General features: G+C 52.2%; 426 protein-coding genes, 1 tRNA gene, 3 rRNA genes, 6 pseudogenes and 4 riboswitches (2 of these 440 only partly in view). Of the genes and pseudogenes, 292 read left to right on the plus strand and 144 right to left on the minus strand.

The genetic code is table 11. The annotated features are described in order from the left end of the window. From MHH78_RS02275 to MHH78_RS02335, 13 genes are all read right to left on the minus strand, one after another. Nucleotides 1-223 carry the start of a ribose-phosphate diphosphokinase gene (locus MHH78_RS02275; RefSeq protein WP_019914487.1) on the minus strand. Its footprint begins 731 nt before the window's first position, so only the first 223 of its 954 coding nucleotides appear in the window; it begins with the start codon at nucleotides 221-223; its stop codon lies beyond the left edge, outside the window. A gap of 108 nt (nucleotides 224-331) precedes the next feature. Next, the gene (gene glmU, locus MHH78_RS02280; RefSeq protein WP_036723963.1) at nucleotides 332-1,732 is read right to left on the minus strand and encodes a bifunctional UDP-N-acetylglucosamine diphosphorylase/glucosamine-1-phosphate N-acetyltransferase GlmU; all 1,401 of its coding nucleotides are present in this window, start codon (nucleotides 1,730-1,732) and stop codon (nucleotides 332-334) included. A 243-nt stretch (nucleotides 1,733-1,975) separates the two neighbouring features. Beyond that, the gene (gene spoVG, locus MHH78_RS02285) at nucleotides 1,976-2,263 is read right to left on the minus strand and encodes a septation regulator SpoVG (RefSeq protein WP_036696395.1); all 288 of its coding nucleotides are present in this window, start codon (nucleotides 2,261-2,263) and stop codon (nucleotides 1,976-1,978) included. 209 nt (nucleotides 2,264-2,472) lie between these two features. Beyond that, nucleotides 2,473-3,300 carry a pur operon repressor gene (gene purR / locus MHH78_RS02290; protein WP_036723965.1) on the minus strand — a complete coding sequence of 276 codons (828 nt, stop codon included), beginning with the start codon at nucleotides 3,298-3,300 and terminating at the stop codon, nucleotides 2,473-2,475. A 165-nt stretch (nucleotides 3,301-3,465) separates the two neighbouring features. After that, entirely contained in the window at nucleotides 3,466-4,320 is an 855-nt protein-coding gene (gene ispE, locus MHH78_RS02295; protein ID WP_036723966.1) for a 4-(cytidine 5'-diphospho)-2-C-methyl-D-erythritol kinase, read from the minus strand. A gap of 158 nt (nucleotides 4,321-4,478) precedes the next feature. After that, the gene (locus tag MHH78_RS02300) at nucleotides 4,479-4,658 is read right to left on the minus strand and encodes a small, acid-soluble spore protein, alpha/beta type (RefSeq protein ID WP_036723967.1); all 180 of its coding nucleotides are present in this window, start codon (nucleotides 4,656-4,658) and stop codon (nucleotides 4,479-4,481) included. 226 nt (nucleotides 4,659-4,884) lie between these two features. Beyond that, nucleotides 4,885-5,160 carry a biofilm formation stimulator Veg gene (veg, locus tag MHH78_RS02305; RefSeq protein WP_036696386.1) on the minus strand — a complete coding sequence of 92 codons (276 nt, stop codon included), beginning with the start codon at nucleotides 5,158-5,160 and terminating at the stop codon, nucleotides 4,885-4,887. A gap of 269 nt (nucleotides 5,161-5,429) precedes the next feature. Beyond that, nucleotides 5,430-6,338: a sporulation peptidase YabG gene (yabG, locus tag MHH78_RS02310; RefSeq protein ID WP_340945767.1), complete on the minus strand. Its 909-nt coding sequence runs from the start codon at nucleotides 6,336-6,338 to the stop codon at nucleotides 5,430-5,432. Nucleotides 6,339-6,412: 74 nt separating this feature from the next. Further along, entirely contained in the window at nucleotides 6,413-7,297 is an 885-nt protein-coding gene (gene rsmA / locus MHH78_RS02315; RefSeq protein WP_340956918.1) for a 16S rRNA (adenine(1518)-N(6)/adenine(1519)-N(6))-dimethyltransferase RsmA, read from the minus strand. Then, complete coding sequence (gene rnmV, locus MHH78_RS02320) at nucleotides 7,294-7,845, minus strand: ribonuclease M5 (protein WP_036723973.1); 552 nt, start codon at nucleotides 7,843-7,845, stop codon at nucleotides 7,294-7,296. The genes rsmA and rnmV overlap by 4 nt, the downstream gene beginning before the upstream one ends. 161 nt (nucleotides 7,846-8,006) lie before the next feature. Beyond that, nucleotides 8,007-9,167: a 3D domain-containing protein gene (locus MHH78_RS02325; RefSeq protein ID WP_341166474.1), complete on the minus strand. Its 1,161-nt coding sequence runs from the start codon at nucleotides 9,165-9,167 to the stop codon at nucleotides 8,007-8,009. A gap of 286 nt (nucleotides 9,168-9,453) precedes the next feature. Next, nucleotides 9,454-9,682, minus strand: a riboswitch (cyclic di-AMP (ydaO/yuaA leader). A 199-nt stretch (nucleotides 9,683-9,881) separates the two neighbouring features. After that, on the minus strand, nucleotides 9,882-10,652 hold the full coding sequence (locus MHH78_RS02330) for a TatD family hydrolase (RefSeq protein WP_076082763.1): 771 nt from the start codon (nucleotides 10,650-10,652) through the stop codon (nucleotides 9,882-9,884). Between the two features lie 54 nt (nucleotides 10,653-10,706). Next, nucleotides 10,707-11,990: an HD domain-containing protein gene (locus tag MHH78_RS02335; protein WP_076082760.1), complete on the minus strand. Its 1,284-nt coding sequence runs from the start codon at nucleotides 11,988-11,990 to the stop codon at nucleotides 10,707-10,709. Between the two features lie 275 nt (nucleotides 11,991-12,265). On the opposite strand from MHH78_RS02335, the gene MHH78_RS02340 reads away from it, so the two are divergent. Then, nucleotides 12,266-12,520 (plus strand): AbrB/MazE/SpoVT family DNA-binding domain-containing protein, encoded by a 255-nt coding sequence (locus MHH78_RS02340; RefSeq protein ID WP_019914502.1) that lies wholly within the window; start codon nucleotides 12,266-12,268, stop codon nucleotides 12,518-12,520. A gap of 636 nt (nucleotides 12,521-13,156) precedes the next feature. Here the strand turns inward: MHH78_RS02340 and rsmI are convergent. The 10 genes from rsmI to MHH78_RS02390 form a co-directional block, all read right to left on the minus strand. After that, a complete protein-coding gene (gene rsmI, locus MHH78_RS02345; protein WP_341166475.1) occupies nucleotides 13,157-14,062 on the minus strand; it encodes a 16S rRNA (cytidine(1402)-2'-O)-methyltransferase in 906 nt (301 codons plus the stop codon). Then, nucleotides 14,059-14,835: a tRNA1(Val) (adenine(37)-N6)-methyltransferase gene (locus tag MHH78_RS02350; protein WP_200869522.1), complete on the minus strand. Its 777-nt coding sequence runs from the start codon at nucleotides 14,833-14,835 to the stop codon at nucleotides 14,059-14,061. The genes rsmI and MHH78_RS02350 overlap by 4 nt, the downstream gene beginning before the upstream one ends. A gap of 102 nt (nucleotides 14,836-14,937) precedes the next feature. After that, the gene (yabA, locus tag MHH78_RS02355; protein WP_036723981.1) at nucleotides 14,938-15,300 is read right to left on the minus strand and encodes a DNA replication initiation control protein YabA; all 363 of its coding nucleotides are present in this window, start codon (nucleotides 15,298-15,300) and stop codon (nucleotides 14,938-14,940) included. Between the two features lie 31 nt (nucleotides 15,301-15,331). Continuing rightward, nucleotides 15,332-16,132: a PSP1 domain-containing protein gene (locus MHH78_RS02360; RefSeq protein ID WP_036696365.1), complete on the minus strand. Its 801-nt coding sequence runs from the start codon at nucleotides 16,130-16,132 to the stop codon at nucleotides 15,332-15,334. Between the two features lie 150 nt (nucleotides 16,133-16,282). Next, a complete protein-coding gene (gene holB, locus MHH78_RS02365; RefSeq protein WP_036696363.1) occupies nucleotides 16,283-17,257 on the minus strand; it encodes a DNA polymerase III subunit delta' in 975 nt (324 codons plus the stop codon). A gap of 16 nt (nucleotides 17,258-17,273) precedes the next feature. Continuing rightward, a complete protein-coding gene (locus MHH78_RS02370) occupies nucleotides 17,274-17,717 on the minus strand; it encodes a YaaR family protein (protein ID WP_036723982.1) in 444 nt (147 codons plus the stop codon). A 5-nt stretch (nucleotides 17,718-17,722) separates the two neighbouring features. Beyond that, nucleotides 17,723-18,052 carry a cyclic-di-AMP receptor gene (locus tag MHH78_RS02375; protein WP_036723983.1) on the minus strand — a complete coding sequence of 110 codons (330 nt, stop codon included), beginning with the start codon at nucleotides 18,050-18,052 and terminating at the stop codon, nucleotides 17,723-17,725. Nucleotides 18,053-18,167: 115 nt separating this feature from the next. Next, entirely contained in the window at nucleotides 18,168-18,809 is a 642-nt protein-coding gene (tmk, locus tag MHH78_RS02380; RefSeq protein ID WP_036723984.1) for a dTMP kinase, read from the minus strand. Then, nucleotides 18,810-20,576 carry an aminotransferase class I/II-fold pyridoxal phosphate-dependent enzyme gene (locus MHH78_RS02385; RefSeq protein ID WP_341166476.1) on the minus strand — a complete coding sequence of 589 codons (1,767 nt, stop codon included), beginning with the start codon at nucleotides 20,574-20,576 and terminating at the stop codon, nucleotides 18,810-18,812. It lies immediately after the preceding gene. A gap of 215 nt (nucleotides 20,577-20,791) precedes the next feature. Next, on the minus strand, nucleotides 20,792-20,977 hold the full coding sequence (locus tag MHH78_RS02390; protein WP_036723987.1) for a sigma factor G inhibitor Gin: 186 nt from the start codon (nucleotides 20,975-20,977) through the stop codon (nucleotides 20,792-20,794). Between the two features lie 210 nt (nucleotides 20,978-21,187). On the opposite strand from MHH78_RS02390, the gene MHH78_RS02395 reads away from it, so the two are divergent. Next, nucleotides 21,188-21,712 carry a hypothetical protein gene (locus MHH78_RS02395; protein WP_036723988.1) on the plus strand — a complete coding sequence of 175 codons (525 nt, stop codon included), beginning with the start codon at nucleotides 21,188-21,190 and terminating at the stop codon, nucleotides 21,710-21,712. A 148-nt stretch (nucleotides 21,713-21,860) separates the two neighbouring features. Here MHH78_RS02395 and MHH78_RS02400 read toward each other — a convergent pair whose 3' ends face one another. The 7 genes from MHH78_RS02400 to gyrA form a co-directional block, all read right to left on the minus strand. Beyond that, a complete protein-coding gene (locus MHH78_RS02400; RefSeq protein WP_341166477.1) occupies nucleotides 21,861-23,420 on the minus strand; it encodes an IS1182 family transposase in 1,560 nt (519 codons plus the stop codon). Nucleotides 23,421-23,835: 415 nt separating this feature from the next. Next, on the minus strand, nucleotides 23,836-24,255 hold the full coding sequence (locus MHH78_RS02405) for a hypothetical protein (RefSeq protein ID WP_036723990.1): 420 nt from the start codon (nucleotides 24,253-24,255) through the stop codon (nucleotides 23,836-23,838). A gap of 263 nt (nucleotides 24,256-24,518) precedes the next feature. Further along, nucleotides 24,519-24,635, minus strand: a 5S ribosomal RNA gene (gene rrf, locus MHH78_RS02410). 77 nt (nucleotides 24,636-24,712) lie between these two features. Then, nucleotides 24,713-27,640, minus strand: a 23S ribosomal RNA gene (locus tag MHH78_RS02415). A 279-nt stretch (nucleotides 27,641-27,919) separates the two neighbouring features. Next, nucleotides 27,920-29,480: ribosomal RNA gene (locus MHH78_RS02420) — 16S ribosomal RNA — on the minus strand. Together the 16S, 23S and 5S rRNA genes form the textbook arrangement of a ribosomal RNA operon. Nucleotides 29,481-29,857: 377 nt before the next feature. Next, nucleotides 29,858-30,958: an HD-GYP domain-containing protein gene (locus tag MHH78_RS02425; RefSeq protein ID WP_036728078.1), complete on the minus strand. Its 1,101-nt coding sequence runs from the start codon at nucleotides 30,956-30,958 to the stop codon at nucleotides 29,858-29,860. Between the two features lie 160 nt (nucleotides 30,959-31,118). Continuing rightward, nucleotides 31,119-33,665 (minus strand): DNA gyrase subunit A, encoded by a 2,547-nt coding sequence (gyrA, locus tag MHH78_RS02430; RefSeq protein ID WP_076081923.1) that lies wholly within the window; start codon nucleotides 33,663-33,665, stop codon nucleotides 31,119-31,121. A gap of 295 nt (nucleotides 33,666-33,960) precedes the next feature. Between gyrA and MHH78_RS02435 the strand changes: the two genes are divergently transcribed. Next, a complete protein-coding gene (locus tag MHH78_RS02435; protein ID WP_341166478.1) occupies nucleotides 33,961-34,848 on the plus strand; it encodes a YheC/YheD family protein in 888 nt (295 codons plus the stop codon). A gap of 99 nt (nucleotides 34,849-34,947) precedes the next feature. Here MHH78_RS02435 and gyrB read toward each other — a convergent pair whose 3' ends face one another. From gyrB to dnaA, 6 genes are all read right to left on the minus strand, one after another. After that, complete coding sequence (gene gyrB / locus MHH78_RS02440; RefSeq protein ID WP_036728073.1) at nucleotides 34,948-36,858, minus strand: DNA topoisomerase (ATP-hydrolyzing) subunit B; 1,911 nt, start codon at nucleotides 36,856-36,858, stop codon at nucleotides 34,948-34,950. Nucleotides 36,859-36,903: 45 nt separating this feature from the next. Then, nucleotides 36,904-37,152, minus strand: coding sequence for an extracellular matrix regulator RemB (gene remB, locus MHH78_RS02445; RefSeq protein WP_036728071.1), 249 nt, complete (start codon nucleotides 37,150-37,152; stop codon nucleotides 36,904-36,906). Nucleotides 37,153-37,168: 16 nt separating this feature from the next. Continuing rightward, nucleotides 37,169-38,287, minus strand: coding sequence for a DNA replication/repair protein RecF (gene recF / locus MHH78_RS02450; protein WP_036728069.1), 1,119 nt, complete (start codon nucleotides 38,285-38,287; stop codon nucleotides 37,169-37,171). A 20-nt stretch (nucleotides 38,288-38,307) separates the two neighbouring features. Then, nucleotides 38,308-38,538, minus strand: coding sequence for a S4 domain-containing protein YaaA (gene yaaA / locus MHH78_RS02455; protein ID WP_036699885.1), 231 nt, complete (start codon nucleotides 38,536-38,538; stop codon nucleotides 38,308-38,310). A gap of 47 nt (nucleotides 38,539-38,585) precedes the next feature. Then, nucleotides 38,586-39,728, minus strand: a complete 1,143-nt coding sequence (dnaN, locus tag MHH78_RS02460) for a DNA polymerase III subunit beta (protein ID WP_036728067.1) — start codon at nucleotides 39,726-39,728, stop codon at nucleotides 38,586-38,588. A gap of 196 nt (nucleotides 39,729-39,924) precedes the next feature. Further along, nucleotides 39,925-41,271, minus strand: a complete 1,347-nt coding sequence (gene dnaA, locus MHH78_RS02465; RefSeq protein WP_036728066.1) for a chromosomal replication initiator protein DnaA — start codon at nucleotides 41,269-41,271, stop codon at nucleotides 39,925-39,927. A gap of 759 nt (nucleotides 41,272-42,030) precedes the next feature. On the opposite strand from dnaA, the gene rpmH reads away from it, so the two are divergent. From rpmH to MHH78_RS02525, 12 genes are all read left to right on the plus strand, one after another. Then, the gene (gene rpmH / locus MHH78_RS02470; protein ID WP_039295761.1) at nucleotides 42,031-42,165 is read left to right on the plus strand and encodes a 50S ribosomal protein L34; all 135 of its coding nucleotides are present in this window, start codon (nucleotides 42,031-42,033) and stop codon (nucleotides 42,163-42,165) included. A gap of 380 nt (nucleotides 42,166-42,545) precedes the next feature. Then, the gene (gene rnpA, locus MHH78_RS02475; protein WP_076081920.1) at nucleotides 42,546-42,896 is read left to right on the plus strand and encodes a ribonuclease P protein component; all 351 of its coding nucleotides are present in this window, start codon (nucleotides 42,546-42,548) and stop codon (nucleotides 42,894-42,896) included. An 87-nt stretch (nucleotides 42,897-42,983) separates the two neighbouring features. Continuing rightward, entirely contained in the window at nucleotides 42,984-43,922 is a 939-nt protein-coding gene (locus MHH78_RS02480) for a YidC/Oxa1 family membrane protein insertase (protein WP_076081919.1), read from the plus strand. Further along, nucleotides 43,919-44,653: an RNA-binding cell elongation regulator Jag/EloR gene (gene jag / locus MHH78_RS02485; protein ID WP_341166479.1), complete on the plus strand. Its 735-nt coding sequence runs from the start codon at nucleotides 43,919-43,921 to the stop codon at nucleotides 44,651-44,653. The genes MHH78_RS02480 and jag overlap by 4 nt, the downstream gene beginning before the upstream one ends. Nucleotides 44,654-44,737: 84 nt before the next feature. Further along, the gene (mnmE, locus tag MHH78_RS02490; RefSeq protein ID WP_341166480.1) at nucleotides 44,738-46,114 is read left to right on the plus strand and encodes a tRNA uridine-5-carboxymethylaminomethyl(34) synthesis GTPase MnmE; all 1,377 of its coding nucleotides are present in this window, start codon (nucleotides 44,738-44,740) and stop codon (nucleotides 46,112-46,114) included. Between the two features lie 16 nt (nucleotides 46,115-46,130). Then, nucleotides 46,131-48,017 carry a tRNA uridine-5-carboxymethylaminomethyl(34) synthesis enzyme MnmG gene (mnmG, locus tag MHH78_RS02495; protein ID WP_341166481.1) on the plus strand — a complete coding sequence of 629 codons (1,887 nt, stop codon included), beginning with the start codon at nucleotides 46,131-46,133 and terminating at the stop codon, nucleotides 48,015-48,017. 3 nt (nucleotides 48,018-48,020) lie between these two features. Further along, nucleotides 48,021-48,743, plus strand: a complete 723-nt coding sequence (rsmG, locus tag MHH78_RS02500) for a 16S rRNA (guanine(527)-N(7))-methyltransferase RsmG (RefSeq protein ID WP_341166482.1) — start codon at nucleotides 48,021-48,023, stop codon at nucleotides 48,741-48,743. 332 nt (nucleotides 48,744-49,075) lie between these two features. Next, on the plus strand, nucleotides 49,076-49,891 hold the full coding sequence (gene noc / locus MHH78_RS02505; RefSeq protein WP_036728058.1) for a nucleoid occlusion protein: 816 nt from the start codon (nucleotides 49,076-49,078) through the stop codon (nucleotides 49,889-49,891). Nucleotides 49,892-50,198: 307 nt separating this feature from the next. Further along, a complete protein-coding gene (locus tag MHH78_RS02510; protein ID WP_076081915.1) occupies nucleotides 50,199-50,960 on the plus strand; it encodes a ParA family protein in 762 nt (253 codons plus the stop codon). Further along, complete coding sequence (locus MHH78_RS02515) at nucleotides 50,953-51,795, plus strand: ParB/RepB/Spo0J family partition protein (protein WP_036728055.1); 843 nt, start codon at nucleotides 50,953-50,955, stop codon at nucleotides 51,793-51,795. Before MHH78_RS02510 ends, MHH78_RS02515 begins: the two co-directional genes overlap by 8 nt. 93 nt (nucleotides 51,796-51,888) lie before the next feature. After that, nucleotides 51,889-53,052: an aminotransferase class V-fold PLP-dependent enzyme gene (locus MHH78_RS02520; protein WP_341166483.1), complete on the plus strand. Its 1,164-nt coding sequence runs from the start codon at nucleotides 51,889-51,891 to the stop codon at nucleotides 53,050-53,052. An 86-nt stretch (nucleotides 53,053-53,138) separates the two neighbouring features. Beyond that, on the plus strand, nucleotides 53,139-53,639 hold the full coding sequence (locus tag MHH78_RS02525) for a DUF4446 family protein (protein ID WP_076081913.1): 501 nt from the start codon (nucleotides 53,139-53,141) through the stop codon (nucleotides 53,637-53,639). On the opposite strand, the gene yyaC is transcribed toward MHH78_RS02525, so the two are convergent. Next, nucleotides 53,611-54,219 carry a spore protease YyaC gene (yyaC, locus tag MHH78_RS02530; protein ID WP_036728050.1) on the minus strand — a complete coding sequence of 203 codons (609 nt, stop codon included), beginning with the start codon at nucleotides 54,217-54,219 and terminating at the stop codon, nucleotides 53,611-53,613. The genes MHH78_RS02525 and yyaC overlap by 29 nt on opposite strands. Nucleotides 54,220-54,416: 197 nt before the next feature. On the opposite strand from yyaC, the gene MHH78_RS02535 reads away from it, so the two are divergent. From MHH78_RS02535 to MHH78_RS02550, 4 genes are all read left to right on the plus strand, one after another. After that, on the plus strand, nucleotides 54,417-54,692 hold the full coding sequence (locus MHH78_RS02535; RefSeq protein WP_340945816.1) for a DUF3343 domain-containing protein: 276 nt from the start codon (nucleotides 54,417-54,419) through the stop codon (nucleotides 54,690-54,692). Continuing rightward, on the plus strand, nucleotides 54,685-55,722 hold the full coding sequence (locus MHH78_RS02540) for a mechanosensitive ion channel family protein (RefSeq protein WP_341166484.1): 1,038 nt from the start codon (nucleotides 54,685-54,687) through the stop codon (nucleotides 55,720-55,722). The genes MHH78_RS02535 and MHH78_RS02540 overlap by 8 nt, the downstream gene beginning before the upstream one ends. Beyond that, nucleotides 55,722-55,934 (plus strand): DUF951 domain-containing protein, encoded by a 213-nt coding sequence (locus MHH78_RS02545; protein ID WP_076081909.1) that lies wholly within the window; start codon nucleotides 55,722-55,724, stop codon nucleotides 55,932-55,934. Before MHH78_RS02540 ends, MHH78_RS02545 begins: the two co-directional genes overlap by 1 nt. A gap of 76 nt (nucleotides 55,935-56,010) precedes the next feature. Next, a tRNA-Ser gene (locus tag MHH78_RS02550) sits at nucleotides 56,011-56,101 on the plus strand. 472 nt (nucleotides 56,102-56,573) lie between these two features. Here the strand turns inward: MHH78_RS02550 and MHH78_RS02555 are convergent. Beyond that, complete coding sequence (locus tag MHH78_RS02555) at nucleotides 56,574-56,771, minus strand: YjzC family protein (RefSeq protein ID WP_036728044.1); 198 nt, start codon at nucleotides 56,769-56,771, stop codon at nucleotides 56,574-56,576. A gap of 246 nt (nucleotides 56,772-57,017) precedes the next feature. Between MHH78_RS02555 and rpsF the strand changes: the two genes are divergently transcribed. The 20 genes from rpsF (at nucleotide 57,018) to MHH78_RS02655 (ending at nucleotide 79,714) form a co-directional block, all read left to right on the plus strand. Beyond that, on the plus strand, nucleotides 57,018-57,302 hold the full coding sequence (rpsF, locus tag MHH78_RS02560; RefSeq protein WP_036728042.1) for a 30S ribosomal protein S6: 285 nt from the start codon (nucleotides 57,018-57,020) through the stop codon (nucleotides 57,300-57,302). Nucleotides 57,303-57,351: 49 nt separating this feature from the next. After that, a complete protein-coding gene (ssb, locus tag MHH78_RS02565) occupies nucleotides 57,352-57,867 on the plus strand; it encodes a single-stranded DNA-binding protein (RefSeq protein WP_076081908.1) in 516 nt (171 codons plus the stop codon). 21 nt (nucleotides 57,868-57,888) lie between these two features. Further along, nucleotides 57,889-58,161: a 30S ribosomal protein S18 gene (gene rpsR, locus MHH78_RS02570; RefSeq protein ID WP_036699837.1), complete on the plus strand. Its 273-nt coding sequence runs from the start codon at nucleotides 57,889-57,891 to the stop codon at nucleotides 58,159-58,161. 527 nt (nucleotides 58,162-58,688) lie between these two features. Next, entirely contained in the window at nucleotides 58,689-60,653 is a 1,965-nt protein-coding gene (locus tag MHH78_RS02575; protein ID WP_341166485.1) for an endonuclease MutS2, read from the plus strand. A 230-nt stretch (nucleotides 60,654-60,883) separates the two neighbouring features. Continuing rightward, on the plus strand, nucleotides 60,884-62,605 hold the full coding sequence (gene opp4A, locus MHH78_RS02580) for an oligopeptide ABC transporter substrate-binding protein (RefSeq protein ID WP_341166486.1): 1,722 nt from the start codon (nucleotides 60,884-60,886) through the stop codon (nucleotides 62,603-62,605). A gap of 396 nt (nucleotides 62,606-63,001) precedes the next feature. Then, nucleotides 63,002-64,054: an LCP family protein gene (locus tag MHH78_RS02585; RefSeq protein WP_341166487.1), complete on the plus strand. Its 1,053-nt coding sequence runs from the start codon at nucleotides 63,002-63,004 to the stop codon at nucleotides 64,052-64,054. Between the two features lie 193 nt (nucleotides 64,055-64,247). Continuing rightward, nucleotides 64,248-64,673: a CBS domain-containing protein gene (locus tag MHH78_RS02590; RefSeq protein WP_036728036.1), complete on the plus strand. Its 426-nt coding sequence runs from the start codon at nucleotides 64,248-64,250 to the stop codon at nucleotides 64,671-64,673. A gap of 158 nt (nucleotides 64,674-64,831) precedes the next feature. Next, a complete protein-coding gene (locus MHH78_RS02595; protein WP_179090524.1) occupies nucleotides 64,832-65,134 on the plus strand; it encodes a MazG-like family protein in 303 nt (100 codons plus the stop codon). A 6-nt stretch (nucleotides 65,135-65,140) separates the two neighbouring features. After that, complete coding sequence (locus MHH78_RS02600) at nucleotides 65,141-66,058, plus strand: DUF2232 domain-containing protein (RefSeq protein ID WP_076081904.1); 918 nt, start codon at nucleotides 65,141-65,143, stop codon at nucleotides 66,056-66,058. Nucleotides 66,059-66,069: 11 nt separating this feature from the next. Beyond that, nucleotides 66,070-68,073 (plus strand): DHH family phosphoesterase, encoded by a 2,004-nt coding sequence (locus MHH78_RS02605; protein WP_076081903.1) that lies wholly within the window; start codon nucleotides 66,070-66,072, stop codon nucleotides 68,071-68,073. Next, the gene (gene rplI / locus MHH78_RS02610) at nucleotides 68,070-68,516 is read left to right on the plus strand and encodes a 50S ribosomal protein L9 (protein ID WP_036728030.1); all 447 of its coding nucleotides are present in this window, start codon (nucleotides 68,070-68,072) and stop codon (nucleotides 68,514-68,516) included. The genes MHH78_RS02605 and rplI overlap by 4 nt, the downstream gene beginning before the upstream one ends. Nucleotide 68,517: 1 nt before the next feature. Beyond that, entirely contained in the window at nucleotides 68,518-69,879 is a 1,362-nt protein-coding gene (dnaB, locus tag MHH78_RS02615; protein WP_036699821.1) for a replicative DNA helicase, read from the plus strand. A gap of 216 nt (nucleotides 69,880-70,095) precedes the next feature. Further along, nucleotides 70,096-71,382, plus strand: a complete 1,287-nt coding sequence (locus MHH78_RS02620) for an adenylosuccinate synthase (protein WP_076081902.1) — start codon at nucleotides 70,096-70,098, stop codon at nucleotides 71,380-71,382. A 214-nt stretch (nucleotides 71,383-71,596) separates the two neighbouring features. Beyond that, complete coding sequence (locus MHH78_RS02625; RefSeq protein ID WP_341166488.1) at nucleotides 71,597-72,274, plus strand: hypothetical protein; 678 nt, start codon at nucleotides 71,597-71,599, stop codon at nucleotides 72,272-72,274. A gap of 253 nt (nucleotides 72,275-72,527) precedes the next feature. After that, on the plus strand, nucleotides 72,528-74,078 hold the full coding sequence (locus tag MHH78_RS02630; protein ID WP_341166489.1) for a M23 family metallopeptidase: 1,551 nt from the start codon (nucleotides 72,528-72,530) through the stop codon (nucleotides 74,076-74,078). 171 nt (nucleotides 74,079-74,249) lie between these two features. Beyond that, nucleotides 74,250-74,981, plus strand: a complete 732-nt coding sequence (gene yycF / locus MHH78_RS02635; RefSeq protein WP_036728027.1) for a response regulator YycF — start codon at nucleotides 74,250-74,252, stop codon at nucleotides 74,979-74,981. Continuing rightward, nucleotides 74,981-76,813, plus strand: a complete 1,833-nt coding sequence (gene walK, locus MHH78_RS02640; RefSeq protein WP_076081899.1) for a cell wall metabolism sensor histidine kinase WalK — start codon at nucleotides 74,981-74,983, stop codon at nucleotides 76,811-76,813. The genes yycF and walK overlap by 1 nt, the downstream gene beginning before the upstream one ends. Next, entirely contained in the window at nucleotides 76,810-78,102 is a 1,293-nt protein-coding gene (locus tag MHH78_RS02645) for a YycH family regulatory protein (RefSeq protein WP_076081898.1), read from the plus strand. Before walK ends, MHH78_RS02645 begins: the two co-directional genes overlap by 4 nt. A 48-nt stretch (nucleotides 78,103-78,150) precedes the next feature. Further along, nucleotides 78,151-78,891 carry a two-component system regulatory protein YycI gene (gene yycI, locus MHH78_RS02650; RefSeq protein ID WP_076081897.1) on the plus strand — a complete coding sequence of 247 codons (741 nt, stop codon included), beginning with the start codon at nucleotides 78,151-78,153 and terminating at the stop codon, nucleotides 78,889-78,891. A 16-nt stretch (nucleotides 78,892-78,907) separates the two neighbouring features. Next, nucleotides 78,908-79,714: an MBL fold metallo-hydrolase gene (locus MHH78_RS02655; RefSeq protein WP_036699804.1), complete on the plus strand. Its 807-nt coding sequence runs from the start codon at nucleotides 78,908-78,910 to the stop codon at nucleotides 79,712-79,714. On the opposite strand, the gene MHH78_RS02660 is transcribed toward MHH78_RS02655, so the two are convergent. Then, nucleotides 79,683-79,889, minus strand: a complete 207-nt coding sequence (locus tag MHH78_RS02660) for a hypothetical protein (RefSeq protein ID WP_209879260.1) — start codon at nucleotides 79,887-79,889, stop codon at nucleotides 79,683-79,685. The genes MHH78_RS02655 and MHH78_RS02660 overlap by 32 nt on opposite strands. 356 nt (nucleotides 79,890-80,245) lie before the next feature. Between MHH78_RS02660 and MHH78_RS02665 the strand changes: the two genes are divergently transcribed. From MHH78_RS02665 to MHH78_RS02705, 9 genes are all read left to right on the plus strand, one after another. Then, entirely contained in the window at nucleotides 80,246-81,493 is a 1,248-nt protein-coding gene (locus MHH78_RS02665; RefSeq protein WP_036728019.1) for a S1C family serine protease, read from the plus strand. A 394-nt stretch (nucleotides 81,494-81,887) separates the two neighbouring features. Then, nucleotides 81,888-82,088 carry a cold-shock protein gene (locus tag MHH78_RS02670; protein ID WP_019914582.1) on the plus strand — a complete coding sequence of 67 codons (201 nt, stop codon included), beginning with the start codon at nucleotides 81,888-81,890 and terminating at the stop codon, nucleotides 82,086-82,088. Nucleotides 82,089-82,179: 91 nt separating this feature from the next. After that, nucleotides 82,180-82,410: a cold-shock protein gene (locus MHH78_RS02675; protein WP_036699797.1), complete on the plus strand. Its 231-nt coding sequence runs from the start codon at nucleotides 82,180-82,182 to the stop codon at nucleotides 82,408-82,410. Nucleotides 82,411-82,633: 223 nt separating this feature from the next. Further along, nucleotides 82,634-84,022 (plus strand): cytochrome ubiquinol oxidase subunit I, encoded by a 1,389-nt coding sequence (locus MHH78_RS02680; protein WP_209879254.1) that lies wholly within the window; start codon nucleotides 82,634-82,636, stop codon nucleotides 84,020-84,022. A 3-nt stretch (nucleotides 84,023-84,025) separates the two neighbouring features. Beyond that, nucleotides 84,026-85,039, plus strand: coding sequence for a cytochrome d ubiquinol oxidase subunit II (gene cydB, locus MHH78_RS02685; protein ID WP_036728016.1), 1,014 nt, complete (start codon nucleotides 84,026-84,028; stop codon nucleotides 85,037-85,039). After that, nucleotides 85,039-86,808, plus strand: coding sequence for a thiol reductant ABC exporter subunit CydD (gene cydD, locus MHH78_RS02690; protein ID WP_340956948.1), 1,770 nt, complete (start codon nucleotides 85,039-85,041; stop codon nucleotides 86,806-86,808). Before cydB ends, cydD begins: the two co-directional genes overlap by 1 nt. After that, nucleotides 86,805-88,607 (plus strand): thiol reductant ABC exporter subunit CydC, encoded by a 1,803-nt coding sequence (gene cydC, locus MHH78_RS02695; RefSeq protein WP_341166490.1) that lies wholly within the window; start codon nucleotides 86,805-86,807, stop codon nucleotides 88,605-88,607. The genes cydD and cydC overlap by 4 nt, the downstream gene beginning before the upstream one ends. A 563-nt stretch (nucleotides 88,608-89,170) precedes the next feature. Then, nucleotides 89,171-90,967, plus strand: coding sequence for a M3 family oligoendopeptidase (locus MHH78_RS02700; RefSeq protein ID WP_341166491.1), 1,797 nt, complete (start codon nucleotides 89,171-89,173; stop codon nucleotides 90,965-90,967). A 102-nt stretch (nucleotides 90,968-91,069) separates the two neighbouring features. Continuing rightward, a complete protein-coding gene (locus tag MHH78_RS02705) occupies nucleotides 91,070-91,237 on the plus strand; it encodes a CxxH/CxxC protein (protein ID WP_063829067.1) in 168 nt (55 codons plus the stop codon). A gap of 90 nt (nucleotides 91,238-91,327) precedes the next feature. Here the strand turns inward: MHH78_RS02705 and MHH78_RS02710 are convergent, their stop codons facing one another. Next, the gene (locus MHH78_RS02710) at nucleotides 91,328-92,740 is read right to left on the minus strand and encodes an MFS transporter (RefSeq protein WP_341166492.1); all 1,413 of its coding nucleotides are present in this window, start codon (nucleotides 92,738-92,740) and stop codon (nucleotides 91,328-91,330) included. 141 nt (nucleotides 92,741-92,881) lie between these two features. On the opposite strand from MHH78_RS02710, the gene MHH78_RS02715 reads away from it, so the two are divergent. From MHH78_RS02715 to nikE, 6 genes are all read left to right on the plus strand, one after another. Then, entirely contained in the window at nucleotides 92,882-93,241 is a 360-nt protein-coding gene (locus MHH78_RS02715) for an ArsR/SmtB family transcription factor (protein ID WP_036728009.1), read from the plus strand. Between the two features lie 263 nt (nucleotides 93,242-93,504). Then, complete coding sequence (gene nikA / locus MHH78_RS02720; RefSeq protein ID WP_341166493.1) at nucleotides 93,505-95,124, plus strand: nickel ABC transporter substrate-binding protein; 1,620 nt, start codon at nucleotides 93,505-93,507, stop codon at nucleotides 95,122-95,124. 22 nt (nucleotides 95,125-95,146) lie between these two features. Next, complete coding sequence (gene nikB / locus MHH78_RS02725) at nucleotides 95,147-96,094, plus strand: nickel ABC transporter permease (RefSeq protein ID WP_076081891.1); 948 nt, start codon at nucleotides 95,147-95,149, stop codon at nucleotides 96,092-96,094. Next, on the plus strand, nucleotides 96,091-96,921 hold the full coding sequence (gene nikC, locus MHH78_RS02730) for a nickel ABC transporter permease subunit NikC (protein ID WP_341166494.1): 831 nt from the start codon (nucleotides 96,091-96,093) through the stop codon (nucleotides 96,919-96,921). The genes nikB and nikC overlap by 4 nt, the downstream gene beginning before the upstream one ends. A gap of 19 nt (nucleotides 96,922-96,940) precedes the next feature. Further along, complete coding sequence (locus MHH78_RS02735) at nucleotides 96,941-97,765, plus strand: ABC transporter ATP-binding protein (RefSeq protein ID WP_341166495.1); 825 nt, start codon at nucleotides 96,941-96,943, stop codon at nucleotides 97,763-97,765. 20 nt (nucleotides 97,766-97,785) lie between these two features. Then, nucleotides 97,786-98,604, plus strand: coding sequence for a nickel import ATP-binding protein NikE (nikE, locus tag MHH78_RS02740; RefSeq protein WP_341170262.1), 819 nt, complete (start codon nucleotides 97,786-97,788; stop codon nucleotides 98,602-98,604). Nucleotides 98,605-99,086: 482 nt separating this feature from the next. Here the strand turns inward: nikE and MHH78_RS02745 are convergent, their stop codons facing one another. Both MHH78_RS02745 and MHH78_RS02750 read right to left on the minus strand, forming a co-directional pair. Further along, entirely contained in the window at nucleotides 99,087-100,739 is a 1,653-nt protein-coding gene (locus MHH78_RS02745) for an ABC transporter substrate-binding protein (protein ID WP_341166496.1), read from the minus strand. 12 nt (nucleotides 100,740-100,751) lie between these two features. Beyond that, entirely contained in the window at nucleotides 100,752-103,112 is a 2,361-nt protein-coding gene (locus MHH78_RS02750) for an AraC family transcriptional regulator (protein WP_341166497.1), read from the minus strand. 214 nt (nucleotides 103,113-103,326) lie between these two features. Between MHH78_RS02750 and MHH78_RS02755 the strand changes: the two genes are divergently transcribed. The 8 genes from MHH78_RS02755 (at nucleotide 103,327) to rlmH (ending at nucleotide 114,372) form a co-directional block, all read left to right on the plus strand. Further along, on the plus strand, nucleotides 103,327-105,912 hold the full coding sequence (locus MHH78_RS02755; protein WP_445668082.1) for an S-layer homology domain-containing protein: 2,586 nt from the start codon (nucleotides 103,327-103,329) through the stop codon (nucleotides 105,910-105,912). 265 nt (nucleotides 105,913-106,177) lie between these two features. Then, nucleotides 106,178-106,585 carry a BlaI/MecI/CopY family transcriptional regulator gene (locus tag MHH78_RS02760; protein WP_076161349.1) on the plus strand — a complete coding sequence of 136 codons (408 nt, stop codon included), beginning with the start codon at nucleotides 106,178-106,180 and terminating at the stop codon, nucleotides 106,583-106,585. A 2-nt stretch (nucleotides 106,586-106,587) separates the two neighbouring features. Continuing rightward, nucleotides 106,588-108,669 carry a M56 family metallopeptidase gene (locus MHH78_RS02765; protein WP_341166498.1) on the plus strand — a complete coding sequence of 694 codons (2,082 nt, stop codon included), beginning with the start codon at nucleotides 106,588-106,590 and terminating at the stop codon, nucleotides 108,667-108,669. Nucleotides 108,670-108,711: 42 nt separating this feature from the next. Further along, nucleotides 108,712-109,914, plus strand: a complete 1,203-nt coding sequence (locus MHH78_RS02770; protein WP_341166499.1) for a DUF4179 domain-containing protein — start codon at nucleotides 108,712-108,714, stop codon at nucleotides 109,912-109,914. A 66-nt stretch (nucleotides 109,915-109,980) separates the two neighbouring features. Continuing rightward, nucleotides 109,981-110,388 carry a BlaI/MecI/CopY family transcriptional regulator gene (locus tag MHH78_RS02775; protein WP_341170264.1) on the plus strand — a complete coding sequence of 136 codons (408 nt, stop codon included), beginning with the start codon at nucleotides 109,981-109,983 and terminating at the stop codon, nucleotides 110,386-110,388. Between the two features lie 2 nt (nucleotides 110,389-110,390). Beyond that, the gene (locus MHH78_RS02780) at nucleotides 110,391-112,478 is read left to right on the plus strand and encodes a M56 family metallopeptidase (protein ID WP_341166500.1); all 2,088 of its coding nucleotides are present in this window, start codon (nucleotides 110,391-110,393) and stop codon (nucleotides 112,476-112,478) included. A 42-nt stretch (nucleotides 112,479-112,520) separates the two neighbouring features. Continuing rightward, complete coding sequence (locus tag MHH78_RS02785; RefSeq protein ID WP_341166501.1) at nucleotides 112,521-113,726, plus strand: DUF4179 domain-containing protein; 1,206 nt, start codon at nucleotides 112,521-112,523, stop codon at nucleotides 113,724-113,726. 166 nt (nucleotides 113,727-113,892) lie between these two features. After that, nucleotides 113,893-114,372 (plus strand): 23S rRNA (pseudouridine(1915)-N(3))-methyltransferase RlmH, encoded by a 480-nt coding sequence (gene rlmH / locus MHH78_RS02790; protein WP_341166502.1) that lies wholly within the window; start codon nucleotides 113,893-113,895, stop codon nucleotides 114,370-114,372. Between the two features lie 311 nt (nucleotides 114,373-114,683). Here the strand turns inward: rlmH and MHH78_RS33905 are convergent, their stop codons facing one another. Next, the gene (locus MHH78_RS33905; protein ID WP_445668025.1) at nucleotides 114,684-114,785 is read right to left on the minus strand and encodes a recombinase family protein; all 102 of its coding nucleotides are present in this window, start codon (nucleotides 114,783-114,785) and stop codon (nucleotides 114,684-114,686) included. 211 nt (nucleotides 114,786-114,996) lie between these two features. Here MHH78_RS33905 and MHH78_RS02795 point away from each other — a divergent pair, with 211 nt between their 5' ends. Further along, the gene (locus tag MHH78_RS02795; protein WP_341166503.1) at nucleotides 114,997-116,307 is read left to right on the plus strand and encodes an amino acid permease; all 1,311 of its coding nucleotides are present in this window, start codon (nucleotides 114,997-114,999) and stop codon (nucleotides 116,305-116,307) included. A gap of 4 nt (nucleotides 116,308-116,311) precedes the next feature. Here MHH78_RS02795 and MHH78_RS02800 read toward each other — a convergent pair whose 3' ends face one another. The 3 genes from MHH78_RS02800 to MHH78_RS02810 form a co-directional block, all read right to left on the minus strand. Next, the gene (locus tag MHH78_RS02800; RefSeq protein ID WP_341170265.1) at nucleotides 116,312-117,046 is read right to left on the minus strand and encodes a YqcI/YcgG family protein; all 735 of its coding nucleotides are present in this window, start codon (nucleotides 117,044-117,046) and stop codon (nucleotides 116,312-116,314) included. Between the two features lie 131 nt (nucleotides 117,047-117,177). Further along, nucleotides 117,178-117,804: a LysE family transporter gene (locus MHH78_RS02805; RefSeq protein WP_341166504.1), complete on the minus strand. Its 627-nt coding sequence runs from the start codon at nucleotides 117,802-117,804 to the stop codon at nucleotides 117,178-117,180. Nucleotides 117,805-117,889: 85 nt separating this feature from the next. Beyond that, on the minus strand, nucleotides 117,890-118,480 hold the full coding sequence (locus tag MHH78_RS02810) for an urea carboxylase-associated family protein (protein ID WP_341166505.1): 591 nt from the start codon (nucleotides 118,478-118,480) through the stop codon (nucleotides 117,890-117,892). A gap of 233 nt (nucleotides 118,481-118,713) precedes the next feature. On the opposite strand from MHH78_RS02810, the gene MHH78_RS02815 reads away from it, so the two are divergent. The 3 genes from MHH78_RS02815 (at nucleotide 118,714) to arr (ending at nucleotide 120,844) form a co-directional block, all read left to right on the plus strand. Further along, a complete protein-coding gene (locus MHH78_RS02815) occupies nucleotides 118,714-119,415 on the plus strand; it encodes a formylglycine-generating enzyme family protein (protein WP_341166506.1) in 702 nt (233 codons plus the stop codon). 494 nt (nucleotides 119,416-119,909) lie between these two features. Beyond that, a complete protein-coding gene (locus MHH78_RS02820) occupies nucleotides 119,910-120,245 on the plus strand; it encodes a helix-turn-helix domain-containing protein (protein ID WP_341166507.1) in 336 nt (111 codons plus the stop codon). Between the two features lie 182 nt (nucleotides 120,246-120,427). Further along, nucleotides 120,428-120,844 carry an NAD(+)--rifampin ADP-ribosyltransferase gene (arr, locus tag MHH78_RS02825; protein ID WP_341166508.1) on the plus strand — a complete coding sequence of 139 codons (417 nt, stop codon included), beginning with the start codon at nucleotides 120,428-120,430 and terminating at the stop codon, nucleotides 120,842-120,844. 60 nt (nucleotides 120,845-120,904) lie between these two features. Here the strand turns inward: arr and MHH78_RS02830 are convergent, their stop codons facing one another. Next, nucleotides 120,905-121,192 carry a Tn3 family transposase gene (locus MHH78_RS02830; RefSeq protein WP_445668026.1) on the minus strand — a complete coding sequence of 96 codons (288 nt, stop codon included), beginning with the start codon at nucleotides 121,190-121,192 and terminating at the stop codon, nucleotides 120,905-120,907. A gap of 78 nt (nucleotides 121,193-121,270) precedes the next feature. Here MHH78_RS02830 and MHH78_RS02835 point away from each other — a divergent pair, with 78 nt between their 5' ends. The 9 genes from MHH78_RS02835 (at nucleotide 121,271) to MHH78_RS33910 (ending at nucleotide 127,373) form a co-directional block, all read left to right on the plus strand. Further along, nucleotides 121,271-121,768, plus strand: a complete 498-nt coding sequence (locus MHH78_RS02835; RefSeq protein ID WP_341166509.1) for an RNA polymerase sigma factor — start codon at nucleotides 121,271-121,273, stop codon at nucleotides 121,766-121,768. 1 nt (nucleotide 121,769) lies between these two features. Further along, complete coding sequence (locus MHH78_RS02840) at nucleotides 121,770-122,651, plus strand: anti-sigma-V factor rsiV (protein WP_341166510.1); 882 nt, start codon at nucleotides 121,770-121,772, stop codon at nucleotides 122,649-122,651. A gap of 115 nt (nucleotides 122,652-122,766) precedes the next feature. Beyond that, a complete protein-coding gene (locus tag MHH78_RS02845) occupies nucleotides 122,767-123,312 on the plus strand; it encodes a MarR family winged helix-turn-helix transcriptional regulator (protein ID WP_341166511.1) in 546 nt (181 codons plus the stop codon). Nucleotides 123,313-123,440: 128 nt separating this feature from the next. Further along, a complete protein-coding gene (locus tag MHH78_RS02850; protein WP_341166512.1) occupies nucleotides 123,441-123,950 on the plus strand; it encodes a hypothetical protein in 510 nt (169 codons plus the stop codon). After that, nucleotides 123,947-124,813 (plus strand): SDR family oxidoreductase, encoded by an 867-nt coding sequence (locus tag MHH78_RS02855; RefSeq protein ID WP_341166513.1) that lies wholly within the window; start codon nucleotides 123,947-123,949, stop codon nucleotides 124,811-124,813. Before MHH78_RS02850 ends, MHH78_RS02855 begins: the two co-directional genes overlap by 4 nt. Before the next feature lie 285 nt (nucleotides 124,814-125,098). Further along, nucleotides 125,099-125,302 (plus strand): hypothetical protein, encoded by a 204-nt coding sequence (locus MHH78_RS02860; RefSeq protein WP_341166514.1) that lies wholly within the window; start codon nucleotides 125,099-125,101, stop codon nucleotides 125,300-125,302. Nucleotides 125,303-125,354: 52 nt separating this feature from the next. After that, complete coding sequence (locus MHH78_RS02865) at nucleotides 125,355-125,765, plus strand: hypothetical protein (RefSeq protein ID WP_341166515.1); 411 nt, start codon at nucleotides 125,355-125,357, stop codon at nucleotides 125,763-125,765. A gap of 205 nt (nucleotides 125,766-125,970) precedes the next feature. Continuing rightward, entirely contained in the window at nucleotides 125,971-126,675 is a 705-nt protein-coding gene (locus MHH78_RS02870; RefSeq protein ID WP_341166516.1) for a hypothetical protein, read from the plus strand. Between the two features lie 11 nt (nucleotides 126,676-126,686). Then, entirely contained in the window at nucleotides 126,687-127,373 is a 687-nt protein-coding gene (locus MHH78_RS33910; RefSeq protein ID WP_445668027.1) for a CD3324 family protein, read from the plus strand. Between the two features lie 107 nt (nucleotides 127,374-127,480). On the opposite strand, the gene MHH78_RS02880 is transcribed toward MHH78_RS33910, so the two are convergent. Continuing rightward, entirely contained in the window at nucleotides 127,481-128,482 is a 1,002-nt protein-coding gene (locus tag MHH78_RS02880; protein WP_341166517.1) for a serine hydrolase domain-containing protein, read from the minus strand. Between the two features lie 173 nt (nucleotides 128,483-128,655). On the opposite strand from MHH78_RS02880, the pseudogene MHH78_RS02885 reads away from it, so the two are divergent. Continuing rightward, a pseudogene (locus MHH78_RS02885) lies at nucleotides 128,656-128,766 on the plus strand (helix-turn-helix domain-containing protein); the annotation flags it as partial. 146 nt (nucleotides 128,767-128,912) lie between these two features. Here the strand turns inward: MHH78_RS02885 and MHH78_RS02890 are convergent. After that, nucleotides 128,913-129,755 carry a sialate O-acetylesterase gene (locus MHH78_RS02890; RefSeq protein ID WP_339252556.1) on the minus strand — a complete coding sequence of 281 codons (843 nt, stop codon included), beginning with the start codon at nucleotides 129,753-129,755 and terminating at the stop codon, nucleotides 128,913-128,915. Between the two features lie 222 nt (nucleotides 129,756-129,977). Between MHH78_RS02890 and MHH78_RS02895 the strand changes: the two genes are divergently transcribed. The 7 genes from MHH78_RS02895 (at nucleotide 129,978) to MHH78_RS02925 (ending at nucleotide 139,315) form a co-directional block, all read left to right on the plus strand. Continuing rightward, nucleotides 129,978-130,661, plus strand: a complete 684-nt coding sequence (locus MHH78_RS02895) for a response regulator transcription factor (protein ID WP_339252554.1) — start codon at nucleotides 129,978-129,980, stop codon at nucleotides 130,659-130,661. Beyond that, the gene (locus tag MHH78_RS02900; RefSeq protein ID WP_341166518.1) at nucleotides 130,662-131,663 is read left to right on the plus strand and encodes a sensor histidine kinase; all 1,002 of its coding nucleotides are present in this window, start codon (nucleotides 130,662-130,664) and stop codon (nucleotides 131,661-131,663) included. Between the two features lie 107 nt (nucleotides 131,664-131,770). Further along, on the plus strand, nucleotides 131,771-132,709 hold the full coding sequence (locus MHH78_RS02905) for a VanZ family protein (RefSeq protein WP_341170266.1): 939 nt from the start codon (nucleotides 131,771-131,773) through the stop codon (nucleotides 132,707-132,709). A 24-nt stretch (nucleotides 132,710-132,733) separates the two neighbouring features. Then, nucleotides 132,734-133,417: an ABC transporter ATP-binding protein gene (locus MHH78_RS02910; RefSeq protein ID WP_036723022.1), complete on the plus strand. Its 684-nt coding sequence runs from the start codon at nucleotides 132,734-132,736 to the stop codon at nucleotides 133,415-133,417. After that, a complete protein-coding gene (locus MHH78_RS02915) occupies nucleotides 133,414-136,005 on the plus strand; it encodes an FtsX-like permease family protein (protein ID WP_341166519.1) in 2,592 nt (863 codons plus the stop codon). The genes MHH78_RS02910 and MHH78_RS02915 overlap by 4 nt, the downstream gene beginning before the upstream one ends. A gap of 77 nt (nucleotides 136,006-136,082) precedes the next feature. Continuing rightward, nucleotides 136,083-136,904, plus strand: a complete 822-nt coding sequence (locus tag MHH78_RS02920) for an alpha/beta fold hydrolase (RefSeq protein WP_341170267.1) — start codon at nucleotides 136,083-136,085, stop codon at nucleotides 136,902-136,904. A gap of 167 nt (nucleotides 136,905-137,071) precedes the next feature. Continuing rightward, a complete protein-coding gene (locus MHH78_RS02925; protein WP_341166520.1) occupies nucleotides 137,072-139,315 on the plus strand; it encodes a U32 family peptidase in 2,244 nt (747 codons plus the stop codon). Nucleotides 139,316-139,453: 138 nt separating this feature from the next. Here the strand turns inward: MHH78_RS02925 and MHH78_RS02930 are convergent, their stop codons facing one another. Next, nucleotides 139,454-139,867: a MerR family transcriptional regulator gene (locus tag MHH78_RS02930; RefSeq protein ID WP_036723017.1), complete on the minus strand. Its 414-nt coding sequence runs from the start codon at nucleotides 139,865-139,867 to the stop codon at nucleotides 139,454-139,456. A 188-nt stretch (nucleotides 139,868-140,055) separates the two neighbouring features. On the opposite strand from MHH78_RS02930, the gene MHH78_RS02935 reads away from it, so the two are divergent. Together MHH78_RS02935 and MHH78_RS02940 are read left to right on the plus strand one after the other, a co-directional pair. Further along, entirely contained in the window at nucleotides 140,056-141,000 is a 945-nt protein-coding gene (locus MHH78_RS02935; RefSeq protein WP_341166521.1) for an MBL fold metallo-hydrolase, read from the plus strand. Nucleotides 141,001-141,123: 123 nt separating this feature from the next. After that, the gene (locus MHH78_RS02940) at nucleotides 141,124-141,564 is read left to right on the plus strand and encodes a hypothetical protein (protein ID WP_341166522.1); all 441 of its coding nucleotides are present in this window, start codon (nucleotides 141,124-141,126) and stop codon (nucleotides 141,562-141,564) included. Between the two features lie 131 nt (nucleotides 141,565-141,695). Here MHH78_RS02940 and MHH78_RS02945 read toward each other — a convergent pair whose 3' ends face one another. Then, the gene (locus MHH78_RS02945) at nucleotides 141,696-141,941 is read right to left on the minus strand and encodes an MBL fold metallo-hydrolase (protein ID WP_340827714.1); all 246 of its coding nucleotides are present in this window, start codon (nucleotides 141,939-141,941) and stop codon (nucleotides 141,696-141,698) included. 112 nt (nucleotides 141,942-142,053) lie between these two features. Here MHH78_RS02945 and MHH78_RS02950 point away from each other — a divergent pair. The 4 genes and pseudogenes from MHH78_RS02950 to MHH78_RS02965 all read left to right on the plus strand — a co-directional run. Next, nucleotides 142,054-142,221 (plus strand): annotated as a pseudogene (locus MHH78_RS02950) (TetR/AcrR family transcriptional regulator); the annotation flags it as partial. Nucleotides 142,222-142,378: 157 nt separating this feature from the next. Next, nucleotides 142,379-142,876 (plus strand): DinB family protein, encoded by a 498-nt coding sequence (locus MHH78_RS02955; RefSeq protein WP_076086594.1) that lies wholly within the window; start codon nucleotides 142,379-142,381, stop codon nucleotides 142,874-142,876. A 44-nt stretch (nucleotides 142,877-142,920) separates the two neighbouring features. Continuing rightward, on the plus strand, nucleotides 142,921-143,916 hold the full coding sequence (locus MHH78_RS02960) for a helix-turn-helix transcriptional regulator (protein WP_341166523.1): 996 nt from the start codon (nucleotides 142,921-142,923) through the stop codon (nucleotides 143,914-143,916). A 9-nt stretch (nucleotides 143,917-143,925) separates the two neighbouring features. Continuing rightward, complete coding sequence (locus tag MHH78_RS02965) at nucleotides 143,926-144,234, plus strand: putative quinol monooxygenase (RefSeq protein WP_341166524.1); 309 nt, start codon at nucleotides 143,926-143,928, stop codon at nucleotides 144,232-144,234. Here MHH78_RS02965 and MHH78_RS02970 read toward each other — a convergent pair. Continuing rightward, entirely contained in the window at nucleotides 144,223-144,753 is a 531-nt protein-coding gene (locus MHH78_RS02970) for a serine hydrolase (RefSeq protein WP_341170268.1), read from the minus strand. The two genes, MHH78_RS02965 and MHH78_RS02970, sit on opposite strands and share 12 nt — an antisense overlap. A gap of 114 nt (nucleotides 144,754-144,867) precedes the next feature. On the opposite strand from MHH78_RS02970, the gene MHH78_RS02975 reads away from it, so the two are divergent. Next, nucleotides 144,868-145,632 carry an AraC family transcriptional regulator gene (locus MHH78_RS02975; protein WP_341166525.1) on the plus strand — a complete coding sequence of 255 codons (765 nt, stop codon included), beginning with the start codon at nucleotides 144,868-144,870 and terminating at the stop codon, nucleotides 145,630-145,632. Nucleotides 145,633-145,661: 29 nt separating this feature from the next. Further along, nucleotides 145,662-146,360 (plus strand): transglutaminase-like domain-containing protein, encoded by a 699-nt coding sequence (locus tag MHH78_RS02980; protein WP_341166526.1) that lies wholly within the window; start codon nucleotides 145,662-145,664, stop codon nucleotides 146,358-146,360. 465 nt (nucleotides 146,361-146,825) lie between these two features. On the opposite strand, the gene MHH78_RS02985 is transcribed toward MHH78_RS02980, so the two are convergent. Beyond that, nucleotides 146,826-147,644 (minus strand): SDR family oxidoreductase, encoded by an 819-nt coding sequence (locus MHH78_RS02985; protein ID WP_341166527.1) that lies wholly within the window; start codon nucleotides 147,642-147,644, stop codon nucleotides 146,826-146,828. An 11-nt stretch (nucleotides 147,645-147,655) separates the two neighbouring features. Next, nucleotides 147,656-148,195, minus strand: a complete 540-nt coding sequence (locus MHH78_RS02990; protein WP_339221286.1) for a PadR family transcriptional regulator — start codon at nucleotides 148,193-148,195, stop codon at nucleotides 147,656-147,658. A gap of 251 nt (nucleotides 148,196-148,446) precedes the next feature. Between MHH78_RS02990 and MHH78_RS02995 the strand changes: the two genes are divergently transcribed. Next, entirely contained in the window at nucleotides 148,447-149,844 is a 1,398-nt protein-coding gene (locus MHH78_RS02995) for a discoidin domain-containing protein (protein ID WP_341166528.1), read from the plus strand. 79 nt (nucleotides 149,845-149,923) lie between these two features. Here MHH78_RS02995 and MHH78_RS03000 read toward each other — a convergent pair whose 3' ends face one another. Together MHH78_RS03000 and MHH78_RS03005 are read right to left on the minus strand one after the other, a co-directional pair. Continuing rightward, nucleotides 149,924-150,721, minus strand: coding sequence for an SDR family NAD(P)-dependent oxidoreductase (locus tag MHH78_RS03000; RefSeq protein ID WP_341166529.1), 798 nt, complete (start codon nucleotides 150,719-150,721; stop codon nucleotides 149,924-149,926). Between the two features lie 99 nt (nucleotides 150,722-150,820). Beyond that, nucleotides 150,821-151,675, minus strand: coding sequence for a helix-turn-helix transcriptional regulator (locus MHH78_RS03005; protein WP_341166530.1), 855 nt, complete (start codon nucleotides 151,673-151,675; stop codon nucleotides 150,821-150,823). Nucleotides 151,676-151,775: 100 nt separating this feature from the next. Here MHH78_RS03005 and MHH78_RS03010 point away from each other — a divergent pair. From MHH78_RS03010 to MHH78_RS03030, 5 genes and pseudogenes are all read left to right on the plus strand, one after another. Then, a pseudogene (locus MHH78_RS03010) lies at nucleotides 151,776-151,931 on the plus strand (TerD family protein); the annotation flags it as partial. A gap of 611 nt (nucleotides 151,932-152,542) precedes the next feature. After that, nucleotides 152,543-153,082, plus strand: a complete 540-nt coding sequence (locus MHH78_RS03015) for a hypothetical protein (protein ID WP_341166531.1) — start codon at nucleotides 152,543-152,545, stop codon at nucleotides 153,080-153,082. A gap of 66 nt (nucleotides 153,083-153,148) precedes the next feature. Continuing rightward, complete coding sequence (locus tag MHH78_RS03020) at nucleotides 153,149-153,658, plus strand: GNAT family N-acetyltransferase (protein ID WP_341166532.1); 510 nt, start codon at nucleotides 153,149-153,151, stop codon at nucleotides 153,656-153,658. Between the two features lie 135 nt (nucleotides 153,659-153,793). Beyond that, complete coding sequence (locus tag MHH78_RS03025) at nucleotides 153,794-154,159, plus strand: nuclear transport factor 2 family protein (protein ID WP_036722990.1); 366 nt, start codon at nucleotides 153,794-153,796, stop codon at nucleotides 154,157-154,159. 43 nt (nucleotides 154,160-154,202) lie between these two features. After that, nucleotides 154,203-154,490 carry a Dabb family protein gene (locus MHH78_RS03030; RefSeq protein ID WP_341166533.1) on the plus strand — a complete coding sequence of 96 codons (288 nt, stop codon included), beginning with the start codon at nucleotides 154,203-154,205 and terminating at the stop codon, nucleotides 154,488-154,490. A 131-nt stretch (nucleotides 154,491-154,621) separates the two neighbouring features. On the opposite strand, the gene MHH78_RS03035 is transcribed toward MHH78_RS03030, so the two are convergent. Continuing rightward, nucleotides 154,622-154,984, minus strand: coding sequence for a winged helix-turn-helix transcriptional regulator (locus MHH78_RS03035; RefSeq protein WP_339252514.1), 363 nt, complete (start codon nucleotides 154,982-154,984; stop codon nucleotides 154,622-154,624). Nucleotides 154,985-155,095: 111 nt separating this feature from the next. Here MHH78_RS03035 and MHH78_RS03040 point away from each other — a divergent pair, with 111 nt between their 5' ends. Beyond that, a complete protein-coding gene (locus MHH78_RS03040; RefSeq protein ID WP_341166534.1) occupies nucleotides 155,096-155,752 on the plus strand; it encodes a nitroreductase family protein in 657 nt (218 codons plus the stop codon). On the opposite strand, the gene MHH78_RS03045 is transcribed toward MHH78_RS03040, so the two are convergent. Continuing rightward, nucleotides 155,726-156,574: an AraC family transcriptional regulator gene (locus MHH78_RS03045; RefSeq protein WP_341166535.1), complete on the minus strand. Its 849-nt coding sequence runs from the start codon at nucleotides 156,572-156,574 to the stop codon at nucleotides 155,726-155,728. The two genes, MHH78_RS03040 and MHH78_RS03045, sit on opposite strands and share 27 nt — an antisense overlap. Before the next feature lie 130 nt (nucleotides 156,575-156,704). On the opposite strand from MHH78_RS03045, the gene MHH78_RS03050 reads away from it, so the two are divergent. Both MHH78_RS03050 and MHH78_RS03055 read left to right on the plus strand, forming a co-directional pair. Continuing rightward, nucleotides 156,705-157,502 (plus strand): APH(3') family aminoglycoside O-phosphotransferase, encoded by a 798-nt coding sequence (locus tag MHH78_RS03050; protein ID WP_341166536.1) that lies wholly within the window; start codon nucleotides 156,705-156,707, stop codon nucleotides 157,500-157,502. A 30-nt stretch (nucleotides 157,503-157,532) separates the two neighbouring features. Continuing rightward, entirely contained in the window at nucleotides 157,533-157,973 is a 441-nt protein-coding gene (locus tag MHH78_RS03055; protein ID WP_341166537.1) for a hypothetical protein, read from the plus strand. Nucleotides 157,974-158,194: 221 nt separating this feature from the next. Here MHH78_RS03055 and MHH78_RS03060 read toward each other — a convergent pair whose 3' ends face one another. Further along, nucleotides 158,195-158,578, minus strand: a complete 384-nt coding sequence (locus tag MHH78_RS03060) for a RidA family protein (protein WP_341166538.1) — start codon at nucleotides 158,576-158,578, stop codon at nucleotides 158,195-158,197. 105 nt (nucleotides 158,579-158,683) lie between these two features. Between MHH78_RS03060 and MHH78_RS03065 the strand changes: the two genes are divergently transcribed. After that, nucleotides 158,684-159,019 carry a winged helix-turn-helix transcriptional regulator gene (locus MHH78_RS03065; protein WP_076085712.1) on the plus strand — a complete coding sequence of 112 codons (336 nt, stop codon included), beginning with the start codon at nucleotides 158,684-158,686 and terminating at the stop codon, nucleotides 159,017-159,019. Between the two features lie 16 nt (nucleotides 159,020-159,035). On the opposite strand, the gene MHH78_RS03070 is transcribed toward MHH78_RS03065, so the two are convergent. Then, a complete protein-coding gene (locus MHH78_RS03070) occupies nucleotides 159,036-159,674 on the minus strand; it encodes a nitroreductase family protein (RefSeq protein WP_076085709.1) in 639 nt (212 codons plus the stop codon). Between the two features lie 132 nt (nucleotides 159,675-159,806). On the opposite strand from MHH78_RS03070, the gene MHH78_RS03075 reads away from it, so the two are divergent. Next, nucleotides 159,807-160,163, plus strand: a complete 357-nt coding sequence (locus MHH78_RS03075) for a helix-turn-helix domain-containing protein (protein WP_341166539.1) — start codon at nucleotides 159,807-159,809, stop codon at nucleotides 160,161-160,163. Between the two features lie 70 nt (nucleotides 160,164-160,233). Then, entirely contained in the window at nucleotides 160,234-160,722 is a 489-nt protein-coding gene (locus tag MHH78_RS03080; RefSeq protein ID WP_341166540.1) for an NUDIX hydrolase, read from the plus strand. A gap of 120 nt (nucleotides 160,723-160,842) precedes the next feature. On the opposite strand, the gene MHH78_RS03085 is transcribed toward MHH78_RS03080, so the two are convergent. The 4 genes from MHH78_RS03085 to MHH78_RS03100 all read right to left on the minus strand — a co-directional run bounded on the left by MHH78_RS03085 (nucleotide 160,843) and on the right by MHH78_RS03100 (nucleotide 163,426). After that, nucleotides 160,843-162,015 carry an MFS transporter gene (locus MHH78_RS03085; RefSeq protein WP_341166541.1) on the minus strand — a complete coding sequence of 391 codons (1,173 nt, stop codon included), beginning with the start codon at nucleotides 162,013-162,015 and terminating at the stop codon, nucleotides 160,843-160,845. A gap of 84 nt (nucleotides 162,016-162,099) precedes the next feature. Further along, nucleotides 162,100-162,381, minus strand: a complete 282-nt coding sequence (locus MHH78_RS03090; RefSeq protein WP_341166542.1) for an ArsR/SmtB family transcription factor — start codon at nucleotides 162,379-162,381, stop codon at nucleotides 162,100-162,102. A 101-nt stretch (nucleotides 162,382-162,482) separates the two neighbouring features. Continuing rightward, nucleotides 162,483-162,965 carry a hypothetical protein gene (locus MHH78_RS03095; protein ID WP_341166543.1) on the minus strand — a complete coding sequence of 161 codons (483 nt, stop codon included), beginning with the start codon at nucleotides 162,963-162,965 and terminating at the stop codon, nucleotides 162,483-162,485. 221 nt (nucleotides 162,966-163,186) lie between these two features. Then, nucleotides 163,187-163,426, minus strand: coding sequence for a hypothetical protein (locus MHH78_RS03100; protein WP_076085696.1), 240 nt, complete (start codon nucleotides 163,424-163,426; stop codon nucleotides 163,187-163,189). A gap of 303 nt (nucleotides 163,427-163,729) precedes the next feature. Between MHH78_RS03100 and MHH78_RS03105 the strand changes: the two genes are divergently transcribed. From MHH78_RS03105 to MHH78_RS03135, 7 genes and pseudogenes are all read left to right on the plus strand, one after another. Continuing rightward, nucleotides 163,730-164,938: a TerD family protein gene (locus MHH78_RS03105; RefSeq protein ID WP_341166544.1), complete on the plus strand. Its 1,209-nt coding sequence runs from the start codon at nucleotides 163,730-163,732 to the stop codon at nucleotides 164,936-164,938. A gap of 104 nt (nucleotides 164,939-165,042) precedes the next feature. Beyond that, a pseudogene (locus MHH78_RS03110) lies at nucleotides 165,043-166,125 on the plus strand (5-methyltetrahydropteroyltriglutamate--homocysteine S-methyltransferase); the annotation flags it as partial. Continuing rightward, nucleotides 166,117-167,604, plus strand: a complete 1,488-nt coding sequence (locus tag MHH78_RS03115) for an aldehyde dehydrogenase family protein (RefSeq protein ID WP_445668083.1) — start codon at nucleotides 166,117-166,119, stop codon at nucleotides 167,602-167,604. The pseudogene MHH78_RS03110 and the gene MHH78_RS03115, both read left to right, overlap by 9 nt. Before the next feature lie 186 nt (nucleotides 167,605-167,790). After that, a complete protein-coding gene (locus MHH78_RS03120) occupies nucleotides 167,791-168,459 on the plus strand; it encodes a hypothetical protein (RefSeq protein WP_341170270.1) in 669 nt (222 codons plus the stop codon). A gap of 152 nt (nucleotides 168,460-168,611) precedes the next feature. Further along, nucleotides 168,612-169,199, plus strand: coding sequence for a sigma-70 family RNA polymerase sigma factor (locus tag MHH78_RS03125; RefSeq protein WP_076085687.1), 588 nt, complete (start codon nucleotides 168,612-168,614; stop codon nucleotides 169,197-169,199). Next, nucleotides 169,186-169,947, plus strand: coding sequence for a DUF3600 domain-containing protein (locus tag MHH78_RS03130; RefSeq protein ID WP_341166545.1), 762 nt, complete (start codon nucleotides 169,186-169,188; stop codon nucleotides 169,945-169,947). Before MHH78_RS03125 ends, MHH78_RS03130 begins: the two co-directional genes overlap by 14 nt. 238 nt (nucleotides 169,948-170,185) lie before the next feature. Beyond that, entirely contained in the window at nucleotides 170,186-173,299 is a 3,114-nt protein-coding gene (locus MHH78_RS03135; RefSeq protein ID WP_341170271.1) for an ATP-binding response regulator, read from the plus strand. A gap of 118 nt (nucleotides 173,300-173,417) precedes the next feature. On the opposite strand, the gene MHH78_RS03140 is transcribed toward MHH78_RS03135, so the two are convergent. From MHH78_RS03140 to MHH78_RS03150, 3 genes are all read right to left on the minus strand, one after another. Next, nucleotides 173,418-175,133: an ABC1 kinase family protein gene (locus MHH78_RS03140; protein WP_341166546.1), complete on the minus strand. Its 1,716-nt coding sequence runs from the start codon at nucleotides 175,131-175,133 to the stop codon at nucleotides 173,418-173,420. A 103-nt stretch (nucleotides 175,134-175,236) separates the two neighbouring features. Then, entirely contained in the window at nucleotides 175,237-176,520 is a 1,284-nt protein-coding gene (locus MHH78_RS03145; protein WP_340827709.1) for an MFS transporter, read from the minus strand. Nucleotides 176,521-176,635: 115 nt separating this feature from the next. Continuing rightward, a complete protein-coding gene (locus MHH78_RS03150; RefSeq protein ID WP_341170272.1) occupies nucleotides 176,636-177,790 on the minus strand; it encodes an MFS transporter in 1,155 nt (384 codons plus the stop codon). A 252-nt stretch (nucleotides 177,791-178,042) separates the two neighbouring features. On the opposite strand from MHH78_RS03150, the gene MHH78_RS03155 reads away from it, so the two are divergent. Next, complete coding sequence (locus MHH78_RS03155; protein WP_341170273.1) at nucleotides 178,043-178,630, plus strand: TetR/AcrR family transcriptional regulator; 588 nt, start codon at nucleotides 178,043-178,045, stop codon at nucleotides 178,628-178,630. 29 nt (nucleotides 178,631-178,659) lie between these two features. Then, the gene (locus MHH78_RS03160; protein ID WP_341166547.1) at nucleotides 178,660-179,253 is read left to right on the plus strand and encodes a suppressor of fused domain protein; all 594 of its coding nucleotides are present in this window, start codon (nucleotides 178,660-178,662) and stop codon (nucleotides 179,251-179,253) included. Here MHH78_RS03160 and MHH78_RS03165 read toward each other — a convergent pair. Next, nucleotides 179,250-179,603 carry a winged helix-turn-helix transcriptional regulator gene (locus MHH78_RS03165; protein WP_076085670.1) on the minus strand — a complete coding sequence of 118 codons (354 nt, stop codon included), beginning with the start codon at nucleotides 179,601-179,603 and terminating at the stop codon, nucleotides 179,250-179,252. The two genes, MHH78_RS03160 and MHH78_RS03165, sit on opposite strands and share 4 nt — an antisense overlap. A 191-nt stretch (nucleotides 179,604-179,794) precedes the next feature. Here MHH78_RS03165 and MHH78_RS03170 point away from each other — a divergent pair, with 191 nt between their 5' ends. The 7 genes from MHH78_RS03170 (at nucleotide 179,795) to MHH78_RS03200 (ending at nucleotide 186,410) form a co-directional block, all read left to right on the plus strand. Continuing rightward, nucleotides 179,795-180,163: a DoxX family protein gene (locus MHH78_RS03170; RefSeq protein WP_341166548.1), complete on the plus strand. Its 369-nt coding sequence runs from the start codon at nucleotides 179,795-179,797 to the stop codon at nucleotides 180,161-180,163. 136 nt (nucleotides 180,164-180,299) lie between these two features. After that, the gene (locus MHH78_RS03175; protein WP_341166549.1) at nucleotides 180,300-181,298 is read left to right on the plus strand and encodes a zinc-binding dehydrogenase; all 999 of its coding nucleotides are present in this window, start codon (nucleotides 180,300-180,302) and stop codon (nucleotides 181,296-181,298) included. Nucleotides 181,299-181,464: 166 nt separating this feature from the next. After that, a complete protein-coding gene (locus MHH78_RS03180) occupies nucleotides 181,465-181,866 on the plus strand; it encodes a VOC family protein (RefSeq protein ID WP_341166550.1) in 402 nt (133 codons plus the stop codon). Between the two features lie 344 nt (nucleotides 181,867-182,210). Further along, nucleotides 182,211-183,170 carry an effector binding domain-containing protein gene (locus tag MHH78_RS03185; RefSeq protein WP_341166551.1) on the plus strand — a complete coding sequence of 320 codons (960 nt, stop codon included), beginning with the start codon at nucleotides 182,211-182,213 and terminating at the stop codon, nucleotides 183,168-183,170. A 314-nt stretch (nucleotides 183,171-183,484) separates the two neighbouring features. Further along, nucleotides 183,485-184,453 carry a helix-turn-helix transcriptional regulator gene (locus MHH78_RS03190; RefSeq protein WP_341166552.1) on the plus strand — a complete coding sequence of 323 codons (969 nt, stop codon included), beginning with the start codon at nucleotides 183,485-183,487 and terminating at the stop codon, nucleotides 184,451-184,453. Nucleotides 184,454-184,608: 155 nt separating this feature from the next. Continuing rightward, on the plus strand, nucleotides 184,609-185,814 hold the full coding sequence (locus MHH78_RS03195) for a hypothetical protein (protein ID WP_341166553.1): 1,206 nt from the start codon (nucleotides 184,609-184,611) through the stop codon (nucleotides 185,812-185,814). A gap of 89 nt (nucleotides 185,815-185,903) precedes the next feature. Continuing rightward, on the plus strand, nucleotides 185,904-186,410 hold the full coding sequence (locus MHH78_RS03200; protein WP_076085652.1) for an SMI1/KNR4 family protein: 507 nt from the start codon (nucleotides 185,904-185,906) through the stop codon (nucleotides 186,408-186,410). Between the two features lie 292 nt (nucleotides 186,411-186,702). Here MHH78_RS03200 and MHH78_RS03205 read toward each other — a convergent pair whose 3' ends face one another. Then, nucleotides 186,703-187,557, minus strand: a complete 855-nt coding sequence (locus MHH78_RS03205) for a LysR family transcriptional regulator (RefSeq protein ID WP_341166554.1) — start codon at nucleotides 187,555-187,557, stop codon at nucleotides 186,703-186,705. A gap of 135 nt (nucleotides 187,558-187,692) precedes the next feature. On the opposite strand from MHH78_RS03205, the gene MHH78_RS03210 reads away from it, so the two are divergent. Then, complete coding sequence (locus MHH78_RS03210) at nucleotides 187,693-188,859, plus strand: DUF7832 domain-containing protein (protein ID WP_341166555.1); 1,167 nt, start codon at nucleotides 187,693-187,695, stop codon at nucleotides 188,857-188,859. A gap of 24 nt (nucleotides 188,860-188,883) precedes the next feature. Here the strand turns inward: MHH78_RS03210 and MHH78_RS03215 are convergent, their stop codons facing one another. Both MHH78_RS03215 and MHH78_RS03220 read right to left on the minus strand, forming a co-directional pair. Further along, entirely contained in the window at nucleotides 188,884-189,159 is a 276-nt protein-coding gene (locus MHH78_RS03215) for a hypothetical protein (RefSeq protein ID WP_076080573.1), read from the minus strand. A gap of 34 nt (nucleotides 189,160-189,193) precedes the next feature. Then, nucleotides 189,194-190,195, minus strand: coding sequence for a PocR ligand-binding domain-containing protein (locus tag MHH78_RS03220; RefSeq protein WP_341166556.1), 1,002 nt, complete (start codon nucleotides 190,193-190,195; stop codon nucleotides 189,194-189,196). 173 nt (nucleotides 190,196-190,368) lie between these two features. Between MHH78_RS03220 and MHH78_RS03225 the strand changes: the two genes are divergently transcribed. The 9 genes from MHH78_RS03225 (at nucleotide 190,369) to MHH78_RS03265 (ending at nucleotide 199,170) form a co-directional block, all read left to right on the plus strand. After that, nucleotides 190,369-191,511 (plus strand): glycerol dehydrogenase, encoded by a 1,143-nt coding sequence (locus tag MHH78_RS03225; protein WP_341166557.1) that lies wholly within the window; start codon nucleotides 190,369-190,371, stop codon nucleotides 191,509-191,511. Then, complete coding sequence (gene dhaK / locus MHH78_RS03230; protein ID WP_341166558.1) at nucleotides 191,508-193,268, plus strand: dihydroxyacetone kinase subunit DhaK; 1,761 nt, start codon at nucleotides 191,508-191,510, stop codon at nucleotides 193,266-193,268. Before MHH78_RS03225 ends, dhaK begins: the two co-directional genes overlap by 4 nt. Nucleotides 193,269-193,428: 160 nt before the next feature. Beyond that, nucleotides 193,429-193,611 carry a hypothetical protein gene (locus tag MHH78_RS03235; RefSeq protein ID WP_341166559.1) on the plus strand — a complete coding sequence of 61 codons (183 nt, stop codon included), beginning with the start codon at nucleotides 193,429-193,431 and terminating at the stop codon, nucleotides 193,609-193,611. Between the two features lie 16 nt (nucleotides 193,612-193,627). Then, complete coding sequence (locus tag MHH78_RS03240; RefSeq protein ID WP_341166560.1) at nucleotides 193,628-194,761, plus strand: SMI1/KNR4 family protein; 1,134 nt, start codon at nucleotides 193,628-193,630, stop codon at nucleotides 194,759-194,761. An 85-nt stretch (nucleotides 194,762-194,846) separates the two neighbouring features. Further along, nucleotides 194,847-196,391 carry a class I adenylate-forming enzyme family protein gene (locus MHH78_RS03245; protein WP_341166561.1) on the plus strand — a complete coding sequence of 515 codons (1,545 nt, stop codon included), beginning with the start codon at nucleotides 194,847-194,849 and terminating at the stop codon, nucleotides 196,389-196,391. Nucleotides 196,392-196,403: 12 nt separating this feature from the next. Then, the gene (locus MHH78_RS03250) at nucleotides 196,404-197,300 is read left to right on the plus strand and encodes an NAD-dependent epimerase/dehydratase family protein (RefSeq protein ID WP_341166562.1); all 897 of its coding nucleotides are present in this window, start codon (nucleotides 196,404-196,406) and stop codon (nucleotides 197,298-197,300) included. A 91-nt stretch (nucleotides 197,301-197,391) separates the two neighbouring features. Further along, nucleotides 197,392-198,270 carry a phosphotransferase gene (locus tag MHH78_RS03255; RefSeq protein ID WP_341166563.1) on the plus strand — a complete coding sequence of 293 codons (879 nt, stop codon included), beginning with the start codon at nucleotides 197,392-197,394 and terminating at the stop codon, nucleotides 198,268-198,270. A 143-nt stretch (nucleotides 198,271-198,413) separates the two neighbouring features. After that, nucleotides 198,414-198,824 (plus strand): hypothetical protein, encoded by a 411-nt coding sequence (locus MHH78_RS03260; RefSeq protein ID WP_036722939.1) that lies wholly within the window; start codon nucleotides 198,414-198,416, stop codon nucleotides 198,822-198,824. 76 nt (nucleotides 198,825-198,900) lie between these two features. Continuing rightward, on the plus strand, nucleotides 198,901-199,170 hold the full coding sequence (locus MHH78_RS03265) for a hypothetical protein (protein ID WP_209987065.1): 270 nt from the start codon (nucleotides 198,901-198,903) through the stop codon (nucleotides 199,168-199,170). 77 nt (nucleotides 199,171-199,247) lie between these two features. On the opposite strand, the gene pdxR is transcribed toward MHH78_RS03265, so the two are convergent. Further along, on the minus strand, nucleotides 199,248-200,681 hold the full coding sequence (pdxR, locus tag MHH78_RS03270) for a MocR-like pyridoxine biosynthesis transcription factor PdxR (protein WP_341166564.1): 1,434 nt from the start codon (nucleotides 200,679-200,681) through the stop codon (nucleotides 199,248-199,250). 149 nt (nucleotides 200,682-200,830) lie between these two features. Here pdxR and MHH78_RS03275 point away from each other — a divergent pair, with 149 nt between their 5' ends. The 3 genes from MHH78_RS03275 (at nucleotide 200,831) to MHH78_RS03285 (ending at nucleotide 204,478) form a co-directional block, all read left to right on the plus strand. Continuing rightward, nucleotides 200,831-201,379, plus strand: a complete 549-nt coding sequence (locus MHH78_RS03275; protein WP_209868961.1) for a pyridoxamine 5'-phosphate oxidase family protein — start codon at nucleotides 200,831-200,833, stop codon at nucleotides 201,377-201,379. Between the two features lie 192 nt (nucleotides 201,380-201,571). After that, nucleotides 201,572-202,780 (plus strand): hypothetical protein, encoded by a 1,209-nt coding sequence (locus MHH78_RS03280; RefSeq protein WP_341166565.1) that lies wholly within the window; start codon nucleotides 201,572-201,574, stop codon nucleotides 202,778-202,780. Between the two features lie 174 nt (nucleotides 202,781-202,954). Continuing rightward, nucleotides 202,955-204,478, plus strand: a complete 1,524-nt coding sequence (locus MHH78_RS03285) for a malate:quinone oxidoreductase (RefSeq protein WP_036722930.1) — start codon at nucleotides 202,955-202,957, stop codon at nucleotides 204,476-204,478. Between the two features lie 105 nt (nucleotides 204,479-204,583). On the opposite strand, the gene MHH78_RS03290 is transcribed toward MHH78_RS03285, so the two are convergent. After that, on the minus strand, nucleotides 204,584-205,738 hold the full coding sequence (locus MHH78_RS03290; protein WP_445667820.1) for an MFS transporter: 1,155 nt from the start codon (nucleotides 205,736-205,738) through the stop codon (nucleotides 204,584-204,586). Nucleotides 205,739-205,884: 146 nt separating this feature from the next. Between MHH78_RS03290 and MHH78_RS03295 the strand changes: the two genes are divergently transcribed. The 4 genes from MHH78_RS03295 to MHH78_RS03310 all read left to right on the plus strand — a co-directional run bounded on the left by MHH78_RS03295 (nucleotide 205,885) and on the right by MHH78_RS03310 (nucleotide 209,305). Then, nucleotides 205,885-206,775, plus strand: a complete 891-nt coding sequence (locus MHH78_RS03295) for a LysR family transcriptional regulator (protein WP_341166566.1) — start codon at nucleotides 205,885-205,887, stop codon at nucleotides 206,773-206,775. Between the two features lie 64 nt (nucleotides 206,776-206,839). Further along, on the plus strand, nucleotides 206,840-207,625 hold the full coding sequence (locus MHH78_RS03300; RefSeq protein ID WP_341166567.1) for a MerR family transcriptional regulator: 786 nt from the start codon (nucleotides 206,840-206,842) through the stop codon (nucleotides 207,623-207,625). Next, entirely contained in the window at nucleotides 207,622-208,344 is a 723-nt protein-coding gene (locus MHH78_RS03305) for a GNAT family N-acetyltransferase (RefSeq protein ID WP_341166568.1), read from the plus strand. Before MHH78_RS03300 ends, MHH78_RS03305 begins: the two co-directional genes overlap by 4 nt. After that, nucleotides 208,289-209,305, plus strand: a complete 1,017-nt coding sequence (locus tag MHH78_RS03310; protein WP_341166569.1) for an alpha/beta hydrolase family protein — start codon at nucleotides 208,289-208,291, stop codon at nucleotides 209,303-209,305. The genes MHH78_RS03305 and MHH78_RS03310 overlap by 56 nt, the downstream gene beginning before the upstream one ends. A gap of 27 nt (nucleotides 209,306-209,332) precedes the next feature. Here MHH78_RS03310 and MHH78_RS03315 read toward each other — a convergent pair whose 3' ends face one another. Then, a complete protein-coding gene (locus tag MHH78_RS03315; protein ID WP_076080634.1) occupies nucleotides 209,333-210,244 on the minus strand; it encodes a helix-turn-helix transcriptional regulator in 912 nt (303 codons plus the stop codon). Between the two features lie 99 nt (nucleotides 210,245-210,343). Between MHH78_RS03315 and MHH78_RS03320 the strand changes: the two genes are divergently transcribed. The 5 genes from MHH78_RS03320 to MHH78_RS03340 all read left to right on the plus strand — a co-directional run bounded on the left by MHH78_RS03320 (nucleotide 210,344) and on the right by MHH78_RS03340 (nucleotide 214,190). Beyond that, nucleotides 210,344-210,814, plus strand: a complete 471-nt coding sequence (locus MHH78_RS03320) for a VOC family protein (protein ID WP_341166570.1) — start codon at nucleotides 210,344-210,346, stop codon at nucleotides 210,812-210,814. A gap of 181 nt (nucleotides 210,815-210,995) precedes the next feature. After that, on the plus strand, nucleotides 210,996-212,252 hold the full coding sequence (locus MHH78_RS03325; protein ID WP_341166571.1) for an acyltransferase family protein: 1,257 nt from the start codon (nucleotides 210,996-210,998) through the stop codon (nucleotides 212,250-212,252). Nucleotides 212,253-212,324: 72 nt separating this feature from the next. Then, nucleotides 212,325-213,179: an ABC transporter ATP-binding protein gene (locus MHH78_RS03330; protein ID WP_036722917.1), complete on the plus strand. Its 855-nt coding sequence runs from the start codon at nucleotides 212,325-212,327 to the stop codon at nucleotides 213,177-213,179. Beyond that, nucleotides 213,172-213,828: an ABC-2 transporter permease gene (locus MHH78_RS03335; RefSeq protein ID WP_341166572.1), complete on the plus strand. Its 657-nt coding sequence runs from the start codon at nucleotides 213,172-213,174 to the stop codon at nucleotides 213,826-213,828. Before MHH78_RS03330 ends, MHH78_RS03335 begins: the two co-directional genes overlap by 8 nt. Continuing rightward, nucleotides 213,825-214,190 (plus strand): GntR family transcriptional regulator, encoded by a 366-nt coding sequence (locus MHH78_RS03340; protein ID WP_341166573.1) that lies wholly within the window; start codon nucleotides 213,825-213,827, stop codon nucleotides 214,188-214,190. The genes MHH78_RS03335 and MHH78_RS03340 overlap by 4 nt, the downstream gene beginning before the upstream one ends. A gap of 102 nt (nucleotides 214,191-214,292) precedes the next feature. Here the strand turns inward: MHH78_RS03340 and MHH78_RS03345 are convergent, their stop codons facing one another. Next, nucleotides 214,293-214,952: a glycosyltransferase gene (locus tag MHH78_RS03345; protein WP_341166574.1), complete on the minus strand. Its 660-nt coding sequence runs from the start codon at nucleotides 214,950-214,952 to the stop codon at nucleotides 214,293-214,295. A 342-nt stretch (nucleotides 214,953-215,294) separates the two neighbouring features. Between MHH78_RS03345 and MHH78_RS03350 the strand changes: the two genes are divergently transcribed. Next, nucleotides 215,295-215,957: a hypothetical protein gene (locus MHH78_RS03350; RefSeq protein WP_341166575.1), complete on the plus strand. Its 663-nt coding sequence runs from the start codon at nucleotides 215,295-215,297 to the stop codon at nucleotides 215,955-215,957. Further along, nucleotides 215,954-216,943 carry a nucleotidyl transferase AbiEii/AbiGii toxin family protein gene (locus MHH78_RS03355; protein ID WP_341166576.1) on the plus strand — a complete coding sequence of 330 codons (990 nt, stop codon included), beginning with the start codon at nucleotides 215,954-215,956 and terminating at the stop codon, nucleotides 216,941-216,943. The genes MHH78_RS03350 and MHH78_RS03355 overlap by 4 nt, the downstream gene beginning before the upstream one ends. A 90-nt stretch (nucleotides 216,944-217,033) precedes the next feature. Here MHH78_RS03355 and MHH78_RS03360 read toward each other — a convergent pair whose 3' ends face one another. Next, nucleotides 217,034-217,660, minus strand: coding sequence for a pentapeptide repeat-containing protein (locus MHH78_RS03360; RefSeq protein ID WP_076080651.1), 627 nt, complete (start codon nucleotides 217,658-217,660; stop codon nucleotides 217,034-217,036). Nucleotides 217,661-217,763: 103 nt separating this feature from the next. Here MHH78_RS03360 and MHH78_RS03365 point away from each other — a divergent pair, with 103 nt between their 5' ends. The 11 genes from MHH78_RS03365 (at nucleotide 217,764) to MHH78_RS03415 (ending at nucleotide 224,528) form a co-directional block, all read left to right on the plus strand. Further along, entirely contained in the window at nucleotides 217,764-218,336 is a 573-nt protein-coding gene (locus tag MHH78_RS03365) for a hypothetical protein (RefSeq protein ID WP_341166577.1), read from the plus strand. 6 nt (nucleotides 218,337-218,342) lie between these two features. Beyond that, nucleotides 218,343-218,966 carry a hypothetical protein gene (locus MHH78_RS03370; RefSeq protein WP_340957120.1) on the plus strand — a complete coding sequence of 208 codons (624 nt, stop codon included), beginning with the start codon at nucleotides 218,343-218,345 and terminating at the stop codon, nucleotides 218,964-218,966. Between the two features lie 34 nt (nucleotides 218,967-219,000). Then, a complete protein-coding gene (locus MHH78_RS03375; RefSeq protein WP_341166578.1) occupies nucleotides 219,001-219,273 on the plus strand; it encodes a hypothetical protein in 273 nt (90 codons plus the stop codon). A 36-nt stretch (nucleotides 219,274-219,309) separates the two neighbouring features. Beyond that, nucleotides 219,310-219,846, plus strand: coding sequence for a hypothetical protein (locus tag MHH78_RS03380; protein ID WP_341166579.1), 537 nt, complete (start codon nucleotides 219,310-219,312; stop codon nucleotides 219,844-219,846). Nucleotides 219,847-219,878: 32 nt separating this feature from the next. Next, the gene (locus MHH78_RS03385; protein WP_341166580.1) at nucleotides 219,879-220,337 is read left to right on the plus strand and encodes an SMI1/KNR4 family protein; all 459 of its coding nucleotides are present in this window, start codon (nucleotides 219,879-219,881) and stop codon (nucleotides 220,335-220,337) included. 2 nt (nucleotides 220,338-220,339) lie between these two features. Further along, the gene (locus MHH78_RS03390; RefSeq protein WP_341166581.1) at nucleotides 220,340-220,903 is read left to right on the plus strand and encodes a DUF4303 domain-containing protein; all 564 of its coding nucleotides are present in this window, start codon (nucleotides 220,340-220,342) and stop codon (nucleotides 220,901-220,903) included. Between the two features lie 44 nt (nucleotides 220,904-220,947). Next, complete coding sequence (locus tag MHH78_RS03395) at nucleotides 220,948-221,691, plus strand: hypothetical protein (protein WP_341166582.1); 744 nt, start codon at nucleotides 220,948-220,950, stop codon at nucleotides 221,689-221,691. Between the two features lie 19 nt (nucleotides 221,692-221,710). Continuing rightward, nucleotides 221,711-222,799: an ankyrin repeat domain-containing protein gene (locus tag MHH78_RS03400; RefSeq protein WP_341166583.1), complete on the plus strand. Its 1,089-nt coding sequence runs from the start codon at nucleotides 221,711-221,713 to the stop codon at nucleotides 222,797-222,799. Beyond that, nucleotides 222,796-223,776 carry a sigma-70 family RNA polymerase sigma factor gene (locus MHH78_RS03405; RefSeq protein ID WP_341166584.1) on the plus strand — a complete coding sequence of 327 codons (981 nt, stop codon included), beginning with the start codon at nucleotides 222,796-222,798 and terminating at the stop codon, nucleotides 223,774-223,776. The genes MHH78_RS03400 and MHH78_RS03405 overlap by 4 nt, the downstream gene beginning before the upstream one ends. Nucleotides 223,777-223,851: 75 nt before the next feature. Further along, on the plus strand, nucleotides 223,852-224,271 hold the full coding sequence (locus MHH78_RS03410; RefSeq protein ID WP_341166585.1) for a VOC family protein: 420 nt from the start codon (nucleotides 223,852-223,854) through the stop codon (nucleotides 224,269-224,271). A 23-nt stretch (nucleotides 224,272-224,294) separates the two neighbouring features. Next, a complete protein-coding gene (locus MHH78_RS03415; protein ID WP_083685369.1) occupies nucleotides 224,295-224,528 on the plus strand; it encodes an NUDIX domain-containing protein in 234 nt (77 codons plus the stop codon). A gap of 892 nt (nucleotides 224,529-225,420) precedes the next feature. Here the strand turns inward: MHH78_RS03415 and MHH78_RS03420 are convergent. Together MHH78_RS03420 and MHH78_RS03425 are read right to left on the minus strand one after the other, a co-directional pair. Next, the gene (locus MHH78_RS03420) at nucleotides 225,421-226,182 is read right to left on the minus strand and encodes a class I SAM-dependent methyltransferase (RefSeq protein WP_341166586.1); all 762 of its coding nucleotides are present in this window, start codon (nucleotides 226,180-226,182) and stop codon (nucleotides 225,421-225,423) included. 91 nt (nucleotides 226,183-226,273) lie between these two features. Then, nucleotides 226,274-227,179: an alpha/beta hydrolase gene (locus tag MHH78_RS03425; protein ID WP_076080678.1), complete on the minus strand. Its 906-nt coding sequence runs from the start codon at nucleotides 227,177-227,179 to the stop codon at nucleotides 226,274-226,276. A 282-nt stretch (nucleotides 227,180-227,461) separates the two neighbouring features. Here MHH78_RS03425 and MHH78_RS03430 point away from each other — a divergent pair, with 282 nt between their 5' ends. The 14 genes from MHH78_RS03430 to MHH78_RS03495 all read left to right on the plus strand — a co-directional run bounded on the left by MHH78_RS03430 (nucleotide 227,462) and on the right by MHH78_RS03495 (nucleotide 246,848). Further along, nucleotides 227,462-227,836 carry a hypothetical protein gene (locus tag MHH78_RS03430; RefSeq protein WP_341166587.1) on the plus strand — a complete coding sequence of 125 codons (375 nt, stop codon included), beginning with the start codon at nucleotides 227,462-227,464 and terminating at the stop codon, nucleotides 227,834-227,836. 230 nt (nucleotides 227,837-228,066) lie between these two features. After that, entirely contained in the window at nucleotides 228,067-228,915 is an 849-nt protein-coding gene (licT, locus tag MHH78_RS03435) for a BglG family transcription antiterminator LicT (RefSeq protein WP_076080682.1), read from the plus strand. Nucleotides 228,916-229,046: 131 nt separating this feature from the next. Then, on the plus strand, nucleotides 229,047-230,972 hold the full coding sequence (locus tag MHH78_RS03440) for a beta-glucoside-specific PTS transporter subunit IIABC (RefSeq protein WP_341166588.1): 1,926 nt from the start codon (nucleotides 229,047-229,049) through the stop codon (nucleotides 230,970-230,972). Between the two features lie 47 nt (nucleotides 230,973-231,019). Next, nucleotides 231,020-232,489 (plus strand): glycoside hydrolase family 1 protein, encoded by a 1,470-nt coding sequence (locus MHH78_RS03445; RefSeq protein WP_340750792.1) that lies wholly within the window; start codon nucleotides 231,020-231,022, stop codon nucleotides 232,487-232,489. A 302-nt stretch (nucleotides 232,490-232,791) separates the two neighbouring features. Beyond that, a complete protein-coding gene (locus MHH78_RS03450) occupies nucleotides 232,792-236,331 on the plus strand; it encodes a family 16 glycoside hydrolase (protein ID WP_341166589.1) in 3,540 nt (1,179 codons plus the stop codon). A 150-nt stretch (nucleotides 236,332-236,481) separates the two neighbouring features. Continuing rightward, the gene (locus MHH78_RS03455; protein ID WP_076080690.1) at nucleotides 236,482-237,039 is read left to right on the plus strand and encodes an RNA polymerase sigma factor; all 558 of its coding nucleotides are present in this window, start codon (nucleotides 236,482-236,484) and stop codon (nucleotides 237,037-237,039) included. Continuing rightward, nucleotides 237,036-237,986, plus strand: a complete 951-nt coding sequence (locus MHH78_RS03460; RefSeq protein ID WP_341166590.1) for a hypothetical protein — start codon at nucleotides 237,036-237,038, stop codon at nucleotides 237,984-237,986. The genes MHH78_RS03455 and MHH78_RS03460 overlap by 4 nt, the downstream gene beginning before the upstream one ends. 185 nt (nucleotides 237,987-238,171) lie before the next feature. Next, the gene (locus MHH78_RS03465) at nucleotides 238,172-239,038 is read left to right on the plus strand and encodes a carbohydrate ABC transporter permease (protein WP_341166591.1); all 867 of its coding nucleotides are present in this window, start codon (nucleotides 238,172-238,174) and stop codon (nucleotides 239,036-239,038) included. Nucleotides 239,039-239,097: 59 nt separating this feature from the next. After that, nucleotides 239,098-239,928: a carbohydrate ABC transporter permease gene (locus MHH78_RS03470; RefSeq protein ID WP_445668084.1), complete on the plus strand. Its 831-nt coding sequence runs from the start codon at nucleotides 239,098-239,100 to the stop codon at nucleotides 239,926-239,928. 45 nt (nucleotides 239,929-239,973) lie between these two features. Further along, a complete protein-coding gene (locus tag MHH78_RS03475; protein WP_341166593.1) occupies nucleotides 239,974-241,134 on the plus strand; it encodes an efflux RND transporter periplasmic adaptor subunit in 1,161 nt (386 codons plus the stop codon). A gap of 49 nt (nucleotides 241,135-241,183) precedes the next feature. Then, the gene (locus tag MHH78_RS03480; protein WP_341166594.1) at nucleotides 241,184-242,509 is read left to right on the plus strand and encodes an ABC transporter substrate-binding protein; all 1,326 of its coding nucleotides are present in this window, start codon (nucleotides 241,184-241,186) and stop codon (nucleotides 242,507-242,509) included. A 24-nt stretch (nucleotides 242,510-242,533) separates the two neighbouring features. Then, nucleotides 242,534-243,232 carry a response regulator transcription factor gene (locus tag MHH78_RS03485; protein ID WP_341166595.1) on the plus strand — a complete coding sequence of 233 codons (699 nt, stop codon included), beginning with the start codon at nucleotides 242,534-242,536 and terminating at the stop codon, nucleotides 243,230-243,232. Beyond that, entirely contained in the window at nucleotides 243,225-244,313 is a 1,089-nt protein-coding gene (locus tag MHH78_RS03490; protein ID WP_341166596.1) for a HAMP domain-containing sensor histidine kinase, read from the plus strand. The genes MHH78_RS03485 and MHH78_RS03490 overlap by 8 nt, the downstream gene beginning before the upstream one ends. Nucleotides 244,314-244,337: 24 nt before the next feature. Further along, nucleotides 244,338-246,848, plus strand: a complete 2,511-nt coding sequence (locus MHH78_RS03495) for a hypothetical protein (RefSeq protein WP_341166597.1) — start codon at nucleotides 244,338-244,340, stop codon at nucleotides 246,846-246,848. Nucleotides 246,849-246,943: 95 nt separating this feature from the next. Here MHH78_RS03495 and MHH78_RS03500 read toward each other — a convergent pair whose 3' ends face one another. The 3 genes from MHH78_RS03500 to MHH78_RS03510 all read right to left on the minus strand — a co-directional run bounded on the left by MHH78_RS03500 (nucleotide 246,944) and on the right by MHH78_RS03510 (nucleotide 249,588). Next, nucleotides 246,944-247,702 (minus strand): PD-(D/E)XK nuclease domain-containing protein, encoded by a 759-nt coding sequence (locus MHH78_RS03500; RefSeq protein WP_341166598.1) that lies wholly within the window; start codon nucleotides 247,700-247,702, stop codon nucleotides 246,944-246,946. Between the two features lie 16 nt (nucleotides 247,703-247,718). After that, nucleotides 247,719-248,924, minus strand: a complete 1,206-nt coding sequence (locus MHH78_RS03505) for an ATP-binding protein (RefSeq protein ID WP_341166599.1) — start codon at nucleotides 248,922-248,924, stop codon at nucleotides 247,719-247,721. Nucleotides 248,925-249,186: 262 nt separating this feature from the next. After that, nucleotides 249,187-249,588, minus strand: a complete 402-nt coding sequence (locus tag MHH78_RS03510; protein ID WP_076080721.1) for a RidA family protein — start codon at nucleotides 249,586-249,588, stop codon at nucleotides 249,187-249,189. A 517-nt stretch (nucleotides 249,589-250,105) separates the two neighbouring features. Here MHH78_RS03510 and MHH78_RS03515 point away from each other — a divergent pair. Continuing rightward, entirely contained in the window at nucleotides 250,106-252,217 is a 2,112-nt protein-coding gene (locus tag MHH78_RS03515) for a TerD family protein (RefSeq protein ID WP_445668028.1), read from the plus strand. Nucleotides 252,218-252,392: 175 nt separating this feature from the next. Here the strand turns inward: MHH78_RS03515 and MHH78_RS03520 are convergent, their stop codons facing one another. After that, complete coding sequence (locus MHH78_RS03520; protein ID WP_341166601.1) at nucleotides 252,393-252,890, minus strand: hypothetical protein; 498 nt, start codon at nucleotides 252,888-252,890, stop codon at nucleotides 252,393-252,395. A 27-nt stretch (nucleotides 252,891-252,917) separates the two neighbouring features. Further along, nucleotides 252,918-256,469, minus strand: coding sequence for a DUF3289 family protein (locus MHH78_RS03525; RefSeq protein WP_341166602.1), 3,552 nt, complete (start codon nucleotides 256,467-256,469; stop codon nucleotides 252,918-252,920). 265 nt (nucleotides 256,470-256,734) lie between these two features. Between MHH78_RS03525 and pnuC the strand changes: the two genes are divergently transcribed. The 3 genes from pnuC to MHH78_RS03540 are packed head-to-tail and all read left to right on the plus strand — an operon-like array spanning nucleotide 256,735 to nucleotide 259,339. Further along, complete coding sequence (pnuC, locus tag MHH78_RS03530; protein WP_341166603.1) at nucleotides 256,735-257,412, plus strand: nicotinamide riboside transporter PnuC; 678 nt, start codon at nucleotides 256,735-256,737, stop codon at nucleotides 257,410-257,412. Further along, complete coding sequence (locus tag MHH78_RS03535; RefSeq protein WP_341166604.1) at nucleotides 257,409-258,419, plus strand: AAA family ATPase; 1,011 nt, start codon at nucleotides 257,409-257,411, stop codon at nucleotides 258,417-258,419. The genes pnuC and MHH78_RS03535 overlap by 4 nt, the downstream gene beginning before the upstream one ends. A 26-nt stretch (nucleotides 258,420-258,445) precedes the next feature. Next, nucleotides 258,446-259,339 (plus strand): NUDIX domain-containing protein, encoded by an 894-nt coding sequence (locus MHH78_RS03540; RefSeq protein WP_341166605.1) that lies wholly within the window; start codon nucleotides 258,446-258,448, stop codon nucleotides 259,337-259,339. An 86-nt stretch (nucleotides 259,340-259,425) separates the two neighbouring features. Here the strand turns inward: MHH78_RS03540 and MHH78_RS03545 are convergent, their stop codons facing one another. From MHH78_RS03545 to MHH78_RS03570, 6 genes are all read right to left on the minus strand, one after another. After that, on the minus strand, nucleotides 259,426-260,790 hold the full coding sequence (locus tag MHH78_RS03545) for a sensor histidine kinase (RefSeq protein WP_341166606.1): 1,365 nt from the start codon (nucleotides 260,788-260,790) through the stop codon (nucleotides 259,426-259,428). Further along, nucleotides 260,787-261,449, minus strand: coding sequence for a response regulator transcription factor (locus tag MHH78_RS03550; protein ID WP_341166607.1), 663 nt, complete (start codon nucleotides 261,447-261,449; stop codon nucleotides 260,787-260,789). The genes MHH78_RS03545 and MHH78_RS03550 overlap by 4 nt, the downstream gene beginning before the upstream one ends. Before the next feature lie 33 nt (nucleotides 261,450-261,482). Beyond that, on the minus strand, nucleotides 261,483-262,241 hold the full coding sequence (locus tag MHH78_RS03555) for a lantibiotic immunity ABC transporter MutG family permease subunit (protein WP_341166608.1): 759 nt from the start codon (nucleotides 262,239-262,241) through the stop codon (nucleotides 261,483-261,485). Between the two features lies 1 nt (nucleotide 262,242). After that, entirely contained in the window at nucleotides 262,243-262,971 is a 729-nt protein-coding gene (locus MHH78_RS03560) for a lantibiotic immunity ABC transporter MutE/EpiE family permease subunit (protein ID WP_341166609.1), read from the minus strand. Further along, a complete protein-coding gene (locus tag MHH78_RS03565) occupies nucleotides 262,964-263,680 on the minus strand; it encodes a lantibiotic protection ABC transporter ATP-binding protein (protein WP_036722872.1) in 717 nt (238 codons plus the stop codon). Before MHH78_RS03565 ends, MHH78_RS03560 begins: the two co-directional genes overlap by 8 nt. Nucleotides 263,681-263,812: 132 nt before the next feature. Beyond that, on the minus strand, nucleotides 263,813-264,070 hold the full coding sequence (locus MHH78_RS03570) for a GlsB/YeaQ/YmgE family stress response membrane protein (RefSeq protein WP_036722871.1): 258 nt from the start codon (nucleotides 264,068-264,070) through the stop codon (nucleotides 263,813-263,815). 167 nt (nucleotides 264,071-264,237) lie between these two features. On the opposite strand from MHH78_RS03570, the gene MHH78_RS03575 reads away from it, so the two are divergent. The 3 genes from MHH78_RS03575 to MHH78_RS03585 all read left to right on the plus strand — a co-directional run bounded on the left by MHH78_RS03575 (nucleotide 264,238) and on the right by MHH78_RS03585 (nucleotide 267,188). Next, nucleotides 264,238-264,936 carry a response regulator transcription factor gene (locus tag MHH78_RS03575; protein WP_341166610.1) on the plus strand — a complete coding sequence of 233 codons (699 nt, stop codon included), beginning with the start codon at nucleotides 264,238-264,240 and terminating at the stop codon, nucleotides 264,934-264,936. 23 nt (nucleotides 264,937-264,959) lie between these two features. Beyond that, on the plus strand, nucleotides 264,960-266,333 hold the full coding sequence (locus tag MHH78_RS03580) for a sensor histidine kinase (RefSeq protein WP_341166611.1): 1,374 nt from the start codon (nucleotides 264,960-264,962) through the stop codon (nucleotides 266,331-266,333). A gap of 111 nt (nucleotides 266,334-266,444) precedes the next feature. Then, nucleotides 266,445-267,188, plus strand: coding sequence for a hypothetical protein (locus MHH78_RS03585; RefSeq protein WP_076080741.1), 744 nt, complete (start codon nucleotides 266,445-266,447; stop codon nucleotides 267,186-267,188). A 114-nt stretch (nucleotides 267,189-267,302) separates the two neighbouring features. Here MHH78_RS03585 and MHH78_RS03590 read toward each other — a convergent pair whose 3' ends face one another. Beyond that, on the minus strand, nucleotides 267,303-268,403 hold the full coding sequence (locus MHH78_RS03590; RefSeq protein WP_341166612.1) for a GntR family transcriptional regulator: 1,101 nt from the start codon (nucleotides 268,401-268,403) through the stop codon (nucleotides 267,303-267,305). A gap of 281 nt (nucleotides 268,404-268,684) precedes the next feature. Between MHH78_RS03590 and MHH78_RS03595 the strand changes: the two genes are divergently transcribed. Genes MHH78_RS03595 through araA form a run of 3 tightly spaced genes read left to right on the plus strand, consistent with a single transcriptional unit; the run spans nucleotide 268,685 to nucleotide 272,461 of the window. Next, entirely contained in the window at nucleotides 268,685-270,298 is a 1,614-nt protein-coding gene (locus MHH78_RS03595; RefSeq protein ID WP_341166613.1) for a xylulokinase, read from the plus strand. 3 nt (nucleotides 270,299-270,301) lie between these two features. Then, nucleotides 270,302-270,997: an L-ribulose-5-phosphate 4-epimerase gene (locus tag MHH78_RS03600; RefSeq protein ID WP_341166614.1), complete on the plus strand. Its 696-nt coding sequence runs from the start codon at nucleotides 270,302-270,304 to the stop codon at nucleotides 270,995-270,997. Between the two features lie 39 nt (nucleotides 270,998-271,036). After that, on the plus strand, nucleotides 271,037-272,461 hold the full coding sequence (araA, locus tag MHH78_RS03605) for an L-arabinose isomerase (protein WP_341149929.1): 1,425 nt from the start codon (nucleotides 271,037-271,039) through the stop codon (nucleotides 272,459-272,461). A gap of 490 nt (nucleotides 272,462-272,951) precedes the next feature. Here the strand turns inward: araA and MHH78_RS03610 are convergent, their stop codons facing one another. The 5 genes from MHH78_RS03610 to MHH78_RS03630 all read right to left on the minus strand — a co-directional run bounded on the left by MHH78_RS03610 (nucleotide 272,952) and on the right by MHH78_RS03630 (nucleotide 280,082). Next, entirely contained in the window at nucleotides 272,952-274,577 is a 1,626-nt protein-coding gene (locus MHH78_RS03610; protein WP_339312116.1) for a response regulator, read from the minus strand. Nucleotides 274,578-274,583: 6 nt separating this feature from the next. Further along, nucleotides 274,584-276,320, minus strand: coding sequence for a sensor histidine kinase (locus MHH78_RS03615; protein ID WP_339312115.1), 1,737 nt, complete (start codon nucleotides 276,318-276,320; stop codon nucleotides 274,584-274,586). 188 nt (nucleotides 276,321-276,508) lie between these two features. Then, nucleotides 276,509-278,104 (minus strand): ABC transporter substrate-binding protein, encoded by a 1,596-nt coding sequence (locus MHH78_RS03620; RefSeq protein ID WP_339312114.1) that lies wholly within the window; start codon nucleotides 278,102-278,104, stop codon nucleotides 276,509-276,511. 70 nt (nucleotides 278,105-278,174) lie between these two features. Then, nucleotides 278,175-279,089: a carbohydrate ABC transporter permease gene (locus MHH78_RS03625; RefSeq protein ID WP_036722857.1), complete on the minus strand. Its 915-nt coding sequence runs from the start codon at nucleotides 279,087-279,089 to the stop codon at nucleotides 278,175-278,177. Between the two features lie 15 nt (nucleotides 279,090-279,104). Further along, entirely contained in the window at nucleotides 279,105-280,082 is a 978-nt protein-coding gene (locus MHH78_RS03630) for an ABC transporter permease (protein WP_340827690.1), read from the minus strand. Between the two features lie 196 nt (nucleotides 280,083-280,278). Between MHH78_RS03630 and MHH78_RS03635 the strand changes: the two genes are divergently transcribed. From MHH78_RS03635 to MHH78_RS03655, 5 genes are all read left to right on the plus strand, one after another. Next, complete coding sequence (locus MHH78_RS03635) at nucleotides 280,279-281,238, plus strand: DUF5643 domain-containing protein (protein WP_341166615.1); 960 nt, start codon at nucleotides 280,279-280,281, stop codon at nucleotides 281,236-281,238. Nucleotides 281,239-281,401: 163 nt separating this feature from the next. Continuing rightward, a riboswitch (glycine riboswitch) is annotated at nucleotides 281,402-281,481 on the plus strand. A 211-nt stretch (nucleotides 281,482-281,692) separates the two neighbouring features. Further along, complete coding sequence (locus tag MHH78_RS03640; protein ID WP_341166616.1) at nucleotides 281,693-283,069, plus strand: amino acid permease; 1,377 nt, start codon at nucleotides 281,693-281,695, stop codon at nucleotides 283,067-283,069. 34 nt (nucleotides 283,070-283,103) lie between these two features. Further along, nucleotides 283,104-284,051, plus strand: coding sequence for a helix-turn-helix transcriptional regulator (locus MHH78_RS03645; protein ID WP_339312107.1), 948 nt, complete (start codon nucleotides 283,104-283,106; stop codon nucleotides 284,049-284,051). Nucleotides 284,052-284,133: 82 nt separating this feature from the next. Beyond that, nucleotides 284,134-284,676, plus strand: a complete 543-nt coding sequence (locus MHH78_RS03650; protein WP_341170274.1) for a DinB family protein — start codon at nucleotides 284,134-284,136, stop codon at nucleotides 284,674-284,676. A gap of 307 nt (nucleotides 284,677-284,983) precedes the next feature. Further along, complete coding sequence (locus MHH78_RS03655) at nucleotides 284,984-285,805, plus strand: methyl-accepting chemotaxis protein (protein WP_341166617.1); 822 nt, start codon at nucleotides 284,984-284,986, stop codon at nucleotides 285,803-285,805. 42 nt (nucleotides 285,806-285,847) lie between these two features. On the opposite strand, the gene MHH78_RS03660 is transcribed toward MHH78_RS03655, so the two are convergent. Further along, on the minus strand, nucleotides 285,848-286,216 hold the full coding sequence (locus MHH78_RS03660) for a DUF1304 domain-containing protein (protein WP_036722850.1): 369 nt from the start codon (nucleotides 286,214-286,216) through the stop codon (nucleotides 285,848-285,850). 125 nt (nucleotides 286,217-286,341) lie between these two features. On the opposite strand from MHH78_RS03660, the gene MHH78_RS03665 reads away from it, so the two are divergent. Beyond that, the gene (locus MHH78_RS03665; RefSeq protein ID WP_036722848.1) at nucleotides 286,342-286,848 is read left to right on the plus strand and encodes a GNAT family N-acetyltransferase; all 507 of its coding nucleotides are present in this window, start codon (nucleotides 286,342-286,344) and stop codon (nucleotides 286,846-286,848) included. A gap of 61 nt (nucleotides 286,849-286,909) precedes the next feature. Here MHH78_RS03665 and MHH78_RS03670 read toward each other — a convergent pair whose 3' ends face one another. Together MHH78_RS03670 and MHH78_RS03675 are read right to left on the minus strand one after the other, a co-directional pair. Further along, nucleotides 286,910-288,313, minus strand: coding sequence for an S-layer homology domain-containing protein (locus tag MHH78_RS03670; protein ID WP_341166618.1), 1,404 nt, complete (start codon nucleotides 288,311-288,313; stop codon nucleotides 286,910-286,912). A gap of 162 nt (nucleotides 288,314-288,475) precedes the next feature. After that, entirely contained in the window at nucleotides 288,476-290,137 is a 1,662-nt protein-coding gene (locus MHH78_RS03675) for a histidine kinase N-terminal 7TM domain-containing diguanylate cyclase (RefSeq protein WP_341166619.1), read from the minus strand. A 148-nt stretch (nucleotides 290,138-290,285) separates the two neighbouring features. Between MHH78_RS03675 and hprK the strand changes: the two genes are divergently transcribed. Together hprK and MHH78_RS03685 are read left to right on the plus strand one after the other, a co-directional pair. After that, nucleotides 290,286-291,203 (plus strand): HPr(Ser) kinase/phosphatase, encoded by a 918-nt coding sequence (hprK, locus tag MHH78_RS03680; protein ID WP_341166620.1) that lies wholly within the window; start codon nucleotides 290,286-290,288, stop codon nucleotides 291,201-291,203. Nucleotides 291,204-291,275: 72 nt separating this feature from the next. Further along, nucleotides 291,276-291,560 (plus strand): alpha/beta-type small acid-soluble spore protein, encoded by a 285-nt coding sequence (locus tag MHH78_RS03685; protein WP_036722845.1) that lies wholly within the window; start codon nucleotides 291,276-291,278, stop codon nucleotides 291,558-291,560. Between the two features lie 100 nt (nucleotides 291,561-291,660). On the opposite strand, the gene MHH78_RS03690 is transcribed toward MHH78_RS03685, so the two are convergent. Continuing rightward, nucleotides 291,661-293,166: a GNAT family N-acetyltransferase gene (locus MHH78_RS03690; RefSeq protein ID WP_341166621.1), complete on the minus strand. Its 1,506-nt coding sequence runs from the start codon at nucleotides 293,164-293,166 to the stop codon at nucleotides 291,661-291,663. Between the two features lie 57 nt (nucleotides 293,167-293,223). Beyond that, the gene (locus MHH78_RS03695) at nucleotides 293,224-294,021 is read right to left on the minus strand and encodes an AIM24 family protein (RefSeq protein ID WP_036722844.1); all 798 of its coding nucleotides are present in this window, start codon (nucleotides 294,019-294,021) and stop codon (nucleotides 293,224-293,226) included. Nucleotides 294,022-294,245: 224 nt separating this feature from the next. Between MHH78_RS03695 and MHH78_RS03700 the strand changes: the two genes are divergently transcribed. The 4 genes from MHH78_RS03700 (at nucleotide 294,246) to MHH78_RS03715 (ending at nucleotide 298,735) form a co-directional block, all read left to right on the plus strand. Next, nucleotides 294,246-295,484 carry an ATP-binding protein gene (locus tag MHH78_RS03700; RefSeq protein WP_076080773.1) on the plus strand — a complete coding sequence of 413 codons (1,239 nt, stop codon included), beginning with the start codon at nucleotides 294,246-294,248 and terminating at the stop codon, nucleotides 295,482-295,484. Nucleotides 295,485-295,570: 86 nt separating this feature from the next. Then, the gene (locus tag MHH78_RS03705) at nucleotides 295,571-296,038 is read left to right on the plus strand and encodes a tetratricopeptide repeat protein (protein ID WP_341166622.1); all 468 of its coding nucleotides are present in this window, start codon (nucleotides 295,571-295,573) and stop codon (nucleotides 296,036-296,038) included. Nucleotides 296,039-296,364: 326 nt separating this feature from the next. Then, nucleotides 296,365-298,071 carry an ABC transporter ATP-binding protein gene (locus tag MHH78_RS03710; RefSeq protein ID WP_341166623.1) on the plus strand — a complete coding sequence of 569 codons (1,707 nt, stop codon included), beginning with the start codon at nucleotides 296,365-296,367 and terminating at the stop codon, nucleotides 298,069-298,071. A gap of 82 nt (nucleotides 298,072-298,153) precedes the next feature. Continuing rightward, a complete protein-coding gene (locus MHH78_RS03715) occupies nucleotides 298,154-298,735 on the plus strand; it encodes a GNAT family N-acetyltransferase (protein ID WP_341166624.1) in 582 nt (193 codons plus the stop codon). A gap of 461 nt (nucleotides 298,736-299,196) precedes the next feature. On the opposite strand, the gene infC is transcribed toward MHH78_RS03715, so the two are convergent. Then, entirely contained in the window at nucleotides 299,197-299,706 is a 510-nt protein-coding gene (gene infC / locus MHH78_RS03720; RefSeq protein WP_076080779.1) for a translation initiation factor IF-3, read from the minus strand. Nucleotides 299,707-299,908: 202 nt separating this feature from the next. Between infC and MHH78_RS03725 the strand changes: the two genes are divergently transcribed. The 4 genes from MHH78_RS03725 (at nucleotide 299,909) to MHH78_RS03740 (ending at nucleotide 304,410) form a co-directional block, all read left to right on the plus strand. Next, nucleotides 299,909-300,490, plus strand: coding sequence for an RNA polymerase sigma factor (locus MHH78_RS03725; protein WP_341166625.1), 582 nt, complete (start codon nucleotides 299,909-299,911; stop codon nucleotides 300,488-300,490). Continuing rightward, the gene (locus MHH78_RS03730; RefSeq protein ID WP_339312082.1) at nucleotides 300,483-301,334 is read left to right on the plus strand and encodes an anti-sigma factor; all 852 of its coding nucleotides are present in this window, start codon (nucleotides 300,483-300,485) and stop codon (nucleotides 301,332-301,334) included. Before MHH78_RS03725 ends, MHH78_RS03730 begins: the two co-directional genes overlap by 8 nt. A gap of 286 nt (nucleotides 301,335-301,620) precedes the next feature. Next, complete coding sequence (locus tag MHH78_RS03735) at nucleotides 301,621-303,351, plus strand: Imm51 family immunity protein (RefSeq protein ID WP_341166626.1); 1,731 nt, start codon at nucleotides 301,621-301,623, stop codon at nucleotides 303,349-303,351. A 129-nt stretch (nucleotides 303,352-303,480) separates the two neighbouring features. Then, nucleotides 303,481-304,410: a copper amine oxidase N-terminal domain-containing protein gene (locus tag MHH78_RS03740; protein WP_341166627.1), complete on the plus strand. Its 930-nt coding sequence runs from the start codon at nucleotides 303,481-303,483 to the stop codon at nucleotides 304,408-304,410. Between the two features lie 93 nt (nucleotides 304,411-304,503). On the opposite strand, the pseudogene MHH78_RS03745 reads toward MHH78_RS03740, so the two are convergent. Next, nucleotides 304,504-304,617 (minus strand): annotated as a pseudogene (locus MHH78_RS03745) (helix-turn-helix domain-containing protein); the annotation flags it as partial. A 315-nt stretch (nucleotides 304,618-304,932) separates the two neighbouring features. Between MHH78_RS03745 and MHH78_RS03750 the strand changes: the two are divergent. Then, nucleotides 304,933-305,067, plus strand: a complete 135-nt coding sequence (locus tag MHH78_RS03750) for a hypothetical protein (RefSeq protein WP_340827685.1) — start codon at nucleotides 304,933-304,935, stop codon at nucleotides 305,065-305,067. Nucleotides 305,068-305,475: 408 nt separating this feature from the next. Here MHH78_RS03750 and MHH78_RS03755 read toward each other — a convergent pair whose 3' ends face one another. The 3 genes from MHH78_RS03755 to MHH78_RS03765 form a co-directional block, all read right to left on the minus strand. After that, a complete protein-coding gene (locus tag MHH78_RS03755; RefSeq protein WP_340827684.1) occupies nucleotides 305,476-305,847 on the minus strand; it encodes a retropepsin-like aspartic protease in 372 nt (123 codons plus the stop codon). A gap of 8 nt (nucleotides 305,848-305,855) precedes the next feature. Continuing rightward, nucleotides 305,856-306,113 (minus strand): hypothetical protein, encoded by a 258-nt coding sequence (locus tag MHH78_RS03760; protein ID WP_076080793.1) that lies wholly within the window; start codon nucleotides 306,111-306,113, stop codon nucleotides 305,856-305,858. A gap of 235 nt (nucleotides 306,114-306,348) precedes the next feature. Then, the gene (locus MHH78_RS03765) at nucleotides 306,349-307,146 is read right to left on the minus strand and encodes an SDR family NAD(P)-dependent oxidoreductase (protein WP_341166628.1); all 798 of its coding nucleotides are present in this window, start codon (nucleotides 307,144-307,146) and stop codon (nucleotides 306,349-306,351) included. 195 nt (nucleotides 307,147-307,341) lie between these two features. Here MHH78_RS03765 and MHH78_RS03770 point away from each other — a divergent pair, with 195 nt between their 5' ends. Together MHH78_RS03770 and MHH78_RS03775 are read left to right on the plus strand one after the other, a co-directional pair. Then, entirely contained in the window at nucleotides 307,342-308,037 is a 696-nt protein-coding gene (locus MHH78_RS03770) for a TetR/AcrR family transcriptional regulator (protein ID WP_341166629.1), read from the plus strand. Then, nucleotides 308,034-308,780, plus strand: coding sequence for a sugar phosphate nucleotidyltransferase (locus tag MHH78_RS03775; RefSeq protein ID WP_341166630.1), 747 nt, complete (start codon nucleotides 308,034-308,036; stop codon nucleotides 308,778-308,780). The genes MHH78_RS03770 and MHH78_RS03775 overlap by 4 nt, the downstream gene beginning before the upstream one ends. A 111-nt stretch (nucleotides 308,781-308,891) precedes the next feature. Here MHH78_RS03775 and MHH78_RS03780 read toward each other — a convergent pair whose 3' ends face one another. Further along, a complete protein-coding gene (locus MHH78_RS03780; RefSeq protein WP_341166631.1) occupies nucleotides 308,892-310,001 on the minus strand; it encodes an NADH:flavin oxidoreductase in 1,110 nt (369 codons plus the stop codon). Between the two features lie 218 nt (nucleotides 310,002-310,219). Between MHH78_RS03780 and MHH78_RS03785 the strand changes: the two genes are divergently transcribed. Further along, the gene (locus tag MHH78_RS03785) at nucleotides 310,220-310,804 is read left to right on the plus strand and encodes a TetR/AcrR family transcriptional regulator (protein ID WP_341166632.1); all 585 of its coding nucleotides are present in this window, start codon (nucleotides 310,220-310,222) and stop codon (nucleotides 310,802-310,804) included. Nucleotides 310,805-310,942: 138 nt separating this feature from the next. On the opposite strand, the gene MHH78_RS03790 is transcribed toward MHH78_RS03785, so the two are convergent. After that, entirely contained in the window at nucleotides 310,943-312,598 is a 1,656-nt protein-coding gene (locus tag MHH78_RS03790; RefSeq protein ID WP_341166633.1) for a cellulase family glycosylhydrolase, read from the minus strand. Between the two features lie 338 nt (nucleotides 312,599-312,936). Here MHH78_RS03790 and MHH78_RS03795 point away from each other — a divergent pair, with 338 nt between their 5' ends. After that, on the plus strand, nucleotides 312,937-314,004 hold the full coding sequence (locus MHH78_RS03795) for a polysaccharide deacetylase family protein (RefSeq protein ID WP_341166634.1): 1,068 nt from the start codon (nucleotides 312,937-312,939) through the stop codon (nucleotides 314,002-314,004). 88 nt (nucleotides 314,005-314,092) lie between these two features. Here the strand turns inward: MHH78_RS03795 and MHH78_RS03800 are convergent, their stop codons facing one another. After that, on the minus strand, nucleotides 314,093-314,740 hold the full coding sequence (locus MHH78_RS03800) for a Vat family streptogramin A O-acetyltransferase (RefSeq protein ID WP_341166635.1): 648 nt from the start codon (nucleotides 314,738-314,740) through the stop codon (nucleotides 314,093-314,095). 146 nt (nucleotides 314,741-314,886) lie between these two features. Between MHH78_RS03800 and MHH78_RS03805 the strand changes: the two genes are divergently transcribed. Together MHH78_RS03805 and MHH78_RS03810 are read left to right on the plus strand one after the other, a co-directional pair. Next, entirely contained in the window at nucleotides 314,887-316,152 is a 1,266-nt protein-coding gene (locus tag MHH78_RS03805) for a YVTN family beta-propeller repeat-containing protein (protein WP_341166636.1), read from the plus strand. Between the two features lie 71 nt (nucleotides 316,153-316,223). Beyond that, entirely contained in the window at nucleotides 316,224-316,442 is a 219-nt protein-coding gene (locus tag MHH78_RS03810; RefSeq protein WP_143803799.1) for a hypothetical protein, read from the plus strand. Nucleotides 316,443-316,504: 62 nt separating this feature from the next. Here MHH78_RS03810 and MHH78_RS03815 read toward each other — a convergent pair whose 3' ends face one another. Then, entirely contained in the window at nucleotides 316,505-317,788 is a 1,284-nt protein-coding gene (locus MHH78_RS03815) for a sensor histidine kinase (protein ID WP_341166637.1), read from the minus strand. Continuing rightward, nucleotides 317,788-318,465, minus strand: a complete 678-nt coding sequence (locus MHH78_RS03820; protein WP_076081345.1) for a response regulator transcription factor — start codon at nucleotides 318,463-318,465, stop codon at nucleotides 317,788-317,790. Before MHH78_RS03820 ends, MHH78_RS03815 begins: the two co-directional genes overlap by 1 nt. A 165-nt stretch (nucleotides 318,466-318,630) precedes the next feature. Between MHH78_RS03820 and MHH78_RS03825 the strand changes: the two genes are divergently transcribed. Genes MHH78_RS03825 through MHH78_RS03835 form a run of 3 tightly spaced genes read left to right on the plus strand, consistent with a single transcriptional unit; the run spans nucleotide 318,631 to nucleotide 322,276 of the window. Beyond that, nucleotides 318,631-319,374 carry a polyphosphate polymerase domain-containing protein gene (locus MHH78_RS03825; protein ID WP_341166638.1) on the plus strand — a complete coding sequence of 248 codons (744 nt, stop codon included), beginning with the start codon at nucleotides 318,631-318,633 and terminating at the stop codon, nucleotides 319,372-319,374. Beyond that, a complete protein-coding gene (locus MHH78_RS03830) occupies nucleotides 319,367-320,050 on the plus strand; it encodes a DUF4956 domain-containing protein (RefSeq protein WP_341166639.1) in 684 nt (227 codons plus the stop codon). Before MHH78_RS03825 ends, MHH78_RS03830 begins: the two co-directional genes overlap by 8 nt. Nucleotides 320,051-320,077: 27 nt before the next feature. Further along, nucleotides 320,078-322,276, plus strand: a complete 2,199-nt coding sequence (locus tag MHH78_RS03835) for a carbohydrate-binding domain-containing protein (RefSeq protein ID WP_341166640.1) — start codon at nucleotides 320,078-320,080, stop codon at nucleotides 322,274-322,276. 74 nt (nucleotides 322,277-322,350) lie between these two features. On the opposite strand, the gene MHH78_RS03840 is transcribed toward MHH78_RS03835, so the two are convergent. Further along, a complete protein-coding gene (locus MHH78_RS03840) occupies nucleotides 322,351-323,265 on the minus strand; it encodes a phosphatidate cytidylyltransferase (RefSeq protein WP_036722812.1) in 915 nt (304 codons plus the stop codon). A gap of 118 nt (nucleotides 323,266-323,383) precedes the next feature. On the opposite strand from MHH78_RS03840, the gene MHH78_RS03845 reads away from it, so the two are divergent. From MHH78_RS03845 to MHH78_RS03855, 3 genes are all read left to right on the plus strand, one after another. Further along, nucleotides 323,384-323,929: a hypothetical protein gene (locus MHH78_RS03845; protein WP_076081353.1), complete on the plus strand. Its 546-nt coding sequence runs from the start codon at nucleotides 323,384-323,386 to the stop codon at nucleotides 323,927-323,929. A 77-nt stretch (nucleotides 323,930-324,006) separates the two neighbouring features. Continuing rightward, a complete protein-coding gene (locus MHH78_RS03850; RefSeq protein ID WP_341166641.1) occupies nucleotides 324,007-324,489 on the plus strand; it encodes a DinB family protein in 483 nt (160 codons plus the stop codon). A 314-nt stretch (nucleotides 324,490-324,803) separates the two neighbouring features. Continuing rightward, nucleotides 324,804-325,679, plus strand: a complete 876-nt coding sequence (locus tag MHH78_RS03855; protein ID WP_341166642.1) for a phosphotransferase family protein — start codon at nucleotides 324,804-324,806, stop codon at nucleotides 325,677-325,679. 63 nt (nucleotides 325,680-325,742) lie between these two features. Here the strand turns inward: MHH78_RS03855 and MHH78_RS03860 are convergent, their stop codons facing one another. From MHH78_RS03860 to MHH78_RS03870, 3 genes are all read right to left on the minus strand, one after another. After that, entirely contained in the window at nucleotides 325,743-326,630 is an 888-nt protein-coding gene (locus tag MHH78_RS03860; protein WP_076081359.1) for a diacylglycerol/lipid kinase family protein, read from the minus strand. 128 nt (nucleotides 326,631-326,758) lie between these two features. After that, nucleotides 326,759-327,727: a catalase family peroxidase gene (locus tag MHH78_RS03865; RefSeq protein ID WP_341166643.1), complete on the minus strand. Its 969-nt coding sequence runs from the start codon at nucleotides 327,725-327,727 to the stop codon at nucleotides 326,759-326,761. Nucleotides 327,728-327,799: 72 nt separating this feature from the next. Beyond that, nucleotides 327,800-328,285 (minus strand): GNAT family N-acetyltransferase, encoded by a 486-nt coding sequence (locus tag MHH78_RS03870; protein ID WP_341166644.1) that lies wholly within the window; start codon nucleotides 328,283-328,285, stop codon nucleotides 327,800-327,802. 135 nt (nucleotides 328,286-328,420) lie between these two features. On the opposite strand from MHH78_RS03870, the gene MHH78_RS03875 reads away from it, so the two are divergent. After that, complete coding sequence (locus MHH78_RS03875; protein WP_341166645.1) at nucleotides 328,421-328,762, plus strand: zinc ribbon domain-containing protein YjdM; 342 nt, start codon at nucleotides 328,421-328,423, stop codon at nucleotides 328,760-328,762. A 230-nt stretch (nucleotides 328,763-328,992) separates the two neighbouring features. Here the strand turns inward: MHH78_RS03875 and MHH78_RS03880 are convergent, their stop codons facing one another. Together MHH78_RS03880 and MHH78_RS03885 are read right to left on the minus strand one after the other, a co-directional pair. Continuing rightward, nucleotides 328,993-330,027 carry a C40 family peptidase gene (locus MHH78_RS03880; protein ID WP_341166646.1) on the minus strand — a complete coding sequence of 345 codons (1,035 nt, stop codon included), beginning with the start codon at nucleotides 330,025-330,027 and terminating at the stop codon, nucleotides 328,993-328,995. Between the two features lie 106 nt (nucleotides 330,028-330,133). Continuing rightward, on the minus strand, nucleotides 330,134-330,568 hold the full coding sequence (locus MHH78_RS03885; RefSeq protein WP_341166647.1) for a MarR family winged helix-turn-helix transcriptional regulator: 435 nt from the start codon (nucleotides 330,566-330,568) through the stop codon (nucleotides 330,134-330,136). Between the two features lie 121 nt (nucleotides 330,569-330,689). Between MHH78_RS03885 and MHH78_RS03890 the strand changes: the two genes are divergently transcribed. The 7 genes from MHH78_RS03890 (at nucleotide 330,690) to MHH78_RS03920 (ending at nucleotide 338,242) form a co-directional block, all read left to right on the plus strand. Next, nucleotides 330,690-331,274, plus strand: a complete 585-nt coding sequence (locus MHH78_RS03890; protein WP_036722791.1) for an NAD(P)H-dependent oxidoreductase — start codon at nucleotides 330,690-330,692, stop codon at nucleotides 331,272-331,274. Nucleotides 331,275-331,402: 128 nt separating this feature from the next. After that, nucleotides 331,403-332,257 (plus strand): SDR family oxidoreductase, encoded by an 855-nt coding sequence (locus MHH78_RS03895; RefSeq protein ID WP_036722790.1) that lies wholly within the window; start codon nucleotides 331,403-331,405, stop codon nucleotides 332,255-332,257. Between the two features lie 192 nt (nucleotides 332,258-332,449). Continuing rightward, a complete protein-coding gene (locus MHH78_RS03900; protein ID WP_341166648.1) occupies nucleotides 332,450-334,078 on the plus strand; it encodes a copper amine oxidase N-terminal domain-containing protein in 1,629 nt (542 codons plus the stop codon). A gap of 207 nt (nucleotides 334,079-334,285) precedes the next feature. Then, complete coding sequence (locus MHH78_RS03905) at nucleotides 334,286-335,377, plus strand: iron-siderophore ABC transporter substrate-binding protein (RefSeq protein WP_341166649.1); 1,092 nt, start codon at nucleotides 334,286-334,288, stop codon at nucleotides 335,375-335,377. After that, entirely contained in the window at nucleotides 335,374-336,414 is a 1,041-nt protein-coding gene (locus tag MHH78_RS03910; protein WP_076081397.1) for a FecCD family ABC transporter permease, read from the plus strand. Before MHH78_RS03905 ends, MHH78_RS03910 begins: the two co-directional genes overlap by 4 nt. Further along, nucleotides 336,411-337,442, plus strand: a complete 1,032-nt coding sequence (locus tag MHH78_RS03915) for a FecCD family ABC transporter permease (RefSeq protein ID WP_339252219.1) — start codon at nucleotides 336,411-336,413, stop codon at nucleotides 337,440-337,442. The genes MHH78_RS03910 and MHH78_RS03915 overlap by 4 nt, the downstream gene beginning before the upstream one ends. Next, nucleotides 337,442-338,242 carry an ABC transporter ATP-binding protein gene (locus MHH78_RS03920; protein ID WP_341166650.1) on the plus strand — a complete coding sequence of 267 codons (801 nt, stop codon included), beginning with the start codon at nucleotides 337,442-337,444 and terminating at the stop codon, nucleotides 338,240-338,242. Before MHH78_RS03915 ends, MHH78_RS03920 begins: the two co-directional genes overlap by 1 nt. Before the next feature lie 779 nt (nucleotides 338,243-339,021). Here MHH78_RS03920 and MHH78_RS03925 read toward each other — a convergent pair. Then, nucleotides 339,022-339,852, minus strand: a complete 831-nt coding sequence (locus MHH78_RS03925; protein ID WP_341166651.1) for a hypothetical protein — start codon at nucleotides 339,850-339,852, stop codon at nucleotides 339,022-339,024. Between the two features lie 511 nt (nucleotides 339,853-340,363). Here MHH78_RS03925 and MHH78_RS03930 point away from each other — a divergent pair. From MHH78_RS03930 to MHH78_RS03940, 3 genes are all read left to right on the plus strand, one after another. Then, nucleotides 340,364-340,684, plus strand: coding sequence for a LytTR family DNA-binding domain-containing protein (locus MHH78_RS03930; RefSeq protein ID WP_341166652.1), 321 nt, complete (start codon nucleotides 340,364-340,366; stop codon nucleotides 340,682-340,684). Between the two features lie 14 nt (nucleotides 340,685-340,698). Continuing rightward, nucleotides 340,699-341,133: a DUF3021 family protein gene (locus MHH78_RS03935; RefSeq protein WP_341166653.1), complete on the plus strand. Its 435-nt coding sequence runs from the start codon at nucleotides 340,699-340,701 to the stop codon at nucleotides 341,131-341,133. 139 nt (nucleotides 341,134-341,272) lie between these two features. Continuing rightward, nucleotides 341,273-342,508: an alpha/beta hydrolase family protein gene (locus MHH78_RS03940; protein WP_341166654.1), complete on the plus strand. Its 1,236-nt coding sequence runs from the start codon at nucleotides 341,273-341,275 to the stop codon at nucleotides 342,506-342,508. 17 nt (nucleotides 342,509-342,525) lie between these two features. On the opposite strand, the gene MHH78_RS03945 is transcribed toward MHH78_RS03940, so the two are convergent. Both MHH78_RS03945 and MHH78_RS03950 read right to left on the minus strand, forming a co-directional pair. Further along, nucleotides 342,526-343,353, minus strand: coding sequence for a GNAT family N-acetyltransferase (locus tag MHH78_RS03945; protein WP_341166655.1), 828 nt, complete (start codon nucleotides 343,351-343,353; stop codon nucleotides 342,526-342,528). Nucleotides 343,354-343,449: 96 nt separating this feature from the next. Next, nucleotides 343,450-344,553 carry a UvrB/UvrC motif-containing protein gene (locus tag MHH78_RS03950; protein WP_341166656.1) on the minus strand — a complete coding sequence of 368 codons (1,104 nt, stop codon included), beginning with the start codon at nucleotides 344,551-344,553 and terminating at the stop codon, nucleotides 343,450-343,452. A 205-nt stretch (nucleotides 344,554-344,758) separates the two neighbouring features. Here MHH78_RS03950 and MHH78_RS03955 point away from each other — a divergent pair, with 205 nt between their 5' ends. The 10 genes from MHH78_RS03955 (at nucleotide 344,759) to MHH78_RS04000 (ending at nucleotide 354,962) form a co-directional block, all read left to right on the plus strand. Further along, on the plus strand, nucleotides 344,759-345,598 hold the full coding sequence (locus tag MHH78_RS03955) for a MerR family transcriptional regulator (protein ID WP_341166657.1): 840 nt from the start codon (nucleotides 344,759-344,761) through the stop codon (nucleotides 345,596-345,598). Nucleotides 345,599-345,719: 121 nt separating this feature from the next. Beyond that, nucleotides 345,720-347,711, plus strand: a complete 1,992-nt coding sequence (locus tag MHH78_RS03960; protein ID WP_209868738.1) for an FAD-dependent oxidoreductase — start codon at nucleotides 345,720-345,722, stop codon at nucleotides 347,709-347,711. A gap of 76 nt (nucleotides 347,712-347,787) precedes the next feature. Next, nucleotides 347,788-348,333, plus strand: coding sequence for a hypothetical protein (locus tag MHH78_RS03965; RefSeq protein WP_341166658.1), 546 nt, complete (start codon nucleotides 347,788-347,790; stop codon nucleotides 348,331-348,333). Nucleotides 348,334-348,492: 159 nt separating this feature from the next. Then, a complete protein-coding gene (locus MHH78_RS03970) occupies nucleotides 348,493-349,914 on the plus strand; it encodes a hypothetical protein (RefSeq protein WP_341166659.1) in 1,422 nt (473 codons plus the stop codon). 313 nt (nucleotides 349,915-350,227) lie between these two features. Next, the gene (locus MHH78_RS03975; RefSeq protein WP_341166660.1) at nucleotides 350,228-350,509 is read left to right on the plus strand and encodes a hypothetical protein; all 282 of its coding nucleotides are present in this window, start codon (nucleotides 350,228-350,230) and stop codon (nucleotides 350,507-350,509) included. 162 nt (nucleotides 350,510-350,671) lie between these two features. Next, the gene (locus MHH78_RS03980; protein ID WP_341166661.1) at nucleotides 350,672-351,520 is read left to right on the plus strand and encodes an EcsC family protein; all 849 of its coding nucleotides are present in this window, start codon (nucleotides 350,672-350,674) and stop codon (nucleotides 351,518-351,520) included. 47 nt (nucleotides 351,521-351,567) lie between these two features. Further along, nucleotides 351,568-352,755 carry a nitric oxide synthase oxygenase gene (locus MHH78_RS03985; protein WP_341166662.1) on the plus strand — a complete coding sequence of 396 codons (1,188 nt, stop codon included), beginning with the start codon at nucleotides 351,568-351,570 and terminating at the stop codon, nucleotides 352,753-352,755. A gap of 211 nt (nucleotides 352,756-352,966) precedes the next feature. Beyond that, on the plus strand, nucleotides 352,967-353,323 hold the full coding sequence (locus MHH78_RS03990; RefSeq protein ID WP_036722768.1) for a nucleotide excision repair endonuclease: 357 nt from the start codon (nucleotides 352,967-352,969) through the stop codon (nucleotides 353,321-353,323). Nucleotides 353,324-353,552: 229 nt separating this feature from the next. Next, nucleotides 353,553-354,641: a 23S rRNA (adenine(2503)-C(2))-methyltransferase RlmN gene (gene rlmN, locus MHH78_RS03995; RefSeq protein WP_341166663.1), complete on the plus strand. Its 1,089-nt coding sequence runs from the start codon at nucleotides 353,553-353,555 to the stop codon at nucleotides 354,639-354,641. Nucleotides 354,642-354,674: 33 nt separating this feature from the next. After that, the gene (locus MHH78_RS04000; RefSeq protein WP_076081434.1) at nucleotides 354,675-354,962 is read left to right on the plus strand and encodes a DUF6509 family protein; all 288 of its coding nucleotides are present in this window, start codon (nucleotides 354,675-354,677) and stop codon (nucleotides 354,960-354,962) included. A 100-nt stretch (nucleotides 354,963-355,062) separates the two neighbouring features. On the opposite strand, the gene MHH78_RS04005 is transcribed toward MHH78_RS04000, so the two are convergent. The 3 genes from MHH78_RS04005 to MHH78_RS04015 all read right to left on the minus strand — a co-directional run bounded on the left by MHH78_RS04005 (nucleotide 355,063) and on the right by MHH78_RS04015 (nucleotide 357,526). Next, nucleotides 355,063-355,815, minus strand: coding sequence for an esterase family protein (locus MHH78_RS04005; protein WP_341166664.1), 753 nt, complete (start codon nucleotides 355,813-355,815; stop codon nucleotides 355,063-355,065). 13 nt (nucleotides 355,816-355,828) lie between these two features. Further along, nucleotides 355,829-356,998, minus strand: a complete 1,170-nt coding sequence (locus MHH78_RS04010; RefSeq protein ID WP_076081439.1) for an ATP-grasp domain-containing protein — start codon at nucleotides 356,996-356,998, stop codon at nucleotides 355,829-355,831. A 96-nt stretch (nucleotides 356,999-357,094) separates the two neighbouring features. Then, nucleotides 357,095-357,526, minus strand: a complete 432-nt coding sequence (locus MHH78_RS04015; protein ID WP_341166665.1) for a MarR family winged helix-turn-helix transcriptional regulator — start codon at nucleotides 357,524-357,526, stop codon at nucleotides 357,095-357,097. 225 nt (nucleotides 357,527-357,751) lie between these two features. On the opposite strand from MHH78_RS04015, the gene MHH78_RS04020 reads away from it, so the two are divergent. From MHH78_RS04020 to MHH78_RS04030, 3 genes are all read left to right on the plus strand, one after another. Continuing rightward, nucleotides 357,752-359,218, plus strand: a complete 1,467-nt coding sequence (locus MHH78_RS04020) for an MDR family MFS transporter (protein WP_341166666.1) — start codon at nucleotides 357,752-357,754, stop codon at nucleotides 359,216-359,218. Nucleotides 359,219-359,334: 116 nt separating this feature from the next. After that, entirely contained in the window at nucleotides 359,335-359,817 is a 483-nt protein-coding gene (gene greA, locus MHH78_RS04025; protein WP_036691918.1) for a transcription elongation factor GreA, read from the plus strand. 248 nt (nucleotides 359,818-360,065) lie between these two features. Continuing rightward, nucleotides 360,066-360,992 carry an AEC family transporter gene (locus MHH78_RS04030; RefSeq protein WP_339252186.1) on the plus strand — a complete coding sequence of 309 codons (927 nt, stop codon included), beginning with the start codon at nucleotides 360,066-360,068 and terminating at the stop codon, nucleotides 360,990-360,992. 67 nt (nucleotides 360,993-361,059) lie between these two features. On the opposite strand, the gene MHH78_RS04035 is transcribed toward MHH78_RS04030, so the two are convergent. The 4 genes from MHH78_RS04035 to MHH78_RS04050 form a co-directional block, all read right to left on the minus strand. Then, nucleotides 361,060-361,443: a VOC family protein gene (locus MHH78_RS04035; RefSeq protein ID WP_209868718.1), complete on the minus strand. Its 384-nt coding sequence runs from the start codon at nucleotides 361,441-361,443 to the stop codon at nucleotides 361,060-361,062. Nucleotides 361,444-361,523: 80 nt separating this feature from the next. After that, entirely contained in the window at nucleotides 361,524-362,384 is an 861-nt protein-coding gene (locus tag MHH78_RS04040) for a helix-turn-helix domain-containing protein (RefSeq protein WP_340750987.1), read from the minus strand. Nucleotides 362,385-362,528: 144 nt separating this feature from the next. Next, nucleotides 362,529-363,704 carry an ATP-binding response regulator gene (locus MHH78_RS04045; RefSeq protein ID WP_339252181.1) on the minus strand — a complete coding sequence of 392 codons (1,176 nt, stop codon included), beginning with the start codon at nucleotides 363,702-363,704 and terminating at the stop codon, nucleotides 362,529-362,531. Between the two features lie 8 nt (nucleotides 363,705-363,712). Then, nucleotides 363,713-367,276: a response regulator gene (locus MHH78_RS04050; RefSeq protein ID WP_341166667.1), complete on the minus strand. Its 3,564-nt coding sequence runs from the start codon at nucleotides 367,274-367,276 to the stop codon at nucleotides 363,713-363,715. Nucleotides 367,277-367,521: 245 nt separating this feature from the next. Beyond that, nucleotides 367,522-367,625, plus strand: a riboswitch (purine riboswitch). Between the two features lie 183 nt (nucleotides 367,626-367,808). On the opposite strand from MHH78_RS04050, the gene MHH78_RS04055 reads away from it, so the two are divergent. From MHH78_RS04055 to MHH78_RS04145, 19 genes are all read left to right on the plus strand, one after another. Beyond that, a complete protein-coding gene (locus MHH78_RS04055) occupies nucleotides 367,809-368,414 on the plus strand; it encodes a xanthine phosphoribosyltransferase (RefSeq protein WP_341166668.1) in 606 nt (201 codons plus the stop codon). Beyond that, nucleotides 368,408-369,706, plus strand: coding sequence for a nucleobase:cation symporter-2 family protein (locus tag MHH78_RS04060; RefSeq protein WP_076081459.1), 1,299 nt, complete (start codon nucleotides 368,408-368,410; stop codon nucleotides 369,704-369,706). The genes MHH78_RS04055 and MHH78_RS04060 overlap by 7 nt, the downstream gene beginning before the upstream one ends. 137 nt (nucleotides 369,707-369,843) lie before the next feature. Continuing rightward, nucleotides 369,844-372,915 (plus strand): ATP-binding protein, encoded by a 3,072-nt coding sequence (locus tag MHH78_RS04065; RefSeq protein ID WP_341166669.1) that lies wholly within the window; start codon nucleotides 369,844-369,846, stop codon nucleotides 372,913-372,915. Between the two features lie 43 nt (nucleotides 372,916-372,958). After that, entirely contained in the window at nucleotides 372,959-374,095 is a 1,137-nt protein-coding gene (locus MHH78_RS04070) for a response regulator (protein ID WP_341166670.1), read from the plus strand. A 145-nt stretch (nucleotides 374,096-374,240) separates the two neighbouring features. Continuing rightward, the gene (locus MHH78_RS04075; RefSeq protein ID WP_036691939.1) at nucleotides 374,241-374,459 is read left to right on the plus strand and encodes a hypothetical protein; all 219 of its coding nucleotides are present in this window, start codon (nucleotides 374,241-374,243) and stop codon (nucleotides 374,457-374,459) included. A 29-nt stretch (nucleotides 374,460-374,488) separates the two neighbouring features. Further along, the gene (locus MHH78_RS04080; RefSeq protein ID WP_036722739.1) at nucleotides 374,489-375,172 is read left to right on the plus strand and encodes a hypothetical protein; all 684 of its coding nucleotides are present in this window, start codon (nucleotides 374,489-374,491) and stop codon (nucleotides 375,170-375,172) included. Then, nucleotides 375,169-376,392 carry a glutathionylspermidine synthase family protein gene (locus MHH78_RS04085; protein WP_341166671.1) on the plus strand — a complete coding sequence of 408 codons (1,224 nt, stop codon included), beginning with the start codon at nucleotides 375,169-375,171 and terminating at the stop codon, nucleotides 376,390-376,392. Before MHH78_RS04080 ends, MHH78_RS04085 begins: the two co-directional genes overlap by 4 nt. Then, nucleotides 376,379-377,032, plus strand: a complete 654-nt coding sequence (locus MHH78_RS04090) for a hypothetical protein (RefSeq protein WP_076081500.1) — start codon at nucleotides 376,379-376,381, stop codon at nucleotides 377,030-377,032. Before MHH78_RS04085 ends, MHH78_RS04090 begins: the two co-directional genes overlap by 14 nt. Continuing rightward, nucleotides 377,029-377,421 (plus strand): DUF350 domain-containing protein, encoded by a 393-nt coding sequence (locus MHH78_RS04095; RefSeq protein WP_036691943.1) that lies wholly within the window; start codon nucleotides 377,029-377,031, stop codon nucleotides 377,419-377,421. The genes MHH78_RS04090 and MHH78_RS04095 overlap by 4 nt, the downstream gene beginning before the upstream one ends. 100 nt (nucleotides 377,422-377,521) lie before the next feature. Beyond that, nucleotides 377,522-378,538 carry an ion channel gene (locus tag MHH78_RS04100; RefSeq protein WP_341166672.1) on the plus strand — a complete coding sequence of 339 codons (1,017 nt, stop codon included), beginning with the start codon at nucleotides 377,522-377,524 and terminating at the stop codon, nucleotides 378,536-378,538. Between the two features lie 189 nt (nucleotides 378,539-378,727). Continuing rightward, entirely contained in the window at nucleotides 378,728-379,888 is a 1,161-nt protein-coding gene (locus tag MHH78_RS04105) for a hypothetical protein (protein WP_341166673.1), read from the plus strand. A gap of 23 nt (nucleotides 379,889-379,911) precedes the next feature. Further along, on the plus strand, nucleotides 379,912-381,459 hold the full coding sequence (gene wsfD, locus MHH78_RS04110) for a glycan biosynthesis hexose transferase WsfD (RefSeq protein ID WP_341166674.1): 1,548 nt from the start codon (nucleotides 379,912-379,914) through the stop codon (nucleotides 381,457-381,459). After that, a complete protein-coding gene (locus tag MHH78_RS04115; RefSeq protein ID WP_341166675.1) occupies nucleotides 381,456-383,012 on the plus strand; it encodes a hypothetical protein in 1,557 nt (518 codons plus the stop codon). Before wsfD ends, MHH78_RS04115 begins: the two co-directional genes overlap by 4 nt. 34 nt (nucleotides 383,013-383,046) lie before the next feature. After that, nucleotides 383,047-384,297 carry a glycosyltransferase family 2 protein gene (locus tag MHH78_RS04120; protein WP_341166676.1) on the plus strand — a complete coding sequence of 417 codons (1,251 nt, stop codon included), beginning with the start codon at nucleotides 383,047-383,049 and terminating at the stop codon, nucleotides 384,295-384,297. A gap of 42 nt (nucleotides 384,298-384,339) precedes the next feature. Further along, nucleotides 384,340-386,424: a cellulose biosynthesis cyclic di-GMP-binding regulatory protein BcsB gene (locus MHH78_RS04125; RefSeq protein ID WP_341166677.1), complete on the plus strand. Its 2,085-nt coding sequence runs from the start codon at nucleotides 384,340-384,342 to the stop codon at nucleotides 386,422-386,424. Further along, entirely contained in the window at nucleotides 386,421-387,275 is an 855-nt protein-coding gene (locus MHH78_RS04130; protein WP_076081509.1) for a diguanylate cyclase domain-containing protein, read from the plus strand. The genes MHH78_RS04125 and MHH78_RS04130 overlap by 4 nt, the downstream gene beginning before the upstream one ends. A 49-nt stretch (nucleotides 387,276-387,324) precedes the next feature. After that, nucleotides 387,325-388,113 carry an SDR family oxidoreductase gene (locus tag MHH78_RS04135; protein WP_341166678.1) on the plus strand — a complete coding sequence of 263 codons (789 nt, stop codon included), beginning with the start codon at nucleotides 387,325-387,327 and terminating at the stop codon, nucleotides 388,111-388,113. A 164-nt stretch (nucleotides 388,114-388,277) separates the two neighbouring features. Further along, a complete protein-coding gene (locus tag MHH78_RS04140; protein WP_036722727.1) occupies nucleotides 388,278-388,526 on the plus strand; it encodes a type B 50S ribosomal protein L31 in 249 nt (82 codons plus the stop codon). Between the two features lie 172 nt (nucleotides 388,527-388,698). Next, nucleotides 388,699-390,270: a sensor domain-containing diguanylate cyclase gene (locus MHH78_RS04145; RefSeq protein ID WP_341166679.1), complete on the plus strand. Its 1,572-nt coding sequence runs from the start codon at nucleotides 388,699-388,701 to the stop codon at nucleotides 390,268-390,270. A gap of 106 nt (nucleotides 390,271-390,376) precedes the next feature. Here MHH78_RS04145 and MHH78_RS04150 read toward each other — a convergent pair whose 3' ends face one another. Beyond that, on the minus strand, nucleotides 390,377-391,567 hold the full coding sequence (locus MHH78_RS04150) for a polysaccharide deacetylase family protein (protein ID WP_341166680.1): 1,191 nt from the start codon (nucleotides 391,565-391,567) through the stop codon (nucleotides 390,377-390,379). Between the two features lie 184 nt (nucleotides 391,568-391,751). Between MHH78_RS04150 and MHH78_RS04155 the strand changes: the two genes are divergently transcribed. From MHH78_RS04155 to MHH78_RS04200, 10 genes are all read left to right on the plus strand, one after another. Continuing rightward, nucleotides 391,752-394,322 (plus strand): DUF2339 domain-containing protein, encoded by a 2,571-nt coding sequence (locus MHH78_RS04155; RefSeq protein WP_341166681.1) that lies wholly within the window; start codon nucleotides 391,752-391,754, stop codon nucleotides 394,320-394,322. Next, the gene (locus MHH78_RS04160; RefSeq protein WP_341166682.1) at nucleotides 394,288-395,601 is read left to right on the plus strand and encodes a DUF3999 family protein; all 1,314 of its coding nucleotides are present in this window, start codon (nucleotides 394,288-394,290) and stop codon (nucleotides 395,599-395,601) included. Before MHH78_RS04155 ends, MHH78_RS04160 begins: the two co-directional genes overlap by 35 nt. 38 nt (nucleotides 395,602-395,639) lie before the next feature. Then, the gene (locus tag MHH78_RS04165; protein WP_341166683.1) at nucleotides 395,640-396,746 is read left to right on the plus strand and encodes an MBL fold metallo-hydrolase; all 1,107 of its coding nucleotides are present in this window, start codon (nucleotides 395,640-395,642) and stop codon (nucleotides 396,744-396,746) included. A gap of 69 nt (nucleotides 396,747-396,815) precedes the next feature. Continuing rightward, nucleotides 396,816-397,094, plus strand: coding sequence for a hypothetical protein (locus tag MHH78_RS04170; protein ID WP_036722720.1), 279 nt, complete (start codon nucleotides 396,816-396,818; stop codon nucleotides 397,092-397,094). 278 nt (nucleotides 397,095-397,372) lie between these two features. Continuing rightward, nucleotides 397,373-397,573, plus strand: coding sequence for a cold-shock protein (locus MHH78_RS04175; RefSeq protein WP_036722718.1), 201 nt, complete (start codon nucleotides 397,373-397,375; stop codon nucleotides 397,571-397,573). Nucleotides 397,574-397,703: 130 nt separating this feature from the next. Further along, nucleotides 397,704-397,934, plus strand: coding sequence for a cold-shock protein (locus tag MHH78_RS04180; protein WP_036691977.1), 231 nt, complete (start codon nucleotides 397,704-397,706; stop codon nucleotides 397,932-397,934). Between the two features lie 129 nt (nucleotides 397,935-398,063). Next, nucleotides 398,064-398,306, plus strand: coding sequence for a hypothetical protein (locus MHH78_RS04185; protein ID WP_143803530.1), 243 nt, complete (start codon nucleotides 398,064-398,066; stop codon nucleotides 398,304-398,306). 188 nt (nucleotides 398,307-398,494) lie between these two features. Further along, complete coding sequence (locus tag MHH78_RS04190) at nucleotides 398,495-400,291, plus strand: cache domain-containing sensor histidine kinase (protein WP_076074954.1); 1,797 nt, start codon at nucleotides 398,495-398,497, stop codon at nucleotides 400,289-400,291. Further along, nucleotides 400,254-401,054, plus strand: coding sequence for a response regulator transcription factor (locus MHH78_RS04195; protein ID WP_036728093.1), 801 nt, complete (start codon nucleotides 400,254-400,256; stop codon nucleotides 401,052-401,054). The genes MHH78_RS04190 and MHH78_RS04195 overlap by 38 nt, the downstream gene beginning before the upstream one ends. A gap of 123 nt (nucleotides 401,055-401,177) precedes the next feature. Further along, a complete protein-coding gene (locus MHH78_RS04200) occupies nucleotides 401,178-402,503 on the plus strand; it encodes an extracellular solute-binding protein (RefSeq protein WP_341166684.1) in 1,326 nt (441 codons plus the stop codon). A 106-nt stretch (nucleotides 402,504-402,609) separates the two neighbouring features. Here MHH78_RS04200 and MHH78_RS04205 read toward each other — a convergent pair whose 3' ends face one another. Continuing rightward, entirely contained in the window at nucleotides 402,610-403,992 is a 1,383-nt protein-coding gene (locus tag MHH78_RS04205) for an MATE family efflux transporter (RefSeq protein WP_445668029.1), read from the minus strand. Between the two features lie 242 nt (nucleotides 403,993-404,234). On the opposite strand from MHH78_RS04205, the gene hxlA reads away from it, so the two are divergent. From hxlA to MHH78_RS04225, 4 genes are all read left to right on the plus strand, one after another. After that, the gene (gene hxlA, locus MHH78_RS04210) at nucleotides 404,235-404,867 is read left to right on the plus strand and encodes a 3-hexulose-6-phosphate synthase (protein WP_076074780.1); all 633 of its coding nucleotides are present in this window, start codon (nucleotides 404,235-404,237) and stop codon (nucleotides 404,865-404,867) included. A 6-nt stretch (nucleotides 404,868-404,873) separates the two neighbouring features. After that, nucleotides 404,874-405,431: a 6-phospho-3-hexuloisomerase gene (hxlB, locus tag MHH78_RS04215; RefSeq protein WP_341166685.1), complete on the plus strand. Its 558-nt coding sequence runs from the start codon at nucleotides 404,874-404,876 to the stop codon at nucleotides 405,429-405,431. 143 nt (nucleotides 405,432-405,574) lie between these two features. Then, nucleotides 405,575-405,958, plus strand: a complete 384-nt coding sequence (locus MHH78_RS04220) for a winged helix-turn-helix transcriptional regulator (RefSeq protein ID WP_341166686.1) — start codon at nucleotides 405,575-405,577, stop codon at nucleotides 405,956-405,958. A gap of 86 nt (nucleotides 405,959-406,044) precedes the next feature. Continuing rightward, nucleotides 406,045-407,178, plus strand: a complete 1,134-nt coding sequence (locus tag MHH78_RS04225) for an NADH-dependent flavin oxidoreductase (RefSeq protein WP_445668085.1) — start codon at nucleotides 406,045-406,047, stop codon at nucleotides 407,176-407,178. 105 nt (nucleotides 407,179-407,283) lie between these two features. On the opposite strand, the gene pepT is transcribed toward MHH78_RS04225, so the two are convergent. From pepT to MHH78_RS04245, 4 genes are all read right to left on the minus strand, one after another. After that, complete coding sequence (gene pepT, locus MHH78_RS04230) at nucleotides 407,284-408,516, minus strand: peptidase T (RefSeq protein ID WP_341166688.1); 1,233 nt, start codon at nucleotides 408,514-408,516, stop codon at nucleotides 407,284-407,286. A gap of 175 nt (nucleotides 408,517-408,691) precedes the next feature. Continuing rightward, entirely contained in the window at nucleotides 408,692-409,351 is a 660-nt protein-coding gene (locus MHH78_RS04235; protein ID WP_076074767.1) for a sortase, read from the minus strand. Nucleotides 409,352-409,379: 28 nt separating this feature from the next. Next, nucleotides 409,380-410,354: a hypothetical protein gene (locus MHH78_RS04240; protein ID WP_076074764.1), complete on the minus strand. Its 975-nt coding sequence runs from the start codon at nucleotides 410,352-410,354 to the stop codon at nucleotides 409,380-409,382. A gap of 379 nt (nucleotides 410,355-410,733) precedes the next feature. Continuing rightward, nucleotides 410,734-411,063 carry a hypothetical protein gene (locus tag MHH78_RS04245; protein ID WP_341166689.1) on the minus strand — a complete coding sequence of 110 codons (330 nt, stop codon included), beginning with the start codon at nucleotides 411,061-411,063 and terminating at the stop codon, nucleotides 410,734-410,736. Nucleotides 411,064-411,402: 339 nt separating this feature from the next. On the opposite strand from MHH78_RS04245, the gene MHH78_RS04250 reads away from it, so the two are divergent. Continuing rightward, the gene (locus MHH78_RS04250; RefSeq protein ID WP_341166690.1) at nucleotides 411,403-411,618 is read left to right on the plus strand and encodes a helix-turn-helix domain-containing protein; all 216 of its coding nucleotides are present in this window, start codon (nucleotides 411,403-411,405) and stop codon (nucleotides 411,616-411,618) included. A gap of 778 nt (nucleotides 411,619-412,396) precedes the next feature. Here MHH78_RS04250 and MHH78_RS04255 read toward each other — a convergent pair. Further along, a complete protein-coding gene (locus tag MHH78_RS04255; RefSeq protein WP_076074762.1) occupies nucleotides 412,397-413,440 on the minus strand; it encodes an LLM class flavin-dependent oxidoreductase in 1,044 nt (347 codons plus the stop codon). 346 nt (nucleotides 413,441-413,786) lie between these two features. Between MHH78_RS04255 and MHH78_RS04260 the strand changes: the two genes are divergently transcribed. From MHH78_RS04260 to pgmB, 5 genes are all read left to right on the plus strand, one after another. Further along, the gene (locus tag MHH78_RS04260; RefSeq protein WP_076074760.1) at nucleotides 413,787-414,791 is read left to right on the plus strand and encodes a LacI family DNA-binding transcriptional regulator; all 1,005 of its coding nucleotides are present in this window, start codon (nucleotides 413,787-413,789) and stop codon (nucleotides 414,789-414,791) included. 366 nt (nucleotides 414,792-415,157) lie between these two features. Further along, nucleotides 415,158-416,588 carry an ABC transporter substrate-binding protein gene (locus MHH78_RS04265; RefSeq protein WP_076074757.1) on the plus strand — a complete coding sequence of 477 codons (1,431 nt, stop codon included), beginning with the start codon at nucleotides 415,158-415,160 and terminating at the stop codon, nucleotides 416,586-416,588. A gap of 136 nt (nucleotides 416,589-416,724) precedes the next feature. Continuing rightward, the gene (locus MHH78_RS04270) at nucleotides 416,725-417,840 is read left to right on the plus strand and encodes a carbohydrate ABC transporter permease (protein WP_076074754.1); all 1,116 of its coding nucleotides are present in this window, start codon (nucleotides 416,725-416,727) and stop codon (nucleotides 417,838-417,840) included. Continuing rightward, complete coding sequence (locus tag MHH78_RS04275) at nucleotides 417,840-418,931, plus strand: carbohydrate ABC transporter permease (protein ID WP_076074751.1); 1,092 nt, start codon at nucleotides 417,840-417,842, stop codon at nucleotides 418,929-418,931. The genes MHH78_RS04270 and MHH78_RS04275 overlap by 1 nt, the downstream gene beginning before the upstream one ends. A 48-nt stretch (nucleotides 418,932-418,979) precedes the next feature. Then, nucleotides 418,980-422,048: a beta-phosphoglucomutase gene (pgmB, locus tag MHH78_RS04280; RefSeq protein ID WP_341166691.1), complete on the plus strand. Its 3,069-nt coding sequence runs from the start codon at nucleotides 418,980-418,982 to the stop codon at nucleotides 422,046-422,048. A gap of 703 nt (nucleotides 422,049-422,751) precedes the next feature. On the opposite strand, the gene MHH78_RS04285 is transcribed toward pgmB, so the two are convergent. After that, nucleotides 422,752-423,729, minus strand: coding sequence for a LacI family DNA-binding transcriptional regulator (locus MHH78_RS04285; RefSeq protein ID WP_341166692.1), 978 nt, complete (start codon nucleotides 423,727-423,729; stop codon nucleotides 422,752-422,754). A gap of 219 nt (nucleotides 423,730-423,948) precedes the next feature. Between MHH78_RS04285 and MHH78_RS04290 the strand changes: the two genes are divergently transcribed. Next, a complete protein-coding gene (locus MHH78_RS04290; RefSeq protein WP_341166693.1) occupies nucleotides 423,949-426,912 on the plus strand; it encodes an ABC transporter substrate binding protein in 2,964 nt (987 codons plus the stop codon). Between the two features lie 12 nt (nucleotides 426,913-426,924). Here MHH78_RS04290 and MHH78_RS04295 read toward each other — a convergent pair whose 3' ends face one another. Together MHH78_RS04295 and MHH78_RS04300 are read right to left on the minus strand one after the other, a co-directional pair. Further along, nucleotides 426,925-428,316 (minus strand): aldehyde dehydrogenase, encoded by a 1,392-nt coding sequence (locus MHH78_RS04295; RefSeq protein ID WP_341166694.1) that lies wholly within the window; start codon nucleotides 428,314-428,316, stop codon nucleotides 426,925-426,927. A gap of 30 nt (nucleotides 428,317-428,346) precedes the next feature. Then, nucleotides 428,347-429,051, minus strand: coding sequence for a Crp/Fnr family transcriptional regulator (locus MHH78_RS04300; protein WP_036728116.1), 705 nt, complete (start codon nucleotides 429,049-429,051; stop codon nucleotides 428,347-428,349). A 131-nt stretch (nucleotides 429,052-429,182) separates the two neighbouring features. On the opposite strand from MHH78_RS04300, the gene hcp reads away from it, so the two are divergent. Beyond that, nucleotides 429,183-430,835 (plus strand): hydroxylamine reductase, encoded by a 1,653-nt coding sequence (hcp, locus tag MHH78_RS04305; protein ID WP_155991602.1) that lies wholly within the window; start codon nucleotides 429,183-429,185, stop codon nucleotides 430,833-430,835. 97 nt (nucleotides 430,836-430,932) lie between these two features. Here the strand turns inward: hcp and MHH78_RS04310 are convergent, their stop codons facing one another. After that, nucleotides 430,933-431,907 (minus strand): aldo/keto reductase, encoded by a 975-nt coding sequence (locus MHH78_RS04310; RefSeq protein ID WP_339311958.1) that lies wholly within the window; start codon nucleotides 431,905-431,907, stop codon nucleotides 430,933-430,935. A gap of 30 nt (nucleotides 431,908-431,937) precedes the next feature. After that, complete coding sequence (locus MHH78_RS04315; protein WP_341166695.1) at nucleotides 431,938-433,557, minus strand: flagellar assembly protein A; 1,620 nt, start codon at nucleotides 433,555-433,557, stop codon at nucleotides 431,938-431,940. Nucleotides 433,558-433,664: 107 nt separating this feature from the next. After that, a riboswitch (cyclic di-GMP riboswitch) is annotated at nucleotides 433,665-433,757 on the minus strand. A gap of 505 nt (nucleotides 433,758-434,262) precedes the next feature. On the opposite strand from MHH78_RS04315, the gene biuH reads away from it, so the two are divergent. The 8 genes and pseudogenes from biuH to atzF all read left to right on the plus strand — a co-directional run bounded on the left by biuH (nucleotide 434,263) and on the right by atzF (nucleotide 442,734). Further along, nucleotides 434,263-434,946 carry a biuret amidohydrolase gene (gene biuH / locus MHH78_RS04320; RefSeq protein WP_340751069.1) on the plus strand — a complete coding sequence of 228 codons (684 nt, stop codon included), beginning with the start codon at nucleotides 434,263-434,265 and terminating at the stop codon, nucleotides 434,944-434,946. A 24-nt stretch (nucleotides 434,947-434,970) separates the two neighbouring features. Continuing rightward, nucleotides 434,971-435,984: an ABC transporter substrate-binding protein gene (locus tag MHH78_RS04325; protein WP_341166696.1), complete on the plus strand. Its 1,014-nt coding sequence runs from the start codon at nucleotides 434,971-434,973 to the stop codon at nucleotides 435,982-435,984. 14 nt (nucleotides 435,985-435,998) lie between these two features. After that, nucleotides 435,999-436,808, plus strand: a complete 810-nt coding sequence (locus tag MHH78_RS04330; RefSeq protein WP_341166697.1) for an ABC transporter ATP-binding protein — start codon at nucleotides 435,999-436,001, stop codon at nucleotides 436,806-436,808. After that, nucleotides 436,805-437,557: an ABC transporter permease gene (locus tag MHH78_RS04335; protein ID WP_341166698.1), complete on the plus strand. Its 753-nt coding sequence runs from the start codon at nucleotides 436,805-436,807 to the stop codon at nucleotides 437,555-437,557. Before MHH78_RS04330 ends, MHH78_RS04335 begins: the two co-directional genes overlap by 4 nt. Then, nucleotides 437,554-438,624 carry a ring-opening amidohydrolase gene (locus MHH78_RS04340; protein ID WP_341166699.1) on the plus strand — a complete coding sequence of 357 codons (1,071 nt, stop codon included), beginning with the start codon at nucleotides 437,554-437,556 and terminating at the stop codon, nucleotides 438,622-438,624. Before MHH78_RS04335 ends, MHH78_RS04340 begins: the two co-directional genes overlap by 4 nt. Nucleotides 438,625-438,693: 69 nt before the next feature. Continuing rightward, nucleotides 438,694-439,122 (plus strand): cupin domain-containing protein, encoded by a 429-nt coding sequence (locus MHH78_RS04345; protein WP_341166700.1) that lies wholly within the window; start codon nucleotides 438,694-438,696, stop codon nucleotides 439,120-439,122. A 16-nt stretch (nucleotides 439,123-439,138) separates the two neighbouring features. After that, entirely contained in the window at nucleotides 439,139-440,776 is a 1,638-nt protein-coding gene (locus tag MHH78_RS04350) for a PucR family transcriptional regulator (RefSeq protein WP_341166701.1), read from the plus strand. A 6-nt stretch (nucleotides 440,777-440,782) separates the two neighbouring features. Beyond that, nucleotides 440,783-442,734: pseudogene (gene atzF / locus MHH78_RS04355) on the plus strand (allophanate hydrolase). A gap of 538 nt (nucleotides 442,735-443,272) precedes the next feature. Here atzF and MHH78_RS04360 read toward each other — a convergent pair. Then, nucleotides 443,273-444,376 carry an FUSC family protein gene (locus MHH78_RS04360; RefSeq protein WP_051478252.1) on the minus strand — a complete coding sequence of 368 codons (1,104 nt, stop codon included), beginning with the start codon at nucleotides 444,374-444,376 and terminating at the stop codon, nucleotides 443,273-443,275. Between the two features lie 293 nt (nucleotides 444,377-444,669). Here MHH78_RS04360 and MHH78_RS04365 point away from each other — a divergent pair, with 293 nt between their 5' ends. The 4 genes from MHH78_RS04365 to MHH78_RS04380 are packed head-to-tail and all read left to right on the plus strand — an operon-like array spanning nucleotide 444,670 to nucleotide 448,502. Further along, on the plus strand, nucleotides 444,670-445,794 hold the full coding sequence (locus MHH78_RS04365) for an ABC transporter ATP-binding protein (protein ID WP_339252089.1): 1,125 nt from the start codon (nucleotides 444,670-444,672) through the stop codon (nucleotides 445,792-445,794). After that, nucleotides 445,784-446,590 carry an ABC transporter permease gene (locus MHH78_RS04370; protein WP_036728143.1) on the plus strand — a complete coding sequence of 269 codons (807 nt, stop codon included), beginning with the start codon at nucleotides 445,784-445,786 and terminating at the stop codon, nucleotides 446,588-446,590. The genes MHH78_RS04365 and MHH78_RS04370 overlap by 11 nt, the downstream gene beginning before the upstream one ends. Further along, nucleotides 446,587-447,432 carry an ABC transporter permease gene (locus MHH78_RS04375; protein ID WP_036728153.1) on the plus strand — a complete coding sequence of 282 codons (846 nt, stop codon included), beginning with the start codon at nucleotides 446,587-446,589 and terminating at the stop codon, nucleotides 447,430-447,432. Before MHH78_RS04370 ends, MHH78_RS04375 begins: the two co-directional genes overlap by 4 nt. Further along, nucleotides 447,429-448,502 carry an ABC transporter substrate-binding protein gene (locus MHH78_RS04380; RefSeq protein WP_036728155.1) on the plus strand — a complete coding sequence of 358 codons (1,074 nt, stop codon included), beginning with the start codon at nucleotides 447,429-447,431 and terminating at the stop codon, nucleotides 448,500-448,502. The genes MHH78_RS04375 and MHH78_RS04380 overlap by 4 nt, the downstream gene beginning before the upstream one ends. Nucleotides 448,503-448,947: 445 nt before the next feature. Here the strand turns inward: MHH78_RS04380 and MHH78_RS04385 are convergent, their stop codons facing one another. The 5 genes from MHH78_RS04385 to MHH78_RS04405 form a co-directional block, all read right to left on the minus strand. Further along, a complete protein-coding gene (locus MHH78_RS04385; protein ID WP_341166702.1) occupies nucleotides 448,948-449,622 on the minus strand; it encodes a hypothetical protein in 675 nt (224 codons plus the stop codon). Between the two features lie 276 nt (nucleotides 449,623-449,898). Then, nucleotides 449,899-451,275 carry a helix-turn-helix domain-containing protein gene (locus MHH78_RS04390; protein ID WP_340827665.1) on the minus strand — a complete coding sequence of 459 codons (1,377 nt, stop codon included), beginning with the start codon at nucleotides 451,273-451,275 and terminating at the stop codon, nucleotides 449,899-449,901. Between the two features lie 251 nt (nucleotides 451,276-451,526). Further along, the gene (locus tag MHH78_RS04395) at nucleotides 451,527-452,351 is read right to left on the minus strand and encodes a class I SAM-dependent methyltransferase (RefSeq protein WP_341166703.1); all 825 of its coding nucleotides are present in this window, start codon (nucleotides 452,349-452,351) and stop codon (nucleotides 451,527-451,529) included. Nucleotides 452,352-452,444: 93 nt separating this feature from the next. Continuing rightward, on the minus strand, nucleotides 452,445-453,296 hold the full coding sequence (locus MHH78_RS04400) for a 1,4-dihydroxy-6-naphthoate synthase (protein WP_341166704.1): 852 nt from the start codon (nucleotides 453,294-453,296) through the stop codon (nucleotides 452,445-452,447). Then, nucleotides 453,296-454,003, minus strand: coding sequence for a futalosine hydrolase (locus MHH78_RS04405; RefSeq protein ID WP_341166705.1), 708 nt, complete (start codon nucleotides 454,001-454,003; stop codon nucleotides 453,296-453,298). The genes MHH78_RS04400 and MHH78_RS04405 overlap by 1 nt, the downstream gene beginning before the upstream one ends. Nucleotides 454,004-454,600: 597 nt before the next feature. Between MHH78_RS04405 and MHH78_RS04410 the strand changes: the two genes are divergently transcribed. The 8 genes from MHH78_RS04410 to mprF all read left to right on the plus strand — a co-directional run. Beyond that, nucleotides 454,601-455,068, plus strand: a complete 468-nt coding sequence (locus tag MHH78_RS04410; RefSeq protein ID WP_076074686.1) for a MarR family winged helix-turn-helix transcriptional regulator — start codon at nucleotides 454,601-454,603, stop codon at nucleotides 455,066-455,068. 147 nt (nucleotides 455,069-455,215) lie between these two features. Continuing rightward, nucleotides 455,216-455,617, plus strand: a complete 402-nt coding sequence (locus MHH78_RS04415; RefSeq protein ID WP_036728167.1) for a DoxX family protein — start codon at nucleotides 455,216-455,218, stop codon at nucleotides 455,615-455,617. Between the two features lie 41 nt (nucleotides 455,618-455,658). Next, complete coding sequence (locus MHH78_RS04420) at nucleotides 455,659-456,609, plus strand: ring-cleaving dioxygenase (protein WP_341166706.1); 951 nt, start codon at nucleotides 455,659-455,661, stop codon at nucleotides 456,607-456,609. After that, nucleotides 456,606-457,223: an alpha/beta hydrolase gene (locus MHH78_RS04425; RefSeq protein ID WP_341166707.1), complete on the plus strand. Its 618-nt coding sequence runs from the start codon at nucleotides 456,606-456,608 to the stop codon at nucleotides 457,221-457,223. The genes MHH78_RS04420 and MHH78_RS04425 overlap by 4 nt, the downstream gene beginning before the upstream one ends. Nucleotides 457,224-457,459: 236 nt before the next feature. Then, a complete protein-coding gene (locus MHH78_RS04430; RefSeq protein WP_445668030.1) occupies nucleotides 457,460-458,689 on the plus strand; it encodes a multidrug effflux MFS transporter in 1,230 nt (409 codons plus the stop codon). Further along, on the plus strand, nucleotides 458,686-459,552 hold the full coding sequence (locus MHH78_RS04435) for a DMT family transporter (protein ID WP_341166708.1): 867 nt from the start codon (nucleotides 458,686-458,688) through the stop codon (nucleotides 459,550-459,552). The genes MHH78_RS04430 and MHH78_RS04435 overlap by 4 nt, the downstream gene beginning before the upstream one ends. 85 nt (nucleotides 459,553-459,637) lie before the next feature. Beyond that, nucleotides 459,638-459,997, plus strand: coding sequence for a FlxA-like family protein (locus MHH78_RS04440; protein WP_036728173.1), 360 nt, complete (start codon nucleotides 459,638-459,640; stop codon nucleotides 459,995-459,997). A 335-nt stretch (nucleotides 459,998-460,332) separates the two neighbouring features. Beyond that, nucleotides 460,333-461,373 carry the 5' end (the start) of a bifunctional lysylphosphatidylglycerol flippase/synthetase MprF gene (gene mprF / locus MHH78_RS04445; protein WP_341170277.1) on the plus strand. Its footprint extends 1,614 nt past the window's final position, so only the first 1,041 of its 2,655 coding nucleotides appear in the window; it begins with the start codon at nucleotides 460,333-460,335; its stop codon lies beyond the right edge, outside the window.

Below are 461,373 nucleotides of genomic sequence, written 5' to 3' on the forward strand. Positions count from 1 at the left end.
GAAGCTCCATCAGATTGTCGTTCACCGGTCCGCAGGTGGACTGTACGATATAGACATGACAGCCCCGGACACTCTCCGACAGCTTAACCTGAATCTCTCCATCACTGAAGCTTGTCGTATGGGACTCGCCCATCGGAATGCCGATATAATCAGCAATCTGGCTGGCCAGCTTAGGATTGGAGTTGCAGGTGAAAATCTTGAGTTTGGAATCACAATAAGTCATAAAATATAAACCCTCCGTGACGGAATTTAACTGGCCAAAGCACCGGCGCGGATGTGCAAGAAGTCCGTCCGGCGCTCTAAGCCTACAGCTGCTTTCTGCTTACACGCTTTACGATGGACTATGCTGGTCTTTCTTCGCCTTGGCCCGGGAGCGGATCTTCTCTGCATATCCCGGCTTATTCTCCTGCCTTGCTCTGGCAATCGCCAGATCGTTCTCCGAAACCGGACGCGTAATCGTGGAACCGGCGACAATGAATGCGCCCTTGCCCACTGTAACCGGAGCCACAAGGTTCACGTTGCTGCCGATAAAGGCATCATCGCCAATCTCGGTTCTGAACTTATTATAGCCGTCATAATTAACGGTGATCGCGCCGCAGCCGATATTGACATTCTTACCGACCTCAGCATCACCGACATAGCTTAAATGAGATACCTTGGAGCCGTCGCCGATTGTAGCATTCTTGATCTCTACGAAGTCGCCGACCTTAACACCCTCACCCAGAACGGTTCCGGGACGTAAATACGCAAAAGGCCCAACGGAAGCCCGTGTGCCGACCTGAGCCTGATTCAGCACGGAATGCTTCACAGCCGCTCCGTCCATAATCACGCAGTCTTCAATTTCACTTGCCGGACCAATCACACAATCTTCGCCGATCACTGTCTTGCCCTTGAGTACCGTGCCCGGATACAGCACAGTATCTGCTCCAATGACAACATCTGCTCCGATGTAGGTTGAAGCCGGATCGATGATAGTGACTCCGCCGAGCATATGCCCCCGGTTGATGCGCTGACGCATATAGCCTTCGGCTTCAGACAACGCCAGTCGGTCATTCACACCAATGGACTCTGCTGCATCATGGGCCTGATAGCCCAGAACGATATCGCCCTGCGCCCGGAGTATACCGATAACATCCGTCAAATAATATTCCTGCTGGTTGTTGGTATTCGTAACCTTCTCGAGAGCAGCAAAGAGCTTCGCGTTATCAAAACAATACGTCCCTGTATTAATCTCGTTAACCGCAGCTTCACTCTCTGTGCAATCCTTCTGTTCCACAATCTTCAGCACTCCGCCGTCTTCGCCGCGGATAATCCGTCCATATCCGGCAGGCTGCTCCATAACAGCAGTAAGGACCGTTGCAGCAGCATTCTGCGCTTCATGCAGCGCCATCATGCCTTCGAGTGTCTCGCTCATGACAAGCGGCGTATCTCCGCAGATGACAATGGTGGTTCCTTCTTCGCTGCCCAGAAGATCCTTGGCCTGCTTGACGGCATGGCCGGTTCCAAGCTGGACATCCTGCAGCACATATTCGGCATTCTCGCCTAAGTATGCCTTAACCTTCTCGGCGCCGTGGCCTACAACAACTACATTATGCTGGCATCCGGTCGCCTTCACTGTATCAAGCACGTGCCCTACCATCGGTTTACCGCAGACAGGGTGCAGTACCTTGTATAATTTAGATTTCATGCGCTTGCCTTGGCCTGCAGCAAGTACAACAGCCATTCTTTTCAAGAATGCCAACCTCCCACTTCTTGAACTCACTACTGAATATATCTCATTCCGGGCAAAAAGAAAAGAGAACCATGCAGGCATGGTTCCCTTTTCTTCGAACCCCAATAAAATCCCCCCACAATGTAGGGCTTTGGCTCCGAGGCTGACCCAGGTACTCTGCGGGGACCCCGAAACATATAAAACGGTATGGCCTATTGCCGCCCTGGGGAGGCAGCAACTCCCAGAGAGTCAGCGGTTCACCGCTTAAGCTCCCTCTTCAATTACTTCCTCTTCTTCCGTAGCGGCACGTTCGTACTCGGCCAGAACCGCAGATTGAATCTTCTCGCGCGTTCCCGAAGAAATCGGGTGTGCGATATCGCGGAATTCTCCGTCAGGTGTACGCTTGCTGGGCATTGCAACAAACATCCCGTTATTCCCGTCGATGACGCGAATGTCATGAACAACAAACTCGTTATCGATTGTAATGGATGCGATTGCTTTCATTCTCCCCTCAGAGTTGACGCGGCGGAGTCTGACATCCGTAATTTGCATGTGTGTGTTCACCACCTTTTTCCATCAGAGACTTGGTGTATAATTCCACACAGCAAAGCGAATTCCTTCTTTTTCATTCCAAATAATGCCTGATTAAGAAGATTATTTTTGCAGAATCGTCGATTTCGACAGATTTCGTGCAGTTATCTTAAGAATCCTCATAGTTTCGACATTATGCCCGTCTTTTCAGAACCGGCAGTATCCCTCGTTCAGGAGGAGAAATAGTTGCCCGGAAACGCCGAAATACGCCGCACCTTGGAGTCCACCTCTGTCAGCTTCACCAGCGACACGTAGTCATGCAGCAGGCGTTCTTCATTCTCCACGTCGCCGGACTCTACGAGTACGCCCACACCTGCGACCTCTGCATTGAACTCACCCAACAGATCGACCATTCCGCGTACGGTGCCACCCGCCTTCATGAAGTCATCGACAATCAGCACCCGGGATTTCTCGCGCAGTGCCCGTCTGGACAGGGACATCGTATGGATGCTCTTATGGGAGCCCGATACATAGTTGATGCTTACAGCCGAGCCCTCCGTTACCTGATGGTCACGGCGGACCAGCACGACCGGCAGCCCCAGCTGCGCAGCCGTTGCGTACGCCAGCGGAATCCCCTTGGTCTCCACCGTCATGACGACATCAATCTCCACGCCGTAGAAGGCGGTGGCAATGATCTTGCCGGCCTGCTCCATCAGGGACGGGAGGCCGAGCAGATCCGACATATACAGATAACCGCCGGGCAGTATCCGGTCGCTCTGCTCAAGCTGCCCGCACAGACGGTTCACGAAGGCAAGCGCCATATCCATAGGCATGCGCGGAATATAACGCACTCCGCCCGCTGCCCCGGCCAGTGTCTGCAGCTCGCCCATTCCTTCGCCTTCAAATACCTCTTTTATAATAGCCAGGTCCTCGCTGACCGATGACTTCGCCGCACCGTACCGCTCTGCAAAAGTGGACAGAGGCAGCAGATCATGCGGCTTCTCCAGTAAAAATTGGGTCATGTCAACTAACCGTTGGCTTCGTTTAAGTTTTTTCACGGAATGCTCCTCGCCTTATAAGCTGAATTTAAGAATAATGCATGCTCGATTCTTAAATTCACTTTATACAAAACCGAATATTACTATGAATAATATCATTATTGTACGGATTTGCACAAGCGGAAACCGCTTTGCCTCCGTTATCAGAGGATGGTCCCGCTCCGCTTAGCTCAGCGAACGCACTGCATAGACTTCCTTGCAGAATCCGCGCAGCCCGTTATAGATTCTCGCCACCTTGGAGTGCCTGGAGACAAGGCCAAATACGGTCGGACCGCTCCCCGACATCAGCACGCCGTCCGCCCCCAGCTTCAGCATCGCTTCCTTGAGCTGCTGCACCTCAGGGTGCAGCTTCAGAGTCACATCCTCCAGCACGTTGCCAAGGCCCTCACAGACGGCTGAGAAGTCACCGGCCTCCAGAGCCTGCTGCATGCGGAGCGCGGACGGATGCACCGCTATGTTGCCGGCGCGCACGCGTCCGTATACCTCAGCCGTCGATACATTGATCGGCGGCTTCGCCAGGATGACCCACATTTGCGGAGGATTCGCGATTGGGGTCAGCCGTTCGCCCCTGCCCGTAGCCAGGGCAGTGCCTCCTGTGACGCAGAACGGGACGTCTGAGCCCAGCTCAGCGCCCAGCTCCTGCAGCTCCTGCACCGGGATGCCTAGGCGCCAGAGCCGGTTCAGGCCGCGCAGCGTAGCCGCGGCATCGCTGCTGCCGCCGGCGAGGCCGGCAGCGACCGGAATTCTTTTGTCCAGATGGATATGTACTCCGCTTCTGACGTTATACCGGTCCTTGATCAGCCTTGCCGCCTGGAAGGCCAGATTCTTCTCATCCAGCGGAATATATCCGGCCTGGCTTGAGATAATAATCGAATCCCGCTTCAGCTCCGACAGCTCCAGACGGTCCGCCAGATCGACCATTGTCATTATCATTTCCACTTCATGAAATCCATCAGCCCGCTTATGCAGCACATCCAGCATCAGATTAATTTTTGCCGGTGCCTTCTCATACATTTTCAAGGCGTTCACCCACCCTCAGCTTTTCCCGTACAAAACAACTTAACATATTATATGAGAAACTGACAGTGAAGTCCATTAAATATACATCCGGTTCTATGAAGCAGAAAAGGTACCGCCCGCAGGCGATACCCGGTGCGGCATGACACCGCTATAGCCGCTTACAATTTCCGCGCAGCAGCCTGCTCTGCCAGCTGAATCGCCCGTTTCACCATATTCCCGGCATCGACTGCCCGGATTCCGCCCCAGCCCTCCTGCTCAACCGTTTCGTAGAACCCAAGCTCCTTGGCCAGCTCCGTCTTCAATTCCTCCGACATCATGCTTCGTCTTCTGCGGCTCATTACGAATGCCTCCCTTGTATGCTGCTCTATGATGAACGTACTGCCTATGTAGTATGCAGCCGGGAGGCCAGTGTCATGCAGCATAATTCAGGAAGAGTCCCTACATGCAAAATAACCCCACAAAGTGGGGCTTTAGCGTAGGTGATGACTCAGGTACTTTGCGGGGACCCCAAAACATAAAAATTCTATCAAAAAACAGCCCCCCCGCAGGGAGACTGTCATGACGCTAAGCTTTGATATACATAATCCGCATCTGCCCATCGTCTTCGGTAACTGTGATTTCCACAGATTCAGTAAGTATATCGGCATAGCTATAGGAGACACGCTTGAAGGTCTGCTGCTCCTGATCGAGTTTGACAATAAATACAGAAGGGTACGTTTCTTCCAGGACACCGGTGCGTTCAACGGTCTTCCGACGGCCACCGTTAGCCCGCAACGTGATCTTATGACCGACGTGAGCTTCAAGACTGCGTTTAATTTCTAACAGCGCGTTATTAGCCATTACCTGACGACCACCTCTTTCCTTGTCCATTATACAACTTCTATAACCACTTGTCAAATTAAATAAATAATTATAGATGATGAGAAAAAAGTTGTCAACGGAATTTTTTTAGACGGGGAAATTCCTGACTTAAGCACCTTGTTATCAGTAATAATGACTGGCTGCTCCCTGACCCATCTTGTGTCATAAGCGGCTTCCGTGGCAGCAAAATAGGATAAGCACGAATGCTTACCCTATTCCTTCCGACTGTTCAGTTATCACTTGCCCGGTTACAGCACCGAAGGCGCTACCTTCAGCGTAGCCAGGTTCTGCAGCTGAGGCATTCCGATCCGGAAGCTGCCCCGCGTCTCTATTCCGCCCATCCCCTGATTGCCGCTGATTGTATGACTCAGTACATCGCTTAAGTTCACCGTATCCCGGATAGAGGTAAAAGAGGCCTTGGCCGCGATATACACCGGGTCCAGGGCATGAATGAGTATTCTGCCCGGGGAGCTGGCGAAGTTGGCACCATTGCCCAGGAGAGCCTCGAAGTGCGACTGGCAGGCTCCGGCTACGATCGTCAAAGCATCGAAATTCCGCTCATATTCACGGGCCACCCGGATGGCTGCCACAAAATTCTGTGAATTCTTATAGCTGCTCAGACTGTACAGATCATAATTCTGCTGTTGCTTAAGTACTCCATCATGGCCGGTAATCACTACGATATCGGGACGCACACGGGGCAGCAGACGGTACAGCGTCTCCGCCATTTTGGATTCGTTGACATGATGTCCCTCCGCCGGTATGCGCAGCTGCTCGTAGAGACTCAGGCTCTTCTTCAGATAGAGTGCATCACCATCCAAATGCAGGACCTTACCCGGCACTTCAAAATAAGCCGCTTCCTTCGGAGATTGGCCCCAGGTTCCCGTGGACCCCGACACGCTCTCTCCGCTTCGCTGGCTCTGCACCTGCCGGTCTTTACGCAACCAGGTTAGAGATTCTGTTGCCTTGATCTGCGCACGCGCTCCCCGCTCGGTAACCCGTGTAGGAGGCACCTGCACCAGATCCTCCAGCGGGGAATCCGCCAGCAGACGGAACTCCGTGCCTTTAATGACTGCTCTATTCTGCAATATATTGTCTACCCGGAAGGTCACATCGCCGCCATAGGATTTACGAATGACCAAGTCTCCTAGATTCATTACAACACCACCTCTACCCCATGTTATGGGCAAAGGCCCCGGTTGGTTCATCCGCCGGGAGGGTTTTCTGTATTCTATGCGATGCCTGCAGCCAGAAGAACCGCACTGAGCCGCGCATACTCTTCAATGCTAAGCGTCTCGCCGCGCCGCGAGGGTTCAATGCCGGCTTCGGAGAGCAGCGCCTCCAGGCGCTCCCGCCCTTCTTCCGGGAAGTAGCGGGCCTTAAGATTATTGGCAATCGTCTTGCGCCGCTGGGTAAAGGACGCCTGTACCACACCAAAGAAATGCTTCTCGTCCGCTACCTCCACCGGAGGGCGTTCTCTGACCTTCAGCCGGATCACAGCCGATTCCACGTTAGGCTGCGGGATGAACACCGTACGCGGCACCATACAGACCAGCTCAGGCTCGCTGTAATACTGGACGGCAATACTCAGGCTGCCATACTCCTTGCCGCCCGGAGACGCCGCCATACGCTCGGCAACCTCCTTCTGGATCATGACCACGATATTATCCAGCGGCAGCTTCTCCTCCAGCAGCTTCATGAGGATGGGTGTAGTCACATAATACGGCAGGTTAGCTACGACACTAACCCGGTCCCTCCCCGTGAAATCCTCAGCGAACAGCTCCTGCAGATTCACCTTCAGCACATCGTCATTACGGATCTTTACATGGGGATATGGCGACAGGACATCCCTAAGAATCGGGATCAGCCTGCGGTCAATCTCTACCGCAGTGACGGCCCCGGCCGTCAACGCCAGCCGTTCCGTCAGTGCTCCGATCCCCGGCCCAATCTCAAGCGCACCGGCTGTGCTGTCCAGACCGGCGGCATCCACAATTTTGTCCAGAATATTCTGATCGATCAGAAAGTTCTGGCCCAGGCTTTTTTTGAAGGAGAATCCGTAACGCTGAATTATCGCTTTGGTTCTTGTTGGGGACGAGATATTCTCGATACCGCTCATGAAGTAATGCCTCCCTGATCAATTTGGGCGAGGGCCTGCGCGAATTCTTCGCGGGTAATGCCGAACATCGCCAGACGTTTGTACAGTTGCTTGCCATTGCAATAACCGATACCGAGCAGATTGCCAAGCTGCATTCTGCGCTCAGCCGCCCGGGGATGCACCATCAGCCCTGCGGCCATAAGCTCATCCAGCCCAATGATGGGCGGCGCCCCCTCGAAGGAGGTATGTACATGCTCCAGCGCATGGCGGATAGCCTCAGGCGAAGCATTCTCTATTCCGATATCTCCTTTGCGGGTTGCATCCTTCTCCGGGATGAAGGCATGCTTGCAGCCCGGCACCTTGGCCGCGACGATTTTGCGGATTCGCTCTCCGGCATGATCCGGGTCGGTAAGAATGATTACACCCCGGCGCTCCATGGCCAGCTTGATCTTGGCAATGACCCTGTTATCCACTGCCGAACCCCCGGTTTCAATCGTATCGGCCTCAACCGCCCGCTTAACGGCAACGGTATCACTTTTCCCTTCAACCACAATTAGCTCTTTAATCATAAATATTTTTACTCCTTACTCCAGAACGCAAAAAGAAGAGGATTCGCTCCCCTTCTTTTTGGCTAAAGAATGTATAAGTGATGAGCGGCAGCTCTCTAAAATTTCGTAAGTGCTTCCCTCACTATATCGTATTAACCGCTAATTTGCAAAAGACTTTACGTTTAGTTCAGCTCCGGCTTCACAGGTCCGATCACATAGAGTGTGCGCGACTTGCGGCCGAAATTACGGGCATGGCTCAGTGAATCGTAATAGACATCCACCTTGTTGCCTTTGATGGCACCGCCGGTATCCTCTGCTCGGCGAAACCCTAATCCTTCAATGTACACCCACCAGCCAATCGGTATAACACTAGGATCTACAGCTATAGTGCGGCCTTCCGTTACGCGTGTGCCGGAGGCAGTACGTGTTCCAATACCCGGTTCCTGAGACGAATACGCAGTCATGGATACGTTTTTGATCATTCTTTTGTACTCGAAATCCACACCAGCCTTACTGGTAACATTGCTGGCCTTTGCGCTGGCTTTAGATGACTTGGAGGTTGTTACAGGTATGGAAACTTTGGCAGTAACTACGACGGGCTTAGGAAGCGGCTTGGTTCCAATGGCAATGATTTTGTCCTTGGTAACCGTCTGTACTTCCTTGCCGATCATGCGCATGGATGCCAGCTCGCCATCTTGATAGATCTTCTCGATGTGCTGGACCATTACGCCAGGCTTACCTGCCTGTGCCACTCTTACGGTTCCCTTGGTCAATGAGGGGTCTGCTGTCTTAATGACCCGGAAAGGCAAATTAGTTGTCCGTTGAACCACATGCTTTTTAATCCGGACAATTTTGATTTCCATGTCTGCAGATACTGCGGTTTCTAGCGAAGGGTAAATCTTGTCTAAGCCTTCCAGGCTGTAGCCCAGCTTGTCGATGGCCTGACCAATGGTATCCTCGGTCGTAAATAACGTCTCGGTCTTTCCGTCTACGGTAAGAGCGAACTTCTGCGCAGTGTTAATCACGATACGGTCGCCGTCTTTTATTTCATCACTAAGGCCAATAGATAATTCATCATGCGCCTGCAGCGAAATCTGTTCCTTAGCCAGCACATCACTGAACAGCGTTTCCCGCGTCTCCAGTGTCTGTACCTGTCCGTCTATTACTAGGGTAATTTCTTTTTTGCTCTGACCGTGTACGTACAGCAGTATTAACAGTGCGATAACAATCGATGCCACACCGGCAAGTAAAACTACGCGGGGATTCACTTGCTTCAACCGTAATGCGAAAGACCTGCTGGATGATTGCGAATCATGGGATACCTCTGGTTGGAATACGCCCACTCTCTCCATCCTCCTTACATAGCCCCGTCGTCCAAGTTAGTTCAAGGTGACTGTATCACTTCTGACGAAACTAGGTTTGAGTTTGCAACAGGATACGCCCGCACTTGCTTCAGCGTTTCCTGCTCATGGATCGCCTGCTCGGCATAGTTACTCCGGAGATCTGTTATATAACAGTATGCCGGGAGCATTCTCATTATTCAAAACAAAAGAAGCCTAAAAAGAGCTCATAGAGGACTCTTTCGTGGCTTCCCGGTGTCGAATACGTCGGAATGCTTATGCACGAGGTTTCCTCTCTTACTTGCGCTTACGGGGTTAGCTGTCGGGTTCGGACATAAGAGAGACGCCCTATCTCAGGTCACCCGCTCACGGCGGTTGCCCTCAAATTCACCCCAAAGACCACGTAAAGAAATCAAATAATGCCTGCGGCAATTCTGTGCCAGTACTCTTGTACGTTCATGCGGCAGCGCATTATTGGTTCCCCCGTTCTCCATACGGAGACTCAGCGAGACGATCCATGAAATTAGTGACTGTCACAGTTACAACAGCTCACTGCACTGAAAAGATGATATCCTGTTTTGATACATGTTGTAAAGGACGATTCAACCACGTTTACGTAAAAAAATGATTAAAATATTGTAATAATCGGCCGTTTTTCCGTCATAAAAGTTTAATATATCCGCTATACTTCATTTTTCGCCGCTTTTACTCCTGTTTTCAGAGTATCCCAAATCGTTCCAGTGCGTTCGCATACGTAATTTCCGCCAATTCCTGTAATTCAATCCCTTTTATTGCCGCGGCCGCCTCCGCTACCAGCCTCACATGAGCGGTCTCATTTCGCTTGCCCCGGAAGGGGTGCGGAGTCAGATATGGGGAGTCAGTTTCGATCAGCAGCCGGTCCAGCGGAGTCTGGGCAAGCACCTCTTTGGGCACCCGGGCATTCTTGAACGTAATCGGTCCTCCAAAAGAAAGATGGAAGCCCAAATCAAGACACATCTTGGCACTTTCCCAGCTCCCGGAGAAGGAGTGCATTACGCCGCCAACCTCGCCCGCCTTCTCCTCACGGAGTATGCGGATCACATCTTCATGAGCATCACGGTTATGAATACAGATCGGCATCTTCAGCTCTCGGGCCAGCCCGATCTGCTTGCGGAATACTTCATGCTGCACATCCTTAGGAGAGGTATCCCAGTAGTAATCAAGTCCAATCTCGCCGATGGCAACCACCTTGGGATGAGCGCATAAGGAGGCGATCCATTCCAGGTCTCCGTCCTTCATCGTGATGGCATCCTGGGGATGCCAGCCAACGGCTGCATAAATATAATCATATTTCTCGGCAAGCTGCATGGTAGTCGGTATCGTATCCCGGTTAAAACCGATGTTGATCATCTTGCTGACGCCGGCTTCCAGCGCCCTGGCAATGACCTCTTCGCGGTCTTCGTCGAATTGTGGAGCATCCAGATGGGTATGGGTGTCGAATAACTGCATTACATTACATCCTTTCGGCCTGTTATTGTATCTATAATTCCAAGCTTGATCTGCTTATTTGGCAAAAATCTCTGCGATGGACGGCGGCAGCTGTGGAAGGGCTTTCTGCAGTCTGTCCTGCGGAAAATACAGATGGTATCTGCCGCGGTGAATACCACTGATAGAGCGAACAATATCCGAGACCTCGGAGATTTCCCTCAGCCGGTCATGCTTGTCCAGAAGCAGGATCTGCTTGCTGTCAAAGCCGTCTCCCGGACGGAACACATCATAGGGAAGATCGGTGGGATAATCAATTTCCAGATCATAATCGGGCCGGAGTCCCGCACCGGCGAAGCTGCGGCGAATTTCGTCAATCGTGTCAGAATCCAAATGCTCCATCTCCACATATTTATACAGTTTACGATGGATAAACCGGCTGCACAAGTCGCTCAGAATGTCATCCTCCTCCAGCGTCCACTGCATGAAGGCAGTCTGCATCAAGGCTTCATCCAGCAGCAGGTACTGCCCTACCGTTACCTCTCCGCTGAACAGATCACTTAAGGGCTCGATCATGAAGCGGAAGGCATGCTGCTGCTGCACCAGCTCCTTGGCCCGGCGGAGAATCTGCCTGAGAATAATCTCAGAGCTGCGGGTTACCGGGTGGAAATAGACCTGCCAGTACATCTGGTAGCGTGACATCAGGTAATCCTCAATCGCATGCATCCCCGATTCCTTCACAACCACCCGGCCGTCATAAGGACGCAGCATCCGCAGAATCCGGTCGATGTCGATGGTTCCATAATTCACCCCAGTATAATATGCATCCCGGAGCAGATAATCCATCCGGTCAGCATCCAGCGGTCCCGACACCAAATTGACAACAATTTCATGCTCATAGGTTTTGGAGATGACCGAGGCTACTTTACCGGGGAAATCTTCAGCCACATCACGCAGAATAGCCGTAATCTCTGTATCCTCCAGAATGATACGGCAGGTCCAGTCTTCATGATCCATTTCGAAAGCTTCTTCTATAGAATGGGAGAATGGGCCATGCCCCAAATCATGCAGCAGTGCCGCACACAGGGTAAGCAGTCTCTCCTCCGGCATCCAGTCCTTATAGCCGCTCCGTTCAAACTGGGAAATAATCCTCCGCGTAATCTCATATACCCCCAGAGAATGGGAGAACCGGCTGTGTTCCGCCCCGTGAAAGGTCAAATAGGAGGTGCCCAGCTGCCGGATGCGCCGCAGACGCTGAAATTCCCTAGTGTTGATCAATCTCCAGATAATAGTATCCTGTACGTGGATGTAGTTGTGAACCGGGTCCTTAAATACCTTCTCTTCTGACAGCGGTTGCTTCATGAAATCATCTCCTTTTCTTGTTTTATATAATATATTGTCGCTATTTGTCGAATATTAGCGATTCATATACTGCCAAATCGACAAACATCTTCATAAGCTTTTTAAGAGTGATTTGCCCGATCAAACGCGGAATAAATGTGGTCTCAAAAGATTTCTTAAAATTAGCCTGAAAAAAGGTTGACTGTTTTGGGAATGGTTGGTATTATAAATATCATAAAACAGTGAAGAATGTCGAATAATGACGCTTTTGAACATTGAGAGGAGCAACGATTGTAATGATGAAATCAACAGGAATTGTACGTAAGGTAGATGAGCTTGGACGGGTCGTTATTCCAATTGAATTGCGTCGCACCCTGGGCATTGGAGAAAAAGATGCGCTCGAAATTTACGTGGACGGTGAGCGGATCATGCTTAAGAAATACGAGCCTGCTTGCATTTTCTGCGGCAATGCTGAGAATGTAACTTACTTCAAAGGTAAAATTGTTTGTCATGAATGCATTTCGGCTATCCCTACCCCTGTGACAAACTAAAATAAATAGGGTATAATAGGAACTAATCCAATTGTTAATTCTAACCTTTTTATATCTCCTTGGCCTCCCGTTCGCGCGGGAGGTATTTTTTTGCGCTATTTTCGGGGACTTTCCCCGGATGCCCCTTTTTCCTACCTTGTCTGCTTCCTAAACCTCACATCTACTTCTTAAACCTCTGATTCTTACCCTCCCTACAGGGAGGGCCCCAAGGGCCCCGGCCCTCTGGACACCCGGAAGCTTGGCGGATCTCTGCAGCGGACGCGGAAGGAAGCGGGGTTCGGCGGTGGACCGGCCCTTTTCGGACTCCCTGCGGTGATCCCTCAGGCCTTGCCATGTGAAGGGTTTCGCCATAGTCAGGTGCCTATGACGGCTGCGCCGGGTGCTCCCGTGCCATGGATGAGCAGATCGCTCTCCCTGCGGGATACGCTTACCTGTAGAGTCACTAGCGGCTTTGGTGCTGGAGGGTTACTGGCTTTTCCTATACATATAAATGTATAAACTACAACTATAACTAATAAAAGGAATAATACAATCCATATAAGTGTATGAAATACATTTATTTCATTGGGTGCTCAGATGATTAAACCCATTTTTAGGTTTTTACTGGAATTCGAATAACTTCAGCACAACAGTGTTCTAACTCCGCTCCAGGAGTTCATTATAAATATCGCGCTTGGACAAGCCGCGGTCAGACGCTGCCTTTTTCATCGCATCCTTACGTGTTAAACCTGAAGCCTCATAGTGGGCTACATGCTCCCCGGTACTAAGCTGACGCCACCAGGAAGACTCGGCCAGCTCGGCCTCCTCCTTGCTCTCTCCCTCAAGCACAATTACGTATTCGCCAAGCGGGGGATGCTCCTCCAGCCAGGCCAGGCACTCCTCAATCGATCCGCGCAGGAACTCCTCATACCGCTTGGTCAGTTCACGGGCCAGTGTGATCCGGCGGTTGCCGAAGGCCTCCTGCAAATGAACAAGTGTCTTGGCAACTCGGTGCGGCGACTCATAGAAGAGCAGTGTCCCTTGGGCAGAGCGCAGAGGTGCCAGAACGGCCCTTATGTCCTTGCGCTCTCTAGGCAGGAAGCCGACGAACGTGAAGCTGGCGGTAGGCAGCCCTGAGGCAATCAAAGCCGACAAGGCGGCATTCGCTCCAGGCACCGGAATCACCGGAATCTGATGGCTGACAGCCAGAGCTACCAGATCGGCACCAGGGTCGGATATCGCCGGCAGACCGGCATCGCTGACGAGTGCCAGATTTTTACCTTCTATTATATAGCGTAGCAGCTCCGGTCCACTGGCGGCCTTGTTATGCTCATGGTAACTGAACAGCATGGACGGTGTAATTTCAAAATGGCTCAGCAGCTTACGCGTCTGCCTCGTATCCTCAGCAGCGATAATATCGCATTCCTTCAGCGTGCGTACTGCCCGGTAAGTCATATCCTCCAGATTGCCGATCGGCGTAGCCACCAGATACAGGCATCCGCATCCTTCGGGCTTCGCTCCGTCATGGTTATTTTGAAAGCTGCTTTGGCATTGTATGGTCATTGGCTCGTATCCTCTTTGTTTCCGTAATAAATATCCATAATCTCGGGGCAATATTGATTGTCCTCATTATATACGATTAAAGGCGGTTGTAAACGCACCTCCGGCTTCCCGTCACGCGCGGCCTCGATCAGAACCATATTCGCTTCCAGATGGGCGCGGGGATGTACAAAGCGGATCAGCTTCGGTTCCAGCCGGTGCTTCCGCATCAGACTGATAATATCCACGAGGCGCTGCGGCTTATGCACCATGCTGACTTTGCCTCCGGTACGGACCAGCCGGACACAGGCCTGAATGACCTCCTCCAGGGTACAACCGATTTCATGGCGGGCCATCGCCTGATGGGAATTCAGCTTCAGATCGCTCCCGTTCAGCGGCATATAAGGGGGATTCACCGTGATCGCATCGTATACGCCATAGCCCGCTGTAAGATGAAGCTCCCGCAAATCGCCCTCATGAATCTGTACCCGCTCCTCCAGACCGTTAAGCGATACACTGCGCCGGGCCATGTCTGCCAGACGGGGCTGAATCTCGATTCCTTCAATAGAAGCCTTCGTCCGTGTAGTCAGGAGCATAGGAATTACTCCGTTACCCGTACACAGGTCAAGCACCCGTCCGCGCGGCGGTACACTGGCGAACCGTGCCAGCAGTACGGCATCCATCGAGAAGCTGAACACTTCGTCACTCTGGATAATTCTCAGATCATGGGTGAGCAGGTCATCGACCCGTTCAGCTTCATGTAAGGGTACAGGTGTATTGTTCATTGAATGGGTCATTGTAATGTAATCTCCTAAAAGTTTTTGTTGAGCGTATGCTTCGGAAGAATAGCCTTACATTCAAAAAAACCGTAGGCGACAATCTCCTACGGCTGGATATCCTCATTTATTAAGAAAAGAAAGGCAGAACAGACAATCGCCTTCCGTCCGCAAATGCCCAAAGTAGACATTGCAGATGTGGAAGCCTTCGTGATACAGCCGGGCCAGATTATCATAGCCTTCCCCGACAACCTCCTCTTTCCCTTCGGCAGCAAGTATAGCCTCCGCCTCCGCAGACAGTGCGGCCTTATCTACAGGCGCTTCCCTTTTCAATATGATACGAAGTTGCTCGTTCTCCAGACTCAGCTTCTGATTCGCTTCCATCAGCTCTTTGACCGTCTGCTTCCAATCGCCCAGAGTGGTGCGCATTTCATCCATCTGCGCTTCCATCTCCTGCATGTGTGCAAATATATTTTTCTTCTCCAAGTTTCCACCCCGAAAGTAACCTTATAATGGTTTACTTGACGACAACATCATCCATTGGAAGTTCTTTAACTTTGCCCACTTCAAACAGCTGCACATGAACCGTGCGGCTGCCGGCATTGATACCGACTACCTTGCCGTCACCCAGTGAAGTAACGACCATTTTGCCTACAGCCGGCATTTCTTCCTTCGTGCTCTCATAATTATCATGCTCAAACTTCAGACAACACATCAGCCGTCCGCATAATCCCGAGATCTTGGTCGGGTTAAGCGACAAATTCTGATCCTTCGCCATCTTGATGGACACCGGCTCGAAATCACCAAGCCAGGAGGAGCAGCAGAGCACCCGTCCGCATGGGCCTAATCCGCCCAGCATCTTGGCTTCATCCCGCACACCAATCTGCCGGAGCTCAATGCGGGTACGGAAAATACTGGCCAGGTCCTTCACCAGCTCGCGGAAATCCACGCGGCCCTCGGCCGTAAAGTAGAAAATAATCTTGTTGCGGTCAAACGTAAACTCCACATCCACCAGCTTCATTTTGAGGCCATGATCGCGGATTTTATTTAAACAGGTGGTAAAAGCATCCTTCGCTGCACCCTTGTTCTCTTCCACCACGCGCGCGTCGGTTTCACCGGCAATGCGCATGACTTTCTTGAGCGGCAGTACAACGTCAGCTTCCTGCACCTCTTTTTTGCCAACGACAACCTTACCGTATTCGACCCCTCTTGCAGTCTCGACAATCACGCATTGATCGCGTTCAATCGGGAAATCAAGCGGATCGAAATAATATATTTTACCCGCTTTTTTGAAGCGGACACCTACTACGCTGTACAAAAATTAACCCCCTTGTTTGACGGTAAAGGAACCCTTAAGCAAGACTGCTTCCCTGATGATCCATGCTTGTCCTTCCTCGTCCGCTATACCCGGTCTTTCCAGGTGCTGAGGATTATATCCCGGAGGATCTATTATAAATAACCCGAGCCTCTAGCTTTCCAGCCGGATTAAAAACTGCTCCAGACACAGCTGGGCATTGGCATTGGAACGCAGCTTCCGCTTGCTCTCCGCCGCATATTCCATATAAGCCACCCACTGCTGCGTACTCCTCTGACGGGCAGCCCTCGAAATAAAGTCTAACTGATCTATGAAAACGATACTTTCGTGCTTTCGGTACAGGAAGTAGAGCATATCTTTGAACCATAAGTGGAACATGCTGAATAGAGTGTCCAAATGTTCACCAAGTCCGGTCTTGAACAGCTTCGAACCCGCGGTTGCTACCGCAGTGCTGCCCTTGCCCAGAGACTCCTTCGCTAATTGTAACACTAGATTTCTCATTTCTGCAAACCAATTCTGTGCCAAAAGTTCCCTGCAGCCGTCAAGACCGGCAGTCAGCGACACCGCGCACCGTGCCAGCGGCACCGGAACCCCTTCACCGGACAGCGCCTGAAGCATAATATCCGGATGGAGCGGGCTAAACGGAATGCGCTGGGTTCTGGACTGGATCGTCGGGAGCAGGGAACTGCTGTTATCGGAGATCAGAATGCCTACCGCAGGGGCCGGCGGCTCCTCCAGGAATTTCAGCAGACTATTCGCGGCTTGCACCGTCATTTTGTCCGCTCCTTCTATAATATAAACCTTCGGGTTAATTCCTTCCGAGCGGTAGGAAAAAACACGCTGAAGTTCACGAATCTGATCGATCTTAATGCTCGCCCCATCGGGGCGCAGCAGCGTTAAATCAGGATGATTGCCATGCTCCACCTTGCGGCATTCCAGGCACTCTCCGCAGGCATCATCTTTGCTGGCGGTACAAAATATCGCCTGGGCGAACGTCAAAGCCATCTTCACCTGCCCGCTGCCTGCCGGACCCGTGAACAGATAGGCATGGCTGACAGCATCCTTGCGTAAGGCATTCTGAAGCAGCCGCTTGGCGTCCTCCTGGCCTAATAGTTCATGAAAAGACATATATTCCTCCAAGTTGTCAGAAAGAAAGGTTAATCAGCAGCCCGCGGATCTCTCCAACCCGTCCCAGGAGATCAATCCGGCCCTGCTCGCTGTCCAGCAGATCATCCGCCATATTCAGCAGAGCGGCATCAACCTCTTCGAGCAGCTTATAGCGTTTGCCGCGGCCCCGCCGGTCCCAGCCTTTGGTGTCCTTCAGGATCACTCCGCGGCGGGCCGTCTCCTCCAGAAACCGTTTGATCAGGTTCCGGTAGATAGATAGCTCGCGCACAGTCATGGATTTGGAGAGCCGGTCGCCTTGCAGCTGGATATCTTTGATCTGACGGTTCAACTCATCTATAGTTTTCTGCTGGCTTTGCTGTTGAAATACATCGTTGAAGTTTTTTTGCTGGACCGGGCGCCTCTCAGCCTCCGTGGTCAGCATTTCGCTTTTTAAGGGCCTGTAGCCCGGGTTGATCTTCATTATGCTCAATAATGCTCGAAACGATCGACGGGAAGTACGAATACGGTAGCTCCGCCCACCTGCACTTCAACAGGAAGCGGCAAATAGGAATCTGTCGTGCCGCTCATCGGCGTGACCGGAGTGACCAGTTGCTCGCGTACTTTGCAGCTGTTACGGATTACACTGAGTACAGCGTCTACCTGAATATCATCTACCCCAATCAAAAAGGTAGTGTTACCCGCACGGAGAAATCCGCCTGTACTGGCCAGCTTGGTGGCACGGAAGTTCGCCTTCACCAGTTCACTGGATAGCCGGTTGCTGTCTTTATCCTGGATAATTGCAATGATCAAATTCATCTTCGTATCCCCTCCTAATTAGTTATGTTCACAGGCTTTCCGCACAACATCGATTCAATCTGCGGAGAAGCCCTGTTCAATCATTATACCTCTATTGTTTATTTGACAAAACACCTTAGAAATCCTTTAATATCCTGTCCTTCAGTACACGTACTATATCCTGCTCCACCATATGGATGGGACGACCCGCATCAAGCACCACAATCCGTTGCGGATCAGAGCTGGTTACCAGTTCATAGCCCGCCCGCACCTTCTGATGAAACTCCAGGCTCTCCAGATCCAGCCGGTTCACTTCCCGGTTCTGATTGGCCGCTATCCGGGACAGGCCCACCTCAGGATCTACATCCAGGTAAAAGGTAAGATCAGGCATTCTCCCGCCAGTCGCAAACCGGTTAATCCCCCTCACCTCTTCGATGCCCAGCCCTCTGGCGTACCCTTGATAGACCAGACTGCTGTCTACAAAACGGTCGCAGAGCACGGTAATTCCCTCCTGCAAGGCAGGCTCGACCACCTCCGCCAGATGCTGGCTTCTTGCCGCCGCATACAGGAGTGCCTCTGTCCGGGCATCCATAGCCGTATGCGCCGGGTCGAGGATAATAGAGCGGATCTTCTCGGCAATCTCAATCCCTCCCGGTTCGCGGGTGATTAAATAGGGCATGGAATGGTTCTGCAGATAAGCTGCCACCCTGCCGAGTACGGTTGTTTTGCCGGAGCCGTCGCCTCCCTCCAGTGTAATGAAGAATCCTTCTCGCTTCACTTATGCTTCTCCGCCCTTCTGAATGTTGTATACCATAATATGCTGTAAGGCCGGATCAGCACAGGCCTGAAATTTCGCCCCGCCTATTCTCAGACGGATCAGCCTGTCACAGACAGACGCTGTAATGCTCTCTCCGGGATATAAGAGCGGGATGCCTGGAGGATAGGGAATAACCATCTCCGCCGCAATCCTGCCCGCGCTTGCCTCAAGCTCTACACTCTCTGTCTCCCCGGCAGCCACCGGCCGGATAGAGAACGCGACCGGAGCCGATACTGCCGGAATGTCGAAATTGTTCCACGTGGAAATATGACCGGAGAAGGTTAATTCCCCTTCTCTGCTATTATATGACGCTGCCTGGGCTGCGGTCCGTGCGCTGGAGAAGGATTCTCCGCCTTGGGGAGCGGGAGCTGCGGCAGTGTCTGAGTAAGTAGACTGGCTGGGTCCATCGGTAAGATCTAGACCAGCGACAGGATCAAGGCCAGCGGTAGGTTCAAGGTCTGAGGAAGCTGCGCTCCCGCCTGTCTGCTGCGCTGCCAAGGAGGTCTGCGCTGCAATGTCCTGCAGCGCTGTCAGCAGCTCCGCTGCCTCTTCAGCCTTCGAGCCGAGGCTGAAGGCCAGGACCACGTGCCGGTCGTCGCTCATCTCCGGCACGATTCCCCTCTCTTCGAGCCTGCGCTGCAGCTCGAAGCCCCCCAGGACCCCCGCGGCGTCATAAATGACCGCCTTGAAGGGGTCCTGGGTCACGTACGCCGCCCCGCGCAGCGGCGGCTTCACTCCTGCGGCGCCGGCCTCGCCGCAGACAGGCTGCTGCGGCTGCGCCGGCTGCAGCAGCCTGAAGCGCGGCAGCGCCGCCAGGCCGCGCCGCAGGACATCCACGGCGGCGAGCCCCGCCGTGAAGGCACCGGCGCCCTGGCTGTGCAGCAGGCGCCGGGCCAAATCGAGCGAAGCCATCACGGGGTAGGATGGGCTGGAGCTCTGCACCATGGCCAGGCGCTGCCGCAGCAGCGCGCGGTCAAGCCATGGCCCTTGCACATGCAGCATGGCGCCCATCGTCAGCGCCGTCAGCATCTTATGCGTGGACTGCACCACGCCGTCCGCGCCCTGGGCAAGCGCCCCCGCCGGAAGCGCGGGGTGCTGCCCGTAATGCGCCCCGTGCGCCTCATCCACCAGCAGCGGCACGCAGCAAGCGTGACAGGCCTGCGCGAGGGGCGCTAGGTCACTGCCCATGCCGTAGTAATTCGGCATGGTGACTAGGACCCCGGCAGCCTCCGGGTATGCGGCCAGCGCCGCCTGCACCGTCTCAGCAGACGGAGCCACCGCAAGGCCGCTGCCCGGGTCGATCTGCGGCTCTAGGAAGACTGCACGCGCTCCCGCCAGCATCAGTCCATGGATCACGGACTTGTGGACGTTGCGCTGCAGAATAAGCAAACTTCCGGGCTCAGAACAGACCGTCAGGATCAGAGCCAGATTACCCGCGGTGCTTCCGCACACCAGCATATAACTCTCCTCCGCGCCGTAACAATCGGCTGCCAGCTCCTGTGCTTCCCTTATTACCCCTTCCGGATGATGAAGGTCATCCGTTCCCGTAATCTCCGTCACATCGTAACGCATCACTTCCGTGAGATACCCCGCACTCTCTGCACTGACAGTACTCCGGTAAGCCTCCCCGTTCTTGTGACCCGGCACATGATAAGATATATTACCCTTATGTCTATATTGTTCCAGCATTTCGTATACAGGTGCCCTGCCAGGCTGTAGCTTGTCCATAGATTCTTCCTCCCCTGGGGGTTACCTTCTATTTTAACGCAAATGCACCCAAACGCCTATCACTTCCGCAAAGGATTGCACGCAATAAAACGGCTCCCCTCACCCGGTCAGGGCGGAGAAGCCGTTAAGAGGAACCTTGTATTTGCAGCCAACGCGACACAGATTCACCGCCCGCTCTTTATATGTTGCTTGTTACAGGTCCTGCAATTCGTACACTAAGCATGCATACGCAGATTGATCTTCTTCATCCGGTTAATGAAAAAGTTGTACTTCACATCCTCAGCCTCCGTACGCACCATCTCACTCTCACAGTCCTCACAGATGAAGTGCGAGACAATCACAATGCCTTCTTCCTTTTCTTGCCCACAGATAATGCAGGCCTGCCCGGTTTGCTGTTCCATTTTCATCCCACCTTGACTCTTTTAAGAACAGTATGGTACACCTTCTATCATTTTAAACCTTTTCATAGTTTTTTCCTAATCCTTCATAGCCTAAAATATATATATTCGCCCGCTGCCCATTCGGTGAATCTGAGCCCGTTGTTTAATAAAACGCAGGAGCAGGCCGATAATAATAACAAGAGAACTTGCGAGGAGGTCCGAATTCCAGGTATGGAACCAAACACCAAAGGTGCCGCTACATTCTATCAATACAAGCTTATCAAAAAAATTACTATTACAGCATTCCTGCTGCGGGTCTATATCACCCTGCCCTTTATATGCCTTGTGCTCGAAAGTGTCTTTCTCTCCTGGCTTAGTGTTCTGTTCATGATTATAGCCGGACCTGTCATGCTGTGGATTCAGTATGTCATCTCACGCTCTGTGCTGCTGATTAGCGGACACCCTATCGCCAAGCGCTGGAGATTATCCCTGCGCCTGCCCTGGCCCGGTTACATGCCCGATCAATATATCAATTACGGCATCTTCCGTACCGTACAGCTGCATAACCTCTGGATCGGTCTTTGTATAGCCGCACTCTTCATCGTCTGGGCTCCGCCAGCCTTCACGGTTTCGCTTGCGGTATGCCACCTGTGGCTGCTGCTACCCCGTCTGTATGCGCTGCTGCGGTTAACAAGTGTAGGCAAAGACGGGATGCTCAAGTTCAATGCGGCAGACGCCTCTTATTACGCCCAGTAATCCCAACCAGATATACATAGCGCTGTATTTAAGCGGCCAAGCATGCACGCAAAATAAGGGGCTGTCCCAAAAGTAGATACTCTACTGGTGGGGAAAAATCCCATGCCTTCTTAAAAGATTAATTTGTAAGAAAGGGAGCGATTCTCCGTTATTGGAGGATCGCTCCCTTGCGTTTCTGGTCATTCGCTGCTTGCTTCAGCAGGTTGTGAGCAAGCGAAAGCCAACCGACCTCTAGCGTCACTTTTTCCATGCCGCGAAGCAGAAAGCGCCGGAAGCCCCGGTTATTCTTTAATTGTCCAAATACACTTTCCGGCTCCGTCATTCGACGTACGGCCAATAGATAGCCTTCCTCGCTTTGGAGGATTTCTTTCGCCTGTTTCTGGTATCTAAGCCGCTCCAAACTGACTGCGATTTCCCGGTTTCCGCTTCCCTTCGTGCAGTTTTCTTTTAACGGACAACCTCCGCAGCTTTGACTTTGGTAATGACGCTTCTTAATTTCGTATCCACTCTCTGTGGTTTCCTTGCTCTCTCGTTGGAAATACAGCGGGTGTCCAGCTAAACACGTCCAGCGATCCTCGGATCCGTCGTAGGTCCAGTTCTCGATTTTTCCGACCTGGGCTTTCCAGGCTTTGCTCTTTTCTTTGTGGTAGGTGCTGTATTTCACGACGGCCTGTAGCTCGCTCTTTTCCAGATAGGCGTAGTTTTCTTCACTTCCATAGCCGGCATCTGCAATGACCGTCTTTGGAAGTTTCCCGAGGAATTGCTTTGTTTTTTCCAGATGTGGTTCTAAACAGCGGGTGTCACCCGGTCTTTGATGGAGACTGTAGGTTAAAATAAATTGGTTTTCGGTCCCGATCTGTAGATTGTAACCTGGCTTCAGTTGGCCATTTCGCATGTGATCTTCTTTCATCCGCATAAACGTTGCCTCGGGATCGGTCTTGCTGAAACTGTTCCGGTCCCCAAGCAGCTTTTGATATTGTTCGTACTTCTGCAGTCGAGGGAGCAAATCCTTACGCAACGACCGAACCGTCTTGTTTAGGGGCTTGTCTTTCGGTTTTTCGGCAAGCTGAGCTTCAAGCTTTTGCACGGCTTGTTCGAGTTTCTCACTGTCCATTTCCGAACCCGTGCTGAGTTCAGCCAGATCTTTGCCCTGATTCTCTTGTTCTTCCTGCTCTTCGGCTGCTTCAATGTCAGCGAATAGGGCCTGCACCTTATCTTGCAGTTTCGCTTTGTGTTTGCTGACCGCTTTGCTCCAGACAAAGGTGTAGCGATTGGCATTCGCCTCGATCTTAGTTCCGTCCACAAAATAATGCTCCAGAGACACGTATTTTTCGTCAGCCAGAAACTGAAGCACGGCGGTAAATACCGTTTCGAGGACATTTCTCATCCGCTGGGAACGGAAGCGATTCAGCGTGCGGAAGTCGGGTCGCTGCCGTCCGGCCAGCCACATGAAGGGAATGTTCTCCCGGACCGCTTTGGCGATTTGGCGAGACGAATAGATTCGCTGAGTGTAAGCGTAGATGATGACTTTGGTGAGCATTTTAGGATGGTAGCTGTCACGGCCGCCGCCGGGATAGGCCGCGTCAAAAATGGCGTTGTCCAGCCGATTGACGGCGGCATTCACGACGCGAACGAGGTGATTTCCCGGGATATCTTCTTCCAGATCCATTGGCAAGCAAAGTTGGTCCATGGTATATTGAATGTACAAAGAAACCTCTCCTTTGAAATGGTTGTGTGGTAACTCCATTTTAACAAAAGAGAGGTTTCTTTTTGTGATTTTAGAAAGATTTGAAGAAACTTTTCCCACTTAAACAGCGGAGAGGACGGAACGATTGTGTAAAAGCGGCAGCGGTCGCCTTGGTCTCCGGATTTTCACCGCTAAGGGGAATGAAAAAAATCTGGAGACCACAGCGATTGGAACAACGGTCCGTTCGCGCAGCGTCCACCCAAGTGCTCACGTTGATCCGACTACAAAATAAAGAGCTATCCCAAGCAGCCATTTCATGGCTTTTGGGACAGCCCCCTTTAGCGTAGGTGATGACTCAGGTACTTTGCGGGGACCCCAAAACATATAAATTCTTATCTTTCAAAAAAATCGCCATCCATAACCGGACGGCGATTTTTTATCTGTTCTTCAAGCCTTTGGTCGTGACCTTCTTTTCCTTCGGAATCATCACGATGAAATAGTCATCATGCACGGTCAGATGTACAATAAGTCCTTCTTTCTGAAAAACACGGGAGCTCCCGGAATCGTCTGCTTTCTGTTCCTGCTCTTCCCAGCCCCAAGCTTTAATGGCTGCAAGATAAGGCTCCGGCACGCCTTTCTTCTCCTTCAACCCCGGCAAGGAGTACCGTACATAGTCCATGGCTACGTTTGTAGTTGTTCTGTCGGGGGAGCTTGCCTCTTTGGGAACGGGGAAGTCTTCCTCATTAAGTGCACCGTTAAAAGTATCCCAAGCCGGCTCCTTCGTTCCGCAACCCGCCAGCATTACTCCGACTATACAAAGAATAACTAATATCCACAAAGGTTGAGTTCGCTTCATACCTTAAATCCTCCTTACCTCTACCATGCATCTAAAGACGCAAGAAAATTCCAAGATAGAATTTATACGTAGTTCATTCGTATTAAGGCTTTTGCTTATTTATTGCACTTTTCCATTATACTTGGAACCATCGCCTCGTCGGTAACAAAAATGTCACTCGTTTGTAAGCGTTTTTATATTAAAATACCGCACCCCTTCCCGCTTTTTATATATGCGGGTATACAAAAAAGCCATTGTCGACAATTCGACAATGGCTCATGTGTGCTTGGCAACGTCCTACTCTCCCAGGACCCTTCGGTCCAAGTACCATCGGCGCTGGAGGGCTTAACGGTCGTGTTCGGGATGGGTACGTGTGGAACCCCTCCGCTATCGCCACCAAACGGGCATTTACAGCGTAAATGCTTCAGGAATTTGATTCCTGAAAACTGAATCCGAAACGAATCTGCGTGTTAAAAGTTTGGATAAGCCCTCGACCGATTAGTATTGGTCAGCTCCATGCATTGCTGCACTTCCACCTCCAACCTATCTACCTCGTCGTCTTCAAGGGGTCTTACATGTTGGGAAATCTCATCTTGAGGGGGGCTTCACGCTTAGATGCTTTCAGCGCTTATCCCGTCCGTACGTAGCTACTCAGCCATGCTCCTGGCGGAACAACTGATGCACCAGCGGTACGTCCATCCCGGTCCTCTCGTACTAAGGACAGCTCCTCTCAAATTTCCTGCGCCCACGACAGATAGGGACCGAACTGTCTCACGACGTTCTGAACCCAGCTCGCGTACCGCTTTAATGGGCGAACAGCCCAACCCTTGGGACCTACTTCAGCCCCAGGATGCGATGAGCCGACATCGAGGTGCCAAACCTCCCCGTCGATGTGGACTCTTGGGGGAGATAAGCCTGTTATCCCCAGGGTAGCTTTTATCCGTTGAGCGATGGCCCTTCCATGCGGTACCACCGGATCACTAAGTCCGACTTTCGTCCCTGCTCGACTTGTAGGTCTCGCAGTCAAGCTCCCTTATGCCTTTGCACTCTGCGAATGATTTCCAACCATTCTGAGGGAACCTTTGAACGCCTCCGTTACTCTTTAGGAGGCGACCGCCCCAGTCAAACTGCCCGCCTGACACGGTCCCCGTACCCGATGAGGGCACTAGGTTAGAACCTAGATACGATCAGGGTGGTATCCCAACGGCGCCTCCGCAGAAGCTTGCGCTCCTGCCTCCACGGCTCCCACCTATCCTGTACAGATCGTACCCAAATTCAATATCAAGCTGCAGTAAAGCTCCATGGGGTCTTTCCGTCTTGTCGCGGGTAACCTGCATCTTCACAGGTATTAAAATTTCACCGGATCTCTCGTTGAGACAGCGCCCAAGTCGTTACGCCATTCGTGCGGGTCAGAATTTACCTGACAAGGAATTTCGCTACCTTAGGACCGTTATAGTTACGGCCGCCGTTTACTGGGGCTTCGGTTCACAGCTTCGGGTTTAACCCCTAACCGCTCCCCTTAACCTTCCAGCACCGGGCAGGCGTCAGCCCGTATACTTCGCCTTACGGCTTCGCACAGACCTGTGTTTTTGCTAAACAGTCGCTTGGGCCTTTTCACTGCGGCCCCCTCGGGCTATTCACCCTACCGAGGCACCCCTTCTCCCGAAGTTACGGGGTCATTTTGCCGAGTTCCTTAACGAGAGTTCTTCCGCGCGCCTTAGAATTCTCTTCTCGCCTACCTGTGTCGGTTTGCGGTACGGGCACCTTCTCCTGGCTAGAGGCTTTTCTTGGCAGTGTGAGATCATGACCTTCGCTACTGTAATTTTCGCTCCCCATCACAGCCCAGCCTTACGATGTGCGGATTTGCCTACACACCAGCCTCACTGCTTAGACGGACATCCATCAGTCCGCGTCACTACCCTCCTGCGTCACCCCATCGCTCATAGCGGATTACGGTGGTACAGTAATTTCAAACTGTTGTCCTTCGACTACGCCTGTCGGCCTCGCCTTAGGTCCCGACTTACCCTGAGCGGACGAGCCTTCCTCAGGAAACCTTGGGCTTTCGGCGGATCAGATTCTCACTGATCTTTTCGTTACTCATACCGGCATTCTCACTTGTATACTCTCCAGCGCTCCTTACGGTACACCTTCAACGTATATACAACGCTCCCCTACCCCAGATGCAAAGCATCTAGCCATAGCTTCGGTGGTGTGTTTAGCCCCGTTACATTTTCGGCGCAGAGTCACTCGACCAGTGAGCTATTACGCACTCTTTCAATGATGGCTGCTTCTAAGCCAACATCCTGGTTGTCTGTGCAACTCCACATCCTTTCCCACTTAACACACACTTGGGGACCTTAGCTGATGGTCTGGGCTGTTTCCCTTTTGACAATGGATCTTAGCACTCACTGTCTGACTCCCGGCAAGAAGTAAATGGCATTCGGAGTTTGACTGAGCTTGGTAACCCTTGCGGGCCCCGCACCCAATCAGTGCTCTACCTCCACCACTCCATTCACCGAGGCTAGCCCTAAAGCTATTTCGGGGAGAACCAGCTATCTCCGAGTTCGATTGGAATTTCTCCGCTACCCCCACCTCATCCCCGCATTTTTCAACATGCGTGGGTTCGGGCCTCCAGTGCGTGTTACCGCACCTTCACCCTGGACAGGGGTAGATCACACGGTTTCGGGTCTACGTCCACATACTCAGTCGCCCTATTCAGACTCGCTTTCGCTGCGGCTCCGGCTTCTCACCTTAACCTTGCATGTTAAACGTAACTCGCCGGTTCATTCTACAAAAGGCACGCCATCACCCATAAAGAGGGCTCTGACTTTTTGTAAGCACACGGTTTCAGGTTCTATTTCACTCCCCTTCCGGGGTGCTTTTCACCTTTCCCTCACGGTACTGTTTCACTATCGGTCGCCAGGTAGTATTTAGCCTTAGCAGATGGTCCTGCTGGATTCATACGGGGTTTCACGTGCCCCGCACTACTCGGGATCCGTCTCGGAGAGAACACAGTTTAGGCTACAGGGCTTTTACCTCTATCGCGGGCCTTTCCAGACCTCTTCACCTACCATATTCCTTTGTAACTCCATGTGAGACGTCCCACAACCCCAAGAGGCAAGCCCCTTGGTTTAGGCTGTTCCGCGTTCGCTCGCCGCTACTGACGGAATCACTATTGTTTTCTCTTCCTCAGGGTACTTAGATGTTTCAGTTCCCCTGGTCTGCCTCTGCGTATCCTATGTATTCAGATACGAGTAACTGCGAATTACCACAGCTGGGTTTCCCCATTCGGACACCCCCGGATCAAAGCTTGCTTACAGCTCCCCGAGGCAGTTTCGTTGTTCGCCACGTCCTTCGTCGGCTCCTGGCGCCTAGGCATCCTCCGTGTGCTCTTAGTAGCTTAACCTCGATTTTTCCTTTAGGAAAATATCGGACAATGAATTTCTTCAACGCCTGTATTTCCATCCAGATCATCGTTGCATCGCCATTAATTCAAAACTTGTTTACACAAGTTCAGCTTAAAGGAATGTTCTAAAACGCAAATTCGTTTCGGTATCCAGTTTTCAAGGATCAAGTTTCTTACTTGAGAGCTTAAACTCTCAAAACTGACCAACGAGTGAGTAACTAGCCGACCGGCTAGATTTAAGATTTGAATGTCTTCATTGCAGAAGACGATTCTCCATAGAAAGGAGGTGATCCAGCCGCACCTTCCGATACGGCTACCTTGTTACGACTTCACCCCAATCATCTACCCCACCTTCGGCGGCTGGCTCCCTTGCGGGTTACCCCACCGACTTCGGGTGTTGTAAACTCTCGTGGTGTGACGGGCGGTGTGTACAAGACCCGGGAACGTATTCACCGCGGCATGCTGATCCGCGATTACTAGCAATTCCGACTTCATGCAGGCGAGTTGCAGCCTGCAATCCGAACTGAGACCGGCTTTGCTGGGATTGGCTCCACCTCGCGGCTTCGCTTCCCGTTGTACCGGCCATTGTAGTACGTGTGTAGCCCAGGTCATAAGGGGCATGATGATTTGACGTCATCCCCACCTTCCTCCGGTTTGTCACCGGCAGTCACTCTAGAGTGCCCAGCTCAACCTGCTGGCAACTAAAGTCAAGGGTTGCGCTCGTTGCGGGACTTAACCCAACATCTCACGACACGAGCTGACGACAACCATGCACCACCTGTCTCAACTTTCCCCGAAGGGCACCTGATGCATCTCTGCTTCGTTAGTTGGATGTCAAGACCTGGTAAGGTTCTTCGCGTTGCTTCGAATTAAACCACATACTCCACTGCTTGTGCGGGTCCCCGTCAATTCCTTTGAGTTTCAGTCTTGCGACCGTACTCCCCAGGCGGAGTGCTTACTGTGTTAACTTCGGCACCAAGGGTATCGAAACCCCTAACACCTAGCACTCATCGTTTACGGCGTGGACTACCAGGGTATCTAATCCTGTTTGCTCCCCACGCTTTCGCGCCTCAGCGTCAGTTACAGCCCAGAAAGTCGCCTTCGCCACTGGTGTTCCTCCACATATCTACGCATTTCACCGCTACACGTGGAATTCCACTTTCCTCTTCTGTACTCAAGTCACCCAGTTTCCAGTGCGACCTCAGGTTGAGCCCAAGGTTTAAACACCAGACTTAAATAACCGCCTGCGCGCGCTTTACGCCCAATAATTCCGGACAACGCTTGCCCCCTACGTATTACCGCGGCTGCTGGCACGTAGTTAGCCGGGGCTTTCTTCTCAGGTACCGTCACTCCGGCAGCAGTTACTCTACCGGACGTTCTTCCCTGGCAACAGAGCTTTACGATCCGAAAACCTTCATCACTCACGCGGCATTGCTCCGTCAGGCTTGCGCCCATTGCGGAAGATTCCCTACTGCTGCCTCCCGTAGGAGTCTGGGCCGTGTCTCAGTCCCAGTGTGGCCGTTCACCCTCTCAGGTCGGCTACGCATCGTCGCCTTGGTGGGCCGTTACCCCACCAACTAGCTAATGCGCCGCAGGCCCATCCCCAAGCAGCAGATTGCTCCGCCTTTCATTCTTCTCTCAGGAGAAAAAAGAAATTATCCGGTATTAGCTACCGTTTCCGGTAGTTATCCCAGGCTTGAGGGCAGGTTGCCTACGTGTTACTCACCCGTCCGCCGCTAAGTTTGAAAGGAAGCAAGCTTCCTTTCAAACTCCGCTCGACTTGCATGTATTAGGCATGCCGCCAGCGTTCGTCCTGAGCCAGGATCAAACTCTCCAAATTGGTATTTAGAAAGAGCGATTGCTCATTTTGAAACATCTGACGAGAATGGTTACATTCTCTAATTTTGGATCTCGCCGAAGCGATCTCCGATACTCACTCGTTGTTCAGTTTTCAAAGATCAAGCTCGTTATTAGCGACGATGTTGTCGTCACCAGCAACTCTTATAATATATCACATCCAACCGATCAATGCAAGCTCTTTTTTTCAACTTCTTGTTCGAGCCAGGCGTTGATGTTTCGCGGCCAGAAATAGAATATATCACGTATAGAGATTCAATGCAAGCATTATTTCTAAATCATTATCTAAAGCTACGCTTCCCCTAACCGGCCCTAACCCGGCAAGCAAGTTAGCATAGCTCTACTCCTCTGTCCGCGTGCTTAAGCAATAATTTCTTGAATATGAAGCTCCCGTTCATTGATCAGATTAACGATATTTCCTTCAACCTGAACCATGGGTCTTGTCGGGTTGTTACGATCGGTAAAGATGATTTCCCCGTGACGCCCATCGCTGAGCCGTATCCGTGTACCGTTATATAGGTCTGTCGTCTTTTGAATGAAGGTCTGTACGATTACCGGATCGAGCTTCCCGAAGCTCTCCTTCTGCAGCTGCTCCAATACCAGATAAGGCGACTGTGCCTTTCTGTAGGCTTTTCCCAGCGTCATGGCATGGAAGATATCGGCGACTGCCACAATCTTGGCGTAGAAATGAATCTGGCTGCCATCCAGCCTAAGTGGATACCCTGAACCGTCTATCTTCTCATGGTGCTGCAAGGCGGCGAGTCTAACCCCTTCGTTAATGGCTGTAACATTGCGCAGCAACTGATAACCGTATGTAGTGTGCCTGCGTACTTCGTCAATCTCTGCACCGCTTAGAGGGGTTGGCTTCTGCAGCAGCGCTTCGTCTACCTTAATGTTACCTATATCGTGCAGCAAGCCGGCAAAAGCAGCCTGCATCCAGTCCTTCTGCGGATATCCGCACCACTGGGCAATTCGATAGGAGGTCAGGGCAGACAAGACCGCATTATGATAGTTATATTCCTGGTCAATCAGCACACGCGGCGCAAACTTTAAGACATGGTAATCCTTCAAATGGGTAATCAGCAGCTCCAGTTGACTCCGCAGTTCGAAGATCGGAAGAGCCGCTGCGGCCGCTGCACGGTAGCTTTGCTTGATAAGCACCAGCATTTTCTCATACTCATCGTGAAGCGGAGAATTACTCTTGGCCAGCACCGACTCATTAATCAGAGCACCCGCCTTAGCCGCTTGCTGCTTCACTGCCGGTTTAGCGCTCTCTGCCGATTTGTCTTCCCCTTGTGCCCCTTCAATCTCAACCTGTCCGATCAAAAAAGCCTGCAAAATCTCAATATCCCGGGGGAGAATGATTTTGCCCTTGCCGAACAATACTCCTCCTAAAGGAGTAATTACATCCTTTATAATCTTTGAACCCGCTTTAATCTCTCCAACGGATATGTTTGGCATTAGCCCAAGCCCCTTTATGTCGGTGACACCTATGATGCTCTAATTATAGTATGGAACCCGGGAAGCGGCTAGATAGAGAATTCCCCGTTCATCAGTTAATAGAGTATAAAAAAAGAGCATGGATTTCTATACATCAGAAACCCATACTCTCCTGCAATCCTTATTCGAGGCTATCGTCTTCGTTCACGGCATCCGCTTCAGGCTGGCTAGCTTCAATTTCGCCTTCGTCTTCTACAGGAACTCCTTGAATGTCTTCTCCATCCTCATGCTCAGACAGCTCTTCATCCTCTTTGTCCGCTCTGCACAGTGTAGCTACAGCATCATCCTCACGGATATTAATCAGCTTAACGCCCTGCGCATAACGGCCCATGGTGGATATTCCGTCCATGCTGGTACGGATCAGGGTACCGCTGGTCGTAATAATCATCAGGTCCTCGTCCTGCTTGACGACCTTCAGCCCGACAACCGGTCCGTTCTTATCCGTAAGGTTAATGGTCTTGATGCCTTTACCGCCGCGGGTCTGGGACCGGTAGTCAGCAGCAGGTGTCCGCTTACCATAGCCCTTGGTGGTTACGATCAGCACCTCAAGCTCCTGGTCTACGCAGTCCATGCCAATAACATGGTCATTGGAATCAAGCGTGATTCCCTTAACCCCGGTAGCGCTGCGGCCCATGGAACGCACATCATTCTCCGAGAAGGTAATCGACATTCCGCGTGCAGTACCGATAATCAGATTCTGCTCACCGTCTGTCAGCTTCACCTCAATCAGTGAATCCTCCTCACGGAGATTGATTGCAATCAAACCACCCTTACGGATGTTGTTGTAATCTTCCAGAGGCGTCTTCTTCACAATTCCCTCGCGGGTAGCGAAGAACAGGTACTTGTCACTGTCCGCTTCCTCTACCTGGATGACCGCGCTGATCTTCTCACCCTGCTCAATTTGAATCAGGTTGATGATCGGCGTTCCCCGGGCAGTGCGTCCAAGCTCCGGAATCTCATAGGCCTTAATCCGGTACACCTTACCCTTATCCGTGAAGAACATCAGGTAGTTATGGGAGTTGCTCACGAAGAGATGCTCCACAAAGTCCTGGTCCTTGGTGTCCATCCCGATGACACCGCGTCCGCCACGCTTCTGGCTGCGGTAGGTGTTGACCGGAAGACGTTTGATGTAACCGGTGTGGGTAATCGTGATAACAACCTCTTCACGCGGAATCAGATCCTCGTCAAGGATGCTTTCTTCCCCAACCGTAATTTCTGTACGGCGGTCATCGGAGTACTTATCGCGGATCTCCTGCAGCTCATTGCTGATAATATCCAGCACAAGATGCTCATTGGCCAGAATCTCACGGTATTCGGCAATTTTGGCCAAAAGCTCGTTATATTCGTTCTCGATCTTCTCGCGTTCCAGACCGGTCAGGCGCTGCATCCTCATATCGAGGATCGCCTGGGCCTGCTCTACGCTTAGACTGAAGGTCTCCATCAGACCTTCCCGGGCAATGTCGGTAGTGCGTGAGGCGCGGATCAGGGCAATGACCTCATCCAGATGATCCAGGGCAATACGCAGACCTTCCAGAATATGCGCCCGTGCTTCGGCCTTCTTAAGGTCGAAGATCGTCCGGCGGCGGATGACTTCGATCTGATGCTGCAGATAGTGATACAGCACATCGCGCAGATTCAGAATCTTCGGTTCATTGTTGACAATAGCCAGCATGTTGATCCCGAAGGTGGACTGCATAGAAGTATGCTTGTAGAGATTGTTGAGTACAACACTCGGATTCACATCCCGTCTCATTTCAACCACTACGCGCATTCCGTTACGGTCAGACTCATCACGCAGATCCGTTATGCCCTCGATGCGCTTCTCACGCACCAGCTCCGCAATCTTCTCCACGAGCCGGGCTTTGTTGACCTGGTAAGGAAGCTCATGCACAATAATCCGGGCCTTGCCGTTATTCTCTTCAATGACCGCTTTGGCACGCATGGTAACCGATCCGCGTCCAGTGCGGTAGGCCTGACGGATGCCTTCACGGCCCAGAATATATCCGGCCGTCGGGAAATCCGGGCCTTGAATATATTCCATAAGCTCCATAGGCGTAATATCAGGATTCTTAATCATCGCCTGCACACCGTCAATAACCTCACCGAGGTTATGCGGAGGAATGTTGGTTGCCATCCCCACCGCAATCCCGCCTACACCATTGACCAGCAGATTGGGATAACGCGCCGGCAAGACTACAGGCTCGTTCTCTTCACCGTCATAGTTGGGCGCGAAGTCAACGGTCTCCTTGTTCAGGTCACGTAGCATTTCTCCGGCAATTTTGGACAAACGTGCTTCTGTATAACGCATTGCAGCCGCCATGTCTCCGTCTATGGAACCGAAGTTACCATGACCGTCTACAAGCATATAGCGCATGGAGAAGTCCTGTGCCATACGTACCATTGTTTCATAGACTGCTGAGTCACCGTGTGGGTGATACTTACCGATAACCTCACCGACGATTCTCGCTGACTTCTTATGTGGCTTATCCGAGGACATACCAAGTTCCGACATCGCAAACAAAATGCGTCGGTGAACAGGCTTAAGTCCATCCCGCACATCCGGCAAAGCCCGGCTTACAATGATGCTCATTGCGTAATCCATAAAGGATTCGCGCATTTCCACGCCAATGTCCCGATCTTTGACTTGCGGGTTATTTTGTTCAGCCATGAGTTGGTGGACCTCCTTCAGTTAAAAACCGCTACCCTATATTATATTACTTTCACAAAACCAGCACAATTAAACATGATAGCCTGTTATCGTCTATATTGATTTTCTTTTAGTACGGATAAGGGTATACGCCCTCTCCGCTGCTGTCTTCAGTACATAGACTGTAGAGACAAGAGAATTGGCTTCATGCCCCTGTTTTCGTCCCAAAAAGCATAATCTCATATCCTTATATTATAACATTTTTTTGTTGGCTTGTCCTGAAAATTCGCTATGCGTAAAGAAACGGAGGCAGAACATGAAGATTCAACGCGTGTCCAGCAAATGGGCAAAAACGAAAGTCATTCTGCAAAACCGTCAGCTCTCGGTCTATATTCCGGAAACGCGCAAATACGGCCTGGAGGATCTGAAAGAAATGCTGCATCTGTATGGCACGGTATATATAAAGCCCGACCGCGGCACCTATGGCAGCGGAGTGATGAGAGCCGAGCAGAGGGTTGTACACTTAAGTCCCAGCGGGCATCAGCCGGAGACCCGTGAACCGGAGACAGCAGCTGCAGGCATTGAAGCAGAAGTACCGGCAGAGCCGAAGCTGATGTATATTCTCAGGTATGCGAAGGACGCCGAGGTCTTTAATAGCCCTGAAGAGCTTCATGCCGCACTGGTACCCCGGATTAAAGACCGCAGCTATCTGGTCCAGCAGGGCATTGATCTGCTGCAGCATCAGGACCGTCCCTTCGACCTCCGGGTGCTTACCCAGAAGAATCCCCAGGGCAGCTGGGAGACTACAGGCATGCTTGGCCGGGTCGCCGCACCGCAGAAGGTGATCACGAATTATCACAGCGGGGGCAGTGTTTTTCCGGTAGATACCCTGTTCAAGGAGCATATGACCTCTGACGAAATGTCCGCAACTACCCAGCAGCTCAAATCGCTGGGCGTCCGAATCGGCGCGCAACTCGAAACGGCTTATCCAGGCCTTAAGGAGCTGGGGCTTGATGTCGCCATCGACCAGCATCACGATCTATGGCTGCTTGAAGTAAACACCTTACCCTCCATCATTGTCTTCAAATTGTTCCCGAACAAAGCAATTTACCGTAAAATCCACCGTTACGCTGTGGCCTATGGGCGGTTGAAGCCTAACCGGAAGTCCGTAACCAGCCGCCGCAAGCGAATATCGAACTTCTAGCTCTATGTATTCAAACGGCAGGCTATATACCCCTCTGTATTACTAAAAAACCTCCGGCTTCATCCGCAAGGGATAATCCGGAGGTTCGCTATGTGCGGCTTAAATATCCAGGTTCTTAACCGATTGCGCATGCTCCTGAATGAATTCACGGCGCGGTTCGACATTGTCACCCATCAGGGTATCAAAGATGCTGTCCGCCAGCATGGCATCCTCAATGGTCACCTGTAGCATGGTGCGGCTCTCAGGGTCCATCGTCGTGTCCCACAGCTGAGCGGCGTTCATCTCACCCAGACCTTTGTAGCGCTGAACATTAACCTTCACGTTCTCACCGAAGGCAGCAATGATCTCATCGCGCTCCTTCTCGGTCTGTGCATAGCGCACAACCTTGTTGCGCTCGATCTTGAAGAGCGGCGGCTGGGCGATATAGATATACCCTGCGTCAACAATCTTCCGCATGTAGCGGTAGAAGAAGGTCAGCAGCAGTGTTCGGATATGGGCGCCGTCGACGTCCGCATCCGTCATAATGACAACCTTGTGGTAACGCGCCTTCGAGAGGTCGAAATCATCGCTAATCCCGGTTCCGAGTGCGGTGATAATCGCCCGGATTTCCGCATTGGACAAGATCCGGTCCAGCCGGGCCTTCTCGACGTTCAGAATCTTACCGCGCAGCGGCAGGATCGCCTGAAAATGACGGTCCCGGCCTTGCTTGGCTGATCCGCCCGCCGAGTCACCTTCGACGATGTACAGCTCACTGATCGACGCATCCTTGGAGGAGCAGTCCGCCAGCTTACCCGGCAGGGCGCTGACTTCAAGCGCACTTTTGCGGCGGGTCAGCTCACGGGCCTTTTTGGCCGCTTCCCGGGCACGGGAAGCCTGCAATGACTTCTCCAGCACCTTGCGTGAGACGGCAGGGTTCTCTTCCAGGAACTCCTGCAGCTTCTCGCCGAACAGTGATTCTACAATCCCGCGGACTTCACTGTTGCCGAGTTTGGTCTTGGTTTGGCCTTCGAACTGCGGCTCAGGGATTTTGACGGAAATAATCGCCGTCAGACCTTCACGGACATCATCGCCGGTCAGATTCTGGCTGCTATCCTTGATCACGCCAGCCTTGCGTGCGTAATCATTAATGATCCGTGTCAAAGCGCTCTTGAAGCCGGATTCATGCGTTCCGCCCTCGTGGGTATTGATATTGTTGGCGAATGAATAGATATTCTCTGTATATGAATCGTTATATTGGAGAGCTACTTCAACCGCGATCATATCCCGTGAGCCTTCCACGTAGATCGGTTCCTCATGAAGAGCTTCTTTTTTCTCGTTAAGGTATTTCACATACTCCACAATACCGCCTTCATACTTGAACGTATTGTTGACTCCGGTCCGTTCATCCAGCAGTGACAGCTCAATGCCCTTGTTCAGGAAGGCCAGCTCTCGGATACGGGTAAGGAGCGTGGAGTATTCAAAAGTAGTGGTTTCGGTAAAAATATCCGGGTCCGGGTGGAAGGTGGTGGTGGTCCCCGTCTCCTCTGTATCCCCGATCACTCTGATGTCATATTGCGGCACGCCGCGGTTGTACTCCTGCTGATAGACATGCCCGTCACGCTTGACGGTCACTACTACCTTCTCGGACAAAGCGTTAACCACAGAGATCCCCACGCCGTGAAGACCGCCGGACACCTTGTAGCCCCCGCCGCCGAACTTACCGCCTGCATGCAGGACAGTCATGACCACTTCAAGCGTGGACTTCTTCAGCTTGACGTTCTCACCGACAGGAATTCCCCGCCCGTTGTCAATAACAGTCACACTGTTATTCTCAGTAATTATGACTTGAATCCGGTCGCAAAAACCTGCCAGCGCCTCATCGATACTATTATCGACAACTTCCCAGACCAAATGATGCAGACCTTTTGAGCTGGTGGAGCCAATGTACATGCCGGGACGTTTCCGAACTGCTTCCAGCCCTTCCAGTACCTGAATCTGGCTCTCATCATATGTCGGTTGATTCATTGACATGCCTTCACCTACTTCTTTCAGATTATCTCTTGTAACTTACGAAACCTATATTTCTAACAAGATCTTGGCTCTTTTTTTGAGAGTGGAGGAGGAGATCGGGGAGTAGTAGACAGTATTCCTGGTCACGACAATAGACTTCGCTTCCTCTTCACCAATGCGTTCCAGCTTCTTATCCTGCTGGGAATGAGTCATAAACTGCTTCGATACCTTGGAGGACTTCTCAATCGATATATCAAATATAGCAATCAGCTCTGAGGATCGAATAATTTTTTCTCCGCCCAAATGAATATACATGGTCTTCCTCCGCTCTTTATAACCCCACTTTGCCGCCATGAACATGATACAGGATTGCACCCTTTAGTTTATCAGCATTCAGTCCCTCAACACCGGTGGCAGTGATGAAGGTCTGCACCTTGCTCTGAAAGGTTTCGATAAGCTGGGTCTGACGATAGGGATCAAGTTCGGACAAAACATCATCAAGAAGCAGCACAGGGTATTCTCCGATCTCCTCATGGATCAGTTCAATTTCCGCCAGCTTGAGCGATAAAGCTGCCGTACGTTGCTGCCCTTGGGAACCGTAGACCTGAGCTTCTCTTCCGTTGATAAAAAAGGACAGGTCATCCCGATGGGGACCCGTCAGCGTCATGCCGCGCCTGATTTCCTGATCTCTTGTTTGTGATAACTTTAACATAAATTTGTCCAATAAGACAGCTTCATCTTCCTCTTCACGCTCACCAAACGAGGGGACATAGAGCAGCTTGAGCTCTTCTCCGCCGTTTGTGATGCCCCGGTGAATGCTTTCTGCCCATATCTGCAGCTTCTTTATGAATTGTTTCCTTTTTTTGACGATTTTAACACCATGTTCTACAAGTTGGGCATCCCAGATGTCCAGAAGCTCCCGGCCGCCAGCCTCCTTGCCCCATAACTGCTTCAGCAAATTGCCCCGCTGGAGGAGGATTTTCTGGTACTGCTGCAGATGAAACAGGTAGCTCGGCTGAACCTGGCCAATCTCCATGTCAAGGAACCGGCGCCGGATGCCCGGGGTGCCTTTAACAATCTCCAGATCCTCCGGAGCAAACATTACAACGTTCAGCGAGCCTACGAATTCACTGAGCCGCCGTTGCTCCAGTCCGTTAATTCTGGCCTTCTTGCCCTGCGGGGACAGGGTCAGCTCCAGCTTAAGATCCCCGTATTTGCGCTCTACTTCAGCAACAATCTGTGCGGAGCCCGCCGGGGCATCGAAGGAGATCAGCTCCTTGTCCTTGGAGGTCCGGTGGCTTTTGGTCATCGCAAGGACAAACAAAGCCTCCATGAGATTGGTTTTGCCCTGGGCGTTCTGTCCGAGAATGAGATTCACATCGCCCAGATGCTCAAGACGCAGCAGCCCATAGTTGCGGTAATCCTGCAGTCCGATATTTTTGACAAACAAGAGCCTGTTCCTCCTTAGGGTTACTCCTCCTTGACGCCGCCGCCCTCAACTTCAAAGACGCCGTTATCCTGTACCTCGATTGTATCACCCGGGTAGAGCTTCCGGCCACGCCGTTCTTCCACCTCACCGTTCACCTGCACATGCCCTTCCTGCAGCAGTGCCTTAGCCATCCCCCCTGTGGATACACAATCGGAGAGCTTTAGGAACTGGTCGAGCTTAATATATCCACTGTGGATAACTATTTTTTTCATGTTTTTGATCCTCTCAGCCACTTATCCACATGTTCATGAACAGGGCGTTAATTAGTTGTCCGGTACGGCAGAATCACATACAGGCTGCGGCTCTCATCGAGCGGTCTGAGAATAATCGGGCTCATCATGCCGGTGAAGGCGATCACGAGCTGCTCACTCTCCACCACCTTCAGCACATCGAGCATATATTTGGAGTTGAAGGAGATGCGCAGCGGCTCGCCTTTGAAATCGATAACTTCCAGCTCTTCACGGACCTTCCCCAGCTCGGAGGAGCTGGAAGAGATCTCCACATCACCGTTTTCCAGGGTCTGCATCCGGACGATGTTCGTTTTCTCTTCGCGGGACAGCAAATAAGCACGGTCAATCGATTCGCTTAATTTTTTTGTGTCCAAAGTTAGTTCTGTTTTGTAGGTGGTTGGAATAATTCTAGAAGTATCCGGATAAATGCCATCCAGAATCCGCGAATAGAACAGCACTTTGTCGATTTTGAACAGCACCTGGTTATCGGCGACGACAATATCCACCAGCATATTCTGATCAGGGATAATTTTGCTCAGCTCGTTCAGCGTTTTGCCGGCAATGACAATATTCGCGAACTGGATATTCTCTGTGCCTTCCAGGTGTGCAGCTCTGGTTGCGAGCCGGTGGCGGTCGGTAGCCGTGAACTTGAATTCATTGTCGGCCAGATTCCACAGAATGCCTGTCAGGATCGGTGTGGTCTCTTGGGTGGAGATGGAGAAGGCAGTCTGCTTGATCATATTCTTCAGCAAATCACCGGGCATGGAGATGGTTTCATTCTCTTCAATGCTTGGCAGAACAGGGAATTCTTCAGGATCGAGGCCCACAATCTGAATCTCCGTAGAGCCGGAGGAGATGTAGGTCTGGAAGCCTTCCTTGACTTCCATGTGAATTTCTTTGGAGGGAAGCTTCTTGATAATCTCTACGAAAAATTTGGCGGGAAGCACTACGCTGCCCGGCTGCTCTACCTTGACGATCGTCTGGCTGTCATTCTCGGCAGGGATGAAGGACTGAATGGAAATATCCGTATCACTTGCAGTCAGTGTAACGCCCTGATGGCTAACCTCAAACTTAATACCGGTCAGAATAGGGATAGTTGTTCTGCTGGAGATTGCCTTGGAGACATGGCCGATGGATTCGTTAAGCTCGTTTTTGAGAATGCTGATTTTCATGATTTCACTCCTAGCTGAAAAATTGGGAAATGGGTGTACGTAAATGCTCTTTGAAACCTGCTCTTAGAAGATGAATTATTATAGTTATTTAATAGTATTAGTAGTAGGGGCTCCGTTTATGTGGATAAGTGGCTAAACAGCATAAAATTAAGCCTACCCACATGTGTATAGATTGTGTATAGGCTCTTTGTTCCTCTTAGGAAGGATTTTTAATTTTCTCCGAAAGATTATTTACCACTTTATAGAGCTCCTGGTCCACCTTTAATTGCTGCGTAATCTTCTCATGGGCATGGATAACGGTCGTATGGTCGCGTCCTCCGAAGGCCTCGCCGATCTTAGGAAGCGAATAATCCGTCAGCTCGCGGGAGAGATACATGGCAATCTGCCTTGGAAAAGCCACAGCCTTCGTGCGTTTCCGCGCTTTGAAGTCCTCCATGCGCAAATTGTAGTATTCACCGACTTTTTGCTGAATATCGTTAATGGTAATCATCTTCGGACGGCTCGAAGGGATGATATCCTTCAGCGCTTCGGCTGCCAGATGTGTCGTCACATCCTGGTTCGTCAGGGAAGAATAAGCCACTACGCGGATCAGCGCGCCTTCAAGCTCCCGGATATTCGTGTCGATCTGGTTGGCAATGTACATCATGGCTTCGTTCGGGATATCCAGGTTCTCCGCCTTGGCCTTCTTGCGTAGAATGGCAATCCGCGTCTCAAGATCGGGGGGCTGGATATCTGTGATCAGTCCCCATTCGAACCGGGAACGCAGCCGTTCTTCTAGAGTAGGAATTTCCTTGGGAGGCCGGTCGCTAGAGATGATAATTTGCTTGCGTTCTTCGTGAAGAGCATTGAACGTATGGAAAAATTCCTCCTGCGTGGACTCCTTGCCGGCCAGGAATTGGATGTCGTCAATCAGCAAAATGTCAACATTGCGGTACTTGTTGCGGAAGCTTTCGCCGCGGTTATCACGGATGGAGTTGATGAATTCATTCGTGAACTTCTCGGAGGAGATGTAAATCACCTTGTTGTTGGGGTTATGCTCCAGCACATAATGGCCGATCGCATGCATAAGGTGAGTTTTTCCGAGACCTACGCCTCCATACAGAAACAGAGGGTTATAGGCTTTGGCCGGCGCTTCGGCTACAGCAAGGGAGGCTGCATGCGCAAAACGGTTGCCTGAGCCGATCACGAATGTGTCGAAGGTGTATTTGGGATTGAGCAAATGAGTCTGTGCCTCTTCGCGCGAAACAACGGGAGTAGGCGCACTTTGCTGAACCACAGGCTCAGAGGGCTTGTTCTCCTCAATGACAAATTTGACTTCCACCTGCTGTCCGGTAACTTCATATACCGTTGCTCCTACCAGTTTGGTATAGCGACTTTCCAGCCATTCTACGGCAAAGGTTGTAGGCGCCGAGATGATAAGAGCCTGGGAATTGAATGTCGTGGCCTTAGTGGCCTTGAACCAGGTATCGAAGCTCGGCTTGCTTAGTTTGGTTTGAATAATCGATAATATTTGCTGCCATAATTCGGAAGTATGGCTGTCCACAGACTGTCACTCCTTTAAATCTTCCAAATGTGGCATCAGCCATGAAGTGGAAATGTCGAAGAAAATGGGTTGGTGATTAATCTTATCCCCAGTATGCAACTTCAAGAGACAAAAAAATATGGATAAATTTGAATTGTTCACAACTTTATCCACAGCTTGTTGATAATTTATTGAACAAACAAATCTATTCACATTCAAAAGTAATACTATCATAGCAAAACGCCCCTTATTTTTCAATGAGCGACGCCATTTTATCCACAAATTCAATCACTTGTGTATAATTTTTAGGCACACCACTACATATTGTTGATAATTTGTTTACCGTTCGACAATTTCCGCGATTGCGCCAATTTTTTTATACACAGGTTGTGCTCACCTGTGAGCAAAATCCGCCCGGAATTAATCACAGGTGGATAACTGGACAAGCCTGTGGATTATTATTTTGGATGTGTTCCTTTGTGGATAAGCGGTTAGGGTTAGGATTAGTGAAGAGGCGGGACACGCTGGGGATAAGATTCCGGATTCCGGCTGGTCCCAAAAAACGGGGGCACAAGTGGAGCAGCCGGAAAAAGAGGGAGAAAGAGACATGGTTGACTTTTGGCGCATTTATGTGTTTAAATATATAAAGGTGTTTTCTGTGAGGATATGTCTCCAAATTAAATTGATAATACTTGTAGATACTGTCCCTACTTTAAGGACGGCTTAGTCCGTTTCTGCTTATATGACAGTAATTATGTTCCTGTAAGGGAGGTGCAATACATGAGACCGACGTTCAGACCAAATGTGAGCAAACGCAAAAAGGTGCATGGTTTCCGCAAAAGAATGAGCACGAAAAACGGCCGCAAAGTGCTGGCAGCCCGCCGCTTGAAAGGCAGAAAAGTTTTGAGTGCGTAAGATAGGCCACTTTGGGACCACTGCTGTGGTCCTTTTTTACGCTTTATTTGCAGAATGCATCAGCTGTTTTTATTTCTCTTCTATATATAGCGCAGAATGGGATGATGCTCATTGAGCAGAAACCCACGCATTACTTCTGCTGCTGCAACAATAAACGATAGGCTCTGCAGGGGATGTTAACGCTACTGCGGGGCTTTTTTTAAAGATATAAGAATTCAATTTCACTAGATTGTAGTTTCCACAAGCTGTCTATGTTTGTTGGCAGGGGATCTCCAGGGCCGGCGCAGTAACTGTTTATGGTCTCCCTTGAATGACAATACTAATTAGAAGATGAAATTCCGGAGCCTGGAGCAATTCCGGTATTTGAATAGGAGATTTCCGTGCACAAAAGTTTACGATTACGAAACCGTGCCGACTTCAGCCGCGTATACCGCCATGGGAAGTCATTTGCGAATCATCAGTATGTGGTGTATTGGTTCCCCAGAAGAGAAGTGGAACGATTCCGGGTGGGCATATCCGTCAGCAAGAAGGTCGGGAATGCCGTAGTCCGCAACCGGATGAGAAGGCTGGTCAAGGAGATTGTCCGTCACCACGAGGCGGAAATTGCCGGCAATCTGGATATCGTTTTCATTGTCAGAAAAGGAGCGCTCTCCAAGGATTACTCCGAGCTGGAGAAAAGCGTGCTGCATGTGCTGCGCAAAGCCAAGCTGCTCAAGGCTTTACGCAAGTAAAAGAGCCTGAAGAGGGCTTGTTTATTTGTATCCATAATTATGTTATGATTTACGGTGCAATGGAATGTTTATGAGAGGGGTTTTGAAGTGTCTCTAATGAAGACTAAGCGAGGAAAAATGTTTCTTCTCCTCGGGTTAATGGTTCTAATGATCGCTGTTCTGTCGGGATGCTCTCCGTCTGCGACAACAGTGACGCACACTACGGAGGATTTGAAAAATGGAGGCTTCTGGCAGAGTAATGTTGTCTATTATTTCGCCTTAGCCCTGGATACTTTCGCCAAGTGGTTCAACGGCCAATACGGCTTTGCCGTTCTCGTGATGGTGATTATTGTCCGTACGCTGATTCTCCCGCTTACGATTAAGCAGGTGAAGAGCTCGCGCGCCATGCAGGCGATTCAGCCGGAACTTGAGAAGATTAAGAAGAAATATAAAGATGAGCCCGAAAAGGTACAGCAGGAAACGATGCGGCTGTTCCAGGAGAACAAGGTTAATCCAATGGCGGGCTGTCTGCCGCTGATCGTGCAAATGCCAATCTTTATTGCCCTATACAATTCCATCTACTACAACCCGGATCTCAGATTGCATGACTTCTTGTGGCTGCAGCTTGGCAAGCCCGACCACCTGTTCATTCTGCCGGTTCTCGCTGCCGCAACCACCTTCATTCAGACCCGCATGATGACCAAGATGAACCCGGTCCAACAGCAGGGTCCAATGCAGTTCATGATGATGGTCTATCCGGTTCTGATCTTCATCATGTCCTATAACTTCCCGGCTGCTCTGCCTCTGTACTGGGTATACAGCAATATTTACACCATTGTCCAGAACTACTTCCTGTACCGCAACAATGATAAGCACAAAGCAGCACTTGTTGCTGCCAATGCTACGGTAAGTGCAGGCAACAGCAAGGCCAAGGATGTTAACCTGACGAAAAGCAAGAACAGCAACTCTAACGCCCGCAAAGATGTAACTCCTGCTGCTAAAGGAAACGGAAGCAATGGGAAGAAGGGGGTCAAAAAGTCAAAATGAGCAAAGTCGTCGCGACAGGGAAAACCATTGAAGAAGCTGTAGAACGGGGACTTAATCAGCTTGGAGTTCACAAAGACCGGGTAACGGTCAACGTACTTGAACAGCCGTCAAAAGGATTCCTTGGATTGATCGGTGCGAAGGGGGCCAAGGTGGAATTGACCTTAATCCCGGAAGCCGCACCGGCATCAGCGGCGAGTGCTCCGCTACTGTCTCAGCAGACAACAAGAGAGAGCAATACAGAGGCGATCAGCGGTGTAACGCGCCAGGATTCCGGACACCCGGTAGAAGAAGCATACGGTCAGGCCGTTCATTTCATTGTAGATGTCGCCAAGAGCATGGGGCTTGAGGTGGAAGTTGAAATCGTTCATGCCAAGGAATCAACTGTTCTGCAAATTTCCGGTCCGGAGCTTGGGCTGCTGATTGGCAGAAGAGGACAAACTCTCGATGCTTTGCAGTATTTGGCTAATATTGTGGCCAACCGGTATTCTGACAGCTTCATCCGGCTCGTGCTGGATGCGGAGAATTTCCGGGAGCGCCGCAAGAAGACACTGGAGGAGCTGGCTGACCGTCTGGCCGGGCGTGTGGTGAGGACCCGCAAAGAGGTGGTCCTTGAGCCCATGTCCCCGCAGGAACGCAAGATTATCCATTCCAGATTACAGGATCACAAGCAGGTGAACACCCTCAGCAAGGGTGAAGAGCCGAACCGCCGCGTCGTTATAACTTTGAAGTAGAACCATATGCCGCAATGACTCCTTGACCTATGCGAGGAGTCATTGTTTTTTTGAAGAGACCAAAACCAGAGGTGAATTACAAACATGCTTAGTGATACTATTGCCGCTGTATCGACAACCTTGGGCGAGGGCGGTATTGCCATCATCCGGGTTAGCGGACCGCAGGCAATCCCCCAAGTGGCCCCTTTGTTCAAAAGCCGTATCCCCCTTACGGAAGCTGATTCTCATACGGTGCATTATGGACATATCGTAAGTCTGCAGGACGGGGAACAGCTGGAAGAGGTACTGGTAACCGTCATGAAGGGACCACGCTCCTTTACCACGGAGGATGTGGTGGAGATCAGCGCCCATGGCGGTGTAATCTCTGTAAGAAGAGTAATGGATCTGCTGCTGCAGCAGGACATCCGGCTGGCCGAGCCGGGAGAGTTCACAAAGCGTGCCTTTTTGGGCGGACGGATTGATCTCTCGCAGGCCGAGGCCGTAATTGATCTGATTCGCTCCAAGTCGGACCGGGCCTTCTCGGTTGCCCTCAAGCAGGTTAGCGGCTCGTTATCCGCACGTATTCATGAGCTTCGGCACACGCTAATTGAGACACTGGCCCATATAGAAGTGAATATTGATTACCCCGAGCATGATGTGGAATCCTTAACTGCCGATTTCATCAAGGATAAGAGTCAAGAGGTTATGCAAGGCATAGATAAGCTGCTTCGAACCGCCAATGAAGGAAAGATTCTGCGCGAAGGGATTACGACAGCTATTGTGGGCAGGCCCAATGTCGGGAAGTCCTCACTGCTGAACGCGCTTGCCCGCGACAACAAGGCGATTGTGACCGACATTCCGGGAACAACGCGTGATGTGATAGAAGAGTATGTAACGATTAATAATATCCCGCTGAAGCTGCTGGATACTGCCGGTATCCGTGAGACGATGGATGTGGTGGAGAGAATCGGTGTGGAGCGCTCGAAGGCGGCTTTCAGCGATGCGGATCTGATTCTGCTGGTGCTGAATGCCAATGAGGAGCTTCATGAGGATGAACTGGCACTGATGGAACAAATCCACGGTAGACAAGCGCTGGTCATCATGAATAAAATGGACTTACCGTCCCGTCTGGACACGGGGAAGCTGCGCTCCTTTTTCGCTGAAGCGAGTATTGTACCGATGTCGGTGCTGGAAGAGGAAGGACTCGATAGACTGGAAGAGGCGATCTCCGCACTGTTCTTCGGAGGCAAGCTGGAATCTGGCGATCTGACTTATGTAAGCAATGTAAGGCATATAGCCTTGCTTAAGAAGGCGCATAAATCATTACAGGATGCCTATGAAGCAGCGGAGATGCTGATTCCTATAGATATGATACAGATTGATGTACGTCTGGCCTGGGAGCAGCTTGGAGAGATTATTGGAGATACGGCGGCGGATTCGCTGCTGGACCAGATCTTCTCGCAATTCTGCTTGGGCAAATAAGAAGGAGGAACCGTTTATGAATTATGATGGAGGCAGCTATGATGTTATCGTCATCGGCGCCGGTCATGCCGGCTGCGAAGCAGCTCTGGCTGCTGCACGGATGGGCTGCCGCACACTGATGATCACAATTAACCTGGATATGGTGGCCTTCATGCCATGTAATCCATCGATTGGCGGACCCGCCAAGGGCCATGTGGTGCGTGAAATTGATGCACTCGGCGGAGAAATGGGCCGCAATATAGACAAGACATTCATCCAGCTGAGAATGCTTAATACAGGCAAGGGGCCTGCTGTTCACGCTTTGCGGGCACAGGCAGACAAGTTCCTCTATCAGCACGCGATGAAAGAAACGATGGAAAAGACTCCTAACCTGACACTGCGCCAGGGGATGGTGGAGGAGCTGATCGTCGAAGACGGACGCTGCGCCGGAGTGGTGACGAAGACAGGGACGGTGTATCACAGCAAGACCGTTATTTTGACAACGGGAACCTACCTGCGCGGCAAAGTGATCATGGGTGAGCTGACATATGAGAGCGGACCAAATAATCAGCAGCCGTCTGTACGCCTGTCCGAGAATCTGCGCGAACTGGGGTTCGATTTGGTCCGCTTCAAGACCGGAACGCCGCCGCGTGTCCACAAGGATTCGATTGATTTCTCCAAGACAGAAATCCAGCCGGGCGATGAGAAGCTGAAATTCTTCTCTTTTGAAACCAAATCCTCGGATAATGAACAGTTGCCTTGCTGGCTGACCTACACCTCCCCGTTTACTCACCAGATCATTAATGACAATCTGCACCGGGCCCCTATGTTCACGGGTATTATTGAAGGAACGGGTCCGCGTTATTGCCCTTCCATTGAAGATAAGGTTGTCCGGTTCAGTGATAAATCACAGCATCAGATCTTCCTGGAGCCGGAAGGTAAAAACACATCGGAATACTATGTACAGGGTCTGTCGACAAGCCTTCCTGAGGATGTGCAGCTGGCGGTTCTGCGGTCTATTCCCGGAATGGAGAAGGTAGAGATGATGCGCAACGGCTATGCCATTGAATATGATGCCATGGTTCCGACGCAGCTCTGGCCGTCTCTGGAAACCAAACGTCTGCCGGGACTATTCACTGCGGGACAAATCAACGGGACCTCCGGTTATGAAGAAGCGGCAGGGCAGGGGGTTATTGCCGGTATCAATGCAGCGCGTAAAGTGCAGGAGAAAGAGCCAGTGGTGCTGGATCGTTCGCAGGGCTATATTGGCGTTCTGATCGATGATCTGGTCACTAAGGGAACGAATGAGCCTTATCGCCTGCTGACTTCCCGTGCGGAATACCGGCTGCTACTCCGTCATGATAATGCAGATCTCCGCCTGACACCAATCGGCTATGACATTGGGCTGATTACAGAGCAGCGCTATGAAGCCTTCCTTGATAAGAAGGGCCGGGTCGACCGTGAGATTATCCGTCTGCAGGAGACGAAGATTAAGCCGGTTCAAGTGAATGAAGCTCTAGCCAGTTATGGATCTGCACCGATTGTTGACGGAAGCAATCTGCTGACCTTAATGCGCCGCCCTGAGCTGGCCTACAGCTTTGTGGATCTGATCTCTCCTTCTCCAGAAGAGCTGGATGAAGAGATGAAGGAGCAGGTGGAGATTCAGATTAAGTATGCCGGCTATATTGAGAAACAGCTCCTGCATGTGGAGAAGCTTCAGAAGATGGAGAAGAAGAAGATTCCTGACGACATCAACTATAATGAGATTCATGGACTGGCCATGGAGGCCCGGCAAAAGCTGACCAAAATCGCTCCAATCTCCATTGGGCAGGCTTCACGTATCGGAGGCGTTACCCCGGCAGATATCTCGATTCTGCTGGTCTATCTGGAGCACTACAACCGTGTAACAGCGGCGAAAGGATAATCTATGGATACAACGGTAGCTGAGTTCACCGACCTGCTCAAGGAGCATGGGCTGGAACTCTCAATGAAGCAGCTTGAACAATTCGAACTCTATTATCAGGAGCTGGTCTCCTGGAATGAGAAGATGAATCTAACCGGGATCACGGAGCGGAGCCAGGTATATACCAAGCACTTCTATGATTCTTTATCTTTAGCCTTCTATGTGAATATGCAGGAGACGAAGAGTCTTGCTGATATTGGTTCGGGGGCAGGGTTCCCTGGAATTCCGCTGAAAATCTGCTTCCCTGATCTTAAGCTGACGATTGTGGATTCACTTAGCAAACGGATCACCTTCCTGCAGCATGTCTGTAATACCCTGGGATTGAAGGGTGTACAGCTCATTCACGGCCGGGCAGAGGATGTCTCCAGACAGTTTGTTCACCGGGATGCTTATGATGTAGTTACTGCCCGTGCGGTGGCCCGCTTATCGCTTCTGAATGAATTCTGTCTGCCATTCACCCGCAAGGACGGTATCTTCGCTGCCATGAAGGGGAGCGATCCGACGGAGGAACTGCAAGAAGCCAAGCGCAGCTTCAAGGAGCTGCGTGCTGAACTGCACAAGGTAGAATCCTTCAGTCTGCCGGTGGAAGAATCTTCCCGGCATATCATTCTTGTACGTAAGACTGGGGCCACACCGTCCAAGTATCCGCGCAAGCCCGGCGTACCTGCGAAGTCGCCGCTCATCTAATTGTTTCACGTGAAACAACAATTGACAGTCTTCTGTTATACTGGATCAAGCTCATCTTTGATGAGCTTGGTCTTTTTTTTGGAAAGCAGGGTCTGTTCAGGCTGGTTTGCAGGAAAAATAGGTCATTATGGAGAATAGGATTATTAGCAGAAAAGTGATAGAATAATATAGTAAGACTTTTAATAGATAAGATCAGAATGAATGCCAGGCCGTCTTTTAAGAGAAGTGGCTCAGAATGACTTAGGGATACTTTTCTTACGCTGTACGATAAGCTTTTCGCATGAAAGGTTAAGAGGATCGTACTATAACGAAATTAGGTGGTTATGAACGGAATGAAAGAACAATTCACCAAGCTTTTTGGATTTACCGAGCGGAGCAGCGGAGAAGAGATCAAACAAATCCCGGTTCATGAGGTCATCAGCAGTCCGTATCAGCCACGGACGATTTTCGATGATGAGAAGATCGACGAGTTGTGTCAGACTATCAAAACTCATGGCGTGATCCAGCCGATCGTTGTGCGTATGCGTGATTCCCAGTATGAGATTATTGCAGGCGAAAGACGCTGGCGGGCAGTTAAAAAGCTGGGCATGGACACCATTCCGGCGCTTGTCCGCGAATTCAATGATTCACAGGCTGCATCGATCGCACTGATAGAGAACTTGCAGCGTGAGGGCTTAACCTCTATTGAAGAGGCGATCGCGTATCAGAAGCTGATTGACTTGCATCAATTGACCCAGGAGAGTCTGGCTCAGCGGCTTGGCAAAAGCCAATCCACCATTGCCAACAAAATCCGCTTGCTGAATTTGCCTGAACAGGTCAAAACTGCTTTAATGGAAAGAAAAATCACCGAGCGTCATGCACGCTCGCTCTTGTCGCTGGACACTGAGGAGATGCAGCTTAAGGTTCTGGCTGAGGTTATTTCCAAGGAATTGAATGTAAAACAAACAGAAGCACGTATCGCCTTCTACAAGGCCGTTACCCAGACCAAAAAATCAAAACGGACCTCCTATACCAAAGATGTCCGTCTCGCTCTTAATACAATTCGTCAATCTATAGACATGGTGACCGGCTCAGGAATGGAGATTAAGACCTCCGAGAATGACCGCGGAGATCATTATGAGATTGTGATCCAAATTCCAAAACGATAATGGCAACAAAAAGCTGAAGGCGGCCCTGAGGTGTTGGCCGCCTTTTCTATGACTAGCTCTGAACGTTATCACATATACACTCTAAGGATAAGTTGTTGTCTATTTGCAAATATAAGAATTTATATGTCGCTATAAATTATCCTTCTATTTCTCGCCGAAACGGTACCGTCCTTTAAAAGGACGGCAATGCCGTTTCCACTTGTTTGTCTACATCTCCGCAAACGTGATGCCGTAGATCCAGATTATTATGCCGTTAACAGCTAAGAACTACAAGATGATTCTTTCTAAACAATTCGAGGTGAAATAAGTGTCCAAGATTATTGCCATAGCAAATCAAAAAGGCGGGGTAGGTAAAACAACAACCTCTGTGAACCTGGGTGCCAGCATGGCTACTCTGGGGAAGAGAGTGCTGCTTGTTGATATTGATCCGCAAGGCAACACTACGAGCGGCGTTGGCGTCAACAAAGCGGATGTAGAGAATTGCATTTACGATATTCTTATTAATGAAGTGAATCCGCAGGATACAATACAGGAGACCCGGATTGAGGGCCTTCATATTATTCCGGCAACCATTCAGCTGGCAGGAGCAGAGATCGAGCTGGTCTCTACGATATCGCGGGAACTGAAGCTGAAGAAGGCACTGAATGCAGTGAAGGCGAATTATGATTACATCATCATAGATTGCCCGCCATCATTAGGGATTCTTACCATTAACTCTCTAACGGCTGCTGACTCAGTGATTATCCCTATACAATGCGAATATTATGCGCTTGAAGGATTAAGCCAGCTGCTCAACACGGTAAGACTGGTTCAGAAGAATCTTAATCCGCATCTCAAAATAGAGGGAGTATTGCTCACGATGCTGGATGCCCGGACGAACCTCGGGATTCAGGTTATCGAAGAAGTGAAAAAATATTTCCAGGAAAAGGTATACAGAACGATTATCCCGCGTAATGTACGCCTAAGCGAAGCCCCTTCACATGGACAGTCAATTATTACCTACGATTCCCGTTCCAAGGGAGCGGAAGTATATTTAGAGTTGGCAAAGGAAGTGATCTCTTATGAGTAAGCGTTTGGGGAAAGGCTTGGATGCATTAATACCTTCTCTGTCGATCAATGAAGACGATAAGGTAGTAGAGATTCCGTTGACGCAGCTTAGAGCCAATCCTTATCAGCCGCGCAAGGATTTCAATGAAGAGGCCATTCAGGAGCTTGCAGAATCCATAAGACAGCATGGTGTGATCCAGCCGATCATTGTTCGCAGTGTTTTGAAAGGGTATGAGATTATTGCCGGGGAACGCAGATTCAGGGCCTCGCAATATTGCGGCAAAGCTACAATTCCGGCAGTGGTCCGCAGCCTCAGTGATCAGCAGGTGATGGAGATTGCCCTGATCGAGAACCTGCAGCGTGAGAATCTTAACGCAATGGAAATAGCGGTTGCTTATCAAGGACTGATGGATCAATTCTCACTAACTCAGGAAGAGCTTTCTCTTAAAGTCGGAAAGTCCAGATCGCATATCGCCAACTTTTTGCGGCTGCTTAGCTTACCAGAAGAAGTGAAGGATTATGTTTCACGTGGAACAATTTCGATGGGGCATGCCCGGGCAATTGTGGCTCTGAAAGATCCGGAGGTCATCAAGCAATTGGCTGCTCAGTGTGTGGAGCTTCAGTGGAGTGTTAGAGAACTGGAAGAGGTAGTGAAGAATCTCGACCGCAAACCAGCTAATGGAATTAAGGCCAAGGTTGTGAAACGTGATCCTTATATTGATAATGTAGAGGAAGTATTACGGGAGCGATTCAAGACAACAGTCAAAATTAAACAAGGCAAGGAAAAAGGGAAAATCGAATTAAACTATTACAGTGCCCAGGACCTGGAAAGATTGCTGGAGCTGCTGGGGAACTGATTTGGATATTTGTACCGAAGACATATCCTGAGATATCCTTAATACGGATATGGAGGGGTATGTTTTTTAAATCGAAAAGAGGGAGGGTGGAAGATGGAGAGGCTGGTATATCTCGATCACGCAGCTACTTCGTGGCCCAAGCCGCCGGAGGTGGCTGCAGCTATGGTGGAGGCCTTGGAACAGTCAGGGGCCAATGCCGGGCGGGGCAACCACTCACTGGCTATCGGGACGGGGCGGGTATTAGTTCGTGCACGAATGCTGCTGGCGGAGTTGTTTGGTATAGCGAATGCTCAGGATATCGCGTTCACCCATAACACAACTATGGGGCTAAATATGGCTATTAAGGGTACACTTCAACCAGGGGATCATGTCGTTTCAACGATGACGGAGCATAACTCAGTGCGCAGACCCTTGGAGTATTTGCGCCGGAGCATCGGGATTGAAGTGGATTATATACAGGCGGACCGCGAGGGCCAAATCAGTCTTCACGAGCTTCAGCGTTCTCTGCGTCCAAACACCCGGATGGTGATCTGCAATCACAGTTCCAATCTGCTGGGAAGTATTCTGCCTATTGGGGATATCGGTGACATAGTGAAATCGCATGGGGCTGTGTTCCTGGTAGATGCCGCTCAAAGTGCAGGGGCGCTTAATATTGATGTGGCGGCTATGAACATTGATCTGCTGGCATTTCCGGGACATAAAGGGCTGCTCGGTCCGCAAGGAACCGGGGGGCTGTATATCTCTCCTGGGCTGGATCTGGAACCGCTGATGCATGGAGGGACTGGCAGTCAGTCGGAGAACAGCGAGCAGCCAAGTGTTCGCCCGGACCGTTATGAGGCAGGGACACAGAATGCCGTTGGAATAGCCGGTCTGCTGGCTGGCGTGAAGGCGGTTAAGGCGCTGGGAGTGGAACAGATTCATATGCAGGAATGGAAGTTGACACAGCTGTTGATGGAGGGCTTGGCTGCTATTCCGGGCATGCGGATTCTGGGCCCGGCACCGGGCGCTCCGCGCAGCGGAATTGTGGCTTTTGTCGTAGAGGGGCAGGAGTCGGCGCATATTGCCCACCGGCTGGACCGCGAATACCAGATTGCTGTACGGGCAGGAATGCACTGTACACCGCTGGCCCATCAAGCAGCGGACACTCTGGCTAGCGGAGCGGTAAGGGCGAGTGTGGGAGTGAGTTCCACGGAAGCGGATGTTCAGCGGCTGCTATTAGCCATGGACGAAATGTACGGCGTATCGCGTTCAAGCTAATAAGTGGATAAGGATTCAGGTGGATTATACAGGTCGGTGTCGTTACAGCGTGGGAATTCTTATTTTTGTATAAAGGATGATTCAACATGTCGGAGTTAAATGAAATCATAAACGAGTATTTATCGGCGTTCATCATGGGCTTTGCCGGGGTAATCATACTGATGGCCATTATGATGATCGTCCAGGGTGCCAGGCTTCGCAGAATGCGGAGCCGGTACGAAGCCATGATGGGCGGGAATGGCATAGAGGATCTGGAGAATCTGCTGGTCAACCTGAAGAATCAGGGGGATATGCTGGAGGAGGTCCAGTTGGAGCAGAAGACGCTGCTTGAAGCGGCACATACCAAAATGCGTGGCATGAAGTCGAAGGTGGCTATGAAGCGCTATAATGCTTTTGGAGAACGCGGTAATGACCTGAGTTTCTCGCTTGCCATTCTGGATGACAACCACAGCGGGATTGTGCTGAGCAGTCTGCACAACCGCGAGAACTCATATATCTATGCTAAGCCGATTGAACAGGGAGAGACCCCGTATGCTCTGTCACCGGAGGAGAAGGAAGTTATTGCTCTCGCGTTGCAGCAGATCTAGCATGCAGGTTCCACTGCTTCAAGGCAGAGTAGAGGCTGGATGAAATAATATCCGACAAGCGCATCACCAGGCTTAATCTGGTGTTCTGCAATACGAAATATTCCATGAATCCTCCCACATTAACGATGCCGGTCAAATGGATATCGCCAACGGGGGGAAGCTGCTTGTTGACCCCTGCGCCAGGACGCAGCGGACCTTCAACCACCTGAATGCAGCCGACGCTGGTGGACTGGCCGAGACAGGCGTCAATGGCGATGATGAACGGGTTGGCATGCTTTTGGTACACAAGGCTAACTGTCTCTTCCAGGTTAATGGCATGTACCGGCTCCTCCAGCGTTCCGTAGAGATGGAACAGCGGGCTGTGAAAGCGGGCCAGTGTCGTGCCGACCAGGGGGCCAAGAGAATCGCCGGTCGAGCGGTCCGTGCCCACGCAGATAATGACAATGGGCGTATCCGGACGGGTGCGCGAAAAGTGGAACAGCAGACGGTGGGTAATGGCAGAATAGATATTGGGGTCGGCATGTGATATTTTTAAACAGGATGGTTCTTGCAGCGGTGGAGCTTTGGAAGAGAAATTCATATAATCGTCCTTTCTGGGGCGGCGACTGAAATTCACGGGAAAATCAGCTAAAAAAGCAGTCAGGCTGCCAGGCTGCTGATTACGCAAGGCTTACGTCCGCGGGAGCGTGTTCTGATGATCCTAGTATATGGATGGAAGTGGTTTTTTATACTATGGCGGCAATAGATAGGACCAATAGCCCAGAGGAGGCGTGGAGTGTGGAGGAGGAACTGCTGCTAGCGTTTGATTCGACCCAGCAGGCGCTGCGCGCCGAGATGCTGCTTGAATATGCGGAGATTGAAATCGATATCTTCCCTACGCCCAAGGAGATCACCGCCGGCTGTGCGATGTCGATCCAATTCTCTCGGAGTGCGCTGGATGAGGTAAGGGTCCTGGTCGAAGAGCAGAACGTAGAGATCCGGGGGATCTTCGCCAAGGCCGTTGAGGGTGCAGGGTATGTGGAAATAACGGAGAAGGAGGGGTTCGATGATTAACAGCTTACTGGCGGCCGACGGCGTTGAAGGTGTTGTTAATGATGCCGTCCACTTCAAAGATAAATTATGGGACTGGTTCACCAATGCGGATATGTGGGCCACGGTCCTGTTTTCGGGAATCAGAATTCTCTTAATTTTCATTCTGACCCGGGTGATTATCAAAGTGGTCTCCAATGTGATTGACCGGTCTCTTGAGCGGGAGACGAGGGGGAGGATGTTAGCGAATAACCGGCGTTTCTCCACGGTCGGCGGACTGATGAAGAATGTGGTTACCTTCTTCTGTAACTTCACCATGATTCTGCTGGTTCTGTCGGAGTTCAACTTCGATCTGAAGCCGCTGCTCGCCGGAGCAGGGGTAGTCGGGCTGGCTATAGGGTTCGGCGCACAAAGTTTGGTCAAAGATGTGATTACGGGCTTCTTTATTATTTTTGAGGACCAGTTTGCAGTCGGTGATGTGATCCAGAGCGGAACCTATAAGGGGACGGTAGAGATGATTGGCCTGAGGACGACCAGACTGTTAAGTGCAACGGGCGAGGTACACATCATTCCTAACGGCACGATTGTGAATGTGACGAATTATTCGCTGGCGAATGCACTGGCTGTAGTAGATGTTCCGGTTAAAATCGAACGCGGGCTCGAAGCCACCTTGGCACTGATCGGCGAGGCGCTTCAGGGCATCGAGGAACGCAGCTCCAGTGTCATTGCCTACCCTAATATTCTGGGAATCCAGTCGATGAGCACCTCGGAGTATGTCATCCGCATAGCGGCGAATTGCCTGCCTAATGCCAGAGACGCTGCCGAGCGGCAGATTCAGAATGATATCAAGCATGCTCTGGAGAAGCAGAGCGCCCTGGAGGCTGCTAAGGCCGAGCAGGAGGCGCGTGAGCAGGCGGAGAGGGAGGAAAGAGAGGCTAAGGCGGCTCGTGAGCAGGAGCGCCCAGAGGAAGCCCGCAGAGCCCGTGAGGAGCAGGAGGCCAGCCCTAGAAGGCAGGTGGCAGCTGCGCAAGAGGCAGAGGAGGGGGAAGAGTAATGGAACGCAAGGTTTTCGGGCTGGGTGATATAGTGCAGATGAAGAAGCAGCATCCCTGCGGAACGAACGAGATGGAGATTATCCGTATGGGGATGGATATCCGGATTAAGTGCACCGGCTGTCAGCACAGTGTCCTCATTCCCCGCGCCAAATTCGAGAAGAATCTGAAGAAGGTCCTGCATTCAGCGGATAGTGGAGCGGAGAATAATTAAGCCGGTGCAGGCAGCGAAACGCCAATGAATAACGCTTGCAATTGTGCGATTGGCATGATATGATAATTCTTGCTGCGGAGAGGTACCCAAGAGGCCCAAGGGGGCTGACTCGAAATCAGTTAGGCGTGTCACAGCGTGCGTGGGTTCGAATCCCACCCTCTCCGCCACTTCAGCAATTATATTCTTAATTTATGAGACCTCCGTTCTGATACGGGGGCTTTTTTGTGCAAATATAAGAATTTTATATGTTGCACACGATTAATTATCCTTCTATTTCTCGCTGAAACGGTACCGTCCTGTAAAAGGACGGCAAAGCCGTTTCCACTTGCTGCATACTTCATCGTGAAGTCCGGATAGATAGCACGCAAAAAGAGAGACCTTCGCAGGTCTCTCTTCCAGAGGCAGTACATCAATGACGTTCGGAAATCTCTGTCTATAGCTACTACTGTGATTGGGTAATACTAAAGCTGTTACTCCTTTTTACAGAGCCAGCTTCACTCTCCCCGGCTACGATAGCTGCTGAATTCAGAATCCCTGTGATCGTGTTCGTCTGCGACGTTCAACGGAACCACACCTCTCTTTTGTACTGCCTGGGTCTAGTATGCGCAGCGTTCAAGGTTTTATACCTGGCTGCTGAAATTAATGGACACGGGCCTTCTCGACTTTTTTCCACTTGCGGTTCTGGTTGCTGGTCTCCGGGAAGGTGTCGCCTTTCTCCATTGTAATCCGCTTTGGATTCTGAATCTCCGTGTGGAAGCTCCGCGCTTCGCCTACCTCGGTGTAAACGCCCGGGTTGGGGGCTTTGTCGCCTTTTTCATACTCCGTCTGTTCGCCCATTGGTAAATAACCTCCTGTTATCGAATGATGAAGCGGTTATATTGTGGCCTTGACGATGAGGGATTACTCAGAGGTTCTTACGGAATCCGCCAACAATTTTTACTATGGTCCAGCATCTGGTACGTATTAATAAAACTTGCAATCCTCTGCTGGGTTTGGTATATTGATTTGGTGCGAGTCTATGTTTGTGCTCGTTCCTTGCTCCTGACCTGATCAGGGGCCGCAGACCATAAGGAGGTGAAAATTATGCGCAAATATGAAGTCATGTACATTATTCGTCCTGACATTGAACAAGAAGCCGTTCAAGCAGCAGTCGAAAAATTCCAAGGCATCATCTCCAACGGCGGAGAAATTACAAAGCACGATGTGCAAGGTAAACGCCGTCTTGCGTATGAGATCAAGAAACATCGTGATGGCGTTTTTGTTTTGGTTAACTTCAATGCAGAACCTGCAGTAGTTACTGAGCTTGAGCGTATCATGAAGATTTCTGACGAAGTAATTCGTTATCTCATTACGAACGACGTTGCCTAAGATATTGACAAGCTTTGTAACGAATCGCGCTATTAAGGAGGGGACCTAATTGTTGAACCGTATCATTCTGATCGGTCGGTTGACCCGTGACCCGGAACTTCGTTATACTCCTGCTGGTGTTGCCGTAACACAGTTTACGCTTGCCGTAGACCGTAACTTTACGGGCCAGAACGGTGAACGCGAAGCGGACTTTATCCCGGTAGTAACCTGGAGACAGCTGGCTGAGACCTGTGCCAATTATTTGCGCAAAGGAAGACTGGCAGCCGTGGAAGGACGCATTCAAGTACGGAATTACGAGAATAACGAAGGCAAACGTGTATACGTTACTGAAGTTATTGCCGATAATGTCCGTTTCCTGGAATCCGCGCAGAGCCGTGAAGGCGGAAATGCAGCAAGTGGCGGAAGTATGCCTGAAGAGCCAGCCTTCGGTGGCGGCGGTAACGGCGGGAACAGTGCTCGCGGAAATGGAAGCAACAATAATTTCTCGCGTAACAACAATACCCAAGATCCTTTTTCGGGCGATGGAAAACCGATCGATATATCGGACGATGATTTGCCATTTTAATAAGGAAGGACTGAACTGAACATGGCTTTCAAACCAAGAGAAGGTGCGGACAACGACAAAAGACCGGCACGTCGTGGTGGACGCAACAAGCGTAAAAAAGTGTGCTATTTCACTGTGAACAAGATTACTCACATTGATTATAAAGACACTGAGCTTCTTAAGAAGTTCATCAGCGAACGCGGAAAGATCTTGCCGCGTCGTGTAACTGGTACAAGTGCAAAATACCAACGCGCTCTGACTATTGCTGTAAAGCGCTCGCGTCAAATCGCGCTGCTGCCTTACACAACAGAATAGGACGTTTTATGAAGCAGCCGGCTGAGCCGGCTGCTTTTTGTATGGGATAACCCATAATTGACAAACGGATTCCATCTGTAGTAAATTACAGGTATCCTATAACTAAAGGGGAAATTTTGATGTTGGTGAGCGTTCTTAACTAAGCAATTTCATATCGTTCCGGCTGTTAGCCGCCGCATGCTCTGATTTTGCCAGAGGCATGTCTTGTTGGAGTCTGTCCTGGTGACATCTCTGACTGAGTAGACCGCGGACTGCTGGAATGAATGATTTAGTTAAGAACACACGCGAAGCGTCATGATGGCCTCTTGATCCGGCTATTGTTCTCTTTGTGATTAACCGTGCTCTTGCAGCACGGTTTTTTCTGTTTTCAGGTGTCCTCCCGACGGAGTCGGGACCCTGAGGCCAAAGAGAAGCAGCAGCAATAAGAGGGCGAAGACTGCCGTGGTGGCGGTTCTTTGCCCTCATTTTTGCGTTATGCGCAGTGGATTGGGATAAGAAATATACTTGTATACAAGGAGGAATTCAGCTTGAATCTGCAAAGTCTGCACACATTGGAATATGAGACGATTAAGCAGGAATTGCTGCGTCATGCGGTATCTTATGAGGGAAGAAGGATTGTCCGTGAGCTTCAGCCGATGATCTACCTGCCGGCGATACACCGGGCGCTTGAGGAGGCGCAAGAAGCGAAAGAGCTGCTGGAACGTGGAGCCAGTGTACCGATTCCCTCGCTGGAGGGAATTGAATGGGTGCTGTCGCTGCTCGGGACCGGGTATATGTATAATGAGCAGGATTTCACTGCAGTCTCGCTGTTTCTGAACAGCTGCGGACAGCTCAGGAAATACATGGCCGCCAAGGAGCAGATAGCGCCGCGCATCGCCGCTTACGGGGCATCCCTTCAGGAGCTGAATGGGGTTCGGGACGAGATAGAACGGTGTATCCGGCTGGGCGTCATTGATGACCACGCCAGCAAAGGACTGGAACGGGTCCGCAAACGGCTGGCAGTCGCCAAGGAGCGCCTGCACCGGAAGCTGGAGAGTATCATGAACCGCCACAAATCCATTTTACAGGAAAGTCTGGTCAGTATGCGCGGCGGGCGGTATGTCATTCCGGTGAAACGGGAGTATCACAAGCAAATTAAGGGCTCGGTGCTGGATCAGTCCACCAGCGGGCAGACGGTATTCGTGGAGCCGGATGAGGTGGCCTCGTTACAGGGAGAGATCGAGCTCCTGACTGCTGACGAGGCCCGCGAGGAAGGAATAATCCTGAGTATGCTGACAGGGCTGATAGAGCAGGAGCAGGCCGCTATCCGGCTTAATATTGAGGTGACGGGCATGTATGACTTTATTTTCGCCAAAGGGAAGGTTGCCCGGGTAATGGATGCGGGGCCGGTTGCTCTGAACGAACGCGGGTATGTGAGGATGAATGGAGGCCGTCACCCCCTGCTGAAGGATATGGTGCCGGTCAGTCTGGAGCTGGGTCAGGGGTATAAATCGCTGATCGTGACCGGGCCGAATACAGGCGGCAAGACGGTGGTGCTCAAAACCCTGGGCCTGCTCGTATTAATGGCACAGTCCGGCTTGCTGGTACCGGTTGATCCCGGCAGTGACTTCGCGGTCTTCACCAATGTAATGAGCGTTATCGGAGACGGACAGAGCCTGACACAGTCCCTGAGCACCTTCTCGGCACAGATGAAGAGTATTGAAGGAATGCTCTATGATGCCGGCAGAGGCGTGCTGCTGCTGATTGATGAGCTGGCTGCCGGCACAGACCCTGGTGAAGGGTTCGCGCTGTCCATCGCGATTCTGGAGGAGCTGAACCGTAAGGGGGCTAATATCGTGGTAACGACCCACTTCAATGAGCTGAAGGCCTTCGCGGCGGCAACGGCAGGCTTCGAGAATGCACGGATGGAGTTCGATCAGAACACGCTGCAGCCGCTGTATAAGCTAACGATTGGCGAAGCTGGCGAGAGCTACGCGCTGCAGATCGCCGAGAAGCTGGGTATTGTCCATTCCGTTATCGAGCGGGCCAAACAGCTTGTGACAGAGCAGCAGGGACACAGAGGCGGCCACAGCCCGTGGAAGGACACTATCAAAGCTGCTCAGAGGGCTAAAGAAGCAGCGGAGGCTGAGATAGCTGCAAAAGCGGATAGAGCGGCTGAAGGAAAGCTGGGAAGCGTTGCATCACACGAGGCGCATACTGTAGTACCTGAATTTGCGGTAGGGGATGCTGTCTATGTCAGCTCTCTGGGGCGCACTGGAATTGTCTATGAGAAGAAGGACAGCCGGGGGAGGGTCGGAGTGATGATTCAGAAGCAGAAGCTGAGCATTAACCATAAGCGGCTGAAGCCTTATCTGTCCAAGGAAGAGCTGTATCCGGAGGATTATGATTTTGATATTATTTTTGAGAGCAAGGAGACCCGGAAGAAGCGTAAGCTGATGCGGAAAAAGCATGTGGAGGGCCTTAGCATCATCCACCCGGGAGAGGAAAATTAAGGCGCTGCTGTAGCTGAAGTCTGCCCGTCAGGGCAGGCTTTTTTCAACATCGGAAGGGTTCTTGGCTGCCCCGAAATAAATTAAACACTTCACTTTACAGTGAATATTGTATATCCTCTATAATGTGGAATAATTAATTGTCCATAATCTGCATAATAGGCATTACAGTAAAATCTAGTGTAGAAACCGCTTACATTACTGTGTGATCCAACCCGGGAGGGAAGAAATATATGTCAAACCGACTCATCGGCAGACTGATGCTACCGCTTGCGCTCTTGGTGGCATTGTCGGCATGCAGCGGGCCAAGCCCGGCCGTCAAGAATGTTGTGGCGCGCCTTAGCCAAACAGCCGATGAACCCATTACAGGCGGGACTGTGACCTTCGGCTACCCGTCCGCTTTTCAAGGGATTTTTGAACCGGCATTCTTCGAAGGAGAAGATGATTCCAATGTGCTGGAGTTCACCACTGAGGCCATGTTCACTGTGAAGGATGATTTGTCCACTGCTCCTAATATCGCCAGCTGGCAGGAGTCCGAAGATCATACGGTGTTCACATTCACCATTAAGCCCGGGGTCCGCTGGCATAACGGGGATGAGCTGACCGTGGAGGATTGGAAGTTTGCTCTGGAGACTATCGCCAGCCCGGAGTATACGGGTTCCAGATACTATAGCGTTGAGATGATCAAGGGCGCAGAAGCTTACCACCAGGGCCAGGCGAAGGAAATTACAGGGCTTAAGGTGATGGACCCGTATACGCTGCGCATTACAATGAATTCAGCACGGGTGAACATGATTGATAATCTGTGGGCCTACCCGATGAACAAGCGGTACTTCGAGGGAGTGGCTGTTAAGGACATGCCGGACAGCGATCAGGTGCGCAAGCAGCCAATTGGCACGGGTCCGTTCATGGTAACCAGCATTGTGCCGGGCCAGACGGTGGAAATGAAACGGTTCGATAATTATTACAAGGGCAGAGCGCTTCTGGACGGGATTACTTATAAGGCGATCGACAGCAAGGATATTACCGCTCTGCTTGAAGCAGGAACTGTCGATATGGCGGCTTTGCCGCGTGATGCCTATGAGGCCGCAGGGCAATTGGATAATGTAGAGATTAGGGTCACACCAGGAATGTCGTTTGAATATATCGGGTTCAAGTTTGGACACTGGGATGAGACAGACGGTCAGGTGGTCATGGATAATCCCAAGTTCAAGGATAAACGCCTGCGTAAGGCAATGTATTATGCACTTGACCGGCAAGGGATTCTAGATAAATATTCCTATGGCCTTGGGACGCTTATCGAGACACCTATCCCCAGCTCCAGCTGGGCCAAGATCGCGGATGAGGAGATCGACACCTATCCCTATTCTCCGGAAAAGGCTGGGCAGCTGCTGGATGAGGCCGGGTATCTGGATATGGACGGGGATGGACTCCGCGAAGATCCCAGCGGCAAGAAGCTCGTTATTCACTATGATGCGATGAGCGGCAGCAAGACAGCTGAGGCCCGGACGGCAGCCATTCTCCAGAATTGGCGTGATGTCGGGCTGGATGTGCGGCTCAGCGGAGGAAGCCTGAAGGAGCTGAATACCTTTTATGAAGCGGTGGAGTCGGATGATCCGGCAGTGGAGCTGTTCAACGGCGTGTGGGGACTGGCCAGCGACCCTGATCCTTCGGGCTTATGGCGCGCTGCCGATTCGTGGAATTACCCCCGGTGGACGTCGAAGCGCAGTGAGGACCTGATCCGGGAAGGGGTCAGCCTGAAGGCGTATGATAAGGACTTCCGGAAGGAAATCTATTATGAATGGCAGAAGCTGATCAATGATGAGGTTCCAATGATCTTTTTCGCTGAACGCTCGGATATTACTGCGGTGAATAAGCGCCTGCAAGGGGTAACAATGAACGCTTTAAGCAATATCATCAATCCGCAGAGCTGGTGGATTAAGGATACTGAATAGGCTAAGAGGACGGTCTGATCTGCTGTGTTAAGTGGCTGAACAGACTGTCTTTTTTTATTTTTTTTGGCTGAAAAAGAATCAAAACGCCGTTTGCTGCGTCATATACTTTATGGAATATAAGCGGCCTAAGTGTCAAAGTTGTCGTTATTTGTTGTTTCTTTTTAGTGGTGAAGTGATTACAATAGAAATATTGTTTATGTGTCAAAGCCGTTTTCCAGGTTTATTCTACAATTAGAACGACCCGAATCCCGGAAAGGGGGGAATAATACCATCTGAAGCAGGGCGGCGTACAGTAGCTAGAACAGCCCACTCATGACTGCCTTGGAAGCCCAGGCGGCCATTGTAAATAGATTACGTTCATAATATGTACATTCCACCATAAAGAAGGAATCAAAAATGATGAATAAGCTTAAAAAAATAAAGAAAAGATACATTGCGCTCATTCTGGTACTGGTGATTGCAGCCGGAGGGTTTCTGTTCCAGAAGCCGCTTGCTGTGCTGGCTTTCGACCTCTTTCTGTCAGATCAAGTAGAAGATAAGCTGGCTAAGGAATCCTATGTGCCTCTGGAGAATAACACCAGCAAGACACCGACTTCCGTTAAGGCTGAACCGGTGGCACTCAAAAGCGATCCGTTCTCTCTGATGCTTCTTGGTACAGATCAGCGGAAGAATGAAACCGCACGCTCAGATACCATGATGTATGCGGTGATCCGGCCGGAGGATTATAAAATTCTGCTGATCTCCGTTCCCCGGGATACCTACACAGAAATTATCGGATACAAGGACAATAAGAAGGATAAAATTACACATGCGTATGCGTTCGGCGGGCAGCAAATGTCCAAGGACACACTGGAAGCGCTCCTCGGCCATGATATTCAATATTATGCCACCATCAACTTTCAGGGGCTGAAGGATGCTGTCGATGCCATTGGCGGTGTGCCGCTCCCGATCAAGAAGGATATTGTCAACAAAGGCAAAGACCATGAGAAATTCACCATTAAGGCCAATAAGTCGAACTATAGCGGCGAAGAGGCACTTAACTATACCCGCTACCGTGAGGATAGCGACTTCAACCGGACCAAACGTCAACAGGTCTTTATTGATGTCGTAGCGAATAAAATGTTATCGATCAGCCAGATCGGCAATATTCCTGAGCTGCTGGATATCATGGGCGACAATTTCAAAACGGATATTCAGCCCTCGATGATCATCAGTCTCGCCAAGAAGTTCATGGGCGGCAAGGACATGGATATCTCCAGCTTCACGGTGATGGGGGAAGGCAAACGGATGGATGGGGTCTACTACGATATAGTGAACGAAGAGGATCTGAATAAAGCCAAGGCGCTGATCGACAACTGGATGAACCCCAGCACACCGGTTGACCAGCTGATTGAGCCAGGCAAGGCCGGCAATGCGCTTGAGCCTTCGGCTACACCTGCAGTACAATAAGGATCAGAACCGATTTTCTTGACCCGTTATAAAAACAGCAGCCATTCCCTCAAGGTTAATGGCTGCTGTTTACTGTCTTCATGCTATAATGGAATGGAACTTATTGCTGAGGGCAGACGTATAACTACGGTGGGCTTTAGTGCAAGGAAGGTAAAGTAGCATTCCTTCGGAATTCTTTGAGGAGGATTAAGAGATGAACATTGCGTTTTTTTTACTTCCGAAGCAGGAGGTCGCATGTGTTACCATGGATTCGACGCTGCGGCAGACCCTGGAACGGATGGAGTTTCACCGCTATACAGCAGTGCCGATCCTGAACCGCAACGGAGAATATGCGGGAACGGTTACAGAAGGTGATTTGCTCTGGTATATGAAGGAGTCGGGCGGCGCGGTCACCTTTGAGAATGCTTCCAAATTTCTGCTTAAGGATGTCCCGCTGCGGATGAACAATCTGGCGGTTTCGATTGATGCGGATATGGAAGATCTGATTAATTTGGCCAAGGTCCAGAACTTTGTACCGGTGGTCGACGACATGAAGCGGTTCATCGGCATTGTACGCCGGAGCCAGATTATTGAATACTGCGAGAAATTTGTCTCACGGCAATCGCTCGAATCGTTATAAGGTACCAAGGCCTGTATTTCCGGCGAAGCGGAATGCGGGCCTTTTTTGAAAGATGGAAGGCGGTATTCAGGGGCGGCAGGCGTCCGTGTGGCTCGGAAATTTTTATGCTATAATGGAGAATAATGCTTTTTGCCGGAGGTAGAGAGACAGTGCCCAATGTGCCGAAGGATCTGGATGTGGCCAAACGCGCCAAGGTAATTGAGTGGTTAAAGACGGAAGTTATTGATCAAGTCTCAAGGTTGTTCAAAGCGCTGTGGGAAGGCAGTACCACGCGTGTCGGCGACAGTCTGGCCAGCCTGATTATGAGCTCGTACATCTTGGGGCGCAGACTCGGTATCCCTTATCGCGAGCTGGATGATTTACTGCTGGAGAAGCTGAGAAAGCACAGGCAGGAGGGCCATCAGCTGGAAGAATGGTACCAGGATATATCTGCATTAGAAGAACATATGCGTAAGAGGTGAATACTGTTGAAATTTCGCTGGACATCTGTGGCTTGGAGCGTAGCTTATCTGTTGCTGCTGTTATCCCTGTCAACCCCGCTTTTGCTTATTACAACATTCTTTATGATTATTCCGGCCATAGTGCTCTTTACGACCCTTAACACCAAGCAGTTCATTCTGCATCTGTTACCGGTTCTGCTGATTGTGGGCCTGATTACCCCGATGTATATCCTGATTGCGGCTTATTTCTTAATCCCGGCCCTTGTGATGGGACGATGGTACAAGAAGCGTGCTTCAGCGATTTCTACACTGATTGCCGGTATGGTCGCTATACTAGCTGAATTCCTGCTGATCCTGCTGATCAGTACGACGTTCCTTAAGTTCAACTTGTACGACTATGTCTATGATGTTCTGAAGACCTATGCAGACTGGCTGGCAAGTATGGGGGCAAGCAATCCGCTGCTGTCCGAGATCGCCCTCTCCTCCGATCAGATTGGCCAGATGAGCTGGCTGACGATCCAGGCGATACCGATGACGCTGATCCTCAGTGCGTTCGTGATTGCGGTCATTACCCATTCCATTGTCCGCCCTATACTGAACAGTATGGAATATGCGGTGCCCAAGCTGAAGCCGGCGCGGGAATGGAGACTGGCCAGAGCGTTCATCTGGTATTATCTGCTTGGCGTCGTAATCAGCCTGCTGTTCGGCGGTGCCGACAGCGGCTTCATGCTAATGGTCTCGGCCAATCTGCTGCCGCTGCTGCAGATTGCGTTCAAGATTCAGACCATCGGCTTCCTCTTCTTCCTGGTGCATGAACGGAAGTGGAGCAAGATCATCGCTCTTCTGCTGGCAATCCCTGTTATTGCTCTGCCGGGATTCTGGATTATTGGTGTGGTGGACCTGGCGTTTCCGCTGCGGGAGCTTGTGAAGAAATCGAAACGATAGGGTGAGGGCTCATGCCAAAATTTCTGCAAAGACGCTGGCACGGCTATCATACCGTGTGGGCGTTCTTACTGCTGCTGGTCCTGATTATAGTAGTGAGTATCTATAACTGGGTCCTCGGTGTTGCCAGCCTCTTCCTGGCCGGCACATTGTGTTTCACCATGCTGCAGGCCGAGCTGTCGTTCCGCCGCAACCTTGTAGATTATATCAACGGCCTGTCCTTCCGCATCAAGCGGGTGGAGGGAGAGGCTGTAAGCATGCTTCCGCTCGGAATTATCCTGTACAGTGAGGACCGGGCGGTGGAATGGCATAACCGGAATGCCGGCCAGATCTTCTCCCGCAAGTCTCTTGTGGGTGAAGATATGCAGGAGCTGATGCCTGAGGTTATGGCTTCTCTGCAGAACCTGCCGTCCAAGCGGGAACCGGTTAAGGAAGGGGTATTGAAGGAGCAGCGCCATGAACTTACAGTGGATGACCGTTATTATGAGGTCGTGGTGATTCCAAGCGAACGGCTGCTGTATTTATTCGATATTACCGAGCTTGTGGTGCTGCGTGAGCGGTATGAGGAAGAGAAGCTGGCGATTGGAATTGTCATGATGGATAATCTGGATGAGGCCGCCCAGGGGATGGATGATCAGCAGCGTACTTCGCTAATCGCCAAGGTTGCCAGTGAGATTACCGAGTGGAGTAAGCAATTCGAGGTATATCTGCGCCGTTTGTCTTCCGAGCGGTACCTGATGCTGTTGAATCACCGCAGCCTTCAGGCCCTGGAGGAGAGCAGGTTCGTGGTGCTGGATGAGGTCCGTGAGATGACGGCAGACCTCAAGGTGCCGATGACGCTGAGCATAGGCCTTGCCTACGGCTCGGAATCGGCCAGTGAGCTGGGAGCGCTTGCCCAGTCGAGTCTGGACATGGCGCTCGGCAGAGGCGGGGACCAGGCCGCTGTGAAGGCGGGCCAGCGGCTCTCCTTCTACGGCGGCAAGACCAATGCCGCCGAGAAACGCACCCGCGTCCGGGCGCGGGTGATCGCCCACGCCCTGCGGGATCTGATGCAGGAGAGCGACCGGGTGCTGATTATGGGGCACCGGATACCGGATATTGACGCGGTGGGGGCGGCGATTGGCCTGCTTAAGGCGGCACAGATGTACAATGTGGAAGCCAGCATTGTGATGGAGACGCCGAATCCTTCGATTACCCGGATGATGGAGGAGATCCGCAAGGATGAGGCGCTCTACAAGACCTTCATCACGCCAGAGCAGGCTCTCCAGATGATGACGGAGCATACGCTGCTCATTGTTGTGGATACACACAAGGCTTCCATGACTATGGAGCCGAGGCTGGTGCAGGTTGCCAGCCGGATTGTGGTGGTTGACCATCACCGCCGGGGTGAGGAGTTCATCAATGACGCTGTGCTCGTGTATCTGGAGCCGTATGCGTCATCGACCTGTGAGCTGGTGACGGAGCTGCTGCAGTACATTCATGACAAGATTAAGCTCAGCCCGCTGGAGGCCACGATGCTACTGGCCGGGATCACGGTCGATACGAAGCATTTCGCGCTGCATACAGGCTCGCGGACCTTCGAAGCGGCCGGGTTCCTGCGCCGGGTCGGGGCGGATACGATTCTCATTCAGCGTATGCTGAAGGAGGATCTGCAGGAGTATATCTCGAAGGCGGAGATCATCAAGCATGCGCGTATGGTGTATGACCAGATCGCACTGGTGGTCACACAGCCCGGGATGAAGATTCCGCAGCTGCTGATCGCCCAGACGGCGGATACGCTGCTTGGGATGACGAATGTGGTGGCATCCTTCGTCATCAGTGAACGTCCTGACGGCCTGATCGGCATCAGCGCCCGTTCTCTGGGTCGGATGAATGTGCAGGTAGTCATGGAGAAGCTGGGCGGCGGCGGACATCTGTCCAACGCGGCTGTACAGCTTGAAGGAACAACCAAAGAAGCGGAAGCCAGACTGCTCGCAGTGCTGGCCGAAATTGAAGCGAAAGAGGGGTTATTTGAATGAAGGTCATATTCTTGAAGGATGTTAAAGGTCAAGGCAAGAAGGGGCAGGTTAAAGAGGTGTCGGAGGGCTATGCAGCCAATTTCCTGCTGCCGCGCGGGCTGGTTCGTCCGGCTACAGACGGTAATGTGAAGACACTGGAGAACCAGGCGGCAGCCGAACAGCGCCGCAAGGACCAGGAGAAGGAGGAAGCGGTACAGCTGGGCAAGAAGCTGGATGAGCTGACCCTGACTCTAAAGGCCAAAGCAGGCGAAGGCGGCCGTCTCTTCGGCGCTATTACCAGCAAGCAGATCGGCGAGACACTGGCAGCTACTCAGGGCATCGTCATCGACAAGCGCAAAATTGAGCTGAGCGATTCGATCCGCCATGTAGGCACGTTCCAGGCAACAGTTAAGCTGCATACTGAAGTAAAGGCTAACCTCACGGTTCAGGTAACGGAGGAGTAGGATGGGTGGAGATCTCTTTTTCGATCGGGTTCCCCCGCAGAATCTGGAGGCAGAACAGGCCGTACTGGGTGCAGTTCTACTGTCGGATGAGGCGCTAATTACCGCGATGGAGCGGGTGAATACCGAAGACTTCTACGACAAACCGCATCAGATGATATTTGAGGCGATGGTGCAGCTCGGAGAAGAGAGCCAGCCGATTGACCTGATTACATTGACATCCCGGCTCCAGGATAAAGGGGAGCTTGAGGATATCGGCGGTGTCAGCTATCTGGCGAAGCTGGCGCATGCGGTGCCGACTGCGGCCAACGTCGATTATTACGCCCAGATTATTGAAGAGAAGGCGATGCTGCGGCGGCTGATCCGCACAGCCACGCAGATTGTCAGCGAAGGCTATACCGGCGGCGAAGACGTAGGCATTATGCTGAGTGACGCCGAGCGGCGAATCCTGGAGATCTCGAACCGCCGCAGCGGCAGCGGGTTCATTGCCATCCGCGATGTGCTCATGCAGGTATTCGACCGGGTCGAGCTGCTCCATCAGAATAAAGGCGGAACCTCGGGGATTCCAACCGGGTTCGTTGACCTGGACCATATGACGAACGGCTTTCAGCGCAATGACTTGATTATTGTGGCGGCCCGTCCTTCCGTCGGGAAGACGGCCTTCGCTCTGAATATCGCGCAGAATGTGGCGGTGCGGGCGAAGGAGACGGTAGCCATCTTCAGTCTGGAAATGTCGGCGCCCCAGCTGGTTCAGCGTATGATCTGCGCAGAGGCCAATCTGGACGCCAATATTATGCGGACCGGTGATTTCAAGAGCGATGATGACTGGTCCAAGCTCACGATGGGCATCCAGTCGCTGTCCGAGTCCGAAATCTACATCGACGACACTCCGGGCATCACAGTTACCGATATCCGGGCGAAATGCCGCCGGCTCAAGAAGGAAAAGGGACTCGGAATGATTGTCATCGACTACCTGCAGCTGATCCAGGGCCGGGGCAAGGCCGGCGAGAACCGCCAGCAGGAGGTATCGGAAATCTCCCGTACTCTGAAGCAGATCGCCCGTGAGCTTGACGTTCCGGTTATTGCCTTGTCCCAGCTCAGCCGCGGTGTGGAGCAGCGCCAGGACAAACGGCCGATGATGAGTGACCTTCGTGAATCAGGCTCGATCGAGCAGGATGCCGATATCGTAGCGTTCCTGTACCGTGATGATTATTACAATCAGGATACCGAGAAGAAGAACATTATCGAAATTATTATTGCCAAGCAGCGTAACGGTCCGGTAGGGACGGTGGAGCTTGTGTTCCTCAAGAACTTCAACAAGTTCGTCAACTACGAGCGGGCGCATGCAGAACCATTTGCAGGTTAGGCAAACTTCGCACAATACACGAACGATTGCACATTTCAGTCTGTGATCGTTCGTTTTTATTTGACTTTAAAAAGTGCCGCTGTTACACTGATTATTGTGCTTTGGCGGCCTGCCCGCCTGGTGTCCGGAGGGCTGCGTACAAGATGAAGCGCGTACAGAGCCCCTATGATAAGCGGAAAAATAATGGTGCTTGCTAGCACCTACGGAGGAATGTACATGTCAACGGTAGTCGTCGTGGGAACACAATGGGGAGACGAAGGCAAAGGCAAGATCACGGATTTTCTGGCGGAAAGTGCAGATGTGGTCGCCCGGTATCAAGGGGGTAACAATGCCGGTCACACGATTCTGATTGACGGAAAGAAGTTCAAGCTGAGCTTGATTCCATCTGGTGTATTTTATAAAGAGAAGACTTGTGTTATCGGCAACGGAATGGTCATTAACCCGGAAGCGCTGATCCAAGAAATTAATTATATTCATGACAATGGCTTCGATACGAAGAACCTGGTAATCAGCGATCGTGCGCATGTCATTATGCCTTATCATATGGTGCTGGATGCGCTTGAGGAAGACCGCAAAGGCCCGAACAAAATCGGTACAACACGCAAGGGGATCGGCCCGTGCTACATGGATAAGGCTGCCCGTAACGGCATCCGGATTGCCGATCTGATGGACGCTGAGGAATTCGAGCTGAGACTTCGTCCATTGATGGAAGAGAAGAATCAGGTGATCACTCAGGTATACGGCGCTGAGCCGCTGAATGTGGAAGAGATTCTGACCAAATATCTGGAGTATGCAGAAGTGCTGCGCGGCTATGTAACCGATACTTCGGTGGTACTGAATGATGCGATTGATGCGGATTCCCGGGTGCTGTTCGAAGGTGCGCAGGGCGTGATGCTCGATATCGACCAGGGAACTTATCCGTTCGTTACTTCATCGAATCCTTCGGCTGGCGGCGTCTGCATCGGTTCGGGCGTGGGCCCGTCCAAGATCAAGCAGGTTATCGGTGTGGCGAAGTCTTATACTACCCGCGTTGGAGACGGCCCGTTCCCTACAGAGCTGAACGATGCTACCGGTGATTATATTCGCGAGACCGGGCATGAGTACGGAACCGTAACCGGACGCGCCCGCCGAGTGGGCTGGTTCGACAGTGTGGTTGTGCGTCACGCCCGCCGCGTCAGCGGAATCACCGGCCTGTCGCTGAACTCGCTGGATGTCCTGAGCGGTCTTGAGACTGTGAAGATCTGCACCGGCTACAAGTACCGTGGAGATATTATCACACATTACCCGGCAAGCCTGAAAATGCTGGCAGAGTGTGAAGCGGTCTACGAGGAGCTTCCAGGCTGGAGTGAGGACATCACTGGGGCGAAGACGCTGGAGGATCTGCCGGCCAACACACGCAAATACGTGGAACGTGTATCGGAACTGACGGGGATTCCGATCTCGATCTTCTCTGTGGGCCGCAACCGTGAACAGACTAATCAAGTACTGCCAATCTATATCTAGACTGAAGCAGAACTAAATAGATATGTATAGGAGCAGGGGCCTCGGTGAGGCTCCTGTTTCTGTATGTTCTGATGTTTTTTTAGCAGGTTAATCAGCTTTAATGTGCTTCGGGGACGTTTCCCGGACGTTGTTCTAGTCAATACTGTGAGAATGGGATCATAGCGAACCGATTCTTCTGAGGTTGAATAGAGCAGGGTGTAAGGGAGTGATGTTGGTGAAAATAGTGAAGCGTGCGCTGAGCATCTGCCTGATTGTGGTGCTGGCGAGCGGCCTGTCCATGCTGACAACGGCCTATGTGGTGAATACGTATATCCAGTCGGTGCTGGCCAGCTTCGATATCAAGCTGGACGGGCCGGGGCCGGGAATCGGCGGCTTTGTGAAGAGTCTGACCGGTATGGGCGGCAGCGGGGCTGCTCCCAAGGAGAATTCCAAAGCGGCCTCAAGCGAGACTAAAAACTCCAATAAGGAGGCTGATTCAAGCAAGACGGAGGTAGAGAAGAAGGACAGCAGTGGCGGAAAAGCCGGGAATCTTCAAGAGAAATCGGTAGACGAGACGGTGCCCGATAATGCACTGCCTGTGATGGGACAAGCCGCTTCGGGAGAAGAACAGAGTGAGCAGGGGCTGGACCAGAATCTGGTGATGACGCCGGAGGCTATGAATGATCTAAAGGAGAACCTGCCTGCTAATGCGAAATCCAATATCTTCAATATTCTGATGAATAAGCTTCCCCAGGAGGAGATGATCAAGATCTCTGCTGCCCTGGAGGGCGGCTTGACAGAGAGCGAAGTAACGGAACTGCAGGGTATCATTGCGAAGTACGTAGATGAGGATGAATATAAGGCGCTGATGAAAATGCTTACACCAGATAGCGGAGGGACGAATCAGAATTAAAATTGTCATTTTTTGGACAAGATTTCGCCGTTTAAAACGCATATTTTGGGAATAAACCCGCGAAATTGGCGGGTTTTGCTATGGGAGCAAAGTTGAAATTTTTCTTCAGGCTATGGTACAGTAAAAAAGGACTAATAAGGGTTAATATTTTGTAACCTTTTTCGTATGCGTCATACAGTCATATTCGTACTCATGCAAATCGGATGCGCGAAGCATATACATTCTTGTTTTTACAGCCGAAAGGGAGAGTTTCATGAAAGGATTTAAGTTTATACGCCGGATGGGGAACCTGCGGAACCGTGCAGAAGCATCCGCAGGATCTGGTGCAGCAGGTGAACAAGGTAAGGATGCAATGACTTCGGGTGAATCCCGTGTCTTTCAGCCGGAGATGAAATCCCGCCGCCGGCGTTCATGGATACTGGCTTCTGCCGGTCTGGTTCTGCTGACCACCTTCCTGGTGGGGGCACAGAAGAAGCAGGTAGCAGCGAATACAGTAACCTATTACAAAGTGCTGGTGAACGGTGAGGAGATTGGAGCGCTGAACCAGGAGGCGGATTTGAACAAGCTGTTCGAGGAGAAGAGACGGGAATATCAGCTCAAGTATCCTGAATCTGTGATGGTACTACAGACCGACGGTATTACGACCGAGGCCCAGCGGGCTTACAAGCCGGAAATTAACAGCGAGGCTACACTGGACAAGCTGGATGGTATGCTCAAGGCTTATGCCGTAGGCGTACAACTGGCTGTGGATGGGGAACCACTCGGGATTGTGAAGGATCAGGAGACGGCGGCGGCGGTGCTTCAGGCCGTTAAGTCGCATTACGCTCCGCAGAAGGCGGCAGCTCCGGGTGCGAAGCTGAAGAAGACAGCGGCCAAGGCGGGAGCGGCTGGTTCAGCCGCCAATGATCAGGTGGAGTCAGTCAAGATCCGGGAGGAAGTTAACATTGTTCCGGTGAAGGCAGATCCCAATAAGGTGCTTAGTGTAGAAGAGGCAGTGAAGGTGCTGACCGAAGGCAGGGAGGCGCCGCTGCGCTATGCGGTTCAAGAAGGCGACACAGTCTCCGCTATTGCTTCCCGGTTCAATATCACTCAGGCGGAGATTTTCCGCAATAATCCCGAGGTGAAGGAGCTTAGTCTGCAGATTGGGGATGAATTGCAGCTAACGGTGCCACAGCCTGACCTAACGGTAGTGACCGTAGAACAGGTAACTGAAGAGGTGGTCACGGAGCCTGAGGTTATTATCCGCAAGAGTGACCAGCTGCCGGCAGGCAAGCGGAAGGTAGTCCGCCCCGGACAAACCGGGCTCAAAACGATGAAGTACAGGCTGACCAAAGAGAACGGACAGGTGGTTCAGGAGGAGTGGCTGGGCCAGAGCGTAGTGAAGGCTTCTCTGCCTGAAGTGGTCTATTCCGGCACCAAGGTTGTAGGTGAAGGAACAGGAATGTTCGCCTGGCCGGTTAGCGGAGCGATGATCTCCAGCAGCTACGGCGAGCGTTGGGGACGCACACACAAGGGAGTCGATCTGGTATCGGGCAACCGCACGATCAAGGCTGCGGACGCTGGGACGGTCAGCTTCGCTGGTGTGCAGAACGGGTACGGCAATGTGGTGATCGTTAACCATAACAACGGATACGTTACGTACTATGGGCATTTAAGCAGTATTTCGGTCTCTACCGGACAGAAGCTGGGACAGGGCAGCCCCATCGGAATTATGGGCAACACCGGCCGCTCCACGGGGACGCATCTGCATTTCGAGATCCGCAAGAACGGGACGGCCATCAATCCAATGAAATACCTGAAGTAATGGATAAGAGCTAGACCACCATTCTATAATTCTTCTCTGCCGTCCGGATCATTTCGGGCGGTTTTTATTTCTCTTTGAACTGGCATCTTATATAGATGTGACGCTAAGGCAGGTATGTTAAAATAAAGGAATCAGGGTTTCGAGTATCGTTAGAAAGGTGAAGCTGAGCATATGCAAATGGGAACGATTCTTGTAGTGGATGACGAACAACCTATTGCTGATATATTGAAATTCAATCTGGAAAAAGAGGGCTACGAGGTCATCTGCGCCTTCGACGGCAACAGTGCAGTGGAGCTGGCTCTGTCCAAGCGTCCCGATCTGATGCTGCTGGATCTCATGCTGCCCGGCAAGGACGGAATGGATGTCTGCCGTGAGGTGCGCTCTGCCCATCTGGATATTCCTATCATTATGCTTACCGCCAAGGATGGGGAGATTGATAAAGTGCTGGGTCTGGAGCTTGGTGCGGATGATTATGTGACTAAGCCGTTCAGTACCCGTGAGCTGCTGGCCAGGGTTAAGGCCCAAATGCGGCGCCAGCATAAGCCGTCCCCGTCGGAAGCGCCGAGTGAGACAGTGGAGAGCAAGCAGGGGGTCTATCATTTCGGATTATTCATTGATACGGATATGTACATGGTCTACAAGGATAGTGAGCCGCTGGATCTGACACATCGTGAATATGAGCTGCTCTATTACATGATCCGCCATGCGGGCAAGGTAATGACCCGGGAGCATCTGCTGCAGGCTGTGTGGGGCTTCGAATATTTCGGCGATGTGCGGACGGTGGATGTGACCATCCGCCGGCTCAGAGAAAAAATTGAGGAGAATCCCAGTAAGCCGGAGTATATTCATACCCGGCGCGGACTCGGTTATTTGATGCATAGCCCCAAAAACGGAGGGTTGTAATGAAGGCACTGTCCTTTTTCCGGACGATTCAGGCCAGGCTTATCGTAATCTATGTGCTGCTGATTCTGATTGCGATGCAGCTGATTGGCGTATACTTTGTCAGCTCGATGAAGAACTCGCTGACGGATAACTTCACCAAGGATCTGAAGGCCCGGGCCGAGATGCTCTCGATCCTCACCGCTGACAAACTCGGCAGTGAGACAGGAACAGCCGATGAGGAGTCGGCGGTGGAGAGCCTGCGCGGCATGGTGAATAATCTGTATATCAATGGTGCAGAAATTCAGGTGCTGGATGCGAGCGGCAAGATTATTACCACCTCGATCCCTTCACAGAATGACTATGTCGGCCAGCGGAACACGCAGACCGTGGTCAGCCGCGCCTTGCAGGGGATCAGCGATAATGAGGAATATATCATCGCTGATGATAATGTGCGCAAGAAGGTAGTAGCGAAGCCGGTAATTTCCGGTGATAAGGTGGTAGGCGCCATCTATATAGCTGCCGATATGAAAGACTTATATGCCACCATGAGCCGGATTAACAGTGTGTTCCTCTCGGGGCTGCTGCTGGCGCTGGCGTTGACGGCCGTACTGGGTGTCATTCTGGCCCATACGATCACACATCCGATTAAGGAGATGACCAAGCATGCCACGGCTGTGGCCGAAGGGCGCTTCAACCGGAAGGTTCCTGTGTTCGGCAATGATGAGATTGGCCAGCTGAGCCAGGCCTTCAACTATATGACGGACCGGCTGCGCGAGGCGCTGCTGCAGAACGAAGAGGAGAAGGAGAAGCTGTCGTCCATTCTCGCCAATATGAGTGACGGTGTCGTAGCCACAGACGAGAGCGGCGCGGTGATTCTGATGAATACGCGCGCTGCCCTGATGCTGGGCGCGGAAGGACCGCTTCCGGCAGGAGCCTCGCTTGGCGGGCTGCTGGGCCTGGAGCCTGAGCAGTCTGTCTCGGTAACTCAGGGCGTTCCCCAGTCGGCCATGCTCCATCTGTCTCCCATGGTCGGAGAGGACCCCAATATTGTGCGGGTGACCTTCACCCCGATTCACCGCCGCGAAGGCGGACGGATCGCCGGGACGATTGCGGTGCTGCAGGATGTTACGGAGCAGGAGAATCTGGAGGAGTCCCGCCGGGAGTTCGTGGCGAACGTGTCGCATGAACTGCGGACGCCGCTTACGACGATCAAGAGCTATGCGGAGGCGCTGGATGACGGCGCACTTGAAGATCCGCAGCTTGCCGTGCGGTTCGTCGGCGTTATCCGCAATGAGACGGAGCGCATGATCCGGCTGGTTACGGATCTGCTGCATCTGTCGCGGCTTGATTCTAAGGAATCCAGCCTGCGCATTCAGCAGACGGATATCACCGAGATGCTGGAGGATGTGGCGGACCGCTTCTCCTTCCAGATCCGCCAGAAGCGGATTCACATCAGCACCAGGGTGCGTAAGGATGTCGCTACAGCCTGGCTGGACCGCGACCAGATTGATCAGGTGCTGGGCAATCTGGTCTCCAATGCCCTCAAGTATACGCCGGAAGGCGGGACGATCCAGCTGGAGGCGCATAAGAACGAGGACGGCATGCTGGCCGTGTCTGTCCGTGACTCTGGTATAGGGATTCCGAAGAAGGATATTGAGCGGATCTTTGAACGCTTCTACCGGGTGGATAAGGCACGCTCGCGGAACATGGGCGGAACAGGTCTGGGGCTGTCCATTGCCCGGGAAATTGTCAAAGCCCACGGCGGCTCCATCTCCCTGCAGTCGGAGCTGAATGAGGGCTCGCTGGTCACGTTCACACTGCCTTTGATGAAGCAAAGGGGGAGTGAGGCGTGAAGGAGAGAATCAAGTCATGGATGCTGGTCCTGCTTATACTCGGAAGTCTCGTGGAGAGCTATTACCTGATCTACAGGCTGCCGGGCAGCGACTCGGCGGTGTTGTCGAAGACCCTATATGTGAAGACGGATAATATGGGACTGAAGGAAAAGGTGGAGAACCTGCTCTACCCCGATAAAATGATTATTCATATGGGCGGGGACAAGCATACGCTGTTCTACCCCAGCTCCACCTTCTATAATCTGATTATGAACCGCCTGAAGGGCCGCAGCTTCGAGAGCTTCCAGCGGCGGTCCGTACAGGATTTCGACTGGGACAAGATCCGCAGCGAGAATCCGGGCATTGAGCTGTCGTTCGGGGCAGGCATTCCGGTAACGCTGCTGCAGCGGGTCATGCAGATCTCGCCGGATTCGCTGTTCGAGGGGGAGAGCATTGACCGGATCTGGATCTACAATATCAAAAATGACTCCAAAGCCCATGTCATCTTCTTCAGCACACGCGGGGATATTGTGTACGAGGCGGCCAAGGCCGATCTTACGGTTCAGGATGTGCAGCAGCATGTGGACTTCGGCAAGAATCTGACTCTGTATACAGCCGTGAACGGTGAGTATTATGTCCCTGAGGCGGATGTTCCGCTGGTTAAAGTCGTGATGCCTGCGGGTATGTATACCATTGAGCAAATGCAAAGCAATTTGTTCTTCGATGCAGGCAATACAAGATACATTCCTGAGAAGGACGGTTCCAAAATTTACACGGACAGCAAACGCAGCCTGCAGGTGGACCAGGAGCAGAACTGGATGAGTTATAGCGACCCGGCTGCACTGCCGGATGGCGACAGCACACCGGCAAAGGATGCGCTGGAGGCGGTGGAATTCGTCAATAACCATGGCGGCTGGAACGGAACCTACAGGCTGGCTGCTACGGAGGAGGGCCGGCAGGACCGCAAGGTTTCTTTTCAACAATATTATGGCGCTTATCCGTCCGGCTCCTATCCGATCATGAGCAATCCGCAGCTTCAGTATGGCGTAATTCATCTGGAGCTCCAGCAGGGAACGGTCTCTTCCTATGAGCGCTCCCTGATGTATACGAATGAGGACAAGTCTGAGAAGACCATTGTCGAGCTGCCCGGCGGCGAACTGCTGAAGCAGCGGCTGGCGCAGATCGGCAGCTCCTTGCGGATCATTGAGCTTACGCCTGCCTATATGCCTGCGCTGGCCGGGGAGAAGCTGCAGCTTCATCCCGTCTGGCGGGTTACGCTTAGCGATGGCAGTGAGCTTACATTGAATTAGGGCGGAGTTAAGCCAAGCGGACAGAATACCGATTTGAGGAGGGACGTTATGGACTGGGGAAGGGCCAAGAGTGTATTGATATATGCCTTTCTGGTGCTGAATCTGCTGCTGTGCTATCAGCTATGGATCGATGTGCGCGATCAGGTCAGTGCGGGACTTGACTTCACTTCCCTGTCCGCAGAGACTCAGGCGGTGATGGAGGAGAAGAACATCCGGCTGCTGTGCCCGATTCCGGCTGCCACTCCGCAGCTGCCTGATATCACGTACCGTTATTCGGCCGAAGAGCAGAATGAACTGCCTGTGAAGCTTAAGGAGCCGATCGACAGCAAGCTGATGTACTCCTCGTTCTCGGAGCTTAGCAATCTGCTGAAGAGCCAGATTCCCGACATTGCCAATTACCGGTTCGATTCACAGGAGAGTGAGGTCGGTAAGTTCGTCCTCCATCCGCTGGTGGATAACAAGTGGTCTCTGTTCAGAGTGCGGCTGGAGCTGATTAACAGTGACCAGAAGATTGTGGCCTACCGCTGGCCGAAGATTGAGATCGCAGCAAGCCGGAGCGAGGATCTGCAGAAGGTGCTCCCGGCTTCGCAGGCGCTTAGCAGTCTGATCGAGAAGTATTTTCCTGCGGGTTCTGCAGTGAAGGAGATTGAGCTGGGCTATTATGGCGAGCTGTTCAACTCCGAGAGCCAGGTGGCTTCGCCGATGTGGCGGTTCATGCTGGAGGACGGCAGCGCTTATTATATGGATGCGATCAGTGCGGACATTATCAGTCCGAAGACAACAGAGTAGAAGGAGCAGGAGAGATATGGGGATTTCATTTACAGTACTGTCCAGCGGTTCTACCGGGAATGTGACAGTGGTGCGTAACGGCGAGACCACACTTATGATCGACGCGGGTCTGAGCGCGAAGCGGATTGACGAGCTGCTGGCCATGCGCGAACTGACGGGAGCGGAGCTGGACGGAATTCTTGTGACCCACGAGCATTCGGATCATATTAAGGGGCTGGGCGCGATGGCCCGCAAGTATAATCTTCCGATCTATGCGAATTCGAACACCTGGGGAGCGATTGAGAAGGGGATTGGCAAGATTGAGGAGCATAACCGGGTCATTATGGAGACCGGGCAGCACCGGGATTTCGGCAGTATGCGGGTGGAATCCTTCGCCATCTCCCACGATGCCGCAGAGCCGGTAGCTTACAATTTCTATGACGGCAAGGAGAAGCTGTGTGTTGCGACAGACCTCGGGTATGTCAGCGACAAGGTGAGAACGGCCATATCGGATGCCGATGTACTGGTGCTGGAGTCGAATCATGATATCGAAATGCTGCGGATGGGGCGTTATCCCTGGAATACGAAGCGGCGGATTCTCGGCGATCTGGGGCATCTGTCCAATGAGGCGGCAGGCGCAGCGCTCAGCGAGATTCTGAGCGGGCGGACCAAGCGCGCCTATCTGGCACATCTGAGCAGAGACCATAATATGATGGATCTGGCGAAGATGTCCGTGCGCGGGGCGATGGAGGACCGGGGCTGCTTTTACAAAGACAGTGAGTTCAGGCTCTGCGACACCTACTATGACCGGCCTACGCCATGGGATAAGGTGAGCCAGTCATAAGACGGTCAACCTCGGTAATCTTGTGCTCCAGCTCCTGACGGGAGAATAGCCCTTTATCAATTAACAGCTCAATCATTGCATGCTGGACAAGAATCAGCTGATAATGTTCATCCTTAAGGTCCCCCAGCTTGCCAATGAATTGCACCAGATCTTTACTTGTTGAAAAAGACTCCATAGTTCGGCCCTCCTTGTGAAATGGATAGTATTGAAGCTGTGAATAATTTACATTTATTTAACATAGAAAACATGTGGGCAGCGCGGCTGCCTGTGATACAATCATATAGAGCGTTCTAATCCTATTGTAGTCTTTTAAGTTGCAAAATATTCCGGATACAAGCTGTTAAACTTTTTAGTAGCTTATTAGAATAATAGACATCCCTTGCGCTTAGAACCCACTGGAATGTGGTGAATAAATCAAGTGAAACCTTTTAGTACTTCGTGAAGTCTAAGAGATATAGCGGTTAAGCTCGGGCGTGGTTGCTTGGCGTTCAGGTCGTGAATGCGGTGGCAATAGAGGGGAGAGAGTGTAACATGGGATTATTTGATGATGATTTCTATTCAACCAAGGTGTCACGGCGCAAAAGCGGCAAATCTAAATCAACCGGCGGATATGCTGACGGCAAGTGGGCTGTCCGCAAATCGAAGCGGTCGCTGGCAACCTGGCAGATCTCGCTGATCAGCTCTGTCTGCAGTGCTGTAGCGGCTGTGCTGCTGTTCAGTCTGGTAACGGGACAGTTCGCCGCTGAGAGAGCCCAGGCTCCGGTGGTTATTGATAAGGTGGCTGCGAGCAGCGCAGATCCGTATGACCGGATTATTCAGGCTGCTGCACATATCCGCCCTGCGGTAGTGAGCATCATTAATCATAAACAAGACAATAAGGAACTTAATATTCTCGATGAATCTGCGCTAGGCTCGGGAGTTATCTATAAAAAGGATGACAATAAGGCATTTATCATCACGAATAATCATGTCATTGAGGGTGCCGGCAAGCTGGAAGTGGTTACAGTAGACGGCGTGACACACAAGGCGGAGCTGGTAGGTGCCGACAAGGTGAGCGATATTGCTGTGCTCTCCATTGACGGCAAGGGAATCGACCGGATTGCTGAGATCGGGGATTCTTCCAAGCTGCGTCTGGGTGAGACTGTCATTGCCATCGGCAACCCGCTGGGGCTTGGAGATACACTGACTTCCGGCATTGTCAGCTACACAGAGCGGACGATACCGGTGTCACTGAACCAGGACGGCGTGTACGATTGGGAGCAGGAAGTGATCCAGACGGATGCGGCCATTAACGAGGGCAACAGCGGGGGCGCACTAGTGGATCTGGACGGCAAGGTGATTGGGATCAATACGATGAAGATCTCTGATACGGGGGTAGAGGGACTGGGCTTTGCGATTCCCTCCAATCATGTGGTGGATACAGCCAATGAGCTTACCTCCAAAGGCCGGATAGCCCGGTCATACCTGGGCGTCTATTCAGTGGATCTGAATAATCCTTATGTACCGCTGGCCGATGACCAGCGTAAGGAGCTCAATCTTCCGTCGCTAGTAACCGATGGGGTTGTGGTTCTGGATGCTGTGGGACCGGCGAAGGAAGCGGGTCTGCAGCTTAACGATGTGATTACCAAGTTCAACGATAAGCCGATTACCTCCACGCTGTCGCTGCGCAAATATCTGTACGATCATACCAAGATCGGTGATAAGCTGAAGATTACCTTCTACCGCAATGGTGAAGTGAAGCAGACCACAGTCCAGCTTCTTGAGAAGCCAGAGGAATAAAATTGGAAATGGCCGTATATAATAATGAGGCAGTCACGATTACGGAAACAGTTCAAGCCGTCCTTTTCAGGAAAAAAAGAAGAGGGCGGGGCTGTTTCAAGAATAAATAAATGGGGTAATTGGTAGCAATGGGTATAAATATTACAATTTATTATGACTGGTAGCCCTTACATTGGGAAGTAGTCCTTATAAGGGAAAAAACGGAGGAATTAGGATAGAACAGCTTGCCTTTGTTATTAAGGTGTGGTAACATGAAATTGTTCTTACATTGATACCTTATTCTCGCATTGAAAAGGGCTGTCAACCAAAGCTACAACCTTTCTCAATGTGTGAATTTTTTCTTTGTCTGAAGATAAAAAGAACATATTAATTTAAATTTGTGGAGGTAACACACATGCAAACAGGTACAGTTAAATGGTTCAACGCAGAAAAAGGATTCGGTTTCATCGAAGTTGAAGGCGGAAGCGACGTATTCGTTCACTTCAGCGCAATCACTGGCGACGGCTTCAAAACTTTGGACGAAGGCCAACGCGTTGAATTCAACGTTGTTCAAGGCAACCGCGGACCACAAGCCGAAAACGTTGTAAAACTGTAATTAATAGAAGGTACCGTCCCCGCTTGTGAAAGTTGGGACGGTCTTTTTTTATCATCACTTGCTTGCAACATAAAGGAAGGGAGGAACGGCAATGAACTACCGGAAAAAGCCTTTGGAGGAAGTACCGGAAGAAAATACCGCAATTTGGGCCTGTACCAATGAGGATTGCAATGGATGGATGAGGGATAATTTCGCATTTGAACATGCGCCTTCCTGCCGTCTCTGTCATTCCCCAATGGTTCGTAGCATGAAGATGCTGCCGCAATTGCTTAATTCAAATGGCGATCTCAAATCGCTTAAGAAAGGTATTTCCATTACCTAGACCAATACCTTTATGAGTCAAGACAACTATATATGCAGGACACCTTCAAGACGGTGAAACCGTCTTATTTTTTTTGCTTTTAAATGCAAAATTGTGATATTTGTCACAAATTTATTGTTTTTTATGCCTAAACGGGGCGTATAATGTGATAATTATCACACTTTGAGTGATGGGAATTTGACAAAATAGACATAACGAAATGGGGAGAAGGAAGGGGAGAAATATGGATACAGTACTGCTGTCGCGTATACAATTTGCGTCGACGACAATTTTTCATTATTTCTTTGTGCCAGTATCGATCGGACTTGCGCTCATAATTGCCATTATGGAGACCATGTACGTAAGAAAGGGCAATGAAGAGTACAAAAGAATGGCGCAATTCTGGGGGAAGCTATTCCTGATTAACTTCGCAGTAGGTGTAGTAACAGGGATCTTGCAGGAGTTCCAGTTCGGGATGAACTGGTCGGATTATTCGCGCTTCGTCGGTGATGTGTTCGGGGCTCCGCTTGCGATTGAAGCCTTGTTGGCCTTCTTCCTGGAGTCCACGTTCATCGGAATCTGGATCTTCGGCTGGGATAAGGTATCCAAGCGGATTCATCTGTTATCCATCTGGCTGGTCGCCTTCGGAACGATGCTGTCGGCATTCTGGATTCTGCTGGCTAACTCGTTCATGCAGCATCCGGTCGGCTTCCAGATTAACAATGGCCGTGCTGAGATGAACGACATCTTCGCACTGATTACAAACGGCCAGCTGCTGGTGGAATTTCCGCATACAGTCCTTGCCGCTTACGCTACAGGCGCCTTCCTGGTAACAGGGATCAGTGCATACAAATTGCTTAAGAAGCAGGACGTTGCCTTTTTCCGAAAATCATTCGAGATTGCAGCCATTGTAGGGGTTATCTCTTCCTTCGGCGTTGCGGTTGCAGGACATGCACAGGCTCAATATCTGGTAGAGACACAGCCAATGAAGATGGCCGCATCCGAAGCGCTGTGGGGCGAGAGCGGCGACCCGGCACCTTGGACGGTGTTTGCCAATATCGATGTGAAGAACCAGACCAACAGCAATGAAGTTCAGGTTCCGTATCTGCTGAGCTTCCTGTCCTACAGTAAATTCTCCGGTGAAGTGAAGGGGATGCTGGAGCTGCAGCAGGAGTATGAAGTGGCCTATGGGCCAGGAGATTATATTCCACCGGTCAAAACAACCTTCTGGAGCTTCCGGATCATGGTGGCTGCAGGCTCGCTGATGATACTGTTTGGGGTATACGCGATCTACCTCATGTGGCGTAAAAAGATGGACAGACCCAATACCTGGTTCATGCGCTTCATGTTCTGGGGACTGCTGCTTCCGCCGATTGCCAACACGGCCGGCTGGATTATGACAGAGATCGGGCGTCAGCCATGGACTGTATTCGGACTTATGACTACAGAAGACAGTGTATCACCTAATATTACCAGCGGACAGGTGCTGTTCTCGGTGATTTCTTTTACCGCGATCTATGCCATATTGGGTGCAGTGCTAGTCGGCCTGTTCGTCAAAGTGATCAAAAAAGGTCCTTATGCTATGGATAACGAACACGGTGAATCCCACGATCCGTATAACAAGGAGGGCTAACCCATGTCACTTAATGAATTATGGTTTCTGCTGATTGCGGTGCTGTTCGTCGGGTTCTTCTTCCTGGAAGGCTTCGACTTCGGTGTAGGGATGGAGACGCAGATTCTGGCCAAGAATGATACGGAGCGACGGATACTGATCAATTCGATCGGGCCGTTCTGGGATGCGAATGAGGTATGGCTGATTACGGGTGCCGGTGCCATGTTCGCGGCCTTCCCGCATTGGTATGCTACGCTGTTCAGCGGCTTCTATATTCCGTTTGTATTTGCTCTGCTGGCGTTAATCGCCCGTGGTGTCGCCTTCGAATTCAGAGGCAAGCGCGATTCCAAGGCGTGGCAGAAAACCTGGGATGTCTGCATCTTCTTCGGAAGCTTCCTGCCGCCGTTCCTGCTCGCCGTGGTATTCGCCAGCTTCATCAAGGGCTTGCCGATCGACAAGGATATGCAGATGTATGCCGGATTCTTCGATATCGTCAATGCGTATACGGTGGTTGCAGGGATTACGGTTGTCCTGCTGTGTCTGGTGCACGGGCTGATGTTCACTACGCTCCGCACGCTTGGAGATCTGCAGGAACGGGCGCGTAAGCTGGCCCAGAAGCTGCTGATTCCACTGGCGGCGCTCTTGGTAGCCTTCGTTGTGATGACATATACTATGACGGATATCTTCGATAAACGCGGAACGCTGCTGTGGATTGTAGTCGTTCTCGCTGTAGCTGCTTATCTGCTGGCCGGATATTTCATGACTAAGAAGAAGGATGGCTATGCCTTCGGGATGACTGGTGCTGTGATGGCGCTGTCTGTTGCATCGATCTTCATCGGACTGTTCCCGCGGGTTATGATCAGCTCGCTGGATCAGGCGTTCAACCTGACGATTACGAATGCGGCCTCCGGCCAATATTCGCTGAAGGTGATGACGATTGTAGCGCTGACCCTGCTGCCGTTCGTGCTGGGCTATCAAATCTGGAGTTATTTCATCTTCCACAAACGGGTTCATGAGAAGGAGCATCTTGAATACTAATGGATAAAAATTTGCTTGGGTACAAAGGAGTTAAGCCTGTCTTTCTGCTGGTTGGCTTCCTGACCCTGGTGCAAAGCTTCTCCATTCTTCTGCTGGCGAAGTCGCTGGCAGAAGCTGTCTCTGCGCTGTTTGCGGGAGAACCGCTGAAGGAACAAGGGGCTAGAGCGCTCTTGTTCCTTCTTGCGTTTCTTGTGCGTCATGCCTGCGCTATGCTGATGAGCCGGGCGGCGTATCGCTTCGCGGAAGCAACCGGCAGCAGCATGCGGAGACAGATGATGGATAAGCTGTTCCAGCTGGGACCACGGCTGGCTGGCGACCGGGGAACCGGAAATATGGTCACATTAGTGCTTGAAGGAGTAACGAAGTTCCGCACATACCTGGAGCTGATTATTCCGCGGATGGTCGGTATGGCGGTAACACCCGCTCTGCTGCTTATCTATGTATTCACCCTGGATACGTCCAGCGGTGTTATTCTTACCTTAACGATGCCGATCATTATTGTATTCATGATCCTGATCGGGATGACGGCCCGCAAGCAGATGGACCGTCAGCTGAAGTCCTACCGTACCTTATCGAATCACTTCGTGGATTCGCTGCGCGGTCTGGAGACGCTGAAATATCTTGGACGCAGCCGCAGCCACAGTGAGAGTATTGCTAAGGTCAGTGACCGCTACCGTTCAGCAACCATGCGTACGCTGCGAGTCGCCTTCCTGTCATCGTTCGCACTGGACTTCTTCACCATGCTGTCTGTCGCTTCGGTAGCGGTAAGTCTCGGTCTGCGTCTGGTTAATGAGCAGATGACGCTGGTTACCGGACTGACGATCCTGATTCTCGCGCCGGAATATTTCCTGCCGGTGCGGCTGGTGGGTGCAGATTTCCATGCCACACTGGACGGCAAGGAAGCCGGAGAAGCGATGAAGAGCATCATTGACCGTGAGACGGTCCAGGCGAAGCTGCTGGAGCCGGGTGGGCAGGGAGCGGTGAAGGGCGATGGAGGAGAGCTGCCGGGAGGCGTTTTCACGTGGAACAATGATAGTGAACTTCGGCTTCATGCGGTGGGCGTACAATATGAAGCTGACGGTGTATCCTCGCTCGAAGGGGTGAATCTCGACTTCAGGGGATATGCCAGAATCGGTATTATCGGGGAGAGCGGGGCAGGCAAGTCTACGCTTGTAGATATTCTGGGCGGCTTCCTTCATCCAACCTCCGGAAGCCTTACGATCAATGGAAGCCTGGTCAGTGCGCTGACCGATGAGGGGTGGCGGAAGCAGACGGCTTATATTCCGCAGCGCCCGTATATCTTCAGCGGCACTCTGGCTGATAATGTCCGGTTCTATTATCCTGAGGCTTCGCAGGAAGCGGTAGCTGCCGCGCTGGAGTCGGCAGGTTTATCGAAGCTGGTGTCCTCGCTGCCGGAGGGATTGAACGAAATGATCGGCGGCGGCGGCCGTTCGCTCAGCGGCGGACAGGAGCAGCGAGTGGCTCTGGCCCGCGCGCTGCTGAGCAGCCGCCCCATCATGCTGCTGGATGAGCCGACGGCCCATCTGGACATTGAGACGGAATATGAGCTGAAGGAGACGATGCTGCCCCTGTTCGAAGGCAAGCTGGTATTCCTGGCTACACACCGCCTGCATTGGATGATCGACATGGATCTGATTGTCGTTATGCAGCAGGGACGGGTGGCTGAAATAGGCACACACGACGAGCTGACTGCGCGGAGGGGTGCTTATTATGAGCTTATTCAAAGTCAATTGGAGGGAATCCATTGAAACGTGAAGGATGGTTTGCTCCCTATTACTCTGCCTACTTCTGGCGGTTCGTGTTAATTATCTTGCTGGGCGCGTTGACGATCTTCTCAGCGTCTTCGCTGATGTACACCTCCGGCTTCCTGATCTCGAAGGCCTCGATTCCGCCGGAAAATATACTGATGATCTATGTCCCTATTGTTGGTGTGCGTACCTTCGGGACCAGCCGGGCTGTCATCCACTATGTGGAACGGCTGGTGGGACATGACACGATTCTGCGCATTCTGTCGAAGATGCGGGTCCGGCTGTACCATATGCTGGAGCCGCAGGCACTGTTCTTATCCACGCGCTTCCGTACCGGGGATATTCTCGGTATGCTTGCCGATGATATCGAATATTTACAGAATGTGTATCTGCGTACGGTCTTTCCGAGCATTATCGCGCTATTGATCTATGCAGCGGCAATGATTGCGCTCGGGACGTTCGATGTGGCCTTTGCTCTGCTTATGGGACTCTATATGCTGGTGCTGGTAGTCGTATTACCGCTGATCTCCCTCTTGTTGACCCAGAAGCGTCAGCGTCAGGTGAAGCAGGAGCGGAACCGGCTGTATCAAAAGCTGACCGATGCTGTGCTGGGCTTAAGTGACTGGGTCATCAGCGGGCGGCAGAGCCAATTCGTCGATACGTACGAAGCGGACGAGCAGGCGGTTGCCCGCATAGACGGTTCGCTGCGGCGCTGGGCACGGCTGCGTATGTTCATCGGGCAGGCGGTTGTCGGCTTGGCCGTGTTGTCTTTGTTATACTGGGCGGCTGGACAGTATGCTGAAGGGGCGATTGCCGGAACGCTGATTGCGGCGTTCGTGCTGGTGGTCTTCCCGGTGGCAGATGCCTTCCTGCCCGTGTCCGAGGCTGTGGAGAAAATTCCGCAATACCGGAATTCACTGGAGCGGCTGGAGGGCGTGAAAGCCGCAGCGGGAGATACCCCGCTTAGCGCGGGAACTGCTGCTGGGAGTGCCGGAGCGGAAGCTCAGGCTGCCGCTGCGCTGCAGGCGGCTAAGGCCGGCGGACAGGTTCAGATTGAACTGAAGTCGGCGGGCTACCGCTATGCGGCAGGTGAGGACTTCTCTGTTCAGCAATTGGACCTTGCGCTGCCGCAGGGGCGGAAGGTTGCAGTGATCGGCCGCAGCGGAGCGGGTAAATCGACACTGCTCAAGCTGGTGCAGGGCGTGATTGCGCCCACCATCGGCTCCGTGACGATTAACGGTATCGATGCTGCGGCTTACGGTGAGCGGATTCCGCAGCTCATCGCGGTGCTGAACCAGAGCCCGCATCTGTTCGACACCACGGTGGCGAACAATATCCGGCTCGGGGACCCGGGGGCTTCGGAGGCAGCGGTCCAGCAGGCGGCAGCCCTGGCGAAGCTGGATACGCTGTTTTCTTCGCTGCCGGAGGGCTATGACACTCCGGTACGCGAGGCGGGGCAGCGCTTCTCCGGCGGAGAGCGCCAGCGGATGGCCTTGGCCCGTATTCTGCTGCAGAATACGCCGGTGGTTGTGCTGGATGAGCCAACCGTTGGCCTCGACCCGCGCACGGAGCGCGAGCTGCTGGCCACGATGTTCGAGGCAATGGCCGGCAAGACGCTGATCTGGGTCACGCATCATCTGGTGGGCGCCGAGCAGATGGACGAGGTCATCTTCATGGAGAACGGCCAAGTGGAGATGCGCGGCACCCATGCCGAGCTGATGGAGCGGGAATCCCGCTACCGCAGGCTATATGAGCTGGACCGGCCGGGTCAATATCTGAATGGGGCAGATGGTGTGTAGAGGCTAGGATTAGAGCAGAGATAAGTGTGTGAGTACAACGGAAAAGCTCTTCCTGTCCCGCTGGGGGCAGGAAGAGCTTTTTTTGCACGTGGGCCCAATGTAATCGAAAAACCGACCACATTGGGCGAGTGCTGGGTGTTCGGGCGGGATGTAATCGGAAAACCGATCACATTGGGCGAAGTGCTGGGTGGTTCGGGCGGGATGTAATCGAAAAACCGATCACATTGGGCGAGTGCTGGGGTGTGCGGGCGGGATGTAATCGGAAAACCGATCACATTGGGCGAAGTGCTGGGTGTTCGGGCGGGATATAATCGGAAAACCGATCACATTGGGCGAGTGCTGGGTGGTTCGGGCGGGATGTAATCGGAAAACCGATCACATTGGGCGAAAGTGCTGGGTGCTAGGGCCGGGTGTAATCGGAAAAAGGTGCCTGGCTGTGGATGAGACAAGTTCAGGAATTAAGGTATACTGAAATGGATGATCCTTACAGGATCAATTAGAACGGGGTGGAAGCATGTGATAACGGAGGGCTCCTGCGATTATAAATAAGGAGAGATTAATCAATGGAATCAACAACATGCGAATTAACATGGAATCTGGACCGGATCTATCCCTCGTTCGAGTCGGAGGGATTTCAGCAGGACCGCAGGCAGGTGGAGAGCCTTGCCGGGGAGCTGAATACATGGTCGGCCTCGCAGCCCGTTAGCGGGCAGGCTCCTGCAGAACTGATGGAAGAGTTCCTTAAACAATATAATGCGTATCAACAGCTATATTTGCGTCTGTTCAGCTACGCGGAGCTGCGATTCAGTGCGGACAGCCAGTGTGAGGAAGCCGTCAATCTGATGGACGAGCTGGAAGAAGTGACCAGCGGGGCGGGGGAAGCTCTGGTCCGCTTCAGCAAATGGCTGGCAGGGGTAAGCGCGGATGAATTGGAGCGGAGTCTCCGTTTCAGCGCTTATCTGGAGCAGCATAGCTTCTATCTGCGCGGATTACAGGGGAAATCGCAGCATATGCTCAGCGCAGAAGGCGAAGCGGTGATTGCCCGGATGCAGAACACCGGCTCCAAAGCGTGGGAGCGGCTGTACATGCAGACGCTGTCTACACTGCGGACCGATCTGGAGCTGGCCGGAGTGACCCGCAGTGTGACACTGGCGGAGCTGCGGAATCTGGTCTACGACCCCGATCCTGCGGTACGGCGGGCGGCGGCTGAAGCAGAGCATGAGGCTTGCCGCAGCGTAGCGGAGCAGAGTGCCGCCTGTATCAATGCTGTCTCCGGTGAGGCGGCAGCCATCTATGAGCTGAGGGGCTATGCTTCCCCGCTGCATAAGGTGCTGGAAGCAGCGCGGATGGATGAGGAGACGCTGGAGGTGATGCTTCAGGCCATCCGGGAGAGCCTGCCGGTCTTCCGGGAGTATTATGCCGAGAAGGCTGGGCGGCTGGGGCATTCGGGGGGACAGCTGCCGTTCTGGGATGTTTTTGCGCCCATTGGCACGGAGTCTTCAATCCGCGTCACCTATGCTGAGGCCCAGGCGATGATTATCAAGGGGTTCAGCAGATTCAGCCCCGAGCTGGGCGGGTTCGCCCGCAAGGTGTTCGGGGAGCGCTGGATTGATGCCGAGCCGCGCAGCGGGAAAGGCAATTTCGGGATGTGTGTCGATATCGTCCCGATTGGAGAGAGCCGGATCATAACAAGCTTCCACGGTCAATATATAGATGTGAGTGTGCTGGCTCACGAGATTGGGCATGCATACCATAGCAGCCGCCTCGCGGGACATACGATGGTCAACATGGATTATCCGGTGCCGATTGCGGAGACGGCGTCGATTTTTTGCGAGAGTCTGATTCATGTTGAACTCCTGAACTCGCTGCCTGCGGAGGAAGCGGATGCGATCCTGGAACGTAGTCTCTCGGATGCGGGGTATTATATTGTCGATTTCTATGCCAGGTACTGCTTCGAGAGCGCGCTCTATGCCCGCCGGTTATCCGGTCCCCTCCCATTAGAGGAACTGAACGCACTGATGCTGGAGTCGATGGCTGCCGCTTACGGGGATAGTGTGCTGCCCGGGTCCATTCACCCTTACCAGTGGATTAGCAAGGCCGGGTATTATATGGCAGGCAATGAGTTCCTGAACTTCCCGTATTCCTTCGGGCTGCTGTTCTCCAAGGGGCTGTATGCCCAGTACCAAAAGCAGGGGCAGGCATTCGTGAGCCGTTATGAACAGTTCCTCTCAGCGACCAGTACCCGGAGCATCGCAGACGCTGCGAAGCTGATGGATATTGATGTGCATTCCCTGGATTTCTGGCAGGAGGCGCTCGGATTCATTGCCGGGGATGTCCGGAAGTTTGCGGGGCGGGAATAAGAGTGTATTTTGCGCTGCGTGAGGTTCCTTTTTGCAGGGAAGTGTGGTAGAACAGTAGTATAAGTCTACGCCGCAGCGGCACAGAAAGGGATGCTTGATTGAATGTATGTAGTCTGTAAGGAACACGTAGAGCTGGCCATCGACAAATTTGTGGACGAGTACGAGGATGCACCAGATGTAGTCGATCTGAAGGAGACGGAGTTCTCGGACTGGGACCCGCCGGCGAAATGTGCGGAATGTGAACGAAATGCGGAATATCTGGTCGTCTGAGGACGGCTGGAATAAGAAACACCCTGTAGCCGTGAAGGCTGCAGGGTGTTTTGGCGTGCGGGCGTATGCGCGAATGGTGCAGTTGCGGATCTAGCAGTCTGCGGCTTTCGCCATCTCGGACAGCGGTCCGCGCCCACTCCCCCGCAGGTAGATGAAGGCGGAGCCAATCGCCACGATTGCCGCAACCGACAAGCCCCAGTAGATGTTGGAGTAAGCGGCTTGAAGCGGCAGACCGCGCTGCCATTCCAGAGCGCTGGCGGCCATCGCTACGCTGAAGGCACCGCTGAAGAACTGCAGCAGCTGGAAAAGCCCCATCCCGGAGCCGATCTGCGAAGCAGGCAGGATACGCGAGATTTCATTCGACACACTGCTCGACAGTACAGTGAAGGACAGGCTCATAATCATATAGACGAGCATAACGGCGATCCAGGATTGTCCGGCGAATAGGGCGAACAATACGGTGGCGGCCAGAACTAGCAGTGGTGCGAAGCGCAGAATTCCGGTGTTGCCGTAGCGGTCAATCATCCGTCCGACCAGGCGGGAGACGAAGATGGCCAGCAGTGAGCCCGGGAAGATGACAAGCCCGGCATGGCTGGCGCTGAAGCCGAAGCGGTGAGTCAGAATCTGCGGCAGCAGGAACAGGGTAGCGAAGCTGCACAGGTAGGAGGCAACCCCGATCAGCGCCAGTACCAGATATGGCCGGTTGCTGAACAGCGCTGGCAGCACGAATGGATCAGGGGTCGTGCGGATACGCCCTACAAATAAGGCAATCGCGGCGATGCCGGCGATCAGCGCGATCCACAGTCCGCTGGTCAGGAACAGGAGCAGACCGGTGGTACCCACGCCGAGGAAGATCCCGCCCAGAACGTCGAATGAGCCGCGAGCCGGAACTTCCTTGGGCAGCAGGATCAGGAACAGTGGCACCAGCAGCAGAATGGCTGCAGTGACTGCGAACAGCCAGGTCCAGCCGAGGTATTCCACAATGGAGCCGCCGGCTACCGGACCCAGACCCAGTCCCAGGGAGACGGCCGACATAATCGTCGCCATGGCTTTGCCGCGCCGGGCCTGCGGAATGTAGCGGGTGAACAGGACAAGGGACAGCGACATCACGGCGCCTGCCCCCGAGGCTTGCAGAATACGCACAATCAGCAGGAAAATGAAGCTGGTGCTGAAGAATCCGGCCACAGCAGCAAGCCCTAAGGTGAGCAGCCCGATAACCAGCAGCCGGCGGATCGGCAGGAAGTCCGAGAGCCGGCTGTATGTGATGGAGGCAATAGAGAACATGATGGAATACCCGGTTACAATCCAGGAGGCGGACGCTGCGGTGATGCCGAAGGTCTCGGTTACATCAGGCAGGGCCAGATTGAACATCGCTGTGTTCATAATAACGAGGACGACAGCAACGCTGAATAGCAGAGTTAACAGTCCTTCCCGTGGAAGAGCCGCTTGCGGAGCAGCCATTGAATGCTCTTGATCGCCCTCAGAAGCAGGTGATGAGGTCATGAGAAAGCCACTCCTTCATTCTTTTATTGTATTGTTCGATTACTTACGAACTATTGAAATATAGCATGCGCTAATGTAAAATGCAATTAGGAAATCATCGTGAAAAGAAGTGCTATTATATCCTTTGAAGGAGTCTTATTCATGAAGCAGCTCCATCATCCGGACCGCAAGGACATTCAGCTCGCCTCGGTGCTCTATGCGCTTAGCGACCCGATCCGTCTATATGTAGTGTCGGAGATCTGTAACCACGGCCCGCAGTCCTGCAACAGCTTCAAGGTGCCGATTGCCAAGTCCACGCTGACCCACCATGCCCGGACGCTGCGCGAAGCGGGAGTCATTCATACCCGGGTGCAGGGTACCCAGCGTATTCTGTCCCTGCGGACGGAAGATCTCGACGAGCGGTTCCCCGGGCTGCTGGATTCCGTATTGCAGGCTTACGTCAGACCCGGGCCGGATGAGGGATTCGGGGAGCCGGAAGAGGAAGGGCAAGAGCAGGGATAAACAATCATATACCGTATGACATCATCGCCACTCCAGATTCTGGGGTGGTTTTTTGAAAATATAAGAATGTATATGTTTCACGCTATACATTATCCTTCTATTTCTCGCCGAAACGGTACCGTCCTTTAAAAGGACGGCAAAGCCGTTTCCACTTGTATGTACAGAGCATACAACCGTTACCATTGACAGAATTGTGACGGGTGCAGTAATATTTTAAATTGTAATGATAATCATTCTCGATTAGAAAAGAGGAAGTCAACGCTATGTTCGCATCTAAAGGTAAGAGGCTGCTGCAAGGCCTGCTCGTATTATTGGTTATATCCATGGTCGCTGCAGGCTGTTCATCGAATACTACGGAGAAATCATCGGCTGCCGGAGGCGCGCAAGCTACGAAGACTATTACAATGGCGTGGCCCCGGGATATTGGACCGATGAATCCGCATTTATATAATCCGTCCCAGCTGTTAGCCCAGTCTATGATCTATGAGCCGCTTGTCAGTTATCAGGACGGGAAGCTTGTTCCGGCTCTGGCCGAATCCTGGACGCTGTCGCAGGATGGCAAAGTATACACGTTCAAGATCCGCAGCAACGTCAAGTTCTCGGACGGAACGGCTTTTACCGCACAGCTGGTGAAGAAGAATATGGATGCGGTCTTACATAATAAGAAGCTGCACACGTGGCTGGGCATGATTCCGCTGATTGAGAAGACAGAGGCGCTGGATGACACTACGTTCCGGCTCACGCTGACAGAGTCGTATTATCCGGCACTGTACGATCTTGCGGTGGTGCGGCCGGTACGCTTCCTTGGCGAGGCGGGCTTCCCCGAGGATGGCGATACGTCCAAGGGTATTCGTAGCCCGATTGGAACCGGACCTTGGGTGTTAAGCGAGTATAAGAAGGATGAATCGGCAACCTTTACCCCGAATCCTTACTATTGGGGCGAGAAGCCGAAGGTGGACAAGGTGGTGGTGAAGGTGATCCCGGATGCGGAGACCCGTGTGCTGTCTTTTGAAAAAGGGGATCTGGACCTGATCTACGGCGAAGGTCTCATCAGCTATGATGCCTACAAGGAGCTTGAGAGCACCGGAAAGTACGTCACTAAGCTGTCTGAGCCGATCGCAACCCGCAATCTGGTGCTGAATACCATGAACCCGAAGCTGGCTGATCTTAAGGTCCGTCAGGCACTTAGCATGGGCTTCAACAAGCAAGCGATGGTCGAAGGGGTGACGCTGGGGCTGGAGGAGAAGGCGGATAATATTCTGCCCCCGAATCTGCCTTATGCCGATATCAAGGTGAGCCCGGTGAAATATGATGTGGAGCAGGCGAATGCGCTGCTGGATGAAGCGGGCTGGAAGCTGCCTTCGGGATCAAGCGTGCGGGAGAAGGATGGACAGGCGCTGGAGCTGGAGCTGATGTATGACAAGGCCGATCTGACGATGAAGTCCATGGCGGAGACTCTGCAAGCTGAATGGGCGGGGATCGGTGTGAATCTGAGAATCACCGGCGTCGAGCTGACCGTCTACATCCAGCGCAGAAAGGCCAATGAGTTCGATATGAATTTCTATTCGACGTTTGGTGCGCCGTATGACCCGCATTCCTTCATGACTGCCGTGGTACAGCCGGGCTACGGGGTCTCGGATACTCTGGCGGCCTTGCCGATGAAGGCTGAGATTGACCAGAAGATTAAGGAAGGTATGGCTACCACAGATGACAAAGCTCGTACCGGGCTGTTCGGCTCTGTGCTCACTACGCTGCAGGAGCAGTCTTCGATCCTTCCAATCTCCTACATCAAGCAGATGGCGGTGTACCGGGACAATGTGACCGAATTCAAGTTCCCGTCCAACCGGGATGAATATCCTCTTCATGGCACCAAGAAGAAGTAGCAGCCGTTCAGGAGGGTTCTAAGTGGGCGTATATATCGGAAAAAGAGTGCTGGCGATCATCCCCATCATTCTGTTCTCCTCATTGCTGATGTTCGTGATGATCCGGGTGGGGCCGGTGGACCCGGCCGAGGCCTATCTGGCCGCGGCCCATATCCAGCCGGATGAGGAAGTGCTGGCCGCCAAGCGGCATGAATTCGGGCTGGACCAGCCGCTGCTGGCGCAATATGTTCAATCGATGGGCCGGCTGCTCCGGCTGGATTTCGGCCATTCCTACCTGTCCAATATGCCCGTATGGGGAGAGGTTGCCCAGAAGCTGCCCGCAACGCTTCAGCTTGCGTCCGCCAGTATCGTGCTGGCGCTGTTGGTCAGCATCCCGCTTGGGGTGCTGGCGGCGATTTACAAAAACCGGCTGATAGATCATGTGATCCGGGTATTCGCTTATATCGGTGCCTGTGTTCCGGTCTTCTGGATCGGCTATCTGCTGATGTTCTTCATCTCGGTCAAGCTGGAATGGCTGCCTGTGGAGGGCAGAGGGTCTGTGCAGCACCTGATTCTTCCGTCTATTACCCTGGCACTCTGGCTGATTGCCATCTACGCGCGCCTGCTGCGGACGACCGTCCTGGAGGAGCTGAAGGAGGCTTATGTCCGGTATGCCCGGGCAAGAGGGATTAAGGAACGGGTGATTCTGTATAAATACGTGCTGAGAATTGCCATAGCGCCGCTTATTACAGGACTGGGCATCAATCTGGGGAAGCTGCTGACAGGGGCGATTATCGTAGAGCAGGTATTCTCCTGGCCGGGCTTCGGCCGGTACTTCATTGAAGCGATCATTAACCGTGACATTCCGGTGATTCAATGCTATGTCATGCTCTCGGTCTGTGTGATTGCCGGGAGCAATCTGATAGCCGATCTGCTCCAGCTGTTCCTGGACCCGCGAATTGCGCGTAAAGGGAGGGCCAGCCAAGGATGAATAACTTAAGCAGCCGTTTCAAAGGCAAGAGAGTGATCATGATCTGCGGCAGCCTGCTGATCCTGTTTGGTCTTGCCGGCCTGTTGGCCCCGTGGATCTCACCGCATGACCCGATACGGGTGAACCTGGCAGCGAAGCTCAGTCCGCCCTCGTGGGAATATCTCCTGGGCACAGATCAGCTGGGCCGGGACAATCTATCCAGGCTGCTGTATGGAACACGGATCTCACTGGGCTTTGCTGCACTTATTTTTGCCGCTTCCTTAGGGGTGGGACTGCTCGCAGGAGTGGTTTCGGGGTACATCGGCGGGTGGTTGGATGCTGTGCTGATGCGGTTGTGCGATGGCATTATGTCTTTTCCCAGTATGATTCTGGTCTTCGGTCTGATCGGGATTCTGGGGCCGGGCCTGTCTCAATTGGTTATTGCTCTGATGCTGGTGCAGTGGGTGTACTTCGCCCGGATGTTCCGGAATATGATTGTCAGCCTGAAGGAGCGGAATTTCATTACGGCAGCGCGGATCAGCGGCTCTTCCCCCTGGCAGATCATGAGCAGGCATCTTATTCCCAATATTCTGCCATCGATTGTGGTGATTGGGACGCTTGAGATGGGCTGGGCGATTATGGATATCTCCGCGATGTCCTTCCTGGGCCTGGGCGTCCAGGCGCCTACACCGGAATGGGGGGCGATGCTGAACGAAGGGAAATCCTTCATCCGCAATCATCCCGAGCTGATGCTCTATCCGGGCCTGATGATTATTATGGTTGTAGCTTCGTTTAATCTGCTGGGCGAGGCGCTGTCTGAACGGTACGGGATCAAACGAGGCTCCTGAAAGAAGGTATGAGCGAATCATGGAACAAGCGGAAGTTGTGCTGCAGGTGAAGGATCTGAAGGTATCTGTGGAGACAGCGGCAGGAGTTCTGCCCCTCATAGAGGATGTTAACCTGGAGCTGAAGCCGGGGCGTGTGCTGGGTCTTGTGGGAGGCAGCGGCAGCGGAAAAACCGTTACATCGCTGGCGCTCCTCCAGATGCTGGACCGGCAGACGAGTGTGATCGAAGGCAGTATCCGGCTGCATACCCGTGAGCTGAACGGACTCCCGGAGAGGGACATGCGCAGGCTTCGCGGCAGTAGTCTTGCGCTGATTATGCAGAATCCGATGACAGCCTTCTCTCCGGTGTATACCATCGGCGTGCAATTCGTGGAGTCGATCCGTACACATGTGAAGCTGGGAAAAAAAGAAGCCAGAGCCTGCGCGATCCGCTCCCTGGCCGATGTGAATCTGCCCGATCCCGCAGCGCTGCTGCAAAAGTATCCGTATGAGCTGAGCGGCGGGATGCTCCAGCGGGTGATGCTGGCGCTCACCCTGTGCCTGAAGCCCTCCGTGATCATTGCGGATGAGCCTACTACGGCTCTGGATGTGACCAATCAGCTCCAGGTGCTGCGGCAGCTGGACCGGATGCGGCAGGAGCATGGGACCGCTATTCTACTGATCTCCCATGATCTCGGCGTCATTGCGGAGCTGGCTGATGAAGTTGCGGTTATGCACCACGGGCGGATTGTTGAGACCGCCGATGTATTCGAATTATTCGATCATCCCCGGCATGAATACACCCGGGAGCTGCTAGCAGCAAGGCCGCTGCTTCAGCTTAGTCCGCAGTTAGGGGGCCAGCTATGACTGGAATAGCGGCAGAATACATGCTTGAGGTCAGGGAAGTTACCCATACCTATGCTGCATCCCGCCGGTGGAGGCGTTCGGAGAAGCAGGATAATGTGCTGTCCGGCGTGTCTCTTCATATAGAGGAGGGAACCTGCCTGGGGCTGCTGGGATCAAGCGGAGCCGGTAAAAGCACACTGGGCCGGGTTATTCTCGGGCTGGAGCCGCCCCGCGAGGGCCAGGTGCTGATTCAGGGACAGGATCTGTATAAGCTGAGCCCGCAGGCGCGCAGGACCATCCGCCGCGATCTGCAGGTGGTCTTCCAGGATTGTTATTCTGCCGTGAACCCCCGGATGACAGCAGAGCAGATTATTGGTGAGCCGCTGTCCAATTACGAGTCCTTGAGCGTTCAGGAGCAGAAGCGGGCGGTAGGCGAGCTGCTGGAGTGTGTTGGACTAAGTGCGGCGGACATGCAGAAGCAGCCCTACCAGTTCAGCGGAGGACAGCTGCAGCGGATCAATATCGCCAGGGCGATTGCGCTGAAGCCGAAGCTCATCGTATTGGACGAGGCGGTTAGTAGTCTGGATATGATTAATGGGGCGAAAATTTTGCGGCTGCTGGGGGAGCTGCGGTCTGCGTTCGGCCTGTCCTATCTGTTCATCACCCATGATATTAAGGCCGCCTGTATGATCTCAGACGCACTGGCTGTCATGGATCAGGGCAGGCTCGTGGAATATAACGACAATAAGGAGCAGTTCCTGCAGTCCTCCCACCCTGCGGTTCGGGGCTTGCTCGATTCCATGCTTGCGGAGCATCCGCGGAACCGGCACAGGGAGCTGCCCGGGAACGCTGTACAATAACGGTAAGCATCTCGGTGAGCAATAGAGGAGACTATGGTCTCGCCTCTTGCTCACCTTTTTGTTCAAATATAGAATTTATATGCTGCACGCTATACATTATCCTTCTATTTAGAATGATTCGTCGAGTGACTTAGTTGCTGAATGTGGCTGACGGATCGCCGGGAGGAGCAGGAGTGTATCTGATTTCACCAGTTAAAGGAAGAATGTATGTGAAAAACAGCATACATTGTGCTGACTCGCAGGCGCATGGCCCGAATGTATATGGAAAACAGCATACAAAGTGCTCACGCGCAGGCGCATGGCCCGAATGTATGTGGAAAACAGCATACAAAGTGCTCACGTGCAGGCGTATGGCCCGAATGTATGTGGAAAACAGCATACATTGTGCTGACTCGCAGGCGCATGGCCCGAATGTATGTGAAAAACAGCATACATTGTGCTCGCGCGAAGGTAATTCTATTCACCCCGGTAGGAAGATTATGTTATGGATCAAGCTTCTTATAGGACTCATTTGCTTCCGCCAGTACCTCCGCTCCGCCCGCCGCCAGGAACTCCTCCACGAACTCTCCGAATTCCTCCAGCGGACGCTCCCCGGTGATGAAGGCAATATACGCCTGGTCTCTTAGGTTAATTAATCCAGCGCTGTTCCTGATCAGAGAGGGCGTAGCCACCTCCAAGGCATTATAGATGCCGTCGTGATCCAGCCCCAGGGTTGCCGCCCACTGCTCGCTCCGGCCGGCAGGAAGGATGGGCAGGGTCATGCCGATTCCCGCACCGATCGTATTCTGGTAGCTGAACTTATGGTTATACGGCGGCAGCAGGATGATATCCTTCTTGTCCGTTCCGGCCCAGTCCCAGTGTGTCCCCTGAATACCGTACTGCAGAGATGCCGCTTCATCGGGGTCAGGATTTGCGCTGACGTAGTCCAGCAGCTGGAGGATTTTCTCCAGCTTGCCCGGCTCCTGGGCGGCATCCGCGCCAATGGCGGTGAAGCTCATCAGCATATCGTAGGCTTTGGAGCCGCGTCTGCCGTCCGGACCGCTGAAGGGCCGCCCGAAAGCGATCTTGGCCAGCGGATGCTTGGCGGTTAACTCCTTGACGTTAAACGTTGCTTCTACCGGAACCAGCCTCGCTGCCTTCTGGTCATCCAGTCTCCAGTCCGTATAATCCCCTGCCTGTGTCCAGTGATAATAATTGCCCATGGAGGTCATGCCAATCCGTCCGTTAATGAAGGCATGTGACAGATGCTTGTAGCCTCCGCTATTCTCCCCGGTGATGAACTCGGGATCGATGACCCCGTCCCGGTACCATTTACGGAGATAACGCAGCGCTTCCTGCATGTCCGGCTCCAGAGCGCCAATGACCAGCCCCTGATCCTTCCGGCTGAAGTAGAGCTGATCCGTGAAGACCATCTGTCCGAATGCGCCGAAGACCACATTCATGCCCTCCTGCGACAAGCCGTAGGTGTCCCGGATCCCGTTGCCGTCCGGGTCTTCGTTCGTAGCCGCATAGATGAATTTCTCGAAATCGGCCAAGGTGTCCGGCACCTTAAGGCCGAGCTTGTCCAGCCAATCCTGCCGGTAGACCACGGGGACCCGATAGATATTGGTAGGATTAATGACCGGAATGCCGTAATAGGCCCCGTTAATGCGGCCATATTGCTGATAGGCGGGTGCATTCTCGCGGATAGCCTTAAGGATATTGGGAGCGTAGGTGTTCAGCAGTTCCTCAGGAATAGGGGCGAGCACGCCCTGCTGCTGGTACTTCAGCAGATCCTGGGTCTGCCGGACCCGGAACAGGTCGGGAATGCTGCCTTGCACCAGCCTCTGGTCGAGCAGGGATTCATATTTGTTATTCGGCAGATTCCAGAATTCCAGATCTACTTTGAACTTCTGCTCCAGCTCCCGCACGATTACTGCATCCTCCGCAACCGGCAGATTCTGATGCATGGTCCAGGAGATTTTGAGCTTCGGGGCAGAGGCAGCGGGAAGAACAGAATCAGCAGAATCAGAAGCGGAAACGGATGGATCCAGCAGCTCTTGTCCAGGCGCAGACGAGAGGGAAGCTGGCTGCCCGCTGCAGCCGCAGATCAGCCCCAGGAGGGGCAAGAGCATTAATCTTTTATACATATACATAAGGCACCCTCCTTATCCCATGCTAATCTCCGCCTGCGGCGGCAGTGTATTCACGGTTCGCAGATAATTCCCCGGCGTACAGCCGTAGATCTCCTTGAAGCGCTTGATGAAGTACGGAGTCGTTCCATAACCGACCGTACCGGCAATCTGTTCGATCGACATGTTGTTGTTCTCAATCAGCCGCCGGGCCTCTTCCATCCGTATGCCGGTAATATAATCGGTGTAGGTGATCCCCAGCTCTTCCTTGAACAGCTTACTTAGATACTTGGGACTGATGAAGACCTTGGCGGATACGGCATCCAGCGATAGATCCCCGGACAGATGCTCCCCGATATAGGCCTTGGCCGCTTCAATGGTCGAGAGTGCGCGGTCACTGTTCCGCTTCTGCGTCTCCATAATGAAGATGCCGATGGAAGCGGCGAACCACTCCTGCAAATGCCGGATATCCGGCAGGGCAATATATTCGTTATACAGATCCAGAGGCCCGTGTGCGGAAGGGGTGTAGCGGATGCTTTTCAGATAATCCGAGTACATAAATACGGTGTTCGCCAGCACGAAGTGGCAATAATCCGCCGGGTAGCTGCCTTCCCGCATGACGGCTATCAGCTGCTCCAGCGCGGCCAGAGTCTCATCCAGCTGCCGGTTCTGCAGCTTGTCCTTGAATCTCATCAGTACAGGCTGCGGAATCTCGTCAAGACTCTGCTCCCTCTTCAGCAGCTCCCGGTCCTTCAAGATCCTGCTCTCCGGCAGAAAATAAGCATATTTCATTAAGGTCTGCGCTTCAGCGTAGCTGGTGTGAAGAAGGCTGATGGCATCCACCCAGCAGCCCTGCGAGAGCTGAATATTCAGCTGGAACTGCTGCTCCGCCGCTGCTGTAATCCGGTCCGAGAGCTGTTCGAGCAGCGTCCCGGAGGCTTCGCGCGCGCTGATAATGACAACCGTCTGCTTGTCCGGCAGCTCCTCGGCCAGAATTCGGCTTCCGTGAAGCCGGATCGCCTCAAGCGTCCCGGTCATCCCGCTCATGGCTGCCTGCAAGCCGCTTAGACTCATGCGGGCGTAGGCTCCACGGGTGTTGAGGAGCAGGCAGCAGTAATGACGGTGGTCCGGAGAGAGTCCCAGGAATCGCGGATCTACGGTTACGCTGCCTTGCGCAGGGCTGTCCTGAAGGAGATTCAGGATCATGTTCTGCCGGATATGCGGACTGCTGGCCTCAAGCGCTCCCTCCAGTGTGGTCACTTTGTCGTTCAGACGGTTAAAGGCGGAATCAATAATTCCGAATTCGTTAAGGGCTTGTCCCCGCACTCCTGGCACCTCAGGCCCCGGGCCGTAGAGATCCTTAATAGTGCGAAGCAGCCGCTTAAGCGGACTGTAATTCAATTTGGCCAGAATGCCGGACAGACAGATTCCTACCAATAGAGCAAGCAGACACAGGGAGAGGATGACCCTCTGGACAACGAGCCATTTCTCATAGAAAAGGTTCGCCGGAGCCGCACTGAAGAGCTTCCACCCGGTGGTCGGCAGGTCCTGATAGGAAATGACGTAGGTGCTGCCTCCAATTTCCTGGCTCATGTTCCCGGATGTCTCAGGAGAGGCTAGCGCATTCGAGATACTGGCCGCATAGGTGTCGGCCTGAGCTGCAGCATCCGGATTCGAGCCGGCCACAATCCCGCCGGAGGGCGTAGCAATGAAGCTGCTCTGATAGCGGGCAGGCATCATATTCTGCAGAATGGCGCGCAGTGCACTCTCCTTCAGGTCAATGGCAATCAGCAGCTCACTGGCTGCCCCAGGGGACTGGAACGGATAGCTGTGCACATAGGTGATCAGCTGGCTGCCGCTGCCGCCGGGGATGCTGGAGACGATATCGTCCGGCACGAACCGGGCCTCCGTCCAGAGGCTGTTACGGGAATTAAGGTTCATGCCATTCACCCAATCCATCCAGTAGTCGGCACCCGCCTGCTGGTCCGCACGGAATTTCAGCCCATACAGCGAGGACAGCAGGAGGTGCTGCCTGGGAGCATACAGATGTACGGCTTGAATCAGGTCCGAATGATTGGATACCTGCATGTTCAGCGACTCCTGGAGACTGCTTACCTTGCTGAGATTCGCTGGAAGTGAAGCATCTGGCAGCATACGGAGCGCAGCCCGCTGGTTCAGAGAGACTTCCAGATAGATCTGCTGGACCCGCTGAAGCACGGAAGCTTCAAGGGTACGGGCGGTATTGTCAAGGATGAGCCGGTTGCGGCCCTGAAGCTCTTCCTTATAATGGTTCGAGAAATACAGATAGAAGGCAGAGCAGAGCAAGAGGACAATGACTAACACAACAGAGATGTATGAAGCGGCAAGGGCGGCAAAGGCAGAGTTCCATTTTCGCAAGATGTATTCTCCTCCCAGGCGGATTATACACTAGCCCCTCACCAATCTGTTCGGGATTCATGTTAAATCCATGTAAAATGGCCGGAAAAAAGCTGAATTGTTCCCAAAATCATAGAATTGCGAAATTGTGTTATTGAGCGGCGGTGGAGGCAGGTGCTATATTGAGTCCGATTCAGGCAATCAAAATAACAAGATAGGGGCTGACACATTGAACTTGAAGTTGAAAAGAAAGCTGTTGTCTGTTACGGCAGGTCTGGTACTCCTCACGAATTCTATCGCGCTACATCCTGCAGAGGCGGCCACGGATCATTCATTAACCGTGCTGCCGGCTGCCCCGGCATGGGGACATTTCGTAGATACTTATAAGAATAACACACCTGTGAATACGGCGGTGTATTCCAACCCCTCGATCGGTGTTCTCTCCGGCTTCCTGGATCTCTGGACACCGGGCGCCACCTGGGATACCGGGAAGATGAAGAATCCCGATGTACTGAATTACAACATTCAATATGTGGCGGATCTGTCTAAGACCCGTACTCCGGCAGAGGAGGAGGCTGCGTATTACGATGACCGGCGGAACCAGACCTATGGAGCGGCTGACGGCCTTGGACCGTTGTCTGAGGTGTACCGTTCGATGTCAGGAACCTTCACGACCATTAACAGCATCCCTGATGATGCCACTTCCGTGAAATATAGTGACGGCAATGACAGTAACAAGGCAGGCGATTCCAATTCCAGCTTGGGCAAAATGGTGGACCTGATCGGGATTGTCCGCGGCAATTATGCTTCAACGAGTCAGGCCAAGAATTTCTACAGCTACATGCGTCCTTTCCGCTGGAAGGATACCTCCGTCATTGTGCCGACGCTGGTGCCGGCGAGAAGCAGTACGCCTGCCACAGACGGCGGCTTCCCGAGCGGACATACCAACGCTTCCTATCTGGCAGCCCTAGCTCTGGCGTATTCTGTACCTGAGCGCTTCCAGGAGCTGATGGCCCGGGCCTCGGAGATGGGCAACAACCGGGTCGTCGCCGGGATGCACTCGCCGCTGGATGTTATGGGCGGACGGGTGACGGCCATGGCCTTCGCAGCAGGAGCGCTGAATGACCCCGATAATGCGGCATTGAAGCAGGCGGCCTATACTCAGGCTCATGAAGTGCTGCTTACACAGACGGGTACCGCAGAAGACCGGTTCACGGATTATGCGAAGAATAAGGCCCAGTACACCCAGCGGCTAACCTATGGCTTCCCGCAGATTCACTCCACGACTGAGCCTGCCGTTGCTCCTAAGGGAGCGGAGGTCTTACTGGAGACCCGCCTGCCTTACCTGAGTGCAGATCAGCGGAGAGCAGTTCTCGTAACAACGGCACTCCCTTCCGGTTATCCGCTGTTGGATGATCCAGAAGGCTGGGGACGATTGAACCTGTTCGCCGCTGCTGACGGGTACGGTGCATTCGCTGAGCATGTAACGGTAGCGATGGACGCTGCAAAGGGCGGCTTCCATGCCGCAGACCGCTGGCGGAATGATATCTCCGGGACGGGCGGACTGACCAAGGAGGGTACAGGCACGCTGAAGCTGGCGGGCAACAATACGTACTCCGGCGGTACTGAGGTGAACGCAGGTGTCCTGGAAGGCGACTCGGCAACAGCCTTCGGCAAAGGGAATGTGACGAATACCGGCGGCTCTGTAGTTGAGAACGTCTACGGTAAAATAGTGATTGGCGGCAGCTTCACCCAGGCCTCCGAAGGTACGCTTGTACTGAGCCTTACCGGAGCAGACGATGTCCTTGAGATTAAGGGTGAGGTGAAGGCTGACGGGAAGCTGAAGGTGAACTTCGCGAACAGCTACGTTCCAGGCAGCGGCCTGATTCCGCTCATTACACATGGCGTCAATCAGCGCAGCGGGCAGTTTACTTCCGTGCAGGTTGAAGGATTGCCAAGCAAATATAACGCCCAGGTCGTCTACCTGAGCGATCAGATTGCGCTTAGTATTACAGATACGACAAGCGGCGGGAATCCTGGTTCCGGCGGTGGAACTGGCGGCGGAACGCCGGGTACTCCGGCTGGAAATACCGGAACAGTACCAGGGACCACTGGCACCACTCCAGGGAATGGCAGCACTACTCCTGCTGAACCGGAGAAACAGCCACAGAGCGGAGTTGATCCGTTCCAATCCGGAGTGGTCAGCAGAGAAGCGGTGTACAAGACCGTGACTGAAGCTATTGCAGCCACGAAGAATCAGAGCATCAGCTTCAAGGATACCGCAGGCCACTGGGGCAGCAGCACCATCGCTACAGCCGTGAAGCTGCAGATCATCAGCGGCTATGCAGACGGCTCCTTCCGGCCGGATGCGCCGGTGACCAGAGCCGAATTCTCGGCGATGATCGCCCGTTCCTTCGGGCTAGGCACTACATCGGCGGCCTCTAAATTTGGAGATACAGCCTCCAATTGGGCGGCAGGCTATATCGGTGTCTTGGCAGACAAAGGCATCGTAACCGGCTACTCGGACGGCAGCTTCAAGCCGGGCGCGACCATTACCCGCGCTGAGATGGTCACAATCATTGGCAGTGTGCTTGATCTCGGCGTGCTCCAGACCGGCACTCCGGTAAGCTTCAAGGATGTCAGCAGCAGCTACTGGGCGGCTGACGCCATCCGCCAGGCTGCTTCGGCCAATCTGGTGAAGGGCATCTCTGCTTCAGCGTTCGCGCCAAAGAGTCAGGCTACCCGTGCCGAAGCGGTAGCTGTAATCATCCGCGCGCTGCAGAGCGACAGCTCGGTTAAGGCTTTGATTGCGGGGGTGTAAGCGGCAGGGTTGTTAGCTGCAAGTGAGTGACAGGAGTAGGTCAGTTCTTATGGATAGAAAGCAGGAAGTACAAGCCGCTGGCTTGTGCTTTTTGCTATGGTTACAGTCACTTAGCCACTTTGGGTGTCGTTTTGCGTGCATTCATCACAATGCGGGACAATAAGGGCATATTTGACAAATTAAATCTACAAGTGTAATGTATAGAACAGAGCTTGTATTTACACTTGTAGATTGAATGCCGCCGCCACAGAATGGAGCTGTTATGATGAGTACAACGCCGAAGATTTCGGAAGCTGAATGGGAAATTATGAAGATTATCTGGGAGCATCATCCGCTGACCTCGGAACAAATCACCCGGCTCCTGCCTGCATCTGTGGAATGGAGCGAGCAGACGGTGCGCACCTTCGTCACCCGGCTGCTTAAGAAGAACGCGATAGCGTATGAGAAATCCGGCCGGAGCTATCTCTATTATCCGCTGGTGTCAGAGAATGAGTGTGTCCGGGCCGAGAGCCGCTCCTTCCTGAAGCGCGTATTTGGCGGGGCTACCCAGTTAATGGTGACCAGCTTCCTGGAGGATGTCGAGCTGTCCAAGCAGGAGATTGAACAACTCGAACAGCTGCTGAGGGAGAAGAAGTCGCAGGGTACCAGCGGCAACTCAGGTAAGCAGGAATGAATATGGTCTACGGATGGTTTGCCGGTATCGCAGAACAGACACTGGCGGCAAGCATGGTGATTCTGGCTGTGTTGTTCATTCAATATGTTCTGCGGCGATTCATCAACGCCCGGGTTCGTTACCTCCTGTGGCTGCTTGTTATCGCCCGGCTATTATTGCCTGCCGTACCGGACAGCCCTGTCAGCATGTTGCATATTCTCGGCAATAGTAAGCATCTCTTAACAACTATCCTGGAAAAGGGGCCGGACACTGGGGCCTCTAAGGGGGAGTATCAGGAGCTTCCGCCGGGAGAGGGAGCTAAGACTACATATCCGGCAAATAGCACCGTCTTGAATGAAGTGGCGCAGACAGGCCCAATCGAACAGAACGATGAATCGGCAGCCGTTAACCGCAGCTCTGCGCAAGCCGCAGGCTACCCGCTCTGGATGAAGATAGGCACCGTGATCTGGTTACTGGGCGCTGCGTTTATGCTGTTGAATGGACTCCTGTATATCCGGCGGATGCACCGTGAACGCAGACGGCTTAGACGGGTGAGTGCCCCAGAGATTCTTAAGGTGGTTCTTGCTACCAGACGCCAGTTTGGAATCAGGAGAGCGATACCTATCTATACCGGAGGTTCAGCTAACAACCCATATCTGTCAGGACTCCTGCGTCCATGGATCTTTGTTCCGGAGCAAGCTCTGCGGGAACTGGATGCTTCCCGGCTGCGGCACATCCTCGCGCATGAGCTTGCCCATTACAAACGGCTGGATATGCTGTGGAACCTGTTAGGGAGCATAGCCGCAACGATACACTGGTTCAATCCCCTAGTGTGGCTGGCTATCCGGCGCATGAAGATTGACAGGGAGGTCGCCTGCGACGCCTATGCGCTGGAGGTATTGGGTGAAGAGGAAGCTATCGATTACGGACTTACTCTGGTAGAGTTCCTGAAGCGCTTCTCACGAGTCCGGGAGCGGAGGGGGCATCTTTATTTCTCTAACCCGCAGCAGCGGCAACAGATCAGGAGAAGAATCAGTATGATTCAATCCTTCAAAAAAGGCTCCTACCGCGTCTCCGCAGCAGCTGTAATTCTGGTCGCCCTGCTTAGCATCGTGACGCTTACGGGTGCCTCTAGGGAGCCTGTTAAATCTGCTGCCACGGGTACTAAGGCCAATCCCGCTGGCACGCTTGCTGAAAGTGTCCCGGGAGAGGAACGTGCAGAACCGGGAATGGAGCAAGGGGAGACCGAGGTGCCACTATTGAATCTGGATGTGCAGCAGTATGTGAGCCGCCATCATCTGTTCAAACCGATGAATGTAAAGGTTGCTAAAGACGGTTACCAGGTCAACGTGACGGGCTTCATGGCAGACGAGAATCAATTGGTTATCTTCTATACTGCGAAGGTGGACGGCGGCAGGGCACTATTCTCCGATGATCCTCGTTTCGTAGAATGCATCATTACGGATGGGGTGACGGGTAAGGTGATTAATGGACGGACTCACCCGATGACCATTACTAACCGCCCGGAGAAGAATGTTGAAAATGTGGCTGCCAGACTCCGGTTCGATACGCCTTTGACAGACCCGCCCTCAAAGATCAAGGTCGAATTCCGGTTGCGCTCACAGGCAGCAGGCGAAACCAAGTTACAGGAGTCCCCGATACTTCAGACCACCTTCGATGTGAGCGCAAGCTACTGGAAGCAAGAGAAATATACGATCCAGTCGAAGGAGACACTTGATGCAGGCGGACACAAGATCAGAGTGAAATTACAATTGACACCGCTCACAACGATAGTCACTTTTTATTCCGATGAACCGGTTTTTAAAAACACTGAATTCAAAAAAGCTTTCAATGAGAAGTATGGTTCTCCAATGCTGTGGTGGAGCAAGACAGAAACGGGAGACTATACGCAGCAAACACGCAGCACATCTATTACGTATACAGATTATGAGATGAAGATGCTTGCAGAGACCTATTTCTTGATGGATAAACCGCAATCTCTACGGCTCGATTTCGTCAAGAAGGCACCAGTACTGATGGGAACGACAGAGCCTGAGAGTTCATATCAAATGACTTTTGATACTACTGGGCTGAATCAAAGCTGAATTCGGATAAACTGCCAACTTATATTGAAGGAGAGTGTAACCATGAGTAGAATGAAGCGGAACGAAATGGAAAACTCACATGCGGCGCACACGCTGCCTAGACAGGGGCCGAAGCAAGGGTCAGCGCCAGATAAACGGCAGTCCTCCAGAACCCGGATATCTACCGCCATCGTCGCAGTCATGACAGCCGCAGCACTGGTGCTTAGCCCTTTTGCCGTGACAGGACAAGCTTTAACCGCCTCAGCATCAGCGGAGAATCAGACGACAGCGCTAGCCCCCTTTGTGAACCCGAAGATTCAGAATTATGAGCAGATCGAATACGCCATCAAGCATAATCTGGTGCAGCCCCTGAATACAGTCGTCAAAAAAGATGGCTATCAGTTGACGTTGAAGGGCTTAATTGCCGACAAATATGAGCTGATCATTCTTTTTACAGCGCAAACCGACAGCAAGCGGGCATTCACGGATTCGGGTCCGCAATGGCATTACCTGCAATTGACAGACGCCGTCACCGGGAAGGTCATCAGCGGCAGGAAGATGAATGATGCGATTGTTCAGGGCGTAAGCCCGGCTAAGCAAAATAACATCATGCACGGAGCGGCTGTCATCCGGCTAACGACCCCGTTAACCACGGCTCCTAAAAAGGTAGCTGGCGAGTTTGTGCTAACCTCACTATTGAGCAGTGAACTGAAGCAGCTAGAGGCGGTGGAGGCGCAGATGTCTGCGGAGGCCCAAAAGGCCTTTGCCGCTAATCCTAAAACCACAAGCTTCAAGACCAGTCCAGCGCTGCAGAAGAAATATGATGCGTTGAAGGGGAAGATCAAGAAGAGTCCGCCGTTGAAGGTTGCTTTTGAGATCAACCCTAAGGTCTGGGAGCAGAAGAGCCAAATGCTGTCGCCGGAAGAAACGCTTGATGTAGCGGGGCATAAGATTAAGATTAACCTGGAATTGACACCATTAACTACAATAGTAACGTTATCTTCCGATGAAGGCTTGTTTAAAGACAAAGAATTTCTGAAGACATTCAATGCGGACTATTTCCCGGCCCTCATGGTGGAGAGTGGAAACGGCAAGTATACATCACATCAGGAAAGAACTGAAAATTTCTATACGGATAATGAGATGAAAATTATGATGGTAAGCTATTTTCAGCTGAATCAACCGAAATCGATTCGTATAGACTTCATGAATGTGATGAAGAAGACAGTATCCCAGCAGGTGGTTGTGGATTTGTCTAACCAATAAGTGCCGGTTATCCTTGAATCTACACTTGTATATTGAATGCCGCCGCGATGGAATGGAGCTGTTATGATGAGTATAACGCCGAAGATTTCGGAAGCTGAATGGGAAATTATGAAGATTATCTGGGAGCATCATCCGCTGACCTCGGAACAAATCACCCGGCTCCTGCCTGCATCTGTGGAATGGAGCGAGCAGACGGTGCGCACCTTCGTCACCCGGCTGCTTAAGAAGAACGCGATAGCATATGAGAAATCCGGCCGGAGCTATCTCTATTATCCGCTGGTGTCAGAGAATGAGTGTGTCCGGGCCGAGAGCCGCTCCTTCCTGAAGCGCGTATTCGGCGGGGCCACCCAGTTAATGGTGACCAGCTTCCTGGAGGATGTTGAGCTGTCCAAGCAGGAGATTGAACAACTCGAACAGCTGCTCAAGGAGAAGAAGTCGCAGGGTACCAGCGGCAACTCAGGTAAGCAGGAATGAACATGGTCTACGGATGGTTTGCCGGTATCGCAGAACAGACACTGGCGGCAAGCATGGTGATTCTGGCTGTGTTGTTCATTCAATATGTTCTGCGGCGATTCATCAACGCCCGGGTGCGTTACCTCCTGTGGCTGCTTGTTATCGCCCGGCTGTTATTGCCTGCCGTACCGGACAGCCCTGTCAGCATGTTGCATATTCTCGGCAATAGTAAGCATTTGTTAACAACTATCCTGGACAAGGGGCCGGACACCGGAGCTTCTAAGGGTGAGTATCAGGAGCTTCCTCCGGGAGGGGGAGATCAGGTTACATATCCGGCTAATAACACCGCTCTGAATGTACAGGGGCAGACAGACACAGCCCGGCAGGAGGATGGAACGGCAACGGATAACCGCAGCTCTGCGCAAGCCGCAGACTATCCGCTCTGGATGAAGATAGGCACAGGGATCTGGCTGCTGGGCGTCATGCTTATGATGTTGAATGGACTCCTGTACATCCGGCGGATACACCGCGAACGCAGACGGCTTAGACGGGTGAATGCCCCGGAGATTCTACAGGTGGTTCTTGCCACCAGACGCCAGTTTGGAATCAGGAGAGCGATACCTATCTATACCGGAGGTTCGGCTAACAACCCATATCTGTCAGGATTAATGCGTCCATGGATCTTTGTCCCGGAGCAAGCTCTGCGGGAACTGGATGTTTCCCGGCTGCGGCACATCCTCGCGCATGAGCTTGCCCACTACAAGCGGAGGGATATGCTGTGGAACCTGCTAGGGAGCCTAGCCGCAACGATACATTGGTTCAATCCCCTGATGTGGCTGGCGATCCGGCGGATGAAGATCGATCGGGAGGTTGCGTGCGACGCCTATGTGCTGGAGGTATTGGGAGAAGAGGAGGCAATGGATTACGGGCTTACTCTGGTAGAGTTCCTGAAGCGCTTCTCACGAGTCCGGGAGCGGAGGGGGCATCTTTATTTCTCTAACCCGCAGCAGCGGCAACAGATTAGAAGAAGAATCAGTATGATTCAATCTTTCAAAAAAGGCTCCTACCGCGTCTCCGCAGCAGCTGTAATTCTGGTCGCCCTGCTTAGCATCGTGACGCTTACGGGTGCCTCTAGGGAGCCTGGTGACTCTGCTGCCACGGAACCTGAGGCCAATTCCGCTGGCATGCATGCAGAAGGAGTTGCTGCGGGGGAACGCGTAGAAACGGCAACGGAGCAAGGGGAGACACTGGTGCCGTTAACGAGCATAGATGTACAACAGACGGAGTATGTCATCAGGCATAATCTTCTGGTGCCGATGAATGTGGAGATTGAGCAAGACGGTTACCAGGTCACTGTGACAGGCTTCATGGCAGACAAGAATCAATTGATTCTCTTCTATACTGCGAGAGTGGACGGCGGTAGGTCACTATTCTCTGACGATCCTCATTTCGTAGAATGCATCATTACGGATGGTATTACTGGCAAGGTGATTAACGGCCGGACCCACGCGCTGGTCAGCAGCAGCAGCCCGGAGCAGCATATTAAAGATGCGGTAGCCAGACTTCCATTCGATACTCCTTTGACGGACGTGCCCTCAAAGATCAAGGTTGAATTCCGGTTGCGCTCAGTGGCAGCAAGCGGAACCAAGATACAGGAGTCCCCGACACTTCAGACCACCTTCGATGTGAGCGCAGACTACTGGAAGCAAGAGAAATATACGATCCAATCAAAGGAGACACTTGATGTAGGCGGACACAAGATCAGAGTGAAATTACAATTGACACCCTTAACAACCATAGCCACTTTTTATTCAGATGAACCTTTGTTTAAGAATAAGGAATTTATGAAATCATTCCATGAGAAGTACGGTTCTCCATTCCTGTGGTGGAGCAAGACTGGAACGGGAGACTATAGGCAGCAGCCAGGCACTTCACCAATTACGTTTACAGACTATGAAATGAAGATGGTTACAGAAAGCTATTATTTGTTGGATAAGCTGCAATCTCTGCGGCTGGATTTCATGAAGAGTCCGGCGAAACCTACTGGAATGAAGGATCTTGAGCATGCATACCAGATGACCTTTGATGTCCCCGGACAGGATCAGAGCTGATCCGGATGAAACAACCAACTTGTATTGAAGGAGAGTGCAACAATGATTAGTATGAAGCGGAATGAACTGGAGATCTCACATACGGCGCAGATGCAGCCTAAACAGGAACAAAAGCAAGGGTCAGCGCCAAATAAACGGCGGTCCTCCAGGAACCGGCTATCTACCGCCATCGTCGCAGTCATGACAACCGCAGCGCTGGTGCTTAGCCCTTTTGCCGTGACAGGTCAAGCTTTGGCCGCCTCGGCAACCGCGGCGAAACCGTCAGCAGCGCTTGCCCCCTTTGTAAATCCCGAGATTCAGGGTTATCGACAGGTTGAGTATGCCATTAAACACAATATGGTGCAGCCGCTGAACACAGTCGTCAAAAAAGACGGTTACCAGTTGACGGTAAACGGTTTTATCGCAGACAAATATGAGCTGATCATCCTTTTTACAGCCCAAGCCGACAGTAAGAGAGCATTCGTGTTCATGCCGCCAAAGGGTCATAGTCTCCAATTGTCCGATGCGGTTACTGGCAAGGTCATCAGTGGCAAGAAATTCAATGATGCTCTAGTCATAGGCGCAAGTCCGGCAAAGAAAGATCATATTCTATATGGAATTGCTAAAATCCCGTTAAGCAGTCCATTGACCACGCCTCCCAAAAAAGTAGCTGCTGAGTTTCAGCTAGGCACATTAACCGCCATTGAGCTGAACCAGCTAAAGGCACTGGATGCTGAAATGCTCGCTGCCACCGAAAAGGCCCATGCGGACAACCCGGACCAGACCTCATCGTTCAGCTACAGTCCTGAACTGCTGAAGAAGTATGATGCAATCAAGTCCAACGTGAAGTATAGCCCTGTGCTGAAGGTGGCCTTTGATATCAATCCCAAGGTCTGGAAGCAGGAGACACGGACACTGATGCCGGAGGAAACCATTGATGTGGCAGGGCATAAGATCAAAGTGAAGCTGGAATTGACACCGTTCACGACGGTAACAACACTATCCTCAGACGAAGCTTTGTTTAAAAACAGAGAGTTTATGGAGACCTTCTATATGGAATATAATCCATCGCTATTGGTCAAGAACGGAACCGGTGATTATAAATCGCAAGAGGGAGCTTCTGTCTATACCTATGCAGACCATGAGATGAAAATCGTGTCAGAGAGCTATTTCTTCTTGAATAAACCGCAGTCGCTTCGCCTGGATTTCACCAATATGAAAGACCGTAAGATTACACAGCAGTTAGTTGTTGATTTGTCTAACCAATAATTGCAGGGGTTGCAGATTATCCGAAGTGTCTTAGGGCCATCCGTGAAGGGTGGCTCTTCTTTTGGCGGTACAGGGTGTGCGGGGAATGTCTTCTTAGCAGGGCATGTTATGGGCAGGGATGTGATAAAATACAGGGACATGACCAGATCAGACCGATGGAGGAATTATGTTAATTCAACTGATAAGCGTAGGCAAATTGAAGGAAAAGTATCTGACGCTCGGCATCGCGGAATATGCCAAGCGGTTAACGCCCTACCTCAAGTTCCAGATGATTGAGGTAGCGGATGAGAAGGCCCCTGATAACCTCAGCGACGCAGAGGTTATTCAGGTGAAGCAGCGCGAGGGCGAGCGCATCCTCGCGCAGATTAAGAGCGAGGCGCATGTCATTGCGCTCGCGATCGACGGCAAGCTCTGGAGCTCCGAGGAGCTTGCCGCCGAGATCGACCGGCTCGGTACCTACGGGACGAGCCATGTCGTCTTCGTCATCGGAGGCAGCCACGGCCTCTCCGATGACGTCATGCGCCGCGCCCAGCAGCGCATGAGCTTCGGCCGCATGACGCTGCCCCACCAGCTCATGCGGCTGGTGCTGGTGGAGCAGGTTTACCGGGCGGTGAAGATCAATCGGGGGGAACCGTATCATAAGTAGGGCGAAATTTAGGGGCAGCCTATAACACTGGGGATATTAAAGATATGACCCTCGGGGATATTCTGGTGGAAGGAAACACCATCCGAATTAAGAATGTTTATGAGAACCCTCTTCACAAATCAAAATTGCTTTTGACCAAACACCTGTTGGGGGAGAAGTATGTTCAGTATCACCATGACGTTATTTTTAATTCGATGATAGAGAAAATAGCTCGAAATTTGAAGGAACTGTCTAAGGATTAGTTATCTTTCAAACGATTAAGTGCAGGAGCGTCTTGCGCCTCCTCTAGTTTGGCGATTCTAGCCTTTGAACTAGTGCTGAACTTGCTTCCATAACTCTTCTGTTATGATCGCTTCATGGGTTCCGGTTACAAGCTTTTTTTGAGGGCCATTCGTAGTATTGAATTTTTCCAATGTAGTTATAGTTTTTCAAGATTCCACGAACTTACCCTGTTTACTACGCTCACGCATTCCGAGACTTACGTTCTGAGAGATTTGTACCCTTTTAAGTTGCGCTGTCGCACCCATCATTTGCAGCACAGACTTTCCCATCGTTCTATTGCGGAATAGAATAACACTGCGAAGCACATAGTAACAGCAGAAGCAGAGGGAGGGATTATAGATTTTGGGTACTCCAACAGGTAAATTACCCTGGTGGCAGTTAACTTTATTTGGTGTTGGCTGCACGATTGGCACCGGTTTCTTTCTTGGTTCCAGCATCGCTATCCGAAAAAGCGGATTATTGGTGTTGGTTAATTTTGTGTTAGCCGCTATAGCAGCTTTATTCGTTTATGAAGCCTTGGGTCAAATGACGATGCAGAATCCTCAAAAGGGATCTTTCCGCAGTTATGCCAAAGATGCTTTTGGTAGCTGGGCCGGCTTCAGTATGGGCTGGATCTATTGGTGTTCAGAGATTCTAATAATCGGGAGTTCATTGACTGCCTTGGGACTGTTCTCGCGGTTATGGTTTCCCAGTTGGCCACTTTGGAGTTTCACCGTATTCTATACAGTGCTGGGGCTGCTGGTTATTCTTCTAGGTAGCAGAGGGATTAATAAAGCGGAAAATTTATTTGCCATGATCAAAATCGCAGCTGTGCTGACGTTCATAGGGGTCGCCGTGGCCGCACTTGTGAGGGGGAAGGGAAACTGGGTTACGGTTTACAGCCTGGAAGCATGGCTGAATAAAGGATGGATAGGGGCCTGGAAAGGGCTACTCTATGCGTTCTATGCTTTTGGAGGCATTGAGGTGATGGGCTTTATGGCGGCGGATCTACGTAATCCGAAAGAAGCTCCAAAAGCAGGAAGATTTATGCTGTTAGGGGTGACCATACTATATGTATTGTCTATAGGGCTTGCGCTGCTATTCGTCAGTCCTGAGAAAGTAACTCCTGCCCAAAGCTCAATAATTGCTGCACTTGTAGCGATGGGCCTACCCATCCTTGTGTATGTGCTAAATGGAGTAATGATAGTGGCCGGATTCTCAATCCTCGTTGCATCATTGTACGCGGTCTCAACTATGCTGATAGCCTTGGCTGAGGATAAAGATGCTCCTTCCTGGCTAGCGGTGACCAAAGGGAAAAGAAAACTGCCGATCTACGCACTTGGCATTAATACGCTGGGCCTGTGCGTGACGATTGTGCTAGGCGTACTGCTGCCGAAGCAAATATTCGAGCATATCACCACAGCGGCAGGATTAGTTATTTTGTACACTTGGCTATTCATCTTAGCTTCGTACCTTAAGTTATTGAAGCCGAAGATGGGGGGATGGATCAGATCGAGTATCGCTATGGTGCTGATTATTGCTGCCGTGGCAGGTGTACTCTTAGAGAAAAGCGGTCGTCCCGGCTTCTGGTCTAGCCTTCTGCTCGTCGGTATTATTATGTTGATCACTTGGTTTAAGCAGCATCACGGGAAGAAGCGCGGACAGCTTTTTTAAGCTTTCAAGAGTGGAATTTGGTTCCTAGTCCTTTGAACTTGTTCTTCATATACGTAAAGGGACATTTAGAGGGTGCACTTTCGTCATCGCGTAGAAAATATTGCTTCCATTCCAAATTGTTCTCCTGCCCATACCATTTAAGGGAAGGATGCGCGGGAATACTATCGTAGTCGGCGAGCTTCTTGCGGATTAGCTTCTTCATATTGCGGCCAAATGCAGTAGAATCATTAATATCTTCGAATACCCATCGAGGCTGAAAGGCAATCACAAAATAAGGAGTATGGCGGCTTCTCCGCAACTGATGTGCCGGGGTTGCACAAAAGGCGAAATATGGTTGCCCATCAAAGCAGAACTCCCAGGAATGGTTCGAGGGGTCTGTAGAAATCTGATCCGGCCAAGGTACTGTATCTACCGCGCTGACGCGGCTCAGGACGGACCAGAACAAAGCTTCATTGTCCTCAATGGAGCGGCCCTCTGCTAAATCTTCCGGAGTTTCGAAAAAGAGAACAAGTGAAGCATATTTGCCGGTATCCCGCGAGCACTCGCCATATTGGCGAAGGAAATCGGCGACTTCCAAAGTTGACGCTTCGTTTCGTGGATCAGTTGCAAATCCAAAACGTAAATGATTAGACAAAAAACCCTGCCTTCCCGGAATACAGGGATATTTCCCTTCGGGATCTGCAATCATAGCTGTAAATTGGCGAAAAGCATCCTGTTGCCAGTCCGGTATCTCGGACATATGTTCATCCAGCCATTGCTTTGTTTTCAAATAGACCACCCTAAAACACCCTCCTCGTTACGCACAAAACATCCTATGCGCTAGAAGGGGGATGGGTGAAAGCATAGAAACACTCTTGCCAGGTGAACTTATTAGGCGAACAATTGTATAAATGCCTGATATCCGAAATACAGACCAAAGCTAAGCAAGCAAATGCCAGCCGCAAGGGAAATGAATCGAAGTACAGCAGGGCCGGTAAACTGATGGAATAAACTGGATATCATTGCCATTACCAGATCCCAGAATAAGATGCCAACAAAAATACCAATGCTATTCCACAGCACTTGATCGAACTGTTGATTCTCCATGCTTTTGGCCAGAATTGAGCCGTAAATACCTAACCAGAACAAAATGCTGAGGGGGTTCATCAGTGCCATCAGAAATCCAGAATGAAAGGCGCTGATGCTTGTCTGTTCACCGCGCAAGGCGGTTTGGGAAGCGGTATTCATGTTTTTTAAGGTGTCAATCCCGGTATAAAGAAGAACAAAGCTGCCGAAAGTCCACAGGAAGGTTTTCATGAATGGGGTATTAAGGAAGTGCGCTAGCCCAAAGTAGATGAGCAGCATGTATACTAAATCTGCACACATGGCGCCCAGTCCGATCACCCAGGATTGCAAGAATCCCATCCGCGCTCCCCGATCGAGCTGGGCTACATTGATGGGGCCCATAGGTGCAGATAAAGAAATCCCTAGCACTATATAGGTTAAAAAGCTATTCATGGACATCGCTCCTTGAATGAGAAGTATCTTGTACAAGTCATTCTATTCAAAAAGTGGGCCAGATAGAAGACGAGCTTAATGGATTCTAAAGGATCTTCACCGCAATAGGGGTACATTTGTAACCGTTGCAAGCACTTTCGGAGCAGGGGCAAGCAGATATAGCAATAATAAGGTCCATCTCAGCCCGCAATTCAATGTAATCACCTGCTTTAGATAGCGGACGCTCCACGCTAACTTTTCCGGAAGGCTCAATGACGGTATTCATAAAAAGATTGAATGGATAATGCTGATCGGGAGCGGGCAGACCAAACTCTTTCAGGGCTTCATTTAGGTTGTTGTAGCAGCTGGCGTGATCTTTTCTGTTATATAACACCTCATACATCTCGGGACGGCAGGCAGAATTAATGAAATCATGGCGGCCCACGGTGTCCTTCATAATTGTAAGTAAGGGTCTATATTGATTGGAATAGAGGATGTCTCCTGACATTACATTTATCTTCCCGAGAGCATCTATCGTTACGCCGGGATCAATCCGCTCATTGGGGCGAGAGGCATTATAGGCAGTAAAATCAGCAACCTGCTCTCCCTCCACATCGGTCACTCGGACGATCTGCCCTTTGTCCAGCTTGAAGCCCAATCTCTGCGTTGCTGGTATCAGCCATTGTTGTTCAGTCATCAGTAATCTCCTCTTGGATGTTCATTCTCTATACAAGTTAGTATGGCTGTTTGTCAAAAAAGTCATGCATAGTAAGAGCCATTATAGCTATGAGAAAAGAGATCTATCTTATTAGGGACCGGGGGAACCAACGCCTTAATAGCGACTAGTGGATAAGGTCAATCAATTAGGTGCCCTTAAAATTTCGCTCTATAAATGTTACGGTGAACCATATCATAAGTAGGGGCAAGTTTTTGGCGGGTACATTTCAGACCATTGAGTTACGCGATTATATTAACACAAATAAATGGTTTAGCTCTGACTACACGTTATCAGACCCTGGAAGTAATAAAAAAGCTATTACATGGACTGAAACGATTGAACCTTTCTATGTAATGAAGTATCCGGTAACCCAGCAGTTGTATCATTTTGTCATGTATGAAGAAGAAGTGGAACCGAATGTAAATAACCTTCCAATTACGGAAGTTTCGTGGATGGATTCGCTTGTCTTTTGTAATGAATTGTCCAGAATGCTTGGAAGGACGGAATGCTACACATTCACAAATGAAAGTGAGAACACGAAATATAACAAGACAGCAAATGGCTTTCGATTACTGTCAGACGCTGAATGGCAATATGCGTGCAAAGCGGGAACTACGGGATACCGATATGCAAGCATTGATCAAATTGCATGGTATCAAGAAAACTCCAATGGTTCCGTTCATCAAGTAGGACAACTGCGTCCTAATCCATGGGGACTTTTTGATATGATTGGGAACGTTTGGGAATGGTGCTGGGATCTATATGATACTGAACGATATGGGAACTATAGAGTCTTCCGTGGAGGTAGCTGGGCTGAAGTTGAGAACAACTGTGGTTCTACCAGCAGAAGGAAAAGCATGCCCGATCTCAAGATAGATGATCTTGGTTTTAGAATAGCCCTTACAAAACCTTGAGAACGTGACATCAAGCATGCCGAAATTGACTTAAATTCATCATGAATACCATTCTGCAAAGGATGATCCTCAACTTGCCGTTACAGACAGCGCGGTGAACCGTATCATAAGTAGTAGTAAGCGGAAAGTTAGAGTCAGACATGTGACTGGTCTGGCTCTTCTTGATTTATGGAAAGTAAATTCACAATAGCGCTAAAAGGTATTTTCCTCGCTATGATTACCTCTCTCTACATCCCTACCCTCCAACACAACTCCTCCAAAACCTCACCCGCCCGTCTCATCACTCTCTCCATATCCTCGTCCTTTATCATCTCCAACTCCTTACCTTCTCCTTTAACGAGATAATTCAGTTCACCCACAAACACCACAATCTCAAGTCCAGGGTGATAGTCGGTATGTATCAGCATTTCATAATATGAGCTAATTTCATGTGATAACGGGCTAGACTTGTATAGGAAACTTGTCTACACTTTGGACATGGAGAGGTGAATACGGTGATGGATAAGGAAATATTGAAGCAGGTAGGAGCTCGGATACGTGCTCTTCGGAAAGAGCAGGCACTGTCACAAGAGGCGCTTGGGGAGAAGGGCGGATTTCATTTTTCATACATAGGGCAGATCGAACGTGGGGAGAAGAACGTTTCTTTATTGAATTTACATAAGATTGCAGAATCGCTTGAAGTGAGTATTATTCAGTTATTTGCGTACCAGGGTGAAGAGTTCATGGTTACCGCAGCAGAGCGTGATATTCAGGATATTGTAGGCATGCTCCGTGAGGCCAATGATGAGAAATTACGTGTGGCTAAAAATGTACTGAAGGAATTATTATAAAGAATAATTATGAAGCAAGCCTCTCAGGGCAAAAAAGATCGTTAGAAACAAAAGCGCAAGCCATTGGTTTGTGCTTTTTGCAGTAGTTAACTGGGTTTGGAATTATTTTATAGACTACTTTTTGCCCCCCTATAGCCGTATACTCTTAAACGAAAGTCTAAAACAAAAAGGGGTGTGCCTATATGAATGACAAAAAAAACATCTTAGATCCCGGTCCGTTCTTTCATGGGACTAAAGCAGCATTGAAGATAGGAGACTTGCTTGAACCATTGTATGTATCCAATTATCAGAATAAAAAATCTAATCATATATATTTTACTGCAACCTTAGACGCTGCTAAATGGGGTGCTGAATTAGCAAAATCTAATTCAAAAGAGAGAATTTATATTGTAGAACCAGTAGGTGATTTCGAGAATGATCCAAACTTAACAGATAAAAGATTTCCAGGAAACCCAACACGTTCATATAGGTCTAAATCGCCTCTGAAAATAGTAGCGGAATTAAGTTCATGGGAAAGACATTCCGATGAGGAAATAAATCATATGCTTACATCTTTGAAAAAACTGACTGAAGAAGGAAAAAATATAATATATGATTGAATCCTGCATTATTAAATGGGGTAATACCAGCATCGCTGTCACCACGTGCAAACGTATAGGTTATATTGGAAATTTGTTGATCACCTCATTGTACTCGTTTTGTGCTTCAGTAATGGCGAGTTTTGAATACACCTCTAGCCAGTAAATCATCACGCCACGGCCTCGGTACGGATGTGCCATTCCGTCATGAGGTTCTGATCCCCATGCACCGAATTCCTTAGAGTCTGACGCGCAGGACGTTGTACCCTCACCCCAAACCTCTTGCATCCTCACTTTGAAAATATGGTTGACGACATCGGCTATGGCATTTCGCAATTCGCAGAAAATTATGGCTTCAAACTTTTTCACGGTCTGATTCGTCTTGCATAATGAAAGGCGGTAAATAAAGAAATGCGCGCGCAGTAAAGAAGGAAGAGAGGCCTATTGATGAATAGCAAGCTATTTCACAAGATATTGACAGAATTTATGAGGGATTACAAGGAGAATGTGTACCGATTGGCTTACAGCTATGTAAAGCATCCGCAGAACGCCATGGATGTGGTACAGGATGCGATACAGAAGGCGCTGACCAAGAGCGATTCGCTGACAAAGCCAGAATCCATGAAGAGCTGGTTTTACCGCATCGTGGTCAATACGGCGCTCGATTATTTACGGAGAGAAAAAAAGCTCCTTCCCGTTGCTGATGAGGTGCTGGAGCAGCAGGGAGTGAATGATCATGATGTGATTCAGGATTTGCATCTGTCAGAGACCTTAGAGGAGCTGCCTATGATGTATCGGGAAGTCATTATTTTGAGGTTCTTCGAGGATATGAAGCTGGAGGATGTGGCTCTCGTTCTCAATATACCGTTAAGCACAGTTAAATCCCGGTTATATCAAGCACTGAAAATTCTTCGCATCAATATGAAGCAAGAGGAGACCTATTAGTATGGACAAAAAAATGGAAAAGCTCAAGCAAGATTATATGAATGTACAAATCCCCACTGAATTGGATACGCTCGTCACACAATCGCTGCGGCCTGCCCCGCAGCGCAAACGCAGCATCAAATGGTTCCTTGGCTCGGCGGCAGCCGCGATTGCTCTGTTCGTGTCTGGGGTGAATATAAGCCCGACGTTTGCACAATCCGTGTCAGAGCTGCCGGCTGTCGGTGCATTGGTGAAGCTGGTAACCTTCACGGAATATACAGCGGAGGGAGACGGCTACCATGCAGATGTGAAGGTTCCAGCAATTACGAATATGCCCGATAAGAAGTTGCAAGACATGTTGAACGAGAAGTATATTGCGGAGGACCAAAAGCTGTACAAGGAATTCATGGCCGAGATTGACCAGTTGAAGGACAAGGGCAGACCCAATATGGGAGTAGACAGCGGGTATGAGGTTGTCACCGATACGGATCAGCTTCTCTCTATTCGGCGCTGGGTCGTGCAAACGGCGGCATCCGGGTATGAAACGATGAAATACGACACGGTTGACAAAAAAAATCAAGTGCTGCTCACCTTGCCAAGTCTCTTCAAGGATGGAAGTTATGTATCTGTTATCAGCGAAAATATCAAAGAGCAAATGTACGAGCAAATGAAGGCGGACCCAGATAATAAGCATTATTGGATAAAGGGCGAAAGTGAGGATTATCCGACACGTGGATTCGATAGCATTTCGAAGACTCAGAGCTTCTACATTAATGCAGACGGGAAATTGGTTATTTCCTTTAACGAATATGATATTGCTCCGGGATTTATGGGACCTGTTCAATTTGTAATACCGACAGAAGTAATCAACTCGCTGCTGGTCAGCCAGGAATATATTAAGTAGGGCATAGCGGCAGGACGGCCTGAAGTGGGGACATGCGGGAGCATCTCCTCTTCAAGCCGGTTCAAATGAAAGATAGCTGGTTGACACAAAAGTAATTAGGTGCCATACTATATTTATGAAGAACAATAGAAAAATAAATGACATGGAGGTTATTCCCTCCCTTGTACAATCCCAGCGTCAGATTGATCGCTATAACCTAGACATAGACGCACAGGCTATACTCGTCGCATCTAGGCTAATGGCAGCGGGAGCCCAGCTTGGTCAGGCCTCGGAGATTCATTTCTCCAGATTCGGCTTATCAACAGGTCGATATCGTGTATTGGCAGATCTCGAGGATTACGAAGGAGAAGAGCTGCCTTCGCAATTAGCAGAGCATCTAGGCGTTACACGTGCTACAGTGACTGGTCTGATCGACATTCTTGAACGAGATGGCCTAGTATCTAGGCGGTTAAGCTCAAAGGATGGCCGCCAGAGATCGGTTATTTTGACGGAAGAAGGAGCGAAGAAGCTACGTGAAATGGCTCCTGAGCATTTCGCTTGGCTGGAGGCCACGGTGGGCTTACTCAGTATAGACGAGCGCACCGTATTCCTCGACTTGCTAGGCCGGGTTACACAAGGCATCTCTGCACTTACGGACGAACCAGGCTCGAAACCAAAGTGAAACATCAGTATTGAGTAGAATGGGCTAGTCATGCTAGCCTATTTTTACTCCTATATAGTTAGGCTCCTAATTATATCTCACTGAAAGCACTCAAATGGATTGATCTCGAAGAAAGAAGGGGCAACGAAATGAACCAGATGAAATACCCGAATCCAACAGATGATGCTTACGGTATCAAGACTGTGGGCTCCAGGAAAAAGCCCTTTGCACTATGGCGTGAAGTTGTAATGGCCTATGCTGCTCCTGCCATCATGGCAGGTATTGGGGGATTGGTTACTGCTGATAGGGGGCTTCAAATCGGAGCATTAACCACAATCGGCGGTGCATCGGCCTTGATGGCCTTGATGATTGGCCTTTTGTTGCGCAGCCGAGTGGGCCATATGCAATGGGTCACAGGTGCACCTCGCTTGGTTGTGGTAGGAGGGTTCGCAATAGCCGGGTCCTTGTTTGGCCTATGCGCGGCATGGGTGACAAATGGTGTACTAGAACTTATGGTGCCGGACCATCACTTGGCCTGGGTCGATCGCATATGGATCGATTTCCCGTTGTCTGGATTCATAGCCAGCACGATAGTGACATGGCGGTGGCGTCTTGCCGCCACAACCCATTTGACATCCAAAAGGAGAAGAAAAAAATGATAGTTATTATGGGAGCAACAGGTACGATAGGCAGTGCGCTGGTGGAACGTTTGGCTGATCTTGGCGTGCCCGTCAGGGCTCTGAGCAGAGAGCCAGAGAAGTTGCGTAAGCAGATCGGAGAAAAGGGGGCGTGGGCTATCGAGGTCGTATTGGCAGATGCTGCTGACCTCGAATCGCTGCGCCGCGCCTTTACAGGTGCCAGCCAGCTCTTCCTCGCTATGTCCAACAGTCCAAGACAAATCGAATTGGAAACTTCAATCATTCAGATTGCAGGCGAATCTGGAATCAAACACATCGTGAAAATATCCAGCCCTGCCTTTGAGCAGAGCTCTCCAGTAGCAGTGGCGGGCTGGCATCAAGAAATTGAGAAAGTGCTAAGGGAATCAGGTCTTACCTCCACCGTGTTGCGCCCATATGCATTCATGCAAAATCTAATGCGCTTTGCACCAACGATTACAACTCAAAATGTTTTCTTCGGCTCCATGGGCAATTCTCCGTGTAACTTCATTGACTGCCGTGATATCGCAGATGTTGCCGCAGAAGCTCTAACTAACCCTGAGGTCTCAGGCCAAATATATACGCTTACGGGTGCAGAGCTTTTCAGCTATCCTCAGATCGCGGAACGACTATCCGCCTTGCTCAATCGGCCAATAAGTTACATCAATATGGAACCCGAAGAACTACTCCGTAATCTTATTGAACACGGGAATATGCCTCCTTGGCTTGCGAACCATGTTGTGGAGATTCAATCCATGTCTATGGTGGTTCCAGAACGTCCAAATGACACGGTGAGTCGCCTGCTCGGCAGAGAGCCGCGTAAGCTGGAAGCCTTTCTGCATGAGAGTGTAGACAATTTCCGGTAGAGGTATCTTAGTTTAAGGAACATTCCGGTGAACCGTATCATAAGTAGGGGCAAGTTTATCGGAAAATCCCGCAGCAGGCTTGGAACGGAGCCTTGAAGGACTTGGGTTGAGGCGGGGTCACGCGTAGCAGCGAAGATGGAGCAAACGGACTTTTGCGAGCTTTTTGGAATTACAAAATAATGGAGGGTTTTAAATAAAGTACTTTTACGGAGTATTATCTTTTTTGGGTTCATATACACTTGGAGAAAAACATTCTAAAATAACATCAAAGGTGGTAACGGAAACATGGTTAAACGAATCAGTTTAAAATGTTCGGTATTTCTTGAACGTCATGATGCCATCGACGCAGCAAAGAATGTAATCTCGGATGCAAAACTTGCCGTTACAGACAGCGCGGAGAACCGTACCATAAGTGACGGCGAAAAATTTATGACTAGTCAAGACAATCAGGCAATGGATTACACAATGGCAATGAAGTACATACATTAAAGAATTATTGTCAGTTCAAGGCCTTACCAGTGGATTACGGAGGTGAATAATAATGGACAGCCAATTAGTTGATCCCTACGAGTTACAGTTACGCAAAGCGCTTAACAAAGTACTCCCGGATGCCTATAAAAGTCTAAAAACCCTCGACCAAATGCCAATTGAAATTGGAATGAACGTGCTGGGGGTTCTTGTTAATTATGCTTGCGAGAGTCAGAACATAACTGTAATTACTTTAGCAAGAGATGCTATTAAGAAAATACCACTCAAGTGGTTGACACAATACTATCCTGAAGTTGTTAATAGAAGTATTGATTGGGCGGACGAATGGCAATACATTAGATTACTAGAAGTGACACGAGAGGTAGCTCCAGAATTATTAAAAGTATTTATTGATCGAGGATTATTCTCAGAAAATGATGAAATTCATGAAACAGCAGAGTATTTTAGGAGCAAGCAGAACTGAAGCTGAATGCATAATTGCAAAGGCTGCCGATTTACTTCGGCGGCCTTCAGTACATGTAATAAGTAGAGGCAAGTTTTTTAGCCTGTGTAAAGTCTCTTTAAGCCATTGATTGCCTATTCCCTAAATCTATCCAATGCTATGATTTTACATATCAGATGCGCACCTGATGGCAGTGAATTGTGAGTCAAGTTAAGGAGATGAGAAGATGAGTAAAGATGATTTTTTGCGATCCATGCTATCCGATAAGGTCAACATGACCCCGAATGGGTTCGTGGCCGATCAATTAAGCCCCGAACAATTCAAGGATTGTCACGAGCTGATATTTGACAGTCTATTTGAAATTCATACGTCTGACATATCGGGAATAGGGGGCTACGGACGGTTCAACGAGGATGGCACACCGGAATATGAGAGTGGTAGAGATTTTCTGATCGATACGTTTGCTGAGGACAAAGAAGGGTATTGGTATAATTGGAGGGAGATGTTCGGAACGACGGTTTTGCAACGAGATTTCTTTGATCAGTACTACAAAGAGATGGAGGCTCGAATTCCTTATTGCGAGGGCAGACGTTATTTAGTAAATAACTTTACGTTTTTCACCAACATGATTACGGATGGGAAAACCACGGTGGGGTTTCCCGACTGGAGCTACTCTGGCATTGGAGACTGCCTGATCGATTTTGCAATCATGGATTTAAACAAGCCTTATCTGCGAATACCGGAGCTTCTCATGGAGTACTGCAAGAATCGGAAAATCATCATTCCCGACTTCAAGGAAAGGTTCTTATGTATGGCGTATTATAAAGGGATAGATGGATTGCGCTGGCACGCATCGATCGACGATACAGAATCGTGTACAAGTATGATGAAATCTATCGGCGAACTAAAAGATCGAATTTACGCTTTGTAGACGGTGATAACATGAAATATGAGAATGGCAGTGACATCCTTCCAGAGGAACTATTGAGAGAAGTTCAAAAGTACGCCTCAGGTAAACTTATTTACATCCCCGCTGGAGAGGAAAAGAAAGCTTGGGGTGCAGCCTCCGGTTACCGGGAGCAGTTGCAGAGAAGAAATCGTATGATTCGCAACAAGTACGCCCATGGACGTACCGTGTCGGAGCTTGCTGACGAATACTTCTTATCTTTGGATTCAATTAAAAAAATCCTTTACTCGAAGAAACAGGCTGACTACGCAGCATATGCCCCGACTATTGAGTCGGCTGTGGAATATGCGAATGGCGGGATACTTGAAGAGTGGATGTACTGCTACTGGCAGCTTTCTAAAAACGCATCTGTCCATACAGAAAATGCAGTTGAAGACCGAATCTATTTTGGGGTCGTAAAGTTTCCATTACGTCTTATTCAAAGGGATGAATTCGATATCGGTAACTCCCATGTGAATGTAACCGAAGATCATTCCGCTCTACCGCCTCTTATCATTGAGTATCATCAAGGGAAGTTTTACTGTACCGAACAGAAGGAGATATTGGCTGGACTGATCCAACGCAAGGTTAATTCGTACCCGACCATTATCGTGTTGCGGGAGGTTACCGATTATAAGAGGTTTACGAATCATTTTGGAACTGTATTATTTTTCGTCAAATAAAAAGCATGAAATGGGTCATCCCGCCAAGGATGGCCCTAAAACTTGCCGTTACAGACAGCGCGGGAACCGTATCATAAGTAGTGCCAAAGCAACAGAGAAATTAATAATTAGTTCAAAGTACACGACAAGACTTTGTCTCCAAATGCTTTAATATCCTCCAAGTAGTCGTAACCTGGTGGATTTGGACCTACTTGATTGTACATTCTAACCGCGACTAGCCGATGTTCAGGAATAACCAAACAGGCACAGCCAGTTAGTCCTAGCATTTGGTAGGACCCTGGTGGGAGTGTGTTTCCTATTTCAGAAATAGCTCTAGGCTTATCCTGAATCCACCAAGCGAAGCCATTCCTAAGCAATGTATCTTCAAGATTTGCTGGGCTCTGATTAGTTGTAGCTTGTTCTATAACCTCTTTTGGAACAATTTGTTGTCCATTGACGAGTCCACGGTTCAGGTGAAGATAACCCCAAAAGGCCAATTCACGGGCACTTACAAAAAGATTGGCTTCCCCCCCTTGGTCATCAGCATATTCTTCATTTAACCAGACTAAATTGTCATCTCTATTCTTACACCAACCTGTCTCAATGAAATTGCATGGTTTGAAAACATATTGTTGCATGACCTCTGACAGAGGCGCTTCAAATAACTTCCGTATTAATCTAATAAGCATATTGATCCCTACATTGTTATAATTCCAATTCGTTCCCGGCTGGAAAAGTTTTTCTTGATTATTTTTGAGTCCATGAGTATGTGTTAATAAATGTCTTATTCTAACCCCTTGTACAGCAGCTAGGTTTAAATCATCTAAGTAATCTGAAATATAATCATCAATGCTTGAAAGCTTATTTTGGTATAAGGCCAAGCTGATCGCAAAGCCAATGTATGACTTTCTAACTGAAGCAACATTAAACCGGGTTGAGGGCATTACAGATTGTATCTTTGAATTATACTCATATGAACCAAAGTAGCTTTCATTAACAATAGTGTCATTATGGATGATAAATGTAGCGGCAGCGGAACAAGAAATTTGGTTCTTAGCTTTAATTACATGGTTAGTTAGCGCCCAATACTTATGGTTTCTGGTATGTACTACTTCTTTTGGTATGAACATATTCTCACTTCACCTCTGTTTATAATAAAGATGCCGGTATAGAATATAAAAATCATATCATTTTTTGGAAGTTATAGACTATGGTAACGCTGGAAAGGTACATTAGACTATCTTATTTTGAGCGGAACTTGTCTGCACTTTGGACATGGAGAGGTGAATAAGGTGATGGATAAGGAAATATTCATTTTTCATACATAGGGCAGATTGAACGTGGGGAGAAGAACGTTTCTTTATTGAATTCACATAAGATTGCAGAATCGCTTGAAGTGAATATTATTCAGTTGTAAGGTACGTGTAGCTAAAAATGTACTGAAGGAATTACTATAAAGAATCATTATGAATCAAGCCTATCTATTCATAGTATAAACAACAGTGGCGGCCTTCCAGGCCGCCCTTTGTTTTCGCCGATAGACCCTTTAAGCGAAAGGGATCAGGGCTGCATAACCTTCACCATCTGCGCCTCGAATTCGGCGTAAGTAATTTTACCCAAAGCCAAATCCATGCTATGAAGGTAGATCTGTTCTGTTTTCGAATAGTCGCGCTCCACTTTCAGCGATTGCTCCTCTCCCCGGAGGGGCTCCAAGACATGACACTTGTTCGAAAAAGCTTCGAAATAGCGGTAGCCGAATTTGCGCTGCGATACCGCGTTTATATGAATTCCATCAGGATTCGCGGTTAACTCTGCCGCTGTTACAAAATAACAATTTGGCTGTTCGTTAGCGAAGCGCTGCAATTGTTCATTGATCTGTCTATACTCTGTTGCTTGCTGTCCAAAACCAGTCTTCCCAAGGAAATCACCAAGTCCGCCAATGATCAACGGCACCTCATCAAGCTTCAATTCGTTTCTTAGGGTCTCGATGATCAGGGTTAATTTCTCGTAATAAGTTTCATGCAGCGAATGATAACTGTCGCTCTCACCCTGGTGCCAAAGAATTCCGGAGATTTGACTGGACCGCAAGGCGAAGCGGGCTTCGGACAAAGCATGCTGAAAAAGGATGCCCTCCGGATGCCAATCATTCAAAGAACTGCCGCCTTCTGCACAAGGAATCAAACCAATTTCTTCATTAGGATTGGCGTTCGACCAGGCATCGGCGAAAGACGCCGCCAGGCTTACACCGGAGACCGGACGGTCATAATTAATCGGCTCTGTCATCATCTGCCACTGTCCATTCCGCAGCATTTTGATTTTTTCATTATATATAGGGTCGACTTCATGCAAGAATCCACGGCCTGCCATATTAGATTGACCTAACATTAAAAATGATTTTATCATTTAATCCTCATTCCTTTACCTAACTATTATAGACTAATTGGATCATTGCTGTGGAATTAAGGAAATCTATTTTGAGAATGTGGTTAGAAGAAATCAGAATGATTATAATGAGCAAGAAGGGCAGCTGCTAATCGGAGGATATGACGGCATTTATCACTATAAAGAAACGAATCCGTGGAATTCATTAAATGTTCTAAAATCAATCATAAGGATGACCTTCAGATGAAAATATTATTAGTTGAAGATGATAAGACGATCGCGTCGGGACTGGAATATTCACTGCAGCAAGAGGGTTATTGGACTGTTCTCTGCCATAATGCCGCTTCAGCCCGAAAGATGCTCGCCGAAGACATCGATCAGTTCACTTTGTGCCTGTTCGATTTACAGCTTCCAGACGGAACTGGCTATGAATTATGTAAGATGGTGAAGGAACGGCGGGATATTCCGGTCATTTTCTTAACGGTGATTGATGATGAGGTCAATGTCGTGATGGGGCTCGATATGGGAGCCGATGATTACATTACCAAACCATTTCGGGTTCGCGAGCTTCTCTCCAGGATCAAATCCGTCTTGCGGAGATACCAGAAGCTGTCCCACGCCGGAGCGGTCATCGACATTGACAATGTGCGCATCCATACACTGGAAGGCAAAGTATATAAAAACGGTGCCGAAATTTCGCTAACCGCCCTGGAATACCGCTTATTGCTGATCTTTGGCAACCATGTTGGACAGGTCCTCACCAGGAATCAGCTCTTGGAGCAAATCTGGGACGTGGCCGGCGACTTCGTGAATGACAACACGTTAACGGTCTATATCAAAAGGCTAAGGGAAAAGCTGGAGGATAATCCGGAGCAGCCGGCTCTGATCAAAACGGTACGCGGTTTAGGCTATAAGGTTGGTGATTAGATGCTGCGCAATCGGGAAAATCTAATGTTATTGCTCGTCATGGGCTCGATCAGCTTATCGGCGATCGTCATTGCTGCTTTCATTTCGTCTGCCGCCGCAGCCCTGGTTATTATTGTATCCCTGCTGCTTACCGGCACCGCTGTATTATTCACAAAACGGAGATATTACGAGCTAGAGAAGCTGTCCGTCTATTTGCGGGAGATTAGCAGCGGCCAGGCCTCCCTTGACCCTCGCGATAATCAAGAAGGTGAGCTTAGCATCTTAAAGAATGATATTTACAAGGTGACACGCATGCTCTCCGAGCATCGTTCGTTATTGCAGCAGGATAAGCTTCAACTGACCGATGCCATCTCCGATATTTCACATCAACTCAAAACACCGATCACCTCTATGACAGTCATGGCAGATCTGTTAAGCGCCCCTGATCTGCCTCCACTCAAAAGAACGGAGTTCACCCATCATATCCGCATTCAGCTTGAACGGATCGATTGGCTTGTTTCTTCCTTATTAAAGCTAGCGAAAATGGATGCGGGAACTATCCCGTTCAAAAAAGATCGAATACACATGAAAACCCTAATCCAAAAGGCACTGGAGCCGGTTATGATTCCGATGGATATTAAGGGCCAGACCGTTTCCATCATAGGGGATGATAACGTCTCTTTTGACGGCGATTTCCATTGGACTGCTGAAGCGGTTATCAATATTTTGAAGAATGGAGTGGAGCATACACCTGAGGGCGGTGCGATTACCATCACATTTTCCGACAACATGCTATTTACGGAAATCGTTATTGCTGACAACGGAGGGGGCATTCCGAAAGAGGATTTGCCTTATATATTCAAACGTTTTTATAAAGGAAAGAATGCTAATGAAGGAAGCATCGGTATAGGGCTTGCGATGGCTCACAGCATCATTGCAAGCCAGAATGGCGTGATTGATGTAACGAGCGACAGCGGGACCGGTACAGAGTTTCGGATCAAATTTTATAAGCATGTCATTTAACAGCACTCCGTAAGTGACTGAACTGTCACCTCCAAAGTCACTGTAAAGTCATTTTAGACAGATAAAATGATATTCATCAGATGAACGATGGAGGTACAACCATGCAAATGCAAATGAAGCAGCAGCGCAAGATTACTTTTTTTATCACGATAGGCTACACCCTGATTATTCTTTATTTTATGTTTTTTGCTTTCGGCAGAGCGGATACTGTAGATCAAACCAGTCAGTACACCTTTATTTTTTTGCCGGACGATTTTTTTAGGGTGCCGGGTCTTTCCGATCTTCTACATCCGACACTGATGGACTTGGTGGGTATTGGAAATATTGCAGCCTTCATACCTTTTGGCATACTGTTTCCGTTGTTATACCGCACCAGCTTTGTTCGCTTCATGACAGGGTTTATCCTGTCCATTCTTGTGGTGGAGACCATCCAGGCCCTAACATTCCTCGGCAGCTTTGACATGAACGACGTCATAACGAACTCAGTGGGCGCTGCTATTGGATTCGGGGGCTACAAGATTGGCTTCCGTACAAAAAACTACTGGAGAAATATCACTGCTACGGGAATTGCCGGTGCTGTATTAATGCTCGGCGTGTGGGGGGTCTTCGGAGTAGTTGATCAAGTGTTCACCAAAGAGTTGGCCCCTTTTGTAGCGATCAACGACTGGAAAGATAGCACCGGAAATCGAATTACGGGAACCAAACAGGACAGTCTTAAGATTGGCGGTCAAGACGTGACACCCAAGTATAATGTGTATGGCACCGAAGGTAAAAAGAAGGAAACATATACGTATTCGCTAGGCAATAAGGGAGAGCTGTATCTTAGCTTGAATTATGGAATTCCTGATCATAAGGATTTTCAGGGCAGCCTTAAGGTTACCGTTGACGGGAATGAGCTCCTGTCTGTATCTGCAGAAGATCAGCTCCATGAGCCGGATAATAGGATTCTTCATCTCACCCGGGCTAATGAGCTTAAGATAACCATTGAGGGGAATGAAACCCTGTGGGATGTTGGATATAGAGAGATGGTATATTCCTGGAATTGAGCATCTGGGGAAGGAGGGATGGGAATGGAGATTTTAACCATTGAAAATTTGTCCAAAATATACGGCACGGGCGAATCGGCGGTGAAGGCGCTTGATGATGTTTCCTTTTCGGTCCAAAAAGGTGAATTCGTCGCAATTATCGGACCTTCCGGATCGGGCAAATCGACACTCCTTCATATGCTGGGCGGTGTGGATCGACCGACTGGCGGGAAAGTGTATGTTCAGGATACGGATATGTATACTTTGGACGAAACGCAGCTGGCCATCTTCAGACGCAGGCAAATCGGGCTGATCTACCAGTTTTTCAATCTGATTCCCGTCCTGACGGTGGAAGAGAATATTACGCTGCCGCTCTTGCTGGATCAACAAAAGGTAGATCAAAAGCAATTGGCTGATCTTGTGAATACGCTGAATTTGCAGCATCGATTAAATCATCTGCCGAATCAGCTATCCGGTGGACAGCAGCAGCGTGTCTCGATTGGCAGGGCGATCATCGGCAATCCTGCGATCATGCTGGCCGACGAACCCACCGGAAATCTGGACAGCAGGAATAGCAGCGAGATCATCGTTTTATTGAAAATGCTGAATAAGACGTATCATCAGACACTGATCGTAATCACGCATGACGAACGGATTGCCCTGCAAGCCGATAGAATCATTTCGATTGAAGATGGGAGGATTGCCAAAAACGAGGTGATCAGGCGATGAATATTGTCAATACATTAACCATCCGGCATCTGAAGCAGAACAAGAGACGAACACTTGTGACTATTTTTGGCGTAATTATTTCGGTATCCATGATGACCGCTGTTATTACGCTTATTTTTTCCTTTGCGGATTTAATGATTAGACAAACGATCTCAGATACAGGGGAGTGGCATATTCAGTATCAGGATATAACCAAGAAACAGCTTGCGGCGATACAGGGCGATGATGCAACCAAAACGGTTGCAATCACAAGAGACCTTGGGTATGCCCCATTAGAAGGGGGACAAAATTCCAATAAGCCGTACTTGTTCATTAAGGAATATGATGTGCAAGGGTTCACACAATTTCAGATTGAAATAAGCAAGGGACGTCTTCCGCACACGGATAAGGAGGTTGTGATCTCCGAGTCAGTTGCAACAGATGGCAAAGTGAAGTACGAAATCGGCGACCGTCTAACGCTTCACGTCGGCGACCGATTCGAACAAGGGGGCGATCATCCCCTGGATCAGACGGCACCGCTGCGCAGGAAAGACGGCACATTGACCGAGACATTACAGCATAGCGTAATTAGGGATTATACGGTGGTAGGTTTCATTAAACGTCCGGTGTCGGAAACGGCTTGGGCCCCGGCTTATACGATCATTAGCTATGTCGATGATCAAATCATCGGGGGAGAGGATCGGGTCGATGCGTCGGTGGTCTTGAAGCAGGTCAATCCGTTCTTGTTCGCACATGCGGAGAAGCTGGCTGAGAAAAACCAAATTAACACTGTCCAATATAATAACGATTTGCTTCATTATTATGGCTTGTCCAGCAGCGGAGCCTCATCCAGCATGATGTTCTCATTATCGGCAATCCTTATGGGGACCATTATCATTGGCTCGGTTGGACTCATCTATAACGCCTTTGCGATATCCGTCTCGGAACGTTCCCGCTATTTAGGGATGCTCGCGAGCGTGGGGGCGACGAAAAGGCAGAAGCGAAATTCCGTATTTTTTGAAGGGATCGTCATTGGTTTGATCAGCATTCCTATTGGCATCTTATGCGGTCTTGCCGGAATCGGAATCACCTTTTCGTTCATGAACACAATGATTGAAGGGGCATTATGGACCAGTGAAAAGCTGAGGCTGATCGTCACGCCGTTATTGCTCTTGATGACTTGTCTTGTTTCGATGCTGACGATTTTCGTTTCGGCGTATCTCCCGGCGGTTAAAGCATCCAGGGTATCTCCCATGGACGCGATTCGCCAAACCACTGAGGTAAAGCTTACGGCCAAAGCAGTGAAGACGTCGAAGATCATTCGTAAGCTCTTCGGAATCGAAGCCGAAATCGGGCTGAAAAACTTAAAAAGGAACAAACGAAGACATCATGTTATTCTTTTTTCGCTTGTCATCAGCATCGTTTTGTTTTTGACGATATCGTTTTTCACGGCTGGCCTGACACAATCTCTGGCATTGTCGCTGGAAGGCATCAATTACGATATTGAAGTGTCGTCCAGTAATGGCGAAAGACTAGATGACCGGTTGATGCAATCGCTTGTATCTCTGGATGGCGTCACGGAATACAGCGTCAGTCATGAGTTAGTCAGGAACGCTTGGGTCGATGCAGCAAGCATCGCCGACGAATTGCAGGAGAAGGTTAAGCAGGATAGGAGTATGCTGCAAGACGGGAAATACCCTTACGAAATTAAGCTCTATGCACTGAATGATTCGAGCCTGCAAGCCTATGCCAGAGCGGCTCACGCAGATTACGAACAGCTTACGGATCTGGATCATCCCGCCGCAATCGTGATGGATACGATTCATTACAAAGATATAGATACGGGGAAATATATTCAGACGAAGTCCATATATGCGAATATCGGACAACCTATCGAGCTAACGAGTTTTTTTAAAGCGAGCGGGGAAGAAGCGAAGACAAATCAAGTGATAATTGCCGCATTGACGGATAAGGCACCGATGGGGATCAGCCCGTTAGGCGTAGGCGGGTTAAATATGATCGTGTCGGAACGCGTCATGAAGCGGCTGGCAGACGGCGAGGAGCTGGCTAACGCTTCGATGTACTTCCATTTGAAGAGCACGGAACCGGTGAAAACGCAGCAGGAAATTGAAGCGATGAATGAGACCCATCTGAATGTCTACAATGCATATCAATACAGAATAAGAGAAGAACAACAGATTCTGCTGATGAACGTCTTTTCTTACGGATTTATCGTATTAATCTCTGTGATTTCCGTTGCGAACATCTTTAATACGATCTCAACAGGGCTGGCTCTTCGCAAACGGGAATTTGCGATGCTGAAATCCGTAGGCGCGACGCCAAAGGGGTTTGCCAAAATGCTGAACTATGAGAGTGTTTATTATGGGGTCAAGTCGCTCTTGTATGGGCTTCCTCTCAGTTTCGCCTTGATGGTTCTGATCTATAAAGCATTTGCGAACAAATTCAGCTATGGGTTCACCCTGCCCTGGATGAGCGTTCTGTCTGTCATTGTGTGTGTATTTGTCATTGTCAGCTCTGCGGTTGTTTATTCCGGAGCTAAAATAAAAAAGGAGAATATTATTGATGCATTAAAGCAAGAGAATATATGATTTACTTGGGATACAGCAACCATCTTTAAAATACCCTGCAATGCTTGCCTAAGTTTGCAGGACTATGCGTGAGGACAATGATCGTTATCATCGCGTTGGTGATGTTACTTGTTGTATATCTATACAACCGTTATAGCTACAAGAAAAGGGAGAGCCGGTTCCCCCCGGCGGGGAAGTTTGTCAGGGTCAATGGCCTTCCAGTGCATTATCTGGATGAAGGTGAAGGGAAGCCGATTGTTTTCTTGCATGGGGGTGTCCTTCGCGGTGATGACTTTGGTAAGGTAATGAAGCTTGGGACATCCAAAGGATACCGCACGCTGGCTTTGGACCGCCCCGGATACGGCTATAGTCAGCGCCCGCAGAGCGGGAAGGCTCCGTTTACCCTTATGGATCAGGCACAATGGCTCCATCTGGTTTTTAAGGAGATGGGTGTGGAGAAGCCGGTTCTGGTCGGCCATTCCTGGAGCGCGCTATTGGTGTTGACGTATGCGTCCTTATATCCCGATCAAGTGGCAGGGGTGGTCACGGTGGCGGGCGGGATGTATAAGGAAGGGTATCCGGCTGAAAAGGGAGATCCCCTCTCCCGGTTGGTGATGATGCCTGTTGTGGGACATGTGATGATGAACATTTTGTTCCCCTTGGTGGGCAAAATCATGGTGCGGAGCATAATGAAGGCCACCTTTGCGCCGGAGCCCGTTCCGGCGGATTACGAGGACGAGGTCTATGCCTTATGTAGCTTTAAGCTTAACCGCGCACTACCTCATGCTGAGCTTAAGGTACTGCCCACAGCGGCGCATATGATTCCGCACCATCAGCCAGAAGAGGTAATGAAGGCCGTAGATACACTCATGGAGAAGTTGAAAAAAGCGAAGCTTACTGAGATTTATCCTACACCGTAACTATTGTAGAGAGCGATCATATGGCCATCCCGATTCCGCTCCATATATCCGTAACAAGCTGCAAACCATTGGCTTGTGCTTTTTGCCGCAGCTTAAGTGTAGTTCATATTTTATGATTAATGGTGCTGAATTTGAGCGGTTATTGAAGTAGGAGGTAAGGATCATTTATGACTGAATTATTAGCGCCAGCAGGAAATATGGAAGCTTTAAAAGCTGCAATATCTAATGGTTGTGATGCAGTATACTTGGGCATGCAAAAATTTGGGGCACGCGCCTACTCATCTAATTTTGATGTGGAATCGTTACAAGAGGCTGTTACGTATGCGCATCTGAGGGACGTTAAAATCTATGTCGCCATGAATACCATCGTATTCGAAAACGAAGTGGAAGAGATGAAACAGCAGATCCGCGAATTAAATGAAATCGGTGTGGATGGTATTATCGTCCAGGACCTGACGGCTTTCGATTATATCGTTAAAAACTTTCATGATATGGAAGCACATTGTTCCACTCAAATGGGAATAGACGATGTAGACGGAACTTTATTGTTTAAAGAACTTGGTGCTAAGAGAGTTGTACTGTCCCGTGAGGTTAAGATTGAAACAGTAAAAGAAATCAAAAGAGTAGCTGACATCCCTTTAGAGATTTTCGTTCACGGTGCGTTATGTGTATCTTATTCGGGAAACTGTCTAATGTCAGGACTAAGCGGCTTTCGGTGCGCAAATCGCGGAAGATGTGTGGGTTCATGCCGTAAGGAATACGATCTGATGGATCAGACAACAGGTACATCTTTAGGCAAAAGCTATATTTTATCCACTAAGGACTTGAACACCATCGATTACATTCATGATCTAAAAGAAATCGATTCTTTAAAAATAGAAGGCCGAATGAAAGTGCCTACGTATGTGGCTAATGTGGTATCCAAATATCGCAGGGCTTTAGATCATAAAATCACCGAAGCAGATAAAGAAAATCTGAAGAAGACATTCAATCGGACCTTTACTAAAGGATATTTGTTCCACGAGGACCGGAGGAATATTACAAACATCTCAAGACCTAATCACTTTGGATATGAGATTGGAACCATTAGCAGGATTGAGAAGGACAGGTATGAAATCACACTTACACGTACTTTAAATCAAAATGATACCATCCGAATAAGCCATAACAATGAAGATGTTAATTTAACGGTTGCCAAGCTATACAACAAAGACGGCGACTTAATCAACACAGCAGATGATGTCTGCTATATCAAAGTCAAAGAAAAGATGTCTGCGGGAGATATAGTCTATAAAACGAAGGATTATTTCTACCATAAAGAATTAGAAGCGTCACTGGAAAAAGAATTTAAGCGGTTCAACCTAGATCTTAGCGTATATGCATATCCAGATTCAAAGCTTGTTATAAAGGCGGAGGGCTTAGGCTTTAATTATTCCTATGAAAGTGAGGAAATATTAGGCGAAGCCATTAATAACCCAACCACCAAGGACCAGGTCATTAAACAATTCTCCAGATTAAACGATACGATATTCGAGCTTCATCAGGTCGATTATGAGGAAGGTAATGCGTTTATTCCAGCCAAACTGTTAAATGCAGCAAGAAGAGAAATTGTACTGGGCTTATATGACTTGAAGCTCAACAGCCAGAAGAAAAGAACCAAGACTGTGTCTGCCAAAGAAAAAATAAGCTTCGACCCTGTAACACCATACCTTACGGCCTCTGTAACGAATCAGGAACAGTATGATGCTTGCGTGAGCTGTGGAATTACGGAAATCTATTTTGACAATGTGGTTAGAAGAAATCAGAATGATTATCAGGAAAAAGAAGGGCAGCTGCTGATCGGAGGATATGGCGGAATTCATCACTACCGAGGAACCAACCCGTTCGTTACGGACTATTCTCTAAATGTTATTAATGCTACTAGCTGCTATGAACTATATAAATTAGGTGCCAAGCGAGTCACTTTATCTTATGAAATGAATAAGAGCCAAATGGATGATTTATTGAATGCCTATGTTGAAGAAAATGACGGCAATCCTGCGCTGGAAATGATCGTATATGGCAGGTCTCCGTTGATGTTCACCAAATATTGTCCGATGCGAAAAATGAATCAATGCAGAGTGTGCAGAACGAAAAGCTATGAGTTAAAAGATGAACAAGGAACGTTCCCTATCCTTTCCCATGAGGATTGTACAGCGACTATTCTTAACGGGAAGACGCTTAATCTGCTAGATGAGCTGCCAGACCTCAAAGGAATCGAGGCGCTCCGGTTAAACTTCACCGTTGAATCTAAAGAGCAGGTTGTGCAAGTCATTCATATGGCCTCAGGCAAATTAAACGGCTCAATGAGTAATGCGGTCTTTAATCCGGAAACCGACACAAGAGGACATTATAATAAAGAGATTGTGTAGGCAGGTTGAAAGACGGTCATTCGAAGACAAGCTCGCAGGAGCCTATATTTACAGCATATCGACGATAGGAGCAGGGTAGCCACACTCCGGTCGGAACGATGCGTAAACGGGCTTCTGCGGGTTTATTTGTACTGGTGATTATCTAGTATTTACTATGTCTTCTTTCGTAAGTTCCTGGTATAGGGTGAGTTTCTCTTCGGCTAGAGAAATCATGTAATCAATTTCTTGTCGCTTGGATTCCAGTTCCATCAGATGCTGCTCAAGGATTTCAATCCGCTTTTTTAAAGTAGGACTATAAGTAGAAGGTTTCTCCCCTTGTTGAATTTTATCCATGACACAGCCCTCACGAGTAAATTCCGTAATCTCCTCAAGCGATAAACCCAATTTTTTAAGTTTATTTAGACATTGAATGTAGGAAACCTCGCTTTCTTGGTAGACACGTGCCCCTCCATTGCTACGCATGGGTTCATGTAGTACGCCGATTTTTTCATAATAACGAATGGTATACGGAGTTAGTCCTGTTTGTTCTGACACTTGACTGATGGTGAGCATCGGATTTCTGTTCCTCCTTTATGAAAGCTGATATTGAAAGATATTATACAGCCTTTAGTTAGCTCAAAGCCAATGTGTACATTCGCCCCAGCCTTGTACTGAATAAGCTCTTGACTTCCAGTTGACTCTAACTTGTAAGTTAATGTTACTCATTCGAATGTAGGAACAAACACTAAAGGGGTGTCACAATGAACAACGAATATTTCACGATTCAACAAGCTTCGGAGGGTGTCTGGGGGGCTATTTCGGTTCCAGGCAGCGGCTCTCTGGGGAATGCAGCCATTATTGATCTTGGAGATTTAACCGTGGTAGTGGATACCACCAATCTGCCGCATTCTGCTGCTTTGTTACGTATTACTGCCGAACAATTAACGAACAAACCGGTCAAATATGTAGTGAATACACATTTCCATGGAGATCATGTCAACGGCAATCAGGAATTTATGAGCAGCGAATTGATATCTACTGTGTGGACAAGAGATTTGCTTGCTGATATGGGTGAAGTGAATATTGATGCCATGCAACAAAACATTCGCAGGTTAATAACTAGTCTAGATCACATGCGTTCACAGGAAAGAGATCCTCATATGCTCACTGAAATCGGCTATGATCTTTCCGTGCAGCGTGCGCTGTATGATACGATCCCTTCCCTGCGCAGGGTGATCCCCAAGATAACCTTTGATGATAAACTCGTGATTCGGGGAACAAAGCGAACCATCGAAGTGTTGTCTTACGGAGGCGGTCATTCTTTAAGTGATGCCGTGGTGTACGTTCCAGAGGAGCGGACTTTGATTGCAGGTGATTTGGTATCGGCTAAGACCATTCCGGTTATTCCCTACGGTAATCCGTATGCCTGGATACGCATCCTTAAACGCATGCAGCAAGATCTCAAGATCGACACTGTCGTTCCGGGGCACGGAGATATCTCTAATTCAGATCGCATCACAGATGTCATACACTTTTTGGAGAAAATGATCGCTTATGTTGCTGGAGCTGTAACAAGCGGGCAATCAGAGTCTTACTGGCTGGAGCAAGGTGTATTAAAAGGGTATGAGGATTGGCATCTGCCCCAGTATTTCAGATGGAACTTTCGCTGGCTTTTTAACAGTATGCTTGTTCAAAACAACAGATGAGACGACCGGCAATCTTACAATAAGATTCTACCAAGTTGTAGAACATCTGGTTTGGTCCTGATCAACAAGGTTATTCTCTATCTATATAGTATATAAATGAATGAACACAGGGAGGATACTAGGATGAAGATGCCAAGCGACAGCGAACTGACATTGCTATTCGAAGGAGATGGGCAACAGCTTGAGCAATTTACTTGTGCATACAGCGTCATTGTAGATTGGCGAGAAGAGGATGAGGAGATCGTCCGGTTGTTCGGTAAACGGCTTCCAGATGAAACGGTTGAGGTGACATCAACGGACAAAGGACTGGACGTTACCTACAATGGACAACTGCATTCGATTGCGCTTACCTTTACCGGACAAGACCGCTACATCACGATTCGCGGCTTTCAGGAGCTGGTCCGGGACAAATACGAAATCCGGCTGTTTGAGGCCTCATATTTTTCCGATACGCATGAATTTTTGATTTTACCGAAACGGCAGTGGGAGAAGCTGGATGCCCGGTATCCGGCGCGGAGCAGGGAGATATTCCGTGTCATCGATGATGAGCTCGATTTTCCGTAACTTTTACAAGTTGGAGACATCAGGTTCAGGAGGTAGTCCCTCTGCTCCTTCACGAAGTCCAGGCCGCAGATGGCGCCATGTCCTGGAACAACGATCTCGGGTTAATTTCATCAATAATGCGATCAAGCACTTTAACCCAATTGAGAGTTCCCTCTTCTGATGACGTTGTCCATCCAGCTGATATTCTCGGTGAGACGCTCTCTGGAGGCTTCCTTGTGCATAATAATGCAAGCATCTTCAAACACTTTGTTTCCCCAGGCATGATCACTGTTATAGTGCGAGTTCACTACATATGCGGGAGAGCCGCCGTTGCTTACTTCCTTATAAGCCTCCCGCATTTCCCGTGCATGGAACAAATCGAAAAACGTGTCATACACCAGCCCTTCACCCTTGTTGATGAACCCGGCATTGGTCCAACTGATGCCGCGATACGGCGAAATACCGGCAAAGACGTCAGCTGCGACTTCAAAAAAATTTGACGCGGGGTTTTTGGATAATCCGCCAGTGAAGCTGCACTCCTTGCTGGTTGAATATTTTGAACGCCTGCAGAAGAAAAAAGTGATCGCTAGACAGGATGAGCGCCTTACCGCTATGTCTTTTCTCTCGATGTGTTACGGATTTCAGATGAGCGAGCTGATTCACCGGCAAATTGTCTCAGTCATAAGCTTTGTGAGTACCATTTACTAAGGTTTCATGCTGTATATCAGTTACTTCAAAAAATTTTCAGGGTGAGTCAAAAACACTGACCGTAACTGTCAGTGTTTTTTTTGTATGCTTGTCGAGTGTTAGTCAATAATGGACTGGAGGAACAAAAATGTTTACGAAAATTGAAGACTTTACTGCGGAATGGACTAGCGAGGCGGAACTAACCGCTTCCGTACTGGATGCACTTACGGATGATTCTCTTGGACAGGAGATTATCGAAGGCCGACGAACGCTGGGACAAATCTCCTGGCATCTGGTTCGATCGCTGCACTACATGACATCTTTGGGGCTCGCGTTCGAAGCTCCCTCCAGAGGCGAAGAAGCTCCGGATTCTGCTGCATTTATAGCTTCGGAGTATCGGCGGATCAGCAAGAATCTGCTGAACGCGGTTCGAACGCAGTGGAATGACGAATCCTTGCGCGAGTCGGTCATGATTGAGAAGGAAGCCTGGCTGAACGGAAGCTCCCTTCGTTATACGATTATGCACCAAGCGCATCATCGCGGACAGATGACCGTTCTCATGCGTCAGGCCGGACTTCGAACGCCTAATGTTTACGGTCCGACTTACGATACTTGGGTCGAGAAAGGGATAGCGCCTCTGATCTAAGTTCCTTTACAATGAAATAAATGGTCTAGGGAGTGAAGAACGGTTTGTCAAAAGCGGATAATATGCTGTCCATACTATGGTTGCTTCGTTCGGGAAAGCGGGTGACGGCGCAGCAGCTTGCGGACGATTTGGAGATTCATATTCGCACTGTATACCGGTGCATTGATTCACTGTGCGCGAGCGGAGCCCCGATTATTGCCGATGCCGGTCCGAACGGCGGTTACCGGCTTCTCGGTGAATTCGTTGATTCTCCGCTGCTCTTCGATTCCGAAGAGCAGAAGGCGCTCGTACATGCATCCGTCTTCGCACGGGAAGCGGGCTATCCGTTCACGGATGCGCTTTCCCGAGCGGTCGATAAGCTGAAGCGATACACGAATGAAGAGCAGCTTGAGCGGATTAATAGACATAGCAGCGGGCTTGCCGTCATCCAAACACCCACGGACGCGAGAGAAATTGAATTGCTCAGACGGTTAGAGGAGGCCATAGCCCGGGGAGAGTCGCTGAACATGGACTATGCCAAAGGACCGGAGCTTACTCCAAGCCATCGAGTCCTCGACCCCTACGGCATCGTGCATTGGAAGGGACTATGGTACGTTGCAGGGTTTTGCCGGTTGCGGCAAGAGATCCGAAGCTTCCGGGTGGATCGCATTATCCGTTTGGAGGCGACGGATACCCGCTTCGAACGTCCAGCTGCCTTTTCCGCGAGGGATTTCCTCTTGCATTCTTTACTTCCGGATTCGCTCGAAGCTGAGACGCTAGTCACCGTAAGGCTTCAGGGACACGAACATGCGCTTAACGAGCTATGCAAGCATTGGCTGTTTGGTCATGCGCTGATCGAACGCAGGCAGCCCGGCGAAGCTCTTTTTAAGCTGGGGGAACTGTCGCTGCAGACGTATGTTCCGTACTTTCTTCTTCCGTATGGGAAGTCACTCAAGATACTTGAGCCGCAAATACTAATTGATCGAATGGCTGAGGTCAGCCTCGAAATGTTTAAACACTACGAAGCGATGCAAATAAAATCAGAGGATCAGAAGGGATGAAGAGTGGGTATGAGCAAATTTGCGATGTACGGAAAATTGACGGCCAGCCCCGGGAAACGGGATGAACTCGTTCTAATATTGCTGGAAGCTTCGCGTAGCTTGAAGGATATGGCGGGCTGTGAGCTCTATATTATCAATGAATCCGTAGATGACCCCGATACGATCTGGGTCACTGAGCTGTGGAGCGATGGAGAGGCTCATGCCGGCTCTCTCAAGAACGAAGAAGTGCTGGCCGTTATTCAACGCGCACGTCCTTTAATCGCAGGCGCAGAACAGGTTAGACTCCGTCCCGTTGGCGGGAAGGGGTTAGACGTATAAAGAGGCCGAATTCAAAGTACACGATAAGACTTTGTCTCCAAATGCCTTAATATCCTCTAAGTAGTCGTGCCCTGGTGGATTTGGACCTGTTTGATTGTACATTCTAACCGCGACTATCCGATGTTCAGGAATAACCAAACAGGCACAGCCAGTTAGTCCTAGTATTTGATAGGACCCGAGCGGGAGTGTGTTTCCTATTTCAGAAATAGCTCTAGGCTTATCCTGAATCCACCAAGCGAAGCCATTCCTAGGCAATGTATCATCAAGATTTGCTGGGCTCTGATTAGTTGTAGCTTGTTCTATAACCTCTTTTGGAACAAGCTGTTGTCCATTAACGAGTCCACGGTTCAAGTGAAGGTAACCCCAATATGCCAATTCACGGGCACTTACAAAAAGAAAAAGTTTTTCATGATTATTTTTAAGTCCATGAGTATGTGTTAATAAATGTCTTATTCTAACTCCTTGGACAGCAGCTAGGTTAAGATCCTCTAAGCGCCAAATACTTATCCTTACTGGTATGTACTACTTCTTTTTGTAAGAACATATTCTCGGTTCACCTCTGTTTATAATAAACATGCTGGTATAGAATATATAAATCATACTACAAAGAGCTAAGCCTGGAGTGATTCGAACATGATGAATTTATATGGAGCGGAGCATCACTTGATGGTGGTGTCAGATTCGATTGATGCGGAAGAGCACCGGCATTCTTTTTTACAGGTGACGATCTCATTAACAGGCGAATTTGACATTGAGGTGGCAGGGCAAAGCTTGAGTGGTCCAGGTATCATTATCAATTCGAACGTCGTTCATCGCTTAAAAGAAGCAGGACACCCGTTGATTCTCCTTCTGATCGACCGCACCTCTGAGATGGCTGCAAGCTTTAAGCGGGTTCTGGAGGGGCAGCCGTACCATGTGTTCCCGCATGAAGTGATGAGGAGTATCCGTGCATTGATGCAAAAGGAGTATGCCGGCGTTAAGGACCCGGACAGCTATCGTTCTTTTCTGGAACAACTTATGAGGCTATTAGGTGTAGAGCAGGTGAAACCCACTATTGTTGATCTGAGAATCAGAGAGCTTATTCAGCTCCTCAAAGATTGCACCGACTCCGAACACTCCGTCAGTCATTACGCCCGGCAGTTAGGTTTATCTAACAGCAGATTGTCGCATCTTTTCAAAGAAAATACAGGTATTTCACTTAGCGGGTACATGGTGCTGCACAAGCTGCAGAAGGCAACCTATTTGATTTTTGAGGGGCTTAGCATTACGGATGCGGCGATGGCCGCAGGCTTTGACAGTCCGTCCCACTTAGCTGCCACCAGCAAGCAGTTGCTGGGCATGACGGCGAAGGATATCCGTAAAGATAGCGTCTTTTTAAAAGTTTCCAGCCTGCATTGACCTTACAATGGGTGCAGGAGGTGTGTTCCATGAGTGCATACTTGAAGGAAACGGAATTGCTGAACTATGCTCACCCGTTGATCCAGCAAATTGTTCACAGCCGCCGGTGGGATTCGATGTCCAGGAAGGAACAGATTCTCGGCATCTATAACTACGTTCGTGACGAAATCCGATTCGGCTACAACCGGGCGGACGATATTCCGGCCTCGGAAGTCTTGCAGGATGGCTACGGCCAGTGTAATACAAAGGGTGTTCTGTTTATGGCATTGCTTAGGGCTGTGGGCGTGCCTTGCCGTATGCATGGATTCGCGATTGATAAGAAGCTGCAAAAGGGGGCCATGAAAGGGTGGTATTACCAGTTGTCCCCCCGGGAGATCGTTCATAGCTGGGTTGAAGTGCTATATGAGGATAAGTGGTTGAATATTGAGGGATTCATACTGGACGTTCCTTATTTGACCAAGCTTCAGCAAAAATTCGAACAGTGTACGGGTTCATTTTGCGGGTATGGCGTTGCAACCGATAATTTTCAAAAGCCGGAGATCTATTGGAACGAAAATGATACTTACGTGCAAAAAGAAGGAATCGTTCAGGATTTCGGGATTTACGACAGCCCCGATGCCTTCTTCACGGCTCATCCGCAAGGGCTCAGCCCGTTCAAGAAAATAATCTATAGCAGGGTGGTTCGGCATCTGATGAACCGGAACGTCGATCACATTAGGCGGGGGTAAGATAAGCTAACGGTTTTAAGGACCATCCTCAATACCTGACGCCTTAGCCCCGCGCCATCGTATTTGCGATCAAAGGTTAGAAGGCCCCCTCTTTTTTCTTAACCTGCATGCGCCACAGCCCGGACCTCTACCCACTGTTCCGGAAATGCCAGGTAAGTCACACCGATCGGAGCGGTGACGTACAAGGTTCTCAGCGTGCAGCTTAAGGAATTGGAGGCTGACGGGTTTTTATTTTGAACTATGAACCTTGGTTTATAGCAAACATAAATTAATGGTTGATTTAGAAGGGGTGGTTACCTATTTGCAGGATGTGAGAATGCTGCTCACTTTAGGTTTAACGATCCAGGACTTAGTGGTAAAGGAGAAAATCAAAGAAATGTATGCCCGATAAAAGCATAGTAAAAAGAGCCGCCACTTTGATATTAGTGCAGGCTCTTTTACAGCTACTATTTAAATATTCTCTTTTCAAGAAAAATGCTGGGCGATATTAGTTAAATACTCTTCTTCATCCGTATTTTCTTTCATCTGAATGAGCATCTTTGCATCATCTCCGACGATGTACCGGAATTGACTTGTACCGTCTGTGGCCGCTTGGTATATGGTTTCGGCAACCATTTCTGGAGGCGAGGCGTAGGACGTTTGTTTTTCCATCTCACCCAATTTAGCCCGAAACGCAGCAGTAAATAGCTTGTAGTCTGTTAAATCATCATTATAAAAGAATTCCATGGATCTTCCACCAAAGTCCGTATGAATAGCACCGGGTTCAATCAACTTTACTTTGATGTTTTGTGATGCTAATTCATAAGATACGGACTCAGAAAACCCCTCTACTGCAAACTTGGACGAATGATACAGAGACATCGTAGGGAAGGTCACTTTCCCACCCATCGAAGAGATGTTGATCAGCATCCCTTTTTGATTAGATCGGAAATGTGGCAGCATGGCTTTAGTCATACGGATCAGACCGAAAACGTTCACTTCAAACTGTCTTCTAATCTGCTCCTCCGTAGCGGCTTCTATTAGACCCATTGTTCCATATCCAGCATTGTTGAGAAGAACATCAATAGTACCGAACCGCTCAATCGCTTTTGCTAACGCAGTTTGGATAGTAGGTTCTTTTTCAACATCAAGCTTTAGCACTAACACATTATCCAGTGTAATAAACTCAGTTTCTTGTTCAGGTGAACGCATCGTGGCCACTACGTTCCATCCTCTTTCAGCAAAATGCTTTGCTGTAGCTCTTCCAATGCCTGATGAAGCTCCCGTGATAAAAATTGTATTCATAACCATTCCTCCTATAAGTTCTGCTCTTGCACTAACTTCTCCAGGCTTACCAATCCTTCAGCAATGGTTGTAAGTTTAGCCTTGTATTCTTCTATCCCGATTTGGATGCAGATGATCTGTGCTGGATGCATTTCATCTTTATAAAGCGAATATTGCTCAAGTAATTGATCTAATTTGGTGTTTGATGCCTCTTGGGCTTGCTTCAACCACACAATCACCTTGTCATATCCGACGAATTCACCAAAATACAGCCTCATCATAAAATCAGATTTCCTGATGCTGTCTCCTTCTAGCGGGCCTAGTAAATAGGCGTTAAAACATTCTCTGCCTTTAGGCGTTATAGTTAGAAGATTCTTATTAGGCTTACCGTCCTGGAGCACATTTTCCTTAGTGATTAACCCCTCCTTTTCCATTCGGGCAAGAGTGGGATAGATCGTTCCATAACTGGAACTATAGAAATTAGAGAATACATTTTCTAATGACTGTTTTATTTGGTACCCAGTCGACGCTTCTTTCATAAGTATGCCTAAAATAACATCCTGACTGTTCAAAATTTGGCCTCCTTATAGGGTAGGGAAATTTGTATATCACGACCACAATATATCACTTCGATATATATCAAGTCAATATATATTCATTAGATATATAAATACAACCTCCACGATTAATAAGCATTCTTCCGCGTTGGTGTGAATACCCTAATGAATGGTGCGAAAGTCTGTAATCATTAGGTCGGGAGAAAGGGGCATCAGGGATGAGTCAGGGGAAGAAAAGGATTACGGCGAAGATAAGAGGGTATTTGATGATGATAGCTATCATCGTTTCGGTAATGACATTAGGAGCTCCTGCAATTGCCGGAGGCGATCAAGGGGGTAGCCCCAACCAACTAGTCGTGACCTATGAGACGAACGGAGGCTCGGCGATTAGCCCACAGCTTGTGTCGGCATCCGGAGGTAAAGTGGTGTTTCAATATACTCCGGTGAAGGAGTGCTACAGCTTCGAAGGCTGGTACTACGATAGCGCGCTGACGCAAGCCTATAAGGAGTCAGATCTAATTACTAGAGACCTAACGCTGTATGCAAAATGGGTCGCCCAGGGAGCCAACATGTTGTGCGCGGCTACATTGACCTCGGCGATCGGCACGGTGAGTGCCGGCGGGACAGCGAATGAGACGATCACTGTCGGAAATGGCATGAATCTAGCTGCGTTGAAGGCTGCGATCACGCCAGCGGCGAATGCAACGTTCGAGATTTACAATGCAGACGGAATAACGAAAGCAACGACACTGGAGACGGGCATGAAGGTCATCGTAACCTCGAAATCTGGAGCGAATAAGGTTACGTACACGATAATAGTGAGTTCTCCGAATTTAGCATTGAATAGACCCGCGACAGTGGACAGTACGTGCAACCCTTCGCAGACTGCGGCCAAAGCTGTGGAAGGCAGCGTCATTAATGATAGCAAGTGGTGCTCCAAGTCCAGCAACCGTTGGCTGCAGATTGATCTTGGCTCCGTGATGCAAGTGAACCAATTCATCATCAAGCACGCGGCAGAAGGCGGAGAGACGCCTTCATATAACACGAAAGCGTATAATATTCAGGTCAGTAATGATGGGACCAACTGGAACACGGTGGTTAACGTAACCAACAATACGAAAGGTACTACGGTAGACAATATAACAGTAGTATCGGCAAGATATATCAAGTTGAATGTTACAACACCTACGCAAACCACAAACCCTGCGGCGAGAATCTATGAGTTTGAGGTATATGGACCTCCAAATGTGGCATTAAATAAACCGGCGACGGTTGACAGCACATGCAATGTCTCGCAGACTGCAGCCAAAGCCGTGGAAGGCAGCGTCATCAATGACAGCAAATGGTGCTCCAAGTCCGGCAACCGCTGGCTGCAGCTTGATCTCGGCTCCGTGCAGCAAGTGAACCGGTTTGTTATCAAGCACGCAGCGGAGGGCGGAGAGACTCCCTCTTATAACACGAAGGCTTACAATATCCAGGTCAGCACGGACGGTACGAACTGGAGCACGGTGGTCAACGTAACCAACAATAGGCTCGGTATTACGGCAGACAATATAACAGCAGTATCGGCCCGATATATTAAGCTTAACGTAACGGTACCTACACAAACCACGAATGCTGCGGCAAGAATCTATGAGTTTGAGGTATATCATATAGATATGTAACCCTTGGAGTCAAACCGTACTTTGTGCTTAGATACATTACGGTGAACAACGCGTGAGAATGGCATCTAAATTGGGTTCCTCAATGTTCTTTGGGGCGCGAGATACGTTCCATTAGCATAGCTGCCCTGTGCCGGGGAAGAAAACGGCCCATCTGAGCGGCCAAGTGATTATTTCTCCCGTCGACGATATAACTGCTGCCTTTGTCGATCCCGCGAAATCCGGCTTGAACGACATTCTCTGGAGTGGACAATGTGCTACCCGCCGCCATGTCCCTGCTGCCGACAGCATCGAAAAAGCCTGTATCCGTCGCACCTGGGCAAAGGGTAAGGACGCGCACCCCGCGTCCACGGGTTTCGGCCCACAACGCTTCGGAGAAAGATAACACGAAAGCCTTGGTTGCACCGTAGACAGCCGAATAGGCGCAAGGTGCAAATGCGGCCATTGAAGCCACGTTGACGACGACTCCGTCCTTGCGTTCCAGCATGCCGGGCAGAAAATGATGCGTCAGGTCGACAAGAGCCGCAGTGTTCAGCATAATTTCCGCTTGCTCGCGCTCTGGATCGATCTCCTCAAAGCGGCCATGCGTGCCAATGCCTGCGTTATTAATTAGAATATCTACCGTTAGGCCGAGCGCTACAATGGATTCGGCCAGCTGGCGCGGGGCACCTGCTTTGGACAAATCGCAGGGCAGGGCATAGGCCTGCACCCCGTGCTTACGTTGAATTTCGCCGGCCAATGCTTGCAGCTTCTTGGCTGAGCGTGCAGCTAGTACGACATGGCAGCCTCGTGCCGCCAGCGCCCCGGCATACACTTCGCCAATTCCGGATGAAGCCCCGGTGACCACTGCCAGCTTGCCCTGATATGAATATGTATTCATGACACAGCCCCCTCGTCTTGATATGGTTATGATCATACCAACGATAGAAGGGGCTAACCACTGTGCCTCTTTACTATTAACGGAACTAACAGGCTAAGATTACGGCCGCCCTTCGGCGTCTTGCTTCAGCAGGTCCGCTAGCCGCTCTTCCGTTCCCGAACCGGGTGTAGGAACGAAGAAGCACCATTGCAGTCCCGGATTATTGTCGAGGGCCGCGCAATGGATCGTGAACGACAATTCCTGTCCGCCTGGAAGGAGATAATGGACCGGGGCAGAGCTTTTTTGCCGGATCTCATGCCACTCCCACAACCGTATGAAGTCTTCGCTATTCTGTCTAAGACGCTCATATCGTTCCATGTATAGGGGATTGTTTTTGTTGCTGTCGAAGCCTGCCCGGATTAACGCCGTCATGAAACGGGCAAATTCTTCCCAGTTGTCAAGCCTCTTGGGGTACTCCGGATCCAGAAACACCAGCGTCACCAAGTTTCGTTCGCTTTCAGGCAATCGGCTGAAGTCCGCGACAACGAGCTCCGCTCCCCGATTCCAGACGATCATATCGGCAAACTCATTGGCAATGAAAGAAGGATAACGCATTTGATCCACAAGGTTTTGCAAAAATCCGGTATCGGGTTGTTCTGAACTCCGGGTCATGCTGAAGCTGATTGGATCAGGTGCGGCCAGGTCGAATAAGTGCTTCCGCTCGTCTGCATCCAGTTGCAGCGCTTGGCTGATGTTGGACAAGATTTCCGGGGAAGGATTCCTCTCCCTGCCCTGTTCTAGCCAGGTATAATAAGTTACGCTGACATTGGCCAGATAGGCGACTTCTTCCCTTCGAAGTCCCGGAGTACGTCTTCGGCCAGGCAAGGGCTTGATTCCCGCATGTTCAGGCTGAAGCCGATGTCTGCGCGATTTGATGAATTCCCCCAGTGCGGATGAAAAATCATGGTTCTCCATACAGGCGCTGCCTCCTCTAGCGTTCCATCTTTACTGTGATATACATAGAGTATACCCGCTCAAGTAAGGTCAATTATATGGAAAGTTTCATCCATAAACAACGGGTGTAGCTACTCTTTTACCATCCGAGAAAGTGGGCAATACAAAAGTTCATAAAATTAATTTCGAGATGGGGAAAGTCCCTGAAGGTATAACAAAAATAGCTGTAACTCTGACAGAGGATAATAGCACGGGATTTTCGAATGTAAAGAATTTAACGCAATGAAAGAGTGCAAAAGGAGGGGAAGTCATGCAAGATCAAAAAGAAATGCTTGAGATCAACAAAGCAGGATGGGATGAAGTAGCTGATCAATATTTTGGAAGGATGAATTGCATCTTCTAGTTCAGGACAACAGATTGACCGGGAACATACAACAAATGTCTATGGAAAACATAGATGACTTGCCCAGTGAATATTTTGATATCACTATCTAAACATCTACAAAAGACTAAAAAACGGCGGGGTTGAAGAGTCACGAGTTATCATCCAAAAGTGAAAGATACCCCTTTTTAGGTATGTATGTGTGGACTGGAATGTAATAAAATGTCGAAGTAAGCAATGAGTAACTGAAAATGAAGAGGGAAGGAGTGACATATATGTTTCCACCAAGAAGCGGATTTAATGACAAAGGCGGCAGGGGACCGCTACAAATTGTAGTGAACCTACTTGTGAACAGCGAGCAAGTGAGAACAGCGCCTGCGAAATAAGCATTCGGTACGGGAAGAGCTGCACCTAAGTCTTTGGACTTTCGGGCAGCTTTTTCTTGTGGGACAACATTCATCCTTTAAATAAAAAAAGAACAGATCTATATATTGCAAGGAGTTGGAATGAATCAGATGAGCTATTACTTTCAAGTCTGCAGTTCAGAGAGCTACCAGGATAAATACATGATATTTCTATTGGAACATTACAATGAACTAAATCTGCCTTATCCTTTTTCAATCTCGCTGAGTTTTCTGGCAAGCTCTGTTCTAATGCAAAAAGAAGCTATCTTGTGCTTCAATGATGAGGATGAAGTTGTCGGGGCGATTGGTTACATTTGCGGAACTGCGGAGAACCAGTACAAGGATACGCATGTGGCACAAATCCAGATTGTTTTCTTTGTTGAAACGTATCGCCGAAGCCGGCTGTTCCTAGAGAGTTTGCAATTTCTGGTGCAATATATATCACAATTACCTGAGGCTATTGTTGAGCTCCGTTTTTGGGTCCCGGTCCATCTCCGGCTGCAAAGACTTCTAGCCAAGCTTGCAGAGAAAACAGCGACATGGGATACACAGCAAGGTGGGATTGATGAATATCATGCCGATTTCAAGGAATGGCAAGCATACATAATGAAGTTTAGAAATGAAGCCTATTTCACTTCATAGTGCTTGCTCTGTTGTAATCCTCGAGATAGGTAAGCCCATATGAACGATTAGGAGGTGGGGCGGTTTATGCTTGCCCATTACCGGAATTTCCAAAATGATGAAGATTATGCGCAGTTTACTTTATATTTTATCCGAAACCGAAAAGATTTTAACCGCCAATTCTCACTTGCGGATGCACTTGTACATGTGTTGGAATCCATCCCCAACTCCCGCATTATATTAATAACGGACAAGATGGGGGCAATGATAGGTTGGGGGCATTATCGCTATCTCAATACTGAGAATGAATTTGATCCCAAAGGTGAAATTGTTTTTGTTAATTCTGTCATTGTCCACCCCTCCTATCGCAGCAGTCGCGTATTTATTCAGGGGTTCCGCTATTTGGTACAACAAATTGTCACAGAGAATTGTGGCGTTAACTATCTACAATTTGGCGCTCAGATCGACAACATTTATCTAAATCGACTGTACGCGAAGTTTTCCCGCGTTATTGGGCAAAGAGAAGGCTACCATGGAATTGAAAATGTCTACTCCTCGGATTTCGGACAGCTACTTCAGTATCTGAAGCTCAGTTGAGGCATTTCCCTATCGGGCAGCTTTGTCCTGAACAAATAAATATTACAGATAACTAGACACGCAGCTGTCAGGTTCTGTTGGTTATACTAGTCTTGTATTGACACCGTTTAACAAAATTACAAAGGAGTTGATCATATGGAGCCTAATCTTAATCTGCTTCCGCAAGTAATACTAGATTTTATAGCCGCTACCAATAAACCCGATCCGGATGCTTATGTCGGCTGCTTTTCGGAAGATGCACTTGTTCTCGATGAAGGTAAAGAGTGGGCAGGCAAAGCTGCTATCAAACAATGGAGTGCCGAATATCATTTTGGAGCTAACATAACACTTGAACCCATACAGAATAAACAGCAAGGGGAAGAAAACGTAGTAGTTTTCAAGGTTGATGGGGATTTCGACAAAACCGGCCTCCCGGACCCTCTCTATTTGGATTTTTATTTTCAGATTCGCAACGATAAGATTAAGCAGCTTGCGATCCGGCTGTCTAAAGGATTGGAATAAGTAGACAAAGGCTAATCAGATAAGGAACGTGAGGAACCCAAAGATGATACTAAATCATGTGTTATTGAAGCTGAAGGACCGGAGACCGGAGCATATCGAGCAAGCTCAAACCGTTCTACTAGGCTTGAGAGGGAAAATAAACGTTCTTCTCGATGTTCAGGCTGAAGCTAATGTTCGCCCTGGTCCTTCAGCATACGATTTGATCCTGATCACCAAGTTTGCTTCCTTAGAAGACATGGATGAATACCTTATCCACCCGGCTCATCAGGAAGTCGCCAGGTGGATGGGTACGGTTCTGGAAACACAGGCGTCTGTCTGCTGCTCAATCTAATAGAAGTTAGCTACCAATGTTTCTTCAGTCACATAACTGCGAAATATTAACAGCGCCATGTTCTTCATTAGTGAAGAGTATGGTGCTGTTTTCATTTACGTAAGGTCTTAAAAGAGTTTCATGGTTATCGATCACAGTGATTTCGAATGTTCACAGATTGTATTATTACCTGCGGTGATCCCCTCTCTTTTAAGATGGTTATCGCCAGCATCACACATTTCTTTTAATAATGGAAGGAATGTCCGGCCATAGTCTGATATTGAGTATTCTACTCTAATGGGAACCTCGTCTGCATATACCGCGCGATGCACTAATCCATCCTGCTGCATTTGCTTTAATTGTTCGTTTAAAACTTTATGTGAGACGCCTTCACAAATCTTGAGTAAGTCTTTTGTACGCTTTTGCTCATATCCTAATTGATACAGAATAATGCTTTTCCATTTACCACTAATGATATTTTGTACCACATCAAATCCTGTATTTATTGTATTCATGAGATCCTCCTTACTTTGAAGTAACCTAGTGACTATAAAGTGCAGTATTTTCAATTGTATACGCTCCAGATAATATGATTATAACAAATCTAAGATATGGGAGGCGTTAAAATGAGTCTGCAAGATATTATTTTACAAAGGAAATCAGTCAGACATTATGATCCAAACTATGCGATTGAAAGAAAGGAAATACTTGATTCGATTGAACTGGCTGCCAAATCACCCAACGGAAATAACATTCAGAGTACACGTTATTTACTCATTGAAGATAAGGAGTTGCGCGCCAAAGTTAAACCAATTGCATATAACCAAGAGCAGGTTGAAACCTCCAGCTATTTGATTTTGATCTTGGGGGATTACCGTGCTTTTCATACTGAGAATATCCATGCTATTCAAGACAAGGCTTTGGAGAAAGGTTATTTCACCCAAGAGACTAAAACGTATTTAACAAATGCAGCCATTGGTTATTATCGAAACATGTCTAATCAAGATTTTTTAAAAGAGCTGGTCCGCGATGGCAGTCTGGCTGCAATGGCCTTAGTCCTTATTTTGAACGAAAAAGGGTACCAGACCATCACTATGTCAGGTTATGATAAAGCTGCTCTTTTTAAAGTGCTCAATATTCCCCAGCACTATGAAGACATTATGTTATTAAGTGTGGGCAGAGGGATTCACGAGGGTCATTCCACTGTAAGACATGATATTGAGGATATAACGTTTATAGATAGGGTACCTTCGTTGCTACTTGGCAATGATGGGAACCCATAATTCCTGCTCTATTTTGGCTCCTGGAGCCAAAAAATTCTCTATACAAGGGAGATTGGCAAGCTCGTATCCAGATGTAGGAAGCCATTCTGTATATAAGCGCTGCCAAGCATTAACGTTATCGTTGGGGAAAACAGCAAATACAGAGGGAGGAAGAATGAGTTCTTCCATATCGTTCGGTATATTTCCGTCATATCTACACCCCATGAGTAAATCAAAGGTATCCTCTTTAATTGCCGCGTCTTTACCAAAGATACCAAGTAACCCTTCAAGTTGGCACTTTGGATTTTCCCAGGACATGTCTATCAGCTTTTGAAGAAATCCACTTGATTGTGCTGTGGCCCACAATTGTGGAACTGTATTAAAAGCATCTTCAGTTTTTACCGTTTCCCTTTTAACTGCAAAACGGAGGTTACAATCAATATTTTCAATTCGATACTCCATCTCAGTGACTCCTTTTATGGTAATCTGAAAGGACATGCGAGGATATGCTTTCAACTGAACGTTGCTTTCACGAACGGATGCAGGTGTAACGCCATGAAGTTGGCGAAAGGCTCTCGTAAAAGCATCAGGGGAACTATATCCGTATTTCATAGAAATATCAGTAATCTTTGTACTATGTTTCTGTATTTCAAAAGCCGCCTTAGTAAGCCTTCTACGACGAACATATTCAGCTAGGGTAACATTGGCTAAAGATGAGAACATTCGCGAAAAATGGAACTCGGAGCAGCAAGCAACTTTTGCAACATAAGAATAGTCAATTTCGTTATCAAGATTACTTTCTAAATAATCAATTGCGCTGTTAAATCTGTTTAACCAATCCATATACTCACCTGCCTTTCACTAATTACTATACAGCAGCTATCATTGAAATACCCTGCAATGCTTGCCTAAGTATGCAGGAATATGCTATGTATTTTGAAACGATATTGATTGAGCCATAGAGGTGGAAATTATGAGTTTTGGAGAAAAAGATGCAGTACCCATTGAATTCCTTGAGTTGGTTGGAGATGACGAGGCTTCATTGATTTGGGTGAATACAGCGAAGACTTATTATATTCAGGGTGAAAGTGGAGTAAATAAATATTTGAAAATCCAGGAAGCAGGCCATGCTGAATCTTTAGAAAGACAAGCCCAAAGGTTATTGTGGTTATACAATAAGTTACCTGTTCCGGAGGTTATTGATTTCGGTGTGATCGGGAATTATGAGTTTTTATTAACACTTGAATTGCCAGGTGTTGAAGCTTCCAACAAGCAATATTCTTCAAATACAGAAGAAATGATCTCTTTATTGGCACAAGGTCTTCAGAGAATTCATGAAGTTTCAATTGAAGATTGTCCTTTTGATCATTCATTTGAACAGCTGATGAGCACTATTCAGTACAAGTTGAGTAGAGGGATTAAGTTTGATTCAACGGAGCTGCACAGAAGATTTGGTGAGGACAATGTTGAAAAGTTGCTGCTTGAAGTCAACGGTTATTCTCGGGAATTCAAAGAAGATCTAGTATTCACACATGGTGACTACAGTCTGCCAAACATCATTATTGCTGATGATTCTTTAAGTGGATTTATTGATCTGGGGAATTGCGGGATTGCGGACCGTTATTACGATTTGGCAGTAGCTGAGAAGAGCATTATCAGAAACTTCGGCGAGCAATGGGTCAAGTTATTTTTTTCATCCTATGGTGTATCAGAGATTGATTATGCAAAAATAAGATTCTACCAAGTTGTAGATCATTTGGTTTGGGCCTGATCATTAAGTGAACACAAGGAGGATACGGGGATGAGAATGCCAAGCGACAGCGAGCTGACATTGCTATTCGAAGGAGATGAGCAACAGCTGCAGCAATTTACTTTTGCGTACAGCGTCATTGTAGATTGGGGAGAAGAGGACGAGGAGATCATCCGGTTGTTCGGTAAACGGCTTCCAGATGAAACGGTTGAGGTGACATCAACGGACAAAGGACTGGACGTTACCTACAATGGACAACTGCACTCGATTGCGCTTACCTTTACCGGACAAGACCGCTACATCACGATTCGCGGTTTTCAGGAGGTGATCCGGGACAAATACGAAATCCGGCTGTTTGAGGCCTCGTATCTTTCCGATACGCACGAATTTTTGATTTTACCGAAGCAGAAGTGGGAGGAACTGGATGACCGTTATCCGGTGCGGGTTAGGGAGATATTCCGTATCATCGATGATGAGTTGGATTTTCCGTAACTGGGAGATCTGCATTTTAGAAAGATTGATATTTCTGACGAAATCTTCGTGATTGATGTAAATGGCTACATTGGCAACAGCACAAGAAATGAGATTGAGTATGCTGGAAAAACGGGTAAGGCCATCCGCTACTACTCTGATGAAGAGATTCCGCAAATACTAAAACGCTACTGACATTACTCTGCCAGTAGCGTTGTTTAGTTGAACCCTCTCTCTTTTTCTTAACCAACATGCGCCACAGCCCGTACCTCTACCCACTGTTCCGGGAATGCCAGGTAAGTCACCCCGATCATGCTCCCCGCCGGCCGATGCTCTCCGACATACTTTTTGAACAGTCCGATCGCGGTTTCCCCGTGCTCCTGTGCATTCGTCAGATACAGCTCCACGTAAGCCAGATTATCCTTGGTCGCTCCGAACTCTTGTAACACGGTATCCAAATTCTTCAGCGTCTGTGTCATCTGTGCCTGAATATCGCCTGCCCCAACGAAGTTGCCCTCCGCATCATGGGAGAACTGTCCCGAGATATACAGCGTGTTGTCGACAAGGTACCCCTGCGAAATCCCGTGATCCCAGAGGGTATGGTTGTACGTTCGAATGGTTGTCATTGCTCTAGCCCCTTTACTTCAAAGTAAAGCTATTATAGACTGAGCAAAAATAAAGGGATAGTACGCACAAAGAAGTGGGCTACTATCCGAAAGGATAGCGTGAACATGGGCATTTCAGATTTGAAGGGCAAGGAGACGGTAATCCAAGACACACCATTCGGTTATACGATGTCGGTGATCGGCGGGAAGTGGAAGATGGCGATTCTGTATCTGCTGTCCGCCAAACCCTCGATTCGATTCAATGAAATGCAGAGACAGCTCGGAGCGGTGACATACAAGGTTCTCAGCGCGCAGCTTAAGGAATTGGAGGCTGACGGGCTGGTGAAGCGCGTGGAGTATCCGCAGATTCCGCCCAAAGTGGAGTATTCGCTGACACCGAAAGGGCAGACCCTGCTGCCTGTGTTGGAGCAGCTGTGCGAGTGGGGAGCACAGAATCGGTGAGGTTCATACATTCACATTAGCGCCAAAAGGTAATTTCCTCGCTACCCAGGCGCACGGACTCATGGCCCTCATCTTTGGCCTTGCCGATGGATAGGATCATGACCGGAACATACCTGTGGTCATCCAGATCAAAGGCGCTAACGATCTGATCGCGTTCAAAGCCCGCCATCGGATTAGTGTCATACCCATGGGCACGGGCGACCAGCATCAGTTGCATCGCGAATAAACTTGCATCGATTTTGGCAATTTCGATCTTCAATTCTCTAGGGATTTGCGGGTACATGCCCAGAATTTGCGTGACCTGCTTGTCGCGTATGTCTTTGGGCATCTTTCCTTGCTCCACAGCCGTATCATAGATTTTCTCTACATATAAATCGCTCTGCGTATCTCCCAGAATGATGAGCATCGCCGCAGATGTATCATTTTGCCGGGTATTGAACTGGACTAGAGGCCGAAGCTTGTCTTTTCCTTCAGGAGAATGAACCACGATTAAGCGCCAGGGCTGCATATTGGCAGAAGAGGGCGCCAAGCTTGCTTTTTGAATCATCGCGTGCATTTCTTCCTCCGAAATTTTGACGTCCTCATCGTACTGTCGTATGGAACGGCGGCCGGTCAGAATGTTGACAAAATCATTATTTTGAATAGATTCCAGCATAAATGCACTCCTTCTGAGGTAACCCATTATTTTGACAGTATCGCTGTCCCGGGTTATCATATTTTTATTTTGAACTATGAACCTTGGTTTATAGCAAATATAAATTAATGATTTATTTAGAAGGGGCAGAGTATGAAAGCAAATGAAGTCTCCAGGCTGACGAATCTACCCATATCCACCTTGCGATTCTATGAACGCAAACAGTTGATCCCTGAGCAGTTCATATCAAGGGATGAGAATAATTACCGTGTATACGATGAAGGAGTGGTCACCTATTTGCAGGATGTGAGAATGCTACTCACTTTAGGTTTAACGATCCAGGACATAGTTTTACTTATCAATGAGAGCTCGTATATTAAGAAGGAAGCATTGGTAAAAGAGAAAATCAAAGAAATCCAGGAGTTAGAAGCCAAGTTGAATGCATCCCAAAAGTTTTTGGGTGATGTGCTAGAGGGCAGAGCGCATTTTCAGACCGGATGTAAATCGTAATAATAGTTCGTTAGCCATGTTAGGATCTACAGAGGTAGTTATCCGATCACTTCATAATGGAGGTTGTAAAATGGCTTTTCCAACGCATATTGTGTCGGCAGGCGGAATTGTAGAAGATGGGAAGGGAAATATCCTATTAGTAAAAGCCCATGATGATGGCTGGGTGTATCCTGGCGGGATAACTGAAATTGGAGAGAACCTTATCGATGGCGTGATACGTGAAATCAAAGAGGAAAGCGGAATAGACGCTACTGTCAGCCATTTAATCAATGTGATTTCAAATACAGCGGTTCATAAGTGGTATGACGGTGTAACTGATGTTCCAACGAAGGTAATGTTTGATTTTGTGTGCAAAGTTGTGGGTGGAGAGTTAGCCACTTCTGATGAAACCAGTGATTGCAGATGGGTGGCCAAGGAGAACGTTCTGGATTTCATTACCCTGCCCCCCATCCGCTTACGGTATGAAGCTTATTTGAACTTTAACGGCTCTGTAAATTTCATAGAGTACGCCACCACAACAACGTCCGAATGTAGCGTCAAGCTACAAAGAAAGGTTTGAGGGGCTTAAGAGTGAATTTTGACCGGAGATCGGAATGAAATCTATACATCTGCCTAGTCCTTCTTTTGTGGTTGGGAAAACAAAAGGAGGAGGCAGATGTTTTTCCATTTCAGCCGTAGATTATTCCGTCGGTATGCCGTCCGAAGACTGACTTCGCATCGAGAACGATAATATAGCCGGGAGGAGTGCGATGGCAACACCCATTGCGCCAGCCACGCCGATGGACTGTAAGGAAAGACTCTCCACCACAAGACCGCCAATGGCAGCTCCGGCAGCAATCCCCAACTGGATGAAGGAGGTATTCAAGCTCAGAAGAATTCCCGCTGCGCTTGGTGCCAAGCTAATCATATAGACTTGTTGAATGGGACCCGTAGACCAAGCGAAAAACGACCATAACAGCAGCAACGGAAAGACAGCTATGGATGTATGGGCAAAGAGGGTCATAAGGATCAGAATACCCGCGTGGATAATCAAGCTTCCATTCAGCGTACGCGGAATACCTAATTTATCTGCACCAAATCCTCCAGCCTGGGCGCCCAGCAAGCTTGCTATGCCGAATGAAAATAGCGCGATGCTCACCATCCCATTGCTTATGCCCGTAATGTCCAACAGAAATGGTGTAATAAACGTGTAAACGATCGTATAACCGACCATCCAAAAGAAGCTAATCGACAAGGTGAATAATAGCTGAGGCCTTTTCAACAGGGCGAGTTGTTCTTTAAGAGGTACATTGGCTTCTCCCTGTGACTTGGGCAATGCCATTAAAATGACCAGCATGGCGATAAAACTAAGAGCGCCGATTCCATAAAAAATGATTTTCCAGTCGTAGGTGCTGGCAATGACTCTTCCCAGAGGAACGCCTAAAATAAGCGATAGATTAAATCCCATCATGATCGTTGCTATGGCGGTGCCTTGTTTTCCAGGCCCGGCAATTTGAGCAGAAACCGTTAGGGCAACCACGGTAAAGACACCTGTACTAAGCGCTAAGATCACTCTCGCACCAACAAGCATGGGATAGCCCGTCGAGAACACCGTAATTAAATTCCCTATAAAAAACAGCGCCAAAGCAGCCAGCATAAGTGTTCTCCGGCTTAGTTTGGAGGTAGCCGCAATGAGAATCGGAGTACCCACTGCGTAAGATATGGAGTAAACCGAAATGAGTTGGCCGGCCGCAGCAATAGTTACGCCTACATCTTTAGACACCAGATCCAATATCCCGGCTATTACAAATTCCGAGGTTCCCACTAAAAAACTGATAATCGCTAAAATATAAACTTTCCAAGATTTAATCATTTGATTGTTCCCCTTTCAAATTCTTTAGCCTTTCTTGTTGTTATTCTATAATTCTAAAAATATAGAAATGTTACTTAAAAAAATTTACGCCAGTAAATATGGCGCAAACCTCTTTGCCACTTCTTGATCAACGCTGTAGTGAATAAACGAACCGTTCTTTTGCGCCTGGATTAAACCCGATTCCGTCAGTTGCTTGAGATGATGGGATAACGTTGAACCGGCTACATGACCAAGCTGTTCACTGATCGCGGTAACGCATTGATTCTCTTGCTTGATTAGCATTAAGGCTATTTTTAGCCGTGTAGGCTCACCTAGAGCCTTGTATACTTTGACAGCTTGCACCAGATCGTGATCGACATCAGCCATTACAGTCTCCTTTCCACCATCATTTCTATATTTATGGAATTATAGAAATGATACTACCACTTAAAGACTGCGGTGTAAAGTGAAAATGTAGCCGAGTGCATTTATCTTAAATCCTCCACAAAATAACAAATGTTCTTATTGGGATAATACAGAACAACTAATCGGTCAGATTCGTAATTGAAGTCTTGCCACGAGTAAACTCCATTAAAATCTGGCGTTTTATCTTCAGGAACATCTAAACGCAGCAATGTATCCTCAACATATTTTTGAATATCTCTTTCATTATCATCAAGATTATCCCCGGAATATTGTTCAATTATCTTTCTTCCGCCGTATGGCTTTACTATTGTAGACAATTGTTTTTCTTTCGTTCTAAAAATAGTATAACGCACTCCCTCCCCACGAAATCCCCCTTGATTTGTATATTGATCAAGTTCCTTGAATTTGGAAGGCAATTGCAATTGCCAATTACTCTCATATTGCCATCTAGGCGAGTGATTGGTTTTTGCTTCATTCCATAGATATGCCGGAATCGCAACAGCAAGTATAACAACAATAACGACGAATGTATTGATGACTTTCATTTCCATATCCTCCTGAGGCCTTTTCTACATTTGTAGATCATTTTGTACTGTTTTCAATTATTTTCTATTATTGATAATATATTAACACGTACTGTCTGAAGATTTGAAAAATGCATTTCTGCCTCAACTCCCTACGAGCCGTAAGAAAATCAGGAAAAATCGGTGGGGGTTATCATTCAACTTACGGATATGAACCATATCCACACCATTGTGGTGGAGACTCATCCCACACCATCACCTTCCAACAAGGAGTAAAAATTATCGCGGTCTTCATCATCAAATTTGCCAAGCGCCTGTACCCTGACAAATTGATGTCCGCCATACATATCGATCTCCTCACCATTACTATTGTAGAGCGCGATCATATGACCATCCCGATTCCGCTCTATATACCCGTAACAAGCTGCCTCGGGCTCTTCCCCGAAAAAGAGTGAAAATCTGATTTTGTCCACACTATTCATACAGATCTCCCTTCCGTATTTCTCATTGATCTGAAGACTATTTTACGTGACACCGTTTCAAATGGAAAAGGCGATATCACTCTGCATACTCGGGAATCCATTCCTATTTTAATAACATAAGGGGGTCTCCCTCGCTATGCCGCTCATTCTCAAATTATTTCTTGACGGGACGCGATTAGGGGAGTATTATACTGTGCCGGTTAACTCAACGGAGCCCTTAATAGTTTTATATCCCAAGTATTTCCTCCCTGTGTTAATATAATTGAGACAGCACGAGCCATTAAATGGATTGGAGTGGTTAGAGTGAATCAATTTCTGCAAATGGGAGCAAATACAACTTTAAGTGCCGCAAAAGGTAGCATTACGATTAGCCACGAAATCTCTACTCTGGTAGACGTTTCTTTAACAGCCTTCCTCTTAACGGATGCTGATAAGGTGCAAGGAGATAGCGGAATCATCTTTTATAATCAGCCCACAAGTTCCTCAGGTGTAGCCACGCTTTTACCAGCCGAGCAAGCCGGTAATACCAAAGTTTATAAGCTGAATTTCGACATGGATAAGGTCCCTGAAGGTATAACCAAAATAGCTGTAACTCTGACAGAGGATAACAGCACAGGATTCGCGAATGTGAAGAATCTGGAAGCAGAGATATGTACGCAAAATACGATTATTCACTTATCCCCATCCAGTTTCACGAACGAGAATGGAATTGTAGTGCTTGAATTATATCTAAGGAACGGTCAGACCAAGGTAAAATCAATCTGGCGCGGATTTGATTCCGGGCTTGAAGGGTTATGCAAAAACTATGGTGTTGAAGTAGAAGCGGATGAGCCAAGTGAGCATTCTAAACCTCAGATCATTCAAGAGCCTGTATCAAAGGAACCTGGTTCGGCTATGTCCATCAACCTTGAGAAGGTAAAGGGTAAGATCAATCTCGATAAAGGGCAGAAGCCGGTTATCATTGAGAAAACACCAGAAATTACGGCTACGGTATCTTGGGAGACTGGAACGGATTATGACATTTATGCTTTAGTCTATACAAAGGATGGAAAGCAGATTGATGTAGCTATGTTTGGTGCAACGGGAACACCTCCCCTCAAAAATTATGGTAAAGGGACAGTTGAGCATATGGGCGATGTGGGGAGAGGTGAAAAATCAAAGAAGACAGAGGTCATAAAGTTAAGACTAAGAGATGATGTTCTTGCGGTTGTTCCTGTAGTTTATTCAGCGCAATCCAATGGAACCGGTTCATTTTACAGATATAAGGTGTCCATGAGTATAGATAATCATAATGGAACCTCAGTTACGATCTCCGCCAAGAATGCAAATAATAATGATACGATCTATACCTGTGTACCCGGGATACTTCATAATACGCCAAATGGCGTAATTATTAGTCCGCTAGAGCTTTACAGTAGACCAAATTCAGAGTATAGGCCGATTCTTAAGGTAGGGGACTCCAATATGGTAGAAGTGATAATGGATCAAGGACCTTTAAATGATTATAAATAGGTTATTGCGAAAAGCTATGACCAATCATGCTTTTTACATATAACCTGCATTCTTTGCCCTCATGCTATACTCAGTACACTAAAAAGTTGTAAGGAGATGTAGCGATGATACCCTTTCGTAATGATCATGTAGGCAGCTTCCTGCGTCCTGCGAACTTAAGCCAGGCGCGTGAACAATATAAAGCAGGCAACATCACATATGAAGCCTTAAAAGCGGTGGAAGATCAAGAGATTATCCGGATTATTGAGAAGCAGAAGGAGAATGGCGTATTCGCAGTGACGGATGGGGAATTCCGCAGAAGCTGGTGGCATTTTGACTTTCTGGGCGGCCTAGACGGCGTAGAGCTGTATGAGGAGATCGACGGGCCCAAGTTCCATAATATGCAGACCCGTAAGGGTGGCATTCGTGTGGTGGGTAAGGTTGATTTCTCGAGCCATCCCTTTGTGGAGCATTTTGAGTTTTTGCTGAAGCATGCAGGTGACGCCGTAGCGAAGCAAACCATTCCAAGCCCCAACATGCTGATCTACCGGCTGGAGCCTGGGGCCAATAGTTATAACGACCGGGAGCAATTCCTTCAAGATACGATTGTGGCGTATCAAAAAGCCATTCAAGCGTTCTATGATGCCGGATGCCGGTACCTGCAACTGGATGATACAGCATGGGCAGACCTTTTCTCAGCAACGGGTCACGATAAGCTGCGGGCAAAGGGGCTGGAACCGTCGGAAGAGCTCAAGATCATGCAGCGCATGATTAACGAAACCTTGGCTCATAAACCGGCAGATTTAGTGGTGACTATGCATATTTGCCGGGGCAACTATAAATCCAACTACTTCTCAAGCGGCGGTTATGATTATGCTTCTGAGGTCATTTTTGGAGGCTTAGATGTAGATGGCTTATTCCTGGAATTTGATGATGAGCGTTCAGGCAGCTTCGAGCCATTGAAATATGTGAACCGGCCGGATTTGAAAATTGTGCTGGGTCTGCTCACATCCAAAACAGGCGAACTAGAGGATAAAGAGCATATTAAAGCCCGGATTGCCGAAGCAGCAACCTATGTGCCCCTTGAGCAGCTGTGCTTGAGCCCGCAATGCGGATTCTCCTCTACAGAGGAAGGCAATATTCTTACGGAAGAACAACAGTGGCGCAAGCTTCGTTATGTGAAGGAAATTGCCGAAGAAGTGTGGAAGGAAGACCAAGAGACCGTTGTTGCCCAAGCCTTCATTAATGGTCACCATGTACCCTCCCTTTCGCAGTCAGCCAAAGAGAATCCGGCGAACCCGGCTGAAATCGTAGGCTATTTCCCTGTCACTACGAAGGAACAAGCGGTGGAAGCGATTGAAGCGGCGGCAGAAGCTTTTAAAATATGGAAGAAGACCTCGATTGATGAACGTATTACCCGGATGCGTAAGGCAATAGAGAAGATTAGAGCAGCGGAGAATGAAATTGTCCATCTGCTGTCCAGAGAGCATGGCAAGCCCCTATATGATGCCCATGGTGAGATTTATGTCTCGTTAATGTGGATGGAGTTCGCTTGTAATGAAGCTGCATCCGTTCTGCAGGAAGAGGTTCAGGAGCATGACCATGGTAAAACCATCCTGTCCTATGATCCGATGGGTGTGGTGGCAGCGATTAGTCCATGGAACTATCCGATTGCGTTATCTACGATTAAAATTGCTCCTGCCTTACTTGCGGGCAATACGATTGTGCTCAAACCGAGTCCGTTTGCGCCACTGGCGGCGGCGAAGGTGGCAGAGCTGATCGCAGGTGAGTTCCCGGCGGGTGTCATCAATGTCGTTCATGGGGATGCGGATGTGGGCGTTGAGCTGACGAGTAATCCTCTTGTCTCCAAAATCGCCTTCACAGGCGGAACCGCGACCGCCAAGCACATTATAAAAGCGGCTTCAGATACGATTAAGGATATGACGCTGGAGCTGGGCGGTAATGATGCGGCGATCTTCCTGGATAGCTTTGATGTTCAAGATGAGCGGGCCATGCGCCGGATTGTTATTTCTAACTTCCTGACGACCGGCCAGATCTGTATGATTGCCAAGCGTGTATATGTACACCGTTCTATCTATGATGGTTTTGTTGAAAAATATATAGAGGCGGCTAACCGCTGGATTCGCATCGGTGATCCCTTTGATGCCAATACGACAGTAGGTCCGGTGAATAACCTGAAGCAGAAGAATTACGTGCAGGGTCTGATTGAGGGTGCGCGCCAGCGCGGAGCTAAGGTCATTCCGCTCGGCCAAATTCTGGATCAGCAGCGGTTTGAACAAGGGTATTACCTGCAGCCTACGCTTGTTCTGGACTGCGATTACCATGATCCGATTGTGGTGGAGGAGCAGTTCGGTCCTACCGTTCCGATTCTGCCCTTTGACGATGTGGAGCAGGTGATTCATCTGCACAATGAGAGCATCTATGGATTGACGAGCTCGGTGTGGGGGCGGGAAGAGGAGGCCATCTTGGTCGCACGTCAGCTCGAAGCGGGAACGACCATGATCAATACAGCTGCTGTGCAAGGGCTCGATGTCCGGTTCCCGTTCGGTGGCTTCAAGCAGTCCGGTATCGGCCGTGAATACGGCGCAGAGGGCATCCGTACGTATACAGAGCTGCATGTGATCAATGTTCCGAAGACACTGGATCTTCCTTATATCCCAGAGTAGAAAAGAAAAAAATGTAAACACCTTCAAGAGAATAAACTCTGTCGTAAGATAGAGAGATCCTTGGAGGTGTTTTTTGCGTTGGCAACTAGAGTGAGTTACCCGGTAGACCAGCATTACGAACTTTTTGGAGAAACATGATATCATTAAGGAGCGGGACTGCTCAAAGTACGGGTTTAAGGAGATAAAATCATGAAGAAAAAGAAGATTGCCTGTTTACACGCCCACTATTCAAATATCCAGTATATTCAAAACGCTCTTACCTCTGCTGAGTTGGAATTGGTTCATTTTGTGGATCCTGGTTTGATGAGTAGAATTACATCAGATAAAAATTTCGATGAAGGACAAGCCAAAAATAAAGTCATCGAACAAATAGAATGGATATCACAAGCAAATGTTGAGGCTATTCTTATCACATGTACTAATTATATTGCTCTTCTTGAAGAAAACCGGCTTAATACATCTATTCCTATAATAAAAATCGATGAGCCTTTCTTTAGTTCGGTCTGCAGTATTACAGAACCACAAGTTCTATTATTCACTAATCCAGCAACCGTCGAAGGGACAATGAGAAGGCTTAATGAATTTGCTTCTATCCAGGATAAGCCAATTCATATTGAGGCACGTGTCATAGAGAATACATTTGAGCTAATCATGCAAGGTAAAAATGAGCAATACGTTGAAGAATTATCAAAGTACATAAAGGGGATACTTGCATCAGAAAAAAATAAGAAAATTTCTGTTGCACAATTATCTATGGTGGAATCAGCCGTTAAAGTTGAGCAAGAGTTAAATGTAAAAATCTGGAATCCGTTGGATTCACTGATAATACATTTCGAGAGCTTGTTGCTCAACTAACGGGCAATGTGAACATTAGGCAGACAACAATAAACCGACCAAAATCCTTAGTGGACTTTGATCGGTTTATTCCGTATTTTTCCGAAGAAAAATCGAACGAAATATTCTTTATTCCCCAATATATAGTGTAAGACCGAAGGGAGGGGTGATGAATGGAGCATCCAAAAGAATATTCTCAGCTCATTACGCTTACGCTAGCCGGCAGTCGTGAAGCATTTAGTGAGCTATATGAAGCTACGATTAGGGATGTATATCAAACCGTTCATTTCCTCGTTCGCGAAACATCTGAGGTGGATGATATCGTTCAGGAGATTTATATTCAAATGCGCAGATCTCTTGAACATTTTGACATCAGTCGTCCCTTTAGACCCTGGCTTATGGGAATAACAGTGCGACAAATTCATGCCTACCGGAGAAAGAGATGGACGCATCTCCGAATTCTTAAGAAGGCAGAGCAGGTCAATTTGGTGGTGGAGCCTGAATTCACAAGTAAGATTGTCGACAAGATCTCTAACCACTCCTTGCTTGCTAGCGTAGATAGTCTTCCGTATAAGCTGAAGCAGGTGATTATTCTGCATTATTTAAATGAATTATCGCAGGAGGAAAGTGCCGTAATCCTCGGGATTCCTCTAGGTACCGTGAAATCCCGTATTCATGCTGCACTGCGCAAGCTTCGTCAGAAGCCAGAGAATCAGACTCTTTTTAAGGGAAAGGTGGAGGATCTGCATGAATTTCAATGAAAAGCTGCGAACAGTTCTGCAGGAAGAGGCCAGAAATTTAAATGCCCCACCGGAACTGAAGGAGAGAATACTAAATCAGACCGTAACCGGACAAGGGGGAAGACGAATGAAAAAGAAGTGGATCGTAGCAGGCGTTTTGGCAGCTACTTTATTAATTCCTACTGGAGCGTTTGCCGGATATCATTATCTGGCGGATAGTATGTATGGTTCGAAAGAAGCAGCTGCTACGATTGGCCTAAGCCAGCAGAAATATGAGGAGTTTGAGGCCAAGCTTCAGAGGTTGAAGCATAATTTTAGCGAGGAAGAAGCTGCCACGGTTATGTCCTTATTGAAGGAATTAGGCGATTACAATCTGCTGGCGGCAGATTCCAAGGGGAGTTTTCACATAGAACGGCTTAATGCAGAAGAGCAGAAGGCTTACAAGAAATTACTGGTGGAGCTTGAACCGTATTTCAAGAAAATGAACGAAACGGATAAATCCAAGGCAAAGGCATCTGGCACAGATCGTGGCGCTTTCTGGGATAGCTTGCTTGAGAAGGCTGAACAGAGACTCACTAAACAGGAGTATAGGGAGCTTGAACCCATAATAAATGAGTTGAAAAGCTATGATGCCAAGGTAACTGATGCAGACGGAAGTGTTCATATGGATCGGTTGTCGACAGAAGAAATACAAAAGCAAGAGAAGTTATTGGAGGCGCTCACTCCTTACGTTGATAAGATAGACAAAATGATGAAACCGAGCTCTTAACCCTTACTCTCTCAGTATGGTTTAAAAATCAGTCATTATGATCCAAAACTCGCAGGAGCTTTATTTAGCAGCAAACTGACCATAGAGCAGGGTAGGTCGGAATGGTGCATAAATGGGCTTTTGCGAGTTTTTTGTGCTACAAAATTTCTTAGCAAAAAACTACATGAAGCCGATAGATAAAGAAGAAGAAATGAGTAGGAGAGGGATACCCTTGGCTAATTTTTCATGGAATCACCAAATGAAAATGAAGTACATCTTTTTATTCCTGGGGTTACTATTAGTTGTTCTATCAGGCTCACGCTTATTGTGGATGGAGTTGTTTGGCGGTTTACAACAGGATTCGATAAAAAACGGGGAACTCCATTTGCGTAATTGGAATGCAGAAGACGGGCAGATTGTTTTGCTTGACGGGGAATGGGAATTGTATTCCTCACATTGGTTCATGGATGGCAAAAAGCAGCAGGGCTTGGCCTTGAGTGAGCCAAGGATGATTCAAGTTCCAGGGGGATGGAATCAAGCTGTGCATCCCGGGACCTCTACTCCATATGGATTCGGCTCGTACCGCTTACGAATATATGTGAATCCGCAGCAGGATCTCAACTATAGTATTCGTGTGCCAAGTATACGCACTTCGTCGGAAGTATACGTAAACGGCCGGTTACTGGCTAAATCCGGGCGTGTAGCGGATTCGGAAGAAGCCTCTATCGCTAAGAATCTTCCGTATTCTACAACCTTTAAGGCGGACAAAGATGGTGTAATCGAATTGGTAATTCAAGCGTCCAATTATGTGGATAGCCGGAGCGGGGGCATTGTCCGGTCTATTAAATTCGGGACAGAAGAAGCAATTACCCAAGAGATGAAACTTTCGGTATCTATGCAGGTTCTGACAACGGTTATCTTTCTGATCCATTCTGCCTATGCGTTTATATTATTTGTATTGGGTAACAAGCAGACAAAGTTGCTGTATTTCTCTTTGCTGACATTCTCTTTCACACTAAGCGGTGCGTTAAGCAGTGATGAGAAGCTGTTCCATCAAATCATTTATATCGGCAACGTATGGGATTTCCGGCTATCCAATGCGGCTTTTTTAGTTGGAGCCTATGCATTATTGGAGTGTACGAATCATCGCGAACTAGCTGTTTGGCACAGAATATATCCTGTATTTAGGGCACTGATCTTGGGGACCGCAGGGATTACGCTATTGTTGGATACCTATCAGTTAACCAGCATCTTCCCTGTGTATAATCTGCTAGGCGGTACTGCTGGAGTCGTTGCAACGATTGCGATCTGTAGAACAGTGGTCAAGGATATGAGAGGGAATCTGTTATTGTTGTTCTCCATCCTTGCGTTGATCCACCATATGATCTGGATGCTCTTCTGGCGGGAGGGCGGTTATAATCTTCTCTATTATCCGTTTGATTTGATTATTTCAATGGGGTGTTTGGCCTCAGTATGGTTTAGGAATTATTTTAAAATGTACGAAAATACGAATGAGCTTGCAACAACCCTGCAAAGAATGAATGACCATAAGGATCAATTCCTGGCGAATGCTTCACATGAGTTCAAAAATCCGCTGCACAGCATGCTCAATCTATCACAATCTGTTATGAAACGGGAACAGCATGTAATGCAGGCAAGAAGCATCAAAGAGCTTGAAACTGTTTCTTCTGTAGGGCACCGGCTAACCTTGATATTAAATGATTTGATTGATGTGATGAGCCTGCGGGAAGGCAATCCCCGTATCAGCAAAAAGGTTATACCGATCCAGCCGATCGTGACGGGTGTACTTGATATGCTGCAATTGAATGCAGAGGTGAAATCTATACAAATTACAAATCAAATTCCTGAAGATTTTCCTCTGGTCCATGCAGATGAGAACCGGATTATTCAGATCCTCTTCAATTTACTTCATAATGCTGTGAAATACACAAATGATGGAGTTATTTTGATTTCGGCTTATGTAAACGACGGGAGGGCTTATATCGTTGTTGCTGATACCGGAATTGGAATGGATGAGGACATGCTTAAATGCCTATTCCATCCATACGAGCAAGCCAACACAACGGAGACCATGATTGAAGGCGGCTTCGGGTTAGGGCTGAGTATAAGCAAACAACTGGCGGAGCTTCATGGGGGCACATTGGATGTAACCTCCGTTAAAGGAGAAGGTTCGCAATTCAGCTTTTCTTTACAACTGGCAGGCTTGGAAGCGGAGGCGGAGAGTGCGCCGGCGAAATCTTTTGAACCGTTACCCATATCTGCTGTGGCAATTCAAGAACCTGTTCCAATGATCATGGACAGCGCAACCCCCCTGAGTGATGAGACACCGGCAACGTTCTTCAAGATGGATTCCGACCGTCCGGTTCTATTAATTATTGATGATGATCCTGTTAACCTTCAAGTGCTTGAAGCCATACTGCCACCAGACGAATATGATACAACCATGGTAACCAGTGGCAGACAGGCGTTGGCTATTCTGGGTACGAAGGAATGGGATGTGGTAATCTCTGATATCATGATGCCGATGATGTCCGGATATGAACTGACACGAAGGATTCGTGAGCGATTTACCTTCACAGAGCTTCCTGTTCTGCTTCTTACTGCAAGAAGCCAGCCACAGGATATACATAGCGGTTTCCTGGCGGGAGCAAACGATTATGTGACGAAGCCGGTAGAGGCCATAGAACTTAAATTGCGGATACAGGCGCTAACAACGATTAAGCAATCCATTAGGGAACAGCTGCGATTAGAAACTGTATGGCTGCAAGCCCAAATTAAGCCTCATTTCTTGTTTAATGCTTTGAATGCTATATCAGCATTAACGGATATTAATCTGGAGAAGATGCGTGATTTGCTTGATGAATTCACTAATTATCTGCGAAACAAATTTAAATTCCAGAACATTGCAAGTCTTGTTCCGGTTGCAGAAGAGCTGAGTTTAGTGCGTTCTTATTTATATATTGAACAGGTGCGGTTTGAAGAGAGGCTGCAGGTGATTTGGGAGATTGATGATCACAGGTGCATCAAAGTCCCGTTTCTTACGATTCAGCCTCTCGTTGAGAATGCAATTAAACATGGAATCATGAAGCGCAAGCGTGGAGGCAGCATTGTCATACGTATTTCCTTCGTGGAGACCCGGGCAGAGATCACAGTTAAAGATGATGGGGTCGGAATGGATGAGGTTCAATTGCAGCGATTATTGGAAAGGCGTAAAAGCAGTAGTTCCGGCGTCGGATTAATCAATACGGATCAGCGCTTGAAGCGGCATTTCGGAACAGGCCTTCATATCACAAGCTCGCTGGATGCAGGGACAACGGTAACTTTTCACGTTCCGCTCAGCAGTAATGAATAACAATGATGAGATCGGGCGGAAGGATGAAGTGGAAACGGTACCTTCCTTTAAAAGGACGGTACCGTTTCCACTTGTACAGTTTAGTTTCGTACGCAGCGTTAATGTTATCCACATTTCGTTATCCACGCGATTTAGACTTCGGCTTCTCCAACCGGCTACGTTCACGCATAGCGTTGATTTGCCTCGCATGTCTTTCGTCCCGGCGGCCTTGTCTCGTTCGGAGTTGGCTCAGCATAATGAGCAGGCCCAGGGTGCCGAGTACATAAGAGATGATGGGATTCACTTCATTCCACAGGTTGACCCCGGCCAGAAGTAATACTGCGCCAATGATGGTGGCAATCAACCGCTGTGTATTTTTATTCTGCGTCTCGATTAATTTTTGCTCGAGGGAGCTCGCCAGCTTGACCCTTAAGCCTCCGCTATCCATTTTATCGATTGCAGACATGAACTTCTTGGTCGTTGGAAGGATGTCTTTGAGCATATCCTTGCCATCCGCTACAACTTTGGAGATGACACTTCCCCGCAGATCCCTCCGCACCACCTGTTCCACGTAAGGCTTAACCGTCCCGACCAGATCAAGCTCAGGGTCCAGTCCGGTACAGAGGCCGTACACGGTGCCTATGGCTTTGCCCAGGAATGTGGTATTGGCAGGTAATTGAAAAGGCTGAGAGTAGAGGAAATTGCGTAATTCCTCCACATTGTCGCCTGACGTCACAAAACTCAGGTCAAATGTATCGCCGTTGATTTGTTCGAATAATAACGTAAGGTTCCTGGAGAAGACCTCCAGATCTACATTCCGTCTTAAAAATCTTAACCGGTTCAGGGCATCGATGGCGCCGTGTGCGTCCTTCAAGTATACGGCCAGCAGGAGGGCGACCATCTGGGTCTTCATATCTCCGGGAATTCGCCCAACCATGCCAAAATCGATCAGGGCGATGGTGCCGTCAGGCTGCACGAGCACATTGCCAGGGTGGGGGTCTGCGTGAAACAAGCCATTCAATAAAATCTGTTCCACGAACATTTCGATCAGCGATGTTGCCAGTTGGGTCCGGTCTACCCCCCAAGCCTCGAGCTTGGCGAAATCATTGATTTTGACACCCTCCATAAACTCCATGGTCAGCACCTGCGATGTAGTACAGGACCAATGGATGTGCGGAATCACGACATCCTTCCGGTGGGCTAGCTGCTGCTTGAACTCTTCGGCATTACGCCCTTCTTGCTGATAGTCGAGCTCTTCCATAATGGTGTCATGAAACTCATCATACACGGCATCAAGATCCATGAAGTCTGTAATCATCTTCTGGCGCTTCAATAACGAAATAGCGACCTGAATGGATTTCCAATCAATCGCGATAATGTCCTCCACCCCGGGCCGCATCACCTTCACGGCGACTTGCTCACCTGTCCGTAAGGTGGCCCGGTGGACCTGTCCGAAGGATGCTGCTGCAATAGGAGTCTCGTTGAACTCAGCATACATCTTGCTGATGGATACCCCGAGTTCACGCTCTACCTTCTGCTGGATCTCGGAGAAATCTACGAATTCTACAGAATCCTGCAGCTTGGACAATTCTTCAATAACTTCCTTCGGCAGCATATCCACCTGCGCACTCACATGCTGCCCAAGCTTGATAATTAACCCGCCCATATCCATGGCGGTTGTCGTGAAATACGCTGCCTGCTTGCGGTATAAGGCTTTGGTTCTCGCTGCAAAGCGCCGCCGTGACATCAAGTACTTCAGCTTGCCCAGCCACCAGAAATCCCAGGCGAACTTGAAAATCATCCGCATGGTTCTTCGGAACCGTACATCCTTCATTAATTTAAGGAATTCGCTCATTCTTGCTCAACTACCAGAGGTCCATTATGCTGCATCCCAAATCTCTCCTTCTAATCATCCATGAGCCTAATTGTATGATATTTCATACCAGACAGATATACAATTAAAGGCTTGGGCGGCTGGCTGCTGATGACTCAGGTTCGTCCCTGAATGCCCGGCGGCCGAGCAAGCCGACCACCAAAGCCAGCGATGTCAGAACCGCCGCCAGCAGATACAGGTTGACGATCCCGAACCGTTCGGCCAGTCCTGCCATGACCAGCAGCGAGATGCAGAACACCAGATGCAGCAGCGAGGCTTGCGCCGACAGCACCTTGGGCAGCATCTGCTTACTGGTGCTGCGCTGGATGAGGGTGCGCCGGTTAATCACCGACAGCTCCGCGAACGGTCCCATCAGCAGGACAAGGACCAGTGCTATATACGGCTGTGTAGTCAGAGCATACACCATGGTGAGCAGGCCATAGCCCGCCATACCGATGAGCATCGCCCCCAGATAACGGTTGCCGATGAGACGCACTGCCGACAGGACCAGCAGCCCGCCGCCGACCGTTCCTGCGAAATAGGCTGCGTTAATGAAGCCCCACCATTCTTCGCCTTGCTTCAGCGCCACCTGGACGAAGGCCAGTGTGAACGCGCCGACCCAGACCGAGCCTCCAAGCATGTCGATGATGTCCATGAAGGTCAGCATCCGCAGGCGGGGCATACGCCAGATGACTTGCCAGCCTTCAGTCAAGGTCTTCCATTTCGAAGCAGATGACGGTGCCGGTTCAGAGTCCGCCTGCTGTCCCTGCATCTGGACACTTGCCTCTGCCGACTCTCTGACGCCAAGCGTAAAAGCGGCCGCCAGCCCATAGATGGCCGCTGTCAGCAGCAGCGCCGGGCTGGGCCCAAGGAATGCGACCAATAGGCCGCTCAGTCCCCAGCCCGCAAACTGCACGACCTGATCACTGACGCTGATCAGACCGTTGGCTTGAAGCAGCCCCTCCTCCCGCGTTACGAGCCGCGGCACCAGTGCATTACGGGCTGGAACGGTCCAGCCGTCGAGGAAGGACATGACGAAGACCAGGGCAAAGACCAGCATGAGTGAAGCAGCAGCACCGTTAAGCTGCAGGTACAGAGCCAGCAGCACAAACAGCAGGAACTGGCCTGTCTGTGAGATTAGCAGCAGCGAGGGCAGCTTGATCCGGTTGATGAGCAGCGGCGCAATGAAGCCGCTCACCATCTGGGCCGAGCTGCGCATCAGCGGCATCAGCGCCGCCGAGACAAGCGAATCCGTCCGGTCCAGCACCAGCACCGTCAGCGCCATAATATACAGGACATCGGCGGCATTCGCCGCCGTCTGAGTTGTCCAGAGATAATAGAAGGAACGTGTTAATAACCGTGGTTTCAAGAAATTCCGGGCCTCCATTTCTGCATCCATAACCTCAAATGTAAGATAAGGATAACAATAATGGAAATTTCAGATTTTGACAAACCTCAGAGGAAAGATGAAGGCGTTACATTGTTCATTTCATATGACGGGTTAACGTCCAGAATATCAGAGCGAGCGCACTGACCGCTGCACCAAGTATGCACACTCCGGTCCAGCCCGAATAAGCGTAGATACTGGTAGAAGCAATGGAGCCGGTGGCGCTGCCAATGGAATAGAAGACCATGTAACCGGCAGTAAGCCTGCTGCGGGCTTCCGGGCGCAGATTAAGGATCATGCTCTGGTTGGTGACGTGTACGGCTTGTACGGCCAGGTCAAGAAGGATAATCCCGATGATTAGCGCGAGCAGTGAATGGGGGGTATAACTGATTGGCAGCCATGAGATAAGTAGCAGAGTTAGCGCGACGCCGGTAGTCTTTTGCCCTAACCCCCGATCGGCCAGACGGCCTGCCCGCGCTGCTGCTAACGCTCCGGTAACTCCGGCGAGACCAAACGCTCCAATCGCAGTATGGGACAGAGACAGCGGCGGCGAGCTGAGAGGCAGCACCAGGGAAGTCCACAATATACTGAAGGCGGTAAAAATCAGCAAGCATAACACAGCACGGATTCGCAGAAGCCGTTCTTGTGCGAACAGGGTGAACAGCGAACGGAGAAGCTGCGGGTAGGATAAGGATTCTCTTGCAGGCTCAGTACCCGGCAGTACCCTGAACAATACACCTGCCATGATTAGCGTAAGTCCCGCCGAGACAAGATAGACAGCCCGCCAACCGGCCAGATCGGTTAACACACCGGCGAATGTTCGGGCCAGCAGAATACCAATGACAATTCCGCTGGTCACCACACCCACTGTACGTCCGCGTTCGGCCGGGGCAGCCAGAGTTGCTGCGAATGCAATAAGCGTCTGTGTCACTACCGCAAGCAGTCCGACCGTAGCTATACCTATGAATAACACCATGCTGGTGGGGGCAGTGCCCACAACAACCAAAGCCAGCACGGATACCAGCATCTGTCCGGCAATCAGCCAGCGCCGGCCCAGCAGATCGCCCAGCGGCACCAGCAACAGTAGTCCAATGGCGTAACAAATCTGAGTCACTGTAATCACGATGCCGACGGACGAATGCGTAATCCCGAATTCGCTGGAGATTGCGTCCAGTAAGGGCTGGGCGTAATAAATGTTGGCTACCGCCAGTCCGCAGGTGATGGCAAACAGAAGTGCTACCTTGCGGGACATTGAAGATGCAGGCGTTGGCCCGGATGGTGCGGTAATGGCTTGCGGTTCTTTTATAAAGCTGACCAGAGATAACACTTCCTTCGACATAGGGATATAATAACATACTGATTGGTATGAAATAATTCCTGATTAATATACCGCTAACCAAAATTAATTGTCAAGGAGTAACTGTGTATGTTCACTCTGATTGACAGGAGGATCTGCGGCAAATACAATCGTAATATACCATTCGATATGAAAAGAGGGAGTTCTATGGCCCGGCCGCGTGAATTTGATCAGGATAAGGCGCTAGAGACAGCTATGCATGTATTTTGGGAAAAAGGGTTCGAAGCGGCCTCCTTAAGCGACTTAACCGCAAGAATGGGCATTCAGCGTCCAAGCCTATACTCTGCCTTTGGAGATAAAAAAGGATTATTTGAAGCTGCCTTGCGAAAATATACAAGTTCCCATGCCGCGTATGTCCGGGGCAGTCTGCACAAGCATTCTTCGGTAAAAGAGGCATTCCGTACTTTTTTTGAAGATGTGGTGTCCAAAGAATATGAGAAAAGCCCGAGCACGGGGTGCTTCTGCATCAATTCAATGGTGGAGCTGGCTCCCCATGATGAGAAGTTCGAGATTCTGACCAGGGAACATCAGATGTACCTCTCGGTCATCTTCCAGGAAACGATTGAACGGGGCTTGCGGTCAGGGGAGCTAGATGCCGGGAATAATGCCAAGAATCTGGCGCAGACACTGGTCATTTCGTTAATAGGACTTACGGTGTTCCTGAAGTCCCGTCCTGACAGAGCAGTTATTGATACTTTTGTAAAAGAGATACTTAACTTATTAACCATATCCTAATCAAAAGAGGAAAGGTGATGGCCATCTTCATGGAATCAACTAAAGAGAGGGAGCTCTCCTTCGATATCCGCAGAACCTTTATCTTGGGTGCCTATATGCGGGAGTGGCAGATGCCGGAATACCGGGTCATTCTGAAGAAGCCCGAAACAGGAGCCTATGTTGAGATCTATTATTTTCCTGCAGTGGAGGGGGAAGAGATTGCGAGGTTTGCAACAGTCGGGTTATCCGCGACTCACCGCCCGAATGGGCAAGCTGTGGGTACAGAGTGGGTGATGGCTCTGACCTCTGACTTAGGCGGAGAGTCTATGGACCGGATATTTACCTATCTCAGTGATCTTATCGCCCATCATATAGAGGCTGCCGGTGATTCGCGGATACCTAGGGTTATGGAAGAGAGCCCGCTTGCCCCGGCTAACTGGACAACCACTGCTTTTCTATTGGATGAGCTGAGGGGAGAAAGTGAAGAGCTGGAGGAGCTTCAGGTCGGGAGCGAGAGGGTTGAGATCCTATGGGCGCTGCCAGTCACGGCGCAGGAGGCCGCATTAATCTTAAGTGAAGGCGTGGAAGCGTTCGATTCCTACGTCGAAAATATCGAGCATTCCATTATTGATCCGCGGCGCTAGTCAGACTCCAGTTCGCCGATACGTTCTGCGCCGTATAACTGGTTTAGATGTTCGATATGCGTGATTCCCCAATCATTCATGGCCTGCATAATGCCGGACAAGCTTCGTCCGTATTCCGTGATGGAGTATTCCACCTTCGGCGGGATCTGGTGGTAAATCTCGCGGTGGACAATATTGTGGTATTCCAGCTCACGCAATTGTTGTGTGAGCATTTTCTTGGTGATCTCAGGAATGGCTCGCTGTAATTCGCTGAATCTCATGGTTCCGTTAGAGAAGAGGCGCAGCAGAATGACGGGCTTCCATTTCCCCACAAAGATTTCTAATGCGGACTCGAATTTGCAGTAGGTCATGCCGCTGCCCCCTTGATTCACGTAAGGTATCTTTTAAGTAACTAGGTTTAATAAAAGTGTCTACTTCTCATGTGAAACCCTTCATATTATTATGCAACTAAGGTTTCTGGAGCGCAAGAAGAACCGCCTGTCCGGGTGGAGGGGATGCGGATGGTGTTTGCGTGAACATATGAGAGGGAGTGACACTGAACATGAATATTGTGCTATGGGTCTTACAAATTGTTCTAGGTGCGGGGTTCTTGTATTCGGGCTGGCTGAAGGCATTTCAATTGGAATCGGCCCGGGCGGCCTGGAGCTGGGTGAATGATGTGCCGCAGGGGCTGGTTATGGGGATCGGCATCGCTGAGCTGCTGGGGGTCTTAGGGTTGATTTTACCGATGGCGCTCCGAATCCAGCCGCAGCTCACTCCGCTCGCCGCTATGGGTCTGGCTGCTGCCGCATGTTCCGGCTTGGTCTTCCATCTACTGCGGGGCGAACCGGATGTGTGGATCAACATCATCTTTATAGTGCTGGCGATCATCATTACTGTTGGGCGTTTCCGGCTGTTGCAGGGAGGTTAGGGGTCGTCCCTTGACCCCGCAGTAGCACTATCATTATTTATGATACTAACCTTCTCTTCTAATCATTTTACCTGACCGCTGTAACAGCCTACACTTTGTATGAAGCCACTACAGCGTAAAACAGGAGGATATGAAGATGAAGGCAATTACACTTGGACCGCAGGGTCTGCAATATAAGGATCATCCGGACAAGCGTCCTGAACAGGGGCAGGTCAAGGTAAGGCTAAAGACAGCCGGACTCAACCACAGGGATTTGTTCATCATCGCGGCTGCCGCTTCTGCTACAGAAGGTGCGTCTGGTCCGATTCATCCTTGCGTGCTTGGTTCAGACGGGGCTGGCGTAATTGCAGAGACGGGTGAAGGGGTAACCGGCCTGTTTCAAGGGATGGAAGTTATCATTAATCCGTGTCTGGGCTGGGATCGGGCGGATGAGGTGCCTGTGGTTCCTGACATATTAGGGTACCCTGCAGACGGGACTTTTGCGGAATATGTCATTGTGCCAGAGCAGAATGTTGTGCCTAAGCCAGCGTATCTGTCCTGGGAAGAGGCGGGTGTGTTACCCTTAGCGGCACTCACTGCGTACCGGGCGTTATTTACCAGAGGGGACCTGAAGCAGGGCGAGCATGTGCTGATTCCTGGCATTGGCGGCGGAGTGGCTACGTTTGCCGCTCTTATGGCGGCAGCGGCTGGGGCGCAGGTTACAGTCACGTCCAGAAGTGAAGCGAAGCGTGCGCAAGCTCTGCAATTACCGGTTACACGGGTGATAGACAGCAACAGCCGTTGGCGGGAGGAGCTTCAGCATCAGCCTGTAGACCTGATCCTTGATAGTGTAGGGCCGGCGACATTCGGGCAATACTTCGAGGTCATTAAGCCTAACGGGAGAATCGTCATGTTCGGCGCAAGCTCAGGCGATGATCTCACCATTCCGGCAAGAGCGATATTCTTCCCGCAGCTTCAGTTGCTTGGAACGTCTATGGGCAGCCATGAAGAATTCACCGCTATGCTTGAGTTCATGGAGCAGCATCAGATACACCCTATCCTGGATAGCGTGTATTCCTTAGCTGAGACTCCGCTTGCCCTTCAGCGGATGGAGCGCGCGGAACAGCTGGGGAACATTGCCCTGAGAATAGGCTAAGGGTAAAGAGACAGGACTTAGAGACGCTACTGATTCGGCCCGATAGCCTTGCGCCAGCTCGATGTGATCGGTTTTTCGTCTACAATAAAAACGCTACTGACATAACGTTGTCAGTAGCGTTTTTTTATCATTGGACATGTAAACATTCAAGAAAGGATGAACACTTATGAATTTCGCTTCGATACGTATCATTACTGACGACATTGAGGGTCTGGTTGAATTCTATGAACAAGTGACGGGGGTGACAGCGGAACGGCCCGCTCCTGTATTTGCCGAATTCGTAATGCCTTCATGTACACTTGCCATCGGCCACTCCAAGACAGCGCAGCTATTCGGTACTGACTCTGTAGTGGCGGCCAGTAACCGAACGGTCATTCTGGAGTTCCGCGTTGACGATGTTGAAGCGGAGTATGCACGCTTGAAGCCAACTGTTGAGGATTGGGTACAGGAGCCAACCACGATGCCGTGGGGGAACCGTTCGATGCTGTTCCGAGATCCCGACGGCAACCTGGTGAATCTCTATCAGCCGGTGACGGAGGATGCGGTTAAACGGTTTGAGGGCAGGTAACGAAAGAAAAAGCTGAAGGTCCCGACGGGTAGCCTCCAGCTTTTTTGTGCATAAAGCCATGTCTAGTCCCCGTAACTCTTCAGCCAAGATTTCAGTGATCGGCTCATAATCTCATATTCGCTCTGTGCATCATCGGGATGCATCCTACGGCAATGAGGATAACACCAAGAAATCCTGTCACATAAATCACATCCTATGTCGGTTCATTCATATTTACTACGGGAAAATATTCGTTCAGGTTTCTTTTATAGAAATTCCTTACAATATAGGTATTGACTTGACGTGCACGTAAACTTGTAGGATAGAGCCATGAAGTACTTCATAGCCACAGGAAAGGAGAATTCATGATTACCACTCAGCTGAGTAAAATCGGAGAGGTATCGGCCCGGTACGGCATCTCCAGCCGGACGCTTAGATACTACGAGGAGATCGGGCTGATCGCCAGCATCAGGGAACCTAATAGCGCAAAACGCCTGTACAGCCAAGAGATGCTCAGGAGGCTCGAACTGATTCTGCTGCTGAAGCAGTTAAGCTTCTCCGTAAAAGACATTACAGCGGTTCTATTAGCCTCTGAACTGTCAACGGCGGTCGGTGTATTCTGCAACAAACTGGGAGAGGTTCAGCGGGAGATCAGCAATATGCTGGTATTGAGGGAGCTGCTCGAACGGTATGTGGAATTATTGCAGACACAAGGGGTTGCCAAGGGCAATGCCATCGTTCTGTTATTGGAGCAGTCGAAGAAGATTAATCTGGACGTTGCTGCCATGTTCCGTGAAGAAGAATTGAATATAAGAACGGAGGAATCAGGAAGAATGGAACATCAATTAGTGAAGCTGGAGGATCATCAGGTCCGGTTTATTGAATTGAAGCCGATGAAGGTGGCGTACTATCAGACTACTGCAGGGAATCAGCCGGAGGATGAGGCGTGGAATGTGCTGTATGCATGGGTGAAGGACAAAGGGTTAGACCAGGTTCCGGCCACCCGGTATTTCGGTTTCAATCAGCCTGGCGCGCAGAATGAGCATGGTTATGAAATGTGGGCTACGGTCTCTGGGGACACCGAACCCTCGGGAAAGGTACGGATCAAGCAGACGGGTGGCGGCCTCTATGCGGTCTCCAGCCTATACGGACTCGATATTCCTGAAGCCTGGAACCGCTTAAATGAATGGGTGCAGAGCAGTAAATATCAGCCGGGCCCGGCTCAATGGTTGGAGGAGCACTTCCTGTTCAACGGGGATATGTTTGTTAACGAAGCGTTCCAGCTCGATCTTTATTACCCCGTAGCCATCCAAGCGAAGGGTTAATCTAGACATGTGCTAAGGCCATCCTGCGAAGGATGGTCTTTACCCTTTTGAAGGGAAAACGCGGCAGCTTACAGAAATAGTATATTAGACAAGAAAATCAATCCAATGAAAGGATAGAGCCATGAGTAACTTCATCCAGAAGCATTGGACGGAGGAGCGTGAGCTGCCGGGGATCAATTGTATTGCTTGGGCAGATGGGGAATGAGGGCTTCATTGCCTGCACCGATGCGGGCGCCGCAAGTAGAATCAAGAAATGCCTTTGCCAGTATTCTAGAATGAACATAGAGCGGTTGGAACGAGGGGGTGAGCGGACGGTGTACGAGTGGCACAGGCAGATCCAGACCATTGTCGATGATATGGACCAAAGTATTAAGCAGCATAACAGTGAGGCCATAACGCTGCAATCTCTTGCTGACAAGCTGGGGTATTCGGAGTTTCATACGACGAGAAAGTTCAAAGAGATATCCGGGATGCAGCTTAGGGATTACCTTCGCCACCGGAAGCTGGCTTTTGCACTGAAGGAGGTGCGGGATAGCGGAAAAAGCATTCTGGATATTGCGCTCGACTATGGATTCTCCTCCCATGAAGCCTTTACGCGCGCGTTCAAGGTGACCTATGGTGTGGCCCCAAGCGAGTACCGGAGACACCCGTATCCTGTTGTCCTTCGTACCAAAATCAACCCGTTTGACCGCTACTTTTTCGGACTAGGAGAGGTTGGCATGATCAAATCTACAGAAGAGGTTAAGATTTATTTCGTAACCATTCCGGCGCACAAATTCCTGCACATTAAGAATTACGAGAGCAACGGGTACTGGGATTTCTGGCAGAAGCAGAGCCTGATTCCAGGGCAGGACTGCGAGACCATCAGCGGCTTGCTGGATAGTATCAAGGGGAAGCTGGATGATGACGGCGGAAGCGATACGAACAGCGGCAACGGCCAGATTATGGCCTATATGAATGACCCGGACGGCAGGCTCTGCGATTGGGGATTTCCGCGTACAGAGTGCTATGGGGTACGTCTCCCCTATGATTATGAAGGCGAAGTCCCTGCGCAGATGCTGATGGCGGATGTCCCCGAGGCCGAGTATATCGTATTCGAGCACGGGCCATTCGATTATGAGCAGGAGAACCGCAGTGTTGAGGAACGGATGGAGCAGGCGATGGCCACTTTTGACTATACAGGCACTGGCTACTGCTTCGATCCCAGCCCCGGCCGGATCATCTACTTCTATTTCAACCCGGATCGGTACTTCAAGTATGTCCGGCCTGTTCAGAAGTCATAATTGCTGCCAAGCGCCTGCTGCTCTCATAGGGTGGGTGCTTTACTGATTTCCATAGAAGAAGAGTAATGTAACTCTATGCATGACATACAGCACTGAGGACATCCATAATTTGTGATTAACTTGTAAGAGTTGATGATGAAAGGGTGATATTCCTTATGTATGTAAAAAATTCCAATACATATGGCGGCGTAGCGGCTCAGGCGCGAATAAGGTATACTCGTCCTCTGCTGCTTGCCCTAATGGCGATACTACTGATCAGCAGCCTGACAGCCTGCAGCGGCAACTCTTCTGCGGGCGAAACAGCAAGTCCGTCTGCACAATCAGCCAGTCCATCGGCACCTCCTGCCCGATTGGCCCAGGCAACCCCTGGAGCAACCCCGCTAACGACCAAAGCGACCGGCCAGATTTATCTGTATGGCGAATCCCATGGCGTTGCCAAGATTATGGACAAGGAATATGAAGCTTGGTCTGATTATTACCACAACAAGGGCATGAGACACCTATTCGTGGAGCAGTCCTATTACGCTGCCGAATACTTGAACCTGTGGATGCAGTCGGACAATGATGACATTTTGGAGGAGCTTTATCAGGATTGGGAAGGGACTCAGGGTCACATTCCCTATACGAAGACTTTTTTTCGAAAAATAAAAAGCGGATGTCCTGATACTATTTTCCACGGAACAGATATTGGGCATGGACCTGATACTACCGGCGAGCGGTTCTTGTCTTATCTTAAGGCCAACGATTTGACCGGATCGGAGATGTACACCTTAACAACCGAAGCGATTCAGCAGGGCCAGAGGTATTACAGGAGTTACGATAATGTATACCGGGAAAATAAGATGACGGAGAATTTCATCCGAGAATTTGAAAAGCTGGGCATCGAGAGCATCATGGGCATTTACGGGGCAGCGCATACCGGAGTCAATGAAATGGAACTTATTACCCAATCGGTCCCTTGCATGGCGAATCAATTACATAAGTATTATGGCGGCAACCTGCATACGGAGGACATAAGCTGGATGGTTAAGGATATTGAACCGGTCAGAGTGGATGAAACCACCATGCAGGGCAAAAAGTATACGGCATCGTATTTTGGGAAGCAGGATTTGAACGGGTTCAAGGATTACGCCTCCCGGGAGTTTTGGCGACTGGAGGGAGCTTATGAAGATGTCAATAAGCTGCCACCGACGGGTAATGTTCTTCCCTATGATGAATATCCGATGTTGATCGAAGAAGGACAGGTATTTGCCATCAGCCTTACTAAAACAGACGGTTCGGTGGAAAGAGAGTACTATGTGTCTAACGGTAAGCAGTGGGAGGGAAGGGATGCGACGTGGAAACTTAAGATAACGGAATGACTTGCTGTATGTAAGCAAACCTGCGGAAATGGTATATTGGTGTAGGAGTTTCCATTTCTTAAGCGGATGGGCAGGTGTATCATTTGGACATGAATAATGGAAAAGGAAAAACTCATGTTGTGGAATTTATGACTTGGGCGGAGGCAAACGGCTGGGAGATAAGGAGAAAGTCCGGTGCTCAGCTGCATTTGAATAGCGGCATTACTTCCAGATATAAAGGACTGCCCGATGAGTATTTAGAATTTCTAAAGGTAGTTGAAACCTGCGTTGCACCGGATGAGCAAACCTGGTTTATTTGTGAGGCTGAGTTCAATCATAGCGCGGAAACCGAATTCCGGTGGAATGAATTTGAAATGCTTAGCGTGGAGGCAGCAGCGGGTGATCCAGCTTGGCAGTCCGAGATCACGGCCTGGTGGGATCATCACTTGCCGATCGTAATGTCTGTGGAGGATGGATATTCCTTCTATGCCATCGACTTAACAACGGATAGCGGGACTATTGTCCGTGGAGTTGAGCCTGAATTTGAAGAGGTTGAGAAAGTAGCAGATTCGTTTGAGGAATTCCTGGCCTGGCTGATGTCGAATTCGAATAGATAGATTCTAAGATGCAAGAAGATCAGAACCTGGGGGGATAGGTTCTGATCTTTTTTATTGATTAGGAGATTATGATTTTCGTCCGATGTGGATAAGTTGTGCATAAAGTTGGGGGTAAGTGTCTTGGAGCATCGGCAGGATGACTATATTCTGGTTCAGTAATAGGAATGACTTCGCTGATTTCACCGAACAGCCGGATTTGGTCGAAAAACCGACCACAATGGGGATGCCGCAGGCATTTTATGCTTGGATAGAGCTAGAGAGTTGTTTCATTCCTGCTCCCGGTCTCTGTCATCTATCTCTGCCCCACCATCTCCAAAAACCTGGACATTGCACTGGAAAGCACGGAGTTGCGGCGGTATATCAACCATACCTCTAGCTTCCGGTATTCTTCGGGCAGGCGGTGGGAGATAATTCGTCCGGCTTCTTCTGCCTTGCGGATCGAGGACTTCGGCAGCAGGGATACGCCGAGTCCGGCAGATACTCCGTTCAGAATCATTTCAAGCGTGCCGAATTCCCGGATCTGATACGAGTGCATCCCGCTCTCTCGCAGGAAGCGCTCCGCTTTGACCCGGTGCGTGCAGCCAACGTCGAAGAACAGCATGGGCTTGTGCAGCAGTTCTTGGAGTTCGCTCTCCCCCGGTTCAGCAATGAGCACCAGTTCCTCCTCGTAAGCCGCAACATGCCCGATATCCGGCTGGTCAACCGGTCCATAGACGAAGGCACCATCTAATTTATGATCAAGCACTTTGTGGAGAAGGTCATGCGTTTCACCCGTGATGAGCGACAGATGGACATCGGGGTAGCGGGAATGGTAGTCAGCGATCATGGATGTGAGATGAATGACCGCTGTCGTCTCAATAGAGCCGATCCGCAGCGGGCCGGCCGGGTGCTCTGAGTATTGTGTTGATTGTACAGCCTCGTCCATTAGCATTAGTATGGCATTCGCGTATTCCAGCAGGTTCTCACCCGCAGGCGTTAACTTCATTCCCCTGTTGGACCGGTGGAACAGCGGGACCTTCAGCTCGGCCTCCAGGAACTGAATCCGGCTGGTCACATTGGACTGAACATAGTTCAAGGCTTGCGCAGCCTTCGTAATCGTACCCTCACGGGCAACAGCCTGAAAAATCCTCAAATCTCCACTTTCCATTGCGGTGTCACCTTCTGTATATCATAATCTATGGTAGTACCTTCCGATGCTGATCATTGTACTGAATTCCATCCTTGATGACAAATTAAAAAGGGAAGCCGGGAGCTAGAGCCTGATGGCCGAAAGGAGACCTATATGGCATATGATCGGATCGATTGGCATTCCGGGGGAGATTATCCCGCGGATCTGCCGGAAGAGAATGGCGGGATTCATATCGGCATGTTTCTAGCCTGGGCCTTAGGCCGCGGTATGGCGGGGGAAATTCACCTTGAGGAGTCGGCGGAGGCGCTGAAGCGGCTGAAACGCCGTGAGCTCACGGGGCTGGATTACCTGCTGGAGTACTGTGACGGGAAGTTCTGGGATGAGGATCTGGACGAGCGCGGCAATGCCTTCGCCACTGATTATTACGACGGTCAATCGGCGTTCGCCGCACAGTATGGAAGCTATCTTAATGATTATTGTGAAGTCTTCAACCGCCAGGCGGCTGAACAAGGCCGCGAATACCCCAGCATCTATCATGTGGAGAACACCTGGGAGAATTATGACCGCCTGCAGCCCTTGCTGGACGAACGTTATGCCCAGTGGGAGGTCTGGTCAGAAGGTCTGTCCAACCGTAAGCTCGATCCCAAAGCTCAATTCCTTCAGGCCTGTCAGCAGATCGGACAGCAGTTCCTCCAGGCAGAGGGCTTCAGATCCAATAAGACGGGTACGGTATGGAAAAAAACAGCGGCCGACAAAGATACCGTATTCGAGCTCTCTTTCCAGCCGCAGTCTTACAACACCCGCACTGATGTGCGGATGACGGTGAACCTGCGGATTGCCAGTAAGTCCCTCAAAAAATGGCTTGCCGGACAAACCGGCAGAGGGGACGATACCGTTCTGTTCGGCTCGCTGCGCAGGCCGCAGAAATCGTCAAGCGCTATCGTCTGGCAGGTCGCCGGCTCACAGCTGGATTCCTCTCTGCCAGAGATCGGTCAGATGATCGGGGAACGAGTTCTGCCGCTGTTCGCGCTGTTTGCAGACCGTCCCCGTGCACTCGAGCAGATTGCCGCCTGCGGAGCAGGATTCCCCGGCATTTGCGATGCTGAATCCAGTCCGCTGGCCTATTTGCTGTGTTTCGGCACACAAGAGCAGGCGCAGCGCTTCTTCACGAATTACTTCAACAGCCGGCCGTCGTCTTGGCGCCGGAATATTCATCAGACCTACAAGCGGCTGCAGGAGGGAGAATCCTGGGACTATTCCGCTTATGTCCGTGAGAATGATGTCAAGCTGGCGTTCAAGAACGGCCTGGTTATCCCTTGATGCTATAGACAGGCCGCAGGGATGCTACCACACCCCGAAGCCCGGATCATACTCCCGGACGGCCGAATAAATCGCCTCCACTATACGGGGAAGGTCTTCTTCCGGGTAGCCATAGTCCTCGGGCATGGTCTGCGGGTGATAGATAGCGGATACGCTGCCCGGATGAAGCTCGATCCCTTGAAGTGCCATCTCGAACCGGAAAGAATCCTTGAACGCCGTCCCGTCATGGACCAGATAAAAGTACAGATTGTGTATATCCTGTTCTTCAATGATGAGCACACCTTGTTCGTTCAGCTTCATAAGTTAACCTCCTGGTCGAATAGTGTTACATTTGTTATATCGGATCTGTTTTGAGAGAAGCGCGGTAGGACCGGGGCGTTGCCGATTCGTATTTCTTGAAGATCTTAATGAAATAGCCGGCATCGCAGAAATTCAAGTGATTGCTGATCTCGTTGACTGACCAATCCGTTGTTGCCAACAGCTCCTTCGCCCACCCGATCTTCATGCGCGCGACATATAGCGAGAAATGCTCGCCCATCTCCCTGGTGAACAAGCGGCTGAAGTAGCTAGGGCTGATATGGCAGAGCTGCGCCAGCGATTTCAGCGAGAAATTCTCCTGCCGGTGGCTTAGCATGTAGTCCAAAGCGGGCTGCAGCGTAGGACTTATGCATTCCGTCTTGTATGCGCTTCCCGAAGAGGCCGGAGTCTTGGGAGCCGAGGGCGGCTCTACAGGCAGAGGCGGCATTTCAAGCTGGAGCTTAGACTCCTGCAGGTTCAAGGCCTCATGCTGCCGGCTTCGCTCCAGCAGCTCATGCTTCAGGATCGATTCCTTGACCACATAGTTGCACAAATGATAGAGCATATCGGCGGTGGCCACAACCTCCTCATACGTCATGACGGGCAGCAGTTCGTACTTGCGGGCCCGATCCTCCGTCATAGCGTCCTGCTGCGGACGGGACACAATCTGCTCCAGATTCGGGCCGCTTCCCTCCGCCAGCCGGATCTGTCCGGCCATCAGCGCACCGATGTACTGATTATCGACAATGATAGGGATAGCAATGTCGAGAATATCGAAGTGGCAGCGGTAGATATAGGGCCGGCTCAGCCGCACGGCCTCCAGGCCTCCGCGCGCGTCACATTTTTGACAATAGGCTGAGAATTCTTTGTCGCTGCGCACGGTCTGGCAGAAGGCTTGGCAGCGGCTATGTGCTGTAACCGGCACGCCTTTATAATCGACCATAATGATGGCCATGCGCGTCACTAGGGACAACGATTCCTGAAGCTTGCCCCATTCATCCATATCAATGATATATTTCAAATCGAATTTGGATTGCATTCGGCTCACCCTTTCCATCTACAGTCACAAGTGGGAACAAGATAATTATAATTCAGATGCAGGGCAACATAATAATACTATTTTGCAGCATATTAATTCGTTTGCTTTGTCCCATGCGCCCCTCCATCCACTTGTCTATAATGGGGACATACGACTCGAGGAGGAATGAAAGAATGAGAAGAACCTTTATCAGCCCGGCTAAATACACACAAGGTGAGGATGAGCTGCTTCAATTGGGATACTTCGTCAGTACTTTCGGCACATCGGCTCTGCTGATTGCGCACCCGGATGATGTGAAGCGTGTGCAGGCCAAGCTCGATGCCACCAGCAATCAATTCGGTATTACCCTCGTGAAGGGGGATTTCCAGGGCGAATGCTCCCGGCAGGAGATTTCCAGACTACAGGAGCTGGCCCGTGAGCACAAGTGTGCTTGTACAATCGGTCTTGGCGGAGGCAAAGCGATCGACACGGCCAAATGTGTGGCAGAAGGAGAGGCGCTGATTATCGTTCCTACCATTGCGGCCACCGATGCACCCACCAGCCATTCCGCTGTGATTTACACTTCTGAAGGCGCTTTCGAGGATTATGCTTACTTCAAAGCCAGCCCTTCGGTGGTCCTGATTGATACGACTGTTATTGCGCAGGCTCCTACCCGCTTCCTGGTATCCGGGATGGGCGATGCCCTCTCCACCTACTTCGAGGCCAGAGCTACTGCGGCATCCTATTCCAATGTCAATGCGGGGCTTCCTTGCGGAGTGCATGCAGGCGTGATTACGGAGGCCAAAGGCACCAAAGCCGCGCTGGCCCTTGCCCGCTTATGCTACGATACACTGCTGGAGGATGGCGTCAAGGCCAAGCTGGCTTGTGATCAGAACGTGGTGACACCGGCGCTGGAGAATATTATCGAAACGAACATCCTGCTGTCGGGACTTGGCTTCGAGAGCAGCGGTCTGGCTGCCGCACATGCCATCCATAACGGCCTGACGGCGCTTGAAGGCACCCATCATTATTACCATGGCGAGAAGGTGGCCTTCAGCACGATTGCACAGCTCGTTCTGGAGAATGCGCAGCAGGCAGAGATCGATCAGGTGTTGTCCTTCTGCCACTCCGTGGGCCTTCCCGTATGCCTGGCCGATATTGGTGTCGCTTCCATCTCCCATGAGGAGCTGCTGGAAGTGGCCCGCAAGGCGTGTATCCCGGAAGAGTCGATTCATTCGATGCCGTTCCCGGTTACCGCTGAAGCGGTTGCCGCTGCCATTACTGTCGCTGACAAGCTGGGCGAAGCCTTCAAGAAGAGTAAGGAGCAGCGCGTATGAAAAAGATAATCAACGATCCGGCCAATCTCGTTCGTGAGATGTGCAGTGGACTGGTGATGGCTCATCCGCAGCTGACATTCGACAGCAAATACAAAATTGTCTCCAGGTCTGCGCCGAATCCTGACAAGGTAACGCTGATCAGCGGCGGGGGCAGCGGCCATGAGCCGGCGCATGCCGGGCTGGTCGGACCGGGAATGCTGGATGCCGCAGTCTGCGGGGATGTCTTCGCCTCCCCGTCACAGATTCAGGTCTATCAGGCGATCCGCAACCATACCGGCCATAAGGGCGCTCTGCTGATCATCAAGAATTACAGCGGCGATATGATGAACTTCCAGAATGCGGCTTATCTGGCGGCTGAGGACGGCCTTGCTGTGGACTATGTGAAGGTTGATGATGATATTGCAGTAGAAGACAGCCTGTATACGGTGGGACGCCGAGGGGTTGCTGGCACGATTCTGGTGCATAAGGTTGCCGGGGCGGCTGCTGAGGCCGGACTGCCGCTGGCGGAGGTGAAGCAGGCCGCGCAGCATGCGGCAGAGCATGTGCGCAGTCTTGGTTTTGCTTTTACCTCCTGTACCGTTCCTGCCAAGGGTACGCCTACCTTCCAGCTTCAGGAGGATGAGATGGAGTATGGGGTCGGCATTCATGGTGAACCGGGCATCCGCAGAGAAAAGCTGCTGACCGCCGATGAGCTGGCGGAACGTATGATCTCTGCCCTGCTGGCCAGTCTGAACCTGGATCAGCGGGACGGCGGAGAGGTGGTGGTGCTGGTCAACGGCTTCGGCGCAACGCCTCTGCAGGAGCTGTACCTGCTCAATCACTCCGTGATCCGTAGTCTGGGAGAACGGGGGATCATCATCCGCCAATCTCTTGTAGGCAACTATATGACCAGCATAGATATGGCCGGCGCTTCCATCAGCCTGATGAAGCTGGATGATGAGCTGCGCAGATGGCTTGCTGAGCCTTGCGATACTCCGGCGCTCCGGTTAACGGGTGAGCTTGCGCCGGTGCAATACGTCAGCCCACTTCCACAGCAGGAGGCTCAGGCTGAGGTGAGCCTGACGGCCGAGACCGATCCGGGCTTCGCTGTCCTCCGTGACGAACGGCTGCGGCTTACGAACATCATCTATCTGGTGGATAAGATGAGCGAGATTATTATCGCGAATGAGGCTCCCTTCTGTGAGCTGGATGCTCATGCGGGTGATGGAGACTTCGGGATGAGTGTCGCCAAGGGCTTCAAGCAATTGAAGCGGGAATGGAAGGAGCTTGTGCAGCATCACTCTACGGATATCGGAAGCTTCCTTCAGGCCTGCTCTCTGATCATTATGGAGCATTGCGGCGGAGCTTCCGGTCCAATCTGGGGCTCAGCCTTCCGCTCAGCAGGCAAATATGCCATAGGCCGGACCTCGCTGAATACGCTGGAGATGGCCGGGATGCTGGACGCGGCAGCTCAGGGCATCCAGGCTACTGGTGAACGCTCCTTCGGTCGCGGGGCAGTCGTGGGTGACAAGACGCTGATCGATGCGCTGATTCCTTGTGCCGAAGCCTGGAAGAGCAGCGCGCAGCAGCAGCTGTCCTTGAAGGAGGCCTTCGCCAGGGGGGCTGAAGCCGCTGTCACGGGGGCGGAGCGTACGAAATCCATCGTTGCGCGGATGGGCCGGGCCGGGACAGTAGGTGAGCGCAGCATCGGCCACCCGGATGCGGGCGCATTTGCCCTGGGGGTTATTTTCACAGAGCTGTCTAACGCTGTCCAATAGACCTTCCATGGCCATAAGCCCGCCTGCCACTTCACCGTGGCGGCGGGCTTATTCTTGTCTAATAAACGAGGAGCCTGGAACATATGCAGGGTGTGATATGATGGAAGACAATCGGCCAGGCCATTATGTGACATTCTTTGAATATGCAGGAGGGATCATCATGGAATTAGAGAAGCAGGCTGATCAGCTTGAGCGGATCAGGACGAAGCTGGAGCAGGCCCTGCGCAAGGATGCGGAGTTCGCGGAATTTGGGGCTTCATCGCATCGATATAAGCTGAAAGAGAAGCTTATATCGATGCGAGCTGGCGGACTGGGAGGCACAATATGGGATCAGGCTTCCTGAACCGTTCGCCCGGTTCTTGACAGAGATCGGGAACGGCGGGGCCGGACCGTATTACGGGATCTATCCGCTTGCACAGGCCACCTCCTATACCGAGCTTCCGGCACTCCAGGGCCGGGCGGCGCTTCATCCCGGAATGACCGCAGAGGAATGGAATCTATTGACGGAGCCTCTGACGGGGGAGCGGGACATCTCGGATGAAGAGTACGAGGAAGCGAGAAACAAGGCGCTTGGCGGAATGCTGTGTATCGGCACCCAGGGCTGCGAATATGAGATGTATCTCGTGCTGGAAGGGGAGCACCGGGGGAGGATTGTGTATACCTCGGAATTTTTCCCTGACCGCCCGTTCTTCTTCGTCTATGAAGATAACTTCCTGGACTGGTACGAGCGCTGGCTGGATGAGATTATTCTGGATTATGACAACGCATGGTTTGGCAGCCGGCTGCCGGGTGACGAGAATACGCTTATTCAGCTGTATCGGAACACTCCTGACGGGAAGCTGCAGGCCAAGGCGCTGGAGGCCATGTTCAAGTTCAAGCGAATCGCCCCGTCGACCCTGGAATTCCTGAAGCATGTGACGGAGCATAGCCCCCGGGATTCCAAAACAGCCATCTCGCTACTCTGCAAAACGTCCTTTGCGGCGGGCAGGCCCTATCTGCAGAAGCTGCTGCAGTCGGATGACGCTGAGGGAGCGCTCCGCGCCTTAACAATTCTGCATACTTACGGCAAGAATGAGGACCGGACCGAATTCATTCCGCTGATCCGGCAGAGGCTTGAGAGGCTTGAAGGGATTAATGATGCGGAAACTCTGCGTTATGCCGGTTATATTCTAAAAGACTGCGATGCTATGGACTTCCGCGACTTTGCACCCTTCCTGTGCCATGCCAGCCTGGCTATGCAGACGACTGCGGTCTATGCCGTGAGAGATTGCCGAAACAAGCAGGAGAACTGGGAGATCATTGAACAAATGTTCCGCACTGGAGGAACAGAGGTGTTGCGCAGCTCCATTTCACATTGGGACGTTATTCCACATGAGAAGCTGCTGCCTTACTATAAGGCGATATGGCCCGAATACAAAGGAAATCCTAATTTCAGGGAGAAATTCACCGCTTGCTTGCGGGAGCTGCACCTGCCGGATGATTATTTGGGCTGAGCGGATGTTCCCCGCTAAAATCTGTCTTTGTAAGGGCCTCTGTGATCAGCAAATAGCAGGATAAACACTCTTGGAGGGTATACGTATGCTTCTTTCAGAAATTTTGCCTCATGTGGCCCGGTTACAGCCAGATTACTATGCTACAAAGTACAGAAATGAGTATCTGACCTATCAACAATTACTGCATCAGGTGAGCTGTGTGGCGGGAGGTCTGAAGGACTTGGGAATAGGACCCGGTGAACGGGTGGCGCTTGCAGGTGATCCTTGCCCATATCTTGTGATTGCAGAATGTGCCGTAATGGCTATAGGTGCTATTCCAGTTACGGTTTTTCCAGGTTTGGCCCCTGCAGAGATGAATCAGATCCTTGAAGATGCTGCCCCAACGGCTATCGTGTATGATGCGGAGCATCCGAGAATTGCCTCTTCTCTTTTGGCGTCCAATATAGCTTTTGCCATCACGTTCAAGCCGGTCAACGGCGGCCTGTCCTTAGAAGATTTAATTGCGACCTCCTCTCCGCTAAAAGAATGGCACACAACAGAGCCGGATGATGTCGCTCTTATTATATATACCGGGGGCACAACGGGACGCTCCAAGGGAGTGATGCACTCTCATCGTGCGATCCGCCAATGGGCCTTCATGAATCCAGCAAGAGTCGGAGGTCACAATCCGGCCAAAAAATCGCTTGTTCCCAATCAAGCCCATCTTACCGGACAATTTATACTTTGGACAACTCTTTATGAAGGGGGCTGTCTCATTTATCCGGACTCCTATCCGCTGCAGGCTAACGAGGTCATAGACATTATTGAGCGTGAGCAAATCAGATTTCTGGGAACAGTCGGACTTCTATTTAGGGATATTACCGCCTTGGCAGGCGCCCGTTCCAGAGAAGTTGGAACTGTTGCAGGCATATCCTGCGGAGGTGCTCCGATCAGTGAGAAGACCTTGTATCAAGCTCTTGAGGTCTTTCCTAACGCACAGTTATCCGAGGTGTATTCACAGACAGAGAGCGGCCAATTTATCAGCTTTTTATCTGTACAAGAGTGCCTTGCAGAGGGGAAGCTACATCGGCTGCAATCGGTCGGAAATCCATCCCATATGGAGCGCTGGGGCCAGAAGCCTTTTGAGGTGCGTATAGTCAATGACTCAGGGCAAGATGTAGAGCAAGGAGACATTGGCGAAATCATATGCCGAAGTGAACAAATCATGCTTGGTTACTGGAACAATCCGGAAGAGACGGACAAAACCATCCGAAATGGATGGCTCCATACGGGGGATCTCGGTAGACTGGACGAAGACGGTTATTTATACATTGCGGACCGGAAGAAAGACATGATTATAGTAGGGGCTTCTAATGTCTACTGTGCTGAAGTGGAGCAGGCAATAAGCGTACATCCTTCTATTCTTGAGGCTGCTGTTATAGGAACGCCCTTGCCGGATGAAGGTGAAGAAGTCACAGCGGTAGTTGTACTTAAGGATGAGCAGACACTCGCTCTAGAGGATTTGCAACAATTCTGCGGTCAATCGATAGCCGAATATAAGTTGCCTACCCGCTTAGTGATTACTCAGTCACTTGCCAGAACATCCGTAGGCAAAATAGATAAGAAGGCGATAAAAGAAACTATGTACTAGAGGGGGATCTCCATGAGACTTCGAGATAAAGTCGTTCTCGTCACAGGCGTTACGGGCACGGCAGGAGATAAAATTTCCAGAAGGTGTATTAGCGAGGGAGCCGAGGTCAAGGGACTTATCCGAAATAGGGACCAGAGCGCGCTATGTGAAGAGCTCGGCGTTACACCCGTCATCGGAGACTTGACAGATAGAGCTTTTATTGTGGAAGCGCTTCGGAATGTGGATATTATTATTCACGCTGCGGCGTATCTGGGGGAGGACCGGGCGATTGCCGAGGCGTCCAATATTCAGGGGGTTCAGAGTCTGGTTGACGGTGCTGTATCTGCCGGAGTGGAGCGCTTCGTGCATATTTCTACAGTATCGGTCTATGGTCATTTTGATGGAGAGGTGGAGCTGGATGAGGCTAGCAGTCTTGCCTTCGGCCACGGAGAGGTATACATTTCAACCAAATGTGAATCGGAACGGATTGTACAAGCTGCAAGGGCTAACGGTTTGACAAGTGTGATCCTGCGTCCTGGAGTGATTTGCTCCGAATCCAACTCGCACTGGGGCGACCGACTGATCACTAAGCTTGCTGATTCCGGGGAAGTGGACTGGATTCATCCGGAGGACTTAACGCCTTGGGTGCACGCGGACAACCTGGCTGAGATGTGTGTACTGGCAGCGACGCAGCCTGCGGCTGGGAACCAGTGCTATAACGCAATTGACGGAAATTATCCGGAAAAAGATTTTACGATGCGTATTGGGCTTGCCCTGAACAAGAAGTTCGTTATACCGGGCGGAGACCCTATAAGAACGGCGTATAGCTGCGACAAAATAAAAAACGAGCTCGGCTACAGTCCGGTCAAAACGTTCGAGGAGACCGTTGTCCGGCTGGAGCAGCAAGCTAGGGGAGAGCTAAATGTATAAAAAACCGACGGCCATGCGTTCCGTTCTAGATCCAAAGTATTTGGAATATTGCCTTAGTCCTCTGTACGACATTGGAGATTGGCGAGATTGCTTGTTCTGGTTACGCGGCTTGAACGATACTTACAGAATCCGTACCAGCAGAGGCACTTATATTCTTCGGATCTACCGCCAATCGATAGCTGAAAGTGATGTTGTCTATGAATTGTCTCTCCTGACACAGCTGGAACACCAATTAAGCGCAGTAAATACAAAGGTTTCCGTTCCCCTCCCTCAAAAGAACAGCAGCTTATATACGGTCATCGATGCGCCGGAGGGCCCGAGAGTTGCCGTGATTTACAGCTATCTGACAGGCACTGAGAACGTGCTGCATGATGAGGAATCATGTGCTTCCTTCGGAAAATCCGCTGCTGAATTGCATGCTGCCATGGACAGGGTCTCCTTAGATTTGCCTAGACCGGATCTGGATACCCGCGCTCTGATCTCCCGGCCGCTGGACAGTATTGTGGATTATCTAGGTGAGGGACACCGCTCTGCTGCGTACCTGCGCGAGTTCGCCGGTGCATTAACGGAACGGATCAATGCTGCTAGTCCGGGCCTGGACTGGGGCATCTGCCACGGAGATTTGCACGGGAATAACAATGCCTTCCAGGAGGGCGATGCGTTCACGCATTATGATTTTGAATGGGCGGCACAAGGCTGGCGCGCCTACGACTTGGCCCAGGTCCGGCATAGAAAACGCCTGCCTCAGGAGAAGAAGGAACCGCTGTGGCAGGCGTTAATGTCGGGCTACCGCTCGGTCAGAGACTTCTCCGAACAAGATGAATCTGTAATTGATCTGTTTATGATTGCCCGCCGGTTGTGGGTGATGGGACTTGATGTCGAGTTCATCAGTGACAGCGGGGCGCTGGATTACACGGAAGACTGGCTGGAGGAGTTCATTGATGAGTTCCGCTCTTACGATATAGTCTGATGATCCATGAGCTATAGTGCCGATTGCCCTCCGCTAGGCGGGATGCTGTTAAAAGCCCATTGCACCTGGGCATCCGCCCAGGCATCTTCTCCGCGAATGCATATGATGATTATGCCTAATGAAACGAAAGAGGAGCGATAAATATGGGATTTATACCAGTGCCGGGAGGCGGCGGAGGATTTCCGGGGATACCGGGATTTCCTGGTGGACCAGGCTTGCCGGGAGGGCCGGGGATTCCAGGGATACCAGGCGGAGGGCCTGGGGGATTTCCGGGGACGCCCGGGGGTGCGCCGGGAGGAGTAGCCGCACCGACGGCGCCACCACCGCAATTCGTACCGCAAGCACCAGCGGTCACGGCTTATGCGGTTGACCCCGGGGGCATCAGAGGATGCCTGTTCCGCAACACTTATATCTGGCTGAATAATGGTGAGCAGTTCTGGTTCTACCCGGTATTCGTGGGCAGAAGTTCGGTCGCAGGCTTCAGATGGAATGGCTTCTTCTGGGGATACTACGGCGTTGATTTGAACCGGGTTAGCTCGTTTACCTGCTTCTAGCCTGACGGCATCTCCCTGTTTGGCGTACCGTGACTTGGTTAAGTATAGATCAAGATCACGGACAGGGAGGTGTACTATGGACAACCTGTGGATGGCATTCGTCTACCCTGGCAGCTTCTTGAGTCTGCTGGGGATTGTATTACTCATTATTGGCTATCAACGGCGGCGCACAGGCCGGAGAACCCGTCTGGAAGGCGTGGTAGCCCAGCCCGGCCCGCCGGCACCTGGAGGCCCAGGCACCGCATCGTTTCAGCGGGAGGTACGGTATTCGCTGATGGGAGGCATTCTGCTGGGGCTGGGCTTGCTCCTATTTGCTGCACTGGGCGTTACCTCACTCTTGGATTAGGACAAGCGTATTGTGTGATACACCTTGCTATATTGGGGAGCAGGGGCGGCAGATCATCCGGGACCATAAGCAGGGGCTTATAATAACAGTCCGGCCAGCCGGTGAATCCCCTGCTCAATCAAGGTCTCATCCACCTTGGCGAACCCCAGCACCCAACCCTTCCTGCGGCTCTCCAGACAGTAGTGTGCAAGAGGATATACCCGGATTCCCTGCTCCAGGGCTAACCGGGTCACGGCTTCCTCATCGTAGTCTGATTCTGCCTCAAGGAATACATGCAGTCCCGTCTCTGCTCCGCTCAGGGTGAACCGCTCGGCTAGACCGCTTGCGGTTATCGCCTTGGTGATGGCCTCATGTCTGCGGCGGTACACATTGCGGACTCTGCGCATATGGCGCATGAAGTGCCCTTTTTGAATAAAATGGGTCAAGGTGAGCTGGTCCATCACCGGAAGGTGGCGGTAGGTCAGCTCCTGTACGCGGGCCAGCTGGGCAATGGCCCGCGCCGGGCCGACAATCGCCGAGATACGGATGGCCGGGGCGATCATTTTGGAGAAGCTCATCATATACAGGGTATTATTCGGCGCCTGGCTATAGAGCGTGGGCAGCGGGTCGCCACGGTAGCGGAATTCACTGTCATAGCCGTCTTCTATAATCCATAGCTGCTCCTGCACGGCCTGATGCAGCAACTGCTGCCTGCGCGGCTCTGACATCACGGAGCCTATGGCGCACTGGTGCGATGGAGTTACGAAGACCAGCCGCGATTCCGGGTGAAGCTGGTCAACCACAAGGCCATGTCCGTCTACCGGGACAGGGGCTACGTGCATCCGCCGGTAATTCATCGCCATCCAGGCCGCAGGGAAGCCGGGATCTTCCACAGAGACGGTATCTCCTTCCGTGAGCAGGGATTGGGCAATCAGGTCAAGGCTGTGCTGCGCTCCTGAGGTCAGCAGAATCTGATTGAGCTCAATCCGTATGCCCCGCTCAAGCAGCAAGTAACGCTGAATCTGTTCCCTGAGCGGCAGGAGACCATAGGGATTTCCGTAGGACCAATCGGATACGTCCATTGCGGCAGAGGCGTGAAGCAGCGATTGCCGCCAGTGGTTCTGGAAGGTCCTATCCACATAAGGCTCGTGGGGGGTGAAATCGATCTTCACCTCCTGAGGCTGGTGGCCTCCGAACCAGTCTTGCAGCTGATCTACCGCTGAGTTCAGCAGGGGGATTGAAGGTGGAACAGGTCCTTCCGGGACCGACTCCTCCTGTGCCGCTTCAGGAACCGGGTTCCAATGGCTTACCCGTGTTCCGCCCCGCCGGGAGGTTATAGTATACCCTCTGCTCAGCAGTTCCTCATAGACGAGCTGCACCGTGGAGCGGGAGACTCCAAGCTGCTCGGCGAGTTCACGGGAAGGGAGCAGCAGCTCACCCGGGGTCCAGATGCCTTGTGTAATATTATAAATGGCCTGATTCAGCAGTTGCTGCCAGATCGGGCTTTTATCCTCACGGTTGACGAACATCATAAGGAATCCCTCCCGGTCGTAGTTTCGTTACAGCGTCTAAATTATGGATTGGTTGAAACTGCGCTCTTTGGATATTTTAGCACAATCCAATAGCTGATATACTACCGAATAACGTATACGCGGAGGACGCGGGAAGGAGAGGGTTCGATATGAATCCGGTTCGTTACAAGGTCAGGGAATGTAAGGATGAGGCGAGGATTGAACAGTTTTTGAAGCAGGCGAGAATTGGGTTTCTGGGATTAGCGGATGGTAATCTCCCGTATGTTGTGCCGCTTAACTATGTGTGGATGGACGGGAAGCTGTATATCCACGGGGCCGGGGATGGAAGACGCAATCAGGTGATGAGTGAGAACTCAGAGGTATGCTTCACAGTCTGTGAGGAGTATGGGACAATCACGAACCCCGTGCCCGCCAAGACGGATACCGCTTATATGAGCGTGATGGTCTTCGGGCAGGCAGAGCCGGTGACGGATCTGGATGAGGCTACGCAGGTCCTGCAGGAGATGATGAACAAGTATGTGCCCGGATACTATAACCGGCCTCTGTCCAAGCAGCATGTCGAGAAATACCGGTCGGCTGTGTACGGCGGACCCGTACAAGTGTACCGGATCACTCCGCAGCATCTGACAGCCAAAGAGAATCCGGTTGAAGCAGAGAGTATGTACAAGGCAGGGACGAATGAAGGGCAGAGCGTGTAATAGCTGCACTCCAAACTAAATAGAGATGAGCGCTTGGGCCGGTAACGGCCCGGGCTTGTTCGCGTTATAGGGCAAAGTTGCTGCGAGCCCCAGGATATCGTATGGTTGAGTTAGTATAGCAAACAAAAGTAGTATGGAGAATATTAGTAGCATCGAGAATACAGGTAGGATCAAGCAGAAAGGATGAAGCAAATGTCCACAGATAACCAAGCTCTTCCCCCGGCTCCGATTACAGAACCCGGACGGTATGTCCTTGATCTGACGGGGCCCGGCAGCCACACGCTTGACCGCAAGCCCGGTATGGGCAGCTTATCGATCGGCCCCAGGGAATCGAAGCAACCAGCGGAGTTGCTGGTCGCTGCGGATGAGCGCATCAACTGGTCTGTCTTCGAGCCCTTCGCCACCCCGGCCGGCTCCCCTTGGCCGCGTTATCTGAGCTATACCGGCGGTGACACGGGCTTCCTGGAGTGGGCGGAGCGGCGGCCTATTGAGAGTATAAGCTGGACCCCGGTGCTGCCGGAGGCTGCACCCTTGGACGGTAGCCGGGCGGATATCTATACCCTGGGTATCAAACTGGGTCCTCTGGCAAATGGACAGCTGAGCCTGGTTCTGCCGGAGAAGCTGTACAACCTGAGCCTGTCCGGCGATCTGACACGCTTCTCGGTTTCCGGCCATCTGCCGGCTTATCTAGCCCTGGTGCCGGACACAAGCCGGCGCAAGAGCGATGCGCCTTTCCGGCTGCCGGACTTGGGCATGCTGCATGAGGTGACCACGCTGGCGCTGAATAGCCCGCCGCTGGGCCAGCCCGTCTCGCTGGATGGCCTGGAGCAGTTCCCGAACCTGGAATCCCTGAGCTTGTGGGGCAGCTACTGTGATCTTGACGCACTTGCCCGCCTTACCGGGCTGACCAGCCTGGAGCTGCGCTTCATGCCGGAGCTTGACGGTCTGCCTTCGCTGGATACGTGGCCGCTGCTGGACCGGTTCATTGCCTTCAATGTGGAAGAGGCCGGCGGCAAGCGTCTAAGGCAACAGATGAAGGCGCGGGCCAAGGTGCGCCCTTGGGATGAGTATGCCTCGGTGAGCCAGCTGAGAAAGCCCGAGTGGTGGGTGAGCGAGTACGGCCGCCCGTTCTCCGCCTGGCCGAAGCGTCTGGCCAAGCTGGCGAACGAAGCCTATGATGCTGCACAAGCAGCTATGGCGGAGGCCCGCAATCTTGAAGAGGCGGAAGCAGCCATTACCGCCTTCACCCTGCGCTTCAATTCGCTGAAGGGCATCGAGACTACCGAGAGGGAAGACCTGGGCGAAGCGGTATGGCAGCTCAGCCAGTCAGAGCACCAGCTCGGCCAGCCTATAACAGAGGAAGCGGCGCAGGGCTGGTTCGATGCGGCCCGTGATTATTAATTAAAAAGTTTATAAAAATTAAGATAAATCTTAAAATTTAGTTTCATTAGTGATAAACTAGGATCAGGATTGATCCAAACGGTGTGTGACCTGGTCCGCGCTGGCTTGCTATGGCGCCTAAGCAGGAGTGTCTGCATCCTTCCTGCAAATCGTAGGGTAGAAGGACGGTATAATATGAGCAACCAACAAACAAAAACAGACGTTATTTTAATTGGTGCTGGAATCATGAGTGCAACACTTGGTTCACTGTTAAAGGAATTAGTACCGGATTGGCAAATAACCGTGTTTGAGCGGCGTGCGGGTGCCGGGGAGGAAAGTTCGGGGGAATGGAACAATGCGGGAACGGGGCATTCTTCACTCTGCGAGCTTAACTATACTACAGAGCAGCCGGACGGATCGATCGACATCAGCAAGGCGATTAAGGTGAACGAGGAATTTCAGTTCTCCAAGCAATTCTGGTCCTATCTGGTGAGCCAGAAACGAATACACAATCCGCAGGATTTCATTGTACCTGTGCCACATATGAGCTTTGTGGAAGGACAGAAGGACGTTGCATTTTTACAAAAACGATATGAAGCGCTTTCAAATAGTCCGCTATTTCAAGGCATGGAATTCTCCGATGACCCAAGGCAGCTGATGGAATGGATTCCGCTGATGATGAAGAACCGGAAGCTGGACCAGCCGATAGCGGCTACCAAAATCGATTCGGGAACGGATGTGAACTTCGGCGCCCTGACCCGTATGCTGTTCAACCACTTGCAGAGCAATAACACTGATATTAGGTATAATCATCAGGTGGATGACCTGAAGCGCGCGAAGGACGGTTCCTGGGAGCTGAAGGTGAAGAATCTCGCCAGCGGCGTAACAGAGCGTCATAACGCCAAGTTCGTCTTCATCGGCGGCGGGGGAGGAAGCCTGCATCTGCTGCAGAAATCCGGCATCCCGGAAGGTAAAAAGATTGGCGGATTCCCGGTAAGCGGACTGTTCATGGTCTGCAAGAAGCCGGAGATTGTAGCCCAGCATCATGCCAAGGTGTACGGTAAGGCTGCGGTAGGTGCGCCTCCGATGTCTGTTCCGCATCTGGATACCCGGGTGATCGATAAGCAGGAATCCCTGTTCTTCGGGCCATTTGCCGGCTTCTCGCCCAAGTTCCTGAAATACGGCTCCATGTTCGATCTGATTACCTCGGTCAAGCCGGATAATCTGGTTACGATGCTTGCAGCAGGAGCGAAGAACCTGTCATTGACCAAGTATCTGATCGGGCAGGTCATGCTGTCCAAAGAACAGCGCATGGAAGCGCTGCGGGAGTTCATCCCGGATGCCAGCAGCGAGGACTGGGAGCTGGTGGTGGCGGGCCAGCGGGTGCAGATTATTAAGGATACAGCAGCCGGTAAAGGCATGCTTCAATTCGGAACGGAAGTGATCAGCAGCGCGGACGGCTCCATCGCCGCATTGCTGGGAGCCTCTCCAGGGGCGTCAACGGCCGTCTCTGTCATGCTGGAGGTAATCACCAAGTGCTTCCCGCAGCAGATCAAGGCCTGGGAGCCGAAGATCAAGCAGATGATTCCTGCCTACGGCATGTCCCTGTCCGCTAACCCGAAGCTATTGAACGACATTCATGCTTCCGCAGCGCACACGCTGGGCCTGACGAATGGAACAGATGGGCATGAGCCGCCAGCCGCGGTCAATCATCTATAGAAAAGATTGGCGTGCGGCTGACCACAAGCCTGCCAGCTTTTGTATACGTGTAAAGAGGCCATCCCTTGGGATAGCCTCTTTGTCTTGCTGTTTACCAGAAAGAGATCAAGCCTTATGAGTCTTGAACAGCCGGATGGCCAGAATCAGAGCCACCGCTACAGCCGCGAGACCCGCCCAGTTCAGGTGGAGCACAGAGGTACGGCTGATCACATAGCCGCCTAGGCCCGATCCCAGCGCGAATCCAAACTGGATGAAGGAAGTATTGACGCTCAGGGCCATATCCGGGTTCCGGGGAACCAGGGTGACCAGCAGGAGCTGCTGCGCAGGGGAGATGCTCCAGGTCCCCAGCATGAAGATCATCAGGATCAGGAGGAGGACGATCACATGAACGCCTGCCAGCGCGAACAGGAGGAGCGTGGCTGCCTGTAACAGAAGTCCCGTAATTATGGTGAACTTTGATCCTTTGGAATCAGCCAATTGCCCGCCTAACTTGGAGCCCATGAAGCTGCAGACTCCCGCCAGGAAGAGCACCCCGCTGATTTCGGTCACAGACAGTGAGGATGCGGCCTGCAGGTAAGGGGTAATATAAGTGAAGAGTGTAGCGTAACCCCCTACATATAGTAAAGTGATTGCCAGAGCAGTAACAATTCTGGAGTCCTTCAGCACAGACAGCTGCATCCTGAGGGTGACGGCTTCTTTTTCTTTGATGGCAGGGACCTTGGCAGAGATAATGAACAGCGGAACAAGACTCAGCCCCCCGACGATGATGAACAGAGCCCTCCACCCAAAGTGTTCGCTGAAAAAAGTGCCGGCCGGAACGCCCAGAACCAGCGAGCTGCTCAGTCCCATCAGAATAATGCCAATCGCATTGCCTCTGCGCTCCTTCTCCACGAGCCGTGTAGCTACAGCCATAGCGACTACGGTCGCTATGCCCCCGCTTGCCCCTTGGATAACCCGTACCCCCAGCATAGCTTCATAAGGCAGGTTCAGAAGCATCAGCCCGTTGCTGGCAATGAACACGCCGAGGGCGGTCAGCAGCAGCTTTTTGCGGTCCATATTAAGGGTGAGTGCAATGAGAACCGGGGCAATAATCGCTGCGGACAGCGCGAATACGGTCACCATCAGCCCCACTTCAGAGGTGGATACGCTAAGATCTGCCGCCATCATCTCAATGACGCCGGTAATAATATATTCAATCGTCCCGATCAGAAAAACGGCAAGTGCCAGAATATATATCGTCAATCGGTTATTCAAGTTCATTCGCTCCTTGTGGTTTCATATCCTTGTACCTTCATAACGGAATCGGCCGCCGTTCTTGTCATCACTCTACGATGCTGCTAAGGTTAAGTCAAAGAAACGTTTCTGAATGGAACGTTCATTTTTTTTGAATGAAGGAGTGACAGCAGATGGAATTGCGCCAACTTAAAACCTTTTATACGCTGGCTTCCACGCTCAATTTCGCCCGCGCCGCCGAAGCGCAGAACTACGTTCCCTCAACGGTTACGATGCAAATGAAGGCCCTGGAGGAAGAATTAGGAGTGAAGCTGGTGGACCGGCTCGGCAAAAATGTGACGTTAACCGATACCGGAAAAACGTTCCTGCGTTATGCGGATAACATCCTGTGTATGGTGGAGGAGGCGCAGCACGCGCTCAAGCAGCCCGGCGAGCTGACAGGCACCATCGTGATTAGTGCAGATGAGACATTATGCACCTACCGGCTCCCCGCTGTGTTGCAGAAGTTCCGGCAGCTTCATCCCGGAGTCCGCTTGATCTTCCTGCCGCTCGTGAGTCCAAGCCTCAGACAGAGTCTGCGGGACGGGGATGTCGATGTTATCTTCATGCTGGATGAAGTGAAGGGCGAGAGCGGATTTTGCGGGGAAAAAATAAGGGAGGAACGCTTCTGCCTTCTGGCTGCTCCCGATCATCGGCTAGCGTCGCGCCCGGCGCTGGCTATCGAGGATTTCCACGGTGAAACGTTCTTACTGACGGAGCAAGGGTGCTCCTACCGCAGCTTCTTCGAGCGCAGCCTGTCGCAGAAGGGGATGGCGGGCATTACGGAACTTGAGTTTCACAGCGCAGAAGCCATCAAACAATGTGCGAAGCTGGGCATGGGCATCGCCATCCTGCCTGAAATGGCCGTAAGCGAAGAATTGAAGCGGGGGGAGCTGATCTCCCTGCCGTGGGATTTGACCGCAGTATCTTTTGCCACCCAAATGTTCTGGCATGAGGAGAAATGGCTCTCCCCGGCAATTGAGGCTTTTATCCATCTGGCCCGGGATCTCGAATCCTCCCCTTGACCTTAGGTCAGACCCAGGGTGTATCGTAGAGAGATTCCAAGCCGCAGTCCGGGGAGTGATTAGGATGAGAAATGAAATAACGATTAGTGAACTGGCCAAGCTGATGAATGTGTCGGTCCACCAGATCCGGTATTTTGAAGAGAAGGGTGTGCTGCAGCCTGCTTATACCGGTGAGAATCAGTACAGAATGTACAGTATGGATCAAGTGTATCAGCTCGCGCATATCCTGCTGCTCCGCAAGCTTGAAGTGCCTGTTCAGTCCATTAATGAATGTATGGGCTATAGTCCGGAGCAGCATCGCGGGCTGCTGGAGCATTCTCTGGAGGGAATTGAGCAAGAGCTGCGCCGCCTCCGGGAGCTTCGGCAGTTCATCCGTAAAATGCTGGAGGAACAGCAGAGCTACAGCACCTCACCTGAGACCTTTCAGATCAAGAAGTGTAAGGCTACAAGTCTTATGCAGGTGATGAAGCTGGATTCACACAGGAAGCTGAGTGCAGCGCTGCTTGCGGAGCAGGCGGCAGGGATACCGGATCTGTTCGAATCGGATATGTATTATGTGCTGGAGGAGCCGGGCGCTGTGACCTTGTGTCTGGAACAGCCGGAGGCGGGCGGAGTTATTTTACCGGAAGGGGAGTATCTGACTCTGCAATGTGTGGCCCGCGAGGAGGAACTGGAGCAATGGACCGGCCGGCTGCTGGAGCATGCTGCTGCACAAGCGATTCCTCTCGCGGGACCGCTGGTGGTCATTGAACGCTCTTATCTCTCCCTGTTCGTTCCGGGCAAGCTGCATTATGAGCTGAGGGCCTGCGTCGGCCCGGCTGTACCTGTGGAAGGGAGAGGTTCCGTATGAGAACGATGCCAACAGGTACAACGTCAATAAGTACAGCGCCAGTAACTATCGAGCCTATGGAAGCGAAGTATAATCGTGCGGTGGGGGGGCTGCTGGCTCAAGCTTTTCAGGGGAAATTCCAGAACCGGATCAGGCTGAAGGAGGCAGAACTGGCAGAGTGCTTCGAAATGCTGCTTCAGTATGCTCCGGCTGATCCCTATACACACAGGATGGTTGCTGTGCAGCAGGGCCAGGTGATTGGCAGCATCGCGATTAAATGTACACCTGAAGCCCGCCTTTTGGGGAAAAGGCAGACGCCTCCGTTACCGGGAACCTCACAGCTATTAGGCAAACGGGGCATGATCAGAATGCTGATCGGCCTCTATGTACTAGACCATACCCCGGCAGCAGGCGAGTGTTATATTACCGACCTTGCGGTCCACCCGGAGCATCAGAACAAAGGGGTAGGAAGGCTGCTTGTAGAGTGGGCGCAGAAGCTTGTGGATCGAGACCCGGGACTGAATCGTCTCAGCCTGCATGTATCAGCCGGTAATCCGCATGCCCGTCAGCTATACGGGAAGTGGTCCTTCCATACGGAAGCCCGGGAGACACGTTATACCCTGTATTTATTGTTCAATGAACTGCGCTGGGAATACATGGTTCAGAAGAGAGGCGGATACAGAAATGAAGACAACGAAGAAGCTATGGATATCTCTGCTAACTATAGTGCTGCTCCTTAGCGGTGCGGGGATATACATTGTGCAGCAGAACCGCTTTGAGATGACGGAGCAGGCCATCCAGATTGCATCGCCCGAAGGCAAGCTGACCGGAACGCTGGTGTTGCCTAAGGAGTCTTCCGCTTCCGGCAAGCTGGGATTAGTCCTCTTCATTCATGGAGACGGGCCGATTAATGCCTCGCATGATGACGGATATAAGCCGCTATGGGAGCGGTTGGCCAGTCTGGGGTATGCCTCCTTGTCTCTTGATAAAAGAGGGATCGGTGGTTCCGCAGGCAATTGGCTGGATCAGAGTATAGATGACCGGGTGGAGGAAGCCCGCGAGGCTATCGCATGGGCCCGGAAGCAGCCGAATATCGATCCGGACCGGATCGGGGTGTGGGGCGCCAGTCAGGCAGGCTGGGTGATTCCCAAGCTGGCGGGCAAGGAGCCGCTCGCCTTCAGCATCCTGGTCTCCCCGGCTATTAACTGGCTGCGCCAGGGTGCCTATCATACCCGGCAGCAAATGCTGCAGGAAGGGAAATCGGAAGCAGAGATTCAAGCGGAAGTGGCATCTAACAACGAGGTTCTGGAGCTTTTGGCGCGGAAGGCGAGCTATGAAGACTATCTGGCTGTAGTGAAGGAAGATGACCCGATGACGCGGGAGCGGTGGACCTTTGTCAGCAAGAATTACCTGTCGGATGCAGGGGAGGATCTTAAGCAATTCCATTCCCCGGTGCTGTTGCTTCTGGGCCAGCAGGATATTCATGTAGACTGGCAGGAGACAGAGCAGGTGTACCGCAAGCTCGTCCGGCCGGAGCTGCTGAGCGTGGCGGTCTTCCCGGAGGCTGAGCATTCGATGCTGAGCAAGAAGACGGCGGATTCCAGCTTCAGAGCGCTCATGATCAGCCTCTTCGCCCCGCGCCACATTACAGTTCCAGGCTATATGGATCGGATTGGGGAATTCCTTAAGGAGCTGGAATAGCAGCCCGCTCCCTTAACACCGTAATTACTACGTATACCGGCTCATCATTTCATGCAGGTACTTACGGAATTCTTCACGGTAGGCCTTCGGCTCCATAATCTCCAGACGGGTGCCGAAGCCGGCCAGAAATTGATATCCGATCGGGTGCTGAGGAATATAGAACGTAGCCAGCAGTTGTTCCGCGTTATAGGCTTCGATGCTCTTGCGGCCATAACGTTCAATGAATTGATCCTTAATCCCCGGCGAGATCAGCGCCTTCACTTCGGTTAACTGCGGCGGAACTTCAGCCTCCCGTGCCTGATTCAGCATATCCGCTCTGGGGCTGAAGGTCTGTTCCTTCCGCTCCAGCTGCTCCATCCGGGAGAGCTTGAACATCCGTGCTCCCATCCGCTCCAGGCAAAAGCCCTTCAAATACCAGCTCGATTCACTGAAATGAAGCTGGTAGGGCTCCACTGTCCGTGTCGTCGGAGTGCCGGATCTGTCGGTGTAGCCGAAGGACAGCAGCCAGCTCCCGGCGATGGCTTCCTGGCAGGTCTTCAAGGCTCCGGCAAGCTCTGCGCGGCCCTCCCAATCATAGAAGGACAGCTGAACCGACCCCTTAGGAGCGATTGGACTCACCATCGCTTCTATTTTTCGTAGCGTCATGGCCACATCTTCGCTGATTAGAATTTGCTCCAGCCCGCCGAGCGCAGCCAGTATATTCTCCAGGTCGGAGCTGCTCAGCAGCCGCTTGTCCATCTTGTATTCTTCCATAATGCCATACCCGCCCTGCACGCCGGGTGTGGCGTATATAGGAATGTGCGCCAGGCTGAGCGCTTCCATATCGCGGAGAATTGTCCGTTTGGACACGCCGAATAATTGTGCGAACTCTGAGCTGGGCACAATGTCTTTTTTGAGCAGAATCATGATGATGGTAATCAGCCGCTCCACCTTGTCCATCCGGTTCCCTCTTTCTTGAGTTGAGTGTGAAACGGTGACATAAAGCCGTCACCTATCGTGTATTATACTACATTTATCTTACGAAGGAGGTTATGCTCAATGTCAGCGATTGCTTATCTTAATTTCGATGGTGTTGCCGAACAGGCGATTGAATTCTACACAGAGGCTCTACAGGCCACCCAGGTGAAAAAGGTCAAATTCGGAGATATGCCGCAGGACCCGAATTATCCCCTGTCGGACAAGGAGTCAGCGATGATTATGGAATCCTCTATAGAATTCGCAGGCGGCAAAATTATGATGTCCGACCTTCTGCCCTCGATGCAAGCGGTAATGGGAGAGCTGGTGAAGGGGAACAACCTCACGATCAGCCTGGTCATTGATGACAAGCAGAAGCTGGAAGCGTACTTTAAGGGCCTGTCTGCCGGCGGACATGTCATCATGCCTTTATCCGCTACACCATGGTCTTCGTGCTTCGGCTTGCTGGTGGATCAGTATGGTGTGGGGTGGAAATTCAACAGTGATGCCGTGCAATTCCTTGATAATGTGCTGGCCAGCCGGGGCAAGCTCTGAAATATTTTGGCAGAATGCGGAAGAGTGGAAGGATTTATCCATCATGTATTGAAAGATAGGAGTACCTGATACCGGTGTATATCGCCTAAGCGAATAAGAGTAGTGATTTTACAGCTGTGGTGGTTGTGTTGCTGGCGGCCATCCGTTCAGGAATCATTGGTGAAAAGAGGAAGTTGAGCTGATGTCAAACCTTCGTCTGAGCAATACCCGGTTATCTGGGGCGGATGGCGTTCGTGCGATCGCCTGCCTGTCAGTCATCCTGCATCACTTGTCGCAAAAGCTGATCATGCCCGCACAAAAACCCTGGCTCCAGGAGCTGCAATCCGTGCTGCTTCTGGGGAACAGCGGGGTCAGCTTGTTTTTTCTGCTAAGCGGCTTCCTGCTGTCGTTCCCCTTCTGGAGTGCGTATCTGAATAACGATCCATATCCAAGCCTGCGGACGTACACCCTACGCCGTGCCGCGAGAATCATGCCCGGCTTCTATGTGTCCCTGCTGGTGTGTCTGTTCCTGACCTGGAGGCTGGATATTCCGATGGAGTACTTAGGGCGGCGTATTGTCACAGCCTTCACCTTCACATCGGGCTTCCACTACACCACGTTCTTCCCCTCCGACTTGAACGGGCCGCTCTGGTCGATCAGCTTCGAGGTATTCTGCTACCTGCTGATGCCACTCTTCATGGCGGTGTTATTCCTGCTCGGCAAGCGGCATTCCTTCGGTAAGGCGATCCTGTTCTGGGTCGCCGTATTTGGGTTGGTGCTTGCCGCCAATGCCCTCATTCATCATTGGTTCACACCCGGCGAGCAGGGAAGGGGCTGGGACTATGGCCAGGTCGGCGGCGCGAAATTCTGGATGCCGAGATACAATCCGGTCGGCTTCTTCGGCCACTTCACCATCGGGATTCTGGCGGCGGGCATAACGAATGCTCTGCAGCAGCGCCGCTCCAGAGTGGAACGGCTCAGCAGGCTCGGCGTGTTCGATGCCGCCGCAGTACTTGCTCTGGGTCTTGCCGGTCTCCTGATCTGGCGGATGCGCCACGCGGGCGAATTCGACTTCAGTCTCCAGCAGCAGCCGTATCTATTCCCGGTCTATGCCATATTGTTCGGAATCGTGCTGTTCTCGGCACCGTTCAGCCGGTACGCCGGGCGTGTGCTGGATAACCGCTTGTTCCGGTATACGGCCAAAGTGTCCTTCGGCCTCTACATATGGCACTATCTGTTCATTACCTTAATCGAGAAGTACGGCATTCAGGATTTCCATTACTCCGGGGTCAGGGATGTGTGGCGCTGGCTGGGCATCAGTATGTCTGTTGTGGTCATCTCTTACGCAGCGGCCACTATTTCGTATTACGCCATAGAACAGCCGTTCATTAACTGGTCCAAAGGCAAGCCGTTCTTCCGGCGCAAGCCGAAGGAGTCCTCATCGTCTACAGCCGCATAGGATTGACTTTTTCATAACCCCCATGATACATTGTGTATACACGGAATACACAATTTGTTGAGGGGGTTAGTTATGCTGGCTTTAGATATCCGGAATTTAAATAAAAAATATCCTAATTTTCAGATCAAAGACGTCTCTTTTCAATTGGAGCAGGGTTATATCATGGGCTTCATCGGGGTCAACGGTGCGGGCAAGACCACCACGATCAAATCGATCCTGAATATGGTTCAGGCCGACAGCGGCGAGATCAGCATTCTGGGCAAGAACATCGCTGAACATGAAACAGAATTGAAGCAGGACATCGGCTGCGCCTTCGGCGATATCGATTTCTATACACGCAGCAGGCTTAAGACGCTGACGGGTATTACGAAGAAGTTCTATAAGAACTGGAGTGACGAGACGTATTACAGCTATCTGAACCGGTTCAAGCTGGATGAGAATAAAAAAATAGCGGAGCTGTCCACCGGGATGAAGGTGAAGTACAGCCTGACTCTGGCCTTATCGCATGGCGCCAGGCTGCTGATTCTGGATGAGCCGACCAGCGGACTCGATCCGGTCTCCAGAGACGATCTGCTGGATATTTTCCAGGAGCTTATCATGGGCGGCGAGATCAGCATTCTGTTCTCCACGCATATTACCTCTGACCTCGAGCGCTGTGCGGATTATATCACCTTCATTGAGCAAGGGCAGATTGTGGCAAGTAGCGAGAAGAACGAGTTCAAGGAGTCGTACCGGTTACTTAGCGGCAGCGAGTCGCAGCTTAACGAAGTGAAGGGGAAGCTGATCTCCTGCAAAATCAACTCCTTCGGCTTCACCGGATTGATTCATGCCCGAGATATCGATCCCGCTTGGGCGCTTAACACGGCCATCCCGACTCTCGACGACATCATGATCTACTTTGCGAAAAAGGAGGGTGTATATGTATAATCTGGTGCTGAAGGATTTGAAGCTAGGCGTTAATCCCTGGTTCTTCGTATTACCTTTAATTTTAGGCGGTCTGATGCTCATTCCGGGGTGGGTCTACTTCCTGGTTCCGCTGTATTTCTGCTTCATCACGGTACCAAATATTTTCGGCGGCTTCAAAAGCCAGAATGATCTGATGTTCAGCACCGTATTGCCTGTGACCAAAAGCGATATTGTGAAGTCCAGAGTCGCTGTACTTGTCATTCTGGAGCTGATGCATCTGCTGGTCGCCATGATTGCCAGTATATTTACCTTTCAGCTATACCCGAAGATGCAATATTTCTTCTTTGCGCCGCATATGGGCTTTTGGGGAATGTGTTTCCTGATGATGGCTCTTTTCAACCTCATCTTCATTCCGATATACTATAAGACAGCCTATAAGTATGGTCTAGCAACCACAGCATCGACCGTTGCAGCCGTCCTGTTCGCCACCGTGGTCCAGTGGGCAGGTATCCAGAATGATTGGCTGCATAGCCTGTTCTACGGCCCCGGGCTGGACCGGACAGGGCTGCAGTTCTCCATTCTGGTTGGCGGCGTCCTGATCTTCATTGCCTGTAACCTGCTGGCCTACCGGATTGCGGTGAGACGATTCCTGAGAGTGGAGATCTTATGAATGTAACGATATCCAGCACCTCCGACAAGCCGATCTACCAGCAGCTATATGAACAGATCAGCGCCCAGATTCTGCAAGGGGAGCTGGAGAGCGGCTACTGTCTGCCGCCAATCCGCCAGGCCGCGCTGGAGCTGGGTGTCAGTGTCATCACGGTCAAGAAGGCCTGGGAGGAGCTGGAGCGGAGCGGGCTGATCAACACGGTAACCGGCAAAGGCTGCTTTGTCGCCGAATTCACCCCAGAGGAGATGCTGCGGATACGTAACGAGATGGTCCTGAAGCAGATGGAGAGCGACATTCAGTATTACAAGTCCTTCGGCCTTACGCTGGAGGAAGTGACCGCGCTGCTGGGCAAGATTTATTGAACTATATGGTCTGGATAAGAAAAGGCTTTTCACGATCCTTTGGGGGAAGATGAAAAGCCTTTTTTGTGTCCGCTATGTTTGTCCGTCTACGGGACAGTCAGACTATTTTCCCTGAAATTTCTCCGGGAACTGTTTCACAATGCCTTCCGTCAGCAGGTCGGCAAAATGAATCATGTGGACCTCGTTTTTATCGGTGGCAGCAATGGAAGCAGCGTAGTCTCCCTTGAGGATATCAAGCACGATGTCCGTGACGAGCTGAAGATGCTCGTACAGCATGTTCTGCACTTCTTTGAAGGACCAGTTCGGATTCAGTCCGCTCAGGAATCGGGCAATCTCATCGGCGTTCCTGTGCCAATCCACCTGCAGCTTCTGCACCTCCGCCGCATTGCCTTTCTGGGCGGCTGCGACGATCTGTCCAGCTATCTGAATATGCTCCTTGAGCAGTCCGGCCAGCTTGTTGCCGTTCGCCTCCCCGTAATAAGGCTTGAAGACAGTACCGATGTCCTCCTGGTTCCTTAGCAGCCGCGCTAACACTTCCTTCTGATCCGGGTTATTGTAGAGGGCGCTGACAATATAGTTGTGTGTCCATATGGTGTGGTCGATCCACACCTGCTGCATCTCACTTCTCAGCTGCACCTTCTGCGGGCTCCAGCAGGCCGCCGCCTTTTTGCTGCCGCCTGCCTGGGCCTGCACCGTTCCTCCAGCTTGCGCCAGATTGAATACGAGCGTGAGGGTGAACACCATTAGCCATAGCTTTTTCAAGATCAACTGCTCCTTTGGATGGGATAAGAGAATCTGAATTATTATGGCTAGGATGGATCGTTATTATTTATGAAAAAGCCGGATGAGCGCGGAGATCTCCTCAAGGGTCTCTTGCTGTCCAAACGTGTGGTGCTAACTTCTGCTTTCGGAGCCATTGGGGAGGGACATAAGCAGCACGTAGGCCCGTATACCGAGGAGGACTGGTCCTAAGGGAGAGACGGAAATATAAAGGAGAAATGGTATGAAGGGTGGCCTTCAACACTTATCTGGTGTTATTATATATGTATCATTTGTTGGTTTTTTGTATACAATAATAACAAGTGCATTGGAGGTGGCTTATATATGACATTAGCGATTAAGGGGAAGTATGTTGATTTCATTACGAATTATATTGCTCAGTCGCCATATGGAACTCCAATTTTTACTGCTGAAGTTACTGAGAGGGTTATGGAGGAGTTTGGGCTTGAAGAAACTCAGGCAAGGAAAATTGTGAATACAAATTTAAACCGTTTAAATGGTGTAGTATTGGAGAGCTTTAGGAAGGGAATCTACTACAAGCCTAAAACCACTGCATTTGGAAAGTCCCATTTAAATCCGGATCAGGTTGTAAAGAAAATGTACGTATCACCTAAAGAAAATGTTAGAGTCGGTTATGAAACAGGAGCATCGCTCCAACACCGATTGGGGCTTACAACTCAAATGCCCAAATATAATTTTATTGCAACTAACGTAGCTGCTCCAAAGGTTGTGAAAGAGCTGCATACTGTATTACGTAAGCCGCGTATGGAAGTGAATATTGATAACTATTTATATTTGCAGATCCTAGATGCCATTGAGAATAAAGACCAGGTGGTCTGGGATGCTCCCCACCCTGAAGGGATAATTAACAAATTTATTGAAGCTAACAAGTTAGACTATGGCAAGCTATTAGGATATGCCGCTATGAACTACGCTAAGGATATAGTTTGGCGCCTAGGTAAAGTTGCAGAGGGCACCCGGTTATGATATTGCATGAAAGTAAGGATGATTTTGAGGAAATCATACTGCAAGTTAGTATGAAAGCTGGCATAAGGGCTGATGTTTTAGAAAAAGATTATTATGTTACGCTGATGCTTGAGGAGCTGGCTCGGAATCAAGAACAATGGAAGGCTTATTTTAAAGGCGGAACTGCACTATATAAAGCGTTGTTGTCCATTAATCGGTTCTCAGAGGATATTGACTTAACGGTGTGTGTGGATGATGTAAGCTCAAACACCCAAAAGAAAAAACGGCTAGAATTGTCAGCGGAGGGCTACTCGTGCTTAAAAAAGCTTTCAGATGATCAGCAATCGAGCAAAGGCAAGGGCAATATAACCACAGTTTATGGATATGATCCCATCTTTAATGGTAGTGAGGGGACTGATCCACTACAAAGATTTGGAAGAGTGAAGATTGAAGCTACTTCGTTTACTAAAAGCGAACCTGTAGAGCCTATGCTGATAGCCCCAGCTCTTTACTTGTACGCCCAAAAAGAATCACAAGATATACTAGATACAAAGTTTAATGTTCGGCCTTTTAAGATATTAACCATAAAACTAGAGCGCATCTTTATAGACAAAGTATTTGCTACCGAGTTTTATTATCAAAGATACAGACAATATATAAACTCCAGAACAGATAATCCAAGTGATTTTGCATTTGATGTTGCTAAACATTTGTATGATTTAATGGTGCTTTTTACTAACGAAAAAATCCGAAATTTATTTACAGAAAAAGTTAACCTTCAGTACCTAATTGGACTAAAGCGGGAAGAAGAGCAAGTACGTTCTGGTGGTATTCCGTCAGATTGTTTGATTAAAGACTTTCGCTATCTACATGATCTCCTTACTGACATGAATTTTCATGAAGAGTATTTGCGTATGCAAAATATTTATGTATTTAGAGAACAAGACAAAATTCCACTGAGTCAGGCGGAGGCTGTTATAGCTGCTATTCGGATATTCGAAGGATAACATTATTTTGAAATTGCTTTGAACTATGGTCAGGCTTATATCAGCACACCCCTCCCTTGGAAATAGTGGAGGGGTGTGCGTATACCTGCATCACTCCTCAAATTTGACATGGTCTAGTATCGTATTCCCCCACTCAGGGAGCAAGCGGGCCTTTCCCGCAAAGCGGCTTCCGGCGATCGAGCCATCTTGAAACTGCGCACCCTCAAAGCTGCATTCCTCGAACCGGCAATACAAGAGTAAGGCGCCCCGAAAGTTGGCCCCATCAAAGCGGCAGCGGGTGAAAGAAACATCATTTGCAATCACTTTGCTTAAGTTGCAGCCGGTGAAATCACAATCATGGAACTCCTTGCTGATTCGGGCACGATTCAGCTTCGCTCCCCGGAAGGAACAGTGGCCAAAGGTATGGGTCACGAACCTGTTGTCCAGTCTGACCCCATCCAGGCAACAATGGGTAAGCGTTGAGGTATTGAGGCTTGCCGCATCCTCGAAGCGTGAATAAGAGAAATCAATGCCCTGTAGAGTGAGGTACTGTATGCTCTCTATCAGAGTAACCCCCCGGTAATCTTCCAGTCCTGCCTCTGTCTGTCCATAAGGGGAGATGGGAAAGGAGCGGTCCTTTTGATGGAGATTATGTTTGCCTGAAATAGCGGCCAGACGCCGGTTCACTTCAGAGAGCTGGTCGTCCTGCCATCTGGCCAAGAGGAATTTCTTATTCAAGGTAGCCCCTCCTTACATTAATTTGGTAAAATAAATGAAATCTAGTTTATATGTTAGTATGCCAAGTAACTATAGACAAGCCATTAAAGGAGGCCATCCACCCGTGGGAAGATCGTTTGCAAATCTGCATATCAAGTCAGGTGACCTGGACAAGACCCTTCAAGCCTTGAAAGAGCTGATCGCCAAGCATGGCAAGGTTCTGGGTTATCCTGAGACGCCGGAGCGTAAGGCCGTTATCTATGTAAGCCAAAGTAATGAGGGCTGGATCAGTGTGCTTCACGATTATTTCGTATGGGGTACGGTGAAAAAGGTTGGCAGAACGTTGTCCGGGCTGCTGGATGAGCCGGTGATGACGGTGGCATATATGAATGAGGAGATTTTCGAGCTGTCGTTCTTTGAGCAGGGGGAGATCCAGGCCGAACGAATCTTCTGTGAGCCGTGGACCCGGGAGGAGTATGAACAGCTGCGGGAAGAGCGTATAGCAGACGAATATATCCAGCGGGTGCTCGGCATGCAAACTGAGGAGGAGAACTTCGGCGGATTCATCAGCCTTACCAGCCCGGAGCAAGCGGTGGAGCAGCTGTCCGAAATTACTGGAATGTCTCTATGGAGCGATGCGGAATGGCTGCCGTATGAAGAGACGCTCAGAGTACGCTTTGTTACCTATGAATGGTAGAAGAAGATGCTAAAAAACAGCGGATTCTACAAGCTGCGCTTCTTCATCACACCCGAGGAGCTTAAGAGAGTCGTAGAGCTTCTGGAGCCTACGCAAGTACGGTACTATTTAACCAATTATACCCATACAGAGCATGATCAGAATCAGGTGGTGGAGGCGTATCGCGCCTTCTATCAATATTATACAGCTACGGAAAAAGAGAGCGGGGTGCGCCCCTTCTTCATCTATTCGATGTCGGTTCTGCCGGATACGGAGAGCTTTGGTTTTTTTGCGAGAAATGAGGGGGTTTCTATTCCCTATCACGGGCAATGGGCAGAGAATGAGCTGCCCTGTATTCTGATCTCCTGCCCTAAGGGGCACCGCGTCAATGCTCAGGATGAGCAAGGGGAGTATTATCTGTATGAGGATGTCCGGGAGCACAAGCCGCTGAGCTATGCCCTGTACAAGGAAATTACCGGCTCTATTCAAAAAATGACCAAGCCTCTCCGCTTCTCGGCGCAAGACCCGGAGGCGATGGAGGAACAGAAGCCTTCTGTACGCATAAGCAATGCTGCGGCTGAAGATTTAAGCAACTCGTGGATGGTCAGACAATATGGACTCGTGATCCATGGGCAATCAGGGCCTAGCTGATGTATTGGGTTATCCATGAAAGGGAGGGGAGCCGATGGCGCTGAAGTTGATCTGTACCTGGGGAGTTCTAGCTGTATCATGCTGTGCGGTCTGGTGGAGCTTCAAGACCGAAAAGCTGATCACCGTCTCCTGGCTGATGTTCCTGCTCCCTGCGATTCTCCAACTCGTTGCTGCTGTACAGATCGGGCCAGGCAAAGCCAAGTTATTTCTTGTATTCGGCTGTATTAATCTGCTGTTCGCAGCCCTGACCGGTGCGGCCGTCTGGTATCTGGTCCAGCTGGCAGATGCCTATAGAAGGGGGAAATAGTTCAAGCGTGTCTTAAGCGGGGGGAGGGGTGCTAATATGCAACTGGGTTTTACGCTGGATACCCATGGAACATGTGTGGGTGTACTCAGAGATGAATTGCTGCCGTTAGAGGAACTGGCACATACATTGGAGTTCCCCTACGATATCTTCGTTGTGTTCCGGGTGTTACCTGATAGCTACGGGCGGAGAACGTTCAGACGCTTTGACAGCGGGGATCATACCCTCTATTTGGATATCAGCCTCAGCTATGAGCAGTACCAGCGTATGTCCAAGAATGAGCAGCGCGAGGCTCTGGGCACTCACCTGTACGGCTATCTGGCAGAATCTATTTCCAAGTATACCAAGCATGCCGGTAAGACTGCCCAAGCAGAGCTGCTGGAACGGGTGAAGAGCTGGATGCTGACCAATAACTGGCTGGAAGGGAAAATCCATCAGGCACGCCTCCTCCTCTCCCGGGAGATGGGGATCTATGAGGTCAGTCAGGCCTTGAAGCTGCCGCTGGAAGAGATCGAGTATATTCTGCTGCGCATGAATGACGATGCGCCAGCTGCTGTTCATCCTGACAATCTATAATCAACCCTTAGCAGGGAAAGGGGAGCAAATCTATGTATGAGCATCTGACCGAGAAATTGAGCAAGCCTTCCGCGATAAGGTGGTTTCCGGGGCATGAGGCCGAGGAGAGCTGGATTGCTGAAGCCGAGGCGGAATTAGGCTTCAAGCTGCCGCCGTCCTACCGCTGGTGGCTGGCCCGTTATGGAGGTGGGAGCCTGGGGGACGGCCAAATTCTGACGCTGGTTGCTCCTGAGGATAGGGAGTATACCGACTGGGATCTGCTGTATATCCACAGGCTGAATCTGGCGGAGGATTGGTGGGTCAGCCGGTTTCCGCACCGGCTGGATCTGTTCGTGCCGGACAGCGATGAGCTGTATTACTTTGACACCTCTGCCCCCGATGTGCAGGGGGAATTCCCGGTCATGCGTTATGACCTCATGAATGATCTGATCGAGGAGTATGCTCCCACGTTCGCCGGATTCCTGGAACAGCTGATCGACGAGAGGAAGTAGCCATGAATACGGCACAGAAGGAAGTGGAGCGGCTGGCGGCGGAGATTGCGGAGGCGGCCCGGAGGTCGTTCCGCGCGCTTTTTGCGAATGGGGAGCATTATTATTACTGTACGCTATATACAACGGGCGAGGGACATGCACCAAGCCTCTCCGCCTGGTCACGGGAGGCCCTGGAGCAGGAGGCGGCCAGACAGGCAGAGGGCGGCAGCACACCGGCAGCAGAGATCGCCGAGCTGATTAAATGGTCTTATGCTGATTCGCCTTATTGCTGCTTCGAAGATGAGCATTTCAATGAGGTCAAGCGGTTATTCCAGGCGCGTCCATCTATTGCGGAGCTTGAGGATGAGGCATGGAACGATGAGTTCACTATGAGGCTGGGGGCCATAGAGCTGGCGATGCGGATGCTGGATGCTGAGGGTCTGTTCGCGCTCAATCAGCCCAGGGAGGACGTATGTGTGCTTGCCGAAGTGATGCCGCCGGATGAGGGGAATACGGACATTGCCCTGCGGCTGAACCGGGCGGAAGCTCCGGCGATGCGGGCCTGGCTGGCGGAAGCGGCAGAATAAGGTTATTGATGAATAACTCACGCAGGAAACCGGGGGAATGATGAATGTATATCGTATCTGAGCCCAAGGGGCTGTCAGAGCATCACAGGCGCCTGCTTGAAGTGGAGAACGCAGGTCTGTATCCTCCAGCCTATATCCGGTTCTTGCAGCAGTACGGCGAAGGAACGTATCGGGGCTGGATGAATGTGCAGACCCCTGACACAGAGGTGCTGCGGCCGTTTGCCGAATACGGATTATGGGAGCATGATCAGGATAGCCCTATAACGGAGCAGCAGATCGGCGAGTGTACCGCTATCGGGACCACTGTGGACGGTGATTTCTTGGCAGTTCATCCCAAGGTGGACGGGCTGCTATGGCTGCCTCGTCATGCGGAACAGATTCAAGCAATCCCGCTGCCATCCGGGGAACAGGAGAAGGAAGAGAGCTATGCCCTGATCCTGGACGGCATCTACCGCCGGATGTATGGGCGGAGCCAGGAGGAGAGTGTCTATTATGAGCCATGGACGGGAACCCGCGAGCATCTTTTCCTGCGGATGCCGCCGGGAGAGGGCCAGCTGGCGCTCACGGAGCTGGCTGGCCTGTGCCGGGCGGAGTCTCCGCCGGATCTCTTCATTGAGAATCCTTACGTCTGCTACCTGTTCTACCGGAATCTGGGCGGCTATATCCGCCTGAATCTGGCGGGTGGGCAGGAGGTAGCCGTCTTCTATGAGCAGGCTGCCGGGCAGGTATCGGCCAAGATGAAAGAGTGGCTTCTGTCGAAGGGATGCGAGCAGTATTCATGGGAGTGAAGAATAAGGAGGAGAGCGGATGATTGTCCTGAAGGACATAGGGAAATTCGAGGTGCTGCCGGCGCGGGCGATGCAGATCTATCAGGGGGATGTTCCGGCCTTGCAGGCTGCCATTGCTGCGGGCTGGGATATTGAAGCGGGGCTAGAGCTTAGCAAGCATACCACAGTCAGCCCGCTCGACCTGGCGATTATCACACAGCAGACCGAGGTGGTGAAGCTGCTGGTGGAGCATGGCGCGAAGCTGAATGTACCTCAGAATCCGGCCTTCCTGAGGGCGGTCCGTTATGGCAAGGAGGAGCTGGTCCGATACCTTGCTGCACAGGGCGCGAAGCTGGACCTGCTGAACCGGACGGGATCGGGCGCTTATTCACAGGCCTACTACGGCAACAAGAAGAATATCCCGCTGATCCATGAGCTGGGTCTGGACATCCGGCAACATGCCGGTGCCGTGCTGCGGCAAGCCGCCTCGGACCATGATCTGAAGACGCTTACCTATATGCTGGATCAGGGAGTGGATATCAACTACAACAAGCCGGATATGGTCTATCCTTACGGGGCGACGCCGCTGACAGTAGCTGCCCGGCTGGGCAATCTGAACATGGTCCGCTTCCTGGTGGAACGCGGTGCGGACCTTATGATGACGGAGAAGGACGGCGAGCGGCCGTATACGATTGCGGTCAGCAGCAAGCATACCGCTATGGCGGAATACCTGAAAGCGCTGGAACCGCCGGATGTTCATGATGTGGAGAACAAGAAATACGAGCTGGCCAAATATAAACTGCCGGATGAACTGGTCCGCTTCCTTACAGGGGACGAGCTGCGCCTGACGCTTGCCCCGAATGAGTATAAGATCGGGTACATCGACTTCTTCAGCTTCACTGACACGATAGAGATGAAGGCCGGGCGGCGCAAGCTGCTGCGGCTGTCTGCCGATATCGATAATTACTCCGGTCTGGTGCTGGTCTGGAATCCGCAGAAGAAGGGGCAGCTCGGCTGCTATGATCTGGAGCATCAGACGTATGCGGATCTGTGCAGCTTCCCGGAATTTCTTGCCCAGCCTGAACGCTACCTCATACAGTTCATGGAGGGAGAGCTGGACGGGTCATGAAGGAGAGACTGTCTAAAGTGAATCATAACCATGAGACCTATGAGACCCTGGACGGGCTGGAGGGCATGCGCTCCGAGCTAACAGGGTACTGTTACCGGATGATGGGCTCCATCTTCGAGGCGGAGGATGCCGTCCAGGATACTATGATCCGGGCCTGGCAGCACCAGGAGCAGATGAGGCAGCAGGCCTCTCTCCGAGCCTGGATGTACCGGATTGCCACCAATGTCTGTCTCGATCGGCTAAGGAGCGCCAAGCGGCGGGCACTGCCGATGGATCTCTCGGAACCGGCCGCTGTCGTTACGGAGCCTCGGGAGAGCCTACCTCAGCATTCCTGGATCTGGCCCGCTCCGGGCTATGTGGATGATCCTGGTAATATTCTGGTCAGCAGAGAGACCCTCCGGCTGTCCTTCATTGCGCTGCTGCAGCTGCTGCCGCCCCGGCAGCGTGCCGTGCTGATTCTGCAGGAGGTGTTCCGGTGGTCGGCAGCCGAGACCGCCGGGGCACTGGAGATGACCGTGGCCGCGGTGAACAGCGCGATGCAGCGGGCACGGGCAACCATGGCCAAGGCCCAGCTCCGGTCCGAGGCCTTGCAGGCTGACGATGGCGAAGTGGACGAAGGACTGATTACCCGGTACGTGGAGGCTTTTGAACAATACAATATAGCTGCGTTGTTAGCCTTATTCCAGGAGAACGGCAGCCTGTCGATGCCGCCATTTACGATGTGGGTGCAAGGCGGCACGGATCTCGCGGCCTTCTACCAGATCACAAGCAGTCACTGTGTGGGCTCGCGGTTGCTGCCGGTCCGGGTGAACGGGAACCGGCCCGCATTTGCCCAGTACGTTCCCTCTGGAGAAGATGGATTGCTGGTCCCGTGGGCGATTCATGTGCTTGAGCTGAGCGGGGGGAAGATCGCGCATGTTCATCATTTTATAGATGCTGAATTATTTATTCGCTTCGGATTGCCGGAACACCGATGATTCTGCCGCGGCCGGAACGTCTATACTAATGAATCGCACAAGCGAGACCATTCCGAACTCAAGGAGGAACACACAATGACTATCAAACTTACTCCCTACATCACCCTGGAGGGGCGCACGCGGGAGGCAATTCAATTCTATGCACAGACTATGGGGGCTAAAGTCCTCTCTATCCTGACGTATGGTGATATGCCGGACCTCCCGGACACGTTCCCGGATGAGGTGCGGAGTCTGGTGGCCCATGCCAAGGTACAGGTGGGCGGCACGGAGCTGATGTTCTCGGATACTCCCGGTGGTACACCAGTTGAGAGCGGGAAGCGGGTAACGGTCTGCGTTACTACGGACAGTGTGGAGGAGTCCCGGAGAATTTTTGATGCGCTGCAGGAGGGCGGAGAAGTCAATATGCCGTTTCGGGAGGAGCCGTTCAGCCCCGGCTTCGGCGATCTGACGGACCGGTTCGGGGTGACCTTCCAGATCTATACGGAGCTTGAATAGAGTGGAGATATAACGGCGGAGGTATTGAAGAAGGGGAGCAAGCGTGGGAGGCTGCATTAAGGGAGGTTCGGGAAGAGGCGGGGATTACCCAAGTCGCTCTCTACATTTCCAATACCTTTGACCAGATCTATTCTGCAAAAGAAAACTATATCTACGTCGCACCAGTGTTCGTGGGATATGTGAATGACGACCAGGATGTCATTCTTAATCATACGTGTTGGCACACCATAAGAGGGTTTGAGAAGGGCTGCACGTGATAAGCGTGCAGTTTTCTTGTGGTATAGGAAACTATAGTTTCCTTCTGCTGTGGAAAAGGTGTGTGTAAATTTGTGGATAAGAGTTCTTTGAATGATTGTAGAATGACTTTGATGCTGAATGTGACTGAAGGCTGAGGGGATGCTTACAACCGAATACAATGGGCTGTTACAGCGGAATATGGACCCAATGTATGTGAAAAACAGCATACATTCTGCATTGTGCTCGCAAGCAGGCATATGAGCCGATGTAAGTGAAAAACAATATACATTGTACTCGCAAGCAGGCACACAGCCTGAATATATGTGAAAAACAGCATACATTATACTCGCAAGCAGGCACACGACCTGAATGTATGTGAAAAACAGCATACATTGTCTTCGCGCGAAGGTAATCTTGTTCACCCGCAGGGTGATTTTGTTCTGCTCTTGGGAGAGTGCGTCTGCGAAATGTAATCGAAAAACCGATCACATTGGGCATTGCGTGGGCTCGCGGGCCAGATGTAATCGAAAAACCGATCACATTGGGCATTGCGTGGGCTCGCGGGCCAGATGTAATCGAAAAACCGATCACATTTGGCGTTGCGTGGTAGCGTGGGCCGAATGTAATCGAAAAACCGATCACATTTGGCGTTGCGTGGGCGCGTGGGCCAGATGTAATCGAAAAACCGATCACATTTGGCGTTGCGTGGGCGCGTGGGCTCAATGTAGTCGAAAAACCGACCACATTCGGCGTTGCGTGGGCGCGTGGGCTCAATGTAGTCGAAAAACCGACCACATTCGGCGTTGCGTGGGCGCGTGGGCCGAATGTGCGCGCGTGGGCCGAATGTAATCGAAAAACCGATCACATTTGGCGTTGTGTGGGCGCGTGGGCCAAATGTTAGGTCTATTTCTATCATTTTCGCACAATCGCCAGTGCATGCAAACTATACCCAAGCAGACTCTTATCCTCACAGGTCTGCAGATGAAACTGAAGCCAGCGTTCAAAATCTTCTTGCTGTGCCTCATTGATTTGCTTAGCAAACAAATAACCGACCCCGTCTGTTCCAATATGGGCCACGATCTCTGCGTGATAGGCAACTGCCATGTGTTCCATTTCAGAGGGAGACATATGTAGGAATAGGCCATCTTTCGTCTGGTTGGCATGCCAGGTAAGTACATCTTCCATATTTCCTAGTCTATCGCCTACGCCTAATAACGAAACTGCTGCATTGTTAATATAGGAGACCGCAAGCAGCCCTCCCGGCTTCAGCACGCGAAGGCATTCGGTCATGGCCAGCTGTCTGTCTTCATTGCCGATATGGTAAAAAGCGCCCATGTTCAGGACAACATCAAAGACTTCACTGTCAAAACGGGATAAATCCGTGATGCTTCCTGTATACATATCAGCTAATACCGGGCGTATGCGCTGCTTCTCTCTGATGAGTTCTACATTATGAGGAACAATATCTCCGGCAACGACCTTATGCCCCAATTCTGCAAGCTGAAAGGAGTAATTCCCCGTTCCTGCGCAGCCGTCAAGAATGTAGGCTTCCGGCTTAAATAGCTTTTTGAAGTAAGACATCGTTGTGATCCATTCGATCTGATGCCCGTTATCCCTGAACAGCCTTCCCTCCTCATCATAGGAATCATAGTAATCCGTTATCGCACTCACCATATTGCCCTCCTTATCGTTGGCCGGGCCTTATTAAGCACAACTGCCCTCCCCCTACCTTAACGGATCGGGGGAGAGCAGGCTATGACGGGAGTTACTTGAAGATCCGCTGCGAGAACTGATACAGTCCGCTGCTCCAGACCTTGCCTTCATGTCCGCCTACATCCAGATACCACAGATGCGGAACATTCATGCTGGTCAGGCTGTTATGGAAATTCTGGCTGACATAGAGCAGGCCGTCCGAAGCGCCGCAGGAGATCCAGAGCAGCTTCAGCTGGCTGGCCGTCTGCGCCGGATTAGTGATCAGCTGTGAGGCCGATTTCGTATTCGGAGCAGAGGAGAACGCGCCGATCCAGGAGAACTTGTCCAGATGCTTCAGGCCGAAGTTCAGGGTCTGTCCGCCGCCCATGGATAAGCCGGCCAGGGCGCGGTTTTGCTTGTTTTTGTATACCGGGAAGTGAGAGTCAACGTAAGGAATGAGATCATTAATCAGGTCAAATTCAAACCGCTCGAAGGCGGCTACCTTGTCCGGTGCATAAATATCGCCGATCGGGCGGTCATCCGCCATGGCGCGGCCATTCGGGAACACGACAATCATCGGCTCCAGCTTGTTCTGGGAGTACAGGTTGTCCAGAATGTTCCGCGGATTCATCCCGTTCAGCCATTCGTTCTGATCCCCGCCGATGCCGTGCAGCAGGTAGAGCACGTTGTAGGTCTTGGAAGGGGTATAACCCGGAGGGGTGTACACCATCGCGTTTCTTGACTTGCCTACAGTAGTCGAATAATAAGAAATCTGCTGTACGTTGCCGTGGGGAATATTATTACGGTATCCGTCATAGCCTTGTGGAGCGGGAGTGATGGTGCTGGTTACAGCCGCAGCGGCATCCGCAGAGAGGCTCAACTCCTGCTCTTCTGCTACAGGTGATGCAAAAGACATTGCAGGCAACAGCAGGACTGTCGCCAGAGCCAGACTTGCAATTCGGGTCATTATTTTCTTCATTTCATATCTCCTCCTTCATTCGATTGGTGAAGCCTATTTGCCCTCCCTCTACAGAAACGGAGCCGCCTCCTCCTCTCCCGACATAATATGTAAGCGCATCCATATCGAGGATACCATATATAGGATATTATGTAAATTGTTTTCGGAGATTTTTCATAGAAAAAGGTAAGTCAGCAGTACTTCTTAATGTTGTCATACCGGAAGCAGCAGGGTAATAGATAGGAATAGGAGCTTCCAAATATCTGGATTTGAGGCGGGAGCCAAGGACTGGAGGGATGGATCATGATAGGACAGAGTGTATCAGGAATCAGTCCGGTACAGGTCATCATGGCCTACGGCGGCACACAGAGCGATGTCAGTTCCCTGGAGAAGCAGCGGAACCGGCTGATGATGGAGCTGGACCGGGTGAACGCGGCGCAGGGCGGGCAGGCGACTTCCTACCGCCGGGAGCAGCTCCAGCGGCAGATCCGCCTCCTTGAGGTTCAGCTCGCGCACAAAGCCGGAAGCAGCGCGGTCACGGATGTAAGCACTGCCGCCCAGAAGGTTCAGGCTCCGCCTTGGCGGATGGAGTGGAAGGGCGGCCTTAAGGGTATCGGCCAGACCGATCCCCGGACGGCAACGGTGAATGCAGAGGGGCGTTTCGATGCTTTAATCTAAGCCGAGAGTCAAAAATTTCCTTTAATCCATTGTGACTCACCCATAATTTCCTGGAATAAAGCGCTTTAAAAAAGCATTGACATCGTCTGATTAAAAACATACAATATGGCTATATTAAGGAGTGTCACTGATACGATCAGGCACCACCATTGTCGATGATTCTACAAGAAATGTTTTTTCTTGTGTATCTGACTGTGGTGGTTTTTTGTTTTCAGAGGGAGGAAATGTAGATGAAATTCAAGAAATCCCTAAACAATAACATCGCCTTGGCAGAAGACCTGGAAGGGAATGAGCTGATAGTCATTGGAACCGGAGTGGGTTTCAAAAAGGTAAAGGGGCAGGAGCTTAAGCAGGAAGACATCCAAAAAACGTTCCGAATCGGCGCTGACGAACGATACCAGCGGATGGAGCAATTCTTTAATGAAATCCCTTTGCAGGTCATAGATGTCACGGATCAGATTATTCAGTTAGGCAAACAGAATATCAGTACGAAGCTAAATGATTCCATTCTTCTGCCATTGGCCGATCATATCCATTATGCCTTGGAGCGTCTGAAGAATGAGCTGGAGATTCAGAATCCGCTGCAATGGGAGATTAGGAATCTCTACCCCAAAGAGTTCATGACAGGACAAACGGCTGTAAGCCTGATTAATGAAGCCTTCCAGGTGAAGCTGCATGATTCCGAAGCCAGTTTCATCGCACTGCATTTCGTGAATGCCCAGATTGACCGCGGGACTATGAGTCAGACGATGAAGGTTACAACGATTATTAATCAGATTATCGGGCTGATGACGGAGCATTTCAATATCAAGCTGGAGCAGGATTCGATTAATTACTCTAGATTTATCACGCATTTGCGGTATTTTATTGTCAGGCAAATGAACAAGGTTGTGCTTTCGTTCAAGGACGAGCATTTTCTATATGACGTATTATCGTCAAGATATCCCGACAGTTACGAGTGTGTAGGAAAGATTAAGCACTTTGTAGAAAAGGAATACGGTTTCTCAATTAACAAGGACGAAATGGTCTATCTAATCATTCATGTGGAGCGAATGACTTCGCGCTCCGGTACAGAGTGATTCCCGGTCCTTGAAATATGGAGTGTTACTGACTCGATCAGGCACCACCAAATGTTGCCGACTCTGCGGCTCAAGCAGAACGGGATTACATTTGGTTTTTTTTATGCCTACATTCTTAGGAGGAATGACAAGTGAACAACAGAGAAATGTCAGAGGAGATTATCAGCCGTATAGGGGGAAATGCGAACATCGTTCAAGTCTGGCACTGCATTACAAGGCTGCGCTTCAATGTAAAGGACGAGAAGCAGGTTCAGGTCGCTGAAATTACGAAGCTACCGGGGGTGCTTGGGGCACAATTTCAGAATGACCAGTTCCAGGTCGTGATCGGAAATAACGTGGCTTCCGTCTATACCGAGGTAGAGAATGTTATGAAGGAAACTGCATCGTCTGAGTCAAGCGGAGCAGACCGCTCAGGCTCAGGAGCGAGAGGCTTAAATGCCGTGCTTGATACGATCTCCGGAATATTCACGCCTATTCTGCCGGCGATAGTAGGCGCGGGAATGCTCAAGGGCGTACTTGCTCTATTGGTCTCACTGGGCTGGATTTCACAGAGCAGCGGAGAATACAGCGTATTTACAATGATTTCTAATGCCTCGTTTTATTTTCTTCCGTTCCTGCTTGCCGTCTCTGCTGCCAGAAAGTTTAAGGTGAATGAATATCTGGCTCTGACACTGGCCGGAACCCTGCTGTATCCAACGATCTTGGATGCGTATACTGCCGGAAAGCTTGAAGCGATTCCTTTTCTAGGTCTACCTGTCTCCATTGTAAATTACACACAATCGGTGATTCCAATCATTCTGGGTGTATGGTTGCTCAGTTATGTCTATCGTCTAATCGACCGGTTCATTCCGAATACGCTCAAAATCATCTTCACACCTATGCTTGTTCTCGCTATTACGGTGCCTATCATGCTTATCGCTATCGGCCCCCTGGGGAATTTCGGGGGAATCTATCTGGAGAAGGGTGTCTCCTGGCTGTTCGCCCACTCCGGGCCGCTGACAGGGATTGTGCTTGGAGGGTTGATGCCGCTGATTGTAATGACAGGTATGCATTATGCTTTCTTCCCGGGAACCTTGCAGAATTTAAGCAAACTGGGATACGACGTTCTGTTGTTGCCGATTAATCTAATTACCAATCTGAGTCAAGCGGGAGCGGTACTCGCCGTATTTCTCCGTACCCGAGATCCGAAGATGAAGTCGGTGGCCCTGTCGAGCGGGATTTCCGCATTGTTGGGAATTACGGAGCCTGCACTGTACGGCGTTAGCCTTAAGCTCAAAAGGCCCTTCTACGCTTCAATTATCGGTGGGGCGGCAGGAGGCGGGTTCATCACTGCCGTGGGCCTGAAATGTTACGGCTTTGCCGTCCCGGGCCTGTTATCGCTCCCGCTCTATATTGAGCCGGGTGGGGGAATGAGGAATTTCAGTTATGCGCTGATCGGAATCGCCATTAGCTTCGTCGTCTCCTTCGTGATGACGTTAATCCTCTGGAAGGAGTCAGATCCTGCAAAGCCCGGCAGGGTTAAGCATAAGGGGAAGGCTGGAGGCGAGCAGAGCGAAGCAACTTCCGCTGTACCTGAGGCTATCCAATCTGTACAGGACAAAAAGAATGAAATCTTCAGTCCCTTCCAGGGCGAGTTGGTTCCGCTTCGTGACTTGCCGGACAAGACCTTTGCCAACGAGCTGACAGGTAAAGGGATTGCGGTTAAGCCTACCGAAGGGCGGATGAACGCTCCTTTTGACGGAGTGGTTACGATGGTTGCCAAATCGAAGCACGCCGTAATGCTGCGCTCCAATGATGGGGTGGAGGTGCTGGTTCATATCGGATTAAATACCGTTTCGCTTAAGGGCCAGCATTTCGAGGTAAAAGTCGTACCCGAGCAAAAGGTGCAAAAAGGCGACCTGCTGGTCGAGTTCGATCTGGAGGCTATTGAAGCCAAGGGTCTGAATATAGTCTCGCCGGTCATTGTGACCAATACGCCGGACTATCTGGATGTTGTTCCTGTTCACGTGAAGGGGGTGATTCCAATGAACGGAATCCTGCTGTTCACAATTAAATAATTAGCAATTCTAAAAATAATATAATTTTGGAAGGAGTTCGATGAATCATGTTAAAACATACTGAGGGATTATCGTTTCCACAAGGATTCTTATGGGGAGGAGCTACAGCCGCCAACCAATTGGAGGGGGCTTACGATGCAGATGGCAAAGGCCTGTCCACCTCCGATATGGCACCATTTGTTCCGCATGAATTGCGGGGCGGCAAGGACTTTACGTTCGATGTAGATTCTGTACAGCTTGAGGAGTACCTCAGCGGCAATAGCGAAGTTTATTTTCCCAAGCGGAAGGGCGTAGACTTCTATAATCATTATAAAGAAGACATTGCCCTTTTTGCCGAAATGGGATTTAAGGTCCTTCGTATTTCAGTAGCCTGGACGCGTATTTTCCCTACAGGAGAAGAAACAGTGCCTAATGAAGCTGGTCTGGCTTTTTACGATAAGGTTTTTGATGAGCTGCTGAAGCATGGCATTGAGCCGCTGGTTACGATGTCCCATTATGAAATGCCCGTGGAACTGTCTCGGAAATATAACGGCTGGGAAAACCGTATCATGATTGACCTGTATCTGAAGTTTGCCAATACTCTATTTGACCGTTACAAAGATAAAGTGAAGTACTGGATCACCTTCAACGAAATGAACATGATCCTGACCAGCCTGTACACCGGAGGAGGCATTCTCGAAGACCGCATTCAGGGAACCAAGGAGCAGGTGGCTTATCAGGCTACCCACCACCAGTTCGTGGCCAGTGCGCTGGCGGTCAAAAGCTGCAAGGAAAAAATCCCTGGCGCTCAAATCGGCTGTATGATCTGCCGTCTGGAGACCTATGCCGCATCCACCAAGCCGGAAGATGCGCTGCAGACGCTCAAGGAAGATCAGATGAACCTGTTCTATCCGGAGGTTCAGGCACGCGGGGAATACCCGGCTTACATGGACCGGTACTTCAAGGAGAACCAGATCGAACTGGTGAAAGAACCCGGTGACGATCAGATTCTAAAGGACAATACGGTTGATTACATCGCGTTCAGCTATTATATGACCTATATTGGCAAATACGACCCGAATGACAACAGCAACTCAGGTATGCTCGTTAGCCAGATCAAGAATCCGCATCTTCAGGTTTCGGAATGGGGTTGGCCGATTGATCCGATTGGCCTGAGAATTACGCTGAACCGCCTGTATGACCGCTACCGGATGCCTCTGTTCATTGTAGAGAACGGTCTTGGGGCGAAGGATGTTGTGGAAGAAGATGGCTCTATTCATGATTCATACCGGATCGATTATCTCCAGAAGCATATTGAGCAAATGAGAGAAGCGGTTCAGGATGGAGTAGAGCTGATGGGCTTCACCAGTTGGGGGCCGATTGATATCATTAGTTGTTCGACTTCAGAGATGGAGAAACGTTATGGCTTCATCTATGTTGATCAAGACAACTCCGGCAAGGGAACCTTGAAGAGATCACGCAAGGACTCCTTCTATTGGTACAAAAAAGTGATTGAAAGCAATGGTGCAGAGCTGTAAAATAACCCCACAAAAGTGGAGCTTTAGCTTCGGTGCTTACTCAAGTACTTTGCGGGAACCAGAGCATATAAATGATTATCACCGCCGGACTATGTTCCGGCGGTTTTTTGCATATGGTGCCGGCTTAAGGCTGGCGGATGGAGTGGAAGGGCGGCCTAGAACAGTATAATTGTGTCCCTGGAGAGTGGGTTTGCCACCCTCCTTTCTTTTTGGCCCGGGATTATAGTAAGGAATGACTCTATGTATCCTGCTGGGAATTGAAAGCGATTGCCTGGAGTCAAATCGATCTGGAGGAGGTATTTATGCTTACTCACAAAGTCATGAGATTGCTGCTGGTGCTTGCCGTCGCATTCACGGGGTTCATCCCGCAGACCGCCGGTGCGGCTGAACCGGAACCGGGAACGGAACCGGTGCCGCAGGTGGCCGCCGCTGGCCCGGCAACCATCCAGAATTACCCGATGCCGTCTATCTATACTCCGTCTTCTGTTTACTCGTTGAAGGTGAACAATGAGGCGGTCCCCGTCGTCAAGTATTTACCCGACTATGACTATGCCCAGTTCTCCTTTGAAGGAACCATTAGCCTTGAGGTGACGGCAGACAAGCCAATCACCTCGTATTCGATCAGCCCGCTGGCCAAGAACATCACAGGAACGGTCAACGGCAACAAGCTGACCTTCACCCTGTCGGCCTCTACCTATGTGATCGTGGATATTAATACACCTGCGAACGAAGACCCGAATGAGAAGGACCCGGACAAGCGCCGCAAAAGACTCGTGATCGCCGCCGATCCGCTGGAGACTGACATCCCCGCGTCCTCCGGCCCGGGAATCTACAATGTGACCGCTGCACCGTACAACGCAGACAAGACGGGGGCAACGATCACCTCGGGCGCCATCCAGCAGGCGATTGATGCTGCCAATCAGGCCGGAGGCGGTATCGTCTATATTCCGGCGGGCGTATATAAGAGCAGCAACCTGACCCTCAAAAGCAATGTCACCTTCTACCTGGCCGGAGGAGCCGTCATTGTTGGAACAGGCCGGGGCGAGGACTACCGGAATGACTTCCGCAAGGATTCGATCTCGGATGGAACCTATTTCATCCGCACCGCTACTAATTCCGTGAATATCACCATGCGGGGACGCGGAACCATTGACGGCAAAGGGATAGAAATGCGCAAACGCAAGATGACCAACCCGCCTGCAACCCATAAGCAGGGAGAAGGATTCATTAATAACCTGGTGGTGCCGATGGCGACCAGCAACTTCAAGTTCGACGGATTAACCCTGCGGGACGGCGGCTTCTGGGCGTTCCTGGTCGTCCGCTCCGATAACGTAACCATCACCAACTATAAGGGATACCAGGATTTATTTACGCTTGAGGATGATGCCATCGATATTAACGAGAGCCAGAACGTGCTGGTGAAGCATGCGCTTGCCATCTCGGATGACGATACCTTCTCCACCAAGACCTGGCCGCAGAAAGGAATGTCCAAGGACTGGCCGGGAGCCATCGAGCATCTGGAGAATGTGGTCTTCGAGGACTGCTTCGCCTGGACACGCTGCGCCGCCTTCAAGCTGGGGATGGGCATATGCACGCCGCAGATTGGCGTAACCATCCGCAATTCGTATGTCTACCAAAGCGCGCGGGCGCTGCTGGTGGATCATGCCTATACAGAGAATCCGCTCCCGGTCGAAGGCTGGGCTCAGGATGTGACCTTCGAGAATATTGATATTGAACGGGTGGGCATCAACCAGTTCGGCAATTACTGGCTGCGGGTCTCCACCAGTACAGCAGGGGATGTAAGCAATGTTATTCTCCGGAACATCAATGTCCGCGAGACGGGAGGAGATTCTCCTATTCAGGGCAATCCCACCAGAGGCGGGATGGTGAACGGGGTTACTTTTGAAAATGTGGTGGTCAAAGGAACGCTGGCGAAGAATCTCAGTGATCTGAAGGTGAGCATCAAGAATGAGAATGTAAGCGGAGTCGTCTTCGCGAATACGGATCAGGCCTGGTTCAGCGATCACTTCACCTCCGGGCTGCTCCCGGATTGGACCGTGGCTTCAGGTGCCAACAGTTGGGCGGTAACCGATCGAACAGGGAACCGGGTGCTGTCCACCAGCCAGACCACGACGGCGCTGATTACCGCCAAGGCCGGTACATCCTGGACGGATTACACGTATGAAGCCAGAGCCAGACTGCCTCTCATTAATGGAAGCGAGAACGCAGGTATTGTCTTCCGGGTGCAGGATCAGAACAACTTCTATATGTACCGGATCGATGCCAGCACAAGCCAGCTGCAGCTCTACAAGGCTGTAGCGGGAACGTTGACGCAGGTCTCGAACACCTCGTTCGTGCCTGTCAAGAACCAATGGTATACCCTTAAGGCGACGGTTCAAGGCAATACCGTCAAAGGGTATGTGGACGGAGTGCTGAAGACGACATGGACCAACCCGGTCAATGAATTAACCTCAGGTGGAATCGGCTTCCGCACCACTTCAGCCGGGGTCTGGTATGACGATGCCAAGGTGACCGCCATTCACAATCCGCCCACGGATATTACACTCAGCGCTACCCAGGTGCCGGAGCTGACTACTCCAGGCGGTGTAGTGGGCACCTTCACTACAGCACATCCGGATGCGGGCCAGACCTTTATTTACGCGCTGGTTCCGGGGCAGGGAGACGCCGATAACAGCAGCTTCTCCATTGCCCCGCAGGGAGACAGGCTGATCCTCCGCACCACGCCGGATTATGAAGCGAAGAGCAGCTACAGCGTCCGGGTGAAGAGCATTGACGCCAATGGCCTGTCTCTGGAGAAGAGCTTCACGATTCAGGTTACAGATGTGGACGAGACTCCGATTGATGCCAATCCGAATTCTGTCCGGTTCACGGATAACTTTGAGGATGGCAATACGACGGGCTGGACGACTGCCAGCGGGACCTGGAGTGTAACTACAGACGGCAGCACCAAAGCCCTGATCCAGACAAAAGGAAATTCAACGGGGCTCATTACAGCCGGGGATTCATGGCAGGATATTGCTTTTGAAGCCAAGATGAAGGTTCCCATCGCGAATGCCAATGCCGGCATTCTCTTCCGGGTGCAGGACGCCAATAACTATTACATGTACCGCATCAATGTAAACGACAAGAAGCTGGAGCTGTTTAAGGCGGTAAACGGAACGCTGACCCCTGTGTCCAGTACCCTCTTCGCCGATGCGGCTGCGGGCCAGTGGTATACGCTGAAGGCAGTCATCAAAGGAAATAGAATTCTAGGCTTTGTGGACGGCCAGTTGAAGCTTGAATGGACGAACCCGGTAACGGAATTAACTGCAGGGAAGATCGGCTTCCGAACAACCTCCCAGAATGCGGTGTTCGATAATGCCCGTGTTACAGGGATACAAAAGGTGACGGCCAGTGCGCTTAAGACGGTAACCCTCGATGTGTATGAAAGGGTTACGCCCGAAGGCAACCGGCTCAGCGTTAGCCCGGGCAGCCCTTTTGTAGGGGAAACACTTACCCTGACGGCCGAAGGCCATAACCAGAGCCTGGTACCTGTAGCACCCGGAGATGAACGTTATTATCCGGAAGCATGGAGCTCCACGGAGGAAGGCATGGCGGGTGTATTCACCGTAACGGATGAGGTCTATCAGGCTGCCTATGTTGCTTCTGCCCCAGGTGATTACAAGATAACGGTTATCTACCGCAAGCAGGTATGGTACGGCACAGCCTGGGCCGATACGGAGCTGACGGATTCCCTGATTATGGACATTAAGGTCATCCCGAAACCGGCAGATGCGGAGGGTGACAGCACCACTGAGCTGAAACCGCCGGTCCTCGGTTAACAAGAGATTTATATCCCCATCCTAGTGTGTGAGCAGTGATGCTTATGTGCCAGGATTTTTTTGTGCTAAAAATAATTAGCGTATAAGTGCAACCGTTACCCGGAATTCTCTACTATATAGATAAGAGGATGCTAAAGGAGAAACTAGCAGATGGAAGATCAGGGAATCATTCAGCTATACTTGCAGCGCTCACAGCAGGCCATCACGGAGACCCGGAACAAATATGGTGCTTACTGCCGGGCGATTGCCAGGAACATTGTCGCGAACCCTTCCGATACCGAAGAGTGTGAGAACGATACATACCTGGCTGCATGGAACGCTATTCCGCCTAACCAGCCGAGAAGGCTGCCGGTATTCCTGGGGCGGATCACCCGCAATATCGCGCTCGATAAGTATGGGTATAATACGGCCAAGAAGCGGAGCCGCCAGCTTGAGGTGATTCTGGAGGAGCTGGAGGACTGCCTGCCCGCAGCAGAGACGGTGGAGACCGAGTATGCCGCCGGTGAAACCGCGCGGTTGATCAATGAATTCCTGTATGGGCTGGAGGAGGGGACACGAAATTTATTCATCAGGCGGTATTGGTATGCGGATTCCATAGAATCCCTCGCCGGCAGGTTCGATATGAGCAGCAGTAAGGTGAAGTCGAGCCTATTCAGGACCCGGAACAAGCTTAGAATTCATTTAGACCAGGAGGGCGTTCACCTATGAAGCGGGAGGACTTGTATAAGGAGATCGGGCAGATTGACGAGGAGCTGATTGCGGCGGCTGAACACAGCGGAGTAAGGGGAAGGGACAGGAGACACAGGTTCTCCAAAAGATGGATCGCACTGGTCGCCTGTCTGGTCGTATACAGCTCAACTTCTACAGTGCTGCTCGCCACAGAATACACCAGAAATAAAACGGAGGAGCCCTACATCCGTTATCTGACAGCGGAGGAAATGGAGCTGGCCCCTCCTGCTCAATATGAGGCGGACAAATTCCTGAAGGCGTTAGCCAGCGGCAACGATGAATATGTATACATTGCGGTGAACCGGCTGGTGGAGAGCTTCAATGACCCGCAGGCCCGGGAGCTGGCGCTGCAGAAGCTGCAGCCGTTCTTGACCAGTGATTCCGCGAAGATCGCGGAGTCGGCTGCTTTTGCCACAGATATCCTGTCCAAAAGCTATCAGAGTCCATATCTCTACAAAATGGCTGACGGGAGCATCGTATTTGCCTTATTCAACAATTATTCAGATTACGGTACCCAGAATGTACTCTGGCGTATACAAGATGATGTGCTTGAACCGTATTTCAGCTTCGCGGCCCCTTCGATGTATATTAAGAAAATTCTCCCGTCTCCGGACCGCAAGCTCCTTGCGGTGGTCACCAGCTCTAATAAGAGTGAATTTGTGCAAATCCTGGATGTGGAGAAGGGAACCATTAGCCCGGAGTTGGTAGAGTCGGCGAGAATCAGACATGGCGCTCAGCGCAAGCTGGATACTTGGACGCGCAGTGATCATGAGAATTACAGTTATCCGAGTCAACTCATGTGGAAAGATAATGACACGTTAGCGTTCGAGGGTTCTCTGGCCTACGACGACACAGCGGTTATCGAGAATGTTAGTGTGACGTACCGGTTCAAGGATAAGGTCATGGAGGTACAGCCGGTGAAGTAGTGAGTTTGCGCTACACGAATATAGCTGCGAATGGATGAAGCATCCGTTTGCGGCTTTTTTTGCTGCTGGCGGGAGGGCGATCAGGCCGAATGTGCTGCTGCGCTGAGAATTTAAGAAACTTTTAATCTTTACCCGACTTCTTCTTAAACAGTTGTGCCTATTCTTGATTACAGGGAGGGAGCGACTTGAAGAATTGGGCCCGTAAAGATTCAACAATTGCATGGTTATTTCTGGCGCCCAGTGCGGCGGGGTTTGCCCTGTTTTATCTGATTCCGTTCGGCATGGGCTTGTTCTACTCCTTCATGGACCGCACGGTGGGGGGCCACTATGTGGGACTGGATAATTACCGGGAGGTCATTGCGGGCGAGTCCTTCTGGAAGGCAGCCTCTAATACCCTCTACTTCAGTATGGTGAGTGTTCCGCTGCTGATTGTGCTGTCGCTGGGACTAGCGCTGCTGCTGCACAGGAAATTGTATTTTCAGAAATGGCTGAGAACTGCGTACGTACTCCCGCTGGTTGTGCCTGTAGCCTCGATTATCTTGGTCTGGCAGATCCTGTTCGACTGGAACGGGGTGCTTAATGCCTGGCTGAGCGGCTTCGGCCGGACGCGGGTGGACTGGATGAAGACGGAGGCTGCGCGGAATGTAATCATGCTGATGTATGTCTGGAAAAACATCGGGTATAACGTGATCCTGTTCCTGGCCGGCTTGCAGCAGATTCCGAAGGATTATTACGAGACCGCCCAGATCGAGGGGGCCGGGCGGATAAGGCAGTTCCGGAGCATTACGCTGGTCTATTTAACCTCTACGATGTTTTTTGTCGTCATTATGTCGGTCATTAATTCCTTCAAGGTCTTCCGGGAGACGTATCTGATTGCCGGAGCTTACCCGCATGACAGTATCTATATGCTTCAGCATTATATGAACAACATGTTCCTGTCGCTCGACCTCCAGAAGATGACGGCTGCATCCACCCTGATGGTCGGCGGCATTCTGATCATCGTGCTGGGATTGTTCGCTATGGAACGCCGCTACCGGCGGTATATGGAATAGAGGTGAAAGAGGTCTTGGCAGTTGGTAAAGTTATACAAAGGCTGACATTAACCGTCCTGATGGGGGCGGTTGCCCTCCTGATGCTGTTCCCGATCGGGGTGACCCTCATCAATTCGTTCATGAGCAGCCGCGAAATCGGGATCAATTACGGCCCCATCGGACAGATGAACAAGGTTGTGGAGGGCAGGAGCGATCCGTTCGCCAATCTGAAATGGCTGCCCGATCAGGTCTCCCTGGAGCAGTATGGCAAGGTGCTGATGGACAGCCCGATGTACCTGTCGATGTTCTGGAATTCAGTATTCCTGGTGGTGCCTATCATTGCCGGACAGACGGTGATCGCCGCGCTCGCGGCCTATGCGTTCTCCAAGCTGAGATTCCGGGGCCGGGAATTCCTGTTCCTGGTCTATGTCCTGACGATGCTGATGCCCTTTCAGGTCACGCTGGTGCCCAATTATATTATGGCTGACCGGCTGGGGTTGTTAAATAGCGCGGGGGCCATTATCCTGCCCGGAATTTATGCCGCCTTCGGAGTATTCATGCTCAGGCAGTTCATGCTGGATATCCCGTATGCCTATATTGAAGCGGCTAAGATGGACGGGGCCGGACACTTGCGGATTTTCTATACGATTATTGTTCCAATGGTCCAGCCGGGGCTGGCTGCCCTGACGATTCTGTTATTCGTCGATTATTGGAATATGGTGGAGCAGCCGCTTATTTTCCTGGACGACCCGCTCAGACAGCCCTTGTCTGTCTATTTATCGAATGTCAGCAGCGAGAAGGGCCTGGCGTTCGCCGCATCTATGATCTACATGGCACCGATGGTTCTGCTGTTCCTGTATGCGGAGACGTATTTCATTGAGGGTATTCAGTTATCCGGGATTAAGGGCTAGGGTGCGCATGTGAGGGACTTATGAGGATAGGAGGAGAACGGGGAAATGGAGATTACAGGAGTGCCCGCAGACCGCAGGCGCAAAAAAAATATCAGAACAGCCTTCCTTCTGCTCATGGGCGTGTTACTCTTCTTCACCTTCTTCAGCAATACGCTGCAGTCGTTGACCCTGCCCAAGGTGACCACGGTCAAGCCGCAGACCAAGAGCCTCGAATTCACGCTGGAGGGCAGCGGGAAGCTTACGCCCGTGAGTGAAGCGAAGCTCCTGAATGCCAGCGGCTGGAAGGTCCGGCAGGTTCTTGTGAAGGAGGGGGAACGGGTCACGAAGGGGCAGGCGCTGATCCGCTATGACAGCCAGGCCGCCGAAGCGGAGCTGAAGGATGAAGTTGCGGCGCTCGATAAGCAAAAGATCGCGCAGCAGACGCTGCAGGATCAGTTCATTCAGACGTATGCGGAAGGCGATGAGCTTCAGATTCGCAAGGCCCGGCGCGAAATTGAAGCGGGTAAGGTCGATCAGGTCACCCAGGCGCGGAAAATTGCCGGATTGAGAGAGCGGTTAACGGAGCAGCAGCAGCTTACGGCACCCTTCGACGGGGTGGTCACCCAGGTGAATGCCATTGCGGGAATGCTGTCCGCGGGTGAAGCGGATCTGGTCGTGTCGAGCAGCAGCAAGGGGTATCAGTTCGACTTCACGGCGGACGCTGAGATGTTATCCAGCCTCGGGGTTAGCTTAGGGGAGCAGCTTGAGGTTGAGGTTCATCCGGCAGAGGGTCAGCAGGCCCGTTCCTTGCAGGGCGAGGTTGCAGAGATCAAGGATGCTCAGGCGCGTACCGGCAGCGCATCCGCTGAGGAGAACGGCCGGGTGGAGCTAATTGCGCAGAAGAATGTCTTCATTGTGCTGAATGAAGAGTCGCTTAAGGGGGGTGAGCAGGTTCAGATTAAGCTGAAGAAGCCTTCCCGGCAGGAGGGACTGCTCGTATCCAATAAGGTTATCCGCCAATTGGGTGAGCGCAGCTATATCTATAAGATCGAGGAGCAGAGGGGGGCGCTGGGCAATACCTTTATCGCCCGCGAGGTTACGATCCGCTCCAGTACCACCAATGGCATAGACAGCATCATCCAGACGGATAACCTGTATGAGGATGAGCTGATTATTCTGGAGAGCAGCGAGCCCCTGCAGGACGGCAACCGTGTACGTCTGCAGTAGCCGTAGGAGTACGGCATACTATACGAACAATTATTGGAGGTAGCGAAAGATGAGGATGATTAACAAAATGGGCTGGCTGGGGATGAGCCTTGCTTTTACAACGATGATGTCAGCATGCAGTTCAGGGAGCAATACAGAGGCTCCAAGCACCGGGGGGAAGACGGTTGTTACGTTATCGGTTCAGCAGGATAGTGAGTTCTACCGTGCGGTTGAGCAGAAGTTTGAACAGGCTTATCCGGATATAGATTTGCAGATTCAGGCGTATAAGGGGATCAGCGAGAAGATGGAGGGGCCGGATTATGAGAAGTATCAGAAAACCGCAGGTACGGCATTGCTCTCAGGCAAAGGAGTGGATATTTATGAAACTAACAGTCTGCCCGCCAGTGATTACGTGAGTAAGAAGCTATTGCTTAAAATGGATGATTACCTCAAGCAGTCGAAGACGCTGAAGCAGGAGGACCTGCAAATGAATGTGCTGAATGCGCTGAAGGTGAACGGGGGCACCTATATCATTCCGTCCGGGTTCAGCCTGAGAGCGTTCCTTGGAGACGGGGATGCGCTTAAGCAAGCAGAGATCGATGATAAGAGCTGGACTTGGCAGGAATGGAAGAAAATCTCCAAATCGCTGATTGCGTCGGAGCAGCAGTCGGGGTCCGCACACCGCTACGCGCTTCCGAATAATCCGCCGGATATGCTGCTTCAGGAGATGGTGGTCGACGGCTATAACCAGTTCGTAGACGTAGCTGCACGCAAGGCCAAGTTTGATTCCCCTGCCTTCATATTTATGATGCGGGAGATTAACGAGATGTATCAAGAGAAATTGATGACCACCGAGCCGGTGGAGACCGAGAATCAATTGTTCTATTCTGCCGTTATACAGGGCCCGGCGGATTTCATCAACATTCCGTATACCAATTTTGCCAATCCGAAGCTGCTGTATAAGCCGCATAGCGGAACTTCCGGGGCCATGAGAATTATTCCGAGCTATACGTTTGCGATACAGGCCAAATCGCCGGTTGCCGAACAAGCCTGGATGTTCATGGAGTTCCTGCTCTCTGATGAAGTTCAGTCCCTGCAGAGCAGAGAAGGCTTCTCCCTGCTCCGATCGCTTAATGACAAGCAGTTCAGTGAGCTTCAGCAGCAGGTGAAGAGCGGGACGTATAAGCTCCCGGACGGCAAGCTTGCAAGTGTTCCTGAGGGACAATTCAAGGTGTTCCAAGACATGATGGATACAGCGGATAACTTCGCTATGATGGATGTGAAGATTCTGAGCATCATCGGTGAGGAAGCCAGCGCGTTCTTCAGCGGACAGAAGACGGCAGAGGATGTGGCCAAGCTGATTCAGAACAAGGCGACTACGTACCTTAACGAATAGATTCAGGCCTAGGAGGGTCCCGGTATGAAGCGAGTTACTATTCTGATCGCAGAGGACGAGAAAGAGATTGCCGGCCTGATTGCCCTGCACCTGGAGAAGGAAGGGTATCACTGCATTCAGGTATCCGACGGCCAAGCGGCCGTTCAGGCTATTCAGTCCCAATCCATTGATCTGGCCATCCTGGATATTATGATGCCGAAGCTGGACGGATACGAGGTCACCCGCCAGGTGCGGGTGAAGCATAATCTTCCGATTATTTTCCTCAGTGCCAAGACTTCTGACTTCGATAAGATTACCGGTCTTGTCATGGGCGCGGACGATTATATGATCAAGCCGTTCAATCCAATGGAGCTGCTGGCCCGGGTCAATTCCCAGTTGCGGCGCTCCCTGCAGTTCAGCCAGCCTAAGGGTGCCCCTCTGACTTCGGTTCTGGAGCTGGGCGGGCTGATCATCTCCCCTGACCAGCACACCGTTACACTGTATGGAGAAGAGATTGACCTTACGCCGAAAGAATTCGACATCCTCCATCTGCTGGCGAGCCACCCGAAGCAGGTGTTCAGTGCAGAGAGCATATTTCAGCAGGTGTGGGGCGAGGCGTACTATGAGAGCGGGAATACAGTGATGGTACATATCCGCACCCTGCGCAGGAAGCTGAGAGAGGATCAGAACAAGGACCGGTTCATCAAGACCATCTGGGGTGTCGGGTACACGTTCAATGCCTAAGAGACGCCGGGGCTTCAGAACCAGACTGGTTCAGTTACTGGGCGTAAGCATGCTGCTCTCCGCCGGGATCACCTACGGGATCTTCAAGCTGCTTCAGCTCTATTACGCCGGGGTGAAGTGGGAGGACCCGGAGGCGGAAATCCGGCGGTTCATCTACAGGATCGGAGACTTCAATGTGTCTCTGATGCTGTTCATTCCAATCATGCTGATCTTATTCTTCATGTTCACCAAGCCGTACATCCGCTACCTTAACGAGATTTCCAAGGGGATTCATCATCTGGCGGGCGGAGATTTCCAGAATCAGGTGCGGATTGCCTCAAGGGATGAGTTCAGCGCAATCGCAGAGGATCTGAATGTGGCCGGAGCCAAGCTGCAGGAGGCGGTACAAAGAGGTGATTTCGCCGAGAGCAGCAAGGACCAGCTAGTCGTCAATCTGGCGCATGATCTGCGTACACCGCTGACGTCCGTTCTCGGATATTTGGATCTGATTCTGAGGGATGAGCAATTACCAGTGGAGACGATCCGGCATTATGCGACGATTGCCTTCACCAAGTCCCAGCGGCTGGAGAAGCTGATTGACGAGCTGTTCGAGATCACCAGGATGAACCATGGCACACTGCCTGTGGTGAAGACATATCTGGATATTACCGAATTGCTGCGGCAATTGAACGAGGAGATGTACCCGGTATTCGAGCGCAATGGCCTGACCTCCCGGCTGAATGTGACTCCTGGCCTAATGATCTACGGGGACGGGGATCTGCTGGTACGCGTATTAGGCAATCTGCTGACTAACGCCGCCCGTTACGGGCAGGAAGGCGGTTATGTGGATATTAACAGCCGCCCTGATTCAGGTTCAGTAGCGGTTGAGGTCATCAATTACGGAAATCCCATTCCGCCGGAGGAGCAGCCGCATATCTTCGAGATGTATTACTCGGGGGACCGGGCACGGACACATCTGGAGGGCGGGACCGGCCTGGGACTGTTCATTGCACGCAATATTGTAGAGCAGCATGACGGGAGCCTGTCTGTAGAGAGCAATGAGCTGTGGACGAGGTTCGAGGTCCGGCTGCCGCAAGCTTAAGCGAAGTTAAGGGAGGAGAGAATTATGAATCATTCCACTAGAAAATATGCTGTCGCCATGCTAAGCCTGGCGGTTCTCAGCCAGTCCATCGCCTTCGGAGCCTATGCGGTGGCCGGGCCTTCAGCGGGAAAGGCGGCTACAGCCGCCGTGTCCACGCTGGAGGGACTGGGGGCGGTCTCATTGAAGAGCGGGGTGAGCGTGAAGCTGCTGGACGCTGCCCTTCAGCCCCAGGAGAGCGGGAATATGATTACGTACACCCTGAATTACGTCAACGGGAGTAACAGCAACGTGAGCCTGATTGATTATTTCTCCATGGTTACTACCTCAAGCGGTGCAGTTATTCAAGGCAAGCCGGTGACGGGCAGTGCTGCCGTCAAATCTATTCCGGCTAATAGCAGCCAGTCGGTCACGTATTATGTCAATGCGGGTAAGGCTGCCAAAATAACCGGAGTCCGCATCGCCTTATTCGGCTGGGATTTCAGCCAGGCGAATTACCAGAAGAAGCTGGGAACGTTCACGATTCCGGGTTCCTACTCGGCAGCTACCGCCAGAGGGCAGAGCAAGAAGCTGGTCCTGGCGGGTATGCCGGTGATCAGTAAGGCCGAGAGCCTGCAGATCGTTAAGGCTAACGGAAAAGTGTATGCCAGGGTGGGCATCAGCTTCGCCAATTCGGGTACCAAGGTGCTTAAGGACACGGGCCTGAAGGGATATCTGATATCCTCGGGAGGCTCCAGATTTGAACTGAATGCCGCTCCTGCCGATTACCAGATTCAGCCCAAGGAGAAACGGACCGTGCAGTATCTGGCGGACATCCCCTCCTATACGAAGACGGATAATATGTCCCTGCAGTTCGTCCAGGAAGACAGCGAGCTGCAGTTGAACCTGCTGGTGGCTGAGTATAAGCTGCCTGCTGCACAGTCGCCCAACTTCATCGTACCCGCTAATGCCGTCGCGAAGCTTAAGGTTGCTAACCATACAATTGAGACACAGCTGGCAAGCGCGGCGGTGTATTCGGAGGATCATCTGGCGAAATGGAGCCTGAAATTCCGGGTGCGCAACACAGGCAACCAAGCGGTGACGATTCCGGCCTACCCCTTCAGCCTGACGACTGCCGAAGGGTACAGCTATCCGGTAAGCAATAAGGCACTGGCCGGTCTGAGTCTGAAGCCGCTGGAGGAGCGGGTAGTCGAACTCAGTGCAGAGCTGCCCCTGAAGCTTAATCAGGGAGTGCTCCAGCTACAGATGAACGAGCCGGCAGAAGAGGGCCGGATCGCCTTCCCGGCGGCTTACTATCAGATTCCCTACTCCTTACAGCCGAATCATCTGCTGGCGACTGAGTACCCCGTGCAGAACAGTCTGGGTACCTTTGTAGTGAAGCTGGAATCGGTGGAACGCCTGCCATGGTCGGACCGCGATCAGGTCGTGACTAAGATCAGCCTCCGCAACTCAGGGTCCACGAATGTGCAGCTTCCGGCCCTTACAGCGCTTCTGAAGGCGGGGGATCTAGATATCAGCGGCAGTGCGCAGATGGTGATCGAAGGCTCCAAGAGCCAATTGGCCCCGCAGGAGACAGCGGTTCTGTACATTACGGGGAACCTTCCCTATTCTTATCAACTGACGAAGCTGAAGGTGATCCTCCAGTATTCTTCGGAAGAGACCCAGGCGAATTTCCTTACGCTGTTCACCAGCCAAGTGGAGAATACCTTAAGAACCGTAGCAGCCGGGGAACCGTTCCGCCTGGAGCTGACCGGCAAGAAGGCAGAGATTCTGGAGCGGCAGAGCCGGATCTATCCGGGCGCCGATTCCAAGCTGATCTATACTGAGCTGGTAATGACGAACGAGGAATTACGCAAGACCCAGCCGGCGCAGCTGGTGGGCTACTACCGGACCCCGGATCGGCAGTATTTCGAGGCGGTAATCTCGCAGTCCGCCGCGGCCCTGAACCCCAAAGAGAAGAGTCTCGTAACCGTCTGGAGTAAGCTTCCTCCGGAGATCAATGCGTCGGATCTAACCCTCTTCCTCGGGGAAGGCATCGCCGAAGGCAAGCTGACCACACCCGGCACAGTGCCGACCGCTTACATTCAGACCGTGGGCCTGGGGCTGAGTCCGGCCAATCCTGTTCCGCAGCCGTCCCTTCAGAAGCTGGACCTGTTCCCGTACTCTCTGTCCGTGAACCAGGTGACCGCCACGATGCCCGAAGACCGGGAGTCCATAGAGGTACAGATGAACTACCGGTTCACCCGAAGTGAGCAGTATGTTGCTGAGGAGAATGAGCATAAGCTGGTGGCCGAGCTGATCGATCCGTTCGGTCAGCCGTCGGAGCAGCTTCTGCCTCTGGGAGTCGGACCGGCTGGTGCGGGAGTCACAGGCAGCTTGTCCTTCCCGCTGAACAACAAAGCATACAAGGCCCTTAACGGCGGCACGGTGCGGGTGAACATCTATGACGAGTTCCAGGGCAAACGGATCCTGCTGGGCAGCCAGAATTATGCTGTGGTGTATGAGCGGCCTGCGCCGAAGAAGACGGAGGGGGAGTGAGAGCTATAGGATGACAATAGGAGAGGTATAGCGTGCTGCCTGAGAGCAGGGATAGGAAACAGGCCGCTTCCGAGAAGGAAGGCGGCCTTTTTTTCTTATATTATTTTAACTGGTTGGATTATTATTGCTTTTATCTGCTTAGAATCGTGAGTCCTGTTATAGTTCTTACAGAATGCCTCAACATTTGTAATGATTTTTGCTTTATCATAGATGAAAAAATAGATGTGCTTTTTGGGATAATGAAATGCATCTGATCCGATTTCCTCGGTGAGCTTCCGCTCTGACATATTGGGACGCGAGCATTTAACTTCAATTACAGTTTCGTAGGAATCTATAAATATATCGAAGCGATAGCCCTTGTATCCTCCGTCAGTGGGTACCTCGACCCTTGCTTCAGGGAAAATGGGACGGAGCAGTGAATATAGCAACCGCTGCACATCATATTCGTTACCCAGTGAAATGTCAGCAAGGCTCTCTAGCTTCAGTGTTCCATTTCCATGGACTGGCTTCTGATACATTTCGTAAATATGCTTATCGAAATTATGAAGAACTCTGCTGATGATAAGATGAAAATGTGCTTCATCTATTTCATTAAGTGGTTTGGCATCATCGAAAAGCCCAGCGTTAATATCTGTAATTAAATTCTCCAGGTATAATTGTGCCTGGAGTATACCTGCTCTGGTGAGCAAGACAAATTTCTGTGCTACGGACTGATCGGAGAAGAGACGTTCTAACATGCGGCTGGTAGTATCTACCCATCTGCTGAAGTCAGCCGATTGTCCCTGTGGGAAAGATTGAATTTGCACTTGAAGCGCAGCTATAACTTGTAGTCTATCCTCATTAATCGTAGTCAAAATAATCCCCCTTCGATTAGTTGAGATTACCCCAGCGCAAAAAGAACAGGAATAACGGTTCTAAAATGTAAACTTCATCGTCCTTATATTCAAAAACCTGATACATCGGTTCGCTGCTCTGCATAATAGCCTGCATCTGATCAATAGCTGCTTTGATTTTCACCCGATCCGGTTTGTCAGCATGATTACCTAGCAACACATCAATTCTTCGCTTGATGCTGTCGATAGAAAGGCTCACAATGGGCGGATCATCAGCAATTGCCTTTAGAAGTAACTCATAGATATCGGTTTGTTCACCTTTTATAGTCAAATAGGTTTTTCTTTTTTGCCCCCGGGGATTTGGACCTGTTTTCAACTTCCTGGCAACCTCTTGGTAAGCAAGAAGGTTCAATGAGGTCATTCTGTAGGCCTGGTTGAGGGTCTCCTGATCAGGCATTGCCGGATGATCTGTATTGTCGATATCGAGTATCATACTAAGGTTATAACAGATAGATTGCATGAGTTGGGGAGAAGATAGACTCTCCTGCGCAATGTTATCGGCGATCCGCAGATCAATCTGCATATTTAGTTTGTTGAATCCTCCGACAGCAATTTCACGCAGTTCATCTGTATTCCAAGGCTCGATATTAATCAGGTTCAGTCTCCCGCTTAAATCGGCATTCTTTCGAATGGCATCATCCGAACGGTGAGGTAAGGATATGATGATGGTTCGAAGCCCTTTGCGGATCGCATCTTTGAGCTGATAGGCAATCTCAAACTGTTTGCTGGGTGAAGCGTAATGGAAGTCATCTAGTAATAGAACTAAGTTGTTTGCTATAAAATATTTAATGACTTTATCTTTGCCGGAACGGAAAGACTCTGTGATGGAGGTGGTGATTCCTTCTGTTGTTCCGGCGAGACCCTGACCTTCAAGCGTGCGTATTTCTGTATGGTCTCGTTCGAGGGGAATACCAATTTTATTTGCAACCGTCTCCCAGAAATCTACGGTATCCTTAAAGTCGCTTCCTATAAAATCGACGTATCCGTCCAAGCCGATTACCTTGTCACACAGTACGGTTTTTCCTGTTTTCGATGGACCTATAATTGAAGTTAAAAATCCGACCATATCGATTACATTATGAAGACGGAATTCATAGGTCAGCCCAAATTCCGATTTGCGCGAAATATAGGTGTGAATCGGAAGGGCACCAGCAATAAAAACATCTCTAACTCTGAGCTTCAAACAATCACCCCTCAGCAGCATTAAATGGTTGTAGATATCTTAGTTCCGTATTCTCTTCTAGTATATCCCTAAGTGGAATGATTTAACAACGATGTCTAGCCTTTTAAGAAAAACGACATCAAAATCCTCTTAAATTATCTGATGCACATCAATAATACACCTTTATCCCTTAATTACCCGCAGCGCAGAAAAAAACACCTAAAACAAGCCTCTAGAATATCTTCTAAGGCTTGTTTTGGGTGCGTTAAATTACAGATCCGTGCTAACCAGCGGCCCACACATCCAATTCAATCTTCAGCTCAGGCAGGCCTAAGCCTTGGATATAGGCCACCGTCATGGAGGGAGGAGTGGGGCCGAACACCTTATTCCAGATGGAATAGAAATGATCCCAATCGATTTCCTCCGTGGCCCAGATGTTGATTTTAATCACATGATCCGGGGTTAGTCCTTGAGAGGACAGAATGTCAACAATATTGCTCATCGTATGGGTCACTTGCTGGTTGAATTCTGCGGGGATATTATTGTTCTGATCGATCCCGATTTGACCGGAAAAGACATACATTTCAGCGTCTCTGCTGATCTTAGTGACATGGCTGTAGCTTCCAACCGGTTTTGCTATATTTTCCGGATTATATCTTTGAATGACATTGTTATTTAGGCTCATTGCTTATAAGTCTCCTTTTAAATGGGCTGTTTTTTATAGTATTACTTCATATTGGACAGACCTATCCCGTCTACATGAATTCTAGAAAAAAACAGCAGTTGAATACCCGATTCCAGCAGACAGATGTTGAATAGATCTCTTTTTCATCAGGTATCCCTCCTAAACATTTAAAATTTAACTTACATTAAAAATGATAACATATTCTTAAGGAAAACAAAAATATAGGGTGCGATAAGAGGCGGGACGAGCTATAAGTTAAAATTTCCCTCTGTCGTAATACTTCCGCCCTGTTGGCCTGCTGGACCGTGTGCGATGATGGATTCATCAAACGGCGGCAAGATCGCCGGGAGATCTTCAGGCTATTGCGGTTCTTCCTTCTACTCAATTGGATGAATTAGAGCCGCAGCTCTCCTGAAGGATGCTTATCCAGAGAGGAGGCGTCCAGGCTATTGTATTCCTTCCTTCTACCCATCGACTGAAACCGAGTAGGGATACGGCTCTCCTGGACACTTTTACTATGCAAATAAATCGAATCTACCTGCGTAGAGCAGGCAAAATGATGCTGAAACACACACCTGATGCTGCTGACAAGAAGAAGCTCCCGAAGGGGTACTTGGCGGCAGCTCTCCGCAATCTGCAGGGGCTTGGGTACACCCTGTCGCCTGCCTTGTTCCGGGCGGTCCAGAGGCTGCCCCGCGAGGCCTTCGAGCAGCTGTACTATCCGCTGATTGCAGATATAAGACGGATGGTTGGCGCGCATGTGCATTATGCACCGATGTATCCGGGGTTCCCGGAGCAGGTCATGCAGGAGGACGAAGCGGAGCTGTATTTCAATGCGATGTTCCATTACTACACTTGGGAAGTGCCGGGTGCTGAGCCTGTGCAGAGAGAACCGCTTCAGGAGAAAGCCACGCTGAAGGTCATTGACCTGGGCAGCATCACGGAGTTCCGGACCCTAATCCGCCAGCTGATGGAGGCCAGAGGCTCGATCTCGGCAGAGGATCAGAAGGATATCGATGCTGTGATTGCGAATACAGCCAACGAAGAGCTGGATGAACTCCTGCCGCAGGAGATCCCGTTCAAGGAGAATGCCGGTTATGTGGCGTCGTCGCTGCTTAAGCATGGTAAGGCGGATGTGGCGAGAATAAGCCCTTACTTCAAGACGGCAACCGATGTGCTGCGGCTGGCGGTGGCCTGGTCGGGGGGCGATGTTAGTCTGGCCTTGCCCACCCGTTTCCGCAAGTTCAAGCGTAGTGAACGCCGGCTGCTGCTGGGGCTCTTGGAACGGTGTCAGCCGATCACGGAGGATATGCTTAGGTACAGGGAGCGCTGGATTCGTCTCGGCGAGATCCTGCATCCATCTGAATACAGGCTGCGGTATAAGCGCTGTGAGGAAGCTTTTGATATCCTGCGTAACAAAAAAGCCTTCACGACCTTTAACGGAAGTGTGGAGCTGGCCCTTCAGTATCACCAGATGTGGACGGCGCTGCATCTGCTGGCGAAGCGTCCGGGTGAATTCGCACGAAGATTGGCGAAGCTGCTGCGGATGACCCGGGAGCCTGAGTATGTCGTGATGGCCTTCGGCGAAGTGGCCGATCAGGTATCGACCCCGGTCCTGCTACAGGTGAAGAACTACTTCGAGCGCCAGCGGGAGCAGCCGGAGCTGAGGGTGTTTTTCCCCAAGGGAAATGTCGCCAAAGCCTGGGCCACCCCTAATACCCTGCCGGAGATCAGTGAAGAAGCCTGCCGGGATATTGTGGACCTCTGTGAGAAGACGCTGGTGGCACGGTTTGCTGTCCGGCCTTCCTTGGGAAAGGTATATGTGGATGAGCGCCTGAAGAATTATCTTGTGCCGTTCTCCCAGCGGTCAGCCAGCAAAGCGCTGCATACCCTGGTACGGGGAAGCCGGATTCCGATGGCCGAAGGGAACACGATCCGCTTCTTCTGCTGGTGGAAGGAAGGGAAGGTGGACGGTACATCCACAGGCCGCGTAGATATTGACCTGTCCGCCGTGATGTATGATCAGAACTGGAAGTACGTGGAGCATATTTCTTATACGAATCTGCGCTCGGCACAATATCATGCAGCCCATAGCGGGGATATTGTAACGGCTCCCTACGGGGCCAGTGAGTTCATTGATCTGCATATTCCTTCTATTGTTGAGTATCGCGGAAGGTATGTGGTGGCTACCCTCCATTCTTTCACAGGACAGCCGTACTGCAATCTGCCGGAGTGCTTCACGGGCTGGATGATGCGGAAGAAGCCAGGGTCCGGTGAAATCTATGAGCCAGCTACGGTGTCTAACAAGATTGATGTCACGGCGGATACCCAAATCGCCATTCCTGTGATACTGGATCTGGTGGAGCGGACTGTGATCTGGACAGACCTGTCCCTGACCAGAGATCCGTTTCATTTGAATAACGTGGAGGGGAACCAGAAGGGGATGGTGATCATCGGCAAGGCGATGACCTCCTTGAAGAAGCCCGATCTGTATGATCTGTTCACGCTGCACGCCAAGGCCCGCGGTCAGCTGGCCGTGTCACCACAGCAGGCGGATACCATATTCTCGGTGGATCAGGGAGTGACTCCGTACCATATCGAGCAGATTATGGCCGAATATGTGGTGTGAGCAGAGCGGGCAACCTGTTTGTTCAAAAAAGAAAGGGGTGTCTCAGCCATGATATGGCGTGGGACACCCCTTTCTTTTGTTAGTTCTTTGAATAAGAGAAATCCAGCAACAATCCTGCTCCTTACAAGCGGACGACGAGAAAAGCACCAGCATCCTTCACCTGTTAGGACGGAACCTATTCTATCTCGATTCCGTACCAGCCGTCGGCCAGCGGAGTCAGCTTATACTTAACCGGCTCTGCGGCATAGGCCTGCTCCACCATGCTCTGACTTGCGCAATACACGATATGATAGGTGGGACCATGCTCCCTTTCCCAGTCGAATATGAACCTGAGGAGCGGCTTCCCGTCCTGCCTGCTGTAGCGCACGAAGTCCAGGCTGTCCCCGGACCATGCGGCGATCTGCCGCATCTTGTCTTGCAATTCCGTATTCATACTATCATGGAATGGAGGGACGGCATTATTAGAGTAGATGAACGTATTCCCGATATCGCTCCGCTCATCCAGGCTGTCCATCAGCAGTAAGGCCTCCGTCTTCACAGCATCAAACTGTGCGCGATGCTCCCGGAATAGTTTATATTTTGCCTTGGAGGAATCGTAACCGATGATGAAGCCTGCCGCTGCAAGCAACAGTATAATGGTAATGCCAAGTAAGACTCGTGTCCTGCGACTCAATAGCTTCACCTGCCTGGTTTATTGAAATTAATTCACGGAGCCGCTAAAAGGCAGCTCGTAGTCAATCGTTGTAATGAACGGTACATATTTGCCGTTGAACCGTTCGTAGTGCTGCAAAGTGAACCAGTCCACAAATCCCGGATTATTAATCTCATCATCAGCATCCAGGCCGAAATGATCGTAGAAATGGAACACCAGCTTGCCGCTGAATTGACCTCCGTTGCTGTTGAAGTCCTTAATGGTAATATTATGACCATGGAAGGCATGGATAGCCAGAGATAACGACAGATTGCTTTTCTCCGTAAATACCGGATACGGGCTGGTCGGGAATTGATTCACGTAACTATACACCACATTCCGGTTGCTGTTCGGATCAAATTTTAATCTGGACAGATCACCGTTATTACTGCGCAACTCCTGCACAACAAAATTCTTGATTAATTGTACATAGTTCTGGGTGCTGGCGTCCGTGATGACGGCATTATCCAGCTGGCTGTTATGATACTTGATATATTTGCTGGTATCGAAGGTGTCGCCAAGGGTTACCGAGGTTCCCTCATTAATGGTTTTGCTGTATTTGAACGTTGAGATCAGATCGCCAAGAACGAATTTCATATCATCCGTTGCACCTATTTTGCCGACAACGAACAGAAGAGCCATCTCGCCCCAGATCATGGACTCGGGCGTAATTCTGGCCACCGAGAATACCGGGTCCAGCTTGAGTAACTCAAAATAAGTGTAGTCATTGAACGTCAGGTCATCGGAGACTGGGGAAGTTCCCTGCGGTGCTTTCTTAAGAATTCCTTCTCTGTTATCAGATTGAAGGATCAGGGCCTCCCTTACATCTGGAATCAGTCTTCTGCTGTCCACCGCATCGTTCAAGCCGTCGCCGTCCGTATCGGCCAGGTTGGGATTGGAGTACAAATAGGCGTAGACCTTGTCGCCGGATTTAACAATACGGATCTCTTGCCCGTCCTTAAGCCCGTCGTTATCGCTGTCTGCATCCAGATAATTCAACCTTATTGCCGCACCGCCAGTACCAACGCGCAGTCTTCCGGCCTGCATCTCCTTCTCATGGTAATCGCTGATGCCATCCTGGTCTGTATCCTTGTACAGATCGGAAGTCTCGGCAATGGTATCGAAGATCCCATACAATTGGCTGGCATTACTTGCATGATAATAGCTGCCGCCGGTGCCTTGGGCCATGCTGGTCAGGACACTCGTAGAAATGCTGCTGCCCAGGCCTACCGTATAAATCACAATACCCTGATCGGCAGCCCGTTTGGTTAGTGCGGTATCATAAGAGCCCTCCCCGTCAGTAAGCATAATAATGTACTTCAGAACATCCGCTCTGCTGGTGGTGGCGAACAGATTAATTGCACTGGAAATCCCGCTGCTCAGAGTCGTGCCGCCGTTCGCATCAATCCGCCCCGCAGCCTGACTCAGCACGGTCTTGTCTGAAGTGAAGCCGGATAATACCGTAGCATAGTCGTCAAAATCAACCACAGCCCCGCGGTCACTGTCCGTCAGCAGATCAACAAACTGCCGGGTGACGCTGATTCTCACATTGTTCCGGTCATTATCTGACATACTGCCCGAGGAATCGATGACGAAGGCGATATCCATCCCGGCATAATGCTCCTGCCCCTCATCATACAGGAACTTATATAACCAGACCTGGTCGTATACTGTCTTGTTTAACAGAATGTATTTGGAGAAATGAACCGTCTGGACCGAGATCATATTCCCGGCCACCTGCTGATCCGGTAGCTCTTCGAACAGCTGCGACTCCTCATTGTAATAGTAGATTCGCGGCACAAAGCCTGCCTGACTCAGTAAGCTTTTGTCAAACTCAAAGGAGATTGTGGCCTTCTCAAAGCTTCCGTCGATGGAGAAATTATAGCCTTGATCAATATATCCGGGAATAGTTGTATCATTAAGAATGCCGTCCTGGACCGGCTGAACAGATAAGCTGTCTACCTGCTCCGCAGTGATCCCTTCAACGAACACACTTGGAACGGCCTTGCCCCCGGCATCCTCTGCCTTCACCGTTCTTGCAAACTTCGCCTCAGGCACAAGCGGGTCGCTACCGATCTTGAGTTCCCAGGCGTCAGAGAGCCCGTCGCCATCGGTGTCGGCCTTCAGGGGATCGGTCTTGTGCGTATGAACCTCTTCGCCGTCCGTAAGCCCGTCACCGTCACTGTCCTCGCTGATGAGGCTGGTGCCCAGCAGCAGCTCCTCCAGATTAGTTAATCCATCCTTATCGTAGTCTTCATCACCGTCAGCGGTCCCATTCTTATCACTGTCCGGTTCAAGCGGATTCAGCTTCAACACGAGCAGCTCATCCCGGTCGCTTAATCCGTCACCATCGGTATCCTTGCTGGTAGCGGAGAGCCCATAATGCTCCTCATAGTAATCGCTGATGCCGTCCTTATCGCTGTCCTTCTCCCGGTCGATCCCGAGGTTATCCAGATTGCCCTCGTCGAAGTTCACGATCATATACTCTTTGGTCACTTCAGTCCCGTCTTGAACTTGTGCGCGCAGCTGCAGCAGATTGTATCCGATGCCAAGTCCGATTCCTTCCGCAGACCATGCTGCACTTACAGGGATCGTCCCTTGCTGGAGGACTGCTTTGTTTTTGTCCGTAATCTCATAATTGAAGGCCTTGACCTGTGATACTCCTCCCAGCGTTCCCGTCAGCTTGTCCATCTTGGAGGTCAGGAAGTAATAGTCTCCGTCCGGACTGTTCTGAAGCTGGAGACTGTACGTTTCAAGCTGCACGGAGACCCTGCCCGGCTCAGGCTCCGGGGATTTTTCCCCGGTTGAGATCTGCGTTAGCTGATAGCCCGAAGGCGCACTTACAACATTTCCCGGGTTCCCGGAGAAGCCTAGGATCAGTATCTCGCCCGGCTGAATGTTGGCATTATAGCCCGCATTATGTATGACGTAATGATTGCCGGTATGCCCGGTAATTTCAGCCGTCCAGAACCGGTCCAGGTTCCCGTCATAATCGAACTCCAGCGTCCAATCCTCAATGGCTGACTGCGATGTATTCTTAATGGTAATTTCACCGTTAAAAGCGCTTCCCCAATCATTTGTCACTGTGAAGCTTGTCTCGTATTGCGCGCCCGGTACGATCTGTCCGGTGTTGTGCATATCAAATGACGCCGGTAGCAGCAGCTCTCCTTCAAAAGAAGCCGTGAAGCCGAAATTCACACTGCCACCCACCGGAATGTCCTGATTGCTGCCTGTATTCTTGATGGTATAAACTCCGTTCTCGTAGGCCTGTACTTGTCCGTTCCAGATATTCGTAATTTCATAAGGGGATGTAAAATCAATACTCCAGTTCTCTAGCGTCTGGTTACCCGTATTCCTGATCGTAACATCTGCGTTAAAGGCGCCTTCCCACTTGGAGGAAATCGTGTAGGTTACCTCATAACCCTCTCCTGTGTAAGTTGTTTCCTGCTTCCCGCCCGTGTCTTCCTGTGCTAAAGCTGGCTTGAGCTGAAGAGACGATAATACTAATACCAGAATGACAAACAGAGTGAAGCTCCGTTTCATGATCCTTGTCCTGAACATTGCTGCCGTTCCTCCTTATATGTTCGCTAATAGGGTGGAGAATATGTAAGATCTTGGAGTATATAAATCTATCATATTTGCATAAAGAGGTTTAGGCAACAACAAATGGAATAAAAGTATGAGGACGACAAATAGGGCCGAAGTTGTGGAAAATCGGGCTTGCATTCAGCTATGAATTCTGTTATTTTGATATTAACAAAATGTAATTATCAATTAGTTAATAAGTAATCATTTTCTTAGGATACAGAGAAGCGGAGGGATGAGCATGAAGAAGGCACCCGGCAACTGGAGCGGGTTTGAACTCGCCTGGCTGGTGATATTTACGCTGATCGCTGTTACTTTTACGGTGATGTCCAAGGATTCGCTCTTCGGGTTCACGGTCTTCATCACCGGGGTACTATGCGTGGTGCTGACGGCGAAAGGGAAGCTGGCGAGCTATGGATTCGGGATGTATAATACGTTCGGATATGCTTATTTGGCCTATATCAACGGATTATTCGGCGAGGTTATGCTGAATCTGCTATTCTTTGTGCCCATGAATATTGTAGGCTTTTATATGTGGAAAAGAAACATGCACGGCGGCAGGCTGTCCATGCGCCAAATGGAAACGAGGGGCATCCTGCTCACCGTTGCAGTCTGTGTGGCGGGAGCGCTGCTGCTGGGCTTCGGCTTATCGTTCATTCCCGCGCAGAATTCACCTTACATCGATGCCCTGACTACCGTGTTATCGGTAGTGGCAACGATGCTGATGGTGCGTCGTTTCAAGGAGCAGTGGCTGGTCTATATTGTGCTGAATATGTTCACCGTGCTGCTCTGGGTGATCCGGACGCTGGAAGGCAGCGGGGAGGGTCTGCTGATGATTGTTATGTGGAGCGCCTATCTGATCAATGCGGTCTACGGCTACTACAACTGGAACAAAGGGGCTAGGGAGGCGCTGTCATGAAAACACTTGGATTAACACTCGGGAAGTTCGCCCCGCTGCATAAAGGGCACCAGTTCATGTTCGAGACGGCGCTGCGGGAGGTTGACGAGCTGATTGTGGTGATCTATGAGACCAAGGTCTCTCCGGTACCGCTGCAGATCCGGGCCAACTGGATTCGCAGGCTCTATCCTGCGGTCCGGGTAATCGAGGCCTGGGATGGCCCCGATGGATACTCGGATGACAGGGAGCATGAGATCCGGGAGGAGCAGTATATTCTCGGGCTGCTGAAGGGCGAGCAGGTGACCCATTTTTATTCGAGTGAATTCTATGGAGAGCATATGAGTCTGGCGTTGGGTGCTATTGACCGGCGGGTGGATGAGGCGAGGGTGCAGGTTCCGGTATCGGCCACGATGGTCCGCTCGGACCCTTACCAATACCGGGGTTATGTCAGCGGGCTAGTGTACCGCGATCTAATTACCAAGGTCGTATTTGTAGGGGCGATGTCTACCGGCAAGTCGACAATCACCGAAGCACTTGCCCGGAGATACGGCACGTCCTTCGCCAGTGAATACGGGCGGGATTACTGGACAGAGCATCAGGTGGACCGCCGGATCGGGCTTGAGGCGTTCGATGAGATCGCGGTGGGGCATCTGGAGCGGGAAGAGCAGGCACTGCTTGACGCCAATAGGTATTTATTCGTCGATACGAATGCGATTACCACATATATGTATGCGCTGGATTACCATGGGAAGGCACCTGAGCTGCTGACCCGGCTGGCCCTGGAGAACGCGCAGCGCTATGACCTGTTCTTCCTGTGCGACGATGATATTCCGTATGACGATACGTGGGACCGCAGCGGGGATCAGAAGCGGCAGGTATTCCATAAGCAGATTATCGCAGATCTGAAGGAGAGGCGGATTCCCTATATAACCCTTAAGGGCACGCTTACGGAACGTATAAGCAAGGTGGACAGTGTACTGGCAAAATTCAAGCCGTACGGGAATTATTTCGGAGAGTTGGAGCATTGAACCAGAGGGCAGAGGAGGCGGAGAATGTGGAATTGAGAGATGGTAACGGACTTACAGAGCGTGAATTCCTGGAGCAATACCGGGCCGGGGATTATGAGCGGCCCTCCGTGGCGGCGGATATGGTGATTTTCACCGTTGCGGATGCAGCGGCGGATCAGGAACCCGGGGCTGGAGCGAAGGGGCTGAGCCTCCTGCTGATCCGCAGAGGCGGGCATCCCTGCCTCGGGAAGTGGGCACTGCCGGGCGGCTTCGTCCAGCCGGACGAGACCACAGATCAGGCGGCCGCGCGAGAGCTGGAGGAGGAGACCGGCGTGGCCGGTGTCTATCTGGAGCAGCTGCGCACCTTCTCAGACCCCGGGCGCGATCCCCGCACCTGGGTGATCAGCAGCAGTTATATGGCGCTGGTCGACAGCCGCCGTAGCCAATTAGAGGCAGGGGATGATGCCGAGGCTGCGGCCTGGTTCAAGGTAAGCTACCAGCTCCGGCAGGAGCATAAAGAGCTGCTGGAGCAAGGCTGCATCCGCACCCGTACCTATGAGCTGCGGCTGGAGGCCGCAAAACAGGCGCTGACTGCAGTGGTAGAACAGACGGTGACGGCGACACCGGCGGCCAGTTCGGTGCAATATGCCGTCTTGTCGAATGACGGACTTGCTTTTGATCACGCCAAGATCATTACCTATGCTATTGAACGGCTGCGTCAGGAGACGGAAAGAACCGGAATCGCGCTGCTCTTAATGCCTGAGCAATTCACCCTGGCCGAGTTGCAGCAGGTCTACGAGGTGATTCTCGGCCAGGAGTTGCCGAAGGCGGTCTTCCTGGACAAGGTGGCTGCGCTTATAACCGCGACCAACCTGTACACAGAGCATACGGAACACACACCCTCCCGCCGCTTGTATCAGCGGAACTGGGGAGAAGTCTGAATCTATTAAATCGGATGAAATCATCCATGAACGCAGGAAGAGCAATATTAAGAACAATGGAATTCAGCCACGAACTGGATGTGCCGCTACTCAGGCGCGGCAATGCGCATCGTGACCTTCCCGCCCCCGGAGGGGGAGACATTGCTGAGGCTCAGTGTGCCTCCGTGCTGCTCGGCCACAGAGCGTGCAATATAGAGCCCCATTCCGTGATGATTCCCGGAGCTGCGGCTCGGGTCGCCCCGGTAGAACTGGCTGGTGGCCTCCCGGAGGTCGGCCGCCGAGAAGCCGCTACCGGTGTCGGTAACCGTGAACTGAACCGCATCCGGCCCGCTCTGGACAAGCAGGGCAATGCTGCCCCCGGGCGGGGTATGCTCGGCGGCATTGGTAATCACGTTCATCATGCCCCGCAGCAGCAGCTCCTTGTGAATGAACAGGTATTCCGGCAGCTTCTCCTGCCGGATAGAGGTCTTCAGGTTCCTGCCTGCCTTGAGGGCATTCATCTGCAGCTCCAGCTCAGCTATGATCTCTGCTGCCGGGACCAGCGCCTTCTGGCGGGAGGAGCCGGCCTGCTGGCTGGACAGGTCAATGACTTCCTGCACGAAGGCTTCAATGTCTTCAGCGCTGCGGCGGATATAGCCGCTGTATTCACGCTGCGGCTCTGTCTCTACAATCTCCTGCAGCAGCTCGGCGTTGCCCCGGATAATGGTCAGCGGCGTCTTGATGTCGTGGGCCAGCGCGGAGATCTGCTCTCTGCGGGAGCGCTCCAGCTCCCACTGCTTCTCCAGTGAAGTCTGCAGGGCATCCTTCATCCGGTCCAGCGAGCCCAGCACCTCATCAATCTCCACAATGCCGCTGGGATGGACGGCGAACTCCAGATTCTCGCGCCGGATGTTCTCGGTCGCTTCCTGCAGTCCGGCCATCCGCTCCGAGAGCTTCCGGCCGAACCGGGCCGCGAGCAGGGCGGCCATCACCAGGAACCCGAGCACGAAGAGCAAGGGGCCCAGGAGCTGGGGATTCGGCAGCGCGCTGCGCAGCACTGGAGAAGCATACTGCGGTGTCAGGACATAGCGGAAGATCCATAGCTCCTGCCCATGCTCGGCGGTGGTATAGTAGTAGGCGCTTCTGTTGTTCCCCTCCCGGATCATTCTCCAGGCTTGCTCCGCCTCCTTAGCTGTCAGGTTGCCGGCCAGCGGCTTCCCGTCCAAAGTGAATACGGTGTAATCCAGCCGGTCCGGGACCCGGGGAACCGTATCTGTTACATCAGCAGCCAACTGTTGCTTGAACTGGGCAATTGCCTTCTCCTCATAGTTGGCAGGCAGCAGCGCCCCCCGGGCGAACGCCAGCGCGAATACACCGAGCAGTCCTCCCAGCAGCAGAATGGTGCCCAGACTAAGCAGCAGCAGGTATTTTAGGAAAAAAGTGCGCAGACGCACGGCTTTACGTTGTTTCACAGCTTCCACTTGTATCCGATCCCCCAGATGGTTTCTATGGCCTCCAGCCCGTGCCGGGCCAGCTTAGCGCGGATATTCTTGATATGCTCTGTAATCGCACTGCTGTCACTGTCCCCGTCCATCCCGAAGACCCCTTCATAGATATGGTCCTTGGAGAAGACCTGTCCGCGGTGGCGGGCCAGGAATTCGCAGATTTCATATTCGCTTTTGGTCAGCGGGACCTTATTCTCGCGTATATACAGCTCCTTACCGGAGAGGTTCAGGCGCACGGGGTCCAGGTACAGCATATTGCGCCGCTCCCGGCCTTCCCGCCGGAGATGAGCCTGAATCCGCGCGCGCAGCGCGCCGATGCCGAAGGGCTTCGTAATATAGTCATCCGCCCCCAGTCCGAGTCCGTACATCAGGTCCGTCTCCTGTGTCTTGGCCGTCAGGAACAGGATCGGGCAATCTACTGCGCTGCGGATCTCCCGGCAGAGCGTGAAGCCATCCACTCCCGGCATCATCACATCCAGCAGAATCAGATCATATGCCCCCAGATCGGTGCTGTGCACCTCCGCCGGATTGGAAATGGTGGTCACCAGATGCTGGTCTGTGCTCAGCGCGTTATGAATCAGGGAGAGGATAGCGGGTTCGTCGTCTACCACAAGTATTTTGGCCATAGTCATTGTTTCCTTCATTTGCAGATTAGGAGGCTAGTTATCCGCAGAGCGGCCCTCCCATTTGTTGAACCATAACATACTGAGGAGGCCAGCGGCTATTGTTGCTCCTGTACAGATGGATATGCCGGTGGCCAGTCCCGTTTCAGCCCGGGGCAGCCGGAGTCCCGAATGCTGAATCTCCAGCAGGGAGAGGAAACGTCCGCCCCAGGCGAAGGGGATATACGGCCACAGGATATCGCCAAGACCGGTCAGCATCAGGGCGGCGAGCAGGCTCCCCGTGATTCCTATGCCGATGGAGACGCCCCGGCCGAACCGCAGGCTGACAGCGAAGTGAATCAGATAGAGCAGGATGTTGCTTGCGAACAGGATCACGGCCCCGGTCAGATAAAAGAGTATGCCGTGCCGGTCCTGCCCCAGCATTCCGGCAAAGCCCAGGCTGAACAGGACAAAGATCAGCAGGACAGCCCCCAGGCTGGAGCCCAGCAGGAGCAGCAGCTTGCTTGCATAGGTGGTGCTTCTTGCCGCAGGCAAGGCTAGCATTCCCTGGAATCCTCCGGCGGCAGCCTCCTGCTCCGCTGCCATCGCACAGAGCAGCCCGATGAGGGTAGGAAACGCACAGGCGACCGCCTGCATGAACGCCATCACCTTAACCCCTTCGCTGGCAGAGGAAATGGAGTAGTAAGCCATGAATAGGGCAGCCCCGATCAGCGGAGTCAGCAGATGGGTCAGGAGAAACGGGGTGCGCCGCATTTTGAGCAGATCGGCCCTGAGCAGACCCGGCAGTGCATTCATGCTACTTCGCCTCCTGTCTACGGAACCATAAGGTGGTCAGCAGGAACAGGAGGGCGAACCATCCGAGGGAGACCAGCGTATCGGGAAGAATCATATCTGTGCTGCGCAGCGGGCTGTCCGCCGGGACCGGCAGGCCGTTCGGCAGGATGGACAGCACCGGACACATGAGCCTTGCGGTAATTGTATAAGGAATATAATCCCATAAGCTGCCCTTGTCGAATTGAACTACACCTAGAATAGTACCGAACAGGTTCAGCAGGATGGCTGCGAATAATCCGAGCCGGGCAGCCAGGAACAGGCACAGCGGAATCTGCCACAGGAAGGTCAGGAAGATCAGTGCGCTGCCCGCCAGGCTGCTCAGCAGCGGAATCGATTGGCCGAACAGCAGGCCCCCGGCGGTCACGCCGGTCAGGAACACAGCTAGAGTAGTGAGCAGCCAACCGGTGCAGGCAAGGATTTTGCTGGTCCAGAGCGTACCCGGTGTAAAGGGCAGGGCCAGCAGGCTGCGGTATTTCAGCTTGGCATCTTTCTGCAGTGCCAGCGAACAGATCAGGCTCAGCGCTCCGGGCAGGAACAGGGTGTACCACCAGTTGTAGGAGCCGCTCTGGAACAGGCTGCCGCCCATGAGCACCGCACACAGCAGAAGCGCAACCGCCGGGGCAAGCCAAGTCAGCTTGGGAATGAAGGTCCGCCGCCATTTCAGGCGTTCGGCCTGTATGACATTAAGCATGAACCGCACCGTCCCTCCGGTGGGCCGCAGCGACCTGCATGAACAACGCCTCCAGGTCCTGGTCCGGGGAGATTGGACCTTGATAGCCCAGTACGCCGCCCGCGATGATGCCAATATGGTCGGCTGTCTGCTCCACCTCGGAGAGCAGGTGGCTGGACAAGATGACGGTGATTCCCTGCTCCGGGAAGGAGCGGATCAGCTCCCGCAGCTCCTGAATCCCGATCGGGTCCAGCCCGTTCGTCGGCTCGTCCAGAATCAGCAGCTCCGGCTGGTTCAGCAGGGCAATCGCGATGCCGAGCCGCTGCTTCATCCCCATGGAGAATTGTCCGGCCCGCTTCTTCCCGGTAGCGGTCAGATCGACAACAGCAAGCACCTCTTCAATACGCGACTGCGGCAGTCCGAGGGCCAGTGTGCGTACCTTCAGATTCTCCCGGGCGGTCAGATTATCGTACAGCGGAGGTGCTTCAATTAATACGCCGATCCGGCTTAAGTCCTTCCGGGTCCATTCCTGGCCCTGGAAGCGGATTGTCCCGGAATCGGGCCGCAGCATGCCGGTAATCATTTTGAGCAGGGTCGATTTGCCTGCACCGTTCGGACCGAGCAGCCCGTAGACCGAATTACGTGCAACAGTTAACGATACGTTGTTTACGGCTGTCTGGCGTTTGAAGCTTTTACATAGATCCTGTATTTCCAGAATATGTTCCTGCATAGTATATCATCCTTTCTCTCCCTATACTCTAAGGGCAGATTCTAAGGATTCTGTAAGGATGACATGGCAGAGCCCCTGCCTGGTTGAACAGGAGGGGCTCTGTGTTGACTTTGCAGCGGCCGGCAGGAAGGATTAACGACGCCGGAAGGCGCCGCCGCGGGCCAGGGCAAAGAAGATCAATAGCGCAACGATGGAGCCGATAATGGCCGGAACAATGTGGAAGCCACCTACTACAGGGCCTCTTGGACCAAGCAGCTCGGAGCCCAGCCAGGAACCGATGAACCCGGCGATTACATTGCCCAGTACGCCTCCCGGAACATCACGCCCGATTAGATTGCCGCTTAGCCAGCCGATGAGTCCCCCTACGATGATTACCCAGAGCAGATACATTGATTTGTCCCCTTTCTAGTTGGTTTATTCAAGGTATGTTGAGAAGCGGGCAAGGTGAACCATCTGCGAAGGTTTATTTTTGGAAAGCGGTGAAACAGGTGATCTGCGCTGCGGGGAGATTAACGTCCTTTGCCAGTGTTAATATTAGGTATAGGAGGAGGGATCGGATGAACAAAATTCTCGTAATCGATGATGAAGCTGCCCTTAGAGATCTGATCGAGCTTGTGCTCCGCAGAGAGAATTATGAGGTGCGGACAGCGGAGAACGGGAGTGCGGGACTAGAGGCCCTGGATGCTTTTCAGCCGGATCTGGTGGTACTGGATCTGATGCTGCCCGATTGCTCCGGCTATGACCTGTGTAAGGAAATCACCAAGCGGCAGGCGGTTCCCGTCATTATGCTGTCGGCCAAGAATGAGATTATCGATAAGGTGCTGGGGCTGGAGCTGGGGGCCGAGGATTACATGACCAAGCCGTTCGATAACCGGGAGCTGCTGGCGCGGATCAAGGTGGTGCTCCGGAGAGCCCAGAACAGCGGCCTGCCTACAGATACTGAAGATACCCGGATTACGCATGAGGAGCTGACCTTCGATCTGGAGACCAGGGTAGTGCAGAGAAGTGGCGTTCCGGTTGCCCTGACGGCCAAGGAATTCAGAATTCTGGAGACGCTGCTGAAGCGCCCGGACAAAATCTATACCCGGGATGAGCTGCTGGAGATCGTCTGGGGCTATGACTTCATGGGCGACAGCCGCAGCGTGGATATGACGATCATGCGCTTAAGAAAGAAGCTGGAGGATGATGCCGAGAATCCGAAATATATCCGCACCGTCTACGGCTTCGGTTATCAGCTGGGAGGTGGCTCCGCCTGAAATACGCGACCCGGCTGGTGCTAATGTATTTGCTGTTCTCGGTGCTGTCCTTTGCCGTTATCATTATTTCGGTGAATAAGGCGATTGACTATTTCAGCTTCGTAACCATTGAGAAGCAAATGATGGAGAAGGCGGATCTGGGCGAGATGTCCTTCAGGGAGGTGCTCTCCAGACACGAACCGGAGGTAGATGCGGGGCAGATGGAGGAGGTGGCGAGAAGCGCGCTGGAGACGTTAAAAGCTTCCGTCAAGGAGGTGCGGATCTACGACAGCAGCCAGAAGCTGCTGGGACTCGCCGTTGACGGGATTGTGATCAATAACAAGACCCCCGTCATTTTTCCCGGGAATATCCAGAACGCCCTTAAGGGCAATTATGCATACACGGTCTCTGAGGATCACCTGCTGTACTTCGCGGTTCCGATCCAAGACAAATATTATCAGAACAGCTATGTGTACGAGTTCGTGGAGGATGTCTCTTATTTCTATACGATGATGGACCAGATCAGGTATATCCTGTTCGCCGGTGCGGGAGGATTCATTATTCTGATTGCGCTCTCCAGTCTGTTCATCGCCCGCAATACGACGAAGCCGATCAAATACCTGCTTGGCGCCACAGAGAGCTTCTCCAGGCAGCAGTTCCGGGAGGTTCACCTGAACAGGAAGGATGAGCTGGGCATGCTGGCTGCGGGCCTGAACCGGATGGGCATTCAGCTCAGTGACTATATCCAGTATCAGAAGCAGTTTGTCTCGAACGTATCGCATGAGCTGAAGACGCCGCTTGCTGCTATCAAGGGATTCTCTCAATATTTGTACGAAGGGGAGGACGAGGATGAGGAGCTGCAGCGGATCTACTTCCATCTGGTGAATGAATCGGACCGCCTGACCCGGCTGGTCAATGAGCTGCTCATGCTGTCGCGCTTCGATAAGGCAGGGCAGGATGGAATCGATGCTGAGAAGACGGACCTGGCGCAGCTGGCTGCGGGGGTAGCCGCTGGATTGAGGACCAAGGCTGACAGTAAGGGGATAGAGCTTACGATTCAGCAAGGACCGCCAGCCTTCGTCTTAGTGAATCAGTTGTTGATGTCCCATGCCATCGCCAATGTGCTGGACAACGCGATTAAATACTCCGGTCCCCGTACCCGGGTAAGTATTGAAACTTCGGTCCGTGAGCAGGAAGCCATTGTACAGATCAGCGATCAGGGGATTGGAATCAGTGCGGATGAACTTACCCGTGTACAGGAACGGTTCTACCGGGCAAGGAATGCCAGCGCGGCAGGCGGAACGGGGCTGGGGTTATCCATCTGTAAGGAGATCGCCGAGAAGTTCGGCGGGCACCTGGATATAGAGAGCCAGCTCGGCGCGGGAACCACCGTCTCCATCCATCTGCCGCTTAGTTGACGTTACAAGAATGATACAACTCTGTTATTACACTAATAAATGCTTTTCGTATACTAACCTCATACCAAACAAACAACGCGTTCATCGCGTACATCCATGGAGGGATTACTTATGGGAACATTTAAAAAACCGGCAGCGCTGCTGCTGCCCGCAGTATTATTAATGACACTTCTGGCCGGATGCCAGTCCGATTCGGCCGCTCCGGCGGCCACCCCTTCGGCAGAACCTACAGCTGAAGCGGTGGCCACGGCGGCACCGGAGGCTTCGGCTACCCCGGCTGCTGAGCCTGCGGCGACTGAAGCTGCTACGGCCGAGACAACCCCTGCGGCTTCAGCGGGCAGCTCAGAGGCGATCAAGGAGGGAACCATCGAGAAGGAAGGGAATGTGATTCTGAAGGAGCTGGCTTTTGTCTATAAGGACCAGACCATTGCCCTCTCCGACATTGTGGATGATGCTAAGCTGGAGAGTATGCTGGGCAAGGCAACGGCGAAGAAATCGCACACTTATTCCTTGGATGACGGTAAGAACATGGATACCCTGATCGGCAGAACAGAGAATACGTATACCTTCCCGGGCCTTGAGATTAAGACCATTGATTCGGGTGACGGCAAGCAGTTCTACATCTTCAGCATGAAGATCACCGATCCGAAGTACACTACGGTCCGTAATATCAAGGTCGGAGACAGCCTGGATACGCTCAAAAAAGCCTATCCCGAAGGCAAGCTGACCGGAGACGGTGCACCTGAGGAAGAGGATGACTTCCGGTTTGCCCCAAGCAACTATGTGGATTATATGCTGTTCCACGTCAAGGGCGCTAAGATTGAAAGCATAAGCATCTCTACTCTGCTGGACTAAATCAGTCCCCTGAATCAGCAGAATACTGAACAGCCCTGCCGCTTCACGGCCTGTAACGGTCATGAAGCGGTCAGGGCTGTTTATCTTTTGTCTGCATATTCCCGGGCGGACTTCCTATTCCACTGGAGCCGGCTCCAGCACCCGCACCGTCTCCCCCTCTACCAGCTCGGGCAGATAGTAGTTGCTGTTCTTCAGGTCTTTTTTACCCTGAAGCTTCTTAATGACCCATTCGGCGGCGTCACGGCCCATTCTCTCCTGCGGGTGGGTCAGCGTCGTCAGCTTGATCCCTGCATTCTTGGCGATATAGGAATTGTCCTGCCCGATAATGGACAGCTCCCCCGGAATCGAAATCCCCAGCTCACGGCACATCTTGACCACTTCCAGGCCCACTTCATCGTTATAGCAGACGATAGCGGTCAGCACCTCTCTGTTATCTGTTAGGAATTGCTTGAGGTTCGCCGACAGGTCACGCTTGGATTCCGTATCGAAGGAGAGCACCTGCTCCGGGTGGAAGCGCAGTTTGGCTTCGCCGAGTGCCTTGATATAGCCTTTCATACGGTATTTGCCCTGGAGATCGTCCATTTTGGCGATAATCCCGATCTGGGTATGGCCCTTCGAGATCAGCTCCCGGGTCGCCAGATAACTCGACTGTACGTCATCCAGGCAGAAGAACGGCACCTCCAGCTCCTCATAATAAGCGTTGATCATGATGAACGGGACGTCCTGCTCCTTGAATGACAAGTAGTAAGCGATGTTCGGATTGTACAGGTTGCTCTTGGTTGGCTCAATGATCAGCCCGTCTACCCCGTAGGACAGCATCATCTCCAGCGCTTTCTTCTCCTGGGCGACATCGTTATTGGTGCTGGCGAGCAGCAACGAATAGTTGTCTTCATTCAGCCTGCCTTCAATGCCCCGGATAATGGACGGGAAAATATAATCGGAGAGGTAGGTAGTTATTACACCGATTGTCCGTTTGCCTGCGCTGTTCCCGGATTTGGACCGGAACTGGTGGCTGACATAGGTGCCCGAGCCCTTTTCGCTGCGCAGGAACCCCTCGTTGGACAGCTCCAGAATGGCCTTCCGCACGGTCTGGCGGCTGACGCCGTACATCTCCTGCAGCGCAGATTCCGTAGGGATTTGTTCGCCCACACTGTAGGTGCCGGACAGGATATTGCTTTTGAGTTCATCGAAGATGATCTGGTACTTGGTTCTCACACGGGTCACTTCTTTCATAGTTGTTCTTATATAAAACAAGAAATATTCTGTAGTTGTACGTACATATTATAGCTTGAATATAAGCTTAATATCCTCCGGTGTCTACCATATATCATGATTTGCGTAAAATACGGGTGATTTTCCGGTAAATTTGTAGGTATATCTTATATCTATTATTGACAAATGTACGAACAAAAAATATACTAAACCTGTTCATAAAGGAAGCGCATTCTTTAGATTCGTAAGTAACACAGTTTGGTTTAGAGAGGAGTAACGTGGGCATGGATCAGAACATCAAGCAAGCGATACTTAAGGGAGAGACATCACTGGGTATCGAATTTGGGTCCACACGTATCAAGGCCGTCCTGATTGATCAGGGGTTCGAGACGGTTGCATCCGGAAGCTACGAGTGGGAGAACCTGCTGGAAGGCGGGTACTGGACGTATCCCCTCACCGATATCATCAAGGGGCTGCAAGCGGCTTACCGCGAGATGAAGCAGGAGGTTGCACAGAAATACGGGGTTACACTTACTACTGTCGGTTCGATCGGATTCTCAGCAATGATGCACGGATATATGGCCTTTGACAGCGCGGGTGAGCTGCTGGTTCCGTTCCGGACCTGGCGTAATGCTACAACCGGTGCGGCGGCCAAGGAATTAACAGAGCTGTTCCAGTTCAATATTCCAGAGCGCTGGACCATTGCCCACCTGTATCAGGCGATTCTGAACGGGGAAGAGCATGTCCCGCAGGCAACGTTCGTAACGACGCTGGGCGGATATATCCATTGGCTGCTGACCGGCAGCAAGGCGATCGGGATTGGCGATGCCTCCGGGGTCTTCCCTATAGATGAAGCTTCACAGGATTACCACCCGGCCATGGTCAGCCAGTTCGATGAGCTGATTGCCGCTAAGAATTACCCTTGGAAGCTGAGTGATCTTCTGCCCAAGGTCTACGCTGCAGGCGAGCAGGCAGGGGTGTTAACGGGAGCCGGAGCGAGACTGCTGGATGAATCCGGGGACCTGCTGGCAGGCATTCCGCTCTGTCCGCCGGAAGGCGATGCCGGAACAGGAATGGTCGCTACGAACAGTGTGCGCAAACGGACCGGTAATATCTCTGTAGGCACCTCCGTGTTCGCCATGATCGTGCTGGAGAAGGACCTTACAGCGGTATACCCTGAGATCGACATGGTGACTACCCCGGATGGCAGTCCGGTAGGGATGGTGCATGCCAACAACTGCTCCAGCGATATCAATGCCTGGGTCGGCTTGTTCCGGGAATTCTCGGAGGCGATGGGCTTCCAGCCCGATCCGGCGAAGTTATTCAGCGTCCTGTTCAACAAAGCGCTGGAGGCGGACGCCGATGGCGGCGGGCTGCTCAGCTACGGCTATTTCTCAGGTGAGAACATCACCGGGATGGAGAAGGGACGGCCGCTGTTTGTCCGCTCGCCGGAGAGCCGATTCACGCTGGGCAACTTTATGCGGACGCATCTGTTCTCCGCTTTTGGCGCGCTGAAGATTGGGATGGATATTCTGACCTTGAAGGAGCAGGTGTCCATCGACAGCATTCTGGCGCACGGCGGCTTGTTCAAGACGCCTGTTGTCGGACAGAGAATCGTGGCCGCTGCGATGAATGTTCCGGTCTCTGTGATGGCAACAGCCGGAGAAGGCGGCGCGTGGGGCATGGCGATTCTGGCTTCTTATATGAAGAACAGAGCGCAGCAGGAGCGTCTGGATGATTTCCTCGACCAGAAGGTCTTCAAGGATATCGAAGGCGAGACCATTCATCCGGTTGCGGCGGATGTGAAGGGCTTTGAATTGTTCATGGAACGCTACACGGCGGGTCTGGCGATTGAGCAGGCCGCTGTAGATCATCTCGTAGAGAACGGGGGGAATTAACACATGTTGGAGCAACTGAAGGAAGAGGTGTACGAGGCCAATCTGGAGCTGCCTAAGCACGGGCTGGTCAAATACACCTGGGGCAATGTGAGCGCGGTCGACCGGGCGAGCGGCCTGTTCGTCATCAAGCCGAGCGGAGTCAGCTATGACAAGATGAAGCCGAGCGATATGGTCGTTGTGGACTTCGATGGCAATGTGGTGGAAGGCGAGATGCGGCCTTCTTCGGATACAGCCACTCATGCTGTACTCTACAAGCATTACGCCGAGATCGGCGGCATCGTGCATACGCATTCCACGTGGGCAACCATCTGGGCTCAGGCCGGACTGGATGTTCCGGTTATGGGGACGACCCATGCAGACACCTTCTATGGTTCTGTACCATGCACCCGGTTCCTGACACAGGAAGAGATTGACCGCGGTTATGAAGCAGAGACCGGGCATGTGATCATTGAGACTTTTGAACAGCGGGGGCTGGATGTGATGGCGATTCCCGGCGTTCTGCTGAAGGGCCACGCGCCGTTCACGTGGGGCAAGGATGCCCACGCCGCTGTAATGAACAGTGTGGTGCTGGAGGAAGTGTCCAAGATGAACCACTTCGCCCGCCAGTTGAATACGTTCGCCGAGGAGCTGCCGCAGCGGATTCTGGACAAGCATTATCTGCGCAAGCACGGCAAGGATGCGTATTACGGACAGAAGTAACTGACTTTTACCAATATAATAGAGAAGAGGATGAATGATATGTCAACAGTAAGCGACAAGCAATTCTGGTTCGTCGTAGGATCGCAGCACCTGTATGGAGATGAAGCGCTGGGTGAGGTGAAGGCACATGCCCAGGAAATGACCGATGCGCTCAACAACAGCGGGGTGCTTCCTTATCCGCTGGTATTGCAGGATCTGGCCGTTAGCGCAGACAAAATCACCTCCATCATGAAAGAAGTAAACTACCGTGACGAGGTTGCCGGTGTTATTACCTGGATGCACACCTTCTCCCCGGCCAAAATGTGGATTCGCGGCACGAAGCTCCTGCAAAAGCCGCTGCTGCACCTGGCTACCCAGTACAATGAGAGCATTCCTTGGGCAACGATTGACATGGACTTCATGAACCTGAACCAGGCTGCCCATGGCGACCGTGAGTATGGCTTCATCAATGCCCGCCTGAAGAAGCAGAATAAGGTCGTTGTAGGATACTGGGAACGCCCGGAAGTTCAGAAGCAAATTGCCGAGTGGATGGATGTTGCCGTAGCGTATAACGAAGGCTTCAATATCAAGGTAGCCCGCTTCGGCGACAATATGCGCAACGTGGGCGTTACCGAAGGCGACAAGGTAGAAGCACAGATCCAGTTCGGCTGGACCGTGGACTACTTCGGTATCGGCGATCTGGTAGCCTATGTGAATGAAGTGAAGCAGGAAGAGATCGATGCCCTGTTCGCAGAATATACCAAGCTGTATGCCGTTGATTATGGCACGTACAGCAAGGAAGATTGGGAAGCCAGTGTGAAGGTGCAGGCGAGCTACGAGATTGCCCTTAAGCGCTTCCTGGATGCAGGCGGCTACAATGCCTTCACCTCTAACTTCGAGGACCTGCACGGCATGAAGCAGCTTCCGGGTCTGGCTGTTCAGCGCCTGATGGCCCAAGGCTACGGCTTCGCCGGTGAAGGGGACTGGAAGACTGCGGCCCTGGACCGCCTGATGAAGGTGATGAGCCACAACCTGAACACCGGGTTCATGGAGGATTACACTTACGAAATGGCTGCTGGACAGGAAGCGATTCTCCAGTCCCACATGCTGGAGGTTGATCCGAGCCTGGCCAGCAACCAGCCGAAGATCATTGTCTCCCCGCTGGGGATTGGCGACCGTGAAGATCCGGCCCGCCTCGTCTTCGACGGCAAGGCAGGCGAAGGCGTCGTAGTATCGATGGCCGACTTCGGCACTCATTACAAGCTGCTGATCAACGAAGTTACCGCCTTCGAACCTACCGTTCCGGCTCCGAATCTGCCGGTAGCCCGTGTACTGTGGCAGGTGAAGCCGAACTTCCAGGACGGAGTAAGAGCCTGGATCGAGAACGGCGGCGGACACCACACGGTCGTATCGCTCAACCTGACTACCGACCAAATCGTTACCTACGCCAAGCTGGTGGGTCTGGAATACGTGATTATTAAGTAATTGAGTTACTTTAAAGTGAACAGCGAGTAGATGTTAAAAAGAGCGAGGAGGCATATAGCCCTCTCGCTCTTTTTGTTTGGCAGATATGGTGGGCGCGGCGGCGGTATGCAAAAGACATCTGCCTGCCCGCCGGGAAGGATGGGGGCGCGCGGACCAAATGTAATCGAAAAACCAACTACAATGCGGCGGATGGGGGCGCGTGGACCAAATGTAATCGAAAAACCGATTACAATGCGGCGGATGGGGGCGCGCGGACCAAATGTAATCGAAAAACCGACTACAATGCGGCGGATGGGGGCGCGCGGACCAAATGTAATCGGAAAACCGACTACAATGCGGCGGATGGGGGGCGCGCGGACCAAATGTAATCGAAAAACCGACTACAATGCGGCGGATGGGCGCACGCGGACCAAATGTAGTCGGAAAACCGACCACAATGTGCCAGCACAGCGGTTCATGTGCCAAGTGCCCCTACTCCCGCCCGCCCCGCTCACTTCTTATTCCGCGCACGGTACTGCTGCGGTGTGGCGCCGACGATCCGTTTGAACAGGTTGGAAAAGCTGCCGAGGCTGGTGTATCCGACCTGCTCGGCGATGTCGGTAATCTTCAGCTCTGTCTCCTCCAGCAGCTGCTTGGCCTTCTGCAGCCGTTCCTGAATGATCACATCGGAGATTGACAGCCCGGTCTCCTTCTTGAACAGCCGGGACAAGTAGGCCGGGTTCAGGTAGACATAGGCCGCGAGTTCGTCGCGGGTGATCTCCTCGCTTAGACGCGAGCGGATATACTGCCTAATCTTGGACACCGTGGCCGAGGATACGTTATTGCTTGTCTGCAATAAGTGCATTACGGCTCGCAGGCATTCCATCGCCCAGCTCTGGAGCGAAGCGGACTGCTTCGGATAATTTTCCTTATCCATCAAGGGCTTCAGCTCCGCTGAGGCGTGTGCGGATAAGCCTTTTTTGGCGAGAACGGTGTGTACAATGAACAGGATGCCGTGGATAAGCTGGCGGTGCAGCTCACTGGTCCAGCGGCCGGGCCCGATGCCCGAGAACCACAGCGTCACGCGGCGCTCCAGCTCATCCAGCTCGCCAAGCTCCAGGAGGGTCGCCCACTCTCCGAAGATATGCATAGGCGCTGCCTGAGGCACCGGCGCAAGCGGCTGATCTCGGCTATATGCCTGATCCTCCGGTCCGAATACCTGACGCGAACGGTTCAGGTTGCGTTGTTCCCGCTCCGTGACATCCGTGTAAGCGCTCATGATTCCAGACAGAGGGACACCCGCGCTGATGTAAATCGACAGGGAGCAATGCAGCAGCCGTCCGCAGGTATCCAGGAAGGTGCGGCCATTCTGCTCCAGCGTATGCCAGGCGGCGTTCATATCGCCACGCACGTAGATGACCGCCAGGTTATGGCCGACCTGATCCTGCAGCACAGTGCCTTCCAGCCCGCTTAGCAGCAGCTCATGGGCCATGTTGCGCAGTGCATATTCCATAATCGTCTCATCCCGTGCGCTAAGGTTCTCCTTCCACTGCTCCAACCCCAGCAGGGCGAGGAAGTAGCGGTCTCCAGGCTGCAGATCCAGATTGTAGGTGTTCGCCGGAAGGGTGAGCGATTCCAGCACGGGCGCTGCCCGCTGGCTGAGAATATCCTGCCAGAACCGTTCCACCAGCAGGGGGAGCTGATGCTCCCACTGTCTCCGGTACTTCTGGATCAGGGCCTCGAACTGCTGCTGCTCTCTCTGCTTGCTGATCTCGAATAGCGCCTCACGGGAGATTTTCATCAATTCCTCATAGTCTACCGGCTTGAGCAGATAATGGAAGGCACCATGATAAATCGCGCGCTGGGCATACTCGAAATCGGCATGGCAGGTCAGCATAATCGTCAGCGTACCGGGAGCGGATTGCTTCACCCAGGCCAGCAGCTCCAGGCCGCTTCTGCCCGGCATTTCGATATCGCAGATCAGCAGGTCTACAGGCTGCTGCTCAAGAACGGCAATCGCCTGGTCTACGTTCTCCGCCAGACAGACATCTGACACGCTAAGCGCGCTCCAATCCACCCCCTGCTGGAGGCCGAGCAAGGCGAAGTATTGGTCGTCAACGATTAGAACTCTGTACATTGAACGTCACAGCTCCTTTTGAACGGGTAGTCTGATTTCCACAACCGCGCCTCCGTCTGGAGCATTGTGGAAGGTAAGCCGTGCCCGGTTGTTATAGAACATCAGCATGCGTCTGTATACGTTCCATATTCCCAGATGGCGGTCTGTCGGCTTGCGCTCATATACGCCATGATTGAGCCTGTCGAGCTGAGCCGCGGAGAAGCCCGGCCCGGAATCGCGGATCTGAATGGCAATGCAGGAATCGCCGCTCTCTCCGGCTTCTTCACTGACTGTGATGCCGACATTGAAGGGCTTCGAATTGTTAATGAAGCCATGCTTGATGGCATTCTCGACGAAGGGCTGGATCAGCAGCGGCGGAATCAGAGTAGACTCAAGCTCCTGCGGAAGCAGCACCTCATAAGACAGCTTGTTCGGATACATGACCATCTGGATCTCAATATAGTTCTGAATATGACCTAGCTCGCTGCGCAGCGGAAGCCAGGCGTCGTTGGTATTCATGATGAACCGGAAGTGGGAGACCAGATGTCCGATCATTTTTTTGATTAGCGCATATTGCTTCAGCTCTACCAGATGAAAGACGATGTTCAAGGAATTCATGAAAAAATGGGGATTGATCTGTGCCTGAAGATGCTTCAGCTCCGCTTGCTGCACCTTCATCTGCTCCTCATACACATCAATCTTGAGATTGCCGATCTGCTCCGCCATCTGGTTGAATTGCATCGTAATGATCTGGAACTCCCTGCTGTTGCCATCCTTCAGCCGGTATTCCAGCTGTCCCTTCCCCAGGATGCGCATCCCGCTGGTCAATTGTTGGATAGGCTTGAACACCAGTCTGCTAAGCAGAGCCAGCAGGATAACCATTACGAGGATAATGACGAAGGGAATCACCTTGATGATCTGCTGGAAGATCGGCAGCTCGTCCAGAATGGATTTCTCGTCGAGCAGGAAAAAAACATTCAGATTGGAATATTGAGAGGGCTTGTCAATCAGCAGATACGAATTGCCGTTACTCAGGCGAATCGAGGCATCCGCACGAGGGTTGGGCTGATTAAGCCGGCTGCGGATGAGCGCAAGATCTTCACTGGCGAACTGGCCCCAGAGTAATTTACCGTCATTGTCGATCATGCCGACCTGTCCGCTGCCCCCGGTAGACTCCAGCTGGGTCAGGGGCTGGGCCAGAGAGTCGATGCTGACCAGTACCCCCATGAGAAGCCGGCCGCTCTTGTCCGGCAGCACCTTGAATAACACCGGCTCTCCGCCGAGGGTCACGGTCTCCCACTTCAGGGAGGCCTGGAGATTAGGGGTCTTGAGGTGTGAAGACAGCCCCGAGGCAATCATCTCCTTCTCTTGGTAATACTCTTTCTGGCTGCTCAGGAAGAGTTCATCCCGGTCCTGATGGTAGACGAAGACACTGCGGATAATGGTATAGTAGCTGACATCGCTGTACCACTGGTCCATCAGCTTACGGATGGACAGATAATAATTGACGCTGTCGGGACCGCTGTCGGAATAGAGCTCCAGCAGCATGTTTTCATTGGCCGTACGCAGCAGATAATGGCTGGTCTGCTCCAGCAGCTCATCGAGCGTACCTAAGTGCAGGGTCAACGTGTCCGAAGCGGACTTCGCAACCTTCTCCCGGACAATGTTGGTGGAATAGAGGTTGGTGTAGGAGAGAAAGAGGAACAGCGGCGTGACCAGCAGCAGGACAAGGGCACTCACTTTGAATCGCAATGATAGTTTCACAGTCTTCCCCCTTATCCTTAGGTACATTTACACGCTGAGCGGCAGGAAAGGGGAAGGACGGCAGCCGTCCTTCCCCTTAGCTTAAAATACAAGAATTTGTATGTTCCACACGACAACTTATCCTTATATTTCTCGCTGAAACGGGTGCCGTCCTTAAAAGGACGGCATCGTCGTTTCCACTTGTTTGTTTAGGATTGTTTGGCCTTCCAGGCATCGTATTGCTTCTGAACCTCGGCGCGGATCTCTTCAATGCCGTTAGCCTTAAGCTTCTTATTGTACTCCGTAAGCACCTTATCTACACCCAGGCTGCCCGTTTCCAGCAGCGGGCGGAATTCCTTGATAATGTTGCTGACCACGGAGACCTGTGTTTTGACAGCGTCGGTATTGAAGTTGAAGCCGAAGGACTTCACCTTATGGGCGCTCTCGTTATAAGCCTTGAATTTCTCCCACTTGTCGGCGCTTTCGCCTTCCCACAGATAGGTTATGGTCTGGTTACCAAACATCCATTCAATGCCCGGCGCCCAGCCGGTATCGGCACGGGTAGCAATGCCGTCAGGCAGCTTGATGAAGTTGTCCTTGCCTTCCACCTTAACATACTGCCGTCCTTCTACGCCGAAGTCAATCAGGTTGACCAGAACCGGGTCGGTATGCAGCAGGTTCAGCAGCATCATCGTCCGCTCCGGATCAATGGAGGTACGCCCGATCGCCATCATGGAGTTGCTGACGCTGGCCGTACTGATCTCAGGCTCATTGCCCTTCAGCTTCACCAGCTCAATGCCGGTGGCGATGGAGTCTTCCTTGTCGGAGTCCGGTTTGTCTGAACCGAACTTCATCCAGGTCTTGCCGGCCTTGAAAGCGTCTTCAGTACTGGTTTTGGTCGTTGCAGCATCTTTATTGATGTAGCCTTTGCTGAACCAGTCGCCGTAGAGCTTCATCCGGTAGATTGCGGTGTCGGACTCCATGGAGCTGATCACCATCTTATCAGTCTTGGTATCCAGTACGATTCCGGCAGGTGCGCCGGCCACCAGCTCATAACGGAAGTTCTCCTTCATGCTCTCTCTGGTCTTGTCGAAGTAGCCCAGGGTATCGGAGCCGCTGCCGGAGAGCCAGATCGGCGCAATAGCCGGTTCCTTCTCCTTGATCGTCTGCAGCCATGGCTCCAGATCCTCCAGCGTCTCAATCGAGTTCACATCGAATCCGTATTTATCTACCAGATCCTTGCGGAACATAATGGTATGGCTCTCACCAATTTCCTTATTGGTAGGAATCGCATAGATTTTTCCATCTACGGTTCCGCCGTCAAGGAAGCGGGGATCAAGGGTCTCCTTGATGCCTTGTCCATATTTGGCTAACAGATCATCCAGCGGAAGGAACGCGCCCTTGGCTACGTTATTGGCGAAGTCGGCCCAGTTGGGGGCGAAGGTCAGATCCACCTGTTCACCGGACTGGTAAGCCAGTGCCATCTTCTCGGCCCAGGAGGACCAAGGGAGTCCCTGGAAGTCAATCTCGGCGTTGATTTTCTCTTTGAGATACTTGTTGATCTCATCTACAACCGCCTTGGTATCATTCTGCGGGAAATTCCCGACCGTGTAAACTTTCAGCTTCCGGAACGTTGAGGTATCAGGATTCGTGCTGCCTTCCGTGCCTGCTGTTGCGGCTGCTGCTGTCGATTCTGCCTTGGACGGGGCGGATGCACCTGAATTGCCCCCGCCGCATCCGGTAATGCCCAGTATCACGGCAGTCAGAGCGGCAAGCACCGTGCCCGAGCTTCTTGTTGTTCTCATTTGTATGAACCTCCTCGAATGATAATTAGATCATATATTCTAACCGGCATTTACGCCAGAGCTAGACCGCTTAACCTTTGATCGCACCAATCGTAAGGCCCTTGGTGAAGTACTTCTGGAAGAACGGATAGATGAATAGAATGGGACCAATCGACAGCACGACCATAGCCATCCGCAGACTTTCGGTCGGAACGGATTCCTGTACCATTAGGGCGACACCGCTGCCTGCAAGCTGGGTTTTGAAGAATTCCGCCTGGCGGATCATCTGAATCATGACGTATTGCAGGGAGAACTTGTCGGTGTCATTAATGAATAGCATGGAGTTGAACCAGTCATTCCAATACATCAGTGTAGTGAACAGACCGATCGTAGCCAGAACAGGCAGGGAGATCGGAAGCACAAGCTGGAAGAATATCCGCCATTCCGAGGCCCCGTCCAGCTTGCCGGATTCAATCATCTCCTCCGGGATCGTCTGCTGGAAGAAGGTACGGGTGATGAAGATATAGAAGGCATTGGACAGGCCGGGCAGGATCAGCGCAACCAGCGAGTCCTTCAGATCGAGATAGTTCACGTACAGCAGATAGAAGGGGACAAGCCCTCCCGAGAACAGCATGGTGATCAGCAGGTAGAAGTTGAATGTTTTTTTGAAGGGAAAATCCTTCCGGTAAAGCGGGTACGCATATAGCGCAATCAGCAGCACGGCCAGAACAGTCCCGATAATGGTAACGGTCAGGCTGACGCCATACGCCTTAACCAGTGTCTCCGAATGCTTGAACAGATATTGGTACGCGGATGCGTCGATATGATCGGGCCAGAACTTGTAACCCTGCAGCGTCAAGGCCTTCTCGTTGGTTAAGGAGATGGCGACAATGAGTAGGATCGGCAGAATACATGCCAGGCTGAAGGCGATGAAGAACACATTCAGAATAATCTGGGCGGTAGTGGAGCCTTTGGTATAAGGGTTGCTTCGGGATGCAGTAGTCATTAGAATCCTCCGTTTCTAGAAAAGCGCCGTATCGCGGTTCAGCTTGCGGGCGAGAGCGTTCGCGCCGATGACCAGGAAGAAGCCGACGACAGATTGATAGAAGTTCGCCGCTGAGGACATCCCCAGGTCGTTGAGCTGGATCAGGCCCCGGTAGACATAGGTGTCGATGACATCCGTAGTCGAGCGCAGCGCACCGGAGTCCAGGGTCACATGGTAGAACAGCCCGAAGTCAGAGCGGAAGATGCCGCCCATGTTAAGAATCGTGAGAATGACCATGATCGGCGTGAGCAGCGGCAGGGTAATCTTGGTGATCTGCTGCCATTTGCTGGCGCCGTCCATCACCGCGGCTTCGTACAGCTCTTCGCTGATGCCGGTGATGGCTGCAAGATAGATGACGCTGCCGATCCCGATGGAGTGCCACATTTTGGTGATCCACAGAATGTAAGGCCATGCGTTAGGATGCATATAGGCATTCACTGAGGAGTAGCCGAACATTGGCAGAATATGCTTGACCAGGAAGCCGTACTCCGGGTGCAGGAAGGCATAGACGATGAAGCTGACCACGACCATGGACAGGAAGTTCGGCATAATCATGACGGTCTGGAAGAACTTCGAAGCCAGCTTGTTACGCACCTCATTGATCGCAATCGCCAGCGAGACGGAGAGAATGAGGCCTGAGATAATGAAGACCACATTGTAGCCCACGGTGTTGATGGTCACGCGCAGGGCGTCAGAGGTGGCGAACAGGAACCGGAAGTTGTCGAGCCCGGCCCAGGGACTGCCCATAATGCCGTCAATGTAGTTGATGTTCTTGAAGGCAATGAATAATCCGAACATCGGAATATAGCAGTTGATGAAAAAAATAATCGAGGTGGGCAGCAGCATCAGCAGCAGCACCCGGTATCGCACGATATTGTGCAGCAGACGGCCGAAACGGCCCTGGGGCTGTGTCGCTAACTTGGTGTTCAAAGCTTGTGGTACGGGATTTGCCATAAGTTCTAACCTCACTCTACTTGTTCTGGATGAACTTATTATAGTAGAGCGGATGAACCGAATTCTCTCTTGCAAATGACCCTGTTTATTCAAAAATGACTTTGTGCAAGTAGGATGTTATTCTGCGCTCCTGTCACAAAATAGCAGCAAGAGAACGTTATACCTGTATATTCTTAATAAGCAAAGGAGAGAAACTATGTACACGATCAGCTTAAATACGATGAAGAAAGCAATTATAGCAACAGCAGTAACTGCTGTACTCGGAGGGACAGTTGTCGGCGGGGGATTCACTGTACCTGTAGCGGCGGCAGCCAATGTCAACAAGGATGCTAAGGCTGACAGCGCGTTCGCGGCCAGCGACAACGCCACTCTGAAGGCTATTTTCCAGAAAGGGCTTGCTGCTGCCCCGAATCAGGCCGTGACCCAGGAAGGGGTGACCCTGACTCTAACCGATCTGATCTATGACAGTAATCAACTTATCGCAGGCATCCGGCAGGAGGGAGGGACGGTGGGCAAGAACGGTTCTTTCATGGACCAGACCAGGAATGTGGACGTGTTAATCAATGGGAAAAAGCTGCTGTTTGATACTTCCATCATTCCCAATTTGGAAGATACGGACACAGCGTTGATCTATTTGAGTAAGGGAGCGATGAAGCAGCAAATTCCGGATAAATTCGACCTGACGCTGAAGGCATACGCCAACGGGGTGAAGGAGCCGTTTATTTTCAAAGTTCAAGTGAACAAGCTGGGGACCCTGTTAAGTCTGAAGCCGGGCGTCTCCAAGAAGAACAACAAATTCAACTATACGGTGAATTCCTTCGAGATGACCGCGTTAACGATGTCTCTGCAGGTGACCTTTAAGGGTGAAGTTCCGGCAGCGGCCAAGTCCAAGGTGAACAACCCGGAAAGAATGTTATATGACCTTGTGGACGAGAAAGGAAATGTGATCTCGCCGTGGGGCAAGCCGTTTGAGAAAGTCCGGACAAGCGGTACCGAGGAACAGAACTATAGTGCATTCCCAGCCGTTCCGAAGTCCATTAGCGTTAAGCCTTTTACGTATTCCAAAGATGCCAGCGGGAAGATGCTCAAAGACAAGCAGGGCCAGTGGGCTAAAACTTATTATAAAGACCTGGAAACCAAAATTACGGTTAAATAACGTGCAATGAAGCAGTGCAGGACACCCGGCGATGACCACGAGAGTAACAAATGATATTGACAGAAGTCTGGACTGTGCATAGAATTGAAAAATATTTACATGAAGTCAGCTTCAAATAATTGAATATTCGCAAGCTATGAAGGCTATGGATCACACTATAGCTGGAGCAGCTTCTGGAGAGACTGCGGGAGACCGCAGCGCCGAAGGGTTCACAATCTCAGGCAAAAGGACAGAAGAGTACCGGATTTGTTTTTTGCCGTGCGGTTTAGCCGCTGCTGCAGAAGCTTATTTGGAACTTCTTATGAACCGGGAGATTGGATGATATCCAGTCTCCTTTTTGTTATGGGGTCCCCGCAAAGTATCTGAGTAATCATCGGAGCGGAATCTCCACTTTGTGGGGTTATTGTGCGTTACCCGGCAGGACAGCGTCATATACACTAAGGGGGAAACAGGTATGGCACAGACAGAATTAAAAAGAGAGCTTGCGAACCGGCATGTTCAGCTTATCGCTATCGGAGGTACGATCGGCACAGGATTATTCCTGGGCTCAGGCAAGGCGATTCAGCAGGCCGGGCCTTCCATTATGCTCACGTATCTGATCGTGGGGATTGCCGTGTTTTTTGTGATGCGGGCGCTGGGGGAGCTGCTGCTCTCGAAGGCGGGGTATCAATCTTTTACAGACATTGCTGAGGATTACTTGGGGCCGCGCGCGGCATTCATTACAGGCTGGACCTACTGGTTCTGCTGGATTATGACGGCGATGGCCGATGTGATTGCGGTGGGCGTCTATGTGCAGTACTGGTTCGATATTCCGCAGTGGGTACCGGCCGTGATCTGCCTGATCATTCTGCTCGGGCTCAATCTGCTCACGGTCAAAAGCTTCGGCGAACTCGAATTCTGGTTTGCTCTGATCAAGGTGGTTACGATTCTGGCTCTGATTGGCCTGGGGATTGTCCTGCTGGTGACCCAGTTCAAGACAGATGCAGGCTCAGTGTCGGTCCGCAATCTCTGGGAGCACGGGGGCGTGTTCCCGAACGGGGTGAAGGGCTTCCTGTTCTCCTTTCAGATGGTGGTATTCGCCTATGTCGGCGTGGAGCTGGTGGGGGTATCGGCAGCGGAGACGGCTAATCCGGAGAAAAATATCCCGTCCGCGATCAACAAAATTCCGCTGCGGATTCTCTTCTTCTATGTCGGCGCGCTCTTCGTGCTGCTGTGCATTAATCCCTGGACCCAGCTTAGCGCAGCTGAAAGTCCGTTCGTGCGCACCTTCAGTCTGGTCGGGATTCCGGTTGCTGCGGGGATTATCAATTTCGTTGTCTTAACCTCGGCGGCCTCCGCCTGCAACAGCGGGATGTTCTCGACCAGCCGGATTCTCTACAATCTGAGCAGACGGAATCAGGCCTCGCCTCAGCTTGGCAAGCTGAACCGGAATCATGTGCCTGCGAATTCCTTATTCCTCTCCACGCTGGTGATCTCTGCCGGGGCACTGCTCAGCAAGCTTATTCCGGGTCAGGCCTTCAGCATCGTGACTACGATCAGCGCCATTTGCTTCATCTGGGTCTGGGGCGTTGTGCTGGTCTGCCATATCAAGTATAAAAGGAACCGCCCGGACTTACATGCCGCTTCCAAATTTAAAGCACCGTTCACCCCGGTAATTAACTATGCTGTCCTGACGCTGTTTGCCGCCATTCTTGTGATCATGCTCTTTGCTGCCGAGACCCGTCCGGCGCTGCTGTTCACCCCGCTCTGGTTCATCCTGCTGTTCGTTCTGTATTCCATTAGAAGCCGTAAGGAGAAAAGTGAACAGGAAATCAGTATAATCAATACATAAACTGATTTCAGGATGAAGAGGGTGCAGCCGCCGCATGAACAAGACAGACCGCATGTTAGCCATCGTACTGGAGCTGCAGCGCAAAGGGGTCGTACGGGCAGAGGATCTGGCGTCCGTCTTCGAGACTAGCGTAAGAACCATCTACCGCGATATCCAGGCGCTTAGTGAAGCCGGAGTGCCGGTGGTAGGCGCTACGGGTCAGGGATATTCACTGGTAAAAGGGTATTTCCTGCCCCCGGTCAGCTTCACCGCCGAGGAGGCAGTGACCCTGCTGATCGGGACGGATTTCGTGGAGCAGCGGTTCGACACTCAGTATGGTAACCAGGCCTCCGCAGCAGGGAGGAAGATTGAAGCGGTTCTGCCGGAGGATGTCAAGGAGAATGCCGCCCGGCTCCGCCAGAGCATCCTGCTGCTGAATACCAGTAAAGATAAGCTGCACGGACAGGAAAAGGAGTACATGGAGCAGATCCGACGCGCGATTCTGGAGCAGCGGAAGATCGGCTTTGGGTATACAAAGGGCAGACAGGAAGCTGACGGAAGTCACCGCAGTGTCCGAACCGCCTCGCCGTATGGACTTGTCTTGAACAGAGGCGCATGGACCCTGGTGGCCTGGTGCGGGCTGCGGCAGGAGATCCGTCATTTCCGCTTATCCAGAATGAGTGAGCTTACCATTCTGGATGACCGGTTCGAAGCGCCTGCGGATTTCGATCTGCACGAGTACCAGCCGGAGGATGACCGTCATGTACGTGTGTGCATTTTGGTTCAGCCGGAGATTGCGGGCAAGGCGGCTGAATCCGGGAACTATTATCTGGAGGCAGTGGAGGACCAGGCAGATGGCAGGCATATGATCTTCCGTGTGCGCCAGCCCGAGGACCTGCTGCAATGGGTGCTTGGCTGGGGAGCGGGGGCGGTTGTCCTGGAGCCGGAAGCCTTGCGGAGGCTTGTGCGGGAGGAAGCGGCGAGAATGCTGGAACGCTACTGACATAACGTTGTCAGGAGAGGTTGTGTATATTCAGAACAGACCTTAAGAATAAAGGAGCTGCCTGAATATTATGAATATGAATATGAAGACAACAGAAGCCTTACAGCAGTTTGAGAAGACTGCCCATCACTATCTTATGGAATTAGATATCTTCAGTATGGAGCAGCTGCTGCGGCAGCCTGCCGAGGGAGAGTGGTCTCTCGGGCAGATGGTCCAGCATTTGATACAATCGGCGCTGTACATGCAGCTCCGTAATATCGATCAGTGTCTGGCCGGGAACGGGGAAGCGGCGGGGAATGAAGCAGAGATGACGCCGGAGGGTAAAGCGATTTTTGCCGGGGGCAGCTTCCCGCCTGTACGCGTTCATGTTCCGCCGTCACCGCAGTACACGCCGGTACAGCCGGAGAGCAAGGAGCAGTTGATCCAGGGTCTGCACACCGTGATGGACCGTATGCGGGAGACCCTGCCGAAGCTTGCGCAGGCACCTGAGCACAGCACTGTCCCTCATCCCCGCTTCGGCCCTTTGAATGCAACCGAATGGTATCTGCTGATCGAGATGCACTACCGCCACCACTTGCTGCAGCTGGATCGGTTGAAGGATGCAATAGCGGCAGGAGTACAATAGAGTTAAGCCGCAATGAGCGAAGGAAAGCCGAAGCCTGTCAGCAATAGACTGACGGGTTCCGGCTTTTTTGGTTGAAAAACCGCCCACACTGGTCACGCCAATGGCGCGCGGGCCAGCAGGTAAGCGAAGAAAATGGGGTTACTGCTTGAAGCACCCGCATCCTTCACCCGTCAGGCTGATGCTGTGCTTATAAATCAATTTTTAATTATTCATTTTTGAATAAAGGAGGTTATTCGCAAAATGTCGAACTTAACTCAAGATTTCACTGCACCGTGAAGCTACCTGAAATAGAAGGAGAACCGCATCTATGAAAAACATCGTCCGCTCCCTTGAAGAACTAATGAATCTGGCACCCATTCTGAAAGCTGCTTTTCCTTACGATATCTCAATTGCCATCTGCGACACAGAGAAGTTCCTTGCCTATTACCCCGGTGATTCCATTGATCTGGGCATCCGGGCAGGGCAGATCATTCAGGCAGATGAGCCTCTGTATCATGCGCTGAAGCAGGATGAATACTCGGTGGCTAATGTCCCTAGGGAATATTACGGTTATGAATTTGTGGGTACGGTTCTGCCGGTACATGGCGAGGATGAGGAGGTCTGTGGGGCGGTATGCATTCAGGTACGCAGGCAGACGGAGCTGCGGGAGATCGCGGACCGGATGGCGCTGTCCCTGAATCAGGCCAATGCGCGGATTAGCCAGGTCGCGGACGGCTCAGGCCTGCTTGCCGATTATTCGCAGAAGCTGCTGATTCAATCGGATGCAACGGCTTATAGTGTCCGTAAAAGCAGTGAGGTTCTGGCGGTGCTGAGGAAGGTGGCCGACCAGACGAACCTGCTTGGCATTAACGCGGCGATTGAAGCTGCCCATGCCGGGGAGCGGGGCCGGGGCTTCGACGTTGTGGCTAAGGAGATCCGCAGATTCTCGAAGGAAACCGAGCAATCGGCGCAGCGGATCAGGGATACCCTGAGTGAGATTCAGTCGGCCATGCAAGGGATCAGTCAAGCCATAGGCCAGATTGCGTCCGTCGGGCAGGAGCAGGCGGCTTCCACGCATGAGATCTCCAGCTTCATTGAGGAGATCCGGGCAATGTCTGAGCAGTTGAACAAGTTCGCGCAGAAGCTGTAAGGCTGGAGCGGAGAGGAAGCTGCCTGCATCGGTCCGCGAATTTTACAGATGTGCGATCAACGTGGCCGCCAGCGCCAGAAAGGCCGGGAGGCCTTGCATCAGCAGGATGGATCTCTTGGAGGTAAGTCCGCCGTAGATGGCCGCAACCGCCACACAGATCAGGAAGAACAATTGCAGCTGGTACCCAAAGTCCGCGCTTGGATGCAGCAGCCCCCAGATTAGACCGGCTGCCAGGAAGCCGTTATATAAGCCCTGATTGGCTGCCAGCGATTTCGTCTCCTGTGCGAAGGCGGGGGTCAATCCGAACGCCTTCTGTGCTCTCGGGGTGGTCCACAGGAACATCTCCAGTACAAGTATGTACACATGCTCTAGTGCTACTAAGGCAACAAGAATTAAACTTACAGTCATCATAAGAAGTCCCTCTTTTCAAGTGATAGGAATTTAAATTGCGCAAAATATAATTTTACAAACCTAAATATAACCAAATATTTGCCTTTTGTCAATTTATTGCATCCATATTGTAAGGGAGGAAGGAAATGTACATCAGAACACTGACCCCCTCAGACGCCGAAGGCTACCGGGCGCTTCGTTTGCAGTCGCTGCAGCAGCACCCGGAAGCTTTCCTTAGCTCTTATGAATCGGAAGCGAAGCTGTCTATCGAGACTACCCGAATTAGGCTGGATTCCTCCGATGAGCATTTCACCCTGGGCGCCTTCTTGGAGGGGGAGCAGAGGCTGGCGGGAATGGCAACCTTGTTCCGGGAGAGCAGGCCCAAGATTCAGCACAAAGCTAATGTCTATGCAGTATATGTAGATCCGGCTGCCCGCAAACATGGCGTGGGCCGCGCGCTGATGCTGGAGCTGATTGCGCGGGCGAAGGGCGCGCCGGGGCTGGAGCAGCTTACGCTGACCGTAACCTCCAGTAATCTGTCTGCCAAAAGGCTCTACGAATCCCTTGGATTCGTCTGCTACGGCACAGAGCCAAGGGCGATGAAGCTTGACGGCGAGTATCTGGACGAGGATCTGATGGTGCTGCTGCTGTAGAACACAGCACTTACCCCTCCCGCATGTTCGCAGAAGGGGTAAGATAAATGGCATATGTTGCTTACTTCGCAGACTTTCCGTTCAGGATGGCCTTCACCTGGCTGACCATTGCCGCTGCGTCAGCGCTGGTGACGCCGTCCTGGGGACGGAAGCTTCCGTCTTGATCCAGCTTCACGATCTTGAGGGCAAGCGCGGTCTGAATGGCTCCCGAGCTCACGATATTGATCTTGTCATTATCCTTGATCTCCACCGGGATCAGCTTGATCATCGGTAGTTGACCGCTGGTCTGGAGCGTGTTAATGAGCAGATAGGTGAACGATTCACGGGTTACGCTCATGTTTGGATCAATCTTGATCTGCAGATTCGCCTCAGGTCCGGCAGCGTCCTTGATGTACTGGACGGCCTCGGTTGCGGTGATCGTCTTGCTTACAGCAGCAGGCGCCGGATGTGCCTTGAGATAGTTCGCCGCATTCCCGGCAATAGAAGCAGCTTCAGGGCGGGTAATCCCTGCTTTCGGATTGAAGTTGCCGGCAGCGTCCAGCTCCACGAAGCCGAAGGCAATGGCAGCCTGGATGGCGCCCGAGTTCAGGATGTCGATCTGATCGCCGTCCTTCACCTCTACCGGAATGACGTTGATCATCGGCAGTTGCCCGCTGGTCTGTAGAGTATGGATCAGCAGATAGGTGAATTCTTCGCGGGACATGCTGGCCGCCGGATCAATCTTGATCTGCAGATCCGCTTCAGGTCCGACCACTTCTTTTATCACCTGCACAGCTTGTTCTGCGGTCAGGACCTCATCCGTAGCAGCAGGGGCTGGATGGGCCTTCAGATAAGCCAGCGCGTTGCTGATGGCGACTGCCGCTTCCGCACGGGTGATCTCCTGTTTCGGGTTAAGCTTACCGCTGGTATCCAGCTTCAGGACACCGTAATTCAGCGCACGCTGCAGGGCACCGGAGTATTCTACCTTCACCTGATCCTGATCGGCGTACTCTACCGCCACCGGCTTAATCAGCGGCAGGCGGTTCGTGTTCTCCATCGCATCAATGAGCTGGTAGGTGAATTCTTCGCGGGTCAGCTTCTCACCAGGCTTCAGATCGGCAGGCAGGTCCAAGCCGTGCACACCGGCAATAATCAGCGCCTGCGCATACCAGGCGGAGTCACTCGCGTTCTTGAAATAGTCGGTGGCATGCGGCTCCTTCACGAACCGGATCGTATCCAGATTCAGATCAAGCGCGCTCACGATCATCTGCACCCCCTGGGCTGCTGTGATGCTGAGGTTCGGGCCGAACAGATCCGCGCTGATGCCTTTAATCAGGCCGCTGTTTTGAAGGGCAATAATCTTGTCTTTGTCCTGCACGTTATGGATATCCTTGAAGGCTGCGGCCGAGGCGAATTGTTGTCCTGTGAAGCTGAGCGCCAGAGCGGCGGCTGCGGATAGGGTTATCAGCTTGAATGTATTCTTCATGTCCAGTCACCTCGTAAGAGTAGTTTGTGGTTTATTTGTGATCATAGACGGCGGCTTAGTCAAAAAGGTTCCAGCAAAAATAAAATAATCAAAATCATAAATAAACGCAAAAAAAAGCACTGCCTATGCGGCTAGTGCTCATGATACAAGGATAACATCCAATTATACCTCCGCCGCAACAATCTGATTCCGGCCCTGATGCTTGGCGGCGTACAGAGCTTTGTCGGCAGACTTGAACAGGTCGTTCAAGTAGGTGTTCGCCTCGATGGCAGGCGGGATCTTGAATTCAGCAATACTGAGCAGTCCCATGCTGATGGTGATGGACACAGGCTCATCGATATAATCGATGTGGATGGTATTGTGCTCAACCTCGGATTTCAGCTGCTTGGCCAGACGGCGCGCCTCGGCTCCATTCGTATCCGGCAAATAGATAATGAATTCCTCTCCGCCGTAGCGGGCCAGAATATCGGAGGGCCGCAGGCTGCGCTGCAGCAGCTCCACTGTGTTACACAGGACCATATCTCCGGCCAGATGGCCGTGCTGGTCGTTGATTTTTTTGAAAAAATCGATGTCGATCAGTATAATAGTCGAAGGTGTCCGGGTGTCGCTGACCCGCAGCGCCTCCTGCTCCAATTGCTGCATCAGATAATGCCTGTTGTAGCAGCCGGTCAGGCTGTCGGTGATCGCCAGCTTCCTCAGCTTGCCGTTCGTCTGGAACAGCTCCTCCTGTACCTTCACCAGCGAGTCGTTGCGTTCCTTCAGGATCGCATTCTGCTGGTTCGTCTCATCGATGAGACGCCGGATCTCGGTAACATTCTGGAAGGTGACAATCCGTCCGACCCGGCTGCCGCTCACCATAATGGGTGCTGCATGAATACTGACAACCATTTGGATAAGGGGATGCAGAATTTCCAGCTCGGCCGTCTCCAGCGGATGCTCATGGTATTTCTCAAGGAAGGACTCGATCTTCATGGCAGGGTCATCCGGCAGATAGCTGCTCATGTTGAACGCCGCACCCTTCACAAGCGGGATATAGGGATGCAGGGCATGATTAATCTCTACCACTTGCTCCTGGTCATCCAGCACGAGAATTCCGTATTCCATGGTATTGATAATATCCTGATGGGCGATAGTTACGATATCGAATACTTTGTCCTGGTGGATCGTAATCACAAAGAACGTAGCCGACACCACGATACCCAGCGAAGTGAAGCCCGGAATTACCGGCAGATAGTCATCCAGAATGACATTGAGAAGCACATCGATCATAAGGAAGACGCATAGGGCTGTAATGCCTTTGAGCATATACATAACCTGGTTCTTGATCCGTGCAGCCTGATTAGAGGTCAGAGCCACGTAGATGACATACATGGACACGAGGGCGTTAATGACAAGAAAGGTCATGCTGATCCAGAAAATAGGTCCGTAGATGCGCTCCACATACCCTCCATTCACCGGACGGACGAACCATCCATAAGGATTGAGCACCACTCCAAGGGAGGTCAGTACTGCAGGGATCACCAGCACGGACACTGTTTTTCTGTTAAGGAACTGGGATTGTCCCGCAAGCAGAATCGTGAAGAAGATCCAGCCCAGGCCCAGCAGGGAAGCATCCACGAAGGCAAGCTTCACATAAAAGAGCTGATAGAGAGGATCATCCACGGTTCTTATGGCAAACTGGCAGTAGGGCCAGATCAGCATGGAGAAATGGAACCCTAAATAGACCTTGTGCAGCTTGGTAATGGTGACCGTAGCCACGATATAGATGAGCAGCAGGAACAGAAGGAAGCACATAATCAGGTCAATCCAAGAGGCTAAGGCCAATATGTTACACCTTCTTGATTTTAATAGTATTTATAGATTTTTGTGGGTCTTAGGTCTTATATATTGTTTTTAATATATAATTAGCGTGTGCAGATTACAAGATTTTTAGATAAATCTATCGGAAAATATTGGATTGGGAGGGGATCTCATGAAATCTATTAGCGTGCAGAGTCTTGTAGAGAAATTCCATCTGGAGGTGCTCGCCGGAGCGGGCCGGATGGACCGGAACATCACCCGTCCAAGGACGCACAGACCGGGTCTGGAGTTTGTCGGTTATTTTGATTTTTTTCCGATGGAGCGGGTGCAGGTCCTTGGACGTAAAGAGATCAACTACCTGTTAACGCTGAGTGTAGAGGAGCGGATGCTGCATATTGGCAACATCGTCAAATACCATCCGCCCTGCTTCATTGTGACCAGCGGCCAGCAGGAGATTCCTTACCTGACGCTGTTCTGTGACCAGGAAGGCATTCCGCTGCTGCGGACGCCGGAGGTGACCACCGAGTTCATCGCCAAGCTGGACAGCTTCCTGGTGAAGACGCTGGCGCCCGAGCTGTCTATCCACGGGGTATGCGTTAACGTATCGGGAATAGGGATTCTGCTGCGGGGCAAGTCGGGGATCGGCAAGAGCGAGACGGCGCATACGCTGATCCGCAGGGGCCACCGCTTCGTGGCTGATGATATTGTGGTGCTGAAGAAGCTGGGTCCGGCGACGCTCCTCGGGACTCATAATGATACCACACGTGAATTCCTGGCGCTGCGCAGCATCGGCCTGATCAACGTCGTACGGCAGTATGGGCGGCGGGCGTTCCAGGATGAGACGCGGATCGTACTCGATATCGAGCTTGCCCCCTGGCAGGAGAATTCGCTCAACAATGAGCTGGAGCTGGTGCCCCAGTTCACCGAATATCTCGGGGTGCAAATCCCGCATATCGAGGTCCAGCTTCAGCCGGGCCGCGATGTAGCCGGTCTGATTGAAGCGGCTGCGAACAACTGGTATCTCAAGCAGTTGGGCTACAGCGCGGTGGAAGAATTCATGCAGCGGATTGAGGACGGGATGCAGTCTTAAAGGACGACAGGGAATGAAGGCCCACACTCCTGGGCAACTTAGAGGAAAGACAGCAAGGGAGTGTGTCCTTAAATGGCGAGAAGAAGCAGAAAGTATGCTGTACCAGGGTCCGCCCAGGGAATGCAGACGTTCAAAGCGGAGGTTATGCGGCAGGAGGGATATCACGTAGATCCGAATCACCCGGACGATGTGAAATACGAGGTGGCGAAGGAACTGGGCATCCCGCTGCAGGCTGGTAATAACGGTAAGCTGACGACCGAATCGGCGGGACAAATTGGCGGCCGCATCGGAGGTTCCATGGTTCGTGAGATGGTCCGTCTTGCCCAGGAGCAGCTGGCGGGTAAGCAGAAGTCGTAGCATGCGCTCTAAGATTTTTATGCCGCATAGCAAAAGATCCCCTTTCTTAATCAGAAAGAGGATCTTTTTTGGCATGTGCTGACTGTAGTTAAAGCTGCAATTACGGTTCAAGGTACAGGCTGCCGCTGTAATATTTATACTCTGAATGAATCTTGAATCCGGCACGGAGATAGAGATTCAGCGCCCGGACATTCCCGGTGACAACACTTAGGCGAATAACCGGGTAAGGTTTCTGTAACAGGATACCGACGGCCTGTCTTAGTACCTTTTCCCCAACCCCCTTCCCCTGATGGGAAGGCAGGATACAGAAATTATGAATAAAAGCCGTATTCTCATTGATATAGTTGACCCGGATCAGGCCGATTCGTTCACTCCCTGTCCAAGCGATATACGTTATCCGCTCTGGCTCATCCGTCTGTGTGAAGTACTTGCGCGTATCGTCTTCCGATTCTCCGAAGGCCTGGGAGGAGCAGGAGACCATGAATTCTAAATCCTCAGGCGCAGCGGGAAGCAGGATTAGCTCTGAAGGAAGCGGGCTGGCGGAATTCATACCGGCGTACGACATGGCGTATTCTGACCGGTCAAAATCCCCGCCCAGGGCCTGCGCCGCCAATAGTCCTGTCTGCGAGCTGGCGGGGATTTTGTAGCTGAGCCGGTGTACGCCAAGAGGCTCAATGTCTGCTCTGGCACATTTCACAAGGCTGCGGAACACACCTTGCCGGCGGTAATCCGGATGGACCATGGCATTGATCTGCGCATAATCACTGTCCGCAGCGAACCAGCTAAGCAGGCCAATGAGCTGATCTTCGCGGTAGCAGAGCAGGGCATGGTCGCCGTCTTCCTTGACGAGATGCTCCAGGTCTGAGCTTAATTGGATAGAATCGGCCTGGCTGCACTGCTGCTCTAACGCCTTAATGTCCGCTGCCTGCTGCTTGGAATGGTAGGTCATTGGTATAATGTTATTCAATTGGAGAAGCCGCTGGAACTCCGCAACATTCTCCAGAATGCCGTCCGGCGCAAGATCATAGGCCTGACTCTGGAAGGTGGGTAGCCAGCGGACAGCGTAGGTCTGCATTCCGGCAGCCTTGCCTGCGAGAATATCCGCATTACTGTCGCCTACGAATATGGCCTGGGAGGGTTCAATGCCCAGTGTTCGCAATGCCGAATGTATACCTTCGGGATCAGGTTTTGGCTTCGCCACATCATCGCCGGTAATCGAGAGATCGAAGAAATGCTCCAGATCCAGCGCTCCGGCCGATATCTGATAGGCCCGTCTGCTTTTACCGGTAATGACTCCAAGCTTCATTCCCTGAGCCTTCAAGGCTTGAAGTAATCCAAGGATGTGCTCATTATTCTGGAATTCTTCGAAATGCCCCTGCTTATATATTGAATAATAATCCTCTATTGCTTGTGGAACCGAAGCCGGATCTGTGAAATTTCCGCCGATGATGCCTTCCTCAGTGGGACCGAACATCGCGACAAGCTCATCGCGGGTGACTTCTCTCTGGTCGTATTGCTTAAATACAGCCTGGAAGGCACGAAAGGATAACGGCAGGGTGTCTGCCAGAGTTCCATCGAAATCAAACAGCACAGCTTGAATGGACATAAAGACAGGGCCTCCTTTCGATTGGGTTCATGCGGGTGGGACGATACCCCAGCATCATTATGAAGTAGGCGTACCCTGAAGCAGGCTGTTTCTGTAATTCATGAGCGGGGCCAGCCAGACCATACCGGTTCCCCGGTACACGTTGACCAGGCCTTCGCCTGAGGCGGCGGAGCCCAGACGGGTCTTGCCTGACTTCTCGACCGTGAAGTCCAGAGAGTTGGACCACATGAGGGCGAAGTTCCCGTCCACCTTCAGCACATCATTCTGCAGCTCGACCACGACAGCCTCCTCGGAAGGAATGGGAGCTTCGAGGGCAAGAATCCCTTTGCCGCGCGCGCTCAGGTTGAACAGCCCTTCACCGCCGAGGACGGCAGAGGAGATGTTCTTGCGTGCCGCAACGGAGATATCAAGCGTAGTCTCACAAGCGAGGAACATGCCGTCATCGATTACGATATGGTCGTTGTCCACATCAATCAGCCAGAGGTATTTGTAGGTGGTCTCCAGCAGAATGGTTCCGGTTCCCTTGTAGAGCGGCTTGACTGCACTGGTTCCGGTTGCCGCCCCGGATAGCATATTACGCATCAGTCCTCCTACGCCTTTGATGCCGGAGGTCATCTCGATATTGCCGATCATATACTGCATGGCTCCGGCGCTCAGCATCACCTCATTGTTATTCAGCTCAATCATCAGCTGCTTGTTGCGCATATTGCTCTTACTCATGAAGAAGTTGGTCTCTGCTTCATACCGGGTAGTGGTGCTGAGATCCTCTTTGTATTCGATGATGCTGAAGCCGCCTAGCTGCTCTTTAATGATTACGTTGGAATTGTCCTTCAGATTATTAATGGTAAAAGCCATCGATACCCGCTCCTTCGGTTGCTGTAGTTATGCAATGCTGTGCATCATGCCTTCAAAGCATACGTATTCGACACTTCTCGCGGGGTTCCTTGAATTCCGGGAGAAAAAACGCATACAATAATTCCTTTACTTCTAATATCAGGTTAGCGTAATGTTCTAAGTATAGTGCTCAGAATACAAACGTATCTCTTGACACCAGCATTAGAACCGAAAGGAAGTTAGCCTTGTTTGAGACGCTGCTGCTCAATTTTTTGTTTATGCTGTTTCCGGTGCTGATATTTCTGATTTTCTTCGAAAATAGGCCCCACGCCTACAATCATAAGATTCTTGTACTGCTCATCGCCGCCACCATGATCCTGTGTATCGCTAAGCCGATCCGGCTGGAGACCGGGTTCATCTTTGACTTGCGGTATGTTCCGTTTGTGATTGCGGCCTTGTATGGAGGGTACAAACATACCCTGCCCTTATATGTGATTCTGAATGTGTACCGTTTCTACATAGGCGGTGAGGGAACCGTCCAATCTTTACTTTTTTCGACAGCAGTCCTCATTCTGGTTCCTTCCATAAGCGCCAGATTTCTCCGTTCTAAGCCCAAGGGACGGATCTTGTGGGCTACCTCTATCGCGGTCCTGACGATGGGCTGTTATCTGATCATTCTGGGCCAGATCATGGATAAGCTGGACACCCAGTTCTGGACGCTTGCCTTCTATGCTTTAACTACGCATGCGGTGGTCATGGCGATCCTAATGATCCTCATGGAGCAGATTCTGGCGAATCTCAGGAACCGTGAGCGGATTATGCAGTCGGAGCGGCTGAATGTGGTCAGTGAGCTGGCGGCCAGTGTCTCCCATGAGATGCGCAATCCGTTAACCGTGACCAGCGGCTTCCTGCAGCTGCTTAATCTCTCCAAGAACCTCACCCCGGAGGAGAAGGGGTATGTCGAGCTGTCACTGCTGGAGCTGAACCGGGCGGAGAAGATTATCAGCGATTATCTGTCTTTTGCCAAGCCGCAGTCGGAGAGCCGGGTCTACTCCAACCTGATGGCTGAATGTGAGTACACCAAGAATGTGATCCTGCCGTATGCCACGATCCACAAGGTTGCGGTTGAATTCAGCTTCAACAACCCGCTTAGCACCCATTATGACAGTAATGAGATGCAGCAATGCCTGATTAATCTGTACAAGAATGCGATTGAAGCGATGGATGGGGTGGAGGATGCGGTCCTGTCTATTGCTGTCTTCGCGAGCGGGCAGAATATTATCATTACCATCCGCGACACCGGTGTCGGAATGACCAAGGATGAGATCTCGCGCCTGGGCAAGCCGTATTACTCCACCAAGGCAGACGGGACAGGGCTCGGAATGGTCATGGCCTATAACACGATTAACAAGCTCAAGGGGCGTATTGAGGTCACCAGCGAGAAGGGCAAGGGAACCGTCTTCCGGATCATTATCCCGGCCTAGCGCACGGCAACAGTGGGAAACTTGGTGTGAAAATGATAAAGTATCTCTAAGAGAACTTGGAACTATTAACCGGGAGGCTATGGGTAATGAGAGAAGAATTAATCGCGCAATTGAACGCTTGGCATGAGGCGGACCAATATGAAGAAATCGTATCCCGCATCAAAGAGGTGCCGACACCGCTGATCGATGAAGAGCTGGCGGTACATTTGGGCCGGGCGCTCAACAATCTGGGCCGCTACCGGGAAGCGCTTAAATGGTTCAACAAGGCAGCGGATCAGGGTAAAAAAGACCCGCTCTGGCATTTCCGCGTCGGCTACGCCCACTATTATCTGGACGAGTACGATCAGGCGATCAAGGCGTTCAAGAAGGCGAACAAGCTGGACCCTGAGGATCAGGATACCCTCGAATTCCTGGAATGGAGCCGCAGTGAGAAGGCGGCGCTGGCCGCTGCGGACGAGGATAGCGAGGATGCAGAAGAAGCTGCCGAAGCGGACTCCGCTTCAGATGCCAGTCCAGATAGGGATTCGGATGCGGCAAAAGAGACTAAGCACTAGGGCTTGACGGCCGGTCTGGCCGAAGCTTACAATGAAAGTCAATCTTATCAAAGAGGTGAAATGGATGCCATTCCGTACCGTCGCAAGGAACTAGTTATCGGGCTGGGTAGAACGCGTACCAGCCACCAAGGGGGAGGTCTGTCCTCTTGGTCACAGCTAACTGGATTCTTGTACGGTGCCTGGAAGGTCATTCTTTATGAGCCGGGACACTGAGTTATTCCGCTTGAAGACTATACTGCCGGGGCAGGAGTCTTTGGCGCGGAGTGGCGAGGAGAGTTCCCGGCTTTTTTGCCATATTCTTATGAATAAGATAGGAGATTGTGATCATGTTAAAAAAATGTCTTGTCCACCTCAGAGGGTGGGCCGCTCTGTATATAGGTCTAGGCTTCGCCATTCAGCTCTTAAGCAGCTTGGGCATTGTTGTCTTTCAGCGGATTCTGGATCAGGCGGTGGCGGGAACGGGCTTCCGTGAAATCCTCTACGGGGTTGTCTTCTACGGGATGCTGCTCGGCCTGAATGTCCTGCTGAATTATGCGGATGAATATCCCAGCGCCTATCTATCGAACAGCATCACAGAAAGACTGAAGATTATGGCCTTGTCCAAAATCTCCAGAATGGATTATTCCGCCTATCAGAACATGGGCACAGGCCAGATGATCAAGGTGATTGAGAACGGCGCGGCGGCCGGGAACAGCATTCTGTTCTCTTTTATCCTGAAGACGCTGCATGAGCTGCTGCCCACCATTCTCTTCAGCCTGCTCTTCATCAGCTACTATGACCTCAGAATCATGCTGGTGATTGCGGGCGGGTACGTGGTCATCTTCCTGTTAACGAATGTTCTGCTCAAAGTTCTCTACCGGATCAAGGAATCGGTGCTTACGCAGCAGGAGGCCATGTCCCGGTACGGGGTCCGCGGCTTCATGGAGCTGGTCGTATTCCGCACCAACAAGAAGTACGCGCAGGAGATCGGCAGACTGAACAAGGCGGCACAGCAGATCATCAGGCAGAGTGCGAAGCTGCAGATGATTCATGAATCCTTCTTCGCCTTATTCGAATTATTCATTACGGTCATTAAGGTGATTGTGCTGTTGTACGGCGTGAAGAATGTGGTCTCCGGGCAGGCTTCTGTCGGGGTCATGGTCGCGCTGTTCATGTTCATTGAGAAAATCTATACGCCAATCGCCATCTTCAACGTATTATTCGTCGGCTATAAGCTGAACAGGGTGACCTATCAGCGGTTCGAGGCATTCCTGAATGCCCCCGAGGACCGGAATCTGGAGCAGGGCAAGGCGCTTGCGCAGCTACAGGGCAGCATCGAATTCAAGGACGTATCGTTCAGCTACGGAGAGGTGCAGGTGCTGGACCGGCTGTCCTTCTCAGTCGCGCCCGGAACCTCAGTGGCTCTGGTCGGCTTAAGCGGCAGCGGCAAGTCAACAGTCATTAAGCTGATTACGGGCCTGCTCAAAAAAAACAGCGGCCAGCTGCTAGTAGACGGCACGGATATCGACGAGCTGTGTCTGGACAGCTACTATGATCACATCTCGTATCTGTCCCAGGACAGTCCGATCTTCGACACTACCATCCGGGGCAATATGGTCTTCGAGCAGCAGGTCCCGGATGAAGAGCTGTATGCGGTGCTGGACAAGGTTCATCTGAAGGAGAAGGTACTGGAGCTGCCGGAGAAGCTGGAGACGCGGGTTGGGGAGCGCGGGCTGAAGCTGTCGGGCGGGGAACGGCAGCGGCTGGCTTTTGCCCGGGCGATCCTGCAAAAGCGGAATCTGATCATCCTCGATGAGCCGGTATCGGCACTGGATAATATTACGGAGCGCAGCCTGATGGAGACGGTGTTCGCGGAGTTCAGGCATAAGACGGTCATTATTATCGCGCACCGGCTGAATTTCATCAGCGGCGTGGACCAGATTCTGGTCATGGAGCAAGGCAGGCTGGCGGGGGAAGGGAATTTCGATTCCCTGATCCGGGACTGCCCGTCCTTCCGTACGCTATGGAATAACGGCAGGGGGCAAACGGATTAAACTATCTTTTACCTTGTGGACGATCCTGTGCCTGGATTATGCTGGGGGACAGATAGAACTTGAAGGTGAGGTTATGTGTATTATGAATCTAGCATTGTCCAGGATGAAGCTCGAAACAGAGCGGTTAATCATCCGTCCCTATATGGAAAGTGATCTGATGGCTTCGTTCGAGCTGATGCAGAACCCGGAGGTGCTGGCCTTCATGCATATGGAGGTCATGTCCATGCATGAGTATGAGGGGATGTTCCGCTGGCTGATGTTCAGCTATCATACGCCGTTCGAACTGCCGTTCAAATATTCGTTCGCCGTCTGCGATAAGGCCACCGGCCAGCTGATCGGCTGGTGCGGGGTCGGCGTGCTGGAGTTCAGGGCGCCGGATGCGGAGCTGTATTATCTGATCGGGCGCGAACACTGGGGCCGGGGCTATGCTACCGAAGCCGCTGCGGCGATGGCGGACTACGCCTTCGGTGTGATCGGACTGGAGCAATTATATGCCAAGGCAGATCCGCGCAACACCGCATCGCTCGGGGTGCTCCGGAAGCTGGGCTTCCGGGTGGAGCAGGAGCTGGCCGGATTAACCGGCGATTATGAGGACTGCAATGGGGAGCTGCTGCATGTGCTGAGGAAGGAGTCGTTCATGGAGCGGCTTAAAGGTGGGAAGTGACCATAAGCTGAACAGGCGGGCGATGAACTGAAGAGGTTTATGCGTGAAGGATGCGCGTAATATATAATCGGAAGAAGATCGGAAGATTAGAGATTACAGCTTGCTTTGCCGTATTTTAATAACAGGTGCCGTCCTTATAGGATGGCACCTGTTGTGCATGAGCAGGACTCCTATCGCTGTCTTATGCAGGATTGCAGCAGTTTTGTAGACTGATTGTATTTTCTGCAATAGAATTCGCACTTTGCTGAGCTAAATAATCATCTGTTGTATTTCATACAATGGCTTTCGTGAATTCTGCCCGTAGGCCCTGATTTTTCCCGATTCTGCTGTACAGAGTGCAACAGATTCGATTTTTAGAACAATTTCGGGGTCAGCTAATGTACAAAGTGCAACAGAAGTAGAGTGCAGCCAGTTCTGAACCCGCACACAATTCAGGCATAAGTGCGCCTAGATAAGACAACTTACGTCCGCGGATTAACTCTAACCTGTGCTCCCTTGCCGCTGGTCTGCAGGCCGGAGGCCTTGGTTCCGGCCTCCTTCAGATCGGCCACGAGCCGCTCCAGGACTGCCTTCGCAGCGGCGGCCTCCTTGGCGCCGGAGGACTTCACGACGAGCTGCACCGGCTTGCCGGAGCGCAGATGCTTGTCCGCCTGACGCAGCTTCGTGTCGTAGTCATGCTCTTCAATATGGGCGGTGAAGCGCAGCTCTTTCACCTTCTCATTACTGCCGCCGCCTTGCGGACGGCTGGTATCGCCCTTGCGGACAGCTTGCGCAGCCGCTTTGCCTTTGCCCTTGGCAACCAGGCTGCAGGGCGGCGGGCTGCTCATCAGCGAGGTGCAGACCAGGTCGGCCCCTGCGGCTCTGGCCTTGGACAGCGCCTCGCTTCTGGATACGGTGCCGAGCTTCTCGCCCTTCAGCCCGGTCAACTCTACCTCGGCTGCCTTAATCTGTTCATTAATCAGTACGGCCACGGAAATGATCCTCCCTTTGCGGATATGATATAGCTATCATATATGGAAGCGGGCGGGGCTTCAATAACGGCTGCCGGATGCTTGCAGCAGCCAGGCCGGCAGGTTGAGACGGTTGTGCAAAGCGGTTATACTCAGTGGACGCAGGTTTTTTAGCATTGAACCACTGGCAGTACTATATTTTCTGTTGAATGGGGGATGGCAATTGAATGACACAGCTGACGATAAGCAGTTAATTCTGCTTATTGCACAGAAAGACTCGAATGCCCTCGAACTGCTCTATGACCGGTATGAACGGGTCATCTATAGCTTTGCTTACCAGATCGTGAAGGATTCGATGGCTGCCGAGGAGGTTATGCAGGAGCTGTTCCTGCGCCTCTGGAAGAACGCGGGGCAGATTGACTTCGGCAAGGGCAAGCTGCTCACCTGGATGTTCGCAGTGACCCGTAATCTGGCAATCGATCATCTCCGCAAGCGGGACGCCAGGCTGCCGCGGCAATCCGGCGATTCCGGGAATCTGGAGCAGGTTCAGGACCACACAGCGCTCACCGAGGATCTCGTTGAGCTGCAGATGGCGGGGGAACAGATCAGAGAGGCGCTGCTGGGATTAAGCCGCGACCAGCAGCAGGTGATGGATATGATCTATTACCAGGGCTACACCCAGCAGGAGGTAGCACAGCTTGCGGCAATCCCGCTGGGCACGGTCAAGGGAAGAGTCCGGCTGGCGATGAAGCAGCTTCACAAATCGTTACGGCACTGGGGAAGGAGGGATCATGCGCATGAGTGAACACAATGAGGAACTCTGTGAATTGGCCGAATTATATACGCTGGGCGCGCTGACTGCAGAAGAAATGCAGCAATTCGCTGCCCATGTGGCAGAATGCGCGGAATGCAGGGAGCTGGTGGAGGAATACCGTCAGGTACTGGACCATCTTCCGCTTGCCTCTGAGCCGGTAGACCCGCCCTCCGGGATGAAGGAGCGCATCCTGTCACGGGTGCTCGAGTCCGGGAATGCGGGTGCACCGGCAGCCCGGCCGGAGACCCGCTTGAATATCCAGCCTGATGCAGAGCGGGCTGCGGAGCATGAGCCAGCGAGGACTCCTCCAGCAGAGCAGGAGCAGGGCATGCCCCAGTTAAGCATCCCTGAGCCCAAGAGAACCCGCTTCTGGGGGTACCTGAGCCTTGGACTGGCTGTGGCTGTGCTGCTCCTGGTCGTCTACACCGGCCAGCTGCGCGGCGATGTGTCTGAGCTGAAGCAGCAGCTGGCCTCCGGCACCGGACCGCTCCAGGGGCTTAAGGTGAATGAGGCTGTAGCACTTAGTCCGGCGGGAGAAGGGATTACTGCCAAGGGGACAGCAACGATTGTCGCAGACCCTACCGGCACCCACCTTGTGCTTCAGGCAGAGGATCTGCCGGAGCTTACCGGTACCGAGGTCTATCAGGTATGGCTGATCAAAGGGGACAAGCCAGTGAATGCGGGCACCTTCATCTCACAGGGCGGGAACGGGGCACTGTATTATTCCTTCGACCCGAATGCCTATGATACCATAGCCGTTACACTGGAGCCGGATGGTGCGGGCGTTACCCCGCGCGGGAAAATGATTCTCGCAGCGCCGATTAAGCAGGGGTAGCGGGCAGTGCAATGCCGCAGACAGGCGGGCGGAATGGAATAGAATTGAAGCTGAACAGCCGGGAGGATGGATTCCCGGCTGTTTGTTCGAAGTTAAGAATTTCTATGCTTTGCGCAACGCTGGGCAGTCTCTTTTTTGAGCTGGGGGGTCAGCCTTCGTAGCCGGAGACCTGTTTAATCTCCTGATTTTCCGGTGAATGGGTAATAGCGAATATACTGACAAGAAGCAGTCCTTCGGAATAGGGGACAGGCTTGTTTTGCAGTGTCCAATTAGGGAGGCTAAAGGCATGGAAGAGGCGTTGCTGGAACAGGTGAAGCGTTGGCATGAAGAAGATGAATATCAGCAGATTGTGGACCGTATTCTGGAGATTCCACCGGATGCAAGAGATTATGAGTGTATCGGCCAATTAGGCAGAGCCTACAATAATCTGGGTGAATATAGGGAGGCGCTGGAGCAGTTGCTCAGCATCTCCAAGGAAGGCGAAGATGATCCGCTGTGGCAATTCCGCATAGGGTATTCTTACTATCATCTGAAGCAGTATGAGCAGGCTATTCATGCCTTTGAACGTGCAGAGGAGCTGGAGCCGGGAGACGGGGATACCGCAAGAATGCTGGAGTGGAGCCGGGAAGGCGCCCGGCGTGAGACAAGAGAGCAGGCAAGACGCGCCGAAGCGCTGGAGGCCTTGAAGGTGAATAGAGAGGGTGGCGGTAGAGACCTTGGTGCATTCCTCGACTATTGCGCGGATTTCTGGGAGGACAGTGATTATGCCTTGAAGTCTTATGTCTCTCCGCTGCCCAGTGACGAGCTGATTGCTTCTGTGGAGGAGGAGCTGGGCTATAAGCTGCCGGCCTCTTACATCGCCATGATGAAGCAGCATAACGGCGGAGTTCCACTCAATACGTGTTTTCCTGTGAATGAACCCACTTCCTGGTCAGCAGATCATGTCGCAATTTCGGGAATTGCCGGGATCGGCCGCGACAAACTCTATTCCCTCTGCGGGGAGCTGGGCAGCCGTTTCATGATTGAGGAGTGGGGCTACCCCGATATCGGCGTGGTCTTCGGCGACTGTCCTTCTGCCGGACATGATGTGATCATGCTGGATTACCGTCACTGCGGCCCGGAAGGGGAACCCGAGGTGATTCATGTGGACCAGGAGAGCAACTATGAGATTACGTTCCTGGCCCCGGATTATGAGACTTTCATTCGCGGGCTGGTGAATGAGGAGGTCTATGATACTTCGGAGGAGGATAAGCAGGAGGATCTAGAGAAGGTAGCGTCCGCTCCATTCTCTCCGCTGCTTCAGGAGCTGTGCGACAAGGTTGCGGAAGTGGACCATATGGAAGGGATCATCCGCAAGATCTGCACCGCCATCGTAGAGGAGAAGGGCCATTTCTCTCTTCATGCGGACGAACGCTCCACCTTGATGTATGATCTCCAGTTCTGGCTCTATACCAGCGCTTACCCGAATACGGGCCGTGACCAGTATCTTGAGATTTATTCCAAAATGATCGCGTTCGGCGGTGAATTCAGCACAGGCGGATATGCCCCGGGCTTCATCACGGACTGGCTGGATGACCGGGTTAAGCAGGGAATGATCGTGGAGACTGAGGGGACGCTCCGGTTTACGGATACAGCGAAGGATCAATTGCTTGAAAAGCTGAAGGAAGCAGAAATAGCGGGAGCTGAGGATCTGAAGCCTTTTATTATCGTGGAGCAGGATAACGGCGGCAAGTCGGTCATTCTGAGCGTTGGCAATTATAAGACAGAGGTATTCGCTGCACGGGAGGAGGAGGGCTTCGAGGGCAATGGATATGATTGGGCCTCTCTGGCAGCCGTATTCCTGGAGGAAAAGATGCCTGCGCTGGCGGGTGTTGTCCAGTTCGACCCGGAGGCCGGTATGTTCTGCGCCTATTCCTCCGACGGTGAGGCGCTGGTTGCCTTCGCGTCTGCCTTCAAGCAGGCTTGCGAGGACAATATGCTCATCCGCGATTTATTCTCGCGGGCTGAGCTGGACTAGACCGGATAAGACATTAACGGGACTGCCTGCATTATAGGGCGGTCCTGTATTGTTATAAGGGTACTTTCGAGGAACTTTTTGGATTCTTTTGCGTCTCTCATATAAAGAATGTAAAATTCAGGAGGTTGTATGATGAGGAAGTTGATCCTATGTTCATCTATTGTTCTATGTGCTGCGCTTGTGGCACCAGTAGCACATACGGCGTCTGCAGCAGGCAAGAGTCCCCAAGGAACACAAGTAGTTGTGAATAATAACGATTTAGAGGCCAAAGACATTCTTAACAAGAAGAATCAGGTGTTTTTTAGCCTGACTTCACTCCAAAGCTTAGGCGGTTTAACGTTTGCCTGGAATAATGCGACGAAGCAAGTAACCGTGAAGGGGAGCGGCACGAGTCTGCAGTTGACCATAAATAATACAACAGCACTGAAAAATGGAGCCTCCGTTTCCTTAAGCGCTGCTCCATTTATTCATAATGGCAAAACCATGATCCCTTTACGTTTTGTTGCCGAAGCGTTGGACGGTTCAGTAATTTGGAATCCAGACACCCAAACGGCATTTGTGTCAAAACCAAGTGCGAAATTGTTGGCTGATGTGAAGAGCAGCGAGTTAAGCACTGCAAGAAATGCTGCGATTAATCTTCCCAGAGTTTCACAGCTCAAGGAGGACTTTGAGCCCTCGCTGGAAACCGCCAGTCTCCAATATTATTTTCCGGCGACTACAAAGGACCGGTTCATCGAGGTTAATAATAATGTAATCCGTTACTATCAGTTGACGAAGAACACAGCTTACCTTAAGTGGCAAGCTCTCACTGGCGACAAGGCTGGTAAGCAAGAAAACCTTTATTTCATCAACCGCTCTTTTACGCAGCAGGATGGTTCCTTACCGGATTTTACAGCTACGACCTTCGCAAGCTTTCGCTGGATGCCTCATATCACTTCCACTGGGTATAGTTTGATTAATAAGGAGAATTGGAATGAGGTTATTTATAAAGAAGCCGAGGTTCCTCAGCCTAAGCTAAAGGAAAATTATATTATTGTGGATATTCCAGAGGAACAATAATGTGTAACCCTATGCTGACCGTTCTGGGATTGCCGTGACTCTAGAGAATGTAAGGCTGGGTGTACGTAACCGCCCAGCCAACGTTCAACTTGGCCCACATATGTAACTGTAGTGCAGTGACGCTGCCTCAGCTAGTTGCTCTTGTGTCCATCCTTTGGCCTTTCTGAGTTCACGTATCCGATTTCCTACACATTTTGGTAAATTCATGGTATCACCTCAGGAATACTTATGTCTCAAAAGCTCCTTTAACCTCGCTAACAATCCTCTGCAAAGTGCTGATTTGCTTTACGCTCAACCCGCTGACAATAACCGCATATTCATCAAGGGCTTTCGGTACCGCTTTTGGACATGCAACGTCCGCTTGTCTATTATTTCGGGTTCAGTCATCTGATGCGGGGCAGCGCTTATCAAAAGCAGCAAAAGTATGACGACGCTAGAGAGAGGGTATACCGCTATGCTGAGCTGGGCTGAATGGAGGATTTAGGGGTAGAAGGGGAGGCAATTGCCGAGGAGTTCAGAGGATTGGCACGTGCTAACCTGTATATGGTTGAGATTCTCTCAGGGCAGACTGGACTTCTGGAGGAATATTGCTGTTTCTTGGAGAATAATCCTGAAGAGCTGCTGCCCAATATGGGCTTGATGTCAAAGATCTACTAGACCGCTATGCAGAACAGAGTGAGGGGTTTGGAGCGTACGAGGATAGAGATAACATCTCGCATTATTACTGCTATTGTTATCACTTGGCGTTATTTGAAGCGCTGCGTGAGAGAGTGACGGCAGAAGAGAGCAGAAGGTATGATGGGGTGCTGGCAGAATGTCTGGCGAGGTTGTTCTAGAGCCTTCCTGAGGCGTGAACGTGCAGAGCTATAATTCGGCGTAGCGTGTTGCTGAAGTTGTTTGGGGAGGTTACCGCATCTCCATTCCCATACAAAGAACATACGTTCCTTTAATGCCGAGTATATTGCAAAGCAAAATAGAAGCCTCCTATTGGATAGGGCTTCTACTAAGTAACTCTAAGCGTAGGTATAGCAACAAAAGTTCAGCGTTGTATGATGTTGAAATTGCTCACTCTTTTGCCGCCACTATCAACTCTTTAGAATCAATCACTAACCCGGCAGATTGGATAAAGTCAAAGCCAAGAATACCATCAATCTCCATGCCGTAGTCCATTTCCCCAATTTCTACTTCAAACCCTCCCAGAGATACCTCTCCCGTACTTACAAAATCAAACTGCTTGGAATAGACGACTTCTACTCCGCCTACACCCCTGATTTTGTTCAGAAAGTCGCCAGGTTCAATTTGAACCCCGATGGCATCTACCACATCAGCGTTGAAAATAGTTCCTGCCGAGCCTGTATCCAGCAAGACATTCTTCAAATGAAGCTCTTCACCGTGGTAACAAATGATCACTTCGATAAAAGGCAGCCCGTATCTCACGTCAATCCTCATCTTGGCCCGCGTACCCCCGCCCATTTTTCCCGAAGCTTCAGCTCCTCGCGGGATGTATGAAAAAAGCCGTACTCCCGGTATGGCTGTTCACGATGCAATTCATAGTAGCGTTTCATGGCAACCGTTGAATCGTCGAAACGATCAATGAGAGCCACTTCGTCAATAAGCCAGTACCCGTCTTCCGAACGAGACTTTAACGCCTCACAGACCACCCACTCATCAGGGAACTGCTCGCGGACATCTTCCCATCGCATCCTCATCACCTCCGGATAACCTAACTTGCATCTACTCCCAGTATAGCACAAAAGCCCAACCAGAGAATGTTAAGGCTAGGCTTAAACCCATGATGAACCCCTGTCCATATTAACCATTGTGGTGTTTTATGGACAAGGGGACAAGACCCGTATGGTTGGAATCACCAGACTCTTGCCCCCACATCCCAACACAATGGCGTGTAGCTCGTTTGCGTTTATTATGTTCCGTACATTACTAAACTTGCTTAGGCTTTGCCGGGCGAAGCATACCACCGACCAGCCGCAGACTTTGTCTGCGGGTCATGAACCGGGAGATCTGGGCACCGAGGTAGTTGCGGAATCCGGGGACAACGTACTGTTTCCCTCTGGCCATAGCGCGCAGTGTAAGGGCCACTACACGCTCCGGTGAGTCCTTCGCGCCGCCGACTGAGGCATCCTCCGTTCCTACCACGTTGAAGAAATCCGTCTCCGTTGAGCCTGGACACAGGGTGAAGAATTGCACGCCGCGGTCACGATTTTCCCAGTAGAGGGCATCGGTGAAGGATAAGACAAAAGCTTTGGTCGCCCCGTAGACCGCCATATAAGGCAGCGGCTGAAAGCCTGCGGTAGACGATACATTGATCACAGCGCCTGCTCCTCTGTGGAGCATCCCAGGCAGGAATAGATGAGTCATATCCACTACAGCAGATACGTTCAGCATGACCTCTTCATGCTGGCGATCGCCGGAGACCTGCTCGAACAGGCCATGAGTGGCGAATCCTGCATTGTTCACCAGCAGATCGATGCTCAGGCCTAACTGCTGGCAGGTCTGATACAGCTCTCCGGCAGCACCTTGAAGCGACAGATCCTGGGGAATCACCCGGCACTGAATTTCATGGCTTCGGGTCAGTTCGGCTGCGAGCGCATCCAGTTTGTCTTTGGATCTGGCTACAAGCACCAGATGGCTGCCTTTTTTGGCGAGTTGTCTGGCGAACTGTTCGCCGATTCCCGAAGAGGCCCCGGTGATTAATGACCATTTCCCTGCAATATTCATGTTTTATTCTCCTTCTGGCACAATGTTTTGTTTTGGAAACATTGTTTCCTATGTGAATCATAGTAACCAAAAGTACGCCTCTGTGTCAATCTGTTTTTTTCGCGTAAGGGTTCAATTGACATCCGATGTTCGAATGTTTAGAATTCCTGTTAGAACCCGGCAACCCTGTTGCTGGTCAATAACATTGATAACCGAATGAAGGTGATTCCTATCCATAACGAAGACAAGTCCTCGCCGTCCACGGGCCGGACACTGAAGACCTATCAGGAAGCCCGTCTGCAAAATACGGAGAATCTCCGTAAACTGGTGGTGGATGCCGCCGCAGCCATTCTGCAGGAAGAGGGGCCAGAGGCCGTTACGGTGCGTAAAGTATCGCAAAAGATGGGCTGTTCAACCAAAATTATCTATAGTTTGTTCGTCAATAAAGAGGGTTTGGCCCAGCAATTATATCTGGAGGGCTGCAAGTTGCTGGCCCAGCGTTTTGAAGAGGTGCCGGTTTCATCTGATCTCTTGCAGCATCTGCTGGATCTAGGCGAAGCCTTCTGGCAGTTTGGACAGGAGCACAGCAGCTACTACAAGCTGATGTTCGGAGGGGCCTTTGCAGAGTTCAAGCCGGATGCGGAGAGTATGCAGGGAACGCTGACCGCCATACGCCAACTTCAGGTTCTAATCATTACCGCCCAGCAGCAGGGACTTATTTCGGACCAGGAAGAGACCGGGGCACTTGTCGCCGCCATCTGGTCATCGCTGCACGGTGTAATTCACCTGTATATGGGCGGGTTCCTTGGCGATGCCGATGCCGCCCATACCGTATACAAACAAACCATGGCTATGCTGGCCCGATCCTTGTTTACCGTACCGGAGCCAGGCAGAGGAGAGAGCAAGGGATGATTGCATTAATCTTGGCTGCGGGGTATGCGACCCGCCTGTATCCATTAACGCTAGACACGCCCAAGCCGCTGCTCCCGGTTCAAGGAAGCCGGACGATTCTGGATCTGCTGGCCGCCCGTCTGGAGGTGCTGGAGGAGATCTCGGAGATTCTCATTGTGACGAATGACCGCTTCTTCCAGGCTTTTGAACAGTGGCAGCAGCAGTATAAGGGCATGAAGCCGGTTCGCGTTCTGAACGATGGCACTTCTTCTCCTGAGGGGCGGCTAGGCGCGATTGGCGATATCCAGTTTGTGCTGGAGCGGGAGCAGCCGCAGGAGGATCTTCTGGTGCTGGCAGGCGATAATGTGCTGGGCTTTGACCTTGCGGGGTATTTGGACTATTTTCACAAGGTGGATACCGACTGCATTCTGGTGCGGACGGTAAATGATCCGGCAGAGCTGCGCAGTATCGGTGTGGCGGAGCTGGATGCGCAGAATCGGGTCTTGTCCCTCGAGGAAAAGCCGCAGGCGCCCCGCTCGAACATTGGCGTATTCGCGCTGTATATCTACAAACGGTCTACGCTGCCGCTGTTCTCCCGTTATCTGGCTGAGGGGGGCAACCCGGATGCGCCGACTTATTTTCCCGAATGGCTGCATTCCCGCCAGGAGATGCGGGCCTACTATACGGAGGGCACGATAGAGGATGTCGGCACCCCGGAAGCCTATGCGCAGATGCGGGCGAGGCTGGGGGATCAGGCAGAGTGACCTGGGTTAACAATCAAAAAAACGCACGGGTACAGAGAGAATTTCTCATTCCCGTGCGTTTTATTTGGCAGAGAAAGGGTAGTCCAGCGGTTCTTGGAGATTATCTATGATTCAATACAATTGGGCCGCCGCCTCTGGAGTAAAAGCTTGAATCTCTTCCAGCCTGCCCTCACGGATTTTCTTCGCCCATGCCGGATCACCCAGAAGTGCGCGTCCAACCGCTACCAGATCGAACTCCTGGTGGTCCAGCCGCTTCAGCAGCTCCTCCATCCCTTGATGATCTGCTTCCCCGCCTTCAGCGGGATCATTATCCATGCCTACGGAACCAACGGCAATCGTTGTCTTCCCGGTAAGCTTCTTCACCCATCCGGCGAGACCCAGCTCCGAGCCCGCGAATTCCGGGTCCCAGAACCGGCGGGTCGAGATATGGAAGATATCCACCCCTGCCTGTACCAGCACATCCAGGAATTGCTCCAGCTGCTCCGGTGTATCCACCAGCTTCGCCGTGTAATCCGTCATCTTCCACTGGGACAACCGGATGGAAATCGGATAATCCGGTCCGACTGCAGCGCGGACGGCCTGGACAACTTCGGCTGCAAACCGGGTACGCTTCAGGAAATCGCCGCCATAGCGGTCCGTCCGCTGATTGGTTCTTTCCCAGAAGAACTGGTCAATCAACAAGCCGTGGCCGCCGGAGAGCTCTATTCCGTCGAAGCCCGCTTGCTGTGCATTCACTGCCGCATCGGCATAGGCTTGAATGACCCCCGCAATTTCTTCTTCTGTCATCGGCCCGCTTATCTTGTTCCCCTGCATGTCGAGTCCTGATGGCCCGATCGATGGTGAATCCGGGTAAGGCTGGGAACCCATGGGCCGAATCATTCCCATATGTGACAACTGCGGAAAAATGATACCGCCGGCCTCATGAACCGCTCTGACGACTTCACGCCAGCCGTTCAGAGCGGCTTCACCAAAGAGATTAGCCAGTCCCGGATCACTGCTTGCTGCCGGATGGTCAATCATACCAACGGTGATGATTAACCCCACCCCATTCTCAGCACGGCGGCGGTAATACGCTGCCATATCCTCACCCGGTACTCCCTCCGGTGAAAAGGCCCGCGCCATCGGTGACATTACAATCCGGTTAGGTATAGTTAATTGTTGAACCGTGTACGGTTCAAATAAGGTCTCCAGTGAGTGGATTTGCTCCTGTTGTTTAGCCATGGTTAACGCCTCCTGTAGGTTGAATGATTATTCTCAAAGCGGGGTATGAATGCAATAGTAACAAGCTCCAGTCCACCCTTCAACCAACAAACTGCCCAAGTTGTTGCTTAAGCTAGAAGCCGGAAAAACTGTCGTATTGGCAGATTCTATTTGTTGTGTACAGAGCACATGTTTATAATAAGAGGATTATATTCTCTTCTGAAAGGGGTGCTCCTCGGATGGCTGGCATACTTCCCCCCAATCCGAACGACCCGCGGGTGATTCGGACCCGTCAATTAATTCTGGATGCCTTCGTCCGGCAATCGAATATCATGGACTTCAACTCGATAACCGTCGGCGACATTACCAAAGCAGCTACGATTAACAGGACCACCTTTTATGCCCATTTCCAGGATAAATATGCGCTGTTCGAAGCCTTTTTGTTAGATGCCTTTACGAATATGGTCCTCCATAAAGTCGATGCCAAAGGACCGTTGACCGAGAAGACGCTTCAAGAGCTGATAGTATCATTATGTAATTATCATGAAAACAGCCACCGCTGTTTCAAAAGATATGATTCTGTAGCTCTCTTGCTTGAGGAGAATATTAAGCTGCATCTCGAGAAACTTATCCTGCAGCTGATCTCCGGATCAGCTGCGGCTACAGATTCGAAGCCGCTTGCAACTGCCGCTACCCTGCTAAGCTGGTCCTTATATGGCGTAACCTACCGCTGGAATCTGGAGGGAAGATCAGAGTCTTCTTTCGAACTGGCTGAGCGGGTAATGCCGCTGATCACGGGCGGATTTCCCATGAGCCCCCAATGACCAAACACGCAGAGCAGCGATCCTCCAAATGGGAGAATCGCTGCTCTGCTCACTTTTTGTGGTTTTAAGAATGAAGAAAACTGTCTTCCTCCGTAGAAAACCTGCTTTTGGGACAGCCTCGTAGCCGTTTCCGCTTGGTTACGGCTCTACCCCGTAAATGAGCGTTCCGTTATGGTAGACTGTGATCCGGTCATTGGCGGTGTAGCTGGTCAGCAGCGGCCGGAAAGAGTAATCGTTGGCCTGGCTGTAATTCGCATAGTTATCCTTGTGAATACGGAACTGGATCTCTCCGGTCGAGCCGGAAGCTGCCAGGCTGCCTGCCCCATCCTTGAAGGAGATTTCAGCGTAGGCATCCGCGTTCGGGACCGGGACCGCGAGCGGGACGATGGTGGTCTGGATATTATTTTTGCCGACTACGGCGTAGTCAATCTCCATGGTATGGGCGGTGCTGCCGTCCTGGGTGAACCAGTAACGGATTGTGAATTGGCTTAGCGGGACGGGGACGGTGGAAGTGCTCTTCAGCTGGAGACTGGCCCGGATGGAGCCCACGTTGTTGCCGGTCTCATCACTGCGGTAGAGCGGAGTGGCGGTTACAGGTCCTGTCCCGGGGCCGCCGGGCTCCTCAATAGGAGGGAAGGTGACCGTCTTCATGATGCGGTTCAGCATGAGCTGCTTCGGCCGGTTCCAGGTTGCCCAGTCATCCTGCAGCAGACCGCCGGTATCCCCGCTGTTGGGGTTCAGTGTCCAGTAGGTCCAGTAGAGATCATTAGTGCCGATGTAATCAACTAGTTTATTTTGCCACTTCCCTTCAACCGAGAGGGTGTCCACGCTGCGGCCTCCGAATTCACCCATGATTAGAGGGGCAATGTTCTCTTTGCTGATATAGCCCCAGGTCTGATCCCATATGGCAGGCAGGTTTGCCGGAAAAGCAGGATCGCTGAACCACGGCTGCTCCGCCACCCCGGGACCGTAATCATGCGGAGAATACACTACTTGATTCGGTACCGTAAGCGTTACCGGATAATTCCGCACCCCGGTAAGGTTGCCGCCCCACCAGTACTTGCTGGTGTTACCCTGCACATTCTGCTCGATCCCTTCGACGATGATCAGCCAGTGCGGATTCACCGCAAGGATGGCATTCCCAGCCCGCTGGGCCGCGAGCCGCCAGTCTGTGCTGAGATCACCGGTCCCCCAGCTTGCCGGGCCATGAGGCTCATTATGCAGGTCGGCACCGATTACCGTAGGATTATTCGCATATCTGTTAGCCAGCATCACCCAGTCACTGATCCAGCGGGATTCAGGATATGCAGGGGTATACCAGAGCGTCGACTGCCCGCCGGAATCGGGACGGTGCCGGTCCAGGAAGACTTGAATGCCGCGCTGGCCGGCTTTTTCAATTAAGGTATCCATAATTTCGATGGGAGTCAGACCGGCCAGGTCCGGGTTTTTGGCATAATCAATGCTGTTGGCCTGGGAAGCCGGATCGAACATTTGACTGCTGAACGGCAGGCGAATCAAGTTGTACCCTTCTGCGCGGACCTGATCGAGCACATCATCCATGGAACGCGACCATAATCCGTGCGGGGAATAGTTCGGCGTCTCGAAGCCAAACCAGTTCAGTCCGTTGAACACGGCCGGGTTCCCCTGCGAATCTACAATCCGGCTGCCCGAGGTGTGATAAAAAAGCTTCGCTGCCCCCTCAGCCTTCACCGGCTGTCCGGCAATAGCGGCTGTACCTGCAAGCAGTGTTAAAGTCAAAAGCATTGTCCCCAGTGTCCTGAAACCAAAGGTCATTCATCTTCCTCCTCGTATATGGTTCTTGATAAAGTCGAACTTTATATCATACGGGTAAAATGAAAACCTATTCATCCCGGACGGGTCTAAATTATGGAAAATTTTTGAATAAAACAGGGGCGGACTCCCGGCGTCGCCGTATCTCTTCTTAGTCGCTAGTAAGATCACAAATTCCAACAATCACATCTAGCTTAAAAAGGGATAAATTGCTATAATTACTAATGTAAGCGTATGAATCAACGGAGCGTATACATACAGGTAACGGCTTAACGGTTTAAAGTCCAGCTTCATAACACAACCTATCAGGAAACTATTTCATTCGAGAGGAGATTAGAAGAATGTTTAAAAGCAAAGCTATACAATGGGCAGCTGTCGGGTCGCTTGTCGTGTCTTTATTTATGGGGTCGCTGGCGTTGGGCGGGGAGAAGGTGTTCGCCGCCGATTGCTCGGCGGGCTACGTCGCTCTAACGTATGATGATGGGCCTAATCCAAGCACCACGACGAATCTGCTGAATGCTCTGCAGCAGAATGGCCTGCGCGCCACGTTCTTCAATATCGGGCAGAATGCGCAGAACAATCCTTCGCTTGTACTGGCCCAGAAGAACGCAGGAATGTGGATCGGCAACCACTCCTGGTCGCATCCTAATCTGACACAGTTGGGTGCTTCCCAGGTCACGTCTCAGATTACGCAGACGCAGCAGACGCTGCAGTCTATTACCGGCACCGCTCCGAAGCTGTTCCGTCCGCCGTACGGGGCGACCAACGCCACCCTGAAGTCAATCCAGGCCCAGAACGGCCTTACCGAAGTACTCTGGAACGTGGACTCCCAAGACTGGAACGGAGCGGGAACCGCCCAGATCGTGGCCGCTGTGGGCACGATGAAGAATGGGGATGTCATCCTGATGCATGACCAGTATCAGCCCACGCTCCAGGCGGTTCCGCAGATTGCGCAGAACCTCAAGAATCGCGGCCTGTGTTCAGGCATGATCTCGCCGTCCACCGGCAGGGCGGTTGCGCCTGATGGCGGCAATGGTCCTGGCCCCGCTGCAACGAAGGTAGAGGCGGAGAGCATGACCAAGGCCGGTCAATACACTGCTAACATCAGCTCGCCCTTCTCCGGAGTTGCCTTGTACGCGAATAATGATTCCGTGAAGTACACCCAGAATTTCACCAGCGGCACCCATAATTTCTCCCTGCGCGGGGCCTCCAATAACGCCAATATGGCCAGGGTGGACCTCAAGATCGGCGGGGTGACGAAGGGGACCTTCTACTACGGTGGAAGCAGTCCTGCGGTCTATACGATCAGCAATGTCAGCCATGGAACCGGCAATCAGGTGATTGAGCTGGTGGTTACCGCCGATGACGGGACTTGGGATGCTTATATTGATTATCTGGAGATTAACTAAAGGTACAATAATACCTGTACCAGGAGCAAAGGGGCATCCTAGCAGCCGTTACATGGCTTGCGGGATGCCCCTTGTTGTATTCATATCATCAGCCCTTGTCCGCGAGGCTTCTGATCTGCTCCAGATCACTGCTGCACAGCGCCTCCAGATGGGCTGTGATCTTCTCTGGACTCCAGTCCCACCACTTCAGCTCCAGCAGCAGGGCGATGAGCTCGTCATCGAAGCGCTGCCGCAGAATCCGGGCAGGATTGCCCCCGGCAATATGGTATGCGGGAACATCCTTGGTGACCGTAGCATTGGCGGCGATGATCGCGCCGTCACCAATCGTCACGCCCGGCATAATGGTGGCATTCTGGCCGATCCAGACATCGTTTCCGATGACAGTATCGCCTTTGTAGGGCAGGTCCGCCAGCTCAGGCGTTGCCTGCTCCCAGCCGCCGCCCATAATGTTGAAGGGATAGGTGGTCACCGAGCCCATCCGGTGGTTGGCACCGTTCATAATGAATTCGGTGCCGCGGGCGATGGCGCAGAACTTGCCGATCATCAGCTTGTCCCCGATGAACTCATAGTGATGGGTAACACGGCTCTCGAAGGATACCGACTCGTCAGGATCATCATAGTAGGAGAAGTCTCCGGCGATGATGTTGGAGCGGGTCAGCGTATTTTTGATGAAACGGACTTGCTTGATCTGTGGATTCGGATGGATGTCATTGGGATTTGGTCCTGTAGCATGCAATAGGATCACACCTTTCTCACATGAATGGGGAGCCGAGCCATAATTTGAATCTAGCTATAGTATAGTCCAAGCGGCGCTACAGTTCTTACATATATTATGAGAGACTGGTAGTTTGCAAATCTCTTATCTAGGGAGGCTTGGCTGGAATGGCTATTCTATCAACAGGGCCTATTGAGAATAATGCAGTGAACGGTGTAAGGCCTACGGTACAGGTGACGGTCAAGATTGATAACCGAAATGCGGTGAATCCGTCTGCGATTCTGATCCAAGGGTACAACTTGACCCTCACCAGAACGTTGTACGTAAGCGAGCTTATTACGGTTTCCCCGGACGAGGTGATCACAAGGAATTACTTTGCCAATCTGAATGCCTATGAGTTTGTCTTTACAACGGAGGGTCTTGCTGAATTGCAGACGGAAGTCTCTGTGTGGGGCAAGGATTCAGCCGGGCGGCTGGTTACCGTCCACCGTCTTGTCTCAGCTGAGCTGCTGGGTGCTGAAGAGGGGGGAGTCACAGGCTCCGTCAACCGTATCTATGTTGCCAATTTCAATAGCAATGATGTTTCTGTGATCAACGGTGCTACAGGTGCAGTGACCGCAGTCATCCCTGTAGGGGTGAATCCTGCTGGAATTGCCGTGAACCCGTTAACCAACCGCATTTATGTCGCTAACTTGAACAGTGACAACGTATCCGTTATCGACGGGTTAACCAATACGGTGCTGGCCACTATTCCTGCCGGGGATGGTTCGGGCGCAGTTGCGGTGAATACCGCTACCAATGCCATCTATGTGGCTAATTTCAATGATAATACGGTGACTGTTATTGACGGATTGACCAACACTGTGGTGACGACCATCATTCCTGCCGGTGGTTCGCCTTTTCCGACGGGGATCGGCGTGAATTCCTTAACCAATACCATTTATGTTTCTGAATTCAACTCGGATATTGTTACCGTCATTGACGGGGCTACGAATACGGTGGTTACCCAGATTCCTGTTCAGGTTAACCCGTTCCGGGTGGGCGTTGATCCCTTGACGAACCGGATTTATGTCTCGAACTTCACCAGCAACACCGTTTCCGTCATTGATGGAGCCACCAATACGGTGATTACTAACGTACCTGTGGGCACGACTCCAGCTGAACTCGGAGTGAACGTATCTACCAATGCGATCTATGTGCCCAACCGGGATAGCGACAATGTATCGGTGATTGGCGGATTAACGAATACGGTGATTACTACCATCCCGGTCGGAAATAATCCCAACGGCGCGGGCGCTAATCCATTGACGAACCGCATCTATATTACCAATCAGGATGATAATACGGTATCGGTCATTGATGGGGTCACCCAGGCTGTAATTAGTGTCATACCGGTCGGCGCGCGTCCGTTCTCCGTGGGCGTCAATCCGTAGGAGGCCAGGAACAGGAATCCAGTATCATGCCAATTGAGGCCATTATCTTAACGAGCGAGGTGACTCATAGGATGGAAATAACATCAGCCGAAGATATCATGATACAGCTGTCGGGCATGGACCAGGAGAATTCTGTATCCCGGATCTACGTTCCCGGGATCGGCGAATTCATGATTGTATTGCTGAAGACAGACGACAGTGCCGTTGAAGACCCGGCCCGCACCAGCGGGGCGGAGGCAGAAGAGTGCACAATGCCGGCAGCGGGGTTAACAAGGAACCCCTACCTTTAAGGATAGTCCATAAATCAGCACGCTTCCCGTAAGGAAGTGGCTGGTTTATGGAATTATAGACTTTAGGCCATTCTGGGCAGTTGTACATAGAACGTCGTGGACGCTCCAACCACACTTTTTACGTAAATCCTTCCTTGATGCTGGTCCACAATGGACCTAGCGATAGCCAGACCCAGCCCGTAGCCGCCCTGCTTGCGTGCTCTGGAGGTATCCGTACGGTAAAAGCGGTCAAAAATCCGCGCCAGATGCTCCGCAGCGATGCCTTCCCCTGTATTCGAGACGGAGAGGAGGACATCGCTGTTCTGCTTATGGAGGGAGATATGGACAGCGCCTTTAGGATTCGTATATTTCACTGCGTTATCCAGCAGAATCATCACCACCTGCTTGATCTGCTCGCTGTTGCCCGGCACGGTAAGCTCCGGCTGGATGTCATAGTCGAAGGAGATATTCTTCTCGAAGAGAACGGCCTCCATGGTCAGAATAATATTCTCTACCGCTTCGCTCATGTTGAACCTGCTGTGGAGCTTCCTGGTCCGGGCGTCATCCATCTCCGTCAGGTACAGCAAATCGCCTACCAGCCGGGTCATCCGCTCCGTTTCGGACTTGATATACTGCAGCCATTTTGCCTGATTGCGGATCGTATCCTCACTGTTCGCCAGCAGCACATCCGCGTTGGTGTTAATAATCGTCAGTGGCGTCTTCAGCTCATGGGAGGCGTCGGCAATGAACTGCTTCTGCTTGTCAAAAGCCTCCCGCACCGGCGCAATCGAGCGCCCCGCAAAGTAGCGGCTGGTGAAGTAGAGGATGACCAGCGTCAGCAGGCCGACAGCCGCGAAGGTATAGATCAGGTTTGTCAGGATCTGCTGCTGGGCCGTGATGTCCATGAAGACAAACTGCTTCCCGCTGCTTGCAGGCTTGACAATGAAGATCCAGCGGCTGCCGTCCATCGTGAACCGGCCGGTGTCCTTGCCCAGGCTAAGAGCCTCCTTCAACGCGGCGCTATAGAGGTCATCGTCCATCGTGAACTTCGATTCTTTGCCGGTCATCGTGCCGCTGGCATCGGTCTGCACCGTGAAGGAGACGGAGCGCTCCGGCTGGTAAGGGTCGATCGGCCCCTGATCCATGGGCATTGTCCCTCTGCCCCCGCCGCCTCCTGCCCCAGGCGGACTTTGTCCATCTCCCGGACCCCGCTGCTGCATGTCCGCAATCCGGTGGAGCGCCATATAGATGTCTCCCTGCACATTGCGGTACGTGAAGATGTAGATGGCGGCGAAGGCCACCAGCATGATGATGGAGATGGTGACCAGATTGACAATCAGGAACCGGGTTCGGAGTTTATTGAACATCAGGCACTCCCCTCCAGCACGTACCCTACGCCCCTAATCGTGCTGATGCGCACCTCTGAGTTCAGGAAGGCCAGCTTTTTACGCAAAAAAGAAATATAGACCTCCACGTTGTTATGCTCCGCATCAGAATCGAACCCCCACAGCTTCTCAATGATCTGCTCCTTCGAGGTGACCGCCTGCTTCCTTAGGATCAGCAGCTCCAGCAGCTCCGTCTCCTTGAGATTCAGCTTCATCTCCCGGCCCTTCACCGTCAGCTTCGGGTTGGCCGTATTCAGCTCCAGATCCCCGAACTTCAGGGCATCGTCAGGAATCACCTCGCCCTTACGCCTCAGCGCAGCCCGGATACGGGCCAGCAGCTCCTCCGAAGCGAACGGCTTGGCGATATAATCGTCTGCACCATGATCGAGTCCGGTCACCATATCGGTGATCTCTCCTTTTGCGGTAAGCATAATGACCGGTGTGGAGATTCCGTCCTTGCGAAGGGCCTTCAGCACGCTGATTCCATCCAGCTCCGGCATCATAATATCCAGCAGCAGCAGGTCATAGATCCCGCTCTGCGCATAATCGAGACCGGCTCTGCCGTCATGCACCGCGTCTACCGAATAATTGTGTTTTTTGAGGATTTGGGTTAAGGCCTCCGCCAGATGGACCTCGTCTTCTACGATTAATATTCTCATGGGATGGCTCATCCTCTTCCTAAGTAATGTACTTGCTGCTGGTGATATTATATCAAGGGTACCTTTAATCAACCTTAATCCATTTAAGATTCATTAAAGGTTCGGGGGCTAAGATACATTCATAAGCAAGCGCACCCATTACCCCCCTGAAAGGAACTGATCCCCATGGCTATTGAGGTCTTCAACCGTTACGAGAACAAGTATCTGTTCGACCATGAATCCTATCTGAAGCTCTATCGCGAACTGCTGGAATATATGGAGCCTGATGCATACAACAAGCAGCACGAATATTATTCCATCACCAATCTGTATTATGACACCCCGCAGAATTCCCTGATCCGCAGCAGCCTGGCGAAGCCGAAGTATAAGGAGAAGCTCCGCATCAGAGCCTACGGCGTTCCTGAAGGCGACACCAGAGTCTATCTGGAGATCAAGAAGAAGGTGCTGGGCCTGGTTAACAAAAGAAGAACCCCGCTGAAGCTGAATGAAGCCTATGCGTTCATCGAGAGCAGCAGAGAGCCTGAATTCGAGAGCTATATGAACAAGCAGGTGATCGGGGAGATCAAGTACTTGCTGACCCGCTATGAGCTGGAGCCGAAGCTGTATTTGTCCTATGACCGCCAAGCCATGTTCTGTAAAAATAACAGGGACCTGCGCATCACCTTCGACACCAACATCCGCTGCCGCCGGTATGATCTGAAGATGGAGCACGGCGTCTATGGCGAGGAGCTGCTGGAGCCGGAGCAATGGCTGATGGAAGTGAAGGCCGAGAAGACCATACCGGTCTGGCTGGCCAGGATGCTGTCGGAGCATCAGATGTACCGCACCAGCTTCTCCAAATACGGCAACGAATATAAAAAGATGCTGCGAAACAGCCAATCAGAAAGAGAGAGTGTTCTATATGCTTGATTCGATTTTTGCCGTAGCGGAGTCTACTTCGGAACTAACGTTCACGAATGCTGCCTTAACCATCGTCATCGCCATTATCCTCGGCGGGCTGATCAGCTTCACCTACATGAAGACGAGCCCCGCTGGATACTCACAGAGCTTCACACTGACCATGGTTCTGCTGCCGGTGATTGTTGCTATCATTATTTTGCTCATTGGCAGCAATGTGGCCCGGGCCTTCAGCCTGGCGGGCGCCTTCTCGATCATCCGGTTCCGCAGCGCCCCTGGCGATCCGAAGGATATCACTTTTGTCCTGTTCACCATGGCCTCCGGGCTGGCCTGCGGGGTAGGGGCCTTTGGTTACGCGGTCTTTTTCACCCTTATCCTCTGCGCTCTGATGGTCCTGCTTAACCGTACAGGCTTTGGACTTAAGAAGACGATGCATAAGACACTGAAGGTAACGATCCCTGAGAATCTGGGCTATGAGGAGGCCTTCGCGGAGGTCTTCAATACCTTCAATGTCGCCTATGAGCTGAAGAAGATCAGAACCACGGAGCTGGGCAGCCTGTATGAGCTGGTCTACGCAGTAACGATTGATGAGCAGACGAGCCAGAAGGAGCTGCTGGACGCCATCCGCACACGTAACGGGAACCTCGATCTCTCACTAACCATGGCACCTGTCATGAATGAATACTAATCCGCTACAGGAAGGGAATGATGACTGATGAAGAACAGATTAACAGCTAGCAAAATAGGACTGGTGCTGCTATGCGCCGCAGTCATGTCGGCATGCAGTGCAAAAGCTGCTACGCCATCTGATACAAGTAACAACGCGGGTACATCAGTTGCGGCCGTGCAGAGCAGTTCCTCTGCCGCTGTGCAGCTGGCAAGTGTAAAGGCGGCAGATCTTGTGACTTGGGAGGAAGAGGATGCTGTAACCGCCTGGACGGCAGCGGATTCGACCGCTATAACTCTGGCTGGCACTGCTGCTGTGGTAGACGGTGCAGGCGCCACAGCGCAAGAAGGCACAGTAACCATTACGGAAGCAGGCACTTATGTGCTTAGCGGCACACTGAGTGACGGCCAGATTATCGTAGATGAGCAGGCTAAAGGGACCGTAAGGCTGGTGCTGAATGGCGCTCACCTGACGGACAGCGATAATGCTCCGCTCTACATCAAGGAAGCCGGTAAAGTGGTCATCACCTTGCAGGAAGGGACGGATAACAGTGTGACAGATGGAACTGCGTACGTATTCGCAGACGGGGCTGAGGATGAGCCAAGCGCGGCGGTCTTCAGCAAAGCAGACCTGACGATTAACGGCACCGGCAAGCTGACGGTAACCGGCAACTATAACGATGGCATCACCGGCAAGGATGATCTGAAAATCATGTCCGGCACCATCGAAGTGCAGGCAGCAGATGACGGTATTGTCGGCAAAGACATGATTGCCATTCAGGACGGCAATCTAACGATTCAAGCAGAAGGCGACGGTATCAAATCAACGAATGACAAGGATGCCGCCAAGGGCTTCATCGCTATTGCCGCCGGAACCTTCGACATTACGGCCGGTAATGACGGGCTTCAAGCGGAGACCGCTGCTGTCATCGACGGCGGCACGTATACACTGGTGACTGGCGGCGGCTATGTGAATGCCGCAGTGAAGACCGGCGATCAGGGAGGGCCGGGAATGGGCGGCGGCTTCGGCCAGCGTCCGGAGGGTGGAGCCTTCGCTGCTCCCGGGGAAGAAGGGGGTACGCCGCCTGCGATGGATGCTGCGCCGGCGGCTGACCAGCCCCAAACAGCGGAGAGTGGCCCCGCAGCCGTGGCGCAGTCAGACACCGCTTCAGCGGCACAGACGGACGCCGCATCAGCGGCGGAGACAGAATCCGTCAGCGCCAAAGGGATTAAGGCAGGCGGCGACCTGACGGTGAACGGCGGAAGCTTCACAGTGGATGCCGCAGATGATGCGCTGCACAGCAACAGCAGTATCTCTGTAACGGATGGGGAATTCCAGATCGCTACAGGGGATGACGGGATTCACGCCGATGCTCTGGTCTCGATATCGGGCGGCACCGTCAATATTACGCGGAGCTATGAAGGGATAGAAGGGGCGGACATCACCATATCCGGCGGTGAGATCCATGTGACAGCCACAGACGATGGCGTCAATGTGGCCGGAGGCAACGATACTAATACGGCAGCAGGAACGCAGGCTCAGGATTCGTTCAGCAGCACCGGCAGCAACCTGCTGACCATCAGCGGCGGCACCTTGATTGTAGATGCCGCAGGCGATGGCCTGGACTCCAACGGCTCGGTGACTATGACCGGAGGCACCGTTATTGTGAATGGCCCCGAGAACTCCGGCAACGGAGCCTTGGATTATGACGGTGCCTTCAACATCACAGGCGGATTCCTGGTAGCCGCAGGCGCTTCCGGCATGGCACAGGCTCCAGGCGAGGACTCCGGCCAGTATTCGGTAAGTGTAGAGTTCGCAGCTACTCAACAGGCCGGAACGATGGTTCACCTGGAAGACGCTGATGGTAATGCCATTCTGACCTTTGCTCCGGCGAAGAGCTTCCAGACCGTAGTGGTCAGCGCTCCAGAGCTTACGGACGGCTCTTATACCGTCTATACCGGAGGCAGCTCTACTGAAACAGCTGCGGATGGACTGTATACCGGCGGGACGTACAGCGGGGGCAGCAAATTCGTTGCTTTTGACATCACCAGTACAGTGACATGGGTGAATGCATCGGGTGTAACCACAGGCGGCAGCGGTATGGGCGGGCCGGGAGGCTTCGGCGGCGGCAGAGGCAACAGAGCCGGAGGGGGAACAGGAGGAACGCCGCCTGCGGACGCGGGCACCACGAAGCCGGCCGATGCAGGCACTACAGCTCCAGACAGTGCAGGTACAAGCACGAATTAAGCGGTCCAGCAGAGCAGAGACTATCCATTAGCGGATAGTCTCTGTTTTGGTACAAGAACGATTGTAATCATCGGCTACATGAAGTCGAAATAGTAGCGGATCACATGGAAGAATACCGGTGCGGTGTAGGCAAGACTGTCTACGCGGCTCAGATAGCTTTGCTTAAGGGCAGCGAATTTGTCATCGTCCCCGATCAGCAGATCCCGCTTCAGGACGGAGACTGTCAGGCTGCCGAAGAAGCCGCTGAGACTGATCAGCATACCGGAGAGATAGCCAAAGGCCGGATTCAGCGGTGTAAGATGAGAATAGATCAGGTAAGAGACGGCTGTTGTCACCGCGAACGCGCAGACGAAGCCCTCCCAGGTCAGATGGGGATTTGCGGTCGGGACGATCCGGTGCTTGCCGATGTAGAGCGAGGCCAGATAATGCACGGCATCATTGAGCTGGGTCAGCACCACCAGGAATAGAACCAGCCCTGCGCCGTATTCCGGCGTGGCGAACTGGAAATAGGCCAGATGGCTAAGCCCGAAGACCATCAGCATCAGTCCCCACTGCACCGCGCTGACACCGCGCAGGAAGCCGAGCGTCCCCTTGTTAATCAGCCGGGGAATCGGCAGCAGCAGGAACACATAGACTGGAATGAAGATAATGAACATCCCGTACCATTCGATGTAGATCCAGTAGAATTGCAGCGGAATGGACAGATAAGCCCAGAGGAACAGCCTGCGGTCAGCTTTTCGGGTGCGGATCATGGAGAAGTATTCCTTGAGGGCGAAGAAGCTCAGAACCATCAGGGACAGCAGGGACACGACAGAATTGGACAGGGTAGCCAGGCAGAAGATGAACAGCATGCCCCACCAGGTTCGGATACGGAAGCCTATTCCGGTATAATCTTTGTCCTTTTGTAATTTGCTGACTACAAGATACAGCACATGGATCACCGATAGAGCTGCAAAGATCAGAACTAGTGTGAATAAAGAACGGTTCAATACAATCACCAACTTGTCTCGGGTATCATTTCAATATAGGAATTTTATGCTAAAATAGACAGAGCGTCCAGCTTATTATGAAGCAAAACAACCGACTTGATAAGGGGAAATATTGTAAATGTCAGCAGATCCATCGGTGTACATCATGCTCACCAATACGGGAACGCTGTTCACGAAGCTCATTCAGGGCTATACCAAAGCGCCGTATAACCATGCGTCGATCTCGTTTAACCGGGAGCTCTCAGAGCTATATAGCTTTGGAAGGAAGCATCCGGCCAATCCGCTGAACGGCGGGTTCGTGAAGGAGGATATCCGCACAGGCACCTACAGCAAATACCCGGAGACGACCTGCGTCATCTACGAGCTTCAGGTCACGGACCGTGAGGTTGAGAAAATGAAGCGGGTGCTCCAGGTCTTCATCCGCAGCCGCCAGAAGTATCTCTACAATATCCTCGGTGTCATCGGCATTGCACTGAAGGAGCCGGTGGAGTTCAGCAACTCCTATTTCTGCTCACAGTTCGTTGCCGAGATTCTGGAGCGCTCCGGCATTAAGCTGTGGAACAAGCTGCCTGCGCTCGTCACCCCGGATGACTTCCGGCAGAGCGACCGGCTGCATCTGGTCTATTACGGCAAGCTGAGCGAATACACGCCCTCCAGCCAGTAGAGAAGCCCTCGTTCCCTGTAGGGAAAGGGGGCTTCTCTTCAAATATAACGGAATGCGAAGAAGAGGAGAGTGAAGGAATGGTTCATGCCAAGGATGTGCTTGCCAATCAATTGCTGGCCGGGGCCAACGACCCCAGCTGGCATCTTCCCTATATGCAGGCTGTGGAGAACGTGACCGAGGAGGAAGCGTTCTGGAAGCCCGGTGAAGGAGTCAGCAGCATAGCTGAGCTTACCCAGCATTTGCTGTACTGGAATGAAGCCTGGCAGAGCCGGTACCGCGAGGGGCATATGGACGCTGTGCCTCCGGTTAAGGATAATAACCTCAGCTTCAGGCTTCCGGCAGATATTGCGTTCAGTGAGCTGCGCGGAAGGCTGCTGCAGACGCTCTTGAACTGGCAGAGCCTGCTGTCTGAGGAAGGGCTGGAGGAGCAGGTGAACGGGTTCCCGGTACCGGCTGTATGGTGGGAGATCATCAGCAATGCGGCAACTCATAATGCCTATCATATAGGTCAAATGGTGTTGATCCACAAGCTGTACGTCCCGGCCAGGCCACAAGCATAAGCCCCTTCCAGGGCAGGCATTGGCTGTGCAGGAGACCGCTATGAGGCATGGCTCAAGCAGACTGGCCGGGATTCTCCCGCCGGTCTCTTTGTCATACGTACAGTGAGGGCCGCAGCATAGATCTGCTTGTGCAGAATAGCTTAATCTGTAATGAAATGGAGCATGTGATATTCTTGAAATATAAGGATTTATACGTTGCACACGATAACTTATCCTTCTATTTCTCGCTGAAACGGTGCCATCCCTAAAAGGATGGCAAAGTCGTTTCCACTTGGCATAGGGTCTACTGAAGGGAAAAGAGAGGGATTCATATCATGATTGAGAACATCATCAGAGGTCTGGAAGCAAGATATGCCTGCCGGCTGGAACGGCTGACAGGGGGATATACGAATCTAACCTATCTGATGGCGGGGGCCGAGCCGCCGCTTGTAGCCAAAATAACAAATCTGTCCAATAAAGATACGCTCAATGAGGTTCATGTAATGCGGCTGGTGCAGGGAAGCTGTGATACCCCGGTGGTGCATGAGGTGACAGAGATGGACGGGAAGCGCATCATCATCATGGACTGCATGCAGGGCGGGAACGCCCAGTCCGTTCTGGATGCCAGGGACTGGACAAGAGCCGAGCGGATCTACAGCAGAATGGGGCAGCTGCTGGCTGCCCAGATTCATTCCCGCCCTTATCAGCCGCAAGAGACAGAGATCCGGCTCAGCAACAGGTCTGCACTGAGTCAGGTGGTTCAGAAGCTGGAATTCGTTCCCGCCGCTCTCGGCAGACAGTCGCTTCACTTTCTGTCTGCGGCGGAGGCCGGGGAGCTTCCGTGGGTCCTGACCCATGGCGATTACGGAGTACATAATCTGCTCTGTGAAGCCGATGATCTGCTGCATGTGCTGGACTGGGAATGGGCGGAATGGGGCAGCCCGCTGAATGATGTAGCCTGGGTCTGCTGGTTCACGAAGCACCATTATCCCGTACAATCCGTGCTGCTCAATACTGCCTTCATGCAGGGCTATCTGTCTGTTAACCCGTTATCCTTCACGCCGCAGCAGATGAAGGCGGCGAGTCTGTACAGGGTATGGAATATCCTGCACCGCCTGCAGATCGCGCCCAAGGAGGTGCAGCGTGAATGGGTCAGACGTCTGAAATGGACACTTGGTGAGGACTTCGCAGAGCTGCACGGAATCAGCTAAAGAAGCGGCTTCTCCCGGATGCCTGTATTCTGTAGCCTGGAGCACCTGAGGCGGCCGAGCTGCTCAGTCCTCCGGCACCACGACCTGAATGTGGCGCGGAATGGTGCTTAAGCGGATCGGCAGCGGCGGACCTTGCTCGCCGTCCACATTCGTCTGTACCGGCTCGGTGGAGCGGACGGAGACCTCCTTGGCTGTAAAGTAGATGACATCCTTATGATTCCGCAGATTGCCGAGCAGCAGGGAGATGCTGACCGTAACGGAATTCAGCAGGTGCAGGTCCTTGACGATGAAGCAATGGAGCAGGCCGTCATCTACGGCGGCAGCAGGGGCAAGCTTCTCGAAGCCGCCCACGGAATTCGTCAGTGCAGCAATGAACAGCGGGGAGGAGCCTTCCCAGATCTCACCGTCGTGAGTAATCGTCAGGGTATGTGCAGTATTGCTGGCCAGCTCCTTAATGCCCTCTTTTAGATAAGCAAGGAACCCGAGCCGGCTCTTGTCTTCGGAGCTAACTGAGGAGAGGGAGCCTGCCAGAGAGCCTGCGGCCACCACATTGACGAACAGCCGGTCATTCAGCCGGCCCATATCGACTCTTCGGGTCCGGGGCGAGGCCAGGCTCTGAATTGCCTCTTCAGGAACAAGCGGAATCTGTAGCGCGCGGGCAAAATCATTGACGGTGCCCATTGGCACAATGCCAAGTGTAGGGCGGTGCTGCTGATCTGTGAGGCCGTTCATCGTCTCGTGGAGCGTTCCGTCTCCGCCAATGGCAACCACCAGATCATAGCACTCGGCGCAGGCCTGGAGGCAGAAGGCGGTTGCATCTCCTTCCCCTGCGGTCTCCTGGACGGTAACCTGATACCCTGCGCCTTGCAGCACCTCTTCCGCTGCTCTAATATAATCCCGCGCCTCTGCCTTGCCGGACGAAGGGTTCATGATGACCATGGCCTGCTGCATACTGCACTCCTCTCTCTTGTAACCGGATTAATATCCATTAACCAACTAAGTATAGCGTTTGAATCAAAAGCGCCAAAGGGCGCATTGTCCCTTTGGCGCTGAACGACATATGCCGCAGCAGGCAGCAGCTATCTTCCTTCAATCCGCCGCCCATAAGATTCGGCGTAAGCCGCACTGCGGAACTTAAGAATCGGATCATCCGAGAGGAGCATACCAGTTGTAAGGATCGTAGGGTCCATGAGCAGATATGTCGGATCGGGGTAGATCTCTGAAATATGCAGCCGCCCGAGATCGATTCTGCGGCGGTCCTCCGGCCAGGCACGGGTAGGATCATCCGTAGCATCGCCTTCCTCTCCAAGAACAGCGACCAGTTGGAAGATAGCCGGCTCATCCTTGAAGCGCAGCTCCAGCTCATCCTCCAGATAGCGGTCCGGCTGCTGCGCAGCCTCTTCCAGTGTCAGTGTGCGCACGCCCGTCTCGGGAACCCACTCGAACCGGACAGGCTGCTGCCTGCCTTCTGCATTGACCAGCACATAAGCATGTATGCAGTAGTAATGACATTCGGCGTAGCTGGCAGGCGGCTTGAGCCGGCGCACCGCGAGCAGAGCCTCTTTGCTCTCGCTGAAGTGGCTGACAATTTCCTTCATCAGCTCAATCGGTCCGAGTGTCCCGGTCCGCAGCCGGTGGGCCATCTGTATAATGTCGATGAAGGACTCCGGGGTCCGCGCAAAAAAGACAGGCACGGTCACTCCAACCAGATTCGTAACCCCGCCATCCGGGAGGATGAACTGGACAGCCATCCCCTTGGCAGGGGATAGCAGGTCCGCAAGTGCCGGATCAGTCGAGCTGCCCGAGAAGCGGATGATGGCATTCACCTGCTGCTCCTGAAGGTGCTCCGCCTCCGTGAACTCCTTCCCCAGTCCGCTCGGCCGGAAGAAGCCGCGGCAGCAGACTCCCGCCGCATGGGCGCGGCGGTATCCGGGATGGACACCGGACAGGTTCTCGATCGCGTCTACTGCCTCGGCGGCAAGCGCTGGATGCTCCCTGGTGTCTGCGGCAGACTGGCTGCTGCTGTGCTCCGATTCCGATTCATTCATGTCCTCATTCACTCCTCCACGATGATTTATAACATATACAAGCTATTTTCTAATTATTACCACTTTTACTGCTCATTCAAACCGCTTCTCGTAGACATCCACCTGGTTACCATGGTTATCGGTAGCACTTCTGATCCGGCCATATCCGTTCAGAGTCCAAAACAGCTCACCGGCCTTATTCTCGAGCTGGACAGCCAGTCTGACGGCTTGTGTACCCTGTTGCTGGAATTTTCTCTCCAGTTCATGCACAGCAGCATTCCCTAACCCTTGCCGGCTATATTGCCGGTGAATCACAAGGAGGCCAATCCAGGGATAGTGATCCGGGCCGTAGTCTGGGAGATAAGTGAGTAGGCCGGCGACGCGATCACGGAACTTGATGTACAGCATTTTCTCACCCATGGCGAGGTTCTTACGGTTCTCTTCTTGCAGCTCCAGCGGTTCGAGGTATGACTTATGCTCCACCATCAGATTGAATTCAGGCTGTGAGTTCAGGATGGAGGCTTGTATCTCAAGACTCTCCTGAGACAGCGGGTCGGTAACAGCTTCTAACTGAATCATAATAATCCCACCTTATTATTAAATAATTATCTAATTAGATATTAATTTAATAACTGAGTTTAATCAAGTTATATGTTAAACTTAGACAGACTTATCCCTATAAACATGCTTAAGCAGGAATGGAGAAATGAAATCATGAATGAATTGCCAAATTGCCCGCAGTGCAGCTCTGTGTACACCTATGAGGACGGAGCGCTTCTGGTCTGCCCGGAATGCGGACATGAGTGGTCTTTGGATGCAGGAAGTGTAAGCGGTGAAGAAGAGAAGGTAGTTAAGGATGCTAACGGAAATGTACTGGCTGACGGGGACACCGTAACGGTGATTAAGGATCTCAAGGTCAAAGGCAGCTCGTCCGTTCTGAAGATAGGCACCAAGGTGAAGAATATCCGGCTGGTGGATGGTGACCATGATATCGATTGCAAAATCGACGGGTTCGGCGCAATGAAGCTGAAATCGGAGTTTGTGCGCAAGGCATAGCATGAAGTGGGTGCGGAAGAGATGGAAATAAGGCACTTATTTCTGGCGGAATGGAGTCATATGAAGAAGCAGTTGGAAAAAGTACACCTGATTCACCGAATCTTATAGACTCGGCTGCGTTTGGTCAGATTAAGTGCCTTTTTTCCAACTGTCACTCCTGAATGGGGCATTTGCTTAACAGCAAGTGTAGAAAAACCAACTGTTACATGGTTTGCCTAATCTCTCCCCCGTTATAGAATTCGCCGCGCGGTAACAAACCGCTGCTTCCACTTACTGCTGAAATCCTCAATATGTACACCCTGCTCCTTAGAGTAGGTATGCAGGATCCGGTTATTTCCGGCATAGATGGCTACATGTCCGATGTCTAGACCTCTGGCGGTGAAGAATAGCAGATCTCCGGTGCGCAGCTCGCCCACGCCAACTTTCCGGCCTTCCTGTGCCTGATCGTAAGAGACGCGGGGAAGCTCAATCCCGAGAGTATCCCCGAACACACGCTTCACAAAAGAAGAACAGTCGAACGTATCCGTCTGGTCAGGAGAAGCGCCGAATTCATAAGGGGTATTCAGGTATTTTTTACCTGAGGCGATCAGGGCTTCCCCCTGCTTCTGCAGCAGGGAAGGGCTTCTGTAATCCGTGAATTTCGGCTTGGAAGATACATATCCTCTCACATGATCTGCGGTCCGCACCTCCAGCCAGAGGGCATCAATCTCACGGATGACATGAACCTTGCTTCCGGCGGGCAGCAGGCCTAAGCTAGTGGCGCTGCTCCCGGCATCCGGGGTGCTGCGCAGGTTGACCCCCCAGGTGACCGAGGTCTCATAGGCAGCCGCCGAGGAGATAAGGACGGAGCCCGAAGCCGGCTCCCAGCTCACCTCGCTGCCCAGGGCTTCACTGACGAAGCGCAGGGGAATCATACTGTAGCCTTGCGACAGTTGTCCCGGTACAGCCAGCTGGGCGGTCTTCCCGTTCAGCAGAGCTGTGGACGAGCCTAAGGTATAGGTGAGTGCAGTGCCGCCTTTGACGGCAGTTACCGTCTTGCTTGCATTGTCCCAGGAGAGCTCGGCCCCTTGGGCTTCGAACAGCCCACGCATAGGAACCAGTACAGTCCCGCTGATGTTGAGCGGCTGAGTCTCCGGCTGGAGCTGCTGTCCGTCCAGGTAGATGGAGATGGGCTGGGGTGAAGGGGCTGCATCTGCATGGACGCGCTCTGGCAATAACAGGGCCAGTCCAAGCAGAGACAGCAGCATAGTCGTTCTTGTTGTCATGGATTCATCACCTTATGGATAGATTTAACTCTCTCCAGTTAGACGCGATTGGTGTGAATTGGTTTTGTGCCAATTGTTGGCAGGAGCATGGAGATAGGATGTATCCTCAGCTCAAATAAAATACCTTCTGCTGCAAGAGATCGAGGGCCCGCTCGGTCTCTTTGCGTTCCTCAGCGCTCAGGGCGGCAATACGCTGCTCGAACCGGACAGCGATCTGTCCGAAGGCCTCATTCATCAACGCCTCGCCTGCGGCGGAGAGTGTAATGCCCTGCCTGCGGCGGTCAGCGGGGTCGGTGACGCGGGTACATAGCCCTTTTTCGCTGAGCTTCTTCAGCTCCCGGCTCGTATTGGGCATCGACATGTTCATGCAGTCGCTGATCTCGCTGAGCGTAACGGGCTGGCTGACGGCGATGTATTCAACAATCTTATATTGCAGCGGCGTTAAGCCGTCCGAATTGACATCTTTGGAAATATCGTTCGTTATTTGATGGACGGCGGCAGTGAAGGCTATGAATTTCTGGAATAGATGGTTGTTGTCCATAAGATCACCTCAGAGGTCACGATACCAGAATAATTATCAAAAAACAATTATCATTTGACAAGTAATTTGCGGCTGTGCTATGTTTTTGTTATCAAATGACAACTAAAGGGGAATACCACTGATGAATACACTTGTGATCTACACCCATCCGAACCATAAGAGCCTGAGCTACGCCTTCCTGGAGGAAGTGCTGCGCGGCAGCAAGGAGAATGCGAAGATTACGGAAGTCAAGGTGCTTGATCTGTATGAGGCCGGATTCGATCCGGTCCTGGTGTTCAATGAGAATCGGCGCAGACGGGATATGTACCGGGAACCGGAGCTGGCAGAGTACAGGGAGCAGCTGCTGTGGGCCGATCAGATCGTCCTAGTCTATCCGATCTGGTGGGGACGCCCGCCAGCGATGCTGATGGGCTACATCGACCGGATGTTTGCATCGGGCTTCGCCTACCGGGATAAGGGCGGACTTTTGCCGGAGGGGCTGCTCAAGGGGAAGAGCGTGATCTGCATCTCCAGCATGAAGGGGCCGACCCACTACCCGCTGCTGTGGCTGGGGAACTCGCATAAGATACTGATGCGCAAAGCCCTGTTCAACTACGTGGGCATCCGTAAGGTGAAGTTCTTCGAATTCGGTAACATGGAGAGCAAGAAGGGGAAACATAGCAAGAAGCTGGAGCAGATCTACCGCTATTTCAAGACAGTGGGGTGAATCTTGAACAATCTATTTGACATCCGGCCAACTTGTAACTACAATGGTTACATGAGTGATGATTACCGATGTCAACGAGAGCTTATAGCTGAGATTGAAATACAAGAACCCAAATGGAGGAATATGAGATGACAATCGCATTAACAGGAGCAACAGGCAAATTTGGTTCCATCGTAGCAGAGACTCTGCTGAAGACCGTACCCGCTGGGAATATTGTAGCCAGTGTCAGAAACCCGGAGAAGGCAGAAGCCCTGAAGGCGCGCGGGGTCGATGTCCGTCATGGTGATTTCGATCAGCCGGAGACGCTGGACACCGCCTTTGCCGGAGTGGAGCGCCTGCTGATCGTCTCGGCTGACGGCGACAACGACACCCGTATCCGCCAGCATAAGGCAGCTGTAGACGCAGCTGTCCGTGCAGGTGTAGGCTTCATCGTCTACACCAGTGTAGGCGATGCCGATAACAGCTCCCTGTTCCTGGCACCGGTACACCGTGCCACAGAAGAGTTCATCCGTGAATCCGGCATTCCGTATGCTTTCCTGCGCAACAACTGGTACCTGGAGAACGAAGTCGGCTCCATTCAGGCCGTGAAGGCCGGCGCTCCATGGCTGACCTCTGCCGAAGACGGCAAGGTAGGCTGGGCTACGCGCAGTGATTATGCTGAAGCGGCGGCTGCTGTTCTGGCTGGAGAGAGCCGTGAGAGTGTCATCTACGAATTGTCCGGTACTCCGCTTACCCAGGCAGAGCTGGCAGCAGTGGTCGGCGAGGTTCTGGGCCAGGAGGTTGCTGTGCAGCAGGTGGATGACACCGCCTATGCGAAGATTATGGCAGGTGCAGGCGTGCCGGAAGCGGCGCTGCCAATCGTCGTTGCCATTCAGGCAGCCATCCGTGATGGCGCACTGAATATCGAGAGCGGTGACCTCGTGAAGCTGCTGAACCGTCCGCTTACCCCGCTTAGTGAAGGCGTACGCGCGTTGCTGGGTTAATCAGCGTTCTGCTGGCAGGTTATATCATTACAAGAGGCTGCCCGTTCCGGTGCTTTATACCGGCGGGCAGCTTTTTTTTTGCGGGATGGTGATCCAAAACTGAATCCCCTGCGTTTCAGTGTATGTACAGACAAACAGGCAGACAGGCAACGTGAACACCACATATTACCCCAACCTAAGGAGTGAATTGAGATGAAGATGAAGAAATTAGTCGTTCCGATATTAAGCTTGACCCTGATGATACCTGCGCTGGCAGGTGCGGAGGCAGCCCCGGCAGCCACCATGATGAAGGCTTCGGTGAATACACCGGCAGCCGAGCTGAGAGCGGGCCTGGATTATTTGCTCTCCGAGCATTTCACCCTTGCCGTAACCGCAATGACAAAGGCTTATGACGGTACTAAGGATGCGGCAGCGGCCTACCAGGCGCTTGATCAGAACGCGCTCGATATGCAGCCCGCCATTGCTTCACTGTACGGCGATGCAGGTGCAGCAGAGTTTGAACGGATTTTCCGCGCACATAATAAGTACACCGACGATCTGGTGAAGGCGACGAAGAACAAGGACACCGCAGCCGTCCAAGCTGCAGAAGATAAAGTAAGCGGCTTTGTAGACGAATTCGGGAACTTCCTCGGTACGGCAACAGAGGGCAAGCTTCCGGCAGCTGCCGCGAAGCAGGTTATCCGCAGTCATGAGAACCATGTCCAGGAAGTGTTCGAGGATTATGCAGCCGGTGATTACAAGGGCGCGTATGAAGCTTACCGTAAGGGTTATGCAGAAATGTTCAGTATCAGCAAGGCCTTGTCCAGTGCGATTACTACGCAAATGCCTGCTAAATTCGAGAATACCAAGGCAGATACCAAAGCTGCTGATCTGAGATCCGCACTCAACCAGTTAGCGGGTGAACACTTTGCTCTGTCCGTCCTGCAAATGCAGGAGCAATATGACGGAAGAGCGGCTTCCAATGCGCTGCTTGCAGCTGAAGCCATGAATACAGCAGACTTCAAGGCAGCAATTGCTTCTATCTATGGTGCAGACGGGGCAGCGGCCTTCGAGAAGATCTGGGTCACGAATCATGTGAATGCCCAGGCTGATTTCACAGCGGCAGTGAAGAACAATGATGCAGCGGCAAAAGTGGCAGTCGAAGCGCGTATCGCAGGCTTCACCACTGAATTTGCAGCCTTCCTTGATTCGGCTACAGCAGGCAACCTGCCGAAGTCAGCGGGACAATCTGCACTGACCACCCACGAGAATCAAGTGCAGCAGGTGCTTACGCAATATGCAGCGGGCAACTATGACGCATCATACAAGACGAACCGCGAGGGCTACAAGACGATGTTCGGGGTAGGCCAAGCGCTGGGCAATGCGATTGTTACGCAGTTCAACGATAAGTTCCAGGATGCAGCAGCACCTGCACCTGCAACACCAGCAGATCCTGCTTCCATGATGAAAGTCTGGATGAAGGTGGGCAGCGGCGTCCTGAACATTAACGGACAAGTAACTCAAATGGATACCAAGCCGTTCATCTGGAGCGGAATGACCTACATCCCACTTCGTTATCTGAGTGAAGGCATCGGGGCAGAGGTGAAATGGGACAAGCAGGCGCAGCAGGTTACCATTACAGCAGGCAGCGACACCCTGGTATTCTGGATGAACAAAGACTTCATGGAAGTCAACGGTATGAGAAAATCCGTCGGCGCCAAGGTCTTTGTGAACGACGACAACAGAACCGTAGTTCCCCTTCGTTTCATCACCGAATTACTGGGCTGGAACGTACAATGGGGCAACGCCGATCAGTCTATTACGTTGACTAAGAGCATTTGATTTTGTGAACGGAAGTTAACCTTCTATATTAGGCCATGATTAGACCAAGCCCGCAAGCGGCTCACTGTAACAAGTGCCGCTTGCGGGCTTTTGTTGAGCGCGGAATCCAGATTTTACATTGACAACCTGTCCGGACACGTATATATTTATCGATAATGATTCTCATTATCGTATAAAAAACCTATTCAGATAAGGAAGGGTCCACACATGAACCGTACCAAAAAGTTCTCTTTCAAGACATTATTCATTCCATTAGCGCTAACAATAGTGCTGGCAGGCTGTTCCTCCAACCAGTCGAATTCAGCTGCTTCACCTTCCCCGGCACCTACAGCAGCTGCAACTAGCGAAGCGGCAAGCACAGAAGCACCAGGGGCGCAGGATGCTGTGACCTATCCGATTACCATCAAGCATGCGCTTGGTGAAGCTGTAATTAAGAGCAAGCCGGAACGTGTAGTTACTGTGCAGTGGGCTAACCATGATGTGGCTCTGGCTCTGGGCGTTGTCCCTGTAGGCTTCTCGGCTGCGAACTTCGGTGTGCAGGATGGCAGCGGGCTGCTGCCTTGGACCGCTGATAAGCTCAAGGAGCTGAATGTAACCGATCCGAATGTATTCCAGGATACCGATGGTCTTGATTTCGAGGCGATCTCTGACGCCAACCCGGATGTTATTCTGGCCGCGTACTCGGGCCTAACGAAGGAAGATTATGAGACCCTGAGCCAGATCGCTCCAGTGGTAGCTTACCCGACGGCTGCTTGGGCTACGACATGGCGTGAGCAGGTGCTGCTGAACGCAGAAGGCATGGGTATGAAGCCTGAAGGCGAGCAGCTCATCAAGGACACCGAAGCCCTGGTTAAGGACAAGCTGAGCAAATATCCGCAGATTGCCGGCAAAAAAGTAGTCTGGGTCAATTTCTCCGCTGAGGATTTGTCGAAACTGCATATTTATACACCTGTGGACTCTCGGGTCGCATTCCTGTATGAGCTGGGGATGATATATCCCGAGAGCATTACCAAACAGATTACAGACCCTACCAGCTACTCGCTCAGCTTAAGCTCCGAGAATGTGGAAGCCCTATATGATGCAGATCTGATCGTAGGTTATGGCAATGACGAATTGCTTAAGACGCTTCAGGCAGATTCACTGATCGGCAAAATCCCGGCCATTGAACGGGGATCGGTAGCTTTTATCGACAGTGATACTCCGCTGGTTGCTGCCGGAACACCGAATCCGCTGTCCATTGCGTATACGATTGATGAATACCTTGCCTTAATTGGGGGAGCTATTGATAAAATAAAATGATGAGTTCACCGGTCTCGGACGATAACAAGCTAAAATTGCATATGCCGAAGAATTTCATCCTGGTGCTGGTGAGCTGCATGGTCCTGCTGGTTCTGTGCATCATTGCCTCACTGGTACTGGGAGCCCGTCATGTAGGCTGGAATGAGCTGATGGACGGGCTTTTCCGTCCAGAAGTGGACAGCTATGGGGCAAACGTGGTGCGCAAGCGGATCTCCCGGACGTTATTCAGCCTGATGTGCGGCGGGGCGCTCGGCGTATCGGGAGCCTTGATGCAGGCGGTGACCCGTAACCCGATTGCCGATCCCAGCATCCTCGGGGTGAACACGGGAGCTTCTTTGTTCGTGGTCTGCGGAATTGCTTTCCTGAACATAAGCACTGCGGGCCAATATATATGGTTAGCCTTAGCCGGAGCTGCAATTACAGCGGTCTTCGTATTCGGAATCGGCTCGATGGGGCGTGGCGGAGCCACGCCCATTAAGCTCGTTCTGGCGGGTGCTGCGATCAGCGCGGCTCTGTCCTCTCTGGTCACTGCCATCATGATTCCACGCGCTTACGTCATGGACCAGTTCCGGTTCTGGCAGGTGGGCAGCGTGGGTGCGGGGACCTGGAGCGGCATTACAACCTTCCTTCCGTTCCTGCTGATCGGCATGCTGATTGCCTTCATTACAGCTCCGGCCCTGAATGCGCTGGCCCTGGGCGATGATGTGGCGACCGGACTCGGGGTCCGCACAGGGACACTGCGGCTTATAGCAGCGCTGGCCGGGGTATTATTATGCGGAGCAGTGACGGCACTGGCCGGGCCTATCGGGTTCATTGGCCTCTTGTCCACTCACGTAATCCGGCTGATCCTCGGCTCGGACCTGCGGTTCGTGATCCCGATGTCAGCGGTCACCGGGGCTATTATTCTCACGGTCTCCGATGTAGGCGGCCGGCTGATTGGAAGCCCCGGAGAGCTTGAAGTCGGTGTAGTCACAGCCTTTGTAGGGGCACCGATCCTGATTCTATTAGCGATGAAGTCGAAAGTGCGGTCCTTATGAGAAATGAAACGATTGAATTCATTATGGCGGGCAGACGTCAGAGACAGCGCCGGGGCTTGATTGTTACCAGCCTGCTTGCCGTACTTGCCTGTGTACTGTGCTGCGCGATGCTGCTGCTCGGCAATACCATCTATCCTGCCTCGGAGGTCATCCGCGCACTTTCCGGCGAAGAGCTGAAGGGTGTCTCCTTCGCCGTGAATGTGATCCGGCTGCCGCGGATGCTGGCGGGTCTTTTTGCCGGATTCGCCTTCGGGATTGCCGGTTACACCTTCCAGACGATGCTGCGTAATCCGCTGGCGAATCCGAATGTCATTGGCATTACCTCCGGATCGAGTGCGGCGGCGGTATACTGTATCGTGATCCTTCAAGCCAGCGGAGCTGTAGTCTCTGTTGCTTCGGTAATCGCTGGCCTTGCCACCGTGCTGCTGATCTACGTGCTCTCCAGGGGAAGAACCTTCTCCATCGGGCGTTTAATACTGATCGGAATTGGCCTTCAGGCGATGCTGGATGCCGTGATCTCCTACCTGCTGCTGATCGGCTCCGAGAAGGACATCCCTTCAGCGGTCCGCTGGCTGACCGGCAGTCTCAACGGCTCACAGATGCGCGAGCTTCCTCCGCTGGTGATCATCGTGCTGATCTGTTCGCCTATCATCATCCTGCTGGGCAAGCATCTGAGTATCCTGGAGCTGGGGGAGCAGTCGGCTACCTCGCTTGGAGTCCGCACCGACCGGACCCGAATTGCACTGATTGTCAGCTCTGTCTGCATGGTGGCGATGGCTACGGCTACTACCGGACCTATTGCGTTTGTCTCCTTCCTGTCAGGGCCGATTGCCAAAAGACTGGTGGGTACCGGCGCTTCCAGCATCATCCCCGCAGGTCTGGTCGGCGTGAATCTGGTCCTGGCGTCTGATCTGATTGGACAATTTGCTTTTGAGTACAGATTCCCTGTAGGCATCATTACCGGATTACTCGGAGCACCTTATCTGATCTTCCTGTTAATCCGCATGAATCGAAAGGGAGAGTTATAATGAACAAGGCACATGCATTTGGAGCTGAACAGGTTGTAGCAGGCTATGAGAATAAGACGATTATTCATGGGGTAGACCTGGTGATCCCCGATCGGCAGATCAGCGTGATTATCGGAGCGAACGGCTGCGGGAAATCCACCCTACTCAAAACCATGGCCCGGCTGATCAAGCACACCGCAGGCCAGGTGACGCTGGACGGCAAGCCGATCTCGCAGATTCCGGCCAAAGCGCTGGCGCGGGTCATTGGTCTGCTGCCGCAATCCCCGATTGTGCCGGAAGGGATATCGGTTGCCGATCTGGTGGGACGCGGCAGATTCCCCCACCAGTCCCTGCTTGGAGGCTGGTCCCGGAAGGATTACGAGGCCGTGGCCGAAGCGATGGAGATTATGAATATTACCGAATTCGCTAACCGTAATATCGATGAGCTCTCCGGCGGCCAGCAGCAGCGGGTCTGGATTGCGATGGCCCTGGCCCAGCAGACCGACATCCTGTTCCTGGACGAGCCGACCACCTTCCTGGATATCACCTACCAGGTGGAGATTCTGGACCTGCTGACCGATCTGAACCGCAAGCACGGAACCACCATTGTGATGGTCCTGCATGATATCAACCTGTCCGCCCGGTATGCCGACCATATCTTTGCGCTGCATTCCGGCAGGCTGGTTGCCGAGGGCTCGCCCGCAGAGGTCATCACCAGCGGGCGGGTTAAAGAAATCTTCGGACTGGATAGCACAGTCATCCCTGACCCGGTCTCCGGTTCCCCGTTGGTTGTGCCGCTGGGGCGGTATCATAACAACTAAGCGTACACAAGGCTGCCAGCGAGTAACATTTTTTGAGAAATCCTGCAAGAAGTGCAACAATGCAGCCCAACAGGAGCGGTATATACCGAAATCCTGCACGAAGTGCAACAAAGTCAGCCACTAACTTGCTTTCTGCACCAGAATTTGTGCAAATAATGCAACATTGTACCCGCATTCAGTAACCTTAATAGAGAAATCCTGCAAAATGTGCAACAATGCTTTATGCAAGCGGTCGGTGAGAGAGAAAAAACATAGGGGCTGGATATTTGCCACCAGAATGCGATGAGGCGCCAGCATCCTTCACCTGTTAGGGTGATTTTGTTCTGATAAATACATGCTCCTGAGCATCATTTAAAATTATTTGGCGTTAATGTAATTTCACTCAATTATTTAGTTGATGGAACGATACTTTTATCACAATAATTTTCGGTTTTTTCAATGTTAAATGGGAATTAAACTAATAAAGCATACAAAAAACCGCTCCTAATGGAACGGTTTTTGTATGCTTTATTTCTTTCTCCGTTTACCGAAGAAGATACTGATATTATGAATAAGAATAGCTATGCTGATTAACACCAGTATATATGAATAATCAGTCTTATCTGCCAACAGAAGCGAAACACCGAACAAGGTAAAAGTAATGACAAAGCTCAAAGATGTGTTTTTAGGACTACGGTCTTTTTTGTAGGCCGAGTATACACTATAAAACATAAGCCAGGCAATACCAATTACTATAAATATCTTTAAAAACATAGGTGATCAAACCTTACTCGTGAATTTTAAATTTGGGTGATATAAGTGTACGCCTTCTGCATATCTTTTTTTGCAGTATTGAAATTATTAATAGTTACACCTGCAAGAACTGCCATTCCTCCTCCCGCAAGAATCCATCCTGCAGGACTCCAAAGAAATATAGCTCCTGCAAAACCTGATGAACCAGCTTCAGCCAACATTAAGTATTGCGCCTGTCTAAAACTCGCGTAAGAATGATCGAACAGATCTACGGCATTTTTTGCCATCACAAACCCAGGCTGGGTCCGTGAGATTCCGCTCTTAAAAACATGAGCTCCTTGCGGTTCGCCGTGTGAGTTATTGTCTCCAATCCAATTATAGTTCATAGACTCATAACTTGCTATTGCATAACTTTGAAGATTATTAGTGCTGTAATAATGACAAAGCCAGGGTAAACCGCCCGTATCATTCATTGGCATAATTACTTGATCTGCGGCAGAATTAAACTCTTTAATATTCAATTCTTCATCGTTAACAAGAATCTTCTGATTCAAGTTATCAAAAAATATTTCGGATGTATTAATATCGTCTTGAAAAACAGTTGTATAGCTTTCAATATTCTCATATTCAGGTAATAATGTGAAATCTCTTGTAGTCGTAACTGTTGTTGTAGTTCCTTCGTTTGCCTCTACGACATTTACTTCATGTGTTTTTACTACCGAGCCTATTATATACCCCTCTTTTGAATAAATATCACTTGCTTCCGTTAGTACTTCAGTTGTTGGTTTGGCTTCTGCAGCGTACACAGAAGGGTTAATACCAACGAAAGCAATGGCTAATGACAGTCCCAGGCTTGCGAAAACCTTCATTTTCTTCAATTTTCACATCTTCCCTTCAAGTTTTTTTAATACAGTTAAACTATAATAGATAACAAAAAATGGTTTCATGAGCAATAATAACTAAATATTCTCAATAAATATTTATATTTTATATAGTCCGCTTCTGTATTTATTACACTATTCGACTTTATACTACAAATAAAGTCATATAAAGCAGTGTGTCTTTTGGGGAGGCTTTATTTTCGTTTGTATATATTGATAAGGGCCCAAATTTATCAAAGATAAAGATTGTACTCCATGAATTTATATAATGTGTTACTTTAGTACCATGCAAAAATACCCGAATTTCCAGTCCTTGCTTGGTGGCGGTTCCCGTATCATGTACATTAATTAGGCAACAGACCTTCCAATCTGAATTAACGCAGGTGATCCTATCAAAATTTCCATCGAGCATATCAGCAGGGAGCAGAAAGAGGAAATCATCATCAGATGCTATGAAGCAAACGAAGAGATCAGTGAGATTGTACATAGGCTTAAGGCAGAGACCCTTGTGCTCCTGGGAGTCCAGGAAGAGCGGGTCAGCCGCATCAAGCTCAGTGACGTCTATTATTTCGAAGCCGTGGACGGCAAAGTGTTTGTCTACAGCGAGAACCAGGTGCATGAAGTGAAGCAGAAGCTGTATGAGCTGGAGGAGCTGTGCCGGGACAAGAACTGTTTTCGTGCCTCCAAATCCACGATTCTGAATATCGCCAAGATCGAAAGTGTGCGTCCATCCCTCAGCGGCAGGTTCACAGCACTGCTTGATAATGGGGAACGTGTAGTCATTTCAAGACAGTATGTGCCCGTACTGAAGCAAAGACTTGGAATATAAAGGGGGATCATAGCATGAAGCGTTCTGAGGTTGCCAAAGACATCATCCGTGATTTTCTGGTTATCTTCGCATCCATCATCATAATCATTACGGTGCTGCGGCAGATTTTTATGCCGGAACTCGCCTTTGACCTGATATCCATCTATACGATTATGGGCTTCTCCCTGCTTGGAGCATTGACAGGCTTGATGTTGTACGCTCCTGACGAGGTGAGCGAGCAGGCGATGCGTGTTAGAATCGTGATTCATTTTCTCCTGCTGGAGCTTCTGTTGATTACCCTTGCCAGCCTGATTGGAGCTGTGGCCAGTGTGTCCGCTGCACTTCTGTTTGCCCTGCAAATCGCTGTAGTCTATGCCATTGTCCGTCTGCTGTCCTATGAGAAGGATAAGAAGGAGGCGGAGCAGATTAATGAGAGACTGAAGGCGGTGAAGCAGGAAGTCCGCGAGTAATCTTGGAGTTAATTTCCCACTTAATGGTGATTTTGTGCATCTTATTGCCCTGTAGCTACAGCTTACCGTAAATGGGTATACACCCTTTTCGCAGTTTTTTATGATGAGATCATCACCTGACGCGAAAAGGAGAATCCCTATGCACAGCCGCATTAAGCTCATAAGCTGGATTAGAATCACCCTGTTTATCATATTCGTTATTCTTATATTGTCCCCCGTTATTGATTGGAGCTTCAGCTTGGTATTACTGGCGGCATTGCTGTTTGTTTTTGCGCTGAAAGGCTCGGTTAATCTGATCCGTAAGAAGGCGGCCGTGAGACCGTCCAGACGTTCAACCCGGGTGTGGAAAAGGCTGCTAACCGCTGTGGCGCTGCTAATCTCACTTATCCCGCCTATTCTATTCCCGCAGTACCGTGCACCTGAAGTAACAGGGGAATATGAGGTCAGAACGGCAGTATACACCTATACGGACCCTGACCGGATGGAGGGATTTACAGATACGGGGGAGCGCCGGAGGGTGAACGTGAAATTCTGGTATCCGCACTATGCCGGGGGTACCTATCCGCTGGTGGTCTTTTCTCATGGTGCTTATGGGGTTAGAGAGAGCAACACGTCAACCTTCAACGAGCTGGCCAGCCACGGCTATGTTGTGGTATCCATCGATCATCCCTACCATTCTTTTTATACACAAGGCGTGGACGGGAAGGTCACTATGGTTAATGCAGAATATATGCGGGAGGTTAACGATTCCAACAAAGACGGAGTGTACACCGTGGAAGAGCTGTATGGCCTTACGCGTAAATGGATGAAGCTGCGGACTGGGGATATGAATCTGGTAATCGATAAGATCCTGGAGAAAGCCGCCAGTAACGAGGACCCCGTCTACCAACGGATAGATACGGAGCACATTGGCGTAATCGGCCACTCCATGGGGGGTGCGGCAAGCGTCGCGCTCGGCCGGGAGCGCAGCGATGTGGATGCAGTCGTCAATCTGGATGCCCCGTTCTTCACCGAGCTGGTGTATGACCGGAAGATGAATGATCTGGCGGCCAAAGATGAGCCTTACCGCGTACCGCTGCTGAACATATACACGGACGATGTGTGGAGACAGCTCGGGAAGAACTCGGCTTACGCAGCGAATAACACTGGCAATCCGAACTTCAAGGATGCGTATACCGTTCATTTTGAGGGAGCCAAGCACTTAAGCCTGACCGATCTGCCGCTGTTCTCCCCGATCCTTGCGAATATACTGCAGCGCGGGCAGGCGGATATCGATAAGTATTACTGTATTGAGACCATGAACAGGCTAATTCTTGAATTCTATGACTATTCGTTAAAAGGCATCGGCCAGTTTGCGCCGCAGGCGGTGTATTAAAGGGGATGCAGCGGCGGCTATAAGGTGATTCCGGGAAACGCAGTTTTATGCTCCACCCTAGTGAAGCCCAAGGACCGGTACAGCGCAACTGCGCAGGTGTTCAGCTCCCAGACTTCGAGTCTGGCCAGATTCATCCCATTTGCCAAGAAATAATCAAATATATAATTCATGATCACCTTGGCGATTCCTGTTCCCCGGGCTTCGGGCATAACATACAGCGTTTCAATATAACCGCAGCCATCTGCCGCCCAAAAGGTACAGCCTCCCAGCAGCCTGCCGTCCCGCCCAAACGAAAGATTGCGGAAATGGGGATGTCTGCCTTGCTCCGCAAGTGTGTCCAGATTGAGCGGGGTGATAAATAGTGTATCGTACCGCTCTTTGTAGACCATCAGTCCGTCCTCTGAATGAAGGTTCTCCGGCTGGACGGTTATTTCTTCCGGCAGGGCATAAGTGAAGCCTTCGGCAATAGAGGCCTCCATAATAATGCTGTAATCCGCTTCGAACTGGGTCCCTATGTAAAAGTCACGCTGCTTCTGGTCTGCTTGGAATTCGCCGTAGATTCTGGCGGTTAAGTCCGGCCGTAATGCCCGCAGCTCTCTCGCCCGGATCAGCACTTGGTTAAACAGCTCCCGGCTAACTTCCTGCTGCACAATTTCATCCGAATGCTCAGCGGGGTCAACGCTAATATAGATCAGATACGGGGTGTCCGGTGTCTGGTGATGATTAATCGCCGGATAGGTATAGGCACTGCCCAGGTAATCTCCTTGTTCACCCAAAGCAATGAAGATATTCTCTCTGCTGTTCCCATACTGGTCTGCTTCCGGATGAATAATCTGTATGTTCATCATTGTCCTCCTGTATTGAATGAATCGTCAACGGTCATACAAATTATGACATAGTTCATCAGGAGGCTGATGGTAGAGTTTCTCTTTAATCAATTGCTACATATCCAAGACTGAAGACTGAACCAGTTCCGCTATCCCTTCCTCTAACCCCGTCACACCCTCATCCCCCAGCCACTCCGGCGGGACGAGCAGATAATGGCTGGAGCTGCTCTTCAGGTAGCTGTAGATGATCTGTGCCTCGTCGATCTTGTGGCGGCTCATCTCATCCGTAACGGCGGTCTGGCTGCTGCTGCGGAAGACCTCCCGGGCGGATGCTGCGATCATCCCGGTGAGCTGCCCCTCGTTCAGCGCGTCTCTGGCCAGCAGGGTGCGGTAGAGGATCACGCTGCCCTTGATGAGGATCAGCTTATGGGACTGTTCGTCCACCGGCTCAAGCACAATAATATTCTTGTTCGCTCCGGTGAATTCAATCACCTGCTCCTTCTGCAGCAGCGAGTGGACCGCCCCCAGATAATCGCGGAATTTGGCGGCGGTCTCGAAGTCGAACCGCAGCGCAGCTTCCTCCATTTTTGCTTCCAGTCCGGCTACAATCCGGCTGTCCCTGCCTTCCAGCAGGCAGATGATCTCGTCTATGACTGCTTCATACTGTGCTACAGCTACCCCTGCGCCCCCGCACATGCCGATGCATAAGCCCAGCGAATGGTTCAGGCAGCGTGAGTTGCGGGAATGGGGGCTGCTGCACAGAATGCGCTGTGATTCTTTGATGCCCAGCACCGCTCTTTCGACCGTACTCCGGCTGGTATAAGGGCCATAGACGAGGCCGCCCGCCTCTGTACTTGGCTCGTAGCCGATCTCAATCTGCCGGTAAGGCGCTTTGTCCACGATGGAAATGTAGCTGTAGGCGAGTGGATTTTTCATTTTGCGGTTATACATCGGCTTGATCTCTTTGATCAGCTGGCATTCCAGCATGAAGGCCTCCAGCTCCGTGTCGGTCAGCCGGTAGTCCAGATCACGGATATGCTTAACCAGCTGCTTCACCTTGGGAGAATGTCCCTTATTATTATAAAAATAAGACTGGACCCGCTTCCTCAGCTGCTTCGCCTTGCCGACATAAATCACATGGCCCAGTCCGTCCTTCATCAGGTATACGCCAGACGTCAAGGGCAGGCTGGCGACTTTGTCTGTTAGATGTGCGGGCATGGCAGCCGCCTCCGTTCGTGAGTTTCTTCCGTATCCTTCAAGTATAGACCATGCCACCGCCACCTGCGACAGGAAAAGCTCCGCTCAGTGCTCAGACAGAAGCGGTGTGACATAACCCACAATGTCTCCTGGTCAAACACTCTATCATTAACGACATGAACGACAGGCATGAGCGTATGCGATCAAGTAAGCTGGGGGGCTGCTGATGAAGTATTCGATCGGTGAATTTGCGTCCATTCTTGGAGTGACGGCAGATACACTGCGCTTATATGAGAAACATGATATTGTCCGGCCGATGAAGGATCAGCATAATAACTACAGGTATTTCAATGATTTGGATGCGCGGAATCTATTGACGAGCAGATGGTACCGGAGCATGCAGATTCCGCTTCAGGATGTAGCCGGATTGATTAAGGACGCGCCGTGTGAGCAAGTGATGGAGTCGATTGCTGCCGCGGGTATGCAGCTGGAGGAGGAGATCCGGCGCAGCAGGCTGCTGCTCGGCAAGATTCAGGAGATTCAGGCGGAGCTGGCGCAGGTCAGCGCATCTCTATATACGTGCAAGATGAAGCAGGTGCCGGGCATGTACCGGATTCAGCAGACGGACAAGAATCATTTGCTGCAAAAGGAGGATCTCAAAGACACCGTTCAGGCGTGGATGGAGCTGCTGCCGTTCACCTTCTATTCCTTCCGGGTGGAGAATAAGGCAGGCGAATGTGCCTGCGGATTAGGGGATCTGGAGTATAGCTGGGGACTTGGCCTGCTTGCAGAGGATCAGGTGAAGCTTGGCGTTAACTTGAACGACAGCGTGGAGGTTCTGGAGCCGGCGACCTGCATCTCTGCCGTCATTGTCAGCGGCCACGAGGATTACCTGGAGCGGGGAGCCTTCGGGTTCATGCTAGAGTATGTGCAGGCACGGAATTATAAGATTAGCGGAGATATCAGCGGTAAAATTCTGTTCACCGAGCGCACAGGTAACGGCAGCAAAACGTATCTGGAGATTAATATTCCGGTAGAACCGGAGGAAGCGTCAGTCCTACTTTGAGAAAAGTTTCACATATTGTTCATTGACCTTGGTACAGTACCAAGGTTTACACTTTGTGCGGTAGTCAACAGTTCCATTAGAGAGAAACGGGGCTGCATTAACCACACAGGGGGAGAAATTGATGCGTAAGCAAGCAACAAAACGAGTGTTCCTAATCACCGTATGTCTGGTATTGGTCCTGTCGCTACTAAGCGGCTGCAGCGGTAACAATTCCGCCGCACCGGCAGCTTCAGAGCAGCCGTCCGCTTCGCCGCAGGCGTCACAGCCAGCGGATACAAGTGCTGTACCGGCAGACTTCAAAGCGGGAACCTATAAAGCAGAGGCTGAAGGCAAGGATGGCAAGATTCAGGTTGAGGTGACGCTTGACGATCATTCGGTCATTACCGGAATCAATGTGGTCAGCCAGAACGAAACCGCCGGAATCGGGGTAGAGGCGATCAACAAGGTCAAGGAGGAGATTCTATCCGGCCAGACCCTGAATATTGATGCCGTCAGCGGTGCGTCCGAGTCCAGCAAGGCGATTCTGACCGCTGTGGAGGATGCGCTTAAGCAGGCGGGCGGCAATGTGGAGGCTTTTAAAACAAAGGCTGTAGTGAAATCGGGAGAAGGCAAGACCGAGCAGCTGTCCGCAGATGTGGTCGTGGTTGGTGCAGGTGCGTCCGGTGTGTCGGCAGCGGTATCGGCAGCTGATAAGGGCGCGAAGGTAATCCTGATCGAGAAAACAGCGACGATCGGCGGCGCTAGCAACCTGTCCTGGGCGGGCAAATTCTACAACTCCTCGGCCGCGCTAAGCAGCGGGCTGAAAGTAGAAGTCGAGAAGGAGATTGCCGACTGGATCGTGAACAATCACTGGCGTGTAGATGCGGCGGCGATCCGCCAATACGTTACGAAGTCGGGCGAGACCTATGACTGGCTGACCGGCAAGGGCTACACCACCACCTTCCTGAACTTCGCCGGGGAACAGCTCCATATGCTGCCTCCTTATGAGACCCGCCAGGAGCTGCTGCGCAAGATGCTTGCAGCATCCGTAGAGAAGGGCGGCGGACAGGTGATCACGGAGGCCACCGCGCAGAAGCTGATGACTGGCGCTAATGGAGAGGTGACCGGAGTCGTGGCCAAGAAGTCTGACGGAACAACGCTGGAGATTGCAGGGGCAAGCGTTGTAATGGCTACCGGCGGGTATGCCGGGAATAAAGAGATGGTTAAGGAAGCCTTTGGCTTCGAAGGCGTCAATGGTGGGCTTGGGCAGAACATCGGTGAAGGGCTGAAGATGTCCTGGGAGATCGGCGCGAAGGTGCCGGACAACTTCGGCGGGCAGATGCTGCACCAGACGCTGGCCAGAGCTACAGATAAGCTGAAGACGCAGTATGAGCCGTTTGAAGCCAGCTATCCGATGATGCTGTCTTACCTGCCAACCCTGATGAATGTCGGCCCTTCGGGCGCGAGATTCAGAGATGAAGCGGCGACGCTTACAGCGGTTGCGGCAGCGAATACCAGTGCTTTTAACGGAGCGTATCATCTGGTTATTGTCTCACAGGCGCAGCTGGATGCCCTTAAGGCCAAGGGGATGAAGGGGGTTCAGGCACCTAAGCTTCCGGGCATGCCGCCGGAATTCTATGCCTCCTATACAGACAAGTTCACGCTGGAGCAGCCATGGAAGGATGCCGATAAAGTCTTCGAATCCATGGTAGCGAACGGCGACGGCTTCAAGGGCAATACACTTGAGGAGCTGGCGAAGAATGCAGGGATGGACCCTGAAGTATTTACCGCTGAGTTCAAGCTCTATGAGGAAGCAGCGAAGACGGGCACCGATACGGAGTTCGGCAAGGCGAAGGAATATCTGGTTCCTATGGGCAGCAGCGGGCCGTATTACGCCGTTATTGCCGAGATCAACAACCTCTGTTCAGTAGGCGGTCTGCTGGTCAATACGAAGTTCCAGGTACTGAATGATAAGCGTCTGCCGGTCAAAGGGCTGTACGCCGTGGGCGTGGAGTCCGAAGGGGTGCTTTTCAATGATACCTATGTAGGCAACGGCGTTGGACTGGGCTACTCCTTCACCTCCGGGCGGCTTGGCGGCGAGGATGCGGCAGCGGGCGCATTGGCTAAGGAATAGCCCTTTATAAGTAATTTTCCTCTTTTTGCCGATAAAGAGTTGTCCTGAACTTTACGCGCGAGAAGAGGAGCGTCCGATGTATATTCCCATATCACGAATCAACGCCGCTTCGCTGACCCGCTCACCGCAACAGGCGGACCATACTTCTGCCGGTTCATCTTCGCTCAGCTTCCCGGAGATGATGGCAGCTGTGGGAGCGGCAATTGAGGATCAGGCACGCAGAATCAAGGCAAGGTACAGTCTGTCCGTCCGCATTATGGCGGTAGCCAAAGAGGGCAGCAAGGGGGAGAAGAACGGCTCAGGAGACCGGAGTGATCAGCGGGAGCTTATAATCGCTCCAAATATTCTGCAGCAGATGAGCAAAGATCCTGTGATGCAGCGTAAGGTGTATGGCTATCTTGACGAGTATGTGCGCGAGCCGCACTCCTCACCCGGCCATAGTCTGATCGTTCACAGGGACGGAACCTCCTCCCTTCTTCCTGCCGCCCCCAGACCAGCAGCCGTACAGGAGATTACCCATCTACATACCGGGCAACCGGAAATCGCGGGCAGCTTATACGATCAGGACAGACTGAAGCAGCTTGCGTTCCTCCGGGCCAGAAGAGCAGGCAGGCACCGGTAACAGAGTGTAATCCGCAAATAAGATCCCTGAATCCATGTTGTGGAGGCGGGGGTCTTTTTGTGAGGTTCTGCGCGTCCCTGAGGCGAACAATGGCCTATCCTCCTGCATAGCATATAGCACCTGCTTGCTATTTGTAAGTGGAAAGGGGGCGCATGGCTAATGGGTATCCAGCTTACTGCGATTCATTGGGTGTATCTGGTGTTTATTGTGTTCATTCTGGCGCTGCTGATCAAGCGGCGTGATACAACCATGATCTGTGTGACCGGGATTCTGGCGCTAGGGCTGCTGGCAACGGCGACGCTTAGCGGGTCGGTGTCGGGGATCTTTAATTCTTTTGTCTATGCAACCAGGGAGCTGCTCGGCACCATAATGATTATCTCCATTATCGTGGCGATGAGCCGGATTCTGATTATAACAGGCATCAACGAGACGATGGTATCTCCGCTCACCCGGTTCCTGCGCACACCGGCGATGGCCTACTGGGGAATCGGACTGATTATGATGATAACCTCGTTTTTCTTCTGGCCATCCCCTGCGGTAGCGCTGGTCGGGGCCGTTCTGCTGCCGGTGGCGGTCCGGGTCGGGCTGCCTGCGCTGGGCGCAGCGGTGGCCATGAACCTGTTCGGGCACGGGATCGCCCTCTCCGGCGATTATATTATTCAAGGCGCTCCGAAGCTGACGGCGGATGCCGCCGGTCTTCCGGTGTCGAGCGTGATGGAGGCCAGTATTCCGCTGGTGATCGTAATGGGGGTAGTGACCACGGTGAGTGCTTTCTGGATGATGAAGCGAGACCAGAAGAACGGCACCTGGAGAGAAGGCTTGGTCGCTTCCCCGGGAGCAGCAGAGCCGTCGGCTGATGCGGGGACGGATGATGACCAGCCAGTGCTCATGAGTGACCGTCTGCGCAAAGGGCTGGCGATCGCCATTCCGCTGCTCTTCCTGCTGGATGTGATCGGCATGTTCGTGCTTCACCTGCAAGGCGGCGATGCTACCGCGCTGGTCGGCGGAACCGCCGTGCTGATCCTGATTGTCATTACCCTGCTGGCCCATCGCGGCCAGGGGCAGGGCCTGGAGAAGATAACCGCTTATCTTATTGAAGGCTTCACCTTCGGCTTCAAGGTCTTCGGGCCGGTCATCCCGATTGCCGCCTTCTTCTATCTGGGCGACGCCGCCTTCACTGAGCTGTACGGCAAGGTGCTGCCGGACGGCTCGCACGGCATCGTGAACGACCTGGGCGTGGCCCTGGCGAATCACGTGCCGCTGAACGGGGCGGTGGGAGCCGTAACGCTGACGGTGATCGGCGCGATCACCGGCCTCGACGGCTCCGGGTTCTCCGGCATCTCGCTGGCCGGCTCGATTGCCGGGCTGTTCGCCGCCGCGATCCACTCCGGCGCGGCAACGCTGACCGCCCTTGGGCAGGTGGCCGCCATCTGGGTCGGCGGCGGCACCCTGATCCCGTGGGCGCTCATTCCCGCCGCTGCGATCTGCGGCGTCAGCCCGTTCGAGCTGGCCCGGCGCAATCTGAAGCCGGTCCTGCTGGGTCTTATGGCAATGACCATTGTCGCCATGTTCCTGGTGTAGGCACCGCTTAAGGTACCATACCCTCCACCCGCCCGGGCGCATACGGACCCCAGCGCCGTTATTTCCAGCAATCAGCCTGTTTTCGAACTCATGCGGACTCCAGAGCCTTTATTGCTCCCATTTGGCACAATTCGGCCTTGCTTTTGGGGGGATAAGGTCTCTCCAGTCCGCATGGAGCGAAAGGCCACGGTTTTGAGAGTAATAACGTCCGTACGGTCCGCATGTGAACCCCGCGCCTACAATCCGCATAAGATTTCCTTCCCTAATCCATCCTACAGAAGAACGGACATTGTGATGGAGGGGGAAATATAATATGAAGCATTACGAATCTAGTCTGCGCACCAACAGCACGGTGGATCAGGCGCACGATGCGGTGACGAAGCTGCATAACGCTGTAACCCAGGCTGTGAGCCATCCGACCGGGCAGATGATGGAGCAGGCAGAGAACAGCCTGGAGCACGCTGAGGAAGCCGTGCGCCATGCCCCGGAAGGTTCGGTCGGGAAACAAGGGGTAGGGCTGGTCCAAGAGAGGCTGGAGGAAGAGAAGCGCAGATTGTCTTCGCTGGATGGGCAGGTTGTCGAGTTCCGGGATTAGAGCCTGAAACAGGCTATGTTGAACAGGCATTCCCGAAGTTGATCCGGGGTGCCTGTTTGCTTTTAATGGTACCCGAGGGGCAATGGGGGGAGCTTGTGCAATCATTTGCCGGGAAATAGGTTATAAGGTAATGACGAGACCATTCAGAGGAGGTACATATCTATGCCGGAAGCGGATAACACTGATTCATGGAGTCCTCCGGAGACACCGGAGATGCTGTATGCCGCGCTTAAGGAGATTACCAAGTGGGAGAAAGAGCAGAATAGGCTGATGATCTGGGACCGGATTACCCGGTTGCCCTTCAAGCTGCTGGATGCAATCACGCCAAAGGTTATCCACGAGAAGGTAGGCCGGCTGCTTGATGAACTGGGCGGCTACATCCAGAACGGCGGCAACTATCTGGTGGCCGGGCGCAAGGTGGGCAAGCTCATGGAAGAGACAAGCCGGGCGGCGGGCGCTCCCTCTACCGGGCCTTACCCGCTGGTTGTCATGGATGCAGTGGCACTGAAGCTCGCGGAGCGGAGCCGGAATACGGCTACGGCTCAGGGGGCGACCACGGGCTTCGGCGGAATTTTCACACTGGCTGCCGATATTCCGGCTGTCCTGGGCCTCTCCTTGAAGGCGATTCAGGAGATCGGGTTGTGTTATGGCTACGATCCGACCGATAAGGCCGAGCGGATCTTCACCGTGAAGGTGATGCAGTTCGCCTCCTCCGATGTAGTGGGGAAGCGCACGCTGCTGAAGGAGCTGAATCTGCAGGCAGGCGAGGACGGCAACATTCTCGCCGCGACTCAGGAGACCGTCTCCAGGATTCAGGGCTGGAAGGAGGTAGTGACTGTATACCGCGACAATTGGGGCTGGAAAAAGCTGCTCCAGACCGTTCCGGTTGCAGGCATGTTCTTCGGCGCATACCTCAACCGGAAGACGCTGGAGGAGGTCACAGAGGCTGCGCGGATGCTCTACCGCAAAAGACGGATTATCTCCAGGCTGGCAGAGCTGGAGCAGAGATGATACGCTGAGGGCACTGTAGCAGGGCACGCATGGATAGGAGAGAGAAGATGAAACACACAGTTCCACAGCATAGCACTCAGGAGTTGATCCGGCAGGCGGAGTCCTTCATTACGGTCTGCTATCAGGAGCTGGGGTTAACAGAGGTTGAACGGGACCTTCGTCTGGCGGATATATTCGAAGAGGTGCAGCGCACAGGTACATACAGGCATACGGCAGAAGAGCTGGCGCACGGGGCAAGGATGGCCTGGCGCCATAACAGCCGCTGCATCGGAAGATTGTTCTGGCATTCTCTAGATGTGATTGACGCCCGCAGAGCAGAGACTGTCGCGGAGGTCGCGGAGGCGCTGCTGCATCATATGGAGCATGCGAATAACGGCGGCCGTATCCGGCCGGTCATTACCGTCTTCCGTAGTGAAGAGGAGCAAGGCCGTGCCATCCGGATCTGGAATCATCAGCTGATCCGCTATGCCGGTTATCCCGGGGACGGGGAGCATCCGCGTGCCGGTGATCCGGCCTCGGATGAATTCACCGCTGTCTGCCTCAGGCTGGGCTGGCAGGGCACGGGCGGGGATTTCGACATTCTGCCGCTCGTGATCAGCATCGGCCGGGAGGAGCCCCGTTACTTCCCAATCCCGCCAGGACTTGTACAGGAGGTGCCGCTCAGCCACCCGGAGCTCCCGCAGTTCACGGAGCTGGGCCTGCGCTGGTACTCCGTTCCGATTGTCTCGGACATGTGTCTGGAGATCGGCGGCATCCGTTACCCGGCAGCGCCATTCAACGGCTGGTACATGGAGACGGAGATCGGCTCGCGGAATTTCGGCGATACGGACCGCTACAACCGTCTGCCTGCGGTAGCTGACCTGCTAGGCCTGGACCGGTCCACTAATACCTCGCTGTGGAAGGACCGGGCACTGCTGGAACTGAACCGGGCTGTCCTCCATTCCTTCAAGCAGGCCGGGGTCAGTATTGTGGACCATCATACAGCGGCAGACCAGTTCGTCCGCTTCCAGGAACAGGAGCAGCAGCAGGGACGGGAAGTATCCGGCAAGTGGGGCTGGCTGATTCCGCCGATGTCGCCTTCCTCTACACCGATCTGGAATGACAACAAGCTGCGCGATTTGCAGCTAAGCCCGCGCTTCGTCTACCGGAAGAAGGAGGCTGATTCTCAGCAGCATGGCGCTGAGGCTGCAGAAGTGAAGGGCTGCCCTTTTCATCAGTCCATGAAGAGTGATTGATCAATAGCTGCCGGGTTTGCGCATCCTGAGGTGAAGGTGAGCACCTTCCTGGCTAATTCGATGCTGTGCAATATGGCGCTTACGCTGAACATGCCGGAATTGAAGCCGAAGCGCAAGTAACATATGAGCCAATCTGCACAAGATAGAAATAGTCACGTTACCCATTCTGTGATACTATTTATTTCTATATCCAATGAGGAAGTGAAGCTTAATGATCAGCATTACCATTCCGTCACCGGAAGTTATTATTTACAAGCAAGCTAACCCTGAGCTGAGCCATATTTACGGATTCACCGATTTCCACCTGATTACCCGCGAAGCCGGCGGCATCTTCATGTTCTACAATGATCAGGACGAGCTATTGTTTGTAGGCAAGGCCCGCAAGCTGAGACCGCGGATCAAGAAGCATTTCGAGGATAATGTATCTGTGATGAAGCCCCACCGCGATGAGGTTACCCGCATCGAAGTCTGCCTCGTCGAAGATCCGGTGGACAGAGAGATTTATGAGACCTACATTGTGAACAAGCTACGCGCGAAGTACAATGTCGAGAAGGTTCTGTATAAATAAGGTTTGGCGGAAAAGGCGTGGTCCCTGCGGACTGCGCTTTTTTTGAAAGATTATGTGCAGGTTCCACCCGATTATCCAGGCACTTCCGCCTCCGAAGGCCCGAATCCGCAGCGGTTTCCTCTTGTTTTAATAAACGAAATTTGAGACAATAAGGTATTGTTGCTGCTAATGTCCCTGTCAAGGTAGAATAGATAGATTGAACTTTAATGTTTTGAAAAGAGGATATGAAATGAATAAAGAATCCATTTATGGATTGACTTTGGAGCAATTGATGGCATGGCTGCTGGAACATGGCCACAAGAAATCCCGGGCCATTGCTGTCTGGGAATGGCTGTATCGCAAGCGGATCACCAGCTTCGCCGAGATGGACGGAATGAATCAGGAATGCATAGAGCTGCTGGAAGAGCATTATGTGTTTCAGACGATGGAAGAGCATGTCAAGCAGGAATCGGCCGACGGTACGGTGAAGTTCCTCTTCCGCCTCCAGGATGGCAACCTGATTGAGACAGTGATGATGCGGCAGAAGTACGGCTTGTCCGTATGTGTCACCACTCAGGTCGGCTGTAATATCGGGTGCAGCTTCTGTGCAAGCGGGCTGCTGGCGAAGAGCCGGGACCTGACCAGCGGCGAGATCGTGGAGCAGATTATGAAGGTCCAGCATTATCTGGATCAGGCCGGTCTGGGCCAGAAGGTCACCCATGTCGTAGTTATGGGGATCGGCGAGCCGTTCGATAACTTCCAGCATCTGCTGAACTTCCTGATTACAATTAAGGATCACAAGGGCCTGGCGATTGCCGGCAAAGGAATCACCGTATCCACCAGCGGCCTGGCGGACAAAATCAGAGAATTCGCCGACGCCAATATGCAGGTCAATCTGGCGATCTCGCTGCATGCCCCGAATAATGAGCTGCGGACACAGATTATGAAGATTAACCGGGCCATTCCTATAGAGAAGTTAATGCCGGCGATTGATTACTATCTGGAGAAGACGAACCGGAGAATCACGCTGGAGTATATCCTGCTGAAGGATATCAATGACCGCGAGGAGCATGCGCTGGAGCTGGCCGAGTTGATCGGAGACCGCCGCCAGCTGGCGAACGTCAACCTGATTCCGTATAATCCCGTAGATGAGCATAGCCAATATCAGCGGAGCAGTCGGGAGTCGGTGCGTGCCTTCTTCGATACGCTGAAGAAGCAGGGTGTCAGTGTCAGCACCCGGCTGGAGCAGGGTGTCGATATCGATGCGGCCTGCGGACAGCTGCGCAGCAAGCAGATTAAGAAGACCAAAGGCAAAGCCGCAGATACTGTGTTACAATAATCTGGCAGTGAATTGAGAAATGAGGAATGCAACTTGTTGACATTTACAAGCTACACCGTGGAGAACGTAAGAGATCCATTTAATATCCTAAGCGGCAAGCGATATGAGTTCGTCGTGAATATTGATGTGCCGGAGGATGATGAGCTGTACGTGGAGAACGGCGTGTCCGCCCGCGTGATTGTCAAAGTGGAAGAAGAGCAGACAAGCATTGTCAGCTACGATCTGCTGGAGACCTCGTCAGGCCAGCTGCTCGATTTCGATATGGAAGAAGATGAGGAAGCCGCGCTGCTTCAGTTCTGTTCGGAGCATGTACCTGCATAGGACAAGGCGGAAGTGGTCAAAGAAAAAGGAACTGCTTATTTCAGCAGTTCCTTTTTTTGTGCAAATCTACAAATGGATTCGCGTTCAAGCCCCAGCTTCACTAACCCAGGCAGCCTTCCACATAATAATGAATCTGCTTGTTCCACCACGGCCAGTCATGGCTGACATCATGGCCCCAGTAGTCGATCCGGGCCGGAATGCTCTTCTGCCCCAGCACCTCCTGAAGCAGCCGGGTCTCATGTAGCATCTCATCCTCATACGCCCCTTGACCGACACAGAGGATGATATTGCTGTTGCGGTACTGGTTCAGATAATGCTCATCCGTCAGCCCCGGCAGGTAGTGCAGCGGTGAATTTAGATAGACGTTCCCGCTCATATAGTCGCCGAAGAAGTAGTAGGTGGAGTAGACGCCGCTCAGGGCGATCAAGGTATCGAAATAGTGCGGATAACGGAAAAAGAAGCTGGCGCTGTAATAAGCGCCCATCGAGCAGCCTGAGATCAGAATGCGCTGGTCGGTCCCGCCGTTGCTGTGTTTGCTCTCATGGAGGATGCCGGGAATCAGCTCATGCGCAATATATTTGTCATATTGTTCATGACGGTGTATCCGGTCCTCATTGTTCCAGTGGGTGGAGAAGAAGGTCTCTTCATCCAGACTGTCGCAGGCCCAGATCTGCAGCTTGCCCGCCTCAATGAAGGACGAGAGCGTATCGATCATGCCCGAATCCTCATATTGATAAAAGCGTCCAAGCGAGGTGGGGAAGACGAGCATCGGTTTGCCGGCGTGGCCGTATATTTTATACTCCATGTCTCTGCCCAGGTTGTGGCTGTACTCCTTATGGTAGCTTATCCTCATCCGTTAACACATCCTATCCCTCTTCTTGTTGAATATAGCCTCTAATGTCTCTGACCTCCGAAAGCTCGGGTGAACGGAACTGATAAGCGCGGTTGCCCATTGCTCTGCTGAAGACCTCTTCAATCTCGTCATAATTGACAATCTTTCCGCCGAATGCACGGTAGATGTCCTCATGGCTGTGAGCGTAATGCTTATGATTCTTGCGGCTGGCATAGCCGGTATAATATTTGCCTTCGTATGGACCGCCGACCTCATTATGCACAACCATGCTGGCCCATTCCTTATACACATTGACATCATAGGCGAAGTTAATCGCATCAGTCATCCAGGCGCCGGGCGGGCGCATATTCACTTCCAGGGCAATGATCCGGCCATCCTTGTGCGATTTGAACAGCTCGATATGGAAGAACCGTTCCCGGATGTCAAAAGCCTGCAAAATGCTCCGCCCCGCCTCCTCGACCTCCGGACTGATCTCCCGCAGACAGAAGTAGTAGAGGTGATTGTCCGTATTGACGACATCCATCACACTGTTCTCGAACAGGTGGCTGACCGCGAAGCGTACATTCCCGTCCCTGTCCACCAGCCCGTCATAGGTGAGGATGACCCCGTCTATGAATTCTTCAATAATGAAGGCTACATCCTCCGGCTTCGTGTCAAAAAAGTGCTGGAGCTCCTCTTCGTTATTGATCTTATACGTGTTACTGGCCCCGGAGCCAAGATCGGGCTTCACCACCAGCGGGAAGCCGGCACTCTGGATGAAGCTCTCGACGCTCTCACGCGTTGTACCGGTGGAGAACTGGACGGTGCTTACCCCGCTTTTGCGGAAAAATTCCTTCATCTTGGACTTCTGCTTCAGGTTATGGACGAAATCCGACTTGGTGCCGTAGATGTTGAAGTCCGTTCGGATCGCGGCATCCTGCTCCAGCCAGTATTCATTCAGCGACTCGAAGCGGTCAATCTTGCCGTATTTATGGGTGAAATAGCCGACAGCCCGCAGAATCTCCTCATAGCTCTCCAGATTGTTTACCTTATAGTATTCGGTCAGTGCCGATTTCAGCTTGTCCTCCAACTGGTCATAGGCTGCATCGCCAATCCCAAGCACCGTGGCCCCCTGCTCCCGCAGGTGCGTACAGAATTCAGCGCTGTTCTTGGGGAAATGCGGGGAAAAGAAAATAAAGTTCATGCAGACCGGCCCCTTTGACTAAAATATAATTCCGAGTTATTTTGTATGATTAATTCAATCTACCAGCTTCGCCAGCATCCGTCAATCCTCTTGGTGCTATTTTTGCTGCAGGGTACGGTTGAGCCGGGCGAGCAGTCCGCTGAAGAGTTCGCAGTCCTCCGTGGACCAGTCCCCGAAGATCTCCCCGTAGCGCGCAAGCCGGATGTCCCGGGCCTCGGCGAAGGTCTGTGCACCAAGCGCAGTAAGCTGAAAATAGCTGGAGCGCCCATCCTGCGGATCAGGCACCCGTTCCACATAGTTCTTCGCCTCCAGGACACTTGTCTGCCTACTGATGGTAGAGGTGTCGAGGCCGAATTGTTCGGCAAGCGCCTTAACGCCTACCTTGTCGTGTATCGACAGATGGTGGAGCAGGGTATACGAGGAGCGGTCCAGCCCGCCGTGCTTCTTATCCAGCGAGCCGTGGCGGATCAGCGTAATCAGCTCCTGGTTCAGAGCTTCGAGGTGCTTATCCTTCTGTTCATCAGCCATAGTTAGATTCCGTCCTTTACCGGTTACTTTGTCATATGTCTCCCTAGTATAAGTGATAATACCGGCCTTATGCTAAGTCACCGGATATTGCCGCCTTGTTATGAAAGAATCATGAAATAAGTCACATTGACTTTCAAACATATAGTTGTATAATACACATATATTAAATTAATTGTATCATACACCTATATTGGGGTGAACCGCAAAATAGAGGAGAGAGCGCCCTTGAGCAGTCCGGCGGCAAAACATTCATCATTCTGGCTGATTATTCTGGCCATTTTTTTCGGCAATTTCATGGCTATTCTCAGTACAACCACCATTAACGTAGCGTTCCCGGTCTTCCTGAAGGACTTCCACGTCGGGATCAGCACCGTACAGTGGATGATTACCGGCTATCTGCTGGCTACCGGCGTCATTGCACCTGTGGTGGGTTATTTCGGGGATAAATGGAGCTATAAGGTTCTCTACGTATTCGCCCTGTCGGGCTTCACCTTGTTCTCGGCACTGTGTACGGTGGCCTGGAATATTCATTCACTGATTACCTTCCGCATTATCCAGGGAATATTCGGCGGCCTGATCATCCCTACCACCATGACGATGATTTATCAGTTTATCGACAAAGAAAAGCAGGCCTTCGCGATGAGCCTCTGGAGCCTGTCCTCGATGCTGGCGCCTGCCTTCGGCCCGACACTTGGCGGCTGGCTGACCGGATACTTCGGCTGGAAATCGCTGTTCGTGATCAATCTGCCGATTGGCCTGATTGCCATTGGTGTAGCTCTGAAGTGCCTGCCGTTCCAGCGGCAGAACACCGGGAGCAGAAGCTTTGATCTGCCGGGCTTCGTCACAGTCATTCTGAGCAGTGCCTTCATTATTCTGGCTTTCAATAAAGGGGGCGCCTGGGGCTGGACGTCATGGAATACCCTGACCTTGCTGCTGGTTGGGGCGGCGGCCTTAACGTATTTCATCCGCAGGGAGCTGTCGATCCAGGAGCCGCTGCTGAATCTGAAGGTATTCCGGCAGAGCCGGTTCACCTACAGCCTGATCATCAACTGTATTATTACCGTTGCGTTATACTCGGGGACCTTCCTGATCCCGGTCTTCCTGCAGGATATCCAGCAGTCTACCCCGCTGAAGACCGCGCTGGTGCTATTGCCGGGCTCCATCGTGATGGCTGTACTGTCACCGGTGGTCGGCAAGCTGTACTCCCGGATTGGACCGTTCTGGCTGATCCTGGGCGGTATTCTGCTGCTGAGCGCCTCAACCTGGGAGCTTGCCCACATCACGCTGGCCGTGACCCATACCCGTGTCGCGGTGCTTATGGCATTGCGCAATGTCGGCATTACGCTGGCCTTCATGCCGGTGACCAATGCCGGAATGTCGGCGGTGCCAAGGGCCATCACCGGCCACGCCTCCTCCGTGACCAACTGGGTCCGCCAGGCTACAGGTGCCTTGTCCATTGCCGTATTCAGCTCGCTGCTCGCTTCTAGATCGCTGGCCCACCAGCAGGAGCTGGCGGATGGGCCAGCCCGGGCAGCCGGTTCTCTGTTGAAGGCGCAGGGGATGACGATGGGCGTGCAGGATATTTTCCTGATCGCTACGGCAGTGGGGCTGCTGGCTATTCCGCTGACCTTTCTCCTGAGAAGCGGCAGAGGCAAGCCTGCAGCGGCCCCTGCTCCGCAGGCAGAGGCTTGAAGCCGGGACTCTGCCGTAAATACTCCTTAATAATGCGTTATAGCGCTTTCTCTTCGCATGTTGGGCGATTATGAGTTAGAATACTATAAAGTGAGCAAATAATAGGAGTTGTATACATGTCTAATAATGACGAAGTATTTTTGACCAAAGAAGGCTTGGCCAAGCTGGAGGAAGAGCTGAGGGAACTGAAGGGAGCAGGGCGCAAGGAGCTTGCAGCCCGGCTTAAGCTGGCGATCAGCTACGGCGATCTGAAGGAGAACAGCGAATACCACTCCGCCAAGGAGGATCAATCCTTCATGGAGACCCGCATTATGATTCTCGAGAAGATGCTGATTAAGGCGCAGATCGTGGATGCCAGCAATATGGATCTGAGTACAGTCAGCGTAGGCTGCATCGTTATCCTCAACGATGTGGAGTACTCGGAGAAGATTGAATATAGAGTGGTTGGCCCGGCGGAAGCCGATGTGCTGGACAACAAGATCTCCTACGAGAGCCCGCTCGGCAAAGAGCTGATCGGCAAAAAGGTAGGCGATATCATCAGCGTCAATGCCCCGATGGGGATCATCAAATACGAGCTGCTTGAGATCAAAATGCTGTAAAAGGAAGACCTAACCGGAATCCCGTGGCCCTTAATTTAAGGGTGCGGGATTTTTTTTTATGTTTTGGGGCCCCCGCAAAGTACCTGAGTCATCATCTAAGCTAAAGCCCCGCTTTGTGGGGTTATTTTGTCTGCACGGGGCGGGGGTCATAGGCAATTGCTATCAAGGATATTGCTTCCTTGTCTTAGACGCTCTCTGCCGGGAGGGTTATAGTAGAAAATAACTACTACATAGAGGAGTCCTGGCTTGTGATTCAGACTGTACTCACGACACTTGTTGAGGTCATCGTACCGCTGTCCATTCCGGTGGCCGCCGGTGCGCTGCTTGGACGGTATAAGCAGCTCGATACGAAGCCTCTGCTGACGCTGTACCTGTATTTTCTCAGTCCGGCTATTATTCTGGACACGCTGGCTACGGCGGATATCTCCTTCGATGATGTCTATAAGACACTGGCGTTCTCGCTCATGAACCTGTTTCTGCTGTGGGGTGTGGCGACCCTAATCGGTAAAATGCTGAAGCTGGCTCCGCCGGAGGCCGCCGGTCTTACGCTCATCTCCACCTTCACGAACAGCGTCAATTACGGCCTGCCGCTGGTGCTGCTGGCCTTCGGCCAGCTGGGCCTGGACAAGGCATCGGTCTATGTCATCGCCCAGATGGTGATCGTGAATACGATCGGCGTGTATTTTGCCGCCCGGTCACAGTTCTCCGTGCGCAGCGCGTTGAAGTCCGTCTTCTCGCTGCCGGCCATCTACGCCGCCATCCTGGCGCTGCTGCTGCGGGCGCTTGGCCTTCATATGCCGCATGAGCTGGCCTCAGGCGTTGCGATGGCTGCCGGAGCATATTCGCCGGTAGTACTGGCGATCCTCGGCGCGCAGATGGTCAAGGTCCAGGCAGCACATACGGAGCGCAATGTGCAGCTGGCCTTCTGGACGGGGCTGACCGTCCGGCTGGTGCTGGCTCCGCTTCTGGCTGCGCTGGTGCTGCTCGCCCTGAACATCACAGGCACCCTGTTCTCGGTGCTGCTGATTCTGGCTTCCATGCCGGTGGCTGTCAATTCCGTCGTCCTGGCCGAACGCTTCGGCAGCTCGCCTGCGCTGGTCTCACGCTGTATCGTCTGGACGACGCTGGCCTCCTTCCTGGTCCTGCCGGTGCTGATTGCGGCGGTGGGGGGATAGGGTTCGCGGGCTGAATGTATGCGAAAAACTGAATAGAGGGGCAATAGTGCCCCCCTGGAAGTAATTATTAAGACACAGGCACTTCACTCATCAGTGCATGTACATTTTGATCGGGGTCCTGAAAGAACGTCATCCAGGTTGCGGTTTGACCCATCTCAGCCACTTTATGCGGCTTGTCCAGGAAATGCACATTCCGCCCGACTAACGTTTCGTACGATGCGTGTATATTGTCAACTTGGAAATAGAACACCGAGCTGGGATGATCGAACCGCGGGTCTTCAGCAATACTCAAGACCATCTGAAGTCCGTTACACTCCAGGAAAGTCATGTTTGGGATCTGAAATAACAGGTTTAGGCCTAGGGTATCTTGATAGAACCGGGTGGCAGCTTCCATGTCATGTACCCGAATGGATATTTGCCCAATGCCTTTGATTTGAAATTCTGAATTCATGTGAATATCGCTCCCTTGTTATATTGTATGTTCCACGCAGTAAATGTAACATGTGCGGATGAAGCGTTACTTTTCCAAAATCACTTTTTTCTAAACATCCGGGGTGAGTATCCCATTCTTTGTTTAAAAACCTTATTGAAGGAAGAGACATTGTCGAAGCCAACACTTAGGCTAATCTCGGTTACACTGCTTTCCGTTTGAGCAAGGAGACGCTGTGCTTCAAGTATCCTTTTTTCGAGGATGAACTGGTGTGGCGTTCTTTTGAAAAAGTGGCGGAAGTTGCGGATCAGATGGTTTTTAGAAAGACAAGCGACTCTTGAAACTTCTTCAAGGGACACGTTTTGGTTGTAATAAGCATGTAAGTACTCGTATGCTAGTGTCAACCGCCGAAAGAGTTCTTCTCTAGTGGCTGGCCGCATACCTGGCAATGTATTAATTTCTTGAGAAATCTTCTGGTGGACGTTAAGCATTGCTTGAATTAGACTTTGATATTGTTCATCGACCCAGAGATTCTCGCTACCGAGTGCAGGTAAGGAATTCTTGAAGTTCTCGAGAAGTGGAGTTATCAGATGACTATTGCGGTATGACTTGGTGTGAAATTGCAACGGGTGCGTTGTTTCTGAAAATGGATCGTCTAAGGACTTCTCTATTCCTAAATGAACGGCTCTATGAACCTCTTCAGCAAAGCCAGTCTTGAAAAATACACAAAAAGAGTCGACTTCGGTTTCTGACTCAATGGCTATAGCGTACTGCTCCCCTTCATTTAACAGGAGGTAGCCCTCTCGCTCAACAGCATAATGGCCGAGTTTTGTTTTGTAATAGGCTCGGCCATTCCGAAATGTCTTTAAGGAAAGGGGGCCAGTGCCTTCCCAATGATGAGTTGTACTTCGCGCTTGCAGAACGAAGTTCCGCTGGAACAAAGGGAATCTGGAGGTTCCCATCTATAGAGTTCATCCCCTTCCACAGTTGGTCCATTCCATTCTACAATAGTCCACAGCAATAACAAAGAAGCTCCCTCTTCATGATCTGAAGGGGGAGCTTCTTGTATGCAGTGAGACGGGTTCATGCAGAACGACGGGGGAGCCTCAGTCCGGCTGGCCTTCAGCGACCTGGATGGTGAAGATGAAGGTAGCTCCGCCCACTAGACCCGGCTTGGCATAGATCGTTCCGCCCATGAGGTCGACCAGCATTTTGCAGATGGACAGCCCGAGTCCGGTTCCGCCGAACTTGCGGTTGATGGTGGCTCCGATCTGGGTGAACGGCTGGAACAGATAGTTCATCTTATCCGCTGGAATGCCAATGCCGGTATCTTCAATAATGAATTCCAGCTCCAGCAGCTTATCCATAGCCTGCCGGAGATGGACATGCACTTTGACGCCGCCGGTGATCGTGAACTTGATGGCATTGCCGATCAGGTTATTCAGTACCTGGCGCAGACGGTTGGGGTCACCGATAAGCAGGGCAGGAATGTCAGAATCAATAGAGGTCTCCAGGGTCAGGTTGCGTTCTTTCGCCAGAGCCCTGAACAGATCGACCGTTTCTTTGATGCAGGAGTGAAGATTGAAGAGCTCGTAATCCAGCTCCATTTTACCGGATTCGATCTTGGTGAAGTCCAGGATGTGCGTAATGACAGAGACAAGCGCGTGACCGCTGGTATGAATGATTTCGGCCATCTCCTGGTCGTCAGCAGACAGCTCGGAGGAACGAAGCACATCCGACATGGCAATAATCCCGTTCAGCGGGGTGCGGATCTCATGGCTCATCATGGCAAGGAAACCGCTCTTGATCCGCAACGCCAACTCGGCCGTCTCCTTCAGCTCGGTCAGGATGCCGTTGGCCTTCTCCAGCTCCTGCGTTTTGAGCTGCAGCTCCTTGCGGGTCTGGTAGAGACGGACGAAGCCGTCAATCTTGCTTTTTAACACGGTCGGATGGAACGGCTTGGTCAGATAGTCAATGGCCCCGGCCGAGTAAGCCAGCATATAGTTCTCCAGCTCCGAGGTCAGCGAGGTTAAGAAAATAATAGGGATATCCCGTGACTTCTGACGCATCTTAATCCTTTTCGCCGTTTCAAATCCGTTCATGCCAGGCATGAGCACATCCATAATGATCAGGGCGAATTCCTGCTCCAGCAGACATTTCAGAGCATCCAGGCCCGAGAGGGCTTGAACCAGCCGGTAGGGTGAATCGGCCAGCAATGCCTGAATGGACAGGAACTCGTCTGCCCGGTCATCTACAACCAAAATATTAATCGGATACTCCATGCTGCCTCCTATTGAATCAACCATAATTTCAGCACTCTCACCAGCTGTGTGGTATTAATCGGTTTGGATATATAATCGCTCGCCCCAGCTTCGAGGCATTTGACCCGGTCTTCCTCCAAGGCGCGGGCGGTCAGCGCAATAATGACGATCTGATCATAGTCTGGGTTTAGCCGGATATGCTTCATCGTCTCGTAACCATCCATCTCCGGCATCATAATATCCATGAATATCAGCTCTACGCCCGGGTGGGTCTCCAGATGCTCCAGGGCTTCTCTGCCATTCTGGGCAAAGCTGATCTCCATATTATAACCTTCCAGCACACTGGATAACGCAAAAATATTACGCATATCATCATCCACAAGCAGAATGCTTTTCCCGGCAAAAGCGGACTCCGGATTATGCAGGTTCTCGATCAGTCGCTGCTTATCCAAAGGCAGGTCTGCATGCTTGCGGTGGAGGTAGAGGGCCGTATCGTCATAGAGACGTTCCATTGAACGCACGTTCTTGATCACAATACTCTCGGCGTAGTGCTTAAGGCGCTGCTCATCTGTCTTGCTGAGATCCTTGCCTGTATAAATAATCACCGGCAGGGTCTGCAGCTTGCGGTTGGTCTTGACCTGCTCCAGCAGGTCGAAGCCGGAAATATCCGAGAGACCCAGGTCCAGCACCATACAGTCAAAATGATGGCTGGCCAGATGCTCCATCGCTTCTCTTCCGGTGCCCACAGCAATAATGTTCACATCGGGATGGGCGATGAATTCGACAAGACTGCCGCGCAGAACCTTGTTGTCTTCGACAATCAGCAGACTCTTCACCGGACGGCGGATATAAGTCTCAATCTGGAGAAAGGCTGCTTCCAGCTCTGCATAATCATTCGGCTTCTTCCAGAAGGATAAAGCCCCCATCGACAGGCTCTGCTGGTTCTCCTCGGCTGTTGAAATCACATGCACAGGGATATGCCGCAGCTCCGGCCGGCTCTTCAGGCGGCTGATAATGGACCAGCCGTCCAGAACGGGAAGATGCAGATCCAGCAGGATTGCATCAGGCTTGTAGGCATGGGCCAGGGCAAGCCCCTGATCGCCCTGGAAGGCGACGATAGCCTTGAAGCCCCGGCTGCGCGCCAGCTCCAGCAGCCGGGCGGCGAATTCGGCGTCCTCCTCGATAATCAGCAGGGTAATATCCCCGCTTAGCAAATTGCTGCGGTCATCATCCATTTCCGCATATTGCAGCAGCTTCGGATTGGAGATAGAAATGTCGGGCACGAAGGACTCGCGGAAGGCCGGATTCTCGCGGCGGATAGGCTCGGAAGCCGGAATCTCCGGAGAGGCTGCTGCTGAATAGGCTGCGGCAGCAAGGGTCTGGGCATCCTCACCCGGTTCTACAGCGGGAATAATGAGGGAGAAGGTGCTGCCCTTGCCCTCCACGGAATCCACCTCAATTCTTCCGCCGAGGAGGGTGGCCAGCTCCCGGCAGATCGTGAGGCCGAGACCGGTGCCGCCGTATTTGCGGCTGGTGGTGCCGTCTGCCTGCTGGAACGCCTCGAAGATACTCTCCAGCTTGGAGGCGGCAATGCCGATACCGGTATCACTGACGGCGAAGATAACCTCTTCGCCGCTGGTGCGGATCGACAGGGAGACGGAGCCTTGCTCCGGTGTGAATTTGATGGCGTTGGATAACAGATTATTCAAGACCTGCTGCAATCTGTGACCGTCGGTCATCAGATAATCCGGCAGCCGGTTGTCGGAATGGACATCGAACCGCAGGTTCTTCTTCTTGGCCTGCTGTTCGAAGTGGCGGAAGACATGATTGCTGAGATCCTGTGGGGAGACCGGCTCGATGACAGGGGTCATTTTGCCGACCTCCAGCTTCGCCAGATCGAGAATCTCATCGATCAGCTGCAGGAGATCCTTGCCTGCCGAGAAGATCGTATGAACGTATTCCAGCTGCTTCGCTTCCAGATTGCCGTCCTTGTTCTCGGCAAGAATCTGCGAGAGGATCAGCAGGCTGTTCAGCGGGGTGCGGAGCTCATGGGAGACATTGGCCAGGAATTCCGATTTGTACTGCGCGGCCATGAAGATCTCCTGCGCCTGTGCCTGGATCTCCTCCTTCTGCTTCTCAGTAAGCTCGACTTGAAGCAGCAGCTGATCATGGGAGGCAGCCAGCTCCTCCTTCTGGATCAGCAGTTCATCGGCCTGGGTTTGCAATGTATCGGTCTGGGCCTGAAGCTGCTCCTTCTGCTCCAGCAATTCACTCGTCTGTGCCTGGAGCTCCCCGGCCTGATCTGCGATCTCGGACTTTTGCATTTCGGTGATTTGAAGCTGCTTCTGCATATCGCGGTTTGCCGCAGAGATCTCGTCGGCCTGTGCCTTGATCTCCATGGTTTGCCGGCGGGAAATCTCCATCTGATTCTGCAATTCCAGGTTGGAGGCATGCAGCTCTTCCGTCTGCTGCCGCAGTTCCTCCGTCTGGGCTTCAATCTCGTCCTTCTGGGCCTCTGTGAGCTTCATTTGTGTCTGAAGCTGTTCATTGGAGGTCAGGAGGCTCTCGGACTGCGCCTCCAGTTCAGTCTTCTGGTCCTGTAACTGGTCGGTCTGCAGGCGCAGCTCCTCTGTCTGGGCCATCAGCTCTTCGGTCTGAGCTTCCAGCTCCTGGGTCTGGGCGGTCAGTTCTTCCGTCTGGGCTTCCAGTTCTTCCTTCTGCAGCTGAGTCTCACTCAGCAGATCTTCGATCCGGGCGACATCCGCCAGTGTATTAATCAGCACGCCCATATTCTGTCCGGTGCGTTCAATCAGCTGCATCTCCTTGGAGCTGAACGGGCGTAGTGCCGCCAGCTCCATGACAGCAACAATTTCCTGCTCATGCTTAATAGGAACTATAATCAGTGAGGCAGGCGCAGCCTCCCCCAGACCGGAACGGACCTTGATATAATGCTCTGGAAGATCCTGCAGAACAATCATCTGCCCATCGAGTGCGCATTGTCCGACCAGGCCGCTGCCCAGCGGTATGGATTCCTGTTGCCCTGCGGCATCATCGAAGGCATAGCCGGCTGCGAAGTTCAGCTGGCCCCCCTGCTTAAGATAGATAGCCCCGTAGCTTCCGCCTACAGCGGTAGCCAGCCTGCCGATGAACACACGCGAGGCCGTCTTCAGCTGGACAGAGCCTTGAAGCAGCAGCGCCATCTCAGACACCTGCGTATTAATCCAGGCCTGTTCTTCGGCTCTAAGCCGCAGTTCGCGCTCATCGGCGGTTCTATGGTGAAGGTCAGCCGCCAGCCCGAAAAAGGAAGCGGCCAGCTGCCCGAATTCATCCGTCCGCACAGTAGCCGCCGCCGCAGGGTTAAGACGGTCTGCGGCGATATCCTGCGAGATCTCCTTGATCCGCTTCAGGCCGCGGTCTACATTCCGTCCGATACTGTAAAGAAGTCCAATACTGACCAGAATGCCGCCCGCGCCTAATCCTGCTGCAAGCAGGCGCGAGCCGCCCTCCATAAAGAGGAAAGATATAGTAATCATACTGCCTAACAGCAGTATAGTAGCTGAAGTTGCTAACCAAACCTGTTGTTTTATTCTCATTGTTCGCCGCCTTTGTTCAGTTAGAATGTTTAGCTATATAATTATAGCTTTTATGGAGCTTCAGTGATATAGAAGACATGAAGAAAACACCTTAAACCTAAAATTTACAAGGCTTCCTGGAGGCGGACCCGCTTTTGCAGGAGGTTTCATGAAAACTTTGAAATCACCGCAATTTACTTAAAATTTTGCTTGTAAGCAGCGGGTAGAGCGTGTAAGATAACAGACATGCTTCATATTAGATTTCTTATAACAGATTTCATATAACTCATATAATCTTGGGAATATGGCCCATAAGTTTCTACCGGATAACCACTGTAATTATCCGACTATGAGTGAAATAGCGCATCTAGGGTTCCGTTTCTTGTGCTGCGGCACGGGAAAGACTGGTCCAAGCGATGCGGACACGTATATGTGTTACACCACCAAGGGACAAAAACCCAGAAGGACAGATTCACTTGAGAGAAACACTCAGGGAATCTGTCCTTTTTATTTTATCTGTCTTTTTTATTTCTAAGGAGGAAGATCCGCTGTAATGAAAGTATTGGAAGAACGCATTAGACAAGAGGGCTTAATTCTATCGGAGACTGTACTGAAAGTGGACTCATTTCTGAACCATCAGGTAGACACGGCGCTTGCGCTGGAGATCGGGAAGGAATTTGCAGCGGTCTTCGGGGACCGGCAGATCACCAAGGTGCTGACTGTGGAGGCCAGCGGCATCCAGTTCGCCATGGCGGCGGGAATTGCGCTGGGCGTGCCGTTCATCTATGCCAAGAAGAAGAAGGCAGTCACCTTGTCCGAAGCGGTATATTCGGCACCGGTTCACTCCTTCACCCGTCAAGAGGACTACCAGATCAGCATCTCACAGAAATATCTGGGGCCGGACGATACCGTATTGATCGTTGACGATTTCCTGGCCACCGGCGCGGCGCTTGTAGGGCTATGCGATATCGTAGCAGAGTCCGGGGCGCAGCTGGCCGGGGTCGGCTGTGTCATTGAGAAGAGCTTCCAGGAGGGACGCGGTCTGCTGGAGCAGCGCGGAGTTCCGGTGTATTCCCTGGCACGGATTGCTTCCATGTCGCCGGGTGAGATTCATTTCATAGATAATGAAGGATTAATCAAGGAGCGTGCAGGATGTTAAGCAAACAGAAGATACTAGCCCTAGGGCTTCAGCATGTACTGGCGATGTATGCCGGAGCGGTCATTGTACCGCTGGTTGTCGGGGGAGCACTCAATTTGAACGGTACGCAGATGGCGTATCTGATAGCAGCGGATCTGTTCACCTGCGGGCTGGCGACCCTGCTGCAGATTATGGGCAGCAAATATTTCGGGAGCGGGCTGCCGGTGGTGCTCGGCTGTACCTTCACGGCGGTTAGCCCGATTATCGCCATCGCTTCAGGCTCTAATCTGGCGACAGCTTACGGCGCGATCATTATCTCCGGGTTGTTCGTGGTGCTGGCAGCCCCGGTGTACGGGAAGCTGCTGAAGTTCTTCCCGACTGTGGTCACCGGCTCGGTAGTCACAATTATCGGGCTGTCGCTGATTCCTGTTGCGATGAATAATGTGGCCGGCGGCCAGGGCAGCGCCGACTTCGGGCAGCCCCGCAATCTGCTGCTGGCTCTGATTACTCTGCTCGTTATTCTGGCCGTGAACCGGCTGACTACAGGGTTCCTGCGCTCCGTATCGGTGCTGGTAGGACTTGTAGTGGGTACTGTAATCGGCTATGCCATGGGCATCGTGCATTTCTCTACCGTGACTACAGCCTCCTGGGTCAGCGTGGCACAGCCGTTCTACTTCGGCTGGCCGCAGTTCAGCATCACCGCAATCTTCACAATGATTATCGTGAATATCGTGTCTATGGTCGAATCGACCGGGGTCTACTTTGCCGTTGGTAAGGCGACGGACCAGCAGGTGGAGCAGAAGCAGATCGTGAACGGCCTGCGCTCCGAGGGACTGGCCATCATGCTTGGCGGCCTGTTCAACGCCTTCCCGTATACCGCATTCTCCCAGAATGTCGGCTTGCTGTCGCTGACGCGGGTGAAGACGCGGAATGTTATTTTTGCAGCAGGCGGAATTATGATTGTACTTGGTCTGCTGCCGAAGCTGGCGGCACTGACTACAGTGGTGCCGAATGCGGTGCTGGGCGGGGCGATGATTGTCATGTTCGGCTCGGTCGCCGCTTCCGGTATGTCGATTCTATCCGATGTGGATCTGCGCAAGGACGGCAATTTGCTGATCGCTGCCTGCAGCATCGCGGTGGGCCTCGGCTCTGCAGTGCTTCCGTCCATGTTCGACCAGCTGCCGGAATTCGCTCGGATGCTGCTGCAGAACGGAATCGTATCCGGGTCGCTGACAGCGATCATTCTGAATATCTTCTTGTCGAAGACCCAGGAGAGTGCGGTTCCTGCCGCAGCCGCTCCGGAAACAAAGTAAAATATTCCATCCACGTAGCTCTAATAAGATGAACAGCCGATTCCGAAATAAATGGAACTCGGCTTTTTTTTGCTTCAGATGAACGGAGCCTGTTGTATAATTTATACAATGACAACTAGAAGGGACTGGCAGAGGACATGAGAAAGTATTGGCTGAGCATTCTCGGCAGTCTGGTGCTGGTGTTGATCGTTCCGCTGCTCTCGGTCCTCCAGACCCATCAGATTAAGGGAGACAGGCCGCAGGCGGTGCAGGGTGTGATTGACCTTCGCTCCTGGGACGCCCGCCACGACGGGATTATGAAGCTGGATGGAGAGTGGGAGCTGTACCGGGGTGTGCTGCTGTCGCCTGAGGATTTCCATCCGGTGAACGCTGGTAAGGAGGTTCCCGCCGCCTCTACGATGATTCAGGTCCCGGGGAAGTGGAACGACGATATCTCTGAACAGGGCGGGCGCAGAGCCAAAGGCTATGCTACATACCGCCTCCAGGCGAAGATTACCCCAGGAGAAGCCATGGTCTACGGCCTGCGCACCAGCAACATCCGCAGTGCCGGCAAGGTCTATCTGAACGGGCAGGAGATTGGAAGCAGCGGAACCCCGGCAGCCTCGGCCTCTGAGGGCAGACAGAATAACATGCCTTTTATGGGATTCGCCTCGGTAACCGGGGATACCATGGAGATTATTGTGCAGGTAGCTAACTACAGCTACTCCTCAGGCGGGATCGTTCAGCCGATTGTGATCGGTAATCAGGCTGCTATTTTGAAGCACAGGGAATTTGCCCTGTTTGTAGACGGGGCTGCACTGATCGGATTCTTCGTGCTAGCCCTCTTCCTGCTGATGTTCTCCAAGGTAAGGGAGAGCCGGGGGGTCACATTGTATCTGGGCTTGTTCTGCATAGCGGCCTTTGTCTACATTTTTACGCATGGCGAAAAGCTTATCCTGGCGGCGCTGCCCGGCTTCCCTTACGAGATTATACTCAAGCTGCAGCTTGCGTCCTCTACACTGGTCTATTATTATCTGCTGCACTATGTCGCCAATTCAGTGAACTACCCGATGTCCATTGGGATGATTAAGGCCTCCAGGCTGGTTACGGCATTCCTGCTGCTGATTGCTGCCTTCGTCCCGGCCTATCTGTTCAGCTATCTGGAGGTTCTGCTGCTGACCTGGGGCTCCGTAAGCCTGGGCTTCGTGCTCTACTCCATGGTCCAGGGCACCAGGCGAAATCCGAAGAATATGTTCCTGATGATGGTCAGTATCGAGAGCCTGAGCGTGGTCATTATCTATTATCTGGTCAGCTTCATGGGCATGACCTTCAGCTATTTCATCATCTCCTACGAGATACTCCTGTTCGGGTTCGTGCAGGCGATTCTTATGACCCGGCAATACGCAGCTTCCTTCCGCGAAGTGGAACAGCTCTCACGCCGCCTTTTGTCGCTTGACGGCTTGAAGGATGACTTCATCTCCGATACCTCGCAGGAGCTGCGGAGGCCGCTGCAGGGGATTGTCAACATGGCCAAGGTGCTGGCTCAGGGGACGGCTGGCTCCATCAGCGCTGCCCAGCAGGATCAGCTGCTCACGATTGTCTCCACGGGCAAGCGGCTTACAGCCCTGATCCATGATATGTCGGACTTCGCGAAGCTGAATCACGGCTCGCTCTTCCTGCGCCGGCAGGCCGTCGATCTCCGCATGGCAGCTTCCTCCATTATGGCGGTCACCCGTCAGGTCTACGGCAACAGCCAGCTGGAATTCCGGCTGAGTCTGCCGGAGCAGCTTCCGCTGCTGGAGACGGATGAGCAGCGGTTCGCTCAGATTCTGCATAATTTACTCGCGAGTGCAGTGAATTATACGCCCAGAGGCGTGATAACGCTGTCTGCTGAGGTTAAAGAAGAGTATGTTGCCATCATCATAACAGACACTGGCCAGGGTATCGCGCCTGAGCGTCTGCGTACGATCTTCGATGCCAATGATCCAAGCGGTCCTGCTGCCAGTAAGGTCTACCGTGAGAACGGGCTTGGGCTCAGCATTACCCAGAGGCTGGTAGAACTGACGGGCGGGGAGATTGAGGTACATTCCGAACTGGGGCAAGGCTCCGTCTTCTGCTTCACCCAGCCGATCCTGCAGAGGAGTCATGCACTGCTGGAGGAGGAATTCGGAGAGCTTCACGGCTGGGAGACGGCGCCTCCGTACCCGCTTCCCGGAGAAGAACCTGTGCAGCTGCCGTCTGAAGACTGCTGCTCCATTCTGGTAGTGGATAATGATCCCGTTAACCTCCGCGTGCTGGTAGGCGTATTGCAGCTGGATAACCATTCTGTGATTACTGCCAGCAGCGGCGCTGAGGCGATCCAGATCATCAAGCAGCATCCTGAGCTTGATCTGGTGATTGCCGACTGGGTAATGCCGGAAATGCCTGGGCTTCTATTATGCAAGGCCATCCGTGAACGGTTCACCTTGTCCGAGCTGCCGATTCTGGTGCTGATGGCGAGCAGCCGTCCTGATGATATCCTCGCAGCCTTCGAGGCCGGAGCGAATGATTATCTGAGCAAGCCGGTGGAAGTGCGCGAATTCAAGGCGCGGATGCAGACCCTGCTGGATATGCGCAAGTCGATCCGGGTATCCGTCCAGTCGGAGATTGCCTTCCTGCAGGCGCAGATTAAGCCGCATTTCTTATATAATGCGCTGAATGCCATTATCTCGGTCTGTCCGGAGGACCCGGACAAGGCCACGGAGCTACTGCTGGACCTCAGCCAATACCTGCGGAGCAGCTTCGACTTCCAGAACCGGGGACAGACGGTTTCTATGGAGAAGGAGCTGGGACTCGTCAAATCCTATCTTGCGCTGGAGCAGGCACGGTTCGATGAACGGCTGAACATCGAGATCGAGGTGCCGGAGGATGTGATGGCGATGGTTCCGCCGCTCAGCATCCAGCCGATTGTGGAGAATGCTGTTAATCATGGCCTGATGCAGAAGGAGGCCGGAGGGACGGTACGGCTGACAGTTGAGCTGCTGCCCGGCTGCCTCAAGGTAGCAGTCACGGATGACGGTGTAGGAATGACTCCGGAGAAGATTGCGGAGGTCCTCTCGGAAGAGCGGACAGAGGGGGGCATAGGGCTGCGCAATATTCAGCACCGTCTGCTCAAGATGTACGGAGCAGGCCTGAATATCGACAGTGTACCGGGAAGGGGAACCGCTATATCATATACCATCCCCACCTAAAGGCATTTGAGAACTACGAACGAAGAGGAGGTGAGTCCGACTGATGAAGGCCATATTGATTGACGATGAGAAGCCGGCGCTGCAGCATCTGGAGCGTATGCTCCTGAAGGATGGGCGCCTTACAATCACCGGGAAATTCACCTCGGCACGCCTGGGACTTGCGCATCTTGAACGGGAGAAGGCCGATATTGTATTCCTGGATATCGGGATGCCGGAGATGAACGGGCTGGAAGCAGGTGAATACATTGCCGGTATGGACCGGAACACACGGATTGTCTATATTACCGCATACAGCGAGTATGCGATCGAAGCCTTTGAACTCAATGCAGCGGATTATTTGCTGAAGCCGGTGACCTCCCAGCGGTTAAGCAAAACCCTTGAGCGGCTGGAAGTCGGCAAGGAGAGCGCTGAAGTGAAGATGCCGCCTACACCGGCGTCTGCGGCGCCTGTCAAGGAGCTGTCAATCCTCTGCTTCCACCGGCTTGAATTCACAGACAGTACGGAGCCGGGGCGCAAAATGCAGTGGAGAACAAGCAAGGCGCAGGAGGTCTTCGCCCTGCTGCTGCATAACCGAGGCCAGTGGATACTCAAGGACACCATTGTGGATCTCGTCTGGCCCGATTTCAAGCCCGAGAAGGCCGTAACGAACCTGCATACCACGGTATACCATATCCGCAAGCTGCTGAAGGCCTGGGATATGGAGGTGCTCGTCGAATTCTCGCAGGAGCGGTACAGGCTGACAAAGGAGCAGGTGCTGCTGGATGTGGAGGAGTTTGAGCTGGGCTATGCCGGTACGCCTGTGGAGTCAGAAGAGGAATGGCTGCGCCGGGAAAAGATATTGAAGCTGTACCGTGGAGACTACCTGCAGGAGCATCATTACGACTGGGCAGAGATCCGGCGCAAGGAGCTGCAGGTCCGGTATATCCGCATGGCGCTTCATTCCGCCGAATATGAGCTGTCCTCCGGGCGGCCCCGGCTGGCACTGGAGAGGCTGCTGGAGCTGCAGGCAGCCGATCCTTATTCCGACCAGCTCTGCAGGCTGATTCTGCGAAGTTACGCCGACCTGGGGGATTTTATCGGATTCAGGACACACTACGATAAATACAAGGAGCTCCTGGAGAATGAGCTGGGCATCCGCCCTGACCAGGTCATGGACAGCTGGGTCCAGAAGGTATTGTAAGCCCGTAGCCGGCCACTGCAAAACTGCTTGTTGTCATTATTATTTATATGCTGTGGTATACATATTCAAGGCTGCCGGAGTTGAAACGAAAGAGTCATAGCAGCGTATCAGAAGCATACGAGTATTCAAGAGGAGATGGAGTAGAATGGATAACGGGTTGAAGGTCATCCTGTTCGAGAAGCTGCCTGAAGGCGACCTGCAAATGATTGAAGAGCGCGTCTGGAGCATGAATATGGTTACGGCACTTGAGCATGTCAATTATATTGTCGTTGGCGGACGTGAGTTCGAGGCGGTAGAGGGAAGACTGAATGTGGATGAAGGGAAGCTGGAGCTTCTGCTGGTTCCCATGCGTACGGAAGGTTAAGGATGAATACCAGGAAAGGAGGTCCCAAGTTGGCAAAAGACGAAAGTGCTAAAGAACCCGCGATCAGCAGGCTGTTCACGCCGGACGGCAAACCGGTCCGCGTATTATCCACCTCGCTCGGCATTGCGCTGCTGGCTAACGCGTTATTCATTCCGGGAGGGGCAGGCGCAAGCGGCACAGGCGGCGAGGAGCCTAAGCTGGTCTCCTGGTCTACCGAGGAGGTTAAGCAATATTTCGACAAGAATGTAGACTGGAGTATTCCATATCCGGAAGACCAGGAAGAGAAGGTCCAGGAAGGGCAGGGGGCTGTAACCTCCGGCGGTACGACGGTAATTAACAATTACGGCGGGTACAACTCGGGGTTCGGCTGGGATGATGTGCTTCTGTACCACATGCTCTTCAATAGTGGTTCGTTCTACTCTTCCAGAGGCTGGTACAATGACCGGCCTACTTATTATGGAGGCACACGCAATACCTATAAGCCGCCCTCCTATAATAGCGGACGATTCCAGAACAAGCCGGTGGCCGGCTCGGTGGTGAAGCCGAAGACCTCAACTTCATCCACCGGCTCCATTACCAGAAGGAATACCTCTTCCAAATCGGGCGGCATCGGCGGCACCTCCAGCGGGCTGGGTTCAAGCAAATCCAAATCCGGCTCTAAAAGCTCCGGCAAAAGCTCGGTGCGCTCCGGCAAGAGCGGGTTCGGCGGATGATCCGGGCGGAGCAGGCATTCGAATATATAGACCAGTCCGGTCTGGAGCGCGCTCCCCGGGTTGAGCGGCTGCATGAGCTGGGCTTCACCTGGGCCGATCTGGAGGACGAGGAATACTGGCTGGATGCGGTGGCTGTGATGCGCAGCGAGACCTATCAGGAATTGAAGGAAGCCGCCGCCGCGCTCTGGGCGATTCTGGATAAGGCCGTGCGTTATGTCCATCTCAGACATGACCTGTACGACCTGCTCGGGATTCCTCCGGTGCTGTGGCAGATGCTGGATGACTGCCCATTGCCGGAGCCGGGACTGATCAGCCGGTATGCCCGGTTCGATTTTGCCGTGGCAGGGGATGGTACGATCAAGCTGCTGGAGCTGAATGCGGATACTCCGACCGGCTATGTGGAAGCATCCATTGCTACGCCGTGGATCTGCGCGGAAGCAGGCGTCGGAAGCGCGAATGCGGCCATGAAGCAGCAGCTTGCCGCAGCCTGGGGCGTGGAGCGCCCCGACACGGTAGCCTGTGTGGATTATGGCAGCCATGAGGAGGACAGCGGAACGATTGAGGCGCTCGCTGCGCATAGCGGACTGGATGTCCGCTGTGTCGATTGCCTGGATCTGTGGATTGATGAGGGTGTGGTCAAGGACGGGGAGAACCGGATCATAGAGCGGATGTTCGCGCTGTATCCGAAGGAGTGGATGGCCGTAGATGAAGGCGGCGAGGCTCTGGCCTATGCCATTGAGAGCGGGAAGCTCCAGCTGTTCAACGGACCGCATAGCATCATCCTCCAGTCCAAGGGGCTGATGGCCGCTGTCTGGGGAATGTATGAGCTTGGCCTGCTGTTCACGGAGCCGGAACGCGAGGCCATCTCCCGGTACATCCTGCCGACGTACAATAAGGCAGTCTTCTCAGAGAGTTTTGTATCCAAATCCGTATTCGGCCGCGAGGGCGGATCTGTACGAATCTTTGATGACAGCGGCGCGCTTGAGATCGAGGACGAGGAGGGCTACGACAGCAGCCAGCTCTTCCCCGTGGTCTATCAGAAAAGGGCCGAAATGGCCCGGATCATGACGGCGGAGGGTGAGCTGCACCTGCTGACCGGCATGTTCGTCATTAACGGAACGCCCTGCGGGCTGCTTGGCCGGGCCGGAGGGCCGATTACAGGCAATGCCAGTCATTTTATCGCGCTAGGAGTGAGGGGGCTTGAAGATGTTCAAGGATAGAGAGGGGCATGCTGCCGGGCGCAGAGCCCGGAGCACCCTGCTGACTACAGTGCTGCTACTGGCGGTTATGGTGCTGAGTGCATGCTCAGCGAACAGCGGCAGTGTATTTCATACCGGCACTGATACGTCGGATAGCGTATCGCGTGTACCCTGGGATTACCGGGTGGTGGAGGGCAAGGTTGGCGATCTGGTCGGCAGCGATATGACTATATTGCCGGATAATGAGCTGCTCCCGAACGACGGGAATTATGCTACAGGCGACACCGTCTGGACGCTTCAGTTCATGGACGCCGAGCTGATAACGGACGCTGACCAGAAGAATGAGATCAAGCTGTCCGCCTGGACGACGCTTAAGTCTTACGCCGACCAGAAGGCGGCCACGGAGGATCTGGCTAATCTTAAGGTATCCATCACAACGGAAGTGGACCTGGTTGGCGTGTACAAGACGGAATACCAGAGCAAGACCAGAAATTTCGCAGTGCTGGAGCTGCCTTCCGGCAACCGGATCAAGCAGCCGATTGACGACAAGCGCTATACCGCGCTGGAGAAGCAGAAGAAAGTCTCTGTGGTGCTGGAGGAAGTACATGATTTCGCCGACTATGATTCGGCCTATGCGAAATTTCGGGGGTGGGCTAAATGACGATCGTAATTAATCTGGTGGTCAGTATTCTGACCATTGTTCTGCTTCAAGTGCTGGGTATGGTAATCTTCGCGCTCATGACGCCCTTCAAGGATATGGAGGAGCTGAAGAAGGGGAATGTTGCGGTAGCGCTGGCGTTCGGCGGCAAGTTCCTGGCGACGGCGGTCATTCTTGGTGTGGCCGCCTACACTAACACCTCCATCTGGTTCATGATGCTCTGGTTCGCTGTGGGGTATGTCTGCCTGATCGCTTCTTACTGGATCTTCGAGCTGTTCACTCCCGGCTTCCGGATTTCAGAGCAGCTGGAGAAGGGAAATGTTGCTGTGGGCGTCATGCTCTGCATGGTGTTCATCGGGACGGCCTTCGCGGTCAGCAGTCTGATTATTTAGGTAGACTCGATTGGCAGGCGGGCAGCGGCCGTATCCCATAAGGAATTCGGCGCAGGCTGCTGCCCGCCGGCTCAATTCACCCGGGAGGCAGGGATGAGCATTGCATTTTCTAATCCAATTATCCGGCAAGCTGCTTCATCTCAAGAAGAAGTCCATTGCCTTTATTATTCTGGCCTTCATTCTTCTCAGCGCAACCATCGCCTTCCTGCTGGAGCCGGACACGTTTCATAGCTGGTTCAACGCCTTTTATTGGGTAATGACCACCATGGCTACCGTCGGGTATGGCGATTACTTTGCCGCTACCGTCACCGGCAAAGTGTTTACGATTTTCTTATATATCTTTGGCATCGGTCTGCTCAGTCTGGTGATCGGCAAGGTTGTTGAGGCCATGGGCGAGATGCAGCGCAGGAGAGGAGCCGGAACGTTGACCTTTCACGGACAACATCATGTCGTGCTGATTAACTGGAGCCGCAAGACACAGGCGGCAGTAGATGAGATTCTGTGTTACGACAGGGAATGCAAAGTGGTCATTATCGATGAGAACGGAAGGCATCCGCTGGAAGCCATGGAGCAGGTCCACTTCATCAGCGGCGATGCGGCAAGCGATGACATTCTGCTGAAGGCGAATATCGGGAGCGCCAGAGCAGCGATTGTGTTCAGCGACACCCGGATCGACGAAGCTTCCTTAAGCGACGGCAAGTCGCTGCTGATTGCTTCCAGCATTGAGCGGATTGCCCCGCAGGTACATACTACCGTAGAGATTATGCAGGAGAAGAACATTCAGAACTTCAAGCATGTGCAGGTGAACGAGTTCGTGCTCTCCCATGATGCGATCTCCAGACTGGCGGTGCGCTCTGCGCTGCAGGAGGGCAATTCTGAGGTGATCACCCAGCTGCTCAGCCGCGAGCACGGGGATGATATCTATGAGATTCCCCGCCGCAGCGGCTGGACAACCTATGGGGAGGCCTTTCAGGATCTGCTGCGCCAGGGGGCGACCCTGTTGTCCGACCGCGGCGATCTGGGCATTAACCGCAAGCTCGGCCAGCCGATTCCGGCAGACGCCAGACTCTACATCGTCGCCGATGAGGCCACGTACCGGAGAATTAAAGAGAGCTAGAGAATAATACCTAAGCATTCCTAAGAGCTGTTCCAGTCGTTAAGACATGGAGCGGCTCTTTTTTTGGCGGAAAAGGAGAAATATGTGAAGATGACACATAATGTTCGATGAAACAGTAAATAATGTGACAATAATTACCGTTATATTAGTATGGATCAATTGGTAGTTGTCATTTAAGGATGTGATCGATTGAAAAGCAGATATAGCAAGGCTGCTGTTCTGGGAATGTCGCTGCTCCTGCTAACCTCCTGCGGCGGCAATCAGGCCGGACCGGCGCCGTCCTCTCCCGGCTATACTCCGGCAGTCTCTCCCGCAGGGACTACACGGCCGGATGAAGCGCCGCAGCTTGAGCCTACATTGGAACAACAGGAATTATACCATTTCATAAATACGCAGCTTACAGGACCCGACGGGGTATATACGAATCTGAAGGAGACCTCTGAAGCGGCCGAGGTGGCTACCGGCCATGAGATTCTGAGCGAGTCCGCGTCTCTCCTGATGGAGACTGCCGTCCGTACCCGCAATCAGGAGCTGTTCGACCGGCAGTGGAAGACGGCCCGCAGAATCTTCGATATGGAGGGCGGCTTCAGCTACCGCTACAGTCCCAGGCAGCAGAAGCGTTATCCCGTGAATGCAGCGGTGGATGACCTGCGGATGATCGGAGCGTTATATGAGGCAGGGCAGGCATTTAGCCAGCCGGAATATACCAGAGAAGCTGATAAATATGGAGAACGTTTCTATAAAAACAACACTAAAAAAGGTTACATTTATGACATCTATGACAATTATTTGAAAATGGTCAACGGATTCGTAACTTTGTGTTATATTGATCTGAGTGTATTGCAGAAATTGTCGATATCTAGCGAATTACAAGAGAATTTGCTGAAGAATATGAGCGGTATTTTGGAGGAGGGATATTTGTCCGATTCTTTTCCATTCTATGAGACCCGCTTCGATTACCAGAGCGGACAGTACAGCTCTGAAGGCATCAACTCGGTAGAATCTCTGCTGACTATTCTTCATCTGGCAGAGACCGGCCGCGAGCGGCCGGCAAGCATCAGCTACATCAAAGCTCAGGTCGCAGCGGGAACCTTGTTCGGACAATATACACGTGAGGGCAAGCCGGCTAATGATATTCGTTCAACAGCGGTCTACGCGCTCACAGCCATGATTGGAGCCGTGCTGGAGGATGGTGACCTCTATCAGTCCAGTATAGAACGGATGAATGAATTCAGGGTGACAGACCCTTCAAGTCCGTTATACGGCGGCTTCGGTGATCCTGCCTCCGGGCAGGCGTACTCTTTTGACAACCTGATGGCACTGCTGGCTTACGCCTATAAGGCTCCATAATATAACCAAAAAGGGGAATCGGAATGATAAACAACCTAGAGCTTACATCGACCCGGCCCGGTATCACGTTGGCTGGCTTTCGGATTACTCCGGCATTTGCCGCCGCGTTCTGCGTGCTGCTGGTGACGGCTATTTCGCTGTTTACCTCCCCTTATATCGGCATGGCGGATAACGGAGACTTTTACCGGATTATCTATAGCAACGGCCTGTATTTCAATGCTCCGGACTATGACAGCCAGTACTTTGGCTATTTCGTGAAGCAGTTCGGAATCTTTCAATATTTCAACGAGAACAGCACGATGGTGGTCTCCTCCCAGTCCCTGTTTATCAAGCTGGCGATCTTCGTCAACAAGCTGTTTTTCAGCCGCGAGGTCTTCGATATCCGCTTCCAGGCTGCCATCTACACCTTGCTGTATGTTGCCGCAGTCTACTTGCTGGTTGAAGCGATCACGCTGAAAATGTCACTTAAGCGGGGGATGGTAGTCGCGGCGCTTGCGGTGTTCATTTTCGGGGATACAGGCTACACCAACTACTTCAGCTCCTTCTTCGGCGAGAGCCTGGTGATGGTGACCATGATTCTGGTGTTCGCCTCCTGGCTGCTGCTGTACCGGAAGAGATACAACGATTATGCCATGCTGGCGATCCTGCTGATCAGTACCCTGATCCTGACCACCTCCAAGCAGCAGAATGCTCCGGTGGGGATGGTCATTTCCCTGCTCTCAGTTCCGCTGGTGCTGATCCGCCGGGACAAGCTGTTCCGCTGGGTGACACTGCTGTCGGCCGGTCTGATGATGTTCGCCGGAATTGCGACGTATCTTAATATCTCCAAAGAGTTCGTGAATATTAACCAGTATCATGCGATGACGCGCGGGGTGCTGATGGAATCCAAGAATCCGGAAACTGCGCTGGGTTCCTTCGGGATCAATGAACAGTACGCGATTCTCAAAGAGAATACGTACTATGACCAATACGGGACGGTGGATGTGAAATCCGAGCTGCTGGATAAAAATTTCTACAGCCGCTACGGCTTCGTCTCCATTCTGACCTATTATGCTTCTCACCCTAATGAGCTGGGCTCGATCCTGGATACGGCTGCTGAGAGTGCCTATAAAATTAAACCGGCGGCTATGGGGAACTATGAGCTGTCCGCAGGCAAGGAGTTCCGGGCGCAGAGTCATTTCTTCAGCTTGTACAGCACACTTAAGGAGAAGCTGGCGCCCCGTCCCTTTGCCTTCATTCTTCTCTGGATGGCCGTAACGATAGGGGTCTATATGCCATCGTTCGTCCGGTCCATCCGTACCCGGGATTTCCGGGGGATGCAGCGTCTGCTGGTGATTCTGGCAACGATGCTGGTCGGACTGTCGGGTATCGTAGTCTCCATTATCGGGGCGGGTGACGCGGATATTGCCAAGCATGAATTCCTGTTCACTCTGGCCTTCGACCTGATCATCTTCCAGACGGCTGCCAGCGTAATCGGCCGCGGAATCTCATCACGCAGATCGGTGCCGTCTGCGCCGTCTGCACGGCCGCTCAAGGAATATCCGGCACTGAATAAAGGGGTGGGCATGTGAGACGCAGAGGAATCGTCATTCTGCTGTTCATTGTATTGGCGGGTGATCTGCTGCCGTCTGCCGGTCCGGCATCCGCTGCGGCTTCTCCGGCTCCGGCGCAGCGGATTCTGCTGCTGTTCGACAGTCTGGCGAAGAATTCAGGCCAACAAGGGAATGTGGCCGAGCTGCAACGGCTGCTTGCCGCCTACAGCGCACAGGTCACGCTGAAGCCTATTTCCTCTTATCAGCCAGGCGGCATGAAGGGCTATTCCGGCGTAATCACTGTGATTAACAATGATGAGCTTGAGATTACGAATCAAGCCTACCTTCAGGAGGCAGCCGGGTATAAGGGGGCTATGCTGCATGTTGGATATAGACCGCCTGCCCGGATGCAGCAGACACTGAGGCTGAAGACCGGGGTATGGCATAGAGCGGGCGCAAGCCTCTCCATCGGCGAATTCACCGGAATTCCGGTGGAGGCCGAAGGGATGCCTTATATCACCGCTTCGGACGCGGGGCGTTCTTATGGAACGTGGTCCTCATCAGATGCGGGGGCACAGCTGCCGTTTGCGGTAAGCAGCGGCCGCTCCGCTTACCTGCCTTATCTGAAGCAGGGCGATTTCACAGCCATAGCTGCGGCCTATGTGCTGAAGGATTGGCTGCACTATACCGCACAGCCGCAGATGTATCTGGTAATCAAGGAGATCTATCCCTTCTCAGATCTGAATCTGCTGGAGCAGATGGCAGACCGCCTGTATCGAAGCGGTATTCCCTTCATCGCCAGTGTCCGTCCGGTATTCGCGAATACGGATTTCCCCGCGATGAAGCGGTATCTGGAGGCGCTCAAAGCCGTCCAGTCCCGCAACGGCAGCATCGTGGTCAATGCCCCTGCGGTCAGACCGCCGATCAATTCGAATGACCGGTCCCTGCGCGGGAAGATGAATCAGTTCATTAATGTGCTGGCGGAAGGGGGCGTGGCACCGCTCGGCGTTGCTGCCGAGAGCTACTGGACGTATGACAAGGAGTATTCTTCCGCAGGCATGGGGTTCTTCAATTCTGCGGTGCTCTTCCCGGACGGAGAGACCCATTATATGGAGCAGACAGACACCTCAGCGGCCTTCTCTTCCTCTCTGTACAGTCTGCCCCCGGCGCTGCTGCAGGGAATTGGCAGAACAGGCAAGGCGATGCCGGAGCTTCCGCTGAATACGGCGGTGACGCTGGACCTGCCGGAGGATGAGCGCGGGCTGGAGGAACTTCTGCAGAATCTGAATGCGGAATGGTATACCTTCGCAGACTATAAGCAGGAGGCGCATACGGTCCGCACGGATAAGCACACTCTTGAGTCTGCTGACGGGGTGATCCGCTTGGATGGCAACACACTGGATGTCGATTATACCCCGAAGAAGGTCGCCGTTGATTTCCAGTACAAGGAGAAGCAGGCGACAAGCTTCAACAGGCTGTTCAGCGTGCAGAATCAATTCTTCATCATCGTGATCCTGGCTGCGCTGCTCTTGTTCGGCGGCCTGCTCACTATCGGCTACAGAATGTACCGCAGGAAATATTTGAACAAGTAATCCGGGAAAAATATAGCGAGTTTAGGAGAATACTATGACGATCTCAGACGTATTGATGGTGATCGCGGTCATCTGTATCTGGTCCCTGCTGCTGGTGAATGTGATGCTGATTATAGCGGGGTATCTGTACTACATTCAAACGGAAAACGAACCGGTGCCTGAGATTACCGGGGAGCATCCCATGGTGACGATTATGGTTCCTGCTCACAATGAGGGGGTCGTCATCAGCAAAACCGTGGAATCCCTGCTGGCACTGGATTACCCGCATGACCGGTATGAGATTATCGTCATCAATGATAATTCGTCAGACAACAGCGCTGAGCTGCTGGATGCTATCCAGCAGCGGAATCCGCAGCGCAAGCTGATCATTATCAATACGGACGCCGTCACAGGCGGCAAAGGGAAATCCAATGCGCTCAACATCGGCTTCACCCGCAGTAGCGGGGAGCTGATTGCGATCTATGATGCCGACAATACGCCGGAGCGCACGGCGCTGAAATACCTGGTGGCGGAGATTATGAATGATGCCTCCCTGGGGGCGGTTATCGGCAAGTTCAGAACCCGCAACCGGGATGCCAGCCTGCTGACCCGGTTCATTAATATCGAGACTCTGTCCTTCCAGTGGATGGCGCAAGCAGGGCGCTGGAAGCTGTTCAAGCTCTGTACGATCCCGGGAACGAACTTCATTATGCGCCGGACCATTGTCGAGAGCATCGGCGGCTGGGATGTGAAGGCAATTGCCGAGGATACGGAGATCAGCTTCCGCATTTATATGATGGGCTACCGGATCAAGTTCCAGCCGAAGTCGGTCACCTGGGAGCAGGAGCCGCAGACGGTGAAGGTATGGTTCAAGCAGCGGACACGCTGGGCGAAGGGCAATATCTATGTCATTGTGAAGAACCTTCCGCTCCTCATCGACCGGAAGGCGGCGAAGATCCGCTTCGATATTCTGTATTATGTCTCGATCTACTTCCTGCTGCTGATCTCGCTGGTCACCTCGGATATTCTGCTCGTGCTGCATGCCATGGGGTATGTACATACCACCATTGCCGGGCTCAGCAACTTCCTGTGGCTGCTCGCTATTGTGCTGTTCGTGGTGGGGATCTTCGTTACCCTGACCACGGAGAAGGGTGAGATGAGCCTGTCGAACCTGTGGATCATTCTGCTGATGTACGTCTCGTATTGCCAGCTCTGGATGGTAGTGGCCGCTTACGGGCTGTACAACTATTTCAAAGACGTTATCTTCAAACGGGAAGCCAAGTGGTACAAAACCGAGCGGTACTAGTGCGCCGGAGGTCCAGAAATAAGATGTCAGGAGATACGGAACATGATGAAAAAACAGATCCTAACAGTGCTGCTCTGCCTCTCCCTCTTCCTGGTTCAAATCCCTGCGGCACAGGCGGCGGTGCTTCCCGGTGAAGCGGGAGCAACGTATGAGACGCTGTTCACCAGCGATGTCTCGCTGAGGGGCGCAAGCTCCCAGCAGCAGTTCTTCACAGTCATGGATTACTGGAATGTGGATCAAGTGATGATCAATCTGCAATTCCAGACCTCACAGATCAGTGAGGATAAGCTGTCGAGCGTAACACTGTCGCTGAACGGCATTCCGTTCTATTCCTTCCGGCCGTCCCTGGACAATAACGGGCAGCAGAGCCTGAGTGTAGAGGCGCCCAAAGGCTTCCTGACGAAGGGCAGCAATACGCTGCGGATACAAGGGAGCTTAAGAACCACGACGGGCGGCTATGAACTGTGTAATATCGATGATATGCAGGATAGCTGGCTGCATCTGTTCAACACCTCGAACATTGCTGTGAATTATACACCGAAGCCCATTACTGGAGGCATTCAGGATTTCAGTGCCAGATTCTCAGGAATGGATACGGTAAAAAATGAACAAAGCCTGCTCGCCGTGCCGCAGAATGCCAGCGGAGCAGAGCTGGAGAGTGCTACTTACGCCCTCTCGGGCTTCGCCAAAGGCAACACGCTGAATGACAGAACCATTCCGCTGCTGCCTTACCGCGAGGATACCGTCAAGGACAAGAGTGCAGTAGTGCTGGTAGCTATGTATGATCATCTGCCCGATAGGATCAAGAAGCTGGTAAGTACGGCGGATGACCTCGGCACCCATGCGGTCATTCAGCTGGTGAACAAGGATTCCCTGCCTACGCTGGTGGTGACCTCCAAGGACGAGAGCCTGCTGATCAAGGCCGGACGGCTGATGGCAAGCCGGGAGCTGATGAGCCAGCTCCGCAAGGATCTGAAGGTTGTTACTAATGCTACCGATGTAGTGAACCCTGCGCCGGCCATCAGCTCGAACATTACGTTCACGGAGACAGGGGACAAGCTCACCGGGCCGAATCATCAGGAGCAGACGTATTTCGTCTCTCTCCCGTCCAACCGCTCCATTGCGGATGACGGCAGAATCAGCCTGGATTTCCGGTATGCGGCGAATCTGGACTTCAACCGTTCCCTGGTGACGGTGAGCATCAATAATACGCCCATCGGCAGCAAGAAGCTGACGAAGGAGCTGGCCAACGGTGATGTGCTGAATCTGAATGTGCCGCAGAGTCTGAATATCTCCGGCAACTTCACCGTGACGGTGGCTTTTGATCTGGAGCTTGCGAGCATGCTCTGTACACCGAACAAAGAGGAGATGCCGTGGGCTTATATCAGCAAGGAATCACTGATGCGCCTGAACACGAAGGACCGCACCGACCTCCTGCTGAGCAATTACCCGTATCCGTTCCTGCGGGACGGCATCTTCAACCGTGTAGCGGTGGTGTTGCCGAAGGAAAGGGATGATTACACCTACCGAAGCCTCGGGAATGTCTTCAATATGCTCGGGCAGTTTGCCGGAGGCAATACCGGTGATGTCCACTTTTACAGCGATAACGCAGCAGCGGATAACCTGAAGGACAACAATATTATTGCGATCGGGAGCTATAAGAATAATAAGGTGATCCGTGACAATAACGGCAAGCTCTTTTTCAAGTATAACAAGGACGGGTCAACCCTCCTCTCCAATGAGAAAATCGCCCTCGACGAGCAGTACGGAGCCGCCATCGGCACGCTCCAGCTCTTGGAATCCCCATACGAGAGCGGACGCGGCCTGCTTGCGGTCACTGCGGTCAGCTCTGAGAGCTACTTCGTAGTCTCCAAGCTGATCGGGAGCGAGAAGGACAGGTGGAGGGTGTACGGTGACGGCGTTGTGGCGGATAAGGACGGCACGGTGAATGCCTACCGCTTCAAGACGGTCTCCGGCGCTAAGCCGGACTCTCTGGTCTCGCGGGTGATGGAGCGCAGTGATGTGCTGGGCTTCGTGACCGCAGCGGTGATGATCGTGACGCTGGTGGTCGTGGCGCTGATTCTGATGCTGCGCAAACATAAGAAGAAACGTGGTGATCAAGCGTGAGACGTAACCGCAGCAGTCTAACCTCGGATCTGGGCTTCCTGGCCTTTCTGGTTCTGATCTTCGCCTGCATCGTATATATCGCGGGCTCACCGGATAACTACGTCCAGAACATTATTATTCTGAATGTATCGTTCATCCTGGCGCTGGTCACGTATTTCACCACAGTCACGGCGGGACTGACGCTGAATCTGGCGTTTGTCTTCGGCTACGGCTTCTTCGTGGTCTATCAGACGGTATCGCAGGGCGCATCTATCGGTGTAGAGACGTATTTCTGGCTGATTATGACCCCGCTGCTTACGGTGGTGCTGTGGGTCTTCACCTCAAGCACCCGTGAGCTGCAGGCAGAGAATGAACGGCTGCTGAAGCGCACGAATAATCTGGCTGCGGTGGATGAGAATACGGATCTGCGCAACAGCATTTCTTTTCAGAAGGACGCCAGCCTGTTCACCGGAATCTCGGTCCGTTATAAAATCCCGCTGACGCTGCTTGTGGTGAAGGTGAAGTACTGGAATGAAATCCGCCGCCTGATCCCGGAAGAGCAGCTGTCCGAAGCCATCTATGATGTCTCCCAGCTCAGCCAGTCGAGCATTCGTACCAATGATGCGCTGTATCTGCTGGACAAGGAGGATGCTACCTGGGGCCTTCTGCTCTTCACGGACCGGGAAGGGGCCAAGATTGTCATTGAGCGGATCAAACAGCGGCTGCAGGAGCTGAATGACTCGGAGTTCTCCGGCAAGTACAAGGTCACTCTGGGGCTGAAGATCGGTGCAGTGGAATATGCGGCGGACACCATCGAGAATCCGCTGGATTTCATTGTCCAGGCCAAAAAGGAACTGGAATACGATGTATAATGAGTGGAGGCAGGAAGTCCTGCAACCAATCTGACAGGAGGACTGGACGATGGATTTGGGTCTTGAGGGGAAAGCGGTGCTCGTTGCGGCAGCGAGTAAGGGGCTGGGATTGGCAACCGCCCTGGAGTATGCCCGTGAAGGGGCGAGGGTGACGATTGCGAGCCGGAGCCTGCCGCAGCTGGAGACGGCGCGGCAGGCGATCCGTGAGGCTACGGGACAGGAGGTCGCCGTAGCGGAGCTGGATGTGACCCGCCCGGAGGAGATTGCCCGGGCGGTGCGGACGGCCGCCGAATTTGGCGGCGGCCTGGAGGTGCTGGTCACGAACGCCGGCGGGCCTCCGGGCGGCAGCTTCGGGGATATGGCCGACGCTGACTGGAGCGGCGGCTTTGAGCTTACGCTGATGAGCGCGGTCCGCCTGATCCGCGAGGCGCTGCCGCATATGCGCAGCGCAGGGGGAGGGCGGATCGTCAGCATCAGCTCGGTCTCGATCAAGCAGCCCATCGCGGGGCTGATTCTCTCGAATGTGTTCCGCGCAGGCGTGAGCGCGCTGAACAAGAGCCTGGCTACAGAGCTTGCCCCGGAGGGCATCCTGATTAACAGCCTGGCCCCCGGACGGATCGGCACAGACCGGATCCTCCAGCTTGACGGCAAGCGGGCGGACGCGCAGGGCATCACACTTGCGCAGATTCAGGAGGAAGCCCTGAAGGCGATTCCGCTGGGAAGAACCGGCACGCCGGAGGAGTTCGGCAAGGCGGCGGTATTCCTCGGTTCTTTTGCCAATACTTATATTACCGGACAGTCCCTGCTGATCGACGGCGGAATGGTGAAATCGCTCTAGGACAGGCTCTTGACTCAGCGGCTCATTTCACGTATGATAGTATGGCGTGTAAAAATCGGAAGATTTACGCATCTCCCTTTGTCTAACCGGATTTTTAAATAGACCAAGAGATGGCTTCAATAATTCTTCATAAGTTGTATCCGTACGGAAAGGAGGTTACTACAATGAAACAAGGCATACACCCTAAGTTCAACCAGGTTATTTTCTTCGATGCTAGCGTAGGCTACAAATTCCTTAGCTCATCCACCAAATCATCCGGTGAAACTATGGAATGGGAAGACGGCAACTCATACCCGGTGATCCGTGTAGACTCCAGCTCTGCATCCCACCCGTTCTACACAGGTAAACAAAGAGATACCGAAACTGGCGGCCGCGTTGACAAGTTCAAACAACGTCTCGCTCAGAAGAAATAATGGTATTGCTATAGAGGATATTCCCGCATCCATGCAGATGGTGAAGGAGTATCCTCTTTTGTTTTGTCCGGAACCTTAGGTACCGGTAGTATTTTTTGGCAGAATGATTCATTTGTGCGAAAGAGTAGGATATAATAAGGCAAAGCAATCTCAAAAATAGGAGAAATATGACATGCCGTGGATGCAGGGTTATCCGTTTTACTTGGTAATGGGCAGCGTTCTAAGTCTCTACATGGGCATCGGTTCTTACAAGCACCGTCATACACCAGGAAGATGCTATTTATGGATATTGATGCTGCTGGTCAGCATGATTTTCGCGGCTACAGCCGGAGAGATTCTAACGGATTCCTTCGAGGCGAAGCTATGGTGGAAGAATGTGCAGCAGGGCCCGCTTTTTTTGAGTGCGATCTTCACCTATGCGGTTATTAAAGAGTATGTATCCCGTTCCTCTGAGGGTTTGTCCAAGAGGCTTATTTATTTTTGTATCCCGGTGGCGGTGGATGTGCTGCTGATCTTCACCGACTCTTACCATCATCTGATGCGCAGTGAGGTCGGACTGGCTACGGTGGCCGGTGTTACCGGAATCGTAGTGAAGCCCACGGTACTCAGCATGATTCTCATCGCGTACGATCAGTTATTCGGACTGTATGCTGTATATCTGCTGGCGATCTCCCTCCTGAACGGTCCTAGGTATTATTTCCGTCATAATGCGCTGCTGTTATTCAGTCTGCTGGTGCCGGTCCTGTCGGTGTTCCTGCTTCCGCTGCTGCACATTACGATTACAGGCTTCACGGCCTTCACCTACCTGCCGCCCATCGTGGCCGCTTACCTCACCTTGTTCCGCGATCCCAGACTGTCCTTATATCCGCTGGCTAAGAATAAAATCTTCGAGAATATGAAGGACGGCATCGTCCTGACGGACCGCTACGATTACATAATGGATATCAATGAGGCGGCGGATGCTATGCTCTCTGAGCTGCTGGAGGAGAAGCCGGAGACCTGGCTGGGCACAAGCATTCAGCCGCTGCTGAGGCAGCACGGGCAGCTGTCGGCCTGCTATGCGCAGCGGAGGGAGGGACAGTTCGAAATCGAGCCTCCCGGCCGGAGCGGGTCCTGCTACGGGGTTGCGCTCATTGCCACGGAGCAGGTCCGGGCGAAGAGTACGGGAATGCTGCTGGTATTCAGTGATCTTAGCGAGAAGAAGAGGTATGAGCGGGAGCTGCTGCATCAGGCCACGGTGGACGATCTGACCGGGCTGTACAACCGCAGGCATTTCATGAGGCTGGTGCAGAGTTACTCCGCACAGATCGGCGCGGGTATGGCCTTGCTGCTGTTCGACATCGATGATTTCAAATTAATTAATGATACATACGGACACATGGCCGGTGATCAGGCACTGGTGGATTTGTCTGGCAAGATTATGCAGGTATATCATAACAAAGGAATTGCCGGGCGCGTAGGCGGCGAAGAGTTCGCCGTCTGCTTCTCCGCCGGCAGCGAAGCTGCAGCCTTGAAGGAGGCGGAGAGCTTCCGCACCGCTATGGGCGAGCACATCGTTGAGCTGGACGGGGGGCATCATATCCAGCTTACGGTGAGCATCGGCATTGCTTTTACGGATCGCACGGATGTGACCTTCGAGGATCTGTACCGCGAGGCGGACGAGGCCCTCTACCTGTCCAAGGCCACCGGCAAGAACCGGGTAACCTTAGGCCGCGAGCCTATGGTGCGTCAGGCGGCTAAATAATTTTATTCGGCTGGAGGCGGATGGGTTGGCGAGAACTGAGGCGGATGCGCTCCTCCCCGAATCAGGTGCGAAGCGATAGGCGCAGCCTCAACCGGCCTTGTTCTGGCTAAAGACGTGTCAGCTTCAGGACCGCGCTGCTGCGGTCGTAATGCATCGCTACGCCTAGCTCGGAGCATAGCGCATCCAGCGGAACCATGACCTTTCCGTTCCGCAGCTCCGGCGGAGTTCCGGTTAGGAGAACCTTCTTCCCGTTCACGGTCAGGATCATCGGCGGCTCGAATTGCTTCAGCTGCTGGATGGACAGCGCCGGGGGAAGTGTCCGGTTCCCTTCATTAATCCGTGGAGCGTTCAGTGTGGTTCTGGAGCTTAAGCCCAGTCCGATATTGAATTTCAGGCGGATGCCGAGTGAATCGCAGATTTCCAGCAGCTTGTCGTTATAGGAGCCGTAAGGGAAAGCGATAGCCGAATCCGTATTGCCCAATTCTTCTTTCAGCCTGCGCTCTGCATGAGCCAGGTCCCCGGTTACTCTTCTGTAGTATTCTTCATTCAGTTCATTCCGGTTCTCATCATGAATGTACAGCAGGGAGCTCGCCGCCGGGCGGGTGCCGCCCTCTGCATCGACTTCGGCGTAATAATGCAAATTATACGTATGATTATAAAAGCCCATTCCGGCGCGCTTCATCTCCCGCATCTGCTCCCAGGTCAGCTTGGGCACCTGACGCTTACTAGTGTTGTCTACATCAGAGACAATGATGAAGTTCACTGCGGTGTAGCCGTACTTTTGCAGAATGGGAAAAGCCAGCTTGTAAAAGCTCTCATAGCCGTCATCGAACGTCAATAGAACCGCATTATCGGGAACCGGCGCGCGGTCCAGCATGAATTCGCGGTATTGCTTCATCGTAATGACATGGAAGCCCTCCTGCTTCAGGAGCTGCATCTGCTCATCAAACTGTGCTGCGGGTAATACGCCGGGATAGAGCATTAACGGGTCTTTCGTCAGATGGTGATACATGAGTACCGCCACATGATCCTTGTAGTACACACCCTTGGGGAGCGGCATCTCCTTCTCCCAGCCGATACGTGCATTCAGAATCCGTTCAGCGATGTCTTTATCCAGCATTAACTTATGGTCCGCTGTCAGTGCATAGGCATCTGTCTTGAATTCGACTCCATCAAGGCCGGTAATGCTAAGCTTGGTCACTGCTTTATGTCTAAAAGGTACAGGCAGGAAGACCACCACCAGCAGCAGCAGGATGAGGATATAACGTTTGTGCGGTTGGTGCAGGTTCAGTTTCAATGTACGATTCTCCCCATCTCCCGAATATTAAGATAATAATAAACCTATAACGTCTGCCAAGACAAAAATGTGACAGGATCTTAACTAAGCGATGTGGTTTTTGTAAGCTCTGTGGTGGTAATTAGAAATATAGTAATATCAATATATTAACAATTTGCCGATTAGCAGATACTGGGGGGCGGCTATGGAGGATTTCAGAGATCGGATGAGGGCTGTGCAGCAGCAGCAGGACGGGCTTTTGAAGGAATACCAGTCTTTGATTGAAGAATATGAGAGCAGTGATCTCGTCCGTGAGAACGAAGTGTTAAGAACGGAAAATGGGGCAAACAGGCAGAGCCTGGCGGAGCTGAAGGCTCAGGCTGCGAGGCTTGAGCGCGACAACTCGGAGCTGCGGATTGCGCTGGCGGAGCAGATTCTGGATGAGAAGCTGGGCATTCTGCGGGTATCGCGGCAGAAGCTGCAGACTTATTTTGCCTCACGGGATCATGCGTATCTCGACCGTCTGACGTCCTTCGAGCAGGACGCCAAGCGGCGAATAGAGGAGATGTACAATATCGGCGCGCGTGAGCTGGGCCAGGAGAAAACCCAGATCACATATATTCTGGATGAGGTGCAGGCGAAGCTGAATGAGAGTATTCTGCTGCGCAGACAGTGGCAGCGGGAGGCAGAGCGTTCGCTCAGGGGGACGATGGACAGCGGTCTGGATGATTTGGCTGCTGAAGGAGTTGACGAGGAAACCCTGCAGCGCCGCCGCAAGCAGAACCGGATCGAAATGAAGATCGGCCTGAACTGGATCAACCGCCTGGGGATTCTGCTGCTGATCCTGGCAGTGGGCGCCGGGTTCAGATACACCTACTCCACCTGGTTCAATGATTATATGAAGGGCAGCGCCTTCTTCCTGCTGGGGGCAGTCATGCTGGGGGGCGGGGAGTGGCTGTTCCGCAAGGGGCGGGGAGCCTTCGCACTGGGTCTGATTGGCGGCGGGGTGTCGGTGCTGTACGGCTCGATATTTTACAGTTATTTTCTGCTGGATATTATCGGGTTATGGGCCGGGATCGGCCTGTCGGTGCTGGTCACGCTGTCCGCTGTGCTGCTGTCGCTGCGCTATGAGTCACGGACAATCTGTTCCATGGGGCTTGTAGGGGGCTATCTGCCGCTCTTCTCTTATATTGGAGCCTTCGGGCTGGAGGGGAGTGCGGTGTACGCGGCTATGGGATATCTGTTCGTGCTGAACCTGCTGATTCTGCTGATCTCTCTGCGCAAGCGCTGGGTGGTTGTCAATTACATCAGCTTCCTGTTCAATACGCCGTCTATCCTGCTGCTGATTTATCTGGCGGATAGCTATGCTGCGGGCATTCTCTGCGCTGTGCTGACCTTCGCCATGTATCTGGGGATTACCCTCTGGTATCCGTTCAAATTCAAGACGAAGCTGAACTGGCTGGACTTCGGCCTGCTGGGCTGTAACACGCTCGTTAGCTGCATAACGCTGTATCTTCTGTTCCTGAATGCCGGTCTGGATGAATTCAAAGGCGCGCTGGCGCTGGCCTTCTGCCTGATGTATCTGGGGCTTGGCGTGCTGCTGGAGAAGCAGATGCCGCAGGAACGCGAGAGCCGTCTGCTGTTCTATGTCACCTCACTGACCTTTGCCATTCTGATGATTCCGTTCCAGCTTGGAGCGGCCTGGTGGTCGATTGGCTGGCTGGTGGAAGGCGTTGCTCTTACAGTCTACGGACATCTGTACCGCTTCAAAATGGTAGAACGTGCAGGCTGGGGCATCCTTTCCCTCTGTCTGCTAACCTTCTTCGGATTCGACGTTCTGCTGCAGCTCTCTGATTATAATGCGGTAATCTACTACACGAACTCCTATTTCGATCTGAAGTATACATTTATTGCCGCAGGTATGGTGATTGTAGCCTTATTGTATGCCATCCGTTATTCGAATCAGGAGACGCTGCTCCGCAGCACACCTGCGGAGGTGCAGGCTACCGTCTGGTTCAAATATGCGGCTATCGTTAATTTCTACGGGTATGTGGTGTATGAAGCATTGCGCCTGTATGACTGGATGGTGCCAGGGGATATGGCGCACAATGCCTTTTACAAGCTGCTGCTGGCAGGTCTGCTTACCTCTGGACTCGCTTATGCGCTGCCGAAGGTGAACGTTCTGTATGACAGAGTGGTCGGCATCATGGTCCTGGTGCTGCACGGGATCGCCTATGCAGTCTGTATTGGCATCACACTGGGTCTGCCCAGTCTTCCGGAAGGGTGGTCCGGCAGCACTGCCTCCGATGTAGTGGCGCTGGGTGTGCTGATCCTGTTCAATGTGTTCGTGTGGTTCAGCAGTGCCAGGCTGCTGCGGACGACGCTGCTGCGCGATTACAAGAATATAGAGCTGTACCCGGTAGCTATGGGTATCTATCTGCTGGTGATGATTACAGCGTTCCTGGGGGTGCAGATGCAGGTGCGTGACGGCGGGCTGGCCTTCAGTCTGCTCTATCTGCTGCTGGCCGTGATGTTCATTTTGTATGGCTTCTGGAAAAGATACCTGTATATCCGCCGCTTCGGACTGGCGCTATCCCTGCTGGCAACCGGCAAGCTGCTGCTCTATGACTTGACCCTGCTGAACACCGGCAGCAAGATCATCGCGTACTTCAGCTTCGGACTCTGCCTGCTGGGAATATCCTACCTCTACCAGCGGATATCGGTCAGAATGGAGGAAGCTTATGCACTCGAAGAGAAAGACAGGACAGAGAGCTAGAGTGGCGGCTGTGCTGCTCGCTGTATTGGGCGGACTTGTGCTGGGGCCCGGTGCTTTCCCGATGCACAGTGTAGCAGCGGCATCCGGCGAAGCGGAGAAGACGGGCGGCGGGCAATGGAAGTTCTCGCGTGAAATCTCCGTCCCGGAGGCGGCTCCGTACTATGAATTGTATCTGGATGAAGCGGTGTATCGCTCGGCAGCAGAGGACTTGCGCGATCTGCGCATACAGGACAGCACCGGCGCTCCGGTTCCCTATTATATGGAGAGCGGAGCAGAGACGGTGGAGGAGCATAGTGCGGTCTACTCCTCGGCTCTGATCCACAAGGCAGTGAAAGGGACGGATACTCTGCTGGATTATCAGATTAAGCCGCTTGCCGAGCATGTCGATATTCAGGGGAACCGTCTGGTGTTCGAATTGCCCGCAGAGTCCTTCCTGAAGCATGTGGAGGTGTGGGGCGGCTATGACGGGCAGGCCTGGGAGCAGCTCGGTACTGGGGATCTGTATGCTACGAACGGGTTAAGTGCGGACAGCATTACGCTGGAGCGCAGCTACAAGTTCGGCTATTACCGGCTTGTAGTGAAGAACAACCCGGAGGAGCTGGAGTTCCCCGGCCTGACGCTGGTGGACAGCAGCCGGGAGTGGAGCACGGCTGCATTCATGCGGCAGAAATCGCCGCAGGCGGAGATTACGCAGGTGGAGAACCGTACCGAGATCATGATAAGCAACACGGACTGGCTGAAGATTGGGAAGGTGATGCTCGGCAGCACCGGGAATTTCCTGCGGCGCTATGAGTTGTATGACAGCACCGGGAGCAAGCTCCCGGTCACCGGAAGCGGGGAGCTGTACCGGCTGGATTTCAAGGATACCCGGATCTCCCGGACTGAGATTCAGCCGGTTACGCCAGCCTCTTCTGATTCCCTGCGGGTGGTTATCTACAATCTGGACGATGCCCCCATCTCCATCACGGACCTTAAGATCGAATATCTGGTAGACCGGCTTGTATTCGCGGGAGGGGGGAAGACTCCGTATTCCTTGCGCTATGGCAACGCGCTGGCAACCGCTCCACAGTATGATATTATTAATTTCAAAGACCGGATCAGCGGGGAGAAGCTTGTGCAGGCTGCTCTTGGTGCAGAGGCCTTGGTACCGGTGACGGCAGCAGAGCCGCCCGGCACAAGCTGGTGGCTTCAAGGCCGCTGGGGCTTCAATGCCATTATTATTGCGGTCTCGCTGTTGCTCATTCTTATCGTAGCCCGCAAGCTGGGCCAGGCGAAATAGGAGATGCGGCACAAGTCCGCAGAAAGAAGGATTACTGCATGACCCTGATTACCATTTGCGTTATACTGCTCCTGCTTATTGCCGCTGCGTATCTTATCATGACTGTCTATCCGGCGTTCGGGCGCAGGGCCGGGGAGCAGGAGAGGGCCCGTAACCTCGGCTCCGCCCATTACAGCAAGGGCAAATTTGCTTATCCGCAGACTGCGGAACTGAGCGGTGACAAGGCTGGAAGCAGCGGACTCTCCATTCTGAAGGACTTCATTAAGGGCAACCCCCACTCCAGACCCGCTGAACCTCTTCAGCCGCAGCCGCTGTTCCCTTCTTCCATTGGACAGAGCCGCGACACCCGGGTGACCTGGTTCGGGCATTCAGCAGTGCTGCTGGAGATGGACGGCTTGACCCTGTTCCTCGACCCTATGCTGGGCCGTGCACCGTCCCCGTTTCCGTTCATCGGCGGCCGCCGCTACAGCAAGCAGCTTCCGCTGGAGGCTGCCCTCCTGCCGCAGCTGGATGCGGTTCTGCTCTCCCATGATCATTATGATCATCTGGACTATGGAACCATCCGCGAGCTGAAGGATAAGGTAGGACTGTTCATTGTACCGCTGGGTGTCGGCGCCCATCTGCGCCGCTGGGGGGTGGCCGCAGAGAAGATCCGCGAGCAGGACTGGGGCGACACGCTTACCTATGAAGGGATTACCTTCACTTGCGCTCCGGCACGGCATTTCTCCGGGCGGAGTCTGCTGGACCGCAACACCACGCTGTGGTGCTCCTGGATTATGGAGGGGGAGAAGACCAAGGTCTTCTTCAGCGGAGACAGCGGGTATGGCCCGCATTTTGCCGAGATCGGACGTACCCATGGACCCTTCGATCTTACGCTGATGGAATGCGGCCAATATGATCCGCGCTGGGCGGATATCCATATGCTGCCGGAACAGACTGTCGAGGCGCACATCGATGTGCAGGGAGGTCTGCTGATCCCCATCCATTGGGGCGCATTCACCTTGTCGATGCATGACTGGACTGATCCGGCAGAACGGATCTCGGCTGCTGCGGCGCTGAGAGGGGTACGGCTGGCCACGCCGAGAATCGGGGAGACTGTAACCGCAGGGGCCGCCGGATATCCGGTTCTGCCCTGGTGGAGATGAGGCTGCACGCCCGAAGGGGACTTGTGGTACAATCAGGGTTCATATATACCAAGGAGCTGACGAACGAAGATGAGTAATGAAGTGAACGAGCAGGAACTGGTGGAGGTATTGTCTGCACAGACGAAGGTGGACCCGGCCGTTATCCGGCTGGTGCTGAAGCATGAGCAGACGTTCATTAATAAGGCCAAGGCCAATGCCAAAGGCGAGGTTGATATCGATAATGATGATCTGGTTGACTATGTGACTGCGCAGCGTGATGTGAAGCTGGACGAGCTGACGGTGGAGACCATTCTGGATGCAGAAATGGATTACCTGATGGACAAGGGACTGGCCGGATATATCGACTGAAGCCTTAGCCGGTGGTGCGCGGCTGATCCCCCAAAGCCGTGCGCCTGGCATAGGTTCTCTAAAATTTAAAATTTATTTTGTGTTATTGGCAGTAACCCTTTGCATTTGGGGAAATAGTGTGCTAAAATGAAGTTAATCATAAATTTAACCCTTAATTCACATATTGTAAAAGGTTAGCATTTGTGTATGAAGCCTTTTCCAATGTGTGAATTTTTATTTGTTCGTACAATACGTAGGAATAAAAGGACATGTGTTAAATAAACTTTGGAGGTAATATCATGCAAACAGGTACAGTAAAATGGTTCAACGCAGACAAAGGTTTCGGTTTTATCGAGGTTGAAGGCGGAAGCGACGTATTCGTACACTTCTCCGCAATCACTGGCGAAGGCTTCAAGTCTTTGGACGAAGGCCAACGCGTTGAGTTCAACGTAACTCAAGGCGCTCGTGGACCACAGGCTGAGAACGTTGTAAAACTGTAATTCCACAAATAAGCTGCCCTTAACACCAGTTGAGGGTAGTTTTTTTTATGACCATGTAGTAGAGAACAAGCTTCCGTTCTGCCATAACAGTCCGTAGGACGCACTAACCAAGCTATTAGGAGGGGTACTTATGTATTTTCGTAAAAAAGCAATGGTAGATCTTCCGCAGGAAGAGACAGCTATCTGGTCCTGCACCAAGGAAGAATGCACCGGATGGATACGCGACAACTTTGCCTTTCAACATGTGCCTACCTGCTGGCAATGTAATTCGCCCATGACCCGGAGTATGAAGATGCTGCCTACGCTCGTTAATAAGAATTTGGACGCGAAGGCTATTAAGAAGAGCGTTACTATCCGCTAAGGCTGCCGCTCTCTGACCGGTTTATACGGAATTAGAGGAGAGTAACCCTATACAGCTGTCCGTTCCTTGCCCGCAATGGGCTATTTTTTTTGGATTGACAATAATGGCAAATACAGGGATGATGTAGCTATGAGAAAATATTTTCTGCTTCTGACGCTCCTTGCGGTTGCCTTGAATGCAGCGGGGATTTTTTATCATAAGCCTATGCTTAACATTATCGCGATTGGTCTGATTCTGATCTTGATTCCGCTTGATATTTATCTGGAGCCAACTCGCCGCAAGGTGATAAGCTACTGCATCGGCGCGGTATTGCTGGTTCTGCTGTGGGCGGCCCTGCATTTCGAATGGATCACTCCGTTAATGTTCATCTAAGTAGTCTTCTGTGTAAGCCCTTAGGGCAGTTCCTCGAACCGGGAGAACTGTGCTAAGGGTTTTTTGTTGCTGGTATCCGCGGGGACTTCGGGGCTGTCTCTCGCCTGCGGGGAATGATTTATCTTGACAAAACTCCCGGGGTTTGGAGAATAGAGTTGGAAACGCTGCCAACGAAAGAAGGAATTCTGATGCTTCAGAGGTTCAGAGAGCTCAACACACTGCGCAATCAGATATTCATCGGTTTTTTGCTGGTGATGCTCATTATTATTCTGGTGTCCGGAGCATTTGTGTATGACCGTGTCTCTATTCTGCTCAAAAATAATGCCGAGCGGCATATCCAGCAGACGGCGGTTCAGGCCAACGGAAGGCTGGACGCGCTGACCGGCCAGATTGACGGTCTGATGGAGCAGGTGGCCAATCATCCTACCGTTCAACAGCTGCTGCTGGAGGAGCTGGACGGCAATGAGGTGTCCTTCAATCAGCGCCAGTCGCTGCTACAGATTATCTCCAGCTATCAGGCGTACATGCCGAGTGTAGGCTCGCTGGAGCTATATACTGCTGATTACAGGCTGCTGTTCCCGATTAAGGAAGGCAGCCTGGAGAGCAGAATTAACGAGCAGCATATCAGTGAGGCTAATGCCCAGAAGGGGCGGCTGGTCTGGATCGGCGTTGATCCGCATGATGATCAGAGCCTGCTGGCGATCCGCCAGGTCAGCCTGATGGACCGCTGGTTCTCGCGGGGCGGCTACCTGATGGCCCGCATCCAGCGCAGCTACTTCCAGCTCGACGATCCGTTCTCCGGCAGTGACAGCGGGGAGTCTGTGCTGCTCGTGAATGATGAAGGACAGCTCCTCGGGAGCAGCGGAACGCCGCAGGAGGATCTGCTGCCGCTGCTGGAGAGCGGGGATCAGACGGTGAGCTTCCGTGGCAAGGAGTATGTGCAGGTCAAGCTGCGCTCAGACAAGACCTCCTGGACGCTGCTGGTACTGACGCCTGTCAGCTATGTGACCAAGGGACTGTCCGTGCTGCGGACGGTACTGCTGGTGTCAGGCGGAATCGGAACCCTGCTGTTCCTGATTATATCCTTTCTGTTGTCAACAATGATTACCCGGCCGATTATTCACCTGATCCGGGCGATGCGCAAATCCCGCATGGGGGTGCTGACACCCAATTCGCAGAAGGTATCAACCATGGAGCTCCGGGAGCTGAATAATACCTACAACGGTATGGTGGCTAATATTAATGATTTGATCAGAGTGGTCTATGAGAAGGAGGTCCTGCAGAGCCGGACCGAACTGAAAGCCTTGCAGGCGCAGATCAATCCCCATTTCCTGTTCAATACGCTGGAGGCCTTCAACTGGTCGCTGGAGGAGAAGGGGGAAGAGGAGCTGGCCGGATTAGTGGTCATGATGTCCAGGCTCTTCCGCTACATTATGGGCAGCCCGCACAACAAGGATGAATGGGTCACGCTGAGTGAAGAGGTGGAGCAGATCAGGCGTTATCTGCGGATTATGGAGATGCGGATGGGAGAGCGGCTGTCCTGGAACATCAGGCTTGACCCGCATGAGGCTGCTGTACCGGTACCCAAGCTGCTGATTCAGCCAATTGTCGAGAACGCCATTCTCCATGGAGTGGAGAGCCGAGTCGGCAAGGGTGTGATTGAAGTCATAATCACCCCCTCCTCCCGCAAGGGGTGGACCTCAGTTGAGGTGTCGGACAACGGGCCGGGTATGGATGAGGCCACACTGCTGGCGCTGCGAGATGCACTGGATGGCGGGCCGCCGGTCTCTGCCAAGGGCAGCGGAGTGGGGCTGGTGAATGTGCAGCGGCGGCTGAAGCTGTACTATGCGGAAGCGGGCATGAAGACGGAGGGGCTGATCGTAGAGAGCCGGCGGTCTGAGGGGACTGTAATAAGGTTTGAGATTCCAAGCAATGGAGGGGATACCTATGAGTCTGGGCAACAAGACGATTCTAATCGTAGATGATGAACCAAGAACGCGTCAGGGGATTAAGCAGACGCTGGAAGTATGGGCGGCAGGCCGGTATATCGTGGAGACCTGCGACAACGGGGTGGAAGCGCGCGAGCGGCTGCGGCAGGAGCGCGTCCATCTGCTGATCACAGATGTGCGCATGCCGGAGGTGAGCGGGCTGGATCTGATCCATTCGCTGCAGGAAGCTCCCCGGAAGCCGGTGATCATTGTCATCTCCGGCTATGCGGAGTTCGATTATGTGCAGCAGGCGATGCGGCTGGGGGCAGTCAATTATCTGCTGAAGCCGCTGGACAAGTCCGAGCTGCTGACAGTGGTCGAGGATGCGCTGAAGCGGGAGGAGGAGCAGCAGCGCCATGTGAAGCTGGAGAAGCTGGTGGATCACAAGCTGCTGGAGATTGACCCGGAGCAGGCCGGGATGGGGCAGCCGGTTAAGGAGGCCATTGCCTATGTGGAGCAGCATTTGCACGAACAGCTGACGATGGCTGAGGTAGCGGGGATGATTCACCTGAATGCCAGCTATTTCAGCGTGCTGTTCAAGGAGCAGGCCGGGGTCTCCTTCACGGAATATCTGTCCCGTCTGCGGATTCAACGGGCGAAGGAGTTATTGCTCCAGACTGCGCTGCCGGTCGGGGAGATTGGAGAGCGTGTAGGGTATCGGACGGATAAATATTTCATTAAGGTTTTCAAGTCCTTGGAGGCGATAAGCCCGAGCCGGTACCGTCAGCAGATGAAGGGTGGAGCGCAGGAAATCCAATAAATGTGGTATTTTAGCCAATAAATGTGCCCTTATCTGCCTCAGAGTACGATGCTAGAATTTGAATGATAGCGATTACATGGATAATTACGGCCTTTTGCAATGTGAGATGGGGAGGCAATGGCAATGCGAAGAAATCACATGACCAAGGGGCTGCTCCTGGCCTGCATCTGGCTGCTTGTTCTGACAGGCTGCGGCTCTGCGGGAGAGAATAATAGTGAGCTTGCAGCTACCGGTGCCTCTTCCCCAAAAATAACCATTCATATGATGCACATCTGGCCCGCCGGACTCTCCGCGCAGCAGTATAAGCTGGTCAGCCAGATTATCGCAGAATATGAGAAGGAGCATCCGGGTATTATCATCAGGCAGGATGTGCTGGAGAATGAGCAGTATAAAAGCAAGCTCAAGGTGCTCTCCGCTTCCAATGACCTTCCCGATGTGGGCATAACCTGGGCAGCCGGCTTCATGGAGCCTTATGTAAGAGGCGGATTATTCGCTCCGCTGGATGACATCCTGCATGGCGGGCAGCTTAAGGATAAGTTCCTGAAGAGCACTACAGAGTCTTATGTTGTCGATAACAAGACCTATGCGCTGCCTCTGGAGATGAACATCTCACCGATCTTTTATAATAAAGAGATCTTTGCCCAATATAATCTTCAGGTGCCAACAACATATGAGGAGTTCAAGGCAGTTGTGAGAGCGCTCTCCAGTCATGGTGTGCCTCCGGTGGGGCTGGGTAATAAGGACCGGTGGACAGGCTCGCTGTGGTATATGTATCTGGCGGACCGTATTGCCGGAAGTGAGACGCTCAAGCGGGCAACGAAGGGGACGGGCTATTTCGATGATCCCGGACTGGTGCAGGCTGCAGCGGAAGTGCAGAACCTTGTCGATATGAACGCCTTCAACAACGGCTTCAACGGCTTGTCGTATGATGAGGGCAAATCGGAATTCATGGAAGAAAAGGCGGCCATGTACCTGACCGGTACCTGGGAGTTGCCCAACTTCACGACCAACCCGGAGATTCCGCAGGCCTTCAAGGACAAGGTCGGCTTCTTCAAATTCCCTACGGTTGAAGGCGGGAAGGGGAATTCGGGCGACTGGGTAGGCGGTCCGGGTGTCGGACTGTTCGTAGCGGAATCGTCCAGGGTGAAGGAGGAGGCCAAGGCTTTTGTCGAATACTTCGTCTTCAAATGGGGCGAGGCTTCAGTGACGAGTGCGGGGGTGATTCCGGCGACCAAGGTCGATACCACGAATGAGGAGCTGCCGCAGCTATACGTGGATCTGCTGAATGAATTGAACAATGCCAGCAGTATTACCCTGTTCGCGGATGTGGAGATGAAGCCGCATGCTGCCCAGGTCCATCTGGATATGATCCAGGCGCTGTTCGGCAAAGCAGTCACGCCGGAGCAGTTCGCAGCCAGACATAAGGTTGCAGTAGCCACGGGGAACTGAGCATGGGACAAGCGCACAGACAAAGGGATGCTAATCAGCCGTATTTCCGGTGGCTGATTAGCATCCCTTATTTGTGTGCGAGCCGGCCTGAGGAGCTGCCGCAAAGTTAGTGCGCCGGAGCTGCCGGAGCGGCTTCCGGCGGTTCGTGCTGGATCAGGCCATGCTTCTCCCAGGCTCTGCTTTTCCAGCGGAAGTACATAATGACTGCCCGCACCCATTCGTCGAACGCTGTGGCCAGCCATACCCCGGCCAGACCCAGATCAAGTGTGAACACCAGGAAGTAGCCCAGCGGCAGACTCATGCACACCATGGATATCATGCCCATGTAGACCGGGAACTTGGCATCGCCCGACGCGCGCAGCGAGTTGATAATGACCAGATTGCAGGTCCGTCCGGTCTCCAGGAAGAAGCTGAGCAGGATGACCTGGGCGCCCATAGCGATAATCAGCTCATTATCCGTGAACAGACCCAGCAGCGGCTTGCGGAACAGAATGACGATCAGGTCCATGAGGACTGTGACCAGCAGCGCCCACTTCACACTGGTGAACACCCGTGAGTAAGCCTCCTGCGTCCGTTTTGCACCTACAAGATGCCCCACAATAATTGAGGTCCCCATTGCCACCGCTACGCTGAACAGGAAGATGTAGTTCGAGATATTAACCGCATACTGGCGGGTAGCCATGGCCTCGGCCCCCAAATAGGTGATGTACAGGGTGAAGACGAGCTGGCAGCACTGGTACATTACGGATTCGAAGGCGGACGGAATACCGATTTTGAGAATCTGCAGCACGTATTTCTTGGAGAGGTGAACGTAATAGCTCCATTTCACGCGTACCTCCATAATCCGGTAGAGCAATAGGAAGAAAATCAAGAGAGCGATGGAGCGGCTGATTACGGTTGACACAGCCGCACCCTCCACGCCTAGCGCAGGCAGTCCGAAATGGCCGAAGATCAGCAGATAGTTACCGCCGACATGGATAACGTTCATCAGCAGCGATACCGCCATCGTCTGCTTGGTGAAGCCGTGGGTCCGGATGGTGGCGGCCAGCGCGTTGATGAGGGCCTGCAGGAAGATCGCGCCTCCGACAATGTTGATATACGAGCGGGCGTAGGCGAGAATGTCACCCTTCACGTTCAGCGCCTGCAGCAGATGGCCTCCGAGCAGCAGCATCACTGTACTAAGTATGATCCCTACCGCAAGATTCAGGGTAACTGCATTGCCGATCACTCTGGCGGCTTCTTTGGGCTGCTTGGAGCCGAGGTATTGCGACACGACGATCGCCGCGCCGTTCCCGATGACACTAAGCGCCAGAATGGCTATGGCAATAATCTGATTGGCCGCTCCGACACCGGAGACCGCATCATCGGACACAGAGCTGATCATGAAGGTATCCATACTGCCCATGAGCATGAACAGGAACAGCTCCAGGAAGATCGGCCAGGTCAGCTTCATTAAGTTGAATGTCTTGGGCTTACTTGCTTCCATCATACACCTTCTTACTTAGGATTCCTTGCGGCTGTGAATATTTAAATCAAGTGTATGGTAGCACAGCTACTGTGAAAATGCAGTAGGATTTCAGACATGTATCTAAAAATCCGCCGGCTTCGCCCAATAGTATCCTCCGGGTGACTACCTCACTTAAAAGTGCCTACTTCCCTTATCGGCAGTATATCCCTAAACTGAGAACAACACTTCATAAAATATATTACGGATAAGGAGAACTTACACATATGAAATTACAATTAGCACTCGATCTGGTGGATATTGCTGGAGCTAAGGCGGTGGTTGCTGAGGTTGCCGAATCTATAGATATCGTAGAGATTGGAACTCCGGTTGTTATTAATGAGGGGTTGCATGCGGTAAAAGCGATCAAGGAAGCTTTTCCGGCGCTTACGGTGCTGGCTGATCTCAAAATCATGGATGCTGGCGGATATGAGGTCATGAAGGCAGTGGAAGCAGGCGCGGGCATCGTGACTGTGCTGGGTGTATCTGATGATTCAACGATCCGCGGTGCGGTGGAGGAAGCGAAGAAGACAGGTGCAGAGATCCTGGTCGATCTGATTAATGTGAAGGATCTCAAAGCCAGAGCCGCTGAAGTGGATGCGCTGGGTGTGGATTATGTCTGCGTGCATTCCGGCTATGACCATCAGGCTGAAGGCAAGAATTCCTTCGCGGATCTGAGAGATATTAAGAGCGTGGTTACCCGGGCCAAAACCGCAATTGCCGGCGGCATTAAGCTGAGTACACTGCCTGAAGTGATTGCTGCGCAGCCTGATCTGGTAATCGTGGGCGGCGGCATTACCGGCGAAGCCGACATGAAGGCAGCTGCGGCGGAAATGAAGCGCCTTGTAAGCCAGGCTTAAGCAGCCATGGACACGCAGCATTATGCACAGGAAATTGTGAAGGAGCTGGAAGGCTCCGTCTCCGGGTTGAATGCCGGAGAAGGCGAGGCGCTGACGGAGCTGCTGCTGCGCGCAGGTCAGATCTTCGTGGCCGGTGCCGGGCGTTCCGGCCTGATGGGCCGGGCCTTCGCCATGCGGCTGATGCAGGCCGGGCGGACAGCTTATGTGGTCGGAGAGACGGTAACGCCGGGGATCGGCCCGGGCGATGTGCTTGTACTGGGTTCCGGCTCAGGCGAGACGAAGGGACTAGTCTCCATGGCTGAGAAAGCCAAGGCAATCGGTGCAGCTGTAGTCCTCGTGACCATTCAGCCGGATTCGACGATCGGACGTCTCGCAGATTATACAGTTAAGCTGCCTGGCGCTCCCAAGGAACGGCCGGACGGTGGCTATACTACGCTGCAGCCGATGGCCTCCTTGTTTGAACAGACGCTGCTTGTATTCTATGATGCAGTCATTCTGCGGATCATGGAGCAGACGGGGCAGACCTCCGGCCGGATGTTCGGCAAGCATGCCAATTTGGAATAGCATACGATTTGGAATAGAATAGAGCTTGGAATACAATAAAGCTATCACACGGATGCTTTCCTTGACGGGAGGGCATCCTTTGCTGCCTATGTGCGGCCCGTGATGGATTGGTAGTATGATTATAGCCGGAAGGGGGCTAGATCTTGGCAACTGAAATTAAAGACCGCATCAATCTGAAGGAGATCAACTGCGAGAAGGAGCTTACGCTCGCTGTGATCGGCGGCAAGTGGAAGCTGATTATACTGTGGCACCTGGGTCTGGAAGGGACCAAGCGGTTCAGTGAATTGAAGAAGCTGATCCCCCATATCACCCAGAAAATGCTGACCAACCAGCTTCGCGAGCTGGAGGAGGATCAGCTGGTATTCAGGCAGGTATATGCGGAGGTTCCACCGCGGGTAGAATACTCCCTGACAGAGTATGGACATACGCTGATGCCGGTGCTGCGTATGATGTATGACTGGGGCAAGAATTACGGGGACAAGGTGATCTGGAAAGATGCACCTCACTGTGATAGAGAGCATCTGTAAACGAAGGCGTTCTATTTGTATTGTGCAAAATTAAGTTGTATACTAACATTTGTGAAGATTTAAATACATGGAGGCTGGTAGGTATGCTGAAGACAGAATATAGCCCGCTGCTGGAGACGTTCAAATTCAAGAACGGGATTGAACTGAAGAACCGCGTGGTCATGGCGCCGATGACTAATTTCTCCTCGAATGAGGATGGAACTGTCTCCCGGCCGGAGCTGGATTATTATATCCGCCGTTCGGGCGGGGCGGGGATGGTCATTACCGCGTGTGTCTATGTCTCACGCGGCGGGAAGGGCTTCCCTGGCGAATTCGGAGCTGACCATGACGGGCTGATTCCAAGCCTGCGTGAGCTGGCAGAGGCCATCAAGGGCGAAGGAGCGAAGGCCGTGCTCCAGATCTTCCATGGCGGACGCCAATGCCCGCCGGAGCAGCTGGTTGACGGGCAGCCTGTCAGTGCAAGCGATGTGCCGGCTGAGCTGCCGGGCGGCGGACAGAGTGCGGTTCCGCGCCCGCTGACAGACGAAGAGATTACCGGAATTATCGCTGATTTCGGTGAAGCGACGCGCCGGGCGATCGAGGCCGGCTTCGATGGCGTCGAGATTCACGGTGCGAACGGATATCTGCTGCAGCAGTTCTTCTCGCCGCATTCTAACAGACGCGAAGACCGATGGGGCGGGGATCTGCAGAAGCGTCTCGCCTTCCCGCTGGCCGTTCTGCGCAGTGTCAAGGCTGCGGTGAAGCAGCATGCAGAGGGTGCATTCCTTGTAGGCTACCGCTTCTCGCCTGAAGAGCCGGAGACACCGGGGATTACGATGGCTGACACGTTTGCCCTAATCGATGCACTGACAGCGGAAGGGCTTGATTACCTGCATGCCTCCCTCATGGAGCTGTGGTCGCTGCCGCACCGGGGAACGGAGGACAGCCGTCCGCGCATTGAGCAGATCGTAGACCGGGCGGGAGACAAGGCTCCGGTAATTGGCGTAGGCTCGCTCTACTCTGCCGCCGATGCCCTGAAGAGTCTGGACAGCGGCATCAGCCTGGTTGCCCTGGGCCGGCCGCTTCTGATTGAACCGGACTGGGTGCAGAAGCTGGCCGGGGGCCGGGCCGATGAGATTAAGACAGAGCTCGATCCGGCTGCCCAGGCAGAGCTTGTGATCCCGGATTACCTCTGGGGAGCACTGGTGAACACGCCGGGCTGGCTGCCGGTTAAGCAGTAAAGCAACAGACGGTTAACGGTCTGTGACCAAAGAAATATAAGAACCCCGTGCGCCCCTTGTTCCAGGGCGGCACGGGGTTTTTGCTGTTTGTTAATATAATCTTATTTACGCTTTATGTTCCGCCAGACGGGCAATTTCAACGATCACCTGTACAGCCTTCAGCATTACGTCAACAGAGGCGTATTCAAATTTGCCGTGGAAATTCTCGCCTCCGGTGAATATATTCGGTGTAGGCAGCCCCATATAAGAGAGCTGTGAGCCGTCAGTCCCTCCGCGGATTGGACGGATAACCGGCGTGATTCCGAGGCCCTCCATCGCTTCCCGGGCGATATCGACGATATGCCGGACAGGCTCGATTTTCTCACGCATATTATAGTATTGGTCATTCATCTCCAGCACGATGTTGTCCGCCCCGTATGTAGATTTGAATTCCTCCACAATTGCGGCAATATTCGATTTGCGGTTCTCGAACTGCCCGCGGTCAAAGTCGCGGATAATGTAATGCAGCTTGCTATGCTCGGCACTGCCTTGCATGGAGATCAGGTGGTAGAACCCCTCGTAGCCGTCTGTGAATTCAGGGGCTTCACCGGCGGGCAGCCGGAGATGGAAGGCCATGGCGATTTTGGACGAATGGATCATCTTGCCTTTGGCTGTCCCGGGATGAACGTTGACTCCGTGGAAGGTGATTTTGGCGGCGGCGGCATTGAAGCTCTCATACTCCAGCTCCCCAAGCGGGCCTCCGTCCACGGTGTAGGCATAGGAAGCGCCGAAGGCGGCAACGTCGAACTTATGCGGGCCGCGTCCAATTTCTTCATCGGGGGTAAAAGCGACCCGGATCTTGCCATGCTTAATCTCCGGATGCGCCAGCAGATGGGCCATAGCCGTCATGATCTCAGCGATGCCTGCCTTGTTGTCTGCCCCCAGCAGGGTGGTGCCGTCGGTCGTAATCAGCGTATGCCCCTTGTAACCGCTCAGCTCCGGGAAGCTCTTCGTGGACATGATAATATTCTGCGCTTCATTCAGCACCAGATCCTGCCCGTCATAGTTCTCTACAATCTGCGGCTTCACATTCGTGCCGGTGAAATCTGTAGCGGTATCCAGATGGGCCAGGAAGCCGATTACCGGAACCTCTTTATCTGTGTTGGCGGGCAGCGAGGCCATGACATAGGCATGCTCGTCCACCGTAATCTCCGTCAGTCCCAGCTCCTGCAGCTCCTCTGCCAGCTTATGCGCCAGTACCATTTGGCCTGGAGTGGACGGGCAGGACTCGCTGTCCTCATTCGATTGGGTATCCATTTCAGCATACGATACAAAACGTCTAATTAATTCTTCCTTCAATGCAGGTCATCTCCTCTTCAGCTTCGTATGTCTATATTATCACGATCCGGCCCGGGTCTCATACTTTAGGCAAAGGGAGAGGAGTGAAAGGGGATAACTGGCTAGAAGGAGGCGAGGGGCCGGAGATAAGTTGGAAGGGGGAAGGCAGCGTGTAAGTGGGGGACGGGAGAACGGGCTATGGCTGCTGCCCCGGCAGCTGGCTGGAGACGAGCTTGGCCGAGAGCAGGTAGCGGTCGGGCGCTGAGCCTACATAAGAGAACGGGTAACAGGTAATCAAGGTGAGTATGGGGTCTTTGCTGGGCTTAATTGCTCCCCGTGCATCTCCATCAACAATCCGGCTGCCGGTCACTTCATAGGTAAAAGTTCCTTCTGCTGTCGCAAGCTCAAGCGTGTCTCCGGGCTCCAGCTCCCCGAGGCTGCGGAAGACGGTGTCACGATGTCCGGCCAGGACGCTGTTCCCTGAGGCGCCCGGGGCGGCGCTTGCCTCATCGTGTCCGGCGCCCTGGTTAAGCTCCGCCCGTCCGGTTCCCTCCAGAATGGCGACCCGCTTCTTCAGCTTCGGAAAATAGATCTCCCCGATTACCTCTCCTGCTATATAAGCAGGTTTGTCGCCTTTTGGTGATTCTGCGCTGCTGACCATACCTTCAGGAAGCGGTGTTTCTTCTTCGGAGCTTACGGGATTCTGGGCTTCCTCCCTCTTTTTGTCCCAGATTCTCAGGGCTTCGCGGGCTTCGGCGGGCGCTTGGAGGATCTGGAAGGCGGAATACAGCATAACGCACACAGAGAGCAGGAAGATCAGCTTGACGGCTAAAGTGAACCCGCTGCGTATCTTCATGCTCTCTCCTCCTTACATCTACATAAAGTTACTTCTTCTGGCCCAGCCTGCGGAGCACAAGCACACTAATCATGGCGACAACCAGGCTGGCCGCAATCAGATTGTACCAAGGGCTGGCTGTGTCCGGCAGTCTGCCGTCTTCCTCCGGCCCGCCCAGCGGAAGCGTGTCGTCTGTGAGGTTGACCTCTTTCCCCGGTGAAGGGGCTGGTGTGCTGCCGGGTGCAGCGGCTCCGGAATCAGGAGTTGCGGACGGACGGTTGCCGCCGTCTTCCTCTCCTGCCCCTAGCGGAACAGGCTCTTCGCTTACGCTCACTCCATCCGGTGCTGCCGTAGCAGTTGCCGGTGCCTGTGATGGCGCTGCTGAGCTGCCAGGCGATGCAGTGCCGGCCGGTGAGGCTGTAGGGACTGTTGTTGCAGCAGGCGGTGTACTGCCAGGGCTGCTGGAGGACCCGGGCGTTGACGTAGGCATAGGCGTTATTGTAGCCGTTGGCTCCTCTGTGGATTGCGGTGTAGAGGTCGGACTGGCTGTCGGCGCAGGCGCAGCAGTTGCCGTGAATTCAAAGGCGACACTTACCGTCTTCTCCTGGAACTCGTTGCCTGCCTCCGGCGGGAACAACACCTTCATTTCGATAGCTTCCTCTTCCCCTCCGGCAAGCGAGCCGATGGTCACTACCCCCGGGGCCTCGCTCATTACCCCTGAGTAGAGGATTACTCCCTCTTTTTGCAGGGTCATTTGCAGGATATTGTACAGATCTGCGTCCCCGGAGCGGAACTGAAAGGCTACTGCGTAATCGAACGGATCATTTCCGTCATTGATAATCTTATAATCCGAAGCCATCGTATCTCCCGGCTGCATGTTGTTCATGGTTGCCGTACTGGTCGTATGTGAGTTGACAGTGAGCTTGATCGTATCCTCAGCGCTGACCCCTCCGGCATGCCAGATTACACCTGCCAGAACGGCCAAAATATACGCGCCAATTATAGATGTATGTCTCTTCTTCACTCTCCCCGCCCCTTCCTGTGCAGACCTTCGGCAGCCACTAGCCACAATCCGCCCCGGTTCGCGCTTCTAAATCATAGTTTGTCGAATAAAGTGGTTTCTTGAAGAACTACTACCAATTAAAGCGATGATATAAATCAGAACGAGTACGAACGGATCTAGATAAGCCTAAACGTGCGTGAACGAGGCGGAATGGTAAAAATGCGTTTACGTTCGTTATAACGAATATTAATTACAGTATAATCTCAAATGGGCATAAAGAAAAACCGAAAAAGATACTTTAAGTGAATGAATTCGGGTGTTTATTATGAATAAACGGCATTTATTTAATATTTACTGCGGTTAACTCATTATTTCTCTGTATATTACCGTATTTTGTATTTTATAAAGAACAATTTGGTCTGGAAAGGCTCGGCTCCATAATTTCTACACCGAACACATTTGTCTTTTGGAAAATTGACTTTATATATTTCAATGAGCAGCAAAGATCTTCTTCATTCTTAATCTGGTTTTTAATAATATAATTAATTTCTCCTAACTCATGTTTTTCATTTACAATATCTAAGAACTGGATTTCCAACATGAACAGCGAATTTATTGATCCTGCAAAAGAATTTCGATGAACTTCTCCATTTAAAAAGCCCCTCATCACTCGACCAGCCTCATCTCGAATGCTACTAAGAATAACTGCCCTTTCAACTGTTTTACGCACTTGTATCCTCCTGCGTATGCCCGCCGACTGATTGTATCGTCCAAAGCATTTATGTTATGATTGGGTGGAGTGTAAGGACCATAACCTTTGACTCCGGGAACCTCATTTACGTTTGCCGCGCTGGCTGCGTTTGGTTCCTTTCTTTTTGTCCTGAAGCAACAACGTTCTGGTAATATCTATGGGCTAATAATTGCTGTAAGGGGCGGACCCAATCTTTCATGTGTTTTCTCCTTTCCGAAAGCGTTATTTTGTATTAACTTCCTGATACATCTCTGACAGAACTGTATCAACATGTAAATACATTTGTGTCATTATGTTGATACGATTGGAGGAGTATCTATGGTTAAAAATAATTTGAAAATAATAATGGACTCACGGCATATAGGAATACGGGAGATGGCAAGATCTACTGGGTTGGCTATAAATACCGTATCAGGTCTTTATCATGATACTTCAAAGCGTGTGGATCTGGAGACGCTAGACAAACTTTGCACGTTTCTTGGTGTAGCCGTAGGAGAAATACTAGAGCACGTAGAAGAACCGCCACAGGAATGAAGTGGCGGTTCTTCTATGGCCGCAAATGCTGCAAGACTAAAATAGCCCATTCAGCTACCTCAATGGAGTTCTCCATAGGTAGTTAAATGGGCTAATTATATAGACTGGCTTGTAATCAGACTAGTACAGTGTCAGGTTTAAAAGGGTGGATAAGCTTGTTAAACTCCACCCCGAAATCTAACGGACCGGAGAGACCTTATCCCCACGAAAACGCCACTTTTTGCAGCGTAACGGACTCAGGCGGCCTTATTGTCACCCTACTAGACGTTTTGGAGCCGAAGTGTAAAGGATAAGGCCCATGGAGTCCGTTACTCGCCCAGTTGGCGACTTTCTTCCCACATAAGAGCACCTCAGTCCGTTACGCTAAGCCAAACGCCCCTGAAGAACAATCCCCGCTTGGAAAAGATGTAATTTGAAGGGGAATTGCTTCTGCTCCACTATTTTAAATCTGATGAGGTACTAGGGATAAGTGTATTCTGTACAACTAGAAACAGTGAAATGGAAGGCTTTCCTCCTTTAACTGTTGTCTGTGCAACTAAATTTGCCTGGATGGGCGAAAATCCAGATATAGAGGCTGTTTAATTGCACCAAATACAGCTAAATGGAGATTCGGCGGCAGATCAAGCGATTTAGTTGTACAAATTGCAATTAGGCATACTCCCCCAACTAAGCATACTACCCCTTGCACCCAAATCGAGGCGCGGTAAACTCTCAGCACGCAATTAGTTGAAGTAACTCTCTCACACACGTTTAAATCGGATGAGTTACTACAGCCGTATTACTTCTTCAACAGGTCGGCCACAAGCTCATACGAATGCAGGCGGGCAGAGTGATCATAGATCTGTGAAGCGATAATCCACTCATCGGCACCCGTCTCTTCGAGAATCTGGAGCAGCCGTTCTTCGATCAGGGCCTGGTCGCCCGCAATGGAGTATTGCTGTTTGCTCATAAGCAGTGCTTTCTCCTGGGAGGTCCAGATTCCGTCCAGACTGTCTACAGGCGGCTGGAGCTTGCCGGTGCGGCCACGGATAATGTTAAGGAATTGCTGCTGCTGGGAAGTGGCAAGTCTGCGCGCTTCTTCTACCGTATCCGCTGCCGTAATTCCCAAGCCCACCATAACATAAGGCTTGTCGAGTACAGCTGAAGGCTTGAAGCTGGTACGGTACAGATGCAGGGCCGGCAGCAGATAATCCGGTGCGAAGTGGCTGGCAAAAGCAAAAGGCAGACCCAGCTGGCCCGCAAGCTGGGCGCTGAAGCCGCTGGAGCCGAGCAGCCAGATCGGGATGTTCAGCCCTTCACCGGGCACGGCACGGACACCGGCCGGACGGGAGCCTGATCCTTCGGGGTCGAAATACGCCCGCAGCTCGCTAAGCTGCTCGGGGAATTCACTGCCATCGCTGCCGAGGCCGCGGCGCAGTGCTCTGGCGGCCGCCTGATCCGAGCCGGGGGCTCTGCCCAGACCCAGATCAATCCGTCCGGGATACAAGGATTCCAGCGTGCCGAATTGTTCTGCAATCATAAGCGGTGCGTGGTTGGAGAGCATGATGCCTCCTGAACCAACGCGGATGGTGTTAGTTCCGGCTGCCACATGTCCGATAACCACGGAGGTAGCGGAGCTGGCAATGCCGGTCATATTATGATGCTCTGCCAGCCAGTAGCGGTTATACCCCCACTTCTCAGCATGACGGGCCAAATCAAGGGTGTTATGAAAAGAATCCGCCGCCGTTCCGCCCTCCCGGATAGGGGCTAAATCCAGTACGGAGAATGGTATGTCGTGCAATTGCTTCACATGAATCCCTCCTATAGTAGATGCATTCCGCATCAGTAGCATTATTTGCAGCCATGAATCAATATACCCGCCAATTATAACATGAAATAATATAATTTACACACTTTAAGTAAGCGGCATGACGGGGAGAGGGAACTTGAAGGGGAAAGGTACAGTTACTGAAGGGATGAATTTGGAGTATTTGGACTGAATTTGGACGGTTACAACCGTACAGCAAGGGCTCCGCAGGCAAGAATGTAAGCGCATAACAATTTGCTTGCCAATTTAAGGGAGCCTTGCTATAATCGCTTTGAAAAGCTTTTCTAACTTAAGCGGCAAGGCCAACCCTGGTAAGGAGGGCACACGTTTCGGGCTAAAAGAATAAGAAGGAAGTCAGACTATGAAGCCAACAATCAGAGATGTCGCCAAGATGGCCGGAGTATCCATCAGCACTGTGTCCCGTGTAATGAATGCCCCGGATACGGTCGTGGAGAGCAAGCGCAGCCGGGTCATCGAAGCGATAGAAGCGCTCAAGTATCAGCCTAATGCATTCGCACGGGGGTTAATTTACAGGAAGTCGTTCACTCTTGGGCTACTCATTCCTGATATTGAGAACCTCTATTTCGCAGGGGTGATCCGGGGAATGCAGGATGCCTGCATTAAGCTCGGTTACAGTCTGATGATCTGCAATACAGACCGTGACAAGGAGCGGACATTGTCCTATATGGATACTTTTCATGAGAAGCAGGTGGATGGTGTTGTGTTCGCCAGTGATATTCTGCACCCTGAGTATTATGAGAAGCTTATAGGCTGCAGAATTCCATTCGTGCTGGTCTCCTCCCATTCCGATGAGTACGAGGTAGCGTCGGTCGAGGTGGATGATGAGAAGGCGGCGTATGATGCTGTGAAATTCCTGATTGAGCTGGGGCACCAAGAGATTGGAATGATCGGCTTCAATCATGATAATTCGGTGTCCGGGCCACCGCGGATGGCGGGGTTCGTGAGAGCCCTGAGCGAATCGGGGCTGGATCGTAATATCGGCAAAATCAAGTATGCTAACCACCGCTTTGAGCAGGCCTATCAGGCAACGCACGAGCTGTTCACTGAATATCCGGAATTAACGGCTGTATTCTGTGTAGCGGATGAGTTCGCCATGGGAACGATCTCTTACTTAAAGGACCGCAATATTCTGGTTCCCGGACAAGTGTCGGTCATCGGCTTCGACAATCTGCGGATGTCGGGGATGTTCATTCCGAAGCTGACAACCATCGCACAGCCTATCTATCAGCTGGGGTACCGGGCGGCCGAGAAGCTGCATGAATTGCTGACCACGGGCAAGGTGGCTGTCATGAAAGAGAAGATGGAGCATAAGCTAATCGTAAGAGAATCCTCGCGTGAGAAATGAGATGTAGTTCCTGCGGGCTGAAGCACGGCTGCCTGGGGATAGGGCAGCACGGTTTCTTCGCATTATTCTGAAAAGCTTTTCAGAATAATGCGTTACAGGAATATGAGCTAATTGTTTCGGGACCGTTCCGGGAACCATTTCAGGAAACGTACCCACAGCAGAAGGTGCTAACACACTATTGGAAGCGTATACATTTGAGTGTGATATGGAAAATATATGTTTGAATTAGCGGTTGTAATGGGTGTGGGTGCCTGTTGTCCGTGAATTTCGATAAGGGGGTGAGTTGCTGCGCTGCCGGAAGGAATTCCGGTAATGAAGCTGGCTTAATGCAGTCTCTAAAAACAATTAAAGGGGATGTATGAAACAATGAAGAAAGCTCCAGCACGTAAACTGTCACTTGCGATGGTGCTGTGTCTATCCTTCACCATGATGCTCAGCGGCTGCGGCGGCAATAACAACGCTGCACCAACGCAGGCTCCGGCAGCTACAGAAGCGCCAACAACCGCACCTTCAGCAGATAACAACGCAGCAGCAACAGAGAGTCCGGATCCCGCTGCGGCAGGCAGTCCATTAGACTTGGCGATGAAGGGTGAATATAAAGGCACGAAGGTCACGATGTTCGGACCGTTCGTCGATGCGGACCAGGTGAAGTTCGAGAGCAGCATTAAGGAATTTGAAGAGAAGACCGGCATTGATATTCAATACGAAGGCTCCAAGGAATTCGAAGCCACGATTAATATCCGGGTCGATGGCGGCAATGCGCCGGATATCGCGGACTTCCCGCAGCCGGGCCTGCTCTCCTCTATTGCCAAGACCGGCAAGGTGATCGATCTGACCGGGGTGCTGGATCAGGCGAAGCTGACGGCCAATTACAATAAGAGCTGGCTGGATATGTCCACCATGGACGGCAAGGATGGCAAGATTATGGCCGGGATCTGGAACCGCAGCAACGTGAAGAGCCTGGTCTGGTATCCGAAGAAGCAATTTGACGAAGCGGGATATACGGTTCCGCAGACTTGGGATGAAATGATGGCCCTGACGGAGCAAATCGCCAAAGACGGTGATCCAGCCTGGGCAATCGGTATTGAGAGCGGCGCGGCAACCGGCTGGGCGGCAACCGACTGGGTAGAGAACATTATGCTGCGGACCACGACCCCTGAGAATTACGACAAGTGGGTAAGCGGTGAGCTTCCGTTCACCTCGCCGGAAGTGAAGAACGCGGTGGAAGTGATGTCCAAGATCTGGCTGAACAAGGATTATGTCTACGGCGGTGCTAAATCCATTGTCACTACTGCCTTCGGCGATGCTCCGAAGCCGATGTTCGAGAATCCGCCCAAAGCCTGGTTCAACCTGATGGGGAACTTCATTACCAGCTTCTTCCCGGAAACGGCCAAGGTGGATACAGACTATGACTGGTTCTATCTTCCGCCGATTGATGAGCAGTACGGCAAGCCGGTCCTGGTGGCAGGCGACATCTACGCTATGTTCAATGACCGCCCTGAAGTACGCGCTGTAATGGAGTTCTTCACTACTGGCGAATCGATCAAAAGCTGGGTGCAATCCGGCGGTGTCATTGCCCCGATGAATGATGCTTCCCTGGATTGGTACCAGTCCGAATCCGACCGCCGGATGGCGAAGCTGGTGCAGGATGCTTCGACCCTGCGCTTCGATGGCTCGGACCTGATGCCGGGCAAGGTGGGGGCAGGTACCTTCTGGAAGGGCATGACTGACTATGTGAGCGGAACCGCTACGCTGGATCAGGCCCTGGAGCAGATTCAGTCAGGCTGGAAGAACTAAGACCCAGGATGCGCGGGACTTAGACGCCAAGAGGTTGAAGGGGCGGTCTTGAGCAATCAAGCCTGCCCCTCAGCTGGTGGTAACGGGTGCTTATGAAGAGGGCTCTGCTCTAACAGAGCCTATAGGAGGAACCGATATGGATGCACAAATAAGGCCGGAGCCGGGGGCCGCCGGGGCGCAGGCCAGTCAGAGAATTAGCGGCAGGGCAGTGCTGCTATCGCTGGGCGTTTTGCTTGCGAATATTGTGGTCAACGGGCTGATTTTCCTGTTTTTCCGCGATTCAACGCTTCAACCGCTGCTGACTGCGGTGCTCGCAGTGTTGTGGGGCGTGCTGGGCGTATATCTGATCTACTACACCTTGACCTGGGCCGTGGAACAGTACCCGGACCATGTCCGCAGGAAGGTGCTGCCCTATGTTTTTGTCGGACCGGCTGTCCTTATTCTCGGTTGGCTGCTGATTCTGCCTGCCCTGCGGACGCTGTACTTAAGCTTCTTCAACGCTTCCTCCGAGAAGTTCGTCGGACTCAGCAATTACGCCGCGATCTTCAGCGACCGTCTGATGGCTACGGCTCTGCGCAACAACCTGCTCTGGGTGTTCGTGGGCACGCTGGCCTGTGTCTGCTTCGGGCTGCTGATTGCCATTCTTGCCGACCGGAGCAGCTATGAGCGGATCGCCAAATCGATTATTTTCATGCCGATGGCTATTTCCTTTGTTGCCGCCGGGGTCATCTGGAAGTTCGTCTATTATTATCAGCCGGGCGATGAGCAGATTGGCTTGCTGAATGCGATTGTGACCTATTTCGGCGGTGAACCGCAGGCCTGGACGAGTATGCTGCAGCCGTGGAACAACTTCTTCCTGATTATCATTCTGATCTGGATGCAGACGGGGTTTGCGATGGTTATTTTCTCAGCGGCCATCAAAGGAGTGCCCGAGGATATTCTGGAGGCTGCACGGGTGGATGGCGCGGGTGAGGTAAAGATCTTTTTTGGCATCATGATTCCTTACATCTCTACGACGATTCTGACGGTGACCACCACGATTATTGTCTTTACGCTGAAAATATTTGACGTTGTCATGGTGATGACAGGCGGTCAATATGATACAGAAGTTGTAGCGACGCAGTTCTACCGGCAGTTCTTCATGTACCGCAACTTCGGCTACGGCTCTACGCTGGCTATCGTGCTCCTGATCGCGGTATTGCCTGTTATCCTTATTAATCTGCGGCAGTTCCGCAAGCAGGGGGGATTCTAATGGTGGGCACCAAGAAAAAAAAAGGCAGCAAAACGGCCGTCAATCTGATTCTGGGCGTCATCTGCTTCCTCTGGATTCTGCCGACCTTCGGACTCTTCGCCTCCTCCTTCCGTCCTGCGGCGGATATTCTGCAGACCGGCTGGTGGAAGGTGTTCCCTCATCAGGAATGGAAAGCGGGAGAGACGGTGCAGCTTCCCAAGGAGGTGGATCTGCGGGAGCCGATTGAGGTGAACGGCAAGACCTATACGGATGAACAGCTCAAGGCAGGGGTGAAGGCGGATGGCAGCCGCCTGATGTGGGAGAACCGCAGGGCACGTACGGTTAATATGCAGGAGCAGGGCTGGCAGGCGGTGCCTGATCTCACGCTCGACAACTATAAGAATGTGCTGTCCGGCAAGGAGTACACACTCAAGGAAGCGGATGGCAGTGAAACGGTGCAAAAGGGGAGCGGATTGTCGCAGGCGTTCTGGAATACACTGACGATTGCTGTTCCGGCGACGGTGATTCCGGTGCTGATCGCCTCTTTTGCCGCCTATGCCTTCGCCTGGTTACGGTTCCCTGGACGCAAGACGCTGTTCGTCATTATTATTGCGATGCTGGTCATTCCGATTCAGGTTGCGCTAATTCCGGTACTCAAGGATTACACGGCGCTTGGGCTGAACGGCAGTTATCTGGGAATCTGGCTGGCACATACGGCCTTCGGGCTGCCGCTGGTTACGTACTTCATGTACAACTTCATCAGCCAGCTGCCGAAGGATCTGTTTGAATCGGCTTTTATTGACGGCGCCAGCCACTTTACTATTTTCAGCAGACTGATTCTGCCGCTGTCGGTGCCCGCGCTCGCTTCGATCGGGATCTTCCAGTTCCTCTGGGTATGGAATGATTATCTGGTGTCGCTGATCTTCATCGGGAACCAGCCGTCGGTGCAGGTCATGTCGATGAAGATCGCCGATCTGGTCGGCTCGCGCGGCAATGACTGGCATCTGCTGACCTCGGCAGCCTTTATCTCGATGCTGATGCCGCTGGCGATCTTCTTCCTGCTGCAAAAGTATTTCGTCCGGGGTCTGATGGGCGGCTCAGTCAAAGGCTGATCTGCGGCTGGGACAAGAGAAGTCGGCAATCGGGAGGAGAATACGAAGATGAGACCGGAGATCAGTGCGGAGATAAGTACGGAGATACGCACGGAGATGAACATAAAGATGAAGTCCTGTGAGCATCCTTCCGCCTTATACCCTTACAGGGAGTGGAGTATTGAAGAGGAACACTACGAGGATGAATACAATCAGCGGAGCGAGAGTGTCTTCGCACTAGGCAACGGCTATATCGGCATGCGCGGGAATTTCGAGGAAGGCTATCACGGCAAGGCGGGGGCTTCGGTAGCCGGAAATTATCTGAACGGCTTCTTTGATTCTGAGCCGGTTGTCTATCCTGAGGGGGCCTTCGGGTACCCCTCCCGCAACCAGGCCATGTTGAATGTGAGCGATGCCCGTATCATCCGGCTCAGCATCGAAGGCCATGAGTTCCGGCTGGATCAGGGGAAGCTGCACCGATATAAGCGCCGGCTGGATATGCGCAGCGGTATGCTACACCGGGAGCTGGAGTGGGAATCTCCAGCCGGGCACAGGGTATTGCTGGTGATCCGCCGGATGGTTGCCTTGACGCATAAGCATCTGGCCGCTATCGACTATGCGGTGACGGCGCTGAACTTCTCCGGGACACTGAAGTTCGATTCAGCGGTGGACGGCGAGATTGCCCGGCCTGAGGTTACCGGTGACCCGAGGCTGGGGGCGGGCAGCGGCGAGTCCCGCCTGCTGCTGGAGGACACCGGATATGACGCTGCCGCCCGGAAGCTGTGGATGAAGCAGCGCACCCGCCACACGCGGTTTGCGCTGCTGACCGCTGTCAGCCATGCGCTGCAGGCGAAGTCCGGGCGCGAGATGAGCCACCAATTGATCGGGCAGCGCATCTCCGTCTGTTACGCCGCTGCTGTCCGCAGCGGAGAGACGGTGACGCTTACCAAATATATAACGTATCATACCTCCAGGGATTACAGGGAGGAGGAGCTGCCCGGCCGGAGTGCTGAAGTCTTGGCGCTGGCCAATGAGCTGGGCTTCGCCGGTCTGGCCGAGGAGCAGCAGGCGTATCTGGATAGCTTCTGGGCACATGCGGATGTGGAGATTAGCGGTGATCCTGCACTCCAGCAGGGCATCCGCTTCAATGCTTATCAGCTGCTGCAATCCGTGGGCCGGGACGGAGCAACGAATATCGGAGCCAAGGGCTTGACCGGCGAAGGCTATGAGGGGCATTATTTCTGGGATACGGAGATGTACATGCTGCCGTTCTTCACCTTCACGCAGCCGGAGATCGCCCGTGCGCTGCTGGAATTCCGTTATGCTACGCTCGGCAAGGCCAGAGAGCGGGCAGCGGTCATGTCGCAGAAGGGGGCGCTGTACCCGTGGCGGACCATTGACGGCGAGGAGAACTCCGCCTACTTCCCCGCAGGCACTGCCCAGGCGCATATCAATGCCGACATTGCCTACGGCCTGAAGCAATATATCCAGGCCACTGGCGATATGGATTTTCTGGTTAGCCGGGGTGCGGAGATGCTGTTCGAGACCTCAAGGTTCTGGGCCGATCTGGGCCACTACAACCCCGCGCGCGGAGGGGCCTTCTGCATTGATGCAGTAACAGGGCCGGATGAATATACGGCGATTGTGAATAACAATGCTTACACCAACCTCATGGTGCAGGATCAGCTCCAGTATGCCTATGAGACAGCTCTGCTGCTTCAGCGGGACTATCCCGCGGATTACGAACGGCTGCGGCAGGCGATCGGGTTAACTCCCGAAGAGGCAGAGGGCTGGAGAGAGGCCGCAGCACGGATGTTTATTCCTTTTGACGAGCAGCTCGGGATCTATGCCCAGGATGATACCTTTCTGAGTAAGCAAAAATGGGATTTCGAGCATACGCCTGCGGATAAGTATCCGCTGCTGCTTCACTACCACCCGCTGGTCATCTACCGGCATCAGGTGCTGAAGCAAGCCGATCTGGTAATGGCTCTGTTCCTGCTCGGGAACAAGTTCAGTCTGGCGGATAAGCTCCGCAACTACCATTATTATGAGCCGCTGACGACGCATGACTCCTCGCTGTCTCCTTGCATCCACAGTATTATGTCTGCGGAGATCGGCGATCTGGCCGGGGCATACCGTTATTTCAGCCGCACGGTACGGATGGATCTGGACGATATCAACCACAATGCCAAGGACGGGCTGCATATGGCGGCGATGGCCGGGTCCTGGATGTCGATTGTGAACGGCTTCGGCGGCATGCGGCTGGCTCAGGGGGAGTTGGGCTTTGCCCCTGTCCTGCCGGAGCAGTGGGAGAGCTACCGCTTCAAGGTTACAGTAGGCGGTCAGCTGCTGGATATCTTCGTTGAACGTGAGGCGGTAGTGTATACGCTGCTGGAGGGGACGGCGCTTGAGATCAGGCATAAGAAGCAGGCGCTACAGCTGCTTCCGCAGGAGCCGGTGAGGATCCCGTTCGCGGGGCGGCTGGAGGCCGTAATCTTCGATCTCGACGGCGTGATTACGGATTCCGCTGAATTTCATTATCTGGCCTGGCAGGCGCTCGCGGATGAGCTGGGTAGCCCCTTCAGCCGGGAAAAGAATGAACGGCTGAAGGGCGTCAGCCGGATGGAGTCGCTGGAGATTGTGCTGGAGGGCAGCGGTCTTGCGAAGCTGCCTGAAGCCGGGAAGCTCCGGCTGGCGGAGCAGAAGAACGATCATTACCGGCAGATGATCGGCCGTATCACCCCGGCGGACCTCCTGCCGGGGATCCGGGAGCTGCTCGATTCCCTGCACGAGCGGGGAATCTCCGTGGGGCTGGCCTCGGCCAGCCTGAATGCGCCGCTCATTCTGGAGCGTCTCGGCGCAGCCCGGTGGTTCCAGGCCGTTGCCGACCCGGCTGCGCTCCGGAAGGGCAAGCCCGATCCGGAGATCTTCCTGCAGGTGGCAGAGCGGCTGGGTGTTCCGCCGGGCAACTGCATCGGCGTGGAGGATGCAGCCGCAGGCGTGGCCGCGATTCGTGCGGCAGGCATGAAGGCTGTGGGCATCGGCGCGGCCGGGCAGCTTGGCGCGTCCGACCTGGTGCTGCCCTCTACGGCGGAGCTGGACGCCGGGAAGCTGCTGGAGCTGTTCGCGGCGCGTTAGCCGCTTGTGGAAGGCGGCATCGGATAGCGAGAGTGCTGTCCGTATAGTAAGGGAGCAGGGGCGTGGCAGGGTGTATGCGAAAAACCGAACACATTGTGCTGCGAGAAGGCACGCGGCCGCAATGTATGCGAAAAACCGAACACAATTGGTGGCGCGAAGGTGAGCGGGTCCAATGTATGCGGAAAACCGAATACAATGTGCCGGCGAAAAACTAAACGTTTTTAATTAAAAGCTGATGTCGTTCATATTACTATGATATTACTATGATATTTTTAAGAAGCCTCTGCAGGTATGCGGAGGCTTTTTGGCTAGCAGGGCATGAGCTCTAAAGAAGTGAATACATTCATAAATGCGGCGATGGTTGGAGTTTTGTTCGAAGCCAACTTTCAGCGATATATGTATTCTGTACAATTAAAAACCGTAAAATGGCAGGGCTACCTCTTCTAAGTGTAGTCTGTACAACTAAATTTGCCCAAAAGGGGGAGAACCGGGTATGGCTGGCATTTTAGTTGTACGAAATGCAGCTAAACAGACTTTTGGCGGTACATCAGACGATTTAGTTGTACGGAATGCAGTTAAGTACACCACCACTTGCACCTTAATCAGGTACAGCAAGCAAACTCTCAGCCTCCACCTATTTTAAGTAGTAGCCCGCTCAAGTAGCAGCCTCCTCAAATAGTAGCCTCCTCAAGTAGCAGCCCTCTCAAGTAGTAGCTCCCTCCTCCAGCTCCACAGGCAGAATGTGCGCGGCGGCCACGCTCTGGCCCTGCACCTGCTGCAGGATCAGGTCCACGGCGAGCTTGCCGATCGCTTCCATCGGCTGGCGGATGGTGGAGATCGGCAAATCGAGCAGGCTGCGGAGCGCGATGCCGTCATAGCCGACGATCTTCACATCCTCCGGGACGCGCCGTCCTCTGGTACGGCAGGCCTTCAGGGCATAGGCGGCGATGATATCGCTGCCCGCAAAAATCCCGTCCACCTCAGGATGCTCCAGGAAGAGCTGCCCGAGCAGCTGCTCGTAAGCTTCGAAGTCGAAGCTGTTGTTGTCGGTATGGAGGGTGACATACTCCAGGCTGTGCTGCTTCGCCATATCCTCGAAGGCCACGCAGCGCAGATGGGATAAGATGTTCAGCTTGGGATGCCCGCCGATATGGGCGAGGTGCCGGCAGCCTTTTTGAATCAGAAGAGTGGTAGCCAGCTTGCCTCCCTCATAATTATCCGAACAGACATAAGGGATATCCGGTGAGATCTGCCGGTCGAATGTCACCAGCGGCAGATTCATCTGCCGGTAGGCTTCCACCTCCAGCGTATGGCTGCCCATAATAATGCCGTCTACCCGGCTTGCGCGCAGCATATGGATGTATTCCTGTTCCTTCTGCTTGTCCTGCCACGAATTGCAGAGCAGCAGCTTATAGCCTTCCCGGTAGGCATGTTCTTCAATATGACTGGTCAATTCGCCGAAAAAAGGCAAAGACACATGCGGAATAATCAGTCCGATGATGTTGGATTTCGAGCGGCTAAGGGAGCGGGCCAGTTCGTTCGGCCGGTAATTCAGCTCCTCCATCGCCTGGTGCACCTTGTGCTTCAATTCCTCGCTTAAGTAACCCCTGTTGTTCAGTACCCGGGATACGGTGGTTGCCGATACGCCAGCCTTCAGCGCAACGTCTTTGATGGTCGGCATGGCCTGGCCTCCTGTCTGAGCAGTCAACTGCAGATTCATTCTAACGTGAGCGGTCTGCTCTGTCCAATATCGACGGCTGCTGTCGCTTTTTGTTGTTTCTAAAAACACCTTTACCCCCTATAATTGTATCAAAGCAGTCCCCGTAATGAAGCCCCATGAATACATTATCCTTCTACTTGTCAGATTCCGATTATGAGATAGATGAACGGGAGTGTGCGAATGAGTGTAGAACATATTCATCTCAGGTTGTTAAGAAGCTTGCTTGTGCCTCTGTTGATCTTCCTGTGTACAACAGGCCCGGCAGGAGCTGCATTCGCCGCAGCCGAGGAGCTTCCCGCCCGGAATGTGCTGGTGCTGCATTCCTATCACAAGGGTTTTGCCTGGACCGATGACCAAAGTGCCGGAATAGAGGAACGTCTCAAGGGCACAGCTAATCCCCCCGTCATCTACACTGAATATATGGACTGGAAAAGGTACCCCACGCAGGGTAACCTCGAACATTTCTACGAAACCATCCGCTTCAAGTATCAGAACATCCCTATTCATACGATCATTACAACGGACGATGCGGCGCTGAGCTTCGCAATGAAGTACCGCCATGAGCTTCTGAACGATGCTCCGATTATTTTCAGCGGGGTCAACGAGCTGGGGGTGTCCAGTATCGAGGACCAGAGCAACATGACAGGCGTTATTGAGAAAATAGATGCCGCACCCACCATCCGTATGGCCATGGACCTTAATCCTTCGCTGAAAAAGGTGTATGTCGTCTTCGATAATTCGGAGAGCGGACTGTCAACCGGCCGGATGGTGATGGATCAGATTAGCGCCTTGAATCCGGGGCTTGAGCTGTTCCCCATGAACCGCTTGTCCATGGAACAGATCACAGCCACGGCAGCGGCGCTGTCCCCGGACAGTATTGTGCTCATGACTACATATTATAGTGACTCTACCGGAAGAATTGTGGAATTCGACAGGTTCGCAAGCGAGCTGGGCAAGAGCAGCAGTGTTCCGGTGTACCATATCTATGATTTTGCATTGAACCACGGCGCCTTCGGCGGGAGCCTGATCAGCGGCAGAAGGCAGGGGCAGACGGCGGCCGATCTGGCGCTGCGTATCCTGAAGGGGGAGCGTGCCGGGGATATCCCGGTGGTGACCGACAGTAATGTACGCAAGGTGTTTGATTACAATGAGCTGCAGCGGTTCAAGATATCACCGGATAAGCTGCCGGAGGGCAGCGAAGTGATTAACGAGCCGTTCTCCTTTTATCAGACCTACAAGGTGCTGGTGCTGAGCATCGTGGCAGCTTTTGCGGTGCTGGTAGTCTTCATTCTGGTGTTGTTATTCTATGTGCAGCTGGTCAGAAGGATCAGAAGCAATCTGGAAAAAAGCAATGAACGCTTCAGCCTGGCAACCTACGGCTCGGATGCGGTAATCTGGGACGTTGATATGTCTACGATGATCTATTATTTCTCGGACAGCTGGTATGAGGTGCTAGGATATGCCCGGGATGAGCTGAATGAGAGCCGCGGCGGCTGGCGGGATATTCTCCATCCGGAGGATGCCGAGCAGGAGAACCGGCTGCGCATCCAGCATCTGGAGGGTCGTTCTTCTTACTACTACGCTGAATACCGGATGCGGAGCAAGGCAGGCGAATACAAGTGGTTTCAGGCCCGGGGCAAGGTGCTGCGTAATGCGGGCGGCGGATATATCCGGTTTGCCGGGTCAATGGTGGATGTCACGGACCGCAAGGGTTATGAGAGTAAGCTGCAGACGAGCTATCAGGAGCTGGAATCGACCTATGAGGAGCTGACAGCCCTACAGGATGAGCTGCTGGAGCAGTATAACAAGGTGGTGGAGAATCAGGCGCTGCTGCAGACCAGTGAGGAGAAATACCGGCTGCTGGCTTATAATGACGTGCTTAGCGGTCTGCCGAACCGGCTGTCGTTAGCCGAGGAGCTGCAACAATTCATTGAAGAGCATTCCGGCGGCCATGCGGCGCTGTTCTTCCTGGATCTCGATAACTTCAAGTACATTAATGACTCCATGGGCCATACCTTCGGGGATGAGCTGCTGGTTCAGGTCGGGGAACGGCTGCTTAGCCGCTCTGACGGGCGCAGTAAGCATTTCCGCTTCGGCGGCGATGAGTTTGTGATTCTGTTCAAGGATGTGGCGGAAGCAGGAGAGGTGATCCGCTATGCGGATTCCCTGGTACAGGGCTTCATGGAGCCGTTCCAGCTTCATGCAAGTGTGGTGCATATCTCGGCCAGTATCGGGATTGCCCAATACCCGGAGAACGGGAAGAGTGCGGAGGAGCTGCTGAAGAATGCAGACATTGCCATGTACAAGGCCAAAGAAGCGGGCAAAGGCAGCTATATGATCTACGGGCAGGAGATGCAGCAGTATTTTGACGAACGGATGATTATTGAGAATCACTTAAGAAGCGCGGTATCCAATAATGAGCTGTCGCTGCATTACCAGCCGCTGGTGGATACCGGCTCCGGTGAGCTCTGGGGCTTCGAGGCGCTGATCCGTTGGAACAGCCCGGTGCTCGGCTTCGTCTCCCCCTTATCCTTCATCCGCATTGCCGAGGACTGCCGCCTGATCATCCCCATAGGGGAGTGGGTGCTGCGGGCTGCCTGCCGGTTCACCAAGGAGCTGCAGAATCAGGGCTATGAGGGCTATCATATCTCGGTCAATATCTCCGTCATTCAGCTGATGCAGGATGACTTCACAGAGATGGTGCTGAGCGTGCTGGAGGATACCGGGCTTGCGCCGGAGCATCTGGAGCTGGAGATTACGGAATCGATCTTCATGGAATCCTTCGAGGCGATCAGCTCCAAGCTGGAGGCGCTCAAGGAGAGGGGCATTGGCATTGCGCTGGATGACTTCGGAACGGGCTATTCCTCACTCAGCTATCTGAAGCAGCTCCCGATTACTACCCTGAAGATCGACAAGTCCTTCATCGACAGCATCGATACCCCGAACAATAGGTCGCTGGCCAGCTCCATCGTCACCATCGGCCATGATATGGGACTGAACGTTACGGCTGAAGGGGTGGAGACCCCGGAGCAGCTTGCTTTTCTGGAGCGGACCCGCTGTGACAAGATTCAGGGCTACTATATCAGCAAGCCTATTCCGGAGAAAGAGGTCGCGGGCTGGGTCGCTGGGCGGATGGCGGGTTGAGGTAAGTTAGCGCTATTTCAGCAGCTTCCGCGCCAGCTTGACCTTGCTGCCGTAGGGCGGGTAGACAATGCCGAGGTCAAGACGGGTGCCTCGCTTAACAATGCTTTTGTGATGTGAGAAGAGGTCGAAGCTGTATTTGCCGTGGTAGCCGCCGATCCCGGAATTCCCGACACCGCCGAACGGCAGCCGGGTGCTGGCTACATGGGAAATGGTATCGTTGATGCAGCCGCCGCCGAAGGACACCTCGGTCATCACCTGTTGCTCCACCTGCTTATCGCGGGTGAACAGATAGAGAGCGAGTGGCTTCGGACGGGCGTTGATGCTCTGGATGGCCTCCTCCAGCCGGGTATACTCCATAATCGGCAGCACAGGCCCGAAGATCTCATCCTCCATGGAAGCGTCACTCCAGGCCGCCGGATAGATCAGAGACGGCTCGATATATAGCTCCCCGGGAATGACCGTCCCGCCCAGAATCAGCTTATCGCGGTCCCGCTCCAGAATCTCCCCGATCCGCCGCAGCTGGCGTTCATTCACGATTCGTCCGTAGTCTGTGTTCTGCCGGATGTCTGTGCCATAGAAATCAGTGACGCAGCGCTTCATCCGCTCAATCAGCTCGGCTGCTACCTCCCTATGGACCAGCAGATAATCAGGCGCAATACAGGTCTGTCCCACATTGATCAGCTTCCCCCAGACAATCCGCTTCGCTGCAGTCTCCAGGTCGGCGCTCCGGTCTACGATTACTGGGCTTTTGCCGCCCAGCTCAAGGGTGACGGGTACCAGGTTCTTCGCCGCCGCTTCCATGACAATTCTGCCGACAGGCACACTCCCGGTGAAAAAAATATAATCGAACGCCGCATGAATCAGCAGATTCGTCGTTTCCTTCTCGCCCTGTACTACCCGGATATAGGCGGGATCAAAGGTCTCCCGGATCATGTCCTCAATGACAGCGGAGGTAGCGGGGGTGCTCTCGGAGGGCTTCAGTACGGCGCAGTTCCCGGCGGCAATGGCGCCGATTAACGGCTCAATCAGCAGCTGGAACGGGTAGTTGAACGGCCCGATAATTAGCACCGTCCCGTAAGGCTCGGCTATGATTCTGCTCCGTGCCGGGAACAGGTGCAGCGGTGAGCCTACCTTCACCGGCTTCATCCAGCGCCGTAGATGCTTCATCATATAGCCGATGCTGTCGAGCGTGAATCCGATCTCTGTGGCGTAAGCCTCGAATTCGCTTTTATGCAGATCCTGGTTCAGTGCAGCGATAATCCGGGCTTCATTGCGTGAGATGGCATCCTTCAGCTTCTGAAGCTGCTCCAGCCGGAAGCCGGGGGTTCTCGTGACTCCGCTGGCGAACCATTGTCTATGCTCAGCCAGCAGCCGGTCGATCTGTTGTGCAGTGTATGGTGGCATGCTTGTATCCTCCTTGGTTATTTGCGGTTCCTATAGATTGCCTGCCGAAGAGGGCAGAGTCTGGATGTAATCATGCATCCGGCTCCGGTTCAGCAGGGTGATTTCATTGCCCTTGAATTCGATCCAGCCCTGGTCGCGCAGGAATCCCAGCTCCCGCGACAAGGAGGGGCGGGCTGTATTCATATGCTCGGCCCATTCCTTCCGGCTGAAGGGGAGCTTCAGCCGATCGGACTCCTGCTGCTCTCCCTGCTCCAGCAGGAAGTCTACGATACGGCGGCGCAGCGGACCGGCGGACAGGTTCTCGATCTTCCGGTTCACGAGCACCAGCCGCTCGGACAGATTCTCGATGAAGCGGGTGAGGATATCGGTGTCGGCCGCGAATAATCTCAGCAGCTCCTGCTTGCTGATGAACATCACCTTGCAGGGGCCAGTGGCTGTGACGGTGGCGGGCACGGTGTTATTCCTGCGGAATAATACAGCTTCGCCTATGGTCTGCCCTTCCTTCAGGTGGGCGATGGTTACACTGCTGCCGGTAGGGTGTGTCTTCTGCACCTCAATGCGGCCGGAGAGCAGAATCCCAAGCCGGTCCGCCGGATCACCCTCTGCCAGAATAATCGCATTCTTATGGTAGGAGCTGACAGCGTAAGCCAGTGTATGCAGCAGCTGTTCGATCTCATCTGCGGACTTTCCGCGAAATAGCAGGCAGGATTGCAGCGAAGCGGGCTCCGGTCTCATACTTTTCCTCCCGATGTGTTGTGATTGGTAACATTCGTTACCGATTGATAGACGAAAGTCTACTACAATTATTGGTAACTGTAAAGGCGAGGCACAGAGCGATTCCATTAATGATAAGGAGTGATCAGGTAATGAGCGAAATGTTTTGTTTCCAGTGTCAGGAGGCAGCTAAGGGGACGGGTTGTACGATTCAGGGGGTGTGCGGCAAGACCAGTGAGGTAGCTAAGCTGCAGGATCTTCTGGTGTATACACTCAAGGGCATCGCCATCTTCGCGCGCAGCGGGCGTGAGCTGGGGATTACTGATCCGGTGACGGAGAAATTTATCATAGAGAGCTTGTTCGCTACGATTACCAATGCTAACTTTGTGCCGGAATATTTCAACGCGAAGGTCCGGGAAGGACTGGCCCTGCGGGATCTGTGGCGCAGCAGAGTGGCTGATGCCGGAGTGATGGCCTATTTGTCGGAGCATGACGCAGCGAACTGGAATGCAGTGACTGATGAAGAGCTGATGGACAAGGCGGCAACCGTCGGTGTGCTTGCTACGGAGCATGAGGATATCCGTTCCTTGCGCGAGCTGCTGACCTATGGCCTGAAGGGAATGGCTGCTTACATGGAGCATGCTGCGGTACTGGGCTTCTATGAAGCAGGAGCACATGCTTTTATGGAGAAAGGCTTGGCTGCAGCACTGGATGACAATCTAAGCGGCGGTGAGCTGACGGCTCTGGTGCTGGAATGCGGCAAGTTCGGCGTGGATGTGATGGCGCTGCTTGACCGTGCGAACACCGCAGCCTACGGCAATCCGGAGATTACCACAGTCAATATTGGGGTAGGCACGAACCCTGGTATTCTGATCAGCGGTCATGACCTCAAGGATATGGAGGCGCTGTTGAAGCAGACCGAGGGTACCGGAGTGGATGTGTATACGCACAGTGAGATGCTGCCGGCCCACTACTATCCGGCCTTCAAGAAGTATAGCCACTTCGTAGGCAACTACGGCAATGCATGGTGGAAGCAGAATGAGGAATTTGCCAGCTTCAATGGTCCGATTCTGATGACTACGAACTGTATTGTGCCGCCGAAGGACAGCTACAAAGACCGGCTGTACACGACAGGCAACACCGGGTATCCGGGAATTCAGCATATCGCGGCAGGCGCGGACGGAGAGAAGGATTTCTCGGCGCTGATTGAGCAGGCCAAGAGCTGCAGCGCTCCGGTGGAGATTGAGACAGGCGAGATTATCGGCGGCTTCGCGCATGCGGCTGTAATGAATGTCGCGGATCAGGTGGTTGGAGCGGTAGAGAGCGGCGCCATCAAGCAATTCTTCGTCATGGCCGGCTGCGACGGGCGGATGAAGAGCCGGAATTATTACACCGACTTCGCAGCAGAGCTGCCGAGTGATACGGTGATCCTGACCGCCGGCTGTGCCAAATACAAATATAACAAGCTGGCGCTTGGCGATATCGGCGGAATTCCCCGCGTGCTTGATGCCGGCCAGTGCAATGACTCCTATTCTCTTGTGGTTATAGCGCTTAAGCTGAAGGAAGTGTTCGGTCTTGCAGACATCAACGATCTTCCGATCTCCTATAACATTGCCTGGTATGAGCAAAAAGCGGTGATTGTACTGCTGGCGCTGCTGCATCTGGGCGTGAAGAACATTCACCTGGGTCCTACACTTCCGGCCTTCCTGTCGCCTAATGTAGCTAAGGTTCTGGTAGATACCTTCGGTATCGGCGGTATTACTACCGTACAGGAAGACATGGAGCGGTTTATTGCTGCGGTATAATACAATACAGCTTCAGCATTAGCCAAAATACACAAAAGCGAGTCTCCGTATAAGGGGGCTCGCTTTTGTATATGGATATGAACGTCACCGTCAGCGCTTACGGCAGCCGGTAGACTGCAAACGGCTCGCTGGTGCGGAAGGCGGCGCTGGCCTGGTCAAGCTGCTCAAGTATTCCCGCATCCGTTGAAGCGGAGAGACTCTGCAGATTATGTTGTACCTGCTCTACTGTAGTTGCACCGACAATCACCGTGGAGACGGCGGGCCGGTTCATCAGCCAGGCCAGGGATAGAGCTGCAGGTGAGGTGCCCAGTCCCTCCGCAATGGCCTGAACCTGCTCCCCGAGCGAGATGCGCTCCGGGGTAAGGAAGCGGCGGAAGTTCGGATCGGTCTCTGCTCTGGAGCCGGCAGGGGCTTTGCTGCTGCCAGTATATTTGCCGGTAAGAATGCCGCCCGCCAGAGGGAAGTATGGGATGATGCCCAGACCCTGATCCAGGCAGAGCGGAAGCAGCTCCGCTTCGGGCGTGCGGTCAGCCAGCGAATAGCTGCACTGGATAGAGATGTATTTCGCGAAGTGCCGGGCTTCGCTGATTCCAAGCGCCTTCATCAGCTCCCAGGCGGCATAATTGGAGGCTCCGATATAGCGCACCTTGCCTGCGGAGATCAGATCATCCAGCGTACGCAGCGTTTCCTCCAGCGGTGTGTAGGGATCGAAGGTGTGAATCTGATACAGATCCACATAGTCGGTCTTCAGCCGGCGCAGGCTGCCCTCCAGCTCCTGCATCAGATGATGGCGCGAAGAGCCGCTGCCACCGGGTCCCTCATGCTTCGGCAATCCGGCTTTGGTCGCCAGCACTGCGTTATGGCGTTTGCCTTCAAGCGCAAGGCCGATGATCCGCTCCGATTCAGATCCGGCATAGATATTGGCGGTATCGATGAAATTGATGCCCTGATCCATAGCGGTGTGCAGAATGCGGACCGAGGTCTCCTGATCTGCCCGTTTGCCGAAGGAATTGGTTCCAAGACCCAGGGCGGACACCTGCAGGCCGCTATTGCCCAGACGGTTATATCGCATGTTCTAACTTCTCCTCATCTAGTAGTAGTCTTAGCAGGAATCACGCACAAGCAGCTTGCCGCCGGACTCCAGGCGGCTGTCCTGTGACCGGGCGAGATTAATCACCGCATGCTCCTCCTGGAGCAGCTCAATCTCCTCACCCAGCTTAAGCAGCAGCCTGGAGAAGCGGCTTAGTACACTGTCAGTAATGTACCCGGTGAATTGTCCCGGATGGGCGAATACCTCAAGCATCTGCCAGAGCTGGTCCGTGCCGGAGCCGAACGCCCCGTTCATACGGCTTAGCGCAGCTTGAAGATCACGGATCAGGCTGCCCAAGTGGCTGTATTTATCCTCCAGCAGCAGCATGACTACCAGGCCGTAATTCACGGATTGCTGGCGGGATTCCACATTCTTGGCCAGCTGGCGCGCTGCCTCAAGCAGTCCGTCCGTCTCTGTCCGCAGCAGGCATGCGAGGCTGTGCAGACGATGCTGCATTACCCCGGCGTGTCCGGCGTACAGGCCGCTGCCGGTGACCTGGCCGCTAACGTAAATACTGCCGGTGGCTATAATTGTAGATTGGCGGATATCGCCATAGACGTACACATTCCCGAGGGCTTCAATTCGTACAGGTCCTTCCAGATCTCCCGGTACAATGATGTCACCTGCGAACATAACATCGCCCGCAGGATCTGTCATCTCTCTGGCCAGAAGACTGACCGGAGGGAAGTCACATATCCGGACGCTGCCGTTTCCTCCGCAGATGCGGGGTCTGCCGGTATGCCGGGCCACGATATTACCACAGGGAAGGAGCTTGGCATGATTACCGGCAGCAAAGTAGATATCCTGCGGCGGGGGAGGGGGCAGGACCCTTCCGTCTGTGTCGAGGCCGGGAATGCCTTCTTCCGGCGGCAGCTTGCGGGCGAAGACTTCGCCTGCAAAGGCAAAGGGGGCTCCCGGGAAACGGAGATACTCCAAGGGTTCCGCAGGCTTCTGACCCCGGGCTCCCTGTCCCTGAAGCATCCGGTTCCCCTCCAGTGTATGCTCAGGCAGCAGGAATTCCAGCCGGGCTTCCTTGCCGGGCAGCGGGGATCTGCCTTCAGCGATGCATACGGGAAGATATGTAGGGTTCTCCAGCTCCGCGTACAGGGCGGGAATGTTCAGGTTGCGCAGAATAAAACGGTTGTCCAGTGAGGCGATAATCTGTTCTATGGTGAGCGTGGACAGCAGCATCGCCGGATTGGGCTGGGCACGGACGACCGCTTCGAAGGCGGCGGGGCAGTTGACCAGATTCCAGGCGTACTTCTCTGCACGGTATAAAGTGAAGTGGACCTTGAGCTTGTCAGGCGATACGGTAATTTCATATTGCGGCTTCTCACAGATCTCCCAAGTGATATAATCCGCTCTGGTCACCTCAGTTGGCTCTGTAACGGTCTTCCAGTTGATCTTCAGGACAACAGGGTGGACCGCAGAAATGCGGGCGGGAGCACCTCCGGGGAGCGGGGGAGTAATGAATATCTGGTTGTCCTGCACGAGGATAATTCCATTCTTATCTCCAGTTGTCCCGTCAGAAGCTCGGCCCTCCACAGAGAATGAATCCAGGAGACCTTTACGTTCGAGCATCAGGGACTCTACGAATTCATATCGGCTTGGTTCGATATCCTGCTGCGGCATGGTTGTAACCTCACTTTTTCGTATGATCAATGGCAATTCGTACAGAAAAAGAACATCATCAAGCCTGGGAGGCTTCCCCTCCTGAGCAGCTGGCTTAAGTGGTCTCTATTGGCAGCCTGGCAACCGTAAACGCAGATTCCGGCGTTCTTAGGCCCATAGCTTTGCGTCCTGCCCTTTCGGGGAGTTTGCCTTTAGAAATAGATCAATGACATACATCCTGTAGAGGTGGGGAGTTATGGTCGACTGTAATCGACAAAAAGAGTCATAAATAGTTCTTACGCGTCATTAACTTCTGCAAACAAGCTTAATTCTAGTACTTAAAGAGCTATTTTTCAACTATATTATGCCTATTTATCAAAAAACTCGAAATATGCAGCTCTATTTCGACAAAAAAACTGGTTTCCCAGCACTTACAGCTTATGGAAGAGGCAGAGGGAGGAAAGTGTGAGCATTCAACTGTTGGGACACCCTGGGCTTGGTAAGACTCGGAGTGTTCTTTTTTGATAAGCGGTATTGCGAGTGATGATGTTATGTATGCGTTAACTATGTAAATAAACACAAACATTCAGTATATTATTTCGTAATAAAACCGAAGACATCGCAAATTCATTGTAATATAATCTAACTCATACCAAGGAAACGCGAATTAATGTTAACTAATATAACATTAATAGAGATAGCGACATCAGGAGAGGAGCATAAACTATGCAGATTGCAGCAACACCTTACATCTGGCCTTATGACGGGGCTGTGGACCCGGCGAAGACAGCGCTGATGATTATCGACATGCAGACGGATTTTTGCGGCAAGGGCGGTTACGTCGAGAGAATGGGTTATGACCTCTCATTAACAGCTAGGGCGATTCAGCCCATTCAGCGGCTGCTGGCACGTATCCGGGAGATTGAAGGCTTCACCGTGATCCATACCCGCGAGGGGCATAAGCCGGATCTGTCGGATCTGCCCGCGAACAAGCGGTGGCGCAGCCGCCAGATCGGGGCCGAGATCGGCTCCGAAGGACCGGCGGGACGAATCCTCGTGCGGGGGGAGCGCGGCTGGCAGATCATTGAGGAGCTGGCGCCTGCCCACGGAGAGTACATTATAGACAAGCCTGGCAAAGGCAGCTTTTATGCAACGGACCTGGACCTGATCCTGAAGAATAAAGGAATTACCCATCTGATTCTGACCGGTATTACTACCGATGTCTGTGTACACACCACGATGCGGGAGGCCAATGACCGTGGGTACGAGTGTCTGATCCTTGCGGATTGCACGGGAGCGACGGATGAAGCGAATCACCTGGCGGCGCTGAGTATGGTTCAAATGCAGGGCGGGGTGTTCGGCAGTGTAAGTGATTCACAAGCGGTGCTGCGTGCGCTGGAGCAATACTAAATCATTCATAACGGGGGAATAACTATGTGGAACAAGTCCAGAACGAAAGCGCTGATGCTGTTAACCTCGCTAATGCTGCTCCTGACTGCCTGCGGTAACAATACGGAAGCCGGTAAGGCCGAAGGCCAGGGAGCGGAAGGCTCGGGCGAGCTGAAGAAAGTAGTGCTCCGGCTGAAGTGGATTCACCAGGCGCAGTTTGCCGGCTTTTATACCGCGGTGGAAAAAGGCTTCTATAAAGAAGCGGGGCTGGATGTTGAGATCCGCCCGGGGGGCTCGGATTTCCCGGCTGTGCAGATGGTGGCTTCCGGCAGTGAGGAGTTCGGAGTTACGGGTGCCGACCAGGTTGTCATCGCCAGAGAGAAAGGCGTTCCGGTCAAAGCGTTGTCTGCGATCTACCGCAAAACCCCGTTCGTCATGTTCACGCTCAAGGAGTCCGGGATCCAGACGATGGAGGATCTTGTCGGGCAAAAGGTAGGCATCAAGCTGGGCGGCAACGAAGAGCTGACCTTCCGGGCCATGGAGAGAAGCGCGGGTATCGACCCTTCGCAAATCGAAGAGATGCCGGTCAAATACGATCTGAGTCCGCTGTTGACCGGTCAGGTCAAGGCCTGGCCCGGCTATGTCATTAATGAAGTGCTGGCTGTAGAGGAGCAGGGCAAGGAAGTAAATATTATCGACCCGAACGACTATGGCATCAATTTCTATGCCGATACCTTGTTCACTACGGAGTCTATCATCAAGAAGGACCCGGAGATGGTCGCCAGCTTCGTACAGGCCTCTATGCAGGGCTGGGATTATGCAGTAAAGCATCCGGAGGAGGCGGCGGAATTCGGACTGAAGTATGGCGAGAAGCTGGATCTGAAGCATGAGGTCAATATGATGAAGGCCAGCATTCCGCTGCTAGATCCGGAAAAGCTCCCGCTGGGCTCAATGGACGAGGCGTCCTGGGAGACACTGCAGAAGAATCTGGTCGAGCTGGGCTTTGTGAAAAAGGAACAGGACACCGGCGGATTGTTCACCAACGAGTTTTTGAAATAAGGAGGGACCCGATAATGACAACAGCGATCAAAGCACAGCTGGATGCTGCCGCCGCGCGGCATCCCGGTACCCGGGAAACCATGCTCTCCCTGCGCAATTGCTCTCTTTCTTTCGGCAACGTGCCTGTGCTGGATAAGGTCAGCCTTGATGTATACCGCAATGAGTTCATTTCGATTCTTGGACCAAGCGGCTGCGGGAAATCCACAACACTCCGCTTGATGCTGCGGCTGTTAAGCCCGGAGGCCGGTGGAGAGGTGGCGTATGCTTCACCTGATCTGTCCCTGGGCATGGTCTTCCAGAAGCCTGTCCTGATGCCGTGGCTCAGCGCGCTGCAGAATGTAATGTTGCCGCTTGAGCTAGGCGAGAAGAAGAAGTTCAGCAAAGCCGAGGCACGTGAAAAAGCAGAAAGTGCCCTGCGCCTGGTCGGCCTCCAGGATTATCTGAACCACTTCCCGCATCAGCTCAGCGGCGGGATGCAGCAGCGGGCAGCGATTGCCCGGGCCCTGGCGGCCGATCCGACGGTGCTGCTGATGGACGAACCGTTCGGCGCGCTGGATGAGCTGACACGCGAGAAGCTGAATTTTGAGCTGCTGCGGCTGTGGGAGAGCCCGGAGACCAGTCTAAGCAGTATTGTGATGGTCACTCACTCGATCCATGAATCCGCGCTGCTGTCGGACCGGGTCGTGATGATGTCTCCCCGGCCTGCCGGTGTGACGGATATCATTCCGGTGACGCTGCCCTCCCCGCGTGAGGCGGGCATGGAGGAGCTGCCGGAATTCCACCGGATTGTCAAGGAACTGAGAAAGCGGGTGAAGCATCTATGACGGTCAAAATCAAAGATACCCTGTACCCGGTCGCGTTTGCGCTTGGCTTCCTGCTTCTCTGGGAGCTGGCGGTACGTCTCCTGTCGGTTCCTATGTATCTTCTTCCTGCGCCTACGCAGGTAGTCTCGGCTATCAATGGCTCGCTGTGGTCGCATACGCTGGTTACGCTGGGCGAAGCGCTGACCGGGTTCATTCTCGCCAATATCCTCGGCCTGGCTACCGCAGTGATTTTTGTTCATTCCAAGCCGATTGAGAAAGGGATGTTCCCGCTGGCCATCGCCCTTAAGACTACGCCGCTGGTGGCGCTGGCCCCGCTGCTGGTCGTCTGGCTGGGGACCGGGTATACCTCGAAGGTAATCGCTTCGATGCTGATCTGTTTTTTCCCGATTCTGGTGAACAGTGTCAAGGGGCTTAAGGCCATTGAATACGAAGCCTGGGAGCTGTTCTCCACCTACAAAGGGACGAAGAGCGAAATCTTTTGGAAGCTGCGTCTGCCGACGAGTCTGCCTTATATCTTCTCTGCCCTCAAAATCTCCACCTCGCTCGCCATAGTGGGTGCCATAGTCGGCGAATTTGTCGGAGCGAATAAGGGACTGGGTTATGTGGTGCTTGTCTCTTCCTATCATATGGATACGCCGGTGATGTTCTCGGCCATTATTGCTTCGGCGCTGTGCGGCCTGCTGCTGTTCTGGTGTATCGGGCTGCTGGAGAAACGGGTTATTTTCTGGACAAGGAGCGATGATCTATGATGAACTGCTCGGTCATTCGAATCCCGGCAGGCGCGCCGCATGATATGTCGGGATTAAGCGCAGCGGTGGAAGCAGGCCTGTTCCGGCCGGAGGAAGTGGTCGCGGTGCTGGGGAAGACGGAGGGAAACGGCTGTGTGAATGATTTTACACGGGGTTATGCTGTGATGGCCCTGAAAGGCTTCTTCGCTGAAGCGGCAAAAGGAGGAGCTGCCGACATCTCTTATGTGATGTCCGGCGGTACGGAAGGGGTGCTCAGCCCGCACTTCACGGTCATCAGCCGCAGCGGACAGGGGGAGCCGGGGGTGGCCGCTGATGGCCTGAAGTCACTCGCCATTGGTGTGGCAAGAACCCGGAGCTTCCGGCCGGAGGAACTGGGACGGCTGCCTCAGGTGGACGAAGTGGCTGATGCCGTGGCCCGGGCAGTCATGGATGCAGGCATCACCTCACCGGAGGATGTGCATTTTGTACAGATCAAATGTCCGCTGCTTACCGCTGAGCAGATCTATGAGGCACACAGCCGTGAGGGTTCGCTCGTCACAGAGGATACTTATAAATCGATGGGCTATTCCAGAGGAGCTTCTGCACTGGGTGCCGGGGTCGCGCTGGGTGAGGTGGATCGTGCGTCTCTACAGGAGGAAGATATCTGCACGGACTGGACTCAATTCAGCGCGGTAGCCTCCACTTCGGCGGGCAGTGAGCTGTCCTGCTGCGAAGTGATTGTGTTCGGGAACTCGCTGTCTGCGGACGGCCCGTACCACATCGACCATGCCGTGATGCAGGATGCTGTGGATGGCGCTGCGCTTCAGGGCCTGCTGGACCGTTATCCCGGTGAAGAGCTGGTGCAGGTGCTGGCCAAGGCTGAAGCCGATCCCGATGGCCTCATCCGCGGACGCCGCCATATCATGCTGGATGACTCGGATATCAATCATACCCGCCATGCGCGGGCTGTAGTCGGCGGTGTGCTGGCCTATGTCGGCGGCGATCCGATGATCTACGTCTCCGGCGGAGGCGAGCATCAGGGGCCGAAGGGCGGAGGACCGGTGGCGGCTGTGTTCCGCCGCAGGTAGCAGAGCTATATAGATTGAACTAAAAATTTAAGTTAAAGGAAAATTTTATCTATCATGGGGGAATCGAATATGCATACACAGGAAACGAAAGTGCTGGCAGCAGCAGATATGACATGGGAGCTTATGCCGAATCACATAGAGCTGTATCACCGGGAGATTGTCTCGGCAACGGAGGCGGACCGCCTGGGCATCCGCATGAGCTCGATTCTGTGGGAGAAGCTGGGGATCGGCGGCCAAGTCTTGCCGCATTATCATGATGTAGTCGAAATCATTCATATTACCGTAGGAGAGGTCAAGCTGCTATGTGACGGGGAGTGGTACAGCTACCGGGCCGGAGATACGTTCCATGTGCCTGCGGGCGTAGTCCATTCTGTCAGGAATACAGGGGATGCTCCTTCGGAGCAGATCAGTATTTTTGTACCGGCGGAGGCGGAGGTGCCGCCTAACAGCTTTTTCGGCACTACACTAATCGAGGATATCTATTCTTCCAAGCTATAGTAAAGGCGGCGGAGCCATGGGCAGCAATGTAATTACCGGTTTGACCTGCAGCGATATTCTGCTGATTCCCGACCTGAAGGAAGCGGCCCTGCTGGCCGGAGCCGGGGGCCTTGGGCGTTATATTAACCGTGTCAATGTAATGGAGGTTCCCGATGTCATTGACTGGGTGCGTCCGGGGGAGTTCCTGATTACGAGCGGCTTCCCCTTTCATAACCGGCCGGAGCTGATCGCAGAGATTATTCCCCAGCTGAACCAGAAGGGGGTGTCCGCGCTCGGGATCAAAACCAAACGTTATATCGATGAGATTCCGCCGAGGGCGCTGGAACTCGCGGATCAGCTGGGCTTCCCGATCTTCGAGCTGCCCGCCTCCACCTCCTTCTCCGATGTGGTCCGCGACATTATGGAGCGGGTGCTGGTGCAGGAGGCGCGGGAGCTCTCGCAGCTGCAGAGCCGGTTCCAGAAGCTGTCGAAGCAGCTTCTCCATGGCGACGGGATTGAGGATTTCCTGCTGACTCTGGACGGGATGCTGCATAATCCGGTCGTCCTGCTGGATGATACCGATCAGGTCTTCTGTTCTCCGCAGGCGGAAGCGCTAGAGCTAGAGGAGCAGCTTCCGGCCTGGATACAGCTTCGCCAGGAAGGCAGCCTCGGCATTACATTCCTCACAGTTGGAGAACGGCGTATCCGAGCTTATGTCTCGGCTGTCAATGACAAGGGAGCAGACCAGTGTCTGCTGGTGCTGCTGGAGTGGAACAGCGAGCTGTCGGTAGTGGATCAGTTAACGATTGACCGGGTCGGTGTACTGGTCGGACTGGAGATGATTAATGCCGGGGCCCGCCGCGAGGTGGAGCTGAAGTATGTGGACCAGTTCCTGCAGGACTGGATCAGCGGCCGGATTGCCGCTGCCGAGGATCTGAAGCTGCGTGGCGCAGCCTGCGGCTGCCCGCTCCCGGAGCGTCCGCTGCGTGCTGTAACCGCCGGATGGCTGGAGGATAAGCCGGAGCTTAAGCAGCTGCAGCAGGTAGTGAAGCGGGTACGTGCCCGGGCAGACCTTCAGCATGTGAAGCTCACCATCCTTGAAGGGGAACTGGTGCTGACCGTGCCGGAGCAGCCGGAGCTTCCGCTGGAGGAGACGCTGGGTCGTCTGCTGGCCGAGATGAACCGGGTGTTTGTCAGCGGGAGCTGCGCCTTCTGTATTGGCGATCTTGCGGACGGCCCTGATCAGGTGCGGTTCAGCTATGAATCCTCCCGCAAAATCGCCCGCATCCGCCAAATCAGCGGCTACAGCGGGTCTTATGTCGATTACCGGAAGCTGGGTGTCTTCCGGCTGCTGTACCATCTGCCCGAGCTGGAGGAGATCACCGAGTACAGGGATCAGTATATTGCTCCGCTGCTGGAGTACGACCGCAAGCATAATGCTTCCCTGCTACAGACGCTCCAACTGTATTTCAAGTGCAACCGCAACGTCAAGCGGACCTCCGGCGAGCTGTTCACACATTATAATACGGTCACCTACCGGATCGACCGGGCCTGTGAGCTGCTGGGATTAAGCCAGGATGACGGTGACGATATGCTGGAGCTGCAGCTTGCGCTGAAGCTGCATGAGATGGGCAAGGGCCGCAGGTCCGGTACCGATACGCAGAGAAGGAGATGAAGCCTGATGACAGCAACAACAGAATGGCCCGCGAAGCTGACTGCCGGTTGGCTGCGGGGTCAGTATTTGAACGGCGCACTGACCCCGGAGGAGGTTATCCGGGAGATCATCCGCCGCGCTGCGCGGGACAAGGACATGAACATCTGGATTGAACCGCCCGCCGAGGCGCAGATCAGCCCCTTCCTGGAAGCGCTCCGAGAGCTGAATCCGCAGGAGCATCCCTTGTGGGGCATTCCGTTCGCGGTGAAGGATAACATCGATGTGAAGGGGTTGCCCACGACGGCGGCATGTCCTGAATTCGCTTATCAGCCGGAAGCCGACGCAGCGGTTGTGGCGAGATTGGTGGCTGCGGGGGCGATCCCTGTCGGCAAAAGCAATCTGGACCAGTTCGCCACCGGACTCGTCGGTGTGCGCAGCCCTTACGGTGAGACGCATAATGCCCTGTGTCCCGAATACATCAGCGGCGGCTCCAGCGCCGGTTCGGCGGTTGCCGTGGCCCGGGGCCAGGCGGTATTCAGCCTGGGCACTGATACCGCCGGCTCGGGCCGTGTGCCGGCCGCACTGCCGGCTCGGGCCGTGTGCCGGCCGCACTGAACGGGCTGGTCGGCTACAAGCCCAGCCTGGGCGCCTGGCCGGTGCGCGGCGTAGTGCCGGCGTGTGCCAGCCTGGATTGTGTCACCGTATTCGCGCACAATCTGGAGGATGCACTCACGGTGGACCGCGCAGCACGCGGCTTCGAGGCAGCCGATCCGTGGTCGCGCTGCGTGAAGCGGGAGGCTGCCGCTCTGCCCGGGAAGCTGCTGCTGCCGGAAGCGCCGCTGGACTTCTATGGACCCCATGCGGACGAATACCGCCGGGCCTGGGAACGGGCCGAAGCGGCGGTGCAGGAGCTGGGGCTGCCGGTTGAACGGGTGGACTGTACGCTGTTCTCCGAAGCGGCAGCCATCCTGTACGATGGCCCCTGGGTAGCCGAACGCTGGGCGGATCTGGCCGGATTCGTAGAGAGTCACCGTGAAGCAGTGCTGCCGGTAACGGAGTCGATTCTCTCCTCCGGGGCCGCGGAGCGCCACACTGCTTCGAGCCTGTTCCAGGCCATGCACCGCTTGCAGCAGTATAAGCGGGAAGCGGAGCTGCTGCTGCGGGATGCGGTGCTGGTCCTGCCGACCTGCGGCGGAACCTGGACCCGGGAGCAGTTGGCGGCGAACCCGGTAGGGGCCAACTCCGATATGGGCCGCTACACCAATCACTGCAACCTGCTCGACTTGTCAGCGGTGGCGGTCCCTGCCGGGGAAGCGGCGGAGAACCTGCCGTTCGGCATTACGTTGTTCGCTCTGGCGGACAGCGAGCATCTGCTTGCCGGAGCCGGGGCGCGGCTTCTGGTGGAGGGGGATGGTGGCGGTGAGAGTGCGGGGAGTTCTGCTGGGGCTGAGGTCCAACTTCTGGCAGAGCGCCAACCGATGGAGTCGGAAGATGGTGTGGATGCTAGTGGTGCAGGTGGTACATCTGATGCTGCTGGGACTGACGTTGATGAGACTGGAGGTACTGGCGCTGCTACCGGTGACGAATCACCATCGTCCGGCATGGTTACCCTGGCGGTCTGCGGGCTGCATATGCGCGGCTTCCCGCTGGAGAAGCAGATGCTGGAGCATGGCGCGCACTTCTGGCAGGAGGCGCTGACCGCTGCCTGTTATGAGCTGGTCAAGCTCCCTACCGTGCCGGCGAAGCCGGGCCTGCTGAGACAGGCGGCAGGGGGAAGCGCAATCGAGCTGGAGCTGTGGCAGATGCCGGTGGAAGCGCTGGGTGCGTTCGCTGCGCTTATCCCGGCCCCGCTGGGTCTCGGGCGGGTGGTCCTCGCGGATGGGCGCGAAGTGACGGGCTTCATCTGCGAAGGCTATGCCGCCGCCGGAGCTGAGAACGTTACGGCCTACGGGGGCTGGAGATACCTGCCTGCTGAATAAATACCGCTTTCAGCGTGCAGCTCTGCGTACCGATTAACTGCTGCTTTCGGCGTTCACCTCTGCGTGCGTTATACTAAGGTGGAATTTGTGTATCCCATTTCGTGTCACCGGGATACATGTAGTAATTAGTTGGATTTTCTCCATTTGCTGCTGGTGGAATACCTCCTATGGGAACAGCAGATGGATAAACAACACTTATTTTGCTCGCTTTTAAGGGATTCCATAGAATTCGGCGGATTAGATGTACTTTTTCCAACCGCTTCAGTCAAATCGGTTAGGTTGGCTGAATTAAGTGCCTTTTTTCCAACTGTTACTTTACGTGCTGCCGCCCGTCTATGCCACCCAGGCTACTCAAGCGAACCAAGCTACTCAAGCCATCCGAGCTACTTTACCCGCGCGCACCCCATCCTACCAGCAAGGTACATCAACTGCAACGCTCTGCATCAAGACGGCAACCGCTTCTGTGGGAAGCTTGAGAGTCGGATGGGTGCGGAGTGACTGACCTGGATAGAATACAAAAAAAAGGACTCTCCCAAGCTTATAGCTTGTGGAAGAGTCCTTTTTGTATGAATTGGATGGCGCGTGCAGGCTGTGCCTTGACATGCTGTGGTACGGTGGAAAGGGCCGCATAATCGGCGCGTTCGATTTCTTCAAGAATCCGGTTCAGGTGGGAGAACACCGCACCGAGATCACGGAAGGCCGCGAGCGGGCACTGATCCTGCAGCTCCGAGAACCAGGCGAGCTGCACATCGCGGGCTCTTCTCAGACTCTCGGGGAGTGACCGTCCGCTGCATTCGGCATCCGATAGCGTCCGTGTGCCGTACAGGGCGATACAGTCTGCCGTTGCGGTTACAACCTCCAGCATCCAGTCGGCTGCGGCATAATGGGCCGGCAGCAGGGCGATCTCTTCGCTTATGGCTTTGACATAGGAGTGGACCTTGATGAGATGGGTGGTCGTCTGTGTCAGCTTGCCAATGTCCTTACGGCACTGGTAATGAGACAGCGTGTAATGCATCTCCTTCTGCAGCCGGTCGCTCTTCTTCAGCAGCTCGCCGGAGCTCTCAAGAGCAGCCTTGGCCTGTGCGGCATCCCGGCCGCTTGCAGCGAATCCGGTTAAGGCGTCGGATAAGGTCAGGCTGCCCTTCAGTGCCAGGTCCTTGACCTTGACGAAGCTCTTGGGCGGCACGATAATCATATTGATGATGAGGGCAATCAGCACGCCGATCAGCGTCTCGGCGACTCTCCAGACGATATATTGGTCATGATAGAAGGTAAGTGCGAGAACCGAGGTGACGCCGACCTGCGAGACGGCCTGGATATTGATCCGGCAGGCTGTAGCCACCCCAATGCCGATCAGCAGCATCAGCAGAATCGACAGCGCACCCACATCGAAGAATTTGCCTACGATCAGGCTGACGATGCCGCCAAGGACCACGCCGGTCATGCGGTAGACGCCTTTTTCGAGGGAGGCCTTGACACTGCTCTGGGTAATCAGAATCGCCGCCAGCGGCGCGAAGTACAGGTAATGGTCCCCGTAGATAATGTGCACAGCCAGCCACGAGAGCGAAGCGGCGAGCGTAATCCGTATCATATATAAGGATAATCCGAACTTTTCAAGGCGCTCCTGTAAGCCCTCGTTCATGTTTGTCATCTTCTTTCATGTAAATAGGAAAAATTTTATGGTTTTCATCCGTTTTCATTATAGCACCTCAAAACAGGCGGGAGGCGGGCAAGATTTTACGAACTTGTTAAGTTTTTGTGCGCGATTTCACAATGTAAGCTATCGCATATATTGCAGGATTCATTTATGCTATATATATTGAAGTCTGTCGAACCAAGGCAGGAATTGTCGCTTATCCGTGCTAAGCATGCTGCTGCCGGATTGTCTCCCGCAAGAAGCGGGTAAAATAGGTTGTACTACATAAGTAAGGGAGGTTGTTAGCTATAGCTACCCCGGAAGGCACTATTATTTCTTTTGACCAGGTGATTAAGCAATACGACGACGAAGAGGCTGTACTCAAAGGCGTGAGCTTCGAAATTGAACGCGGTAAATTCTACACGCTGCTGGGCCCTTCGGGCTGCGGAAAAACGACCATTCTACGTCTTATCGCCGGCTTCGCGGAGCCGACTGAAGGTTCGATCTATCTGAACGGCAAAATTATCAACCACATTCCCGCCAATGAGCGGCAGGTCAATACGGTATTTCAGGACTATGCGCTGTTTCCGCATCTGAACGTATTCGAGAATGTGGCGTTTGGACTGCGCATCAAGAAGCTGAAGAAGGATGTTATTCAGCAAAAGGTGCAGGAAGCGCTGCGCTTCGTCAACCTGGTCGGCTATGATCAGCGGGCCATTAATGAAATGTCCGGCGGGCAGAGGCAGCGTGTCGCCATTGCACGCGCCATTGTTAACGAGCCGCAGGTGCTGCTGCTGGACGAGCCGCTCTCGGCGCTTGATCTGAAGCTGCGTACGGAGATGCAGTATATTCTGCGGGAGATGCAGCAGCGGCTGGGCATCACCTTCATCTTCGTCACCCATGACCAGGAAGAGGCGCTGGCGATGTCCGACTGGATCTTCGTCATGAACGGCGGCAAGATTGAGCAGAGCGGCACGCCTAATGATATCTACGATGAGCCGATTAACCGGTTCGTGGCTGACTTCATCGGAGAGTCGAACATTGTACCGGGTGTGATGATTGAGGACTATGTGGTTGAATTTAACGGTCACCGGTTCGAATGTGTCGATGCCGGTCTGCGGCCGAATGAAGCGGTGGAGATTGTCATCCGTCCCGAGGATCTGGAGATTGCTACAGTTGAGGCGGGCAAGCTGAAGGTGCGTGTGGATTCGCAGCTGTTCCGCGGGGTTCATTACGAAATCAGCTGCTATGACGGCTCCGGCCATGAATGGCTCGTCCATTCCACCCGTAAGGCGGAGGTTGGCTCCGAGATCGGGCTGTATTTTGACCCGGAAGCGATCCATGTTATGCGTTTCGGTGAAACGGAGGAAGAGTTCGACAAGCGTCTGGAGGCTTACGCCGAGGTGGAGAGCCATGATGACTAAGGGCAAGTCGTATTATCTCATCCCGTACTACCTGTGGATCGCGCTGTTTGTCATTGCGCCGGTGCTGCTGGTGGTCTACTATTCCCTGTTCGATCTTGAGGGGAAGCTGACGCTGAATAATTACGTCAATTTCTTCACACCGGTCTATATGAGAATGATGCTGAATTCGTTCTGGTACGCTTTTCTGATCACGGTGTTCTCGCTCCTGGTGGCTTATCCGGCCGCTTATCTGCTGACGCGAACGAAGCACAAGCAGCTCTGGCTGCTGCTGATTATTCTGCCGACCTGGATCAACCTGCTGCTGAAGACTTATGCCTTCATCGGGATCTTCGGCACCTTCGGCCCGGTCAATAATTTCTTTGATCTGATGGGGCTGGGTGAGCAGCAGATTCTGTTCACGGGCTTCAGCTTTGTGTTTGTGTCGGTCTATATTTTCATTCCATTCATGATTCTGCCGATCTTCAGTGCCCTGGATGAGATGAATCTGTCGCTGGTGGATGCCGCGCGCGATCTGGGTGCATCGGGATGGACAACGTTCCGGCGGGTGGTTTTTCCGCTGACGATCTCGGGTGTACGCTCCGGCTGCATGGCGGTATTCATTCCGGCGCTGTCGCTGTTCATGATTACGCGTCTGATTGCCGGGAACCGGGTGATTACGCTCGGCACCGCGATTGAGCAGCACTTCCTGGTCACACAGGATTGGGGTATGGGCTCCACCGTTGCGGTGTTCCTGATCGCCATTATGGCGCTGTTCATGATTCTGACCGGCGGCTCCCGGAAGGGGGTGCGCGGATGAAGAACAGACGCAGGGTTAAGAACAAGAACGGCATCGCCAATATCTATCTGGTGCTGGTCTTCCTGGTGCTGTACGCGCCGATCTTCTATCTGATGTATTACTCGTTCAACAGCGGCGGTACGATGCACAAGTTCGAAGGCTTCACGCTGGATTATTACCGTGAGGTAGTTGCCGATACCCGGCTGATGATTATTGTGATTAACACACTGGTCATCGCCCTTCTGTCATCGGCCATTGCGACCATCATAGCGGTAATCGGTGCGCTGGCGATCCATCATGTCCGCAGCCGCCGGGCCAAAAACACACTGCTCTCGCTGAACAATGTGCTGATTGTCAGCCCGGATGTCATCATCGGAGCCTCCTTCCTGATCCTGTTCACGATTGTCGGGATCAAGCTGGGCTTCACCTCCGTGCTGCTCTCGCATGTGGCGTTCAGTATTCCGATTGCGGTCATTATGATCCTGCCGCATCTGCAGGAGATGAGCCCGACCCTGACGGATGCCGCCCGGGATCTCGGCGCTACGCGCCGGGATGTGCTCACGAAGGTCATTCTGCCGATCATCAAGCCGGGAATCTTCAGCGGATTCTTCATGGCCCTGACCTATTCCCTGGATGATTTCGCAGTCACCTTCTTCGTCACGGGCAATGGCTATTCCACCCTGTCGGTGGAGATCTATTCCCGTGCCCGCCAGGGGGTCTCGCTGTCGATTAACGCGCTGTCGACGCTGATTTTCCTCTTCACAATTCTGCTGGTCATCGGTTATTACTACCTGAACCAGCGTAAGAGCCGCCCGGCGGCACAGATTGCCGAGCCGGTGGCCGAAGCGGGGGTGCCTAGATGAAGCAGCTAGTTAATACGTTCCTGGCGATTCTGATCGTCGCCTTCGGACTGATGTTCCTGGCCTCCAGGCTGAACTCGGCTCAGGGCTATTCTGGCGGCAACACGCTGACTATCTATAACTGGGGCGACTATGTGGACCCCGATCTCCTGAAGCAATTCCAGGAGGAGACCGGGATTACGGTCATCTACCAGACGTTCGATTCCAATGAAGCGATGTTGACCAAGGTCGAGCAGGGGGGGACGATCTTCGATGTCGTAATCCCGTCTGACTATGCGATCGCCAAGATGCGGGAAGAGAATCTGCTGCTGCCGCTGGATCACAGCAAGCTGCCGAATCTCGCTAACATCGATTCCAAATTCATGAATCTGTCCTTCGATCCCGGTAACAAGTATTCGGTTCCTTATTTCTGGGGGACGGTGGGAATCATCTTCAACCCGGAGATGACGAAGGGCATCGATTTCAGCAGCTGGAATTCCTTATGGGACAAGCGGCTGAAGAATAATATCTTCCTCGTGGACGGAGCCCGTGAGGTCATGGGCATGGCGCTGAACAGCCTGCACTATTCCGTCAACGACACGAAGGAGGAGCATTTGCAGGAGGCGCTCGCGAAGCTGAACAAGCTGTCTCCGAATGTGAAGGCCATTGTGGGTGACGAGGTCAAAATGCTGCTCGCCAACGAAGAAGCAGCGGTCGGTATCGTCTGGTCCGGCGACGCTTCGGAGATCATGGATGACAACGACAAGCTGGACTTTGTCGTGCCGGAGGAAGGCTCGAACAAATGGTTCGACAACATGGTCATTCCGCGCACCGCCGGCAATGTCGAAGGCGCGCATAAATTCATCAACTTCATGCTGCGGCCGGATGTGGCGGCCCAGAATACGGAATACGTCGGCTATTCCACGCCGAACGTTCCCGGCCTGAAGCTGCTGCCGGAGGACATCTCCGGTGACGAGCGCTTCTACCCGCCCGCCGAGCTCACCGACCGGCTGGAGGTCTACGACAACCTCGGCAAGCGGATGCTTGCCCACTATAATGAGCTGTTCCTGATGTTCAAGATGAATAAGAAGTAGCTGGCGTAAGCGCCGGAAGGTTACCGGGGCCCCCTGCATGCGCGTATTGCGTGTGCGGGGGGCTTTTGCTTGCCAGGGTGGAAGTGGGTAGCGGGACTATAACGGCGTGGAGGAATGGGGCCTGACGAGGATTGAAGGAGTGGGGTGCTGGCGGCTGATGGTTTGATAGAGGATAAGAACGGGTGTTGCCGATGCTTGTGGAGTAATCTATGTTGGTGGAATCGGGTGATAAAGCTGCGGAAGCGGGTAAAGATGGATTTTGTCCACCTACTGATGAGTATTAACGGGTTGTGGGGGAGAGAGTTGGAAAAACAGCACTTAAATTTCCCCAGATCGCCCTATAGCGGCAAAACCAGGAGCAGCAGTTGCTGTTTTTCGACTTGTTGTCGAGTATTCCTTGGGAATAGCGAAATTAAGATGCGTTTTTCCAATTATTTGCCGAAGGCTAAGTAAAATATTCCAGTACACCGCGCTTCAACTCATATCGTGCGGTTCGTTCCTGATTGCTGGTGGGAACCGGTACGAGCCAGCCCTTGTCAGACAGACTTCGCAAGGTGCGGACAGCGGTTCTGTAATCAATTGAGAAATGCTGCTTTACATCCTGCGGGCGAATAGGCCGGGCTAGATGAACGGTTAACCGGATGACCTCCTGCTCCATCAACTGTACGCGCGATACTGGGGTTGCCGCAGGCTGATATCTGCCCAGCACCATCCGCAGCAAGGTTATGCAGAGCTCGGGACGCTGTTCAACATCATCGTAGGCGAAGGAAATCACATGATAGCCCATGGCGTACAGGAAGGTCTCGCGGTTCAGCTCGCCGCAGTATTTGTTGCGGTCCATATCGCGTACATGCGAAGCATAGCCTTTGATTTCGATCAGAAGCTTCACATATCCGGGCAGCCAAGCAAAGTCAGCGAAATAAGATCGTCCCCGCCAATCCATCACCTCATACTCCGGATGGAATCCGGTAAAATGTCCCCGCAAAGGCCACCATACATTCTTCAGGAACAGCACCTCGGCATGCCGATGCCCCCGCTTCAGCCTTGCTCTGCGCTCGCCTTCCGGTCTGCTCCCCAGATGGCTGGTGATAAATTGTTCATGCGCTTCTTCAAAAGTCATGCTCCTCATCCTCTCCGGAAAATAGAAAACGCCCCGGCTTCCCCACAAAGGGCAACCGGGACGTTCTTCGTCTCGCTGGTATAAGTATAGGGTAAATGCTGGGGGAAAGCTAGAATGCAGTATGAAGATCTTTGGTAAATAGGAAGGAGGAGTAATTAACTTCCTATACCATGAGACATAGTTTGAAAAGAATACTGTGCATCGCTACTTGTTACTGACTCTATGGTTCCTGCAGTGGAACTAATTACTGCGGCTAAACTACATAGTACAATAAGCTTAAATAATTTTTTTCTCATTAAATTTGTGCACCTCTCTGATTAGAAGTTTGTAACTCTCGATTTCATCATCACGTGCTATATGTCTGTATTGTTCAAACAGATCTACACAGGTGATGACTATAGTCTCGTTGTTAATTTTAGCAGAGGATTCCAAACTTTGAAGGACGAAACTAATCCCTTCATTTCTTTTATTATGTAAGTAGTAGGCTGCTAATTCAACGAGAAATCTGGTGTGTTTATCAGCCATAACTTGCTGGTTATATTCACCGAATTCGGAGTTATATGTTCTGTAAGGGATGTAACTAGAGAAGCGCTCAAGAATATGGTCTATATTCCAATTATACCGATTTGCAGATTTAACAATGTTATATATTGCCGTGAATATCTCGTCTGGCTGGGTAGATATAAATTCCACATAATTATTTAGTACCTCTAACTGCCCATCGAGTATACGATACAAATAGATATTTGCTCTACCCCACTCCTTGAATTGGGCTAATATCCGCTCTTTTTCGTCATTAGTTTCTTGTATCCAAGGCACATCTGTATAAAGGCTTACACGCTCTATTGCAGACTTATAGTCCCCATATTCCATACAGACACTTGATAAAAAGAGATGGGAACGGAGAATATATAAATACAGCGGACTTGAAGGTGATCTTTCGTTGTCCGGTTTACGTTTCGAGCGGAGCTGGAGATTGTAACGGAGGGTAGCCAGCTCAAGCATTTTCTCGGCAAGCTCGTTCACCTTGGACCACTTTTGCAGAGAGTAGTAGACATCCAGCAGGTCTTTCAATCCGTCCAGCTGATCCGCCTCATTCAGCCGGTCGATGAAGCATTCGAACAGGATGGCTACCCGCAGATTACTGCTCTGGTCATCACCGAGGCCAATCCGGAACAAGCGATATTGGCATATTGCCAGCCGTTCGGAATTCTGATATTTCTCACTGGTGCTCACATTCTCATACAATAATGCTGCTGCGTGCCACAATCCCTGCTCGAACAATCCTTCTGCAACTTCGAATAGCATAGGGGCATAGACCAGATTCTCCAGCAGGTTCCTAACTACCTGTTCAACACAGTCAAGACGGCCGAGCGCCGCTGAACGCACAAGAAACGGCCGCAAGCGCCGCCAGGTGGGAGCCGAATGATGAAAGCATTCGTCCACGTATAAGGTATAGAAGTAGTCCTCCGGCAGGCCCATACCCCGGGTAATACGCTCCAGATGATCCATGGCAATCGGTTGACGGTCTTTAACGACACGGCTGAGTGTGCCGGAATTAATTCCTGAAGAGATGGCAAACTGATTAATGGACAGGCCCTGATTAGACAAATATGCGGTTACCTGATCGCGAATCGTGGTTGTGGACTTCATATAACACCACCTGACCTAATCCCAGTAATTAGATTTTTATTTCATTGGTGTAATAATATGTGATAATATTCCAATGGTCAATAGAGCGGATTAGTAGATACAGTGAACAAAAGGAAGGGCAGACATGGAATGTCCCTGGTTAAGTCTTCCGAGACATTGAAACGCCCCGGTTCCTTTGCGGGGATAACTGGGGCGTGTTTTTGATTCTACTTGTACTATTTAGACAGGAGCTTGGTTGCTAACGGGGATGGTTACTTCACAGCGGTCCGCATCCGGTAGCTAACCGGCACCTGCAAGGTCCGGCCCTGGAAGAATTCCTCCACCTGTGCCGAGAATTCGGCGATGTCCTGCTCAAGCGAGGCCGGGCTAAGCTTCAGGAGGGACTGGACGCCGCCCTGGCTGAGGGCCAGCCCGATATAGCGCTGTGCATCGCATGACTCCATATTGTGAAAAACAATCTCTCTCGCGTACGTAAACCATTCGCTGGCTTTGATCCGGTTCAAATGACCTTCCTTGTCCCATTTGCTGGCCTGGTCGGCACCGGGCTGAAGCTCCGCAAGCAGGGCATCCGAAGCCGCAATCAGCCGGTTGTAACGGGCTTCAATAGCGGGCTGCAGCACCAGAGGCCAGTCACAGTCGTAGGCGGCAAAGACTCCGCCGGGCCGCAGACAACGGGCGATTTCCTGAAGAGTGCTGTCCGGGTCCATCCAGTGGAACGACTGGGAGCAGGTGATAATGTCCACGCTCCCCGTATCGAAAGGAAGCTGGTTCGAATAGCCCTGCACAAAAGACAGGTTCTCCGCTCCCTGATCCAGGAGACGCAGCTTATCCTGAGCCTTGCTGAGCATATCCGGGTTAGGTTCCACTCCGGTTACCATATCGGCGGCATCCTTCCACAGAAAGGTGGACAGGCCGGTGCCGCAGCCAATATCTGCAACATGGGCAGGACGGTGGCCCAGGTAACTGGTGAGCAGTTCAATCACCATCGGCGGCGCTTCCGGCCGATAACGGTCGTAGTCATTTTGGTACCCCAAAAAACGGTCGATATTAGCCTTGCTGTTGCCTGAAGGAATCATAGGAATGGCCTCCTCGCTATAGGTAGCTAAGTGTAGGATAAGTTAGTCATGCCTGTTGTTCAAAAGGAACGGAGGGTCATGAAGCTCCCCCTGCTAACGCAAAAGCGCCGGATCAACCGCAGGCACAAGCCCTTCCGCAGCAGCCCGGTTCAGCAGTGCAGAGATGGCCGCATAGCCGTCCTCGCCAAGGCTCATCGTGAATTCATTGACGTAAAGATCAATATGCGATTTGGCCACTTCCGGCGAGAGCTCCTGGGCGTGGCTTAGCACATATTCCTGGCAGTCGAGAGGATGGTCCCAGGCATACTGGAGTGAGCTGCGAATCCAGCCGGTAATGGCGTCATGGTCCAGATCGCGGCGGGCAATAATTGCACCGAGCGGAATAGGCAAGCCGGTATCGCTCTCCCACCAGCTCCCGAGGTCAGTCAGCAGGTTGAGATTGTAAGACGGGTAAGTGAAGCGGGCTTCGTGGATGACGAGTCCGGCATCGATCTCTCCCTTTTGCACGGCAGGCATGATCTCATCAAAAGGCATAACGACGATCTCGGCCGGACCGCCCTGCACCTGCTGTGCTACCCATAGACGGAACAGAAGGTATGCCGTAGAGCGTTCGCTCGGGACGGCAATTCTGCGGCCGGACAGCTCGCGCGGATGTTTGATGGCGCCTGCGCCTTTGCGGGTTAGTACAAGCGGGCCGCAGCCCCGTCCCAGCGCACCGCCGCAAGGGAGCAGCTTGTACCTGTCCAGCACCCAGGGAAGGGCGGCGTAGGAAATCTTGAGCACCTCAGGCCCGGCGCCGTCTGCTGCAAGCCCGTTCGTAATATCGATATCGGCAAACATTACATCCAGCTTGGGCGCGCCGGGAATCAGGCCATGCGCCCAGGCATGAAAGACAAAGGTATCATTAGGGCAAGGGGAATAAGCAATATGAAGCTCTTGTGTCATTACAGCACCTCCCGTAAAATAGCCGCTGCCGCTGCCAGAGCGTCGAGCGCTTCATTGATCTTCCACGCGGCCCGGTCGCGCGGACCGACCGGATTCGAGATCGCGCGCAGCTCCAGCGCCGCGATTCCCAGCGCCTGGGCGGCCACGGCAACCCCGTGGCCTTCCATCGCCTCCGCTGCCGCCTCCGGGTGGCGTGCGGCCAGAGTCGCGGCCGTCCCGGCGGTGCCGGTCGCGGTGGACACGGTAAGCACGGGGCCCATGCTTACCGTGAGGCCGGCCGCTGCCAGCGCGGCCGCAAGGGCCTGTACCGTGCCGCCCGGCGCAGGCACGGACACGCTGCCGAAGCCAAGCTCGGCAGCGCTGCGGAAGCCCTCCGGCGTCTCTGCGCCGAGGGCCGCGTCCCGCATCTCGCTGGCGACGACCAGCGAGCCTACGGGAGCCCGGCCCGGGAAGCCGCCGCCGATCCCGGCGCTGACTACGCAGCCGTACGAGCCGGCTGCCAGGGCGGCGGCGGTGCCCGCCGCTGCCGCTGCGGTGCCGGCGCCCGCCGCGATGACGTCGAACCTGCGGCTGCCGGCGAGGCCGCGCAGGACCGCCTCGCGCTCAGCCGCGACTGCCGTCACGATCAGCACGCGCGGCGCGGGGGCTTCTTCCGCCGCAGCACTGCGCGCGGCGGCCCCGGAATGATGATGAGCCTTCGATTCCATAATCAGCCTCCTTTTGTAGCCTTGGTATAAGTTAGGATAGGATTCATTTGAAGTATTAGGAATAACCAATAAGTTGCTTGCTAAGAGCCGTTTGCTTCGTTGTATACTCACCTTTTGAAAGTCTACGCCGTTTTAGAGAACAAATCAAATATGCGGAGCGGGAGATAGAGGGATTTTGTCCACTTGCTGATGAACGAATAAACCCTGCTAAAACAGCAGCTGGATAAAAGGCACTTAATTAAGGATAGTTCACCCAAAGTGGCGAAATTCAGCTCTATTAGATGTAGATTTTCCACTTGCTTCCGTATAAATTACGAAAATAGAATAACTAAGATACAGTTTTCCACTTGCTTATTGCGGGAGTTGGAGGGGGGATTGTTGCGCCGGTTGGGGGGAGTATTTACCCGCAGAGGCAAGCTTTTTTGTAAGAATTAGGCTTCACATGACCGCAGCATAGAGCGATCCTTCCTTGCGCCGGGCAGAATGAAAATTAATTCACCTCCCACGCTTGACAGACTGCTTCCAATAACGTATATTTATCTTAACTTAAAGATAATTAACTTGAAGATAAATGCAGCCGGTCAGGAGGTGTACCAAATGAGCAGCAAGAATAAGACAGCAGGAACAGAAGCAGACACTACGCAGGAGCAGGCAGCATCGCTTAAATTATTCGTCGTTCTGTCGAAGGCGTACAAGAGCCTGATGGATCAGGCGGTGAAGGATATGAAGAGTCACGGGCTGGCATCGGCGGAATTTATGGTGCTGGAGGTGCTGTATCATAGAAACCGGATTCCACTTCAGCAGATTGGCGAGAAGATTCTGGTCACCAGCGGCAGCATCACCTACAATATCGACAAGCTGGAGAAGCGGGGACTGCTGAAGCGCGTTCCTTGCGAGGATGACCGCCGTGTTACGTATGCCGAGATTACGGAGGCGGGACGGGAGCTGTTTGATGATATTTTCCCGCAGCATGTCGATTCTATACACAGCCTGATGGGCGGACTGGACAGCGAAGAGAAGGCTCAGGCGACGCTGCTGCTGAAGAAGCTGGGCAAGGGCGTATAGAAGGTAGTCCGTAGCAGCTCAGCGGCGGTAAGGTTGTCTGCTTGTTAGCACGCTGAACTAATGGAGAGAATAATAGATCAGCGTATTTTTTTAGCCAATATCTTAATGTTAAGATAATTAAAACCAAGAGAATGGAGAGTGTTTAAAATGGTTAGTGTAGGTTTATTGTTGATGAGATTGGTGATTGGTGTAGCGTTCATCGGGCATGGTGCACAGAAGCTGTTCGGCTGGTTCGGCGGATATGGACCTAAGGGAACAGGCGGCTGGATGGAGTCGATTGGTATCAAGCCGGGCGTGCGTATGGCGGTGCTGGCTGGTCTGATGGAGCTGGTCGGAGGCCTGCTGTTCACTCTGGGTCTGCTGACTCCGGTGGCTGCGGTGCTGATTGCGGCAACGATGCTCGGTGCCATTGTGAAGGTTCATGCTCCTAACGGATTCTGGTCCACGGCAAACGGGATTGAGTTTCCATTAACGGTGCTGGTAGTCGCTGTAGGTATAGCGCTGACAGGCGCGGGTTCGATTTCACTAGACGCAATATTCTTCAATTAAAATAACCGCATCATCATCACAACTATCAGGAGGGTTCACTCATGACTATGCATACTGCAGGGATTCACCATGTTACCGCTTTTGTGGGAGACGCTCAGCGTAATGCTGATTTCTATGCCGGAATTCTAGGCCTGCGGCTCGTCAAAAAAACCATCAATTTCGACGCCCCCGAAGTCTACCACCTCTACTTCGGAAATGAGCAGGGTGCGCCGGGTACGATTATCACATTCTTCCCATGGGCCCATGGCCGTAAAGGCAGAATCGGCGGAGGACAGGTCGGTGTGACCACTTATGCTGTACCGGCCGGCTCTTTCGGATTCTGGGAGCAGCGGCTGGCCGCTTACCATATTCCTGTGACTAAGGTTACCCGGATCGGCGAGTCGTATCTCTCCTTCGCGGATTATGACGGACTGCGGATTGAGCTGGTGGAGCGGGAAGAGGGGGCGCTGAGCACCTGGTCGTTCGGCGGCGTTCCGGTAGAGCATGCGGTCAAAGGCTTCGGAGGTGCTGTCCTCTACAGCACGGCCCCGGATCGGACAGCGGATACACTCACCCGCACCCTGGGAATGGAGCGTATCGCTGAAGGGGATGGCTACATCCGCTACAGAGCTTCCGGCAATATCGGCAATATTATTGATCTGAAGGCCACTCCGGTTCCGCAGGGCGGCGGCGGTACAGGTACGGTTCACCATATTGCGTGGCGGGCGGCAGATGACAGTGAACAGCTGGAGTGGGGCCGCCGGGTTCAGAGTCACGGCTACCAGCCGACTCCGGTGCAGGACCGCCAGTACTTCAATGCCATCTACTTCCGGGAAGAAGGCGGAATTCTGTTCGAGATTGCAACCGATCCTCCAGGCTTCGCCCGTGATGAAGCACCTGAGGCGCTGGGGCAGAAGCTTATGCTTCCGGCGTGGTTTGAGCCGCAGCGTGCGGCGATTGAAGCGAATCTAAGCCCGTTTGAAATCCGTGAACTGGAGGTGAAGCCGGTATGATTCATGTATTTGAGCAAGGTACAGACGTAACCCAGCCAACACTGGTCTTATTCCACGGCACAGGCGGCAACGAGCGTGATCTGCTGCCGCTGGCGGAGCTGCTGGCGCCCGGAGCATCTGTGCTGGGCATCCGCGGCAACGTACTGGAGAATGGCATGCCGCGTTACTTCCGGCGGCTGGCGGAGGGGATTTTCGATGAGGAGGATCTGATCTTCCGCACCCATGAGGTGAAGCAGTTCCTGGAAGAAGCGGCTGCAAAATATGGCTTCGATGCCGGTAATCTGGTGGCTGTCGGCTATTCCAACGGTGCGAACATCGCGGGCAGCCTGCTCTTCCATTACGGAGCCCTCTTCCGGGCGGCAGTGCTGCTGCACCCGATGGTTCCGCTGCGCGGCCTGGCGATTCCTTCGCTGCAGGGGGTTCCGGTCTTTATCGGGGCAGGGACCAATGATCCAATTATCCGCTCCGAGGAGACCCGGGAGCTGGAAGCACTGTTAAGCGGCGCCGGAGCTGAGGTTACCTCGCACTGGGGCAATCAGGGACACCGCCTGAGCGCCGCCGAGGCGGAGGCGGCAAGAGATTGGCTGGCTGAGCATACCGATTCAGTGAAGTAACAACAGCACCACCCGAAATAACCGCCTGCGGGCCTGCCGATCACCGAGAGGATTGGCGGCTACGGCAGGCGGTTTTTTGTGGTTCTGGAGATTGAGCGAGGGCGTGCGCCCAACCAGAAATTCATTGAACATTCCGGCGGTAATCGGTAGTATGGAGAAATATATAAACGGACCTGAACATAAATGGCTCTGCCGTCTTACTAAAGGTTACGGGCAAGAAAGGATGTATCCTGTTCATGATGAAGCAAAATTCGGTGACAAGCCTGGCCGAGGGCGGGCCGTCCAGAAGCCAGCGGCTGCAGCTTGCCGTGATTCTGGGAGCCATCGCTACCATTGGTCCCCTGTCGATTGATATGTATCTGCCTGCCCTGCCTGCTCTTGGCCTCTATTTCGATACCAGTCCCGCCATGATTCAGCTTACCCTGACCTTCTTCCTGCTGGGACTGGCTTCGGGCCAGCTTGTGGCCGGACCGCTCAGTGATGTGCACGGGCGCCGGATTCCGCTGTTGTTCGGAATGATGATCTATGCGGTATCCTCGCTGCTCTGTGCGTTCAGCCCGTCCATCGGACTGCTGATTGTGCTGCGCTTCATTCAAGGCCTGGCCGGATCGGTAGGGGTAGTGATCTCCCGTGCGGCGGTCCGCGATATGTACAGCGGCTCGGAATTAACCAGGTTCTTCTCGCTGCTGATGATTGTCAACGGACTGGGTCCGATCGCTGCTCCGGTCATCGGGGGACAGCTGCTGAGAGTGACGGACTGGAAGGGCGTATTTGTAGTCTTATTCGTATGCGGGCTGCTCTTCGCGACGGTCATTCTCCTGCGGCTGCCGGAGACTCTGCCCAAGGAACGGCGAATCCGCAGCGGGCTCAGAGGGACCCTGCGTACCTTCCGCATCCTGCTCGGCAATGCCGGATTCATGGGCTACGCGCTCTCCCAGGGCTTTGTTATGGCAGGCATGTTCGCTTATATCTCGGGATCCTCCTTTGTTCTGCAGACGATTTATGGGGTATCCCCGCAAATGTACAGCCTGATCTTCGCCGTGAACGGCTTCGGCATTATTCTGACCGGGCAGATTGCCGGGCGGATGTCGGCCAGGGTGGGTGAGCGCAAGCTGCTGATCTGCGGCCTTCTGCTCAGTACCTCCGGAGGTATTCTGCTGCTGATTACCCTCCTCGCCGATGGCGGGCTGCTGCCGATCCTAATCTGTCTGTTCGCTGTGGTTGCAAGTGTAGGTCTTGTGGGTACGACCAGCTTCTCGCTGGCGATGCAGGATCAGGGGGAGACGGCGGGCAGCGCCTCTGCGCTTCTGGGTCTGCTTCCCTTGCTGCTGGGGAGCTGTGCGGCTCCGCTGGTCGGACTTGGCGGCAGCGGCTCGGCCCTGCCGATGGCGCTGGTCATCGCGGGAGCGGGCCTCCTGTCGGTTCTGTCCTATCTGCTGCTGTGCAGAAGAGAGGTTAAGCTGTGAGCCGCAAGGACTTTGCTACCCTGCTGCTGCTTGCTTTTGCCTGGGGGGCTTCCTTCCTGTTCATGCGGATTGCCTCGCCGGAGCTAGGTCCGGTCTTCACGACAGAACTGCGCGTTACGATTGCCGGAGCTGCTCTGCTGCTCTATGCGTTGCTGACCCGGCGCAGACTGGGCCTCCTGAAGCACTGGAGATCTTTCCTGCTGCTCGGTGCGGTTAACGCGGCGCTTCCGTTCACGCTGATCTGTATGGCTGAGCTGCATCTGAGCGCCTCACTGGCGGCGATTCTGAATGCTACAACTCCGATGTTCGCGGCACTGGCGGCGTGGGGGACCCGGAAGGAGAAGCCGGGGGCGGCCAAATCAGCCGGGTTGATAATAGGCCTGGTAGGTGTGGGTGTGCTGGTCGGCTGGAGTCCGCTCCCGCTGACCGGCACGGTTCTTTTATCCGTAGGTTACTCTCTTGGAGCCGCGCTCTGCTATGCGTTCGGAGGATTATACGCATCACGCGTAGGCTCCGGTCTCACTCCGCTGGCGCTTGCTGCGGGACAACAGCTGGGCGCAAGTGTGGTGCTGCTGCCGCTGGCGGTGATTTTTGCCCCGGATCATCTGCCTTCTTCCGCCGCTGTATATTCTGTCCTCGGCCTCTCGCTGATCTGCACCTCAGTGGCATATCTGCTGTATTTCCGCCTGATTGCCCGTATCGGCCCCGTCAAGACCGTTAGTGTTACCTTCCTCGTGCCTGTATTTGGCCTGTTGTGGGGCGTAATCTTTCTGCAGGAGCAGGTCTATGCCACTACCATCGCCGGGCTGGTCATCATCCTGCTGAGCGTTATGCTGGTGAACCGGAGGGCCAGGAAGGGTTGAGGGGATATTCAGCAAACTTTCAGCGCATTTTAACGTTCATTGTAGAGAAAAGGGATATATTGAAGAGGTGAAAGGAGGGACACCCATGAATGTCTCATCCGTTGCCGCTTCATCATCTGTATCTTATACATCTTCCAGCGCCAGCGATACCGCTGCACTTGAGAAGCAGAAGGCGAAGCTGGAAGCTGAGCTTGAGAAAGTAAGCGCAAGCAAGGACAGCGAGCAAGCCAAAGAAACCAAAACCAAGCAGCTAGAACAGCAGATCAAGCAAATCGAAGCACAAATTACCCAGAAGTCACAGGCTGCGGGCAGCTCCGCTTCTGCCCAGAGCGCTGCCGCGCCTCCGGACAAGCCTGCCGGTAACCATAAGCTGACAGCAGCATCCGTTCAGGAGATTGCTAACGCAACCACCGACAGCGCAGGGAGATTCGACATTCGAGTATAGCCTGAGCGAGAACAGCATGTCTCTGAAGGGAGCCGCCATTGCCATGGTGACAGGCTCTCCGTTAGGGGATGACAACCCTTGGTACGATGATAAAAGCACCCGGACTAATCGCAGTCCGGGTGCTTTTATGCAAATATAGATGTATACGCTTCCCACCATCACCGGATAAATATAAATCTGATGCAGGGACTTATCCTCCGCCCGCCGTCTAACTCTTGTAGACATGTGACCATTATACGGGAGTTCTGTTGCGGATCTTGTTATAATGGGTTCGTATGAAGAGGGCTGAATATGTTCAGGCAACAAGAGCGTTCGGCAGTGAGGCAGGTGAAGTCATGCATACTGTAATCAAAAATAAATTGGAACGCTTCAAGCTCGTACGGCTGCTGATATCCATCTACCGGATTAAGGCGGTGCGTGCGCTTTTTCCGCTGCTGATTATCGGTCTGGTCTATCTGGAGGGGCAGCATGAGCTGAAGCAAATTCATTTAGGCAAAATTATCCGTGATCTGAAATCCGTTCCCGTACCCTCTATTATGCAGATGCTGGGAATTTCGCTGCTGTCGGTGGCGGTCATGAGTACTTATGATTACTTGATCCGGCGGCATTTCCGCCTGCAGATCGGCTGGTTGCGGACCTTCCGTTATGCCTGGATCGCCAATACGTTCAATAATATGATCGGATTCGCCGGTCTGGCTGGCGCGGGCCTTAGAACGCTGCTCTATAAACGGAGCAGTGTGCCTGCATCCTTGCTCGCGCCGGCCATTGTGTTCCTGTCACCGCTGATGATTACGGGGTTGTCGCTGCTTGGGTGGGGGACGATAACCGGACTTCTGCCGGCGGACCGGCTGCTGGAGGCGCATCGCTGGCTGGGTTTTGCAGTCTGGGGGATAGCACTGTATCTGCCATTCTTTGTACTCCTCCAGCGCTCTGCGCTCTTCGCCAAATGGGTCAACCGGGGTGAGGGGAGAACCGCTTGGCTTACTGTGGTTGCTTCTGTGGGTGCCTCCTTCCTGGAGTGGGTGTTCGCCGGGCTGACCTTCTGGTTCATTGCCGGTGAGATGCTCGGAAGCGCTCCGTTTCTCACCGTCTTCAGTATCTATGTAGTGGCTGCGATAGCGGGAATTCTAAGTATGGCTCCCGGCGGCATCGGCGCGTTCGATCTGATTGCGCTGCTCGGACTGACCCAGCTGGGCATCAAGAGCGACCATGCCATGGCAGTCCTGGTCATCTACAGATTATTCTATTACATTATCCCCTGGCTGATCGGTCTGGTGCTGGCTGCGCTGGAGTTCGGGCTGCCGGGTACGAAGGGCGCTGAACGCAGCGGCGACAGAGTGGAAGCCCCCCTGACGGTCTGGCAGAAAATATGGGGC

Source organism: Paenibacillus sp. FSL H3-0333, from assembly GCF_038002805.1.
In the GTDB taxonomy this organism is placed as follows: domain Bacteria; phylum Bacillota; class Bacilli; order Paenibacillales; family Paenibacillaceae; genus Paenibacillus_AQ; species Paenibacillus_AQ silagei.

Bases quoted from the DNA above. Each gene is read 5' to 3' on its own strand.
- spoVG (WP_036696395.1), bottom strand. From the start codon at position 2,263: ATGCAAATTACGGATGTCAGACTCCGCCGCGTCAACTCTGAGGGGAGA.
- MHH78_RS02300 (WP_036723967.1), bottom strand. From the start codon at position 4,658: ATGAGCCGCAGAAGACGAAGCATGATGTCGGAGGAATTGAAGACGGAG.
- veg (WP_036696386.1), bottom strand. From the start codon at position 5,160: ATGGCTAATAACGCGCTGTTAGAAATTAAACGCAGTCTTGAAGCTCAC.
- yabG (WP_340945767.1), bottom strand. From the start codon at position 6,338: ATGAATCTAGGAGACTTGGTCATTCGTAAATCCTATGGCGGCGATGTG.
- rsmA (WP_340956918.1), bottom strand. From the start codon at position 7,297: ATGAGCGGTATCGAGAATATCTCGTCCCCAACAAGAACCAAAGCGATA.
- rnmV (WP_036723973.1), bottom strand. From the start codon at position 7,845: ATGATTAAAGAGCTAATTGTGGTTGAAGGGAAAAGTGATACCGTTGCC.
- MHH78_RS02330 (WP_076082763.1), bottom strand. From the start codon at position 10,652: ATGCAGTTATTCGACACCCATACCCATCTGGATGCTCCACAATTCGAC.
- MHH78_RS02335 (WP_076082760.1), bottom strand. From the start codon at position 11,990: ATGAAGCAACCGCTGTCAGAAGAGAAGGTATTTAAGGACCCGGTTCAC.
- MHH78_RS02340 (WP_019914502.1), top strand. From the start codon at position 12,266: ATGATGAAATCAACAGGAATTGTACGTAAGGTAGATGAGCTTGGACGG.
- rsmI (WP_341166475.1), bottom strand. From the start codon at position 14,062: ATGACCATACAATGCCAAAGCAGCTTTCAAAATAACCATGACGGAGCG.
- MHH78_RS02350 (WP_200869522.1), bottom strand. From the start codon at position 14,835: ATGACCCATTCAATGAACAATACACCTGTACCCTTACATGAAGCTGAA.
- holB (WP_036696363.1), bottom strand. From the start codon at position 17,257: ATGTCTTTTCATGAACTATTAGGCCAGGAGGACGCCAAGCGGCTGCTT.
- MHH78_RS02370 (WP_036723982.1), bottom strand. From the start codon at position 17,717: ATGAAGATCAACCCGGGCTACAGGCCCTTAAAAAGCGAAATGCTGACC.
- MHH78_RS02375 (WP_036723983.1), bottom strand. From the start codon at position 18,052: ATGAATTTGATCATTGCAATTATCCAGGATAAAGACAGCAACCGGCTA.
- MHH78_RS02385 (WP_341166476.1), bottom strand. From the start codon at position 20,576: ATGGACAAGCTACAGCCTGGCAGGGCACCTGTATACGAAATGCTGGAA.
- MHH78_RS02390 (WP_036723987.1), bottom strand. From the start codon at position 20,977: ATGGAACAGCAAACCGGGCAGGCCTGCATTATCTGTGGGCAAGAAAAG.
- MHH78_RS02395 (WP_036723988.1), top strand. From the start codon at position 21,188: ATGGAACCAAACACCAAAGGTGCCGCTACATTCTATCAATACAAGCTT.
- MHH78_RS02405 (WP_036723990.1), bottom strand. From the start codon at position 24,255: ATGAAGCGAACTCAACCTTTGTGGATATTAGTTATTCTTTGTATAGTC.
- MHH78_RS02425 (WP_036728078.1), bottom strand. From the start codon at position 30,958: ATGCCAAACATATCCGTTGGAGAGATTAAAGCGGGTTCAAAGATTATA.
- gyrA (WP_076081923.1), bottom strand. From the start codon at position 33,665: ATGGCTGAACAAAATAACCCGCAAGTCAAAGATCGGGACATTGGCGTG.
- MHH78_RS02435 (WP_341166478.1), top strand. From the start codon at position 33,961: ATGAAGATTCAACGCGTGTCCAGCAAATGGGCAAAAACGAAAGTCATT.
- gyrB (WP_036728073.1), bottom strand. From the start codon at position 36,858: ATGTCAATGAATCAACCGACATATGATGAGAGCCAGATTCAGGTACTG.
- remB (WP_036728071.1), bottom strand. From the start codon at position 37,152: ATGTATATTCATTTGGGCGGAGAAAAAATTATTCGATCCTCAGAGCTG.
- yaaA (WP_036699885.1), bottom strand. From the start codon at position 38,538: ATGAAAAAAATAGTTATCCACAGTGGATATATTAAGCTCGACCAGTTC.
- dnaN (WP_036728067.1), bottom strand. From the start codon at position 39,728: ATGAAAATCAGCATTCTCAAAAACGAGCTTAACGAATCCATCGGCCAT.
- rpmH (WP_039295761.1), top strand. From the start codon at position 42,031: ATGAGACCGACGTTCAGACCAAATGTGAGCAAACGCAAAAAGGTGCAT.
- jag (WP_341166479.1), top strand. From the start codon at position 43,919: ATGAGCAAAGTCGTCGCGACAGGGAAAACCATTGAAGAAGCTGTAGAA.
- mnmE (WP_341166480.1), top strand. From the start codon at position 44,738: ATGCTTAGTGATACTATTGCCGCTGTATCGACAACCTTGGGCGAGGGC.
- mnmG (WP_341166481.1), top strand. From the start codon at position 46,131: ATGAATTATGATGGAGGCAGCTATGATGTTATCGTCATCGGCGCCGGT.
- rsmG (WP_341166482.1), top strand. From the start codon at position 48,021: ATGGATACAACGGTAGCTGAGTTCACCGACCTGCTCAAGGAGCATGGG.
- noc (WP_036728058.1), top strand. From the start codon at position 49,076: ATGAAAGAACAATTCACCAAGCTTTTTGGATTTACCGAGCGGAGCAGC.
- MHH78_RS02515 (WP_036728055.1), top strand. From the start codon at position 50,953: ATGAGTAAGCGTTTGGGGAAAGGCTTGGATGCATTAATACCTTCTCTG.
- MHH78_RS02520 (WP_341166483.1), top strand. From the start codon at position 51,889: ATGGAGAGGCTGGTATATCTCGATCACGCAGCTACTTCGTGGCCCAAG.
- MHH78_RS02525 (WP_076081913.1), top strand. From the start codon at position 53,139: ATGTCGGAGTTAAATGAAATCATAAACGAGTATTTATCGGCGTTCATC.
- yyaC (WP_036728050.1), bottom strand. From the start codon at position 54,219: ATGAATTTCTCTTCCAAAGCTCCACCGCTGCAAGAACCATCCTGTTTA.
- MHH78_RS02540 (WP_341166484.1), top strand. From the start codon at position 54,685: ATGATTAACAGCTTACTGGCGGCCGACGGCGTTGAAGGTGTTGTTAAT.
- MHH78_RS02545 (WP_076081909.1), top strand. From the start codon at position 55,722: ATGGAACGCAAGGTTTTCGGGCTGGGTGATATAGTGCAGATGAAGAAG.
- MHH78_RS02555 (WP_036728044.1), bottom strand. From the start codon at position 56,771: ATGGGCGAACAGACGGAGTATGAAAAAGGCGACAAAGCCCCCAACCCG.
- rpsF (WP_036728042.1), top strand. From the start codon at position 57,018: ATGCGCAAATATGAAGTCATGTACATTATTCGTCCTGACATTGAACAA.
- rpsR (WP_036699837.1), top strand. From the start codon at position 57,889: ATGGCTTTCAAACCAAGAGAAGGTGCGGACAACGACAAAAGACCGGCA.
- opp4A (WP_341166486.1), top strand. From the start codon at position 60,884: ATGTCAAACCGACTCATCGGCAGACTGATGCTACCGCTTGCGCTCTTG.
- MHH78_RS02585 (WP_341166487.1), top strand. From the start codon at position 63,002: ATGATGAATAAGCTTAAAAAAATAAAGAAAAGATACATTGCGCTCATT.
- MHH78_RS02590 (WP_036728036.1), top strand. From the start codon at position 64,248: ATGAACATTGCGTTTTTTTTACTTCCGAAGCAGGAGGTCGCATGTGTT.
- MHH78_RS02605 (WP_076081903.1), top strand. From the start codon at position 66,070: ATGCCAAAATTTCTGCAAAGACGCTGGCACGGCTATCATACCGTGTGG.
- rplI (WP_036728030.1), top strand. From the start codon at position 68,070: ATGAAGGTCATATTCTTGAAGGATGTTAAAGGTCAAGGCAAGAAGGGG.
- dnaB (WP_036699821.1), top strand. From the start codon at position 68,518: ATGGGTGGAGATCTCTTTTTCGATCGGGTTCCCCCGCAGAATCTGGAG.
- MHH78_RS02620 (WP_076081902.1), top strand. From the start codon at position 70,096: ATGTCAACGGTAGTCGTCGTGGGAACACAATGGGGAGACGAAGGCAAA.
- MHH78_RS02630 (WP_341166489.1), top strand. From the start codon at position 72,528: ATGAAAGGATTTAAGTTTATACGCCGGATGGGGAACCTGCGGAACCGT.
- yycF (WP_036728027.1), top strand. From the start codon at position 74,250: ATGCAAATGGGAACGATTCTTGTAGTGGATGACGAACAACCTATTGCT.
- walK (WP_076081899.1), top strand. From the start codon at position 74,981: ATGAAGGCACTGTCCTTTTTCCGGACGATTCAGGCCAGGCTTATCGTA.
- yycI (WP_076081897.1), top strand. From the start codon at position 78,151: ATGGACTGGGGAAGGGCCAAGAGTGTATTGATATATGCCTTTCTGGTG.
- MHH78_RS02655 (WP_036699804.1), top strand. From the start codon at position 78,908: ATGGGGATTTCATTTACAGTACTGTCCAGCGGTTCTACCGGGAATGTG.
- MHH78_RS02660 (WP_209879260.1), bottom strand. From the start codon at position 79,889: ATGGAGTCTTTTTCAACAAGTAAAGATCTGGTGCAATTCATTGGCAAG.
- MHH78_RS02665 (WP_036728019.1), top strand. From the start codon at position 80,246: ATGGGATTATTTGATGATGATTTCTATTCAACCAAGGTGTCACGGCGC.
- MHH78_RS02670 (WP_019914582.1), top strand. From the start codon at position 81,888: ATGCAAACAGGTACAGTTAAATGGTTCAACGCAGAAAAAGGATTCGGT.
- MHH78_RS02675 (WP_036699797.1), top strand. From the start codon at position 82,180: ATGAACTACCGGAAAAAGCCTTTGGAGGAAGTACCGGAAGAAAATACC.
- MHH78_RS02680 (WP_209879254.1), top strand. From the start codon at position 82,634: ATGGATACAGTACTGCTGTCGCGTATACAATTTGCGTCGACGACAATT.
- cydB (WP_036728016.1), top strand. From the start codon at position 84,026: ATGTCACTTAATGAATTATGGTTTCTGCTGATTGCGGTGCTGTTCGTC.
- cydD (WP_340956948.1), top strand. From the start codon at position 85,039: ATGGATAAAAATTTGCTTGGGTACAAAGGAGTTAAGCCTGTCTTTCTG.
- MHH78_RS02700 (WP_341166491.1), top strand. From the start codon at position 89,171: ATGGAATCAACAACATGCGAATTAACATGGAATCTGGACCGGATCTAT.
- MHH78_RS02705 (WP_063829067.1), top strand. From the start codon at position 91,070: ATGTATGTAGTCTGTAAGGAACACGTAGAGCTGGCCATCGACAAATTT.
- MHH78_RS02710 (WP_341166492.1), bottom strand. From the start codon at position 92,740: ATGACCTCATCACCTGCTTCTGAGGGCGATCAAGAGCATTCAATGGCT.
- MHH78_RS02715 (WP_036728009.1), top strand. From the start codon at position 92,882: ATGAAGCAGCTCCATCATCCGGACCGCAAGGACATTCAGCTCGCCTCG.
- nikA (WP_341166493.1), top strand. From the start codon at position 93,505: ATGTTCGCATCTAAAGGTAAGAGGCTGCTGCAAGGCCTGCTCGTATTA.
- nikC (WP_341166494.1), top strand. From the start codon at position 96,091: ATGAATAACTTAAGCAGCCGTTTCAAAGGCAAGAGAGTGATCATGATC.
- MHH78_RS02735 (WP_341166495.1), top strand. From the start codon at position 96,941: ATGGAACAAGCGGAAGTTGTGCTGCAGGTGAAGGATCTGAAGGTATCT.
- nikE (WP_341170262.1), top strand. From the start codon at position 97,786: ATGCTTGAGGTCAGGGAAGTTACCCATACCTATGCTGCATCCCGCCGG.
- MHH78_RS02745 (WP_341166496.1), bottom strand. From the start codon at position 100,739: ATGTATATGTATAAAAGATTAATGCTCTTGCCCCTCCTGGGGCTGATC.
- MHH78_RS02760 (WP_076161349.1), top strand. From the start codon at position 106,178: ATGAGTACAACGCCGAAGATTTCGGAAGCTGAATGGGAAATTATGAAG.
- MHH78_RS02765 (WP_341166498.1), top strand. From the start codon at position 106,588: ATGGTCTACGGATGGTTTGCCGGTATCGCAGAACAGACACTGGCGGCA.
- MHH78_RS02770 (WP_341166499.1), top strand. From the start codon at position 108,712: ATGAGTAGAATGAAGCGGAACGAAATGGAAAACTCACATGCGGCGCAC.
- MHH78_RS02775 (WP_341170264.1), top strand. From the start codon at position 109,981: ATGAGTATAACGCCGAAGATTTCGGAAGCTGAATGGGAAATTATGAAG.
- MHH78_RS02780 (WP_341166500.1), top strand. From the start codon at position 110,391: ATGGTCTACGGATGGTTTGCCGGTATCGCAGAACAGACACTGGCGGCA.
- MHH78_RS02785 (WP_341166501.1), top strand. From the start codon at position 112,521: ATGATTAGTATGAAGCGGAATGAACTGGAGATCTCACATACGGCGCAG.
- rlmH (WP_341166502.1), top strand. From the start codon at position 113,893: ATGTTAATTCAACTGATAAGCGTAGGCAAATTGAAGGAAAAGTATCTG.
- MHH78_RS02800 (WP_341170265.1), bottom strand. From the start codon at position 117,046: ATGTCCGAGATACCGGACTGGCAACAGGATGCTTTTCGCCAATTTACA.
- MHH78_RS02805 (WP_341166504.1), bottom strand. From the start codon at position 117,804: ATGAATAGCTTTTTAACCTATATAGTGCTAGGGATTTCTTTATCTGCA.
- MHH78_RS02810 (WP_341166505.1), bottom strand. From the start codon at position 118,480: ATGACTGAACAACAATGGCTGATACCAGCAACGCAGAGATTGGGCTTC.
- arr (WP_341166508.1), top strand. From the start codon at position 120,428: ATGAATGACAAAAAAAACATCTTAGATCCCGGTCCGTTCTTTCATGGG.
- MHH78_RS02835 (WP_341166509.1), top strand. From the start codon at position 121,271: ATGAATAGCAAGCTATTTCACAAGATATTGACAGAATTTATGAGGGAT.
- MHH78_RS02840 (WP_341166510.1), top strand. From the start codon at position 121,770: ATGGACAAAAAAATGGAAAAGCTCAAGCAAGATTATATGAATGTACAA.
- MHH78_RS02845 (WP_341166511.1), top strand. From the start codon at position 122,767: ATGAAGAACAATAGAAAAATAAATGACATGGAGGTTATTCCCTCCCTT.
- MHH78_RS02850 (WP_341166512.1), top strand. From the start codon at position 123,441: ATGAACCAGATGAAATACCCGAATCCAACAGATGATGCTTACGGTATC.
- MHH78_RS02855 (WP_341166513.1), top strand. From the start codon at position 123,947: ATGATAGTTATTATGGGAGCAACAGGTACGATAGGCAGTGCGCTGGTG.
- MHH78_RS02860 (WP_341166514.1), top strand. From the start codon at position 125,099: ATGGTTAAACGAATCAGTTTAAAATGTTCGGTATTTCTTGAACGTCAT.
- MHH78_RS02865 (WP_341166515.1), top strand. From the start codon at position 125,355: ATGGACAGCCAATTAGTTGATCCCTACGAGTTACAGTTACGCAAAGCG.
- MHH78_RS02870 (WP_341166516.1), top strand. From the start codon at position 125,971: ATGAGTAAAGATGATTTTTTGCGATCCATGCTATCCGATAAGGTCAAC.
- MHH78_RS33910 (WP_445668027.1), top strand. From the start codon at position 126,687: ATGAAATATGAGAATGGCAGTGACATCCTTCCAGAGGAACTATTGAGA.
- MHH78_RS02880 (WP_341166517.1), bottom strand. From the start codon at position 128,482: ATGTTCATACCAAAAGAAGTAGTACATACCAGAAACCATAAGTATTGG.
- MHH78_RS02890 (WP_339252556.1), bottom strand. From the start codon at position 129,755: ATGATAAAATCATTTTTAATGTTAGGTCAATCTAATATGGCAGGCCGT.
- MHH78_RS02895 (WP_339252554.1), top strand. From the start codon at position 129,978: ATGAAAATATTATTAGTTGAAGATGATAAGACGATCGCGTCGGGACTG.
- MHH78_RS02900 (WP_341166518.1), top strand. From the start codon at position 130,662: ATGCTGCGCAATCGGGAAAATCTAATGTTATTGCTCGTCATGGGCTCG.
- MHH78_RS02905 (WP_341170266.1), top strand. From the start codon at position 131,771: ATGCAAATGAAGCAGCAGCGCAAGATTACTTTTTTTATCACGATAGGC.
- MHH78_RS02910 (WP_036723022.1), top strand. From the start codon at position 132,734: ATGGAGATTTTAACCATTGAAAATTTGTCCAAAATATACGGCACGGGC.
- MHH78_RS02915 (WP_341166519.1), top strand. From the start codon at position 133,414: ATGAATATTGTCAATACATTAACCATCCGGCATCTGAAGCAGAACAAG.
- MHH78_RS02920 (WP_341170267.1), top strand. From the start codon at position 136,083: ATGATCGTTATCATCGCGTTGGTGATGTTACTTGTTGTATATCTATAC.
- MHH78_RS02925 (WP_341166520.1), top strand. From the start codon at position 137,072: ATGACTGAATTATTAGCGCCAGCAGGAAATATGGAAGCTTTAAAAGCT.
- MHH78_RS02930 (WP_036723017.1), bottom strand. From the start codon at position 139,867: ATGCTCACCATCAGTCAAGTGTCAGAACAAACAGGACTAACTCCGTAT.
- MHH78_RS02935 (WP_341166521.1), top strand. From the start codon at position 140,056: ATGAACAACGAATATTTCACGATTCAACAAGCTTCGGAGGGTGTCTGG.
- MHH78_RS02940 (WP_341166522.1), top strand. From the start codon at position 141,124: ATGAAGATGCCAAGCGACAGCGAACTGACATTGCTATTCGAAGGAGAT.
- MHH78_RS02955 (WP_076086594.1), top strand. From the start codon at position 142,379: ATGTTTACGAAAATTGAAGACTTTACTGCGGAATGGACTAGCGAGGCG.
- MHH78_RS02965 (WP_341166524.1), top strand. From the start codon at position 143,926: ATGAGCAAATTTGCGATGTACGGAAAATTGACGGCCAGCCCCGGGAAA.
- MHH78_RS02975 (WP_341166525.1), top strand. From the start codon at position 144,868: ATGATGAATTTATATGGAGCGGAGCATCACTTGATGGTGGTGTCAGAT.
- MHH78_RS02980 (WP_341166526.1), top strand. From the start codon at position 145,662: ATGAGTGCATACTTGAAGGAAACGGAATTGCTGAACTATGCTCACCCG.
- MHH78_RS02985 (WP_341166527.1), bottom strand. From the start codon at position 147,644: ATGAATACAATTTTTATCACGGGAGCTTCATCAGGCATTGGAAGAGCT.
- MHH78_RS02995 (WP_341166528.1), top strand. From the start codon at position 148,447: ATGATGATAGCTATCATCGTTTCGGTAATGACATTAGGAGCTCCTGCA.
- MHH78_RS03000 (WP_341166529.1), bottom strand. From the start codon at position 150,721: ATGAATACATATTCATATCAGGGCAAGCTGGCAGTGGTCACCGGGGCT.
- MHH78_RS03005 (WP_341166530.1), bottom strand. From the start codon at position 151,675: ATGGAGAACCATGATTTTTCATCCGCACTGGGGGAATTCATCAAATCG.
- MHH78_RS03015 (WP_341166531.1), top strand. From the start codon at position 152,543: ATGAATCAGATGAGCTATTACTTTCAAGTCTGCAGTTCAGAGAGCTAC.
- MHH78_RS03020 (WP_341166532.1), top strand. From the start codon at position 153,149: ATGCTTGCCCATTACCGGAATTTCCAAAATGATGAAGATTATGCGCAG.
- MHH78_RS03025 (WP_036722990.1), top strand. From the start codon at position 153,794: ATGGAGCCTAATCTTAATCTGCTTCCGCAAGTAATACTAGATTTTATA.
- MHH78_RS03030 (WP_341166533.1), top strand. From the start codon at position 154,203: ATGATACTAAATCATGTGTTATTGAAGCTGAAGGACCGGAGACCGGAG.
- MHH78_RS03035 (WP_339252514.1), bottom strand. From the start codon at position 154,984: ATGAATACAATAAATACAGGATTTGATGTGGTACAAAATATCATTAGT.
- MHH78_RS03040 (WP_341166534.1), top strand. From the start codon at position 155,096: ATGAGTCTGCAAGATATTATTTTACAAAGGAAATCAGTCAGACATTAT.
- MHH78_RS03045 (WP_341166535.1), bottom strand. From the start codon at position 156,574: ATGGATTGGTTAAACAGATTTAACAGCGCAATTGATTATTTAGAAAGT.
- MHH78_RS03050 (WP_341166536.1), top strand. From the start codon at position 156,705: ATGAGTTTTGGAGAAAAAGATGCAGTACCCATTGAATTCCTTGAGTTG.
- MHH78_RS03055 (WP_341166537.1), top strand. From the start codon at position 157,533: ATGAGAATGCCAAGCGACAGCGAGCTGACATTGCTATTCGAAGGAGAT.
- MHH78_RS03060 (WP_341166538.1), bottom strand. From the start codon at position 158,578: ATGACAACCATTCGAACGTACAACCATACCCTCTGGGATCACGGGATT.
- MHH78_RS03065 (WP_076085712.1), top strand. From the start codon at position 158,684: ATGGGCATTTCAGATTTGAAGGGCAAGGAGACGGTAATCCAAGACACA.
- MHH78_RS03070 (WP_076085709.1), bottom strand. From the start codon at position 159,674: ATGCTGGAATCTATTCAAAATAATGATTTTGTCAACATTCTGACCGGC.
- MHH78_RS03075 (WP_341166539.1), top strand. From the start codon at position 159,807: ATGAAAGCAAATGAAGTCTCCAGGCTGACGAATCTACCCATATCCACC.
- MHH78_RS03080 (WP_341166540.1), top strand. From the start codon at position 160,234: ATGGCTTTTCCAACGCATATTGTGTCGGCAGGCGGAATTGTAGAAGAT.
- MHH78_RS03085 (WP_341166541.1), bottom strand. From the start codon at position 162,015: ATGATTAAATCTTGGAAAGTTTATATTTTAGCGATTATCAGTTTTTTA.
- MHH78_RS03090 (WP_341166542.1), bottom strand. From the start codon at position 162,381: ATGGCTGATGTCGATCACGATCTGGTGCAAGCTGTCAAAGTATACAAG.
- MHH78_RS03095 (WP_341166543.1), bottom strand. From the start codon at position 162,965: ATGAAAGTCATCAATACATTCGTCGTTATTGTTGTTATACTTGCTGTT.
- MHH78_RS03100 (WP_076085696.1), bottom strand. From the start codon at position 163,426: ATGAATAGTGTGGACAAAATCAGATTTTCACTCTTTTTCGGGGAAGAG.
- MHH78_RS03125 (WP_076085687.1), top strand. From the start codon at position 168,612: ATGGAGCATCCAAAAGAATATTCTCAGCTCATTACGCTTACGCTAGCC.
- MHH78_RS03130 (WP_341166545.1), top strand. From the start codon at position 169,186: ATGAATTTCAATGAAAAGCTGCGAACAGTTCTGCAGGAAGAGGCCAGA.
- MHH78_RS03135 (WP_341170271.1), top strand. From the start codon at position 170,186: ATGAAAATGAAGTACATCTTTTTATTCCTGGGGTTACTATTAGTTGTT.
- MHH78_RS03140 (WP_341166546.1), bottom strand. From the start codon at position 175,133: ATGAGCGAATTCCTTAAATTAATGAAGGATGTACGGTTCCGAAGAACC.
- MHH78_RS03150 (WP_341170272.1), bottom strand. From the start codon at position 177,790: ATGTCCCGCAAGGTAGCACTTCTGTTTGCCATCACCTGCGGACTGGCG.
- MHH78_RS03155 (WP_341170273.1), top strand. From the start codon at position 178,043: ATGGCCCGGCCGCGTGAATTTGATCAGGATAAGGCGCTAGAGACAGCT.
- MHH78_RS03160 (WP_341166547.1), top strand. From the start codon at position 178,660: ATGGAATCAACTAAAGAGAGGGAGCTCTCCTTCGATATCCGCAGAACC.
- MHH78_RS03165 (WP_076085670.1), bottom strand. From the start codon at position 179,603: ATGACCTACTGCAAATTCGAGTCCGCATTAGAAATCTTTGTGGGGAAA.
- MHH78_RS03170 (WP_341166548.1), top strand. From the start codon at position 179,795: ATGAATATTGTGCTATGGGTCTTACAAATTGTTCTAGGTGCGGGGTTC.
- MHH78_RS03175 (WP_341166549.1), top strand. From the start codon at position 180,300: ATGAAGGCAATTACACTTGGACCGCAGGGTCTGCAATATAAGGATCAT.
- MHH78_RS03180 (WP_341166550.1), top strand. From the start codon at position 181,465: ATGAATTTCGCTTCGATACGTATCATTACTGACGACATTGAGGGTCTG.
- MHH78_RS03185 (WP_341166551.1), top strand. From the start codon at position 182,211: ATGATTACCACTCAGCTGAGTAAAATCGGAGAGGTATCGGCCCGGTAC.
- MHH78_RS03195 (WP_341166553.1), top strand. From the start codon at position 184,609: ATGTATGTAAAAAATTCCAATACATATGGCGGCGTAGCGGCTCAGGCG.
- MHH78_RS03200 (WP_076085652.1), top strand. From the start codon at position 185,904: ATGAATAATGGAAAAGGAAAAACTCATGTTGTGGAATTTATGACTTGG.
- MHH78_RS03205 (WP_341166554.1), bottom strand. From the start codon at position 187,557: ATGGAAAGTGGAGATTTGAGGATTTTTCAGGCTGTTGCCCGTGAGGGT.
- MHH78_RS03210 (WP_341166555.1), top strand. From the start codon at position 187,693: ATGGCATATGATCGGATCGATTGGCATTCCGGGGGAGATTATCCCGCG.
- MHH78_RS03215 (WP_076080573.1), bottom strand. From the start codon at position 189,159: ATGAAGCTGAACGAACAAGGTGTGCTCATCATTGAAGAACAGGATATA.
- MHH78_RS03220 (WP_341166556.1), bottom strand. From the start codon at position 190,195: ATGCAATCCAAATTCGATTTGAAATATATCATTGATATGGATGAATGG.
- MHH78_RS03225 (WP_341166557.1), top strand. From the start codon at position 190,369: ATGAGAAGAACCTTTATCAGCCCGGCTAAATACACACAAGGTGAGGAT.
- dhaK (WP_341166558.1), top strand. From the start codon at position 191,508: ATGAAAAAGATAATCAACGATCCGGCCAATCTCGTTCGTGAGATGTGC.
- MHH78_RS03235 (WP_341166559.1), top strand. From the start codon at position 193,429: ATGGAATTAGAGAAGCAGGCTGATCAGCTTGAGCGGATCAGGACGAAG.
- MHH78_RS03245 (WP_341166561.1), top strand. From the start codon at position 194,847: ATGCTTCTTTCAGAAATTTTGCCTCATGTGGCCCGGTTACAGCCAGAT.
- MHH78_RS03250 (WP_341166562.1), top strand. From the start codon at position 196,404: ATGAGACTTCGAGATAAAGTCGTTCTCGTCACAGGCGTTACGGGCACG.
- MHH78_RS03260 (WP_036722939.1), top strand. From the start codon at position 198,414: ATGGGATTTATACCAGTGCCGGGAGGCGGCGGAGGATTTCCGGGGATA.
- MHH78_RS03265 (WP_209987065.1), top strand. From the start codon at position 198,901: ATGGACAACCTGTGGATGGCATTCGTCTACCCTGGCAGCTTCTTGAGT.
- pdxR (WP_341166564.1), bottom strand. From the start codon at position 200,681: ATGATGTTCGTCAACCGTGAGGATAAAAGCCCGATCTGGCAGCAACTG.
- MHH78_RS03275 (WP_209868961.1), top strand. From the start codon at position 200,831: ATGAATCCGGTTCGTTACAAGGTCAGGGAATGTAAGGATGAGGCGAGG.
- MHH78_RS03280 (WP_341166565.1), top strand. From the start codon at position 201,572: ATGTCCACAGATAACCAAGCTCTTCCCCCGGCTCCGATTACAGAACCC.
- MHH78_RS03285 (WP_036722930.1), top strand. From the start codon at position 202,955: ATGAGCAACCAACAAACAAAAACAGACGTTATTTTAATTGGTGCTGGA.
- MHH78_RS03290 (WP_445667820.1), bottom strand. From the start codon at position 205,738: ATGAACTTGAATAACCGATTGACGATATATATTCTGGCACTTGCCGTT.
- MHH78_RS03295 (WP_341166566.1), top strand. From the start codon at position 205,885: ATGGAATTGCGCCAACTTAAAACCTTTTATACGCTGGCTTCCACGCTC.
- MHH78_RS03300 (WP_341166567.1), top strand. From the start codon at position 206,840: ATGAGAAATGAAATAACGATTAGTGAACTGGCCAAGCTGATGAATGTG.
- MHH78_RS03305 (WP_341166568.1), top strand. From the start codon at position 207,622: ATGAGAACGATGCCAACAGGTACAACGTCAATAAGTACAGCGCCAGTA.
- MHH78_RS03310 (WP_341166569.1), top strand. From the start codon at position 208,289: ATGAAGACAACGAAGAAGCTATGGATATCTCTGCTAACTATAGTGCTG.
- MHH78_RS03315 (WP_076080634.1), bottom strand. From the start codon at position 210,244: ATGGACAAGGTGGAGCGGCTGATTACCATCATCATGATTCTGCTCAAA.
- MHH78_RS03320 (WP_341166570.1), top strand. From the start codon at position 210,344: ATGTCAGCGATTGCTTATCTTAATTTCGATGGTGTTGCCGAACAGGCG.
- MHH78_RS03325 (WP_341166571.1), top strand. From the start codon at position 210,996: ATGTCAAACCTTCGTCTGAGCAATACCCGGTTATCTGGGGCGGATGGC.
- MHH78_RS03330 (WP_036722917.1), top strand. From the start codon at position 212,325: ATGCTGGCTTTAGATATCCGGAATTTAAATAAAAAATATCCTAATTTT.
- MHH78_RS03335 (WP_341166572.1), top strand. From the start codon at position 213,172: ATGTATAATCTGGTGCTGAAGGATTTGAAGCTAGGCGTTAATCCCTGG.
- MHH78_RS03340 (WP_341166573.1), top strand. From the start codon at position 213,825: ATGAATGTAACGATATCCAGCACCTCCGACAAGCCGATCTACCAGCAG.
- MHH78_RS03350 (WP_341166575.1), top strand. From the start codon at position 215,295: ATGACATTAGCGATTAAGGGGAAGTATGTTGATTTCATTACGAATTAT.
- MHH78_RS03355 (WP_341166576.1), top strand. From the start codon at position 215,954: ATGATATTGCATGAAAGTAAGGATGATTTTGAGGAAATCATACTGCAA.
- MHH78_RS03370 (WP_340957120.1), top strand. From the start codon at position 218,343: ATGCTAAAAAACAGCGGATTCTACAAGCTGCGCTTCTTCATCACACCC.
- MHH78_RS03375 (WP_341166578.1), top strand. From the start codon at position 219,001: ATGGCGCTGAAGTTGATCTGTACCTGGGGAGTTCTAGCTGTATCATGC.
- MHH78_RS03380 (WP_341166579.1), top strand. From the start codon at position 219,310: ATGCAACTGGGTTTTACGCTGGATACCCATGGAACATGTGTGGGTGTA.
- MHH78_RS03385 (WP_341166580.1), top strand. From the start codon at position 219,879: ATGTATGAGCATCTGACCGAGAAATTGAGCAAGCCTTCCGCGATAAGG.
- MHH78_RS03390 (WP_341166581.1), top strand. From the start codon at position 220,340: ATGAATACGGCACAGAAGGAAGTGGAGCGGCTGGCGGCGGAGATTGCG.
- MHH78_RS03395 (WP_341166582.1), top strand. From the start codon at position 220,948: ATGTATATCGTATCTGAGCCCAAGGGGCTGTCAGAGCATCACAGGCGC.
- MHH78_RS03400 (WP_341166583.1), top strand. From the start codon at position 221,711: ATGATTGTCCTGAAGGACATAGGGAAATTCGAGGTGCTGCCGGCGCGG.
- MHH78_RS03405 (WP_341166584.1), top strand. From the start codon at position 222,796: ATGAAGGAGAGACTGTCTAAAGTGAATCATAACCATGAGACCTATGAG.
- MHH78_RS03410 (WP_341166585.1), top strand. From the start codon at position 223,852: ATGACTATCAAACTTACTCCCTACATCACCCTGGAGGGGCGCACGCGG.
- MHH78_RS03420 (WP_341166586.1), bottom strand. From the start codon at position 226,182: ATGGTGAGTGCGATAACGGATTACTATGATTCCTATGATGAGGAGGGA.
- MHH78_RS03425 (WP_076080678.1), bottom strand. From the start codon at position 227,179: ATGAAGAAAATAATGACCCGAATTGCAAGTCTGGCTCTGGCGACAGTC.
- MHH78_RS03430 (WP_341166587.1), top strand. From the start codon at position 227,462: ATGATAGGACAGAGTGTATCAGGAATCAGTCCGGTACAGGTCATCATG.
- licT (WP_076080682.1), top strand. From the start codon at position 228,067: ATGAAATTCAAGAAATCCCTAAACAATAACATCGCCTTGGCAGAAGAC.
- MHH78_RS03445 (WP_340750792.1), top strand. From the start codon at position 231,020: ATGTTAAAACATACTGAGGGATTATCGTTTCCACAAGGATTCTTATGG.
- MHH78_RS03450 (WP_341166589.1), top strand. From the start codon at position 232,792: ATGCTTACTCACAAAGTCATGAGATTGCTGCTGGTGCTTGCCGTCGCA.
- MHH78_RS03455 (WP_076080690.1), top strand. From the start codon at position 236,482: ATGGAAGATCAGGGAATCATTCAGCTATACTTGCAGCGCTCACAGCAG.
- MHH78_RS03460 (WP_341166590.1), top strand. From the start codon at position 237,036: ATGAAGCGGGAGGACTTGTATAAGGAGATCGGGCAGATTGACGAGGAG.
- MHH78_RS03470 (WP_445668084.1), top strand. From the start codon at position 239,098: ATGGGGGCGGTTGCCCTCCTGATGCTGTTCCCGATCGGGGTGACCCTC.
- MHH78_RS03475 (WP_341166593.1), top strand. From the start codon at position 239,974: ATGGAGATTACAGGAGTGCCCGCAGACCGCAGGCGCAAAAAAAATATC.
- MHH78_RS03480 (WP_341166594.1), top strand. From the start codon at position 241,184: ATGAGGATGATTAACAAAATGGGCTGGCTGGGGATGAGCCTTGCTTTT.
- MHH78_RS03485 (WP_341166595.1), top strand. From the start codon at position 242,534: ATGAAGCGAGTTACTATTCTGATCGCAGAGGACGAGAAAGAGATTGCC.
- MHH78_RS03490 (WP_341166596.1), top strand. From the start codon at position 243,225: ATGCCTAAGAGACGCCGGGGCTTCAGAACCAGACTGGTTCAGTTACTG.
- MHH78_RS03495 (WP_341166597.1), top strand. From the start codon at position 244,338: ATGAATCATTCCACTAGAAAATATGCTGTCGCCATGCTAAGCCTGGCG.
- MHH78_RS03510 (WP_076080721.1), bottom strand. From the start codon at position 249,588: ATGAGCCTAAATAACAATGTCATTCAAAGATATAATCCGGAAAATATA.
- MHH78_RS03515 (WP_445668028.1), top strand. From the start codon at position 250,106: ATGCAAATAAATCGAATCTACCTGCGTAGAGCAGGCAAAATGATGCTG.
- MHH78_RS03525 (WP_341166602.1), bottom strand. From the start codon at position 256,469: ATGTTCAGGACAAGGATCATGAAACGGAGCTTCACTCTGTTTGTCATT.
- pnuC (WP_341166603.1), top strand. From the start codon at position 256,735: ATGAAGAAGGCACCCGGCAACTGGAGCGGGTTTGAACTCGCCTGGCTG.
- MHH78_RS03535 (WP_341166604.1), top strand. From the start codon at position 257,409: ATGAAAACACTTGGATTAACACTCGGGAAGTTCGCCCCGCTGCATAAA.
- MHH78_RS03550 (WP_341166607.1), bottom strand. From the start codon at position 261,449: ATGGCCAAAATACTTGTGGTAGACGACGAACCCGCTATCCTCTCCCTG.
- MHH78_RS03555 (WP_341166608.1), bottom strand. From the start codon at position 262,241: ATGAATGCACTGCCGGGTCTGCTCAGGGCCGATCTGCTCAAAATGCGG.
- MHH78_RS03560 (WP_341166609.1), bottom strand. From the start codon at position 262,971: ATGCTTAATGTCATACAGGCCGAACGCCTGAAATGGCGGCGGACCTTC.
- MHH78_RS03565 (WP_036722872.1), bottom strand. From the start codon at position 263,680: ATGCAGGAACATATTCTGGAAATACAGGATCTATGTAAAAGCTTCAAA.
- MHH78_RS03570 (WP_036722871.1), bottom strand. From the start codon at position 264,070: ATGTATCTGCTCTGGGTAATCATCGTAGGGGGACTCATCGGCTGGCTA.
- MHH78_RS03575 (WP_341166610.1), top strand. From the start codon at position 264,238: ATGAACAAAATTCTCGTAATCGATGATGAAGCTGCCCTTAGAGATCTG.
- MHH78_RS03580 (WP_341166611.1), top strand. From the start codon at position 264,960: ATGTATTTGCTGTTCTCGGTGCTGTCCTTTGCCGTTATCATTATTTCG.
- MHH78_RS03585 (WP_076080741.1), top strand. From the start codon at position 266,445: ATGGGAACATTTAAAAAACCGGCAGCGCTGCTGCTGCCCGCAGTATTA.
- MHH78_RS03595 (WP_341166613.1), top strand. From the start codon at position 268,685: ATGGATCAGAACATCAAGCAAGCGATACTTAAGGGAGAGACATCACTG.
- MHH78_RS03600 (WP_341166614.1), top strand. From the start codon at position 270,302: ATGTTGGAGCAACTGAAGGAAGAGGTGTACGAGGCCAATCTGGAGCTG.
- araA (WP_341149929.1), top strand. From the start codon at position 271,037: ATGTCAACAGTAAGCGACAAGCAATTCTGGTTCGTCGTAGGATCGCAG.
- MHH78_RS03610 (WP_339312116.1), bottom strand. From the start codon at position 274,577: ATGTACAGAGTTCTAATCGTTGACGACCAATACTTCGCCTTGCTCGGC.
- MHH78_RS03620 (WP_339312114.1), bottom strand. From the start codon at position 278,104: ATGAGAACAACAAGAAGCTCGGGCACGGTGCTTGCCGCTCTGACTGCC.
- MHH78_RS03625 (WP_036722857.1), bottom strand. From the start codon at position 279,089: ATGACTACTGCATCCCGAAGCAACCCTTATACCAAAGGCTCCACTACC.
- MHH78_RS03630 (WP_340827690.1), bottom strand. From the start codon at position 280,082: ATGGCAAATCCCGTACCACAAGCTTTGAACACCAAGTTAGCGACACAG.
- MHH78_RS03635 (WP_341166615.1), top strand. From the start codon at position 280,279: ATGTACACGATCAGCTTAAATACGATGAAGAAAGCAATTATAGCAACA.
- MHH78_RS03640 (WP_341166616.1), top strand. From the start codon at position 281,693: ATGGCACAGACAGAATTAAAAAGAGAGCTTGCGAACCGGCATGTTCAG.
- MHH78_RS03645 (WP_339312107.1), top strand. From the start codon at position 283,104: ATGAACAAGACAGACCGCATGTTAGCCATCGTACTGGAGCTGCAGCGC.
- MHH78_RS03650 (WP_341170274.1), top strand. From the start codon at position 284,134: ATGAAGACAACAGAAGCCTTACAGCAGTTTGAGAAGACTGCCCATCAC.
- MHH78_RS03655 (WP_341166617.1), top strand. From the start codon at position 284,984: ATGAAAAACATCGTCCGCTCCCTTGAAGAACTAATGAATCTGGCACCC.
- MHH78_RS03660 (WP_036722850.1), bottom strand. From the start codon at position 286,216: ATGATGACTGTAAGTTTAATTCTTGTTGCCTTAGTAGCACTAGAGCAT.
- MHH78_RS03665 (WP_036722848.1), top strand. From the start codon at position 286,342: ATGTACATCAGAACACTGACCCCCTCAGACGCCGAAGGCTACCGGGCG.
- MHH78_RS03670 (WP_341166618.1), bottom strand. From the start codon at position 288,313: ATGAAGAATACATTCAAGCTGATAACCCTATCCGCAGCCGCCGCTCTG.
- hprK (WP_341166620.1), top strand. From the start codon at position 290,286: ATGAAATCTATTAGCGTGCAGAGTCTTGTAGAGAAATTCCATCTGGAG.
- MHH78_RS03685 (WP_036722845.1), top strand. From the start codon at position 291,276: ATGGCGAGAAGAAGCAGAAAGTATGCTGTACCAGGGTCCGCCCAGGGA.
- MHH78_RS03690 (WP_341166621.1), bottom strand. From the start codon at position 293,166: ATGTCCATTCAAGCTGTGCTGTTTGATTTCGATGGAACTCTGGCAGAC.
- MHH78_RS03695 (WP_036722844.1), bottom strand. From the start codon at position 294,021: ATGGCTTTTACCATTAATAATCTGAAGGACAATTCCAACGTAATCATT.
- MHH78_RS03705 (WP_341166622.1), top strand. From the start codon at position 295,571: ATGAGAGAAGAATTAATCGCGCAATTGAACGCTTGGCATGAGGCGGAC.
- MHH78_RS03710 (WP_341166623.1), top strand. From the start codon at position 296,365: ATGTTAAAAAAATGTCTTGTCCACCTCAGAGGGTGGGCCGCTCTGTAT.
- MHH78_RS03715 (WP_341166624.1), top strand. From the start codon at position 298,154: ATGAATCTAGCATTGTCCAGGATGAAGCTCGAAACAGAGCGGTTAATC.
- MHH78_RS03730 (WP_339312082.1), top strand. From the start codon at position 300,483: ATGAGTGAACACAATGAGGAACTCTGTGAATTGGCCGAATTATATACG.
- MHH78_RS03735 (WP_341166626.1), top strand. From the start codon at position 301,621: ATGGAAGAGGCGTTGCTGGAACAGGTGAAGCGTTGGCATGAAGAAGAT.
- MHH78_RS03740 (WP_341166627.1), top strand. From the start codon at position 303,481: ATGATGAGGAAGTTGATCCTATGTTCATCTATTGTTCTATGTGCTGCG.
- MHH78_RS03760 (WP_076080793.1), bottom strand. From the start codon at position 306,113: ATGCGATGGGAAGATGTCCGCGAGCAGTTCCCTGATGAGTGGGTGGTC.
- MHH78_RS03765 (WP_341166628.1), bottom strand. From the start codon at position 307,146: ATGAATATTGCAGGGAAATGGTCATTAATCACCGGGGCCTCTTCGGGA.
- MHH78_RS03770 (WP_341166629.1), top strand. From the start codon at position 307,342: ATGAAGGTGATTCCTATCCATAACGAAGACAAGTCCTCGCCGTCCACG.
- MHH78_RS03775 (WP_341166630.1), top strand. From the start codon at position 308,034: ATGATTGCATTAATCTTGGCTGCGGGGTATGCGACCCGCCTGTATCCA.
- MHH78_RS03780 (WP_341166631.1), bottom strand. From the start codon at position 310,001: ATGGCTAAACAACAGGAGCAAATCCACTCACTGGAGACCTTATTTGAA.
- MHH78_RS03785 (WP_341166632.1), top strand. From the start codon at position 310,220: ATGGCTGGCATACTTCCCCCCAATCCGAACGACCCGCGGGTGATTCGG.
- MHH78_RS03790 (WP_341166633.1), bottom strand. From the start codon at position 312,598: ATGACCTTTGGTTTCAGGACACTGGGGACAATGCTTTTGACTTTAACA.
- MHH78_RS03795 (WP_341166634.1), top strand. From the start codon at position 312,937: ATGTTTAAAAGCAAAGCTATACAATGGGCAGCTGTCGGGTCGCTTGTC.
- MHH78_RS03805 (WP_341166636.1), top strand. From the start codon at position 314,887: ATGGCTATTCTATCAACAGGGCCTATTGAGAATAATGCAGTGAACGGT.
- MHH78_RS03810 (WP_143803799.1), top strand. From the start codon at position 316,224: ATGGAAATAACATCAGCCGAAGATATCATGATACAGCTGTCGGGCATG.
- MHH78_RS03815 (WP_341166637.1), bottom strand. From the start codon at position 317,788: ATGTTCAATAAACTCCGAACCCGGTTCCTGATTGTCAATCTGGTCACC.
- MHH78_RS03820 (WP_076081345.1), bottom strand. From the start codon at position 318,465: ATGAGAATATTAATCGTAGAAGACGAGGTCCATCTGGCGGAGGCCTTA.
- MHH78_RS03825 (WP_341166638.1), top strand. From the start codon at position 318,631: ATGGCTATTGAGGTCTTCAACCGTTACGAGAACAAGTATCTGTTCGAC.
- MHH78_RS03830 (WP_341166639.1), top strand. From the start codon at position 319,367: ATGCTTGATTCGATTTTTGCCGTAGCGGAGTCTACTTCGGAACTAACG.
- MHH78_RS03835 (WP_341166640.1), top strand. From the start codon at position 320,078: ATGAAGAACAGATTAACAGCTAGCAAAATAGGACTGGTGCTGCTATGC.
- MHH78_RS03845 (WP_076081353.1), top strand. From the start codon at position 323,384: ATGTCAGCAGATCCATCGGTGTACATCATGCTCACCAATACGGGAACG.
- MHH78_RS03850 (WP_341166641.1), top strand. From the start codon at position 324,007: ATGGTTCATGCCAAGGATGTGCTTGCCAATCAATTGCTGGCCGGGGCC.
- MHH78_RS03855 (WP_341166642.1), top strand. From the start codon at position 324,804: ATGATTGAGAACATCATCAGAGGTCTGGAAGCAAGATATGCCTGCCGG.
- MHH78_RS03860 (WP_076081359.1), bottom strand. From the start codon at position 326,630: ATGCAGCAGGCCATGGTCATCATGAACCCTTCGTCCGGCAAGGCAGAG.
- MHH78_RS03865 (WP_341166643.1), bottom strand. From the start codon at position 327,727: ATGAATGAATCGGAATCGGAGCACAGCAGCAGCCAGTCTGCCGCAGAC.
- MHH78_RS03870 (WP_341166644.1), bottom strand. From the start codon at position 328,285: ATGATTCAGTTAGAAGCTGTTACCGACCCGCTGTCTCAGGAGAGTCTT.
- MHH78_RS03875 (WP_341166645.1), top strand. From the start codon at position 328,421: ATGAATGAATTGCCAAATTGCCCGCAGTGCAGCTCTGTGTACACCTAT.
- MHH78_RS03880 (WP_341166646.1), bottom strand. From the start codon at position 330,027: ATGACAACAAGAACGACTATGCTGCTGTCTCTGCTTGGACTGGCCCTG.
- MHH78_RS03885 (WP_341166647.1), bottom strand. From the start codon at position 330,568: ATGGACAACAACCATCTATTCCAGAAATTCATAGCCTTCACTGCCGCC.
- MHH78_RS03890 (WP_036722791.1), top strand. From the start codon at position 330,690: ATGAATACACTTGTGATCTACACCCATCCGAACCATAAGAGCCTGAGC.
- MHH78_RS03895 (WP_036722790.1), top strand. From the start codon at position 331,403: ATGACAATCGCATTAACAGGAGCAACAGGCAAATTTGGTTCCATCGTA.
- MHH78_RS03900 (WP_341166648.1), top strand. From the start codon at position 332,450: ATGAAGATGAAGAAATTAGTCGTTCCGATATTAAGCTTGACCCTGATG.
- MHH78_RS03905 (WP_341166649.1), top strand. From the start codon at position 334,286: ATGAACCGTACCAAAAAGTTCTCTTTCAAGACATTATTCATTCCATTA.
- MHH78_RS03910 (WP_076081397.1), top strand. From the start codon at position 335,374: ATGATGAGTTCACCGGTCTCGGACGATAACAAGCTAAAATTGCATATG.
- MHH78_RS03915 (WP_339252219.1), top strand. From the start codon at position 336,411: ATGAGAAATGAAACGATTGAATTCATTATGGCGGGCAGACGTCAGAGA.
- MHH78_RS03920 (WP_341166650.1), top strand. From the start codon at position 337,442: ATGAACAAGGCACATGCATTTGGAGCTGAACAGGTTGTAGCAGGCTAT.
- MHH78_RS03935 (WP_341166653.1), top strand. From the start codon at position 340,699: ATGAAGCGTTCTGAGGTTGCCAAAGACATCATCCGTGATTTTCTGGTT.
- MHH78_RS03940 (WP_341166654.1), top strand. From the start codon at position 341,273: ATGCACAGCCGCATTAAGCTCATAAGCTGGATTAGAATCACCCTGTTT.
- MHH78_RS03945 (WP_341166655.1), bottom strand. From the start codon at position 343,353: ATGAACATACAGATTATTCATCCGGAAGCAGACCAGTATGGGAACAGC.
- MHH78_RS03950 (WP_341166656.1), bottom strand. From the start codon at position 344,553: ATGCCCGCACATCTAACAGACAAAGTCGCCAGCCTGCCCTTGACGTCT.
- MHH78_RS03955 (WP_341166657.1), top strand. From the start codon at position 344,759: ATGAAGTATTCGATCGGTGAATTTGCGTCCATTCTTGGAGTGACGGCA.
- MHH78_RS03960 (WP_209868738.1), top strand. From the start codon at position 345,720: ATGCGTAAGCAAGCAACAAAACGAGTGTTCCTAATCACCGTATGTCTG.
- MHH78_RS03965 (WP_341166658.1), top strand. From the start codon at position 347,788: ATGTATATTCCCATATCACGAATCAACGCCGCTTCGCTGACCCGCTCA.
- MHH78_RS03970 (WP_341166659.1), top strand. From the start codon at position 348,493: ATGGGTATCCAGCTTACTGCGATTCATTGGGTGTATCTGGTGTTTATT.
- MHH78_RS03975 (WP_341166660.1), top strand. From the start codon at position 350,228: ATGAAGCATTACGAATCTAGTCTGCGCACCAACAGCACGGTGGATCAG.
- MHH78_RS03980 (WP_341166661.1), top strand. From the start codon at position 350,672: ATGCCGGAAGCGGATAACACTGATTCATGGAGTCCTCCGGAGACACCG.
- MHH78_RS03985 (WP_341166662.1), top strand. From the start codon at position 351,568: ATGAAACACACAGTTCCACAGCATAGCACTCAGGAGTTGATCCGGCAG.
- MHH78_RS03990 (WP_036722768.1), top strand. From the start codon at position 352,967: ATGATCAGCATTACCATTCCGTCACCGGAAGTTATTATTTACAAGCAA.
- rlmN (WP_341166663.1), top strand. From the start codon at position 353,553: ATGAATAAAGAATCCATTTATGGATTGACTTTGGAGCAATTGATGGCA.
- MHH78_RS04005 (WP_341166664.1), bottom strand. From the start codon at position 355,815: ATGAGGATAAGCTACCATAAGGAGTACAGCCACAACCTGGGCAGAGAC.
- MHH78_RS04010 (WP_076081439.1), bottom strand. From the start codon at position 356,998: ATGAACTTTATTTTCTTTTCCCCGCATTTCCCCAAGAACAGCGCTGAA.
- MHH78_RS04015 (WP_341166665.1), bottom strand. From the start codon at position 357,526: ATGGCTGATGAACAGAAGGATAAGCACCTCGAAGCTCTGAACCAGGAG.
- greA (WP_036691918.1), top strand. From the start codon at position 359,335: ATGTCTAATAATGACGAAGTATTTTTGACCAAAGAAGGCTTGGCCAAG.
- MHH78_RS04035 (WP_209868718.1), bottom strand. From the start codon at position 361,443: ATGAATTCAGAATTTCAAATCAAAGGCATTGGGCAAATATCCATTCGG.
- MHH78_RS04040 (WP_340750987.1), bottom strand. From the start codon at position 362,384: ATGGGAACCTCCAGATTCCCTTTGTTCCAGCGGAACTTCGTTCTGCAA.
- MHH78_RS04045 (WP_339252181.1), bottom strand. From the start codon at position 363,704: ATGGAGTATCCGATTAATATTTTGGTTGTAGATGACCGGGCAGACGAG.
- MHH78_RS04050 (WP_341166667.1), bottom strand. From the start codon at position 367,276: ATGAGAATAAAACAACAGGTTTGGTTAGCAACTTCAGCTACTATACTG.
- MHH78_RS04055 (WP_341166668.1), top strand. From the start codon at position 367,809: ATGAAAGTATTGGAAGAACGCATTAGACAAGAGGGCTTAATTCTATCG.
- MHH78_RS04060 (WP_076081459.1), top strand. From the start codon at position 368,408: ATGTTAAGCAAACAGAAGATACTAGCCCTAGGGCTTCAGCATGTACTG.
- MHH78_RS04065 (WP_341166669.1), top strand. From the start codon at position 369,844: ATGAGAAAGTATTGGCTGAGCATTCTCGGCAGTCTGGTGCTGGTGTTG.
- MHH78_RS04070 (WP_341166670.1), top strand. From the start codon at position 372,959: ATGAAGGCCATATTGATTGACGATGAGAAGCCGGCGCTGCAGCATCTG.
- MHH78_RS04075 (WP_036691939.1), top strand. From the start codon at position 374,241: ATGGATAACGGGTTGAAGGTCATCCTGTTCGAGAAGCTGCCTGAAGGC.
- MHH78_RS04085 (WP_341166671.1), top strand. From the start codon at position 375,169: ATGATCCGGGCGGAGCAGGCATTCGAATATATAGACCAGTCCGGTCTG.
- MHH78_RS04090 (WP_076081500.1), top strand. From the start codon at position 376,379: ATGTTCAAGGATAGAGAGGGGCATGCTGCCGGGCGCAGAGCCCGGAGC.
- MHH78_RS04095 (WP_036691943.1), top strand. From the start codon at position 377,029: ATGACGATCGTAATTAATCTGGTGGTCAGTATTCTGACCATTGTTCTG.
- wsfD (WP_341166674.1), top strand. From the start codon at position 379,912: ATGATAAACAACCTAGAGCTTACATCGACCCGGCCCGGTATCACGTTG.
- MHH78_RS04120 (WP_341166676.1), top strand. From the start codon at position 383,047: ATGACGATCTCAGACGTATTGATGGTGATCGCGGTCATCTGTATCTGG.
- MHH78_RS04125 (WP_341166677.1), top strand. From the start codon at position 384,340: ATGATGAAAAAACAGATCCTAACAGTGCTGCTCTGCCTCTCCCTCTTC.
- MHH78_RS04135 (WP_341166678.1), top strand. From the start codon at position 387,325: ATGGATTTGGGTCTTGAGGGGAAAGCGGTGCTCGTTGCGGCAGCGAGT.
- MHH78_RS04140 (WP_036722727.1), top strand. From the start codon at position 388,278: ATGAAACAAGGCATACACCCTAAGTTCAACCAGGTTATTTTCTTCGAT.
- MHH78_RS04145 (WP_341166679.1), top strand. From the start codon at position 388,699: ATGCCGTGGATGCAGGGTTATCCGTTTTACTTGGTAATGGGCAGCGTT.
- MHH78_RS04155 (WP_341166681.1), top strand. From the start codon at position 391,752: ATGGAGGATTTCAGAGATCGGATGAGGGCTGTGCAGCAGCAGCAGGAC.
- MHH78_RS04160 (WP_341166682.1), top strand. From the start codon at position 394,288: ATGCACTCGAAGAGAAAGACAGGACAGAGAGCTAGAGTGGCGGCTGTG.
- MHH78_RS04165 (WP_341166683.1), top strand. From the start codon at position 395,640: ATGACCCTGATTACCATTTGCGTTATACTGCTCCTGCTTATTGCCGCT.
- MHH78_RS04170 (WP_036722720.1), top strand. From the start codon at position 396,816: ATGAGTAATGAAGTGAACGAGCAGGAACTGGTGGAGGTATTGTCTGCA.
- MHH78_RS04175 (WP_036722718.1), top strand. From the start codon at position 397,373: ATGCAAACAGGTACAGTAAAATGGTTCAACGCAGACAAAGGTTTCGGT.
- MHH78_RS04180 (WP_036691977.1), top strand. From the start codon at position 397,704: ATGTATTTTCGTAAAAAAGCAATGGTAGATCTTCCGCAGGAAGAGACA.
- MHH78_RS04185 (WP_143803530.1), top strand. From the start codon at position 398,064: ATGAGAAAATATTTTCTGCTTCTGACGCTCCTTGCGGTTGCCTTGAAT.
- MHH78_RS04190 (WP_076074954.1), top strand. From the start codon at position 398,495: ATGCTTCAGAGGTTCAGAGAGCTCAACACACTGCGCAATCAGATATTC.
- MHH78_RS04195 (WP_036728093.1), top strand. From the start codon at position 400,254: ATGAGTCTGGGCAACAAGACGATTCTAATCGTAGATGATGAACCAAGA.
- MHH78_RS04200 (WP_341166684.1), top strand. From the start codon at position 401,178: ATGCGAAGAAATCACATGACCAAGGGGCTGCTCCTGGCCTGCATCTGG.
- MHH78_RS04205 (WP_445668029.1), bottom strand. From the start codon at position 403,992: ATGATGGAAGCAAGTAAGCCCAAGACATTCAACTTAATGAAGCTGACC.
- hxlA (WP_076074780.1), top strand. From the start codon at position 404,235: ATGAAATTACAATTAGCACTCGATCTGGTGGATATTGCTGGAGCTAAG.
- hxlB (WP_341166685.1), top strand. From the start codon at position 404,874: ATGGACACGCAGCATTATGCACAGGAAATTGTGAAGGAGCTGGAAGGC.
- MHH78_RS04235 (WP_076074767.1), bottom strand. From the start codon at position 409,351: ATGAAGATACGCAGCGGGTTCACTTTAGCCGTCAAGCTGATCTTCCTG.
- MHH78_RS04250 (WP_341166690.1), top strand. From the start codon at position 411,403: ATGGTTAAAAATAATTTGAAAATAATAATGGACTCACGGCATATAGGA.
- MHH78_RS04255 (WP_076074762.1), bottom strand. From the start codon at position 413,440: ATGCGGAATGCATCTACTATAGGAGGGATTCATGTGAAGCAATTGCAC.
- MHH78_RS04260 (WP_076074760.1), top strand. From the start codon at position 413,787: ATGAAGCCAACAATCAGAGATGTCGCCAAGATGGCCGGAGTATCCATC.
- MHH78_RS04265 (WP_076074757.1), top strand. From the start codon at position 415,158: ATGAAGAAAGCTCCAGCACGTAAACTGTCACTTGCGATGGTGCTGTGT.
- MHH78_RS04270 (WP_076074754.1), top strand. From the start codon at position 416,725: ATGGATGCACAAATAAGGCCGGAGCCGGGGGCCGCCGGGGCGCAGGCC.
- MHH78_RS04275 (WP_076074751.1), top strand. From the start codon at position 417,840: ATGGTGGGCACCAAGAAAAAAAAAGGCAGCAAAACGGCCGTCAATCTG.
- pgmB (WP_341166691.1), top strand. From the start codon at position 418,980: ATGAGACCGGAGATCAGTGCGGAGATAAGTACGGAGATACGCACGGAG.
- MHH78_RS04285 (WP_341166692.1), bottom strand. From the start codon at position 423,729: ATGCCGACCATCAAAGACGTTGCGCTGAAGGCTGGCGTATCGGCAACC.
- MHH78_RS04290 (WP_341166693.1), top strand. From the start codon at position 423,949: ATGAGTGTAGAACATATTCATCTCAGGTTGTTAAGAAGCTTGCTTGTG.
- MHH78_RS04295 (WP_341166694.1), bottom strand. From the start codon at position 428,316: ATGCCACCATACACTGCACAACAGATCGACCGGCTGCTGGCTGAGCAT.
- MHH78_RS04300 (WP_036728116.1), bottom strand. From the start codon at position 429,051: ATGAGACCGGAGCCCGCTTCGCTGCAATCCTGCCTGCTATTTCGCGGA.
- hcp (WP_155991602.1), top strand. From the start codon at position 429,183: ATGAGCGAAATGTTTTGTTTCCAGTGTCAGGAGGCAGCTAAGGGGACG.
- MHH78_RS04310 (WP_339311958.1), bottom strand. From the start codon at position 431,907: ATGCGATATAACCGTCTGGGCAATAGCGGCCTGCAGGTGTCCGCCCTG.
- MHH78_RS04315 (WP_341166695.1), bottom strand. From the start codon at position 433,557: ATGCCGCAGCAGGATATCGAACCAAGCCGATATGAATTCGTAGAGTCC.
- biuH (WP_340751069.1), top strand. From the start codon at position 434,263: ATGCAGATTGCAGCAACACCTTACATCTGGCCTTATGACGGGGCTGTG.
- MHH78_RS04325 (WP_341166696.1), top strand. From the start codon at position 434,971: ATGTGGAACAAGTCCAGAACGAAAGCGCTGATGCTGTTAACCTCGCTA.
- MHH78_RS04330 (WP_341166697.1), top strand. From the start codon at position 435,999: ATGACAACAGCGATCAAAGCACAGCTGGATGCTGCCGCCGCGCGGCAT.
- MHH78_RS04335 (WP_341166698.1), top strand. From the start codon at position 436,805: ATGACGGTCAAAATCAAAGATACCCTGTACCCGGTCGCGTTTGCGCTT.
- MHH78_RS04340 (WP_341166699.1), top strand. From the start codon at position 437,554: ATGATGAACTGCTCGGTCATTCGAATCCCGGCAGGCGCGCCGCATGAT.
- MHH78_RS04345 (WP_341166700.1), top strand. From the start codon at position 438,694: ATGCATACACAGGAAACGAAAGTGCTGGCAGCAGCAGATATGACATGG.
- MHH78_RS04350 (WP_341166701.1), top strand. From the start codon at position 439,139: ATGGGCAGCAATGTAATTACCGGTTTGACCTGCAGCGATATTCTGCTG.
- MHH78_RS04360 (WP_051478252.1), bottom strand. From the start codon at position 444,376: ATGAACGAGGGCTTACAGGAGCGCCTTGAAAAGTTCGGATTATCCTTA.
- MHH78_RS04370 (WP_036728143.1), top strand. From the start codon at position 445,784: ATGATGACTAAGGGCAAGTCGTATTATCTCATCCCGTACTACCTGTGG.
- MHH78_RS04375 (WP_036728153.1), top strand. From the start codon at position 446,587: ATGAAGAACAGACGCAGGGTTAAGAACAAGAACGGCATCGCCAATATC.
- MHH78_RS04380 (WP_036728155.1), top strand. From the start codon at position 447,429: ATGAAGCAGCTAGTTAATACGTTCCTGGCGATTCTGATCGTCGCCTTC.
- MHH78_RS04385 (WP_341166702.1), bottom strand. From the start codon at position 449,622: ATGACTTTTGAAGAAGCGCATGAACAATTTATCACCAGCCATCTGGGG.
- MHH78_RS04390 (WP_340827665.1), bottom strand. From the start codon at position 451,275: ATGAAGTCCACAACCACGATTCGCGATCAGGTAACCGCATATTTGTCT.
- MHH78_RS04395 (WP_341166703.1), bottom strand. From the start codon at position 452,351: ATGATTCCTTCAGGCAACAGCAAGGCTAATATCGACCGTTTTTTGGGG.
- MHH78_RS04400 (WP_341166704.1), bottom strand. From the start codon at position 453,296: ATGACACAAGAGCTTCATATTGCTTATTCCCCTTGCCCTAATGATACC.
- MHH78_RS04405 (WP_341166705.1), bottom strand. From the start codon at position 454,003: ATGGAATCGAAGGCTCATCATCATTCCGGGGCCGCCGCGCGCAGTGCT.
- MHH78_RS04410 (WP_076074686.1), top strand. From the start codon at position 454,601: ATGAGCAGCAAGAATAAGACAGCAGGAACAGAAGCAGACACTACGCAG.
- MHH78_RS04415 (WP_036728167.1), top strand. From the start codon at position 455,216: ATGGTTAGTGTAGGTTTATTGTTGATGAGATTGGTGATTGGTGTAGCG.
- MHH78_RS04420 (WP_341166706.1), top strand. From the start codon at position 455,659: ATGACTATGCATACTGCAGGGATTCACCATGTTACCGCTTTTGTGGGA.
- MHH78_RS04425 (WP_341166707.1), top strand. From the start codon at position 456,606: ATGATTCATGTATTTGAGCAAGGTACAGACGTAACCCAGCCAACACTG.
- MHH78_RS04430 (WP_445668030.1), top strand. From the start codon at position 457,460: ATGATGAAGCAAAATTCGGTGACAAGCCTGGCCGAGGGCGGGCCGTCC.
- MHH78_RS04440 (WP_036728173.1), top strand. From the start codon at position 459,638: ATGAATGTCTCATCCGTTGCCGCTTCATCATCTGTATCTTATACATCT.